412 protein-coding genes, 3 tRNA genes, 8 pseudogenes and 2 riboswitches (2 of these 425 running past the window's edge) are annotated in these 458,844 nt (G+C 71.1%); of the genes and pseudogenes, 259 read left to right on the forward strand and 164 right to left on the reverse strand.

Going from position 1 to position 458,844, the window contains the following annotated elements; genetic code table 11:
* Both AB5J55_RS36565 and AB5J55_RS36570 read left to right on the forward strand, forming a co-directional pair.
* Positions 1–1,186: the 3' portion of a 3-hydroxyacyl-CoA dehydrogenase NAD-binding domain-containing protein gene (locus AB5J55_RS36565; RefSeq protein ID WP_369274727.1), read on the forward strand. It extends 992 nt beyond the left edge of the window; the window shows 1,186 of its 2,178 coding nt (coding positions 993–2,178); the start codon falls outside the window, past its left edge; it ends in the stop codon at positions 1,184–1,186.
* Positions 1,187–1,325: 139 nt separating this feature from the next.
* Positions 1,326–2,051, forward strand: a complete 726-nt coding sequence (locus AB5J55_RS36570) for an SDR family NAD(P)-dependent oxidoreductase (protein ID WP_369274728.1) — start codon at positions 1,326–1,328, stop codon at positions 2,049–2,051.
* Here AB5J55_RS36570 and AB5J55_RS36575 read toward each other — a convergent pair.
* Positions 2,028–2,750 (reverse strand): MerR family transcriptional regulator, encoded by a 723-nt coding sequence (locus AB5J55_RS36575; RefSeq protein WP_369274729.1) that lies wholly within the window; start codon positions 2,748–2,750, stop codon positions 2,028–2,030. The two genes, AB5J55_RS36570 and AB5J55_RS36575, sit on opposite strands and share 24 nt — an antisense overlap.
* 230 nt (positions 2,751–2,980) lie before the next feature.
* Between AB5J55_RS36575 and AB5J55_RS36580 the strand changes: the two genes are divergently transcribed.
* Genes AB5J55_RS36580 through AB5J55_RS36590 form a run of 3 tightly spaced genes read left to right on the forward strand, consistent with a single transcriptional unit; the run spans position 2,981 to position 5,576 of the window.
* Positions 2,981–4,447, forward strand: coding sequence for an amino acid permease (locus tag AB5J55_RS36580; RefSeq protein WP_369274730.1), 1,467 nt, complete (start codon positions 2,981–2,983; stop codon positions 4,445–4,447).
* A gap of 40 nt (positions 4,448–4,487) precedes the next feature.
* Positions 4,488–4,619, forward strand: coding sequence for a hypothetical protein (locus tag AB5J55_RS36585; RefSeq protein WP_369274731.1), 132 nt, complete (start codon positions 4,488–4,490; stop codon positions 4,617–4,619).
* A 45-nt stretch (positions 4,620–4,664) separates the two neighbouring features.
* On the forward strand, positions 4,665–5,576 hold the full coding sequence (locus AB5J55_RS36590; protein ID WP_369274732.1) for a PfkB family carbohydrate kinase: 912 nt from the start codon (positions 4,665–4,667) through the stop codon (positions 5,574–5,576).
* A gap of 14 nt (positions 5,577–5,590) precedes the next feature.
* On the opposite strand, the gene AB5J55_RS36595 is transcribed toward AB5J55_RS36590, so the two are convergent.
* The gene (locus AB5J55_RS36595; protein ID WP_369274733.1) at positions 5,591–7,084 is read right to left on the reverse strand and encodes a M1 family metallopeptidase; all 1,494 of its coding nucleotides are present in this window, start codon (positions 7,082–7,084) and stop codon (positions 5,591–5,593) included.
* Positions 7,085–7,293: 209 nt separating this feature from the next.
* On the opposite strand from AB5J55_RS36595, the gene AB5J55_RS36600 reads away from it, so the two are divergent.
* From AB5J55_RS36600 to AB5J55_RS36620, 5 genes are all read left to right on the forward strand, one after another.
* A complete protein-coding gene (locus tag AB5J55_RS36600) occupies positions 7,294–9,252 on the forward strand; it encodes a Xaa-Pro dipeptidyl-peptidase (protein WP_369274734.1) in 1,959 nt (652 codons plus the stop codon).
* Positions 9,249–10,520 carry a M14 family metallocarboxypeptidase gene (locus tag AB5J55_RS36605; protein WP_369274735.1) on the forward strand — a complete coding sequence of 424 codons (1,272 nt, stop codon included), beginning with the start codon at positions 9,249–9,251 and terminating at the stop codon, positions 10,518–10,520. The genes AB5J55_RS36600 and AB5J55_RS36605 overlap by 4 nt, the downstream gene beginning before the upstream one ends.
* Before the next feature lie 88 nt (positions 10,521–10,608).
* Positions 10,609–12,312 (forward strand): BCCT family transporter, encoded by a 1,704-nt coding sequence (locus AB5J55_RS36610; RefSeq protein WP_369274736.1) that lies wholly within the window; start codon positions 10,609–10,611, stop codon positions 12,310–12,312.
* A gap of 170 nt (positions 12,313–12,482) precedes the next feature.
* Positions 12,483–13,505, forward strand: a complete 1,023-nt coding sequence (locus AB5J55_RS36615; RefSeq protein WP_369274737.1) for an oxidoreductase — start codon at positions 12,483–12,485, stop codon at positions 13,503–13,505.
* Positions 13,506–13,549: 44 nt separating this feature from the next.
* On the forward strand, positions 13,550–15,190 hold the full coding sequence (locus tag AB5J55_RS36620; RefSeq protein ID WP_369274738.1) for an ABC-F family ATP-binding cassette domain-containing protein: 1,641 nt from the start codon (positions 13,550–13,552) through the stop codon (positions 15,188–15,190).
* Here the strand turns inward: AB5J55_RS36620 and AB5J55_RS36625 are convergent.
* The 4 genes from AB5J55_RS36625 to AB5J55_RS36640 all read right to left on the reverse strand — a co-directional run bounded on the left by AB5J55_RS36625 (position 15,187) and on the right by AB5J55_RS36640 (position 19,457).
* Positions 15,187–15,762, reverse strand: coding sequence for a putative glycolipid-binding domain-containing protein (locus AB5J55_RS36625; protein ID WP_369274739.1), 576 nt, complete (start codon positions 15,760–15,762; stop codon positions 15,187–15,189). The genes AB5J55_RS36620 and AB5J55_RS36625 overlap by 4 nt on opposite strands.
* A gap of 81 nt (positions 15,763–15,843) precedes the next feature.
* A complete protein-coding gene (locus AB5J55_RS36630) occupies positions 15,844–18,219 on the reverse strand; it encodes a Tex family protein (RefSeq protein ID WP_369274740.1) in 2,376 nt (791 codons plus the stop codon).
* A 122-nt stretch (positions 18,220–18,341) separates the two neighbouring features.
* Positions 18,342–18,473, reverse strand: a complete 132-nt coding sequence (locus tag AB5J55_RS36635; protein WP_252100478.1) for an LPFR motif small protein — start codon at positions 18,471–18,473, stop codon at positions 18,342–18,344.
* 114 nt (positions 18,474–18,587) lie between these two features.
* Positions 18,588–19,457 (reverse strand): hypothetical protein, encoded by an 870-nt coding sequence (locus AB5J55_RS36640; RefSeq protein WP_369274741.1) that lies wholly within the window; start codon positions 19,455–19,457, stop codon positions 18,588–18,590.
* A gap of 114 nt (positions 19,458–19,571) precedes the next feature.
* On the opposite strand from AB5J55_RS36640, the gene AB5J55_RS36645 reads away from it, so the two are divergent.
* Both AB5J55_RS36645 and AB5J55_RS36650 read left to right on the forward strand, forming a co-directional pair.
* Positions 19,572–20,531, forward strand: coding sequence for a GlxA family transcriptional regulator (locus AB5J55_RS36645; protein ID WP_369274742.1), 960 nt, complete (start codon positions 19,572–19,574; stop codon positions 20,529–20,531).
* Positions 20,532–20,554: 23 nt separating this feature from the next.
* Positions 20,555–21,190, forward strand: coding sequence for a DJ-1/PfpI family protein (locus tag AB5J55_RS36650; RefSeq protein ID WP_369274743.1), 636 nt, complete (start codon positions 20,555–20,557; stop codon positions 21,188–21,190).
* Here the strand turns inward: AB5J55_RS36650 and AB5J55_RS36655 are convergent.
* A complete protein-coding gene (locus tag AB5J55_RS36655) occupies positions 21,177–21,932 on the reverse strand; it encodes an enoyl-CoA hydratase/isomerase family protein (protein ID WP_369274744.1) in 756 nt (251 codons plus the stop codon). The genes AB5J55_RS36650 and AB5J55_RS36655 overlap by 14 nt on opposite strands.
* A 113-nt stretch (positions 21,933–22,045) precedes the next feature.
* Here AB5J55_RS36655 and AB5J55_RS36660 point away from each other — a divergent pair.
* Positions 22,046–22,731: pseudogene (locus tag AB5J55_RS36660) on the forward strand (HdeD family acid-resistance protein).
* A gap of 86 nt (positions 22,732–22,817) precedes the next feature.
* Entirely contained in the window at positions 22,818–23,327 is a 510-nt protein-coding gene (locus AB5J55_RS36665) for an ATP-binding protein (protein WP_369276390.1), read from the forward strand.
* Between the two features lie 33 nt (positions 23,328–23,360).
* Here the strand turns inward: AB5J55_RS36665 and idi are convergent, their stop codons facing one another.
* From idi to galE, 3 genes are all read right to left on the reverse strand, one after another.
* Positions 23,361–23,954, reverse strand: coding sequence for an isopentenyl-diphosphate Delta-isomerase (gene idi / locus AB5J55_RS36670; protein WP_369274745.1), 594 nt, complete (start codon positions 23,952–23,954; stop codon positions 23,361–23,363).
* A gap of 187 nt (positions 23,955–24,141) precedes the next feature.
* Positions 24,142–25,083, reverse strand: a complete 942-nt coding sequence (locus tag AB5J55_RS36675; RefSeq protein WP_369274746.1) for a cation diffusion facilitator family transporter — start codon at positions 25,081–25,083, stop codon at positions 24,142–24,144.
* A gap of 169 nt (positions 25,084–25,252) precedes the next feature.
* A complete protein-coding gene (gene galE / locus AB5J55_RS36680) occupies positions 25,253–26,236 on the reverse strand; it encodes a UDP-glucose 4-epimerase GalE (protein WP_369274747.1) in 984 nt (327 codons plus the stop codon).
* A 277-nt stretch (positions 26,237–26,513) separates the two neighbouring features.
* On the opposite strand from galE, the gene AB5J55_RS36685 reads away from it, so the two are divergent.
* The 20 genes from AB5J55_RS36685 (at position 26,514) to AB5J55_RS36780 (ending at position 47,787) form a co-directional block, all read left to right on the forward strand.
* On the forward strand, positions 26,514–28,322 hold the full coding sequence (locus AB5J55_RS36685) for a DUF5941 domain-containing protein (RefSeq protein WP_369274748.1): 1,809 nt from the start codon (positions 26,514–26,516) through the stop codon (positions 28,320–28,322).
* On the forward strand, positions 28,319–29,071 hold the full coding sequence (locus AB5J55_RS36690) for a sugar phosphate nucleotidyltransferase (protein ID WP_369274749.1): 753 nt from the start codon (positions 28,319–28,321) through the stop codon (positions 29,069–29,071). The genes AB5J55_RS36685 and AB5J55_RS36690 overlap by 4 nt, the downstream gene beginning before the upstream one ends.
* Complete coding sequence (locus AB5J55_RS36695; RefSeq protein WP_369274750.1) at positions 29,059–30,120, forward strand: iron-containing alcohol dehydrogenase family protein; 1,062 nt, start codon at positions 29,059–29,061, stop codon at positions 30,118–30,120. Before AB5J55_RS36690 ends, AB5J55_RS36695 begins: the two co-directional genes overlap by 13 nt.
* Positions 30,098–30,877 (forward strand): CDP-alcohol phosphatidyltransferase family protein, encoded by a 780-nt coding sequence (locus AB5J55_RS36700; protein WP_328420897.1) that lies wholly within the window; start codon positions 30,098–30,100, stop codon positions 30,875–30,877. Before AB5J55_RS36695 ends, AB5J55_RS36700 begins: the two co-directional genes overlap by 23 nt.
* Complete coding sequence (locus AB5J55_RS36705) at positions 30,874–31,758, forward strand: glycosyltransferase family 2 protein (protein ID WP_369274751.1); 885 nt, start codon at positions 30,874–30,876, stop codon at positions 31,756–31,758. Before AB5J55_RS36700 ends, AB5J55_RS36705 begins: the two co-directional genes overlap by 4 nt.
* A gap of 99 nt (positions 31,759–31,857) precedes the next feature.
* Positions 31,858–32,787, forward strand: a complete 930-nt coding sequence (locus AB5J55_RS36710) for an ABC transporter permease (RefSeq protein ID WP_369274752.1) — start codon at positions 31,858–31,860, stop codon at positions 32,785–32,787.
* Positions 32,780–33,559 (forward strand): ABC transporter ATP-binding protein, encoded by a 780-nt coding sequence (locus AB5J55_RS36715; protein WP_369274753.1) that lies wholly within the window; start codon positions 32,780–32,782, stop codon positions 33,557–33,559. Before AB5J55_RS36710 ends, AB5J55_RS36715 begins: the two co-directional genes overlap by 8 nt.
* Before the next feature lie 358 nt (positions 33,560–33,917).
* Complete coding sequence (gene hpnC, locus AB5J55_RS36720) at positions 33,918–34,847, forward strand: squalene synthase HpnC (protein WP_369274754.1); 930 nt, start codon at positions 33,918–33,920, stop codon at positions 34,845–34,847.
* Positions 34,844–35,806 carry a presqualene diphosphate synthase HpnD gene (gene hpnD, locus AB5J55_RS36725; protein WP_328877910.1) on the forward strand — a complete coding sequence of 321 codons (963 nt, stop codon included), beginning with the start codon at positions 34,844–34,846 and terminating at the stop codon, positions 35,804–35,806. Before hpnC ends, hpnD begins: the two co-directional genes overlap by 4 nt.
* A complete protein-coding gene (locus AB5J55_RS36730; RefSeq protein ID WP_369274755.1) occupies positions 35,806–35,949 on the forward strand; it encodes a DUF6380 family protein in 144 nt (47 codons plus the stop codon). Before hpnD ends, AB5J55_RS36730 begins: the two co-directional genes overlap by 1 nt.
* Positions 35,946–37,373: a hydroxysqualene dehydroxylase HpnE gene (gene hpnE, locus AB5J55_RS36735; protein WP_369274756.1), complete on the forward strand. Its 1,428-nt coding sequence runs from the start codon at positions 35,946–35,948 to the stop codon at positions 37,371–37,373. Before AB5J55_RS36730 ends, hpnE begins: the two co-directional genes overlap by 4 nt.
* Positions 37,374–37,444: 71 nt before the next feature.
* Entirely contained in the window at positions 37,445–38,509 is a 1,065-nt protein-coding gene (locus AB5J55_RS36740; RefSeq protein ID WP_369276391.1) for a polyprenyl synthetase family protein, read from the forward strand.
* Positions 38,510–38,652: 143 nt separating this feature from the next.
* A complete protein-coding gene (shc, locus tag AB5J55_RS36745) occupies positions 38,653–40,668 on the forward strand; it encodes a squalene--hopene cyclase (RefSeq protein WP_369274757.1) in 2,016 nt (671 codons plus the stop codon).
* Positions 40,668–41,309, forward strand: a complete 642-nt coding sequence (locus AB5J55_RS36750; RefSeq protein WP_369274758.1) for a 1-hydroxy-2-methyl-2-butenyl 4-diphosphate reductase — start codon at positions 40,668–40,670, stop codon at positions 41,307–41,309. Before shc ends, AB5J55_RS36750 begins: the two co-directional genes overlap by 1 nt.
* A 5-nt stretch (positions 41,310–41,314) precedes the next feature.
* On the forward strand, positions 41,315–42,337 hold the full coding sequence (hpnH, locus tag AB5J55_RS36755) for an adenosyl-hopene transferase HpnH (protein WP_369274759.1): 1,023 nt from the start codon (positions 41,315–41,317) through the stop codon (positions 42,335–42,337).
* Between the two features lie 4 nt (positions 42,338–42,341).
* Entirely contained in the window at positions 42,342–43,517 is a 1,176-nt protein-coding gene (gene ispG, locus AB5J55_RS36760; RefSeq protein WP_369274760.1) for a flavodoxin-dependent (E)-4-hydroxy-3-methylbut-2-enyl-diphosphate synthase, read from the forward strand.
* A 31-nt stretch (positions 43,518–43,548) separates the two neighbouring features.
* A complete protein-coding gene (gene dxs / locus AB5J55_RS36765; RefSeq protein WP_369274761.1) occupies positions 43,549–45,549 on the forward strand; it encodes a 1-deoxy-D-xylulose-5-phosphate synthase in 2,001 nt (666 codons plus the stop codon).
* Complete coding sequence (locus AB5J55_RS36770) at positions 45,546–46,931, forward strand: aspartate aminotransferase family protein (protein WP_369274762.1); 1,386 nt, start codon at positions 45,546–45,548, stop codon at positions 46,929–46,931. Before dxs ends, AB5J55_RS36770 begins: the two co-directional genes overlap by 4 nt.
* A 68-nt stretch (positions 46,932–46,999) precedes the next feature.
* Entirely contained in the window at positions 47,000–47,668 is a 669-nt protein-coding gene (locus tag AB5J55_RS36775; RefSeq protein WP_369274763.1) for a helix-turn-helix domain-containing protein, read from the forward strand.
* On the forward strand, positions 47,665–47,787 hold the full coding sequence (locus AB5J55_RS36780) for a DUF6126 family protein (protein ID WP_369274764.1): 123 nt from the start codon (positions 47,665–47,667) through the stop codon (positions 47,785–47,787). Before AB5J55_RS36775 ends, AB5J55_RS36780 begins: the two co-directional genes overlap by 4 nt.
* Positions 47,788–47,844: 57 nt before the next feature.
* Here the strand turns inward: AB5J55_RS36780 and AB5J55_RS36785 are convergent, their stop codons facing one another.
* Entirely contained in the window at positions 47,845–48,642 is a 798-nt protein-coding gene (locus AB5J55_RS36785; RefSeq protein ID WP_369274765.1) for a tyrosine-protein phosphatase, read from the reverse strand.
* Between the two features lie 191 nt (positions 48,643–48,833).
* On the opposite strand from AB5J55_RS36785, the gene AB5J55_RS36790 reads away from it, so the two are divergent.
* The 3 genes from AB5J55_RS36790 to AB5J55_RS36800 all read left to right on the forward strand — a co-directional run bounded on the left by AB5J55_RS36790 (position 48,834) and on the right by AB5J55_RS36800 (position 53,376).
* Positions 48,834–50,903 (forward strand): alpha-galactosidase, encoded by a 2,070-nt coding sequence (locus tag AB5J55_RS36790; RefSeq protein WP_369274766.1) that lies wholly within the window; start codon positions 48,834–48,836, stop codon positions 50,901–50,903.
* A 308-nt stretch (positions 50,904–51,211) separates the two neighbouring features.
* Positions 51,212–51,369, forward strand: a riboswitch (cyclic di-AMP (ydaO/yuaA leader).
* Between the two features lie 4 nt (positions 51,370–51,373).
* Positions 51,374–52,327, forward strand: a complete 954-nt coding sequence (locus tag AB5J55_RS36795; protein WP_369274767.1) for a LysM peptidoglycan-binding domain-containing M23 family metallopeptidase — start codon at positions 51,374–51,376, stop codon at positions 52,325–52,327.
* 263 nt (positions 52,328–52,590) lie between these two features.
* Positions 52,591–53,376 carry an SGNH/GDSL hydrolase family protein gene (locus AB5J55_RS36800; RefSeq protein ID WP_369276392.1) on the forward strand — a complete coding sequence of 262 codons (786 nt, stop codon included), beginning with the start codon at positions 52,591–52,593 and terminating at the stop codon, positions 53,374–53,376.
* A gap of 96 nt (positions 53,377–53,472) precedes the next feature.
* Here the strand turns inward: AB5J55_RS36800 and AB5J55_RS36805 are convergent, their stop codons facing one another.
* Positions 53,473–54,093 carry a TetR/AcrR family transcriptional regulator gene (locus tag AB5J55_RS36805; RefSeq protein WP_369274769.1) on the reverse strand — a complete coding sequence of 207 codons (621 nt, stop codon included), beginning with the start codon at positions 54,091–54,093 and terminating at the stop codon, positions 53,473–53,475.
* Between the two features lie 71 nt (positions 54,094–54,164).
* Positions 54,165–55,343 carry a Glu/Leu/Phe/Val dehydrogenase dimerization domain-containing protein gene (locus AB5J55_RS36810; RefSeq protein WP_369274770.1) on the reverse strand — a complete coding sequence of 393 codons (1,179 nt, stop codon included), beginning with the start codon at positions 55,341–55,343 and terminating at the stop codon, positions 54,165–54,167.
* 253 nt (positions 55,344–55,596) lie between these two features.
* Here AB5J55_RS36810 and AB5J55_RS36815 point away from each other — a divergent pair, with 253 nt between their 5' ends.
* The 6 genes from AB5J55_RS36815 (at position 55,597) to AB5J55_RS36840 (ending at position 61,946) form a co-directional block, all read left to right on the forward strand.
* On the forward strand, positions 55,597–56,772 hold the full coding sequence (locus tag AB5J55_RS36815; RefSeq protein WP_369274771.1) for an MBL fold metallo-hydrolase: 1,176 nt from the start codon (positions 55,597–55,599) through the stop codon (positions 56,770–56,772).
* A gap of 764 nt (positions 56,773–57,536) precedes the next feature.
* Complete coding sequence (locus AB5J55_RS36820; protein ID WP_369274772.1) at positions 57,537–59,828, forward strand: sensor histidine kinase; 2,292 nt, start codon at positions 57,537–57,539, stop codon at positions 59,826–59,828.
* A gap of 92 nt (positions 59,829–59,920) precedes the next feature.
* Complete coding sequence (locus AB5J55_RS36825) at positions 59,921–60,355, forward strand: roadblock/LC7 domain-containing protein (RefSeq protein WP_369274773.1); 435 nt, start codon at positions 59,921–59,923, stop codon at positions 60,353–60,355.
* Positions 60,356–60,357: 2 nt separating this feature from the next.
* Entirely contained in the window at positions 60,358–60,729 is a 372-nt protein-coding gene (locus AB5J55_RS36830; protein ID WP_369276393.1) for a DUF742 domain-containing protein, read from the forward strand.
* Entirely contained in the window at positions 60,707–61,306 is a 600-nt protein-coding gene (locus AB5J55_RS36835) for an ATP/GTP-binding protein (protein WP_369274774.1), read from the forward strand. The genes AB5J55_RS36830 and AB5J55_RS36835 overlap by 23 nt, the downstream gene beginning before the upstream one ends.
* 61 nt (positions 61,307–61,367) lie before the next feature.
* A complete protein-coding gene (locus AB5J55_RS36840; protein ID WP_369274775.1) occupies positions 61,368–61,946 on the forward strand; it encodes a GAF domain-containing protein in 579 nt (192 codons plus the stop codon).
* A gap of 24 nt (positions 61,947–61,970) precedes the next feature.
* Here the strand turns inward: AB5J55_RS36840 and AB5J55_RS36845 are convergent, their stop codons facing one another.
* Positions 61,971–62,576 carry a GPP34 family phosphoprotein gene (locus AB5J55_RS36845; RefSeq protein ID WP_369274776.1) on the reverse strand — a complete coding sequence of 202 codons (606 nt, stop codon included), beginning with the start codon at positions 62,574–62,576 and terminating at the stop codon, positions 61,971–61,973.
* A gap of 272 nt (positions 62,577–62,848) precedes the next feature.
* Between AB5J55_RS36845 and tdh the strand changes: the two genes are divergently transcribed.
* From tdh to AB5J55_RS36890, 9 genes and pseudogenes are all read left to right on the forward strand, one after another.
* Positions 62,849–63,877, forward strand: coding sequence for an L-threonine 3-dehydrogenase (gene tdh, locus AB5J55_RS36850; RefSeq protein ID WP_369274777.1), 1,029 nt, complete (start codon positions 62,849–62,851; stop codon positions 63,875–63,877).
* A 40-nt stretch (positions 63,878–63,917) separates the two neighbouring features.
* Positions 63,918–65,111, forward strand: a complete 1,194-nt coding sequence (locus tag AB5J55_RS36855) for a glycine C-acetyltransferase (RefSeq protein WP_369274778.1) — start codon at positions 63,918–63,920, stop codon at positions 65,109–65,111.
* Between the two features lie 37 nt (positions 65,112–65,148).
* Positions 65,149–66,051 carry a LysR family transcriptional regulator gene (locus AB5J55_RS36860; protein ID WP_369274779.1) on the forward strand — a complete coding sequence of 301 codons (903 nt, stop codon included), beginning with the start codon at positions 65,149–65,151 and terminating at the stop codon, positions 66,049–66,051.
* Between the two features lie 46 nt (positions 66,052–66,097).
* Positions 66,098–66,685 (forward strand): helix-turn-helix domain-containing protein, encoded by a 588-nt coding sequence (locus tag AB5J55_RS36865; protein ID WP_369274780.1) that lies wholly within the window; start codon positions 66,098–66,100, stop codon positions 66,683–66,685.
* Positions 66,682–67,193, forward strand: a pseudogene (locus tag AB5J55_RS36870) (N-acetyltransferase family protein). The gene AB5J55_RS36865 and the pseudogene AB5J55_RS36870 overlap by 4 nt, the downstream one beginning before the upstream one ends.
* A gap of 42 nt (positions 67,194–67,235) precedes the next feature.
* Complete coding sequence (locus AB5J55_RS36875; RefSeq protein WP_369274781.1) at positions 67,236–67,781, forward strand: YfbM family protein; 546 nt, start codon at positions 67,236–67,238, stop codon at positions 67,779–67,781.
* A gap of 70 nt (positions 67,782–67,851) precedes the next feature.
* Positions 67,852–68,211, forward strand: a complete 360-nt coding sequence (locus AB5J55_RS36880; protein ID WP_369274782.1) for an MmcQ/YjbR family DNA-binding protein — start codon at positions 67,852–67,854, stop codon at positions 68,209–68,211.
* 31 nt (positions 68,212–68,242) lie between these two features.
* A complete protein-coding gene (locus AB5J55_RS36885; protein ID WP_369274783.1) occupies positions 68,243–69,565 on the forward strand; it encodes an MFS transporter in 1,323 nt (440 codons plus the stop codon).
* Between the two features lie 99 nt (positions 69,566–69,664).
* Positions 69,665–69,738: transfer RNA gene (locus AB5J55_RS36890), tRNA-Pro, on the forward strand.
* 75 nt (positions 69,739–69,813) lie between these two features.
* Here the strand turns inward: AB5J55_RS36890 and rox are convergent.
* From rox to AB5J55_RS36925, 7 genes and pseudogenes are all read right to left on the reverse strand, one after another.
* Positions 69,814–71,241, reverse strand: coding sequence for a rifampin monooxygenase (gene rox / locus AB5J55_RS36895; protein ID WP_369274784.1), 1,428 nt, complete (start codon positions 71,239–71,241; stop codon positions 69,814–69,816).
* 178 nt (positions 71,242–71,419) lie between these two features.
* Positions 71,420–71,947: an NUDIX hydrolase family protein gene (locus AB5J55_RS36900; protein ID WP_369276394.1), complete on the reverse strand. Its 528-nt coding sequence runs from the start codon at positions 71,945–71,947 to the stop codon at positions 71,420–71,422.
* 42 nt (positions 71,948–71,989) lie between these two features.
* Positions 71,990–73,162: an amidohydrolase family protein gene (locus tag AB5J55_RS36905; RefSeq protein WP_369274785.1), complete on the reverse strand. Its 1,173-nt coding sequence runs from the start codon at positions 73,160–73,162 to the stop codon at positions 71,990–71,992.
* A 1-nt stretch (position 73,163) separates the two neighbouring features.
* Positions 73,164–74,567 carry a glutamine synthetase gene (locus AB5J55_RS36910; RefSeq protein ID WP_369274786.1) on the reverse strand — a complete coding sequence of 468 codons (1,404 nt, stop codon included), beginning with the start codon at positions 74,565–74,567 and terminating at the stop codon, positions 73,164–73,166.
* Between the two features lie 68 nt (positions 74,568–74,635).
* Positions 74,636–75,445: an SAM-dependent methyltransferase gene (locus AB5J55_RS36915; RefSeq protein WP_369274787.1), complete on the reverse strand. Its 810-nt coding sequence runs from the start codon at positions 75,443–75,445 to the stop codon at positions 74,636–74,638.
* A 156-nt stretch (positions 75,446–75,601) separates the two neighbouring features.
* Positions 75,602–76,447: a hypothetical protein gene (locus tag AB5J55_RS36920; protein ID WP_369274788.1), complete on the reverse strand. Its 846-nt coding sequence runs from the start codon at positions 76,445–76,447 to the stop codon at positions 75,602–75,604.
* Positions 76,448–76,568: 121 nt separating this feature from the next.
* Positions 76,569–76,757 (reverse strand): annotated as a pseudogene (locus tag AB5J55_RS36925) (response regulator transcription factor); the annotation flags it as partial.
* Between the two features lie 29 nt (positions 76,758–76,786).
* Between AB5J55_RS36925 and AB5J55_RS36930 the strand changes: the two are divergent.
* From AB5J55_RS36930 to AB5J55_RS36970, 9 genes are all read left to right on the forward strand, one after another.
* Positions 76,787–77,713, forward strand: coding sequence for a histidine kinase dimerization/phosphoacceptor domain-containing protein (locus tag AB5J55_RS36930; RefSeq protein ID WP_369274789.1), 927 nt, complete (start codon positions 76,787–76,789; stop codon positions 77,711–77,713).
* The gene (locus tag AB5J55_RS36935) at positions 77,674–77,967 is read left to right on the forward strand and encodes an ATP-binding protein (protein ID WP_369274790.1); all 294 of its coding nucleotides are present in this window, start codon (positions 77,674–77,676) and stop codon (positions 77,965–77,967) included. The genes AB5J55_RS36930 and AB5J55_RS36935 overlap by 40 nt, the downstream gene beginning before the upstream one ends.
* A gap of 91 nt (positions 77,968–78,058) precedes the next feature.
* The gene (locus tag AB5J55_RS36940; protein WP_369274791.1) at positions 78,059–78,700 is read left to right on the forward strand and encodes a helix-turn-helix domain-containing protein; all 642 of its coding nucleotides are present in this window, start codon (positions 78,059–78,061) and stop codon (positions 78,698–78,700) included.
* 52 nt (positions 78,701–78,752) lie between these two features.
* Positions 78,753–80,126 carry a M24 family metallopeptidase gene (locus tag AB5J55_RS36945; protein WP_369274792.1) on the forward strand — a complete coding sequence of 458 codons (1,374 nt, stop codon included), beginning with the start codon at positions 78,753–78,755 and terminating at the stop codon, positions 80,124–80,126.
* Entirely contained in the window at positions 80,126–81,103 is a 978-nt protein-coding gene (locus AB5J55_RS36950; protein ID WP_369274793.1) for a thiamine pyrophosphate-dependent dehydrogenase E1 component subunit alpha, read from the forward strand. Before AB5J55_RS36945 ends, AB5J55_RS36950 begins: the two co-directional genes overlap by 1 nt.
* The gene (locus tag AB5J55_RS36955; protein WP_369274794.1) at positions 81,091–82,071 is read left to right on the forward strand and encodes an alpha-ketoacid dehydrogenase subunit beta; all 981 of its coding nucleotides are present in this window, start codon (positions 81,091–81,093) and stop codon (positions 82,069–82,071) included. Before AB5J55_RS36950 ends, AB5J55_RS36955 begins: the two co-directional genes overlap by 13 nt.
* 36 nt (positions 82,072–82,107) lie before the next feature.
* A complete protein-coding gene (locus AB5J55_RS36960; protein WP_369274795.1) occupies positions 82,108–83,460 on the forward strand; it encodes an amidohydrolase family protein in 1,353 nt (450 codons plus the stop codon).
* The gene (locus tag AB5J55_RS36965; RefSeq protein WP_369274796.1) at positions 83,457–84,332 is read left to right on the forward strand and encodes a cupin domain-containing protein; all 876 of its coding nucleotides are present in this window, start codon (positions 83,457–83,459) and stop codon (positions 84,330–84,332) included. The genes AB5J55_RS36960 and AB5J55_RS36965 overlap by 4 nt, the downstream gene beginning before the upstream one ends.
* Positions 84,329–85,021, forward strand: a complete 693-nt coding sequence (locus AB5J55_RS36970; protein WP_369274797.1) for an SDR family oxidoreductase — start codon at positions 84,329–84,331, stop codon at positions 85,019–85,021. The genes AB5J55_RS36965 and AB5J55_RS36970 overlap by 4 nt, the downstream gene beginning before the upstream one ends.
* 29 nt (positions 85,022–85,050) lie before the next feature.
* On the opposite strand, the gene AB5J55_RS36975 is transcribed toward AB5J55_RS36970, so the two are convergent.
* The 5 genes from AB5J55_RS36975 to AB5J55_RS36995 all read right to left on the reverse strand — a co-directional run bounded on the left by AB5J55_RS36975 (position 85,051) and on the right by AB5J55_RS36995 (position 88,442).
* On the reverse strand, positions 85,051–85,881 hold the full coding sequence (locus tag AB5J55_RS36975; protein WP_369274798.1) for an SAM-dependent methyltransferase: 831 nt from the start codon (positions 85,879–85,881) through the stop codon (positions 85,051–85,053).
* 48 nt (positions 85,882–85,929) lie between these two features.
* Complete coding sequence (locus tag AB5J55_RS36980; protein WP_369274799.1) at positions 85,930–86,577, reverse strand: endonuclease; 648 nt, start codon at positions 86,575–86,577, stop codon at positions 85,930–85,932.
* Entirely contained in the window at positions 86,574–86,906 is a 333-nt protein-coding gene (locus AB5J55_RS36985) for a DUF3140 domain-containing protein (RefSeq protein WP_369276395.1), read from the reverse strand. Before AB5J55_RS36985 ends, AB5J55_RS36980 begins: the two co-directional genes overlap by 4 nt.
* A 101-nt stretch (positions 86,907–87,007) precedes the next feature.
* Complete coding sequence (locus tag AB5J55_RS36990) at positions 87,008–87,490, reverse strand: Dps family protein (RefSeq protein ID WP_369274800.1); 483 nt, start codon at positions 87,488–87,490, stop codon at positions 87,008–87,010.
* A gap of 124 nt (positions 87,491–87,614) precedes the next feature.
* Entirely contained in the window at positions 87,615–88,442 is an 828-nt protein-coding gene (locus tag AB5J55_RS36995) for a lysophospholipase (protein WP_369274801.1), read from the reverse strand.
* 128 nt (positions 88,443–88,570) lie between these two features.
* On the opposite strand from AB5J55_RS36995, the gene AB5J55_RS37000 reads away from it, so the two are divergent.
* The gene (locus AB5J55_RS37000) at positions 88,571–89,758 is read left to right on the forward strand and encodes an acetyl-CoA C-acyltransferase (RefSeq protein ID WP_369274802.1); all 1,188 of its coding nucleotides are present in this window, start codon (positions 88,571–88,573) and stop codon (positions 89,756–89,758) included.
* A gap of 66 nt (positions 89,759–89,824) precedes the next feature.
* Positions 89,825–90,598, forward strand: coding sequence for a sulfite exporter TauE/SafE family protein (locus AB5J55_RS37005; protein ID WP_369274803.1), 774 nt, complete (start codon positions 89,825–89,827; stop codon positions 90,596–90,598).
* A 3-nt stretch (positions 90,599–90,601) separates the two neighbouring features.
* Here AB5J55_RS37005 and AB5J55_RS37010 read toward each other — a convergent pair whose 3' ends face one another.
* Together AB5J55_RS37010 and AB5J55_RS37015 are read right to left on the reverse strand one after the other, a co-directional pair.
* Positions 90,602–91,435 (reverse strand): HAD-IIA family hydrolase, encoded by an 834-nt coding sequence (locus tag AB5J55_RS37010; RefSeq protein WP_369276396.1) that lies wholly within the window; start codon positions 91,433–91,435, stop codon positions 90,602–90,604.
* Positions 91,436–91,488: 53 nt separating this feature from the next.
* Positions 91,489–92,781, reverse strand: a complete 1,293-nt coding sequence (locus AB5J55_RS37015; protein WP_369276397.1) for a hypothetical protein — start codon at positions 92,779–92,781, stop codon at positions 91,489–91,491.
* 401 nt (positions 92,782–93,182) lie between these two features.
* On the opposite strand from AB5J55_RS37015, the gene AB5J55_RS37020 reads away from it, so the two are divergent.
* Positions 93,183–93,929, forward strand: coding sequence for a cobalt-precorrin-6A reductase (locus tag AB5J55_RS37020; RefSeq protein WP_369274804.1), 747 nt, complete (start codon positions 93,183–93,185; stop codon positions 93,927–93,929).
* Here the strand turns inward: AB5J55_RS37020 and AB5J55_RS37025 are convergent.
* The 3 genes from AB5J55_RS37025 to AB5J55_RS37035 all read right to left on the reverse strand — a co-directional run bounded on the left by AB5J55_RS37025 (position 93,919) and on the right by AB5J55_RS37035 (position 95,866).
* Positions 93,919–94,380 carry a hypothetical protein gene (locus AB5J55_RS37025; RefSeq protein WP_369274805.1) on the reverse strand — a complete coding sequence of 154 codons (462 nt, stop codon included), beginning with the start codon at positions 94,378–94,380 and terminating at the stop codon, positions 93,919–93,921. The genes AB5J55_RS37020 and AB5J55_RS37025 overlap by 11 nt on opposite strands.
* Positions 94,381–94,489: 109 nt before the next feature.
* Positions 94,490–95,260, reverse strand: coding sequence for a precorrin-6A synthase (deacetylating) (gene cobF / locus AB5J55_RS37030; protein ID WP_369274806.1), 771 nt, complete (start codon positions 95,258–95,260; stop codon positions 94,490–94,492).
* Between the two features lie 84 nt (positions 95,261–95,344).
* Entirely contained in the window at positions 95,345–95,866 is a 522-nt protein-coding gene (locus tag AB5J55_RS37035; RefSeq protein WP_369274807.1) for a DUF309 domain-containing protein, read from the reverse strand.
* 112 nt (positions 95,867–95,978) lie between these two features.
* Between AB5J55_RS37035 and AB5J55_RS37040 the strand changes: the two genes are divergently transcribed.
* The 6 genes from AB5J55_RS37040 to AB5J55_RS37065 all read left to right on the forward strand — a co-directional run bounded on the left by AB5J55_RS37040 (position 95,979) and on the right by AB5J55_RS37065 (position 99,932).
* Positions 95,979–96,052 (forward strand) — tRNA-Pro (locus AB5J55_RS37040).
* 310 nt (positions 96,053–96,362) lie between these two features.
* The gene (locus AB5J55_RS37045; RefSeq protein WP_369274808.1) at positions 96,363–96,794 is read left to right on the forward strand and encodes an HIT family protein; all 432 of its coding nucleotides are present in this window, start codon (positions 96,363–96,365) and stop codon (positions 96,792–96,794) included.
* A 254-nt stretch (positions 96,795–97,048) separates the two neighbouring features.
* Complete coding sequence (locus tag AB5J55_RS37050; RefSeq protein ID WP_369274809.1) at positions 97,049–97,201, forward strand: hypothetical protein; 153 nt, start codon at positions 97,049–97,051, stop codon at positions 97,199–97,201.
* A gap of 122 nt (positions 97,202–97,323) precedes the next feature.
* Complete coding sequence (locus AB5J55_RS37055) at positions 97,324–97,986, forward strand: NUDIX domain-containing protein (protein WP_365053228.1); 663 nt, start codon at positions 97,324–97,326, stop codon at positions 97,984–97,986.
* Positions 97,987–98,096: 110 nt separating this feature from the next.
* Positions 98,097–99,083 (forward strand): aldo/keto reductase, encoded by a 987-nt coding sequence (locus AB5J55_RS37060; protein WP_369274810.1) that lies wholly within the window; start codon positions 98,097–98,099, stop codon positions 99,081–99,083.
* A 45-nt stretch (positions 99,084–99,128) separates the two neighbouring features.
* Complete coding sequence (locus AB5J55_RS37065) at positions 99,129–99,932, forward strand: DUF427 domain-containing protein (protein WP_369274811.1); 804 nt, start codon at positions 99,129–99,131, stop codon at positions 99,930–99,932.
* On the opposite strand, the gene AB5J55_RS37070 is transcribed toward AB5J55_RS37065, so the two are convergent.
* From AB5J55_RS37070 to iolC, 6 genes are read right to left on the reverse strand one after another with little or no spacing between them, the layout of a single operon-like run.
* Positions 99,922–100,707 carry a GntR family transcriptional regulator gene (locus AB5J55_RS37070; RefSeq protein WP_369274812.1) on the reverse strand — a complete coding sequence of 262 codons (786 nt, stop codon included), beginning with the start codon at positions 100,705–100,707 and terminating at the stop codon, positions 99,922–99,924. The two genes, AB5J55_RS37065 and AB5J55_RS37070, sit on opposite strands and share 11 nt — an antisense overlap.
* Positions 100,708–100,730: 23 nt before the next feature.
* Entirely contained in the window at positions 100,731–102,224 is a 1,494-nt protein-coding gene (locus AB5J55_RS37075; protein ID WP_369274813.1) for a CoA-acylating methylmalonate-semialdehyde dehydrogenase, read from the reverse strand.
* A gap of 41 nt (positions 102,225–102,265) precedes the next feature.
* Positions 102,266–104,143 (reverse strand): 3D-(3,5/4)-trihydroxycyclohexane-1,2-dione acylhydrolase (decyclizing), encoded by a 1,878-nt coding sequence (gene iolD, locus AB5J55_RS37080; protein ID WP_369274814.1) that lies wholly within the window; start codon positions 104,141–104,143, stop codon positions 102,266–102,268.
* 11 nt (positions 104,144–104,154) lie between these two features.
* Positions 104,155–105,042: a 5-deoxy-glucuronate isomerase gene (iolB, locus tag AB5J55_RS37085; RefSeq protein WP_369274815.1), complete on the reverse strand. Its 888-nt coding sequence runs from the start codon at positions 105,040–105,042 to the stop codon at positions 104,155–104,157.
* Between the two features lie 14 nt (positions 105,043–105,056).
* Positions 105,057–105,935, reverse strand: coding sequence for a deoxyribose-phosphate aldolase (locus AB5J55_RS37090; protein ID WP_369274816.1), 879 nt, complete (start codon positions 105,933–105,935; stop codon positions 105,057–105,059).
* Positions 105,936–105,969: 34 nt separating this feature from the next.
* The gene (iolC, locus tag AB5J55_RS37095) at positions 105,970–106,929 is read right to left on the reverse strand and encodes a 5-dehydro-2-deoxygluconokinase (protein WP_369274817.1); all 960 of its coding nucleotides are present in this window, start codon (positions 106,927–106,929) and stop codon (positions 105,970–105,972) included.
* A 297-nt stretch (positions 106,930–107,226) separates the two neighbouring features.
* Between iolC and AB5J55_RS37100 the strand changes: the two genes are divergently transcribed.
* From AB5J55_RS37100 to AB5J55_RS37125, 6 genes are all read left to right on the forward strand, one after another.
* Entirely contained in the window at positions 107,227–108,243 is a 1,017-nt protein-coding gene (locus tag AB5J55_RS37100; protein ID WP_369274818.1) for a sugar ABC transporter substrate-binding protein, read from the forward strand.
* On the forward strand, positions 108,243–109,322 hold the full coding sequence (locus tag AB5J55_RS37105) for an ABC transporter permease (protein ID WP_369274819.1): 1,080 nt from the start codon (positions 108,243–108,245) through the stop codon (positions 109,320–109,322). Before AB5J55_RS37100 ends, AB5J55_RS37105 begins: the two co-directional genes overlap by 1 nt.
* Before the next feature lie 5 nt (positions 109,323–109,327).
* A complete protein-coding gene (locus AB5J55_RS37110) occupies positions 109,328–110,236 on the forward strand; it encodes an ATP-binding cassette domain-containing protein (RefSeq protein WP_369274820.1) in 909 nt (302 codons plus the stop codon).
* Between the two features lies 1 nt (position 110,237).
* Positions 110,238–111,140 carry a sugar phosphate isomerase/epimerase family protein gene (locus AB5J55_RS37115; protein WP_369274821.1) on the forward strand — a complete coding sequence of 301 codons (903 nt, stop codon included), beginning with the start codon at positions 110,238–110,240 and terminating at the stop codon, positions 111,138–111,140.
* A 25-nt stretch (positions 111,141–111,165) separates the two neighbouring features.
* Positions 111,166–112,188, forward strand: a complete 1,023-nt coding sequence (locus AB5J55_RS37120) for a Gfo/Idh/MocA family protein (protein ID WP_369274822.1) — start codon at positions 111,166–111,168, stop codon at positions 112,186–112,188.
* A 359-nt stretch (positions 112,189–112,547) separates the two neighbouring features.
* A complete protein-coding gene (locus tag AB5J55_RS37125; RefSeq protein ID WP_369274823.1) occupies positions 112,548–112,832 on the forward strand; it encodes a DUF2690 domain-containing protein in 285 nt (94 codons plus the stop codon).
* Here the strand turns inward: AB5J55_RS37125 and AB5J55_RS37130 are convergent.
* Complete coding sequence (locus AB5J55_RS37130; protein WP_369274824.1) at positions 112,778–113,395, reverse strand: TetR/AcrR family transcriptional regulator; 618 nt, start codon at positions 113,393–113,395, stop codon at positions 112,778–112,780. The genes AB5J55_RS37125 and AB5J55_RS37130 overlap by 55 nt on opposite strands.
* A 121-nt stretch (positions 113,396–113,516) precedes the next feature.
* Between AB5J55_RS37130 and AB5J55_RS37135 the strand changes: the two genes are divergently transcribed.
* From AB5J55_RS37135 to AB5J55_RS37155, 5 genes are all read left to right on the forward strand, one after another.
* Complete coding sequence (locus AB5J55_RS37135) at positions 113,517–114,728, forward strand: alpha/beta fold hydrolase (RefSeq protein ID WP_369274825.1); 1,212 nt, start codon at positions 113,517–113,519, stop codon at positions 114,726–114,728.
* Positions 114,725–116,080: an MFS transporter gene (locus AB5J55_RS37140; protein ID WP_369274826.1), complete on the forward strand. Its 1,356-nt coding sequence runs from the start codon at positions 114,725–114,727 to the stop codon at positions 116,078–116,080. Before AB5J55_RS37135 ends, AB5J55_RS37140 begins: the two co-directional genes overlap by 4 nt.
* Positions 116,081–116,085: 5 nt before the next feature.
* A complete protein-coding gene (locus AB5J55_RS37145; RefSeq protein WP_369274827.1) occupies positions 116,086–117,261 on the forward strand; it encodes an acetyl-CoA C-acyltransferase in 1,176 nt (391 codons plus the stop codon).
* Positions 117,258–119,441: an AMP-binding protein gene (locus AB5J55_RS37150; protein ID WP_369274828.1), complete on the forward strand. Its 2,184-nt coding sequence runs from the start codon at positions 117,258–117,260 to the stop codon at positions 119,439–119,441. Before AB5J55_RS37145 ends, AB5J55_RS37150 begins: the two co-directional genes overlap by 4 nt.
* Before the next feature lie 95 nt (positions 119,442–119,536).
* Positions 119,537–120,415 (forward strand): MBL fold metallo-hydrolase, encoded by an 879-nt coding sequence (locus AB5J55_RS37155; RefSeq protein ID WP_369274829.1) that lies wholly within the window; start codon positions 119,537–119,539, stop codon positions 120,413–120,415.
* Here the strand turns inward: AB5J55_RS37155 and AB5J55_RS37160 are convergent.
* The 9 genes from AB5J55_RS37160 to AB5J55_RS37200 are packed head-to-tail and all read right to left on the reverse strand — an operon-like array spanning position 120,354 to position 130,896.
* A complete protein-coding gene (locus tag AB5J55_RS37160) occupies positions 120,354–121,160 on the reverse strand; it encodes a thioesterase II family protein (protein WP_369274830.1) in 807 nt (268 codons plus the stop codon). The two genes, AB5J55_RS37155 and AB5J55_RS37160, sit on opposite strands and share 62 nt — an antisense overlap.
* Entirely contained in the window at positions 121,157–122,266 is a 1,110-nt protein-coding gene (locus tag AB5J55_RS37165; protein ID WP_369274831.1) for an alpha/beta fold hydrolase, read from the reverse strand. Before AB5J55_RS37165 ends, AB5J55_RS37160 begins: the two co-directional genes overlap by 4 nt.
* On the reverse strand, positions 122,263–122,490 hold the full coding sequence (locus AB5J55_RS37170; RefSeq protein ID WP_369274832.1) for a hypothetical protein: 228 nt from the start codon (positions 122,488–122,490) through the stop codon (positions 122,263–122,265). The genes AB5J55_RS37165 and AB5J55_RS37170 overlap by 4 nt, the downstream gene beginning before the upstream one ends.
* Complete coding sequence (locus AB5J55_RS37175) at positions 122,487–122,726, reverse strand: phosphopantetheine-binding protein (protein ID WP_369274833.1); 240 nt, start codon at positions 122,724–122,726, stop codon at positions 122,487–122,489. Before AB5J55_RS37175 ends, AB5J55_RS37170 begins: the two co-directional genes overlap by 4 nt.
* A complete protein-coding gene (locus tag AB5J55_RS37180) occupies positions 122,723–124,660 on the reverse strand; it encodes an HAD-IIIC family phosphatase (protein WP_369274834.1) in 1,938 nt (645 codons plus the stop codon). Before AB5J55_RS37180 ends, AB5J55_RS37175 begins: the two co-directional genes overlap by 4 nt.
* Positions 124,657–125,679, reverse strand: coding sequence for a 3-oxoacyl-ACP synthase III family protein (locus AB5J55_RS37185; RefSeq protein ID WP_369274835.1), 1,023 nt, complete (start codon positions 125,677–125,679; stop codon positions 124,657–124,659). Before AB5J55_RS37185 ends, AB5J55_RS37180 begins: the two co-directional genes overlap by 4 nt.
* Complete coding sequence (locus AB5J55_RS37190) at positions 125,679–128,735, reverse strand: type I polyketide synthase (RefSeq protein ID WP_369274836.1); 3,057 nt, start codon at positions 128,733–128,735, stop codon at positions 125,679–125,681. The genes AB5J55_RS37185 and AB5J55_RS37190 overlap by 1 nt, the downstream gene beginning before the upstream one ends.
* The gene (locus AB5J55_RS37195) at positions 128,732–129,052 is read right to left on the reverse strand and encodes an acyl carrier protein (RefSeq protein ID WP_369274837.1); all 321 of its coding nucleotides are present in this window, start codon (positions 129,050–129,052) and stop codon (positions 128,732–128,734) included. Before AB5J55_RS37195 ends, AB5J55_RS37190 begins: the two co-directional genes overlap by 4 nt.
* A 23-nt stretch (positions 129,053–129,075) precedes the next feature.
* Positions 129,076–130,896: a fatty acyl-AMP ligase gene (locus AB5J55_RS37200; protein WP_369274838.1), complete on the reverse strand. Its 1,821-nt coding sequence runs from the start codon at positions 130,894–130,896 to the stop codon at positions 129,076–129,078.
* A 247-nt stretch (positions 130,897–131,143) separates the two neighbouring features.
* Here AB5J55_RS37200 and AB5J55_RS37205 point away from each other — a divergent pair, with 247 nt between their 5' ends.
* The 5 genes from AB5J55_RS37205 to AB5J55_RS37225 all read left to right on the forward strand — a co-directional run bounded on the left by AB5J55_RS37205 (position 131,144) and on the right by AB5J55_RS37225 (position 136,695).
* Positions 131,144–131,884: a 4'-phosphopantetheinyl transferase superfamily protein gene (locus AB5J55_RS37205; RefSeq protein ID WP_369274839.1), complete on the forward strand. Its 741-nt coding sequence runs from the start codon at positions 131,144–131,146 to the stop codon at positions 131,882–131,884.
* Between the two features lie 169 nt (positions 131,885–132,053).
* On the forward strand, positions 132,054–133,658 hold the full coding sequence (locus AB5J55_RS37210; protein ID WP_369274840.1) for a DHA2 family efflux MFS transporter permease subunit: 1,605 nt from the start codon (positions 132,054–132,056) through the stop codon (positions 133,656–133,658).
* 6 nt (positions 133,659–133,664) lie between these two features.
* Entirely contained in the window at positions 133,665–134,351 is a 687-nt protein-coding gene (locus AB5J55_RS37215; RefSeq protein ID WP_369274841.1) for a TetR/AcrR family transcriptional regulator, read from the forward strand.
* Positions 134,348–135,562 (forward strand): alpha/beta hydrolase family protein, encoded by a 1,215-nt coding sequence (locus AB5J55_RS37220; RefSeq protein WP_369274842.1) that lies wholly within the window; start codon positions 134,348–134,350, stop codon positions 135,560–135,562. Before AB5J55_RS37215 ends, AB5J55_RS37220 begins: the two co-directional genes overlap by 4 nt.
* Positions 135,563–135,879: 317 nt before the next feature.
* Positions 135,880–136,695, forward strand: coding sequence for a BTAD domain-containing putative transcriptional regulator (locus AB5J55_RS37225; RefSeq protein WP_369274843.1), 816 nt, complete (start codon positions 135,880–135,882; stop codon positions 136,693–136,695).
* Between the two features lie 459 nt (positions 136,696–137,154).
* On the opposite strand, the gene AB5J55_RS37230 is transcribed toward AB5J55_RS37225, so the two are convergent.
* Genes AB5J55_RS37230 through AB5J55_RS37245 form a run of 4 tightly spaced genes read right to left on the reverse strand, consistent with a single transcriptional unit; the run spans position 137,155 to position 141,188 of the window.
* Positions 137,155–138,174: a Gfo/Idh/MocA family protein gene (locus tag AB5J55_RS37230; protein WP_369274844.1), complete on the reverse strand. Its 1,020-nt coding sequence runs from the start codon at positions 138,172–138,174 to the stop codon at positions 137,155–137,157.
* Positions 138,171–139,175 (reverse strand): Gfo/Idh/MocA family oxidoreductase, encoded by a 1,005-nt coding sequence (locus AB5J55_RS37235; RefSeq protein ID WP_369274845.1) that lies wholly within the window; start codon positions 139,173–139,175, stop codon positions 138,171–138,173. The genes AB5J55_RS37230 and AB5J55_RS37235 overlap by 4 nt, the downstream gene beginning before the upstream one ends.
* 59 nt (positions 139,176–139,234) lie before the next feature.
* A complete protein-coding gene (locus AB5J55_RS37240; protein ID WP_369274846.1) occupies positions 139,235–140,011 on the reverse strand; it encodes an SDR family oxidoreductase in 777 nt (258 codons plus the stop codon).
* A gap of 16 nt (positions 140,012–140,027) precedes the next feature.
* Positions 140,028–141,188, reverse strand: a complete 1,161-nt coding sequence (locus AB5J55_RS37245) for a phytanoyl-CoA dioxygenase family protein (RefSeq protein ID WP_369274847.1) — start codon at positions 141,186–141,188, stop codon at positions 140,028–140,030.
* A 107-nt stretch (positions 141,189–141,295) separates the two neighbouring features.
* On the opposite strand from AB5J55_RS37245, the gene AB5J55_RS37250 reads away from it, so the two are divergent.
* Complete coding sequence (locus tag AB5J55_RS37250) at positions 141,296–142,324, forward strand: LacI family DNA-binding transcriptional regulator (protein ID WP_369274848.1); 1,029 nt, start codon at positions 141,296–141,298, stop codon at positions 142,322–142,324.
* 65 nt (positions 142,325–142,389) lie between these two features.
* Complete coding sequence (locus tag AB5J55_RS37255; protein WP_369274849.1) at positions 142,390–143,007, forward strand: TMEM175 family protein; 618 nt, start codon at positions 142,390–142,392, stop codon at positions 143,005–143,007.
* 9 nt (positions 143,008–143,016) lie between these two features.
* Here AB5J55_RS37255 and AB5J55_RS37260 read toward each other — a convergent pair whose 3' ends face one another.
* Positions 143,017–144,174, reverse strand: coding sequence for a Gfo/Idh/MocA family protein (locus AB5J55_RS37260; RefSeq protein ID WP_369274850.1), 1,158 nt, complete (start codon positions 144,172–144,174; stop codon positions 143,017–143,019).
* Positions 144,175–144,307: 133 nt separating this feature from the next.
* Between AB5J55_RS37260 and AB5J55_RS37265 the strand changes: the two genes are divergently transcribed.
* Positions 144,308–145,312, forward strand: a complete 1,005-nt coding sequence (locus AB5J55_RS37265; protein WP_369276398.1) for a LacI family DNA-binding transcriptional regulator — start codon at positions 144,308–144,310, stop codon at positions 145,310–145,312.
* Here the strand turns inward: AB5J55_RS37265 and AB5J55_RS37270 are convergent.
* The gene (locus AB5J55_RS37270) at positions 145,302–145,646 is read right to left on the reverse strand and encodes a cupin domain-containing protein (protein ID WP_369274851.1); all 345 of its coding nucleotides are present in this window, start codon (positions 145,644–145,646) and stop codon (positions 145,302–145,304) included. The genes AB5J55_RS37265 and AB5J55_RS37270 overlap by 11 nt on opposite strands.
* Before the next feature lie 53 nt (positions 145,647–145,699).
* On the opposite strand from AB5J55_RS37270, the gene AB5J55_RS37275 reads away from it, so the two are divergent.
* From AB5J55_RS37275 to AB5J55_RS37310, 8 genes are all read left to right on the forward strand, one after another.
* Complete coding sequence (locus AB5J55_RS37275; protein WP_369268656.1) at positions 145,700–146,470, forward strand: transposase family protein; 771 nt, start codon at positions 145,700–145,702, stop codon at positions 146,468–146,470.
* Positions 146,471–146,572: 102 nt separating this feature from the next.
* Positions 146,573–147,343 carry a transposase family protein gene (locus tag AB5J55_RS37280; RefSeq protein WP_369268656.1) on the forward strand — a complete coding sequence of 257 codons (771 nt, stop codon included), beginning with the start codon at positions 146,573–146,575 and terminating at the stop codon, positions 147,341–147,343.
* Positions 147,344–147,449: 106 nt separating this feature from the next.
* On the forward strand, positions 147,450–148,217 hold the full coding sequence (locus tag AB5J55_RS37285; RefSeq protein WP_369274852.1) for a transposase: 768 nt from the start codon (positions 147,450–147,452) through the stop codon (positions 148,215–148,217).
* Positions 148,218–148,433: 216 nt separating this feature from the next.
* On the forward strand, positions 148,434–149,084 hold the full coding sequence (locus AB5J55_RS37290; RefSeq protein ID WP_369274853.1) for a GntR family transcriptional regulator: 651 nt from the start codon (positions 148,434–148,436) through the stop codon (positions 149,082–149,084).
* A gap of 71 nt (positions 149,085–149,155) precedes the next feature.
* Positions 149,156–150,058 carry a PIG-L deacetylase family protein gene (locus AB5J55_RS37295; protein ID WP_369274854.1) on the forward strand — a complete coding sequence of 301 codons (903 nt, stop codon included), beginning with the start codon at positions 149,156–149,158 and terminating at the stop codon, positions 150,056–150,058.
* A gap of 78 nt (positions 150,059–150,136) precedes the next feature.
* Positions 150,137–150,955 (forward strand): MFS transporter, encoded by an 819-nt coding sequence (locus tag AB5J55_RS37300; protein ID WP_369274855.1) that lies wholly within the window; start codon positions 150,137–150,139, stop codon positions 150,953–150,955.
* Positions 150,844–151,464, forward strand: a complete 621-nt coding sequence (locus AB5J55_RS37305; RefSeq protein ID WP_369274856.1) for an MFS transporter — start codon at positions 150,844–150,846, stop codon at positions 151,462–151,464. The genes AB5J55_RS37300 and AB5J55_RS37305 overlap by 112 nt, the downstream gene beginning before the upstream one ends.
* 157 nt (positions 151,465–151,621) lie before the next feature.
* Positions 151,622–151,972, forward strand: coding sequence for a hypothetical protein (locus tag AB5J55_RS37310; RefSeq protein WP_369274857.1), 351 nt, complete (start codon positions 151,622–151,624; stop codon positions 151,970–151,972).
* A 60-nt stretch (positions 151,973–152,032) separates the two neighbouring features.
* Here the strand turns inward: AB5J55_RS37310 and AB5J55_RS37315 are convergent, their stop codons facing one another.
* Positions 152,033–152,965, reverse strand: a complete 933-nt coding sequence (locus tag AB5J55_RS37315) for an alpha/beta hydrolase (RefSeq protein WP_369274858.1) — start codon at positions 152,963–152,965, stop codon at positions 152,033–152,035.
* A 175-nt stretch (positions 152,966–153,140) separates the two neighbouring features.
* Here AB5J55_RS37315 and AB5J55_RS37320 point away from each other — a divergent pair.
* Positions 153,141–153,214 (forward strand) — tRNA-Pro (locus AB5J55_RS37320).
* A gap of 60 nt (positions 153,215–153,274) precedes the next feature.
* Here AB5J55_RS37320 and AB5J55_RS37325 read toward each other — a convergent pair.
* From AB5J55_RS37325 to AB5J55_RS37355, 7 genes are all read right to left on the reverse strand, one after another.
* Positions 153,275–153,589: a hypothetical protein gene (locus tag AB5J55_RS37325; RefSeq protein ID WP_369274859.1), complete on the reverse strand. Its 315-nt coding sequence runs from the start codon at positions 153,587–153,589 to the stop codon at positions 153,275–153,277.
* A gap of 96 nt (positions 153,590–153,685) precedes the next feature.
* On the reverse strand, positions 153,686–154,624 hold the full coding sequence (locus AB5J55_RS37330; protein ID WP_369274860.1) for an ABC transporter permease: 939 nt from the start codon (positions 154,622–154,624) through the stop codon (positions 153,686–153,688).
* Positions 154,611–155,408, reverse strand: a complete 798-nt coding sequence (locus tag AB5J55_RS37335; protein ID WP_369274861.1) for an ABC transporter ATP-binding protein — start codon at positions 155,406–155,408, stop codon at positions 154,611–154,613. Before AB5J55_RS37335 ends, AB5J55_RS37330 begins: the two co-directional genes overlap by 14 nt.
* A gap of 36 nt (positions 155,409–155,444) precedes the next feature.
* On the reverse strand, positions 155,445–156,551 hold the full coding sequence (locus AB5J55_RS37340) for an ABC transporter substrate-binding protein (protein ID WP_369274862.1): 1,107 nt from the start codon (positions 156,549–156,551) through the stop codon (positions 155,445–155,447).
* Positions 156,552–156,648: 97 nt separating this feature from the next.
* A complete protein-coding gene (locus tag AB5J55_RS37345) occupies positions 156,649–156,750 on the reverse strand; it encodes a putative leader peptide (RefSeq protein ID WP_369274863.1) in 102 nt (33 codons plus the stop codon).
* A gap of 85 nt (positions 156,751–156,835) precedes the next feature.
* On the reverse strand, positions 156,836–158,797 hold the full coding sequence (locus tag AB5J55_RS37350) for an FAD/NAD(P)-binding protein (protein WP_369274864.1): 1,962 nt from the start codon (positions 158,795–158,797) through the stop codon (positions 156,836–156,838).
* Positions 158,794–159,792, reverse strand: a complete 999-nt coding sequence (locus AB5J55_RS37355; protein WP_369274865.1) for an amino acid ABC transporter permease — start codon at positions 159,790–159,792, stop codon at positions 158,794–158,796. The genes AB5J55_RS37350 and AB5J55_RS37355 overlap by 4 nt, the downstream gene beginning before the upstream one ends.
* 543 nt (positions 159,793–160,335) lie before the next feature.
* Between AB5J55_RS37355 and AB5J55_RS37360 the strand changes: the two genes are divergently transcribed.
* From AB5J55_RS37360 to AB5J55_RS37380, 5 genes are all read left to right on the forward strand, one after another.
* Positions 160,336–161,487, forward strand: a complete 1,152-nt coding sequence (locus tag AB5J55_RS37360; RefSeq protein ID WP_369274866.1) for an LLM class flavin-dependent oxidoreductase — start codon at positions 160,336–160,338, stop codon at positions 161,485–161,487.
* The gene (locus AB5J55_RS37365; protein WP_369274867.1) at positions 161,484–161,999 is read left to right on the forward strand and encodes a GNAT family N-acetyltransferase; all 516 of its coding nucleotides are present in this window, start codon (positions 161,484–161,486) and stop codon (positions 161,997–161,999) included. The genes AB5J55_RS37360 and AB5J55_RS37365 overlap by 4 nt, the downstream gene beginning before the upstream one ends.
* A gap of 38 nt (positions 162,000–162,037) precedes the next feature.
* Complete coding sequence (locus AB5J55_RS37370) at positions 162,038–162,967, forward strand: ABC transporter substrate-binding protein (RefSeq protein WP_369276399.1); 930 nt, start codon at positions 162,038–162,040, stop codon at positions 162,965–162,967.
* Positions 162,964–163,728, forward strand: coding sequence for an amino acid ABC transporter ATP-binding protein (locus tag AB5J55_RS37375; protein WP_369274868.1), 765 nt, complete (start codon positions 162,964–162,966; stop codon positions 163,726–163,728). Before AB5J55_RS37370 ends, AB5J55_RS37375 begins: the two co-directional genes overlap by 4 nt.
* Before the next feature lie 291 nt (positions 163,729–164,019).
* A complete protein-coding gene (locus AB5J55_RS37380; protein WP_369274869.1) occupies positions 164,020–165,309 on the forward strand; it encodes a sulfite oxidase in 1,290 nt (429 codons plus the stop codon).
* Between the two features lie 55 nt (positions 165,310–165,364).
* Here AB5J55_RS37380 and AB5J55_RS37385 read toward each other — a convergent pair whose 3' ends face one another.
* Positions 165,365–166,273, reverse strand: coding sequence for a LysR family transcriptional regulator (locus AB5J55_RS37385; protein WP_369274870.1), 909 nt, complete (start codon positions 166,271–166,273; stop codon positions 165,365–165,367).
* A 137-nt stretch (positions 166,274–166,410) separates the two neighbouring features.
* On the opposite strand from AB5J55_RS37385, the gene AB5J55_RS37390 reads away from it, so the two are divergent.
* The 7 genes from AB5J55_RS37390 (at position 166,411) to AB5J55_RS37420 (ending at position 172,746) form a co-directional block, all read left to right on the forward strand.
* Positions 166,411–166,491 (forward strand): putative leader peptide, encoded by an 81-nt coding sequence (locus AB5J55_RS37390; protein ID WP_351078001.1) that lies wholly within the window; start codon positions 166,411–166,413, stop codon positions 166,489–166,491.
* Positions 166,492–166,742: 251 nt separating this feature from the next.
* The gene (gene sfnG, locus AB5J55_RS37395) at positions 166,743–167,870 is read left to right on the forward strand and encodes a dimethylsulfone monooxygenase SfnG (RefSeq protein ID WP_369274871.1); all 1,128 of its coding nucleotides are present in this window, start codon (positions 166,743–166,745) and stop codon (positions 167,868–167,870) included.
* 64 nt (positions 167,871–167,934) lie between these two features.
* Entirely contained in the window at positions 167,935–168,492 is a 558-nt protein-coding gene (ssuE, locus tag AB5J55_RS37400; protein ID WP_328420702.1) for an NADPH-dependent FMN reductase, read from the forward strand.
* The gene (locus tag AB5J55_RS37405) at positions 168,489–169,685 is read left to right on the forward strand and encodes an SfnB family sulfur acquisition oxidoreductase (protein ID WP_369274872.1); all 1,197 of its coding nucleotides are present in this window, start codon (positions 168,489–168,491) and stop codon (positions 169,683–169,685) included. The genes ssuE and AB5J55_RS37405 overlap by 4 nt, the downstream gene beginning before the upstream one ends.
* A 42-nt stretch (positions 169,686–169,727) precedes the next feature.
* Positions 169,728–170,879, forward strand: a complete 1,152-nt coding sequence (locus AB5J55_RS37410; protein ID WP_369274873.1) for an LLM class flavin-dependent oxidoreductase — start codon at positions 169,728–169,730, stop codon at positions 170,877–170,879.
* A gap of 150 nt (positions 170,880–171,029) precedes the next feature.
* Complete coding sequence (locus tag AB5J55_RS37415) at positions 171,030–172,235, forward strand: acyl-CoA dehydrogenase family protein (RefSeq protein ID WP_369274874.1); 1,206 nt, start codon at positions 171,030–171,032, stop codon at positions 172,233–172,235.
* A gap of 52 nt (positions 172,236–172,287) precedes the next feature.
* The gene (locus AB5J55_RS37420; protein ID WP_062713929.1) at positions 172,288–172,746 is read left to right on the forward strand and encodes an Rrf2 family transcriptional regulator; all 459 of its coding nucleotides are present in this window, start codon (positions 172,288–172,290) and stop codon (positions 172,744–172,746) included.
* 71 nt (positions 172,747–172,817) lie between these two features.
* Here AB5J55_RS37420 and AB5J55_RS37425 read toward each other — a convergent pair whose 3' ends face one another.
* Positions 172,818–173,558: a class I SAM-dependent methyltransferase gene (locus AB5J55_RS37425; protein ID WP_369274875.1), complete on the reverse strand. Its 741-nt coding sequence runs from the start codon at positions 173,556–173,558 to the stop codon at positions 172,818–172,820.
* 312 nt (positions 173,559–173,870) lie between these two features.
* On the opposite strand from AB5J55_RS37425, the pseudogene AB5J55_RS37430 reads away from it, so the two are divergent.
* A pseudogene (locus AB5J55_RS37430) lies at positions 173,871–174,269 on the forward strand (FAD-binding protein); the annotation flags it as partial.
* 179 nt (positions 174,270–174,448) lie between these two features.
* Here AB5J55_RS37430 and AB5J55_RS37435 read toward each other — a convergent pair.
* Entirely contained in the window at positions 174,449–174,589 is a 141-nt protein-coding gene (locus AB5J55_RS37435) for a hypothetical protein (RefSeq protein WP_369274876.1), read from the reverse strand.
* A gap of 128 nt (positions 174,590–174,717) precedes the next feature.
* Between AB5J55_RS37435 and AB5J55_RS37440 the strand changes: the two genes are divergently transcribed.
* The 12 genes from AB5J55_RS37440 (at position 174,718) to AB5J55_RS37495 (ending at position 184,964) form a co-directional block, all read left to right on the forward strand.
* Positions 174,718–175,335: a BBE domain-containing protein gene (locus AB5J55_RS37440; protein WP_369274877.1), complete on the forward strand. Its 618-nt coding sequence runs from the start codon at positions 174,718–174,720 to the stop codon at positions 175,333–175,335.
* A 91-nt stretch (positions 175,336–175,426) separates the two neighbouring features.
* Positions 175,427–175,525 (forward strand): putative leader peptide, encoded by a 99-nt coding sequence (locus tag AB5J55_RS37445; RefSeq protein WP_328877807.1) that lies wholly within the window; start codon positions 175,427–175,429, stop codon positions 175,523–175,525.
* A gap of 68 nt (positions 175,526–175,593) precedes the next feature.
* Positions 175,594–176,490, forward strand: coding sequence for a glutathione S-transferase C-terminal domain-containing protein (locus tag AB5J55_RS37450; protein ID WP_369274878.1), 897 nt, complete (start codon positions 175,594–175,596; stop codon positions 176,488–176,490).
* A 67-nt stretch (positions 176,491–176,557) separates the two neighbouring features.
* A riboswitch (SAM riboswitch) is annotated at positions 176,558–176,665 on the forward strand.
* 32 nt (positions 176,666–176,697) lie between these two features.
* Complete coding sequence (locus AB5J55_RS37455; RefSeq protein WP_187284659.1) at positions 176,698–176,847, forward strand: hypothetical protein; 150 nt, start codon at positions 176,698–176,700, stop codon at positions 176,845–176,847.
* Positions 176,848–177,029: 182 nt separating this feature from the next.
* Entirely contained in the window at positions 177,030–178,013 is a 984-nt protein-coding gene (locus AB5J55_RS37460) for an amino acid ABC transporter permease (protein WP_369274879.1), read from the forward strand.
* Positions 178,010–178,795 (forward strand): amino acid ABC transporter ATP-binding protein, encoded by a 786-nt coding sequence (locus AB5J55_RS37465; RefSeq protein ID WP_369274880.1) that lies wholly within the window; start codon positions 178,010–178,012, stop codon positions 178,793–178,795. Before AB5J55_RS37460 ends, AB5J55_RS37465 begins: the two co-directional genes overlap by 4 nt.
* Positions 178,796–178,871: 76 nt before the next feature.
* Positions 178,872–179,894 carry an ABC transporter substrate-binding protein gene (locus AB5J55_RS37470; RefSeq protein WP_369274881.1) on the forward strand — a complete coding sequence of 341 codons (1,023 nt, stop codon included), beginning with the start codon at positions 178,872–178,874 and terminating at the stop codon, positions 179,892–179,894.
* A gap of 100 nt (positions 179,895–179,994) precedes the next feature.
* Entirely contained in the window at positions 179,995–180,072 is a 78-nt protein-coding gene (locus tag AB5J55_RS37475; protein ID WP_338117315.1) for a putative leader peptide, read from the forward strand.
* Between the two features lie 79 nt (positions 180,073–180,151).
* Positions 180,152–181,354, forward strand: coding sequence for an LLM class flavin-dependent oxidoreductase (locus AB5J55_RS37480; protein ID WP_369274882.1), 1,203 nt, complete (start codon positions 180,152–180,154; stop codon positions 181,352–181,354).
* A gap of 19 nt (positions 181,355–181,373) precedes the next feature.
* Positions 181,374–182,759 (forward strand): NtaA/DmoA family FMN-dependent monooxygenase, encoded by a 1,386-nt coding sequence (locus tag AB5J55_RS37485; RefSeq protein ID WP_369274883.1) that lies wholly within the window; start codon positions 181,374–181,376, stop codon positions 182,757–182,759.
* Positions 182,756–183,847: an LLM class flavin-dependent oxidoreductase gene (locus AB5J55_RS37490; protein ID WP_369274884.1), complete on the forward strand. Its 1,092-nt coding sequence runs from the start codon at positions 182,756–182,758 to the stop codon at positions 183,845–183,847. The genes AB5J55_RS37485 and AB5J55_RS37490 overlap by 4 nt, the downstream gene beginning before the upstream one ends.
* A complete protein-coding gene (locus AB5J55_RS37495; protein ID WP_369274885.1) occupies positions 183,840–184,964 on the forward strand; it encodes an LLM class flavin-dependent oxidoreductase in 1,125 nt (374 codons plus the stop codon). Before AB5J55_RS37490 ends, AB5J55_RS37495 begins: the two co-directional genes overlap by 8 nt.
* A gap of 56 nt (positions 184,965–185,020) precedes the next feature.
* On the opposite strand, the gene AB5J55_RS37500 is transcribed toward AB5J55_RS37495, so the two are convergent.
* From AB5J55_RS37500 to AB5J55_RS37520, 5 genes are all read right to left on the reverse strand, one after another.
* Positions 185,021–185,890: a TauD/TfdA dioxygenase family protein gene (locus AB5J55_RS37500; protein ID WP_369274886.1), complete on the reverse strand. Its 870-nt coding sequence runs from the start codon at positions 185,888–185,890 to the stop codon at positions 185,021–185,023.
* 26 nt (positions 185,891–185,916) lie between these two features.
* Positions 185,917–186,708 (reverse strand): ABC transporter ATP-binding protein, encoded by a 792-nt coding sequence (locus AB5J55_RS37505; RefSeq protein WP_369274887.1) that lies wholly within the window; start codon positions 186,706–186,708, stop codon positions 185,917–185,919.
* Complete coding sequence (locus AB5J55_RS37510) at positions 186,695–187,747, reverse strand: ABC transporter substrate-binding protein (RefSeq protein WP_369274888.1); 1,053 nt, start codon at positions 187,745–187,747, stop codon at positions 186,695–186,697. The genes AB5J55_RS37505 and AB5J55_RS37510 overlap by 14 nt, the downstream gene beginning before the upstream one ends.
* 118 nt (positions 187,748–187,865) lie before the next feature.
* The gene (locus AB5J55_RS37515) at positions 187,866–188,687 is read right to left on the reverse strand and encodes an ABC transporter permease (protein WP_369276400.1); all 822 of its coding nucleotides are present in this window, start codon (positions 188,685–188,687) and stop codon (positions 187,866–187,868) included.
* Positions 188,688–189,195: 508 nt separating this feature from the next.
* Positions 189,196–190,281 (reverse strand): M12 family metallopeptidase, encoded by a 1,086-nt coding sequence (locus tag AB5J55_RS37520; RefSeq protein WP_369274889.1) that lies wholly within the window; start codon positions 190,279–190,281, stop codon positions 189,196–189,198.
* A gap of 94 nt (positions 190,282–190,375) precedes the next feature.
* Between AB5J55_RS37520 and AB5J55_RS37525 the strand changes: the two genes are divergently transcribed.
* Entirely contained in the window at positions 190,376–192,337 is a 1,962-nt protein-coding gene (locus AB5J55_RS37525) for a LuxR C-terminal-related transcriptional regulator (protein ID WP_369274890.1), read from the forward strand.
* A gap of 25 nt (positions 192,338–192,362) precedes the next feature.
* Here AB5J55_RS37525 and AB5J55_RS37530 read toward each other — a convergent pair whose 3' ends face one another.
* Positions 192,363–194,930: a CHAT domain-containing protein gene (locus tag AB5J55_RS37530; protein ID WP_369276401.1), complete on the reverse strand. Its 2,568-nt coding sequence runs from the start codon at positions 194,928–194,930 to the stop codon at positions 192,363–192,365.
* A gap of 148 nt (positions 194,931–195,078) precedes the next feature.
* Here AB5J55_RS37530 and AB5J55_RS37535 point away from each other — a divergent pair, with 148 nt between their 5' ends.
* Genes AB5J55_RS37535 through AB5J55_RS37545 form a run of 3 tightly spaced genes read left to right on the forward strand, consistent with a single transcriptional unit; the run spans position 195,079 to position 197,650 of the window.
* Complete coding sequence (locus tag AB5J55_RS37535; RefSeq protein WP_369274891.1) at positions 195,079–196,515, forward strand: S8/S53 family peptidase; 1,437 nt, start codon at positions 195,079–195,081, stop codon at positions 196,513–196,515.
* A gap of 59 nt (positions 196,516–196,574) precedes the next feature.
* A complete protein-coding gene (locus tag AB5J55_RS37540; RefSeq protein ID WP_369274892.1) occupies positions 196,575–197,150 on the forward strand; it encodes an RNA polymerase sigma factor in 576 nt (191 codons plus the stop codon).
* A gap of 8 nt (positions 197,151–197,158) precedes the next feature.
* Positions 197,159–197,650, forward strand: coding sequence for a hypothetical protein (locus tag AB5J55_RS37545; RefSeq protein ID WP_369276402.1), 492 nt, complete (start codon positions 197,159–197,161; stop codon positions 197,648–197,650).
* Positions 197,651–197,659: 9 nt separating this feature from the next.
* On the opposite strand, the gene AB5J55_RS37550 is transcribed toward AB5J55_RS37545, so the two are convergent.
* The 5 genes from AB5J55_RS37550 to AB5J55_RS37570 form a co-directional block, all read right to left on the reverse strand.
* Complete coding sequence (locus tag AB5J55_RS37550; RefSeq protein ID WP_369274893.1) at positions 197,660–198,448, reverse strand: N-formylglutamate amidohydrolase; 789 nt, start codon at positions 198,446–198,448, stop codon at positions 197,660–197,662.
* 8 nt (positions 198,449–198,456) lie between these two features.
* The gene (locus tag AB5J55_RS37555) at positions 198,457–199,107 is read right to left on the reverse strand and encodes a hypothetical protein (RefSeq protein WP_369274894.1); all 651 of its coding nucleotides are present in this window, start codon (positions 199,105–199,107) and stop codon (positions 198,457–198,459) included.
* Positions 199,108–199,156: 49 nt separating this feature from the next.
* Complete coding sequence (locus tag AB5J55_RS37560) at positions 199,157–199,375, reverse strand: DUF397 domain-containing protein (protein ID WP_369274895.1); 219 nt, start codon at positions 199,373–199,375, stop codon at positions 199,157–199,159.
* Complete coding sequence (locus AB5J55_RS37565) at positions 199,372–200,235, reverse strand: helix-turn-helix domain-containing protein (protein WP_369274896.1); 864 nt, start codon at positions 200,233–200,235, stop codon at positions 199,372–199,374. Before AB5J55_RS37565 ends, AB5J55_RS37560 begins: the two co-directional genes overlap by 4 nt.
* Before the next feature lie 235 nt (positions 200,236–200,470).
* Positions 200,471–202,690 (reverse strand): NADP-dependent isocitrate dehydrogenase, encoded by a 2,220-nt coding sequence (locus AB5J55_RS37570; RefSeq protein WP_369274897.1) that lies wholly within the window; start codon positions 202,688–202,690, stop codon positions 200,471–200,473.
* A 235-nt stretch (positions 202,691–202,925) separates the two neighbouring features.
* Here AB5J55_RS37570 and AB5J55_RS37575 point away from each other — a divergent pair, with 235 nt between their 5' ends.
* Positions 202,926–204,491, forward strand: a complete 1,566-nt coding sequence (locus AB5J55_RS37575) for a M1 family metallopeptidase (protein ID WP_369274898.1) — start codon at positions 202,926–202,928, stop codon at positions 204,489–204,491.
* A gap of 14 nt (positions 204,492–204,505) precedes the next feature.
* Here the strand turns inward: AB5J55_RS37575 and AB5J55_RS37580 are convergent, their stop codons facing one another.
* The 3 genes from AB5J55_RS37580 to AB5J55_RS37590 all read right to left on the reverse strand — a co-directional run bounded on the left by AB5J55_RS37580 (position 204,506) and on the right by AB5J55_RS37590 (position 207,879).
* Positions 204,506–205,615, reverse strand: coding sequence for a mechanosensitive ion channel family protein (locus AB5J55_RS37580; protein ID WP_369274899.1), 1,110 nt, complete (start codon positions 205,613–205,615; stop codon positions 204,506–204,508).
* Between the two features lie 395 nt (positions 205,616–206,010).
* The gene (locus tag AB5J55_RS37585; RefSeq protein ID WP_369274900.1) at positions 206,011–206,775 is read right to left on the reverse strand and encodes a crotonase/enoyl-CoA hydratase family protein; all 765 of its coding nucleotides are present in this window, start codon (positions 206,773–206,775) and stop codon (positions 206,011–206,013) included.
* 138 nt (positions 206,776–206,913) lie between these two features.
* Positions 206,914–207,879, reverse strand: a complete 966-nt coding sequence (locus tag AB5J55_RS37590; protein WP_369274901.1) for a YbhN family protein — start codon at positions 207,877–207,879, stop codon at positions 206,914–206,916.
* A gap of 195 nt (positions 207,880–208,074) precedes the next feature.
* Here AB5J55_RS37590 and AB5J55_RS37595 point away from each other — a divergent pair, with 195 nt between their 5' ends.
* The 3 genes from AB5J55_RS37595 (at position 208,075) to AB5J55_RS37605 (ending at position 215,807) form a co-directional block, all read left to right on the forward strand.
* On the forward strand, positions 208,075–210,012 hold the full coding sequence (locus AB5J55_RS37595; protein WP_369276403.1) for an ABC transporter ATP-binding protein: 1,938 nt from the start codon (positions 208,075–208,077) through the stop codon (positions 210,010–210,012).
* Between the two features lie 92 nt (positions 210,013–210,104).
* Positions 210,105–214,028, forward strand: coding sequence for a glycoside hydrolase family 2 TIM barrel-domain containing protein (locus AB5J55_RS37600; protein ID WP_369274902.1), 3,924 nt, complete (start codon positions 210,105–210,107; stop codon positions 214,026–214,028).
* A gap of 147 nt (positions 214,029–214,175) precedes the next feature.
* Positions 214,176–215,807, forward strand: a complete 1,632-nt coding sequence (locus tag AB5J55_RS37605; RefSeq protein ID WP_369274903.1) for a serine/threonine-protein kinase — start codon at positions 214,176–214,178, stop codon at positions 215,805–215,807.
* An 18-nt stretch (positions 215,808–215,825) separates the two neighbouring features.
* Here AB5J55_RS37605 and AB5J55_RS37610 read toward each other — a convergent pair whose 3' ends face one another.
* Positions 215,826–216,323, reverse strand: coding sequence for a hypothetical protein (locus tag AB5J55_RS37610; RefSeq protein WP_369274904.1), 498 nt, complete (start codon positions 216,321–216,323; stop codon positions 215,826–215,828).
* A gap of 428 nt (positions 216,324–216,751) precedes the next feature.
* Between AB5J55_RS37610 and AB5J55_RS37615 the strand changes: the two genes are divergently transcribed.
* The 3 genes from AB5J55_RS37615 (at position 216,752) to AB5J55_RS37625 (ending at position 219,582) form a co-directional block, all read left to right on the forward strand.
* A complete protein-coding gene (locus tag AB5J55_RS37615; RefSeq protein WP_369274905.1) occupies positions 216,752–218,272 on the forward strand; it encodes a catalase in 1,521 nt (506 codons plus the stop codon).
* Positions 218,273–218,773: 501 nt separating this feature from the next.
* Positions 218,774–219,196: an aspartate 1-decarboxylase gene (gene panD, locus AB5J55_RS37620; RefSeq protein ID WP_369274906.1), complete on the forward strand. Its 423-nt coding sequence runs from the start codon at positions 218,774–218,776 to the stop codon at positions 219,194–219,196.
* A gap of 41 nt (positions 219,197–219,237) precedes the next feature.
* Complete coding sequence (locus AB5J55_RS37625) at positions 219,238–219,582, forward strand: GNAT family N-acetyltransferase (protein WP_369274907.1); 345 nt, start codon at positions 219,238–219,240, stop codon at positions 219,580–219,582.
* Between the two features lie 466 nt (positions 219,583–220,048).
* Here AB5J55_RS37625 and gndA read toward each other — a convergent pair whose 3' ends face one another.
* Positions 220,049–221,488, reverse strand: coding sequence for an NADP-dependent phosphogluconate dehydrogenase (gndA, locus tag AB5J55_RS37630; RefSeq protein ID WP_369274908.1), 1,440 nt, complete (start codon positions 221,486–221,488; stop codon positions 220,049–220,051).
* A gap of 298 nt (positions 221,489–221,786) precedes the next feature.
* Here gndA and AB5J55_RS37635 point away from each other — a divergent pair, with 298 nt between their 5' ends.
* A complete protein-coding gene (locus tag AB5J55_RS37635) occupies positions 221,787–222,947 on the forward strand; it encodes a transglycosylase family protein (RefSeq protein WP_369274909.1) in 1,161 nt (386 codons plus the stop codon).
* Here the strand turns inward: AB5J55_RS37635 and AB5J55_RS37640 are convergent.
* On the reverse strand, positions 222,937–224,130 hold the full coding sequence (locus AB5J55_RS37640; protein WP_369274910.1) for a DMT family transporter: 1,194 nt from the start codon (positions 224,128–224,130) through the stop codon (positions 222,937–222,939). The two genes, AB5J55_RS37635 and AB5J55_RS37640, sit on opposite strands and share 11 nt — an antisense overlap.
* Before the next feature lie 209 nt (positions 224,131–224,339).
* Between AB5J55_RS37640 and AB5J55_RS37645 the strand changes: the two genes are divergently transcribed.
* From AB5J55_RS37645 to AB5J55_RS37675, 7 genes are all read left to right on the forward strand, one after another.
* Positions 224,340–225,095 (forward strand): (2Fe-2S)-binding protein, encoded by a 756-nt coding sequence (locus AB5J55_RS37645; protein ID WP_369274911.1) that lies wholly within the window; start codon positions 224,340–224,342, stop codon positions 225,093–225,095.
* Between the two features lie 41 nt (positions 225,096–225,136).
* Positions 225,137–226,288 carry a glycogen synthase gene (gene glgA / locus AB5J55_RS37650; protein WP_369274912.1) on the forward strand — a complete coding sequence of 384 codons (1,152 nt, stop codon included), beginning with the start codon at positions 225,137–225,139 and terminating at the stop codon, positions 226,286–226,288.
* A 51-nt stretch (positions 226,289–226,339) separates the two neighbouring features.
* Positions 226,340–227,560, forward strand: a complete 1,221-nt coding sequence (glgC, locus tag AB5J55_RS37655) for a glucose-1-phosphate adenylyltransferase (protein ID WP_369274913.1) — start codon at positions 226,340–226,342, stop codon at positions 227,558–227,560.
* Positions 227,561–227,780: 220 nt separating this feature from the next.
* The gene (locus tag AB5J55_RS37660; RefSeq protein WP_369274914.1) at positions 227,781–228,095 is read left to right on the forward strand and encodes a hypothetical protein; all 315 of its coding nucleotides are present in this window, start codon (positions 227,781–227,783) and stop codon (positions 228,093–228,095) included.
* Between the two features lie 89 nt (positions 228,096–228,184).
* The gene (locus tag AB5J55_RS37665) at positions 228,185–229,141 is read left to right on the forward strand and encodes a hypothetical protein (protein WP_369274915.1); all 957 of its coding nucleotides are present in this window, start codon (positions 228,185–228,187) and stop codon (positions 229,139–229,141) included.
* A 186-nt stretch (positions 229,142–229,327) separates the two neighbouring features.
* On the forward strand, positions 229,328–230,665 hold the full coding sequence (locus AB5J55_RS37670; protein ID WP_369274916.1) for a wax ester/triacylglycerol synthase family O-acyltransferase: 1,338 nt from the start codon (positions 229,328–229,330) through the stop codon (positions 230,663–230,665).
* 124 nt (positions 230,666–230,789) lie between these two features.
* Positions 230,790–232,307, forward strand: a complete 1,518-nt coding sequence (locus tag AB5J55_RS37675; RefSeq protein WP_369274917.1) for an SDR family NAD(P)-dependent oxidoreductase — start codon at positions 230,790–230,792, stop codon at positions 232,305–232,307.
* Here the strand turns inward: AB5J55_RS37675 and AB5J55_RS37680 are convergent.
* Entirely contained in the window at positions 232,286–233,074 is a 789-nt protein-coding gene (locus AB5J55_RS37680; protein ID WP_369274918.1) for an SDR family oxidoreductase, read from the reverse strand. The genes AB5J55_RS37675 and AB5J55_RS37680 overlap by 22 nt on opposite strands.
* Before the next feature lie 25 nt (positions 233,075–233,099).
* Positions 233,100–233,549: a hypothetical protein gene (locus AB5J55_RS37685; protein ID WP_369274919.1), complete on the reverse strand. Its 450-nt coding sequence runs from the start codon at positions 233,547–233,549 to the stop codon at positions 233,100–233,102.
* A 472-nt stretch (positions 233,550–234,021) separates the two neighbouring features.
* On the opposite strand from AB5J55_RS37685, the gene AB5J55_RS37690 reads away from it, so the two are divergent.
* The 4 genes from AB5J55_RS37690 to AB5J55_RS37705 all read left to right on the forward strand — a co-directional run bounded on the left by AB5J55_RS37690 (position 234,022) and on the right by AB5J55_RS37705 (position 236,692).
* The gene (locus tag AB5J55_RS37690) at positions 234,022–234,195 is read left to right on the forward strand and encodes a hypothetical protein (RefSeq protein WP_328420641.1); all 174 of its coding nucleotides are present in this window, start codon (positions 234,022–234,024) and stop codon (positions 234,193–234,195) included.
* 71 nt (positions 234,196–234,266) lie between these two features.
* Positions 234,267–234,749, forward strand: a complete 483-nt coding sequence (locus tag AB5J55_RS37695) for an N-acetyltransferase family protein (RefSeq protein ID WP_369274920.1) — start codon at positions 234,267–234,269, stop codon at positions 234,747–234,749.
* A gap of 93 nt (positions 234,750–234,842) precedes the next feature.
* Positions 234,843–235,421 (forward strand): TetR/AcrR family transcriptional regulator, encoded by a 579-nt coding sequence (locus AB5J55_RS37700; RefSeq protein ID WP_369274921.1) that lies wholly within the window; start codon positions 234,843–234,845, stop codon positions 235,419–235,421.
* Between the two features lie 44 nt (positions 235,422–235,465).
* A complete protein-coding gene (locus AB5J55_RS37705) occupies positions 235,466–236,692 on the forward strand; it encodes a GDSL-type esterase/lipase family protein (protein ID WP_369274922.1) in 1,227 nt (408 codons plus the stop codon).
* On the opposite strand, the gene AB5J55_RS37710 is transcribed toward AB5J55_RS37705, so the two are convergent.
* Entirely contained in the window at positions 236,689–238,032 is a 1,344-nt protein-coding gene (locus tag AB5J55_RS37710; protein ID WP_369274923.1) for an amidase, read from the reverse strand. The genes AB5J55_RS37705 and AB5J55_RS37710 overlap by 4 nt on opposite strands.
* Before the next feature lie 249 nt (positions 238,033–238,281).
* On the opposite strand from AB5J55_RS37710, the gene AB5J55_RS37715 reads away from it, so the two are divergent.
* The 4 genes from AB5J55_RS37715 to AB5J55_RS37730 all read left to right on the forward strand — a co-directional run bounded on the left by AB5J55_RS37715 (position 238,282) and on the right by AB5J55_RS37730 (position 243,426).
* Positions 238,282–240,117, forward strand: coding sequence for a family 20 glycosylhydrolase (locus AB5J55_RS37715; RefSeq protein WP_369274924.1), 1,836 nt, complete (start codon positions 238,282–238,284; stop codon positions 240,115–240,117).
* Between the two features lie 29 nt (positions 240,118–240,146).
* Positions 240,147–241,697 (forward strand): alpha-L-fucosidase, encoded by a 1,551-nt coding sequence (locus AB5J55_RS37720; protein ID WP_369274925.1) that lies wholly within the window; start codon positions 240,147–240,149, stop codon positions 241,695–241,697.
* 68 nt (positions 241,698–241,765) lie between these two features.
* The gene (locus AB5J55_RS37725; RefSeq protein WP_369274926.1) at positions 241,766–242,869 is read left to right on the forward strand and encodes a serine hydrolase domain-containing protein; all 1,104 of its coding nucleotides are present in this window, start codon (positions 241,766–241,768) and stop codon (positions 242,867–242,869) included.
* The gene (locus tag AB5J55_RS37730) at positions 242,869–243,426 is read left to right on the forward strand and encodes a hypothetical protein (RefSeq protein WP_369274927.1); all 558 of its coding nucleotides are present in this window, start codon (positions 242,869–242,871) and stop codon (positions 243,424–243,426) included. The genes AB5J55_RS37725 and AB5J55_RS37730 overlap by 1 nt, the downstream gene beginning before the upstream one ends.
* 9 nt (positions 243,427–243,435) lie before the next feature.
* Here the strand turns inward: AB5J55_RS37730 and AB5J55_RS37735 are convergent, their stop codons facing one another.
* On the reverse strand, positions 243,436–244,482 hold the full coding sequence (locus AB5J55_RS37735) for a LacI family DNA-binding transcriptional regulator (protein ID WP_369274928.1): 1,047 nt from the start codon (positions 244,480–244,482) through the stop codon (positions 243,436–243,438).
* Positions 244,483–244,703: 221 nt separating this feature from the next.
* Between AB5J55_RS37735 and AB5J55_RS37740 the strand changes: the two genes are divergently transcribed.
* The 7 genes from AB5J55_RS37740 (at position 244,704) to AB5J55_RS37770 (ending at position 255,115) form a co-directional block, all read left to right on the forward strand.
* The gene (locus AB5J55_RS37740) at positions 244,704–246,005 is read left to right on the forward strand and encodes an ABC transporter substrate-binding protein (protein WP_369274929.1); all 1,302 of its coding nucleotides are present in this window, start codon (positions 244,704–244,706) and stop codon (positions 246,003–246,005) included.
* Between the two features lie 6 nt (positions 246,006–246,011).
* Positions 246,012–246,914, forward strand: a complete 903-nt coding sequence (locus AB5J55_RS37745; protein WP_369274930.1) for a carbohydrate ABC transporter permease — start codon at positions 246,012–246,014, stop codon at positions 246,912–246,914.
* On the forward strand, positions 246,911–247,831 hold the full coding sequence (locus AB5J55_RS37750) for a carbohydrate ABC transporter permease (protein WP_369274931.1): 921 nt from the start codon (positions 246,911–246,913) through the stop codon (positions 247,829–247,831). The genes AB5J55_RS37745 and AB5J55_RS37750 overlap by 4 nt, the downstream gene beginning before the upstream one ends.
* Before the next feature lie 53 nt (positions 247,832–247,884).
* A complete protein-coding gene (locus tag AB5J55_RS37755; RefSeq protein ID WP_369274932.1) occupies positions 247,885–249,150 on the forward strand; it encodes a glycosyl hydrolase in 1,266 nt (421 codons plus the stop codon).
* Positions 249,147–251,162 (forward strand): endo-beta-N-acetylglucosaminidase, encoded by a 2,016-nt coding sequence (locus AB5J55_RS37760; RefSeq protein ID WP_369274933.1) that lies wholly within the window; start codon positions 249,147–249,149, stop codon positions 251,160–251,162. Before AB5J55_RS37755 ends, AB5J55_RS37760 begins: the two co-directional genes overlap by 4 nt.
* Positions 251,163–251,188: 26 nt before the next feature.
* On the forward strand, positions 251,189–254,206 hold the full coding sequence (locus tag AB5J55_RS37765) for an alpha-mannosidase (protein WP_369274934.1): 3,018 nt from the start codon (positions 251,189–251,191) through the stop codon (positions 254,204–254,206).
* A 93-nt stretch (positions 254,207–254,299) separates the two neighbouring features.
* Positions 254,300–255,115: an N-acetylmuramoyl-L-alanine amidase gene (locus AB5J55_RS37770; protein ID WP_369274935.1), complete on the forward strand. Its 816-nt coding sequence runs from the start codon at positions 254,300–254,302 to the stop codon at positions 255,113–255,115.
* 29 nt (positions 255,116–255,144) lie between these two features.
* Here AB5J55_RS37770 and AB5J55_RS37775 read toward each other — a convergent pair whose 3' ends face one another.
* On the reverse strand, positions 255,145–255,849 hold the full coding sequence (locus tag AB5J55_RS37775; RefSeq protein ID WP_369274936.1) for a FadR/GntR family transcriptional regulator: 705 nt from the start codon (positions 255,847–255,849) through the stop codon (positions 255,145–255,147).
* A 195-nt stretch (positions 255,850–256,044) separates the two neighbouring features.
* Between AB5J55_RS37775 and AB5J55_RS37780 the strand changes: the two genes are divergently transcribed.
* The 8 genes from AB5J55_RS37780 to AB5J55_RS37815 are packed head-to-tail and all read left to right on the forward strand — an operon-like array spanning position 256,045 to position 263,871.
* Positions 256,045–257,115 carry a sugar ABC transporter substrate-binding protein gene (locus AB5J55_RS37780; protein ID WP_369276404.1) on the forward strand — a complete coding sequence of 357 codons (1,071 nt, stop codon included), beginning with the start codon at positions 256,045–256,047 and terminating at the stop codon, positions 257,113–257,115.
* Between the two features lie 8 nt (positions 257,116–257,123).
* Entirely contained in the window at positions 257,124–258,626 is a 1,503-nt protein-coding gene (locus AB5J55_RS37785) for a sugar ABC transporter ATP-binding protein (protein ID WP_369274937.1), read from the forward strand.
* Entirely contained in the window at positions 258,619–259,644 is a 1,026-nt protein-coding gene (locus AB5J55_RS37790) for an ABC transporter permease (protein WP_369274938.1), read from the forward strand. Before AB5J55_RS37785 ends, AB5J55_RS37790 begins: the two co-directional genes overlap by 8 nt.
* A gap of 37 nt (positions 259,645–259,681) precedes the next feature.
* Positions 259,682–261,034: an L-fuconate dehydratase gene (locus AB5J55_RS37795; RefSeq protein ID WP_369274939.1), complete on the forward strand. Its 1,353-nt coding sequence runs from the start codon at positions 259,682–259,684 to the stop codon at positions 261,032–261,034.
* Positions 261,031–261,786, forward strand: a complete 756-nt coding sequence (locus AB5J55_RS37800; RefSeq protein WP_369274940.1) for an SDR family NAD(P)-dependent oxidoreductase — start codon at positions 261,031–261,033, stop codon at positions 261,784–261,786. Before AB5J55_RS37795 ends, AB5J55_RS37800 begins: the two co-directional genes overlap by 4 nt.
* Complete coding sequence (locus AB5J55_RS37805) at positions 261,783–262,730, forward strand: aldo/keto reductase (protein ID WP_369274941.1); 948 nt, start codon at positions 261,783–261,785, stop codon at positions 262,728–262,730. Before AB5J55_RS37800 ends, AB5J55_RS37805 begins: the two co-directional genes overlap by 4 nt.
* Positions 262,727–263,041, forward strand: a complete 315-nt coding sequence (locus tag AB5J55_RS37810) for an L-rhamnose mutarotase (protein WP_369274942.1) — start codon at positions 262,727–262,729, stop codon at positions 263,039–263,041. The genes AB5J55_RS37805 and AB5J55_RS37810 overlap by 4 nt, the downstream gene beginning before the upstream one ends.
* Positions 263,038–263,871 (forward strand): amidohydrolase, encoded by an 834-nt coding sequence (locus AB5J55_RS37815; RefSeq protein ID WP_369274943.1) that lies wholly within the window; start codon positions 263,038–263,040, stop codon positions 263,869–263,871. The genes AB5J55_RS37810 and AB5J55_RS37815 overlap by 4 nt, the downstream gene beginning before the upstream one ends.
* Here the strand turns inward: AB5J55_RS37815 and AB5J55_RS37820 are convergent.
* Positions 263,859–265,280, reverse strand: coding sequence for a lipase maturation factor family protein (locus AB5J55_RS37820; RefSeq protein ID WP_369274944.1), 1,422 nt, complete (start codon positions 265,278–265,280; stop codon positions 263,859–263,861). The genes AB5J55_RS37815 and AB5J55_RS37820 overlap by 13 nt on opposite strands.
* A gap of 137 nt (positions 265,281–265,417) precedes the next feature.
* Here AB5J55_RS37820 and AB5J55_RS37825 point away from each other — a divergent pair, with 137 nt between their 5' ends.
* The 3 genes from AB5J55_RS37825 (at position 265,418) to AB5J55_RS37835 (ending at position 269,772) form a co-directional block, all read left to right on the forward strand.
* Positions 265,418–266,713, forward strand: coding sequence for a DUF6777 domain-containing protein (locus AB5J55_RS37825; protein WP_369274945.1), 1,296 nt, complete (start codon positions 265,418–265,420; stop codon positions 266,711–266,713).
* Positions 266,714–266,801: 88 nt separating this feature from the next.
* The gene (locus AB5J55_RS37830) at positions 266,802–268,877 is read left to right on the forward strand and encodes a SpoIIE family protein phosphatase (RefSeq protein WP_369274946.1); all 2,076 of its coding nucleotides are present in this window, start codon (positions 266,802–266,804) and stop codon (positions 268,875–268,877) included.
* Positions 268,878–268,908: 31 nt separating this feature from the next.
* Positions 268,909–269,772: an Fpg/Nei family DNA glycosylase gene (locus AB5J55_RS37835; RefSeq protein WP_369274947.1), complete on the forward strand. Its 864-nt coding sequence runs from the start codon at positions 268,909–268,911 to the stop codon at positions 269,770–269,772.
* A 38-nt stretch (positions 269,773–269,810) separates the two neighbouring features.
* On the opposite strand, the gene AB5J55_RS37840 is transcribed toward AB5J55_RS37835, so the two are convergent.
* The 3 genes from AB5J55_RS37840 to AB5J55_RS37850 all read right to left on the reverse strand — a co-directional run bounded on the left by AB5J55_RS37840 (position 269,811) and on the right by AB5J55_RS37850 (position 271,832).
* Positions 269,811–270,473: a zf-HC2 domain-containing protein gene (locus tag AB5J55_RS37840; protein ID WP_369274948.1), complete on the reverse strand. Its 663-nt coding sequence runs from the start codon at positions 270,471–270,473 to the stop codon at positions 269,811–269,813.
* Positions 270,474–270,624: 151 nt separating this feature from the next.
* Positions 270,625–271,140 carry a hypothetical protein gene (locus tag AB5J55_RS37845; RefSeq protein WP_369274949.1) on the reverse strand — a complete coding sequence of 172 codons (516 nt, stop codon included), beginning with the start codon at positions 271,138–271,140 and terminating at the stop codon, positions 270,625–270,627.
* A gap of 146 nt (positions 271,141–271,286) precedes the next feature.
* Complete coding sequence (locus AB5J55_RS37850; RefSeq protein ID WP_369274950.1) at positions 271,287–271,832, reverse strand: sigma-70 family RNA polymerase sigma factor; 546 nt, start codon at positions 271,830–271,832, stop codon at positions 271,287–271,289.
* A 212-nt stretch (positions 271,833–272,044) separates the two neighbouring features.
* On the opposite strand from AB5J55_RS37850, the gene AB5J55_RS37855 reads away from it, so the two are divergent.
* Positions 272,045–273,193 (forward strand): CapA family protein, encoded by a 1,149-nt coding sequence (locus AB5J55_RS37855; protein WP_369274951.1) that lies wholly within the window; start codon positions 272,045–272,047, stop codon positions 273,191–273,193.
* 3 nt (positions 273,194–273,196) lie between these two features.
* Here the strand turns inward: AB5J55_RS37855 and AB5J55_RS37860 are convergent, their stop codons facing one another.
* Positions 273,197–273,670, reverse strand: a complete 474-nt coding sequence (locus AB5J55_RS37860) for a MarR family winged helix-turn-helix transcriptional regulator (protein ID WP_369274952.1) — start codon at positions 273,668–273,670, stop codon at positions 273,197–273,199.
* A gap of 57 nt (positions 273,671–273,727) precedes the next feature.
* On the opposite strand from AB5J55_RS37860, the gene AB5J55_RS37865 reads away from it, so the two are divergent.
* The gene (locus AB5J55_RS37865) at positions 273,728–274,543 is read left to right on the forward strand and encodes an alpha/beta fold hydrolase (protein WP_369274953.1); all 816 of its coding nucleotides are present in this window, start codon (positions 273,728–273,730) and stop codon (positions 274,541–274,543) included.
* Between the two features lie 140 nt (positions 274,544–274,683).
* Here the strand turns inward: AB5J55_RS37865 and AB5J55_RS37870 are convergent, their stop codons facing one another.
* Complete coding sequence (locus AB5J55_RS37870) at positions 274,684–275,145, reverse strand: universal stress protein (protein WP_369274954.1); 462 nt, start codon at positions 275,143–275,145, stop codon at positions 274,684–274,686.
* An 88-nt stretch (positions 275,146–275,233) separates the two neighbouring features.
* Here AB5J55_RS37870 and lysX point away from each other — a divergent pair, with 88 nt between their 5' ends.
* Both lysX and AB5J55_RS37880 read left to right on the forward strand, forming a co-directional pair.
* Positions 275,234–278,512, forward strand: coding sequence for a bifunctional lysylphosphatidylglycerol synthetase/lysine--tRNA ligase LysX (lysX, locus tag AB5J55_RS37875; RefSeq protein ID WP_369274955.1), 3,279 nt, complete (start codon positions 275,234–275,236; stop codon positions 278,510–278,512).
* Positions 278,513–278,614: 102 nt separating this feature from the next.
* Positions 278,615–279,469, forward strand: a complete 855-nt coding sequence (locus AB5J55_RS37880) for a polysaccharide deacetylase family protein (RefSeq protein ID WP_369274956.1) — start codon at positions 278,615–278,617, stop codon at positions 279,467–279,469.
* Between the two features lie 27 nt (positions 279,470–279,496).
* Here AB5J55_RS37880 and AB5J55_RS37885 read toward each other — a convergent pair whose 3' ends face one another.
* On the reverse strand, positions 279,497–280,168 hold the full coding sequence (locus AB5J55_RS37885; RefSeq protein ID WP_369274957.1) for a class F sortase: 672 nt from the start codon (positions 280,166–280,168) through the stop codon (positions 279,497–279,499).
* Between the two features lie 330 nt (positions 280,169–280,498).
* Here AB5J55_RS37885 and AB5J55_RS37890 point away from each other — a divergent pair, with 330 nt between their 5' ends.
* The gene (locus AB5J55_RS37890; protein WP_369274958.1) at positions 280,499–280,993 is read left to right on the forward strand and encodes a hypothetical protein; all 495 of its coding nucleotides are present in this window, start codon (positions 280,499–280,501) and stop codon (positions 280,991–280,993) included.
* A gap of 418 nt (positions 280,994–281,411) precedes the next feature.
* On the opposite strand, the gene AB5J55_RS37895 is transcribed toward AB5J55_RS37890, so the two are convergent.
* From AB5J55_RS37895 to AB5J55_RS37905, 3 genes are all read right to left on the reverse strand, one after another.
* Positions 281,412–281,921, reverse strand: coding sequence for a hypothetical protein (locus tag AB5J55_RS37895; RefSeq protein ID WP_369274959.1), 510 nt, complete (start codon positions 281,919–281,921; stop codon positions 281,412–281,414).
* A 244-nt stretch (positions 281,922–282,165) separates the two neighbouring features.
* Positions 282,166–282,930, reverse strand: coding sequence for a hypothetical protein (locus tag AB5J55_RS37900; protein ID WP_369274960.1), 765 nt, complete (start codon positions 282,928–282,930; stop codon positions 282,166–282,168).
* Positions 282,931–282,945: 15 nt separating this feature from the next.
* Positions 282,946–283,365, reverse strand: a complete 420-nt coding sequence (locus AB5J55_RS37905) for a hypothetical protein (RefSeq protein WP_369274961.1) — start codon at positions 283,363–283,365, stop codon at positions 282,946–282,948.
* 462 nt (positions 283,366–283,827) lie between these two features.
* Here AB5J55_RS37905 and AB5J55_RS37910 point away from each other — a divergent pair, with 462 nt between their 5' ends.
* The 6 genes from AB5J55_RS37910 (at position 283,828) to AB5J55_RS37935 (ending at position 291,801) form a co-directional block, all read left to right on the forward strand.
* Complete coding sequence (locus AB5J55_RS37910) at positions 283,828–284,817, forward strand: SCO0930 family lipoprotein (protein ID WP_369274962.1); 990 nt, start codon at positions 283,828–283,830, stop codon at positions 284,815–284,817.
* Positions 284,818–285,190: 373 nt separating this feature from the next.
* A complete protein-coding gene (locus tag AB5J55_RS37915) occupies positions 285,191–286,003 on the forward strand; it encodes an SAM-dependent methyltransferase (protein ID WP_369274963.1) in 813 nt (270 codons plus the stop codon).
* Positions 286,000–288,135: a putative bifunctional diguanylate cyclase/phosphodiesterase gene (locus AB5J55_RS37920; RefSeq protein ID WP_369274964.1), complete on the forward strand. Its 2,136-nt coding sequence runs from the start codon at positions 286,000–286,002 to the stop codon at positions 288,133–288,135. Before AB5J55_RS37915 ends, AB5J55_RS37920 begins: the two co-directional genes overlap by 4 nt.
* Before the next feature lie 661 nt (positions 288,136–288,796).
* Positions 288,797–289,699 (forward strand): LysR family transcriptional regulator, encoded by a 903-nt coding sequence (locus AB5J55_RS37925; RefSeq protein ID WP_369274965.1) that lies wholly within the window; start codon positions 288,797–288,799, stop codon positions 289,697–289,699.
* A gap of 130 nt (positions 289,700–289,829) precedes the next feature.
* On the forward strand, positions 289,830–290,840 hold the full coding sequence (locus tag AB5J55_RS37930; protein WP_369274966.1) for an alcohol dehydrogenase catalytic domain-containing protein: 1,011 nt from the start codon (positions 289,830–289,832) through the stop codon (positions 290,838–290,840).
* A 64-nt stretch (positions 290,841–290,904) separates the two neighbouring features.
* On the forward strand, positions 290,905–291,801 hold the full coding sequence (locus AB5J55_RS37935) for an SDR family oxidoreductase (RefSeq protein ID WP_369274967.1): 897 nt from the start codon (positions 290,905–290,907) through the stop codon (positions 291,799–291,801).
* A gap of 3 nt (positions 291,802–291,804) precedes the next feature.
* On the opposite strand, the gene AB5J55_RS37940 is transcribed toward AB5J55_RS37935, so the two are convergent.
* A complete protein-coding gene (locus AB5J55_RS37940) occupies positions 291,805–292,689 on the reverse strand; it encodes a LysR substrate-binding domain-containing protein (protein WP_328877720.1) in 885 nt (294 codons plus the stop codon).
* Between the two features lie 120 nt (positions 292,690–292,809).
* Between AB5J55_RS37940 and AB5J55_RS37945 the strand changes: the two genes are divergently transcribed.
* The 5 genes and pseudogenes from AB5J55_RS37945 to AB5J55_RS37965 all read left to right on the forward strand — a co-directional run.
* Positions 292,810–293,481: a succinate dehydrogenase gene (locus AB5J55_RS37945; protein WP_369276405.1), complete on the forward strand. Its 672-nt coding sequence runs from the start codon at positions 292,810–292,812 to the stop codon at positions 293,479–293,481.
* A 1-nt stretch (position 293,482) separates the two neighbouring features.
* On the forward strand, positions 293,483–295,432 hold the full coding sequence (locus AB5J55_RS37950) for a fumarate reductase/succinate dehydrogenase flavoprotein subunit (RefSeq protein WP_369274968.1): 1,950 nt from the start codon (positions 293,483–293,485) through the stop codon (positions 295,430–295,432).
* Positions 295,429–296,175: a succinate dehydrogenase/fumarate reductase iron-sulfur subunit gene (locus tag AB5J55_RS37955; protein ID WP_369274969.1), complete on the forward strand. Its 747-nt coding sequence runs from the start codon at positions 295,429–295,431 to the stop codon at positions 296,173–296,175. Before AB5J55_RS37950 ends, AB5J55_RS37955 begins: the two co-directional genes overlap by 4 nt.
* A gap of 302 nt (positions 296,176–296,477) precedes the next feature.
* Entirely contained in the window at positions 296,478–297,248 is a 771-nt protein-coding gene (locus AB5J55_RS37960) for a GNAT family N-acetyltransferase (RefSeq protein ID WP_369274970.1), read from the forward strand.
* 14 nt (positions 297,249–297,262) lie between these two features.
* Positions 297,263–297,931, forward strand: a pseudogene (locus tag AB5J55_RS37965) (lysophospholipid acyltransferase family protein); the annotation flags it as partial.
* A 201-nt stretch (positions 297,932–298,132) separates the two neighbouring features.
* Here the strand turns inward: AB5J55_RS37965 and AB5J55_RS37970 are convergent.
* Positions 298,133–298,888, reverse strand: coding sequence for a hypothetical protein (locus tag AB5J55_RS37970; RefSeq protein WP_369274971.1), 756 nt, complete (start codon positions 298,886–298,888; stop codon positions 298,133–298,135).
* 155 nt (positions 298,889–299,043) lie between these two features.
* Positions 299,044–301,377, reverse strand: coding sequence for an ABC transporter (locus AB5J55_RS37975; RefSeq protein ID WP_369274972.1), 2,334 nt, complete (start codon positions 301,375–301,377; stop codon positions 299,044–299,046).
* A gap of 185 nt (positions 301,378–301,562) precedes the next feature.
* Between AB5J55_RS37975 and AB5J55_RS37980 the strand changes: the two genes are divergently transcribed.
* The gene (locus AB5J55_RS37980; RefSeq protein WP_369274973.1) at positions 301,563–302,879 is read left to right on the forward strand and encodes a phytase; all 1,317 of its coding nucleotides are present in this window, start codon (positions 301,563–301,565) and stop codon (positions 302,877–302,879) included.
* Between the two features lie 25 nt (positions 302,880–302,904).
* On the opposite strand, the gene AB5J55_RS37985 is transcribed toward AB5J55_RS37980, so the two are convergent.
* The 6 genes from AB5J55_RS37985 to AB5J55_RS38010 all read right to left on the reverse strand — a co-directional run bounded on the left by AB5J55_RS37985 (position 302,905) and on the right by AB5J55_RS38010 (position 309,772).
* Positions 302,905–303,903 (reverse strand): LLM class flavin-dependent oxidoreductase, encoded by a 999-nt coding sequence (locus AB5J55_RS37985; protein WP_369274974.1) that lies wholly within the window; start codon positions 303,901–303,903, stop codon positions 302,905–302,907.
* A 34-nt stretch (positions 303,904–303,937) separates the two neighbouring features.
* Positions 303,938–305,311 carry an FAD-binding oxidoreductase gene (locus AB5J55_RS37990; protein ID WP_369274975.1) on the reverse strand — a complete coding sequence of 458 codons (1,374 nt, stop codon included), beginning with the start codon at positions 305,309–305,311 and terminating at the stop codon, positions 303,938–303,940.
* 131 nt (positions 305,312–305,442) lie between these two features.
* Positions 305,443–307,110: a LuxR C-terminal-related transcriptional regulator gene (locus AB5J55_RS37995; protein WP_369274976.1), complete on the reverse strand. Its 1,668-nt coding sequence runs from the start codon at positions 307,108–307,110 to the stop codon at positions 305,443–305,445.
* A gap of 205 nt (positions 307,111–307,315) precedes the next feature.
* Entirely contained in the window at positions 307,316–307,486 is a 171-nt protein-coding gene (gene rpmF / locus AB5J55_RS38000) for a 50S ribosomal protein L32 (protein ID WP_369274977.1), read from the reverse strand.
* 73 nt (positions 307,487–307,559) lie between these two features.
* Positions 307,560–309,164 (reverse strand): cation acetate symporter, encoded by a 1,605-nt coding sequence (locus AB5J55_RS38005; protein ID WP_369274978.1) that lies wholly within the window; start codon positions 309,162–309,164, stop codon positions 307,560–307,562.
* Complete coding sequence (locus AB5J55_RS38010) at positions 309,158–309,772, reverse strand: DUF485 domain-containing protein (protein WP_369274979.1); 615 nt, start codon at positions 309,770–309,772, stop codon at positions 309,158–309,160. The genes AB5J55_RS38005 and AB5J55_RS38010 overlap by 7 nt, the downstream gene beginning before the upstream one ends.
* 98 nt (positions 309,773–309,870) lie before the next feature.
* Here AB5J55_RS38010 and AB5J55_RS38015 point away from each other — a divergent pair, with 98 nt between their 5' ends.
* Entirely contained in the window at positions 309,871–310,362 is a 492-nt protein-coding gene (locus AB5J55_RS38015; RefSeq protein WP_369274980.1) for a hypothetical protein, read from the forward strand.
* 18 nt (positions 310,363–310,380) lie between these two features.
* Here the strand turns inward: AB5J55_RS38015 and AB5J55_RS38020 are convergent, their stop codons facing one another.
* The 5 genes from AB5J55_RS38020 to egtA form a co-directional block, all read right to left on the reverse strand.
* Entirely contained in the window at positions 310,381–310,596 is a 216-nt protein-coding gene (locus tag AB5J55_RS38020) for a dodecin (RefSeq protein ID WP_369274981.1), read from the reverse strand.
* A gap of 66 nt (positions 310,597–310,662) precedes the next feature.
* Positions 310,663–311,625 (reverse strand): L-histidine N(alpha)-methyltransferase, encoded by a 963-nt coding sequence (gene egtD / locus AB5J55_RS38025; protein ID WP_369274982.1) that lies wholly within the window; start codon positions 311,623–311,625, stop codon positions 310,663–310,665.
* Positions 311,622–312,416 carry an ergothioneine biosynthesis protein EgtC gene (gene egtC / locus AB5J55_RS38030; RefSeq protein ID WP_369274983.1) on the reverse strand — a complete coding sequence of 265 codons (795 nt, stop codon included), beginning with the start codon at positions 312,414–312,416 and terminating at the stop codon, positions 311,622–311,624. Before egtC ends, egtD begins: the two co-directional genes overlap by 4 nt.
* Positions 312,416–313,735, reverse strand: a complete 1,320-nt coding sequence (egtB, locus tag AB5J55_RS38035; RefSeq protein WP_369274984.1) for an ergothioneine biosynthesis protein EgtB — start codon at positions 313,733–313,735, stop codon at positions 312,416–312,418. Before egtB ends, egtC begins: the two co-directional genes overlap by 1 nt.
* Entirely contained in the window at positions 313,732–315,036 is a 1,305-nt protein-coding gene (egtA, locus tag AB5J55_RS38040) for an ergothioneine biosynthesis glutamate--cysteine ligase EgtA (protein ID WP_369274985.1), read from the reverse strand. Before egtA ends, egtB begins: the two co-directional genes overlap by 4 nt.
* A 311-nt stretch (positions 315,037–315,347) precedes the next feature.
* Between egtA and AB5J55_RS38045 the strand changes: the two genes are divergently transcribed.
* Positions 315,348–316,172: a TIGR02452 family protein gene (locus AB5J55_RS38045; RefSeq protein ID WP_369274986.1), complete on the forward strand. Its 825-nt coding sequence runs from the start codon at positions 315,348–315,350 to the stop codon at positions 316,170–316,172.
* A 3-nt stretch (positions 316,173–316,175) separates the two neighbouring features.
* Here the strand turns inward: AB5J55_RS38045 and AB5J55_RS38050 are convergent, their stop codons facing one another.
* From AB5J55_RS38050 to AB5J55_RS38065, 4 genes are all read right to left on the reverse strand, one after another.
* Complete coding sequence (locus AB5J55_RS38050; protein ID WP_369274987.1) at positions 316,176–316,622, reverse strand: type II toxin-antitoxin system PemK/MazF family toxin; 447 nt, start codon at positions 316,620–316,622, stop codon at positions 316,176–316,178.
* Positions 316,623–316,664: 42 nt separating this feature from the next.
* Entirely contained in the window at positions 316,665–318,134 is a 1,470-nt protein-coding gene (locus tag AB5J55_RS38055; RefSeq protein WP_369274988.1) for a flotillin family protein, read from the reverse strand.
* 134 nt (positions 318,135–318,268) lie between these two features.
* The gene (locus AB5J55_RS38060) at positions 318,269–318,487 is read right to left on the reverse strand and encodes a hypothetical protein (RefSeq protein ID WP_369274989.1); all 219 of its coding nucleotides are present in this window, start codon (positions 318,485–318,487) and stop codon (positions 318,269–318,271) included.
* 25 nt (positions 318,488–318,512) lie between these two features.
* Positions 318,513–319,937 carry an amidase gene (locus AB5J55_RS38065; RefSeq protein ID WP_369274990.1) on the reverse strand — a complete coding sequence of 475 codons (1,425 nt, stop codon included), beginning with the start codon at positions 319,935–319,937 and terminating at the stop codon, positions 318,513–318,515.
* 279 nt (positions 319,938–320,216) lie between these two features.
* Between AB5J55_RS38065 and AB5J55_RS38070 the strand changes: the two genes are divergently transcribed.
* A complete protein-coding gene (locus tag AB5J55_RS38070; protein ID WP_369274991.1) occupies positions 320,217–321,605 on the forward strand; it encodes a glycoside hydrolase family 43 protein in 1,389 nt (462 codons plus the stop codon).
* Positions 321,606–322,087: 482 nt separating this feature from the next.
* Here the strand turns inward: AB5J55_RS38070 and AB5J55_RS38075 are convergent.
* Positions 322,088–322,171: pseudogene (locus AB5J55_RS38075) on the reverse strand (IS5/IS1182 family transposase); the annotation flags it as partial.
* Between the two features lie 64 nt (positions 322,172–322,235).
* Between AB5J55_RS38075 and AB5J55_RS38080 the strand changes: the two are divergent.
* Positions 322,236–322,394: pseudogene (locus AB5J55_RS38080) on the forward strand (Uma2 family endonuclease); the annotation flags it as partial.
* A 61-nt stretch (positions 322,395–322,455) separates the two neighbouring features.
* On the opposite strand, the gene AB5J55_RS38085 reads toward AB5J55_RS38080, so the two are convergent.
* Positions 322,456–323,124 (reverse strand): GNAT family N-acetyltransferase, encoded by a 669-nt coding sequence (locus AB5J55_RS38085; RefSeq protein WP_369274992.1) that lies wholly within the window; start codon positions 323,122–323,124, stop codon positions 322,456–322,458.
* Complete coding sequence (locus tag AB5J55_RS38090) at positions 323,121–323,579, reverse strand: hypothetical protein (protein ID WP_369274993.1); 459 nt, start codon at positions 323,577–323,579, stop codon at positions 323,121–323,123. The genes AB5J55_RS38085 and AB5J55_RS38090 overlap by 4 nt, the downstream gene beginning before the upstream one ends.
* Positions 323,580–324,121: 542 nt before the next feature.
* On the opposite strand from AB5J55_RS38090, the gene AB5J55_RS38095 reads away from it, so the two are divergent.
* Entirely contained in the window at positions 324,122–324,445 is a 324-nt protein-coding gene (locus tag AB5J55_RS38095) for a hypothetical protein (protein WP_369274994.1), read from the forward strand.
* Positions 324,446–325,957: 1,512 nt separating this feature from the next.
* On the opposite strand, the gene AB5J55_RS38100 is transcribed toward AB5J55_RS38095, so the two are convergent.
* Genes AB5J55_RS38100 through AB5J55_RS38110 form a run of 3 tightly spaced genes read right to left on the reverse strand, consistent with a single transcriptional unit; the run spans position 325,958 to position 328,756 of the window.
* On the reverse strand, positions 325,958–326,980 hold the full coding sequence (locus tag AB5J55_RS38100) for an NAD-dependent epimerase/dehydratase family protein (RefSeq protein ID WP_369274995.1): 1,023 nt from the start codon (positions 326,978–326,980) through the stop codon (positions 325,958–325,960).
* A gap of 10 nt (positions 326,981–326,990) precedes the next feature.
* Complete coding sequence (locus AB5J55_RS38105) at positions 326,991–327,710, reverse strand: DUF998 domain-containing protein (protein ID WP_369274996.1); 720 nt, start codon at positions 327,708–327,710, stop codon at positions 326,991–326,993.
* Positions 327,707–328,756, reverse strand: a complete 1,050-nt coding sequence (locus AB5J55_RS38110; protein WP_369274997.1) for an aldo/keto reductase — start codon at positions 328,754–328,756, stop codon at positions 327,707–327,709. The genes AB5J55_RS38105 and AB5J55_RS38110 overlap by 4 nt, the downstream gene beginning before the upstream one ends.
* 75 nt (positions 328,757–328,831) lie before the next feature.
* Here AB5J55_RS38110 and AB5J55_RS38115 point away from each other — a divergent pair, with 75 nt between their 5' ends.
* Complete coding sequence (locus tag AB5J55_RS38115) at positions 328,832–329,368, forward strand: TetR/AcrR family transcriptional regulator (protein ID WP_369274998.1); 537 nt, start codon at positions 328,832–328,834, stop codon at positions 329,366–329,368.
* A 265-nt stretch (positions 329,369–329,633) separates the two neighbouring features.
* Here AB5J55_RS38115 and AB5J55_RS38120 read toward each other — a convergent pair whose 3' ends face one another.
* Positions 329,634–330,857, reverse strand: coding sequence for a phosphatidylserine/phosphatidylglycerophosphate/cardiolipin synthase family protein (locus tag AB5J55_RS38120; RefSeq protein ID WP_369274999.1), 1,224 nt, complete (start codon positions 330,855–330,857; stop codon positions 329,634–329,636).
* Between the two features lie 153 nt (positions 330,858–331,010).
* Here AB5J55_RS38120 and AB5J55_RS38125 point away from each other — a divergent pair, with 153 nt between their 5' ends.
* From AB5J55_RS38125 to AB5J55_RS38135, 3 genes are read left to right on the forward strand one after another with little or no spacing between them, the layout of a single operon-like run.
* Positions 331,011–331,820: an alpha/beta fold hydrolase gene (locus AB5J55_RS38125; protein ID WP_369275000.1), complete on the forward strand. Its 810-nt coding sequence runs from the start codon at positions 331,011–331,013 to the stop codon at positions 331,818–331,820.
* Positions 331,820–333,091: a PP2C family protein-serine/threonine phosphatase gene (locus AB5J55_RS38130; protein WP_369276406.1), complete on the forward strand. Its 1,272-nt coding sequence runs from the start codon at positions 331,820–331,822 to the stop codon at positions 333,089–333,091. Before AB5J55_RS38125 ends, AB5J55_RS38130 begins: the two co-directional genes overlap by 1 nt.
* Positions 333,088–333,468: an STAS domain-containing protein gene (locus AB5J55_RS38135; protein ID WP_369275001.1), complete on the forward strand. Its 381-nt coding sequence runs from the start codon at positions 333,088–333,090 to the stop codon at positions 333,466–333,468. The genes AB5J55_RS38130 and AB5J55_RS38135 overlap by 4 nt, the downstream gene beginning before the upstream one ends.
* Here the strand turns inward: AB5J55_RS38135 and AB5J55_RS38140 are convergent.
* From AB5J55_RS38140 to AB5J55_RS38155, 4 genes are all read right to left on the reverse strand, one after another.
* Positions 333,442–334,194 carry an RNA polymerase subunit sigma gene (locus AB5J55_RS38140; protein WP_369275002.1) on the reverse strand — a complete coding sequence of 251 codons (753 nt, stop codon included), beginning with the start codon at positions 334,192–334,194 and terminating at the stop codon, positions 333,442–333,444. The genes AB5J55_RS38135 and AB5J55_RS38140 overlap by 27 nt on opposite strands.
* A 35-nt stretch (positions 334,195–334,229) precedes the next feature.
* Entirely contained in the window at positions 334,230–334,976 is a 747-nt protein-coding gene (locus AB5J55_RS38145; protein ID WP_369275003.1) for an SDR family oxidoreductase, read from the reverse strand.
* 86 nt (positions 334,977–335,062) lie between these two features.
* Positions 335,063–336,763: an L-aspartate oxidase gene (locus AB5J55_RS38150; protein WP_369276407.1), complete on the reverse strand. Its 1,701-nt coding sequence runs from the start codon at positions 336,761–336,763 to the stop codon at positions 335,063–335,065.
* Positions 336,764–336,872: 109 nt separating this feature from the next.
* Positions 336,873–337,772 (reverse strand): RNA polymerase sigma-70 factor, encoded by a 900-nt coding sequence (locus tag AB5J55_RS38155; protein WP_369275004.1) that lies wholly within the window; start codon positions 337,770–337,772, stop codon positions 336,873–336,875.
* 211 nt (positions 337,773–337,983) lie between these two features.
* Here AB5J55_RS38155 and AB5J55_RS38160 point away from each other — a divergent pair, with 211 nt between their 5' ends.
* Positions 337,984–338,913 carry a UTP--glucose-1-phosphate uridylyltransferase gene (locus AB5J55_RS38160; protein ID WP_369275005.1) on the forward strand — a complete coding sequence of 310 codons (930 nt, stop codon included), beginning with the start codon at positions 337,984–337,986 and terminating at the stop codon, positions 338,911–338,913.
* A 47-nt stretch (positions 338,914–338,960) separates the two neighbouring features.
* Here the strand turns inward: AB5J55_RS38160 and AB5J55_RS38165 are convergent, their stop codons facing one another.
* From AB5J55_RS38165 to AB5J55_RS38180, 4 genes are all read right to left on the reverse strand, one after another.
* Positions 338,961–339,899 carry a hypothetical protein gene (locus tag AB5J55_RS38165; protein WP_369275006.1) on the reverse strand — a complete coding sequence of 313 codons (939 nt, stop codon included), beginning with the start codon at positions 339,897–339,899 and terminating at the stop codon, positions 338,961–338,963.
* A complete protein-coding gene (locus AB5J55_RS38170; protein WP_369275007.1) occupies positions 339,896–340,381 on the reverse strand; it encodes a hypothetical protein in 486 nt (161 codons plus the stop codon). Before AB5J55_RS38170 ends, AB5J55_RS38165 begins: the two co-directional genes overlap by 4 nt.
* A 3-nt stretch (positions 340,382–340,384) precedes the next feature.
* Complete coding sequence (locus tag AB5J55_RS38175; protein WP_369275008.1) at positions 340,385–341,608, reverse strand: macrolide family glycosyltransferase; 1,224 nt, start codon at positions 341,606–341,608, stop codon at positions 340,385–340,387.
* A 116-nt stretch (positions 341,609–341,724) separates the two neighbouring features.
* Entirely contained in the window at positions 341,725–342,198 is a 474-nt protein-coding gene (locus tag AB5J55_RS38180) for a carboxymuconolactone decarboxylase family protein (RefSeq protein ID WP_369275009.1), read from the reverse strand.
* Positions 342,199–342,462: 264 nt separating this feature from the next.
* Between AB5J55_RS38180 and AB5J55_RS38185 the strand changes: the two genes are divergently transcribed.
* Genes AB5J55_RS38185 through AB5J55_RS38205 form a run of 5 tightly spaced genes read left to right on the forward strand, consistent with a single transcriptional unit; the run spans position 342,463 to position 346,366 of the window.
* Complete coding sequence (locus tag AB5J55_RS38185; protein WP_328877672.1) at positions 342,463–342,648, forward strand: hypothetical protein; 186 nt, start codon at positions 342,463–342,465, stop codon at positions 342,646–342,648.
* Between the two features lie 22 nt (positions 342,649–342,670).
* On the forward strand, positions 342,671–343,381 hold the full coding sequence (locus AB5J55_RS38190) for a hypothetical protein (RefSeq protein WP_369275010.1): 711 nt from the start codon (positions 342,671–342,673) through the stop codon (positions 343,379–343,381).
* Positions 343,378–344,373 (forward strand): hypothetical protein, encoded by a 996-nt coding sequence (locus tag AB5J55_RS38195; protein ID WP_369275011.1) that lies wholly within the window; start codon positions 343,378–343,380, stop codon positions 344,371–344,373. Before AB5J55_RS38190 ends, AB5J55_RS38195 begins: the two co-directional genes overlap by 4 nt.
* Positions 344,370–345,290, forward strand: a complete 921-nt coding sequence (locus AB5J55_RS38200; RefSeq protein WP_369275012.1) for a hypothetical protein — start codon at positions 344,370–344,372, stop codon at positions 345,288–345,290. Before AB5J55_RS38195 ends, AB5J55_RS38200 begins: the two co-directional genes overlap by 4 nt.
* The gene (locus AB5J55_RS38205; RefSeq protein WP_369275013.1) at positions 345,287–346,366 is read left to right on the forward strand and encodes a serine hydrolase domain-containing protein; all 1,080 of its coding nucleotides are present in this window, start codon (positions 345,287–345,289) and stop codon (positions 346,364–346,366) included. Before AB5J55_RS38200 ends, AB5J55_RS38205 begins: the two co-directional genes overlap by 4 nt.
* Positions 346,367–346,454: 88 nt before the next feature.
* Here AB5J55_RS38205 and AB5J55_RS38210 read toward each other — a convergent pair whose 3' ends face one another.
* Positions 346,455–347,831: an alpha-lytic protease prodomain-containing protein gene (locus AB5J55_RS38210; RefSeq protein WP_369275014.1), complete on the reverse strand. Its 1,377-nt coding sequence runs from the start codon at positions 347,829–347,831 to the stop codon at positions 346,455–346,457.
* Between the two features lie 200 nt (positions 347,832–348,031).
* Here AB5J55_RS38210 and AB5J55_RS38215 point away from each other — a divergent pair, with 200 nt between their 5' ends.
* The 7 genes from AB5J55_RS38215 (at position 348,032) to AB5J55_RS38245 (ending at position 354,540) form a co-directional block, all read left to right on the forward strand.
* Positions 348,032–348,481, forward strand: a complete 450-nt coding sequence (locus AB5J55_RS38215; protein ID WP_369275015.1) for a Fur family transcriptional regulator — start codon at positions 348,032–348,034, stop codon at positions 348,479–348,481.
* A gap of 24 nt (positions 348,482–348,505) precedes the next feature.
* Positions 348,506–350,722: a catalase/peroxidase HPI gene (gene katG, locus AB5J55_RS38220; protein WP_369275016.1), complete on the forward strand. Its 2,217-nt coding sequence runs from the start codon at positions 348,506–348,508 to the stop codon at positions 350,720–350,722.
* 165 nt (positions 350,723–350,887) lie between these two features.
* Positions 350,888–351,994 (forward strand): NAD(P)/FAD-dependent oxidoreductase, encoded by a 1,107-nt coding sequence (locus tag AB5J55_RS38225; protein WP_369275017.1) that lies wholly within the window; start codon positions 350,888–350,890, stop codon positions 351,992–351,994.
* Between the two features lie 96 nt (positions 351,995–352,090).
* On the forward strand, positions 352,091–352,822 hold the full coding sequence (locus tag AB5J55_RS38230; RefSeq protein WP_369275018.1) for a hypothetical protein: 732 nt from the start codon (positions 352,091–352,093) through the stop codon (positions 352,820–352,822).
* Positions 352,819–353,106 carry a hypothetical protein gene (locus AB5J55_RS38235; RefSeq protein WP_369275019.1) on the forward strand — a complete coding sequence of 96 codons (288 nt, stop codon included), beginning with the start codon at positions 352,819–352,821 and terminating at the stop codon, positions 353,104–353,106. The genes AB5J55_RS38230 and AB5J55_RS38235 overlap by 4 nt, the downstream gene beginning before the upstream one ends.
* Positions 353,103–353,867 (forward strand): metallophosphoesterase, encoded by a 765-nt coding sequence (locus AB5J55_RS38240; protein ID WP_369275020.1) that lies wholly within the window; start codon positions 353,103–353,105, stop codon positions 353,865–353,867. Before AB5J55_RS38235 ends, AB5J55_RS38240 begins: the two co-directional genes overlap by 4 nt.
* A 145-nt stretch (positions 353,868–354,012) precedes the next feature.
* The gene (locus AB5J55_RS38245) at positions 354,013–354,540 is read left to right on the forward strand and encodes a hypothetical protein (protein WP_369275021.1); all 528 of its coding nucleotides are present in this window, start codon (positions 354,013–354,015) and stop codon (positions 354,538–354,540) included.
* 105 nt (positions 354,541–354,645) lie between these two features.
* Here the strand turns inward: AB5J55_RS38245 and AB5J55_RS38250 are convergent, their stop codons facing one another.
* Positions 354,646–355,209 carry a hemerythrin domain-containing protein gene (locus AB5J55_RS38250; RefSeq protein ID WP_369275022.1) on the reverse strand — a complete coding sequence of 188 codons (564 nt, stop codon included), beginning with the start codon at positions 355,207–355,209 and terminating at the stop codon, positions 354,646–354,648.
* Between the two features lie 437 nt (positions 355,210–355,646).
* On the opposite strand from AB5J55_RS38250, the gene AB5J55_RS38255 reads away from it, so the two are divergent.
* Positions 355,647–356,426 carry an SDR family NAD(P)-dependent oxidoreductase gene (locus tag AB5J55_RS38255; protein WP_369275023.1) on the forward strand — a complete coding sequence of 260 codons (780 nt, stop codon included), beginning with the start codon at positions 355,647–355,649 and terminating at the stop codon, positions 356,424–356,426.
* 18 nt (positions 356,427–356,444) lie between these two features.
* Here AB5J55_RS38255 and AB5J55_RS38260 read toward each other — a convergent pair whose 3' ends face one another.
* Entirely contained in the window at positions 356,445–357,017 is a 573-nt protein-coding gene (locus AB5J55_RS38260; RefSeq protein WP_369275024.1) for a GNAT family N-acetyltransferase, read from the reverse strand.
* A gap of 71 nt (positions 357,018–357,088) precedes the next feature.
* Between AB5J55_RS38260 and AB5J55_RS38265 the strand changes: the two genes are divergently transcribed.
* Positions 357,089–357,523, forward strand: a complete 435-nt coding sequence (locus AB5J55_RS38265) for a PPC domain-containing DNA-binding protein (RefSeq protein ID WP_369275025.1) — start codon at positions 357,089–357,091, stop codon at positions 357,521–357,523.
* Positions 357,524–357,540: 17 nt separating this feature from the next.
* Here the strand turns inward: AB5J55_RS38265 and AB5J55_RS38270 are convergent, their stop codons facing one another.
* Positions 357,541–358,194, reverse strand: a complete 654-nt coding sequence (locus AB5J55_RS38270; protein ID WP_369275026.1) for a phosphoribosyltransferase — start codon at positions 358,192–358,194, stop codon at positions 357,541–357,543.
* 209 nt (positions 358,195–358,403) lie between these two features.
* Here AB5J55_RS38270 and AB5J55_RS38275 point away from each other — a divergent pair, with 209 nt between their 5' ends.
* The 6 genes from AB5J55_RS38275 to AB5J55_RS38300 all read left to right on the forward strand — a co-directional run bounded on the left by AB5J55_RS38275 (position 358,404) and on the right by AB5J55_RS38300 (position 362,416).
* Positions 358,404–358,802 carry an SseB family protein gene (locus AB5J55_RS38275; protein WP_369275027.1) on the forward strand — a complete coding sequence of 133 codons (399 nt, stop codon included), beginning with the start codon at positions 358,404–358,406 and terminating at the stop codon, positions 358,800–358,802.
* 72 nt (positions 358,803–358,874) lie between these two features.
* Positions 358,875–359,765 carry an SDR family oxidoreductase gene (locus AB5J55_RS38280; protein ID WP_369275028.1) on the forward strand — a complete coding sequence of 297 codons (891 nt, stop codon included), beginning with the start codon at positions 358,875–358,877 and terminating at the stop codon, positions 359,763–359,765.
* 39 nt (positions 359,766–359,804) lie between these two features.
* On the forward strand, positions 359,805–360,881 hold the full coding sequence (locus AB5J55_RS38285) for a glycosyltransferase family 2 protein (protein ID WP_369275029.1): 1,077 nt from the start codon (positions 359,805–359,807) through the stop codon (positions 360,879–360,881).
* Positions 360,882–360,967: 86 nt separating this feature from the next.
* Entirely contained in the window at positions 360,968–361,420 is a 453-nt protein-coding gene (locus tag AB5J55_RS38290; RefSeq protein ID WP_369275030.1) for a YbhB/YbcL family Raf kinase inhibitor-like protein, read from the forward strand.
* A gap of 43 nt (positions 361,421–361,463) precedes the next feature.
* Positions 361,464–361,721: a hypothetical protein gene (locus AB5J55_RS38295; RefSeq protein ID WP_369275031.1), complete on the forward strand. Its 258-nt coding sequence runs from the start codon at positions 361,464–361,466 to the stop codon at positions 361,719–361,721.
* A 53-nt stretch (positions 361,722–361,774) separates the two neighbouring features.
* Positions 361,775–362,416, forward strand: coding sequence for a phosphoribosyltransferase (locus tag AB5J55_RS38300; protein WP_369275032.1), 642 nt, complete (start codon positions 361,775–361,777; stop codon positions 362,414–362,416).
* Here the strand turns inward: AB5J55_RS38300 and AB5J55_RS38305 are convergent.
* Both AB5J55_RS38305 and AB5J55_RS38310 read right to left on the reverse strand, forming a co-directional pair.
* Positions 362,337–363,503: a CapA family protein gene (locus tag AB5J55_RS38305; protein WP_369275033.1), complete on the reverse strand. Its 1,167-nt coding sequence runs from the start codon at positions 363,501–363,503 to the stop codon at positions 362,337–362,339. The two genes, AB5J55_RS38300 and AB5J55_RS38305, sit on opposite strands and share 80 nt — an antisense overlap.
* 59 nt (positions 363,504–363,562) lie before the next feature.
* Positions 363,563–364,018: an archease gene (locus AB5J55_RS38310; RefSeq protein ID WP_369275034.1), complete on the reverse strand. Its 456-nt coding sequence runs from the start codon at positions 364,016–364,018 to the stop codon at positions 363,563–363,565.
* A gap of 103 nt (positions 364,019–364,121) precedes the next feature.
* Between AB5J55_RS38310 and AB5J55_RS38315 the strand changes: the two genes are divergently transcribed.
* The 3 genes from AB5J55_RS38315 to AB5J55_RS38325 all read left to right on the forward strand — a co-directional run bounded on the left by AB5J55_RS38315 (position 364,122) and on the right by AB5J55_RS38325 (position 367,417).
* Positions 364,122–364,577, forward strand: coding sequence for a TIGR03668 family PPOX class F420-dependent oxidoreductase (locus AB5J55_RS38315; protein ID WP_369275035.1), 456 nt, complete (start codon positions 364,122–364,124; stop codon positions 364,575–364,577).
* Between the two features lie 137 nt (positions 364,578–364,714).
* Complete coding sequence (locus tag AB5J55_RS38320; protein ID WP_369275036.1) at positions 364,715–366,052, forward strand: gluconate:H+ symporter; 1,338 nt, start codon at positions 364,715–364,717, stop codon at positions 366,050–366,052.
* Between the two features lie 36 nt (positions 366,053–366,088).
* Positions 366,089–367,417, forward strand: a complete 1,329-nt coding sequence (locus AB5J55_RS38325; protein WP_369275037.1) for an enolase C-terminal domain-like protein — start codon at positions 366,089–366,091, stop codon at positions 367,415–367,417.
* A 14-nt stretch (positions 367,418–367,431) separates the two neighbouring features.
* Here AB5J55_RS38325 and AB5J55_RS38330 read toward each other — a convergent pair whose 3' ends face one another.
* On the reverse strand, positions 367,432–367,875 hold the full coding sequence (locus AB5J55_RS38330; RefSeq protein ID WP_369275038.1) for a PaaI family thioesterase: 444 nt from the start codon (positions 367,873–367,875) through the stop codon (positions 367,432–367,434).
* A 99-nt stretch (positions 367,876–367,974) separates the two neighbouring features.
* Here AB5J55_RS38330 and AB5J55_RS38335 point away from each other — a divergent pair, with 99 nt between their 5' ends.
* The 3 genes from AB5J55_RS38335 (at position 367,975) to ppk2 (ending at position 369,884) form a co-directional block, all read left to right on the forward strand.
* Positions 367,975–368,403 carry a MarR family winged helix-turn-helix transcriptional regulator gene (locus AB5J55_RS38335; RefSeq protein ID WP_369275039.1) on the forward strand — a complete coding sequence of 143 codons (429 nt, stop codon included), beginning with the start codon at positions 367,975–367,977 and terminating at the stop codon, positions 368,401–368,403.
* Between the two features lie 28 nt (positions 368,404–368,431).
* Positions 368,432–368,896, forward strand: coding sequence for an SRPBCC domain-containing protein (locus AB5J55_RS38340; RefSeq protein WP_369275040.1), 465 nt, complete (start codon positions 368,432–368,434; stop codon positions 368,894–368,896).
* A gap of 73 nt (positions 368,897–368,969) precedes the next feature.
* Positions 368,970–369,884, forward strand: coding sequence for a polyphosphate kinase 2 (gene ppk2, locus AB5J55_RS38345; RefSeq protein ID WP_369275041.1), 915 nt, complete (start codon positions 368,970–368,972; stop codon positions 369,882–369,884).
* Here the strand turns inward: ppk2 and AB5J55_RS38350 are convergent.
* The 5 genes from AB5J55_RS38350 to AB5J55_RS38370 form a co-directional block, all read right to left on the reverse strand.
* Entirely contained in the window at positions 369,862–370,248 is a 387-nt protein-coding gene (locus tag AB5J55_RS38350; protein WP_369275042.1) for a luciferase family protein, read from the reverse strand. The genes ppk2 and AB5J55_RS38350 overlap by 23 nt on opposite strands.
* An 87-nt stretch (positions 370,249–370,335) precedes the next feature.
* Positions 370,336–371,256, reverse strand: a complete 921-nt coding sequence (locus AB5J55_RS38355) for a YceI family protein (RefSeq protein ID WP_369275043.1) — start codon at positions 371,254–371,256, stop codon at positions 370,336–370,338.
* Positions 371,257–371,313: 57 nt separating this feature from the next.
* Positions 371,314–372,396: a maleylacetate reductase gene (locus AB5J55_RS38360; RefSeq protein WP_369275044.1), complete on the reverse strand. Its 1,083-nt coding sequence runs from the start codon at positions 372,394–372,396 to the stop codon at positions 371,314–371,316.
* Positions 372,393–373,256: an intradiol ring-cleavage dioxygenase gene (locus tag AB5J55_RS38365; protein WP_369275045.1), complete on the reverse strand. Its 864-nt coding sequence runs from the start codon at positions 373,254–373,256 to the stop codon at positions 372,393–372,395. The genes AB5J55_RS38360 and AB5J55_RS38365 overlap by 4 nt, the downstream gene beginning before the upstream one ends.
* A gap of 100 nt (positions 373,257–373,356) precedes the next feature.
* On the reverse strand, positions 373,357–375,096 hold the full coding sequence (locus tag AB5J55_RS38370) for an FAD-dependent oxidoreductase (protein ID WP_369275046.1): 1,740 nt from the start codon (positions 375,094–375,096) through the stop codon (positions 373,357–373,359).
* Positions 375,097–375,312: 216 nt separating this feature from the next.
* Here AB5J55_RS38370 and AB5J55_RS38375 point away from each other — a divergent pair, with 216 nt between their 5' ends.
* Positions 375,313–377,100, forward strand: a complete 1,788-nt coding sequence (locus AB5J55_RS38375) for a helix-turn-helix domain-containing protein (RefSeq protein ID WP_369275047.1) — start codon at positions 375,313–375,315, stop codon at positions 377,098–377,100.
* A 23-nt stretch (positions 377,101–377,123) separates the two neighbouring features.
* Here AB5J55_RS38375 and AB5J55_RS38380 read toward each other — a convergent pair whose 3' ends face one another.
* Complete coding sequence (locus tag AB5J55_RS38380) at positions 377,124–377,669, reverse strand: hypothetical protein (protein WP_369275048.1); 546 nt, start codon at positions 377,667–377,669, stop codon at positions 377,124–377,126.
* 307 nt (positions 377,670–377,976) lie between these two features.
* Between AB5J55_RS38380 and AB5J55_RS38385 the strand changes: the two genes are divergently transcribed.
* The 4 genes from AB5J55_RS38385 (at position 377,977) to AB5J55_RS38400 (ending at position 382,771) form a co-directional block, all read left to right on the forward strand.
* Positions 377,977–379,143, forward strand: a complete 1,167-nt coding sequence (locus AB5J55_RS38385; protein WP_369276408.1) for an FAD-dependent oxidoreductase — start codon at positions 377,977–377,979, stop codon at positions 379,141–379,143.
* Between the two features lie 119 nt (positions 379,144–379,262).
* Positions 379,263–381,380: a molybdopterin cofactor-binding domain-containing protein gene (locus tag AB5J55_RS38390; RefSeq protein WP_369276409.1), complete on the forward strand. Its 2,118-nt coding sequence runs from the start codon at positions 379,263–379,265 to the stop codon at positions 381,378–381,380.
* 19 nt (positions 381,381–381,399) lie between these two features.
* The gene (locus AB5J55_RS38395; protein WP_369275049.1) at positions 381,400–381,855 is read left to right on the forward strand and encodes a (2Fe-2S)-binding protein; all 456 of its coding nucleotides are present in this window, start codon (positions 381,400–381,402) and stop codon (positions 381,853–381,855) included.
* A 49-nt stretch (positions 381,856–381,904) separates the two neighbouring features.
* Complete coding sequence (locus tag AB5J55_RS38400) at positions 381,905–382,771, forward strand: fructosamine kinase family protein (protein ID WP_369275050.1); 867 nt, start codon at positions 381,905–381,907, stop codon at positions 382,769–382,771.
* 34 nt (positions 382,772–382,805) lie between these two features.
* Here AB5J55_RS38400 and AB5J55_RS38405 read toward each other — a convergent pair whose 3' ends face one another.
* Positions 382,806–383,699 (reverse strand): hypothetical protein, encoded by an 894-nt coding sequence (locus tag AB5J55_RS38405; RefSeq protein ID WP_369275051.1) that lies wholly within the window; start codon positions 383,697–383,699, stop codon positions 382,806–382,808.
* 109 nt (positions 383,700–383,808) lie between these two features.
* The gene (locus AB5J55_RS38410; protein ID WP_369275052.1) at positions 383,809–385,002 is read right to left on the reverse strand and encodes a CaiB/BaiF CoA transferase family protein; all 1,194 of its coding nucleotides are present in this window, start codon (positions 385,000–385,002) and stop codon (positions 383,809–383,811) included.
* Positions 385,003–385,135: 133 nt separating this feature from the next.
* Here AB5J55_RS38410 and AB5J55_RS38415 point away from each other — a divergent pair, with 133 nt between their 5' ends.
* On the forward strand, positions 385,136–386,068 hold the full coding sequence (locus AB5J55_RS38415) for an NADP-dependent oxidoreductase (protein WP_369275053.1): 933 nt from the start codon (positions 385,136–385,138) through the stop codon (positions 386,066–386,068).
* Between the two features lie 17 nt (positions 386,069–386,085).
* Here the strand turns inward: AB5J55_RS38415 and AB5J55_RS38420 are convergent, their stop codons facing one another.
* The 3 genes from AB5J55_RS38420 to AB5J55_RS38430 form a co-directional block, all read right to left on the reverse strand.
* Positions 386,086–386,544, reverse strand: a complete 459-nt coding sequence (locus AB5J55_RS38420) for a MarR family winged helix-turn-helix transcriptional regulator (protein ID WP_369272146.1) — start codon at positions 386,542–386,544, stop codon at positions 386,086–386,088.
* 260 nt (positions 386,545–386,804) lie between these two features.
* Positions 386,805–387,797 (reverse strand): helix-turn-helix domain-containing protein, encoded by a 993-nt coding sequence (locus AB5J55_RS38425; RefSeq protein WP_369275054.1) that lies wholly within the window; start codon positions 387,795–387,797, stop codon positions 386,805–386,807.
* Positions 387,798–387,974: 177 nt separating this feature from the next.
* Positions 387,975–388,955, reverse strand: a complete 981-nt coding sequence (locus AB5J55_RS38430; RefSeq protein ID WP_369275055.1) for an alpha/beta hydrolase — start codon at positions 388,953–388,955, stop codon at positions 387,975–387,977.
* Positions 388,956–389,200: 245 nt separating this feature from the next.
* On the opposite strand from AB5J55_RS38430, the gene AB5J55_RS38435 reads away from it, so the two are divergent.
* Positions 389,201–390,172: a TerC/Alx family metal homeostasis membrane protein gene (locus AB5J55_RS38435; RefSeq protein ID WP_369275056.1), complete on the forward strand. Its 972-nt coding sequence runs from the start codon at positions 389,201–389,203 to the stop codon at positions 390,170–390,172.
* Here AB5J55_RS38435 and AB5J55_RS38440 read toward each other — a convergent pair.
* Positions 390,102–391,355 (reverse strand): MFS transporter, encoded by a 1,254-nt coding sequence (locus AB5J55_RS38440; RefSeq protein ID WP_369275057.1) that lies wholly within the window; start codon positions 391,353–391,355, stop codon positions 390,102–390,104. The genes AB5J55_RS38435 and AB5J55_RS38440 overlap by 71 nt on opposite strands.
* A 56-nt stretch (positions 391,356–391,411) precedes the next feature.
* On the opposite strand from AB5J55_RS38440, the gene AB5J55_RS38445 reads away from it, so the two are divergent.
* Together AB5J55_RS38445 and AB5J55_RS38450 are read left to right on the forward strand one after the other, a co-directional pair.
* The gene (locus AB5J55_RS38445; RefSeq protein WP_369275058.1) at positions 391,412–392,392 is read left to right on the forward strand and encodes an ArsR/SmtB family transcription factor; all 981 of its coding nucleotides are present in this window, start codon (positions 391,412–391,414) and stop codon (positions 392,390–392,392) included.
* A 92-nt stretch (positions 392,393–392,484) separates the two neighbouring features.
* On the forward strand, positions 392,485–393,366 hold the full coding sequence (locus AB5J55_RS38450) for an LLM class F420-dependent oxidoreductase (protein ID WP_369275059.1): 882 nt from the start codon (positions 392,485–392,487) through the stop codon (positions 393,364–393,366).
* Positions 393,367–393,373: 7 nt separating this feature from the next.
* On the opposite strand, the gene AB5J55_RS38455 is transcribed toward AB5J55_RS38450, so the two are convergent.
* Positions 393,374–393,592, reverse strand: a complete 219-nt coding sequence (locus AB5J55_RS38455) for a hypothetical protein (RefSeq protein ID WP_369275060.1) — start codon at positions 393,590–393,592, stop codon at positions 393,374–393,376.
* Positions 393,593–393,706: 114 nt separating this feature from the next.
* Between AB5J55_RS38455 and AB5J55_RS38460 the strand changes: the two genes are divergently transcribed.
* Positions 393,707–394,612, forward strand: coding sequence for a LysR family transcriptional regulator (locus AB5J55_RS38460; RefSeq protein ID WP_369276410.1), 906 nt, complete (start codon positions 393,707–393,709; stop codon positions 394,610–394,612).
* Between the two features lie 78 nt (positions 394,613–394,690).
* Here AB5J55_RS38460 and AB5J55_RS38465 read toward each other — a convergent pair whose 3' ends face one another.
* Positions 394,691–395,254 carry an NAD(P)H-dependent oxidoreductase gene (locus AB5J55_RS38465; RefSeq protein ID WP_328877616.1) on the reverse strand — a complete coding sequence of 188 codons (564 nt, stop codon included), beginning with the start codon at positions 395,252–395,254 and terminating at the stop codon, positions 394,691–394,693.
* 99 nt (positions 395,255–395,353) lie between these two features.
* Between AB5J55_RS38465 and AB5J55_RS38470 the strand changes: the two genes are divergently transcribed.
* From AB5J55_RS38470 to AB5J55_RS38485, 4 genes are read left to right on the forward strand one after another with little or no spacing between them, the layout of a single operon-like run.
* A complete protein-coding gene (locus AB5J55_RS38470; protein WP_369275061.1) occupies positions 395,354–396,028 on the forward strand; it encodes a TetR/AcrR family transcriptional regulator in 675 nt (224 codons plus the stop codon).
* A 58-nt stretch (positions 396,029–396,086) separates the two neighbouring features.
* Complete coding sequence (locus tag AB5J55_RS38475) at positions 396,087–397,121, forward strand: LacI family DNA-binding transcriptional regulator (RefSeq protein WP_369275062.1); 1,035 nt, start codon at positions 396,087–396,089, stop codon at positions 397,119–397,121.
* A 48-nt stretch (positions 397,122–397,169) separates the two neighbouring features.
* Complete coding sequence (locus AB5J55_RS38480; RefSeq protein ID WP_369275063.1) at positions 397,170–398,348, forward strand: 4-hydroxybenzoate 3-monooxygenase; 1,179 nt, start codon at positions 397,170–397,172, stop codon at positions 398,346–398,348.
* Between the two features lie 31 nt (positions 398,349–398,379).
* Complete coding sequence (locus AB5J55_RS38485) at positions 398,380–399,816, forward strand: benzaldehyde dehydrogenase (protein ID WP_369275064.1); 1,437 nt, start codon at positions 398,380–398,382, stop codon at positions 399,814–399,816.
* A gap of 9 nt (positions 399,817–399,825) precedes the next feature.
* Here AB5J55_RS38485 and trxA read toward each other — a convergent pair.
* Positions 399,826–400,218 (reverse strand): annotated as a pseudogene (gene trxA, locus AB5J55_RS38490) (thioredoxin); the annotation flags it as partial.
* Between the two features lie 114 nt (positions 400,219–400,332).
* Here trxA and AB5J55_RS38495 point away from each other — a divergent pair.
* Entirely contained in the window at positions 400,333–401,766 is a 1,434-nt protein-coding gene (locus AB5J55_RS38495; protein WP_369275065.1) for an NAD(P)/FAD-dependent oxidoreductase, read from the forward strand.
* A gap of 5 nt (positions 401,767–401,771) precedes the next feature.
* Here AB5J55_RS38495 and AB5J55_RS38500 read toward each other — a convergent pair whose 3' ends face one another.
* Positions 401,772–402,419 (reverse strand): peptide deformylase, encoded by a 648-nt coding sequence (locus tag AB5J55_RS38500; protein WP_369275066.1) that lies wholly within the window; start codon positions 402,417–402,419, stop codon positions 401,772–401,774.
* A 161-nt stretch (positions 402,420–402,580) separates the two neighbouring features.
* Here AB5J55_RS38500 and AB5J55_RS38505 point away from each other — a divergent pair, with 161 nt between their 5' ends.
* Positions 402,581–403,981 (forward strand): PepSY-associated TM helix domain-containing protein, encoded by a 1,401-nt coding sequence (locus AB5J55_RS38505; RefSeq protein ID WP_369275067.1) that lies wholly within the window; start codon positions 402,581–402,583, stop codon positions 403,979–403,981.
* Positions 403,982–404,093: 112 nt separating this feature from the next.
* Here the strand turns inward: AB5J55_RS38505 and AB5J55_RS38510 are convergent, their stop codons facing one another.
* From AB5J55_RS38510 to AB5J55_RS38520, 3 genes are all read right to left on the reverse strand, one after another.
* Entirely contained in the window at positions 404,094–404,441 is a 348-nt protein-coding gene (locus AB5J55_RS38510) for a tetratricopeptide repeat protein (protein WP_369275068.1), read from the reverse strand.
* 73 nt (positions 404,442–404,514) lie between these two features.
* Positions 404,515–404,961 (reverse strand): MarR family transcriptional regulator, encoded by a 447-nt coding sequence (locus AB5J55_RS38515; RefSeq protein WP_369275069.1) that lies wholly within the window; start codon positions 404,959–404,961, stop codon positions 404,515–404,517.
* Positions 404,958–405,449 carry a MarR family winged helix-turn-helix transcriptional regulator gene (locus tag AB5J55_RS38520; RefSeq protein ID WP_369275070.1) on the reverse strand — a complete coding sequence of 164 codons (492 nt, stop codon included), beginning with the start codon at positions 405,447–405,449 and terminating at the stop codon, positions 404,958–404,960. Before AB5J55_RS38520 ends, AB5J55_RS38515 begins: the two co-directional genes overlap by 4 nt.
* Before the next feature lie 113 nt (positions 405,450–405,562).
* On the opposite strand from AB5J55_RS38520, the gene AB5J55_RS38525 reads away from it, so the two are divergent.
* On the forward strand, positions 405,563–406,528 hold the full coding sequence (locus AB5J55_RS38525) for a pirin family protein (protein ID WP_369275071.1): 966 nt from the start codon (positions 405,563–405,565) through the stop codon (positions 406,526–406,528).
* Positions 406,529–406,575: 47 nt separating this feature from the next.
* Here AB5J55_RS38525 and AB5J55_RS38530 read toward each other — a convergent pair whose 3' ends face one another.
* The 3 genes from AB5J55_RS38530 to AB5J55_RS38540 form a co-directional block, all read right to left on the reverse strand.
* A complete protein-coding gene (locus tag AB5J55_RS38530; protein WP_369275072.1) occupies positions 406,576–407,358 on the reverse strand; it encodes a TIGR03943 family protein in 783 nt (260 codons plus the stop codon).
* Positions 407,355–408,293, reverse strand: a complete 939-nt coding sequence (locus AB5J55_RS38535) for a permease (RefSeq protein WP_369276411.1) — start codon at positions 408,291–408,293, stop codon at positions 407,355–407,357. The genes AB5J55_RS38530 and AB5J55_RS38535 overlap by 4 nt, the downstream gene beginning before the upstream one ends.
* Positions 408,294–408,587: 294 nt before the next feature.
* Positions 408,588–409,112: a hypothetical protein gene (locus AB5J55_RS38540; protein ID WP_369275073.1), complete on the reverse strand. Its 525-nt coding sequence runs from the start codon at positions 409,110–409,112 to the stop codon at positions 408,588–408,590.
* Between the two features lie 366 nt (positions 409,113–409,478).
* Here AB5J55_RS38540 and AB5J55_RS38545 point away from each other — a divergent pair, with 366 nt between their 5' ends.
* The 4 genes from AB5J55_RS38545 (at position 409,479) to AB5J55_RS38560 (ending at position 412,887) form a co-directional block, all read left to right on the forward strand.
* Entirely contained in the window at positions 409,479–410,003 is a 525-nt protein-coding gene (locus tag AB5J55_RS38545) for a hypothetical protein (RefSeq protein ID WP_369275074.1), read from the forward strand.
* Positions 410,004–410,126: 123 nt separating this feature from the next.
* Entirely contained in the window at positions 410,127–410,975 is an 849-nt protein-coding gene (locus AB5J55_RS38550) for a DUF4097 domain-containing protein (RefSeq protein ID WP_369275075.1), read from the forward strand.
* Positions 410,976–411,097: 122 nt separating this feature from the next.
* Positions 411,098–412,102 (forward strand): ATP-binding cassette domain-containing protein, encoded by a 1,005-nt coding sequence (locus AB5J55_RS38555; protein WP_369275076.1) that lies wholly within the window; start codon positions 411,098–411,100, stop codon positions 412,100–412,102.
* On the forward strand, positions 412,099–412,887 hold the full coding sequence (locus tag AB5J55_RS38560; protein ID WP_369275077.1) for an ABC transporter permease: 789 nt from the start codon (positions 412,099–412,101) through the stop codon (positions 412,885–412,887). The genes AB5J55_RS38555 and AB5J55_RS38560 overlap by 4 nt, the downstream gene beginning before the upstream one ends.
* 161 nt (positions 412,888–413,048) lie before the next feature.
* Here AB5J55_RS38560 and AB5J55_RS38565 read toward each other — a convergent pair whose 3' ends face one another.
* On the reverse strand, positions 413,049–414,257 hold the full coding sequence (locus tag AB5J55_RS38565; protein ID WP_369275078.1) for a DUF2235 domain-containing protein: 1,209 nt from the start codon (positions 414,255–414,257) through the stop codon (positions 413,049–413,051).
* Positions 414,258–414,568: 311 nt separating this feature from the next.
* Between AB5J55_RS38565 and AB5J55_RS38570 the strand changes: the two genes are divergently transcribed.
* Entirely contained in the window at positions 414,569–415,615 is a 1,047-nt protein-coding gene (locus tag AB5J55_RS38570; protein WP_369276412.1) for an aromatic acid exporter family protein, read from the forward strand.
* Between the two features lie 141 nt (positions 415,616–415,756).
* On the opposite strand, the gene AB5J55_RS38575 is transcribed toward AB5J55_RS38570, so the two are convergent.
* Positions 415,757–416,761, reverse strand: coding sequence for a mannose-binding protein (locus AB5J55_RS38575; protein WP_369275079.1), 1,005 nt, complete (start codon positions 416,759–416,761; stop codon positions 415,757–415,759).
* A 541-nt stretch (positions 416,762–417,302) separates the two neighbouring features.
* Here AB5J55_RS38575 and AB5J55_RS38580 point away from each other — a divergent pair.
* The 16 genes from AB5J55_RS38580 (at position 417,303) to AB5J55_RS38655 (ending at position 452,535) form a co-directional block, all read left to right on the forward strand.
* Complete coding sequence (locus AB5J55_RS38580; protein ID WP_369275080.1) at positions 417,303–418,130, forward strand: type VII secretion system-associated protein; 828 nt, start codon at positions 417,303–417,305, stop codon at positions 418,128–418,130.
* Positions 418,127–419,320, forward strand: coding sequence for a ricin-type beta-trefoil lectin domain protein (locus AB5J55_RS38585; RefSeq protein WP_369275081.1), 1,194 nt, complete (start codon positions 418,127–418,129; stop codon positions 419,318–419,320). Before AB5J55_RS38580 ends, AB5J55_RS38585 begins: the two co-directional genes overlap by 4 nt.
* A 143-nt stretch (positions 419,321–419,463) precedes the next feature.
* Complete coding sequence (locus AB5J55_RS38590; protein WP_369275082.1) at positions 419,464–421,209, forward strand: right-handed parallel beta-helix repeat-containing protein; 1,746 nt, start codon at positions 419,464–419,466, stop codon at positions 421,207–421,209.
* Between the two features lie 43 nt (positions 421,210–421,252).
* Complete coding sequence (gene eccB, locus AB5J55_RS38595) at positions 421,253–422,818, forward strand: type VII secretion protein EccB (RefSeq protein WP_369275083.1); 1,566 nt, start codon at positions 421,253–421,255, stop codon at positions 422,816–422,818.
* Positions 422,819–423,295: 477 nt separating this feature from the next.
* On the forward strand, positions 423,296–423,631 hold the full coding sequence (locus AB5J55_RS38600) for a hypothetical protein (protein WP_369275084.1): 336 nt from the start codon (positions 423,296–423,298) through the stop codon (positions 423,629–423,631).
* A gap of 90 nt (positions 423,632–423,721) precedes the next feature.
* Positions 423,722–424,030 (forward strand): WXG100 family type VII secretion target, encoded by a 309-nt coding sequence (locus tag AB5J55_RS38605; protein WP_328420337.1) that lies wholly within the window; start codon positions 423,722–423,724, stop codon positions 424,028–424,030.
* A 308-nt stretch (positions 424,031–424,338) separates the two neighbouring features.
* Positions 424,339–424,809 (forward strand): type VII secretion system-associated protein, encoded by a 471-nt coding sequence (locus tag AB5J55_RS38610; protein WP_369275085.1) that lies wholly within the window; start codon positions 424,339–424,341, stop codon positions 424,807–424,809.
* Between the two features lie 24 nt (positions 424,810–424,833).
* A complete protein-coding gene (locus AB5J55_RS38615) occupies positions 424,834–428,487 on the forward strand; it encodes an AAWKG family protein (RefSeq protein ID WP_369275086.1) in 3,654 nt (1,217 codons plus the stop codon).
* A 136-nt stretch (positions 428,488–428,623) separates the two neighbouring features.
* Positions 428,624–429,082, forward strand: coding sequence for a YbaB/EbfC family nucleoid-associated protein (locus tag AB5J55_RS38620; protein WP_369275087.1), 459 nt, complete (start codon positions 428,624–428,626; stop codon positions 429,080–429,082).
* 2 nt (positions 429,083–429,084) lie between these two features.
* Entirely contained in the window at positions 429,085–429,462 is a 378-nt protein-coding gene (locus AB5J55_RS38625; RefSeq protein ID WP_369275088.1) for a hypothetical protein, read from the forward strand.
* A gap of 84 nt (positions 429,463–429,546) precedes the next feature.
* Positions 429,547–446,727 carry a hypothetical protein gene (locus AB5J55_RS38630; protein ID WP_369275089.1) on the forward strand — a complete coding sequence of 5,727 codons (17,181 nt, stop codon included), beginning with the start codon at positions 429,547–429,549 and terminating at the stop codon, positions 446,725–446,727.
* Positions 446,728–446,947: 220 nt separating this feature from the next.
* Positions 446,948–447,694, forward strand: a complete 747-nt coding sequence (locus tag AB5J55_RS38635) for an SOS response-associated peptidase (RefSeq protein ID WP_369275090.1) — start codon at positions 446,948–446,950, stop codon at positions 447,692–447,694.
* A 140-nt stretch (positions 447,695–447,834) separates the two neighbouring features.
* Positions 447,835–448,779, forward strand: coding sequence for a metal ABC transporter solute-binding protein, Zn/Mn family (locus AB5J55_RS38640; RefSeq protein WP_369275091.1), 945 nt, complete (start codon positions 447,835–447,837; stop codon positions 448,777–448,779).
* Positions 448,776–449,615, forward strand: a complete 840-nt coding sequence (locus tag AB5J55_RS38645; protein ID WP_369275092.1) for a metal ABC transporter ATP-binding protein — start codon at positions 448,776–448,778, stop codon at positions 449,613–449,615. The genes AB5J55_RS38640 and AB5J55_RS38645 overlap by 4 nt, the downstream gene beginning before the upstream one ends.
* Positions 449,612–450,499, forward strand: coding sequence for a metal ABC transporter permease (locus AB5J55_RS38650; protein WP_369275093.1), 888 nt, complete (start codon positions 449,612–449,614; stop codon positions 450,497–450,499). Before AB5J55_RS38645 ends, AB5J55_RS38650 begins: the two co-directional genes overlap by 4 nt.
* A 41-nt stretch (positions 450,500–450,540) precedes the next feature.
* Positions 450,541–452,535: a heavy metal translocating P-type ATPase gene (locus AB5J55_RS38655; protein WP_369275094.1), complete on the forward strand. Its 1,995-nt coding sequence runs from the start codon at positions 450,541–450,543 to the stop codon at positions 452,533–452,535.
* A 125-nt stretch (positions 452,536–452,660) separates the two neighbouring features.
* Here the strand turns inward: AB5J55_RS38655 and AB5J55_RS38660 are convergent, their stop codons facing one another.
* From AB5J55_RS38660 to AB5J55_RS38675, 4 genes are all read right to left on the reverse strand, one after another.
* Positions 452,661–455,342, reverse strand: coding sequence for a M4 family metallopeptidase (locus tag AB5J55_RS38660; protein ID WP_369276413.1), 2,682 nt, complete (start codon positions 455,340–455,342; stop codon positions 452,661–452,663).
* A gap of 333 nt (positions 455,343–455,675) precedes the next feature.
* The gene (locus AB5J55_RS38665; protein ID WP_369275095.1) at positions 455,676–456,749 is read right to left on the reverse strand and encodes a LacI family DNA-binding transcriptional regulator; all 1,074 of its coding nucleotides are present in this window, start codon (positions 456,747–456,749) and stop codon (positions 455,676–455,678) included.
* Positions 456,750–456,893: 144 nt separating this feature from the next.
* On the reverse strand, positions 456,894–458,654 hold the full coding sequence (locus AB5J55_RS38670) for a beta-galactosidase family protein (protein ID WP_369275096.1): 1,761 nt from the start codon (positions 458,652–458,654) through the stop codon (positions 456,894–456,896).
* Positions 458,655–458,691: 37 nt separating this feature from the next.
* Positions 458,692–458,844, reverse strand: the 3' end of a protein-coding gene (locus AB5J55_RS38675) for a sugar MFS transporter (protein WP_369275097.1). 1,098 nt of this gene lie beyond the right edge of the window; 153 of the gene's 1,251 nt are visible here — the last part of the coding sequence; its start codon lies off the right edge, out of view; the stop codon is at positions 458,692–458,694.

Below are 458,844 nucleotides of genomic sequence, written 5' to 3' on the forward strand. Positions count from 1 at the left end.
GATGGGCGCGGGCATCGCCTACTCGTGCGCCCGCGCGGGGATCGAGGTGGTCCTGAAGGACGTGGCGCTGGAAGCCGCCGTCAAGGGCAAGGGCTACTCCGAGAAGCTGTGCGCCAAGGCGGTCTCCCGGGGCCGTACGACGCAGGAGAAGGCCGACGCGCTGCTGGCCCGCATCACGCCGACGGCCGATCCGCAGGACGTGGCCGGCTGCGACGCGGTGATCGAGGCCGTCTTCGAGAACCCCGAGCTCAAGCACAAGGTCTTCCAGGAGATCCAGGGCATCGTCGAGCCGGACGCGCTGCTGTGCTCCAACACCTCGACCCTGCCGATCACCGTGCTGGCCGAGGGAGTGGACCGCCAGGCCGACTTCGTCGGACTGCACTTCTTCTCGCCCGTCGACAAGATGCCGCTCGTCGAGATCATCAAGGGCGAGCGGACGGGCGACGAGGCGCTGGCCCGCGCCTTCGACCTGGTCCGGCAGATCAACAAGACGCCGATCGTCGTCAACGACTCCCGCGGCTTCTTCACCTCCCGCGTCATCGGCCACTTCATCAACGAGGGCGTGGCGATGGTCGGCGAGGGCATCGAGCCCGCGTCGGTGGAGCAGGCGGCGGCCCAGGCGGGCTATCCGGCAAAGGTCCTGTCCCTGATGGACGAGCTGACGCTCACCCTCCCGCGGAAGATCCGCAACGAGTCGAAGCGGGCCGTGGAGGAGGCGGGCGGCGTGTGGGCGTCCCACCCCGCGGAAGCCGTCATCGACCGCATGGTCGACGAGTTCGGCCGCGAGGGCCGCAGCGGGGGAGCGGGCTTCTACGACTACGACGCGGACGGCAAGCGGGCGGGCCTCTGGCCGGGCCTGCGCGAGCACTTCACCCGCGAGGGCGCGCAGATCCCGTTCCGGGACATGCAGGAACGCATGCTGTTCTCCGAGGCGCTGGACACGGTCCGGCTCCTGGAGGAAGGCGTCCTGACGTCGGTCGCCGACGCCAACATCGGCTCCATCTTCGGTATCGGCTTCCCCGGCTGGACCGGCGGTGTCCTGCAGTACATCAACGGCTACGAAGGCGGCGTCGCCGGTTTCACGGCCCGCGCGCGTGAGCTGGCGCAGCAGTACGGCGACCGGTTCGCGCCGCCGGCCCTGCTGGTGGAGAAGGCGGAGAAGGGGGAGCGCTTCGGGGACGCGTGACGTCAGGGGCGGCGGGGGAGTTCTTCGCTTCCGCCGCCCCTACCCGCCCCGCCCTTGAAGGGGATCTGCCCTTCAGCAAAGCCCGTTGGGGAACACAGGCCCCCTTGCCCGGTTCCTGACGGCTCATCACACTCGCCTCATGGAGACGCGTACCGCCCTGGTGACCGGAGCGGCACAGGGCCTCGGGCAGGAGTTCGCCATCGCGCTCGCCGGACGCGGGTACCGGGTCGCCGGTCTCGACCTCGTCCCGCAGCCGGAGACCGCCGGAAAGATCCTGGACTACGTGGAGTTGACGGGCGACGTCACCGACGAGGCCCAGGTGTGCCAGGGACTGGAGCAGCTCATCGACCGGTTCGGCACGCTGCACGTCGTGGTCAACAGTGCCGACGTCCACCCCGCGAACCCCTTCGAGGAGACGTCGGTCGAGGAGTGGCGCCGGATCATGCGCGTCAACCTGGAGGCACCCTTCCTGGTGACCCGGGCCGCGCTGCCGTATCTGAAGGCGGCCGGCTGGGGCCGCGTCGTCAACATCGCCTCGGCGGCCGTACTCACCGCACCGCCCACGATGGTCCCGTACGTCGCCTCGAAGATGGGCCTGATCGGCTTCACACGCTCGCTCGCCGCGGCCCTCGCGCCGTACGGCATCACCGTCAACGCCATCGCGCCCAGCGCGGTCGGCACCGCCACGGCCGAGCGCAGGGTGGGCGCGGACGGCGGCTTCGAGCACGTCCGCGGCCGACAGGCCGTGCCGAGGCCGCAGACACCGTCCGACCTGGTGTCGACACTGCTGTACGTCGTCGACGAGGGCAGCGGCTTCCTGACCGGGCAGACGCTCAACGTGTCAGGCGGAGCGGCCTTCCTCTGAGACGCCGCCCAGCCAATCCCGCAGCTCCTCGCGCAGCGACCGCTGAAAGGTCGTCAACAGGGCCTGCACCACCAGGGGTTGCATGTGCGCGGACAGTGACTTCACGTCCTGCTCGGCGCGTTCCGAAACCTCCCCGCGGAAGAGTTGCGCCAACTCGTGCGCGGCGGACCGCGAGTGCTCGATGAGCACCTTGCGCGCCGCGAGGATCGCCTCCTGCGACAGCGGTACGTCCAACAGCCCGACGCCCAGCCGCAGCAGCCCGAGGTCGACGCGGTAGCCGTCGCCGCCGTCGTCCGGCTTCACCACACCCATCGCGGCCAGCCGCTCCACGTCGTCGTCGCCGAGCGACCGCCCCGCCCGCCGCTCCAGCTCCGGCCGCGTCACCGTCTCCACGACGTCCGGCGCCCAGGAGGCCACCACGGCCCGGTGAATGGCGAGGTCATGGGCGTCCAGATCCGGCGGCAGCTGCTGCACGTACCGCTCGATCGCCGCGAGCGTCATGCCCTGCTGCTGCAACTCCTCGATGAGCGCCAGCCGGGCCAGGTGCTCGCGCCCGTAGTGGCCCACTCGGCGCGGCCCCAGCACCGGAGGCGGCAGCAGCCCTTTGGTGCCGTAGAACCGCACCGTGCGGACCGTCATGCCCGCCCGCGCGGCCAGCTCGTCGATCGTGAGGGTCGTCTCCTCGGTGCCGGTCGTCATGTGCAGCAGTATCGCTGTCTCACCGGTGCTGTGACACCTCCGGCGGCTCGTGGGGCGGGGCGGGACCGCCGTGTGAGAAGTAACGCTGTGTGACGTCCGCCACCGCGTGAGCAGGGTTTTCTGGGGGAAGGTGACCCCTTGGTCTGTGCACTTATCAAGCGCACAGGCCATACGTACGTCCGGCCACCCGAGCGCGATCCGCTCGGGCGCACCAGAGAGTGGTACCACCCGTGAGCAAGGACGCCGTGAACACGGCAGTGGCCGCCCCCAGCACCGACGCGGCCCAGGTGCCCGCGGATGCGGGCGACGCCGGTTACAGCAAGGACCTCAAGGCCCGCCACGTCAACATGATCGCCATCGGCGGGGCCATCGGCACCGGCCTCTTCCTCGGCGCCGGCGGCCGCCTCCACAACGCGGGCCCGGCGCTGGCGATCGCCTACCTGGTCTGCGGCATCTTCGCGTTCTTCGTGGTGAGGGCCCTCGGCGAGCTCGTGCTCTACCGCCCCTCCTCGGGCTCCTTCGTGTCGTACGCGCGAGAGTTCCTCGGTGAGAAGGGCGCCTACGTCGCCGGCTGGATGTACTTCCTGAACTGGTCGACGACCGGCATCGCCGACATCACCGCGATCGCGCTCTACACGCACTACTGGAGCCTGTTCACCGACATCCCGCAGTGGGTGCTGGCCCTGATCGCCCTGGCGGTGGTCCTGGCGGTGAACCTGATCTCGGTGAAGATCTTCGGCGAGATGGAGTTCTGGTTCGCGATCATCAAGGTCGCCACGCTGGTGGCCTTCATGTTCGTCGGCATCTTCCTGCTCGCCACCCAGCATGAGGTGGGCGGTACGACGCCGGGCCTGAGCGTGATCACCGACAACGGCGGCGTCTTCCCGCACGGCCTGATGCCCGTCGTCCTGGTCATGCAGGGCGTGATCTTCGCGTACGCCGCCCTGGAGCTGGTCGGCGTCGCGGCGGGCGAGACCGCCGAGCCGGAGAAGGTCGTCCCGCGCGCGGTGAACTCGATCATGTGGCGCGTCGGCCTCTTCTACCTCGGCTCGGTCGTCCTGCTGGCCCTCCTCCTGCCCGGCTCGGTGTACTCGGCGGACCAGAGCCCGTTCGTCACGGTCCTGTCGAAGATCGGCGTCCCGGCAGCCGGCGACGTGATGAACCTGGTGGTCCTGACGGCGGCGATGTCCTCCCTCAACTCCGGCCTCTACTCGACGGGCCGCATCCTGCGCTCCATGGCGATGGCGGGTTCGGCCCCGAAGTTCACGGCCCGCATGAACCGCAGCCAGGTGCCCTACGGCGGCATCCTGCTCACCTGCGCGGTGTGCGTCCTCGGCGTCGGCCTGAACTACCTCATGCCCAGCCAGGCCTTCGAGATCGTGCTGAACGTCGCCTCCCTCGGCATCATCTCGACCTGGGTGATCATCATGATCTGCCACCTGATCTTCGTCCGCCGCGCCAAGGCGGGCCTGGTGGACCGACCGCACTTCCGCCTCCCCGGCAGCCCGGTCACGGAGATCGCCACGATCGTCTTCCTGCTCGCCTGCCTCGCCATGATGTGGAACGACCCCGAGGTCGGCCGCAAGACCCTCCTCCTCATCCCGGTGATCGCCGCGATGCTGGTCGCGGGCTGGTACGCGATCCGCCGCAGGGCGAACCGCGCGGCGGACCAGGAGCTGACCGAGCTCACGAAGTAATTCGAAGGCCGTTGTCAGAGGCGGCCTCTACGGTGGCGTCATGTCGGAGATCACGTATGTCCGGGGTGACGCCACCGTTGTGTTGGGCATGCTCGTCAAGATGATCGCCCCAAGGGGGCGCGGGGAGCTGCGCGACCAGCCACGCACGACCCGCAGACACCCGCTGTCCTAAGGACTTACGGCGAGAGATCCGACTAGCGACCGTGGGGGGCCAGAGTTGAGCCGCGACACCGACGTACTCGTGCTGGGCGGCGCCGGCGTGGACACCATCGTGTACGTCCCCGAGCTGCCGCTCCCGTACGCAGACAGCTACATGATCGACTCAGGGATCCGCACCCGCGCCGGGCAGACCGGGGACTTCGTGGCCGTCACCCTGAGCAGTCTCGGCCTGCGTACCCACCACGTCGACTTCCTCGGCGAGGACGCCGAGGGCGACCTCGTCCGCACCCTGCACCGCGAGCACGGCATCGCCCTCACCGCGATCCCGCAGCCCGCCGGCACCAAGCGCGCGGTCAACCTGGTCGGGCCGGACGGAAGGCGGCTGTCCCTCTACGACACGAGCCGCGGATACGCCGAGGACCGCTTGCCGGAAGAGACGGTCCGGGCTCTCGCCGACGCGAGCCGACATGCCCACGTCTCCATCACCCAACCGTGCGCCCACGCCCTGCCGACCCTCCGCGAGGCCGGTGTCGCGCTCTCCACCGACCTCCACAACTGGGACGGCGAGAACCCGTACCACGAGTCGTTCGCCCACGCGGCGGACGTCGTGTTCCTCTCGACGGCCGCCCTGGACGACCCCGAGCGGACCATGCGCCGTATCGCCGAGCGGGGGAGGGCCGAGGTGGTCGTGGCCACGGCCGGAGCCGAGGGCGCCTACCTGCTGACCGACGGCGAGTTGAGTCACGTCCCGCCGGTCCGGCCCGCGGCACCCGTGGTCGACTCCAACGGCGCCGGTGACGCCTTCGCGGCCGCCTTCCTCTACGGCAGGCTGACCGGCGAGCCACCGCACCGCTGCGCTCTGTACGGCGCGGTGGCCGGCGCCCATGCCTGCACGGTGCCGTCGACGCGGACGGCACCGATGGGCAGGGACGAACTCATCGAGCGCGCAGCCGCATTCGAGGGTTCATAGGACGCCCGACTACGTCAGTGCTCGTGCACGCCATTCGTCGCCGCGATCTTCTTCCAGGACTTCGGCTGCACCGGATCCGTGCCCGACCTGGCGATGGACGCCGCGCGTGCGGTCGGCGCGGCCGGCTTCGACGGCTCGTACAGCCATGTGTCGAAGAGCGCTGCCAGCGGCTGCCCGGACACCTCCTCGGCGTACCGCCGGAAGTCGGCCACCGACGCGTTGCCGTAGGCGTACTTCCGCGTCCAGCCCTTGAGGATGGCGAAGAACGCCTCGTCCCCGATCTCGTTGCGCAGCGCCTGCAGGGTCAGCGCACCCCGGTCGTAGACCGCGATGTGGAACTGCTTCTCCGGCCCCGGATCGCCGGGCTTGACCGTCCAGAACGCATCGTCGGCGGCACGCGAGGCGTACACGTAGTCGGCGATCTCCTGCGCCGTCCCCTCACCCTCGTGCTCCGACCAGAGCCACTGTGCGTAGCGGGCGAACCCCTCGTTGATCCAGATGTCCTTCCAGTCCTTCACGGACACCAGGTCGCCGTACCACTGGTGGGCGAGCTCATGGACGACGATGGAAGTGTTCGTCCCGTTCGCGAAGTTGGCCGGGCTGTAGAACGGCCGGGTCTGCGTCTCCAGCGCGTACCCGGTGTTCGTGTTCGGCACATAGCCGCCGAGCGCGTTGTAGGGGTACGGCCCGAAGTACCCGCTCAGCCAGTCGGCGATCTCCCCGGTCCGCTCGATGCTCGCCCGCGCCGCGCCGGCGTTGGCGCCCAGGTCCTTGCTGTACGCGTTGATGACCGGAATGCCGCTCTCGCTCGTCCCCGTCGTCACGTCGAACCGGCCGACCGCGAGCGTGGCGAGATACGTCGCCTGCGGTTTGGCGGAGCGCCAGTTGTAGCGGGTCCAGCCCAGGCGTGAACTGGTCGACTGCAGCGTGCCGTTGGAGATGGCCTGCGTGCCGTCCGGGACCAGCACGGAGACGTCGTACGTCGCCTTGTCGAGCGGGTGGTCGTTGCTGGGGAACCACCACCAGGCGGCCTCGGGCTCGTTCGCCCCGACGCCGCCGTCCGCAGTGCGGTGCCAGCTGGTGAAGCCGTACGCCTCCTTCGACGACGGCACGCCGCGGTAGCGCACGACCACCGTGACGTCCGTGCCCTTGGCCAGCGGCTTCCTCGGCGTGATCTCCAGCTCGTGCTCGCCCGAGGTCGCGAACGACGCCTTCGCGCCGTTGACCCGGACCTCACTGACGTCCAGCAGGAAATCCAGATTGAACCGGGACAGATCCTGCGTGGTCCTCGCCAGCAGGGTCGCCGTCCCCTCCAGCTCGTCCGTGGCCGGCTGGTACTTCAGCCGGAGGTCGTAGTGGGAGACGTCGTATCCGCCGTTGCCGTAGGCCGGGTAGTAGGGGTCGCCGATGCCCGGAGCGCCGGGGGAGTGGCTCGCGGCCGACGCCGGGATCGCCAGCATCAGCGAGGCGGCCGCCAGTGCGCCCGGCGCCATGAATCTGCGGTGCACGAAAGCTCCAAGTCGTAGGGGCCCGAAGTCTGTCCGGAGCCTATTCACCACCTGTGTCACGGGTGTGTCCATGACCACGGCTGTCACACGATCGCCATTCGGCCGACATGAGTCCACTCGTCCGGCAGACGTTTATCGGCCACCCCACGACCTCACACGGCATCAGTCGCCCCCTTCTGCACGAGAGTTGACCGATGTACCGTCCGCGCATGCCGAAACGCATGCGCTTCACGATCTGGAGACCGCTCGCGACGGTGGCCGCAGCCGCGCTGACGGCCACGTTCCTCTCACCCGCGACGGCGCACGCCGCCCCGCGGGAGAGCAAGCCCGTGTACTCGTACGAGAACGCCATCCGCGAGGCCGTATGGGTGGACACCGGACTCGACGACGATCGCGACGGAGAGAACGACCGCGTCGCCGTCGACGTCGTCCGCCCCAGGGAGGCGGCCGCGCAGGGCCGCAGGATCCCCGTCATCATGGACGCCAGCCCGTACTACTCCTGCTGCGGGCGCGGCAACGAGAGCCAGAAGAAGACGTACGACGCCGACGGCGACGTCGTCCGGATGCCGCTGTTCTACGACAACTACTTCGTGCCCCGCGGCTACGCCTTCGTGGGCGTCGACCTCGCCGGCACCAACCGCTCCGACGGCTGCGTGGACGTCGGCGGCCGCTCCGACATCCTCTCCGCGAAGGCCGTCGTCGACTGGCTGAACGGCCGCGGCATGGCGTACACGACCCGCACCGGCACGACCAAGGCCAAGGCGACCTGGACCAACGGCCGCACCGGCATGATCGGCAAGAGCTGGGACGGCACCATCGCCAACGGAGTTGCCGCCACCGGGGTCGAGGGCCTGAAGACCATCGTCCCGATCAGCGCCATCTCCTCCTGGTACGACTACTACTTCCAGCAGGGCGCCCCGCTGTACGACTCCGGCCCCGAGTGGCTCTCCGACTACGTCAACAGCCCCGGCGCCCGCGCCAAGTGCGGCGCAGTCCAGCAGAAGCTCATCGACGGGGCCCCGCGCACGGGTGACTGGACGCCGCTGTGGACCGAGCGTGACTACGTGAAGGACGCGCGCAAGGTCAGGGCGAGCGTCTTCCTGATCCACGGCATGCAGGACCTCAACGTCCGTATGAAGCACGTGGGCCAGTGGTGGGACGCCCTGGCGAAGCACGGCGTCGAGCGCAAGATCTGGCTCTCGCAGACCGGCCACGTCGACCCCTTCGACTTCCGCCGCGCCGAGTGGGTCGAGACCCTGCACCGCTGGTTCGACCACGAACTCCTCGGTTACGACAACGGAATCGACCGTGAGCCGATGGCCGACATCGAGCGCCATCCCGACCAGTGGACCACCGCCAAGGTCTGGCCGCCCCGCGGCACCGACACGGCCACCCTGCGCCCCGCCAAGGGCGCCGAGGCCGGGGTCGGCACCCTCGGCCTGCGCAAGGGCAAGGGCACCGAGACCTTCACCGACGACCCCCAGCACAGCGAGACCGACTGGGCCGCGAACATCGACCGGACCACCCCGGACAAGGCGGGCTTCGTCACCGAGCCGCTCACCCGCGACCTGCGCCTGTCCGGCTCCTCCGAGGTCACGGTCACCGCGACCCCGACCACCTCGACGGCCCATCTCTCCGCCGTCCTCGTGGACCTCGGCCCCGACACCATCCGCGACTACGCGTCGAGCGGCGAAGGCATCACCACGCTCACCGACCGCACCTGCTGGGGCGCGAGCACCACCGGCGACAGCTCCTGCTTCAAGGAGACGCGGGCCAAGACGGCCGACGTCGGCTACACCGTCGTCAGCCGCGGCTGGGCCGACCTGGGCAACCACGCCTCCGACCTGAAGGGCGTACCGCTCACCCCGGGCAAGGCGTACACGATCACCCTCGACCTGGCGGCCACCGACCACGTGGTGCCGGCCGGCCACCGCCTCGCCCTGATCGTCGCGGGCACGGACAAGGACCTGATCGACCCTCCGTCGACCAAGCCGACGCTCACCCTCGATCTCTCCCGTACGAAGGCCCGCGTCCCGCTGGTCGGCGGCGCCCACGCCTTCGCACGCGCCACGGCGGGCTCCGTCTCGGCTGCTCCCGAGGCAGCGCCCCTCGACGGCTTGACCGCACCCCGCATCACCACTCACCGCATCCCGGAGGGAGGCCAGTGACCCGCACCCGAGCAGTCACCCTGGTCGCCGCGGCCCTCGCCGCATCCATCGTCGCCGTACCGGCGCACGCCGCCGACTCCACGCCCCGCACGGGCTTCGAGAAGTCGAACGGCGCCCGCTGGACCAGCCAGCCCGAGGAGCAGGAGTTCCTCGCGGCCGTCGACAAGGCGAGCAGGCGGGTCTCCGTCACCCGTGTCGGTAGGACGAAGCAGGACCGCCCGCTCCAACTCGTCCGGATCGGCACCCGCGCCACCTCGAACACGGTGCTGCTGATCTGCAGCCAGCACGGCGACGAACCCTCCGGCCGCGAGGCCTGCCTGTCCACCGTCCGCGACCTGGCCTACGCGAAGGACCGCCAGACCCGGCGCTTCCTGGAGCGCACCACCCTGCTGGTGGTGCCCACGGCCAACCCCGACGGCCGGGCCGCCGACACCCGCGGCAACAGCGACGGCGTGGACGTCAACCGTGACCACCTCGCACTCCAGACCGCCGAGGGGCGCGCCATGGCCGCGGTCATCCGCGACCAGCGCCCCGACGTGATCTACGACCTGCACGAGTACGGCGCCACACCCCCGTACTACGACAAGGACCTGTTCGACCTGTGGCCGCGCAACCTCAACACGGACGCCCACGTCCACGACGCGGCGCAGGCCCTCTCCGAGTCGTACGTGCGCCCCGCCGCGTCCGGCGCCGGGTACTCGACCGGCACGTACGGGATCTGGACCGACCCCGTAACGGGCGAGCCGATCAAGCAGGTCGCCGGTGACGGGCAGGAACGCATCCTGCGGAACATGTCCGGCGTCAAGCACTCGGTGGGGCTGCTGATCGAGAGCCGCGTCGATCCGCTGACCGAGGAGGAGAAGGCCGACGAGTCGCTCAACAACCGGCGCCGGGTGTACTCCCAAATCGCCGCGCTGGACGGCCTGTTCGACTTCAGCGACGCCCGTCGCGGACAGGTCGAGGCGGCGACCGGCCTGGCCAGGCTCGCGGGATTCGCCGACACCGGGCCCGTCTACGTCGGCGGCGCCGACAACGACCCGGCCGAGCCCGCCGAGGTGATCGCGGACCCGCCCTGCGGATACCGGCTCACCAGCGACCAGTACGCGCAGATCAAGGACGAGCTCGCGCTGCATGGAGTGAAGGCGAAATCATCCCCCACGGGGGCTTTTGTCCCGCTTCGCCAGTCTTTGCGGGCCCTTGTTCCACTCCTCCTGGACGAGCGCGCTCCGTATCACCTCGCCATGGGTGAGCCCGACACCGACTGCTGAAACGGCTGCGATCGGCGGAATCTGTGGTAGGTCCTGGGAGACGAAGTGGAGAGGGCGTAGCCACGGTTTCCCGGGGAAGGTGCCGCTGATGACTGACGATCTTAAGAAGAGAGGTGGCCGGGAAGGCCCTCCGGACGACCCCGGCCACCGCAGCACCGACCGAGTGGTGTTCGGCGTCACCGCCGTCATCACCCTGGCCTTCGTGATCTGGGGCTGGGCCGCCACGGACTCGCTGGAGAGCGTGTCCACGAAGATGCTCAACGGCCTGATCCACAACGGCGGCTGGGCCTTCATGCTCGCCGCCTCCTGCTTCGTGGTCTTCGCCCTGTGGCTGGCGATCAGCCGCTACGGCCGCATCCACCTCGGCGCCGAGGGCGAGGAACCCGAGTTCAAGACCGTGTCCTGGGTCGCGATGATGTTCAGCGCGGGCATGGGTATCGGACTGATGTTCTATGGCGTGAGCGAGCCGCTGTCGCACTACAACGCCCCACCGCCCGGCACCACCCCCGCCGACTCCGCCGAACGCATGGAGACGGCGATGGCCACCACCCTCTTCCACTGGACGCTGCACCCCTGGGCGATCTACGCGGTGGTCGGCCTCGCCATCGCCTACAGCACCTTCCGCAAGCGCCGGCGCCAGACCATCAGCGCGGTGTTCACCCCGCTGATCGGTGAGAAGCACGCCAACGGCGCCGGGGGACGGGTGATCGACATCCTCGCGATCATCGCCACCGTCTTCGGCTCGGCGGCCTCCCTCGGTCTCGGCGCGCTCCAGATCGGCTCCGGCTTCCAGGAACTCGACTGGATGGACGAAGTGAGCGAGGGCCTGCTCGTCGCCATCATCGCCGTGCTGACCCTGGCCTTCGTTCTCTCGGCCGTCTCCGGCATCGAGCGGGGCATCCAGTGGCTGTCCAACACCAACATGGTGCTCGCCCTGATCCTCGCGGTCTTCGTGTTCATCGCGGGCCCCACGATCATCGTGCTCGACCTGCTGCCCACCTCGATCTTCGCCTACCTGGGCGACCTGCCCCAGCTCGCCGGCCGCACCGAGGCCAGCGGCGGCGAAGGTGTCGCGGACTGGCTCGGCAGCTGGACCGTCTTCTACTGGGCCTGGTGGATCTCCTGGACGCCCTTCGTGGGCATGTTCATCGCCCGCATCAGCCGCGGGCGCACCATCCGGCAGTTCGTCGGCGGCGTCATCCTCGTGCCCAGCACCGTCAGTCTGATCTGGTTCGCGATCTTCGGCGGTACGGCGATGAAGCTGAGGGAGGGCGGCGCGCTCGCCGGTGAGGAGACCCCCGAGGGTCAACTCTTCGCCGTCCTGCAGGAGTTCCCGATCGCGACCGCCACCAGCCTGCTGGTGATGATCCTGGTCGGCATCTTCTTCGTCTCGGGTGCCGACGCCGCGTCCATCGTGATGGGCACGCTGTCCCAGAAGGGCGCACTGGAACCCGGCCGGTTCGTCGTCGTGTTCTGGGGTGTGGTGACCGGAGCCGTCGCCGCCATCATGCTGCTCGTCGGAAGCGGTCAGGGCGATGCGCTCACCGGCCTGCAGAACCTCACGATCCTGGCCGCCGCGCCGTTCGTCCTCGTGATGATCGGCATGTGCGTCGCACTCGTGCGCGACCTGCGCCGGGACCCGATCATCGTGCGCACCGAGATGGGCTCGGAAGCCGTCGAACTCGCCGTGATCGAGGGGCACAAGAAGTACGACGGAGACTTCGAGATCAGGGTCGGCCCGGGCGCCGGCACCGAGACGGAGGGCGACCCGCTGGGCCACGACCACGGCTGAGCGGTACGCACGCACGCGGGAGGGGGCGAGCCGACGGGCCGCCTCCTCCGCGTGCCTCGCCCCAGGCGGTCCACGCATCCGGTCGGTCGCCTGTTCGCAGTCATCCAGGGAGGTAAGCGGAATATGTCATGCCGCGCTCATATCGGTCCCGCCCTGGGGATACTCACAGCATGTCTGCCGAGTACGCGACCTTCGGCCTGGCACCGGCGATGCGTGCCGGTGGCGTCCTCGCCAACGGTGACTACCAGGTGCACCGGGATTTCGTGGACTTCATCGTCGACGGACGCCCGCTGCTGTTCCAGCTCTCCGACCTCGACGCCGTCTCCCCTCTCGCCTCCGACGTCCCGCCCGCCATCTTCACCGCACAAGTCCGCAGCCTGCTGCTGGAGGCGGAGGCCCCGCTTCCGGGGGGCCGCTACGTCATCTACGGCTGCCCCGAATGCGAGGACCTCGCCTGCGGCGCCGTCACCGCGCTCATCGACAAGGAGGGCGACGACTACATCTGGCGGGACTTCGCCTGGCAGACCGACGAACACGCCGACCTGGAGCTCAACGGCTACCACGGCATCGGGCCCTTCCGCTTCCACGCCGCCGAGTACCGCTCGGCGCTGGGCTCCCTGCTCGACGGCGACTCCGAGGCGCCCCGCCGCCGGGTCCTGCTCATCGGCGCCCGCGTCGCCCTCCTGGCCAAGCTCGCCGCCGCCCTGCGCACCATCGGCATCGGCGCCGAGATCACCGATGACGTGAGCGGCGTCGCCGTCGACGAACTGCGCACCTACGGCGCCGTCGCCTTCGGCCGTGGCATCGGCGAGGAACAGCGCGCCGCCGCACGCCGCGCCTTCACGGAGGCGGGAGTCGAGGTGGCGTACGTCGACGGCCTCGCGCCGATCGTGCCGTTGCTGGTCGCGCAGATCGAGCACGCCCTGGACCGCAGCCCGGTCGAACAGCGGCGCCTGACCCGTCTGGTGGCCGCCGACGGCGAGGCGGGCGTCGAGGTCACCTCGCCCTGCCGCGTCCAGCTCACCGCGTACCGCGTCGACCGCCTCTACCGCACCCACACCCACGAGGTCTTCGACGGCGTCCTGGAACCGGGTCGCCACCGCATCGCACTGGACGCGAAGGCAGTGAAGGGGGAGTCGTTCGTGGTGGCTCGGACTTCGGGGGGTGTGCTGGTGGAGGCGATGGCGCGCTGAACGAAGGTGCTCGCGGCCCTGCGCGGCCAGTAGGATCGCGGTCTGTGAGTGCCACCCTCGTCGCCAAGAACCTCGCCGCCGGTCACGGCGACCGTTCCCTGTTCAGCGGGCTCGACCTCGTCGTGGCGCCCGGAGATGTGATCGGCCTGGTCGGGGCCAACGGCGCGGGCAAGTCCACGCTGCTGCGCCTGCTCGCCGGGCTGACCGCACCGGAGGAGGGCGAGCTGCGGCTGTCCCCGCCGACCGCGACCGTCGGTCACCTCCCGCAGGAGCCGGAGCGGCGGCCGGGCGAGACCGTACGGGAGTTCCTGGCCAGGCGCACCGGAGTCGCCGAGGCCCAGCGCGCGATGGACCAGGCGACACAGGCCCTTGTCGACGGGGCACCGGGCGCCGACGACGCGTACGCGACGAGCCTGGAGCGCTGGCTCGGCCTCGGCGGCGCCGACCTCGACGAGCGGGCGGAGGAGACCGCCGACTCGCTGGGCCTGGCCGTGGACCTGGACCAGCCGATGACCTCCCTGTCCGGCGGCCAGGCGGCACGAGCCGGCCTCGCCTCGCTGCTCCTGTCGCGCTACGACGTCTTCCTGCTCGACGAGCCGACGAACGACCTGGACCTCGACGGTCTGGAGCGCCTGGAGCGCTTCGTCGGCGGCCTGCGCGCCGGCACCGTGGTCGTCAGTCACGACCGCGAGTTCCTCACCCGCACGGTCACCAAAATCCTCGAACTCGACCTCGCCCAGCAGCAGATCAACCTGTACGGCGGCGGCTACCAGGCCTACCTGGAGGAGCGCGACGTGGCCCGGCGCCACGCCCGCGACGACTACGAGGAGTACGCCGACAAGAAGGCCGCCCTCCAGGACCGGGCGCAGACCCAGCGCTCCTGGATGGACAAGGGCGTGAAGAACGCGCGGCGCAAGGCGAGCAACGACAACGACAAGATCGGCCGCAAGTTCCGCAGCGAGGCCAGCGAGAAGCAGGCCGCGAAGGCCCGCCAGACCCAGCGCATGATCGAGCGCCTGGAGGTCGTCGACGAGCCGCGCAAGGAGTGGGACCTGCGCATGGAGATCGCCTCGGCACCGCGTTCGGGCGCGGTGGTCGCGACCCTGCGGGACGCCGAGGTACGACGCGGCGACTTCAGCCTCGGTCCGGTGTCCCTGCAGATCGACTGGGCGGACCGGGTGGCCGTCACGGGGGCCAACGGCGCGGGCAAGTCGACGCTGCTCGGCGCCCTACTGGGCCGTATCCCCCTCACCGCCGGACAGTCGGCGCTCGGCTCCGGTGTCCTGATCGGCGAGGTCGATCAGGCCCGCGAGCTGTTCCACGGCGAGGAGTCCCTGCTGGACGCCTTCCGCGCCGCGGTCCCGGACACCGAACCGGTGGAAGTGCGTACCCTCCTGGCCAAGTTCGGACTGAAGTCGGACCACGTCCTGCGCTCGGCGGCCACCCTCTCCCCGGGTGAACGCACCCGGGCCGCGCTGGCGCTGCTGCAGGGCCGGGGCGTCAACCTCCTGGTCCTCGACGAGCCGACCAACCATCTCGACCTGCCGGCCATCGAGCAACTGGAATCGGCCCTGGACGCCTATGAGGGCACGCTGCTCCTGGTCACCCACGACCGGCGGATGCTCGACGCGGTCCATGTCACGCGCCGCCTGGAGGTCGCCGACGGCAAGGTGACCGAGCGCTAGCGACGAGCTCGGCCGCCGGCTCGAGCGTGCCGGCGGGCCAGCTCCGGGTAGTCGACGACGAACCCGTCGGCGTCGAACTCGATGTCGCTGCGGAAGTCGCCCGAGGCGAAGCGAATCCGGTTGTGCCCCAGGTGCGTGTAGGTCTGGCGGGACGGGAGGACGGCCAGGTCGGGCACCGACACCCACGCCATCAGGAACTCCCGTTCCCCGGGCGCCAGACGGAGCCCGTGCCGCAGCACCGGCATCGTGTTGGTGAGCGGGCACAGGCCCAGGTCGCAGTCGAGGGCACCGTCGACGCCGGGCACGTGCTCGCCGTCGGCCGTCCACCGGCCCGCTCCGTCGTGCCGCAGGTCGAGCGTGCGAGTGCCCTCCGCGGACTCGGCGGTGACGTGCAGCCGACGCGTCACGAAGCCGTCCGCCGTGTCGAGTTCGTACGAGATCCAGTACGGCTCCGGCGTCGTCCCGACCGCTCGGCCGCGGGCTCGCAGGGAATCGTCGCCGAGCTCGGTCCACGCGGTCTCGATGCCCTTGCTCCCCGAGACTGCCCAGGTGATGACACGCGACTTCGGCATGCCGTCACCCTAGGTGCGAACGGGCCCGGACCCTCCGTGTGACATCCGTGTCGCTCGGAGAGTCCGGGTCTGCCCGTCGTCTCAGCGCTTGCCCTTCGGGTCGACCAGCCCCGCGCGGCGCAGGGCGTCGGCCATCGCGCTGTTCGCCGGCGGCGGTGCCTGGCGCGAGCCGCCTCCGCCACCGCCACTGCCGCCGCGGCCCTGGCGCTGCTGGGGCGGCCGCCCGCCTCGCTGCCGGCGTTCGCCGCCGCCCCCGCCCTGCTGACGCTCGGGAGCCGCCTCGTCATCGAGGCGCAGGGTCAGGGAGATCCGCTTGCGCGGGATGTCGACGTCGAGGACCTTCACCTTGACGATGTCACCGGGCTTGACCACGTCCCGCGGGTCCTTGACGAAGGTCTTCGACATCGCGGAGACATGCACCAGCCCGTCCTGGTGGACACCGACGTCCACGAAGGCCCCGAAGGCCGCCACGTTCGTCACGACGCCCTCCAGGACCATCCCGGACGCCAGGTCGGAGATCTTCTCGACGCCCTCCTTGAAGGTGGCCGTCTTGAAGGCGGGACGCGGGTCGCGCCCGGGCTTCTCCAGCTCCTTGAGGATGTCCGTGACGGTCGGCAGGCCGAACGTCTCGTCCACGTAGTCGTTCGCCTTCAGCGACCTCAGCACGCTCGTGTTGCCGACGAGCGCGGCGACCTCCTGGCCCGACGTCTTCACCATCCGCCGGACCACCGGGTACGCCTCGGGGTGCACGCTGGACGCGTCCAGCGGGTCGTCGCCGCCGCGGATGCGCAGGAAGCCCGCGCACTGCTCGTACGCCTTCGGGCCGAGCCGTGCCACGTTCTTCAGCTGCGAGCGGGACTTGAACGGGCCGTTCGCGTCGCGGTGGGACACGATGTTCTCGGCGAGTCCGGAGGTGATGCCGGAGACGCGCGCGAGCAGCGGAGCGGAGGCCGTGTTGACGTCGACGCCGACGCCGTTCACACAGTCCTCCACCACCGCGTCCAGCGAGCGCGACAGCTTCACCTCGGACAGGTCGTGCTGGTACTGGCCGACACCGATCGACTTCGGGTCGATCTTCACCAGCTCGGCGAGCGGGTCCTGGAGCCGGCGGGCGATCGACACCGCGCCGCGCAGCGACACGTCCATGTCGGGCAACTCCTGCGAGGCGAACGCGGAGGCCGAGTACACCGAGGCGCCGGCCTCGGACACCATCACCTTGGTGAGCTGCAACTCCGGGTGCTTGGTGATCAGTTCACCGGCGAGCTTGTCCGTCTCGCGCGACGCCGTGCCATTGCCGATCGCGACCAGTTCTACCGCGTGCTCCTTCGCCAGGCGCGCGAGCTTGGCGATCGCCTCGTCCCACTTGTTCGCCGGGACGTGCGGATAGATCACGTCCGTGGCCACCACCTTGCCGGTGGCGTCGACGACGGCGACCTTCACCCCCGTACGGAAGCCGGGGTCCAGGCCGAGCGTCGCGCGCGTGCCGGCCGGGGCGGCGAGCAGCAGGTCGCGGAGGTTGGCCGCGAACACGCCCACGGCCTCGTCCTCGGCGGCGGTGCGCAGACGCAGTCGCAGGTCGATGCCGAGGTGGACGAGGATGCGGGTCCGCCAGGCCCAGCGGACCGTGTCCGTCAGCCACTTGTCGGCGGGGCGGCCGCGGTCGGCGATCGCGAACTTGTGGGCGACGATGCCCTCGTACGACGAGGGCCCCTCGGTGGGCTCCTCCGGCTCCAGGACGAGGTCGAGGACCTCCTCCTTCTCGCCGCGCAGCATCGCCAGGATGCGGTGCGAGGGCAGCTCGGTGAACGGCTCGGCGAAGTCGAAGTAGTCCGCGAACTTCGCGCCCGCCTCCTCCTTGCCCTCCCGCACCTTGGCGGCCAGCCGGCCGCGCCCCCACATGCGCTCGCGCAGCTCGCCGATCAGGTCGGCGTCCTCCGAGAACCGCTCCGTGAGGATCGCCCGGGCGCCGTCCAGGGCGGCCTGCGGATCGGCCACGCCCTTGTCGGCGTCCACGAACGCCGAGGCGGCCGCGAGGGGGTCGACCGTCGGGTCGCCGAGCAGACCCTCGGCGAGGGGCTCAAGGCCGGCCTCGCGGGCGATCTGTGCCTTGGTCCTGCGCTTCGGCTTGTACGGCAGGTAGATGTCCTCGAGCCGCGCCTTCGTCTCGGCGGCGCGGATCCGGGCCTCCAACTCCTCGGTCAGTTTGCCCTGCTCACGCACCGACTCGAGGATCGCGGTGCGCCGCTCCTCCAGCTCCCGCAGATAACGCAGCCGCTCCTCGATCGTGCGCAGCTGCGCATCGTCGAGCATCTCGGTCGCTTCCTTGCGGTAGCGGGCGATGAAGGGCACCGTCGAACCGCCGTCGAGCAGCTCCACGGCGGCCTTCACCTGCCGCTCTCGTACGCCGAGCTCCGCGGCGATCCTGTCTTCGATGGACCCTACGAGGGGTGTCGTCACGATCCCGTCCCGCCTTCTCACTGAGGTTGCGCGGCAATTGTGGCAGGTAGCACCGACAACCGGGGATCAGGGCGGCGACCCGGCCGGTCGTGGCGGGTCGCGGGCCCTACGGCGGGACGAAATCAGGCCCTGCGGCTGCGCGTACTGCTGGAGGCTCCGCCGAACAGCCGAGCGAGAGCACGGAACGGCAGCGTGACGACGGTGGCGATGGCGCCACCGATCTGGCGCAGTACGTCTGCGATGGCACGGAACACGTGATCACCCTTACTTGTGGTTGGGGACTCCGAGTACCGCGCCTCAGCCCGGCTATGCAGCGTGATCCGAATGCCTGTCGCAGCAGGTCGTCCCGGCCCGGCCGGCGCCGGCGATCAGGACTTGCCGAGGAGGTCCTGGGGGAAGGCCCCCGCCGCCACCGCCGCGCGGGTGAACCCCGTGGCGAGTTCCGTGAGGCGTGCGACCCGCTCCGCGCCGAGGTGTTCGTACGGTGCTCGGTCGAGGCGGTCCGTTTCGGACTCGATGCGTTCGCGCAGGGAGACGCCCGCCGGGGTGAGGTCACCCGTGTCGTCCAGGAGGCCGCGCTCGCGCAGACGGTCGGACGCCGCGTCCCAGTCCTCCCGGGTCCAGCCACGCGTGTTGCACACCCACTCCGGCGTCATGCCCTTGCCGGTCGCGGTGTGGGTCACCACCGCCTCGAGGCCGTCGAGCCCCTCGGACATCAGCACGGCGAGGTGCCCGTCGCCCCGGTGCTCGCGCAGCAGCGTCGTGGCGTGGAAGTAGGCCAGGTGGGTCTCCTCGGGGACCGGCAGGTCCGCGTGCGCCGAGTACAGGGGCCGGGCGCTGCGGGAACAGGCCTCGGTGGCCTGGAGCGCCAGGTGCGCGGCCTCCGCCATCTCCGGGGACGTCACCGCCTCCTCGCCCAGCAGCCGCCGGAGCGCCGAGTCGACCGCACGCGTGCGTGCCGCCAGTACGTCCTGCGGGGACGCGATCGCCCACACCGCCGGTACGTGCCGGGCCACCAGATCGTGCTTGTAGTTGTAGAACGTCGCCGTCACCGCACCGGCGCCGACCGGGCCCAGCGCGGCCGCCCTGACCGCGAAGTTGACGGCCCTGGGGTGCGTGATCCCCAGGGCGCCCAGCTCCCTCCCCGTTTCGGGGGCGAAGTAGGACGTGGAGTGCAGGGAGTTGAGCATGTTGTGGCAGCGGCGGGCGGCACGCGGTTCCAGGGCGGAAGTAGTCATGGTCGGCACGTTACCAACCGCTTGGTACGTGACTCTGGTGGATGCGGATCGTGGCAGGAAAGGTGGGTTCCTCGTCATTGCGGTCATGGCGGTCGCTCTCGAAGAATCGATGACATGGCGCAGCGAACCGTTCTCTTCGTCCTCTTCGACGGCGTACAGAGTCTCGACGTGACCGGCCCGCTGGAGGTCTTCGCGGGGGCCGAGAGGCATCGCGCGGGCACCTACCGCATCCGCACGGCATCCCTGGACGGCGCCCCCGTCCGCACGTCCAGCAACCTGACCGTCGTACCGGACGAGTCCCTCACCGCCGTCTGCGAGCCGCACACACTCCTCGTCCCGGGCGGTGAAGGCACGCGTGGTCCGCAGCCCGGGCTGACCGACTGGCTGCGCGAGCACGGACCCCGGGCCGAGCGCCTGGTGTCCGTCTGCACCGGCGCGATCCTGCTCGCGGCGGCCGGCCTGCTGGACGGCCGCCGCGCCACGACCCACTGGGCGTACTGCGACAAGCTCGCCCGTGACCACCCGGCCGTGGAGGTCGACCCGGACCCCATCTACGTACGGGACGGGCGCGTCGCCACCTCAGCCGGCGTCACCTCCGGCATCGACCTCGCTCTCGCCCTGGTCGAGGAGGACCTGGGAAGGGACGTGGCCCTCGGGATCGCCCGCCACCTGGTGGTCTTCCTGCGCCGGCCCGGAAACCAGGCCCAGTTCAGCGCCCAGCTCGCCGCCCAGACCGCCCAGCGCGAACCCCTGCGGGAGGTCCAGCGCTGGATCACCGAGCACCCCGACGCCGACCTGACCGTCGAGACGCTCGCCGCCCGCGCCAGCCTCTCCGCGCGCCACTTCGCACGCGCTTTTCAGACCGAGACCGGCATGACCCCCGGCCGCTATGTGGACCGGGTCCGCCTCGAACACGCCAGGCGCCTCCTGGAGGACACCAGCGACGGCGTCGAGGAGATCTCCCGGGCCAGTGGCTACGGCACTCCCGAAGCCATGCGGCGCGCCTTCGTCAAGACGCTCGGGGCCGCACCGATCGAGTACCGCCGCCGGTTCCGCCCGGTTCCGGCCGGCTGACTTTCCTTCCGAAGGGACGAACCATGCAGATCGCGATGGTCCTGTACGACCGCTTCACCGCCCTCGACATCGTGGGACCGTACGAGGCGTTGAGCCGCCTCCCGGACGCTCGGGTGGACTTCGTCGCCGAGTCCGCGGGACCGGTGCGTGCCGACACGGGGTTCCTCGCCCTCACCGCCGACAAGGCCCTGGCCGACGTACCGCACCCCGATGTCGTCGTGGTGCCGGGCGGACCCGGGACGTTTGCCGAGATCGAGAACGAGGCCCTGCTGGAGTGGCTCAGGACCGCCGACGCGACGAGCACCTGGACGACCTCCGTATGCTCCGGCTCGCTGCTGCTCGGCGCCGCAGGCCTCCTTCAGGGCCGCCGCGCCACCTCCCACTGGCTCACCCTGGACTTCCTGCCGCAGTACGGTGCCGAGCCCACGGGCGAGCGCGTCGTACCCGATGGCAAATACATCACCGCGGCCGGCGTCTCCTCCGGCATCGACATGGGCCTGACCCTGGTCGGGAAGATCGCCGGCGACGAACACGCTCAGGCGGTCCAGCTGCTGACCGAGTACGACCCGCAGCCGCCCTACGACGCCGGCTCGCCGCAGAAGGCGCCCGCGCACCTCGTCGAGGAGTTCCGTACGAACAGCCGCTTCAGCTTGGTGTAGGCACGTTCCAGGTGAAGCGGGGCTGCCTGCGCTCCAGGAACGCGGCGACGCCCTCCGCGGTGTCGCCGCTTCCGCGCGCCTGCTCGGCCCAGTGATCGTCGCGGTCGGTGCGCCCGTCCGCGAACTCCTTCGCCGCGGCCTGCGTCAGCTGCGAGCGAGAGGCGAGGATCCGGGTGAACTCCACCACCCGCTTGCCGAGTTCACCCTCGGGCAGCACCTCGTCCACCAGGCCCGTGCGCAGGGCCCGCTCCGCGTCGATCAACTCGCCCGAGAACAGCAGGTACTTGGTGGTGGCCGGGCCCACCAGCGACGCCAACCGGCGCGTGGAGGACGCCGGATACACGATCCCGAGCTTCGCCGGTGTCACCCCGAACAGCGACCCCTCCTCGGCGAACCGCAGATCGCAGGCCGCCGCCAGCTGCGACCCGCCGCCCACACAGTGCCCCCTGACCGCTGCCAGCGTCGGCTTGGGAAAGGCCGCCAGTGCCTCCTCGGCGGCCACCGCAAGCCCCTGAGCCTCCTGCGGCGAGCCCCGGAGCGTGGAGATGTCGGCGCCCGCACAGAAGGTCCCGCCCTCACCGGTGAGCACCAGCGCCCGAACGCCCGGATCGGCGGCCAGGGAGCCGAGCAGCGGCGGCAGCGCCCCCCACATCGCGGCCGTCATGGCGTTGCGCTTGGCCGGTTGGTGGATGACGACGGTGGCGACCGAGTCGGTGACGCTGTGCAGCAGCTGGGGCTCCATGCGGCGGATGCTATCCGCTTGCGCCGAACGGCCGATCAGGAAGGGTCGCGCGGTCGATTGCCGCAGAAGGTGCAAGGTGAAGCAAAGGGAGATCGTCGGCCGAGGAGGCGCTGATGGCCAGGTCCAGCAAACCCACGGGTGAGGCCGCGAAACTTCAGCGCGGCTTCGGCTTGCTCGCCGCCCTCGGTGTGCTGCTGGTCGTCGGGGGAGTGATCGGCCTGCTCTACACCGCCTTCGCCACGCTGACCTCGATGCTGCTGTTCGGCTGGCTGCTGCTGATCGGCGCCGTCGTAGGCCTGATGCACGCGGTCCAGGCGGCGGCACCAACTTCTTCTGGCTCGGTGTGGTCCTCGCCGCGCTGGACATCGCGGCCGGCGTCGTGGTGATCCGCAGACCGGAGGCGGCGGCCGAGGCGCTGGCCATGTTCGCCACCCTGCTGTTCCTCACGGGCGGGCTGTTCCGGCCGGCCGGGAGCCTGGTGGTACGCGGTCCGCAGTTCGGCTGGACCCTGCTGCACGGCGCGTTCGACCTGTTCCTCGGCATCCTGGTGCTCAGCACCTGGCCCAGCAGCGGGTACGTCATCGGTACCCTCTTCTCCCTCGCCCTGCTCTGCGACGGCCTCGGCCTGATCGCCACGGGCTACGGTGGCCGCCGGATCGTCGGAATGGTCGCGGAGAAGGAACGCCGCCAAACCCGTACAACCCGAATAGTTCGTGAAGTCGGCACCAAGCGGCGCCGGAGCGGTCCCACAACTGACCGTGTCATACGCCAACGATCAGAAACGCTCGATACCTGCTGACTTCTGTTCAGTTCTACGGCGCGGACCTGTGCGTTATCAACACTCGACGTGTGGTGACAATCGAGCGCGAGGGTGGCGACCGGACGATGGAGAACCACGGGCGCGGGTCCGGCCCACGCCCAGCAGGCGGCGCGGACGAGCCCCTCGTCCAGCGGCCGCCGAATCCACTGCCGTACGAGGGCGTCTGGCGGTTCACCGCCCCCGCCGTCGACGCCTCGGTACCGCAGGCCCGGCACGCCGTACGGGACCTGCTGTACCGCCAGGGCGTGCCGGTCCCCGACGATCTGGTCCAGGGGGTGTTGCTGATCGTGTCGGAGCTGGTCACGAACGCCGTCCGGCACGCGGCGTTGCTGTCGCCGACGCTCGCCGTGGAGGTCGCCGTCGGCGCCGAGTGGCTGCGGGTGTCCGTGGAGGACAACCATCCCTACCGCCCGACCGCCCTGGAGGCCGACCACGGCCAGACCGGCGGTCGCGGGCTGCTGCTGGTGCGCGAGGTGACCCGGGAGGCGGGCGGTGTGTGCGACGTCGAGCACACGGCGAGCGGTGGCAAGGTGATCTGGGCCGCCGTGCCGCTCAAGCCCGCGCACGTGCCCTAGGCCCCGTCGGAGCCGGACCGGCCCCGGCCCTCGTCACCAGCCGGCCGACGGACCCGTCAGCTCCTTGACCGCGGGGCGGGCCGCGTCGAGCACGGTCATGAACCAGGACGAGAAGGTGTCCTTCGCGTGGCGCTCCGCCAGCTCGGCCGGCGTCACGAAGGCCGTCTCGCCGACCTCCTCCGGGTCCGGCCGCAGCGGGGACTGCACAAGTCCGACGAAGAGGTGGTTGTACTCCTGCTCCACCAGGCCCGAGTCCGGGTCCGGGTGGTTGTAGCGGACCGTGCCCGCCTCGGCGAGCAGCGACGGGGAGGCGCCGAGTTCCTCGTGCGTGCGACGGGCCGCGGCGGCGAAGGGCGCCTCGCCGGGGTAGGGGTGGCCGCAGCAGGTGTTGGACCAGACACCTGGGGAGTGGTACTTGCCGGGTGCGCGCTGCTGGAGCAGCAGCCGGCCGTGCTCGTCGAAGAGGAACACGGAGAAGGCGCGGTGCAGCTGCCCGGGAGGCTGATGGGCGGCGAGCTTCTCCGCGGTGCCGATCGTCACACCGTTCTCGTCGACCAGTTCCAGCAAAATCGCGTCTGCGGCGCCGTTCGACGGACTGTGCGTCGCGGTGGCAGGTGTGATCGGCATACCCATCCTTCACTTCGGTCTTGCGCCCCAAGTGTGCCGTACGAATCCGGCACTCCCGGCAGTTGATCGTGCCCGGCGCGGCGGGCACGGAACCGTCGGCGGGGGCGCTGTGAGCATGAGGACGCGGCCTACCACCGGATCGCTGCATTCCGTCCGTACTGACGTCTTGTCGGACCGTACGGTTGTTTCAGTGACAGAGCCGGGCCTCGTGCTCGGCGTGCCCGACCGGCTCCAGCTGGAAGGTGCAGTGCTCCACGTCGAAGTGGTCGCCGAGGCAGCCCTGGAGCTCGTGCAGCATCTTCTCGTGGCCGATCGCGTTCAGTACGTCGGAGCGGACCACCACATGGGCCGACAGCACCGGCATGCCGGACGTGATCGTCCAGGCGTGCAGGTCGTGGATGTCCTCGACACCGTCCAGGGCGAGTATGTGGGCCCGCACCTCGGTCATGTCGACGCCCTTGGGAGCCGACTCCAGCAGGACGTCGAGGGTCTCGCGCAGCAGCTTGACGGTGCGCGGCACGATCATCAGGCCGATGACGAGCGAGGCGATCGGGTCGGCGGCCTGCCAGCCGGTGGTCAGGATCACCGCCGCGGAGATCAGCACCGCGAGCGAGCCCAGCGCGTCCGCTGCCACCTCCAGGAACGCGCCGCGCACGTTCAGGCTCTCCTTCTGGCCCTTCATCAGCAGCGTGAGAGAGATCGTGTTCGCCACCAGGCCGATCGCGCCGAACACGATCATCAGGCCGCCGTTGGTGTCCGCCGGTGTGAGGAACCGCTCGATCGCCTCGTACAGGACATAGCCGCCGACGCCCAGCAGGAGCAGACAGTTGGCGAGGGCCGCGAGGATCTCCGCGCGGGCGAGACCGAAGGTGCGCTTCTCGCTCGGCGGGCGGTTCGCGAAGTGGATGGCGAGCAGGGCCATGGCCAGACCCACCGCGTCCGTCGCCATGTGGGCCGCGTCCGCGATCAGGGCGAGCGAGTCGGCGGCCACACCGCCGACGATCTGGACCACCATGACGCCGAGGGTGATCGACAGCGCGACGCGCAGTCTTCCGCGGTACGCGGCCGCCGCCGTGCCGGTCGTCGGCGCGTGCGCATGCCCGTGCCCGTGATCGTGCCCAGCCCCCATGAGAAAGCCGCCCTTCTGCGGTCCGTCGACGATCGGAAAGTCCGATCGGAATTCCGTCCGGGATCACAGTGAACTACGGGTGGGGGGTATCCGGCAACGCGGCACTGAACACCGTTGTCATGTGCCCTGACCTGCGGAAACGATTCGCAGGTCAGGGCGCTTCACATGATCAGTCGGCCGTGCGGACGCCGTGGTGCAGCAGCCACCCCTGCCACGCCGACTCGACCATCTCGGGTACCCCGCGCCGAGCCGTCCAGCCGAGTTCCTCGGCGGCCAGCGCGGCCGACGCGACCGCGCGCGGGGCGTCTCCGGGGCGCCGGGCCTCGACGACGGCGGGGCGTGCGTCACCGGTGACTTCGCCGATGACGGTGATCAGTTCGCGGACGGAGACGCCCTCGCCGCGACCGATGTTGACCGTCAGATCGCCGTCCGCGTTCGCTTCGGTGAGCCGCCGGGCCGCCGCCAGGTGAGCCTCGGCGAGGTCGGCGACATGGATGTAATCGCGCACGCAGGTGCCGTCCGGCGTCGGATAGTCGTCGCCGAAGATCCGCGGGGCCTCGTCGCGGGTGAGCCGGTCGAAGACCATGGGGACGATGTTGAAGACGCCCGTGTCGGCCAGCTCGGGCGACGCGGCGCCGGCGACGTTGAAGTAGCGAAGGCACACGGTCGAGATGCCGTGCGCCCGGCCCGCCGCCCGCACCAGCCACTCGCCGGTGAGCTTCGTCTCGCCGTACGGGTTCACCGGCGCGCACGGAGTGTCCTCCGTGATGAGGTCCACATCCGGGTTGCCGTAGACCGCCGCCGACGACGAGAACAGGAACCGCTTGATCCCCGCCTCGGCGACCGCCTCCAGGAGCGTGGCGAGGCCCCCCACGTTCTCCCTGTAGTAGCGGGTCGGCTGCGCCACGGACTCGCCGACCTGCTTGCGCGCGGCGAGATGGACCACACCCGTCACCACGTGCTCCGCGAACACCCGCTTCAGCAGGTCACCGTCCAGTGACGAGCCCTCGACGAGTGGGACGTCTGCAGGGAGCCGTGCGGGATACCCGGCCGAGAGGTCGTCCAGTACGAGGACCCGCTCTCCGGCGTCGGTCATGGCCCGCGCCACATGTGCTCCGATGTAGCCGGCTCCGCCTGTGATCAGCCATGTCATGGTCGCCCACCCTATGACGGGTCCCCGGCGGGAAATGCAATGTCCCCGATGCCCCGGTCTGCGAGCGCGAGTTTGTGAGCGGACCCCGCGATCCCTGATGATGATCGCGGCAAAGCTCAGGGCAAACCGCGTTGATCGCTCCGCCAAACGGCCGGTGAACGCTGGCTTCCAATCATCCGATAGCCTCTGCCGACACGCCGCCCGGCCGACACCGGCGGGGGCGCCGCCACCATGTACATGACCGGCGCGAATGCCGGTATCCAGGGAGTGAGTTCGGTTGTCGACCGCCATCCTCACCGGTCAGCCGGTGCCCGGATCGTCGATCGAGGGCGATCTGCGGTCCCTCGGCTATGACGTGCGGGTCGCTGCCGACACCGCCGACGCCGAGACCCTGCTCGCCCAGGTGCCCGGCGACCAGCGGGTCGCCGTGGTCGACGCCGGCTTCGTCGGCCACCTGCACGCGCTGCGCCTCGGCCTGACCGACCCCCGCTTCCCGCTCGCCGCGATCCCGGGCGCCGTGACGGCCCAGCCGGCCGGACGCCAGGCGCTGACCCGGGTGATGGCTCGGGAGAACTCCGCGGGCGGCGGTACGGCCGTCGCCGTCGAGAGCCTCGCCGACCGCATCGTCACCGCCCTCGACCACGACGGCACCGACGTGCACCGCCCCGAGCTCGGCAGCCTGGTCGCCGCCGTACCGGCCGACCCGCAGGCCCGCAACGAGGCCCGGCAGGCCGTCGCCGCCGTCGACGACGAGGCCGTACGCCTGAAGTCGGCCGTGAAGTCCCGCGACGGCTTCTTCACGACCTTCTGCATCAGTCCGTACTCCCGCTACATCGCCCGCTGGTGCGCCCGCCGGGGCCTGACTCCCAACCAGGTCACCACCGCCTCCCTGATCACCGCGCTCATCGCGGCGGGCTGCGCGGCCACCGGCACCCGGGGCGGGTTCATCGCGGCGGGCGTCCTGCTGATCGCGTCCTTCGTCCTGGACTGCACCGACGGCCAGCTCGCCCGCTACTCCCTGCAGTACTCCACGCTCGGCGCCTGGCTCGACGCCACCTTCGACCGGGCCAAGGAATACGCCTACTACGCAGGCCTCGCGCTGGGAGCCGCCCGCGGCGGGGACGACGTATGGGCCCTCGCCCTCGGCGCGATGGTCCTCCAGACCTGCCGGCACGTGGTCGACTTCTCCTTCAACGAGGCCAACCACGACGCCACCGCCAACACCAGCCCCACCGCCGCCCTCTCCGACAAGCTCGACAGCGTCGGCTGGACGGTGTGGGTGCGCCGGATGATCGTCCTGCCGATCGGCGAGCGCTGGGCGATGATCGCGGTGCTCACGGCCGCCACGACGCCCCGGATCACCTTCTACGTCCTGCTCGTGGGCTGTGCCTTCGCGGCGACGTACACCACGGCGGGGCGGGTGCTGCGGTCGCTGACCCGCAAGGCGCGCCGCACCGACCGGGCCGCGCAGGCGCTGGCCGACCTCGCAGACTCGGGGCCGCTCGCGCAGGGCCTCGCCGGGGTCCTCAAGAACACCGCGGGCCGACTGCCCGGCATCGCCGCCCCCGCCGCGGCCCTCCTCGGCGGCCTCGTCCTCCTCGGCCTGGCCGCACAGCCCGGCTTCGGCGGTCCGTGGGCGGTCGTCGGCGCCGTCGTCTACGCCGTCACCTCGGCCATCGCTGTCGCCCGCCCCCTCAAGGGCGCGCTCGACTGGCTGGTCCCGCCCTTCTTCCGGGCCGCCGAGTACGGCGTCGTTCTGCTGATCGCAGCCAAAGCCGAGGTGAACGGAGCCCTTCCTGCGGCTTTCGGCCTGGTGGCCGCTGTCGCCTACCATCACTACGACACGGTGTACCGCATCCGCGGCAACGCCGGAGCGCCCCCGGCCTGGCTGGTGCGCGCCATTGGGGGGCACGAAGGACGGACGCTGCTCGTCACCGTCCTCGCCGCGGTGCTCTCCGCCTCGCAGTTCAGTGTCGCGCTCACGGTGCTCGCCGTGGCCGTGGCCCTCGTGGTGCTCGTCGAGAGCATCCGCTTCTGGGTGTCCTCCGGGGCACCCGCCGTACACGATGAAGGAGAACCCGCATGATCGGCCTCGTGCTGGCGGCCGGCGCCGGACGGCGTCTGCGCCCCTACACCGACAGCCTTCCCAAGGCTCTGGTGCCGGTGGGGCCCGCGGGCATAGAGGGCGAACCCACGGTTCTCGACCTGACGCTCGGCAACTTCGCCGAGATCGGTCTGACCGAGGTCGCGATCATCGTCGGCTACCGCAAGGAGGCCGTGTACGCGCGCAAGGAAGCCCTTGAGCAGAAGTACGGCCTCAAGCTCACCCTCATCGACAACGACAAGGCCGAGGAGTGGAACAACGCCTACTCCCTGTGGTGCGGCCGTGACGCCCTCAAGGACGGCGTGATCCTCGCCAACGGCGACACCGTGCACCCGGTCTCCGTCGAGAAGACGCTGCTCGCCGCCCGCGGCGACGGCAAGAAGATCATCCTCGCCCTGGACACCGTGAAGAGCCTGGCCGACGAGGAGATGAAGGTCGTCGTCGACCCCGAGAAGGGCATGACGAAGATCACCAAGCTGATGGACCCCGCCGAGGCGACCGGTGAGTACATCGGCGTGACCCTCATCGAGGGCGACGCCGCCCCCGAGCTGGCCGACGCCCTCAAGGCGGTGTGGGAGACCGACCCGCAGCAGTTCTACGAGCACGGCTACCAGGAGCTCGTGAACCGCGGCTTCCGCATCGATGTGGCGCCGATCGGCGACGTCAAGTGGGTGGAGATCGACAACCACGACGATCTCGCCCGCGGACGGGAGATCGCGTGCCAGTACTGACCCGGCTGATTCCTTCGCCGGTCGTCGTGGACATCCGCCCGGGTGCCCTCGACGACCTGGCCTGTGTGCTCGCCGATGAGCGCATCTCCCACTCCGGCAAGCTGGCCATCGCGGTCAGCAACGGCTCCGGCGCCCGGCTCAAGGAGCGGCTCGCTCCCGCGCTGCCCGGCGCCACCTGGTACGAGGTCGGCGGCGGAACCCTCGACGACGCGGTCCAGCTGGCCGGTGCCATAAGGGCCGGCCACTACGACGCGGTCGTCGGGCTCGGCGGCGGCAAGATCATCGACTGCGCCAAGTTCGCCGCGGCGCGCGTCGGTCTGCCGCTGGTCGCCGTACCGACGAACCTGGCGCACGACGGTCTGTGCTCGCCGGTCGCCACCCTCGACAACGACGCCGGGCGCGGCTCCTACGGTGTGCCGAACCCGATCGCGGTCGTCATCGACCTGGACGTCATCCGCGACGCCCCGGTGCGCTTCGTGCGGGCCGGTATCGGCGACGCCGTCTCCAACATCTCCGCGATCGCGGACTGGGAGCTGGCGCACCGGGTCAAGGGCGAGAAGATCGACGGCCTCGCGGCGGCGATCGCCCGGCAGGCCGGCGAGGCGGTGCTGCGCCACCCCGGCGGCATCGGGGACACCGACTTCCTGCAGGTGCTGGCCGAGGCGCTGGTGCTCAGCGGTATCGCCATGTCGGTGTCGGGTGACTCCCGTCCGTCCTCCGGCGCGTGCCACGAGATCAACCACGCCTTCGACCTGCTGTACCCGAAGCGCGCCGCCGCCCACGGCGAGCAGTGCGGACTGGGCGCGGCCTTCGCGATGTACCTGCGCGGAGCCCACGAGGAGTCGGCCTACATGGCCGAGGTGCTGCGTCGGCACGGGCTGCCGGTACTGCCGGAGGAGATCGGCTTCACGGACGACGAGTTCGTCCGCGTCGTGGAGTTCGCTCCGCAGACCAGGCCCGGCCGCTACACGATCCTCGAACACCTCGACCTGACAACCGACCAGATCAAGGACATCTACGCCGACTATGTCAAGGCCATCGGTAGCTGAACTCCGCCCCGTCGTTCACCCCGCGGGGGTGAAGGACAGGCGCAGCGGTGAGCACTGGATGGGACGCCTCTACATGCGCGAGGTGTCCCTGCGGGTCGACCGCTACCTGGTGAACACCAGGGTCACGCCCAACCAGCTCACATACCTGATGACCGTATGCGGCGTACTCGCGGCCCCGGCACTTCTCGTGCCGGGGATCCCGGGGGCCGTGCTCGGCGTGGTCATGGTCCAGCTCTACCTGCTGCTGGACTGCGTCGACGGCGAGATCGCGCGCTGGAAGAAGCAGTACTCCCTGGGCGGGGTCTACCTCGACCGCGTCGGCGCCTACCTCACCGACGCCGCGGTGCTCGTCGGCTTCGGCCTGCGCGCGGCCGACCTGTGGGGCAGCGGCCGAATCGACTGGCTGTGGGCCTTCCTCGGCACCCTGGCCGCCCTCGGCGCCATCCTGATCAAGGCCGAGACCGACCTCGTCGGGGTCGCCCGGCACCAGGCCGGGAAGCCGCCGGTCCAGGAGGCCGCGTCCGAGATGCGCTCCTCCGGCATGGCGCTGGCCCGCAAGGCCGCCGGTGCCCTCAAGTTCCACCGCCTCGTCCTCGGTATCGAGGCGTCCCTGCTGATCCTGGTCCTGGCGATCGTCGACCAGATCCGCGGCGACCTGTTCTTCTCCCGGCTCGGCGTCGCGGTGCTGGCCGGCATCGCGCTGCTGCAGACCGTGCTGCACCTCGTGTCCATCCTCGCGTCGAGCAGGCTGAAGTGAGCGCGCCGATGAAGGTCGGCGCGGTGATCATCACCATGGGCAACCGCCCCGACGAACTGCGCGCCCTCCTCGACTCCGTCGCCAAGCAGGACGGCGACCGGGTCGAGGTCGTCGTGGTCGGCAACGGCTCCCCGGTCCCGGACGTCCCCGAAGGCGTCCGCACGATCGAGCTGCCGGAGAACCTCGGCATCCCCGGCGGCCGCAACGTCGGCATCGAGGCCTTCGGCCCCAGCGGTCACGATGTCGACATATTGCTCTTCCTCGACGACGACGGCCTCCTCGCGCACCACGACACCGCCGAGCTCTGCCGCGCAGCCTTCGCGGCCGACCCGCAGCTCGGCATCATCAGCTTCCGCATCGCCGACCCGGACAACGGCGTCACCCAGCGCCGGCACGTCCCCCGGCTGCGCGCCTCCGACCCGATGCGCTCCTCCCGGGTCACCACGTTCCTCGGCGGCGCCAACGCAGTCCGGACCCAGGTCTTCGCCGAAGTCGGCGGGCTGCCGGACGAATTTTTCTACGCCCACGAGGAAACCGACCTGGCATGGCGGGCCCTCGACGCGGGCTGGATGATCGACTACCGGTCCGACATGGTGCTGTACCACCCCACGACCGCGCCCTCGCGGCACGCGGTCTACCACCGCATGGTCGCCCGCAACCGCGTCTGGCTCGCCCGCCGCAACCTTCCCGCCCCCCTTGTCCCGGTCTATCTGGGCGTCTGGATGCTGCTCACCCTCGCCCGCCGCCCCTCCCGCCCCGCCCTGCGGGCATGGTTCGGCGGATTCCGGGAAGGCTGGACCACTTCATGCGGTCCCCGCAGGCCCATGAAGTGGCGTACGGTGTGGCGGCTGACCCGACTGGGCCGACCTCCCGTCATCTGACAAGCTCGACCCTGAGAGCAGCCACCGGACCGTACCCCGGCCCCAGGTTCATGCCATGCCCGCACAGGCTGCGCATCTCGAAGACGAAAGTTTCAACTGGTGAGTGAGACAACGCACGACGGCTCAGTCGCGGTGAGCGCGCCTCCGTCGCCCGACGAGGGACTCACGGCGGCCGAGCTGGCCGCCAAGTACGGGCTGTCCGTGAGCGGCGCCCGCCCCTCGCTGTTCGAGTACGTCCGCCAGCTCTGGGACCGGCGTCACTTCATCCTCGCGTTCTCGCGGGCGAAGCTGACCGCCCAGTACAGCCAGGCGAAGCTCGGCCAGCTCTGGCAGGTGGCCACCCCGCTGCTGAACGCGGCCGTGTACTTCTTCATCTTCGGCCTGATCCTCCAGGCCGACCGCGGCATGTCCCGCGAGGTGTACATCCCGTTCCTGGTCACGGGCGTCTTCGTCTTCACCTTCACCCAGAGCTCGGTGATGGCTGGCGTACGCGCGATCTCCGGCAACCTCGGCCTGGTCCGCGCCCTGCACTTCCCGCGCGCCTCGCTGCCGATCTCCTTCGCGCTCCAGCAGCTCCAGCAGCTGCTGTTCTCGATGATCGTCCTGTTCGCCGTGGCCCTGGCCTTCGGCAGTTACCCGGCCATGTCCTGGCTGCTGATCGTTCCGGTGCTCGTCCTGCAGTTCCTCTTCAACACCGGCCTCGCGATGATCATGGCCCGGGCGGGCTCCAAGACGCCGGACCTGGCGCAGCTCATGCCGTTCGTGATGCGTACGTGGATGTACGCGTCCGGCGTGATGTTCTCCATCCCGATCATGCTCGAGGGCAAGCCTGAGTGGATCGCGACCGTCCTGCAGTGGAACCCGGCCGCCGTCTACATGGACCTGATGCGCTTCGCCCTCATCGACGGCTACGGCTCCTCGAACCTGCCCGACCACGTCTGGGCGGTCGCGCTCGGCTGGTCCGTGCTGGTGGCCGTCGGCGGCTTCGTGTACTTCTGGAAGGCGGAGGAGAGGTACGGCCGTGGCTGAGCACAGGACGGATTCCCACATCCCCACCGTCATCGCGGACGAGTTGCACATCGTCTACCGCGTCAACGGCGCCAAGACGGGCAAGGGCAGCGCCACCGCCGCGCTCAGCCGCATCCTCAAGCGTGGCGAGGAGCGGGGCGTGCGCAAGGTGCACGCGGTCCGCGGTGTCTCCTTCGTCGCCTATCGCGGCGAGGCCATCGGCCTGATCGGCTCCAACGGCTCCGGCAAGTCCACCCTGCTGCGCGCCATCGCCGGCCTGCTCCCGCCCGAGAAGGGCAAGGTCTACACCGATGGCCAGCCCTCGCTGCTGGGCGTGAACGCGGCGCTGATGAACGACCTCACCGGCGAGCGCAACGTCATATTGGGCGGGCTCGCCATGGGCATGTCCCGCGAGCAGATCAAGGAGCGCTACCAGGAGATCGTCGACTTCTCGGGCATCAACGAGAAGGGCGACTTCATCACCCTGCCGATGCGCACGTACTCCTCCGGCATGGCGGCCCGGCTGCGCTTCTCCATCGCCGCGGCCAAGGACCATGACGTCCTCATGATCGACGAGGCGCTGGCCACCGGCGACCGCAAGTTCCAGAAGCGCTCCGAGGAACGTATCCGCGAGCTGCGCAAGGAAGCCGGCACCGTGTTCCTCGTCAGTCACAACAACAAGTCGATCCGCGACACCTGCAACCGCGTCCTGTGGCTGGAACGTGGCGAGCTGCGCATGGACGGACCGACGGACGAGGTCCTCAAGGAGTACGAGAAGTTCACGGGCAAGTAGTCCACCCGGACATGGGCCGAGCGGCCCAGCAGGCTTGACCGGGCCCCGCCGGAACTGCCCCGGCGGGGCCCCGCGTCTGCAAAGGAAACGTCAACTTCGCCTGGTCCTGGGAAGCTTGACACCAATCGGTGTGTTGTTGTGATGTGCAGGACACCCCCACGGGCCCCGCATCGTTGTACAACGTAAGCTGTACCGGTACCGAAACGCGGCAAGTAGGGCGATAAGGCACGACACCCCTCTCTCCGGGCCGCGGCGCGGACGTCCGGGCGGCGTGTCCGAAATAGTGTGCATTGGGTCTGCGGTGTAGAACGGGAGATGTGACGGCAATGGCTACGGAAACTCCCCAGCTCCACGCAGCATGTGCCGTCCTTGGGCCGGGCAGTCCACGGTGACGGGAAAATCCGCGCGCCCAGGTGAACCGGAGCGCGACACACTCGACAAGGCCGCCGCGGAGAACTTCCCCGTGGCGCCGTTCTTCCTGCCCAGGGCCTGGCGGACCGACCTCATGGCCGTCTACGGCTTCGCCCGCCTCGTGGACGACATCGGCGACGGCGATCTCGCTCCCGGCGGTGCCGACGCCCGTCTGCTCGGCGTGTCGCCCGAGGAGGCCGAGGACCGGCTCGCGCTCCTCGACGCCTTCGAGGCCGACCTGCGCCGGGTCTTCGACGGCACCCCCGGCCACCCCCTGCTGCGCCGCCTGCAGTACACCGTCCGCCGCTGCTCACTGACCCCCGAGCCCTTCCTCGGCCTGATCGCTGCCAACCGCCAGGACCAGCTCGTCGGGCGGTACGAGACCTACGACGATCTCCTTGCCTACTGCGAACTGTCCGCCAACCCGGTCGGCCGGCTCGTCCTCGCCGTCACCGGGACCGGGACGCCCGAGCGGATCCGCCGTTCCGACGCGGTGTGCACGGCGCTGCAGATCGTCGAGCACCTCCAGGACGTCGCCGAGGATCTCGGTCGTGACCGGATTTACCTGCCCGCGCAGGACATGAAGCGTTTTCACGTCCAGGAAACCGATCTGGCGGTAAAAACAGCAGGCGCATCGGTGCGCGCACTGGTTGCATACGAAGCCGAACGTGCTCTGGCCCTCCTGAATGAAGGCACCCCCCTGGTGGGTAGCGTCCACGGCAGGCTCAAGCTGCTGCTGGCGGGTTTCGTGGCCGGGGGAAGGGCGGCGATCCGTGCGATCGCCGCCGCCGAATACGACGTACTTCCCGGCCCGCCCAAGGCCAGCAAGCTCCAACTGCTGCGCGAGGTGGGCGTGACTCTGCGAGGAGAGGGGTGATCCGGACCGTGGAGTCTGCACCACACGCGTCCGCACCGGTACTCGCCGCCTACAGCTACTGCGAGGCCGTCACGGGGCAGCAGGCCCGGAACTTCGCCTACGGCATCAGGCTGCTGCCCACGCCCAAGCGCCGCGCGATGTCGGCGCTGTACGCGTTCTCGCGCCGCGTCGACGACATCGGCGACGGTGCCCTGAGCGGCGACGTCAAGATCGCCAGGCTCGAGGACACCCGCAAGCTGCTGACCCGGATCCGCGACGGAGCGGTCGCCGAGGACGACACCGACCCCGTGGCCGTCGCGCTCGCCCACGCCGCCGGGGCCTTCCCGATTCCGCTCGGCGGCCTGGACGAGCTCATCGACGGCGTCCTGATGGACGTACGCGGCGAGACCTACGAGACCTGGGACGACCTGAAGGTCTACTGCCGCTGCGTGGCCGGCGCCATCGGACGGCTCTCGCTCGGCGTGTTCGGCACCGGACCCGGCGCGCGCGGCGCCGAGCGCGCCCCCGAGTACGCCGACACGCTGGGGCTGGCCCTCCAGCTCACCAACATCCTGCGGGACGTCCGCGAGGACGCCGAGGGCGGACGCACCTATCTGCCCTCCGACGACCTCGCGAAATTCGGCTGCTCGGCCGGCTTCAGCGGGCCGACCCCACCGGAGGGCTCCGACTTCGCGGGCCTCGTGCACTTCGAAGTGCGTCGGGCCCGCGCCCTTTTCGCCGAGGGCTACCGGCTGCTCCCCATGCTGGACCGGCGCAGCGGCGCCTGTGTCGCCGCGATGGCCGGCATCTATCTGCGCCTCCTCGACCGCATCGAGCGGGACCCGGAGGCCGTGCTGCGCGGCCGGGTCTCCCTGCCCGGCCGCGAGAAGGCCTACGTCGCCGTTCGGGGTCTGTCCGGTCTGGACGCCCGGCATGCGACCCGCCGAACCGTCAGCCGTGCCGTCAGGAGGCGTGCCTGATGGACATTCCGGTCCAAGGTGATGCCACCGGCGAAAAGTGGCGGGCAACCCTCCGCTGCCCTGTCGCGTCCCTGACTGAGACGACCGGCCGTGCACCGTTCAAGCACCTGCACGGCGGTCGGCCAGGGGAGGGTGCACGATGACCGACGGCACGCCGCCACAAGGGTCGCTCGCCGACGTCCCGTCAGGCTCCGGGAAGGACGCTGTCGTGGTCGGCGGCGGGCTCGCCGGCATCACCGCCGCGCTCGCCCTCGCCGACGCCGGAGTGCGCGTCACCCTGATCGAGGGCAGGCCGAGACTCGGTGGCCTGGCCTTCTCCTTCCAGCGCGGCGACCTGGTCGTCGACAACGGACAGCACGTCTATCTGCGCTGCTGCACCGCCTACCGCTGGTTCCTCGACCGGATCGAGGGCACGGCGCTGGCACCGCTGCAGGACCGCCTCGACGTTCCCGTGGTCGACGTCGCGCGGCCCGAGGGGCGGCGCCTGGGCAGGCTGCGGCGCGACGCGCTGCCCGTACCCCTGCACCTGGGCCGGAGCCTGGCGACGTATCCGCATCTGTCGCTCGCCGATCGCGCCAAGGTCGGGCGTGCCGCGCTCGCGCTCAAGGGGCTCGACCTCGCCGATCCGGCCCTGGACACCCAGGACTTCGGCAGCTGGCTGACCTCGCACGGTCAGTCGGCGCGTGCCGTCGAGGCCCTGTGGGACCTGGTCGGGGTCGCCACTCTCAACGCGGTCGCTGGCGACGCCTCGCTGGGGCTCGCCGCGATGGTGTTCAAGACCGGTCTGCTGTCCGACCCGGGCGCGGCCGACATCGGATGGGCGCATGTCCCGCTGGGCGAACTGCACGACCGGCTGGCCCGCAAGGCGCTCGACTCCGCGGGCGTCCGTACCGAGGTCCGTACACGAGTCACCTCCATCTCCACTGACGAGAACGGACGTTGGAGCGTTCAGGTTCCCGGCGAGACACTGCGGGCGGACACCGTCGTGCTCGCCGTTGCCCAGCGTGAGGCCCACGACCTGCTGCCCGAGGGCTCCCTCGACGCTCCCGAACGGCTACTGGAGATCGGCACCGCGCCGATCCTGAACGTGCATGTCGTGTACGACCGCCAGGTGCTCAGCCGGCCGTTCTTCGCGGCGCTCGGCACCCCGGTGCAATGGGTGTTCGACCGCACCGCTGCCTCCGGGCTGCGCGGCGGCCAGTACCTCGCCCTGTCCCAGTCGGCCGCGCAGGACGAGATCGACGCGCCCGTCGCCGCCCTGCGCGATCGGTATCTGCCCGAGCTGGAGCGGCTGTTGCCCAAGGCGCGGGGCGCGCAGGTGAAGGACTTCTTCGTGACCAGGGAGCGCACGGCGACGTTCGCTCCCACCCCAGGCGTCGGGCGGCTGCGGCCCGGCGCCCGTACCAAGGCACCCGGTCTGTATCTGGCCGGAGCGTGGACCGCCACAGGGTGGCCCGCGACCATGGAGAGTGCGGTCCGCAGTGGCGTGAGTGCGGCCGGCGCCGCGCTGAGCGCCCTGGGCCGGCCCCGCCCCAGCCACCTCTTCGACGTAGAGGAGGCGGCGTGATGCTGAACCAGCACACGGCGGCAGGTCCCCGCACCCCCGGTACCGCAACAAGAGGAGAGAACGTGCCCACTGTGCCCCCGGCCTCGAAGGCCGCTCGAGAGACCGCGGTCGACGTGACCGCGCTCCTGGAGCGCGGTAGGACCCTGGCCACGCCGGTACTGCGGGCGGCGATCGACCGCCTGGCCCCTCCCATGGACACCGTTTCCGCCTACCACTTCGGCTGGATCGACGCTGACGGCAACCCCACGGCCGGCGACGGCGGCAAGGCCGTACGCCCGGCCCTCGCGGTGCTCTCCGCCGAGGTCACCGGCGCCGCGCCCGAAGTTGGCATCCCCGGCGCCGTCGCAGTCGAACTGGTCCACAACTTCTCGCTGCTGCACGACGACCTGATGGACGGCGACGAACAGCGCCGCCACCGCGACACCGTCTGGAAGGTGCACGGGCCCGCGCAGGCCATCCTCGTCGGCGACGCCATGTTCGCGCTCGCCAACGAGGTCCTGCTGGAGCTCGGCACCGTCGAGGCCGGCCGTGCCACCCGTCGCCTGACCACCGCGACCCGCGCCCTCATCGACGGCCAGGCGCAGGACATCTCCTACGAGCACCGCGACCGCGTCAGCGTCGAGGAGTGCCTGGAGATGGAGGGCAACAAGACCGGCGCCCTGCTCGCCTGCGCCAGCTCCATCGGCGCCGTGCTCGGCGGCGCGGACGACGGCACCGCCGACATCCTGGAGAAGTACGGCTACCACCTGGGCCTCGCCTTCCAGGCCGTCGACGACCTCCTCGGCATCTGGGGCGACCCCGTCTCCACCGGCAAGCAGACCTGGAGCGACCTGCGCCAGCGCAAGAAGTCCCTGCCGGTGGTGGCCGCGCTCGCGGCGGGCGGCTCCGCTTCCCAGCAGCTCGGCGAAATCCTCGCCGCCGACGCCAAGAGCAGCGACTTCGAGAACTTCTCGGAGGAGGAGTTCGCCGCCCGCGCCGCCCTCATCGAGGAGGCGGGCGGCCGCGAGTGGACCGCCGATGAGGCGCGCCGTCAGCACGCCATCGCCGTCGAGGCCCTCGACGCCGTGGACATGCCCGACCGGGTGCGGGACCAGTTCACGGCACTCGCCGACTTCGTCGTCGTACGAAAGAGATGATCACCACCGGGCGAAAAGAGATGATCAGTATCGGTCGAATAACCCTCGCTTAGTCGCCGGCCGGTGCAGCGTGAGCCAGCGCACCGGCCGACGGCGGACCCACAGCAGACGCACTACCAGTAGCACTGCACGAAGGGGAAGCCATGACAGCGACGACCGACGGAAGCACCGGGGCACTGCCACCCCGGGCAGCCGCGGCCAGCGACACCGACAGCGAAACCCCCGTGGCGGCCGGGGTCCACGAAGCCGCCGTACGCGCCGCCCGGCGCGCCACCGACTTCCTGCTGGCGAAGCAGGACGCCCAGGGCTGGTGGAAGGGCGACCTCGAGACGAACGTCACCATGGACGCCGAGGACCTGCTGCTCCGTCAGTTCCTGGGCATCCGCGACGAGAAGACCACTCAGGCCGCGGCGCTCTTCATCCGGGGCGAGCAGCGCGAGGACGGCACCTGGGGCACCTTCTACGGCGCGCCCGGCGAACTCTCCGCCACCATCGAGGCGTACGTCGCCCTCCGCCTGGCCGGCGACGCGCCCGAAGCCCCGCACATGGCCAAGGCCTCCGCCTGGATCCGCGAGCAGGGCGGCATCGCCGCCTCCCGTGTGTTCACCCGGATCTGGCTGGCCCTGTTCGGCTGGTGGAAGTGGGAGGACCTGCCCGAACTCCCGCCGGAGCTCATCTACTTCCCCAAGTGGGTCCCGCTCAACATCTACGACTTCGGCTGCTGGGCCCGGCAGACCATCGTCCCGCTGACGGTCGTCTCCGCGAAGCGCCCGGTACGGCCCGCGCCCTTCCCGCTCGACGAGCTGCACACCGATCCGGCCCGCCCCAACCCGCCCAAGCCTCTCGCTCCGGCGGCCAGTTGGGACGGCGCCTTCCAGCGGCTCGACAAGGCATTGCACCAGCTGCGCAAGGTCGCCCCGCGCAGGCTGCGCAGAGCGGCCATGAACAGCGCCGCACGCTGGATCATCGAGCGGCAGGAGAACGACGGCTGCTGGGGAGGCATCCAGCCGCCGGCGGTGTACTCGATCATCGCCCTGCACCTGCTCGGTTACGACCTCCAGCACCCCGTGATGCGCGAGGGGCTGGCGTCGCTGGACCGCTTCGCCATCTGGCGCGAGGACGGGGCCCGGATGATCGAGGCCTGCCAGTCGCCGGTCTGGGACACTTGCCTCGCGACCATCGCGCTGGTCGACGCGGGTGTGCCCGCCGACCATCCGCAGCTCGTCAAGGCCGCCGACTGGATGCTGGGCGAGGAGATCGTCCGGCCCGGTGACTGGGCGGTCAAGCGGCCCCAACTGCCCCCGGGCGGCTGGGCGTTCGAGTTCCACAACGACAACTACCCCGACATCGACGACACCGCGGAGGTGGTCCTCGCACTGCGCCGGGTCAGGCATCACGACCCGGAGCGGATGGAGCGGGCGATCGGCCGCGGGGTGCGCTGGAACCTCGGGATGCAGTCGAGGAACGGGGCGTGGGGCGCCTTCGACGTCGACAACACCAGCCCGTTCCCCAACCGGCTGCCGTTCTGCGACTTCGGCGAGGTCATCGACCCACCGTCGGCGGACGTCACGGCCCACGTGGTGGAGATGCTGGCCGTCGAGGGCCTCGCCCACGACCCGCGTACCCGGCGCGGCATCCAGTGGCTGCTCGCCGAGCAGGAGCCGGACGGCTCGTGGTTCGGGCGCTGGGGCGTGAACTACATCTACGGCACCGGATCCGTCGTACCCGCCCTGGTGGCGGCCGGCTTCCCGGGCTCGCACCCGGCGATCCGCCGCGCGGTGAGCTGGCTGGAGTCCGTCCAGAACGACGACGGCGGCTGGGGCGAGGACCTGCGCTCCTACAGGTACGTCAAGGAGTGGAGCGGCAAGGGCGCCTCCACGGCCTCGCAGACCGCCTGGGCGCTGATGGCGCTGCTGGCGGCGGGGGAGAAGGACTCCAAGGCCGTCGAACGCGGCATCGAATGGCTCGCGGCCACCCAGCGGGAGGACGGCTCCTGGGACGAGCCGTACTTCACCGGCACCGGGTTCCCCTGGGACTTCTCGATCAACTACCACCTCTACCGGCAGGTCTTCCCGCTCACCGCCCTCGGCCGGTACGTCCATGGAGAGCCCTTCGCCGAGAAGCCCGAGCCGTCCCTCGCCGAGGCCAAGGTGAGCTGATGAGCCCACAGCCCGCCCCGGCCCCGCTGCTGATCGCCTGCGCGCTCGGCATCGAGCAGTTCGCCCTGCGCACGAGCGACCGTGGCGGTGCCGGCGGGCCGGTCACCGTGCTGCGGACCGGCATGGGCCCCCGGGCGGCCCAACGCTCCGTCACCCGGATCCTGGGCGACCCGGCCCTCAGCGGTGCCGCCGTGCTCGCCACCGGGTTCTGCGCGGGACTCGCTCCTGGTATGCATCCAGGCGATCTGGTCGTCGCCGAGGAGACCCGGGATCCGGGTGGAACCATTCCGTGCGTCGGGACCGACCTACTCGTCAAAGAGCTCGCGCGGACCATTCCCGGCCGCACCGTCCACACCGGACCTCTCACCGGCTCCGATCACATCATCCGTGGTCAGGAACGGTCCGATCTGCTCTCGACCGGTGCAATCGCGGTCGACATGGAATCGGCGGCCACGCTCCTGAGCGCCGTGCACGCGGGTGAGCGCCCGGTTGCGGCCGTCCGGGTGGTCGTGGACGCTCCAGAACATGAACTCGTCCGGATCGGCACGTTGCGCGGTGGAATATCAGCTTTCCGCGTCCTTCGTTCCGTTCTTCCCGCATTCTTTGAATGGCACCGTTCTTTGCTGCTCCCCAGGAGGTGAGCCAGATGGCCATGCCGCTGCGTCAGTCCATCAAGGTCGCTACTTACTTGGCCGAACAAAAGCTCCGTCGGCGGGACAAGTTTCCGCTGATCGTCGAGCTGGAACCGCTTTTCGCCTGCAACCTCAAGTGCGAGGGCTGCGGCAAGATCCAGCACCCGGCCGGAGTACTCAAGCAGCGCATGCCGGTGGCCCAGGCCGTGGGGGCCGTGCTCGAATCCGGTGCGCCCATGGTGTCCATCGCCGGCGGTGAGCCGCTGATGCATCCGCAGATCGATGAGATCGTGCGGCAGCTGGTGGCCAAGCGGAAGTACGTCTTCCTGTGCACCAATGCCCTGCTGATGCGCAAGAAGATGGAAAAGTTCAAGCCCTCGCCCTACTTCGCCTTCGCCGTGCACATCGACGGTCTGCGCGAGCGCCACGACGAGTCCGTGGCGAAGGAAGGTGTGTTCGACGAGGCGGTGGAGGCGATCAAGGAGGCCAAGCGGCGCGGCTTCCGGGTCACCACCAACTCGACCTTCTTCAACACCGACACCCCGCAGACCATCATCGAGGTGCTCAACTTCCTCAACGACGACCTCAAGGTCGACGAGATGATGATCTCGCCCGCCTACGCCTACGAGAAGGCCCCCGACCAGGAGCACTTCCTGGGCGTCGAGCAGACCCGCGAGCTGTTCAAGAAGGCCTTCGCGGGCGGCAACCGCCGCAAGTGGCGGCTGAACCACTCGCCGCTGTTCCTCGACTTCCTCGAGGGCAAGGTCGACTTCCCGTGCACCGCCTGGGCGATCCCGAACTACTCGCTGTTCGGCTGGCAGCGCCCCTGCTACCTGATGAGCGACGGGTACGTCCCGACCTACCGCGAGCTGATCGAGGAGACCGACTGGGACAAGTACGGCCGCGGCAAGGACCCGCGCTGCGCCAACTGCATGGCGCACTGCGGCTACGAGCCCACCGCCGTCCTCGCCACCATGGGTTCGCTCAAGGAGTCGCTGCGCGCCATGCGCGAGACGGTCTCCGGGAACCGGGAGTGACGCCGTGACCGCCATCTCCTTGGGCGTTCCCGAGGTACCCCTCCGGCCGATCGCCGAGCGGCGTGAGTCGCGGCAGATCCAGGTCGGCCCGGTGGCGGTGGGGGGTGGTGCCCCTGTGTCGGTGCAGTCGATGACGACGACGCGTACGTCGGACATCGGCGCCACTCTCCAGCAGATCGCGGAGCTCACGGCCTCCGGCTGCCAGATCGTGCGCGTGGCGTGTCCGACGCAGGACGACGCGGACGCGCTCGCGACGATCGCCCGCAAGTCCCAGATCCCGGTGATCGCGGACATCCACTTCCAGCCGAAGTACGTGTTCGCGGCGATCGAGGCCGGCTGTGCGGCGGTCCGTGTGAACCCGGGCAACATCAAGCAGTTCGACGACAAGGTCAAGGAGATCGCGCGGGCCGCGAAGGACCACGGCACCCCGATCCGCATCGGCGTCAACGCCGGCTCGCTGGACCGCCGTCTGCTCCAGAAGTACGGCAAGGCCACGCCCGAGGCGCTCGCCGAGTCGGCCCTGTGGGAGGCGTCCCTCTTCGAGGAGCACGACTTCCGCGACATCAAGATCTCGGTCAAGCACAACGACCCGGTCGTGATGGTCGAGGCCTACCGGCAGCTGGCCGCCCAGTGCGACTACCCCCTCCACCTCGGTGTGACGGAGGCGGGCCCGGCCTTCCAGGGCACGATCAAGTCGGCCGTGGCCTTCGGCGCCCTGCTCTCCCAGGGCATCGGCGACACCATCCGCGTGTCCCTCTCGGCCCCGCCGGTCGAGGAGGTCAAGGTGGGCATCCAGATCCTGGAGTCCCTGAACCTCAGGCAGCGACGCCTGGAGATCGTCTCCTGTCCGTCCTGCGGCCGCGCCCAGGTCGACGTCTACAAGCTGGCCGACGAGGTCACGGCGGGCCTGGAGGGCATGGAGGTGCCGTTGCGTGTCGCCGTCATGGGGTGTGTGGTGAACGGCCCCGGTGAGGCGCGGGAGGCGGACCTGGGGGTCGCCTCCGGCAACGGCAAGGGCCAGATCTTCGTCAAGGGCGAGGTCATCAAGACCGTCCCCGAGTCCAGGATCGTCGAGACCCTGATCGAAGAGGCGATGAAGATCGCCGAGCAGATGGAGCAGGACGGGGACGCCACGGGCGCCTCCATCGTCACGGGGAAACCAGAAGTGACTGTGAGCTGAAGCAAGGCACGGACCGAGAGGGGGCCCGAGCGTGACGATTCTGGAGAGCATCCGGGGACCACGTGACCTGAAGGCGCTGTCCGAGGCGGAACTCGGTGAACTGTCCGACGAGATCAGGGAGTTCCTGGTGCACGCGGTCGCCAGGACCGGTGGACATCTCGGACCCAATCTGGGGGTGGTCGAACTCTCCATCGCGCTCCACCGGGTCTTCGAGTCGCCGGTCGACCGCATCGTCTGGGACACCGGTCACCAGAGCTACGTACACAAGCTTTTGACGGGGCGCCAGGACTTCTCCAAGCTGCGCGGCAAGGGGGGCCTGTCCGGCTACCCGTCGCGGGAGGAGTCCGAGCACGACATCGTCGAGAACAGCCACGCCTCCACCGCGCTCGGCTGGGCCGACGGGCTCGCCAAGGCGCGTCAGGTGCAGGGCGAGAAGGGGCACGTCGTCGCGGTGATCGGCGACGGTGCGCTGACCGGCGGCATGGCCTGGGAGGCGCTCAACAACATCGCGGCCGCCAAGGACCGGCCCCTGATCATCGTCGTCAACGACAACGAGCGCTCGTACGCGCCCACCATCGGCGGCCTGGCCAACCACCTGGCCACCCTGCGCACGACCGACAGCTACGAGAGGGTCCTGGCCTGGGGCAAGGACGTACTGCTGCGGACACCGCTGGTGGGCAACACGATCTACGAGTCGCTGCACGGCGCGAAGAAGGGCTTCAAGGACGCCTTCGCACCGCAGGGCATGTTCGAGGACCTGGGTCTGAAGTACGTCGGCCCGATCGACGGGCACGACATCGGCGCCGTCGAGTCCGCGCTGCGGCGGGCCAAGCGCTTCCACGGGCCGGTGCTGATCCACTGCCTCACGGAGAAGGGGCGCGGCTATGAACCCGCCCTCGCCCACGAGGAGGACCACTTCCACACCGTCGGCGTGATGGACCCGCTGACCTGCGAGCCGCTCGCGCCGTCCAACGGACCGTCCTGGACGTCGGTGTTCGGCGACGAGATCGTGCGGATCGGCGAGGAGCGCGAGGACGTCGTGGCGATCACGGCGGCCATGCTGCATCCCGTCGGGCTCGGCAAGTTCGCGGAGCGGTTCCCGGACCGGGTCTGGGACGTCGGGATCGCCGAGCAGCACGCGGCCGTGTCGGCGGCGGGGCTCGCGACGGGCGGGGTGCATCCCGTGGTCGCCATCTACGCCACGTTCCTGAACCGTGCCTTCGACCAGCTGCTGATGGACGTCGCCCTGCACGGGTGCGGGGTGACCTTCGTGCTGGACCGGGCCGGCGTCACGGGTGCCGACGGGGCCTCCCACAACGGCATGTGGGACCTGTCGATCCTCCAGGTCGTGCCAGGCCTCAGGATCGCCGCGCCGCGCGACGCCGACCAGCTGCGGGCGCAGCTGCGGGAGGCGGTGGCCGTCGACGACGCGCCCACGCTGGTGCGGTTCCCCAAGGAGTCGGTCGGACCGTCGATCCCGGCGGTGGACCGGGTGGGCGGCCTGGACGTGCTGCACCGGGACGCGGGCGAGCCGGAGGTCCTTCTGGTCGCCGTCGGCGTGATGGCGCCGGTGTGCCTCCAGGCGGCAGAACTGCTCCAGGCCCGCGGCATCAACTGCACCGTCGTCGACCCGCGTTGGGTCAAGCCGGTCGACCCCGCTCTCGCGCCGCTCGCCGCCGAGCACCGGTTGGTGGCCGTGGTCGAGGACAACAGCCGCTCGTCCGGAGTCGGCTCCGCCGTGGCGCTCGCGCTGGGCGACGCCGAAGTCGACGTGCCCGTACGGCGGTTCGGCATCCCGGAGCAGTTCCTCGCGCACGCCAAGCGGAGCGAGGTGCTCGCCGACATCGGGCTCACACCCGTGGAGGTCGCCGGACGGATCAGCGCGAGCCTCGCCCTGAAGGAGGCCGAGGGCGGCCATGAGGGTCGTACCGGCCGCGGTCAGGGTCGTGTCGACGGCCATGAAGGACGTGCCGTCGTGCCGGTCAAGAAGAAAGCCGTCAAGGAGAAAGCCGTCAAGGAGAAAGCCGAATGACCACGGAGTTCGACCTAGGCAGACTCCTTGCCGAGCGCGGAGCCGAGCGCTACGAACTGCACACCAGGCACCTCAACCACCAGCTCCCGCGCATGCTGCACACCATCGGCTTCGACATGGTCTACGAGCGGGCCGAGGGCGCCTACTTCTGGGACGCGGACGGCGACGACTATCTGGACATGCTCGCCGGGTTCGGGGTGATGGGCCTGGGGCGCCACCACCCCGTCGTCCGCAAGGCGCTGCACGACGTCCTGGACGCCCAGCTCGCCGACCTCACCCGCTTCGACTGCCAGCCGCTGCCCGGACTGCTGGCCGAGAAGCTGCTCGCGCACAGCCCGCACCTGGACCGCGTCTTCTTCGGCAACAGCGGTACGGAGGCGGTGGAGACCGCGCTGAAGTTCGCGCGGTTCGTCACCGGCAGGCCCCGGATCCTGTACTGCGACCACGCCTTTCACGGGCTGACCACCGGATCGCTGTCGGTCAACGGCGAGTCCGGCTTCCGGGACGGCTTCGCCCCGCTGCTGCCCGACACGGCCGTACCGCTCGGCGATCTCGACGCCCTGGCAAGGGAGTTGAAGAAGGGCGACGTCGCCGCACTGATCGTCGAGCCGATCCAGGGCAAGGGCGTGCACGAGGCCCCGTCCGGCTATCTGCGGGCCGCCCAGGAACTGCTGCACAAGCACAAGGCGCTGCTCATCGCGGACGAGGTGCAGACCGGACTGGGCCGCACCGGGGACTTCTACGCCCATCAGCACGAGGACGGTGTGGAGCCGGACCTGGTGTGTGTGGCCAAGGCGCTCTCCGGCGGATATGTGCCGGTGGGCGCCACCCTCGGCAAGGACTGGATCTTCAAGAAGGTCTACTCGTCCATGGACCGCGTGCTGGTCCACTCGGCGAGCTTCGGATCCAACGCACAGGCCATGGCCGCAGGGCTCGCCGTGCTGTCCGTCATCGAGGACGAGCAGATCGTCGCGAACGCGCGGGCGACCGGGGAGCAGCTGAGGTCCCGGCTCGCGGCACTGATCGACAAGTACGAGCTGCTTGCCGACGTCCGCGGTCGGGGTCTGATGATCGGCATCGAGTTCGGCAGGCCCGACTCGCTGAAGCTGCGGAGCCGTTGGACCATGCTGCAGGCCGCGCGCAAGGGCCTGTTCGCGCAGATGGTCGTCGTACCGCTGCTGCGGCGGCACCGGATCCTCACTCAGGTCTCCGGGGACCACCTGGAGGTGATCAAGCTGATCCCGCCGCTCATCATCGGCGAGCGCGAGGTGGACCGGTTCGTCGACGCCTTCACGGACGTGATGGATGACGCCCACAGTGGGGGCGGGCTGGTGTGGGACTTCGGCAAGACGCTGATCAAGCAGGCGGTCGCCAACCGTTGACATCCGGGGTTTTTGCCTCTGAGGCAACAAATTTGCCGCAGAGGCAAGCATCCGGCTGAATGGAGAGCATGAGCTCTCCCGAGACCGGGCCAGAACCCGGGACCGAGCCCGAGCCGGGACTCCGGGCCGAGGCTGATGCGGCCGGGCTGGTCGATGCCCTGCCCGCCGTCGCGCCCCAGCTCCGCGCGCTGCGCCGCCGTGCCTCCCTCACCCTGGAGGCCGCGGCCCGCGCCGCCGGGCTGTCGCCCGCGCACCTGTCCCGCCTGGAGACCGGGCAGCGCCAGCCCTCGCTGCCGATGCTGCTCGCGCTCGCACGTATCTACGGTACGACTGTCTCCGAGCTGCTCGGCGAGACGGTCGCCGACCGGGACGCCGTGGTGCGTGCCGCCGGCATGGAGCCGACCGCGGCCGGCGGCTGGACGTACTGGCAGGCGGGCGCGTCCGGGCGCGGGATGCAGGCCCTGCGCGTGCACGTGCCGTACGGCTCGCAGGGCGACATCGTGCGCGTGCATCCCGGTGAGGAGTGGCTCCACGTCCTCAAGGGGCGGCTGCGGCTGCGCCTCGGGGACGCCACGCACCGGCTCGCGCCCGGAGACAGCGCGCACTTCGACTCGCTCACCCCACACCGGATCGCCGCCCTGGATCAGGACGGGGTCGAGCTCCTGTTCGTCCACACCCTGCTGCAGAGCCCCACGGCCACGCTGTGCCTGGGCCCCACCCCTGGAGAGACGTCATGAGCAACATGGAGGAGAAGTTCCCGCGCGCCCTGTGGGTACGGCTCATCATCTACATCGCGGTGGGGCACGTCTTCGCGGCGTTCATCTATCTGCTGTTCGAGATGGGCGCGCAGAAGTAGCCGGCTGGGTCCGCGCGACGTGGACACGCAGGCGGGCGCGCCGCCGGCCGCTCGGAGTCAGTCGAGCAGCCGCTCCCGCAGTCGCTCCCGGGTCTCCGGGGTGAGCCGCAGGCCCTGCTCCAGGTACGTGTCGACGCCGCCCCACGCCTCGTCGATCGTGTCGAAGGCCGCCGTCAGATACTCGGCCCGCGCGTCGAACAGGGGGCTGAGAAGCTCCATGACCTCGGGCGAGTAGGCCGAGGCGTCGCTGCTGCTGCGGCGCACCTTGTAGCGGCGGTGCTTGGCGTTCGACTCCAGGTAGTCGGCGACGATCGCCTCGCGCTCGACGCCGAGGGCGAGCAGCGTCACGGCGATGGACAGGCCGGCGCGGTCCTTGCCGGCCGCGCAGTGCATCAGGGCGGGGACGCTGTCCTGCGCGAGGGAGTGCAGCACCTGGGAGTGCTCGGCGGTGCGCTCCTTGATGATCATGCGGTAGGAGGCGATCATCCGGCCGGCGCCCTTGCCGTCGGCCAGGATCTCGCGAAGCTGGTCGAGGTTGCCGTCCCGGACCATCTTCCAGAACTCGGCGCCGTCCGCGGGGTCGGACAGCGGCAGGTTCACATTGCGCACGCCCCGCAGCTCCACGTCGGCGCCTTCGAGCTTCTGGTCGGCCGCGTTGCGGAAGTCGAAGATCGTGTGCAGCCCCAGGGTGTCGAGGAAGGCCGCGTCGTCCGCGGTCGCGTGCGCGAGGTGACCGCTGCGGAACAGAACCCCGTGCCGCACCCGCCGTCCGTCCACGGTCGGCAGTCCGCCCACATCACGAAAGTTGCGAACTCCGGCCAGCTCGGGCTCGGTCGACGGGATCTGCTGCGTCACGGGGGCTCCTCCCAGTCGGCCCCGTCGACGCGGCTCGGCGATGCGGCCGACGGGGTGCGCCCTCGACGATACGACATGGCTTCCTGGGCCAATGAGTTGTCCACAGGCGTTGCCTCGGGGTCGCCCGACCCTTGATGATGTTGGTACTTGGTGGCACCTGTTCGTATCTGTTTCAGATCTGTGAGGGCTTGATGCTGGAGATCTCCGACGACGGCCGTACGTGGCTCCTCTCCGGGCCGACCAGCAGTTATGCCGTCCATCTGACGGACGCCGACGAGCTCCTGCACCTCCACTGGGGCCCGCGCATCACCCTCGCCGACGCCGAGGCCCTCGCCGTACGCCCGCTGCCGGAGTACTGGCCCTTCGAGTCCCCGCTCGACGGCCGCGAGGAGTACCCGGTCGAGGGCGGCCCCCGCTTCGTACGCCCCGCCCTGTCCGTGCGCACCGACGAGCGGCGTGGCACCGAGTGGGGTTTCGAGCGACACGAGACCGAGGGTGACGAGCTGCGGTTGCGCTTTCGTGACGGCGGGCTGAACGTCACCCTGCACTACCGGATGCGCGCGGACGTCGTGGAGCGCTGGGTGACTCTGGACAACCAGGGACCCGTCCTGGAGCTGCTGCGCGCCGACTCGGCCACCTGGACACTGCCCGACCGGGAGGGCCGGCGGTTGTCCCAGCTGCACGGCAGGTGGGGCGCCGAGTCCAGGCTCACGCAGGCCCCACTCACCTACGGTGAGAAGGTCATCGGCAGCCGTCGCGGACACACCGGGCATCAGCATCTGCCCTGGGTCGCGCTCGACACGGACGCCACCGAGGAGCGCGGCGAGGTCTACGGCTGCGCTCTCGGCTGGTCGGGGTCCTGGCGCATCGCCGTGGCGCAACTCCCCGACGCGCGCGTGCAGATCACCGGTGGCGCCGGATACGACGACTCGGGCCTGCTGCGCCTCGCGACGGGGGAGTCCTTCACGACGCCCGTCTTCGCCGGCCTGTGGAGCGACGGTGGCTTCGGCGGGGCCAGTCGCGCCTGGCATGCGTACCAGCGCGCGTACGTGATCCCGGACGCGGACCAGGACCGGCCGGTGCTGTTCAACTCCTGGGAGGCGACCGAGTTCGACATCTCCGAGGAGCAGCAGAGCCTGCTCGCGCGGCGGGCCGCGGCCATCGGCGTCGAGCTGTTCGTCGTCGACGACGGCTGGTTCGGGAAGCGCACCAGCGACCGCGCCGGGCTCGGCGACTGGACCCCCAACCCCGACCGCTTCCCGTCCGGGCTCAAGCCGCTCGCCGAGTACGTGCACGCACTCGGCATGCGGTTCGGCATCTGGGTCGAACCGGAAATGGTCAATCCGGACAGTGACTTGTATCGCGCCCATCCCGAATGGGTTCAGCATCAAACGGGACGAAAGCGGACGGAACTTCGCAATCAGCTCGTACTGAACCTCGCGCGCGACGACGTGCAGGAGTACCTCTGGCAGCAGCTCGACGCACTCCTCTCCAGCGCCCCGATCGACTACGTGAAGTGGGACTTCAACCGCTGCTTCACCGACGCCGGCTGGCCCGGTGAGGCGTACCCGCAGCGCCTGTGGGTCGACCATGTGCGCGCTCTGTACGCCCTGCTGGACCGGCTGCGCGCCGCTCACCCCGGCGTCGCCTTCGAGTCCTGCTCGGGCGGCGGCGGACGGATCGACCTCGGTGTGCTCAGCCGTACCGACCAGGTGTGGACCTCGGACAACACCGACCCCCTCGACCGGCTCGCGATCCAGCACGGCTTCAGCCAGATCCACCCGGCGAGGGCCATGGCCGCCTGGGTCACCGACAGCCCGAACGCCATGCTCAACCACCGGGCCGCCTCCCTGCGCTTCCGGTTCGTGAGCGCGATGGCCGGAGTGCTCGGCGTCGGCGGCGACCTCACCCGGTGGACCGAGGGGGAGCTGGCCGAAGCGCGGGAGTGGGTGACGCTCTACAGGCAGATCCGGCCCGTGGTGCAGCGCGGCGACCTCTACCGGCTGCGGCCCCCGAGTGGCGGGCTCAGTGCGGTCCAGTACGCACTCGGTGACGAGACGGTCGTCCTGGCCTGGCTCCAGGCTCAGAGCTACGGCGAACCCGCCCCGCCGCTGCGGTTGCGCGCCCTGGACCCGACAGCGTCGTATGAATGCCTTGAAACGGGCGAAATTCACCGAGGGGCTGTATTGGTGCATCACGGACTACGCACCGACTTGCGGGGCGACCTTGATGCGACAGTTATCCGACTGCGTCGCATCTAGGAGTTCTGTCCGAATTGGCGCCTTAAATTCCAACTCGCTCCGGAGTAAAGGGAGCTGGAGAAGTGTCACGTGAGGAGCGTCATATTCGTGACCGTGCGTCGCTCGTCATGTTCACGTAATTCACATGCTTTTCGAGGGGTTTTGAGTCGGGCGACGTCCCGATAATTCACGGAGTGTGACCGGTAATTCCCACAAGGGATCAACGGGAACGCATTCGGACGGAACCCCTCACTTGTTCCGGTGCGTCTTCCTCGCTTACGTTCCACACCAATCCGGACGGACGCCTAATCCTGCCGCCGACCGGATCCCGCGCTAACTCACCCGTACCCGGCAGGAGCGGGGGACCCACAGGTACAACCGCCTGTTCCGGTCTCCGGAACGGCTTGGGGTCAAGTCGCGTCCCGACGCGACCGGGCATCTCCAGCCCGCACCCGACAGCTCACCTCGCAGGCGCCGGAGAGGAATTCGCCATGCCCGCGAAGGGTAAGCATCGCCGCCCGAAGTCCCTGCGCTTCACCCGCTCCATCGCCATCGCCGGAACAGGTGGCGCCGCTCTCGCTCTCCCGCTCATGGGGGCCGCCGGCGCCCACGCCGCTCCCTCTCAGTCCGTTTCGGAAAAGGCCGTTCAGTCCGCTCCGGTCGCCGAGAAGAAGGCCGAGAAGAAGGCCACCGGCAAGAAGGCGGACGCGCGGACCTATTCGGTCAAGGTCGGCGACTACCTTGCGAAGATCGCCGACGACCAGAACGTCAGCGGTGGCTGGAAGAAGCTCTACGCCGACAACCGTGAGGCCGTCGGCGCGGACCCGGCGCTGATCCACCCGGGTCTGAAGCTCACCATCGGCGGCAAGAAGGCCGAGACGAGCGCCCCCAAGTCCTCGTCCGCCCCCTCGTCTTCCTCCTCCGCGCCTTCGAAGCCGTCCTCGGACACGACCGCCTCGAAGTCGTCGGCGTCCAAGTCCGCCGCGTCGAAGACCACCACGACCGCCCAGAGCGCCGAGAACACCAGCGCCTCCAGCGGCTTCTCCGCCCCCCTCGACGGCGCCACCCTCGGCACCGCCTACAAGGTGGCCGGCAGCATGTGGTCCAGCGGCTACCACACCGGTGTCGACTTCTCCGCCCCCACCGGCACCCCCCTGAAGGCGGTCGGCGCGGGCACCGTCGTCTCGGCCGGCTGGGGCGGCGCGTACGGCAACCAGGTCGTCATCCAGCTCGCCGACGGGCACTACGCCCAGTACGCCCACCTGTCCTCGCTGTCCGTCTCCAGCGGCCAGTCAGTGACGGCGGGCCAGCAGATCGGGCTCTCCGGCGCGACCGGCAACGTCACCGGCCCGCACCTCCACTTCGAGATCCGCACCACCCCGGACTACGGCTCGGACCTGGACCCGGTCGCCTACCTCCGCTCGAAGGGCGTCTCCATCGGCTGACGCCTGCCGCGAAACCACCTGCCTGACACGCTGCCGAAGGCCGGACCCCGATCCCCGGGTCCGGCCTTCGGTGTGCGTGCACACGGCTGAGTGGCGGTTGCGCCCACAACACCCCTGATCAGAGGGTTATTCCACGTTTGGTGAACACTTTAGGAGTGGCTTATCTCACCGATCGTCAACCCCGTCCTACGGTCGCGTAGGTCACATTCGAAGGTGAATCATGGGCCGATGTGGCAGACGATTCGAAGAGTGACAGCAGATCAGTGATCGGGTCGTACGTTGCGGTGGGGGACAGCTTCACCGAGGGCGTCGGCGACCCCGGCCCCGACGGGGCGTTCGTCGGTTGGGCCGACCGGTTCGCGGTCCTGCTCGCGGACCGACGACCCGAGGGCGACTTCAACTACACGAACCTCGCCGTGCGCGGCAAACTGCTCGACCAGATCGTCGAGCACCAGCTTCCGAAGGCCGTCGAACTGGCCCCGGACCTGGTCTCGTTCTGTGCGGGCGGCAACGACATCATCCGGCCCGGCACCGATCCCGACGAGGTGGCCGAGCGCTTCGAGCGGGCGATCGCCCGACTCACCTCCGAGGTCGGCACCGTCATGGTGACGACCGGTTTCGACACCCGTGGCGTGCCCGTGCTGAGACATCTGCGCGGCAAGATCGCCACGTACAACGGTCATGTGCGGGCCATCGCCGACCGGTACGGATGCCCGGTTCTCGACCTGTGGTCCCTGAAGACCGTTCAGGACCGCCGGGCCTGGGACCACGACCGGCTCCACCTGTCTCCCGAGGGGCACACGCGCGTGGCGCTGCGGGCGGGCCAGGTCCTCGGCCTGGAGATCCCGGCCGACCCTGACCAGCCCTGGCCGCCGCTCCCGCCCCGCGGCACCCTCGACGTCCGCCGCGACGACGTCCAGTGGGCCCGCGAGTACCTGGTGCCCTGGATCGGGCGACGCCTGCGGGGCGAGTCGTCGGGGGACCACGTCACGGCCAAGGGCGCGCTGTCGCCGTACGACATCAAGATGCGGATCGAATCGGTGGCTTGAGAGCGGTTCTCAAGCGACCTGCAAGCGGTTCGCGGGTGACATGCACGCGTGGGCCGTACCGATCACGCGTCGGTACGGCCCACACGTGCGCCGGCGTCAGCGCGACGACGCCGTCAACGCCTCCCGCTCCAGCCCCAGTTCCCGGGCGAGCGCCTCGTCCACCCATTCCTGGGCACGCGCGCGTGAGACCGTGCCGCGGTACGACGTCATCTGCACCGCGAGCCCGTCGAGGAGGGCCGTCAGGCGCAGGGCTGCGCCCATGGGATCCGGGCAGCGGAACTCGTCCGCGGCCACGCCCTCCGCGATCACCTCGGCGATGGCGGCCTTCCACTGCCGGTCCAGGTCCCGCGTGACCTCCTGCAGCGCGGGTTCGCGCAGCGCCGCCGCCCAGCCCTCGATCCACAGTCGCCAGCCCTTGGCCTGACCGGTCGGCGCGTACCAGCGCACGGCAGCCCGCAGTCGGCGCAGCGCCGTCGTACGACGCCCGAGGACCCGTCGCAGACGGGCCAGGTCGCCCTGGGCCGCGTGCGTGAAGGCGGCGGCGACCAGCTTCTCCTTCGTGGCGAAGTGATAGAGCACCAGCGCGTTGCTCACCCCGAGCGTCGTGGCCACGTCGGCGATCCTGACCGCCGCCACGCCCCGCGCCTCTATCTGCTCCACGGCGGCACGCAGCAACTCCTCACGCCGCTCCGCCACGCTCAACCGCACTCTTGCCACTCGGCCACCTTAAGGCTTTGCCGCGGGCCGTTCCCGGGCCGTGGTCGAGTCGGGTCCCGGGGCCTTCGCGGTCACCGGAGTTGGCCGAATCGTTCGGCGATCACCGGCAACCGGTCCTCCGCGATGGCGTGCGCGGCGGCCCGGAGTGTCGTCCCGTCGGTCTCGGCCCGGGCCAGGGTGAGGTCGGTCAGGGCGCGCATCGAGCGCCGTGTGTGGGCGAACGCCTCGTCCGCGTCCGGACCGACGTCGCCGAACAGCGTCCACCACCACCAGGCGTTCGTGGCCGAGTTGACCACGACGTCCGGCAGCACGGTGACGCCCCGCGCGGCCAGCAGTTCCTCCGCCTCCGGCCGTACGGGCATGTTGGCCGCCTCGGCGATCCAGCGGGCGGTGATCCGCCCCTGGTTGGCGGCGTCGATCACGTAGGAGACGGCTGCCGGAACCAGCACCTCCGCCTCGACCGACAGCCAGGCGTCGCCCGGCAGTTCGCGGTCGCCGGGCCGCAGCGCCGCCCGGTCGATCGTGCCGTACGCGTCCCGTGCCGCCAGCAGGGCCTCGATGTCGAGGCCCGCCGGGTTGGCGATCGTGCCCTTGATGTCGGCGACCGCCACGACGGTGAGCCCCGCGCGCGTGAGGAAGCGCGCCGTGGCCCCGCCCATGGTCCCGAGTCCCTGCACGGCGGCGCGCGTCCTCCAGTACGGCACACCGGCCCGGTCCAGGGCGGTGAGCACCGACTCGGCGACGCCGCAGCCGCCGACCAGCTCATCGAGACCGATGCCGTCCACCTCGACCGCGAACGCGTCCGCGAGCCGGGTGCGTGCGCCGGCCTCGTCGTCGAGCAGCGGGTACACGGCCTGGACGGACGAGACGAGCCCCGCCTCGGCGGCCGCCCGGTCGACCACGTCCTGGGTGAGTCCGAGGTCCTCGCCCGTGGTCCAGAGGTTCTCGATGTAGGGCCGCATGGTCCGCAGGTAGCGCACGAGGACCCCGTAAGCCTCCGGGTCGCGGGGATCGCAGTCGATGCCGCCCTTGGCACCGCCCAGCGGGATGTACCTGGCCTCGGGGTCGTAGTGCAGGGCTTCCTTCATGCTCATGCCGCGGGCCAGCCCGGTGACCTCGTCGAGCGTGCAGCCCGGCCGCATGCGCAGTCCACCGCTGGAGACCCCGCGCACCAGCCGGTCGACGACCAGGAAGCCCTGGCGGCCGGTGACGTGGTCGGTCCAGGTGAGCGACAGCAGGGGCGTGGTCATGGGGTCTCCGGGGTGCGGGATGGAGGGCGAGCGAGGACCGCGTGCCGCGCGCGGCTACTGAACGATGGGTCAGTATCGGAGGGCGGGTGGGGACATGTCAATGAGGGGCATGGATCTCCTGGGCCGGGGTGACTTGCCGAGGCGATTCAGGGCCGCCGGCCGGGGTGCTCGGGGTTGCAGGGCCGGGGGCGTCCGGGGTTGTCGGAGGGGCCGACCATAATGGAATGCCTCACCGACTCCACCTGGAGGTACCGTGGCCGGTTTCCGTTTCCCGAGCTCCGGGCTGCGTGCCCTGCGGCCCGAGGCCTTCGGCGTGGACCCGAGCGGTGAGCGCATGGCGCGCATCCGCAGATCACCGCACTTCCGGGACGGGGTCTTCCAGAACCCCGGGGGTACCGCACGGACCAGACCTTCCGGATCGATGCTGGAGTTCGCCAAGGTCTTCTTCGACCGGGACACCCGGCCGCACCGTGTTCCGAAGGGCACCGTGCCGGTGCACCCCACCACCTACGCCGACCTGGCGAAACCGCCCGTCGGCGGGCTGCGCCTGACCTGGATGGGGCACTCCAGTGTCCTCGCGGAGATCGACGGCCACCGCGTGCTCTTCGACCCCGTGTGGGGCGAGCGCTGCTCCCCCTTCCCCTTCGCCGGTCCCAAGCGGCTGCACCCCGTGCCGCTGCCGCTCGCCCAGCTCGGCCCTGTCGACGTCGTGGTCATCTCCCACGACCACTACGACCACCTCGACCTGCCCACGATCAAGGCGCTGGTCGGCACGGACACGCTCTTCGCCGTACCGCTCGGCGTCGGGGCCCACCTCGAACACTGGGGCGTCTCGGCCGACCGGGTGCGAGAGCTGGACTGGCACGAGACGACGAAGGTCGGCGGCCTCAGCCTCACGGCAACCCCCGCCCGCCACTTCTGCGGCCGGGGGCTGCGCAACACCCAGCACACGCTCTGGGCGTCCTGGGTCGTCGCCTCCGGCGAGCACCGGATCTACCACAGCGGGGACACCGGCTACTTCGACGGCTTCACGGACATCGGAGCCGACCACGGCCCCTTCGACGCGACGATGATCCAGATCGGCGCCTACTCGGACTTCTGGCCCGACATCCACATGACGCCGGACGAGGGCGTCCGCGCCCACCTCGACCTCCAGGGCGGTGACCCGACCGCGGGCGTCATGCTGCCGATCCACTGGGGCACCTTCAACCTGGCGCCGCATGCGTGGGCCGAGCCGGGGGAGTGGACGATGCGGGCCACACACAAGGCCGGGGTCACGATGGCGGCTCCGCGCTGCGGCGAGCCCTTCGAACCGGCCTCGATGCCGCCCCTGACGCCGTGGTGGCGTGAAGTGGCCGAGACGCCGGCCGAGGGATGGCCGACGTGGCCGCCGGTCGCGTCGGGGCCGGACGGGGCGGCGGTCGTCTAGCGCGGGTTCTGTACGGGGCCGGTCGCGCTGCCGCGATTGAAGGCCTGCCCCAGTGCAGCGGCCGTCTCATTTACAGCGCCCGCCCCAGTGCAGCGCCTGCACCAGTTGCAGCGGCCGCCCGTCCACAGCGCCCGCCCCGATGCCGCGCCCGCCCCAATGCCGCGCCCGCCCCAATGCCGCGGCCGGTGCAAGACAGCGCCCGCCGCAGTGCCGGGCGCCGCAGTGGCGTTCGGCGAGACGGTGTGGCCGGCCAATGGCTCCGTGCGCCCTTGCGGGACGGTTCGCGCGGGGCGCGCGTGAGTGTGGCGGGGCGCCCGCGAGGCTGTGTGCGCCGTTACGGCCCGTGACGCTTTGGGGGGTGGAGCGGCGGGCGTGCGCGTGCTGAAACGTCCCGGCCAGGGCGGGCAAGGGTATGGGAACCAGGAGTCGGCGCGGCGTGCGGCGTACGACGTGCTCCGTAGCCCGACCTTTCATCATGGCCACTTCTGACCAGGTCTGATCGTTCGATTTCCGCTTGTGGGCGAACGCTGGGGCGGGTTATCGGTCTGTCGTACGAGACCTCATACCAGAGCGGGACGCTGCCTGCGGGACTTTGGCAACTGCCCACCGCACTTGATGCGGAGGCGACTACTGTCAGTGTCCGTCGGGCGACGCGGAGCCGAATTCGTCGGTTCTGTCGACCGACATCGCGATGGCGCACGCCCCGGGCCGCGCAGACCGCGCGCATCCCAGGCTCCGACCGACGGACCAGTACGAGGACCCCGATGTCTCATCTCCGCGCCCCGGCCGCACGCGCTGACCGCCGTGAGGGCGGGCGGCACGGGCGCCCGGCCGCCCGCACCGCTACCGCGCTGCCCGAGACCCACATACGGCCCCAACTGCTGCGTCTGGCCGTGCTGCCACCGGTCGCGGTGACCCTCAGCGCCTTCGCGGCCGTGCTGTTCGTCGTACGGTCCACCGGAGTACGGCCGAGCCTCACACTCTGGGGCGTGCTCGCCGGCGCGGTCTCGGTGACCCTGGCGGGCATCCTGATCGCCGCGGTGGCCGCCAACCGCACCGCCAGGTCCGTGAGCGACCGCATCGGCGCACTGCGCCGCAGGAGCGCGCGCGGCGAGGCCGATCTGCGAGCCCTCGTCGACACCTTGCGGCGTGGCGAGGCCCCGCCGAAGCGCAGGCAGCGCAGCGGTCCGCCCGACGGCGCCGACGACTTCGAACTGCTCGCCGCCGATCTGGCCCGCGCCCAGGACGGGGCCGTCACCGCCGTTGTCCAGGCCTCCCAGCTCTCCAGCCAGGCGGGCAGCGAACAGAAGCTCGAGGTCTTCGTCAACCTCGCCCGGCGTCTTCAGTCGCTCGTGCACCGCGAGATCTCCATCCTCGACGAGCTGGAAAACGAGATGGAGGACCCCGATCTGCTCAAGGGCCTCTTCCACGTGGACCACCTCGCCACCCGCATCCGCCGCCACGCCGAGAACCTCGCCGTGCTCGGCGGCGCCGTCTCCCGTCGGCAGTGGAGCAACCCGGTCTCCATGACCGAGGTGCTGCGTTCCGCCATCGCCGAGGTGGAGCAGTACTCGCGGGTCAAGCTCGTGCCGCCGATCGACGGCACCCTGCGCGGGCACGCCGTCGCCGACGTCATCCATCTGCTGGCCGAACTGGTCGAGAACGCCACGGTGTTCTCCGCCCCGCACACCCAAGTGCTGCTCCGCGCCAACCTCGTGACCTCGGGGCTGGCCGTCGAGGTCGAGGACCGCGGGCTCGGCATGCCGGTCGGCGAGCAGAACCGCATGAACGCCCTGCTCGCCGACCCCGACCAGGTCAACGTCGCCAGCCTGCTGGCGGACGGGCGCATCGGGCTGTTCGTCGTCTCGCAACTCGCCAAGCGGCACGGCATCCATGTGCGCCTGCAGACCAACATCTACGGAGGTGTCCAGGCCGTACTCGTCGTGCCGCAGGGGCTGTTGGGGACGGAACCCGGGGCTCGTGCAGGCGTGGAGGGCGCGCAGGAGCCGCACAGGGCGGCAGGTACGCCCGTACCGCCGCACGCCCCGTCGCCGGCACGCCCGCAGCAACCGCGTCCGCCGCAGACGCCGGTGCCTCCGCAGCAGTACGGGCTGCATGCGTCGGCCGCGTCGGAGGGCGGGCAGCGAGGTGCGGCCGAGGCGTCCACGGGCGCGCCGCGTCGGCAGCAGCCGCCGGCCGGCGGGATGGGCCCGGCCGCTGGAGCGAACGGCACCGGACCGGCACCGCTACCCGTGCGCGGCGCCCACGAGGAGCGGGCCAACCCCGCGGAGGCCCTGCCCGGCATCAGGCCCGACGAGCGTGGCCGTGTCGAGGAGAACACCGCCGCACCGCTGGCCCCGCGCACCGGTGCCGGCACCGTCCGCGGCACTATGGGCAAGCCCCAACTGCCCCGACGCCGCGCCCAGGAACACATCGCACCGCAACTGCGTGACGGCCCCGCGCCGCGTCAGGAGTCCGACCAACTTGCCGGGCACGACCCGGGGCTGATGGCGGCCTTCCAACGGGGTGTCGGGCTCGCGGAGACGCAGCAGCACATGGAGTCGACACGCATGGAGTCGACAGGCATGGAGTCGACAGGCATGGAGTCGGCACGCATGGAGTCGGCACACGTGGAGTCGGCACACGTGGAGTCGGCACACGTGGAGTCGCCGCACATGGAGGCGGTGCACACCGCGACCAGGCAGGGGACCGCTTCCGCCTACAGTTCCACGCCGCACCAGGCCTCCGACACGACGTCGACCGACCCGGACCCCACCGGCCTGGCCCACACGTCCCCCGAGCCCACCCGCCTGGAGGCCGTGCGCCCGGTGCCGATCCACCTGGAGCCGACGAGTCTCGACACGGGGCACCCGCAGCCCTCACACCTGCGCCCGACGGCCCTGGATGGACTGCACACAGACGTGAACTCCATGACCACCCGTCCCTCCATGGACGTATCGCCCATGGACCCGGTCCACACCAACGAGAGGCAGCCCGGGTCCGCGCCGGGTGCCGACCACACCCCCTGGCACGACGGGAGCGCTCCAGCCGGATGACCACGTTCATGACCAGTTCGACGTCCGCCTGGAAGTCCACCCCCACCCCCAGCGCTCCCGCTGACCTTCGTACCTCAAGGAGTCGATCCATCATGGCGAGCGAAGCGCAGACCGCCCATGTATCCGATCTCGACTGGCTGATGAGCGGCCTCGTGCAGCGCGTACCGCACACCACCAGTGCGGTCCTCCTCTCCTGCGACGGGCTCGTGAAGTCGGTTCACGGCCTCGACCCGGACAGCGCGGACCACATGGCCGCCCTCGCGTCCGGCCTGTACTCCCTCGGCCGGAGCGCCGGCGTCCGCTTCGGCGACGGCGGAGAGGTGCGCCAGGTCGTCGTCGAACTCGACTCGACCCTGCTCTTCGTGACCACGGCCGGCTCCGGCACCTGTCTCGCCGTCCTGGCCGGTCGCGAGGCCGACGCGGCCGTGCTCGGCTACGAGATGGCGATGCTCGTCAAGAGCGTCCGCCCCTACCTGGTCACCGCTCCCCGGCAGCACTCCGTCGACCCCTCGGCGCTGACGCCTTGAACGTGACGGCGGCCGGCGACGGGCCCTGGCTCGACGACGCGGCCGGACGGCTGGTGCGCCCTTTCACGGTCAGCAACGGCCGCACCCGGCCCACCATCGCGCTCGATCTCATGTCGCAGGTCATGGCCACCGGGGCGACCCCCCTCGGCTACCTCGGCCCCGAGCACGAGCAGGCGATCGACCTGTGCCGCGGCCCGGTGTCGGTCGCCGAGGTCGCCGCCCATCTGAAGCTGCCGGCGGTGGTCACCAAGGTGCTGCTGTCGGACCTCGTCGGCTGCGGGGCGGTCACCACCAAGCCCCCCGAGTTCCACCACAACCCGACTGACCGGGCCCTTCTGGAGGCAGTGCTCGATGGACTACGACGACAGCTCTGATCCCTTTCCCACCGCGCTGAAGATCTTGGTGGCGGGAGGGTTCGGGGTAGGCAAGACGACCTTCGTCGGCGCGGTGAGCGAGATCGCGCCGCTCAGTACGGAGGAGCTGCTCACCACGGTCAGCGCCGCGACCGACAGCCTCGAAGGGATCGAGAACAAGGTCGAGACGACGGTGGCCATGGACTTCGGCCGCATCACGCTCGATCCGGAACACGTCCTGTATCTGTTCGGCACGCCCGGACAGGAGCGGTTCTGGTTCATGTGGGACGAACTCTCCGAGGGTGCGCTCGGCGCGGTCATCCTCGCCGACACCCGGCGACTGGAGGAATGCTTTGCCGCCGTCGACTTCTTCGAACAGCGGGGCCTCGGATTCATCGTCGCGATCAACGAGTTCGACGGCGGCTACCGGTACGACCCGGAGGAGGTCCGAGCCGCGATCGACCTCGACCCGCAGGTTCCCGTGGTCCGTTGCGACGCCCGGATCTCCAGCTCAGGCGTTCAGACCCTGCTGACCCTGGTCCGGCACCTCATCGCTCACACCCCGGCACCCGCGCCGAGCCACGGCGCCCACATGTGACATCCGCACACACCAGCACGGAGCCGCATATGACGTACGCCCACAGCGACGGAATCCGCCCATGAGCTACGGCCCACCCCACCCGGTCGCTCGCCTGCTGCTCACTCCCGAGGACAAGGAGGCCCCCGCCCGTGCGCAGCGGCTGCTTCGCATGGGCCTGGGGGAACACCCCGATCCGGCCCTTGACGTCTTCGCGGACCATCTGGCCGAGCACACCGGGACGCCGTACGCCATGGTCAACTTCATCGGCGAGAACCGTCAGTTCTTCGCCGGCCTGCATGTGCGACCTGCCGTGAACCTCGCCCGCGCCGACGACAGCAAGCCCCAGCTGGGCCGCCATTTGGAGCGCGACCATGGGTTCTGCCCCCATGTGGTCGTCCGACGCAAGGCGCTGGTCCTGGAGGACGTCCGCGACTATCCGCGGTTCGCCGGGAACCCGATCGTGGACGAGTTCGGCATCCGCTCCTATCTGGGCGCACCGCTCATCGACAGCACGGGGATGGTGATCGGCACTGTGTGCGTCGTCGACGTGGAGCCGCGGCCGTGGGGGAGAGCGGGACTGGAGACCATCAAGGCGTCGGCGGCGGACCTGGTCACCCGGCTGGAACGGCGGGAGGCCGACGGGCTCCCCCTGTTGTGACTGCTCCGGGTCCGAGAGCGGCGGCTAGAAACCGCGCCACACGTTGTCGAATGCGGCGTCCTCGATCGCCCGTCGTTGCCGTACGGCCTCCAGCTCCACGACCGCGTTGCCGACGGCGGCGAGGACGGTCGTGACCGTGTCGTCGGTGAGGTCGTCAGGGGAGCCGTCCGGCATGTCGTGCAACCCGGCGGCGGCAGCCAGGGCCGCCAGGACGGGCTCGCCCGACGCCCAGCGCTCCTCGGCCCGCTGCCGGGCCGCCGAGTCGACCGGCACCGACCGCCCGGCCCGCAGCGAGATCCGGTGGGCCCGCGGCCTGGCCGTGAGCCCCATGCTCTCCAGATCCGCGACATAGGCCGAGGACAGTCCGCGCCCCCGGCGCCACAGCCAGTCCTCGACGGACTCGTAGGGCTCCTGCCGTACGAGTGACGAGGCGGCCTCGTCCAGCAGCCGGTCGCCCGTCGGAGCCTGCGCACTCGGCGTGATGCGTTCGTCGTCGAGGACGAGGGCCCCGGCCTCGATGAGGTCGAGGACTTCGGCCGCCGCGAGCGCGAGCGACAGTTCGCCCTGCCCCACGGGGCGGTCGGGCGCCATGTCCAGCGCGACGATCGCGAGGTCACGTGCGGTGTTCATGAGCGACTCCAGGTCAGTCGGCCGAGTACGGGGCGGGAGCACCGGGACCGGCCGCGACGGCGGTCCGTGGGCCCTACCTCGATTGTCGCCGCCCAGAGGGCTTGAGGGGACGCGAGTGGAGGGTGTGAAGGAAAGCTGTGGCGCCGCTTAAGAAATCCTCGATGGACCGGGGCGCCGCCGTACGGCAGATTGCTAGGCGATTCCACCCCCCTCCCCGGCCGCGGGCGCCTTCGGCATGCCCGCGGCCGGGACTCACCGTCAGGAGCCGTTCCGTGAAGGCGCTGGTCAAGGAGAAGGCGGAGCCCGGGCTGTGGCTCGCGGATGTCCCGGAGCCGGCCGTCGGACCGGGCGACGTACTGATCAAGGTGCTGCGCACCGGCATCTGCGGCACCGACCTGCACATCCGGTCCTGGGACGGCTGGGCGCAGCAGGCGATCCGCACCCCGCTCGTGCTCGGGCACGAGTTCGTCGGCGAGGTCGTCGCGACGGGCCGTGACGTCACCGACATCGCCGTCGGCGACCGGGTCAGCGGCGAGGGACACCTCGTGTGCGGCAAGTGTCGCAACTGTCTCGCCGGCCGCCGTCATCTGTGCCGTGCCACGGTCGGGCTCGGCGTCGGGCGCGACGGCGCCTTCGCCGAGTACGTCGCCCTGCCCGCCGCGAATGTCTGGGTGCACCGGGTCCCCGTCGACCTCGACGTCGCCGCGATCTTCGACCCGTTCGGCAACGCGGTGCACACCGCGCTGTCCTTCCCGCTGGTCGGCGAGGACGTGCTCATCACGGGTGCCGGACCGATCGGGCTGATGGCCGCCGCCGTCGCCCGGCACGCGGGTGCCCGCAACGTCGTGATCACCGACGTCAGCGAGGAGCGGCTGGAGCTGGCCCGCAAGATCGGCGTGAGCCTGGCGCTGAATGTGGCGGAGACTCAGATCGCCGAGGGGCAGCGGGAGTTGGGGCTGCGTGAAGGCTTCGATATCGGCCTCGAGATGTCCGGCCGCCCCGAGGCCATGCGCGACATGATCGCCAACATGACGCACGGCGGCCGTATCGCCATGCTCGGCCTGCCCGCGCAGGAGTTCCCGGTCGACTGGGCCCGGATCGTCACCTCGATGATCACGATCAAGGGCATCTACGGCCGTGAGATGTTCGAGACCTGGTACGCGATGTCGGTGCTCCTGGAGGGCGGCCTCGACCTCGCCCCCGTGATCACCGGCCGGTACGGCTACCGCGACTTCGAAGCGGCGTTCGCCGACGCGGCGAGCGGCCGCGGCGGCAAGGTCATCCTCGACTGGACCGCGTAAGTCACCCGCGTAAGCCATCTGCTTTTCTAGGAGCTTTGAGATGTTCGACTCCGTGCGCGACGACCTGCGCGCCACCCTCGACGAGATCCGCGCCGCCGGCCTGCACAAGCCCGAGCGCGTCATCGACACCCCGCAGTCCGCGACCGTGAACGTCGCCGCGGGCGGCCGTCCCGGCGAGGTGCTCAACTTCTGCGCCAACAACTACCTCGGCCTCGCCGACCACCCCGAGGTGATCGCCGCCGCCCACGAGGCCCTCGACCGCTGGGGCTACGGCATGGCGTCGGTGCGCTTCATCTGCGGCACACAGGAGGTGCACAAGGAACTGGAGGCCAGGCTCTCCGCGTTCCTCGGCCAGGAGGACACGATCCTGTACTCCTCCTGCTTCGACGCCAACGGCGGCGTCTTCGAGACGATCCTCGGCCCGGAGGACGCGGTGATCTCCGACGCCCTCAACCACGCGTCGATCATCGACGGCATCCGGCTGTCCAAGGCCCGCCGCTTCCGCTACGCCAACCGCGATCTGACCGACCTCGAGCGGCAGTTGAAGTACGCGTCGGACGCCCGGCGCCGGCTGATCGTCACCGACGGCGTCTTCTCCATGGACGGCTACGTGGCCCCGCTGCGCGAGATCTGCGACCTCGCCGACCGCTACGACGCCATGGTCATGGTCGACGACTCGCACGCCGTCGGCTTCGTCGGCCCAGGTGGCCGCGGCACCCCCGAGCTGCACGGTGTCATGGACCGCGTCGACATCATCACCGGCACCCTCGGCAAGGCCCTCGGCGGCGCGTCCGGCGGCTACGTCGCGGCCCGCGCCGAGATCGTCGCCCTGCTGCGCCAGCGCTCCCGGCCGTACCTCTTCTCCAACACCCTGGCCCCCGTGATCGCGGCCGCCTCCCTCAAGGTCCTCGACCTGCTGGAGTCGGCGGACGACCTACGGATCCGGCTCACCGAGAACACGGAGCTGTTCCGCCGCCGGATGACGGAGGAGGGCTTCGAGATCCTCCCCGGCGACCACGCCATCGCACCCGTGATGATCGGCGACGCGTCCAAGGCCGGCCGACTGGCGGAGCTGCTGCTGGAACGCGGCGTGTACGTGATCGGCTTCTCCTACCCGGTGGTGCCGCAGGGCCAGGCCCGTATCCGCGTCCAGCTGTCCGCCGCGCACTCGACGGACGACGTCAACCGTGCCGTGGACGCCTTCGTCTCGGCCCGCGCCGAACTGGAAGGCTGACGTCCGGCCCACGCCGGACCTTGCGATAATCGATCTCATGATCGAAGCGCGGCGGCTCCACATCCTCCGTGCGGTGGCCGACCACCGCACAGTGACGGCGGCTGCCGCCGCGCTGTACCTCACGCCCTCCGCGGTCTCCCAGCAGCTCGCGGCCCTGGAGCAGGAGACGGGGCACCGTCTGGTGGAGCGCGGTGCGAAGGGCGTACGGCTGACCCCGGCCGGTGAGATCCTGCTCAGCCACACCAACGCCGTCCTCGCCCAGCTGGAGCGGGCGGAGGCCGAGCTCGCGGCCTACAGCTCGGGCGCGGCCGGCACGGTCACGGTCGCCTCCTTCGCGACCGGCATCGCCCTGGTCGTCGCGCCCGCGGTGGCCCGTCTCGCCGGGACCGCCCCCGGCATCCGCATCCGCGTCCAGGACGCCGAGGGTGACGCCAGCCTGCCCATGGTGCTGGACCGGCAGGTCGACATCGCGGTGGCCGTCGAGTACCGGGGGGCGCCGCCCGCCGACGACCCCCGCCTCGCGCACGTACCGCTGTACGCCGAGCCCTTCGACGCGGTCGTCCCGGTGAGCCACCGGTTGGCCGACGCGGCCGAGGTCCCCCTCGCTGAGCTCGCGAAGGACTCGTGGATCGGTCAGTACCCCGGCAACCCCTGTCACGACGTGGTTGTCCTGGCCTGCGAAAACGCCGGTTTCCAGCCCCGCCTCGAACATTCCTCGGACGACTTCCGCGCGGTCGTTGCCCTTGCGTCGGCCGACGCGGGCGTGGCGCTCGTACCGCGCTCGGCGCTGCGCGGCATGGACCTCGCGGGAGTCGTCGTACGGCCCGTGGACGGGGTGGCCCCCACGCGCAGGGTGTTCGCGGCAGTGCGTCGGGGCGCGGAGGAGCACCCGTTGATCAGGCCGGTGCTCGACGCGCTCGGGGAGGTGGCGGGGGAGTGAGGCTCCCGTAACGCCGTCGTTTCATATCCGGGATAGCGTCCCGAATATGAAACAAGTCGTAGACGGTGGCGAACCGCCGGACACGGTCGACGCCCGCCTCGGTGCCCGCCTGGCCGAGCTGCGGGCCGAACGTGGCTGGTCCCTCGGCGAGTTGGCGGAGCGCAGCGGCATCAGCCGTTCGACCCTGTCCCGCGCCGAGCGGGCGGAGATCAGCCCCACCGCCTCGCTGCTGAACCGCCTGTGCCACGTCCACGGCCGGACCATGTCCCAGCTGCTCAGCGAGGTCGAGTCCGAGCCCGTGCTGCTGCTGCGGGCGGCCGAGCAGCCGGTGTGGGAGGACCGGTCCTCCGGGTTCGTGCGACGGTCCGTGTCGCCGCCGCACGCCGGGCTGCGCGCGGAACTCGTCGAGGGCCGGCTCACCGAGGGCGCCGACATCGCGTACGACCGGCCGCCCGTGCCGGGACTGGAGCAGTACATCTGGGTGCTGGAGGGGGCGCTCGAAGTGACGGTTCAGGAGGCCGAGCACCATCTCGACGCCGGGGACTGTCTGCGGATGCGGGTGTGGGGGCCCACGGGGTTCCGGTGCTCGGGGCCCGGAGCGGTGCGGTACGTGCTGGCGGTGGTGCTGCCGTGATCGTGACGCGCCTGGATGGAGGCCAACTGCTGGACCATGTGGAGGACTTGGCGGACCTGCTGGTGGGCACCGTGGAGGACGGGGCATCGGTCGGGTTCCTGGCCCCCCTTGGTCGTACGGCGGCCATGGCCTGGTGGAAGGAGCGCGCGGCGGCCGTGGCCACCGGGCAGTGGGCGGTGTGGGTGGCACGCGAGGGCGAGCGAACCGTCGGCACGGTCAGCCTGGCCTTCCCCGACAAGCCCAACAGCCGTCACCGGGCCGAACTGGTCAAGCTGATGGTGCACCGGGACACACGGGGACAGGGCCTCGGCCGCAGACTCCTGACGACCGCGGAAGAGGCGGCGACCGGGCCGGGGTCACCCTCCTCCACCTCGACACCGAGACCGACAGCCTCGCCGAGCGGCTGTACGGGGCGGCCGGCTGGACCCGGGCCGGGGTGATCCCGGACTACGCGGCGAACCCGGACGGAGCGCTGCGGCCGACGACGATCTACTTCAAGCGCCTGTGACCGAACGCCCGTTGTCAGTGCCGCGTGGAACACTCACCGACGTTGATCGACCATGACATCGACGCAGCGGCCGAAGAGGCAGCACACACAGGGGGATTGGCAGTCATGGGAGTGACCATTTCGTTCGTCGGTGCGACCACGGAGGAGCTGGACAGGGCGGAGAAGGACCCGAATTGGGCCGATGACTGCGTCTCCGAGCTGTACGGCCAGGACTATCCGAAGCCGGACCGTCCCTATGGCGGCCCGGACAAGGCGTTCGGCGGCCTTCAGTTCCTGTTCGACGAGGCCGAGACATCACTCGAGTTCGTGATGGACGGGTTCCAGATCCGGGACGACGGCACCCTGTTCGGGTGGACGGCTGAACAGATCGACAGCGTGGCACGGGAGCTGCGGGCGACCCCGTGGGAGCGACTGGCGGCCCACTACGACGCGGAGCGGATGGGGAAGCAGGATGTGTACCCCAATATGTGGAGGTTCGACCCCGAGGGGCAGCTGGAGTGGCTGGAGGGGGCATACGAGGAGCTTGTCGAGTTCTTCGGCGCGGCGGCCGACCGCGGCCTCGGAGCGTTCATGACCTTCAGCTTCTAGAGGCCTCCCATGCGTCGGGCCGACCCCACTCACCAGGTGGTTGTCAGTGGCAGCCGCTACCGTGCCTGTCATGCCGGATGCCGAAGACGTACGCCGTATCGCCCTGTCCCTGCCGGACACGACGGAGAAGATCGCCTGGAGCATGCCCACGTTCCGGGTCGCGGGCAAGATGTTCGCCACGCTGCCCGAGGACGAGACCTCCATCGCCGTGCGCTGCCCCAAGGAGGAGCGCGACGAACTGGTGCTCGCCGAGCCGGACAAGTTCTGGATCGCCGACCACGAGGCGCAGTTCGCCTGGGTGAGGGCCTGGCTCTCCGCCCTGGACGACGAGGACGAACTGCGTGACATCCTCGCCGACTCCTGGCGCCAGGCGGCACCGTCGCGCCTGCTGGAGGCACATCCCGAGTTGGGGCCGGCGGCGGGCCAGTGAGACCGGCGAGGCATTGTCAGTGCCCGATGTCATGACCGGAAGGCGCAAGCAGATGAAGGGGCGGGCCGGATCCCACCCGGTATGGTCGCGTGACTTCGGCCTGTTCTTCGTCGCCCGGGCCGTCGCCCAACTCGGCGACACCATGCTGCCGGTGGCCCTCGCCGCGGGCCTGCTGCAGCACGGGTACGGCGCCGGAGCCGTCGGCCTCGCCCTGGCCGCCACGTCCGCCGCCTTCGCCGGACTCATCGTCTTCGGCGGGGTCATCGCGGACCGCTTCAGCACCCGCAAGCTGATGATCGGCGCCGACCTGGTCCGCCTCGGCACCCAGTCCCTGGCCGCCGTGCTCTTCTTCTCCGGGCATGTCGTGCTGTGGCAGATCTGCGCGATCGGATTCGTCAACGGCGCGGCGGGCGCCGTGTTCCAGCCCGGCGTCGCAGGCACAGTGCCCCGGCTCGCCACCGACGTCCAGGGCGCGAACGGTGCCATACGCGTCGCCGAGGCCGTGGCCCAACTCGCCGGACCGGCCCTCGCCGGTGTGCTCGTCGGTTTCGCGTCACCCGGAGGCGTGTTTGCGGCCCACGCGACCACGTACGCGGTGAGCGCCCTGTGCCTCCTGCTGCTCCGCCTGCCCCCACCGGTCCGCCCGCCCGGCGACCGCGCAGGCCGCGGGACCAGGGCCTTCCGGGCCGATCTGGCGGAAGGCTGGCGGGAGTTCAGGGCTCGCACCTGGCTCTGGGGCGTCATAGCCATCTGGTGCGTCTACATGATCGCTGTGTGGGGCCCGACCGTCCCGCTCGTGGCGACGGAGGTGGTCCAGCAGCACGGACCGCGTGCCTACGGCCTGATCAACTCCGCCCTCGGCGCGGGCACCGTCGTGGGCGGTCTGCTGGCGCTGCGGCTGCGCCCGCGCCGTATGCTCCGCGCCGGAGCGATCGCGCTCTTCGCCTTCGCCGGCTTCCCCATGACGGTCGGCGCCGGGCTAGACGTTCCGGCCATGGCGGCCGGAGCCGCTGTCGCCGGGGCGGGTATGGCCTTCTGGAGCGTGATGTGGGCGACCAGTGTCCAGACGCAGGTCCCGGCCGATGTCCTCAACCGCATCCACGCATACGACGTGGCGGGCTCCCTGGCGATGATGCCGGTCGGCCAGGCCCTCGCGGGCCCGGCCGCGGCGACCATCGGCACGGACCACGTGCTCCTGGTCGCCGGGGGCATGAGCCTCGTCGTCGTGGCTGCGCTGCTCTCGGTGCGTCCTGTCCGGGACCTGGTGCGGGCCGACGCCCTGACGACCCTGGGACCGGCCCCGTCTCCAGCGCCGGCCGCGACAGGCGAGGGCGTGTGCCCCGAGCGGACCTGAAGCGGCCGGGCGCGCGGAAACGAGTGCGCGACCACCGACCCGAGTGCGGTATTGTTTCCATGCACGTTCGGCCGGGGGAAACCCCAGGTCAGACGGCACCGGGACGTGGCGCAGCTTGGTAGCGCACTTGACTGGGGGTCAAGGGGTCGCAGGTTCAAATCCTGTCGTCCCGACGGTGCGAAGGGTCTTCGCAGGCGAGAGCCTGTGAGGGCCCTTCTTCGCTTGGGTTCCCGGTGCCGACCGGATACTCAACCGGCGGCGGCCCCGAACCACCGCGGCAGATGGCCGAGCAGCTCCTGCTGATCCTCGCCGGCCCAGGCCACATGGCCGTCCGGCCGCAGCAGCACCGCGGGAACGTCCAGTTCCTCGCTGGCGTCGACGACATGGTCGACCCGATCCGACCAGCCCGCCGCCGAGAGCCGGCCCGTCCCGTCGAGCAGGAGTCCGCGGCCGCCGCGCATCAGCTCGTAGAGGCGGCCCTGCTTCAGCTTCACGTCACGCAGCCGTCGGCCGAGCAGTTCATGGCCCTCGCCGAAGTCGTAGTGGACCCCGATCGCGGTGATCCTCTCGATCAGGTAGCGGTTCACGTCCTCGAAGTCCATCAGCTGCGACACCAGCCGGCGCACCGACTGCGGACCCGGTTCGGTGGACATCAGGTACATCTGCGCGCGGGTGTTGTCCAGCACGTCGGCCGCCACCGAGTGCCGTTCGCTCTCGTAGCTGTCCAGCAGCCCGTCCGGTGCCCGGCCGCCCAGCTCGGCGGCCAGTTTCCAGCCGAGGTTGAACGCGTCCTGGATGCCGAGGTTGAGGCCCTGGCCGCCGGTCGGCGGATGGATGTGCGCCGCGTCGCCGGCCAGCAGCACACGGCCGGACCGGTAGCGCTCGGCCTGCCGGGTGGCGTCGCCGAAGCGGGACAGCCAGCGCGGCGAGTGGACGCCGAAGTCGGTGCCGGCGATCGCCCGCAACTGGTGCTTGACCTCCTCGAAGGCCGGCGGGACCGAGCGGTCCTCGGCCAGCCCCGCGGCAGGCACGACGACGCGGTACACCCCGTCGCCGAGAGGCATGAAGCCGAACCGCTTCTGGGTCTTGCGGACTTCGGTCATCACCGAGATCAGCGTCTCCTGGGGTACGGCCACCTCCATCTCGCCCAGCAGCGTCTCCATCGTGGCGGGCTCGCCGGGGAAGCCGATGCCGAGCAGCTTGCGCACCGTGCTGCGGCCGCCGTCGCAGCCGACGAGGTAGCGCGAGCGCAGCCGTGTGCCGTCGGCCAGCTCTGCGGTCACCCCGTCGTCGTCCTGGCTCAGCCCGACCAGCTCGCAGCCGCGCCTGATCTCGGCGCCGACCTCGGTGGCGTGCTCGGCGAGCAGGCGGTCGGTGATGGTCTGGGGGATGCCGAGGGTGTAGGGATGCGCGGTGTCCAGCCGGTCGGGCCAGGGCTTGTCGATGCCGGCGAAGAAGCCGCCGACCTGGTATTGCTTACCGTGCGCGAGGAACCGCTCCAGCAGACCCCGCTGGTCCAGCACCTCGATGCTGCGCATGTGCAGACCGAGCGAGCGGACCACGGGGGTCGGCTCCGGCTCCTTCTCCAGCACGAGCACATGCACGCCGTGCAGCCGCAGCTCGCCGGCCAGCATCATGCCGGTCGGTCCGCCGCCCACAATGATCACGTCGATCATCACAACACTCATTTCCGCAGGCACTGGCTTCGGCCGGAGATTCTGCGGTACGAAGGGGGTCTTGCTGCAAGACCCCCAGTGCGCTATACGTTGAGAGTGGCAAGGAGTGAGCGACCTCCTTGCCCTTCGTTTTTTGTGGCCCGGTCCTCGTGGCCCGGTCCTCGTCGCCCGCGGGCGGTCAGATCACGCAGCCCACATGTGCCAGCGCCTGCTTCAGCAGCACCCCGTGACCGCCCGGCATCTCGCTCTGCACCGCCGGGGACAGAGCCTCCTGCGGGCTGAACCAGACCAGGTCGAGGGCGTCCTGGCGGGGCCGGCAGTCGCCGGTGACCGGGACGACGTAGGCGAGCGAGACCGCGTGCTGGCGCGGGTCGTGGTACGGAGTGATGCCCTGCGTCGGGAAGTACTCCGCGACGGTGAAGGGCTGGAGCGACGTCGGGACCCGGGGGAGCGCCACCGGGCCGAGGTCCTTCTCCAGGTGCCGCAGGAGGGCGTCGCGGACGCGCTCGTGGTGCAGCACGCGGCCGGAGACGAGGGTCCGGCTGACCGTTCCGTCCGGTCCGATGCGCAGCAGCAGGCCGATGCTGGTGACCTCGCCGCTGTCGTCGACCCGCACCGGCACGGCCTCGACGTACAGGATCGGCATGCGCGCGCGTGCCATCTCCAGCTCGTCGGAGGACAGCCAGCCGGGCGTGGTCTCGGTCATGTCAGACATTGCTTGATCATACTTTCCGGGAATTGCGAACGCTCAGTCGCGAGGCGGGCGGGGCTCGAAGGCGGGGTCGGGTTCGGGGGCGGGGAGTCCGTAGAGACGGCGGGCGTTGTCGCCGGCTGCCCACGCCGCGATCCGCAGCGCGTCAGGCAGGCCCAGTTCGTCGGCGTCCACCCGGTCCTGGAGCAGCTCGCCCAGGCCGCGGCGGAACGCCAGCGCGCCGAGCTGGTAGAACTCCGCCAGACCATACGCGTCGGAGGCGTACAGCAGCTTGCGGAACGGAGTGATCTCCATCGCCTCCGCAAGGATCGCCCGGGACCGGGCGGGGCCGACGTGGTGCAGGGTGAGGCCGACGTCGAGGTACACCTCCTCGAAGACCGCCGCCAGATAGGCGGCCTGGCGTTGGTAGGGCCAGCAGTGCAGCAGCAACACCGGAATCGTGCCCTTGATCAGGTGCAGCCAGTCCGTCAGGTGGGTCGGGTCCACGCGGTGCAGTCGGATGTCGCTGTCGCCGAACCCGGTGTGGAGTTGAAGGGGGCGCCCCAGATCTACCGCCGTCCACAGGAGATGACGTACCAGGACCGGGTCGGTCAAGCGGCCGCCGTTCGCCAGCCACTGCCGGGCCGCCGCGGTGACCAGCGCGTCCGACGGGCGCGCCGGGTTCAGATCGAAGCCGGTCCGGTAGGCGGCAACCGATTTCACGGCCACCACGCCCTCACGCCGTACGGCCTCCTCGGCGGCCGTGCGGAAGGCCGAGGCGTAGGCATCCGGTTCGACCCCCTGCGCCGCCAGCGCCTCGGCGATCGCCTCCAGCCGTACGACCTCGAACGCGGTCGCGTCGGCGGTCGCCGCCAGCTCCTGGGGTGTGCTGAGGCGCTGCGGGGTGTAGCCGGTGTCGACGCAGAACACCTCCGTTCCGGCGGCGGCGAGCAGCCGTCGGTCCACCTCGCGCCGGCCCAGCTCCGCACGCCGGGCCAGATAAGCGTCGGCGGGGGCGTGCCGCGGCAGATCCAGCAGGGGTCCGCAGTGGCGGCGTACGGCCACGCCGACCGGGGTGTCGAAGGACGAGATGCCGGGCCAAGGCTCGCCCTCGGTGAGCAGGGACTCGAAGCCGTCCCTGCCCAGGTCGGCGGTGACGATCCCGTGGCAGTGGTGATCCACCAGCGGCAGCGCCGCGAGCGCCTCGTGGACCGGCCCGGTGGCGCCCACGTCAGTACTTCCAGCGGTACGCCGCCGCGACCTGATCGTCGTCCAGCCCGGCGACGGCGTCGACCTCGCCCTGCCGTACGGCGATCACGGCGTCGGCGAGGACCGGGCCGAGCGCCGCACGCAGCGGCTCGTTCGTACGGAACGCCTCCACGGCCTCGGCGAGCGAGGTCGGCAGCCTGCGGACACCTCGGGCAGCCGCTTCCTGAGCGTCCAGATGTGCCGGGTCGCCGGTGATCTCCTCCGGCAGTCGCGCACCCGACGCAAGTCCGTCCAACCCGGCAGCGATCAGGCAGCCGAGGGCTAGGTACGGGTTGGCGGCCAGGTCCACCGGCTTGACCTCCAGGTTGGCCGCCTCGGTGCGATGGCCTGCCGTTCCGGTGACGACACGCAGCCCGGCCTCCCGCGTCTCGCGGCCCCATGCGGTGAACGCCCCGGCCCACTGCGAGGGTCTGAGCCGCAGATGGCTCGCCGGGCTCGGCGCGGTCACGGCCGTGAGAGCGGGGAGGTGGGCGAGGATGCCGGCCGCGAAGGCCTCGGCCTCGGGCCGCATGCCGTGCCGGCGGTCACCGCCCGCGTGCAGATTGACCCCCTCACGCCATGCGGAAAGGTGGACGTGGCCGCCGTTGCCGACGCCCTGACCGAGGACCGCCGGGGCGAAGGACACCGCGAGCCCGTGGCGCTGCGCCACCGCCCGGATCGTCTGCCGCACCAGCACGCTGCGGTCGGCCGCCGCCACCGGATCGAGCGCGGCCACCGACAGCTCGAACTGCCCGGCCGCGTACTCCGGATGGAACTGGTCGACCTCCACCCCCTGTCGAGCGAGCGCCGCCAGCAGCTCGGCGGCGCAGTCGCTCAACTCGACCTGGCGGGCGGCGCTGTATGCCGGCCCTGAGACCGCCGGCACGAACTCACCCTCGGGACCCGGGGGTTGGGCGACCGCCCACTCGATCTCGACGCTCGCCTTGAAGGCGATGTCGTGCCGCTCGGCCGCCTCGAGGACCGTCCGCCGCAGGAACGTACGGCTGCACCCGGGATGCCGCTCGCCCTCCTGGGTGATCCGGTCCACCGGCGCCCACGCCCAGCCGGGCTGTGCGGACAGCTCCACCAGCAGGTCGAGGTCGGGGTAGAGGCGCAGGTCGCCGTCCGGGGAGCCGAGGACGTCCGTGGTGACGATGGAGTCGCCGGCCAGGAAGGTGTCGAACACCGGAGACATCCCGACGCCCCAGGCCGCCGCGGAGGCGAGCTGCGCCGTCGGGATCGTCTTCACCCGGGCGATGCCCGCCGTGTCGACGTAGGCCAGGACGATCCCGTGCACGCCCCGCCCGGACAGCTCGCCGCTCAGCGCGCCGGCCCGCTCGACGTCACCGGGACGCCCGCCCGGGACGGGATCGGCAAGGGTGGTCATACGGTCTCCTCGACGAACTCGGCCGGTCCGTTCCGGTCCGGGCGGACACGTGTGGTCCCTGCTGGGCGTCAGGGTTTCACGGCGACCGCGCCGTACTGCGGCACCGCAGCGGGAGCGTCGGGGGCGCGCCATTGCGAGCAGGACACCATGCCCGGCTCCAGCAGCTCCAGCCCCTCGAAGAAGGCCGCGATGTCCGTGCCGCTGCGCGCCGTGATCGGCGGCGTGGCGTTCTCGTTCCAGAACTTCATCGCCGCGATCTGGCCCTCGCCGCCGAGCTCGGGGTCGAACGTCGGGTGCGTCAGGACCAGGTGGCTGCCGGAGGGAGCCGCGGCCAGGACGCGCCGCACGATCTCGCGGGCCTCGTCGTAGTCCAGGACGAAGTTGAGGATGCCCAGCATCATCACCGCGACCGGCTTCGTGAAGTCCAGGGTCTGCGCGGCGCGTTCGACGATGGCGTCCGGGTCGTGCACATCGGCGTCGATGTAGGCGGTGACGCCCTCGTGGGTGCCGGTCAGCAGCGTCCGGGCGTGCACGAGCACGATCGGGTCGTTGTCGACGTACACGACCCGTGAGTCGGGGGCCACGCGCTGGGCGATCTCATGGGTGTTGTCCGCCGTCGGCAGTCCGGTGCCGATGTCGAGGAACTGCCGCACGCCCTGCTCCTCGGCCACGAAACGCACCGCCCGGCCGAGGAAGTCGCGGTCCGCGCGGGCGATGTCCCGGATAATCGGGAACATCCCCGCGACATGCTCGCCGACCTGCTGGTCGACCTCGTAGTTGTCCTTGCCGCCGATCCAGTAGTTCCACACGCGCGCGTTGTGCGCCACACCGGTGTTCAGCTTCGCCGACCCGCCCGACGGGGTGTGGCCATCACTCACGACTCGTCCTCTCCTCGCACGAACGACCGAAACCGGCCATCGCCGCCATTGTGCCGCTCCGTTGATCACGTGTCCTGGGAATCGGCAGAGCGGGGACGGCTGTTGGAGGGCGTCAGCGCGGAGTGCGGCGGGAGGGAGAGGGAGCGGCCGGCCGTGTCACTCGATCTCGCTGGGGGTCGAGGCGGGCGACTTCCCGGCCAGGACGTCCTTGAGGCGCTGGGTGCCGAGCTTGACCGCCTGCCCCACGGAGTCGCGCTCGTCACCGTCGAGGCCGCCCGCCGTGACGGTGATCGCGTCGTTGCCGACACGTACGGCGGCGACGTCGAGGGTCAGCGTGGCCTGCTCGCCGCCGGTCGTGCCCTGCACCGTCACGCGCAGGCCCTCGCGGGCGTCGCCCACGTCGGGCAGCGAGGTCTCGATGACCTGGACGGTGCGCTCCTCGCCGTTCTCGGTCATCGTGAACTGGTCGCACTCGTCCGGCAGCTTCGCCATCCAGTTCAGGGAGTCCTGCGGGTCGTTGCGGTCGTAGGCCGCGACCTGGTACAGCAGCCGCGAGTCGTTCTGCGTGAAGCCGCGCAGCGCGTTCGCTCCCGACGGCTTGCCCAGCAGGTCGTCGTCGTAGAGAGAGTCCATGAGCCGCTGGCAGTTGGCGGCGTCGGCCTTGGCGGTCAGGAAGTCCGAGACGTCCACGGTGCCGATGAGCAGGCTGTCGTGCCAGTTCTCGGCCTCGGTGTCCTTGACCTGGGTCCAGTTGTCCTCGATGTCCGCCTCGGTGATCAGCGCGGTCTGTGCGCCGGACTCGGTGAGGGTGGCCCCGGTGGGAGAACCGGTCGTGGTGGGTGAGCCGGTCGGCTGCTTCCTGGCGGCGGGGGACGCGGTGACGCCGGAGTCCCGCGAGCCGTCCTTGTCGCCGTCGTCCGAGCAGGCGGCGGTGGCCAACAACGTTCCTGCCGCCAGGGCCGAGGAGAGGACGCGGACGAGTCGGGACGTACGACGGGTCATCGGGGTGCCTCCTGAGAACGTGACGAGTGTCCTCAGCGCACCACCGCAACCAACGGCCCACCACCGGCACCGGCCCGTTCGAGTGACCACTCCGGGAGCGCGTCGACGCCTCGCCGACGCCTCAGCCGCCCGGCTGCCCGTACCCGTGCTGCCAGGCCCGGGCCGCGATCTCGACGCGGTTCCGGGCGGAGAGTTTCAGCTGGACGCTGGACAGGTGCGTCTTGACCGTGGACAGGGAGACGTACAACTCGGCGGCGATCTCGGCGTTCGTACGGCCGAGGGCGACCTGGCGGACGACGTCGAGTTCGCGGGGGTGAGGGCTCGCCTACCGTGATCGGCATGAAGTCCGCCACCCCCCGTGGCTGCGCCCGGGGTTTCGCCGTCGGCTTTCTGTTCGCCGCGTGTGTCGTCGACGTGCTCTACGCGGGTTCCGACGGCACGGGCGTCCTGCCGCTGGCGAGCCCGGTCCGGCCGACCGCGGCCGTGCTGCTCGTGGGCCTGACCGCCGTGCTGTGGCCGGCCGGACGACGGCCCGCATGGCTGACACCGCAGATGCGCACCGCCGCACCCGCCGCCGCCTCGATCCTGTACGCGGCGGGCTCGCTTCTGGCCGGTGCGCGGAGCATGTTCGGTCCGGGCGAGGCCCTGATCCTGCTGTGCCTGCTGTTCGTCGCGGTACGGCAGTGCCCGCCGCGCTGGGCAGTGGCCTGCGCCGCCCTCGACGTGGCCGCGCTGCTGCTGATGCCGGTGCGGTACATGAGGTCCGTGCAGGACGAGGCGCCGGCCCTCATCGTGCTCGGCCTGGTGCTGGTCGGCGTCTTCGCGGGCCTCGCCGCATACCTGCGCACCCCGGACTGCCGGCGGACGGTCACCGTCGGCGAGACCCCGCGCGCCGAACGCGTCGCCATCGCCGCCGACCTGCACGATTTCGTCACCCACCATGTCACCGGGATCCTCGTGCAGACGCAGATGGCCCGCATGACGGCGCGGACCCAGCCGCAGGAACTCGACCCCGTCCTGGCCCGGCATCGAACGCGCCGCCACCGAGGCCCTCGCCTCGATGCGCCGTACGGTCGGCGTGCTGCGCGACACCGGGGACGAGGGCGGCGACCGTCGCCCGGTCGGCGACCTGGCGGGCATCGCCGAGCTGACGGGCGGCTTCGCGAGCCCGGTCCGGCAGGTCACCCTGAGCCGTTACCGCGGTCTCGGACGACCTGCCCCATGAGGTGCAGGCGGCGGCCTTCCGGGTCGTCCAGGAGGCGCTGACCAACGTCCGCCGGCACGCGGCCGACGCCGCGCACATCGAGGTCCGCCTGAGCGACGACGCCGGGCGCCTGGAGGTGTCGGTCGCGGACGACGGCCGAGGCGGCGTCCAACTGCCGGCGGCCGCCCCCGGCTGTGGCTTCGGCCTCGTCGGCCTCAAGGAGCGGGTGACCGCTCTGGGCGGGGAACCGCATGCCGGGCCGCGGGGCGGGGGCGGGTGGGAGGTCCGGGCGGTGTTTCCGGTGGGGAAGGTCTGACGTCGTGCCCCTTGAGGCGTTGCAGTACCGCGCGTGCTCCGCTCGCTGTTCAATGAGAGCGAACAGTCCTGCCCTGCCGAGAGGAGCCCCCATGCCTCCCGCCGCCGTCCCGCCGGTAGGCACCCGCATCCGACAGGCCCGCCTCGCGCGCGGGACGAGCCTGCGGGCGCTCGCCCGGGAGGTCGGCGTATCGGCGAGCCTCATCTCGCAGATCGAGAACGGCAAGAGCCAGCCCTCGGTCAGCACCCTCTACGCCATCACCACGGCCCTCGGCACCTCCATCCAGGCCCTCTTCGAGGCGGGGGAGGCCGCAACAGCCTCCCCGGCGGCGGCAGCCCCCGGCACTGTCCTGCACGCCCTCGCCGCGTTCGCCGCCGACCCCGGTCGCCGCATCGGCCCGCTGGTCATGCCGGAGGAGCGGGAGGTGCTGGAGCTGGACTCGGGCGTGGTGTGGGAGCGTCTCGGCCATGTTCCCGGCACCGACGTCGACTTCCTGCTCGTGACGTACCGGCCCGGCGGGGCCTCCTCCAGCTCCGGTGGCCTCATGCGCCACACCGGCACCGAATACGGCTGCCTGACCTCGGGCGAACTGATCCTCACCCTCGGTTTCGACGAGTACACGCTACGTCCCGGCGACGCCGTCAGCTTCGAGTCGACGACCCCGCACCGCTACCGCAATGATGGTGACGTACCGGCTACAGGCATCTGGTTCGTGTCCAGTGCTGTTCAGTGAGGCTTGACACTCACCGCGTACAGTCGTTGACTCCCAAGCGGGGGTGGTCGCCATGGCGATCCGCACTTTTGGACCCAACGCCGTCGACTGGGAAGAGCGCGTCGACCCGGACCGGCTGCGCAAACAGCGGCTGGCCCGTCTCAACGAGACCCTGAACCGCTCCGATCTCGGTGCGGTGCTCAGCTTCGACTTCGCCAACATCCGCTACATGACGGCCACGCACATCGGCACCTGGGCGATGGACAAGCTGATCCGCTTCGCCCTGCTGGTGCGCGGCGGCCAGCCGATCGTCTGGGACTTCGGCTCCGCGGCCCGGCACCACCAGCTGTACAACCCGTGGCTCGACTACAGCGACGGCAAGGAAGACAGCCCGCCCACCGGCGCCCGCGCCGGCATCTCCACGCTGCGCGGCGCCTTCCACCCGCAGGCCGGGATCGCCGCGGACGTCGCCGCGAAGATCGCCACCGAGCTGCGCGCACACGGCCTTGCCGACGAGCCGCTCGGCGTCGACGTCGTCGAGATGCCGGTCCTCACCGCCCTGCGCGCCGAGGGCATCGAGGTCGTCGACGGACAGCAGGTCTTCCTGGAGGCCCGCCGAATCAAGACACCGGACGAGATCTCCCTGCTCACCCAGGCCTGCGCGATGGTCGACGCCGCGTACGAGGAGCTGTACGGCTACCTGCGGCCCGGCGTGCGCGAGAACGAGTGTGTCGGGGTGGTCAGCAAGGTGCTGTACGACCTCGGCAGCGAGTACGTCGAGGGCGTCAACGCGATCTCCGGCGAGCGTTGTTCACCCCATCCGCACGTCTACAGCGACCGTCTGATCCGTCCCGGCGACCCCGCCTTCTTCGACATCCTGCACAGCCACCTCGGCTACCGCACCTGCTACTACCGCACCTTCGCCGTCGGCAGCGCCTCCCGCGCCCAGCGCGACGCCTATGTGCGCTGCCGTGAGTACATGGACCAGGCCATCGACCTCGTCCGCCCGGGCGCCACCACCGCCGACATCGTGCAGGTCTGGCCGCGCGCCGAGGAGTTCGGCTTCGCCGACGAGACCGCCGCGTTCGCCCTCCAGTACGGCCACGGCGTCGGCCTGTCGATCTGGGAGAAGCCGATCTTCAGCAGGCTGGTCTCCCTCGACCACCCCGAGGTCCTGGAGGAGGGCATGGTGTTCGCGCTGGAGACCTACTGGCCCGCCGCCGACGGCTGGTCCGCCGCCCGCATCGAGGAGGAAGTGGTCGTCACCGCCGACGGCTGCGAGGTCATCACCAAGTTCCCGGCGGAGGAACTGCTGGTGGCGGGCCGCAAGTACTGGACGGTCGGCGGCGAGCTGAACACCCGGCGCGAGTCGCAGTCCCACCTCAACACGTCCCGCAACCCCCTGGACACCTCCCGCAGCACCCCCCACGGCGACGGGTCCCGCTGATGGAACCGGCCGAACTCCTCGCCGCCTACGAGCAGATGACCGTCATCCGCCGGACGGAGAAGGCCGCCCACGACCTCTTCCTGCAGGGTCTGGTCAAGGGCACCACCCACCTCGCCGCCGGACACGAGGCCATCGCCGTCGGCGCGAGCGCCGCCCTGCGCCCCGACGACTACGTCTTCGCCACCTACCGGGGACACCATCACGCGCTGGCACGCGGGGCCACCCCCGAGGAGTGCCTCGCCGAACTCATGAGCCGGGCAACGGGGTTGTGCGGGGCCAAGGGCGGCTCCATGCACCTGACCAAGGCGTCCACCGGCATGCTCGGCTCGTACGCCATCGTCGGCTCCCACCTCCCGATGGCCGTCGGCGCCGCCTGGTCGGCCCGGCTGCGCGGCACCGACCAGATCGCGGTCGCCTTCTTCGGTGACGGCGCCACCAACATCGGCGCCTTCCACGAGGCACTCAACCTGGCCGCCGTATGGAAGCTGCCGGTGCTGTTCGTCTGCGAGAACAACCTCTACATGGAGTACACGCCGATCGCCGACGTCACGGCGGTGCCCCGGCCCGCCGCCGACCGGGCGCCCGCCTACGGCATCCCGGGCGAGGTGGTGGACGGCAACGACGTCCTCGCGGTCGAGGAGGCGGTGGCCCGGTTCGCGGCTCGGGCCCGGGCAGGAGACGGGCCCGCGCTGCTGGAGGCGCTGACCTACCGCCACTTCGGGCACAGCCGGGCCGATCCGGCCACCTACCGCCCGGCCGAGGAGGTCGAACGCTGGCTGAAGCACGACCCGTTGGACCTGGCGCGGGGACGGCTCGTCGAGATGGGGGTGTCGCAGGCGGTGATCGGCGAGGCGGACGAGCGGGCAACCTCCCTCGTCCAGAAGGCGGTCGAGGCCGCGAAGGCGGCGCCCGCGCCCGATCCGGACGAGGCGCTCACCGACGTATGGGCGGACGGAGGCGCGGCGTGGCGGACGTGATCAGTTATCGGGAGGCGGTCGCCGAGGGCATCGCGCGGGAGATGCGGCGCGATCCGTCCGTCGTGTGCCTGGGTGAGGACATCGGTGAGGCGGGCGGGGTGTTCAAGACGACCGTCGGGCTGTTCAAGGAGTTCGGGCCCGAGCGGGTATGGGACACGCCGATCTCCGAACAGGCCATCGTGGGGGCCGCCATGGGCGCCGCGATGACCGGGATGCGGCCCGTCGCCGAGATCATGTTCTCCGACTTCCTGGCCTGCTGCTGGGACTATCTCGCCAACGAGATCCCCAAGGTGCGGTACATGACGGGCGGCCAGGTCACCGTCCCGCTCGTGGTGCGCACCGCCAACGGCGGCGGGCTCGGCTTCGGCGCACAGCACTCCCAGGCGACCGAGAACTGGGCGCTCACCGTGCCCGGTCTGAAGATCGCCGCACCGGCGACTCCCGCCGACGTGATCGGCATGATGGCGGCGGCGATCCGCAGCGACGACCCGGTCGTCGTCTTCGAGCACAAGGCGCTGCTCGCCTCCAAGGGTGCGCCCGCACCGCCGGACCATGTCGTCGAGCTGGGCCGTGCCGCAGTCGTCCGCGAGGGCGCCGACGTCACCCTCGTCGCCCTCGCGTCGATGGTGCCGCTCGCGCTGAAGGCCGCCGACCTGCTGTCCGGCGAGGGCATCGAGGCGGAGGTCGTCGACCTGCGCTGTCTGGTGCCGCTGGACATGAGCACCGTGCTCGCGTCGCTCGGGCGGACCTCGCGGCTCGTCACCGTCGAGGAGAACCCGTACCAGGGCGGCTGGGGCGCGACGGTCGTCTCGGTCGTCGCGGACGAGGGGTTCGGCCTGCTGGACGCGCCGGTCAGGCGGGTGGCGGGGGAGTGCGTTCCGCTGCCGTTCGCCGACGCGCTGGAGGAACGGGTGATCCCCACCGTCGACAAGGTCGTCACGGCCGTGAGGACCCTCACCGCCTATTGAACGTCCCGCCCGAAACACCGCATGGGAGGAAGAGCGATGCCCGATCGGATGCTCCTGCGAGCCGGTCACGTGCTGTCGATGGACCCCGCTGTCGGGGACCTCCCACAGGGGGACGTCCTCATCGAGGACGGGAGGATCACGGCGGTGGAGCCGGACATCAGCGCCGACGCGGAAGTGCTCGACATGACCGGCCGTATCGTGATCCCCGGCTTCGTCGACACCCACCGCCACACCTGGGAGGCGTCGATCCGCAACGTCGCCCCCGACGCCACCCTGGACGACTACTTCGTCGACATCCTCGACTCCTTCGCGCCGCTCTACACCCCCGAGGACGTGTACGCGGCCAACCTCGCGGGATCGCTTGAGTGCCTCAACGCAGGCATCACGACCCTCGTCGACTGGTCCCACATCAACAACACACCCGAGCATCCCGACGCCGCGATCCAGGCGCTCACGGAGACCGGCATCCGCGCGCAGTACGCGTACGGCAGCGCCAACACCTCACTGGCCGACTACTGGTTCGACAGCAAGATCGCGATCCCGGGCGACGACGTACGCCGCATCCGCAGCGCCTACTTTCCCTCCGACGACGGCCTGCTGACCATGGGCCTGGCCACCCGCGGCCCAGGCTTTTGCACCAACGACGTCGTCACCGCCGAGTGGGCCCTCGCCCGCGACCTCGGCATCCCGATCACCGTGCACGTGGCGATGGGCCGCCTCGCGGGCCGCTTCGGCATGGTCAAGCAGCTCCAGGGGCTGGGGCTGCTCGGTCCCGACACCACCTATGTCCACTGCTGCTACTTCAGCGAGGAGGAGTGGCAGATGGTCGCCGACAGCGGCGGCACGGTCTCGATCGCACCGCAGGTCGAGGAGCAGATGGGGCACGGCTGGCCGCCCGTCATGAAGGCCATCGAGTTCGGGCTGCGGCCCTCCCTCAGCATCGATGTCGTCACCACCGTGCCCGGCGACATGTTCACCCAGATCCGCGCGGCCTTCGGCGCCGAGCGTGCCCGGGTCAACGCCGACTGCTGGAAGGCCAACCTGCCTGTCCCGGAAACGATGTTGACGGCACGTCAGATGCTGGAGATCGCGACACGCAACGGTGCCCACGTCGCCGGCGTCGAGAACCGCACCGGCTCCCTGACCCCCGGCAAGCGCGCCGACGTCGTCGCGATCGACGCCACCGCACTGAACGTCGCCCCGGTGCACGACGCGGCCGCCGCGGTGACGCTGTCGGCGGACGTCTCCAACGTCGACACGGTCATCGTCGACGGTGTGATCCGCAAGCGTGACGGCCGGCTTGTGGCCGACGTCGACCGGGCCCGCCGACTGGTCCAGGGGTCCCGCGACCGGCTCCTGGCCGCAAAGGAGGAGAAGAGCGCCGCATGACCCGACACCTGGTGCGCCGGGCCGCCGACGTCCCGGAGCCGACCTACGACGAACTCGGCCACCGACGGCGGGAGTTGGTCGGCGAGGGCGACGGCAGCGTGCACACCGGCTTCGGTGTGTGCGAGATACGGCCCGACGGCCGGGTCGGCGCGCATGTGCACTCGTACGAGGAGAGCTTCCATGTGCTCGACGGGGCCGTGATCCTCGAGGTGCCCGAGGGGTCGTACCTCCTCGAAGAGGGGAACTACGGCCTCCTCCCGACCGGCGTCCCGCACGCCTGGCGCGGCACCGGGGACACCGTCGGCCGCTGGGCCGACATGCTCGCGCCGGTACCGCGGGCCCGCTACGGCCACGACACCCAGGCGGTGCCCGCGCTGCCGGTCCGCGACCCCGTGCGCATCGACGTCCGCGACCCGCGCACCCGGTCCTTCGGCCACTTCGAGCCCGCACAGATGGACCCCGGCAAGCAGGCCCAGGACCTGCTCGCGGCGTCGGCGAGCATGCGTACGGCCTTGCTCGTGTACAGCGGGATCACCGTGAAGATGATGGTCGACAGCGATCTCGGCGCCGTCGCCTCGACCATGTTCATGGTGCAGTACGCGCCGGACGGGGTGGCCGGCACGCACGACCATCCCTTCGAGGAGACGTACCTGTTCCTGGAGGGGACCGTGGACGCCGCCTTCGACGGTGAGCGGTACCGGCTCGGCCCCGGCGACCTCGCGTGGGCGGGCGCCGGCTGTGTGCACGGGTTCGCCAACGCGGGGGAGGGGCCGTTGCGCTGGCTGGAGACCCAGGCGCCGCAGCCGCCGCCGCGGCACTCCTACCGGTTCACGCGGGACTGGGAGTATCTGAGGGAGGCGCTGGGGTCATGAGCAGTGTGCTCGTCGTGGGCGGCACCTCAGGGATCGGCCGCGAGTTCGCCCGCTTCCGTGCGCGGCGGGGTGACGAGGTGGTCCTCACCGGCCGCGACGCACATCGCGCCGACACGGTGGCCAAGGAGATCGGCGCTGCTCAGGGCCTCGCCCTGGATCTGTCGCAGCCTCGGGAGATCGCCGCCGCGCTGGCCGGCGTCGGGCGCCTGGACCACCTGGTGGTCGCGGGCGTCTCCCGGGACGACAACCGGGTCACGGAGTACGACATCGACGCCGCCGTGCGTCTCGTCACGCTCAAGCTCGTCGGCTACACCGAGGTCGTGCACGCCCTGCGCCCACGGCTGCACGACGACAGCGCGATCGTGCTGTTCGGCGGACAGGCCAAGGAGCGCCCGTACGTCGGTGCGACGACGGTGGCGACCGTCAACGCGGGCGTGGGCGGACTTGTGAACACCCTCGCCGTCGAGCTGGCGCCGGTACGGGTCAACGCCGTGCATCCCGGGGTCGTGGGGGACAGCCCGTACTGGCTGGCCAAGCCCGGCGAGGTGCTGGCTGGGCTGCGCGCCAGAACCCCCACCGGGCAGCTCGCCACAATGGCCGACGTCGTGGACGCGGTGGACTTCCTGCTGCGCAACCGGTCGGTCAACGCGGTCGAACTCGCGGTGGACGGGGGGTGGTTGCTCGGGTGAGCGGCCGCGTGCGGGGGCGGTGGGTCAGGTCAGGGCTTCAGACCCACGGCGCCGTACAGCGAAACAGGTTCTTCGTTCTCCCCGCGCTCGTCTGCGGCCGGCCGCCAGTCCGACAGCGAGACGATCCCCGGCTCCAGCAGCTCAAGTCCCTTGAAGAGGAGGCCCATTTCGGCGTGTGAACGGGCCACGAGCGTCACCCCGCTCGCGTTGTAGGCCGCGATCCCCTGACGGACGTTCTCCGGTTCGAAGTCCGCCGTCATCGCCGACAGCACCAGGCAGCTGCCCGGCGCCAGCGCGCCGACCAGCGTGTCCACGAGCCGGTGCGCGCCGTCGTCGTCCGCGATGAAGTGCAGCAGTGCGATCAGGGACAGGGCGACGGGCCGGTCGAGGTCGAGGACAGACGCTGCCTGTTCGAGAATCCGCTCCGGCTCACGCGCGTCGGCCTGCACATACTCGGTCACGCCTTGCGGAGTGCCACGCAGCAGGGCTTCCGCGTGAGCGAGCACGATCGGATCGTTGTCGACGTAGACCACCCGTGCGTCCGGTACGACGGACTGGGCGATCTGGTGCAGGTTGGGCTCGGTCGGGATGCCGGAGCCGATGTCGAGGAACTGCCGGATCCCCGTCTCCTGGACGACCGCCCGGGTGGCCCGCTGCATGAACCGGCGGTTGGCCCGCGCATGCCGCGGAGCGTCGCCCTGCATCGCGGTGATCCGCTGTCCGAGCTCCTCGTCGACCGGGTAGTTGTCCTTGCCGCCGAGGAACCAGTCGTACACCCGAGCCGGATGCGGTCTGCTCGTGTCGATACGAGACACGGGCGACTGGGCCGCCGACTCGGTTCCCGACTCGGTCCCCGCCACGCAGGCCTCCTGTGCTCGACAACGTGTGCTGCGAGCAGTCTTCCACGATCACGCGGCCCGGCGGAGACTGTCTTCGGCCACCTCCTTGTCGAGCGAGGCCCGCACCAACGCGGCGGCCAGCACGGCCGGGTCGGTGCTCCCGGCGAGGCCGGCCACCCGTTCCGGATCCTTGGGCAGGCCGAGCCGCTCGGCGCCCGCGAGCGCCTTGGTGTCCAGGTAGGGCGCCACTTCCGGCCAGACCCGCTGGGCCTCGCGCAGGAAGATGTCGGCGCCGGACGGTCCCACGCCGGGGAACTCCCGCAGCAGACCGCGCAGTTCGGCGACGTCGCCGGCGGCCTCCTTGCGCAGCCGACGCAGGTCTCCGCCCCACCGGTCGTTCAACAGCTCGGCGCCTTCGCCGAGTTGGGTGGCCGTACGCTCGTCGTAGCGTCGATAGCCGCCGCGGCCCAGCGCGTCGACCCGCTCCTGCCAGTCGGCGTCTGCCATCCGGCGCGAATCGCGCAGCCCCGCGTCATACAGGGAGCGGGCGGTACCGACGGCGATGGAGCCGCGGATCCGGGCGCTGAGCAGGTGCGCGAGGACCAGCAGCCGGTACAGCGGCTGCGGGGTGTTCCGCAGCGGGATGCCGGCCTCCTCGGCGAACGTCTGACCGTGCGCGCGGACGAGTTCCCGTACGACCCGCTTGTCGTTGCTCACGGCCTCAGCGGGTCGTGGCCGATCGTCATCAGCTGATGCCGACGGCGTGTCTGTTCGGGCTCGGGCTCGTTCTCGAGGTCCGCCTGGTCGGTGACGGTGTCCACGACGTCGTACATGACCTGAAGATCATCGTCCGTCAGGTCCGTGCGCCGCTTCTGGAGGATCGCGAGGACGTGCTGCCCGGTCGGCGTCCCGGCCTGGTCGGGCAGCGGCTCGGTCTCCTCGTCCGCGTCACTGACCCGCAGCCAGGCGGCCAGCTCCTGCGAGGTCATGTTCACGACGCGGTGGAACTCCTGCCACAGTGCGTCGAGTTCGAGGGCGTCGGTCACAATGTGCCCCTTCTCTCCGGGTACGGTGCTGCGCGTACGGCGTTTCGCGGTGTCGGTGTCGGTGTCGGTGTCGGTGTCGGTGTCGGTGTCGGTGCTGGGCGTCACTCGTCGCGCGGCCAGTTCTCGGCGTCGAACATCCAGCGCTGCTTCTCCAGCTCGCTCGTGATGCCGATCAGCAGGTCCTGCGTCACCGGGTCCGGCTCGGCGGTCGCGGCGATACGCGCGCGCAGCCGCTCTATGGCCGCCGCCAGGGAGTCCACGACGAGCTGGACGACCTCGTTGTCGCGGACCCAGCCCTCCTTGGGGCCGGGCAGTGTGTAGGCCGCGGCGATGGTCTCCGGCCGGCCGTCGGGCGGCAGGCCGAGTGCGGCGGAGCGTTCGGCGACCGTGTCGGCGAACGAGCGGGCCACCGAGACGACCTCGTCGAGCTGCAGATGGATCGAGCGGAACCGCGGGCCCACGATGTTCCAGTGCACCTGCTTTCCGATCAGCGAGAGTCCGAGAAGATCGACGAGAGTGCTCTGCAGCGCCTCGCCGGCGACGCGGCGTGCCGGTTCGGGAAGCGTGCTCTTGACGACAGTCATTCCGCGCTCCTCCATTTCTGGCGTGGTCGGGCCAGTGCGGAGCGGTGCGACGCAGGTGCGACGCTGGTACCACCCCATGCGGGCGCGGGTGCCCAGGGCGAACCGGTGCAAAACGCGGCGTGTCTCAGTGTGCGAACACACCGTCCAGGAAATGGATGAGGTCCGCGAAGACGTCCGCCTTGTTCGTCTCGTTGAACACCTCGTGCCGGGCTTCCGGATAGATGTGCTCGCCACAGATGTGCTCGGACGGCTCGCCCCCGCGCAGTTCCTCGACCCCGACACGACTGCCGGTCAGCGGGACCAGTCGGTCGTTGTCGCCGTGCAGCCACAGCAGCGGCAGGCGTCCGATGTCGCCGCCCTTGGACACGGTGTCCAGCATCCGCGCGAATGCCTCGACCGTCGGCCGCTTCATCGGCCCGTGCCAGACCAGCGGATCCGCCACGTACGCCGCGCCCACCCCGGGGTCGCGTGAGAGCGCGGCCGGGCTGATGGGCGTGTCGGGGATCTCGTCGAGGGCGAGCAGCCGGCGGGGCAGCTCCCAGTCGCCGATCACGGGCCCGGACAGGACCAGGGCGGCGAGCCCGTCGCCGTGGAGCTGGGCGTAGCGGGCCGCGATCAGGCCGCCCATGGAGTGCCCGACCGTGACGACCGGCACATCCGGATGCGCGGCCCGGGCCAGCCCCGCGACCGCATGCACATCGGCGACCACGTCCTCGAAGTCCTCGATCATCACGCGCTCACCCGCCGACCTGCCGTGACCGACGTGGTCGGGCCCGAAGACGGCGGCGCCGTGCCTGACCAGGACGTCCGCCACCTCGGCGTACCGGCCGACGTGCTCGCCGTAGCCGTGGATCACGAGGGCGAGGTAGCGGGGCCGGTCGCGGCTCGGCCACTCGCGTACGACGATCGATCCCCGGCTTCCGTCGAGTACGTGCTCGCGGGCGTCGGCCATGCTTCCTCCGGCTGCGTCGGTGCGGGTTCCCAGGGGATCTTCCCAGCGGGCGGCAGGGCGGTCTATAGTCCAAAACTAGCGGTGCTAATTAAGGGTGCCGTCCATACGGCCCGGTCAGGAGTCCTGTCGTGCGTCCCGTCCACTTCGCGGCCGCCCGCCGCACACCCATCGGCAAGCTGCGCGGAGCGCTGTCGCCGGTACGGCCCGACGACCTCGCCGCGACCGTGATCAGTGGCCTCGTCGCCGAGGTGCCCGCACTCGACCCGGCGCGCATCGACGACGTCTACTGGGGCGCCGCCAACCAGGCAGGCGAGGACAACCGCAACGTCGCCCGCATGGCCGCGCTCCTCGCCGGGCTGCCCGAGTCCGTCCCCGGTGCCACGGTCAACCGCCTGTGCGCGTCCGGCCTGGAGGCGGTGACGTCGGCCGCCCGCACCATCGCGGCGGGCGAGGCCGACATCGTGCTCGCCGGCGGCTCCGAGTCGATGAGTCGCGCCCCCTTCGTCCTGCCCCGCCCCGACGAGGCCCTGCCCCATCGCATCGAAACCGTCGACACCCGGCTCGGCTGGCGCCTGGTCAACCCGGCGATGAAGGAGCTGCACGGTCTGCTGTCCATGGGCGAGACGGCCGAGGAGGTCGCGGAGCGATACGGCATCCCGCGCGAACGGCAGGACGACTTCGCCCTGCGCAGCCACCAACGGGCCGCCGAGGCCCGCAAGAACGGCCACTTCGACGACGAACTCCTGCCGGTCGTGCGCCCGGACGGCGTGCTGGTCGACAGCGACGAGTGCATCCGCGAGGACACGTCGTACGAGAAGCTGGCCCGCCTGAAGCCGGTCTTCCGGCAGGGCGGCACGGTCACCGCGGGCAACGCCTCACCGATGAACGACGGCGCGGCCGCACTGCTCCTCGTCAGCGAGGAAGCCCTCAACGAACTCGGCCTGGAGTCCCTGGGCCGCTACGTCGCCGGCGGCTCGGCGGGCGTCCACCCCGACGTGATGGGCATCGGCCCGGTCCCCGCCACCCGCAAGGTTCTCGCCCGCGCCGACTGGACGATCGGCGACATCCAGGAGGCCGAGTTCAACGAGGCGTTCGCGGCGCAGGCCCTCGCCTGCGTCGACGAGCTCGGCATCGATCCCGAGCTGGTCAACGCGAGCGGCGGCGCGATCGCGCTGGGCCATCCGCTGGGCTCCTCCGGTGCGCGGATCCTCACGACGCTGCTGCACCGGATGCGGCGCACGGGGGCCGAGCGAGGGCTGGCGACCATGTGTGTAGGCGTCGGGCAGGGGAGTGCGGTGCTGGTGGAGAGGCACTAGCAATCTCCCGACTGGCGAGACGGTCTTTACCAGTACCTGTTGTCTGCACATACCATCGGTCTCCGCATGGACACGATGACGCTTTGGCACATAACAGGCTGGGAGTTCGCCGCGCTCGCCTTCGCGGCCCTGCTCGTCGGCTTCTCGAAAACGGCCGTGAGCGGGGCCAACACGGTCAGCCTCGCGATCTTCGCCGCCGTGCTCCCCGCCCGCGCCTCCACCGGCGTGCTGCTGCCGATCCTGATCGCCGGGGACGTCCTCGCCGTCCTCACCTACCGACGGCACGCCCACTGGCCCACGCTAGGGCGGCTGTTCCCCGCGGTCGCGGCCGGCGTCGCCTTCGGCACGCTGTTCCTCGTGTGGGCCGACGACGGCATCGTCCGTACGTCGATCGGCGCGATCCTGCTGATGATGGCGGGCGTGACGGTGTGGCGCCGCCGTACCGCCGAGCAAGAGGCGGAGCCGGACTCGGTCACCAGCCGGGCCGGCCGGGTCAAGGCCCGCTCGTACGGCGTCCTCGGCGGCTTCACCACGATGGTCGCCAACGCGGGTGGCCCGGTGATGTCGATGTACCTGCTGTCGGCCGGCTTCCGCAAGCTGGGCTTCCTCGGGACGTCCGCCTTCTTCTTCCTGATCGTCAACGTCTCCAAGGTGCCCTTCAGCGCCGGACTCGGCCTGATCGACGGCCCTTCGCTCCTGCTCGACGCGGCGCTCGTGCTCTTCGTCGTGCCCGGTGCGTTCCTCGGCAAATGGGCGGTGAACCGGATCAACCAGCGGCTGTTCGAGCAACTGGTGATCGCGGCGACGGTCGTCGGCGGCCTCCAGCTACTCCTGCGCTGACCCCTACTCCTGCGCTGACCCCCGCAGTTCCCTCAGCAGGGCGGGCAGATCGGCGAAGGAGTCGATCACATGGTCGGGCGTGCCGCTCGCGGCCCGGTGCGTTTCCGGCAGATACTTCCCGGTCCTGACCAGCACGCCCCTGACCCCGGCCCGCTGCGCAGCCAGCACATCGGACTCGACGTCGTCCCCGACCATCACCGCCTCGCCCGCGCCGACCCCCACATGCGCCAGGGCCGCCTCGAAGAACGCGGCCGACGGCTTCCCCGTGATCTCCGCCTCGACCCGCGCCGCCTTCTCCAGACCGACCAGGAACGCGCCGGTGTCCAGCTGCAACCCGTCATCGGTACGCCAGTACAGATTCCGGTGCATGGCCACCAGCCGCGCCCCGCGCTGCAGATGCCCGAAGGCCCGGTTCAGCGCCGCATAGCCGAACTCGGGCCCGGCACCCCCGACGACCACGACGTCCGGAACGGACCGGTCGCCGCCCGCGCCCTCGTCGCCGTCCTCGTCATCTCCGACGACAGCGACTCCGCCCAGGTCCTCGGCGATGTCCCCGCTGTTCAGCAGCACACACCGGGCCCCCGGACAGTGCTCCGCCAGATACGCGGCGGTGACGGCGGGCGCGGTCAGGATGTCCTCGGCGGACACCGGGAACCCGGCGTCCGCCAGCGTCCGCGCGATCGACGCCCGGGTCCGCGAGGTCGTGTTCGTGACCAGCGCGACACCGAGCCCGGCCTCGCGGATCTCCCGCAGCGCCTCGACGGCACCCGGCAGCGGCTGCCACGAGACGGTGAGCACCCCGTCGATGTCGATCAGGACGGCCCGCAGGGATTCCACGCCACGTACGGATTCCATGCCAGGACCATAGCCATCGATCCTCCCGGCACAGGTCAGGGCGCGATCCCGACACCCTCGATCCTGCTCCACGCCCGCTCCTGAGCCGAGGTCATGGCGGGCCACCGCAGCCCGCCCGGACGCGGCTCGACGCGCATGGCGTACGGGGCGGGGCGGAACGCCGGGTCGTAGAAGCAGCCGGTGCCGTAGGTGCGGTCGAACGCCGCGCAGGACGCCGCGACCGACCCGGCCGTCGGCTTCTTGCCGCTGCGTACCCACTTGTCCAGGGCGGCGATGGAGTTGGCGTACTCGGCGTCGCTCAGCTCACTGTGCTCGGCCTCCCGCGTGAACGTCTGCACCAGGTGCCCGTCCCGCCGGGCCCCGTGCAGCGTGGCCCGGTAGGCCGCCTCGTGCTCGACGAACGCCGTCGGGTCGTCGATCGCGTGCATCGTCAGCACCGGGATCGAGACCTTGCCCGTGAGATCGCTGTCGTAGGACAGGTCTCGTACGGCCGTGGGGTCGGGGGCGAAACGTTCGACACCGGCGTTGAGCGCCTCGTCGTCATGCGACCCGGAGTACCGGACGCCCTGGTTGCCGAACGGGTTCCGGTCCCCGAGGCGGTCGTGCACGATGTCCCGGAACGTGAACGTGGCGAACCGCAGGTGAGACTCCAGCGTGCGCTCCGGGATCCGCGTGACGGCGAGGATGTCGTCGAGGTTGCGCTGCTGGAGAGCGGTCCGCTCCTGGGGCGCCGACGCATGGCCCGTGCACTCCTGCAGTCGGGCGCGCAGCCCGGCGCTGGTCATGGTCGAGCCTGCGCGCAGGCCCTGCCACAGCGGGTACTGCGGCTCGGTCGGGCGGGGGTGGTTGCCGCAGTAGTACTGGTAGACGACGCGCAGGTCGACGCGGTAGTCGTAGCCGCGCGAGCCGCCGCCGAGGACGCCGTTGGTGAGGAGCGCCCCGTCGTACGCCCCGCGCCGGGCGCCGTACGTCTCCACGACCTTCGCGGCGACGTTCCCGCCCCACGACTGGCCGTGCACATACGTCCGCCGGGGCTTGCCGAACTCACCGACGAACAGTCGGCGCACGCTCTCCGTGTCCGCGGCGGCCATCCGCGTCCCGTAGCCGCCCCGGCGGTACGACGAACCCGCCCAGGCGTAGCCCTCCTTCACCATCACCGACCAGCGCCCCAGGTCGTCGAGACTGCGGCCGGGGTCGGACTCCGCACCGAGGTCGGGGCCGCCGTGGGCGTGGACGACGAGGGAGCCGTTCCAGTCGTTGGGCACGGCTATCGCGTAGTAGGCGCCATTGGGGTCGACGCCGGTGTAGCAGGTCGCCTTGTCGGCGATGGCGGTGGGGCATTCGGCACGAGCCGGGCCCGCCGTCTCGCCGGTCTCTCCCCGGGCGTTCGACGCGCCGACGAGGAAGCCGGCGGCGAGGGCACCGGCCAGCAGGGCGGTCAGCGTCGTGCGCCGGTGGGGGGTCCATGGGGCAGACCTGCGGATCACTGCGTGGGTTCTCGTCCAGTCCAAGACGCTGCTCCTCGTTCCTCTTCGGCGCGTCGTCGAGCCGTGCGCCGCGATGCTAGGGAGCGGCGGGGCGAGGAACCACGGGTCCGTTCGTTGTGTTCATAGTGTTCGCGGTGTCCGCGGTGTCTGTCCGCGGTGTCCGCGGTGTCCGCGGTGTCCGCGGCGTTCCCGGCGTTCAGGGCGGCGGCATCGCAGCGGACGGCACGACGTACGCTCGCCCCATGTCCCCCCGCCACGTCCTGATCCTCGGCGGCACCACCGAGGCCCGCGAACTCGCCGCCGCGCTGGCGGCGCACCCCGGCGTCCGCGTCACCACCTCGCTCGCGGGACGCGTGGCACGACCGGGCGCGGTCTCCGGGGAGGTACGCATCGGGGGCTTCGGCGGGGCGGAGGGACTGGCCGACTGGCTGCGCGCCGAACACGTCGACACCGTCGTCGACGCCACGCACCCCTTCGCCGAGTCGATCACGGCGAACGCTGTCCGCGCCGCGACGGCGACCGGAGTGCCGGCGGTGGTCCTGCGCCGGCCCGGCTGGCGCCCCGGCCCCGGGGACCGCTGGCACGAGGTCGCTTCGCTCGACGAGGCCGCGGCCCTCCTGCCCAGCCTCGCCCACCGCGTCTTCCTGACCACCGGCCGCCTGGGCCTCGCGTCCTTCGCCCACCTCACGGACCTGCACTTCGTCGTACGCTCCGTCGACCCGCCCGAGCCCCCGACGCCCCCACACACCGAAGTCCTCCTGTCCCGCGGCCCGTTCACCCTCCCCGAAGAGTCGGCCCTCCTACGCGAACACCGCATCGACACCCTCGTCACCAAGGACAGCGGCGGCACGGCAACCGCAGCCAAACTCACGGCCGCCCGCCAACTCGCCCTACCCGTCGTGCTCGTACGCCGCCCGCCGCTCCCGGAGCGCGTGGAAGCGGTGTCGGACGTGGCGGGGGTGCTGGAGCGGCTCGGTGTCAGCCTGTGACGACGGAGGCACGCAGGCGGTCGATGGCGCGCAGGATCTCGTCGCGGTTCTTCGCCTGCTTGATCCAGGCGGGCAGGCGTCCGATGTAGGTCATCTTCCGCCCGTGCTCGTACCAGGGCGGCCGCTCCCGCAGCGATGCCGCCACGAAACGCCTGAGCAGGTCCAGATGTTCGAGGTTGTAGGCCCACACCACGCCGTGCCTGGTCTCGGTCTGCAGCCACAGATCCGGCAGGGCACACCGTCCGTCGGCACGCGACGAGTGCCGAGCCAGGCCGCAGGATCGGCAGACCAGACGGCGCTGCGGGTACGTCGCACCGTCCGCGTCCGGAACGACGGCCGACCGACGCTCGTAGTGGGCGATTCCGTCGCAGCGAGGGCAGCGCACCAGGACCGAACCGGTGAACTCGTACAACTCGGTGAGGGGGTCGCGGAAACGCACCGGCGCGGACATACGGCGAGTATCACGGCGGACCGCCGCGCGACGCACCCCCATTTCGGCACGGTGCGCCCAGCTTGGTGGCCGGCCGCAGTCCGGATGGCGTCGGCGGGCGTACCGCCTACTACTCCTTCGGATTCCGGCGCAGCAGATACGTGTCCATGATCCAACCCTTGCGCTCCCGCGCCTCCGCGCGCAGGGACTCGATGCGTGGGGCGGTCTCCGCGATCGGGCCCGAGGCGAGGATCTCGTCGGGGGTGCCGATGTAGGCGCCCCAGTAGATGTCGATGTCCTGGTCGGTGTACTTCTGGAAGGCCTGGTGGGCGTCGAGCATCACGACGACGTCGTCCACGCCGTCCGGGAAGCCCTCGGCCAGGCGGCGGCCGGTGGTGATCTGTACGGGGCGGGCGACCCGGTTGAGTCCCGTCCGGTGGCGGGCGACGAGGGCGGAGACGCTGCTGATACCGGGTACGACGTCGTACTCGAAGGCCACGGCGCCCTCGTCCAGAACCTGCTCCAGGATCCCGAGCGTGCTGTCGTACAGCGCGGGGTCGCCCCACACCAGGAACGCTCCGGTCTCGTCCTCGCCCAGTTCCTCGGCGATGAGCCGCTCGTAGATCCCGGCGCGCGCACTGCGCCAGTCCCCGACGGCGGGGGAGTAGGCGGTACCGCCGGCGGACCGGTCCCGCTCGGGGTCCCGGGCCTCGACCACCCGGTACGTCCCCTCCGGTATGTGCGCGTCCAGCATGTCCCGGCGCACCTGCGTGAGGTCCGACTTCACCTCGCCCTTGTCGAGGATGAAGAACACGTCCGTACTCCGCAGCGCCCTGACCGCCTGCAACGTCAGCTGCTCAGGATCGCCCGCGCCGATACCGATGACATGAATCTTTCGCACACCCCGAGTCTGCCCCACGCCACTGACACCAAGGACACCGCGTCCGCTCCGCCAGTGCTCAGGCCCGCCGGCCCCGCCTCGCCCCTACTCCCCGCCCCGCAGCCTCGGCGCCCGGCCCCCCGCGTCCACGGCCTCCCCGCTCTCCTCCACGACCCCCGCCAGTTCCCGCGCCCACGCGCTCAGCCCCGCGAGATCCATCCCGTACGGCCGCCGCTCCCCGGCATCGGACGCCCACGCCTCCACGGCCCCCGCTCCACGCCGCAGCAGCCGCGGCCCGCCCGTCACGTTCCCCCGCGCCGAGTGCGTGAGCCCCACGGCAAGCTGCGCGAGCCCCCGCCACAGGGCCCGCTCCCCCTCAGGCCCCGCCTTCCAGGCGTCCTCGAACACCTCATGCGCATGGAACGGCTTCCCGGCGTCCAACAGCTCCTGCGCCTCGGCGACGGTCTGCTCCGGCGCGCGCACGACGCCCTCGGGCTGGCGGTCGACGCCGTCCGCGTCGTACGGCAGGGGGCGCCCGAGACCGTCCCGGGGCCGTGCGTTACGTGCCCGCCCCTCGCTGTCCCGGTCCCGTGCTGCGGCCTGGCGTCCTGACGATGTGCTGCCCATACACCGATTGTCCATCGTCCGGCCCCTCGCCGGATGCCCCCCTTCGGCGCACTCGTCCCCGTACGGTAAAGTGCTGTCCGCACGATCACGCGGTTCACCGCGTGAAAGGCACCGGGACGTGGCGCAGCTTGGTAGCGCACTTGACTGGGGGTCAAGGGGTCGCAGGTTCAAATCCTGTCGTCCCGACGGTGCGAAGGGTCTTCGCAGGTGAGAGCCTGCGGGGGCCCTTTCTCGTACGGGTTCGCAAGGGTCGGTTCCGGGTGTGATCTCGCGGACTCGACCGACGTTCTGCGAGCAGGTACCCGGGTCGTACGGCGCCGCCTGCGCGACCAGACTCTCGACGAGGCCGCGCGGAGCGTAGGCATCACCGGCCCGCCACCCAACGGAACCGGTCCGCCTGCCGGGACGGCCGGTCGAAGGTCAACGGGACCGGGTGCACGCCCTGTTCGGAACGTAGGCTCGCTCCGAGAGATCTTCCGCAGCGAAGGGGCCCGGCATGACCACCGTCTTCTCCCGCATCATCGACGGAGAGCTTCCCGCCCGGTTCGTCTGGCAGGACCCGCACGCCACGGCGTTCCTGTCCATCGCACCGCTGACGCCCGGGCACACCCTCGTCGTGCCCCGGCGTGAGGTCGACCAGTGGACGCAGGTCGACGGTGAACTGCTGTCCCACTGCATGCAGGTGGCCCAGGCCGTCGGCCAGGGCGTGCAGCGGGCGTGGGACGCTCCGCGGGCCGGGCTGCTCATCGCCGGTTTCGAGGTGCCCCACCTGCACATTCATGTGGCGCCCATGTGGGGCCTGGGCGATCTGAACTTCTCCCACGCCAAGCCGGAGGAGGACATGTCGGCGCTGGACGACGCGGCCGACAAACTCCGCACCGCCCTGCGTGAACTCGGCTTCGAACAGGCCGTGCCGCCGGGTGCCTGACAGCGCCGGAGCAAGGCCCCGGACGCCCTGTCCGGGGCTGGTAGGCCCGCTGTCGATCATGGGCATGATCATGTCGACGGTCGGGGACAGGGGGACGGAGCGGGGGGCTCGATGCGGACGATTCCCATGACGCCGGCGCTGGTGAGTCTGAATCGTTCGGCAAGGCGAAGAAGGGCACCCGCGTCGGCGACCGCGAAGCGCTCACGCTGCACGTCACGGACAAGGCGGACAAGGAAGGGACATACACCTTCTACGTGGCCACCGAGGGCAAGCCCCACCTGCTCAAGACCGTCCACAAGGGCGGCGGGAACGTCACCACCACGTCGTTCAGCGCCTTCGACGAGCCGGTGGACGTCCGGCCTCCGGCGTCGGCACAGGTCCTGGACAAGGCGGACGGCGCGGGCTGAGGCCCGAATGCTCCGCACCTCCTCGCCTTCCCGCGCGCCTCACCTTCCCGCGCGACGTACGCCATGCCGGGGTGGTAGAAGCGGGCCATGACCAACTCGCTCATCCACCCGGCCGGTGCCCGATGACCGCCGGCATCGACACCCCCGACCGCCGTGGCCGCACCGGACTCGACCGGGCGGGCCGGGACCTGACCGGCAATCCCCGCATCAAGGTGCGGGACGTGCAGCTCCTGTCCAGCCACTGGTACGTCGAGCGCGCGACGACCTTCGACTTCCAGCATGCCGACGGCACCTGGAGCACCCAGCAGCGCGAGACGCACGACCGCGGCAACGGCGCGACCATGCTGCTGTACGACGCCGAACGCGAAACCGTCCTGCTGACCCGCCAGTTCCGCTTCCCCGTGTACGTCAACGGCCACCCCGACGGCATGCTGGTGGAGACGCCGGGCGGGCTGCTCGACGACGATGACGAGCACCCGGAGATCGCGGTGCGGCGCGAGGTGGTGGAGGAGACCGGGCACACCATCGGCGAGGTCCGGCACGTCTTCGACGTCTACATGAGCCCAGGATCGGTCACCGAACGCGTCAGTTTCTACGCCGCCGCCTACGGCCCCTCCACCCGCACCCACGAGGGCGGTGGCCTGGACGAGGAGGGCGAGGACATCGAGATCGTCGAGCTGCCCTTCCGGCGGGCCCTGGAGATGATCCGCAGCGGGGAGATCGCCGACGCCAAGACGATCATGCTGCTGCAGTGGGCCGCGCTGGACGGCCCGTTCGCCAAGTGACGCCCAGGAACACCAAGTGCGCGCCCACGCCCTTGACTTGAAGTGCGCTTCAACGTGAAGACTCCCGTTCGTGCCCCGGAGCGGGTGCACGAACGGGAGGGAAGCCATCCATGAAGTACCGCACCGTAGGCACTGCCCCGAACACCCGCCGCGAGGTCAGCGTCCTCGCGCTCGGCGCGATGTTGTTCGGCTCCCGGACCGACGAGGAGACCTCCTTCGCCGTCCTCGACCGCTATGTCGAGGCGGGCGGAACCTTCATCGACACGTCGGACAACTACGCCTTCTGGGAGGACGGCGGCCAGGGCGGACAGAGCGAGGAACTGCTCGGCCGGTGGCGCCGCAGCCGAGGCGCCGGCGACGAGATCGTCATCGCCACCAAGCTCGGCGCCCGCCCGCTGGCCCCCGGCACCGGCTACATCGACAACGCGGAGGGCCTGTCGGCGAAGGTGATCCGCGAGTCCGCCGAACGCAGCCGCGACCGGCTCGGCGTGGCCAAGCTGGACCTGCTCTACGCCCACATCGAGGACCAGAAGGTCCCCCTCCAGGAGACCGTCGAGGGGTTCGCCGAACTGGTCGCCGAGGGCACGGTCGGTCTCCTCGGCGTCAGCAACCACGCCACCTGGCGGGTCGAGCGGGCCCGCGCCCTCGCCGCCGCGGCGGGCCTGCCCGGCTACGAGGTGCTCCAGTACGCCCACAGCCACCTGCGGCCCCGCCTCGACGTCCCCGAGGGCCTGTTCCCCGACGGCAGCCTCGGCCACGCCGGCCCCGACCTGCTCAGCTACCTGCGCGCCGAGCCCGGTCTCGCCCTGGTCGCCTACTCGCCGCTGCTGAAGGGCGCCTACACCCGCCCGGACGTCGCCCTGCCCGGCGACTTCGACCACCCGGGCACCCCGGCCCGTCTGAAGGTGCTCCGCGAGGTCGCCCAGGAGGCCGGGGCCACCGTCAACCAGGTCGTCCTGGCCTGGCAGATCGGCGCCGAGCTGCCGATCATCCCGCTGGTCGGAGCGTCCTCCGTGGCCCAGCTGGAGGAGAGCCTGGCCGCCGTGGACCTGGAGCTGACCGCCGACCAGCGGGCCCGGCTCGACGCGGCCCACTGACCCCTCCCGGAGTACGCTCCGAAGAGGAGCCGAAGGAGAGTGGCCATGCCTCTGTTCCCCACCGAGCGGAACGTCCGTACGACGCCCGAAGGCCTCCTGTGGGAGCCCAGCGAGCGCTGGGTGCGGGGCCTCAAGGGCGATGTCACCGTCGTCGACAGCCGGCACCCCGTCCTGGTCTGGGAACCCGATCTGCCCGTGCCGTGCTACGCGTTCCCACGCGCGGAAGTCCGCACGGACCTCCTCCGCCCCGCCAAGAACCCGCAGCCGGGCAGACACACCGGCTCGCAGATCTTCTACGACCTCGAGGTCGACGGCGAGCTTGTGGAGAACGCGGCATGGACCTTCCCCGCCGCCGACCTCGCCGGACACATCGCCTTCGAGTGGTTCTGGCGCTGGGGTACCGGCCTCGACCACTGGTACGAGGAGGAGGAAGAGATCTTCATCCACCCCCGTGACCCGCACAAACGGGTGGACGCCATGCCCAGCGGCCGCCATGTCCAGGTCGAGATCGGCGGCACTGTCGTCGCGGACACCCACCGCCCGGTGCTGCTGTTCGAGACCAGCCTGCCGACGCGGTACTACGTGCCCCGCGAGGACGTCCGGCTCGACCTGTTCGAGCCCACCGACCACAGCACCGGGTGCCCGTACAAGGGCACGGCCCAGTACTGGAACTGGCGCGGCGAAGGCGAGGTCCCGCGGAACATCCTCTGGAGTTACGCCGAGCCGCTGGCCGCGGTGGCGCCCGTCAAGGGGCTCATGGCGTTCTACAACGAGGCGGTGGAGATCACCGTGGACGGCGAGCGGCTGGAGCGGCCGGTCACGCCGTTCACCGCGAGCCTCAAGCCCTGACCAGCAGCTGGAAGTCGAACGCGTACCGGGACGCGCGGTAGATGTGCGTCCCGTACTCGACCGGCCGGCCCGTGTCGTCGTACGCCGTGCGCTGCATGGTCAGCAGCGCCGCACCCTCCTTCTCGTCGAGCCGCTCGGCCTCCCCGGCGGTTGCGCAGCGGGCGCCGATGGTCTGGCGGGCGCTGTGCAAGGTGATGCCGACGGCCCGCATCATCCGGTACAGGCCGGTCGACTCCAGCCGGGCCGTGTCGAGGTCGAGCAGGCTCGCGGGCAGGTAGTTGCAGAGGATCGCGACCGGCTGGCCGTGCGTGCAGCGCAGCCGCTCCAGGAACGTGACCTCGGCGCCCTCCGCGATCCCGAGCGCGGCGGCGACGTCGGCGGCCGCCGGGACGCGCTCGTTGCGGACGACCTGCGTGGTCGGACCCTGCCCGGCCGCCTCCAGGTCGTCGTAGAGACTGCTGAGCTCCAGCGGGCGCTTCACCTGGCTGTGCACCACCTGGGTGCCCACCCCGCGCCGCCGGACCAGCAGCCCCTTGTCGACGAGCGACTGGATGGCCTGCCGGACGGTGGGCCGGGACAGGCCCAGCCGCACCGACAGGTCGACCTCGTTGCCCAGGAGGTTGCCCGGGGCGAGGGCCCCGTGCTCGATCGCCGCCTCCAGCTGCTGGGCGAGCTGGTAGTACAGCGGCACGGGACTGCCCCGGTCCAGGGCGAAGTCCAGCGAGGCCAGCGCGGAGCCGGACCCGGCACGTGCGGAGCCGCGGGTCTTCGCCATGGGACGACCTCTCTGTCAGGCTGTCAGGAGTTGCTGGGGAAACCGAGGTTGATGCCGCCGTCGGACGGGTCCGGCCAGCGCGTGGTGATGACCTTGCCCTGGGTGTAGAAGGCGATGCCGTCGTTGCCGTAGACGTGCAGATCGCCGAAGAGCGAGTCCTTCCAGCCACCGAAGGAGTGGTAGCCGACCGGCACCGGGATCGGCACGTTCACACCGACCATGCCCGCCTTCACCTCCAGCTGGAAGCGGCGGGCCGCGCCGCCGTCCCGGGTGAAGATCGCGGTGCCGTTGCCCCAACGGGAGTCGTTGATCAGCTTGATGGCCTCTTCGTACGTCTCCGCACGCACCACGGCGAGCACGGGGCCGAAGATCTCGTCCCGGTACGCGTCCGCCGTCAGCGGCACCCGGTCCAGCAGCGAGACGCCGAGGAAGAAGCCGTCCTCGTGGCCCTCGACCGAGTAGCCGGTGCCGTCGACGACGACCTCGGCGCCCTGCTCGGCGGCCGAGGCGACATAGGACGCCACCTTGTCGCGGTGCTCGCGCGTGATCAGCGGGCCCATCTCGCTCGCCGGGTCGTTGCCGGGGCCGATGCGCAGGTTCTTCGCCCGCTCGGCGATCTTGCCGACCAGCTCGTCGCCCGTGTCGCCGACCGCGACCACGACCGACACGGCCATGCAGCGCTCGCCCGCCGAGCCGTAGGCGGCGTTGATCGCCTGGTCGGCTGCGAAGTCCAGGTCGGCGTCGGGCAGGACCAGCATGTGGTTCTTGGCGCCGCCCAGGGCCTGTACGCGCTTGCCGTGCTCAACCGCCTTGAGCTGGATGTACTTCGCGATCGGCGTCGAGCCGACGAACGACACCGCCTCGATGTCCGGGTGCTCCAACAGCCGGTCGACGGCCACCTTGTCACCCTGTACGACGTTCAGCACACCCTCCGGCAGCCCGGCCTCGGAGGCCAGTTCGGCCAGTCGGAAGGACGCCGACGGGTCCTTCTCGCTCGGCTTCAGCACGAAGGTGTTGCCGCATGCGATGGCCAGCGGGAACATCCACATCGGCACCATGGCGGGGAAGTTGAACGGCGTGATGCCGGCGACCACGCCCAGCGGCTGCCGGATCGAGGCCACGTCCACCCGGGACGACACCTGCGTCGACAGCTCGCCCTTGAGCTGCACGCTGATCCCGCAGGCCAGCTCCACGATCTCCAGACCGCGTGCCACCTCGCCGAGCGCGTCGGAGTGCACCTTGCCGTGCTCGGCGGTGATCAGCTCGGCGATCTCGTCGCGGTGGGCGTCCAGCAGCTCGCGGTACTTGAAGAGGATCGCCGTGCGCTTGGCCAGGGAGGACTGGCCCCAGCTCTCGAACGCGGCCTTGGCGGAGGCGACGGCGGCGTCCACCTCGTCGACGGTCGCGAACGCGACCTGCTTCTCCTGGGCGCCGGTGGCCGGGTTGTAGACGGGGGCGTAGCGGCCTGAGCCGCCCTCCACGGGCTTGCCGTCGATCCAGTGGGTGATGGTCTTCATGGTGCGCAAGGGCCTTTCGAGTGCAGGTCAGGTGCGGGAGTTCAGAGGTGGTGGCGACGGTCGGTGACGTGCTGGTCGTACCGTTCGCGGGCTTCGACGGCGGCCTCGCGGGAGGCGACCTCGGCCACGGGCACGTCCCACCAGGCCTCGGCGCCCGGGGCGGTCGGGTTCGTGATGTCGGTCTCGACGTACACGCAGGTCGGCCGGTCCGAGGCACGGGCCGTGGCCAGCGCCTCGCGCAGCTCGCCCACCGTCTTGGCGCGCAGGACGTCCATGCCGAGGCTGGCCGCGTTGGCGGCGAGGTCGACCGGGAGCGGGGCGCCGGTGAAGGTGCCGTCGGCGGCCCGGTAGCGGTAGTCGGTGCCGAAGCGCTCGCCGCCGGTCTCGGCCGAGAGCCCGCCGATGGAGGCGTAGCCGTGGTTCTGGATCAGGACGATGTTGACCGGCAGGCCCTCCTGGACCGCGGTCACGATCTCCGTCGGCATCATCAGATAGGTGCCGTCGCCGACCAGCGACCACACGGCCGTGTCAGGGGCCGCCTGCTGGATACCGATCCCGGCCGGGATCTCGTAGCCCATGCAGGAGTAGCCGTACTCCAGGTGGTACTGGCGCGGTGAGCGGGACCGCCACAGCTTGTGCAGGTCGCCCGGCAGTGAACCGGCCGCGTTGATGACCACGTCGTAGTCGCCGACGACCGCGTCCAGGGCGCCCAGCACCTGCGTCTGCGTCGGCACGGCGCTCTCGTCGTCGGCGCGGTAGGCGGCCTCGACGACCGCGTCCCAACGCTCCTTGCCGGCGCGGTACTCGGACTCGTACGCGCCGTCCACACGGTGGCCCGAAAGCGCCTCCGTCAGGGCCGTGAGCCCGGCCCGCGCGTCGCAGACCAGCGTCCGCGCCGCCAGCTTGTGCGCGTCGAAGCCGGTGATGTTGAGGTTCAAAAAACGCACGTCCGGGTTCTGGAAGAGCGTGCCGGAGGCGGTGGTGAAGTCGGTGTACCTCGTGCCCACGCCGATCACCAGGTCGGCGCCGCGTGCGATGTCGTCGCTGACCGAGGTGCCGGTGTGGCCGATGCCGCCGAGGTCGGCGGGGTGGTCGTGGCGGAGCGAGCCCTTGCCGGCCTGGGTGGACGCGACCGGGATGCCGGTGGCCTCGACGAAGGCCTTCAGCGCCGCCTCGGCCTCGCTGTGGTGGACGCCGCCGCCCGCGACGATCAGTGGGCGCTCGGCGGCCCGGACCGCCGCCACGGCCGCCGCCAGCTCGACCGGGTCGGGCGCGGGACGCCGTACGTACCAGACGCGCTCGGCGAAGAACTCCTGCGGCCAGTCGTACGCCTCCGCCTGGACGTCCTGGGGGAGGGCCAGCGTGACCGCGCCGGTCTCTGCCGGGTCGGCGAGGACGCGCATGGCGTTCAGCGCGGACGGGATCAGGGCCTCGGGGCGGGTGATCCGGTCGAAGTAGCGGGAGACCGGGCGCAGGGTGTCGTTGACCGACACGTCCGCCTCGGTCGGGTGCTCCAGCTGCTGGAGCAGCGGGTCGGGGGCGTGCGAGGCGAAGTAGTCGCCGGGGAGCAGGAGGACCGGGAGACGGTTGATCGTCGCCAGGGCCGCACCCGTCACCAGGTTCGTCGCACCCGGTCCGATCGACGTCGTCACCGCCTGCGCGGACAGCCGGTTGAGCTGGCGGGCGTAGCCGACGGCCGCGTGCACCATGGACTGCTCGTTGCGGCCCTGGTGGTACGGCATGACGTCCTCGCCCGCCTGGAGGAGGGCCTGTCCGATGCCGGCCACGTTGCCGTGACCGAAGATGCCCCAGGTGCCGGCGATCAGCCGGTGCCGGACGCCGTCGCGCTCGGTGTACTGCACGGACAGGAACCGCACCAGCGCCTGAGCGACGGTCAGGCGGATCGTGGGCTGGCTCATCTCGGGGGACCTCACTGGGACTCAGCGGTGTAGAGGGGCAGACGGGGGTCGACGGGCTGGTCCGGCCAGGTGCCGCGGATCCAGGCGTGGTCGGGGTGGTCGCAGATCAGCCAGGCGCGCTCGGCCTCGGGGCCCGCCATGACGTTGAGGTAGTACATGTGGTGACCGGGCACGGCCATGGACGGCCCGTGCCAGCCGTCGGGGATGAGCACGACGTCACCGCCGCGCACCTCGGCCAGCACATCGGTGTTGCGGCCGTGTCCGGACGGGGAGACGCGCTGGTAGCCGAGGCCGGGGGTGCCCTCGTGGTCGGCGAACTCGAAGTAGTAGATCTCTTCGAGGACCGACTCCTCGCCGGGCCGGTGCTCGTCGTGCTTGTGCGGCGGGAAGGACGACCAGTTGCCGCCCGGCGTGATGACCTCGACCGCGATGAGCTTGTCGCACTCGAAGACCCCGGCCGCGCCGAAGTTGTTCACCTGGCGGGAGGAGTTCCCCGTGCCGCGCAGCTCCACCGGCACCGACGACGCCGGTCCGTAGCGGGCGGGCAGCCGTCGGGAGCATCGTGCACCGGTCAGCGCGAACCGTCCGCCGCCGGGCGACGAGACGGTGGTACGGGCGTCGCGCGGCACATAGGCGAAGTCGCTGACGGCGCTGAACACGCTGTCACGGCCGGCGAGTTGAAACGTGTCATGGCCGAAATCGTCGGTGGCATCGACCGTGCAGCCACCGTTCAGCGGCAGCACGATCCACTCGCTGTCGCCGGTTTCGAAACTGTGCGAGCCGCCGGGCGGCAGCTCCAGGATCCGCAGGCTGGAGTAGCCCCAGCCGGCCTTCTCGGGCGTGACGTCCACGACGTACGGGCCGCCGAGCGCCTTTCCCGCGGGAAGGTGATACGTCATCGTGCTCCTCCGGGTCACAACAGGCCGACGGCCGTGTCCACCGCCGTCTCCACGCTGCCCTCGGCCGGGTAGAGCAGCGAGCGGCCGACGACCATGCCCTGGACGGTCGGGAGCCGGAGCGCCTTGCGCCAGCGCTCGTAGGCACCCTCCTGGTCGTCCCCGACCTCGCCGCCCAGCAGGACGACGGGCAGTGTGGACGTCTCCAGAACTTCGGCCATGTCGTCGGGGTCATGGGTGACGGGCAGTTTCAGCCATGTGTACGCCGAGGTGCCGCCCAGGCCCGACGCGATGGCGATCGACTTGGTGACGGCCTCGGCGGACAGATCGTTGCGCACTTTGCCCTCGACCCGCCGGGATATGAACGGCTCGACGAACAAAGGCAGTTGGAGCGCGGCCATGGCGTCGACAGCCCGGGCCGTGGACTCCAGGGTGGTGAGCGAGCCCGGGTCGTCGTAGTCGATACGGACCAGCAGCTTGCCCGCGTCGAAGCGCAGCCGGGCGATGTCCTCGGCGCGGTGGCCGGTGAAGCGGTCGTCCATCTCGAAGGACGCTCCGGCCAGGCCACCGCGGTTCATGGAGCCCATGACAACCTTGTCGTCGAGGACGCCGAGCAGCAGCAGATCCTCCAGGATGTCGGCGGTGGCCAGCACCCCGTCCACGCCGGGCCGGGACAGCGCCGTGCAGAGACGTTCCAGCAGATCGGCCCGGTTGGCCATGGCGAGCCGGTGGTCGCCGACGCCCAGCGCGCCGCGTGCCGGGTGGTCGGCGGCCACGATCATCAGGCGGCCGCTGTCGCCGACCAGCGGGCGGCGCACCCGGCTTGCCGCCGCCTCCGCGATCGCCTCGGGGTGCCGGGCTCTGACCGCGGTGAGGTCGGGGATGCTGATGCTCAAGGAAAGCTCCGTTCAGGGGTGGCTCGGTCGGCCGTCATGACGCCTGGGCGAGGAGGCTCTCGACCTCGGACTCGGTGGGCATCGCGGAGGAGCAGGCGAGGCGGGAGGCGACGAGGGCGCCGGCGGCGTTGGCGTATCGCATGGTTTCGGCCACATCCCACCCGGACAGCAGCCCGTGGACCAGCGAGCCGCCGAAGGCGTCGCCCGCCCCGAGGCCGTTGGCCACCTCGACCGGCACCGGCGGCACCTCGGCCTCCGTGCCGTCGCGGTGGACCGCCAGCACGCCCTTGGGGCCCTGCTTGACGACCGCGAGCTCCACGCCGGCCGCCAGCAGCGCCTCGGCGCAGGCGCGCGGCTCGCGGACGCCGGTGGCGATCTCGCACTCGTCGAGGTTGCCGACCGCGACCGTCGTGTGCCGCAGTGCCTCGGCGTAGTACGGGCGGGCCTCGTCCGGGTCGCGCCAGAACATCGGCCGCCAGTCGAGGTCGAAGACCGTCGTGCCCGCCTTGTCGCGGGCCTTGAGGGCGGCGAGGGTGGCCGAGCGGCTCGGCTCCTCGCTCAGACCGGTGCCGGTGATCCAGAACACCCGGGCCGAGCGGATGGCCCAGTAGTCGAGTTCGTCGGAGTGTATCTCCAGGTCAGGGGCCTTAGGCTGCCGGTAGAAATACAGCGGGAAGTCGTCCGGCGGGAAGATCTCGCAGAACGTCACCGGCGTCGGATACGCCGCGACGGGCGTCACCCAGCGGTCGTCCACGCCGAAGTCCTTCAGGGCCTCGTGCAGGTAGGCGCCGAACGGGTCGTCGCCGGTGCGCGTGATCACGGCGGTGTCGCGGCCGAGCCGAGCGGCGGCCACCGCGACGTTCGCGGCCGAGCCTCCGAGGAATTTACCGAACGTCTCCACCTGCGTCAGAGGTAGGCCAGACTGCAGGGGGTAGAGATCGACTCCTATCCTTCCCATCGTGATCAAGTCGAAGGACTTGGCTGACTCGGCCATGCGCGACGCTCCTACAGCTGGACTGGGGGTGCGGGTCCCATCGGGCCTGCCGCCCCCCAGGTGTAGGTCGTGGAGGTCGACGCTGTCAATAGTTTGTACTTACATTCGGACCTGAGCGTGAAATGATGTCTTAACAAAGTATTGACAGCGGGCGCATCCAGGGATTGGATCCCGTGTCAGCGAACCCGCCGTGTTCCACAACACACGACCCGGACTTCCCAAGGGTCCGGGTCTCGGATCCAGTGATCATCCCTTTCCCCCCGTCGCACACCCGTCGCACAGTGAGGTGCTGGAAAGATGGACCGCTACTACCCCCGCTCCCGCAAGCTGGCCCCCATGGTGGCTCTGGCTGCCGCGGCTGCGCTGACCCTCGCAGGATGCTCCAGCAGCTCCGGTGGCAAGCAGGCCGAGGAGGGTGGGGAAAACGCTTCTGCGGGCAAGGCCACCACTCCCCGTATGACCGTCGCCCTGGTGACGCACCAGGCGCCCGGTGACACCTTCTGGGACATCGTCCGCAAGGGCGCCGAAGCGGCCGCCGCGAAGGACAACATCAAGCTGGTCTACTCCGCCGACCCGAACGCGGGCAACCAGGCCAACCTGGTGCAGAACGCGATCGACCAGAAGGTCGACGGCATCGCGATCACCCTCGCCAAGCCGGACGCGATGAAGGACGTCGTCAGCAAGGCGAAGGCGGCGAACATCCCTGTCGTCGGTCTCAACTCCGGTGTGAGCGACTGGCAGAAGCTCGGCCTGATGGAGTTCTTCGGCCAGGACGAGACGGTGGCCGGCGAGGCGCTCGGCAAGCGGCTGAACGAGGAGGGCGCCAAGAAGGCCGTCTGTGTCATCCAGGAACAGGGCAACATCGGCCTCACCCAGCGCTGTGACGGAGTGAAGAAGACGTTCGAGGGCACGACCGAGACCCTGAACGTCAACGGCACGGACATGCCGTCCGTGAAGTCCACGATCACCGCCAAGCTCAAGACGGACAGCGACATCGACTACGTCGTCGCCCTCGGCGCCCCGTTCGCGCTGACGGCCGCGCAGTCGGTCGACGAGACGGGCAGCAAGGCGAAGGTCGCCACCTTCGACCTCAACAAGCAGCTGACCGGAGCGATCAGCAAGGGCGACATCGAGTTCGCCGTCGACCAGCAGCCCTACCTCCAGGGCTACCTGGCGATCGACTCCCTGTGGCTCTACAAGAACAACGGCAACTACATGGGCGGCGGCGAGGCACCGGTGCTGACCGGACCGGCCTTCGTCGACAAGACGAACGTCGAGACGATCGACAAGTTCGCCGCGAAGGGCACTCGGTGATGAGCATGACCCGACAGGCTGAGCCGGCGGTGACCACACCGCCGGCCTCCGGCCCCGGCAAGGAATCCGACGGGCGGACCAAGGAGCGCCCCCTGGCGCTGCGCCTCCTCGCCCGTCCCGAGGTCGGTGTCTTCCTCGGCGCCGTCGCGGTGCTGATCTTCTTCCTCATCACGGCTCCGGCCGTGCGTGACGGCAGCTCGATGGCGAACATCCTGTATCAGTCGTCGACGATCGGGATCATGGCCCTGCCGGTCGCGCTGCTGATGATCGGCGGCGAGTTCGACCTGTCCGCCGGCGTCGCCGTGATCACCTCGGCCCTGACCGCGAGCATGGTCAGCTATCAGCTGACGATGAACGTCTGGGTCGGTGTGATCGTCGCCCTGATCGTGTCCCTCGGAGTCGGTCTGTTCAACGGCTGGCTGCTGGTCAAGACCGGTCTGCCGAGCTTCCTGGTCACCCTCGGTACGTTCCTGATCCTCCAGGGCGTGAACCTGGCGGTCACCAAGCTGATCACCGGCAACGTCGCGACCGACGACATCAGCGACATGGACGGCTTCGAACAGGCCAAGGCGATCTTCGCCTCGTCGTTCGACGTCGGCGGTGTCCAGGTGAAGATCACCGTCGTGTGGTGGCTCGTCTTCGCGGCGCTCGCCACGTGGGTGCTGCTGCGTACCAAGTACGGCAACTGGATCTTCGCGGTCGGCGGCAACAAGGACTCCTCGCGGGCCGTCGGTGTGCCCGTGACGTTCACGAAGATCTCGCTGTTCATGCTGGTCGGCTTCGGCGCCTGGTTCGTCGGCATGCACCAGCTGTTCTCGTTCAACACCGTGCAGTCCGGTGAGGGGGTCGGTCAGGAGCTGATCTACATCGCCGCCGCGGTGATCGGTGGCTGTCTGCTGACCGGTGGCGCCGGTTCCGCGATCGGGCCGGTCTTCGGCGCGTTCATGTTCGGCCTGGTGCAGCAGGGCATCGTCTACGCCGGCTGGAACCCCGACTGGTTCAAGGCCTTCCTCGGCGTGATGCTCCTCGGCGCCGTCCTCATCAATCTGTGGGTCCAGCGCACGGCGACCCGGAGGTGACCCGAATGACAAGCAACGAAACCGGCACCCACGGTGCCGTCCTGCAGGACAAGACCCCGCAGAAGGACGCCCCGGTCGTCGAACTGCGCAACGCGGGCAAGTCCTACGGCAACATCCGCGCCCTGCACGGCGTCGACCTGAAGGTGTTCCCGCGCCAGGTCACCTGTGTTCTCGGTGACAACGGCGCGGGCAAGTCGACCCTCATCAAAATCATCTCGGGTCTGCACCAGCACACCGAGGGCGAGTTCCTCGTCGACGGCGAACCGGTGCGCTTCTCCACTCCCCGCGAGGCGTTGGACAAGGGCATCGCGACGGTCTACCAGGACCTTGCCGTCGTCCCCCTGATGCCGGTCTGGCGCAACTTCTTCCTCGGCTCCGAGATCACCAAGGGCCCCTGGCCCGTACGCCGTCTCGACATCGACAAGATGAAGAAGACCGCCGACGAAGAACTGCGCAACATGGGCATCATCCTCGATGACCTGGAACAGCCCATCGGCACCCTGTCCGGCGGCCAGCGCCAGTGCGTGGCCATCGCCCGCGCCGTCTACTTCGGCGCCCGCGTGCTGATCCTGGACGAGCCCACTGCCGCCCTCGGCGTCAAGCAGTCCGGCGTGGTCCTGAAGTACATCGCCGCCGCCCGCGACCGCGGACTCGGCGTCATCTTCATCACCCACAACCCCCACCACGCCTACATGGTCGGCGACCACTTCAGCGTCCTGCGCCTCGGCACGATGGAGCTCAACGCCTCCCGCGACGAGGTCAGCCTCGAAGAACTGACCAACCACATGGCCGGCGGCACCGAACTCGCCGCCCTCAAGCACGAACTGGCCCAGGTCCGCGGCGTTGACGTCGAGGAACTCCCCGAAGCCGCAGACCTCACCGCACCCGTGGCATCCTCCGAAGGGAAGTCCTGACATGCCCCCTGTGCTGGACCGCATCCGGGTCGGCTCGGCCCCCGACTCCTGGGGCGTCTGGTTCCCCGACGACCCCGTCCAGGTGCCCTGGGAACGCTTCCTCGACGAGGTCACCGAGGCCGGCTACGAGTGGATCGAGCTGGGCCCGTACGGCTATCTGCCGACCGACCCGGCCCGGCTCACGGACGAGGTGAACCGGCGCAATCTGAAGGTGTCCGCGGGCACGATCTTCACCGGCCTGCACCGCGGCCCCGCCGTCTGGGAGTCCACCTGGGAGCACGTCAGCCAGGTCGCCGGTCTCACCCAGGCCATGGGCGCCAAGCACCTGGTCGTCATACCGTCCTTCTGGCGCGACGACAAGACCGCCGAGATCCTGGAGCCGCCGGAGCTCACCGGCGAGCAGTGGGCCCATCTGACCAAGGGCATGGAGCGGCTCGGTCACGAGGTGAAGGAGCAGTTCGGCCTCGACATCGTCGTGCACCCGCACGCCGACACCCACATCGACACCGAGGCCCACGTCGAGCGCTTCCTCGACTCCACCGACTCCGACCTGGTCAACCTCTGCCTGGACACCGGCCACTACGCCTACTGCGGTGGCGACAGCGTCAAGCTGATAGAGACCTACGGCGAGCGCATCGGCTATCTGCACCTCAAGCAGGTCGACCCGGAGATCCTCGCGGACGTGGTGAAGAACGAGATCCCGTTCGGGCCCGCCGTCCAGCGCGGCGTGATGTGCGAACCCCCGGCGGGCGTACCGGAGTTGGGGCCGGTCCTGACGGCCGCGCAGAAGCTGAACGTGGACCTGTTCGCGATCGTCGAGCAGGACATGTACCCGTGCGAGCCGGACAAGCCCCTGCCCATCGCGGTCCGTACCCGCAAGTTCCTGAGGTCCTGCGGCGCCTGACGACCCGAAAGGACGGCCGATCACCATGACTCAGCGTCCGCACACGCTCGGAGTCGCAGTCATCGGTACCGGAAAGATGGGCGCGGACCACGTCCGCCGTGTCCAGGAGGCCATCAGCGGGGCACGGGTGACCGCCGTCGTGGACGTCGACGCGGAACGCGCCAAATCGGTGGCCGCCCGCGTCGACGGCTGCGCCGCCCACACCGACCCGGCCGCCGCGATGGCGTCGGCCGACGTCGACGCGGTGATCATCGCCTCGCCGGGGCCCGCCCACGAGGCGGCACTCCTCACGGCCTTCGAGCACGATCTGCCGGTGCTGTGCGAGAAACCCCTCACCCCCGACGCCGCGTCCGCGCTGCGCGTTGTGCAGGCCGAGCAGAAGCTGGGCCGGCGCCGGGTCCAGGTCGGCTTCATGCGGCGCTACGACGCCGAGTACACGAAGCTCAAGGCCCTGCTGGAGACGGGCCAGTTGGGCCGTCCCCTGATGCTCCACAACCGGCACCGCAACGTCGCCAGCCCGCCCGGCTGGACGTCCGAGATGCTCATCAACGACTCGGTGACGCACGAGATGGACGTGACCCGCTGGCTGCTCGGCCACGAGATCACGGCCGTCACCGTGCTGGCCCCGACACCGTCGGCGAACGCGCCGGACGGCATCCGCGACCCGCAGTTCGTCGTCTTCGAGACCGACGGCGGGGCGATCGTCGACGTCGAGATCTTCATCAACTGCGGCTTCGGCTACCAGGTCCAGGCCGAGGTCGTCTGCGAACGCGGCACCGCCCGCGTCGGCGACGGCCACGCCATGGTCACCAACGCGGCCGGCCGCTGGGGCGGCATCATCGCCCAGGACTACATCGAGCGGTTCGCCGACGCGTACGACCGTGAGGTGCAGGCCTGGGTCGACGCCACCCGGCGCGGCGAGGCCACCGGACCCAGCGCGTGGGACGGGTACGCCGTGGCCGCGGTGTGCGAGGCGGCCGTACAGGCGCTGGGGGAGGGCGGTCGGGTTCCGGTGGATCTGGTCGAACGGCCCGCGCTGTACCAGTGAGGGTGCAGGTGCCACCCCGGTCGGAAGGGCTCGGCGTCCGCCGGTAACGGGCCGGCGCCTGCCGGGCCCCGAGCCGCGGACGCCGGGCGAAGGGAGCAGCGGTCGGCGCAGTCCCCGGGGCGGCCATGGCCTGTGGCGTGTGCTGCCGGTCCGGCCGGCAAATTCCGCAGGGCCCCGCAGTGCGGAGCGCAATGTCCTGCCCGTCGCGGTCGGTGCGGCCCTCGCCCTCGCGGTGGCCCTGGACCGGGAGGTGGCGTCCCGGAACGCCAGGACCGCGTCCACTGCGCAGCCGCGCTGCCGCGGACCGGCCTGTGCGGCCAGGGACCCGCAGAACAAGGCTGCGGCCGGGCCCCCAGGACATGGCCGGTCGGCGCCCCGGTGGGGGAGCCGGGATCGAGATCCGGTTCAGCGTGCGCCGCGAGGCGGCCTGGGCACGGATCCGGCAGTCCCGGTTCGGTGACCGCGTCGGGATCACCGGACCCGGTGGCCGGACCCAACGGGCCACCGTCGCCGACGAGTTTGACGCGGAAGGGCATCGCTTCCCGCCGATGGCCCCGGCCCACGGCCCCTCGGCGCTGCGCAGAAGCCTTCAGCGGCTGGCGGCGAGCGCCGCCAGGACGGCGTGTGTGAGGCGGGTGACGTAGGCGTCGTCGGTGGGGCCACCGACCGCGAGCATCCTGAAGTACAGCGGAGCTCCGAAAATGTCGACGGCCAGGCCCATGTCGATGTCGCCGGGCAACTCGCCGCGGTCCACCGCCTGGCGCAGGAGCGTCGCCACAGCCGCGCGCCGGGGACCGAGGACCGCCTCGTGCAGCGCCTCGCGCAGGGAATGGTTGCGGGCCGACTCGGCCACCAGGTCGGGGATGATCCGGCCGGCGAGGGGATGCCGCAGGTCGGCCATGGTGTGCCGGATGAAGCGCTCGACGTCGTCGTGCAGCGCCCCGGAGTCGGCCGTCGCGGGCAGGTGTGCGGCGGCGGCCTCCGAGACCAGCTCCACCACCATGGCCTCCTTGGCGGGCCAGCGGCGGTAGAGGGCCGCCTTGCCGACACGGGCCCGGCGGGTCACGGCCTCCATGGACATCCGGGCGTACCCGGTCTCGGCCAGTTCCTCGAAGACCGCCCGCCTGATCGTCTCGGTCACGGATTCCCGTAGCACCGCGGAGCCGGTGGGCCTGCGGTCGAACGTGTTCCGGCTGGTGGAGTCCACCGCGCGAGATTAACACCGAACGGAACGGTTGCGTTCCGCCGAGGCCGGGTGTACGTTCCGCGACGAGACGGAACGGGCCTGTTCCGTTCCACCCCGGACATGTCCGGGAAAGGGGGTCACGATGAAGTTCCACTTCGACGATGTGGCGTTCTCCTTCCAGGCTCTGCGTACCGCCGGGCATGCCGCCTACGCCGGCGCGGACCTCGGCGAGGTCCTCGTCACCTGCCGGAACATCCCGGACGGCGACGAGCAGGCCTGGTACCGCGAGTGGACCGCGCTCGCCGAACGCCTCCACCACATCGGCGACGAGGCGCTGGCCGCAGGCCACCGGGTCAGCGCCCGTGAGGCACTGCTGCGGGCCTCGAACTACTACCGGACCGCGGACTTCTTCCGCGTCGAGAACCGCGACGCGGACACCGAGTCGGACCGGCTCGCCCGGTGCTCGCGGCAGACCTTCGCACGGGCGGCCGAACTCTTCGACGTGCCCGCGCTGCGCCTGGAGATCCCTTACGAGGACACCACCCTGCCGGGATACCTGTTCCGCGCCGACGGAGCCGGCGACACGGCCCGCCGCCTGCCCACGGTGATCCACCACGGGGGCTACGACTCGACCCTGGAAGAGCTGTACTTCATGGTGGCGGGCGGTGCGCTGCGCCGCGGCTACCACGTGCTCGCCTTCGAAGGACCCGGCCAGCAGTCCGTCCGGCGGGAGCAGGGCCTCGTCTTCCGGCCGGACTGGGAACACGTGGTCGGCCCTGTGGTCGACCACGCCCTGACCCGTCCGGAGGTGGACCCTGACAGGCTCGTGTTGTGGGGCACCAGCTTCGGCGGGCTGCTGGCCGCCCGCGCGGCCGCGTTCGAACACCGCCTCGCCGCGTGCGTCCTGCACAACGGGATCTACGACTTCTACGAACTCCCGCTCCGCGCTATCCCGCCCCACCTGGGCGAGTGGGTGGCGGAGGGCCGCGACGACGTGGCCGGGCCCGCACTGGACGTCGGCATGGTGCAGAGCACACGGGTGCGCTGGTTCCTGCGGCACGGCATGTGGGTCTTCGGGGCCAAGACGCCTCCCGAGGCGCTGCGCGCCTGCGCGCCGTACAACCTCGACGGCGCGGCCGAGCGTGTCACCTGCCCGACCCTGGTCCTCGACGCGGAGAACGACGTGATCTGCCACGGTGAGGCCAGGCGGGTGCACGACGCGCTGCGCTGCCCGAAGGAGTTCACGGTGTTCACCGACGCCGAAGGGGCCGGTGAGCACTGCCAGGAGGGCGCGGCGCTCCGCTTCCACCAGCGTACGTTCGACTGGCTCGACGAACGGCTGTCCCTGGCATGACCGTCGAAGCGGACACCCGGCCGGACGCCGCGGACGACACCCGGCGCCGCAGGCGCACCGTACTGACCCTGCTCGCGCTGTTCATCGTGATCAACGCCGCCGACAAGGCCGTGCTCGGTCTGACCGCGGGCCCCATCAAGGACGATCTCGACCTCACGGCCACCGAGTTCGGCACCATCGCCAGCAGCTTCTACCTGTTGTTCAGCCTCTCGGCGGTCTCCGTCGGCTTCCTCGGCGACCGCATCCGCCCCCGGCCTCTGCTTGCCGTGCTCGCCCTGGTCTGGGCGGCGGCCCAGCTGCCGATCCTCCTCCCCGCAACAGGATTCGCGGCGCTCGTCGCCACCCGGGTGGCGCTCGGCGCGGGTGAGGGGCCGGGGTACCCCCTGGCCAACTACACGGCCTTCACCTGGTTCCCGGAGAAGCGGCGTGCCCTGCCCTCGGCCGTCGTGGTCGCGGGTGCCGCCGGCGGCACCGTCCTGGCCGCCCCGCTGGTCGTCCTGGTCAACAACAGCCTCGGCTGGCGGGCCGCGTTCGGCCTGCTCGGGGCCGTCGGGGTGGTGTGGGCCGTCGCCTGGCTCAGGCTCGGCGGCGGCGGCCCGTACACCGCGCGCCTCGGCCCCGCCCAGGACGAACCGTCCAGGGCGGCAGAGGAGCAGCCGTCCGTGCCGTTCTGGCGCGTCGTCACCACCGGCACCTGGCTGGGGGCGACGTTCTCGGCGTTCGCGGTCATGTGGACGCTCGCACTGGGCTTCGCCTGGCTCCCGCTGTTCCTGGAGGAACAGGCCGGCTTCAGCGACGCGGAGGTCAGCGGGATCGTCGGCCTGCCCGCCCTGTCGATGGCCGTCCTCGTCCTCACCGCGGGAGCCGTCGCGCACCGGTTGCTGCGGCGAGGGGGGACCGCCCGGGTCGCGCAGGGGCTGATGGGCGCGTCACTTCCGCTCCTGGCCGGTGTCTGCCTGCTCCTGACGACCCGGGTCGGCCCCGCCGTCCTGCTGCCGCTGCTCGTACTCGCGTTCTCCGCCGGCAACGGACAGACCCCGCTGACCAACGCGGCGATCGCGGACATCTGCCCGCCCGGACGACGCAGCGCGGCTCTGGGGCTGTCCTACGCCCTCGCCGCCCTCTCCAGCCTGCTCGCCCCCTACGTCACCGGCCGGATCATCGACGCCGCGCCCACCGAGGCCGTCGGCTACGGCCGGGCCTTCGACCTGACCGCCGGCCTGCTGATCACCGGTGCCGTCCTCTCGGCGTTCCTGATCCGTCCCGACCGGGACGCGCTCGCCCTGCTGCCCGAACCCCCGGTGGCGTCCCCCGCGTTCGGCACGGACGCGGAGCCCTCAGTGAAGGAGTGACCCCGATGCCCGTAGACATCGCCGTCGTCCAAGGGGCCCGCACCCCGATCGGCCGGTACAAAGGCGATCTGAGTTCGGTGCCCGCCCACCGGCTGGGAGCCGTTGTGATCCGGGAGGCGGTCCTGCGCGGCGGACTGGAACTCGACGCCGTGGACGAAGTCGTCCTGGGCTGCGTGGGCCAGGTCGGCCCCGACGCGTTCAACGCCCGGCGCGCGGCACTGCGTGCCGGGCTGCCCGTGCGGACCACCGCGTACAACGTCAACAGGCTGTGCGGATCAGGTCTCCAGGCGGTCTGGTCCGCCGCGCAGAGCCTCACCCTCGGTGCGACCGACGTCGTCGTGGCGGGCGGCAACGAGTCGATGACCCGTCAGCCGCTGCTCGACTACGGCGAACGGGCCCCCGACGAACTGGCCGAAGGCACGACCATCGACGGCACCGTCTCCCTGGTCACCGACCCCTTCGGGGACTACCCCATGGGCATGACGGGCGAGGCGGTGGCCGACCGGTACGGCATCTCGCGGCGGCGCCAGGACCGATGGGCCGCCGAGAGCCAGCGGCGCACCTCCACCGCCGTGGAGGAGGGACGGTTCCAGGATCAGATCGTGCCCGTGGCCACCGCGCACGGCATCGTCGAGCGGGACGAACACCCCCGGCCCGGTACGACGGAGGAGAAACTCGCAGGCCTGCGCCCCGTCTTCGCGGAGCACGGCACGATCACCGCCGGGAACTCGGCCGGCATCAACGACGGTGCCGCCGCCGTGCTCCTGATGCGCGCGGCCGACCTCGACTCCGGCATCACACCGCTGTGCCGACTGCGTGACGCCGCCGTGACGGCGCTGGAGCCGGAGATCATGGGCGTCGCCCCCGCGGAGGCGATCCGCACCCTGCTGCGCCGCAACGACCTCACCCTGGACGAGATCGACGTGATCGAACTCAACGAGGCGTTCGCAGCCCAGGTCCTGGCCGTCATGGACCACCTCAAGCTCGAACCGGACCGGGTCAACCCGAACGGTGGGGCGATCGCCCTGGGCCATCCCATCGGCGCCACCGGATGCGTCCTGCTGCTCAAGGCGGCGCACGAACTGCGCCGCACCGGCGGCCGGCTGGCCGTGGTCGCCCTGTGCATCGGCGGCGGCCAGGGCATCGCCGCACTGATCGAGAATCCGAGCGCGGCCCGATGAGCGCGTACGCCTGGTATCCGACGCGGGAGTTCACCGAGCGGAGCAACATCACGGCGTTCTGCCGCAGGCACGGCGTCGACGGCGGCTACCGCGCGCTCCAGGCCAGGTCCGCGGCCGACCCCGAGTGGTTCTGGGAGCGGGCCGTGCAGGACATCGGCATAGTCTGGCACCGGCCGCCGCTGCGCGTGTGCGACGAATCCGGAGGCATCGCGTTCACGCGCTGGTTCCCGGGCGCGTACACCAACCTCGTGGACTCCTGCCTGGAGCGCCGGGTGCGGCAGGGGAGCGGGCAGGCTCCGGCACTGCGCTGGGAGCGGGAGGACGGCACGCGCGGGGTGCTGACCTACGGTGAAGCGGCCGCGTACAGCGCCCGGGTGGCCGGCGGGCTGCGCGGGCTCGGTGTCATGTCCGGGGACCGCGTGGCCGGCTACCTGCCTCCCGGTCCCGAGGCTTTCGTCCTGCTCTTCGCCTGCGCGCGCATCGGTGCCGTACTGGTTCCGCTGTTCTCGGGGTTCGGCGCCGAGGCCATCGCGATCCGGCTCGTCGATGCCGACGTCCGGGTCCTGGTCACCGCCGGGGACGCCGTCCGGCGGGGGCGTCGGCAGGACATGGCGGCGGTGGCCCGCACGGCACTGGAGAGCGCCACGTGCGTACGCCATCTCGTCGTCGTGCGGGAGCCGAGCGGGCCACGGCACTCCTCCGACTCACCTTGTCCGCGCGCCCCGGCTGGGCCTGGCGTGCCGTCCGGGACCGGTGGGCCCGACGAACGGGCCCACGCCGCTGAGCGTCCTTCGGTGGGTGGCGGGCGCGGTGAGCCGGTGACGGGCGAACGGCCCGCTTCGGCCGCCGGCGAGCGCGGTGAGCCGGAGGCATCCGAGAGGCCCTCCCCCGCAGGCGGCGAGCAGGAGGGGCGAACGGTGCCCTCAGGGCCCGGCGGCCACGACCGCGTCGGGCTCGCGACGACGGACTGGCACCGGCTGGCCGCCGCCGAACCCGTCCCGGTCGTCTCGGTGCCCGTCACTGCCCCGTTCCTCCTGTTGCACACCTCCGGCACCACCGGCCGCCCGAAAGGCGCGGTTCACACCCACGGCGGCTTCCCGGCACAGGTCGGCAGCGAGACCCGGTACAACCTCGACCTGCGGCCGGACGACGTGGTCTTCTGGGTGACCGACCCCGGCTGGATCATGTTCCCGCTCATCGCCTTGGGCGGTACCCTCGCAGGCGCCTGCGTCCTGGCCTACGAGGGCGCGATCGACCACCCGGACGTCACCCGCCTGTGGCACCTGCTCGACGACCACGAGGTCACCGTCTTCGGCAGTTCGCCCAGCCTGGCCCGCATGCTGATGGGCCGTGAGCCGCGCGACCCGGTCGTGCCCTCCCGGCTACGGATCCTCGGCTCGACCGGGGAGCCGTGGACCGAGGACGCCTGGCGCTGGTACTTCGCCGAGTTCGGCGGCAAACGCTGCCCCGTGATCAACATCTGCGGCGGCACCGAGGTCGGCGGATCCCTGCTCGCCTCCGCGCCCACCCTGCCCCAGTCGCCGTGCGGCTTCGCCGGCCCCTGCCTGGGCATCGCCGCGGTTGCCGAGGACGACTCCGGCGCGCAGCCGCCGGAGGGGCAGCTCGGCGAGCTGGTCGTCGAGCGCTCCTGGCCGGGCATGACCCGGGGGCTGTGGCGGGCGCGCGAACGCTTCGCCCAGACCTACTTCGGTCCCAGGCCGGGCCGTTGGTCCCACGGCGACCTCGTCTCACGCACCGGCGACGAGTGGTTCGTCCACGGGCGGCTCGACGATGTCATCAAGCTGGCCGGCAAACGGCTCGGGCCCACCGAGGTCGAGGACGCCGTCGTCGGCGACCCGGCTGTCGCCGAGGCGGCCGCGGTCGGCATCCCGCACCCTGTCAAGGGGGAGGCCCTGTGGTGCTTCGCGGTCCCGGCCGACGGCCGGTCGCTGGGCGAGACGGAGGCCGAGCGGATTCGTGGGCGGGTGGCCGGTGCGCTCGGCGCCGCGTTCCGCCCCGCCCGGGTGGTCGCCGTGCCGGAGCTGCCCAGGACCCGCAACGGCAAGGTGATGCGGCGGCTCGTCCGCGGCCTCGTCACCGGCGAGGCACCCGGCGACCTGTCCACGCTCGTCAACCCCGGCTGCCTCGACGCGATCCGTGCCGCCCTGCACGAGCAGTGAAGGCAGGACCCGTTCAGGCGGGCCACCCGTCCCGGCATCCAGGCAGGCGGACGAGACGTCCACAGCCCGACACGCCCACCACCCAAGGGAGTTCCATGCCGACGATCGACATCCTCCTGCCCGGCTTCGCCATCGACACGGACCAGGGCTACCCTGCCTTCTGCGGGGTGTTCCTGGTCCGCGGTCCGGATGCGGCCGGACGGGAGAGGAACATCATCATCGACGCCGCCCACGTCGGCCGCCGCCCCTTCCTCTGGAAGGCGCTCGACCGACACGGCCTCACCGCCGAGGACATCGACACCGTCGTCCTCACCCACGCCCACTGGGACCACGTCCAGAACATCGACCTGTTCCCGCGGGCCACCCTCGTCCTGCACCCCGACGAACGCCGGTACGCGCACCTCCCGCACGCCAACGACTGGGCCACGCCCGCCTGGACGGGGCTGCTGCTGGAACAGCTCCCCGTCCGCGAGGTCACGGACGGGGAGGAGATCATCCCGGGGGTCGGCGTCATCGGCCTGCCCGGCCACTCGCCCGGCAGCATCGGCGTGATCGTGCAGACCGAGCACGGCCGCGCCGCCATCACCGGTGACGCCCTGCACTTCGCGTACGTCGCCCGCACCAGGCGCAACCCCCTGGTGTTCTGGGACGCCGACCAGGCCGCCCACAGCATCGAGCGGGTCCTGACGGTGTCCGATCTGATCTACCCGGGCCACGACCGGCCGTTCCGGCTCACCGCGGCCGGTGACATCGACTACCTGGAGTCGTTCGAGCTCACCCTGACCGGGCTGCGGCCCGACGACCACGGCCTCGCGTTCGCCGACGCCTCGGCGCGGCCGCTGTGGGTCATGCCCGGCATCCAGGAGCAGCGCACGCTGTACGAGAAGAATGCCGAGGACATCCGGCGGCGGATCAGCCGGGTGCCCCGGGTGGTGCCCCCGGCTCCGCGAGAAGCCGGGCCAGCGAACGGTTGAGCCGGTCGAAGAACGCGTCGGGCGCCTCGCGCGGGAAGAAGTGGCCGCCGGGGACCGGAGTCAGGCGGAAGCGGTGCACATACCGCCCCCAGGCCCGCACGGCGGCCGGGTCGACGAGCGGGTCGTCGGTGCCTGCGAACGCCTCGACGGTCAGCGGCAGCCGGGCCCGCTCGTCGTCCGGGTCCGGCAGCCCCGCCCGCTGGTGGCTCGCGCAGATCCGCAGATCGTCGCGGAGGATCGGCAGCAGCACCCGCAGCCAGTCCGCCCGCCCCAGGAACCGCGGGTCCAGCCCGCCGAAATCCACGAGCAGGCGGGCCAGTTCGCCGTCCTCGTACCGGTCGGGCGGCGGCAGCGTCGGCGTACGGTGCGGGGCCGCGTAAGCTCCCAGGAACAGCGCATCCGGACCGCGCCCGCCCGCGCGCAGCCGGGCCGCAGCCAGAGCGAAGGACAGCAGGGCGCCCATGCTGTGGCCGTACGCGGCCCACGGTCCCGCATCGAGACAGGGAGCGAGGTCACGCCCGAGGGCGTCGACCACCTCCCCGGCGTCCTGGTACCGCGGCTCGCGGTAGCGCGCCTCGCGGCCCGGCAGCTGCACCGGCAGGACGTCGACGTCCGACGGCACGCGCCGGGCCCAGGAACTGAAGAACGAGGCCCCGCCGCCGGCGTGGTGAAAGCAGAACAGCCGCAGCCGGGCGTCCGGACGGGGCGCCCGGCTCAGGCAGGAGACCGAGGCACTCGTCGTCATGCGGGGTCTCCGGCCGACGTACGGGCGAGGCGGTGGCGGGCGCGCAGGACGCGGGCGCGGGCCGAGGCGGCCCGGCGTACGGTACCCGCCGTGCCGGTCATGCGCAGCGCCTGCGACAGCAGCCACAGCCGGGTCTCGGCCGCCCGGTCGGGCCGGCCGCCGAGGACGTCGTTCTCCACCAGGCGCAGGTGCGGCACGGTACGTTCCAGCAGCTCGACGTCCGAGGGGGGCGCGATCTCGTCGGCGCGGCTCGCCGCGTAGGCGACCGGCGTGCGCAGCCGGGTGAGCCGCTCCTCGTCCAGCTCCCAGTCGGCCAGGGCGGCCGGAAGCCGGTCCACCGGCGTGCGCATGACGTGGGAGAGGGTCAGGTTCACCAGGCGCGGGAGCGGCGTGTGGTCCGCGGCGCGGACGAAGAAGTCCCGTACCGGAGCCCCGACGGTTGCCAGCCCCCGGATACGGTCGTCCTCCAGGGCCTGGCGCAGCGCGAGATGCCCGCCGAAGCTCAGGCCCACGACACAGGTGCGGGAGGCGTCGGCGGCGCGGCCGAGCAGGTCGAGGAGGTAAGTGAGCATGCGTGTGCTGTCCGTTCCGTAGGTGAGGGTGTTCTCGCCGACGCCGGGCAGTTCCGTGACCACGACGGCCGCGCCGAGCCGGTCGGCTCCGGCGAGCACCGGGGCCCACTGCTCCTTGGTGCCGGTGATGCCGCCCAGGACGATGATGAGCGGGAGCCTGCTATGGGTGGACAGGCCGGCGGCCCAGCAGGCGAAGCCGTTGTCCCCGTAGGGCAGGTCGAGTCGGGAGATGCCGCGTACGCGTTTGCGCCAGCGGTCGAAGGCCTCGACGCAGGCGCTCTGCGCCGCCTGCCGGAACGGCCCGTCGACGTAGGGGAAACGGGCCATCGCGTAGCAGCGGACGGCGTCCAGGTCGCGACCGCGAGCCTCGGCCGCCATGCCGCGCGACGACCACTCGTGCACCCAGGCGCCGGGGCCCTCGTCCCCGACGTCCGTGCTGAGGCTCCGCATCACCCGGTCGATGACATCTGCGGGGATGCCCTGGGCGTGCGCGTGGGGCAGGGCGAACCTCCGCAGCTCCGCGAGGGGAATCATCGGGCCGCTCCTTTCTCTTCCGGGACCCGTTCCGGGGCATCGGGCGTGCCGTCGGTCGCCCGGCTGTCCCCGCGGCCGGTGAGGAAGCGGGCGAGACCGGCCCGCACCCGCCTGCCGAGGCCGGGGGAGAGGAACACGTCGAGCTGGGTGTCGAGGAACAAGGCGTGGAAGTGCACGCAGGTGTCGGGGGCGTCGGGCGCGGCGTCTGGCCGAGGGGTGGTCATGGGCCGGCCACCACCTCGAACATCTGGCGGAACGTGCGTGCCTGGAGCACGTCGGCCACCGGGACGCGTCGGCCGACGACGTCCTCCACGACGGTCACGAGCCTGAGCAGCAGCACCGAGTCCCAGTCGGGGAAGTCGTCCAGCGGGCGATCGAGGTCGTCGGCCCGGACGTGCAGGCCGAGTTCCTCCTCCAGCAGCAGGCGGAACTCCGCGATGTCGGCGAGGGCGGTGGTCATGTCGGGTCTCCGTCGAACGGCCCGAACGCGGCGTGCAGCCGCAGATGGGCAGGGGCGGGGGCGATGTCGGTCAGGTCGTGCCGGAAGAAGACGGCCTCGGGATCGTCCGGGTCGGTGCCGACCGGGGCGAAACCGTGGTCGGCGTAGAAGGAGGCGAAGGCCGCGTTGCGGGGCGAGGGAAGGTAGCGGCCCGTCACCGCGCTCGCTCCGGTGTCGCGGGCGAACCGCAGCACCGCCGCCACACAGGCGCTCTCGATGCCCCGGGAGAACACCCGGCAGCTCAGGACGAAGTTGTCGATGCGCAGCACCTCTCCCTCACGCCGCAGGAACAGCGCGCCGACCAGGCCGTGGTCACCGAACCGGTCACGCGCGCGTACGGCGGGCACGTGGTGCCCCGGGCGGCCCACCTGCGCCGACACCTGGGCCGCCTGCAGACGTTCGGTGGCCAGGTGGAACTGGTTGGTGCGCAGGGTCAGCTGGGACACCCGAGCGATCTCGGACTCGTCCGGCGGCCGCAGGTCGACCTCCAGGCCGAGCCCGTCGAGATAGTCCTCGTAGGAGCCGACGTCCTCACGGAACTCCTGCCGCAGCGTCTCGGTGCGGTAGCGGCCGGCCCGTTCCAGGTCGGCCTCGGTCAGCTCGAACAGGTCGAACCAGCCGTCGGCCAGCAGCGCCGCGGGATGCAGCGCGGGCTCCTCGTCGACGCGGACCACGGCGACCTCGGGCAGCTGCTCGCCGACCAGTCCGCACTCGAAGGTGCTGTCGTCGACGAAGACGAAGCTGTCCAGGCCGAGCCCGAGCCTGTCCGCGATGTCGCGGAGATTGTCGTGCTTGGCCTTCCAGTTGGCGTTGACGCGGACGAAGTCGTCCTCGCGCAGCAGCATGCCCGGGTGGGTGCGCAGCGTCGAGCGGACCAGCTCGGTGTCGTTCTTGCTGCTGACCGCGAGCAGTACGCCCTGCGCGCCGAGCTGCCGCACCGTCCGCTGGAACTCCTGGAAGGCCTCACCGCGCAGCCCCGCGCCGAGCTCGATGCCACCGGGCCCGGCCTCGCCGAGGACCCCGCCCCACAGCGTGCCGTCCAGGTCCAGCACCAGGCACTTGCGGGTGCGGCCGAGGCGGGCGCGTACGACGTGGGCGGTCTCCCGGGCGTAGGCGGCCAGCAGCGCGTCGGAGAGCCGGGCCCGGGCGTACTGCGCGGTGCGTGGCTCGCACGCGGGTACGCCCTCGGCGACCAGCGGGTCGAGGTCCACGGTGACCACGCCCGGGTACTGTTCGGCCAGGGTCAGCAGCCCGCTGTTGAACTCCCGCCACACCGCGCCGAGCCGGGCCCGCGAGCGCAGGTCGACCAGCTGGTGGGTGTAACGGCGTTGCAGCGGCACGGTGTTGAGGACGAGCAGGCCCCGGCCGGCCTGCTGGTGGGTGCGCACGGCGCCGGTCAGGAGCGAGAGCCTGGCCCGTGCGGCGGCCTCCACGTCCTCGGCTCGCCACGGCACCGTGACGTCGTCGAAGACGGTGTGCGCGTCGAGCAGGCAGAGTGTGAGCTGTGGCTGGTCCTCGCCGGCCGTGGCCGGGCGCATCAGATCCTGGAGGTAGGCGCCGTACGGCGAGACCTTCGCCTCCAGCAGCAGCCCGTGCCGGGCCAGTTCGGAGGTGAGGGGAGCCACCAGCCCAGCCACCGTCGAGTGGCCGGTGACGGTGACGGTGACCACCGGCACGTCCGCGTGGCGGCACACCTCCTTCGGATCGAGCCGGGCCAGCAGCTGGCCCGCGGCCGGGAGGTCGGCCACCGGCATGCGCGACAGCAGGGACCGTACCGAGCCGTACTCCGCCGGGAGCCTGCCCGCGCGGTGCAGTGCGCGCAGCGCGCTCAACGCCTCGGGGTCGTGCCAGGTGGCCGCCGGGTCCGGTGCGCTGTGCTTCCTGGTCGCCGTCATGAACGCTCCAGTGCGACACCGGACTTGATCCACTTGCTGGACTCGATGGCGACGGCGAGGGCGCGCCCGGGGCCGTCCCACTGCCGCAGCAGCTCCTCCAGCTGGAGGAACGGCAGCGCGTTGCCGTTGTTGCCGACGTGGCGCACCACGTTGACGCGGCGGGCGTTCGGGGCGGGCATGCCGTCGGAGATGCGGTCGCTCATCCGGCCGGACAGCTGCGGGGGCAGCAGGAAGTCCAGCTCGTGCGTGCCCCAGCCCAGGTCCTCCATGAGCTCCCAGAACGTCTGCTGGGCCAGCGCGGGCACCGCCTCCTCGATCGCCTTGTAGTCCTCGAAGACTGCGGTGCGGTCGGTGTGCCGGTCGCCGAGCCCGAACCAGTCGACGACCTGGCCCGGCTCCCGGCCCAGCCCCACCAGCCGGTTGAGCACCTGACGGATCACGACGCGCTGCCCGAGCGCTTCATGGCTGAGCACGGCCGCGCCGGCGCCGTCGCCGAAGAGCACGTAGTTGACCAGCTCGGCCGATGTGCGCGATCCCAGGTCGAAATCCGTCTCCAGGTGTTTGGCGCACACGTCGCCGCCGATCACCAGCACCGTGCCGCAGCGCTCGGCGAGCAGCAGCGTGCGGGCCACGTCGAGGGCCTGCACGGCGCCGGCGCAGCCGGACTGCAGCTGATAGGTGGGGACGTTGTCGATGCCGAGCCGGTCCGCCACCAGGTTCACCGTGGCGGGCATCAGCTGGTCCGGCGTGGCCGTGCCCATGACGACGCAGTCGATGTCGTACGGCTCCAGACCGGCCTGAGTCAGAGCCCGGTCGGCGGCGGTCGCGGCGATGTCGGCCAGCGTGTGCCGTACCTCACCGGTCGGGAGGTCGACGGTGAAGTGCCGGGTGGCGTTGCCGATGAACATCTCGGCCCAGGTCTCGTCGACGCCGACGAGTTTGGCCAGGGTCGCGTTGTCCACGGGGTCACCGGGCAGACAGGTGCCGACCGAGGCCAGATGGACGATGGGTGCGGTCATCAGCGGGTTCCTTCCGGGGTTGTGGGTAAGGGAGCCGCGGCGCCCTCGGCGACGTGCCTCTCGCGCAGGAATCCGACGAGGTCACCCACGGTGCGCAGGCCGGCGAGCAGGTCCTCGATCGGGAGAGTGCCGAGTCGTGGGAGCGCGTCCTCGATCCGGGCCTTGAGCTCCATCACCCGGATCGAGTCGAAGCCCAGGTCCTCGTGGAGCCGGTCGTGGTCGTGCACGTGCTCGGGGTCGTGCCCGCCGACCCGGCACACCAGTTGGCGTGTCAGGACGGTGAGAGTGTCCGGCCGGTCAACCGCCGGGGCCGGCGGGCACGATTCCCCGCGGTCCGCACCCCTACGGACCGCGGTGTCCGCGCCGGGGGGGAAGTCAGGCGCGGACAGTTCCGGGAGGCCCGGGGCGGTGCCGGTGCGCCAGGCGCGGAACGAGTCGTCGAACACGTACGGCGGCAGTCGGCGGGGCACCCGGTCGGCCTCGGCGTACAGCACGTCCCACTCCGGCGCGAGCCCGGCGCACCACAGCTCACCGAACAGCTGCTGGGGCCGGTGGTCCGAGGCATGCTCGCCCGGGTGGGCGGCGTGCAGGCGCACCGGGTGACCGGCGTCCGGCTTGAGCCGGGCCAGCAGCGGGGTCAGCACCGCCCGCGGGCCGATCTCCACCACGTGGGTCACGCCTGCGGCCAGCAGAGCGCTCGCGGCATCGGCGAACCGCACCGGCGCGGTGATCTGCCGTGCCCAGTAGTCGGCGTCCATGGTTTCCCCGCCGGTGAGTTGATGGCCGTTCACCGTGGAGAAGAGCGGAATTCGCGGTTCCCGGGCGGGCACGTCCGCGCACTCCCGGCGGAAGTCCTCGACCACGGGTTCCATCAGCGGCGAGTGGAAGGCATGGGAGACGGTGAGCCGCCGGGCGGCCACCCCGCGCTTGGTCAACTGCTCTTCCAGTGCGGCCAGTTCACCGAGGTCTCCGGCGACCACCGTGCTGCCCGGTCCGTTGACGGCGGCCAGGCCGAGCCGCCGCCGCCTCACCAGCAGCGACTCGACCTCCGCGGCACCCATGCTCACCGCGAGCATCCCGCCGTCCCCGGGCAGTGCCTCCATCAGCGCTCCGCGCCGGGCGACCAGCCGGGCGGCGTCCGCCACGTCCAGCGCACCGGCCAGGCAGGCGGCGGCGAACTCGCCGATGCTGTGCCCGAGGACGTACGACGGCGCGATCCCGGACTCGACGAGGGCGGCGGCCATCGCGTACCCCACGGCGAACAGCGCCGGCTGGGCCGAGCGCGCCCGGTGGACCTCCGGATCGCCGTCGAGGACCAGGTCGCGCACCGACCGTCCGGTGTGCGGGGCGAGTACTTTGTCGATCTCGTCGAAATGCCGTGCGTAGGCGGGGAACGACCGGTACCAGGACGCGGCCATGCGGGGGTGCTGGGCGCCCTGCCCGGTGAAGGCGAACGCCACCGACGCCGCCGCGCGCCGCCCGCCGTCCACCCGGGAGGCCTCCTCGACGTGCTCCGCGGCCTTGCGCAACTCGGTGGCCAGCGTGGGCAGATCGGCGGCGGCGACGGTAGCCCGGTACGGCAGGCGGGACTTGACGCGATTGCTGGTCCAGCACAGCTGCGCCAGCTGGTTCTCCGGGCGGCGTGACAGGGCGTCGGCCTGCACCAGCAGATTGGCGCGCAGCCGTTCGGGGGACCGGGCGGAGACCGTGAACACACCGGGCGCCCGGTCGCGGCCGCGGTGCACCGCTCGGGGGGCGGAGGCGAGCACGGCGTGGGCGTTGCTGCCGCCCATACCGAAGCTGCTGACCGCGGCGTGCACGGTGCCGGACGGCAGCCTGAGCGGTGCCTTGAGCAGGGAGAGCCGGCGCCCGGGCAGGTCCAGCCTCGGGTTCGCGTCGGCCGCGAACCGGCTGGGCGGCACCGTGCGGTGGTGAAGCGCCAGCACGGTCTTGATCAGCCCGGCGATCCCGGCCGCCCCCTCGGCGTGCCCGAAGTTGCTCTTGACCGAGCCCAGTCCCACGCTGCCGCCGCTGCGGCCGCTGGTCAGCTCGCCGAGCGCCTGCGCCTCGATGAAGTCGCCGAGCAGGGTGCCGGTGCCGTGCGCCTCGATGAACCGGATGTCGTCGGCGGTGACGCCGGCCCGCTGCCAGACGGACTCGATCAGCCGTTGCTGCGCCCAGCGGTTGGGCGCGGTGATGCCGTTGCTGCGCCCGTCCTGGTTGATCCCGGTCTCCTTCAGCACGGCGTACACCGGCTGACGGTCCGTCAGGGCGTCGCTGAGCCTGCGCAGCACCAGCACCGCCACGCCCTCCGCCCGTCCGATGCCGTCGGCCGAGGCGCTGAACGGCTTGCAGCGACCGTCGGGCGCCGACAGGCCGGCCTGGGTGTAGAAGATGTTGATGACCGGCGTCATGATCAGGTTGGTCCCGGCCGCCAGCGCGTAGTCGCACTCCCCGGAGCGCAGTGAGCCCATCGCGAGGTGGACGGCGAAGAGCGAGGAGGAGCAGGCGGTGTCCACGGCGAGACTGGGGCCCTTGAGGTCGAGGTGGTACGAAACCCGGTTCGCGCCCATGAAGTAGCCGTTGCCGGAGCCGTACCGGGCGGTGATCCTGTCGTAGTCGGCGAGTTGGAGATACGCCCACTCGTTGGCCATCACCCCGACGAACACGCCGGTGTCGGTGCCGGCCAGGTCCTGCGGGGCGACGGCTGCGTCCTCGATGGCCCGCCACGAGCACTGCAGCAGCAGCCGCTGCTGCGGGTCCATGGCCGCGGCCTCCCGCGGAGAGATCCCGAAGAAGCCCGGGTCGAACGCGTCGGGGTCCTGGATGAACCCGCCGCGCACGGTGTTGCTGCGGCCCGGCGGCCGGGCTTCGGTGGCGCTCTGCGGCGCGGTCGACGAGGCGGCGTGGTAGCGGTCGGCGTCCCAGCGCTGGCCGGGAACCCGGTCGGTGCCGTCGCGTCCGTCCATGAGGAGCGACCAGTACTCGCGGGCGTCGCGGGCGCCGGGGAAGCGGCAGTCCAGGCCGACGACGGCGATCGGTTCGCGCTCGGTCATGACGGGTCCCCGGAGGCCAGGCGCTCGGCGAGGTGCTCACTGATCGCGTGGACGGTCGGGAAGTCGTAGGCGATGGTGGGGGAGACCGCGAGCCGGACGTGCGCCTCGATCTCGCCGCAGATGCTGATCGCCGCGACCGAGTCGATGCCGTAGTCGGCGAGCGGGGTGTCCGGGTCGATCTCCTCGGAGGCCCGGCGCAGATGGAAGGCCACCCGCTCGGTCAGCCACCCTTCGAGGTCCGCAGCGCCGGGGTGCGGCGACGGCTGGTCCACGGGGGCGGTGCCGACGGGGGTGAGGGACTGGTCGGTGATGCTCATGGCGTGCGTCTCTCTTCCGGATCTCAGCTGCTGGAGGACACGGCGGCGCTGGGTTCGGACGCCGGGTCCGGGGCGGGGAGCAGGGCGGCGACCGGTTCCTGGAGGCGCTGGTGCAGCACGGGCAGGGCGCCGTCGAGGAACAACTGCCGCATGAGCGTGCGCTGCGTCTTCCCGCTGGTCGTCTTGCGGATCACCCCGGGGCGGACAAGCACCAGGCTCACGCCGGGCAGCTGGAACTGCCGGCTGAGCAGCGCCTGGACGTCGGCTGCGAGGCGGATCAGGTCCTCCTCGCTGCCGCCCGCGCGTGCCTTGAGCTCCTGCACCACGACCACGTGCGAGCGGTCGGACGCCTCGTCGGTGACGGTGAACACCGCGCCGCCGCCGCGCCGGAAGGCCTCCCCGGACTCCTGGACGGCCTGCTCGATGTCCTGCGGGTAGAGATTGCGGCCGTGCTGGATCAGCATCTCCTTGATCCGGCCGGTGACGTAGAGCTCCTCGTGGAGCAGGGCGCCGAGGTCGCCGGTGCGGAAGTAGCCGGCCCGGCCGTCGGCCGTGATCGCCTGGAAGGTCTCGGTGGTGAGCTCGCGCCGGTTCCAGTAGCCGGCGGCCACCGAGGGGCCGCGCAGCCAGATCTCGCCGATCCGGCCGCCGGGCAGCGCCTGGCGGGTCATCGGGTCCACGATCAGGACCTCGGTGTCCTTCGGCCGGCCGCAGCCCACGAGGGTCCGGGCCGGGCGGTCGCTGCGCACGGGCTGCAGCTCGTCCTGCTCCAACGCGACGGCGTCGACGGTGAGTTCGAGGTGCGGCGCCTCGGTGTCGCCGCCGGAGACCAGCAGGGTGTTCTCGGCCAGGCCGTAGCAGGGCAGCAGGGACTCGGCGCGCAGACCGTTGCCGGCGAAGCGCCGGGCGAAGGCGCGCAGGGTGTCGGGGCGCACCGGCTCGGCCCCGTTGAGCGCCACCCGCAGGCTGGACAGGTCCAGCCCCGCCGACTGCTCCTCGGTGACGCGCCGGACGCACAGGTCGTAGCCGAAGTTGGGCGAGGCGGTGCCCTCGACGCGATAGTCGTGGATCATGCGGAGCCAGCGGTGCGGTTGCTTGATGAAGGAGACCGGTGACATCTGCACGCTGGTACCGCCCACCCACAGTGGCTGGAGGGTCATCCCGATGAGCCCCATGTCGTGATAGAGCGGCAGCCAGCTGCCCGCCACGACACCCTCCGTGGTCCGCATCGCGGCGCGGATGGCCTCCTCGTTGGCGGCCAGGTTGGCGTGCGTGACCATGACGCCCTTGGGTTCGCTGGTGGAGCCCGAGCTGTACTGGAGGAAGGCCACGTCGGTGTCGCGCACGACGGGGGGTACCCACAGGTCGGGATCTGCTCCGTCCTGGTCGTCCGGGCCGGTCGACAGGCACACCACGTCCTGCTCTCCGGCGGCGGCAAGCCAGGCACCGATGGCCTGCCGGAACTCGGGGAGCGTCAGCACCGCCCCGACCCCGGCGTCCCGCAGGATGCCGCTGACCCGTGCCAGCCGCTCGCCCGGCTCGTCGGGCAGGGGCGCGGGAATCGCGGTACGCCCGGCGTAGAAGCAGCCGAGGAAGGCCGTCACGAAGTCCAGGGTCGGCGGATAGAGCAACAGGACCGGGCGGGAGGGGTCGCCCTTGGACGCGTGCTGCAGCCGGGCGGCGACGAGGCGCGCCCGCCGGTCCAGTTCCGCGTAGCCGATCTCTTCGGATCGCATGGCCGGGCCGTCCTCGTGCAGATACACGAACGCGGCACGTTCGGGATGGCGGTCCACGCCGGCGCGTACGGCGTCGGTCAACGTTCGGTGCTGAAGCTGGTGAGCCACAGGCATTCCTTTCGGCGGTCGGTGACCGGTGTGGTGTGGAACGTCCGGGAGGCACCGAGTGCCATCCGGTGTCCCTCAGCCTCGATGCGCCGTGAAAAGCCGGCGTAAAGCGGAAATTGGCGTGCACGTCAAGGGTTTGGGGTTCAGCGGACGACGCCGGCGGGAGCCGGTACAACGGTGTGTGCGCGGAGCGGCACATTCAGTCCTGGCACGGGGTGCCGGTCAAGAGGTGACAGAAGGGGTTGTCATGGTCGAACAGGACGCTCTTCCTGCGAGGGGCGAACCCCTCCCTGTCGGTCCGCTGCCCGCGGTGGGGTGGCGTGCGGTCCAGGAGGCCGCGCGGCGGCACGGCTACGCCGTCTGCCACGGCCGGCCGGTGGACTGGGGACGACATCCCGGCCCCGGCGCGCGCGAACTCCTCGGGCCGGACTGGTCGCGGTACTGCGCGGCACGCGAACCCCTCGTGCGGGCGCGGCTGCTGGGCTCGCGGCTGCTGCTGCGCCACACCGTGGCCGCCGCGGCCGGCGTGGAGCCGGACCGGGTCGTGCTGGGCCGCGACCGCCGTGGGCGGCCCGTCCTCCACGAGCCTCCCGGGCTGGACGTGGCCATCAGCCACACGGCCGGAATGCTGGTGGTGGGGGCCGCCCGCGGCCGCCTGATCGGAGTGGACGTGGAGGTGTCGGACCGTCCGCTGCTGACGCCCGGACTGGCCGATAGGTTCTGTCATCCGCGGGAGCTGGCGGACCTGTCCGGGCTGCCGCCGGCCGAGCGGAATCAGAGACTGGTGCGTCTGTGGACGCTCAAGGAGGCCTATACGAAGGCGCACGGCGTCGGACTGGCGTGGGACTTCGCACGACTGCGCCCCCGCCCCGGACCGCACGGCGACGGCTGGTGGTCCCTTGAGGCGGCGCCCGGTTGGCGACTGCGCTGTGATCGAGTGGCGGGGCGGTTCCTCGTTGCCGCGGCGCTGGGTCCTGACGGTCTGTAACTGCCCTTTCGCCAAGCCGAGTTCCGGTGGGTGCACAGCAACCGGGAATCGAGTCAAGGATGTTTCGATACACCGTTGACTCGATTGGTCGCCAGGTCTAGCGTCGGCAGTGCACGGCACGAGAACGGCACTCAGCTCACGCACCCCCTCTTTACGAGGAGCGGAATCCGTGACTTCCCAGCCTCACCTCAGGCCTGCCGAGCAAATCCCGTCGGCCGCGCACCCGCACAGGTGGCGCGTGCTGGCGGTACTGCTGGTCAGCCTCCTGCTCGTCGTCCTGGACACCTCGATCCTGAACGTGGCCCTGAAGACCCTCGCCGAGCCGGCACCCGTCGGCCTGGGGGCCACGCAGAGCGAGCTGCAATGGTCGATCGACTCCTACACCCTCGTCTTCGCCGCCCTGCTCTTCACCACCGGTGTGCTCGCCGACCGCTGGGGACGCAAGCGGACGCTGCTGGCCGGACTCGTCGTCTTCGGTGGCTGTTCCCTGTGGTCCGCCCACGCGGACAGCGCCGGCGAACTCGTCGTCGCCCGGGCGGGGCTGGGCGTCGGCGGTGCCCTCGTGCTGCCCGCCACTCTGGCGATCATCATGGCCGTCTTCCCACCCGCCGAACGGGCCCAGGCCATCGGTGCCTGGGCGGGTGCCGCCGGACTCGCCGTGGCGCTGGGCCCCATTACCGGCGGCGTGCTGCTGGAGCACTTCTGGTGGGGCTCGGTATTCCTGATCAACCTGCCCATCGTGCTGATCGGCGCTGTCGCCGCGCTGGTCGTCGTACCCGAGTCCCGCGCTTCCGGGCGCGGCGGCCTCGACCCGCTCGGCGTCGCCCTTTGCGTCGTCGGCCTGACCGCCCTGGTGTACGGCGTGATCAAGGGGGGCGAGTCCGACGACTGGGCGGACACCGCCGTTTGGGGACCGATGCTCGGCGGCCTCGCCGTCCTGGGCCTGTTCGCCGTCTGGGAACACCACAGCCGGTGTCCCGCGCTGGACCTCGCCCTGTTCACCGACCGTCGCTTCAGCGTCGCCGTGGCCGTCATCGGGCTGGTCTTCTTCAGCCTGCTCGGCGCCACCTTCTTCCTGGTGTTCTACCTCCAGAGCGTGCGCGGCTGGACCCCGCTGGAGTCCGGCATCCTGCTGCTGCCCCTGGCGGTGGCCCAGCTGACGTTCGCACCGGCCGCGACGCTCGCCGCCAAGCGGATCGGGGACCGGCCGGTGTGCGCCGGCGGGATGCTGCTCACTTCGCTCGGCTTCCTCGCGGTCGCGACCGTCGACGAGCGGACCGAGGTCTGGGTCCTGGAGTCCGTCCTGTTCGTGATGGGCGTCGGCATCGCCTGTGTGATGCCCCCGGCGACCTCCGCTGCCATGTCCGCCGTCGGCCAGGGCCGGTCCGGCACCGGAGCGGCGGTCAGCACCACCTTTCGGCAGGTGGGCGGCGCCCTCGGCGTCGCGGTCCTGGGCTCGGTGCTCTCCGTGGCCTATCGCTCCCGGATCGAGGACCACCTGGCGCCGCTGCCCGCCGCGATCCGCGGCCCGGCGGAGGAGTCCGTCGCCGCCACCCTCACCGCCGCGCGGGAATTGGGCCCGCACGGCGCCGCCATGGAGGCCCGCGCGGTCGAGGCGTTCGTCTCGGCCATGCACCTCACGTCCCTCGTCGCCATGGGCGTCACGCTCGTCGGTGCCCTCGCCGCCCTGCTGCTCCTGCCCTCCCGTACGGCCGCCGGCAAGCCCGGCGCCGAGGAGGCGACCGCCGAAGAGCCCTACACCGCGGAGGTCTGAACCCGTATGCCGCCACACGTCGACCGATCGGCCGCCGCCCCGGAACGCACGGCCCGGGGCGGACGCCAGCGCGATCCCGCCGCCGACCGGGCGATCCTGGACGGCACCCTCGCCCTGCTCAGCGAAGGGTTCAGCTTCGGCGACCTGTCCATGGACCTGGTCGCCCAGCGAGCCGGGGTGGCCCGCGCCACCATCTACCGCCGCTGGCGCAACAAGGAGGAACTGGTGCTCGCCGCGCTGAGCACCCTTGATCTTCCCGTGCCGCCGCTGACCGGACTCAGCCTGCGGGACAAGCTGGTGACCCTCGTGGACCAGCTGCGCCACCGTGGCCAGGACACCCTGCTGCACCGGCTGATCGGCAGCCTGCTCGGTGAGGCGGTGCGCCGCCCGCAACTGGTGGAGCGATTCGAGCAGACCGTCACCGCCGCCCGGCGCGAAGCCCTGCTGGCGACGCTGCGCGACGGCGTCGACAGCGGTGAGCTGCGCGCCGACCTCGATCTGGAGGACGCGGTCGAGATCCTGACCGGACCGATGGCCGCCCGGCTGATCCTGCGTCAACGCGCTGTGGAATCCAGTGCGTTCGCCGAGTCGATCGTCGACACGTTTCTGAACGGAACCCGCACGACCTGTGCCGGAACCGGACCCGGCACAGCACCGGAGCACTCCCCACCACGACAGGAGCCGCAGTCATGAAATTCCTCTTCGACGACCCCGCCTTCGACTACCAGGCGCTGCGCACCGCCGGTTACGCCGATTACGGCGGTGCGCAGCTGGGCGAGGTCGTCGCGGTCGCCTCGCGCATCCCGTCCGGCGACACCGAAGCCTGGCGGCACCAATGGGCCTCCCTCGCCGAACGGGCCCACCGGCTGGGCGCCGCCGCACTGGGCGAGGGCCGCCGCGACGACGCGCGCGCCGCACTGCTGCGGGCACACAACTACTACCGGACCGCCGAGTTCTTCCAGCGCGACAACCCGCGGGACCTGGAGGCGCTGCGGCTGATGCGGCTGTCCCGGGAGGCCTTCGCCGACGCCGCCGAACTCATGGACCGGCCACCGGAGTTCGTCCGCATCCCCTACGAGGACACTTCACTGCCCGGCTACCTGTACCGGGCGGATGACTCCGACGAGCCGCGGCCGATGGTCATCCATCACGGCGGCCTCGACTCCACCCTCGAGGAGGGCTACTTCTTCGTGGCGGCCGCTGCAATGGCCAACGGCTACGACTGTCTGTGCTTCGAAGGGCCGGGTCAGGGCTCGGTCCTTCGCGACCAAGGGCTGGCTTTCAGGCCCGACTGGGAGAACGTGGTCACGCCGGTCGTGGACCACGCGCTGTCGCTGCCGGGTGTGGACCCCGACCGCGTGGTGCTGGTCGGCACCAGCCTCGGCGGCCTGCTCGCCGTGCGCGCCGCCGCGTTCGAGCACCGGCTGGCCGGCTGCGTCGCCCACGACGCGGTCTGGCAGCTGGGTGATGTCGTGGCGCTGCCGCCGTTCGTGCTGGAGTGGGTCGAGCAGGGGCACGACGACTTCGCCAACCCTGTGATGTGGGGAATCGCCGCGCAGCAGACCTTCACCCGCTGGCTGCTGCGGCAAGCCCTGTGGACCTTCGACGCCGAGACGCCGGCCCAACTGCTGCGCCGGTTACCGGCGTTCGCCCTGTCCGACGTGATCGGCCAGGTACGTTGTCCCGTGCTCGTCCTCGACGCGGAGGAGGACCTGTTCTTCACCGGGCTGGAGCACGCGAAGAAGGTGTACACGGGGCTGAATTCGCCAAAGACGCTGCACGTCTTCACGGCTGACGAGGGCGCCGGGGCGCACTGCCACTCCGGTGCCATGCGCCTGTTCCACGACCGGCTCTTCTCATGGCTGCTCGAGACTCTCGGGGCGGACAGGCCGGTGGCGGCCTGACCGGCGGCGGCCGGTCCGCCGCAAAACCAGCCCGAAGCAGCCCGGCCCGCTCCTCGCGGGCCGGGCTGCTCGGCTCAGAGCCATCCGGCGGTTCGTGGGAGGCGGCCGATTTCTTTCCGGCTGCCTGTCATCGGACCGCCGAATTTCATTCTCCTTAATGGCCGTGTAACGAGCGAGACTGGTACCGAAGAACAAGCTCGCATATGCTGCACGCCATAGCGACGAAATCGCTGATCATTGTGCCGCCCCCAGACCAGGGGGCGGACGGGGGATCCGAAGATTAGTTGAATGCGTTCCACGCATTCGGGGGGTTTGTCGTGTCCCTGTCCCCTTTAGTGCCTGACCACACTCTGCATTATGCGCTGCTGGGGCGGCTGCGGGTGTCCCGCGGCGGCGCCGATCTCACACCCGAGCCGCCCAAGCTCGCCAAACTCCTCGCCCTTCTGCTGGTCAGGGCGGGTGAGACGGTGCCGGGGGAAAAGCTGGTGGCGGAACTGTGGGAGCGGGAGCCGCCGCGCTGTGCGTCTACCAGCCTGCGCGTGTACGTCTCACAGCTGCGGAAATTGCTGAATGGCGATCAGCAAACATCCCCGATCGTCACGACCCCGCCCGGGTACATTCTCGATGTAAGCGGCGCGGTGACCGATTCTCATGAATTCGAAACGCTCTACAGTCGTGGCCGGGAACGGTACTTGGCGGCCGATTTCCAGCACGCATCCGAGCTCCTGCACAGGGCACTGTCCCTGTGGCGAGGACCTGTTCTGGAGGGTATTCCAGGGTCGCTGGACATCGAATCGTTCGCGGCCGTGCAGGAGGAGAAGCGGCTGAACTGCACCGAGCTGAGCATCGATTCCTCGCTGGCACTCGACCGGCATCATGAGGTGTGCGAGCAGCTGAAGGGCCTGCTCGTGCAGCACCCCATGCGGGAGCCCTTCTACCGTCAGCTGATGGTCGCCCTGTACCGGGCGGGCCGCCAGGGAGACGCGCTGCAGGTGTACCGCCGCGCGCGCAGGGTGCTCAAGGAGGAACTCGGGGTCGAGCCCGGGCCGGCACTGCGGCTCGCCCAGGAGGCCATCCTGCGGGCGGACCCGGAGCGGCTCGAGGCCTCCGGGATGACCTCGTCCGTCCACTGACCGTCAGGGCCCCGTCCGGCCGGTCGGCGAGGGCCCGCGGAGCCGGCCGCACCGCCGACCGGCCCTGACGTCCTCCCGCCCGGTCGGGCCCCCGCACGGCGTCTGCCTGTCCGGCGTTTGCGCACCCTTAACCGCTCGCCCGTGGCGTGCGGTCGATCCCGCATGAGCGGGAGAGCTGAGCTGTCGTGCTCGTTCGTGCGCGAGCGGGCACCGGCCACGGTGCCGTGGCCGTGGTCCCGGCCGACGCCGCTTGCCGAGGGCCGCTGCCCGCTCGACCTGCCCCGTCCGGCGCCGTTCCCGCACACGGGAGGAAGAGCCGTGGCCGGTCCGACAGCCGTCCTCCTCACACTCCGCCTGATCCGGCTCACCGTTGGCCCGGCGGCGCCCCGGCGCACGGCCACACCCAAGGGCGGCTGAACACCGCCCTCCGAGCACGGTGGGATCCCCGCGGTTCGGGCGTCAACCCACTGTCGTGCACGGCCGCGGCTCGAACCCCGCCGCCCGGTAGGCCTCGTCGATCAGCGACATCGTCGCCAGCGCGTCGTCCGCGTCCAGCGCGAGCGGGGCGTCCCGGCGTATGTGCGCGGCGAGCGCTTCCAGTTGGTAGGTGTACGACGAGCGCGTGCCCAGCCGCTCCGTACGCTCGCCCTGCGCCGTACGCACCACGACCCGGTCGTCGCGGTGCGGCAGCACGAAGTTCGGCGCGAACGCCTCGCCCCGCGAGCCGACGATCCGGCAGCTCATCTCCAGCTCGCCGTACGCCATGTGACAGCGCGCGGACGCCGTCGCCCCGCCGGGGAGCTCCAGCTCGGCGTCCAGCCACTCGTCGACGCCCGGCGCGCCCGCCCGCTCCCCGCCCCGCGCGGAGACGAGGCGCGGCGCACCGCCCGCCCAGGGCGCGAGCATCCGCACCGCGTGCAGGCTGTAGCAGCCGAGGTCCATCAGGGCGCCGCCCGCGAGCGTCAGCGACCAGCGCGGGTCGGAGTCGTCCGGTGCCGGAATCGTGACCAGCGTCTCCACCCGCCGCAGCTCGCCGAGTTCACCGCTTTCCAGGATCTCGTGCAGGCGCCGGGTGACCGGGTGGAAGAGGTAGTGGAACGCCTCCATGAAGACGGTCCCCGACTTGGCGGCCGCCTCACGCACCTCGGCGGCCTCCTCGGCGTTGCTCGCCGACGGCTTCTCCGTCAGGACGTGCTTGCCGGCCGCGAGCGCGGCGAGGTTCCACGGCCCGTGCAGACCGTTGGCGAGCGGGTTGTAGATCACCTCGACCTCGGGATCGGCGAGCAGGTCGGCGTACGAGTCCACCACCCGCTCCACGTCGTGCTCGTCGGCGAACGCCGCGGCGCGGGCCCGGTCGCGCGCGGCCACCGCCACGAGGCGGTGACCGGTCGTCCGGGCCGGGCCGACGAGAGAGAGCTCGGTGATGCGTGCCGCGCCCAGTACCCCGACGCGCAGCGGTTCCCGGCCCGAATCGTTCATCCCTGCCGTACCTCCTCGATCGTCACCGGACGGTGCTCGTGCAGCGACAGTGTGCAGGCGTCGGCGATCCAGCCCGCCTCCAGGGCGTCCTCGATCGTGCACGGTGAGGGCCGGGTACCCGCGACCACCTCCGTGAACGCGGTGAGTTCGGCGCGGTACGCGGCGGTGAAGCGGTCCATGAAGAAGTCGTGCGGGGTGCCCGCCGGGAAGGTCACGCCCGGCTCGACCGAGCGCAGCGGCAGCTTGTCCTCCAGGCCGACCGCGATGGAGTCCGTGAAGCCGTGGATCTCCATGCGGACGTCGTAACCCCGGGCGTTGTGGCGGGAGTTGGAGACGACCGCGATCGTGCCGTCGTCCAGGGTGAGGATCGCGCCGGTGGTGTCGGCGTCGCCCGCCTCCTTGATGTAGTCGGCGCCCCTGTTGCCGCCGACGGCGTACACCTCGGTCACCTCGCGGCCGGTCACCCAGCGGATGATGTCGAAGTCGTGGACCGAGCAGTCCCGGAAGATGCCACCGGAGGCGGCGATGTACGCGGCGGGCGGCGGCGCCGGGTCCAGGGTGGTCGAGCGGACCGTGTGCAGCTTGCCGAGCTCGCCGCTCTGCACGGCGGCGCGGGCGTTGACGAAGCCGGTGTCGAAGCGGCGGTTGTAGCCGATCTGGATCGGCACGTCCTTGCCCTGGACCGCCTTCAGTACCTCGACGCCCTCTGCCATGGTCCGGGCGACGGGCTTCTCGCAGAAGACGGGGATGCCGGCCTCGACGCCGGCCAGGATCAGCGCGGGGTGGGCGTCGGTCGCCGCCGCGACGACGATGCCGTCCACGCCGGCGGCCAGCAGGGCCTCGGGCGAGTCCACGACCTCGGCTCCGAACCGCTCCGCGGCGGCCTTGGCGGCGTCCGCGAACGGGTCGGTGACGACGAGGGAGTCGACCGCGTCGAGTCCGGAGAGGGTCTCGGCGTGGAAGGCGCCGATGCGGCCGAGGCCGAGGATTCCGATACGCATGGTTCTGCTTCCTTGGGTACGGGGCTTGCGAGAGGAGAGGTCGGAGGACTGACGAAGATCTAGTCGAGGCCGCCCAAGACGTTCTGGTCCCAGTCGATCACCGATCCCGTGACCACCCCGGACCGGTCGGACAGCAGGAACACCACGAAGTCGGCGATCTCGTCGGGTTGCCCGAGCTTCCCCATCGGCAACCCGGCGGCAGCCGACTCGCGCCAGCCGTCGTCGGCACCGTGGAAGGCCTTCTGCGTGGCGTCCTCGCCCTCGGTGGCCGTCCAGCCGATGTTCAGGCCGTTGATGCGCACCCGGTCCCAGCGGTGGGCGTGCGCGGCGTTGCGGGTCAGGCCGATCAGGCCGGCCTTGGCGGAGACGTACGGGGCGAGGAACGGCTGCCCGCCGTGTGCCGAGGACGTGATGATGTTGACGATCGTGCCTGGCGCCTTGCGGGCGACCATGTCCGAGACGGCGGCCTGCATGGCGAAGAACGGTGCCTTGAGGTTGATCGCGATGTGCTGGTCGAACAGCTCGGGCGTGGTGTCGAGCAGCGTGCCCCGGGATGTCAGCCCCGCCGAGTTGACCAGGCAGTCGATCCGGCCGTACGCGTCGACGACCTCGGCGACGGAGGCCTTCGCCTGCTCGGCGTCCGACAGGTCGGCCCGCACGAACAGGGCCTTGCCCCCGGCCGCGGCCAGCTCGGCCACCAGAGCCTCGCCGGGTTCGAGGCGCCGCCCGGTGACGGCCACGACCGCTCCCTCGCGCACGGCAGCCCGCGCGATGGCGGCGCCGACGCCCTGGCTGCCGCCGTTGACGAGGACGACCTTGTCGTCGAGAAGTCCCATGTCTTTCCGGGTCCTTTCAGCTCTGGCGCCGCTCGGCGCCGGCCCGTAGCTCGTCCCGCAGAGCCTCGGGAGTCCATGCCTCGCGCAGCGCGCGCCGTACGACGTCCGCCTGGGAGGGCGGGGCCAGGCCGTCGACCGGCGGATCGCTGTCGAGGTTCGTGGGGAAGGGGTAGCCCTCGGCGCTCGCGGCGATCACGTTCGCCGTCCATGCCTCGTCCACGCCCGCGCGGGCCAGCAGCACGGGGTAGACGGCGTTCGCGACGGCCTCGCGGTCCACCGTCTCCATCGCCCGTCCGAACGCGGAGGACACCTGCAGGAGGTTCGCCATGCGGCGGATGTCCGCCGACCGGTTGGTGCCGGCCGCGTGGAACAACGCCGGGTTGAAGAAGGCCGCATCGCCCTTTGCGAGGGGGAGCTGGACGTGGTGCGCCTCGAAGTACTCCTGGAACTCGGGCAGTCGCCAGGCCAGGTAGCCCGGCTCGTACGTCTGCGAGTACGGCAGGTACATCGTCGGCCCGGACCGCACCGGCATGTCGCAGTGTGCGACGGCACCCTGGAGGGTGAGCACGGGGGAGAGGACGTGGACATGGGCCGGGTAGGCGGCCGCGACCTCGCTGGAGAGGAAGCCCAGGTGGTAGTCGCGGTGCACGGTCTGCGCCGCGCCGCCCGGGTTGACCACGTTCACCTGCGAGGTCACCTGGTAACCGGGGCCGAGCCAGGCGCGGGAGACCAGCGCGAGGATGTCGTTGGCGTAGTAGTCGGCGAACGCCTCGGGGTCGTAGAGGGCCGCCTTCTCCAGCGCGTTCCAGACCCGGTCGTTGGCGCCCGGCTTGGCGAAGTGGTCCCCGGCGCTCGCGCCCGAGGCGCGCTGCTCGGCGATCAGGGTGTCGAACACGGCGCTCAGCCGGTCGACGATCTCGGGGTCCGGGAAGGCGCCTTTGAACACCACGATGCCCGGCCCGTCGGTGAGGGCGCGCACCAGCTCGGCCCGCACCGCCCTGCCGTCCTCGGTCCTGCGGAGGCGGTCGCTGTCGTAGATCAGGACGTTGCGCTCCACGGCGGAGGCGTACGGGTAGTCGGCGAGGTCCGTGGTCCGCTCGACCACCTCACGGAAGTCGGCGAGGTCGCAGTCGTGCTCGGACAGCCATGCCCGGCGGTGTACGGGGGTGAAGGACATCGGCGTCCTCTCGGTGACAGGGGCGACTCAGCGCTGCCATTCTTGTCATGACAATCCCGTCGAACAACCAGCAGACGACCATCAAAAACCCCTCAAGGAGCCGTCGCATGGGTCACCCGTTCCCGATCCGGGAGATCGCACGTCAGGCGGGCCTGAGCGAGGCCACGGTCGACCGGGTTCTGAACGGGCGGGGAGGGGTGCGGGAGAGCACCGCACGCGAGGTCCGCCAGGCGATAGCCGACCTGGACCGGCAGCGCACCCAGGTCCGGCTGGTGGGCCGCACCTTCATGATCGACATAGTGATGCAGACGCCGGAGCGGTTCTCCACGGCCGTACGGGCCGCCCTGGAGGCCGAGCTGCCGGCTCTGCATCCGGCCGTTGTCCGCTCGCGCTTCCACTTCCGTGAGACGGGTCCGGTGGAGGAGCTGACGAGGACACTGGACCGGATCGCCCGGCGTGGTTCGCAGGGCGTGATCCTGAAGGCCCCGGACGTCCCCGAGATCACCGCCGCCGTCGCGCGGCTCGCGGAGTCCGGCATCCCCGTGGTGACCCTCGTGACGGACCTGCCGTCCACGCCGCGCCTCGCGTACGTCGGCAGCGACAACCGGGCCGCCGGCGCGACCGCCGCGTACCTCATGGGCCAGTGGCTCGGCGACCGTCCCGGCCATGTCCTCACCAGCCTCAGCAGCGGCTTCTTCCGTAACGAGGAGGAGCGCGAGATGGGCTTCCGCAGCGCCATGCGCGCCCGACACCCCGAGCGCACGCTGGTCGAACTCGCCGAGGGGCAGGGCCTGGACGCCACCCAGTACGACCTGGTGAGGGCCGCCCTGGAGCGCGACCCGGAGATCCGCGCGGTCTACTCGATCGGCGGCGGCAACATCGCCACGCTGCGGGCCTTCGAGGACCTCGGCCGACAGTGCGCGGTGTTCGTCGCGCACGACCTCGACCACGACAACACCCGCCTGCTGCGCGAGCACCGCCTGTCCGCCGTCCTCCATCACGACCTGCGCCAGGACATGCGCGAGGCCTGCCACATCGTCATGCGGGCCCACGGCGCGCTGCCGCCCGCGGGACCGACACTGCCGTCGGCGATCCAGGTGGTGACCCCGTACAACATGCCCACGCCCATCGGGTGACGATCGCTGCCGTGCCCCGGGCGTGTACGCCCGCTGGCCACGCCCAGCTCCCTACCGTCGTGCGCATGTGGAAATCGAACCCGGACGGTGGGCCCGAACGGCTGGTCGCGCTCGCCGACGGCGTGTTCGCCATCGCCATCACCCTGCTCGTCCTGGACATCACCGTGCCGCGGGGGCTGACCGAGCGGGAGTACCACGACGCGCTGCGCGATCTGCTTCCGGACTTCGGCGCCTACGCCCTCAGCGTGGTGGTGCTGGGCAGCTTCTGGCGCGACCACCGCAGCATCTTCCGCACAGTGCGCGAGATCGACGGACAGCTCATCACCCTGTCCGTCTTCGGTCTGGGCATCGCGGCGCTGCTGCCGTTCCCCACCAGGCTGATCTCCGAGTACGGCCCTGACCCCGTCTCGGTCGCGATCTACGCCGCGTCGGTCGCGGCACTCGGCGCCGCCCACCTCGCCCTGGTCGCCGTACTGGCCCGGCGCCCTTGGCTGCGCGGCGACGTCACTCCCGTGGGCGGCTTCGGGCTGTACGCTCTCGATCTCGCCGTGACGGTGATCGTGTTCCTCCTCACCATCCCGCTGACGCTGGTGGCCGGGGCCGCCGCCGTGTGGTGGTGGCTCGTCCTGGTTCCGCTCAAGTTCTCCCTCGGCCGGCGCGCCCGCCTGCGCGCCGACCCCTGACGGCCCCGGCTACGCGTCCACGGTCACCCACGCGCGGCTCTCGGCCGAGCGCGCCATCGCGTCCAGTACGGCGGCGCTGTGCACCGCGTCCTGAAGGGTGGCCCCGTGCGGGACGCCCTCGGCGACCGAACGCAGGAAGCGGGACGCCTCGATGACCTTGAGGTCGTCGTAGCCCATGGCGTTCGCCGCGCCCGGCTGGAAGGCGCCGAACTCGCCGTCGCCCGGGCCGACGTACACCGTGCTGACCGGCTGGTCCTGGTAGGTCGTGCCGCGGCTGATGCCGAGTTCGTTCATCCGTCGGAAGTCCCAGAAGACCGCGCCCTTGGTGCCGTGCACCTCGAAGCCGTAGTTGTTCTGCTCGCCGACCGAGACCCGGCAGGCCTCCAGCACGCCGCGGGCGCCGGAGGCGAAGCGCAGCAGGCAGTTGACGTAGTCCTCGTTCTCGACCGGCCCGAGCTCGCCCCCCGTGGCGCGGCTGTGGCCGGCCGTGGCGCCGGTGGGGCGGGCCCGCTCCGGGAGGAAGATCGCCGTGTCGGCGGTCAGGGAGGCGATGTCGCCGAGCAGATGGCGGGCCAGGTCGGCGCCGTGCGAGGCCAGGTCGCCCAGTACCCCGCTGCCGCCGCGCTCCTTCTCGTACCGCCAGGTAAGGGCGCCGTCGGGGTGGGCGGCATAGTCGCTGAAGAGGCGGACGCGCACGTGGGTGACGGTGCCGATCTCGCCGGCGGCGATGAGGTCGCGGGCCGCCTCCACGGCGGGTGCGTTGCGGTAGTTGAAGCCGACCGCGCCCCGGACGCCGGCCTTGGCGACGGCGTCGGCGACCGCCCGGGCGTCCGCGACGGTCAGGCCCACCGGCTTCTCGATCCAGATGTGCTTGCCGGCCTCGGCCATCGCGATACCGATCTCGCGGTGCAGGAAGTTCGGCGCGGTGATGCTGACCGCCCGCACACGCGGGTCGGCGGCCACCTCGCGCCAGTCACGGGTCGTCGAGGCGAACCCGAACTGTGCGGCGGCCTCCTCGGCCCGGCCGGGCACCTCCTCGGCGACCGTCACGAGCTGCGGACGCAGGGCCAGCTGCGGGTAATGGTGCGGGACACGGGCGTACGCCTGGGTGTGCACCCGCCCCATCCAGCCGAATCCGACGACGGCGACACCGAGCGTATCCACCATTGCAGCCCTTCTCTGACTTTCTTTGGACCGGTCCATCTGCTGTCCAAATCACCTTGGGTGCGGCCTGGCGCCGGTGTCAACCCTTTCCCGGTCCCTTTGACAAGGTGACCACCGCATGGAACGGTCCATGTCCATGAGAGCGCCGACGATCCGTGATGTGGCCGACCGGGCCGGCGTCTCCAAGTCGCTGGTCTCGTTGGTGCTGCGCGGCTCGGACCAGGTGCGCCCGGAGAAGCGGGAGGCCGTGCTGCGGGCCGTGCGCGAGCTCGGCTACCGCCCGAACGCCGCCGCGCGCAGCCTCAGCGAGCAGCGCACCCGCACGGTCGGTGTCCTCCTGAACGACCTGCGCAACCCCTGGTTCGTCGACATGCTCGACGGTCTGAACTCGCTCCTGCACGACAACGGCCTGCACATGCTCCTGGCCGACGCCCGGCTCAACCGCCGTACCGGACAGGACCCGACCGGCCCCTTCCTGGCCCTCGGGGTCGACGGCCTGATCGTCGTCGGCACGCTGCCGGACCCGGCCGCGCTCGGGGCCGTCGCCGAGCGCCTCCCGGTGGTGGTGGCGGGCGCGCGTGAGCCGCGGCTGCCCGGCGTGGACGTCGTCGCCAACGACGACGAGCGGGGCGCCCGCCTGGTCACCGAGCACCTCATCGGCCTCGGGCACCGGCGCATCGCGCACATCGCGGGGTACGGCGCGGTCGGTGAACTGCGCCGGAGCAGCTTCGAGGCGACCATGCGCGAGCACGGCCTCGCGGCCGACGCGGTCGTCGAGCCGAGCGACATGACCGAGGAGGGCGGCTACCGCACGACGGTCCGGCTGCTGAGCCGAGCGGACCGGCCGACGGCCGTCTTCGCCGTCAACGACATCGCCGCCATCGGCGCGCTGTCCGCGGCCGACGAGTCGGGGCTGCGGGTGCCCCGCGACCTGTCCGTCGTCGGCTACGACAACACGAGCATCGCCCGCCTGCGCCACGTCTGGCTCACCAGCGTCGACAACGCCAGCCACGAGGTCGGCCGGCGCGCGGCCCGCTGTCTGCTCGAACGGTTCGAGGGCGGCGGGGGAGCGGGCGAAGTCCGCCTCGCGGCACCGACGTTGGAGATCCGGGGCTCGACCGCGCCCCCGCTCACTGGTTGATCGCGTACGCCTTGCGCAGAGTCTCGTGCACCGTCCAGGTCGTACGGTCGCCCTCGCGCAGTACGGCCATGTCGCCGGGCCCCACCGTCAGCGTCGGCCCGCCCTCGAACTCGATGGTGGCCGACCCGCTGATGACGACGAACAGTTCGTCGGCCTCCGTGTCGGTGACCACGCCGGGCGTGATCTGCCAGATGCCCCGCACCTGACGCCCGTCCTCCGACTCCCAGACCACCTTCCCGGTCACCTCGGGAGTGCCGGAGACGATCTGCTCGGGGGCGAGGGGCTCGGGTTCGAGCTCGGCGTCGGGGATGTGCAGTACGAAGCTGTGCGTCATGCGGCGACCCTAAAGGGTGTTGCACAAGGCCGTGATCAGGGCATCTCCGTTGTATGGCTGGGGTGTTGAGGGCTGAACGGGTGTGGGTGGAGACGTTCACGGGGCTGCGCTTGACGCAGTTTTCGCGGTTGCTCAAGGCAGTGCGGGAGCGCGGTGGCAACGGCACGATGCAGGGCCGGCCGTGGAGCCTGCCGCTGGCGGAGCGGGTGCTGCTGGTCGCGGTGTACTACCGGACGAACCTGACCATGCGGCAACTAGGACCGCTGTTCGGAGTGTCCTCGTCCACCGTGTGCCGGGTGATCCAACGTCTCGGTCCGCTGCTCGCACTGGAACCCGTCTCCCGCCCTGCCGACGCCGCGGACCGGTTGTGGATCGTGGACGGCACCCTGATCCCGGTCCGCGACCGCAAGGTCGGCGCGTCCAGCCGCAACTACCGCTTCTCCGCGAACGTGCAGGTCATCGTCGACGCCGACACCCGCCTCGTGATCGCAGCGGCCCGACCGGCACCGGGCACCACGGCAGACGCCCACGCCTGGCGCGCTTCCGGCCTGGCCCAGCACTGCCAGGGCGTGACCGTCCTGGGCGACGGCGCCTACCTCAACTGTGGGATGGTCGTGCCGCACCGCAAACGCCCGCGCCGGCCCCTGCTGGCAGGCGAGGAAGCGGACAACGCCGCCCACCGCAAGGTGCGTGCCCGGGTGGAGCATGTGATCGGACGCATGAAGAACCACAAGATCCTCCGCGACTGCCGACAGCACGGCGACGGCCTCCACCACGCCGTCCAAGCCGTCGCCCACATGCACAACCTCGCCCTCGCATCATGACCAGAAGACCGCAGTCACACGCCCTGACCTGCCCAAACACGGCCTTGTGCAACACCCTTTAAAGGGTGTTGCACAAGGCCGTGATCAGGGCATCTCCGTTGTATGGCTGGGGTGTTGAGGGCTGAACGGGTGTGGGTGGAGACGTTCACGGGGCTGCGCTTGACGCAGTTTTCGCGGTTGCTCAAGGCAGTGCGGGAGCGCGGTGGCAACGGCACGATGCAGGGCCGGCCGTGGAGCCTGCCGCTGGCGGAGCGGGTGCTGCTGGTCGCGGTGTACTACCGGACGAACCTGACCATGCGGCAACTAGGACCGCTGTTCGGAGTGTCCTCGTCCACCGTGTGCCGGGTGATCCAACGTCTCGGTCCGCTGCTCGCACTGGAACCCGTCTCCCGCCCTGCCGACGCCGCGGACCGGTTGTGGATCGTGGACGGCACCCTGATCCCGGTCCGCGACCGCAAGGTCGGCGCGTCCAGCCGCAACTACCGCTTCTCCGCGAACGTGCAGGTCATCGTCGACGCCGACACCCGCCTCGTGATCGCAGCGGCCCGACCGGCACCGGGCACCACGGCAGACGCCCACGCCTGGCGCGCTTCCGGCCTGGCCCAGCACTGCCAGGGCGTGACCGTCCTGGGCGACGGCGCCTACCTCAACTGTGGGATGGTCGTGCCGCACCGCAAACGCCCGCGCCGGCCCCTGCTGGCAGGCGAGGAAGCGGACAACGCCGCCCACCGCAAGGTGCGTGCCCGGGTGGAGCATGTGATCGGACGCATGAAGAACCACAAGATCCTCCGCGACTGCCGACAGCACGGCGACGGCCTCCACCACGCCGTCCAAGCCGTCGCCCACATGCACAACCTCGCCCTCGCATCATGACCAGAAGACCGCAGTCACACGCCCTGACCTGCCCAAACACGGCCTTGTGCAACACCCTTTAGAGGTTGTCCCGTAACCGGTGGGGCGGTTGGTGCGTTGACTGGGCATGGGTGGGGTGATCTCAGCGGATGATCCGAAGTGGATCGAGCCGTTCTCCGGGCTGACCGAGGCGCAATTCACCAGGCTGGTCGCGTTGGTAAGGCGTCGCGGTGGTGACGTTCAGCGCGGCCGTCCCTGGCGGCTGCCGCTGGAGAACCGGGTGCTGCTGGTGGCGACGTACTGGCGCACGAACCTGACGTTGCGGCAGGTGGCGCCGTTGTTCGGGGTCTCCAAGTCCGCGGCCGACCGCATCCTCGACCACCTGGCGCCCTTGCTGGCCATCTCGCCAGCGCGCCGGCCGCGCAAAGACACCGTCTACATCGTCGACGGCACCCTCGTGCCCACACGCGACCGCAGCATCGCCGCGTCCAGCAAGAACTATCGGTACTCGACCAACCTGCAGGTCGTCATCGACGCCAACAGCCGCCTGGTGGTGGCGATCGGCCTGCCGCTGCCCGGCAGCCGCAACGACTGCCGGGCCTTCACGGAGTCCGGCGTCGACCGGGTCTGCCGCGGTGCACCGACCATCGCCGACGGCGGATACCAGGGCACCGGCCTGCTCATCCCGCACCGCAAACGACGAGGTCAGACGCACCTCAGCCCACACCAGGAAGCGGAGAATGCCGTCCATCGCAGGGCGCGAGCCCGGGTGGAACACGCCCTGTCCCGGTTGAAGAACTGGAAGATCCTGCGGGACTGCCGACTCAAGGGCCACGGCGTTCACCAGGCCATGCTCGGCATCGCCCAGCTCCACAACCTGGCCCTCACCGGATAACTCACGCCTCATACGGGACAACCTCTAGCCGGGGTGAGCGGGGCGGGGGCGTGGACAGGGTGTGGGGTGTCGGCGGCGCCGAGCGGACACTCCGTCGTCACCGCGGACCTCCCGACTGTGCTCGGCACAGCCCTGCGCTCAATATGGCGGACGAAATTGTGGCCAATTCTGTCTGGCTAGATTTACGTTCGACAGGCACTCACTCAGGGAGGGCACATGCCGAAGGAAGCCCGTCCGAGCACCGGAGAGCAGGCCAAGCAGCATGCGCTCGCGCAGCTGCGGCAGGCAATCCTGCACGGCGAGATGGCACCGGCACAGCGGCTGGTGGAGAACGAACTCGCCGAGCAGTTCGGTGTGACACGGGCCAGCATCCGCGCGGCACTCATCGATCTGGAGGCACAGGGACTGGTCGAGCGGATCCGCAACCGCGGCTCGCGGGTGCGGGTGGTGACCGTGGAGGAAGCGGTCGCCATCACCGAGTGCCGCATGGTCCTGGAAGGGCTGTGCGCGGCCAAGGCAGCCGTCGCGGCCGGCGACGAGCAGCTGACCCAACTGGCGGACCTCGGCGCGGCGATGACCAAGGCCGTGGCCGACGGCGAGCCGATGACGTACTCGGAGCTGAACCAGGAACTGCACGCCAGAATCCGGGAGTTCTCCGGCCAGCGCACGGCCGTCGAACTGCTGGAGCGGCTCAACGCACAACTGGTGCGCCACCGCTTCCAGTTGGCGCTTAGGCCGGGTCGTCCGCAGCACTCGCTGAACGAGCACCTGGCCATGATCGAGGCGATCCGGGCCAGGGACCCGCAGGCGGCCGAGGCGGCCGTCCGCGCCCACCTCACCAGCGTGATCGAGGCGCTGCGCGACTGAGTCGTAAACGTCGCAGCGCGACGGCACGTCAGGGGCGGGCGCACACCTGGCACCCAAGGAGAAGACCCGCAATGACGCACGGCGATGCGCCCTCCCCCACGCTCGAGCAACCTCGCGCGGGGGGACCCTCATCCCCACCACGCTCGACCCTCGTCATCACCGCGCACGCCGGCGACTTCGTGTGGCGGGCGGGCGGAGCCATCGCCCTGGCCGCCGCCCGGGGCGAGAAGGCCACCATCGCCTGTCTGACCTTCGGCGAGCGCGGCGAGTCCGCCAAGGCCTGGCGCGAGGGCAGGAGGCTGGAGGAGATCAAGGCGATCCGCCAGGGCGAGGCCGAGCGTGCCGCCGCCACTCTCGGCGCCGAGGTCCGTTTCTTCGACGCCGGCGACTACCCGCTGATCGCCACCGCCGAGCTGACCGACCAACTCGTCGCCGTCCACCGCGAGACCCAGCCCGACGTGGTGCTCACCCACCCGACCGAGGACCCGTACAACGGCGACCACCCGGCCGCCAACCGCATGGCCCTGGAGGCCCGGATCCTCGCGCAGGCCATCGGCTACCCGGGCGACGGCGACATCATCGGTGCCCCGCCGGTCTTCTACTTCGAGCCGCACCAGCCCGAGATGAGCGGCTTCCGGCCCGACGTCCTGCTCGACATCACCGAGGTTTGGGAGACCAAACGCGCAGCAATGGAATGCCTGGGCGCCCAGCAGCACCTGTGGGACTACTACACCGACCTCGCCGTCCGCCGCGGTGTCCAGCTCAATCGAGTTGTGCAACCCCCTCACGCGGCTGGTGCTGGCCCCGGACTGGCCGCTGATCACCTGGACCGAGGCCGAACGGGCCAAGGGGCAGGCGTGGGGCCTGAAGACGATCGAGTCCTTCCACACGCACGGGACTCCGCCGGTCGTCTGGCAAGGCGCTTCCTTCGGGTCCTTCGGGTCTTTCCCTGCGCGCCACTGGATTGTCGCTGAAATTGTTGACAAAAACGTTGACCATTCAACCTCCGGCTCCTTAGCGTCTGGCGCACAACGCACGAGAGGAAAGCAAGGATGTCCTCCTCCCTCTCCCCAGCCGCCCGCGTCGGCAGACTGGCCGTGCTCGTCGTCGGCCTGTGCTGGCTGGCCGTCCTCTTCGACGGCCTGGACATGTTCGTCTACGGCTCGGTGCTGCCCCACATGCTGGAGCAGCAGGCCCTCGGCCTCACCCCGGACCAGGCCGGTGACCTGGGCAGTTACGCCGCCTTCGGCATGCTGGTAGGCGCCCTGACCGCGGGCACGGTCGCCGACCGGATCGGCCGCAGGAAGCTGATGGTCGCCTGCGTCGCGCTGTTCTCGCTGGCCTCCGGGCTGTCCGCGATGGCGGGCAGCGTCGGGGCGTTCGGCCTCGGCCGCACCCTCGCCGGAATCGGCCTCGGCGGTCTGCTGCCCACCGCGATCAGCATGGTCTCCGACTACGCCCCGCGCGGCCGCGGCGCTCTCACCATCGGCATGCTGATGACCGCCCACCACGCCGGCGGCATCCTCTCCGCGTATGTCGCCCTGTGGGTCGTCGAACCCCTGGGCTGGCGGGCCGCGTTCTGGTTCTGCGTGCTCCCGCTGCTGTTCGTGCCGGTCCTGGCCAGGTTCCTGCCCGAGTCGCTGAGCTTCCTGGTCGCCAAGGGCCGCAGCGAGGAGCCGGCGAGCTGGCCCGGCGCTATGAGGTCGCCCTGCCGGCCGCCCCCGCCGACAATCGGGCCCCCGCTGCCCGCCGGCACGCCATGGTCAGCCTGTTCCGTGGCGGGGAGTGGAGCCGGACCCTGCTGTACTGGCTGGCTTCCTTCGGCGGGCTCCTCCTCGTCTACGGCGTCGCCACCTGGCTGCCGACCCTGATGCGAGGTGAGGGCTACAACCTGGGCTCCGCACTGACCTTCGTGGTCCTGTTCAACCTCGGCGGCATCGTCGGCATGCTGGTCGCCGGCCGCGCCTCCGACCGGTTCGGCGCCCCGCGGATCTCGGCGATCTGGTTCGCGCTGACCGCCGCCGGTGTCTTCCTGCTCAGCGTGCACATGCCGCTGGCGCTCACCTTCACCGTGGTGTTCCTGACCGGGGTGTTCCTGAACAGCGCGCAGACCATGATCTACGCGACCGTCTCGATCCGCTCCCGCCCCGAGAACCGCGCCACCGCCGTCGGCTGGACCTCCGGCATGGGCCGCTTCGGCGCCGTGTTCGGACCGTGGCTGGGCGGCCAGTTGCTCGCCGCGAACAAGGGCGACTGGGGCTTCACGGCGTTCGCCCTGGCCGGCCTGTCGTCCATGGTCTTCATCGGGATCGCGGCACTGCGCGGCTCGAATCGGACCGCTGGGAGCGGCAGCGAGCAGAAACTCGTAGGAGCACACTGACCGCCCGTCATATGTACTGACGAGCCATATGTACAGATGAGCCGAACTGGGTTATACGACGGTCTCGCGTATTGTTGCGTCATATGCCCGTAGTGATGGAGGGCGCCTCTCGGTGCGCCCGGGGCTGGTGAGTTGTTCCGTAAAGGGGGAGCAGGACGTGACGGCACTTCTCGCGCTGGCAGCCGTCGTCGCGTTCATGGCCAAGGCGGGTCTGCCGTGGTGGGTGGTCGCGGCGGTGGCCCTGCTGATGTCGGGCTTCGGCGCAGGCAGGTCCGGGGGTCCGTGGCGAGGCTCCCGGGCCACGTCGACGTCCGGCCCGGCGGCTCAGCCCATCTGGCCTTCGGCCGACCGGAGTTCGACCGTCGTGCCGGTGGTCCCGGTGGTCCCGGTGCATGTGCGCGTCCCGTCCCCGGACGAGTACCGCGTGCCCGTGGCGAGCGCCGGGACCCGCGTGGCGGGCGAGAGGCAGCCCGCGGTCGCCAACGGGCAGAGCGGGCTGGGGTCTTAGGCCCGCCGCCCAGTCTCGCCGCCCAGTCCCGTCGCCCAGGCTCGTCGCCCGACGGCCCCGTCAGGCCTCCACAGCCTCCCGGAGCCGCCGGGCGATGATCGTGTAAACGTCCCGCGCCTTCTCGTCGTCGGTCCCGTCGTACCCGTGATCAGCGCCGCGCACCTCATGGTGGTCGACCAGCGAACCGACGCCCCGGAGTCGCTCCGCGTACCGCTCGCCCTCGGCCCGGAGCAGGTCGTGTTCGGCGGTGATCACCAGGGCAGGGGCGATGCCTTTCAGATCCGCGGTGTCCGAAGGGTGCGCGGGGGAGACGAGCGGATCGAGGCGCCGCCGCACGTCAGGGACGTACGACGTGTCGAACACGTCGCCCATCCAGGGCCTCAGCATCGGCTTGGCGATGGCGGCGCGCTTGTTCCGGACGCCCGTCGCCAGGTCGAGCGGGGGATAGTGCAGCACCTGGAGCGCGATCGACGGCCCGCCCCCCTCAAGGGCCTGCCGCGCCACGGCGGCCGCGAGCCCGCCACCGGCGCTCTGCCCGCCCACGGTGAGCCGCCCGCCGTCCCACCCCTCCTCGGCGCCGTGCGCCGCGACCCAGCGAACGATCTCGTACGCCTGCCGGGGCGGCGCCGGGAACGGATGCTGCGGCGCGACGACATAGTCCACGTTGATCACGACCGCCCCAGCCTCTGCGGCGAGGAACCGGCACAGCGGGTCGTCCAACTCGGTCAGCGTCATCACGTAGCCGCCACCGTGGAAGTTGACGTGCACCGGCGGGTCCGGCTCGTCGTGGGCGGGCAGATACACCGTGGCCCGGGCGGGAGCGATCGACGTGGGAATCGTCAACTCGCGTACCCTGCGCGGAAATTCGGGGAAGCGGGCGTGCGAGGCGGCGGCGGAACCCCGGCCGCCGGAACGCCGCTCCGCCATGACGGTCACCCGCTGCATGACCTTGGCGACAAGGCCGGCCACCGCGGGCCGGGTCAGGAGGGACATGTGGCATCCGTTCGGTCGCGGCCCGTGGGTCTGCCCGACAGCGTACCGACCCTCCTTGAGTTAGGCAATTATAGGCAATGGCAATAATGGGTCAAGGGGTCGGACCGGTTATGGTGGGGTGCCCATGAGGTAGGGTTGACCTGCGTGATCACGCGGTTCGCCGCGCGACAGGCATCGGGACGTGGCGCAGCTTGGTAGCGCACTTGACTGGGGGTCAAGGGGTCGCAGGTTCAAATCCTGTCGTCCCGACGGGAAGTCGGACTGTTCGTCCGGCCGGGGCCTTGCGTCACTTCGGTGAGGCAAGGCCCTTCACTGTTTCCCGTCGCGGGCGGCGGGGTGGTACCCGGGGTCGGGGTCGGCGCGTGCGCGGCGTCCGCCGGTGATGGGGGTCAGTTGGCGGTTCGGGCCTGGCAGGCTCGCGGCGACGCATGTCGTGGTGTGAGCGGGTCCCGCATTGACGCCCGCTCGGTACGAAGACCCGTCGTCCCGGTAGAGGCGCCGCAGCACCCGCATCACGTTGTCGGCGACCGTGGAGTCAGGAGCGCCCTCGGGCGGGCGCAAGTGCCCCCGCAGGCGCCCGAGTTGGAGCGGCAACGAGGGCCGGCTGGGGACGAGGTTGTCCAAGACGGGCGCTGTGGAGGGCGGCCCGGGCCGTGCGACCCGGTGCACCCCCCCTTGTCTGCGCCGCCCTGCTCCACGCCCCCGGCCCCGTCTCGCCCCTCAGTGAGCCACCAACAACCCCCGCCCCCGCAGCACCCGCCGCTCCAGCGGGCTGAAGATCAGCAGGTCGATGGCGATTCCGACGAGGAGGATCAGGAAGATGGCCAGGAACACCTGCGGCATGCTGCTGTTGTTGCGGCCGTTCTCCAGCAACTGGCCGAGGCCGACGCCGAGATCGGGGGAGGAGGCGATGATCTCGGCGGCCATCAGCGAGCGCCAGGAGAACGCCCAGCCCTGCTTCAGACCGGCGAGATAGCCCGGAAGCGCACCCGGCATCACGATGTGCCAGGCCTCGCGCAGCCCGGTCGCGCCCAGGGTCCGCCCGGCGCGCAGGAACAGTGGGGGGATCTGGTCGATGCCCGCGACGAGGCCGTTGGCGATGGACGGGACCGCGCCGAGCAGGATCACGGCGTACATCATCGAGTTGTTGAGGCCCAGCCAGAGCACGGCCGGCGGCACCCAGGCCACCGACGGCAGCGACTGGAGGCCGGACAGGATGGGGCCGATGGCCGCCCGGACGAACCTCACCCGGGCGACCAGCAGACCGAGCGGGGTGCCGATGGCGAGCGCCAGCAGGAAGCCGAGCAGGCCGCGTGAGACGGACGTCCAGATGTAGTCGAGCAGCGTGCCCTGGAGCCAGGCCTCGCGCACCTCGCCCCACACGTCGGACGGCGAGGCCAGCTTGTAGTCGGGGGCCACCTCGGCCCACACCAGCAACTGCCAGACGACCAGCACCAATGCGACAGCGGTGACGGGCGGGAGTACCTTGCGGACCAGGGTCTCGCGCAACGGCGTACGGCCCACTTGCACAGCGTCCAGCGCGTCGAGCCCCGCCTCGAGTCCCGCCAGATCGTTGGGATCCTGCGGCGCCCCGGCCGTCGTGGAGCCGTCCTTGGTGACGTCGACCTTGGTGTCGACGCGGTTGTCAGTGCCGGCCATGGCGGCGGATCTCCCCACGCAGTTCTTCGGTGATCTCGACGGACAGCTCGGCGACCGCGGTGTCCTCGATACGGCGCGGATGGGCGATGTCGACCGTCCACTCCCGCGCGATCCGGCCCGGCCGCGACGACAGCAGCACCACGCGCTGGGCCAGCCGTACCGCCTCGCGCACGTTGTGTGTCACGAACAGCACGGACAGCCCCGTCTCCCGCCAGATACGGGTCAGTTCGTCGTGCAGCACGTCCCGCGTGATCGCGTCCAGCGCCGCGAACGGCTCGTCCATCAGCAGCAGCCGACTGTCCTGCGCCAGCGCACGGGCCAGGGCGACCCGCTGCCGCATACCGCCCGACAGCTCGTGCACCCGCTTGCCGTACGCCCCCTGCAGCCGGACGAGTTCCAGCAGCCGCTCCGCCTCGGGGCGGCGCTCCGCCTTGGCGACCCCGCGCAGCTTGAGCGCGAGCTCGACGTTCTTGCCGGCGGTCAGCCAGGGGAACAGCGCGTGCTCCTGGAACATCAGGGCGGGCCGCCCGTCCGTGCCGATCGAACCGGCGGACGGCCGGTCCAGCCCAGCGACCAGGTTCAGCAGCGTCGACTTGCCGCAGCCGGAGGCCCCCAGGAGGGTGACGAACTCGCCGGGTGCGACATCGAGCGTGATGTCGTCGAGGACGAGCTGCTGCCCCGCGGGGCCGGGGAAGGACTTCGAGACATGCTCGACTCGCGCGGCATACGTCACCGCCGCGGCGTCCTCGGCGACCTTCGCGGTCGTGGCCGTCGGGGTGGCCATGGTCGTCACCTCCTGGGAACTCAGCGGATGCGGTGGTTACTTGACGCCGAGACCGGCGTCGTCGACCTCGTCCTTGCCGTCGGCCTTGAGGACCTTGTTGAGCGGCGTGAGGTCGTAGATCCCCTTCAGGTCGGGCTCCTCCAGGAGGCCGGCCTTCACCGCGTGCTCCGCCTCGGTGTCGAGGGTCGCGGCCAGCGGGTCGTCGAGGAAGGTGATCGACTTCCACGCCGGGTCGATGACCTCGGCGGGCAGGGCCTTGCCGGAGAGCTCCTCCAGGGCCTTGTTCGCGGAGGCCTTGGCCTTGTCCGGGTTGGCGTTGATCCACTCGTTGGCCTTCACCGAACCGCGCAGCACGGCCTCGACGACGTCCGGGTGCTCCTTGAGGAACTCCTGCCGGACGATGATGTTCGTGATCACGAACTTCTTGTCGGGCCACAGGTCGGCCTCGTCGAGGAGCACCTTGCCGCCCTCGGCGACCAGCTTGGACGCGGTCGGCTCGGGCACCCAGGCACCGTCGATCGAGCCGGACTTGTAGGCGTCCGGCGTGATCTTGTTGTCGGTGCGGACGACCGAGACGTCACCCTGGCCGCTCTCCGCGTCGACCTTCCAGCCCTGCTCGGAGATCCAGTTGAGCAGTGCCACGTCCTGCGTGTTGCCGTGCTGCGGCGTGGCGATCTTCTTGCCCTTGACGTCCTTCAGGGACTTGATCTTCTCCGGGTTGACGACGAGCTTCACCCCGCCCGAGGCCGATCCCGAGATGATCCGCAGGTTCTTCCCGGCCGCCTTGGTGTAGCCGTTGATCGCGGGGGACGGGCCGATCCAGCCGATGTCGATGGAGCCGGAGTTCAGCGCCTCGATCTCCGACGGCCCGGCGTTGAACGTCGACGGCTTGATCGTGGTGCCGCCGAGCTCCTTCTGGAACAGGCCCTCCTGGACGCCCACCAGAGCGGTGGCGTGGGTGAGGTTGGGGAAGTAGCCGATCTTCACTTCGTCGACGGAGAGCTTCTTGGCGTCCGCCGCGACCTCGGCCTGCTTGCCGTCGTCGGTGGATTCGGCGCCGTAGCCGCAAGCGGTCAGCAGCAGGGGAAGCGTCGCTATGACGGCGAGGGTGCGCAGGGTGGTGAGCGGTCTTGCGGCAGACACGGAGGTGTCCTCTCGGAGATGAGTGACAGGAGAGTGCGTGAGTACGTCGGAGAACGGCGGCGCTGGTGCGGAGCACGGGCAGGCTCCGCGAACGGCTTCAGACGAGCCGACAGATGGCGCTGGACGTACGCGCGAAGTCGATGTGGCGACGCGAGGTCAGAAGGGGCGGGACGAGGCGTGCGTGCTCGCGCGAACTCATGGCCACCCCACCCCACCGATTCCTAGTTTTCCTACCTGGTTGATGGGGATCGTGGCAGAAGGTGGCGCTCACCCCAAGAGGGATTTCACATAGTGGACGTTGCCATCTCTCCCTTTGGGAACTGCGAGCTCAGGGCGCACAGCAGTTCACGGGCCACCGCGTCGTTCTGGCGGAAGGCGGGCGCGTTCGTACGCGGGCGGGCGAACGCGGCGACGGCCCGGCTGTTGGTGGGGGCGCCGAGGGCGATGCGGCGTGGGTGAGTGCCGCCGAGGGACGGGTCGAGGACGTGGCCGTCCGTGGCGGAGACGGCCAGCAGGCCGGAGCGGTGGGTGTGCGTGGGGTCGGCGATGACCTCCTCGGTGAGGGCGCCGGCCCGGTGCAGGTCACGCAGGAGGGGGTCCTCGGTGCGTTCCAGGGAGTGGCGGGGCAGATACGCCTCGATCAGGGCGGTGGCGTGGAGCGTGTGGCCGGGAACGGTGGGGCCGGCCGCGGTGAAGGTGCCGGTCGCCTCGTCGGTGCCGATCCGTATGCCGGCGCCCAGGAAGCGGACGACCCCGGCCCGGGACAGGGCGAGCAGCTGGCGCAGCCGGAAGCCGGGCGGCCCGGAGGCCAGGAAGCTGAAGAACCCGTGCCACCAGCCGTCGAGCTGCTCGGCGACGGACCGAGCGGTCAGTAGCCCGCCGGCGACCAGGCGGGGCAGCTGCCCGTAGACGGACAGCAGCGCGAGGAACGCCCCGAGGTCGGCGCTGAACTCCGGGTCTTCGCGGCGGGCGACGTCCCGGGCGATTCGGTCCCGCAAGTGCTCCTGGAAGGCATCCGGAGCCGCGAACGTGACGCCGTCCAGGGGGTGGTCCAGGGCCTCGAAGTCCAGCCGGTCCGCCGGGTCGGGCACGGCAGCGGCGACGAGGTCGGCCATGGCGCCGGCGTACCAGTCCAGACGGTCGTAGGCGGCGACGAAGTCCGGCCAGGGGAGGGCGGTGCGCTCGGGATGGGCATGGAAGAGCTCGTGGTAGTGGCCGAAGCCGATCTCCTTGGCCATCAGCGGCCACACATCGCGCCGCAGATCCAGCGGGCGCCCCTGGGCGAGCAGCGCGTCGACCGCTTCGGGGCCGAAGTGCCGGGGCAGCGGAGGCCGAGGGCCCTGGAGCCGGTAGCGGGTCTTGGAGTGGTACGGCACTCCCCGTCGCGATCCGACGTGGAGGACGGGCTCGTGACCGGACGGCAGATAGGTGAGGCTGCCGTCGGCCTCGGTGCGGTAGGTGCCGCCGCGGCCCTCGGTGAGCAGGGCCATCAGGTCGATGAAGGCGAGCCCGAGACCGCGCAGGACGACGTGTTCGCCGGGTCGCAGCGCGGACAGGTCGGCGTCGGCGGAGAACTCCGGTGGCAGATGGAAGCGGCCGTGGCGGCGCGCGAAGGCGGCGTGGTCGAGGTGTTCGGCGGCGGGGGTGGAGCCGATGTGTCCCTGCGCCAGGACCACCAGGTCGGCGGTGAGGGGGGTGGCGCGGTCGGCCAGGTGCACCTGCTGCGGACCGTCCGGGGGACCGGTGACCGCGGTCGCGGTCGTGCGGTGCCACTCGACCGTCACGGTGGGCGGCAGCTGGGCCAGCGCCCTGCGGAACACCCAGTCCAGATAGGCGCTCTGGGCCCGGCGGGTGGGGAAGTCGGTCCCGGCGAGCGAGCGCAGTTCGGCGAGCACCTCCGGGTCGGCGGGCTCGGCGTAGGGCGCGTGGCGCGGGCCCCGGCCGGAGAACTGGGCCGCCCACTCGGCGAGCGAGGGTCCGGGCCGTACCGGACCGTCGATGGTGGACGACTCGTCGGTGAACATCGTGACGTCCTCCGCCATCGAGTTCATCCGCAGCAGCGCGGACTGCTCGTCCCGCCAGATCCGACCCGGGCCGGGCGGGTGCGGATCGATCAGGTGGATGCGCAACTCCCCTTCCCCTTGCCATAGTTCGGGAGCGCTGGCGCCGATGCGCTCCAGCAGGCCCGTGGCACGCGGACCCGCGCCCACGACGACCAGGACCGCCGCGGAAGGGCTGGTGCTCACCGGTCACCGCCGATCGCCGGGCGGGTGTCGGCCGCGGTCGCCGCCCGCAGTCGAAGGGGCACGGCGGTCAGGTGGCCGCGGAGCCGCTGGAGCGGAGTGGGCGGCAGGGTGCGCGAGTTGCCGCGCGCGTAGTACCGCTCGACGTAGAACTGGCCCGCGCTCAGCACCGTGGTGACCGCGATGTACCACAGGGTGGCGACCATCAGCAGCGGGATGATCTGGTACGTCTGGTTGTAGATCAACTGCACCGAGTACAGCAGGTCGTGCACGGCCAGCACACTGACGATGCTGGTGCCCTTGAGGGTGCCGATCAGCATGTTCCCGGCCGTCGGCACGATCGAACGCATCGCCTGCGGCACGACGATCCGGCGCAGGGTGCGGCGTCTGCTCAGCCCGAGCGCCTGGGCGGCCTCGGTCTGCCCCGCGTCCACCGCGAGGATGCCGCCGCGCACCACCTCGGCGGCGTAGGCGGTCTCGTGCAGGGTCAGGCCGATGACGGCGGTGAGGGTGGGACCGAGCAGGTTGACCGTCTTGAACGTGACGAACTCCGGGCCGAACGGGATGCCGAGGCCGAGCGTCGGATACAGGGCGCCGATGTTGAACCAGAACAGCAGCTGCACCAGCAGGGGTGTGGACCGGAAAACCCACACGTAGCCCCAACTCAGCGTGCGCAGCACCGGGTTGGCGGAGAGCCGCATCACCGCGAGCACGGTGCCGAGCAGAAAGCCGAGCACCATCACCACGGCGGTCAGCCACAGCGACAGCAGCAGCCCGTCGAGCACGGCGGCCGTGGTGAAGTACCGGCCCACCACGTCCCATTGGAAGGCGTCGTTGCGGATCACGGAGTTGAGCACCATCGCGAAGAGCAACAGCGCGACGGCGGCGGTCAGCCACCGGCCGGCGTGCCGGCGCGGGACGATCCGCGGCAGGTCGGTGGCGGGTACTGGGGGATTCTTCGTTGCGGGGCCGGACGTGAGATCGGGCGACGTGACCATGGGGAGGCTCTCCGGGGAGGGAACGCAGGCGTGGGTGACCCCAGGGGCACTCGGTGCGGCCGGGGATCGGCGTCGACACGCTCGCCGCGTCCCTCAACGCGGCCGGAGAGGCTGCCGCACAACGCGGAGCCGGTCCGCCGTCGATCGTATGTGCCCACGCCATCGATGTGTCAACAGCGAGCTTTGAGACGGCTGTCCACGTGTTCCGGCATCCGGGATCTGCTTGACGGGGAGCACGATGTACTGCTCAATTAGTCGCATGACTGCCCAGCTGCGCTTGGTCTCGCGCGATCACATCGACTTCGGTCGAGTGTGGTCCGCGGCGTGTTGCGCCTGATTCGGCAGCGGGCCCTCTGACCGGCCCTTCCCTCCCTCGGTGACCCCGTCGCGGGCCGAGTTCTCCTCTTTCGCGCGCTGCCGTAGCACCGTCTTTTCGACGCTTCGCGTCGTCACGCTCGCATTGAATTCACTCGCCCATTCACCTTTGCGCACAAGCAGTTCAGTCACGCCTGCCCGGGTGCGCATTTCCGAGAGGTCATACCCATGCCGGTGGAGTTCCTCGGTATAGCCGCCACCAACAACGGCTCCGAAACCACGCCGCGCTCCGGCGCCGCCTTCGACAAGGACTACACGCTCCGCCTCGCCCGGGCGCACGAGGACCACGGCTGGGACCGGGTGCTGTTCGCGTACGGCTCGGGATCGCCGGACCCCGCGCCGGCCGCCGCGTACATCGCGAGCCGGCTGGACCACCTCCAGATCCTCCTGGCCCACCGGCCCAACGTCTCGTATCCGACCTTCGCCGCCAAGACGTTCGCCACCCTCGACCGGATCAGCGAGGGCCGGCTGACCGTGCACTTCATCACCGGCGGCAACGACCACGAGCAGGGCCGCGAGGGCGACACCCTCACCAAGGACGAGCGATACGCCCGCACCCGTGAGTACATCCGGATCGTCAAGAAGATCTGGACCACCCATGAGCCGTTCGACCACGAGGGTGAGCACTACCGCTTCCACGACTTCGTCAGCGACGTCTTCCCTGTCCAGCAGCCCCGCCCCCATGTGTCGTTCGGCGGTTCGTCGCCCGCGGCGCTGGCCGCCGGAGGCGCCGAGGCCGACATCTACTGCCTGTGGGGCGAGCCCCTGGCGAAGACCGCCGAGCAGATCGAGAACGTGAAGGCCGCCGCGAAGGCCGCGGGCCGCACCGACGTGCCGCGCATCCAGGTCGCCTTCCGCCCGATCATCGTCCCGACCGAGGAACTGGCCTGGGAGAAGGCCCACCGCACGGTAGGTGCGATCAAGGCCCGCAGGGAGCGGGGCGAGGCGATCACCAAGCGCCACAACGGACACGTGCAGCCGCAGGCTGCAACACCTCAAAACGTCGGCTCGCAGCGGCTGATCGCCATCGCCGAGGCGGGCGAGCGCTACGACCGCGCCCTATGGACCCCGACCGCCGCCGCGACCGGTGGCGCGGGCAACTCCAACGCCCTGGTCGGCACCCCGGAGACGGTCGCCCGGGCACTCCTCGACTACTACGACCTCGGCGTCGACATCCTCTCCGCCCGCGGCTACGACCTGCTCGGCGACGCCATCGACTTCGGCCGGCACGTGATCCCGATCGTCCGCGAGGAGGTCGCCAAGCGCGACGCCGAGCGGGCGGCACGCGAGGCGCGGACCCCGGTGGCGGTGAACGCATGACCTCCGCACCCGAGCTGACCGTCGTTCAGGTACCGGTGTCCGACCCGCGCGTGAGACCGCTGCTGCGCGAACTCGGCCACGAGTACTCGACGCGCTACGGCAAGGACGCGCACGCCGAGATCTCCCGCTACCCCGACGAGGAGTTCACCGAACCCCACGGCGGCCTGCTCCTGCTGCTGCTGGAGGGCGGCGAGCCCGTCGCGGGCGGCGCCTTCCGCAGGTACGACCCGACCACGGCCGAACTGAAACGGATCTGGACCCACTCCGCCCACCGCAGACGCGGCCTCGCCCGCCGCGTCATCGCCGAACTGGAGGTGGCGGCGGGCACACACGGATACCGGCGGATCTACCTGACCACCGGCCCACGCCAGCCCGAGGCCCGCGGCCTCTACCTGGCCACCGGCTACACACCCCTGTTCGACACGGAGGCCGACCCGGAGACCATCGGCCCGTTGCCCTTCGAGAAGCACCTCGCAGTGCGGGAACGCACGGGAAAGGCCCCCGACCAGTGAAGATCCGCACGCTCAGAACCCGCACGCTCAGAACCCGCCTGCGCGGCACCGCCGTCCTCACCCTGCTGCCCCTGCTCGCGCTGACGGCCTGCGGCTCCGGCGACACCGGCGGTACGGCGGCAGCCGGCGCCGAAGCCTCTCCCGCACCGACCGACGACCCGGTGGCCACCGTCCGCAAGGTGGACTCCGCCGCCGCCCTGCTCCCCGCCGACGTACGCAAGGCGGGCAAGCTGCGCGTCGGCAGCTCGATCGGATTCCCGCCCGGCGCCTACTACCCGAACGGCACGGACAAGGCGCCCGCCGGCCAGGACATCGACCTCGCGGACGCGGTCGCCAAGGTTCTCGGGGTCGGGCTGGAGCGTCAGGACGCCTCCTTCGAGGCGATCCTGCCCGCCCTCGGCAGCGGCAAGTACGACTTCGGCACCGGCAACTTCGGCGTCACCGCCGAGCGTCTGAAGACCATCGACTTCGTCACCTACATCAACGACGGCCAGGGGTTCGCGGTGAAGAAGGGCAACACCGCCCTCAAGTCGAAGGTCACCGACCTCACCCAGCTGTGCGGGCTGACCATCGGCACCGGCGCCGGCACCACCTTCGAGGCGACCCTCACCGCGCAGAAGGGGGTGTGCGCGAAGGCGGGCAGGAAGCCGTACGACGTGAAGGTCTACTCGGAGAACGCGGCCACGCTCACCGCGCTCCAACAGGGCCGTATCGACGTGATCATGTCGACCATCAACGGCCTGCGCTACCAGGCGGCACAAGCGGCGTCGCAGACCACTTTCCTCGGCGAGTACCACCGCCTGGACGTCGGCTTCGCCTTCAAGAAGGGCTCCCCGCTCACCAAGGCGTTCCAGGCCGCCGTCAACGAGCTGATCAGGAACGGGACGTACGCCCGGATCCTCGCCAAGTGGGGTACCTCCGCCTCCGCGATCGAGACATCGCGGGTCAACCCGCCGGAGCAGGCATGAGTGATGTCATGGTCGAGGTCCACGGCGTCCACAAGAGCTTCGGCCCGTTGGAGGTGCTGCGCGGCGTCGACCTGAAGGTCCGCGCCGGGGAGGTCACCGTGATCCTCGGACCGTCCGGTTCCGGGAAGTCCACGCTGCTGCGCACCATCAACCACCTGGAGAAGGTCAACCGCGGCTGGGTCAGCATCGACGGTGAGCTCATCGGCTACCGCCGGGCGGGCAACAAGCTCCACGAGCTGAAGGAGAAGGACGTCCTGAGGCAGCGGACCGGCATCGGGTTCGTCTTCCAGAACTTCAACCTCTTCCCGCATCTGACCGTGCTGGAGAACGTCGTGGAGGCCCCTGTCTCCGCCCTGCGCCGCCCGCGCAGGGCGGCGGAGCAGACGGCTCGCCGGCTCCTCGACCGGGTCGGCCTCGCGGACAGGGCCGACACCTACCCACGCCGGCTCTCCGGCGGCCAGCAGCAGCGCGTGGCCATCGCCCGCGCGCTCGCCCTCGAACCGAAGGTGCTCCTCTTCGACGAGCCAACCTCCGCCCTGGACCCGGAGCTGGTCGGCGAAGTCCTCGACGTCATCAAGGACCTGGCGGGCAGCGGCACCACCATGATCGTCGTGACCCACGAGATCGGCTTCGCCCGCGAGGTCGCCGACACCGTGGTGTTCATGGACGGCGGGGTCGTGGTGGAGCAGGGACCGCCCGCGGAGGTCCTGGACCATCCGCGTCAGGAACGCACCCGTACTTTCCTCGCCAAAGTTCTCTGAAAGTGCGCCCCAACCCCGCGCCATCTGTGTGCTGCGTTGTCGCCATCCAACCCGGCGTGCTTGCAGCGCGCCATGCCACCGCTGGAGCCTCTGACGCGCCGCCGTGCCGTGGATCCCGTCCGCGTGGCCCCCGCCCTGTGTCGGCTCCCCGGCTGACACACGCTTCCCGGCCACACCTACAACACCCGTACGCACTGGTGTCGTTAACCCTGGCAGTCTGACTTGGGCTGCCGCTGCACCCTCACTCCCGGTCTCACCGTCCGGCCTGACCATCGATGACGAGGACCCGTCATGCCCGCATCCCCTGTGCCCTCACCCCGTCCCGCGTCCCGTGTCGACGAGACTGCCTACGACCGCCGCAGGCTGCGCCAGTGGCTCGCCGGCGATGCCCGGGCGGACGGGGTCAGCCGCCGCCGGCTGCTCACCCTGCTCGCCGCCACGGCGGCCGCGACCGCGCTGCCAGCGCCGCGTCCCGCGCACGCAGCCGACACCTCGATCGTCAAACCGGTGCCGGCCGAGTGGTTCATCCAGCGCGGGACCAACGCCGAGACCCGCTGGGAGGCGCTGCGCGGAACGGGCCACCACACCCCCAACGAGCTGTTCTTCGTACGCAACCACACAGCGACACCCGTGCTGGATGCGGCCGACTGGCGGCTGAGACTCTGGGGTGACGGGCTGCGCGGCAAGCCCTCCGAGGGCCGTCCGGTCGAGTTCGGGTACGACGACCTGCGCGCCCTGCCCGCCGTCACCCGCACCGCGTTCGTCGAGTGCGCCGGAAACGGCCGCAGCTACTACACCACCCAGCAGCAGGAAACGGTCACCGGAACCTCGTGGACGCTGGGCGCGGTCGGTGTGGCACGTTGGCGCGGGGTGCGACTCGCCGACGTACTGCGCAAGGCCGGGCTGTCCCCGTATGCCGTGGACCTGCAGCCGCGCGGGCTGGACGCCGAGTACGTCAGCGGTGGCGAGAGCCTCGGCCGGGTGCGTCGGCCGCTGCCCCTGGCCAAGGCGCTGGACGACGTCCTGCTCGCCTACGAGATGAACGGCGAGCCGTTGCCGTACGACCACGGGTATCCGGTGCGGGTGCTGGTGCCCTCGTGGGTGGGGATCGCGTCGATCAAGTGGGTCGGCGACATCGAGGTGTCCGCGCAGCCGCTGTTCTCGCCGTGGAACACCACCTTCTACCGGCTGTTCGGCCCCGCCCACCCGCAGGAGGGCAGCGCGCCGCTGACCCGGCAGACCATCAAGAGCGCCTTCGAGCTGGCGAGCGGCGCGACCTTCCCGGTGGGACGGGGACAGGTGCTGCACGGTCGCTCCTGGTCGGGCGCGGGCGCCGTCGCCCGGGTCGATGTCAGCACCGACGGCGGCGCGAGCTGGCGCGCGGCCCGGCTGCACGACCGGCCCCGAGCCGACACCTGGACCCGCTGGTCCGTCAGCTGGAAGCCCGAGACGACCGGTGCCACCCACCTCCTGGCCCGGGCCACTGACACGGCCGGTCGCCGCCAGCCGGACGTCGCCGTGCCCAACACCCAGGGCTATCTGTTCGACGCGGTGGTCCGGCATCCGGTGACCGTGATCTGATCGGACCGCTGCACGAGGGGCCGCTTCATGCCGGGGCGCATTGCGCACCGGCGCACTAGGAAGGGGCGCTGTGCGCCCGCGCGTTGCGCACGAACAGCTCGCGCAGATCGCGGACGGCCCGGGGAACCGGGCCGGACGGGCGGCTCTGCAGGACCAGCAGCACGTCGGTCGCGTCGCCGGCGAGCGGCCGTACGGTGATCGCGCCCCGCCGTTCCAGCGGGTCCCCGATGACACTGAAGTCGGGCAGCACGGTCGCTCCCAGTCCCTCGGCGACCATCAGCTTGCCCATCTCGGCGCCGTCGGTGGAGTACGAGAAGGACGGCGTACGACCGCCGAGCAGCCGGTGCACGAAGCGGTGCATGACATAGCCGGACCGCATCACCACCAGCGGTTCGGCGAGCAGGCTGTCCGCGTCCACCGCCTCCAGGGCGGCCAGCGGACTGTCCGGCCGCACGCACACCACCGGCCGGCCGCGCAGCAGCTCCGTGGTGTCGAAGCCGGGCGGCATGTCGTCGCCCCCGAGGTAGTTCACCAGCCCCAGATCGAACGCACCCTCCAGCAGTCCGCGTTGGATCTCGGACTGCTGTGCGCCGACCAGTTCGACCTGGGTGGCCGGGTGCGAGGCCCGGAACTCCCGCACCGTCGGGATGACCAGGGGGACGGTGGCCGTGTTGACGGTGCCGAGCCGGACCATACGGCTGATGCGGTGCTGGTCGCCGGCCGCGCCGCGCAGGCGGTCGACCGCGTCCAGCACGCTCATGATGTGCGGCAGCAGCTCCCGTCCCTCGTCGCTGACCTTCGCACCGGACCGCTTGCGCTCCAGCAGGTCCACGCCGAGCTCACGCTCCAGATTGCGCACGGTCTCGCTGAGCGCCGGCTGCGACAGATGGAGTTCCTCGGCGGCGCGCCGCAGCGAACCCAATCGCGTGACGGCGGCGATGTATTCGAGCTGTTCGATACGCACGCCAGGAGCGTGACCCGGACCGCGCGCCGCGTTCAAGGGAAACCCTGTCACAACCTCGTGAATACCGACTCTCAGCATGTGGAATCCCAACCGGGCATTCTTGACCTCCCGGAGTCACCGCTGCTTTGATCGATGGCATGAAGCGACAGGACCTCACGCGGCGACGCCATGTCGACCTCGCGCGTGTCTCCAGCTCCTGCTGTCGCTGTCGGGTCTGAGCGCACCGAGGGAAACCCTCGCACTCGCGCCGCTCTCTTCGCACATTTCACTGCCGGCCGATTTCCGTGCCGATTTCGGCTTTCCCCGGGACGGCGATTCCGCACGCCTGAATCCCGGTCACCGATCCCGATCACTGATCCCGATCACCCATACCGGTCAGTGATCTCGATCGCTGATTCCCGATCACCGAACACGTTTCCCTGTCACGCACGCGCTCTTTCCGCGTGCGCAGTCATGCCAGGAGTTCCCCATGCCCGTACCGCCCGGATCCGACCCCCTCCGCTTCGCCTACTGGGTGCCCAACGTCAGCGGCGGCCTGGTCACCAGCACCATCGAGCAGCGCACCGACTGGGGCTACGACTACAACCGCGAACTCGCCGTCCTCGCCGAGAACAACGGCTTCGACTACGCCCTCAGCCAGGTCCGCTACATGGCCAGCTACGGCGCCGAGTTCCAGCACGAGTCGACCAGCTTCAGCCTCGCCCTGCTCCTCGCCACCCAGCGCCTGAAGGTCATCGCCGCCGTCCACCCCGGCCTGTGGCACCCCGGCGTCCTCGCCAAGCTCGGCGCCACCGCCGACCACCTGTCGAACGGCCGCTTCGCCGTCAACGTCGTCAGCGGCTGGTTCAAGGGCGAGTTCACCGCTCTCGGCGAACCCTGGCTCGAGCACGACGAGCGCTACCGGCGCGCCGAGGAGTTCATCAGCGCGCTGCGCAAGATCTGGACCGAGGACCACGCCGAACTCGCCGGGGACTTCTACCGGGTACGCGACTTCTCCCTCAAGCCCAAGCCGCTCAACACCTCCGAGCGGCCGCACCCGGAGATCTTCCAGGGCGGCAACTCCAGCGCCGCCCGTGCCATGGCAGGCCGCGTCTCCGACTGGTACTTCAGCAACGGCAAGGACTTCGACGGCGTCACCGAGCAGATCAACGACGTCCGCGCCTCCGCCGCCCGAGCGGGCCGCAGCGCACCGAAGTTCGGCCTCAACGGCTTCCTCATCGCCCGTGACACCGAGGCCGAGGCCCGCGAGACGCTCCGCGAGATCGTCGCCAAGGCCAACACCGAGGCCGTCCACGGCTTCCGCGACGCCGTCCAGCAGGCCGGTCCGTCCACCGCTGACGGCAAGGGCATGTGGCAGGACTCCAGCTTCGAGGACCTCGTCCAGTACAACGACGGCTTCCGCACGGGCCTGATCGGCACGCCCGAGCAGATCGCCGAGCGGATCGTCGCCTACAAGCGGCTCGGCGTCGACCTCTTCCTCCTCGGCTTCCTGCACTACCTGGAGGAGGTCGAGTACTTCGGCAAGCGGGTGCTGCCGCTCGTACGCGAACTGGAGGCCCAGGAAGCCGAGTCGGCGCCCGTCGGCGCCCACGCCTGACCCTCCCGTCCTCATCGGCGCACCGCCGCAGCCCACCCGGTACCTCTCCCGAAAGGTCCTCCCCATGGCCACCATCCTCTCCGTCTCCGGCAGTCCCTCCGCCACCTCCCGCACCGCCCGCCTGCTGCGCCACCTGGATGACCGGCTGATCGCCCAGGGGCACGACGTGATCCCGCTCGACGTCCGCACGCTCCCGCCCGAGGCCCTGCTGCACGCCCAGTTCCGGCACCCGGCGATCGTCGAGGCCACCGCCCTCTTCGAGCGGGCGGACGGCATCGTGATCGGCACCCCCGTCTACAAGGCCGCCTACTCCGGCCTGCTGAAGGCGCTGCTCGACCTGCTGCCGCAGTACGCGCTGGCGGGCAAGACGGTCCTTCCGCTGGCCACCGGCGGCACCACCGCCCACGTCCTGGCCATCGACTACGCCCTGCGGCCGGTCCTGAACTCCATGGGCCCGGCCCACATCACGCCGGGCTGGTTCACGCTCGACAAGGAGATCACCGTGGCCGACGACGGCACCCTGACCGTCGCACCCGGCGCCGCCGAGGCCCTGGCCCAGGTCACCGACCAGTTCTCACTCGCCCTCGGTGGCCGCCCGACGGTGCTGGCGGCCACCGGATGACCGCCGCGACCGTGATCGCCGGCGACGCCGAGGCCCTGGGCGTCGCCGCCGAACTGGCCGCGGACTTCCGCAAGGACGCTGCCGAACGGGACGCGCGACGCCGCCTGCCGCGCGCGGAACTGGAGCGGCTGTCCGCCTCCGGGCTGCTGGGTGTGACGGTGCCGGCGGAGTTCGGCGGCGCGGACGTCCGTACGGAGACCCTCGCCGAGGTCTTCCGGCTGCTCGCCTCGGCCGACGCCAGCCTCGCGCAGATCCCGCAGAGCCACTTCGTGTACGTGGGCGTGCTGCGCCGGCAGGGGACACGGGTGCAGCAGGAGTTCCTGTTCGGCGAGGTGCTGGCGGGCAAGCGGTTCGGCAACGCCCAGTCCGAGGCGGGCACCAGTCATGTCCAGGACATCCGTACGCGGCTCAGGCGTCGCCCGGACGGGTCCTACGTCCTCGACGGCGTCAAGCACTACTCGACCGGCGCCCTGTTCGCCGACTGGATACCCGTCCTCGCCCGCGCCGACGACGACAACCTGCATGTGGCGTACGTGCCGCGGGACGCACCCGGCCTCACCGTCGTGGACGACTGGGACGGTATGGGCCAGCGCACCACGGCCAGCGGATCGGTCCGCCTGGAGTCGGTGCCCGTACCCGCCGACCGGGTGGTGCCGCACCACCTCACCTTCCGGGGGCCCCAACTCCACGGCGCCGTGGCCCAGTTGTTGCACGCCGCCATCGACGCGGGAATCGCCTCCGGAGCGCTTGCCGAGGCCGTGGAGTTCGTCCGCACCAAGAGCCGCCCCTGGTTCGAGAGCGTCGAGCAAGGCCACGCCACCGCCGCCGAGGATCCGCTGCTGATCCAGCGCTTCGGCGAACTGGCGATCCGGGTACGGGCCGCCGACGCGCTGCTCGCCACCGCGGCGCGGTCCGTGGACGCCGCCCGCGCCGACCTGACCGACGAGTCGGCCGCCGAGGCCTCGATCGCCGTGGCCGCCGCCAAGGTGACGGCGGCGGAGGCGGCCGTGGAGACCGGCAGCGCCCTGTTCGAGGTGGCCGGCACCCGCTCCGCGCTCGACTCCCTGGGCCTGCACCGCCACTGGCGCGACGCCCGCACCCACACCCTGCACGACCCGGCCCGCTGGAAGGTCCAGCACATCGGCCGCTACGTGCTGAACGGCACCAGGCCGCCCCGACACGGCCTGTTGTGACGACCGCTCCCCCTCAACCACCTTCCCGATCGGAGCCCCCACGTGTCACTCACCTTCCACTGGTTCCTGCCCACCAACGGCGACAGCCGCCATGTCGTCGGCGGCGGTCACGGCACCCCCGCGACGGCGTCCGGCCGCGACCGGCCGCCCACGGTCGCCTACCTCAGCCAGATCGCCCGCGCCGCAGAGGACCTGGGCTTCATCGGCGCGCTGACCCCCACCGGCGCCTGGTGCGAGGACGCCTGGCTCACCACCGCCATGGTCAGCCAGCACACCGAGCGCCTGAAGTTCCTGGTCGCCTTCCGGCCCGGCTCGGTGTCGCCGACCCTCGCGGCGCAGATGGCGGCCACCTTCCAGCGGCAGTCCGGCGGACGGCTCCTGCTGAACGTCGTCACGGGCGGGGAGAGCCACGAGCAGCGCGCCTACGGCGACTTCCTCGACAAGGACGACCGGTATCGCCGTACCGGTGAATTCCTGCAGATCGTACGGGAGTTGTGGGAGGGAAAGACCGTCGACCTGGTCGGCGAGCACCTCCAGGTCGAGGACGCGAGGCTGGCCCGGGTGCCCGACCCGGTCCCGGAGGTGTACTTCGGCGGCTCCTCACCGATCGCCGGGGAGATCGCCGCCCGGCACGTCGACGTCTACCTCACCTGGGGAGAGCCGCCGGCCGCCGTCGCCGAGAAGATCGCCCGGATCCGGGCGCTGGCCGAGAAGGAGGGCCGCAGCGTCCGCTTCGGCACCCGCCTGCACGTCATCACCCGGGACACCGCCGAGCAGGCGTGGGCGGAGGCCCGGCGGCTGCTGGCCGGCTTCGACGCGGAGACCGTGCGGACCGTACAGGCCGGGCTGGCCCGCAGCGAGTCCGAGGGGCAGCAGCGCATGCTGGCCCTGCACGGTGGCAGCAGCGATGAAGTGGAGATCTACCCGAACCTGTGGGCCGGGATCGGGCTGGTGCGCGGCGGAGCGGGCACCGCGCTCGTCGGCAGTCACGACGAGGTCGCCGAGCGGATCGCCGAGTATCACCGGCTGGGCATCGACGAGTTCGTGCTCTCCGGCTATCCGCACCTGGAGGAGGCGTACTGGTTCGGCGAGGGCGTGCTGCCCCGGCTGGAGGCACAGGGGCTGTGGACCCATCCGTTCCGCAGTGCGACGACGGCTCGTCCCGAGGCTCAGATCCCCTTCGCCGATCGGTAATCGGCCATCGGGGACATGTATTCCCTAGATTTCCTATCGAATTACTAGGGAAGTGTTGACCCTGGTCGGTGGAGCGAGTGAGGATGACGCTGACCCGGCCGTCCGGGCAGCCAGACACCGCGTTCTCTTCGGCCATGAAGGAAGTCCGCCATGACAACCGAAACAGGAACGAGGTGTGCCGACTGGATGCACACGGCCCGCGAGTTGGCGGACGACCTCGCCACGGACGCGGTCGAGCGCGAGCAGGCCGGCAAGCCACCCCTCGACGAGGTCGCCCGGCTGCGTGAAGCGGGCCTGCTCACCGTGCTCGTACCGGCCGAACACGGCGGAGGCGGTGCAGACTGGCGCACCGCCTACACCGTCGTCCGGACCATCGCCGCGGCCGACGGGGCCATCGGCCACCTGCTGGGCAGCCACTACTTCCTGTCCTTCTGCGCCCGGTTCTTCGCCGGCCCCGACCGTGCCGCGCGGATCGAGCGTGCGTTCACGGCGGGGGAGTGGCACTGGGGCGGCGGTATCGCCTCGCAGGAACCGCCGCTCATGCTGACCCCCACGGCCAACGGCTATCTGCTGGACGGCCATCAGCGGTACGGCTCCGGCGTCGGCGTCGCCGACCGGCTGGTCGTCCGCGCCGCCGTGCCCGGCATCGGCGAGCCCCTCGCCGTCCTGGTCGACCCCGCCCACCCGGGCCTCGTCAGCGGCAGCGGCGGCGACACCTTCGGCCGGCGGCTGGCAGCGGCCGGCGATGTGGGGTTCGACGCCGTGCCGGTGGCGGCCGACGACGTCCTCGGTTCCCTCTCCTCCGACGAGGGCGCCCTGTCACCGTTCGCCGGCCTCGCCGCGCCGACCGCTCGGCTGGTCTCCGCCCACTTCTGCCTCGGGGTCGCCGAGGGGCTGCTCGGCGAAGTCCGCGAGCACGGACGCGCGGTGCGCTCCCCCTGGCAGCCGTTCTCCCCGCAACCCTGGCCGGGCCACCCGCCGCAGGACCCGTACGTGCTGACCGCGTTCGGTGAACTCGCCGTCGGCGCACGTGCCGCCTCGGCCCTCGCCGACCAGGCGGTGGACGCCCTGAACCGCGGCCTGGCGCGGGGCGAGGACCTCGACGACGAGGAGTGCGCGGAGATCGCCGTGCTCGCGAGCGCGGCCGAGGCCGCCGCCTCCCGGGCCGCGCAGGAGATCACCACCCGCGCCCTGGACGCCGTCGGCGCGCCCGCGGCCTTCGCCCGGCACGGCCTGGATCGCTTCTGGCGTGACACCCGCACGCACACCCTGCGTGAGCCGATCGCGCACAGACTGCGCGAGGTCGGGGACTACTTCCTCAACGGCGCGCATCCGCCGTTCAGCCTTCCCGCCTGACCCGACGGGTCGGCCGGTGGGGACGGGCACCGCAGTGATGGATAATCTCAGCATGCGGATCTCGGCGAGGGCGGACTATGCGGTGCGGGCGGCGTTGGAGCTGGCCGCGGCCGGTGACGACACCTCGCTCAAGGCCGAGGCGATCGCCGAGGCGCAGGGGATCCCGCACAAGTTCCTGGAGGGCATCCTCGGCGACCTGCGCCGGGGCGGCCTCGTGGTCAGCCAGCGCGGCGGCAAGGGCGGCTACCGGCTCGCCCGTCCGGCCGACTCGATCCCCATCGCGGACGTGATCCGCGTGGCGGACGGCCCCCTGGTCTCGGTGCGCGGCGTACGCCCGCCCGACCTCTCCTACATCGGCCCCGCGGAGTCCTTGCTGCCGCTGTGGATCGCCGTACGCGCGAACGTCCGCAAGATCCTCGGCGAGGTCACCCTGGCCCATGTGGCCGCGGCCAAGCTGCCCGACGACGTCCTGAGCCTCGCGGACGACCCCGAGGCGTGGACGAATCCCTGACCGGCGTCTCACAGCTCGTCGACCCTCTTCACTCCTCATCCACAGTTCCAGGCGCTCCAGTGGCGCCCGCATCAGTGAGCCGGCTTCTCCCATACCGACACGTGCTTGCCGCTCTCGCTCGTGAACGGCTCGCGCGTCCAGTTCTCCCACCGGTCGCGCAGCCGCAGACCGGCGAGCCGGGCCATCAGGTCCAGCTCGGCCGGCCAGACGTACCGGAACGGGATGGACCAGTGCTCGGCGCGGCCGTCCACGATGGTGACGTAGTTGGAGGTCATCGCCTGGGTGGCGACGTCGTAGGTGTCGAACGCCCACTGGGTGTCGCTGATGTGGAACGGTACGGCGCTCTGCCCGGGCGGCAGCCGGCGCAGATCGGGCACGCCCACCTCGACCACGAAGCAGCCACCCGGCCGCAGATGGGCTGCGGCGTTGCGGAAGCACTCGACCTGGGCGTCCTGGGTCGTCAGATTGTCGATCGTGTTGAACACGAGGTAGGCGAGCGCGAACTCGCCCGCCACCCGCGTCGTCGCGAAGTCCCCGATCGTCACCTCGACGGCGTCACCGCCGGGCTTCGCGCGCAGCCGGTCCACCATGGCGCGGGACAGGTCGATGCCGTGCACCGGGACCCCGCGGCCGGCCAGCGGCAGCGCGATCCGGCCGGTGCCGACGCCGAGTTCGAGCGCCAGGCCGTCGCCGGCGAGTTCGGCCAGTACGTCGACCGCGGGGCCCACCACGTCGGGGCGGAACATGTCCGCCGCTGACGTGTCGTAGGTGGCCGCGATGTTCTCTCCGAAGTAGCCGTCGTCATCGATCACATCGGGACCGTACTGCCGTCCGCCGGGGCGAGGCACGTGAATTTGCCGTCGGCGGTCGCGCGATCGGGGCGCCGGCACCACCGTGAACCGGGGGCTGGGACGACTGCGATCGGCACCTTCTCCGCCTAGCTTCGTGGCAGGAGGAAGTCAGCCAAGGGATCAGGGGGAGCGGTCATGGGGGCAATGAGCAGGAGGAACGTGCTGCGCGGCGGCCTGGTCGCCACGACGGCGGGGGTCGTTGCGCCCGGGACGGTCGCGGAGGCGGTCGCGGCTGCGGACGGGACGTCCTGTCCCGCGCCGCCCGGACCGGCCATGGTCGGGCACGGTGATCCGCGGTACCGGTCGCTGGCGTCCCAGGGCTACAACCGGCGGTTCGTGGGCGAGCCGGAGCACGTCTGGGTGGTCGGTACGACCGCGCACGTCGTACGGGCCGTGCAGCAGGCGGCCGACAACGGCCGCCGGATCACGGTCCGCAGCGGCGGCCACGGCTTCGAGAACTTCGTCGCCGACCCGGCCGTGGAGGTGGTCGTCGGCATGTCCGCCACGACGGGCGTCTCCTACGACCCGGGCCGCCGGGCCTTCGCGGTCGAGGCCGGTGCCCTGCTGGGCGAGGTGTACCGGCGGCTGTATCTGGGCTGGGGAGTGACGATCCCGGCCGGCTGGTGCGCCGACGTCGGTGTCGGCGGCCACATCCCCGGCGGTGGCTACGGTCCGCTGTCGCGGCTGATGGGCCTGTCCGTCGACCATCTGTACGCGGTCGAGGTGGTCGTCGTGGACCGGCGGGGCAGGGCGCGCGCCGTGGTGGCCACCCGCGAACCCTCCGATCCCCACCGGGACTTGTGGTGGGCCCACACCGGTGGCGGGCCCGGCACCTTCGGCATCGTCACCCGCTACTGGTTCCGTACCCCCGGCGCCGCCGGCGACGACCCGTCCGGCCTGCTGCCTGCGCCGCCGCCGGGTGTGCTGAGCTTCTCGGTCTCCTGGGACTGGCAGAAGCTGGACAGGACGTCCTTCGCCCGGCTGGTCCGCAACCACGGACAGTGGGCCGAGAAGCACAGCGCCCCCGACTCGCCGTTCGTCGCCCTCTACAGTGAACTCGCGCTCACCCGTCGCCCGTCGGGGCCGGTCTTCATGATCGGCCAGGTGGCAGCGGACTCCGGTGCCCAGCGGATGCTGGACGAGCACCTCGCCGCGATCAACCGGGGCGTGCCGGTCCAGCCCGTCCGCACGGTCCGGAACCAGGCCTGGTTGGCAGCCGCCCTGGCCGGCTCGCCGGGCGACCCCGGCCCCCCTCTACCGGCTGAAGGTCAAGTCCGGCTATCTGCGCCGTCGCCTCTCCGACCGGCAGATCGACGCCTTGCACCACCACCTCACCCGCTCGGACTACGACCACCCGGCCGGCAGCGTGAGCCTCCACACCCACGGCGGCAAGGTCAACGCCGTGGCCCCCGACGCGACGGCGACCCCTCACCGCGACGCGATCATCAAGATGTTCTACGTCAACGGATGGGAGGACCCCCGGGACGACGCCCGGCACATCGGCTGGCTGCCCGAGCTCTACGAGGACTTGTACGCCGACACCGGCGGAGCCCCCGCGGCTGCCGACGGCGCTTTCATCAACTACCCGGACACCGACCTGGCGGACCCCGCCCTGAACACGGGCGCCCCCTGGCACGCCCTGTACTTCGGCGACAACTACCGTCGGCTCCAGCGCGTCAAGGCGAAGTGGGACCCCCGTAACGTCTTCCACCACGCCCTTTCCGTACGCGCGGCATGAAGTGACTGCTCGATCCTCGGACACCCTCTTGACGTCGGCCGCGGAGGAGCCGACACTCCAATCAAGTTTCCTAGTGAATTGGTAGGGAAGCATGGGGCGTCCTGAGTCGGTCACCGGTCGAGTGAGCCGTACGCCCCTTCTCACATCCCGCCGTCACATCGATCTGCTCCGCGTCTGCAGCGCGATCTGACCCCCTGGAGCCGAGCCTCCACGTCGCTTCCGTACGTGTACGTCCACACGCCTGCCCCGGGGAGAGTCATGTCCGTCACACCGCTGGCCGCCCATCCGTCCGCGCCGACCGCTCCCGCCTTCCGCGGCCGGATCGGCCGGGACGAGCGCAGTGGCCACTACGCCGTGCCGCGCCGCTACCGCCTCCACCTGACGACCGCCTGTGCGGACGGCCTGCGCATCGCGGTCGCCCACAGCCTGCTGGCCCTCGACGACGTCTGCCCGGCGACCTTCCTGCCCGCGATCCCCGACTGCGCCGACGGCGGGCACGCAGCGCTGCGTCCGCTGTACGACGCCAGCGTCCACCGGTACGCGGGACCGGCCCTCGCGCCGGTCCTCAGCGACGACTGGTCCGGGCGCATCGTGAGCACGCACGCCCCCGACATCACCCGCGACCTCGCCCGGCGCTTCGGCGGCTGTCGCCTGGAGTTGTACCCGTGCGGCGCGGAGTCGGAGATCGAGGCAGTCGAGCGGATGTGTGCGCAGGACATCGAGGAGGCCGCACAGGCCGCGGGGGCGGCCGGCGCGGAGCGCGCCGAGCGGGACGAGGCGCTCGGGACACTGCTGCGTGCGCTGGGCTCGCTGGACCGGTGGCTGGACGGTCGCGAGTACCTGATTCGTGATCAGATCACCGCCGCCGACGTGGAGTTGTGGGTCACCCTCGTCCAACTCGACACCGTCCACCGGCATCACCTGGACGCCGCCGCGGTGCAGCGCGTCGCCGCGCACGCCACCCTGTGGGCCTACGCCCGCCGGCTCGCCGCGCACCCGGCCTTCGGTGCGCATCTCGACCTCGACGCCATCTCCCGGCGCCACCACGCCCGTTGCCGAGGCCTGGAGGACGCCGGAGCAGCCGTCCAGATCCTGGACTGGGCGGCCCACGCGGCAGCCGGAACCGGGGCACGAGCGCAGGTCGAGCGGCCGTGAGCCGGTCCGCACAATGGACCGGCGTTGACATCCGTTCGGGCAACTGTCTTAACTTACGGCCCAGAACGGTCATGAGCGTCAGCGACGAGCCCTGGCTGGCTGACCGGCAACCCTCGCATCGCGGTGGGGTGCCCCAGGTGACGACCGGACCGGATGACTTCGGTAAGCGCGAAGGCCCCACGGGGGGCCGGAAGAGTGAGTGACGCCATGGACGCAGCTCCCAGGACGGCCGTACGCCGCCCCCAGAGCCGCGCCCTGGCGTACGCGACCCTGTTCGTCGCCGACCGGGCCGTCGATCTGCTCCGCGTCAACAGCGCACTGTGTACCGCACCGGGCTGTGCCCGCAGCCGTGGCTGACTTCTCCCGTCCGCTGCCCCGCACTCCCTGACGAACACCGCCTCGGCGGTGTGCTGTCGTCCGCCCACCCCCGGTGACCGTGCGCCCTCCCGCGTCCTGACGAGCCGCCAGCCGCAGTGCGGCTGTCGTCGCCGCGCCGTGCGTCGTGTTCCGGGGACTTCCGACTCCTGCCGGAGCCCTTCATGAGTGAACCCCCAGGCGCCGTCGTCTCCCTCGCCGAGGCACCGCCGCCCGCCGACGCCCCGCCGGAACAGCTCGCGGCCCAGCGCGTGCTGCCGCTGAGGCGGCCCGGCCGCTGGATCGCCACCGCGGTGGTCCTGGTCCTGGCGGCCCAGTTCGTGCACGGCCTGGTGACCAACCCCTTCTACCAATGGGACCGCTTCGGCTACTGGTTCCTGCGGCCCACCATCCTCGACGGACTCCTGATCACCCTCGAAGTCACCGCCTACAGCGCGGTGTTGGGCCTCCTCGGTGGCATCCTGCTGGCGCTGGCCCGGCTGTCGAGGAGCCCGGTGCTGCGCGCGGTCAGCTGGGTCTACGTCTGGGCGTTCCGCTCAGTGCCGCTGATCGTGGTGCTGCTGTTCCTCTACAACTTCAGCGCCCTGTACAAGACGCTGAGCGTGGGCATCCCCTTCGGTCCCGCCTTCTTCTCCTTCGACGAGTCCAAGCTCGCCACCGACATGGTCATCGCGGTCGTCGGCATCAGCCTGCACGAGTCCGCGTACGCCGCCGAGGTCGTCCGCGGCGGCATCCTCTCCGTCGACCAGGGCCAGCACGAGGCGTCCGCCGCACTCGGCCTGCCGAAGGGCTACCAGTTCCGCAGGGTCGTGTTCCCGCAGGCGCTGCGCTCCATCGTTCCGAACTACGTCAACCAGCTCATCGGCCTGATCAAGGGCACCTCGCTGGTCTTCTACGTCTCCCTGCTCGACCTGTTCGGCTCCGCGCAGTCCATGGGCTCCACCTACCCCGGCGACATCGTGCCGCTGCTGATGGTCGCCACCGTCTGGTACCTGATCCTCACCAGCGTCGTCTCCGTCGTCCAGTTCTACGTCGAGCGGTACTACGCCCGGGGCGCCACGCGCTCCCTGCCGCCGACCCCGTTGCAGAAGCTGCGGACCGGGGTCACCGACCTGAGGGCCCGCATCCGCAGGGAGGCCGCCGTATGACCGCCGAGACCCTCGACAACGCGCCCGCCACCGTGGAGGTGCACGACGTGCACAAGTGGTACGGCGCCCACCGGGTGCTGAACGGCGTCGACCTGGCCGTGCGGCCCGGCGAGGTCACCGTGATCATCGGCCCGTCCGGCTCCGGCAAGTCCACCCTGCTCAGGGTCATCAACCACCTGGAGAAGCCCGAGATCGGCCACGTCAGCCTCAACGGCGAACTGATCGGCGTACGCAGGCAGGGCGAACGGCTGAAGGAGCTGAGCGAGCGGGCCATCCTGACGCAGCGCAGCAGGATCGGCTTCGTCTTCCAGAACTTCAACCTCTTCCCGCATCTGACGGTCCTCGACAACGTGGCCGCCGCCCCCGTGGCCACCGGCAAGCTCGCCAAGACCGCGGCACTGGAACTCGCCCGCGACCTCCTCGGGCGGGTCGGCCTGGCCGACAAGGCCGCCGCCTATCCGCGGCAGTTGTCGGGGGGACAGCAGCAGCGCGTGGCCATCGCCCGCGCACTCGCCCTGCGCCCGGGCGTCATCCTCTTCGACGAGCCGACCTCCGCCCTCGACCCGGAGCTCGTCGGCGAAGTCCTCTCCGTCATCAAGGACTTGGCGACCAGCGGCACCACCCTCGTCATCGTCACCCACGAGATCGGCTTCGCCCGCGAGATCGCCGACCGGGTCGTCTTCATCGACGGCGGCAGGATCGTCGAGCAGGGCCCGCCCTCCGAGGTCCTCGACAAGCCGCGCCACGAGCGGACCAGGGACTTCCTCAGCAGGGTCCTCTGAGCCCACCGCTCCCCACGAACTCCCCCCACGTGTCACCGCCCCACGCTCACCACCCTCTCGAACACCAAGGACGGCCATGCCCAGCCACATCTCCCGACGCAGCCTGATACGCGGCATCACCGCGGCGACCGCCGTCGCCACCCTCGCCACCGGGCTCGCCGCCTGCGGCGGTGACAGCGATGCCGCCACCAGGACGAATGACAGCGCGGGCACTGTCACCGTCGGACAGCTCTCCAACGGCGCCGCCAAGGAGACCACCCTGAAGGTGTCCGAGGTGAAGTCCATCAGCGCGAAGCTGCCCGACGCCCTCAGAAAGAGCGGCAAGCTAGTCATCGGCTCCGGCACTCTGCCCTCCGGCGCCCCGCCGCTGGGCTTCGTGGGCAGCGACCAGAAGACCCTCACCGGCTCCGAGATCGACCTCGCCCGGCTGGTCGCCGCCGTCCTCGGCCTTGAGCCCGAGGTCAAGCGGTTCACCTGGGAGAACCTCTTCGTCGGCATCGACAGCGGCAAGGTGAACGTCGGCTTCTCGAACATCACCGACACCGAGGAGCGCAAGCAGAAGTACGAGTTCGCCTCCTACCGCAAGGACGACCTCGCCTTCGAGGCGCTCAAGGACTCGAAGTTCAGTTTCGACGGCGACTACAAGGCCCTCGCCGGCAAGACCGTGTCCGTCGGCGCCGGCACCAACCAGGAGCGCATCCTGCTGGAGTGGAAGGACAGGCTGGAGAAGGAGGGCAAGAAGCTGACCGTCAAGTACTTCCAGGACAACAACAGCACCTACCTGGCCCTGGGCAGCGGCAAGATCGACGCCTACTTCGGCCCCAGCCCCAACCTCTCCTACCACGTCACCCAGACCAAGAGCACGCCCGCCCCGACGAGGATCGCCGGCCAGTTCTCCGGCGCCGGGGCGACGCTCCAGGGCCTGATCGCCGCGACCGCCAAGAAGGACAGCGGCCTCGCCCAGCCCCTCGCCGACGCGATCAACCACCTGATCGACAACGGCCAGTACGCCAAGTGGCTCGCCGCCTGGAACCTCTCGGGCGAGGCCGTGGCCAAGTCGGAGGTCAACCCGCCCGGTCTGCCGTTGGACAACTCCTGACGGGAACACCCGCCGAGGTCGGCGCGTTGTGACTCATGCCGAGATGTGCGAGGCGCGAAAGCGCGCGACCCGGAGGACGGAGGTGGCGGACGTGACGCCCATGTTCCACGCCGTCCACCTCCACTCCCGGCCCCACATCGACCTCCAGCGCGTGGCCGGCGCGCTCTGTTGCTCCTGACCCGTTCCTCCACCGCCGAGCCCACCCCTGCGTGAGGCGTCGGCGTTCTTGTCACGGACTTCCAGGAAGGCACCGACTCGTGTCCTCAACACCCTCTCCCTCCCTGCATCTCGCCGTCGCCCTGGACGGAACCGGCTGGCATCCCGCCTCCTGGCGCGAGCCGGCGGCCCGCCCCCGGGCCTTGTTCACCGCCGGGTACTGGACCGACCTGGTCACCGAGGCCGAGCGCGGACTGCTCGACTTCGTGACCATCGAGGACGGCCTCGGTCTCCAGTCCTCCCATTTCCTGGACCCGGACGAGCGCACCGACCAGGTTCGCGGCCGCCTCGACGCCGTCCTCATCGCCTCCCGCGTGGCCCCGCTGACCAGCCGCATCGGTCTGGTGCCGACGGTCGTCGCCACTCACACGGAGCCGTTCCACATCTCCAAGGCGATCGCCACCCTCGACTACGTCAGCGCCGGGCGCGCCGGTCTGCGCGTGCAGATCACCGCCCGCCCGAACGAGGCCGCGCACTTCGGCCGCCGCACCGTCCCGCGCATCGAGGCCTACGACAGTCCGGCCGCGCAGGAGGTCGTGACCGACCTCTTCGACGAGGCCGCCGACCACGTGGAGGTGGTGCGCCGCCTCTGGGACAGCTGGGAGGACGACGCCGAGATCCGGGACGCCGCCACCGGGCGCTTCATCGACCGCGACAAGCTCCACTACATCGACTTCGAGGGCCGGCGCTTCAGCGTCAGGGGCCCCTCCATCACACCCCGCCCGCCGCAGGGGCAGCCGATCGTCAGCGCCCTCGCTCACGACACCGTCCCGTACCGGCTCGTGGCCCGCGCCGCCGACGTCGGCTACGTCACCCCGCACGACGCCGACGAGGCCCGCGCGATCGTCGCCAGGATCCGCACCGAGCAGGACGCTGCCGGTCGGGCCGCCGAGCCGCTGCACATCTTCGGAGACATCGTGGTCTTCCTCGACGACGACCCGGACGCCGCGAGGGCACGCCGGGAACGGCTGGACGCGCTCGCGGGACAGCCGTACACGAGTGACGCCCTGACCTTCACCGGCACTCCCTCCCAACTCGCCGATCTGTTGCAGGAGTTGCACGGCGCCGGCCTGTCCGGCTTCCGGCTGCGCCCCGCCGTCGTCGGCCACGACCTGCCGGGGATCACCCGAGCACTCGTCCCCGAACTCCAGCGCCGGGGCGCCTTCCGCCGTGCCTACGAGGCCGCCACCCTGCGCGGCCTGCTCGGTCTGGCCCGCCCCGCCAACCGCTACGCAGCCGCCTGAGCCGGAAGGAACCGCAGCCATGACCAAGCCGCTGAAGCAGATCCACCTGGCCGCCCACTTCCCCGGCGTCAACAACACCACCGTGTGGAGCGACCCGCAGGCCGGCAGCCACATCGAGTTCAGCTCCTTCGCCCACTTCGCCCGGACCGCCGAACGCGCCAAGTTCGACTTCCTGTTCCTCGCCGAGGGACTCAGGCTCCGTGAACAGGGCGGGAAGATCTACGACCTGGACGTCGTCGGCCGCCCCGACACCTTCACGATCCTCGCTGCGCTCGCCGCCGTCACCGAGCACATCGGCCTGACCGGCACCATCAACTCCACCTTCAACGAGCCCTACGAGGTCGCCCGCCAGTTCGCCGGCCTCGACCACCTCTCCGGCGGCCGCTCCGCCTGGAACGTCGTCACCTCCTGGGACGCCTTCACCGGCGAGAACTTCCGTCGCGGCGGCTTCCTCCCGCAGGACGAGCGCTACTCCCGCGCCAAGGAGTTCCTCGCCACGGCGAACGAGCTCTTCGACTCCTGGCACGGCGACGAGATCCTCGCCGACAAGGAGACCGGCACGTTCCTGCGGGACGCCAAGGCCGGCGCTTTCGTCCACACCGGGCAGCACTTCGACATCCACGGACAGTTCAACGTCCCGCGCTCGCCCCAGGGCCGCCCGGTCATCTTCCAGGCCGGCGACTCCGAGGAGGGCCGCGAGTTCGCCGCCGCGGAAGCGGACGCCATCTTCAGCCGGCACGGCACCCTGGAGGGCGGCCGGGCCTTCTACGCGGACGTGAAGTCCCGCCTGGCCAAGTACGGCCGCAGCCCGGACCAGCTGCTCATCCTGCCCGCCGCGACCTTCGCCCTCGCCGACACGGACGCCGAGGCCGAGGAGCTCGCCCGCGAGGTGCGCCGCCGACAGGTCAGCGGGGCCACCGCCCTCAAGCACCTGGAGTTCGTCTGGAACCGGGACCTGTCCTCGTACGACCCGGAAGGGCCCCTCCCCGACATCGACCCGGACGTCGGCGGCGACCACATCTCCAAGGGCCGCGCCCAGGTCCGCATGTACCGCGACCCGCTGGCCACCGCCCGCGAGTGGCGCGAGCTGGCCGAGGCCAACAAGTGGTCCATCCGCGACCTGGTCATCAACACCGGCAACCGGCAGAACTTCGTCGGCTCCCCGGCCACCATCGCCAGGACCGTCAACGACTTCGTCCAGGCCGACGCGAGCGACGGCTTCATCCTCGTCCCGCACATCACCCCGGCCGGCCTCGACGAGTTCGCCGACAAGGTCGTCCCGCTGCTTCAGGAACAGGGCGTGTTCCGCACGGAGTACGAAGGCACGACCCTGCGCGAACACCTCGGCCTGGCGCACCCCGACGGGCGCCGCGACGAACCCCGCGACGAGCGGCTCGCGTCGTGAAGTTCATCGCGATCACCCTGATCGTGCACCGCCCGGATCCGGTCACCGGGGTGAAGAAGCCGACGCACGAGCGATTCCGCGAGGTCCTCGACAACGCCCTGCTCGCCGAGGAGTTGGGCTTCGACGGCTTCGGCGTGGGGGAGCGGCACGAGCGGCCGTTCATCTCCTCGTCCCCGACGGTCGTCCTCAGTCACGTCGCAGCCCTGACGAAGCGGATACGGCTCTTCACGGCCGTGACGACGCTCAGCCTGCTCGACCCGGTGCGCGCCTACGAGGACTACGCCACCCTCGACCACCTCTCCGAGGGCCGGCTGGACCTGATCATCGGCAAGGGCAACGGCGCGGCCCAGCGCGACCTGTTCCACGTCACACCCGAGGACCAGTGGGACCGCAACGCCGAGAGCTACGAGGTCTTCCGGCGGATCTGGCGCCAGGACAAGGTGACCGCGGCGACCCGCTTCCGCCCGCCGCTGACGGACGCCGAGGTATGGCCGCGTCCCTACCAGCAGCCCGTGCGGGTCTGGCACGGCAGCGCCACCAGCAAGGAGTCGGTCGACCTGGCCGCCCGCTACGGCGACCCGCTGTTCTCCGCGAACGTCACCAACCCCATCGAGCCGTACGCCGACTTGATCCGCCACTACCGCGAACGCTGGGAGCACTACGGCCACGACCCGGCCGACATAGCGATCGGGGCCGGCACGGCGGGCATCCACGTGGCCCCCACCTCCCAGCAGGCCATGGCCGCCTACCGGCCGGTCTTCGAGGCCAACCTGGCCTTCCACCGGCAGGCGGGACTGCCCGTGGTGTTCGAGACGCTGGAGGACTTCGTCGAGCGCAGCTCCGCCCTGATCGGCAGCCCGCAGCAGGTCATCGACAAGGTGCACCGCTACCACGAGCAGTTCGGCCACACGGCGGTCCACGTCCAGGCGGACGCGAGCGGCCTCGCCGACACCCAGCACCGCGACTCCCTGGAGCTGTTCCAGTCGGCGGTGGCACCCCTACTTCGCAAGGAAATCCCGGACCCGCCCTTCGCATGGGGCCCGGTGCTTCCGGCAGCACCGACAGCGCAGGAGCGAGTCCATGTCTGACATCCCCCTCGGCGTCCTGGACCTGATACCGATCTCCTCCGGCTCGACGGCAGCGGACGCCCTGCGCAACTCCATCGACCTCGCCCGGCAGACCGAACGCCTCGGCTACGCCCGCTACTGGTTCGCCGAACACCACCTCAACCCCGGCGTGGCCGGTACGTCCCCCGCGGTCGCCCTGGCCCTGACCGCCGCGGCCACCTCCACCATCCGCCTCGGCTCCGGGGCCGTACAGCTCGGCCACCGGACCGCGCTGTCCACGGTCGAGGAGTTCGGCCTGATCGACGCCCTGCACCCCGGCCGCCTCGACCTGGGCCTCGGCCGCTCGGGCGGCCGCCCACCGGGGGAGAAGGCGACGACCGCGACGGCGACCCCGGTCGTCGACGGCCGCGCCCCCAACGGCCTGCTGATCCCGTCCCGCTTCTCCTTCGAGCACCTCCTCGGCTCGCCCCGCATCACCCTGCAGCGCAAACTGCTCCTGCTGCCGGGCGCCGAGTCGCAGGACTACGCCGAGCAGATCGACGACATCCTCGCGCTGCTGGCCGGCACCTACCGCTCCCCGGAGGGCATCGAGGCACACGCGGTGCCGGGCGAGGGCGCCGACGTCGAGGTGTGGATCCTGGGCAGCAGCGGCGGCCAGAGCGCCGAGGCCGCAGGCGCCCGCGGCCTGCGCTTCGCCGCGAACTACCACGTCAGCCCGGCCTCCGTCCTGGAGGCGGTGGACGGCTACCGCGCCTGCTTCCAGCCCTCCGAGTTCCTCGACAAGCCCTACGTCAGCGTCTCGGCCGACGTCGTGGTCGCCGAGGACGACTCGACGGCCCGCGAACTCGCGGCGGGCTACGGCCCCTGGGTCCGCAGCATCCGCACCGCCGAGGGCGCCATCGAGTACCCGACCCCCGAGGAGGCCCGTGCCCACGCCTGGTCCGACGAGGACCGGGCGCTGGTCCAGGACCGCGTCGACACACAGTTCGTGGGGTCGGCGGGCCGGGTGGCCGACCAACTGGCGCAGCTTCAGGAGGCCACCGGGGCCGACGAGTTGCTGATCACGACGATCACGCACGACCACGCTGACCGGGTGCGGTCGTACGAACTGCTGGCGCGGGAGTGGAGTCGCAGGTGAAACTGCAGGCCCGGCGTGCGGGGAACCGCCCGCCGGACCTGCCTGCGCACACCAGGTCAGCGATGAGCGGTGGGGCCGACCGGGGTGTCCCCGCGCAACGTGATGCGGTGCATGACGCGATGCCGGTCGCCGTAGTCACGGTTGGCGTAGTGGGCCGTGCTGCGGTTGTCCCACAGGGCGACGTCACCCGGCTGCCAACGATGCCGTACGACGTGCTCGGGCTTGGTCAGGTGGGCGTACAGGATGTCGAGGATGCCCCGGCTCTCGTATTCGGAGACCCCGGTGATGTGCGAGGTGAACCCGGGGTTCACGAACAGCCCCTTCCGCCCGCTCTCCGGGTGCACCCGCACCACCGGATGCTCCACCGGCACCAGCTCGGTGAACACCTCGCCCTCCCAGACGTTTCCGCTCCCCTGGCGACGCTGGGCGAGGTAGTAGCCGAAGGCACGGTTGCCGTCGTGCACGGCGGCGAGCGTGTCGACGTACGCCCGCAGGCCCGGCGACAGCGACTCGTAGGCGAGCTGGCTGTCGGCCCAGTTCGTGTCGCCGCCGTTGGGCGGCAGGACGACGGCGCGCAGGACGGAGATCGCCGGGGGCCGGCGGACGAAGGTCACGTCCGTGTGCCACACGTCGGAGAACCCGTTGTCCTGGCTGTCCAGCGCGTACACCTCGGCGGCCACGTCACCGGAGTCGTGGATCGGGTGCCCGGCGGTGACCTCACCGAGGCGCCGGCCGAACTCGATCTGCGCGGAGTCGTCCAGGCCGTCCTGGCCACGCACGAACAGCACCTTGTACGCCACGAGCGCTTCCCGGAGCGCCTGGATCTGCTCGTCACCGAGGCGGGCGAGGTCGACGCCGTGCAGCTCGGCGCCGAAGTTCGGGCCGAGGGGGGTGAGGGGGAGCTGTGGCGGGGCGATGACGGTCATCCGGACATCCTTTCCTTGATACGAGTTCAGGCCGCGGCGGCTGTCTTGACGGCGTGGGACACCTGGGCGCGCAGGTCGGCGAACTCCCGTGACTCGCGCAACTCGTCGGCGTCGACCTCGCCGCGGGGGAGGTCGATCGGCAGATCCAGGGCGACGGTCCCGGGGGCCTTCGTCAGCACGACGATGCGGGAGCCGAGGAAGACCGCCTCCTCGGCGGAGTGGGTCACGAACACCGTGGTCCGGCCGGTGACCTGACGTACGTCCTCCTGGAGCCGTTCCCGGGTCAGCGCGTCCAGCGCCGCGAACGGCTCATCGAGCAGGAACAGAGGGTTCTCGGCGGCCAGTGCGCGGGCGATGGCGACGCGCTGCTGCTGCCCGCCGGAGATCTCCCACACCCGCCGCTTCTCGGTGCCCTCCAGGCCGACGCGGGCGAGCAACTCGTCTCGGCGCACCGGCCATTGGGCGCGCTCCACGCCTGCGTACCGCAGAGCCAGGTCGATGTTGCCCTGCACGGTCCGCCACGGGAACAGCCGCGGCGACTGGAACACCACCCCGGCCGCCTCGCCGGGCCGTGGCGCCTTGCCGGACACCCGCACCGAACCCTGCGTGGCCTGCTCGAACCCGGCGATCAGCCGCAGCAGGGTGCTCTTGCCGCAGCCGGAGGCACCCACCAGGACGAGGAACTCGCCCGCGGGGACGGTCAGATCGACCGGGCCGACGGCCGTGACGGGACCGTACCGATGAGTGACGTGCTCGATCCGGACGGAACCGTCGACTGTCGGCTCAACCGCGGCCTCGACAGTGTCACTTGAGGACATCGGGAAGTCCCTTCAGGTAGAACGCCTTGCGGACGGCCGCCTCGGAGGGCGCCGCGTCGATCTGCTTCTGGTCGGCCAGGAACCGGGCGGTGTCGGTGACGTAGGTCAGCAACTTGCCCGGGCTGCCGTCGGTGCCCAGCCAGTCGGCGGAGGTGACCTGCTCCGGGGTGAGGAACACTCCTTGCGCGAGCTGTGCCCTGGCGTCGGCGGTGCTGATGCCGAGTTCGGCGGAGACGTCCTTGACCGCTCCGTCGGGGTCGGACTTCAGCAGCCGCAGCGCCTCCGCCTCCACCGACCGCCAGGTGTCGATCACCTTGGGATCGCGGGCGATCAGCTCGTCCGACACGACGGCCAGGTCGAGTGTCGGCTTGCCCGCAGCGCCGATCTCCTTGCTGCTCGTCAACTGTGTGCCGGTCGTGCGGAGTTCGTCGAGGGTGGGCAGCCAGACATAGGCGGCATCGATGTCACCGCGCTGCCAGGCGGCGAGGATCGGCTGCGGCTGCAGGTCGATCAGCTTGACGTCGGACGTCTTCAGTCCGGCCTGCTCCAGCGCCGCCAGCAGGCTGTAGTGCGAGGTGGAGGCGAACGGCGTGGCGATGGTCCTGCCCTTGAGGCCCGCCACGTCGGTGATGCCGGTCTGCTTCCGGGCCACGAGGGCCTCGTTCTCGCCGGCCACGTCGAGGATGAAGGCGACCTTGTACGGGACCGGCGAGCTGCCCGACACTCCGCGGGCGAACGGACTCGACCCGAGCGCGGCGATGTCGAGGGACTTGCCGAGGAAGGCCTGGTTGACGCTGGCGCCGGAGTCGAACTTGATCCAGGAGATCTTGTAGTCCGCCAGCGCCTTCTCCAGCAACCCGCGCTGCTTCACGATCAAGTCACCGCTGGGGAAGGCGAAGTAGCCGACCCGCAGTTGCCGGGAGCCGCCCGACGAAGCCGCCGAGCTGTCCGGGGAGCAGCCGGTGACGGCGGCGGAGACCGTGGCCAGGGCGCCGGCGAGCAGGAGCCGGCGGGACGGACCGGGGGAGAGACGGGACATGTCGGGGCCGTTTCTGTGCAGAGGGGTTCTTCTGCGCGAGGCAGAGGGCTTTGTCTGCTGCGGGGGGGCAGCGGGGTGTCTTCTCCGCGAGGCGGAGGGGTGTGTCTTCTTCGCGGTCCTATGCGCGGCCGCGCCACGGGACGACGGCGCGTTCCAGCCGCAGCAGCAGCCCGTCGATGACGAGCCCGGAGACGCCGATGGCGATGATGCCGACGAGCACCACCGGGGTGTTGTTGTAGTTGGCTGCGTCCTTGACCATGCCGCCGATGCCGGGCAGTCCGTTGACCAACTCGGCGGCGACGAGGGAGGAGTAGGCCACCCCCACCGCTAGCCGGACTCCGGTGAGCGTCTCCGGGAGGGCGGACGGGACGACGACATCCCGGACGACGGCCCACCGCGACGCGCCGAGGGCACGGGCCGCCTCGATCAGGCTCTTCGGTACGGCCGCCACGGCTGTCGTGGTCGACACCGCCACCGGCGGGAAGGCGGCCACCGCCAGCAGGGTGACCTTAGGCTCCTCGTTGATGCCCAGCCAGATGATCAGCAGGGAGAAGTACGCCAGCGGCGGCAGCGTCCGCAGGAAGGTGATCCAGGGCTCGAACAGTGAGCGCAGCCAGCCGACGGTGCCCATGAGCAGCCCGAAGAGCACCCCGGCGGCGATGCCGATGCCGGCGCCGAGCGCGATGCGTTGCAGGCTGATGCCGAGGTGCTCGACGAGAGTGGTGCCGTTGTAGCCCCGCACGCCGTCGTGCGTGGTGGACACGTCGATGAACGCGTCCCAGACCTTGGCCGGCGGCGGAACCAGCGTCGCGCTCCACGTCCCGCTCGCCGCCAGCAGCTGCCACAGGACGAGGAAGAGCAGGAGAGAGCCGACCGGCAGTGCGACAGGGCGCACGCGTGCCCACGCGCCCAGTGCGGGCGAGCGCGGCTGGGGCGGCACGTCGGCAGGCGTCGGGGTGCGATCAGGCTTGGACAGAGCGGGAGTTGTGGACACGGGGCGTCCTCCATGGGGCGCCGGGACATGAGCTGCTGCCGTCGACCGACATGGGCGGCAGGCCCCGAGCGGGAGTGATGCTGAACGAAGCGGAGAGAGCACCCGGCGACAGGGTGCGGGAACGCCCTCGCCGGGGTGGGATCACCGGGCGGCACGGCGCGTGAGACAGGGCCAAGTCAGCAACAACAACCCGAGCCCGGGCGTCGGCACAGGTCGATGACCAGGCGTCGCACCAAGGGCTCGGGATTCATGAGGCCCATTTCTACCTCAGCCGCAGCCCGTCACCAAGAGGCGTCCATTCTCTGGAACACCGGCAGGACATCCTGTGTCAGCCGGTGCCGTGGCGTCGGCGTGGCCGGGAACGTCACCCTCCCCCGAAGGTGGCGTTCCCGGCCACTTCCCCGGCGCCGGACTGTGGACTCTCGCGTCCGAGCGCGTCAGCCGATCCGTGCCGTCACCAGCACATGACCGCTGTCTCCCCCGAACCCCAGCTGGAGTAGAGGCGCACTCTGACGTGATAGCGGCGGCCCTTGACGAGGCGGGCCCTGACGGTGGCGTTGTCCGGGGTGCCGCCGTCGTCCTGGGCGGTGAGGTACCGGGGTTCGCCGTCCCGTTCCTCGAAGACCACGACGACGGTGTCGCTGTCGCCGAAGGTGCCCACCGTGTACTCGCGGGTCTCCGGCGGCTCGACGACGAAGTCGGCCTGCTCCGCCGGACCCAGCCGCAGCGGCACCGAACGGAACGGCACCAGCTCCCGCGGCCCCGGCGTCTCGGCCGGCGGGTACCAGCGCTGGACGAACTCCCTGTCGGCCTTGGACAGCACACCCGGCGGGTTCAGACCCGCGCGGAACTGCTCCGGCTCCAGGATCAGCCCGGCCGAGAAGGGATACTCCATGATCGAGTGCGGGTCCCAGGCGGAACCGTTGACCTCGTTCGGATCGAGCTTGCGCAGGATGTTGAAGAACGTCCTGTCCCGGCTCCAGAAGTTCGGCGGACCTGCCAGATCGGCGTACACGGCCTCGTCGTCCCAGTGGATGCCGGCGAACGGGCTCTGGTGCTCGTGCAGCAAGCCGAGCGCGTGCCCGATCTCGTGCAGGGCCGTGCCGCGCTCCCCGGGCGCGGTCAGGTCCCAGCCGAAGTTCATGGTGCGTTCGTTGAGGCCGACCCGGAGCGCGTCCTTGCCCACGGTCGACCAGGAGCCGTCGCCGAGCTGGAACCCGATGCGCAGTTCGGCCTCCGACCGGTCGCCCACCTCCACGAACGACAGCCCGATGCCGAGGTCCTGCCACTCCTGGAAGCACTCGCGCACGACGTCCTGCTGCACCTTGCTGCCCACCCACGACACGCGCCGGGTCTCGCCGGTCTCCGGATCGGGGATCACGGAGCCGTCGGAGTCCCGGTCGAAGAAGCAGTAGTGCAGCACGGTGCCGTTGACCCACATCCGGCGTCCGCCGATGAGCGCACTGAGCCGCTCGGCGGCCAGCCCCGGGGCGAAGGCGGGGGCCGACTGCTGCGCGAGGGAGCAGTAGCGAGCGGTCATGCGGACAGCCTGCCGTCGGCCCGCCGCGGGCGCCTGAGTCGAGGGCTACTCAAGTACCCCTGTATCAAGGGTGAGTCACCGCGCTCCTATTGCCGTGACGAACTTCGAACGTGACGCGAAGACCCTGGAGTTGCCCTGGCCGTTCACCGGCCGTGAGGACGAACTCGAGCTGGTGCGCGGCTCCTTGGCCGCGGGCCGCCAGGGCCTTGTGATCACGGGTCCGGCGGGCTGCGGCAAGACCCGCCTCGTCACGGAGGCCGTCCGCGGCACCGACTGCGCCCGGGTGGCCGGCACCCCCGAGACGCGCCGGATCCGCTTCGCCGCGTTCGCACACCTGGTGCCGGAGTCGGCCTCCCTGCACGGTGCCTTCCGGCATCTGTCCGGCGTACGGCTGCTCCTGGTCGACGACGCGCACCTGCTCGACGACGCCTCCGCCGCCCTCGTCCACCAGTTGGCGGTGCACGGACGCACCCGTCTCCTGGTCGTCACCACCGACGGCGCCCCGGCCCCGGGCGCGATCTCCCGGCTGTGGACCGGCGAACTCCTGCCCCGCCTCACCCTGGAGCCGCTGCCTCGCGAGGAGACCGCCCAACTGCTGGCGGCCGGCACCGGAGTCGGCGGCGGTGGCCTCGAACCTCTCACCGTGAACCGGCTGCACCGCCTGTGCCGGGGCGACCTGCGGCTGCTGCGCGACCTGGTGGGCGCGGTGCGCGAGCGCGGGCTGCTCAGCCGGGTCGTCGACTCGGGCCCGGACTCCGACGAGTGGGCGTGGCGCGGACCGGTGCCGGTCACCGCGACGGTGCGCGAGCACACCGCACAGGTCTTCGACCGTGCCTGCTCCGAAGAGCGCGAGATCCTCGAACGCCTGGCCTTCGCCGAGCCGTTGCCCCTGGACCTGGAACCGGATCCGGAACCGGGGCTGGACGCCGGGCCGGAACAGGGCCCGGAGCCGTACCGACTCGATCTTCGCGCCCTCGAACGCCTGGAGGCCGACTCCCTGGTCCACGTCGACGACCAGGGCGCCGTCCGCCTCGCCCACCCCCTGCACGGTCCGGTGCTGCGGGCCGCGGCCGGCCGGCTGCGGGCGAGGCGGCTGTCCCTCGCTCAGCCTCCGGCCGGGGGGAGCCCCATCTCGCTTCGCTCGCCGGATCGGTGCGGGCCCGCCCTCGACGCCGAGCGGGCCGCGCTGACCGGCGCCATCGAGCGGGCGGACGTACGGGCACTGCCGACGCCGGTGGGGGAGTGGCTGGTCGGCGAGGGAGTGCCGGTACCGGCCGGATACGCGGCGGTGCGCGCCGGGTTCGCGCGGTTGCGCGGCGAGTTGCGTGAGGCGGCGGCATGGGCGCGGGAGGGCCTGCGTGACGGCGGTGATGATCCGTCCTGCCGTCTCGAACTCGCCCTCGCCGCGGCGCAGTCGGGCGATCCGACGGCCGCGCACGAGATCCTGGGTGGCCGCCCCCACGGGGGTGGGGCGGTCACCCGGCCGACAGCGGCCCGCGGTCACGCCGACGGGACCATCGAGGCGACCGGCGGCGACCTCGACGGGAGTGTGCATGCACTTTCCGGCGATGCGTACGACGCGGTCCGCCTCGGCGACCCGGAGCGTGCCGCGGGCCGCCTGACCGGCGTCCTCGCCGAGCACGCCGCCGCGCTCGACCGTGGCGACGGACCCGGGCTGGACCGGGTGGCCGAGGAGCTGGAGCAGCGCGGCTTCCTGCTGTTCGCGGCCGAGGCGCACGCCCATGCCGTACGGGCCCACCGCGACCCGCGCGCCGCCCGCACCGCACGCACGCGTGCCGTCGCCCTGGCCCGCCGCTGCCAGGGCGCCCGCACCCCGGCCCTGTCCGGCCTGGTCCTCGGCGAACTGACCACCCGGCAACGCCAGATCGTCACGCTCGCGGCCACGGGCCTGAGCAACCGCCAGATCGCCGAGAAGCTGACACTTTCCGTCCGCACGGTCGGCAACCACCTCTACAGCGCCTACGCGCGCCTGGGTGCCAGCGACCGAGGCGCCCTGCCGTGGCTGGTGGAACTGCCGGACGCGCAGCCTGCGTAAGTGAGTTGTTCGGGCCGTAGCCGGATCAGGCCGCCCCGAACGCCGAGAACGCCCACCCCGTCGCCTGATGCAACGCGTCCCCCGGCAGAGCCGCCCGCGCGTCGCGCAGGGCCTCAGCCAGGGAGAGGCCCTGGCTCAGCCCCTTGTGCAGTGCGAGCATCAGCGGCACCACGGCGGCGTCGTTGACCGGCGCGCTGCTCGCCACCACGCCCGCCGTGCCCAGCGGCAGCAGGGCGGTGACCAGTCCGAGCAGTTCGTCGGCGCCGACGGAGGCGAAGCGGGCCGTCTCGCAGCAGGAGAGGATGATCCGGTACGGGCTGCGGTCCAGGCGCTCGAAGTCGTGGACGATGAGCGGCCCGTCGGCCATCCGCAGGTCCGAGAAGAGCGGGCTGTCCGCGCGGAACGTGCCGTGCGCCGCGATATGCGCCAGCTCGGCCCCGTCGAGCTCCTCAAGGACACGCGGCACACGCGCGTCCGCGTACTCCAGCACGACCGATCCGCCGTACCGGCCGGCCAGGTGCGGCACCTCCGCGCCACCGGTCGCCAGCCCCGGCCCGCGCACCAGCACATGGCGGCCACCGGGCGGCGGCTCGGTCTCCCGGGCGCGCAGCCAGCTGCTCGCGGACGGCGACACGCTGAGGACCCGCTCCCGCAGCGACGGCAGCAGCGCCCAGGGCACACGGTGCAGCCGGGCCGGCGGTACGACCACCACAGGGCCGTCGCCCAGATGGGCCGCGGCCGGACCCAGCAGCAGCTCCTCCAGGCGCCGCCCCGCCGCCTCCACCACCGGAAGCCGCCCCTCCGCACCCGGGTGGGCCAGCCGCCGCAGCCCGGCCTGGACGTGCTCGGCCTCCCGCTCCGCATCGGCCAGCAGCCCGGCCTCGTACCGACGCACCCGCCCCTGCCCGCACAGCAGCACCTGAACCCGCCCGTCCAGTACGGCGAGCTCGGCCAGCCGTACGTCGTCGCCCAGCCGTTCCAGCAGCCGCCCCGGGTCGAAGCGGTGGCCGTCGCCGGGTGCGTCGCCGCGCATGTGCAGTGTCCGGGAGCGTATCTCCCGCTCCAGACGCCGCTGTTCGCGCTCCAGGGCCGGAACGGGACGTGCCTCCATGCGGGCGGCCTCCGCGCGGGCCGCGATCTCCCGGAACGCCGTCAGATTGCTCTGCAGCTCCGGGTCCGCGGGCGGCCGCGTCGGCGGGGTGGACAGCGCGGTGGCCCGCCAGCGCTCGCTCCACACCAGCAGCCGACGCGGACTGCCGGAGACGAGACTGGCCTGCTGGGCCAGCGCGGCCAGCTCCGCACCCTGCTCGGTGGCCCGGGCACGCAACTCCGAGGCGCCCAGCGTCATTCGGTGGGCATCGAGGACGTCCAGGCCACGACGACAGGCCTCCAGGACGCCGCGTCCCGACCCGGCCGCCTGGGCCCGCAGCGCCTGCGCCGCCCAGCCCGTCAGCCGCGCCAGCGGCGGCCCGCTGTGCCTGCTGCGGGCGGCGACCGCCAGATGCTGCTCGGCGTCGGCCCGCCAGCCCAGACCGAGCGCGATCCGGCCCGCGAGCAGCGAGGCCTCCGGCGCGGTCGGCGCGCCGAAGGAGGCCAGCCGTTCGGCGACCGCCGCCGTGTCGGCCACCAGCCGCCCCGAACTGCGCCCGGCGGCCACCCGCGCCTCGATCAGCACCAGCCGGGCATGCGTCTCCCACCAGCTGCGGCGCTGCCCCGCGAACAGCCGGACGGCCATGTCGGCGCGCGCGATCGCGGTGTGCGCCTCGCCCGCCAGCCGGGCGGCACGCGCGGCGGCCAGCAGCAGCTCGGCCTTGCGGGTGGACTGGCCGCCGATACCGTCGAGCACGGCGATCGCGGAGTCGGCCTCGGTCAGCGCCTCCCGGGCGAGCCCCGCGGCCATCAGCACCTCGCAGCGGCGGATGTTGAGCATGAACGTCGGCGTGCCGAGCTTGGCGTACCGCTCCTCGGCCTCGTCGAGCAGCCGCAGCGCGGCCGGGATGTCGCCCGACCGGAACGCCGCGAGCCCCCGGCTCTCCACCGCGTCGGCCTTGTCGTGCTCCTGGCCCGTGGTGTCCCACAGCGCCTCGGCCGCGGTGAAGTCGGCATCCGCCCGGTCCACCGCGCCGACCGCCAGATGAACGGTCGCACGCAGGGTCAGTGCCCGCGCCGTCCAGATGACGTCTTCCATCTGCCGCAGCACGGGTATCGCCTTGCGTACGTCCTCCAACGCCTCCCGGTGATGGCCCAGCACCCAGCGGGCGTAGGCCCGGCGGAACAGCACGCGCGCGCGTGTGTGCCCGCTGCCGCGCTCGACGCCGCGCTCCAGCGCGGCCAGCCCCTGCTGAGTGCGCCCCGCGTGCACCAGCGCGACCCCGAGCGCGGCCAGGACGTCCGCCTCCCGGTCGGCCGACTCCGCGCGTGCCGCGAGGTCCCGGGCACGCCGCAGGTGATACAGGGCGATGCGCATGTCGCCCCAGTCCCGCTGCCAGATGCCGATCACCTGGTGGGCGACGGAGGCGTGCAACGGCGTCGGATCGGCGTCGAGCACACCTTCCGCCCTCGCCAGCGCGTCGTTCGGGGCTGCGAACACCATCGGCAGCAGTTCGAGAACCGATTCGCTTCCCGCTGTCACTCCACGGATGGTAGTTGCCCCAGGACCGTGCCACACAGGTTTGGCGCTGTATCAATCAGTGACCGCACGGCTCTGATTGACGACCGTCGCCTCAGTGGGAGGACACGCCATGGCACCACAGCGATTCCACGAGCAGTTCGAGCAGATCCAACGCTCCATGCCCGACGTCCCCCTCGCGATGGGACCGGACGACTCCGCCGAGTTCATCTACGAGAAGGGTTACGTCCTGGTCCGCGACGGCGAGGACGCCCGCCTCGTCGAGGACACCGTACGCGCGCACTTCACCGCCGAGCCCGACCTCGTGCAGGACAACGTGCGGCGCGTGAGCCCGCAGACCAACCGATCGGGCATCACCCGCATCCAGGTCGGCGACCCCGGCGAGGGGGACCGTGCCGGTGACCGGCCCGTCGCGCACGCCCTGCGCGCCCTGCGCGAGACGGAGGGCCGGGCCCGACGCCGCCTGGTCAGCCGCAACCACCTGGTGTCGATCGCGGTCAACTCCTGCCCCGGCGACGAGCCCGTGCCCGTCCCGGCCACCGAGCAGCTCAACCCCGCCGTGGCCGAGGGCGCCCACGACCCGGACACCGCCGTCGGCGTCCTCGTCATCGACACCGGCCTCATGAACGACTTCCGGTCCTCCCCGCTGCTCGCCCACACCGACGGCGACGCGCAGCTCAAGGAGTGCGACGACGACGGCATCCTCCAGCAGTACGTCGGCCACGGCACGTTCATCGCGGGACTCGTCGCCGCCGTCGCGCCGAACACGAACGTCACCGTTCGCAACTCGCTCAACGACGCGGGCGCCATCCTGGAGTCCGAGTTCGGCGAGAAGCTCTTCGAGGCCGTCGACGCGGGCGGCTGGCCCGACATCCTCAGCCTCTCGGCAGGCACCTCCAACGGCCGCACCGACGGCCTGCTCGGCGTCGAGGCCTTCATGCAGGAACTGCGCGGTCAGCGCACCCTGCTCGTCGCCGCGGCCGGCAACAACGGCAGCGCCACGCCCTTCTGGCCCGCCGCCTACGCCGACCTGCCCGACTACCAGGACACCGTGCTGTCGGTTGGCGCACTGCGCGGCGACGGCGAGTACGGCGCCTGCTTCAGCAACCACGGCCCCTGGGTCAAGGTGTACGCGCCCGGCGAGCGACTCACCAGCGTCCTCACCGGCTTCGACACGCCCGTGCCGTACGTGTACCAGCACTCCACCTACGACGCCTGCCGGTACGGCTTCGGCTACTCCTGCTCCTGCGTCTCCCCGCGCCACACCGGCCTGTTGAGCGAGTCGGGCGGGAGCAGCGGCACCAAGCCCGACCAGGTGATGTTCGAGGGGTACGCGCACTGGAGCGGCACCTCGTTCGCCACTCCCGTCGTCGCCGCGATGATCGCCACCCACATGAGCTCGCAGCAGGAGAACGACCCGCGGGTCGCCCGGTACAAGATGCTCGCGGCGAACACCGGGTTCGCGGAGGTGCGGGGGGCGCATGTACCCGCGCTTCGCCCCCCGACCTGGCGCCCTGTCCCCGTCGCACCGCCGACTCCTCGCTCATGAGGGTCGGAACCGCCCCCTCCGCGGCGTACGATGACTTGCCGTACACGAGGGGTGGGGCTGTGGACCGTGCAGATGTCGGTGCGTTGGTCCAGTCCGCCGTCGACGGCGACGCGGCGGCCTGGAAGGCGCTCGTGGAAGGAATGAGCCCACTGGTGTGGTCCGTCGTGCGCGCGCACCGGCTCAATGACGCCGACGCCCACGAGGTGTACCAGACCGTGTGGTTCCGTTTCGCCCAGCACCTCGGGCGCATCCGTGAACCCGAGAAGGCCGGATCCTGGCTCGCGAGCACCGCGCGGCACGAGTGCCTGAAGGTGCTCAAGGGCTTAAGGCGGCTGACCGTGACGAGCGATCCGCAGCTGCTGGACCGGGTCAGCGAGGAACGTACGCCCGAACAGTCGCTCCTGGACTCCGAGGAGGCCGCCGCCGAGTCCGAGCGCATCCGCTGGATGTGGCAGGAGTTCGAGGAACTCGGCGACCGCTGCCGCCAGTTGCTGCGCGTGCTGATGGCCTCGCCGCCGCCCAGCTACCAGGAGGTGTCCGCCGCACTGGGCATCGCCGTGGGCAGCATCGGGCCGCTGCGCCAGCGCTGTCTGCGCCGACTGAGGGCCCGACTCGACGCACGGGGAGCGTTGTGAACGACGACATGCACGACGAAGCGACCGGCGAGGAGCCCGTCGCCCACAACGGGTCCGGCGACGACGGGTTCGACATCGAACTGCTGGAGGAGGAACTCCGTCAGGCCGCCGCCATCCTGGACCCCGTGCCGGCCCAGCTGCGGCAGCTCGCAGTCGAGGCCTTCGCACTGCACGACCTCGACGCCCGTATCGCCGAGTTGACCTTCGACTCGGTGGTGGACGCCATTCCGGTCAGGGGGGCCACGGACGTGCCGCGGATGCTGACGTTCCGCGCGGGCGAGGTGACCGTCGACGTGGAGGTGACCGCGCAGGGGCTGATGGGGCAGGTGCTGCCGCCCCAGCAGGCGCGGATCGAGGTGCTGGGCGGCCCGCAGACGGCCATCCCGGTGGAGGTCGACGACATGGGCCGTTTCACCAGCGACGCACCGCCGAACGGCCCCTTCGCGCTGCGGCTGCGGACGGGCGCGGAGATCGTGGTCACGGAGTGGCTGCGGGCCTGACCCACCGGGTCAGCGAGCGGCGGCGTCCACCAGCGCCGCCAGTGCCGCCGAGAGCCGGGTGAGTCCCGCACCTGCGGGGCCGCCCGGCTCGGTCATGTACGTGTCCCGGCGAATCTCGATCATCAGCGCGCCGACCCGCGGCTCGCTGCCGTAGAACTCCAGCGGTACGTACGTCCCGCTGAACGGGCTGTCCAGCCCCGTCTCCCCGCACGGCGCGAATGCCTCCCGGGCGGCGGCAAGCAGCTCGGGCGGTGTGTGGAACGAGTCGGTGCCCAGGCAGACCGGCGGTCGCGGGCCCTCGCCGTGCAGTTCGTAGGGGAGGCGGGCGGTCGGATAGGAGTGCACGTCGATGATCACGGCCCGGCCGGTGGCGGCGAGGCGGTCGGCCACGGCGGCCGACATGGCCTTCGCGTACGGCCGGAAGTAGCGCTCGACGAGCGGTTCCGGGTCCGTGTCGGCCGGCCGTAGATCCGCGAGATGCGTGGTCCGTGTGTAGACCGCGCCCATGCCCACGGCCAGCATCTCCTCCCGCTCGTCCGGGAACCGCTCCGGATCGACGACCAGCCGGGAAAGCCGGTTGACGAACCGCCAGGGCGTGAGCGACGCCCGCTCGGCCGCCGCCTCGGCGAGCTCCGCGGTGTGCGCGTCGGTGATGTGGTCGAGTTCGCGCTCCAGCGCCCGGTCGTCCAGCACGATCGAGGCCCGCGCGTCGGCCGGGACCTGCCGGGCGGAGTGCGGTACGTGCAGGATCACGGGGGAGTCGGCGGCGCCGGGCAGCAGCTCGAAGGAAGCAGACATGGGGGCTCTCAAGGCGTTCTGGTCAGGGGCGGGCGGGTGGTGCGGCGTGGCGGGGGCAGGGAGACCTGCTGCACCTTCACGTCGACGAGTGAGTGCCGGCAGTCGTACGCCGGTGCCGTGTCCACGAGCAGGAGGTAGGTGATCGTCGTGCCGCGGCCGATGAGACCGGGGCCGATGCGCAGGAGCGATCCGCACACCTCGGTCTGCGGGGCCCGGGCCGCGCCGGGGCCGGCCTCGGTGCGCAGCACTTCCAGACAGGGCACGCCCAGGTCGACCTGGAACGGGTCCCCCCGGTCGAACGCTTCGCTGGGGATGTCCCATCGACCGGGGTTGGTCAGCACCAGCTGAACCACATGCGGATCGGTCAGTAACGTGCCGTTCCACCGGATCTCCAGGCTGCCGTGCATGACCTGCTGTACCAACGGCTGGTGGCTCACGGTGTAGTTGAGCCGCCGCTTGGGATGGGTGGAGCGGAACGCGGTCCACATCGCGAGGAAGCCGACGAGCACGGTCCCGGCGACGCCGGCCGCCGTCCAGAAGGTCTCCCCGGTGTAGAAGGCACCGGACGCGACGGGCAGGAGAGAGGTGACCTCGTTCACGGGCAGCCCGACGCGCCAAGGGGCCGGTCGCGCGTCGTACTCCGTTCGTACGTGCGGCAACTGTTCCGGTGGCTCTCCGTCCCGGCCCGCCGACGGTTCCCTTCACGACTCACATGCGGCGGACTCCTCCGCCGAGGAACGCCCGCCACTCGTGCGCTGTGAACACCAGGGCCGGTCCCTGAGCGTTCTTGGAGTCCCGGACCGCGACGAGGCCGGCGACGGCCGCGACCTCGACACACGCTCCGTTGCCCGAACTGCGGCTGCTCCTGCGCCAGTCGGCCCCGTCCAGGTCGACCCGCGACAGTCTCCGCCCGTCGTGCGCGCTCATGACCCCTGCATCTCCCTTGCGATCCGCTCCAGCGTGGTGGGTGTCTCCTGCGGGTCGGGAGCGGCGGCCCGCACGAGGTCGAAGGTCTGGATGAAGGTGCGCACATCGCGTTCCTTCTCCAAGTACACGTTTCCGGCGATGGAGTTGACGTAGACGACGGCGGGCTCGCGCGGCCCGAACTCCAGCAGCGAGAAGGTTCCGGCGAGGGCCGCGTGGGCGCCCTTCGCGGTCGGCATGATCTGGATGGTGACGTTCGGCAGCTCCGTCGCCCGGGCCAGGTGCTCCAGCTGGTCCACCATGACCTCGGTGCCGCCGACCGGCCGGCGCAGCGCGCTCTCCTCCACCACCACCCACAGCTCCAGCGGCTCCGGAGTCCTGGTCAGCAGGGCCTGCCGCTCCTTGCGGAAACGCACCAGCTGGTCCACCTCGTACGGCTCGTTGGGCCGTACGGCGGCGATCACGGCACGGGCGTAGTCCGCGGTCTGCAACAGGCCGTGCACAAAGGTGGGTTCATAGCTGCGCAGGACACTGGCGTCCGCCTCCAGGCCGGCGTAGGTGGCCATGCCGGAGGGCAGCACCTCGTTGTAGTGCGCCCACCAGCCCTGCTGCTGGGCGCCCTTGTGGATCAGCATGACGGCCTCGGTGAGCTCCGGCTCGGTCACGCCGTACCACTGGAGCAGATCGCGGACGTCCCGGGCCTTGATGGGGGCCTGTCCGGTCTCCACCCTGCTGATCTTGGACATCGAGCACTCCAGGTGCGCAGCGACGTCCTCGATCCGCTTGCCCGCGTGTTCGCGCAGGCGGCGGAGTTCGGCGCCGAGCTGGCGCCGCCGCAGCGTGGGTCCGCCGGCCGTGGCCATTGCCTCACCCCTCGCGTCTGTTGCGCCGGGCAAGTGCGTCCGGCTGTCAATCTCCTTGTACCTGAGGATAGTTGAGATCATGCACGTGGCTCACGCAATTGCGTGAGAGAAATTGCCTCGCCTCAAAGGGGCACGGTCAACGCCCCGGACATGACTCCGCCCCGGACATGACTCCGCCCCGGCCGGGCGGTGCACCGGTCGGGGCGGAGACGGCAGGGCCCTCAGGCCCGATGGGTCAGCTCAGCGAGGCGAGCGCCTCGTTCCAGGTGGCCGACGGGCGCATGACCGCGGCGGCCTTGGCCGGGTCGGGCTGGTAGTAGCCGCCGATCTCGGCCGGCTTGCCCTGGACGGCGTTCAGCTCCTCGACGATCTTCTGCTCGTTGGCGGCGAGCGTCTCGGCGAGCGGGGCGAAGGCCTTCGCCAGCTCCGCGTCGTCGGTCTGCTTGGCCAGCTCCTGCGCCCAGTACAGGGACAGGTAGAAGTGGCTGCCGCGGTTGTCGATGCCGCCGACGCGACGGGTCGGGGACTTGTCCTCGTTGAGGAAGGTCGCCGTGGCGCGGTCGAGGGTGTCGGCGAGGACCTGGGCGCGGGTGTTGCCCGTGGCCGTCGCGTACTGCTCCAGCGACGGCACCAGCGCGAAGAACTCACCAAGTGAGTCCCAGCGCAGGTAGTCCTCCTTGACCAGCTGCTGGACGTGCTTCGGCGCGGAGCCGCCGGCGCCCGTCTCGAACAGGCCGCCGCCCGCCATCAGCGGGACGACCGACAGCATCTTGGCGCTGGTGCCCAGCTCCAGGATGGGGAAGAGGTCCGTCAGGTAGTCACGCAGGACGTTGCCGGTCACCGAGATGGTGTTCTCGCCGCGGCGGATGCGCTCCACCGACAGCTTGGTGGCGTCGACCGGGGCGAGGATGCGGATGTCCAGGCCCTCGGTGTCGTGCTCCGGCAGGTACGCGTTGACCTTGGCGATCAGGTTGGCGTCGTGCGCGCGGGTCTCGTCCAGCCAGAAGACGGCCGGGTCGCCGGTGGCGCGGGCGCGGGTGACGGCCAGCTTCACCCAGTCCTTGATCGGGGCGTCCTTGGTCTGGCAGGCGCGGAAGATGTCACCGGGGGAGACCGCCTGCTCGATCACGACGTTGCCGGCCTGGTCGACCAGGCGGATCGTACCCGCGGCCTTGGCCTCGAAGGTCTTGTCGTGGGAGCCGTATTCCTCGGCCTTCTGCGCCATCAGGCCGACGTTCGGGACCGAGCCCATCGTCGACGGGTCGTAGGCGCCGTTCGCACGGCAGTCGTCGATCACGGCCTGGTAGACGCCGGCGTAGGACGAGTCCGGCAGCACGGCCAGGGTGTCGGCCTCCTGCCCGTCCGGGCCCCACATGTGGCCGGAGGTGCGGATCATGGCCGGCATCGAGGCGTCGACGATCACGTCGGACGGCACGTGCAGGTTGGTGATGCCCTTGTCGGAGTCGACCATGGCCAGCGCCGGGCCCTCGGCGATCTCCGCCTCGAAGGACGCCTGGATCTCGGCGCCGTTCGGCAGCGCGCCCAGGCCCTTGAGGATGCCGCCCAGACCGTCGTTCGGGGACAGGCCGGCGGCGGCGAGAGCGGCGCCGTACTGCTCGAAGGTCTTCGGGAAGAAGGCGCGGACCACGTGGCCGAAGACGATCGGGTCGGAGACCTTCATCATCGTGGCCTTGAGGTGCACGGAGAACAGCACGCCCTGGGCCTTGGCCTCGGCGATCTGCGCGGTGAGGAACTCGCGCAGCTCGGCCACGTGCATCACGGAGGCGTCGACGACCTCACCGGCGAGGACCGGTACGGACTCGCGCAGGACGGTGGTCGTGCCGTCCTCGGCGACGTGCTCGATCCGCAGCGCGCCGGCCTCGGAGATCACGACGGACTTCTCGGTGGAGCGGAAGTCGTTCTGGCCCATGGTCGCCACGTTCGTCTTGGACTCGGCGGTCCAGGCGCCCATGCGGTGCGGGTGGGCCTTGGCGTAGTTCTTGACCGAGGCGGGGGCGCGCCGGTCGGAGTTGCCCTCACGCAGGACCGGGTTCACGGCGGAGCCCTTGACCTTGTCGTAGCGGGCCTGGATCTCCCGCTCCTCGTCGGTCTTCGGGTCGTCCGGGTAGTTCGGCAGCGCGTAGCCCTGGCCCTGGAGCTCGGCGATCGCGGCCTTGAGCTGCGGGATGGACGCCGAGATGTTCGGCAGCTTGATGATGTTGGCCGCGGGCGTCTTGGCGAGCTCACCGAGCTCGGCCAGGGCGTCCGGGATGCGCTGGTCCTCGGTCAGGTACTCCGGGAACACCGCGATGATGCGGCCGGCCAGCGAGATGTCCCGCGTCTCCACGGCGACACCCGCCTGCGAGGCGTACGCCTGGACCACCGGCAGGAAGGAATACGTCGCCAGGGCGGGGGCCTCGTCAGTGTGCGTATAGATGATGGTCGAGTCAGTCACCGGGTGCTCCGCTCCACGTCTGCAACATTGCTCGACATCAAGATATCTCGTGATCGACCCGTACTCGACAGGGGTCCGCACCGAGCTGCGGGATATGCGCCGCGATCTCTGATCCCCGCAAACGGACCTACCGCCTCCGTGCAACCGGATCGCCTGGTCCCGGAGTCATGTAAGGCGATCACCACCGATCCGGCGGCCGGCCCTGACCATCCGGCCGCCCGAGCGAAAGCGGACCATGAGATATCGCAGCAGAGTGACGGCCCCCGCGGCCGCCCTGATCGGCACGGCAGCGGCCCTGGCCGCCGCCCCCTCCGCCCACGCGACGCCGACACTGACGGGGACGTCGGCCGCCAAGACCTCCGGCACCCCGGGCCCCGAGACCCTCGGTGACCCCGTCTACCCGGCCCTGGGCAACGACGGCTACCGCGTCGCCGCCTACGACCTCGACTTCTCCTACGACGCCACGACCCGCCTGGTCGACGCCACCGCGACCCTGAAGATCCGCACCACCCAGGCCCTGAGCCGCTTCTCCCTCGACTCCCTCGGCCTCGACATCCGCTCCGTGCGTGTCGACGGCCGCAAGGCGACCTTCGAGCAGGTCGACGAGAAGCTGCGCGTCACGCCCGCCCGGACGCTGCCGGCCAAGTGCCGGGTCACCGTCTGCGTCGAGTACTCGGCGGACCCGCGCCGTGACCTGACGCACACCGGCTGGGTCGACACGCCCGACGGGTTCGCCGTGTGCTGCCAGCCGAACTCGGCACACACCGTCTTTCCCTGCAACGACCACCCGTCCGACAAGGCCGACTTCTCCTTCCGCCTCGTCGTCCCGAACGGACTGAGCGGCGTGGCGACCGGCCGGCTCGTGCGCACCCAGCGTCTGGACGGCGACCGTACGGCTTACACGTACCGCTCCCGCGAGCCCATGGCCACGGAGCTGATCCAGATAACGGTCGGCGACTACGTGGTGAAGCAGCGGCAGGGCCCGAACGGCCTCCCGCTGCGGGACGTCGTCCCGACCGCACGGGCCGAGGCACTGGAGCCGGCACTGGCACTCACGCCGGGGATCGTGGCATGGCTGGAGACGCGGCTCGGGGCGTACCCGTTCGAGACGTACGGACTGCTGCCCTGCAACTCCGACGACCCGAACGCCTTCGACTTCACGGGCCTGGAGACCCAGACCCTCACCATCTACAAGCCGAACTACCTGCTCCAGGCGGAGCCGAAGATCGGCTCGCACATGATGCACGAGCTGGTCCACTCCTACTTCGGCAACAGCGTCAGCCCCGCCACCTGGGCCGACCTGTGGATCAACGAGGGCCACGCCGACTTCTACGGGCTGCTCTACCGCTACGAGCGTGGCTGGCCCGACTCCCTCGGCCTCACCTCGATGGAAGCGCGGATGAAGGACACCTACGCGCGCGGCGACCAGTGGCGCCACGACTCGGGGCCGGTCGCGGCGCCGAACGCGGTGAACCTCTTCGACAGCCAGCGCTACCTGGGCGGCGTCCTGGTCCTGTACGCGCTGCGCAACCTCGTCGGCGAGCAGGCCTTCAACGCCCTTGAGCGCGCCTTCCTCGCCCGGTTCCGCAACTCCTCGGCGTCGACGGAGGACTACATCGCCGTGGCCTCCGAGGTCTCCGGCCAGGATCTGACCGGATTCCTGCGGGACTGGCTGTACGGCACGAAGACGCCGCGGATGCCGGGGCACCCGGACTGGACGGTCACCCCGGTGAATCCGGCCCTCGCCGCGCCGCACAGCCGTAAGAGCAGCCGGTCCCACGACAACTCGGCCACCCTCTAGGCACGTCCGAGCAGTCAGTCGAGGCGGACGGGGGTCACCTCGTCCGCCTCTCCGGGGAGGCGCGGATGCGGTATCGACTGCTGCGGTATCGACACCGTCCCCTGCTGGATCGCCACCGTCCGCATGGGCGCCGGAATGCGGATGCCCTCCGTGCGGTAGCGCTTGTGCAGGCGCTTGATGAACTCGTGCTTGATCCGGTACTGGTCGCTGAACTCGCCGACGCCCAGGATGACCGTGAAGCCGATCCGTGAGTCGCCGAAGGTGTGGAACCGGATGATCGGCTCGTGGTCCGGGAGGGCGCCCTCGACCTCGGCCATCACCTCGGCGATGACCTCGTTGGTCACCCGCTCGACGTGGTCCAGGTCGCTGTCGTAGGCGACGCCGACCTGGAGCAGGATCGTCAACTCCTGCTCGGGCCGCATGAAGTTGGTCATGTTCGTCTTCGCGAGCTCCCCGTTGGGGATGACGATGAGGTTGTTGGAGAGCGCGCGCACGGTCGTCTGGCGCCAGTTGATGTCCTCGACGTAGCCCTCCTCGCCGCTGCTCAGCCGGATGTAGTCGCCGGGCTGGACGGTCTTGGAGGCGAGGATGTGGATGCCCGCGAAGAGGTTGGCGAGTGTGTCCTGCAGGGCCAGCGCGACCGCCAGACCGCCGACGCCCAGGGCTGTGAGCAGGGGAGCTATGGAGATGCCCAGCGTCTGCAGCACCACCAGGAAGCCGATGGCCAGGATCAGGACCCGGGTGATGTTGACGAAGATCGTGGCCGAACCGGCGACGCCGGGGCGGGACTGGGTGACCGTCCGCATCAGCCCGGCGATCCCGCGGGCCACCGACAGCGTCACGACGAAGATGAGCAGCACGGTCAGGATCTGGTTGACGTTGTGCTGGACCGTCTTCGTCAGCGGCAGCGCGGCGCCCGCGGAGGCCGCGCCGCCGAGGAACGCCGCCCACGGCACCACGGTGCGCAGCGTGTCCACGATGAGGTCGTCGCCGCTCCAGCGGGTGCGATCGGCGTGCTTGCCCAGCCAGCGCAGCAGCATCCGCAGCAGGAAAGCCGCGAGCAACCCCGCCGCCAGCGCGATCCCGGCGATCACCAGGTCGTCCACTGTGAGCGCTCGCGTCACCGGTCACCCCCCGGGAGAGAAGCTGCGGCGAACCCCTTCGCCGACGGCCGGATGTGAAGTCTCGTCACGTTGTCACCTGCTCGATTCCGCGATGTGCCGTCGCGCCGACCACCCCATCCCCCGAGACCGGCGCGAGGGCTCATCCTGCCGTATCGGGTACACGTGTTCGCACCAGGAGCGTCGGCCGGACGGCCTGATCGGCCGCTTTCCGGCATTCTCCCTCGAACTTCCGGCCCCGCGAGGGCGGAACGCCCGCCTCCGAAGGCGCGCTTGATGCGCGAGCGCCGCTCGGGGGGCGCTCAACGCCGCGCACGCTCCCGCAGCGACGGGGCACGGGATGGCGTACGGGGTGCGGTACGGGATGGCGTACGGGATGCCGCAGTCGGTGAACCGAGTCACATGTCCGAGAACGACCCGTGCCGCCCCGCACCTGAGGCGAAGCGGGAGGCGCCCTCCAGGCTCTCCGTCAACACGCCCACGCCGTGCCGGAGTTCGGCGCACATCGCGGCCGGCTCGGCAAGTCCCTCCTGGTCGAGCACGGAGGCGCGGTCGGCGCGCAGGCACGCCTGCGGGAACCGCGCGATCGTGGCGGCCAGCTCCTCGGCCTCGGCGCGGGCACGTCCGCTCGGCACGACACGGTTGGCGAGCCCCATCTCGTACGCCTCGTTCGCCGGCACCGGGCGTCCGGTCAGGATCATGTCCATCGCGCGGCTCGTGCCGATCAGCCGGGGCAGTCGTACCGTGCCGCCGTCGATCAGCGGCACACCCCAGCGGCGGCAGAACACCCCGAAGACGGCGTCCTCCTCGGCGACCCGCAGATCGCACCACAACGCCAGCTCGAGGCCTCCCGCCACGGCGTGCCCGGCGACCGCGGCGATCACCGGCTTGGACAGCCGCAGCCGGGTCGGCCCCATCGGGCCGTCACCGTCCTCGGTGACCGCGTTGCCCCGCCCGCTGCCGAGCGCCTTCAGGTCGGCGCCCGCGCAGAACGTGCCACCCTCGCCCCACAGCACCGCCACCCGCGCCTCGTCGTCGGCGTCGAACTCCCGGAAGTCGTCGGCGAGATCGGCGGCCGTGGGCCCGTCGACCGCGTTGCGGACCTCCGGTCGGGAGAGGACGACGGTGGTGACGTGCCCCTGGCGCTCGACGCGGACCGGCATGGCGGGGGTCCTTTCCGTGGGTCGGAACCCGTACGTTACTGACTGGTCACATGACCTTCCACCGGAACCGATCGGTCGGACGGCCTTGATCGGACCATCGGACGCCTTGATCGGGCCGCCCGGATCGGACGACCTTGATCAGATGACCTTGAAGCGCACGAGCGCCCCCAGCGTCAACGCCCCCGGCAGCAGCGGCAGCCACACCGTGATGATCCGGTACGCCAGCACGACCGCCGTCGCCACCGCCACCGGGCCGCCCGCCGCCACCAGTGCCACGATCAGCGCGGCCTCGACCGAGCCGAGCCCGCCGGGCGTCGGCACCAGGGCGACGGCGACGGTCGCCGCCAGATAGGCGAGCGCCATGTGGGCCGGCGGCACGTCGAGCCCCAGGGCGAGCCCGACGAGGACCAGCCCGGCCGCCTGCAGTACGGGGAAGGCCAGCGAACCGCCCCACAACGCCAGCGCCCGGGACGGACGGGTGTGCACCGAGCGCGCTTCGTCCAGCGCGGTGCGCAGGAAGGAGAAAACGGCGGTGCGCAGCCGGCGTACGAGTGCGAAGGCGGCCACGATCACGATCGCCGCCGCGCCGATGATCAGCAGCAGCGGGCCCCACGCCCCCTCCGGCAGGAGCGGCCCGAGTTGCAGCGCGTGCGGGAAGGCGATCAGCAGCGCGGCCAGCAGGCCGACGCGGGCCACGCTCTCCGCGAGCAGATACAGGGCCAGCGCGGCCGAGGAACGGGCGAGCGGCAGCCCGCACACCGTCATGAAGCGCAGGTTGACCGCGCTCGCGCCCAGCCCGGTGGGCAGCAGATGATTGGCGGAGCCCGCCGCGAACTGCGTGACGAGCAGCCGCAGTCTGGGCAGCCGGTCGATCACGGCACCCTGCCGGGTGACGGCCGCCGCGACCCAGGTCAGGCAGGTGGCGCAGGCCGCTGCGAGCAGCCACGGCCACTTGGCCGTCGCCAGATGACCGATGCCCTCGGCGAGCACGGAGCGGTGCTGCACCGCGACCACGATGACGAGGGCGAGCGGAAGCAGGACCAGTATCTGGCGGATCGGGAGACGTCTGATCAGGCGTCCCGCTGGGAGTCGTACGGCTGTCACATTCGGAGAGGTTCTCCACGTTGCGACAACTGCGGGTAGCGGGAGCGGGGACGGCGCCTTACGGACCGGCTGCGGACGGACACCGATCTCGGCGAACCCGTCGATATCGACTTCGGCGAACCGGTCGACGACGACATCCGCCGATTCGATGTTGACCTCAACATTGCTTGAGGTTCTACGTTCTCTCGCATGAGCATGGAGACCACAGCCTGGACCCAGCTGCACAGCGTCATGAACGCCGAGCAGGAGCGCCGTCCCTTCGCCCGCGCCACGCTGCGCCGCATCGCCGCCTTCGCCCGCCCGCACCGCCGCCGGATCGCGTTCTTCGTCGTGCTCGGGATGATGACCGCGCTGCTCGCCGTCGCGACCCCCGTACTCGCCGGACGCGTCGTCGACGCGATCGTGACGGGCGGCGACGAGGGCACCGTCGTCCGCCTGGCCCTGCTGATCGCCCTGATCGCGGTGGCGGAGGCGGTGCTCGGGGTCATCGCCAGGCGCCTGTCGGCGACGCTCGGCGAGGGACTCATCCTCGATCTGCGCACGGCTGTGTTCGATCATGTGCAGCGCATGCCGGTCGCGTTCTTCACACGTACTCGTACGGGAGCGCTGGTCTCCCGTCTCAACAACGACGTCATCGGCGCCCAGCGCGCCTTCAGCAACACGCTGTCCGGCGTGGTCAGCAACCTCGTCACACTGCTGCTCACCCTCGCCGTCATGCTCACCCTGTCCTGGCAGATCACCCTGCTCGCCCTCGTCCTGCTCCCGGTGTTCGTGATCCCGGCCCGCCGCATGGGTCACCGGATGGCCCGCATGCAGCGGGAGGCCGCCGCGCTCAACGCGTCGATGGGCACCCGCATGACCGAGCGCTTCTCGGCACCAGGCGCCACGCTGATCAAGCTCTTCGGGCGCCCGGGGGAGGAGTCGGAGGAGTTCACGGCCAGGGCCCGCAGGGTGGCCGACATCGGCGTGCGGACGGCCACCGCCCAGTCGGTGTTCATCACCGCGCTCACCCTGGTGTCGGCCCTGGCCCTCGCTCTGGTCTACGGCCTCGGCGGCTGGTTCGCCCTGCGCGGCACCCTGGAGCCGGGCGCCGTCGTCTCACTGGCGTTGCTGCTGACCCGTATGTACGCACCCCTGACCGCGCTCGCCGGCGCCCGCGTCGAGGTCATGAGCGCCCTGGTCAGCTTCGAGCGCGTCTTCGAGGTGCTCGACCTGAAGCCGCTGATCGAGGAGAAGCCGGACGCGAAGAACGTCCCCGACGGCCCGGTGTCGGTGGAGTTCGACAACGTCCGCTTCGGCTACCCGTCCGCCGACAAGGTCTCCCTCGCCTCCCTGGAGGAGGTCGCGACCCTCGACACGCGCGGCGGCGCCGAGGTGCTGCACGGCATTTCCTTCCGCGCCGAACCCGGCCAGACGGTCGCCCTCGTAGGCTCGTCCGGCGCGGGCAAGTCGACCGTCGCCCAACTCCTCCCGCGGCTCTACGACGTCGACGAGGGCGCCGTACGCGTGGGCGGCGCCGACGTCCGCGACCTGAGCGCCGAGTCCCTGCGCGGCACCCTCGGCATGGTCACCCAGGACGGCCACCTCTTCCACGACACGGTGCGCGCCAACCTGCTGCTGGCCCGCCCCACCGCCACCGACGCCGAACTGTGGGACGCCCTGCGCCGCTCCCGCCTCGACGATCTCGTACGGTCCCTGCCCGACGGCCTCGACACGGTGGTCGGCGAGCGCGGCTACCGGCTCTCCGGCGGTGAACGCCAGCGGATGACCATCGCCCGGCTGCTGCTGGCCCGCCAGCGCGTCGTCATCCTCGACGAGGCCACCGCCCACCTCGACAACACCTCCGAGGCCGCCGTCCAGGAGGCGCTCACCGAGGCGCTGGAGGGCAGGACCGCGGTCGTGATCGCCCACCGGTTGTCCACCGTGCGGGCGGCCGACCTGATCCTGGTTGTCGAGGCCGGTCGGATCGTCGAACGCGGCACCCACGACGAGTTGCTGGCCGCCGGCGGACGCTACGCCGAGCTGTACCGGACCCAGTTCGAGCAGCTGGATTCGGCCAAGGTCGACGGCCGTACCCATCAGGAACACACAAGCCTCGACAGCATCATTGCTTCCACTGTGTTCACAACCTAGTGTGCGTTGGGTTTCCCAACAGCACCGCACATGATCTGACGCTCCCTCAAGCCGCGCAGCGCCGCACTGTCGTCCCGAGGAAGGCCCCGTCGATGCCGCTCACCCCCGTGCCCCCCACCGGACCGTCGCGCAGGCCGGGTGTGCCGGTCAGCCGCCGCCGTCTGCTGGAGGGAGGAGCCGCCCTGCTCGGTGCGCTCGCCGTCTCCGGATCGTCCGCCACGGTGCACGCGGCCGAGGGGGCCGGATCGGTGGCCGACACCCCGGAGTGGAACGGCCACATCGACGTCTTCCGCATCGGCACCCAGCCGCCGCACACCACCCTCATGCCGTACGCGGACGTCAGGCAGGCGCTGGACGCCGACCGTACCCGCTCGCCGTACCGGCTGAGCCTCGACGGCAAGTGGAAGTTCGCCTACGCCGACCGCCCCGACGACCGGGACGCCGACTTCCATCGCACCGACGTCGACGACAGCGACTGGGACACCATCCCGGTCCCCGCCGTCTGGCAGATGCACGGCTACGACCGCCCGATCTTCGTCAACATCACCTACCCCTGGTGGGGCCCGAACGGCCTCGGCGAGGAGGCGCAGCCCCCGGCCGCTCCGACCCGCTTCAACCCGGTGGGGCAGTACCGCCGTACCTTCACCGTGCCGCGCGGCTGGTCGGGGCGGCGCACCTTCCTGCACTTCGAGGGCGTCAAGTCCGCGCACTACGTGTGGATCAACGGGGAGTTGGTGGGGTACGCCGAGGACTCGTTCACCCCCGCCGAGTACGACATCACCCCGCACCTCAAGCCCGGCACCAACCAGATCGCCGTCGAGGTCTACCGCTTCTCCGACGGCGACTGGCTGGAGGACCAGGACATGATCCGGCTGAGCGGCATCTTCCGCTCGGTCTACCTCTACTCCACCCCCGAAGTGCGCCTGCGTGACTTCAAGCTGGACACCCCGCTGAACGACGACTGCACGGCCGCCGAGTTGTCCGTCACTGCGAGCGTGCGCTCGTACGGGGGGCCGGGGGAGGGCGGCTACTCCGTCGAGACGCAGCTGTACGACGCCCGCGGCCACGCCGTCTGGTCCAGGCCGCTCCAGCAGGCGGTCGACCTCGCGTCCGCCCCTGCCGGTGAGGACGTGACCGTCCGGGCGAGCAGAGCAGTGCCCGAACCGAAGCTGTGGTCCGCCGAGCACCCGAACCTCTACACCGCCGTACTGCGGCTGCGCGACCCGGCCGGGAAGGTGATCGAGACCCTCTCGCACCGCGTCGGCCTGCGCGAGTTCGCGCTCAGGGACGGCCTGATGCGGATCAACGGCAAGCCGGTGTCCTTCCGCGGCGCGAACCGGCACGAGATGCATCCCGACAGCGGCATGGCACTCACCCGCGCGCACATGGTCAAGGACATCGAGATCATCAAGCGGATGAACATGAACTCCGTCCGCACCTCTCACTACCCCAACAACCCGCTGTGGTACGAACTCGCGGACGAGTACGGCCTCTACCTCGTCGACGAGACCAACCTCGAGACCCACGGCATCCGCGGCGAGTACCCCGGCAACCACGCCGACTGGACCAAGGCATGCGTGGCCCGCGCGCAGAGCATGGTCCACCGCGACAAGAACCACCCCTCGGTCGTCATCTGGTCCCTCGGCAACGAGGCCGGCGGCGGCAGCACCTTCGTCGCCATGCACGACTGGATCAAGTCCTACGACCCGACCCGCGTGATCCAGTACGAGGGCGACGACCGGCCGACGATCAGCGACATCCGCTCGGAGATGTACGACAGCCCGTCCCGCGTCGAACAGCGCGCGAAGGACACCGCCGACACCCGGCCGTACGTCATGATCGAGTACGCGCACGCGATGGGGAACTCGAACGGCAACTTCAAGGAGTACTGGGACATCGTCCGCCGCTACGACGTACTCCAGGGCGGCTGGATCTGGGACTTCGTCGACCAGTCACTGAACTGGCCCGTGCCGACCCGCAAGTTCCTCACCGAGTCCGGGCCGGTCGCCCTGCGCGGCGAGATCCTCACCGCGAGCGGCACCTTCGATCGCGCCAAGGGCGTCTCCGGAGCCACCGTCTTCCCGCGCGACGAGCGCCTCGACCTCACCGGCTCGCTCACCCTGGAGGCCTGGGTCACCCCGCACTACACCGGCTACCACCAGCCGATCATCGCCAAGGGCGACACCCAGTACGCCCTGAAGCAGTCGGACGACACCCTGGAGTTCTTCATCCACGGCGGCGGCCAGTGGATCACCGCGAACTGGACCCTCCCGGCCGACTGGACCGGCCGCGAGCACCACATCGCCGGCGTCTTCGACGCGGACACGGGCACGTTGACCCTCCACGTCGACGGCGAGGTGAAGTCCACCCGTACCACCACGCGCCGGCCCGCCACCAACACCGCGCCCCTCGCCCTCGCCACCGACGTGGACAACCCCACCCGGGAGTTCAGCGGCACGATCCGCCGAGCCCGGGTGTACGCCCGTGCGCTCAGCGCCGCCGAACTCGGCACCGACAGCCGCCGACCCGCTGACGAGGGCGTACGTTTCTGGTTCGACGCGGCCACCGTCGACCTCACCGAGAAGCGGCCCCGCGCGAAGACCTTCTTCCCGTACGGCGGCGACTGGGGCGACAACCCCAACGACGGTACCTCCAACGCCGACGGCATCGTCACCGCCGACCGCCGCCACACCGGCAAGGCGGCCGAGATCAAGCAGATCTACCAGGCGGTCAACGCGGCACCGGCGTCCGGTGACGCGCTGACCCCCGGCGCGGCCATCACCCTCACCAACGAGTACCTGTTCACCAACCTCCGTGAGTTCGACGGCCGTTGGGAGCTGCTCGCCGACGGTGAGGTGGTGCGGCGCGGCAAGCTGAGCCGCGCCCAGCTGGACGTCCCGCCGCTCGGCAGCAAGGACATCACGGTGCCGGTGAAGCTGCCGGACGACCCGGCCCCGGGCACCGAGTACTTCCTCCAGCTCTCCTTCACCACCAAGGAATCCACGCCGTGGGCGAAGGCGGGCTTCGAGGTGGCCAAGCAGCAACTCGCCCTCGACGCCGACACCCCCGCCGTGACGCCCGTCCCCCTGTCGAACGTGCCGTCCCTCCACCATGAGGACGGCGACAAGGCCGTCACCGTCAAGGGCGAGGACTTCTCGGTCACCATGGACAAGAGCACCGGCGTCATCACGTCGTACGAGTCACGCGGCACCCGGCTCCTCACCTCCGGACCGGTACCGAACTTCTGGCGGGCGCCCACCGAGAACGACCGCGGCAACGGCCAGCACACCCGCAACCAGACCTGGCGCGACGCGGGCACGAACCGCAAGGTGACGGCCGTGGCGGTGCGCGCCCTGCGCGACAAGGCGGTGGAGATCAAGGTCAGCGGCACGCTGCCGACTTCCGTCGAGTCGACGTACACCACCACCTACACGGTGTTCGGCAACGGCGAGATCAAGGTCGACAACATCCTGCACCCGGGCGCCGCGTCCTTGCCCTACATCCCGGAGGTCGGCACGCTGTTGTGCCTGCCGGGGCGTTTCGAGCGGCTGCGCTACTACGGCCGCGGGCCCGAGGAGAACTACGTCGACCGCCGCGACGCCACCGACGTGGGCGTGTACTCCGGAACCGTCTCCGAGCAGTGGACGCCGTACATCCGCCCCCAGGAGAACGGCAACAAGACCGACGTCCGATGGATCGCCCTGACCGACGCCAGGGGCACCGGCCTCCTCGTCTCCGGCGAACCCCTGCTGGAGGTCAACGCCTCGCACTTCACCCCGGAGGACCTCTCCTCCGGCGTCCGCCACGACTACCAGCTCACCCCGCGCGACGAGGTGGTCCTGCGTGTCAACCACCGCCAGATGGGCCTGGGCGGCGACAACAGCTGGGGTGCGCACACCCACGACCAGTACAAGCTGTTCCCGAGCCGCGACTACTCCTACGCCTACCGGCTGCGCCCGCTGAGGGACGTCAACGAGGCGATGGCGGCGTCCCGCAGGCCCACCGCGGTGGAGTGACCCGACGCGGCCTTGGCCCTCCGATGACAGTGTGATCCACCTGTAACAGCCGCAGGCGCAACCGGTGATGTTGCATTGAGCGTCGGGCTGTAGTGCGATGCTGAGCCGAGGGCACTCGGGCTAGGGAAACAGGGGGACGAAACGGTCATGGAGAACTTGCGGCCCGGCGATCCCACACAAGTCGGGGACTACCGCTTGCTCCGACGGCTCGGGGCCGGGGGCATGGGGCGGGTGTTCCTCGGCCGGTCGCAGCGGGGGCGCACGGTCGCAGTGAAGCTGGTCCATGCGCAGTTGGCCTACGACGCGGAGTTCCGCCGCCGGTTCCGCGCGGAGGTGGCCGCGGCGCGCCAGGTCGGCGGGGAGTGGACGGCCCCGGTCCTGGATGCCGACACCGAGGCGGACACACCCTGGGTCGCCACCGGGTATGTCGCCGGTCCCACCTTGCACGAGGCAGTGACCGAGATGGGCGGGCCGCTGCCGGAGCGGTCGGTGTGGCACCTGGCCTCCGGTCTGGCCCGTGCACTGCAGAGCATCCACGGCTGCGGGCTGGTGCACCGGGACCTCAAGCCGTCGAACGTCATGCTGACGGTCAACGGTCCCCGGGTGATCGACTTCGGTGTCGCCCGCGCGGCGGAGGCCAGTGTGCTGACCCGCACCGGTGCGATGGTCGGCTCTCCGGGGTACATGTCGCCCGAGCAGATCCTGGGCAGCGAGATCACCGGGATGAGCGACGTGTTCAGCCTCGGCCTGGTGCTGGTGTTCGCCGCTACGGGCCGCCAGGCGTTCGGCGCCCCGGACAGTGGCGCCCACGCGGTCATGCTGCGGGTGACCGAGGACGAACCGGACCTGGAGGGGATCTCCGAGCCGCTGGCAGAGTTCGTGCGGCGGTGCCTCGCCAAGCAGCCCGAGCAGCGGATTCAGCTGTCGGAGATCGTGGCGACGGCAGAAGCGGCCACGGCGGACGGCAGCTCGGACGCGTGGCTTCCGGGCGCCCTGACAGCGGAGCTCGGCCGGCACGCCGCCACCCTCCTCGACCTCGAGGAGGCGCCGCCGCCGACCCAGGTCGACAACCCGGCGGGTCGTGTCGGGGACGACGTGCACGCCCTGCCGACCATGCTGGGCGGGCGCGTACCGCCTCCGCCGCCGGGCACTCCGACGCCGGTACCGATGCCCCCTGTACCCACGCCTGCGCCGACCCCCACGCCGACCCCCATGCCGCCGATGCCGACACCCCGGACAACGGTGACCACACCACCGATGCCGCCGGTACCGGGTGGCTTCCAGCCGGGCGGCCGCAGCACGAGCCGGGTCGGTCCCGTGCTGCTCACCTTTGCCGCCATCGTCGTATTCGCCATCGTTCTGGCAGTGGTGGTTCCCGGCCTCGGAGGGAAAGAGGACCGAGCCAACTCCGGGGCGTCCGGGGATGCTTCCTCCGCGAAGTCCCCGAAGGCGTCCCCTGCCGACTACAAGGGCAAGTGGACCGGGAACATTCGCGAGTCGGACGGCAGCCTCTACTCGGTCCAGGTGAACTACAAGGGTGGAGAGATCGGCGACCAGGTGGCCACCGTCGAGTACCCGTCGCTCGCGTGCAGCGGCCGATGGGTCCTCACCATGGACACCGGGCATTCGGTACAGGTCCGAGAGGAGATCACCAAGGAAAGTGATCCTTTCAACTGCGTCGACGAGGTCGATCTCATCCTGACCCCCTCGGGCGACGGCAGTCTGCGCTACGAAGTGACGAGCGTGGAGGACACCGGAACGCTGCGGCGCAGCAAGTGACCGACAGAGACGAGGAGATCAGTCCGGCAGCGGCAGTGGAGGCAGCTGCTGGTACTCGGAGCGGCCCCGGTTGAGCACGGAGATCGTCGCGGCGGTCAACCACGGCACGGTCGGCCCGGCCAACCGCATCGGCTCCCACTGCTGGTAGTCGGTGAACAGCGCCCACTGGTCGAGCACGGGAAGAAAACTGATGATCTCGTGGTGCCGAACCGTCACCCAACGGTTCTCGGCCGCGACGTGCAGCAGCATGCGACGGTCGGTGAGTATCGCGCGGCAGGAGGAGAAGTCCCGCCATTGCGCCTGAGCCATCGCCTGCGCACGGTTGCGGGCGCTGTTGTTGGCGAGCGCGTCTCCGACCAGCCCGGCGGCGACGAACATCGGTGACCCGAAGTAGAAGCCCGAGCGCTGGTTGTAGGTCACGTTCGTGCCGTAAAAGCGCGAGTAGTCCGCCGCTACGTCGCCGTATGCGATCTCACCCTGTTCGAGCAGCACACCTGGAGTGGCGATCGGGGCCAACTCCCCTCCGCTGCGCAGGTGGCGGTGGAGAGAACACGCGGCCTCCCATCCCTGCTGGTGAAGGGCGCGCAAGTGATCGTCAGCTGAATTCCGTTGTGGCACTGCCTCTAGCCCCCACTGCGACACAGAACGGGTGGATCTCCGTCCGCTCCCATAATGCCAGGTGGGGATGGATCGGGACCCGAGTATTGCGCGCTGACCGCAGGACCTTCACGGGTGCGCATGAGGTCGGCTGAGACGCGGCGGGAGCATTCTCCCACGTGCTCCTTACCTGCGCTCCCGATGCCGGTGGGTCGAGGCCGGGGCGTTTATCTCGCCTGCTCCGGGTCACGCGCCATATGGGAAAAAAGTGTCGGCTGGGATCGGCTATGCCGCGTCCGCACGGTAGTCGCGACCTGGCCGTCGACACACCAGGAAAGGGACGACTCATGACGGAGATCCGACCCGCCACCACCTCCGATTCCGGCGCACCGGTGGAGAGTGACGAACACTCGCTCACCGTGGGCCCCGGGGGGCCGATCCTGCTGCAGGACGCGTATCTGATCGAGCAGATGGCGCAGTTCAATCGAGAGCGCATTCCCGAGCGGCAGCCGCATGCCAAGGGAAGCGGCGCCTTCGGTCACTTCGAGGTGACACACGATGTCAGTGCCTACACGAAGGCCGCCCTGTTCCAGCCCGGTACGCGCACCGACCTGGTCATCCGCTTCTCGACCGTCGCCGGCGAGCGCGGCAGCCCGGACACCTGGCGTGACCCGCGCGGTTTCGCGGTGAAGTTCTACACCAGCGAGGGCAACTACGACATGGTCGGCAACAACACGCCGGTCTTCTTCGTCAAGGACCCGATGAAGTTCCAGCACTTCATCCGGTCCCAGAAGCGCCGCGCGGACAACAACCTGCGCGACCACGACATGCAGTGGGACTTCTGGACCCTCTCCCCGGAGTCCGCCCACCAGGTCACGTGGCTGATGGGGGACCGCGGCATCCCGCGGACCTGGCGCCACATGAACGGCTACACCTCCCACACCTACATGTGGATCAACGCCGCCGGCGAGCGGTTCTGGGTGAAGTACACCTTCAAGACCGACCAGGGCGTCGAGTTCTTCACCCAGCACGAGGGCGACCAGATGGCCGCGGCCGACACGGACTACCACACCCGGGATCTCTTCGAGCACATCCGGGACGGTGACCACCCCAGCTGGACCCTGTATGTGCAGGTGATGCCGTACGAGGAGGCCGCGGGCTACCGCTTCAACCCGTTCGACCTCACCAAGGTGTGGCCGCACGGGGACTACCCGCTCATCCCGGTCGGTCGCATGACGCTCGACCGCAACCCCACCGACAACCACGCTCAGATCGAACAGGCGGCGTTCCAGCCCAACAACTTCGTCCCCGGCATCGGTCCGAGCCCGGACCGCATGCTGCTGGCCCGACTGTTCTCCTACGCGGACGCCCACCGCCATCGCATCGGCGGCAACTACCAGCAGCTTCCGGTGAACGCCCCGGTCGTCGACGTCCACACCTACTCCAAGGACGGTGCGATGGCCTACCGGAACACGACCGACCCGGTGTACGCCCCGAACTCCAAAGGCGGCCCCGCGGCGGACACCGAGCGTTACGGATCCCCGCCCAGCTGGACGGCCGACGGCGAGATCACCCGGGCCGCCTACGTCTCCCACCCCGAGGACGACGACTGGGGTCAGCCCGGCACCCTGGTGCGCGAGGTCATGGACGACGCCGCCCGCGACCGTCTGGTCGACAACGTCGTAGGACATCTCCTCAACGGAGTGAGCGAGCCCGTCCTCGAGCGTGCCTTCGCGTACTGGTCGAACATCGACGAGACCATCGGCAAGCGCATCGCCGACGGCGTACGGGCCAAGGCCGACGAGAAGGACCCCAAGGCCGCCGAACAGGGCAATCCGGCACGGAGCTCCATGCAGCACAAGGCGTGAAAAAGGCCGGTCGGGCCCCGCGGCGAGGACGGCTGACGCCGACCGCCCGGCGAGAGGGTCGGAGCACTCCCTCTCGCCGGGCACGGCTCTGCCGTCCGGCCCGCGGCCGAGTCGTACCGACTGCCCATCGTGCGATGGGTGTTCCGCGCGCCCGAGCGTGCCACGGCCGCGTGCACGTCACCGAGCGAACCGCCGGGGGGGGGGGGTGTTCGCAGCGATCGCCGAGAGCTCACTGCGTCGCGGTCATCACGCGATTCGGGGATGGCGGGGGGCAGGTGCACACGGCGTGGGAGCACTTCGCGGCGTCTCGATCAGACGCCCAGCCGGCGCAGCGGCGTGACCTCCGAGCCCCGATGTGGCGATCGTCACGAAGGTCTGAGAGGTCCATTGCGTACTCTGATCCCGGCCGTCGGCGAGGGAACCTGCAACTCGCCGTAGGTATGGAAACAGCCCTTGACCTGCAACAACGCGGGCAGGGAGCCTATTTGTGGGAGTACCTCGATGATCCGTACCATGTTCAAATCCAAGATCCACCGAGCCACCGTCACCCAGGCCGACCTGCACTACGTGGGATCGGTGACCATCGACGCGGACCTCCTCGACGCCGCCGACCTGCTGCCCGGTGAGCTCGTCCACATCGTCGACATCACCAACGGCGCCCGCCTGGAGACCTACGTCATCGAGGGCGAGCGCGGTTCCGGGGTCGTCGGGATCAACGGCGCCGCCGCCCATCTCGTCCACCCCGGCGACCTGGTGATCATCATCAGCTACGCTCAGATGGCCGACGCCGAGGCACGGGAGTTCGAGCCGCGGGTCGTGCACGTGGACGGCGCCAACCGGATCGTGGCCCTGGGCGCGGACCCGTCCGAGCCGGTGCCGGGCTCGGACCAGGAGCGCAGCCCGCAGGCCGTACCGGTGGCCTGACCGCACTCATCCTCAGCCTGACGACGGACCAGGAGCGTGCCATGAGCGACATCGAGATCCGTGACGACCGGGCCGCGGGCCGCCTGGAGGCCCTCCAGGGCGACGAAGTCACCGGCCGCATCGAGTACTTCGTCCTCGAATCCCCGGCGCGCGCCCTGGTCCCCGTCCACACCGTCGTGGAGCCGGCCCACGAGGGGAAGGGCATCGCGGGCTCCCTGGCACGCGAGCTGTACGGGATGGCGGCGCGCGAGGGAGCCGTCGTCGCGCCGCTGTGCCCGTACGTCGTGAAGTGGGCCGAACGCCACCCCGACGAGGCCCCCACGCCCGACCCCGGGCTGCTGGAGGCGGCGATGGACTGGCTGCGGGAGCACCCCGAGCGCTTCTGACGCCCACCTGGGCGCCCCGATCGACGCGAGCGAGTGACTGGCGGCGCGCACCTCGGGTACGCGGGGGAGTAGTCCAGAGCCGACGCGCACCGATTGGCCGGAGGACGCCATGACGAACCCGTATCCGGACCCGGTCCATCCGGGACCCACCCCGGGCCCGGAGCCGCAGCCACCCGATCCCCACCCGGTACCACCCCCGGAGCCCCCGCCGCCCCGAACCACCCCGGCCCGGGCCGACGCCGCCTTCGCCACCGGGCCCCACCCCACGGCACCCCCGACCCGCCCGCACCCCCGGACCCGTCACCGTCCCCGATCCCCCCGGGCCGGAGCCGGTACCGAGCCCGAACCCGGCCCACCACTCACCTGAGCCGGAAAAAGCGAAAGCGGTGGGCGGCCACCGAAGGCCGCCCACCGCAATGCCGCTCAAGGGCGCGGAGTCGCCCCGGCTACAAGGTCGCTCCAGCCACTAGGCGGAAACCTCCGACCGGTCCCCACCCCACAGCGTGTGGAACGACCCGTCCCGGTCGGTCCGCCGATAGGTGTGCGCCCCGAAGAAGTCCCGCTGCCCCTGCGTGAGCGCCGCGGGCAGCCGCTCGGCACGCAGCGCGTCGTAGTACGCCAGCGCCGCGGCGAACCCCGGCGTGGGCACGCCCTGCCGCGTCGCCGCGATGATCACCTCACGCCAGTCGTCCTGCGCCGCGGCGATCTCCTGCGCGAACGTGTCGTCGGACAGCAGGCTCGGCAGGTCGGCCCGGGCGTCGTACGCCGCACGGATCCGGTCCAGGAACGCCGCGCGGATGATGCAGCCGCCCCGCCAGATCGCCGAGACGGCGCCCAGGTCGATGTCCCAGTCGTACTCGGCGCGCGCCGCGTCGATCTCGTGGAAGCCCTGCGTGTACGACACGATCTTCGACGCGTACAGCGCCTGCTCCACCCGGTCGGCGAACGCCCCCGCCTCCGCCTCGCTCAGCGGCGACGCCTTCGGGCCCACCAGGTCCCGCGAGGCGTCCCGCAGTGCCGCGTGCCCGGACAGGGAGCGGGCGAAGACGGCCTCCGCAATGCCGGAGACCGGAACGCCCAGGTCCAGGGCGATCTGGACCGTCCAGCGGCCCGTGCCCTTCTGCTCGGCCTGGTCTACGACCACGTCCACGAACGGCTTGCCCGTCGCCGCGTCCACGTGGGACAGCACCTCGGCCGTGATCTCGATCAGGTAGGAGTCCAGCCGGCCTTCGTTCCAGGTGCGGAAGATGTCCGCGATCTGGGCGGGCTCGTACCCGGCGACATCCCGCAGCAGCTGGTACGCCTCGCCGATGAGCTGCATGTCGGCGTACTCGATGCCGTTGTGCACCATCTTCACGAAGTGCCCGGCGCCGTCGGGGCCGACATGCGTCACGCAGGGCGCGCCGTCCTTCGCCTTCGCGGAGATCTTCTCCAGCATCGGGCCCAGCGAGTCGTACGACTCCTTCGGGCCGCCCGGCATGATGCTCGGGCCGTGCAGCGCGCCCTCCTCGCCACCCGAGACGCCCATGCCGACGAAGTGAATGCCCTGCTCACGCAGGTCGCGCTCGCGGCGCCGGGTGTCGGCGAAATGCGCGTTGCCCCCGTCGATGATCATGTCGCCGGGCTCCAGCAGCGGTGCGAACTCCTGGATCACCGCGTCGGTCGGCTCGCCGGCCTTCACCATGATCACAAGCCGCCGCGGTCGCTCGAGCGCCGCCACGAAATCCTTCGCCGTCTCGGCCGCGATGAAATCGCCCTCGCTCCCGAACTCCTCCACCAGCGCGTGCGTGCGCGCCGACGTCCGGTTGTGAACCGCGACCGTATAGCCGTTGCGGGCGAAATTACGGGCGAGGTTGCGGCCCATGACCGCGAGACCCGTGACGCCGATCTGCGCCGAAGTGCTCATGCGTTGGCTCCTAGTGATCTCGATACAGCAGCGGTACGGGTACCGCTCATGCCCGCCAGTATTGCCCTTCGTCCATCCTGACGTGCCGGTACTCCGACCGCACATCCGGGTGGCGCGATGTCGCGCAGGCAGATACGGACGGAAGGCCCCGGCGCACTCAGTCGTCCCGGGCGCCGGGCAACGTGCGCCGGTCGCGCGCCACTTGGCGTGAAGAGGCGGCTGATTTGCTGTCTTGTCATGGCTCGTTCGCAGCGCTTACTTTTGCCCCTCCTGACGCATGTCAATGGGGGGCTCCTTCATGGCCGTACGCGGCCGGCACCGCCGGTACCAGCCGAACAGGATCAACCGCGCCTCACTCACCGTCACCGCTGGCGGCGCGGGCATCGCGCTCCCGCTCATCGGCACCGGTACCGCGCAGGCGGCCGACGTGAGCACCTGGAACAAGGTCGCCGCGTGCGAGTCGACCAGCAGGTGGGACGTCAACACCGGCAACGGCTACTACGGCGGGCTCCAGTTCGCCCAGTCGACGTGGGAGGCGTACGGCGGCACCCGGTACGCGGCGCGCGCGGATCTGGCCACCAAGGACCAGCAGATCGCCGTCGCGGAGAAGGTGCTGGACGGGCAGGGCCCCGGCGCCTGGCCGGTGTGCTCGGTACGGGCCGGGCTGACGCGCGGCGGCGACACGCCCGACATCCACCCCGCCGGCACCGGCAGGAAGACCTCGGTGCAGGACGTACAGCCGCAGACCCCGCCGCAGTCACGGGCCGGCACCGCCGAGATGTACACCGTCGTGCACGGTGACACCCTCTCGGGGATCGCCGAGTCGGAGCAGGTCAAGGGCGGCTGGCGGGGCCTGTACGCCGCGAACCGGAAGGCCGTCGGCGCGGACCCCGACCTGATCATTCCGGGCCAGCGGCTCGCACTGCGCGGCAAGGCCGCCACGACGACGTCCCCGAAGACGGACCGGCCGGCGGCCACCCCGAAGTCCTCGCCCCAGAAGACCCCTTCGGAGAAGACCACCCCGAAACGGGAAGAGCAGGCGACGACGACCAGTCGCTCCATGGTCGCCCCGGTGAGCGCCCCGTCGGGCACCCCGTACCGCAAGGCGGGTTCGGCCTGGTCGAAGGGCTACCACACCGGCCTCGACTTCCCCGTGCCGACCGGGACGTCCGTGAAGTCCGTCGGGGCCGGGCAGGTCGTGAGCGCCGGGTGGGAAGGCTCCTTCGGCTACCAGGTGGTGATCCGGCACACCGACGGCCGCTACACCCAGTACGCCCACCTTTCGGCGATCTCCGTCAAGGACGGACAGTCGGTGGGCGCCGGACAGCGCATCGGCCGCTCCGGGTCCACGGGCAACAGCACGGGCCCGCATCTGCACTTCGAGGTGCGGACGGGGCCCGGCTTCGGCGCGGACATCGACCCGGTGGCCTATCTCCGGGCCGGTGGCGTCAGGATTTGACGCGGATACGGTGCCGGTCGAGGACCGGCGTCGGGACGTACGGGCCGCCGTAGAAGGGACCGTAGAGGTACTGGGGTTCGCCCTCGGCGTGCGGCTCGTCCTCGTACGCGCCCTCCGCGACCTGGACGGGGATGAGGATGTCCTCGATCCCCTCCGGTACGCGGATCTCGGACCCGTCCGGTTCGAGGAGCTCCCTCTCCGGTACGAGGACGCCCTCGTGCGGCAGCGCGGCGACCTGCTCCGGAAGGTCGGCGAGCAGCTCCTCGGCGGGCACCGGAGCCGGCTCGGGCAGGGCGGCGGACCGGGCCGGCCGGGGCTGCGCCTCGGGCAGAGCCGCCGAGGCCGGGGCCTCGGTGCGGGCGATCCGCTCCGTCGTCAGCAGGATCAGGCCGCCCGCCGCCACCACACCGCAGCCCAGGGCGAGCACGGTGCCCGTGGTGCCGTACCGGAACGTCTCGCCGAACATCGTGATGCCGACCGCGGCCGCCACCACCGGGTTCACGACCGTCAGCGTGGCCAGCGGCGCCGCGAGTCCCGCGCCCCGGTAGGCGGCCTGGGACAACAGCAGACCGGCCGTGGCGAAGACGCCTATCGTCGCCAGCGCGGGCAGGTCGGCGGCCGACACTCCGCCGTTCCAGTCGATCGCGACGATCTTCGTGAACACCGAGGACATGCCGAAGGCTATGCCGGACCCGATCGCGAGCAGCATGCTGCGCACCGCCGGATGCCGGTGGGCCGCCCGCCCCGCGATCATCAGCGCCACGACGACGGAGCCGGTGACGAGAGCCACGGCCACCCGCTCGGTGGTGGCCAGCGACTGCGACTCCGAGGCGCCGACCAGGGACAGCAGACCGGCGAGACCCACGGTCGCCATGATGGCGCCCCGCCAGGCCGTCGACCCGGCCTTGCGGCCCACGAACAGCGCCGCCATCGGCAGCGCGAACACGATCGTCAGGGCACCCAGCGGCTGCACCAGACTCAGCGGGCCGAAAGCCAGCGCCACCACGTGCAGCAGACCACCGAGGCCGTTCAGCGCGACCGCCGCCCACCAGCCCGGCCGACGCATCGGCGCGAACTGCTGTCCCGGAGAGGACACCGCGACACGCTCCTGTACGATCGCCCCGCCCGCGTAGGCGACGGCGGAGACGAACGACAGAAGCACGGACAACGCGAGGGCGCTCATGAGCTGGTCCTCTGCGTGAGGCGGGGCCGCTGACCCCGGCGCGGCGAACGGTCGGCTTTCATAGCCAACACGATCCCTCGAAAACCTCTTCCCGTCGTCGTACCAGAGCACGCACTGTGTCGTACTACCGATGGAGTACGGCGCCCGAGGAGTCATCCCCAAGACGGGTGCCCCGGGTGGTGACCCCCAGGTGATAACCCCGACGGGCCTTGGTACTACTGCTCTTCGTGGATCTCGACCCCCATCTCGCCGCGCTCCGGCCGCTCGGCGGCTTCTTCGTACTACGCACCCCCGGGGAAGTGCCTCGGCCACTGCCGACTCTGGCGGAGACCTACCGGGAGCCGTCGTCGGATTCCCACGGAGACCCCCTGGGTTTCCGCGTCCGGAAGGTCGCGAACGCCCTGCACGCCCCTGAGTTGCGGATCGCCGCCTCCGTGGCTCAGCAGGGGCTCGCGGCCCGGCTCTGGTCGATGACCCTCGGCTGCGCCGCCCTGTACGGCCGCATCCCCGACCTCGACCCGGGCCTGCTGCACTGGGACCCCGACGGCAGCGCCCCGGACGACCTGTGGCTCACGGAGGTGCGCCCGCTCCCCGCGGACCCGGAGAGCGTGTCGGACGTCGTCCTGGGCGGTCACCTCCAGCCGCTCACCGACGTCGTGCACGCCCGCTACCGCGTCGCCACCGGGCTGCTGTGGGGCAACGCGGGATCCGCCCTGGCGGGCGCCGCCCGGCAACTGGACCAGTGGGCGCACGCCAACGGCCGTACGGACGTCGCCGCCCGGGCCCGCGCCCTGACCGCGGTACTTTTCGGCCACCCCCTCCTCGCCGAGACCGGCACGCTCACCGGGACCGCGTTCCGGCGCCGCAGCTGCTGCCTCTACTACCGCGTGCCGGGCGGTGGCGTGTGCGGTGACTGTTGCTTCACACGAGCCCCGCGCTCTTCCCCACGCGCCCCATCTGGGTGACCATGAAAGGGCAACAAACCGCTGAGAACAGGGGGTTCCGGGTGCGTGTGGGACTGCTGACCCGGGAGTACCCGCCGGACGTGTACGGCGGCGCGGGTGTCCATGTCGAGTTCCTCGCCCGGGAGTTGCGGGACCTGGTCGACCTGGAGGTGCACTGCTGGGGCGAAGGGCGCGCGGTCGGCGTAGTGCGCCACCGCCCCTGGTCCGCGCTCGACACCTCGAACGACGCACTGCGGACCTTCTCCGTGGACCTCGCCATGGCCGCCGGCCTCGAAGGCCGCGAACTCGTCCACTCCCACACCTGGTACGCCAACCTCGGCGGCCACCTCGCCAAGCTCCTGTACGGCATCCCGCACGTGATGACCGCCCACTCCCTGGAGCCGCTGCGCCCCTGGAAGGCCGAGCAACTCGGCGGCGGATACGCCCTGTCGAGCTGGGCCGAGCGCACCGCGATCGAGTCCGCCGACGGGGTGATCGCCGTCTCCGGAGCCATGCGCGAGGACATCCTCAGCTGCTATCCCGCGCTGGACCCGGCCCGGGTCCACGTCGTGCACAACGGCATCGACACCACCCTGTACCGGCCCGACCGCGGCACCGACGTCCTCAACCGGTTCGGTCTCGACCCCGACCGCCCCTACGTGCTCTTCGTCGGGCGCATCACCCGCCAGAAGGGCGTGCCCCATCTGCTGCGCGCCGTACGGGACATCGACCCGGCCGCGCAGGTCGTGCTGTGCGCCGGGGCACCGGACACACCCGAGATCGACCGGGAGTTCCGCGACCTCTACCAGGAGCTGAGCCGGGTCCGCGAGGGCGTGCACTGGATCCCGCAGATGCTGCCCCGCCCGGAAGTGATCCAACTCCTCACGCACGCAGCCGTGTTCGTCTGCCCCTCGGTGTACGAACCCCTCGGCATCGTCAATCTGGAGGCGATGGCCTGCGGAACTCCCGTGGTGGCCTCGAAGGTCGGCGGCATCCCCGAGGTCGTCGAGGACGGCAAGACGGGCCTGCTCGTCCCGCTCGACGACGACTTCGAGGCGGGCCTCGCGCGGGCGCTGGACTCACTCGTCGGGGACCCGGAGACCGCCGGGCGGATGGGGGAGGCCGGACGGCAGCGTGCGGTGGGGGAGTTCGGCTGGGACGCGGTGGCACGCCGGACGGCCCGGCTCTACGGGGAGATCCTCAAACAGGCTTAGCGCGCGGTGCTCAGGGGCAGGCTGGGATCAACCAGGGTGAGGGGAGCGGCCATGCGTCGTGGCGGACCTTCGGTGCTCGGAATCGTACTGGCGGGCGGAGAAGGCAAGCGCCTGATGCCCCTGACCGCGGACCGCGCGAAACCGGCGGTCACCTTCGGCGGCACGTACCGCCTCGTCGACTTCGTCCTCTCCAACCTCGTCAACGCCGACATCCTGCGCATCTGCGTCCTCACCCAGTACAAGTCGCACTCCCTGGACCGCCACATCACCACCACCTGGCGGATGTCCAGCCTGCTCGGCAACTACGTCACCCCGGTCCCGGCCCAGCAGCGGCTCGGCCCGCGCTGGTACCTGGGCAGCGCGGACGCGATCCTGCAGTCCCTGAACCTGATCTACGACGAACGCCCCGAGTACGTCGCGGTGTTCGGTGCCGACCACGTGTACCGCATGGACCCGCGCCAGATGCTCACCCAGCACATCGAGTCGGGCGCGGGCGTGACGGTGGCGGGCATACGCGTCCCGCGGGGCGAGTCGTCGTCGTTCGGCGTGATCAGCCCCGGCTCGGACGGCCTGAGCGTGGAGCGCTTCCTGGAGAAGCCGGCCGATCCGCCCGGCCTCCCGGACGACCCGGAGTGCGTGTTCGCCTCGATGGGCAATTACATCTTCACCACCAAGGCCCTCATCGAGGCACTCCAGCGGGACGCCGAGGACGAGAACTCCGTGCACGACATGGGCGGTTCGATCCTGCCCCAGCTCACCGACCGGGGCGAGGCCCAGCTCTACGACTTCAGCGCCAACCACGTCCCCGGCGAGACCAACCGCGACCGGGGCTACTGGCGGGACGTCGGCACTCTGGACGCGTACTACGACGCCCACATGGACCTGATCGCCGAGCGCCCCGCGTTCAACCTCTACAACCGCAGCTGGCCCATCTACACCCACTCCAACCAGCTCTCCCCGGCCCGCTTCAACGCGGGCGGCATGGCCAGCGAGTCCATCATCAGCGCCGGCTGCCTGATCCGGGGCCAGGTCACGCGGTCCGTGCTCTCGCCGGGCGTGGTGGTCGACCCGGGGGCGGTGGTGCAGGGGGCGGTGCTGCACGACAACGTGCGCATAGGGCGGGGCGCGGTGGTGCGGGGTGCGGTACTCGACAAGAACGTCGAGGTACCCCCGGGCGCGACGATCGGCGTCAATCCGGAGCGGGACTCCGACCTGTACACCGTCTCCAAGGGCGGCGTGATCGCGCTGGGGAAGGGGCAGCAGGTCCCCTAGCTACTGCGCAGGACGCAGCGGCGGCTTCGCCCGGCGTACGACGTCACCACGGGACGGGCTCCCGAGGATGGTGACAACCGTCCGGAAGGAGCCGACGCCACGCACCGCATCCTGCCTGTTCTCACCGCTGCCCTGGTCGCCTTACCCGTCCTGTCCGTCACCCCGGCGCAGGCGGCGACCGGAGCCCAACGCCTCTCCGCCGGCAGCCTGTTCGCCGACTGTGCGCCCGGCGCGCTGGACCCCCGAATGGCCGGCGGCGCCCATCGCGCCGCAGCTCGCCGCCGGCCCGCACGACCCGCGCCGACTCGCCGCCGCGTGGCCGCAGGACCGGCAACGTGGTGTGGTCCTCGCCGTCAGCGACGACGGCGGCCGCTCCTGGACCCGGACCGTCGTACCCGGCCTGACCCGGTGCTCGGGCGGCACGTACGACTACGTGGACGGCCCGGCCGTGACCTTCACCGGGGGCGGGGCGCTGCTGGTGACCGGCGGTCTCTTCATGGCCGACGGCTCGGCGAGCGCGGCCCTGTCCGGGTGATCGGACGACGGCGGCCGGACCTGGACCCGCCCCGCGGTCGTCGTCGAGGAGACGGACCCGGACCGGGCGGACACGGCGGCGGTACGTCCGTGACCGACCCGCGCGACCCGGACGTGCTGTACATGGTCACCCCACGCTTCCCCGCCCAGAGCCGCACCGGCACTGACGCCTGGATCAGCCGCAGCACCGACGGCGGACGCAGCTGGGCGGCACCCGTGCTGGTGGCGGACGCCGGGGAGGGCCATCTGATCTCGGGGCACAGGCTGAGCGTGCTCGACGACGGCACGCTGGTCGACGTGTACAGCAGGGTCCGGTTCGGCGAGGGCCCGATCACCGGCCGGCTCACCCTGCAGGCCGTACGCTCCACCGACGGCGGCCGTACCTGGTCCGAGCCGGTGAAGGTGGCCGCCCAGCGCACCAAGTGGCTGTTCCAGGACCCCGAGTCCGGCGAGCAGGTCTCCCACACCACCAGCCTGCTTTCGGACACCGCCGTCGACCGGCGCACCGGCCGGATCTACACGGCCTGGCAGGACTCGCGGTTCAGCGGCGGCGGCGCCGACGCGGTGGCCCTGGCGGCGTCGGACGACGGCGGCCGTACCTGGTCCGAGCCGGTGCGGGTGAACCGCACGCCCACATCCGTCCCCGTGCCGAACCAGCAGGCCTTCACGGTGACGCTGGCCGTCGGACGTGACGGCACGGTCGCCGTCGCCCATTCCGACTTCCGCCACAACGACGAGGGCGCACCCCTGCTCACCGGCCGCTGGCTGGCCCGCTGCCACCCGAAGCCGGTCGACTGCGGATCCGGCGGGGCGACTGGGCGGGAGACCCGGCTGACCCCGACGTCGTTCGACATGCGCCATGCCCCGCGCATCCCCGACGAGGCCAGGTCCCGTGGCTACTTCCTCGGTGAGCAGTGGGGCTGGCCTCGACCGGGCGCGGCTTCACCGCCGTATGGGCGAAGCCGGACGCGCCCGGCCGGTCGGCGGTGTACGCGTCCGCCGTGCGGTGACCGCGGGGCGAAGCGATCCGTGACGCCTCCCGGGTGACAACCACAGGATGCCCGGTGCCGCTACCTGTGCTGGAGTGACCTCATATGCACCATGAGTCCCGCCCCTTTCGTGAGGGGCGGGACTTAATCTGCCGTTAACTGAGCGTAGCCTGATCGTACTTGACTGTAATCGCCAGAGGGCGATTGACTGCTGGTCCACCCTTCGTCGACGCGAGGCAAGCCATTGACGTCTGACCTGCTCGCACCTCTCGACCTGGCGTTCTGGAACATCGAGTCCGCCGAACACCCCATGCACCTGGGCGCCCTCGGCGTCTTCACGGCGCACTCGCCCACCGCCGGCGCGCACGCGGCCGACCTGCTCGCCGCCCGCGCCGCCGCCGTGCCCGGACTGCGGATGCGGATCCGCGACGCATGGCAGCCGCGGGGCCTGCTGCGGCCGTTCTCCTTCGGAGGCGCCACCCGCGAGCCCGCCCCCGACTTCGACCCGCTCGACCACGTCCGGCTGCACGCCCCGACCGCGGACTTCCAGGCGGTCGCGGGCCGGCTTATGGAGCGCCCGCTGGAGCGCGACCGGCCGCCGTGGGAGGCGCATGTACTGCCGGGCGAGGACGGGGTGTCGTTCGCGGTGCTGTTCAAGTTCCATCACGCCCTCGCCGACGGACTGCGGGCGCTGACCCTCGCCGCCGCGGTTCTGGACCCCATGGACCTGCCCGCACGCGAGCCTCGTCCCGAGGCGCCCCGGAGCGGCCGCGTTCCGGATGTGCGCAAGCTGCCGGGGCTGGTGCGCGGCGCCCTGTCCGACGTGGGGCGCGCCCTCGACATCGGCGCCTCGGTCGCCGTGTCGACGCTGGCGATGCGCTCGTCGGACGCCCTGACGGCCGAGCCGAGCGGCACCCGCCGCACCGCCGGGGTCGTCGTCGACATCGACGACGTGCACGTCGTCCGCAAGGCCGTCGGCGGCACCGTCAACGACGTCCTGATCGCGGTCGTCGCGGGCGCCCTGCGCCGCTGGCTCGACGAGCGCGGCGACGGCAGCGAGGGCGTCGCGCCCCGTGCCCTGATCCCCGTCTCCAGGCGCCGCCCGCGCACCGCGCACCCTCAGGGCAACCGGCTCTCCGGATACTTGATACGGCTCCCCGTCGACGACCCCGACCCGCTGCGCCGCCTCGACACGGTCCGCACCGCCATGGGCCGCAACAAGGACCTCGGCCCCAACCGGGGCGCGGGCGCCGTCGCCCTGCTCGCCGACCACGTACCGGCGCTCGGCCACCGGCTCGGCGGACCGCTGGCCGGCCAGGCCGCCAGGCTCTGGTTCGACATCCTCGTCACCAGCGTGCCGCTGCCCGGGATCGCCCTCAAGCTCGGCGGTCACCCCGTCACCGAGGTCTATCCCTTCGCCCCGCTGGCCCGCGGCCAGTCCCTGGCGATCGCGATCTCGACGTACCGCGGACGCGTCCACTACGGACTCGTCGCCGACGCCAAGGCCGTACCGGACCTCGACGTGCTCGCCGAGGCCGTGTCCGAGGAGGTGCAGTCACTGATCACCGCCTGCGCCCCCTGAGCCCCGCCTCCGCGGGCCTGATTCGCCGGATTTTGGAGGACCGGCCCGGCGCTCCGTAGAATTCCCCGTTCGAAAGCGGGCGCGGTCGGCGCGCCGCTCCGGTGATCAGGGAAACGGCAGCGCGATGACGGTGACAGAGGAAGGCCCGGCGACCACGGACGAGGTCGTGCACGATCCCGGTGACCAGGTCGTGTACGGCCCCGGCATCGACCCGGAGCGGCTCGCCGTGTGCCTGAGCGTGCTGGACGAGCTCGACAGGCTGGAGGTCGACCACCCCGACGCGATCGCCGTACGCCGGGCCACCGCCGGCGTCTACCGGACCGTCAAGCAGCGCCGCCGCCAGGAGCGCCGGGCCGCCAAGACCGCCCACGACAAGGCGGTCACGGAGGCCACGGCGACCGGTTCCGCCCAGCGCATCGACGACGAGACCGAGGGCCTGCTGCCGTCGTCGGCGACGGAGGAGGGCCGGATCGCGGGGATACTCCAGCGCCCGCGCTCCTGCTACACCTGCAAGACCCGGTACGTGGAAGTGGACTACTTCTACCACCAGCTCTGTCCGGACTGCGCCGCCCTGAACCGCGCCAAGCGCGACGTCCGCGCCGACCTCACCGGCAAGCGCGCCCTGCTCACCGGCGGCCGCGCCAAGATCGGCATGTACATCGCGCTCAGGCTGCTGCGCGACGGCGCCCACACGACGATCACCACGCGCTTCCCCAAGGACGCCATCCGCCGCTTCAAGGCCATGGACGACTCCGCGGACTGGCTGCACCGCCTCGAGGTCGTCGGGATCGACCTGCGCGACCCGGCCCAGGCCGTCGCCCTCGCCGACCAGGTCGCCGAGGCGGGCCCCCTCGACATCCTCGTCAACAACGCGACGCAGACCGTACGCCGACTGCCCTCCGCCTACGCCGCGCTCGTCGACGGCGAGAGCGCCCCGCTGCCCGCCGGGGAGCTGCCCGCCCACCACGTCATCGGCGCCTTCGGGTCCGGCGCGGTCGACGGACTGGCGTCGCTGCCCGCCGGAATCTCCGGCATCGACGCCCAGCAGGTCGCCGACCTCGCCCTGGTCGCGGGCAACGCCAGCGTCGCCCGGCACCTCGACGGCACTGCCATCGACGCCGGCGGCCTGGTCCCCGACGTCGTGGACAGCAACACCTGGGTGCAGACCATCGAGCAGATCTCCCCGGTGGAGCTCCTCGAGACCCAGCTGTGCAACTACACGGCGCCGTTCATCCTGATCAGCAAGCTCCGGCCGGCCATGGCGGACGCGGCGAAGAAGGCGACGAGCGGACGTGCCTACGTCGTGAACGTCTCGGCGATGGAGGGTGTCTTCGGGCGCGGCTACAAGGGTGCGGGCCACCCGAACACGAACGCCGCCAAGGCCGCCATGAACATGGTCACGCGGACCAGTGCGCAGGAGATGTTCCAGAGCGACGGCATCCTCATGACCTCGGTCGACACCGGGTGGATCACCGACGAGCGCCCGCACTTCGACAAGCTGCGCCTCGCCGAGGAGGGCTTCCACGCGCCGCTGGACCTGGTCGACGGCGCGGCTCGGGTCTACGACCCGGTCGTGCGCGGTGAGGCGGGCGAGGACGTGTACGGGGTCTTCCTGAAGGACTACGCGCCCGGCAAGTGGTGAGTGCCTGCGGAGGTCGGCTGGTGCGCTGCTCGTACCTGCGTGCCGCCGTCCACCAGTAGGTCGGCTCCCGTTATCCACTGTGCCGCGTCCGACGCCAGCCACAGCACCGCCCGTGCGACGTCGTCAGGCTCTCCGATGCGGCCCAGTGGCAGCCCGCTCGCGATCTCCTGCTCGCCTGGTTCCCACACGAACCGCGCCATCTCGGTCCGTACGAGGCCAGGGGAGACCGAGTTCACCCGTACCCTCGGGCCCAGCTCACCCGCGAGCTGCTGGGTGAGGTGCAGGAGCGCCGCCTTGCTCGTGCCGTAGGCCCCGACGCCGGGGCCCACATGTCCGGCGCCCTCCGTGCAGATGTTGATCACCGACCCGCCGTGCTCGCGCATCCAGGCCCGCCACGCGCACTGCACCAACCGCAGCGCGGCCTCGACGTTCACCGTGAAAGCCGCGCGCCAGGCGTCCGGGTCGGCGTCCATGAGCGGCCCGTACGGCTGGTTGGTCGCCGCGTTGTTGACGAGGACGTCCAGCCGGCCGAACTCGCGCAGACTGGCCCGCGTGACCTCCCGCAGGTGCGCGGGGTCCGCCACGCTCCCCGCCAGTCCGATGCCGCTCAGCTCGGCCGCCGTCCTGCGCACCTCCTCGGCGTCCCGCGCGGTCACGCAGACCCGCGCTCCGGCCGCGGCCAGTTGCCGGGCGACGGCGAGTCCGATGCCCCGCGTGCCGCCGGTGACCACGGCGGCCCTGCCCTCGAGACCGTGCGACGACGTCATCGCCGTACGGTCTCATGACGGGGCGTCAGTCAACAGCCCCGAGTGGCGAGTGCCGGGCCGCCACGAGTTCCAGCACTGTGCGCCAGTCCTCCAGGACCCCGGCGTCGAACTCGGCGCTGCGGCCCTCCTCGTCGGCCTGGCGCAGGCGCACCAGGTCGTCGTCGGTGGAGTCGAAGGCCCGGCACTGGTCACGGACCAGGCGGGAGACCCGTTCGCCGAGGAGAGGTCGCACCGCGTCGGCGGCGCAGTCGGAGTGGCGGGTCACGTCGGCCGGGCCCAGCAGCGGGCCGATGGCATGAACGAGCCCCGCGACCTGGAGTTCCTTGTCGGCGGGGCGTGCGCGGCGCAGCAGTGCGGCTGTCTGCAGCGCGTGTTGGTGGAGATCGACTCGGATGCTCCCGAGGCCCGGCGTGTCCCGGGTGCCCCGGCAGGCGTACAGCAGATCCATCAGCTCTTCGACACTGCGCAGCTCCATGCGTCAGTCCTCCCGCCGGACAAGCCGTTGCGGTACGTCAGCAGATCATGGCCGCCTTGCGATTCGGCCAACGGGACTTGAACTGCGTGGCGTGCTCGGGGCGAGGCCGCGCTGCGCGGTGGTGCTGAGCCGAACGAGTGACTTGTAAACAGGACATTTCATAGCAACTCATGATGAGGTCGGCAGGTGAAAACCGGTCGACTCCGGATAGTTACAGGTTGTTTGCAGCCCCATCGAGCGGGTACCCGCTCATTTGGTTAATCTGTAGCGGACGGACAGCACTACAGGGTCCCAACCCACACCCATGGTCCGTCCCGGGACAAGCCGGTGCACAACGGCCTGCTCTCAGCACCAGTTACCGGCGCCACCGCGTCCGAGCCGACTTTGAGTATGACCCGAGCGGGCGTCAGGTACCGGACCGCAGACTGGGCCGGCCCGCCCCGAGGGTGATCCGACACATAAGGAGTGCGCGGTGACACCTGAGAAGACGAATCGCGAACAGCGCCCCAAGGAACGCACGGAGCGCGCGGGCCGCCGGTCGAACGAGATCGGCAGTCTCGATGTGTGGGCCAGGTCCGCCCCCATCCGCCTGGCGGGCTACGAGGACGACCTCGCCGAGCCCCACATCCTGCCCAGCGTCGACTGACGTCCGACGTCGACTGAAGGGGCAGAACCCTTCGCGATCGCCGACCGCATGGGCGTGCGAGACTCACGCCCATGCTGATCAGAGAAGCCGCGGCCGACGACTGGCCGCGGATTTGGTCTTTCTGGCACCGGATCGTGGCCGCCGGTGAGACCTACACATGGGATCCGGACACCTCCGAGGACGCCGCCCGGGCCTTGTGGATGAACCCGGCCAAGCATGTCTACGTCGTCGAGGACGACGCCGGAGCGGTCGTCGCCTCCGCCTACGTCACCCCCAACTACGGTGGCCCCGCCGCCCGTATCGCCAACGCCGGCTTCATGGTCGACCCCGATCAGGGCGGCCGCGGCATCGGCCGCCTCCTCGCCGAGCACATCCTGGCCGCGGCCAAGGCCGACGGCTATCGGGGCATGGTCTTCAACGCCGTCGTCGAGACCAACCCGGCCGTGCGCCTGTGGACCTCCCTCGGCTTCACGATTCTCGGCACGGTCCCGGACGCGTTCGATCATCCGCGGCATGGCCGGGTGGGGTTGCACATCATGCATAAGGCGCTTTGATCAGGGCTTTAGCCAGAGGTCAAAGCGGTCTACCTATTTGCCTAAAAGCTTTAGGTGCGTGCATACTCGCTTATGGCAAGCGAGAGGATGGTTATGGCACGCGTGGGGCTGACCGCGGAACGTCTGGTCCGGGCAGGTGCGGAGCTCGCCGACGAGGTCGGCTTCGAGCAGGTCACCGCGTCGGAGCTGGCCCGGCGGTTCGACGTCAAGGTCGCGAGCCTGTACTCGCATGTGAGGAACTCACAGGACCTCAAGACGCGGATCGCCCTGTTCGCGCTGGAGGAGTTGGCCGACCGGGCCGCCGACGCCATTGCGGGGCGGGCCGGCAAGGACGCCCTGGTCGCCTTCGCGAACGTCTACCGCGACTACGAGCGCGAGCACCCCGGCCGTTCCACCGCCGCGCGGATGCGGCTCGACCCCGAGACGGCCGCCGCCAGTGCGGGCGTCCGGCACGCGCAGATGACCCGGGCGATCCTGCGCGGCTACGACCTGACGGAGCCGGACGCGACACACGCCGTACGGCTGCTGGGCAGCGTCTTCCACGGGTACTCCAGTCTGGAGTCGGCGGGCGGTTTCAGTCACAGCACCCCCGACTCCGAGGAGACCTGGACCAGGATCCTCGACGCCCTCGACGCCCTGCTGCGCAACTGGCCCACCGGGCTCACCCCCTGATCGACAGGCCGAGGACACAGGCCCAGAACAAGGACGCTGAGGACATGGACACCCCGCACGACTGGATCACCACGCCCGTCACCGCCGATCTCCTGCGCGGTGCCCTCGACGTCGAGCGCACCGAGCACGGCGTGCTGCCGCACCGCCTGCCCGCGCGGGCCCGCGCCCAGAACACCGACGAGCAGCTGGCCATGGCCGAGTCACAGCCCTCCGGCGTACGGCTGGTCTTCCGCACCCGTGCCACCGCCCTCGAACTGGACGCGCTGCGCACCAAGCGCAGTTACGTGGGCGCCCCGCCCCGCCCGGACGGCGTGTACGACCTGATCGTCGACGGCCGCCCGGCCGGGCGGGGCAGTGTGACCGGCGGCAACGTCGTGACCATCGACATGACGGCGGGGACCGCCGAGGACCGGCCCGGCCCTCCCGGCACCGTCCGCTTCACCGGGCTGCCCGACGGCGACAAGGACGTCGAGATCTGGCTGCCGCACAACGAGACCACCGAACTGATCGCCCTGCGCACCGATGCCCCCGTCGAGCCCGCCCGCGACACGGGCCGCGAGGTCTGGCTGCACCACGGCAGTTCGATCAGCCACGGCTCCGACGCGGCGAGCCCCACCGGCATCTGGCCCGTGCTCGCAGCCACCCTCGGCGGCGTGGAGCTGATCAACCTGGGCCTGGCCGGCAGCGCCCTGCTCGACCCGTTCACCGCCCGCGCCATGCGGGACACCCCGGCCGACCTCATCAGCGTCAAGATCGGCATCAACGTGGTCAACATGGACCTGATGCGGCTGCGCGCCTTCGGCCCCGCGGTCCATGGCTTCCTCGACACCATCCGTGAAGGCCACCCGACGACACCGCTGCTGGTCGTGTCGCCGATCCTTTGCCCGATCCACGAGGACACACCGGGCCCCTGCGCCCCCGACATCAGCGGCCTCAGCCGAGGCCAACTGAAGTTCGTCGCCATGGGCGACCCGGCGGAACGCGCGAGCGGCAAGCTGACGCTGGGCGTGATCCGCGAGGAGCTGTCCCGCATCGTGAAGCAGCGAGCGGCCGACGATCCGAACCTGCACTACCTCGACGGCCGCGACCTCTACGGCGAGGCCGAATCCGCAGAGCTGCCCCTGCCCGACGACCTCCACCCCGACGCCACCACCCACCGCCGCATCGGCGAACGCTTCGCGCAGCGGGCGTTCACCGGCGACGGCCCCTTCGCGGCGGCGGCCTCACAGGGCGGCGCCGAACAGCCGTCCGGCCGTCCATTCACGACCTAGTCGAGCGGCGCCGTCCGCTGCCAAGGACGCAGCTCCTGGATCCGCTCCGCCAGCGCCAGCAGCTCCGCCTCCGCTCCCGGGCGCCCGACCAGCTGTATGGCACAGGGGGCGCCGGAGGGCAGCGTCCCGAAGGGGATCGACATCGCGGGCCAGCCGGTGAGGTTCCACGGCGGGGTCAGCGGCGAGTAGTTGGTGTTGGCCATGATGTTGCGCAGCCAGCCCCGCTCGTGCCAGGGCTCGGACTTGGGGGAGCGGCGGGCCAGGGCCGGAGTGAGCAGCACGTCGTACTCGGCGAAGAACGGCTCCAGCCGCCGGCGCAGCTGCTCCCGGCTGTCGCCGACCCGCACCCGGTTCACGAAGCGCTTGCCGACAGCGGCGTGGACCCGGGTCCGGCGGGTGAGCTGCCGTGGGTCGAGACCCTGCGCGTCCACCGCCGTGCCCGCCGTCCAGTGGGTGAGGGAAGTGACGCCGAGCGACATGGGGTACGGCGGGTCGGCGCGTCGTACCTGGTGCCCCGCCTTGATCAGCAGCCCGGCGGCATCGCGTGCGGCGGTCGCGTACGGCTTGCTGATGGTGACCCCGGGGAGCGGGCTGCGCAGGGACACGGCGATCCTGTGCGTACCGGGCGCCTGCGGGCCCACGAACTCGGTGTCCGCGAGGACCGACAGCATCAGGCGCGCGTCCTCGACCGTCGTGGCCAGCGGGCCGTTCTCCGACATGCCGAACCAGTCGCCGTCACTCACGCCGGCCGGGACCACTCCGGTGCCGGGCTTGATGGTGACCAGGCCGCAGTTGGCCGCCGGTATGCGCAGTGAGCCCATGCCGTCGTTGCCGAGGGCGATCGGCACCATGCCCGCTGCGACCGCGGCCGCGCTGCCGCCGGACGACCCGCCTGCCGTGCGCGAGGTGTCCCACGGGTTGCGGGCGGTGCCGTGCACTCCCTCCGTGGTGCCGAAGACACACAGCTCAGGCACGTTCGTCAGCCCCACGACCACCGCGCCGGCGGCCCGCAGCCGGGCCACGGTGAGGTGGTCGTCGGCGGCTGGGGTGTCCGGCGTCGCCGCGGACCCGATGCGCTTGGACTCGCCGCGCACCGCGAGGTTGTCCTTGACGGCCACCGGCACGCCCGCCAGGGGCAGTTCGGCGAGGTCGGCGCGCGAGCCCACCTCGTCGGCCTCGGCGAGCGCCGCTTGGGCCCGGACCATCCGGAAGGCGCCGACGCGGCCGTCCAGCCGCTCGATACGGGCCAGGTGCTCGGCCACCACCTCGCGGGGCGTGGCCTGCTTCTCGCGTACGGCGGCGGCGATCTCGGCGGCGGTCCGGCCGACCCAGTTGGTCACGGGCGCTCCTCGGTGCTTACTCACGAGTATGTAGGAGAACTCTGCCCGGCGGCAGGCCCGGCGTCGAGAGGCCGCCGGGCTTGGATATTCGGGACGGTCTTCTTGGACTTTTCACAGGTCCTCTCCTCGACACCACCCCGCTGACCTGCGCATCATCCGATCAATCAGCCAACTCGACGCCAGTCGCATCCCATTGACAGCCTTTGGGGCCCGCCCAATCATCAGACATCCGATGAATGGGGGTGCCTCATGAGGAGACGCTGGCGATCGTTCAGTGTCCTCGCGGCGCTGATGCAGTTGCTCGCGGCCCCGGTGCCGGCGCTCGCGGAGGGCGACCAGGGGACGCCGGTCACGGTGCCGGCCCTGGCCGACTGGACACCGGCATCCGGCAGTTACACGTACAGGAGCTCCACCCGCCTGGTGGCCGACAGCGCGAGCGAGCGGCGGGTCGCCGACACCCTGGCCGACGACCTCCGCGCATCCGGACACGGGGAGGTTGCCGTGGTGCGCGGCGGCGCCCAGCCCGGTGACATCGTTATCGGCGTCGAGCCCGCCCGGACCTCCCTCGGCACGGAGGGCTACCAACTCCGCGCGGACAAGCGGCTCTCGGTCACCGCGGCGACCGAGACCGGCGCCTTCTACGGCACCCGCACCCTCCTCCAGCTCCTCGCCCAGGGCGACCGGATCCCCGCCGGTCGCACGGTCGACGTACCGCGCTACAAGGAGCGGGGCGTCGGCGTCTGCGCCTGCTACATCAACATCTCGATGCCCTGGCTGGAGAACCTGGTCCGCGAGATGGCGTACCACAAGCTCAACCAGCTGCTCCTCGAACTGAAGGTGAAGAGCGAGGCCCACCCCGAGGCCAACAGCTGGGGCTACTACACCAAGGACGAGATCCGCCGCCTGGTCGCCCTCGGCAAGCGGTACCACGTCGAGATCATCCCCGAGATCAACTCCCCGGGGCACATGGACCCGTGGATCGAGAACCGCCCGGATCTCCAGCTCACCGACTCCGACGGCAACAAGCAGCCCTCGCGTCTCGACATCACCCGGCCCGAGGCCTTCGCCTACTACACCAGCCTGATCGACGAGTACGCCGAGGTCTTCCCCGCAACCTCCTGGCACATGGGAGCGGACGAGTACATGCTCGGCTCCGACTTCGCCAAGTACCCGCAGATCCTGAAGTACGCGCAGGACAAGTACGGCCCGGACGCCACACCGCAGGACGCGTTCATCGACTTCGTCAACCGTGTCCACACCTACGCGGCGGACAAGGGCAGGAAGCTGCGCATCTGGAACGACGGGCTCACCGGCGCCAACACCGTCCCGGTGACCGCCGGAACGACGGTCGAGCACTGGCTGGACGTGGCGGTCAAGCCGAGCCGACTCCGCGATCAAGGCTATCCGTTGATGAACGCGGCCTACGCCCTCTACCTGGTCCGCGGTGGCTTCCACAGCGACACCGAGGGGCTGTACGACCAGAGCTGGGACCCGCGCAGCTTCGAGGGGGAGAAGCTGGCCTCCCGTGACGGGATCACCGGCGCGAAGATCAGCCTGTGGCCCGACAACGGCCGCGGCGAGACCGAGAACGAGGTCGCCGTCGCCCTGTGGCCCGCGCTTCGGCACATCGCCCAGGCGACCTGGGGCGAACCGCATCCCGAGGCCTCCTACGCCGAGTTCACCGCACGCGGCACGGCTGTCGGGCACGCGCCGGGGTGGCGGGACCTGACGCGGGTGCCGGTGGCGGACGGGCCGTACACCTTCCGGTCGCCCGGCCGGTCCTTCGCCGCCGAGGTGAAGCGCACCGCCGACGGCTATGTGACCCTGCGGACCGCGTCCGGCTGCCTCGAGGTGCGCGGCGGAAAGCTCACGCTCAACGTGCCGCTGCAGCCCGGAGTCGAGGCGGCGCCCCAAGCCTGCGATGCGCAAAGCACCCTCCAGCGCTGGCAGTTGGAACCCGTGGCGAGTGGCTATCGGCTGGTCAACGCCATCACGCGGATGGCGCTGAGTGCGGCGGGGGACAGCCGGCTCGTGCAGTACCCGCCTGACCAGCGCCCGCCCGCCGTATGGCACCTGAGCACCTGACCTGAGGACCCGACCCGAGGAGCCGTCCCATGGCCGTTTCCCGACGCGTCTTCGTCGCGACAGCCGCTGTCCTCGCCGCGACCGGCGCGACAAGACCTGCCCTCGCGGCACCCGCCGCCGCTTCGACCGACGCCCGCTACCGCATTCCCGTCAGCCCTGACGACACCGAGGCCGACCTGGTCCGCAAGGCCTCCCAAGTCCGCCCCACCGCACGGCAGATCGCCTGGCAGCGGCTGGAGCGCACCGCGTTCCTGCACTTCGGCGTGAACACCTTCACCGGTCTGGAGTGGGGCACCGGCGACGAGGACCCGGACGTGTTCCAGCCGACCGGCCTCGACACCGACCAGTGGGCCCGTGCCCTGCGGGACGGCGGCTTCCGGCTCGCCATCCTCACCGTCAAGCACCACGACGGCTTCGTGCTCTACCCGTCCCGCTACACCGGCCACTCGGTGGCATCGAGCAGTTGGCGCGAGGGCCGGGGCGACGTGCTGCGTTCCTTCGCCGACTCCATGCGCCGGTACGGCATCAAGGTCGGCGTCTACATCTCACCGGCCGACGAGAACCAGTACCTCCACGGCGTCTACGCCAACGGCAGCGCCCGCACCGACCACACCATCCCGACCCCCGCCGAGGCCGACGACCGCACTCCGGCGGCGGCACGGACGTACACCCTGCCCGCCACCGACTACGGCGCCCACATGCTCAACCAGCTCTACGAGGTCCTCACCGGGTACGGCCCCATCGACGAGGTCTGGTTCGACGGGGCGCAGGGCCGCATCCCGCCGGACAAGGTGGAGAAGTACGACTGGGACAGCTGGTACACCCTCGTCCGCTCGCTCGCGCCCGACGCAGTGGTCGCCGTGTCCGGCCCGGACGTGCGATGGGTCGGCAACGAGGGCGGGCCGGCCCGGGAGGACGAGTGGAGCGTCGTACCGGTGCAGGAGAAGGACTACGGCCGCACCGACTACGCCCTCGCGTACGACGCCCCCGACATGGGCAGCCGTGCCGCACTGGTCCGGGCTCGGCCCGTCGCCGACCACCTGCAGTGGTGGCCGGCCGAGTGCGACGTCTCCATCCGGGACGGCTGGTTCTACCACCCCGACCAACAGCCCAAGGGCGTCGAGCAGTTGACGGACATCTACTTCCGGTCCGTGGGCCGCAACTCGGTGCTCCTGCTCAACATCCCGCCGGACACGGACGGCCTGCTGCCTGCCGCTGACGTGGCACGGCTGCGGGAGTTCCGCGAGCGCGTGGACCGCGAGCTGCCGGAAGACCTGGCGGGCGACGGCCGTACGACCGCGTCGCCGGGGCGGGTCACCGTCGACCTCGGCCGCGAGCGGGAAGTGGACCGGATCCGGCTGGCGGAGGACATCCGGCAAGGGCAGCAGGTGGAGAGCTTCGTCGTCGAGGCGCAGCGGGACGGTGCCTGGACGGAGGTGACCCGGGCCGGGGCGATCGGCGCGAGCCGCATTCTGCTGCTGGCGGCTCCGGTGCGGGCGCGGCGGTGGCGGGTACGGGTGACCGGCTCGCGGGCCGCGGTGCGGATCGTGGAGTTCGGGCTGTACCGGTCGCGGATCTGACGCCGTACGGGTCGAGGGGCCCGAAAATCGGTTGACCGGGGCGGGCCGGCGCGGGCTGGATAGGGCGCATGGCCGACATTCAGGGCACGTACGACGACCTGTTCATCGCTGTGCCGAACGCGCTGGCCGCGACGCTGGACGCGGGGGACGCGGGCGGCTCCGTCGCGGTCTTCGTGGACGGTGAGCCGGTCGTGGACGTCTGGGGCGGTTTCGCGGACGCCGAGCGCACCGTCCCGTGGGAGCGCGCCACGATCGTCAACGTCTGGTCGGTGACCAAGACGATGACGGCCCTGTGCGCCCTCGTCCTGGCCGACCGCGGCGAACTCGACCCGGACGCACCGGTCTCCCGCTACTGGCCGGAGTTCGCCGCGGCGGGCAAGGAGAAGGTGCTGGTACGGCACCTGCTCTCGCACACCGCCGGTCTGCCCGACTGGGACGGGCCGGTCGAGGAGCTGTACGACTGGCCCGCCGCCACGGCACGGCTCGCCGCGCGGGCCCCGCGGTGGGAGCCGGGCGCGGCGGCCGGGTATCACTCGCTAACCCAGGGATTCCTCGTCGGCGAGGTCGTCCGGCGGATCTCCGGCCGCAGCGTGGGCGACTTCCTCGCCGAGGAGGTGACCGGGCCGCTGGGCGCGGACTTCCACATCGGGCTGGCCGCCGAGCACGACCATCGGGTCGCGCGCACGATCCCGCCATCGGGGCAGGGTGAGGACTACGCGGCGAGCGCCCCCGCCAACCCCTCGGGCTCCGAGGCGGGCAACGGCGTCCGCGTCCGCGACGGCAACAGCCTGGCCTGGCGCCGCGCCCAGATCCCGGCGGCGAGCGGCTTCGGCAACGCCCGTTCCGTGGCGTTGGTCCAGTCGCTGCCGGCCTGCGGGGGAGAGGTGGACGGGGTCCGGCTGCTGTCCCGGGCCGGTTGCGACCGCGCCTGGGAGGAGCAGTTCGCCGGCGACGACCGCGTCCTCGGCATGCCGATGCGGTGGGGCCTGGGCTACGGGCTGTTCGGCAGCGCCTACGGCTGGGGCGGCTGGGGCGGTTCCCTGGTGATGATCGAGCCCGACAGCCGGATGGTGGTGGCGTACGTGACGCAGCAGATGCGCGAGCCTGCCAAGGACACCCGGGGACTGGAGATCGTGGCGGCGGCGTACGAGGGGCTTCAGGGGCTGCGCTGATGACGTCCGGCGAGCTCAGCGACCAGGACTACCTCCGGGAGATAGAGCGCCTCGCCGGCCGTGTCCGGGCGGCGGCGTCCGACGAAGGCTGGCTCTCGTACCTGGAGGATCCGCAGGACTCGACACCTCTGCAACGCAGCGTGAACGCCCTCGCGCGGGCTCTGCGGCACTACCACTTCAGCGGTGACGGCTGCCTGGAGGAGGACCGGCCCCCCGTGCGGCTCGTCGGCGCCACCGTGCTGAAGCCCGGGATCATGCCGGCCGGAGTGGAGGAGACGTACGAGGAGGTGTGCGCTCGAATCGGCGTGGATCCCAGGCCGGAGGGCTGGGCCCTGTGGAACACCTGGAGCGACGGAGACCTGAAGGTGACCATGGTGGTGGCCGCCGTCGAGACGACCGAGGGGCTGTTCGCGAACTGGGCACGAGGCAGACCCGTCGATCCCGTGACACCGCTACCGTCCCAAGTCGCCCTCATCCGGCACGGATGGATCGGACCGGTGACCCTCGCACCTCGCGGCGTCAGCCGGACCGGCCTCGGCGGCCTGCCGTTGGCCTAGGCCGTGGGGTCACGCGCCCCGCGCCACCCCCGTGCTCCCCCGCTCGATCAGCCGCGGCACCGGCACCCGTACCGCGCGTGCCGACCCCCCGTCCAGCAGGGCGGTCAGTTCACGTGCCGCCGTACGGCCGAACTCCACGCTGTCCCGGGACAGAGCGGACAGCCATGGCTTGACGATGCGGCACAGCGCCGAGTCCTCCCAGGACACCACCGAGACGTCCGAGGGCACGGCGAAGCCGAGTTCGGCCGCCGCGGCGGCGCCGGCCACCGCCATCACGTCGTTGTCGTAGATCAGCGCGGTCGGGGGAGCCGGGTCCTCCAGCACCCGGCGGGTGACCGCCGCGCCCTCGGCGTCGGAGTAGTCGGTGGTCACCGACTTCACCTCGGTCAGGCCACGCCGCCCGGCCTCGGCGCGCAGGGTGCGGATGCGTCGTTCGGTGTGCGCGAGGCCCGGCAGGCCGGCGATGTGCACGATCCGCCGGTGGCCGAGGGCGTACAGGCCGTCCACGACCGAGGCCATCGCGCCCGCGTCGTCCGCCCAGACCGTGGAGAGCCCGGGATGGCGGTCGTCGGGGGCGCCACCGATCACCACTGCGGGCAGGCCGAGTTCGTCGAGGAGGTCGGGGCGGGGATCGTCGGTGCGCGGGTCCACGACGAGGACGCCGTCCACCCGGTGCTCGGCCCACCAGCGGCGGTACACCGCGCACTCGTCGGCGACGTCCTCCACCACCTGGAACAGCAGCCCGAGATGCCGCTCCGCCAGCACCTCCTGGATGCCGGAGACGAGTTGGAGGAAGAACGAGTCCACCCCCAACGTGTCGGCGGGACGCGCCAACACGAAGCCGACCGTCGCGGCGCCCTCCCCGGACAGCGCCCTCGCTGCCGTACTGGGCCGCCAGCCCAGCTCCTCGGCGACCCGCCGCACCCGGTCGCGGGTCTCCTCCGACACGCCCGGCCGGCCGTTCAGCGCGAAGGAGACCGCGCTCTGCGAGACCCCCGCGTGCCGCGCTATGTCCTTCATCGTCGGCCGACGGGCCGGTGACCGCTTGCCTGACATGGCGATTCCCCATTCCGCCGACACATTCCCACGGCTCATTCCCGCAGCAGTATGCACTAATGCGGTTCAGGTCCGTGAATCTAATGCGGTTCAGCTCGATGGTTCTAATGCGCATTAGTCACTAATGAAATTAGCTCCGCAAGAGCCATTGACGGGCCCGTGGAGCGGCGTGCAGGGTCTGCCTCGTCGACCAACCCGCCCGCAAAGGAGGACGGTTCACGGTGCCCGTTTCCCGTAGTCCCCGCAGAGCCCTCGCCGCCGTTTTCGCCGCCTGTGTCATCCTGCCGCTCAGTGCCTGCGGCTCGTCAGGGGGCGACAGCGGCACCGCCGACGCCTCCGGCAAGGTCGAAGGCGACATCACCTTCCAGACCTGGAACCTCCGCGCCAACTTCAAGCCCTACTTCGAGGGCCTGATCGCCGACTTCGAGAAGAAGTACCCCGGCACCGACGTCAAGTGGATCGACCAGCCCGCCGAGGGCTACGCCGACAAGATCAGCGCGGACGCCGCCGGCGGCACGCTCCCGGACGTCGTCAACGTCTCGCCGGACCTGGTCGCCCCGCTCGCCAGGGCGGGCCTCGCGCTGGACCTCGACAAGGCGGCCTCCCAGTACAAGAAGGAGTATCTGGAGGGCGCCTGGGCCAGCCACCGGATACCGGGCATGACCGGCACCTACGCCTTCCCCTGGTACCTCAACACCGGCCCGCTCTTCTACAACAAGTCCCTCTTCAAGGAGGCCGGACTCGACTCCGAGCAGCCGCCGAAGACGTACGACGAGGTCTTCGACGCGGCCCTGAAGATGGCGGACAAGACCGACGGCAAGGTCGCCACCCTCGCCAACGTGCCCACCGTCGAGGACTTCGGCCGCTACGGCGTCGAGCTCATGAACAAGGAGGGCACGGCCTTCACCTTCAACGACGCCAAGGGAGTCGAACTCCTCACCAAGTACAAGGAGTTGTACGACGCCAAGGCCCTCGACCCGCAGGCGCTGACCGCCACCCCCGAGTCGTCCGGCAAGAAGTTCCTCACCGGAGCCGTCGCCATGAACCCCGGCAGCGCACTGGACCTCGGCAACTTCAAGAAGCAGGCACCGAACCTGTACAAGAACATCGGGATCACGGATCAGATCACCAGCACCGGCCACGTGAACATGTACGTGATGGGCGTGATGGTCAACGCGCGGACGAAGCGTGCGCCCGCCGCGGTCGCCTTCGCCCACTACGTCACCGACGCCGCGCACCAGATGTCGTTCGCCAAGCAGGTCGCGATCTTCCCCAGCACCGCGGGCTCCCTCGACGACCCGTACTTCACCGAAGAGGACGGCACCGACGAGACGCGGGTGCGGGTCGCCGCCGCCAAGTCGCTGAAGAACGCGGTCAACTACACGCCCGTGCTGTTCAGCGAGCAGATGAAGACCGAGCTGCGCAACGAGGTGGCCAAGGCCCTGCAGGGCAAGGAGAGCCCCAAGGAAGCTCTTGACAACGCTGTCGAGGCCTGTAACCGGCTCCTTCAGCAGCAGGGCTGATTCATCATGGCGAGCTCGGCTGTCCCACGTGTCTCCCGGGTGCGGCGCCAACTGCCCACCAGTCCCTGGTTGTTCGCCGCCCCGGGCCTGCTGATCATCGGCGCCTTCATCCTGTACCCGTTCGTCTCCACGCTGGTCAACGCCTTCACCGACCGCCGCACGCTGATCCCGGGCGAGTTCGTGGGCCTCGCCAACTTCCGCGAGCTGCTCGGCGACGACATGTTCTGGATCGGGCTGCGCAACAGCACGCTCTACGTCGTCGGCGTCGTCCCCGCCCTCGTCGTCCTGCCCCTGCTGCTGGCGCTGCTCGTGCAGAAGAACATCCCCGGCATCACCTTCTTCCGGTCCGCCTTCTACACGCCGGTCGTCGCCTCGATCGTCGTGGTCGGGCTGATCTGGGTGTGGCTGCTCGACGAGCGGGGGCTTGTGAACTCTCTCCTCGAGGCGATCGGCGTCGGACGCGTCGGCTTCCTCAGCGACCAGTGGCTGCTCCTGCTGAGCGCGATGGCCGTGACGGTCTGGAAGGGCCTCGGCTACTACATGATCATTTACTTGGCCGCGCTCGCCAACGTGCCCCGCGAACTGCACGAGGCGGCGGCCGTGGACGGTGCCGGAGCGGTCCGCCGCTTCCTCACGGTCACCGTGCCCGCCGTCCGCTCCACCATGGTCCTGGTCGGGGCGCTGTCATCGGTCGCCGCGTTCAAGGTGTTCTCCGAGGTGTACCTGATGGCCGGCCCGAGCGGTGGACCGGCGGGCGAGGACACCACCCTCGTGATGCTCGTCCAGCGCACCGGCACCGGCCTGACCGGCCGCGTCGGCTACGCCTCGGCCATATCGGTCGTCGTGTTCGTCGTCACCGTCGCCCTGATGCTGCTCGTGCTGCGCGCGGACCGGAAGGACGAGTCATGAGCGTGCTGGAGAAGGTACGGCCCGCGACGAAGGCGAAGGCCAAGGCGGCGGCCGCCGCTCGCGAACCCCGAGTCACCGACGAGCACGGCCGCCGCGTCCGCGTCTGGGAACTCGCCCTGCGCTACCTGCTTCTGCTCGGCGTGCTCGCCCTCACCGTCGGCCCGTTCCTCTGGCAGCTGTCGACCTCGCTGAAGGGCCCCACCGAGGACATCTTCAGCTCCCCGCCGAAGTTCCTGCCCGGCGACCCCACCCTGCACAACTACGAGCGGGTCGCCGAGACCATCCCCGTCTGGGACTACGCCCTCAACTCGCTGAAGGTCGCCACCGCCAACGTCGTGACCAACTGCGTCGGCGCGGCACTCGCCGGTTACGCCCTCGCCCGGCTGCGCTACCGGGGCCGCCGCGCGGCCACGCTCGCGTTCATCCTCGCGATGCTCGTGCCCGTGGAGGGGATCATCATCGCCCAGTTCACGACCATGCGGGAGCTCGGCCTCAACAACACCCTCGTCGGCGTCGTACTGCCCGGCTGCATCAGCGCCCTGAACGTCCTGCTGATGCGCAACGCCTTCCTCAACCTGCCGTACGAGATCGAGGAAGCGGCCTACGTCGACGGCGCCAACGTCTGGCAGCGCTTCCTGCGCATCGCCGTGCCGTCGGTGAAGGGGACCCTTGCCGTCGTCGCGATCTTCGCATTCATGGGCGCCTGGGACGACTTCCTGTGGCCGCTCATCGTGCTGAGCGACCCGTCCAAGTTCACGCTGACCATCGGCCTCAACTATCTGCACGGCACCTTCGCCAACGACGAACGCCTCGTCGCCGCGGGCACGATCATCGCCGTGGCGCCGCTGATCGCCCTCTTCGCCTGTCTCCAGCGGTACTTCTTCCGCGGTGTCGGGGAGGGCGCCGTCAAGGGCTGACCCGCTGAGCCTGCCATCCGTACCTCCCTCGCACCTCCGTCACAAGGACACGCATGCCTTCTGCCGTGCGCTTCGGCGTCAACTACACCCCGAGCGAGGGGTGGTTCCACCACTGGCTCGACTTCGACCTGGACTCCGTACGCGCCGACCTCGACTCCATCGCCGCGCTGGGTCTCGACCACGTCCGGGTGTTCCCGCTGTGGCCGTACTTCCAGCCGAACCGCACCCTGATCCGTGGCCGCGCCGTCGACCAGCTGGTCCAGCTCGTCGACGCCGCCGCGGAACGCGGCCTCGACGTCAACGTGGACGGTCTGCAAGGCCACTTGAGCAGCTTCGACTTCCTGCCTGCCTGGACACGGACCTGGCACCGCCGGAACCTCTTCACCGACCCGGACGTCCTCGACGGCCAGGCCGCCTACCTGCGCACCCTCGCCGCCGCCCTCGCCGACCGGCCGAACTTCCTCGGCATGACCCTCGGCAACGAGGTCAACCAGTTCTCCGCGGGCCCGCACCCCGACCCCGACCGGGCGACCGAGGAGGAGATCGACCGCTGGCTCACGCGCATGCTCGCCGCCTGTGAGGAGGGCGCACCCGGACGGCTGCACCTGCACGCCGAGTACGACGCCACGTGGTACCAGGACGACCAGCCGTTCACGCCCGCGCAGGCCGCCCGGCACGGCGCCGTCACGGCCGTGCATTCCTGGGTCTTCAACGGCACCGCCCAGCGCCACGGCCGTACCTCCGTCCCGACCGAACACCATGCCGCGTACCTCGTCGAGCTGAGCAAGGCCTGGGCCGCCGACCCGCGCCGTCCCGTCTGGCTCCAGGAGGTCGGCGCTCCCGCGCCCCTCGTCGCGCCCGAGCACGCCGCCGCCTTCACTGAGGCGACCGTCGCGAACGCCCTGGACTGCCCGGACCTTTGGGGCATCACCTGGTGGTGCTCGCACGACGTGTCCCGTGAGCTGGCCGACTTCCCCGGGCTCGAATACGGGCTCGGCCTGCTGACCAACGACCGCAAGCCGAAGGACGCGGCCCGGGTGCTGGCCCGCGCCGCGAGCGAACCGGTGCCCGCGCCCACGCCTCGCACCACCGCCCTCGTGGTCCCGGCCGACCCCGCGGTCCGCTCGGCCTGCGCCCCCGGCGGCCCCGTCTTCGACGCCTTCTTCCGGCTCACCGCCGACGGCGCCCGCCCCACCACCGTCCTCGACACCCGCGCGGACGACCGGGACCATCTGGCCGCCCGCGGCATCACCGAAATCGTCACTCCCGATCAGGTACTCCCCGCCCCACACGGACTCCAAGGAGGCACCCGCTCGTGAACCCCACCAGACGCACCATCCTGCTCGCCGGCGCCACGGCCGCACTGCTGCCCTCGCTGCCGGCGGCCGCCGCGCCGGATTCCCGCGCGCCCAAAGCCGCCGCGCTCCAGCCGTACGCCTCCTACTGGTACCCGGACTCGCTGCCCTCCGGAACCCCGGGCACCGGCATCACCTGGCGCAGCTTGAAGTCCTGGCGCCCGGCCGACGACCCGGACCTCGCGTTCAACGCCGCGAGCGTCCCCCTCGCCCCGCGCTTCACGCCGACGCCGGCGAACCCGACCGCCCGCGCGGGACAGGCCCGTATCCAGTCCCTGGTGTCCTTCGGTCCCACCGCCGGCAACCCGTCCCAGGGCGCGGCCACCGCCGACTACTACGCCCTCACCCACTGGGCCTACATCGACGAGCTGGTCTTCTGGGGCGGCTCGTCGGGGGAGGGGCTGATCCTCGCGCCGAACGCGCCTATCGTCGACGCCGCCCACCGGCACGGGGTGCCCGTCCTCGGCAACATCTTCCTGCCGCCCGTCGCCTACGGCGGGCAGCTGCAGTGGACCCGTGACCTGGTGCAGAAGGACGCGGCCGGGCGGTATCCGCTGGCCGAACGGCTGGTCGCGGTCGCCGACGCGTACGGGTTCGACGGCTGGTTCGTCAACGCCGAGACCAGTGGCGGGAACACCGCGCTGGGTTCGGCGATGCTGGGCTTCATGCGCGAGCTGAAGACCCTCGCCAAGGTCAAGGGCCAACGCGTGACCTGGTACGACTCGATGACCGTGAACGGGTCCGTGAGCTGGCAGGGCGCCCTCAACTCCCAGAACGAGGCGTTCTTCCAGGCCGCCGACGACATGTTCGTCGACTTCCGGTGGACGGCGGCGAAGCTGACCTCGTCCGGGCAGCGCGCCCGTCAACTGGGCCGCAGCCGCTACGAGTTGTGGGCGGGCGTCGACGTCGAGGCGAACGGCTGGAACACGTCCGTGAACTGGGACGCGATGGTGCCCCGCGACAAGGCGCACGTGGTGTCGGTCGGCCTCTACCGGCCCGAGTGGACACGCAACCACCTGCCCGCGGACGGCCGGGGGCCGGGAGCGTTCCACGCCGCCGACGACAGGTTCTGGACCGGGCGCTCACTGGACCCGTCCCGGCCGGACGGCACGGATGCCTGGCGGGCACCGGCCGTGTCGGTCGCCGACCGGTCGACGGTCACGGCGGTCCCCTTCGCGAGCGTGTTCAACACCGGGCACGGGCTGCGGTGGTACGAGGACGGGGAGGTGACGTCGGACAAGCCGTGGAACCATCTGGGCCTGCAGGACCGGCTGCCGTCCCGGCGCTGGGTCGTGCACACCGACGGACAGCGCCCCGCCGTCACGCTCGACTTCGAGGACGCCTGGCGCGGCGGGAGCAGCGTGCTCGTCGACGGTGAACTGGACTTGCCGGCGGTCGTGGACATGTACGCGACCCGCCTGCCGATCACGGCCGACACGGTCGTCGAGCTGACGCATCGGACCGATGAGGGCAGCGTGAAGGTCGAGTTGGCGGTGGCCACAGCCGAGCCGAGCAGTCCGGGCGCGACACCGCCGTACACGTACTTCCCCGTGGACTCGGGCAGCACATGGCAGACCTCGACCGTACGACTCACAGGTCTGACCGGCACCGCGCACGCGATCGGCGTCCGGCTCACCGCCACGGGCGGGGCACCCGTGAAGTGGCGGCTGGGCGGGATCGCCGTCCGGCAGACCGTCACCACGCCGGCGGCGCCGACCGGATTCCGGATCACCGCAGCGGCCGGCGGAGACCTGCGCCTCGCCTGGAACCCCGGCTCCGGCGACCCACGCCACCACACCCTGCACCGCGTCCTGCCCGACGGCACCCGGCGCTTCCTCGGCGGCACCTGTCAGCCGGCCTACTTCGTCGCCGGTCTGCAACCCGAACCGGGGGAGCGGACCACACGGTTGGAACTGCGTGCCGTAGGGGAGCTCTACACCTCGTCGGCTCCCGTGACCGTGACGCACACCTGGTAACCGCCCTCACCCTTGGAGCACCCCGCATGCATGACGACCGCAGCCTGGTCGAAGCCCGCCTCAAGCGCGTCCTCGACGAGCGCATCCGACCCGCCGTGTACCCCGAGTCCGTGCCGCTGGACGTCGCGGTGTGGCACGCGCCCGGCGAACCGGTGCCGGTCGCCGAGGGACTCGCGGCCGAACCCGAGCCGATCGAGGTCGGGGCGAGGTGGGGTGCTCCCTGGGGCACCAGCTGGTTCCGGGTCACCGGGACCGTGCCCGAGGCGTGGGCCGGGAAGACCGTCGAGGCACTGCTCGACCTCGGGTTCGACGAGAACATGCCCGGCTTCCAGTGCGAGGGCCTGGTCTACCGGCCCGACGGCACCCCGGTGAAGGGCCTCAACCCGCGCAACCAGTGGGTGCGCATCGGCGCGCCCGTCGAGGGCGGGGAGCCGGTGCGGCTGCACATCGAGGCGGCCTCCAACCCCGTCATCCTCGACTACCACCCCTTCCTGCCCACGCAGTTGGGCGACAAGGACACCGCCGGCAGCGAACCCCAGTACACGCTCACCCGCATGGACCTCGCCGTCCTCGACGAGAACGTCTGGCAGCTGGTCATCGACCTGGAGGTGCTCGGCGAGCTGATGGCGGAGCTGCCGGTGGAGTCGGCGCGCCGCTGGGACATCCTGCGGGCGGTGGACAAGGCCCTCGACACGATCGACCTGCAGGACGTGGGCCGCACGGCGGCGCGGGCGCGGGAACGGCTGGCCGAGGTACTGGCCACGCCCGCCGTGCCGTCCGCCCACCGCATCAGCGCCGTCGGGCACGCGCACATCGACTCGGCATGGCTGTGGCCGCTGCGCGAGACCGTGCGCAAGGTGGCCCGGACGACGTCCAACATGACCGCGCTGATCGAGGACGAGCCCGACTTCGTCTTCGCCATGTCGCAGGCCCAGCAGTGGGCGTGGGTCAAGGAGCACCGGCCCGAGGTGTGGGCGCGGGTGAAGAAGGCGGTGGCGGACGGGCGGTTCGTGCCGGCCGGCGGGATGTGGGTGGAGTCGGACACCAACATGCCGGGCTCGGAGGCGATGGCCCGGCAGTTCGTGCACGGCAAGCGGTTCTTCCTCGACGAGTTCGGCGTCGAGAACGACGAGGCGTGGCTGCCGGACACGTTCGGCTTCGCCGCCGGACTGCCGCAGATCATCAAGGCCGCGGGCTCCAAGTGGCTGCTGACCCAGAAGATCTCCTGGTCCCAGACGAACAAGTTCCCGCATCACACCTTCCAGTGGGAGGGCATCGACGGCACCCGGATCTTCACCCACTTTCCGCCCGTCGACACCTACAACTGCTCCATGAAGGGCAGCGAGATCGCCCACGCGGCCCGCAACTTCAAGGACAAGGGCGTCGCCCGGCACTCCCTCGCCCCGACGGGCTGGGGCGACGGAGGCGGCGGCACGACCCGCGAGATGGTCGCGAAGGCGGCGCGGCTGCGGGACCTCGAGGGCTCGGCGACCGTGGTCTGGGAGACCCCGGCGGAGTTCTTCGAGAAGGCCGAGGCCGAGTACGCGAACCCACCGGTCTGGGTCGGCGAGCTCTACCTCGAACTCCACCGCGCCACCCTCACCAGCCAGGCCAGGACGAAGCAGGGCAACCGCCGCAGCGAACACCTTCTGCGCGAGGCGGAACTCTGGGCCGCGACTGCCGCCGTACGCACCGGATTCCCTTACCCGTACGAGGAGTTGGACCGCATCTGGAAGACGGTGCTGCTGCACCAGTTCCACGACATCCTGCCCGGCTCCTCCATCGCGTGGGTGCACCGCGAGGCACGCGCCACGTACGAGCGCCTCGCGGGCGAGCTGACCGCGATCATCGAGTCGGCCCAGCGCGCGCTGGCGGGCGAGGGTGAGACCGAGCTCGTCTTCAACTCCGCCCCGCACCCGCGCGAGGGCGTACCGGCGGGCGGCGCACGCCCCCCGGCGACCGAGGGCCGCACGGCGCTCGCGCCCCGCCCGGACGGCGGTTTCGTCCTCGACAACGGCCTGCTGCGCATCGAGATCGACGCACGGGGCCTGGTCGTGTCGGCGTACGACATCGATGCCGACCGCGAGACGATCGCGCCCGGCGAAGCCGCGGGCCTCCTACAGCTCCACCCCGACTTCCCGAACATGTGGGACGCCTGGGACGTCGACGAGTTCTACCGCAACACCGTCACCGACCTGACCGACCTCGACGAGATCGCCCCCGCGGGGGAGGGCGTGCGCATCGTGCGGTCCTTCGGCGACTCCCGCGTCACCCAACTGCTCTCCCTCGCCCCGGGGGAGCGGCGGCTGGTGGTGGACACCGAGGTGGACTGGCACGAGACGGAGAAGTTCCTGAAGCTCGCCTTCCCGCTCGACGTGCACGCCGAAAGGTACGCGTCCGAGACCCAGTTCGGACACTTCCACCGGCCCACGCACACCAACACCTCCTGGGAGGCGGCCAAGTTCGAGGCCTGCAACCACCGGTTCGTGCACCTGGAGGAGCCGGGCTGGGGCGTCGCCGTCGTCAACGACTCGACCTACGGCCACGACGTGACCCGCACGGTCCGCACCGACGGCGACCGCGGCACGACCACCACGGTGCGGGTGTCCCTCCTGCGCGCCCCGCGCTTCCCGGACCCCGAGACCGACCAGGGCGTCCACCGCTTCCGGCACGCCCTGGTGCCGGGCGCGGGCATCGGGGACGCCGTGCGCGAGGGCTGGCGGATCAACCTGCCGGAGCGGTCGGTGACCGGCGCGCGGGAGGTGGTGCCGCTGGTGACGGTGGACCGGGACGCAGTCGTGATCACGGCCGTCAAGCTGGCCGACGACGGCAGCGGAGATGTGGTGGTGCGGCTCCATGAGGCCCACGGCGGCCGGGTACGGGCCACGCTGGCCGCGGACTTCGACGTCGCGGACGTCGCGGCGACGGATCTGCTGGAACGACCGCTGCCGGAGCCACCGTCGTACGACGGCCGTCGTGTCGCCCTGCGCCTGCGGCCCTTCGAGCTGGTGACTTTGCGGCTTCGGCGCACTGCGGTCCACTGACGGGTGAACGGCGGGCGCGGCATCGCGTGGCGGGCGGCAACCGGCCTCAGACTCAAGGCGATTCGGGGTCCCATGTGCGCCTTGGAGGCACTCTTGAAGCTTGTCACGCGAGCCCAGCTCGGCTGGCCCGCATCCGCCGCACCCACGCAGACATCGACCAAGGGCGTGAAAGTCCACTACGAAGGCGCGCCGGTCAGCCTGCAGCTCCTCGACCACCACGATCTCTGCATCGCCAAGTGGAAGAAGATCCGAGTCGACCACCTGGCGAACAAGAAGGAGAACTACTCGGACATCGCCTACAACTACGGTGCCTGCCCGCACGGCCATCTCCTGGAGGGCCGCGGCCTCGGCAAGCGCACCGGGGCGAACGGTAACCAGGACCTCAACCGCGGCCACTACGCGATCATGGGCCTGGTCGGCGACGAGGGGCTCACCAAGCCGACGGACGCGATGCTCGGTGCGATCCGCGACGGCATCGAGCTGCTGCGGAAGCACGGTGCCGGCAACGAGATCAAGGGTCACAGGGACGGTCTCGCCACGGAGTGCCCGGGCCGGCACCTGTACGCGTGGGTGAAGCAGGGCGCGCCGCGGCCGGATGGTTCGCCGCCCGATCCCGCGCCGAGGCCGGTGGTCGACGTGTCGAAGGTGGTCGCCGCGGCGCTGCACGACCCCGCCGCGCCGGGCACCCCGGTGTCGTACCCCGGAGTGAAGATCGTGGAGAAGGCGCTCGTCGCGGAGGGCCTCCTCTCGCCTGACCTCGCGGACGGCCACTTCGGCACGTCGACCGTCGAGGCCTACGCCGCCTGGCAGCGCCGCTGCGGCCTCACCGGCGATGACGCCGACGGCATCCCCGGTCATGCGTCACTGGAGACACTCGGACGGGAGCACGGTTTCGACGTGCAGCCGTAGTGCAGGGCGCGGACTCGGCCGGGCCTCGATCAGCCGCCCAGCTGCGTCCGCAGCCACTGCTCCACCTCGCCCACGTGCGCGGCCGCCGCGGCCCGGGCCGCCTCCGGATCGTGGGCCACCAGGGCGCGGTGGATCGCGGCGTGTTCGCGGCGGGTGCGGGTGAAGGCGCCCTCCTCCTGGTAGCCGCGCCAGACGCGGGCGCGGAAGGTGCGCGAGGACAGTCCCTCCAGGATCGCGGCCATGGTGTCGTTGCCGGCGGCGGCCGCGATCACGCGGTGGAAGGCCAGGTCGTGGGCGAGGATCTCCTCGGGGTCCTCCGTGGCGTTCATCGCCGTCAGATGCTTCTCGACCTCGGCCAGCTGGTCCGGCGTGATGCGCGCCGCCGCCAGCGCCGTCGCCGTCGACTCCAGGATGCGGCGCACCTCCAGCAGCTCCACGAGACGCGGACCCCGGGAGAGGTCGGCGACCACGCCGAACGTCTCCAGCAGGTCGCCGGCCTCCAACTGGGTGACGTAGATGCCCGAACCGTGCCGGGCCTCCAGCACCCCCAGCACCGTCAGTGCGCGGATCGCCTCGCGCATCGAGCTGCGGGAGATGCCGAGCTGGACCGCCAGATCGCGTTCGGTCGGCAGGCGCTGCCCGGGCTCCAGCCGTCCCTCGGCGATCATCGCCTTGATCTGCTCCAGGGCGCGCTGCGTCACGGTGCCCTTCTGCGGGGCTGTCTCGTCTTCCACGCCGTTCCTCCCGTCGCCCGAGGCGCCTGAGCGGGCCCGGTGAGCCGCAGTGTAATCACCAGGTTGGTCTGACCACTACGGCTGGAAACGCCGAAAAACTGCCTCCCGAGGGTGTTGCGTCGGCGAAGTGGTCTGATAAATATGCGGGCATCTGCTCGAACACGCTCAACGAGGAGCCGCCAGATGCACGGCCAGATGCACGGCACGACAGCGCGGAAGCAGAACAGGTCGCGGAGAGGCAAAGCGGTGGCCGCAGTCGTCGGCGCCTCCCTCGTGCTCGCCGCGTGCGGCAGCACCAAGGACACCGGCGCCGCGAGCGCCGAAGGCGGCGGCAGCGGGAAGGTCGGGGTGATCCTGCCCCTGCTGACCTCGCCGTTCTGGCAGTCGTACAACGACTATGTGCCCAAGATGGCCGACTCCGAAGGCGTCGAGGCGCTCAAGACGGTCAACTCCAACAGTGACCCCTCCCAGCAGATCACCGACATCAACAACCAGCTCAACCAGGGTGTGAAGGGCCTCGTCGTCGCCCCGCTGGACAGCGCGGCCATCGAAGCGGGCCTCGACCAGGCGGAGCGCAAGGGCGTGCCGGTGGTCGCCGTCGACGTGGCGCCCGACAAGGGCAAGGTCGCGATGGTGGTGCGCGCCGACAACGTGGCGTACGGCGAGAAGGCCTGCCAGTACCTCGGCGAGCAGATCCCTTCCGGCAAGGTCGTACAGATCATGGGCGACCTGGCCTCGGTCAACGGCCGTGACCGCTCGGAGGCGTTCCGGGCATGCGTCAAGAAGAACTTTCCCAAGCTGAAGGTCCTGGAGATACCGGCCAAGTGGGAGTCCGACACCGCGGCCTCCAAGCTGGACACCCTCCTGAACGCCAACCCCGACATCAAGGGCATCTACATGCAGGCCGGCGGCGTCTACCTCGCGCCGACCCTGCAGACCCTCAAGTCCAAGGGGATGCTGAAGAAGGCCGGGCAGCCGGGCCACATCACCATCGTCTCGAACGACGGCATCCCGCAGGAGTTCGACGCCATCCGCAAGGGCGAGATCGACGCGACCGTCTCGCAGCCCGCCGACCTGTACGCCAAGTACGGCATGTACTACATCAAGGCGGCGATGGCGGGGAAGAAGTTCGAGCCGGGCCCCACGGACCACGACTCGACCATCGTGAAGCTCCCCAGCGGCATCCTGGAGGACCAACTGCCCGCCCCGCTGGTCACCAAGGACAACGTCGACGACCCCAAGCTCTGGGGCAACACGGTCAAATGAGTACGGCCGTGATCACACCCCTCGTCGAGGCGCGCGACATCGTCAAGCGCTATGGGCCCACCACCGCCCTCGCCGACGGCCGGCTCACCGTCCTGCCCGGCGAGTCCCACGCCCTCGTCGGCCGCAACGGCGCCGGCAAGTCGACCCTGGTCAACATCCTCACCGGCCTCCAGGCCGCCGACGAGGGCGAGGTCCGCTTCGACGGCGAACCCGCGCCCGCGTTGGCCGACCGGGACGCCTGGCGCCGCAAGGTGGCCTGCGTCTACCAGAAGCCCACCGTCGTCCCCGAGCTGACGGTCGCCGAGAACCTCTTCATCAACCGCCAGCCCCGCCGGCGCGGCTTCATCAGCTGGCGCAGGCTGCGCGACGAGGCCGCCGCGCTCCTCGACACCTGGGACGTGCACGCCGACCCCGAGGCCCGCACCGCCGACCTCAAGGTCGAGGACCGTCAAATGGTCGAGATCGCCCGGGCGTTGAGCTTCGGCGCCCGCTTCATCATCCTCGACGAGCCCACCGCGCAGCTCGACAACCGCGAGATCGAGCGGCTGTTCACGCGAATGCGGGCGCTCCAGGACGCCGGCGTCACCTTCCTGTTCATCTCGCACCACCTCCAGGAGGTGTACGAGGTCTGCCAGACCGTCACGGTCCTGCGCGACGCCCGCTGGATCACCACCGCGCCTGTCGCCGAACTCCCGCGCCGGGCGCTGGTGGAGGCCATGGCGGGGGAGTCGCTGGAGACCATCGCCGAACAGGCCGTGGACCCCAGGGACGTCGACCACGACGCCCCTGTGCTGCTCGAAGCCCGCGGGCTCACCTCACCGGCGTACCGGGACATCGACCTCACCGTCCGCCGCGGCGAGGTCGTCGGACTCGCCGGGATCAGCGGCAGCGGCAAGATCCAGCTCGCCGAGTCCTTCGCGGGACTGCACACCCCGACCGGCGGCACCGCCCAGCTGGACGGTGAACGACTTCCGTTTGGCGATGTGCAGGCCGCCCTCAAGGCGGGCGTCGCCTGTGTGCCGCGCGACCGGCACGACCAGGGCCTGGTCGCCGGCATGACCATCGGCGACAACGCCACCATGAGCGTCCTCGACCGGCTCGGCCGCTTCGGCTTCGTCGGCACCGAACGCAAGCGCGGCTTCGCGAGCGCCCTTATCGACCGTCTCGACATCCACACCGAGGGCCCCGACCAGCCCGTCTCCGACCTGTCAGGCGGCAACGCGCAGAAGGTCGTCATGGCCCGGGCTCTCGCCTCCGACCCTCGTCTGCTCGTGCTGATCAACCCCACCGCGGGCGTCGACGTGAAGTCCAAGGAGTCCCTGCTCGCCCGCATGGACAGCGCCCGCGAGGACGGCACCTCCGTACTCGTCGTCTCCGACGAACTCGACGACCTGCGGCGCTGCGACCGCGTCCTCGTCCTGTTCCACGGCCGTGTCGTCGCCGAGCACCCGGCCGGCTGGCGCGACCACGAGCTGATCGCCTCCATCGAAGGAGTGGACAACCATGGCTGACACCAAGGCCCCACCGGCCCTGCCCGTCAAGGTGCCGGACGCCCGTGCCGCCAGGACGGTCCTGCTCCGCCGTGCCCGCGAACTCGCCCTGGTCCCGGCCCTGTTGCTCCTGCTGGTGCTCGGCGCGGTCGTCAATGACTCGTTTCTCACCGAACGCAACCTGATCTCGATCCTCGGCGCCTCCGCCGCCCTGGCGATGGTCGTCCTGGCGGAGTCGCTGGTCCTCATCACCGGCAAGTTCGACCTGTCCCTCGAATCGGTCGTCGGCATCGCACCCGCCGTCGGTGCGCTGCTCGTGCTGCCCGCCGCCCAGTCCGGCTGGGGCGCCGAACTCCCCGCCGCCCTGGCCCTGTTGGCGGTCCTCGTGGTCGGCGCGGCCGTCGGGGCCTTCAACGGCGTCCTGGTCGTGAAGTTCAAGCTCAACGCGTTCATCGTGACCCTCGCGATGCTGATCGTCCTGCGCGGTCTGCTGGTCGGCGCGACCAAGGGCAAGACGCTGTTCGGCATGCCCGACAGCTTCTACTCCCTCGCCACCACGACCTTCATCGGCATCCCCATGTCGGTGTGGCTCGCGGCGGCCGCCTTCGCGATCACCGGGTTCGTGCTGAAGTACCACCGCATCGGGCGCGCCCTGTACGCCATCGGCGGCAACGCGGACGCCGCCCGCGCGGCCGGCATCCGAGTCGAGCGCGTGATGCTCGGCGTGTTCGTCGTGGCGGGCACGCTCGCGGCCGTAGGCGGAATCATCCAGACCGGGTACGTCGGGGCGATCAGCGCCAACCAGGGCAACAACATGATCTTCACGGTGTTCGCGGCCGCGGTGATCGGCGGCATCAGCCTGGACGGCGGCAGGGGCACCATGTTCGGCGCCCTGACCGGCGTACTCCTCCTGGGTGTCGTCCAGAACCTGCTCACCCTCGCCCAGGTCCCGTCGTTCTGGATCCAGGCCATCTACGGCGGGATCATCCTGGTCGCCCTCATGATCGCCCGCGTGACGACGGGCCGTGCGCAGGACTGACCCGGCGCCGTCCCCACCATCGACCGAAAGGCCCTCTGTGTCCCCGACCCCCGGTCCCCCCGTCCGCGTGACCGCGCTCGACACCTACGACATCCGCTTCCCCACCTCGCGCGAGCTCGACGGCTCCGACGCGATGAACCCGGACCCGGACTACTCGGCCGCCTACGTCGTGCTGCGCACCGACGGGACGGACGGGCACGAGGGGCACGGGTTCACCTTCACCATCGGGCGGGGCAACGAGGTCCAGGTCGCCGCGATCGAGGCGCTGCGCGGACACGTCGTGGGCCGGCCCGTCGACGAACTGTGCGCGGACCCGGGGACCCTCAACCGCGACCTGATCGGCGACAGCCAGCTGCGCTGGCTCGGCCCCGAGAAGGGCGTGATGCACATGGCGATCGGCGCCGTCATGAACGCCGTGTGGGATCTGGCCGCCAAGCGCGCCGAGAAGCCCCTGTGGCGTCTGCTCGCCGACGCCGACCCGGAGTGGATCGTCCGCCAGATCGACTTCCGGTACCTCTCCGACGCGCTCACGCCCGAGGAGTCGCTGGCCATCCTGCACCGCGGCCGGGAGGGAGTGGCGGAGCGCACGGCCCGGCTGCTGGAGCGCGGCTACCCCGCCTACACCACTTCCGCCGGCTGGCTCGGCTACGACGACGACAAGCTCAGCCGGCTCGCCGCCGAGGCCGTCGCCGACGGCTTCCGGCAGATCAAGCTGAAGGTCGGCGCCGACCTGGAGGACGACGTACGGCGCTGCCGTGTCGCACGCTCGGTCGTCGGGCCGGACGTTCGCATGGCGATCGACGCGAACCAGCGCTGGGACGTGGCGGAGGCGATCCGCTGGACCAAGGCCCTCGCGGAGTTCGACCCGTACTGGATCGAGGAGCCCACCAGCCCCGACGACGTCCTCGGCCACGCGGCCGTCCGCGAGGCCGTCGCCCCGGTGAAGGTGGCCACCGGCGAGCACGTGCAGAACAGGGTCGTCTTCAAGCAGCTCCTCCAGGCCGGCGCCCTCGACGTCGTCCAGATCGACGCGGCCCGCGTAGGCGGAGTCAACGAGAACCTCGCCATCCTGCTGCTCGCAGCCAAGTTCGGCGTGCCCGTGTGCCCGCACGCGGGCGGCGTAGGCCTGTGCGAACTTGTCCAGCACCTGTCGATGTACGACTACGTGGCCGTCACCGGAACCACCGAGGACCGCGTCATCGAGTACGTCGACCATCTGCACGCCCACTTCCTCGACCCGGTGGTCATCAGGGAAGGTCACTACACGGCACCCACCGCGCCCGGCTTCTCGGCCGCCATGCGGCCCGAGTCGATCGAGCGGTACTCGTTCCCGGACGGCGCCTTCTGGGCCGCCGACCTCCGGACGCAGAAGAAGGGGCACGCGGCATGAGCGACTTCGACGGTCTCAAGGCGCTGGTGACGGGAGGCGCCTCCGGCATCGGCCGGGCCACGGCCGAACTCCTCGCCGCGCGCGGTGCCCAGGTCGCCGTACTGGACCTGGAGCCTTCCTCCGTCGACAAGCCACTGCTCGCCTTCCGCGCCGACGTCACCGACGACGCGTCCGTGCGCGAGGCCGTGACCGCCGCCGTGGCCGCCCTCGGCGGACTGGACGTGCTGGTCAACAACGCCGGCATCGGCGCCCAGGGCACCGTCGAGGACAACGACGACGCCGAGTGGCACCGGGTCTACGACGTCAACGTCGTCGGCGCGGTCCGGGTGGCCCGTGCCGCCCTGCCCGAGCTGCGGGAGTCCTCGCACGCGGCGATCGTCAACACCTGCTCCATCGCGGCCACGGCCGGACTCCCGCAGCGGGCGCTGTACAGCGCGACCAAGGGCGCCGTGTACTCGCTCACCCTCGCCATGGCCGCCGACCACGTCCGTGAGGGCATCCGCGTCAACTGCGTCAACCCGGGGACCGTGGACACCCCGTGGGTCGGGCGCCTGCTCGACGCGGCCGCCGACCCCGCCGCCGAACGCGCCGCGCTGGAGGCCCGCCAGCCCACCGGCCGCCTCGTCTCGGCCGCCGAGGTCGCGGGCGCCGTCGCCTACCTGGCGAGCCCGCTCTCCGGCGCCACCACCGGTACCGCCCTCGCCGTCGACGGCGGCATGCAGGGCCTGCGCCTGCGGCCGGTGGGCCGGTGAGCATCCCCCGGGGACTCGGCTTCGGAGCGGCCGTCATCGCCAACCTCTACACCGAGGCCACCGACGAGCAGGCACACAAGGCGGTGTCCGCCGCGTGGCAGCGCGGCATCCGCTACTACGACACCGCGCCCCACTACGGCCTCGGACTGTCCGAACGCCGCCTCGGCGCGGCCCTGCGCGAGCACCCACGCGAGGAGTACACGATCTCCACCAAGGTGGGCCGCCGTCTGGAACCTCAGGCCGACGCCGGCGACGACCTGGCGAACGGCTTCGCCGTCCCCGCCACGCACCGCCGCGTCTGGGACTTCACCGCGGACGGCATACGGCGCACCCTGGACGCGAGCCTGGAACGGCTCGGCCTCGACCACGTCGACATCGTCTACCTCCACGACCCCGACGACCACGCCGAGCAGGCCTTCCGGGAGGGCTACCCGGCTCTGGAGAAGCTCCGCTCGCAGGGCGTGGTCGGCGCGATCGGCGCGGGCATGAACCAGGCGGAGATGCTCACCCGCTTCGTCCGCGACACGGACGTCGACGTGGTGCTGTGCGCCGGCCGCTACACCTTGCTCGACCAGAGCGCGCTCACGGAACTGCTGCCCACCGCCGTGGAGCGTGGCGTCTCCGTGGTGATCGGCGGTGCCTTCAACTCGGGGCTGCTCGCGGATCCGAAGCCGGGGGCGACGTACAACTACGTCGAGGCACCGGCAGAGCTGCTGGACAGGGCCGTGCGCATGAAGGAGATCGCGCGGCGTCACGGCATCACCTTGCGCGCCGCCGCGCTGGCCTTCTGCATGGCCCATCCGGCGGTGGCGAGCGTCCTGGTGGGCGCCCGCTCGGCCGACGAAGTCCACGACTGCGCCGATCAGTTCGCCACACCGGTTCCCGCAGCCTTCTGGCAGGAACTACGGGACAGCGGACTCCTGGTCACCGAGGAGCCCTCATGAGAGTCGCCCTGCACACCGAGGTCCGCGCGGACCGGGTCGCCGAGTACGAGGCCGCCCACCGGGAAGTGCCGGTCGAGCTCACGGACGCGATCCGTGCCGCAGGCGCCACCTCCTGGACGATCTGGCGCAGCGGCACCGACCTCTTCCACGTCCTGGAGTGCGAGGACTACGGCCGCCTCCTCGCCGAGCTGGAGAAACTGCCGGTCAACGTGGCCTGGCAGGCCCGCATGGCCCAGCTGCTCGACGTGGTCCACGACTACTCCGGCGAGGGCGCCGACGCAGGCCTGCCCGTGGTGTGGGAGCTGCCGTGACGGTCGTGGACGCCCACCAGCATGTGTGGGACCTCTCGGTACGGGACCAGGACTGGATCACGGGGCCCGGACTCCGGCCGCTCCGGCGGAACTTCACGGTCGCCGACCTCGCCTCCGAGGCGCGGGCCGCAGGGGTGGACCGTACCGTCCTCGTGCAGACCGTCACCGTGCCCGAGGAGACCCCGGAGTTCCTCGCCCTCGCCGCCGAGCACGACCTCATCGCGGGCGTCGTCGGCTGGACGGACCTCACGCGCCCGGACGTCGCCGAGGAACTGGCCCGGCTGCGGGAGCTGCCCGGCGGCCGCTACCTGAAGGGCATCCGCCACCAGGTGCAGGGCGAGCCCGATCCGGAATGGCTGCTGCGTGCGGACGTACGGCGCGGACTGGCCGCCGTGGCAGCGGCGGGGCTGGTCTACGACCTCGTGGTCCTGCCCCACCAACTGCCCGCCTGCACCAAGGCGGCGGCCTCCCTGCCCGAACTCGCCTTCGTCCTCGACCACTTGGGCAAGCCGCCCATCGCGTCCGCGGCCCGCGAGCCCTGGGCGTCCGATGTCCGTGCCCTCGCCGCACTCCCCAACACCGTCTGCAAGCTCTCCGGCATGGTCACCGAGGCCGACCTCGCCTCCTGGACCGTCGACGACCTGCGCCCGTATGCCGACGTGGTGCTGGAGGCCTTCGGCCCGCGGCGGCTGATGTTCGGCTCGGACTGGCCGGTGTGCACGCTGGCCGCTTCGTACGGTCAAGTACTCGCCACAGCACAGGAGTTGACCGCCCCGGGCGATCGCACGCACCTCTTCGAGACCACCGCCACCCGCGTCTACGACCTCTGAGCCACGCCCGCCAGTCGAGTCGGCGGCAGATACTCCCGCACATACGTCCGCTCCCAGCACGCGCCCGTCTCCCGCAGCTCACGCCAGGTCGTGTAGCGGTAGCGGAAGAGACGGGCGCGGACGTAGCGGGGCGGCGCGTCCGGAGGGAACGGCGAGCGGCGCAGTAGCTTCAGCGTGGCGCGGTCGTTCTCCAGCAGCCGCTCCATCAGCGTGCCGAACCACGAACCGGCGTACGCGGGCGACAGCGCGGCGAACCACATCAGCCAGTCCAGCCGCAGATGGTACGGCGCGAACTGCCGCGGCCAGCGCCGGGGATCGCCCGGCTTGCCCTTGAACTCGTACTCCCGCCAGTCCGAGTCCTCTCGCGGTACGTCGTCGGCGGTGCCCTCGATCACCACCTCGTAGCGGATCCTGCTGACGCTGCCGAACGCGCCGTAGGTGTTGACCAGGTGCAGCGGGTCGAAGGAGCGGTTCATGATCTGGCGGCGGGAGACCATGTTCGCGACCGGGTGGTAGCTCAGGCCCACGAGGAGCACGGCGACCGCGAGGACCGCGATCACGTACCACAGCGGCGGGTCGGGCACGGACGGCGGATCGCTCGGGAAGCGCACCGCCGACAGGGCCAGCACGATGGTGATCCAGTTCAGCCAGGAGAAGTTGCCCGACAGGACCAGCCACAGCTGGGTGACGATCATCAGCGCGGCGGCGGCCGTGGCGATCGGCTGCGGGGTGAACAGCAGGATGGGCACGGCGAGTTGGGTGACGTGGTTGGCCGCCACCTCGACCCGGTGCACGGGTTTGGGCAGATGGTGGAAGAACCAGCTCAGCGGGCCCGGCATCGGCTGGGTCTCGTGGTGGTGGTCCAGGCAGGTCAGCTTGCGCCAGCAGGCGTCGCCGCGCATCTTGATCAGGCCCGCGCCGAACTCGACGCGGAACAGGATCCAGCGCAGCAGGAACAGCACCACGATCGGCGGTGCCACCTCGTCGTTGCCCAGGAAGACCGCGAGGAAGCCGACCTCCAGCAGCAGGGACTCCCAGCCGAACGAGTACCAGGTCTGGCCCACGTTCACGATCGACAGATACAGCGCCCACGGGACCAGCCACAGCAGCATCGCGCCCCACAGCGGCACCACGGAGTCGAGTCCGGCCAGCAGCGCCACCGACACCGCGCAACCGGCCCAGGCGCAGGCGGCGAAGAAGCGGTCCGAGTAGTGGAGTTGGAACAGGCTCGGGGCCGCCTTGAAGGGCACCCGCTCGACGAAGCGGGGCACGGGCAGCATGCCGCGCTCGCCCATCAACGCGCGGAACTGCAGCGCCGCCGTCAGGAACGCGACCACATACACACCGGCCAGAGCCCGCTGGAAGACCAGCCGGCTCGTCCAGTAGTCCGGTGCGATGAACCAGTCCACGGCCGTGCCTCTCTTCTCTCCATTGTCGCGCCGGGAGATCCGTGTGACTCTCCGTATACCACCTCTCCGCTTGCGTAACCCGAGTGAGTGAAACAGACAATAGGGATGAAATGCCCGATGATCGGCGGGAGGACGTGGTGCGTACACCCACCCGAACCCTCGTCACGGCCTGCGCGCTCTCGGCGGCGCTCGTCGTCGCCGGCTGCGGTGTCGGCAGCGACCAGGACTCGGACGCGGACGGGAAGCTCTTCCTCCAGCCTGTCGCCGACCAGGGGCCGGACCCCTTCACCGACTCCACGGCCACGTCGACCGTCACCCCGTCGCCGGTCACCCGGACGCCGAGGCCCACGCACTCGGGGCGGACCGGGCTCCAGCCCCTGTCCGGTGAAACGCCCGGCCTCTACGGCGGCACCCAGGGCAGCGGAAGCTGTGACGTCGGGCGGCAGGTCGACCAGCTCACCTCCGACCGGGCCAGGGCCCGCGTCTTCGCCCAGGCGGCGGGCATCCCCCAGGCGTCGATCGCCACCTATCTGCGCGGGCTGACCTCGGTCGTCCTGCGTGCCGACACCCGGGTCACCAACCACGGGTTCCGCGACGGCATGGGAACCGGATACCAGTCCGTCCTGCAGGCGGGCACCGCCGTCCTCGTCGACAACCACGGTGTGCCCCGCGTCCGCTGCGCCTGCGGCAACCCGCTCGCCCCGCCCGTCGCCCCGCGCGGCAATCCGGGCACCAGCGGCAGGGCCTGGTCGGGGTACCGCCCGAGCCAGGTGGTCGTGGTGGCCCCGACGATCCGGATGATCACCAACATCACGATCATCAACGTCGTCGACAACACCTGGATCGAACGGCCGATCGGCCACCGGGGCCACGACCGCGACCATGCCGTTCGGCCGCCGAAGCCGGTGACCCCGAGTCCGCACGACAGCGGCCCGCGCGGTGATGTCGGCGAGTTCCCCGAGGACGGGAGCGAACCGCCGTCCGCTGGGCGCACCTCGCCGCCCGAGTCGCCGACCGACTGCGTGACTCCGACGGCCACCGCCCCCGCCGCGCCCGGAACCACCGACGGCAGGCCGGCCAGGGCCCCGTCCGACACGCGGGACACGCCCAACTCCCTCCCCGCCGACTGCCCGACGGCCACTGCCACGGCGGCGCCCTCGGAGGCCGACCCCGGCCATCCGCCCGCGTCGTCGGAGCCGCCCAGGTCGTCCACGTCGCCCGATGGGCCCAGTGCCCCCGAATCCCGTACGCGGCCGGACACCTCCCCGGGTTCCTCGGAGGAGGTCGGCCCCGAGGCCGTCCCGGATGCCCCCGACGCACCCGACGGCGGCGGGCTGATCCCCGACGGCCCCGACGCGCCCGCCACCCCCGGCGCCTCCGACCGGACCAACGGCAGCATCTTCGGCAGCCCGACCGACGTCTTCGACGGCTGACCGGGGCCGGAACATGGTCATGGAATCGGGCCAGGGAAGTTCCGTCGCCCCGGTCGAAGAATCCGGCAAACCCTGGCAAGGTGGCCCCATGGTTGATCGGGGAGCGAGCGCCCTGTCACTCCCGGACGACTGGCCCGCCCACCCGGATCCGATCCTGGCGCTCAACCGCATGGGCAGCTTCGACTGGGACCTGGATGCCGGCCTGTTCCACATGGACGCCCAGGCCCACGAGGTCTTCGACCTGCGCCCCGACGAATACGACGGAACCCCGGGGAGCCTGGCGATCCGGGTGCCTCCGCCGGAGGCCTACCGGCTGGACGGCATGGTCTCCAAGGCCCTGAAGGACGGCAGCGAGAACTACGGTGCCTACTTCCGCATCCGCTGCCGCGACGGCACCCTGCGCTGGACCCACACCCAGGGCTACATCCGTCGCGACGAGACGGGCCGCCCGCGCCGCATCATCGGCATCGTCCGGGACGCCACCGACGAACTCGCCGAGAGCGAGGAGCGGGGCGAGCAGGCGGCCGAGGACGAGGCACGGCGCCAGCAGACCAGTGTCGTCCAGCTCACCACGGCCGCCCTCGCCCACGCCCGCACCGTGCAGGACGTCATCGAGGTTCTCAAGGACACCCACGGCATCGCCCACCTCGGCGCCACCAGCATGGTCGTGGGCCTGGTCGAGGCCGGCCGTATCCGGCTGGTCGCCGAGGGCCCCGCGGGCAGCTTCGTACCCGGCACCCTCGTCACCCGGATCGACGAGCAGTACCCGATGAGCGAAGTCGTACGGACCCTCAGCCCGCGCTTCATCGAGTCGCCGGAGGAGTTCGCGGAGCGCTATCCGATCCTCTGGCCGCACATCACGGACCTGCACATCACGGCCGCCGCCTACATGCCCCTGATCGCCCAGGCCCGCCCGATCGGGGCCATCGGCCTGCTCTACAGCGACCGCGGCGGCTTCTCCCCCGAGGATCGCAACGTGCTGGTCGCCCTCGGCAGCAGCATCGCGCAGAGCCTGCAACGGGCCATGTTCTACGAGCAGGAGAAGGATCTCGCCACCGGCCTCCAGCAGGCGATGCTGCCGCGCACCATCCCCAGCGTGCCCGGCGCGGACGTCGCCGTCCGCTACCGTTCGGGCTCCCTCGGCCGGGACATCGGCGGCGACTGGTACGACCTGATCCCGCTGCCGGGCGGCCGGGTCGGCGCCGTCATCGGCGACGTCCAGGGCCACGACACCCACGCCGCCGCCGTCATGGGGCAGTTGCGCATCGTCCTGCGCGCCTACGCCGCCGAGGGGCACACCCCGGCCACGGTGATGGCCCGCGCCTCCGTGTTCCTGCACGAACTGGACACCGACCGCTTCGCGACCTGCCTGTACGCGGAGGCCGACCTGTCCACCGGGGTCGTGCAGGTGGTCCGGGCCGGCCATATCGACCCCCTGCTCCGGGAGCCCGGCGGTGCGTGCCGTCGCGTCCCCGTCGAAGGCGGGCTGCCGCTCGGCCTGTCCGCGGAGTTCGGGCAGCTCGAATACCCGGTCGGCACCATCGAGCTGGACTCCGACCACACCCTCCTGCTGTGCACCGACGGCCTGGTCGAACAGCCCGGCGCCGACCTCGACGACGGCATGCAGGCCCTGACCGCGCTCATCGCCACCGGCCCGAGCGACGTACGGGACCTCGCGGACCTCCTCATCGACGTCGCCGAGGAACGCGGCGGCGACGACGACGTGGCCCTGCTCCTGCTGCGCCGCCGCGTCCTGGACGCCCCGCAGGCCGGCGGCCGCCTCCAGCAGCACGTCGCCCCCGGTGACCCCGAGGCACTCACCGGCGCCCGGCACATGATCCGCGCCGCCGTACGCGCCTGGGGCGCCGGGGACCGGGCCGACGAGATCGAGCTGGTCGCCGACGAGCTGATCACCAACGCCCTGATGCACACCGAGGGCGCGGCCGTCGTGACCCTGCGGGTCCTCGCCGGCTCCGACCGCCGGCTGCGGGTCGAGGTCGAGGACTCCTCCAGTGCCCTCCCGCGCCGCCGTGAGGCGGGGGAGTCGGGCGTCTCGGGCCGAGGCCTGCTCCTCGTCGACCTGCTCACGGACGTGTGGGGCGTGGAGGCGCGCGGCGGCGGCAAAGCGGTGTGGTGCGAGTTCGTGGTGCCGGAGCGGAGCTGAGGCTGTCGGTGCCGGGTGGCACTCTGGACGTATGCCGGAACTCCCCGAGGTCGAAGCGCTCAAGGACTTCCTGACCGAGAACCTGGTCGGCCACGAGATCGTGAGGGTGCTGCCCGTAGCGATCAGCGTCCTGAAGACATACAACCCGCCGGTCACCGCCATCGAGGGGCACGAGGTCACCGCGGTGCACCGCTACGGCAAGTTCCTCGACCTGGTCACGGCCGACGGCCCCCACCTGGTGACCCACCTCGCCCGCGCGGGCTGGCTCCACTGGAAGGACGAGCTGCCGAGCGGGATGCCCCGCCCCGGCAAGGGTCCGCTCGCCCTGCGCGTGGCCCTGGAGACCGGCGCGGGCTTCGACCTCACGGAGGCCGGGACCCAAAAGCGCCTCGCGGTGTACTTGGTGGGCGATCCCCAGGAGGTCCCGGGCATCGCCCGCCTCGGCCCGGACCCGCTCGCCGACGACTTCGACGAGACGCGCTTCGCGGCCCTGCTCAAGGAGGAGCGCCGTCGGCTCAAGGGCGCCCTGCGCGACCAGAGCCTGATCGCCGGGGTCGGCAACGCCTACAGCGACGAGATCCTGCACGCGGCGAAGATGTCCCCGTTCAAGCTGGCGGCGTCCCTGACACCCGAGGAGACGGCCACGCTGTACGCGGCCCTGCGGACGACCCTCACCGAGGCGGTCGAGCGCTCGCGCGGGGTGGCGGCCGGCCGGCTGAAGGCCGAGAAGAAGAGCGGCCTGCGTGTCCACGGCCGCACCGGCGAGGTGTGCCCGGTGTGCGGCGACACCATCCGAGAGGTCTCCTTCAGCGACTCCTCGCTCCAGTACTGCCCGACCTGCCAGACGGGCGGGAAACCGCTGGCGGACCGCAGACTGTCGCGCCTGCTGAAGTAGCCGGGAACGGACAGCGGGTCAGCCGGAACCGGAGCGGATCAACGGCTCAGCCGGGGCTTGAGCGTCACCAGGTGCTCCCCGTCCGCCGTTCTCACCTCGTAGCGGGCGATCTCGTCCATGTGCATCGCCGAGGCACCCGTCATGGTGTTTTCCCGGGAGTCGTGATCGCCGCCGTGCCAGCTGGTGACGGTCTCCTCCGAGCCGTCCCGGCCGACGGCGATCAGATGACAGGGGCGCGCCCCCGCGCCGTCCTTCACCTTCAGCTCCACCTGGCTGCCGTAGCCCTCGTTCTCGGTGGTGACCTGCGCCCACACACCCGAGCGGGCGTCGGTCGCCTCGACCACCTGTGCGGCACTGCTGTCGCCGCTCGCCATCATCGCGACCCCCGGTCCGGCCAGGGCGATCACCACCGAGGCCGCCACGGCGTACATCGTGCGCCGGCGCCGGGCGCGATGGCGGGCCGCCACCGTTTCGAGCAGCCGGTTCAGCATCTGCGGGCCCGGCTTGGCCATCGGGTGCACAAACCGGGGCGTCGACCGCCGGTACAGCATCAACTGGCGGGTGATGGGCCCGAACTCGGTCACGTGTGCCGCACAGCGGGGGCACTCCATGAGGTGGTCCTCGAAGCGGAAAGCCTCCGCCTCGTTCAGCACGCCGAGCGCGTACGCGGCGACGTCGCGATGCCTCTCCAGGGACCTCATGCCGAATCCTCGTGCCGTTGGGTGTGGGGTGTGTTACTCCTTGCGCCCACTGGTACGCACCAGGCAGTCGAATCACTCAAGGCCGCTACCGAATCGCAACCAAAGGATTCGTAGCGGCCGGGGCCGAGGATTGGTCCGAGAAGAAAACAACTTAAAAAAGATGGATGGCGAGGTGCCCGAGCGGCAGTCCGAGCTGCCACGCCGGCGTCCACACCTTCGGCCCGTCGTCCTCACCGACCAGCGCTCCGCCGCCCGGCACCGCGTTCAGATCGGGCGCGAGCAGCTCCGTCTCCTGCAGCCAGCGCCAGGCCGCCTGGGCCAGCTCCAGGTCGGGCGCGGGCCCGCCGGACTCGACCGCCTCGGCAGCCAGGCCCGCCATGCGCTCGCGCACCCAGTCCTGCCACGGCTGGTCGTAAGCCGTGAGCGACAGCCAGGTCTCCAGCTGGGTGACGACCCGGATGCCGGAGAGCTCACCGTCGGTGTCGGACAGGAAGATGGTCAGCGCCAGGGCATCGCGCCCGGCGCGGAACTCGAAGGACGTCGGCGGCATGAGATCGCCGGTCCGCAGCAGCTCGTCGGCGATGTACTCGGCGTACAACCACGCCATGGGGACGGTCAGTTCACCGCCACCGGTGCCGTCCGTGCTCTCTTGACCTCTGTGCAGCATCCCTTCCTGCCTTCCTCCGGTGAGTGCGTTGCCCTACCCCGGGGCCCTGGGCCCCTGCCCAATCCGGAACACGGATGAGGACAGCCGATTACTCAACCGGGGTGTTCAGCAAGGCGCTTTACGGAGGTTTGACTCAGCCATTGGTTTCACCGCAGGTCGGCCGCGTATCCAGGAAGCACCCGGCGCAGGGCGCGCAGCGCATAGTACGCGCGGGACTTCACCGTACCGGGCGGAATTCCCAGGGTCTGAGCGGCTTCCGCAACACTCGCCCCTTGGAAGTACACCAGCACCAGGACTTCACGGTGCTCCGGAGTGAGTGTCTTCACAGCTTCGCGCACATCGAGCATCTCCGCGGCCCGCTCGGCGTGATCGGAGATGACCCGCGCGTTCTCCAGGATCGCGTCGCCGACCTCGGGCGGCCGGGCCTGCCGGGCCCGCCGCGCATCGATCGCGAGCCGCCGCCCGACCGTCATCAGCCATGGCCGTACGGAGTCGAAGTCGTCGGCGCGCAGGGCCTCGGGATGCTGCCAGGCGCGCACCAGCGTCTCCTGGACGAGGTCCTCGGCACGCTGCCGGTCGCCGTCGCAGAGCCGGAGCAGGAGCGCGAAGAGTGGCCGGCCGTGCTCGCGCTGCAGCGCTGCGAGCTCGTGCTCGGCGGTCGTCCCGTTCGTGAGGGTGATTCCGGCCGTCATGGCCGTATGGCATCGCAGCCGCCTGTCGGGGGACAGGGCACGCACACGGATCTGCGGCGGACGGTCGATCGCGTCGGCGAACGGTTCGACGAACGGTTCCTTCCGCCTATGGGGTGCGCGCCGGACGGCCTAACGAAAGTGGCCGGATTGTTTGCGGGCGGGTAGGGCTTCGTACCTATTGATGCGTATATACGACCACTAGGGGTGAGCCGATGATCGCACGCAGTCGAGTTGTGGCCCTCGCTGCGACCGCCGTTCTCGCCGCAGGCGCCGCCTGCCAGGCCCACAGCCGGGAGGCCCCGGCAAATCCGGGCCCCGCCGCCAAGGAGCCCCGTGGCTTCACACTCGTGGCCTCCGGCGACATCCTCCCGCACAGCGCGATCATCGAACGCGCCCGCTTCGACTCGGGCGGCTCCGGCTACGACTTCCGCCCGATGCTCGCCGGCGTCGCACCCGTGGTCTCCCGCGCCGATCTGGCGCTGTGTCACATGGAGACCGTCTACGGCGAGAACGGCGAGTACACCGGCTACCCCCGGTTCAAGTCCCCGCCGGAGGTGGCCCGGGGTCTCGCCGCGACCGGCTACGACGGCTGCTCCACCGCCTCCGAACACAGCCTCGACGACGGCGCCGCGGGCATCCTGCGCACCCTGAACGCCCTCGACCGGGCGAAGGTGCGGCACGCGGGAACGGCGCGCACCGAGGCCGAAGCACGCACCGTGACCGTGCTGCGCGCGGGGCGGGCCAAGGTCGCTCACCTCGCGTACACCTACGGCGTCAACGGTTTCCCGCTTCCGTCGGGACAGCCCTGGGCGGTCAACATGACCGACCAGACCAAGATCCTCACGGACGCCCGAGCCGCCCGGAAGGCGGGCGCCGACGTGGTCGTCGTATCGCTGCACTGGGGCACCGAATGGCGGGACGCGCCCGACGCCGAGCAGGTGACCCTGTCCCGCGAGCTCACGGCCGCCCGCACCGGCGGTCGCCCCGACATCGACCTGATCCTCGGCACCCACGCCCATGTGCCGCAGGCCTACGAGAAGGTCAACGGCACCTGGGTGGTCTACGGCATGGGCAACCAGATCGCCGGCGCGATGTACAACGACCGGGGTGTGCAGGACCCGCGCGGCAACCAGTCCACCCTCGGTCGCTTCACCTTCAAACCGCCGGCCCGTCCGGGCGGTCGCTGGAAGGTGTCGAAGGCCGAGTTCGTCCCCCAGCTGTTCGACATCGACGCCGGCCGTGTGATCGACCTCAACCGGGCGCTCGCCAAGGGCGCCGACGTGCGCGGGGTGCGGGACCGGATCCGGGACGTCGTGCTGAGCCGGGGGGCGGGCAAGGACGGGCTGACCATGGCGAAGTAGGGATCAGTCCAGGTCCACGTGGTCGAACGTGTTCAGCATCTCCCTCAGCACCCTGACGCACGCCCGCACTTCGGCATCGGTCAGGTCCCCGCCGACCTGCCGGTTGAGGGCGTGCTCGCGGTCGAGAACGGCAGTGATCGTGGCCCTGCCCGCGTCCGTGATGCGGATCAGTGAGGAGCGCTGGTGGGCGGGGTTGGGGATGGACTCCGCCCAGCCCCGGTCCACCGCGTCGTTGACCATGCGCTGCACGAACTGCCGGCTGAGCGCCTGGATCCGGCCCAGCTGCGGCACCGTCATGGGTCCGAGGCGCAGCAGCAGATCAAGTACGGAGCGGACGCCGACGGAGGCCCCCTCGACCGGTTCGCCCTGCTCCAGCTTGCGCAGGGCGCGTCGGTACAGCGGGCCGACCAGGTCGAACACCTCCGTGAGGCGGTGGCCGAGTTCGTCGGGGTCGAGGGGAGTGTCGGAGTCGGTCATGCGCTCATCATGACACCTCGGTTGTCAAAGCATCCAAAAGATGACACCTTGGTTGTCATGACGGTTACTTCGGAACTGAACACCTTCACGTCCGCCGACGGCGACCTCGCCTACCTCGACACCGGTTCGGGGGACCTGGTGGTCCTCCTCCACTCCGGATACGTCGACCACCGGGTCTGGCACCACCAGATCCCGGCCCTCGCCGCCGAGTACCGGGTGGTCGCCCTGGACATACGCGGCCATGGAGCCTCCGCCAACGCGTCCATGCCCTTCCGCTGGGCCGACGACGTGGCCGCCCTGCTGCGCCACCTCGACGCCGGGCCCGCGGTGCTCGTCGGCGTCTCGATGGGCGGGCTGGTCGCCACCAACACGGTGCTGGAGCACCCGGAACTCATCCGTGCCGTGGTCACCTGCGGCGCCGCGACCGGGGAGTTCCAGTACACGGACGACTGGACCCGCGCGCTCCAGGCCGAGATGGCGGACAAGCTGGCCGCCGGGGACGCCGAAGGCTGGCTCGACGAGTTCGTGAAGGTCGTACCCGGTGAGCACCGGAGCCTGGCCGACGTCGACCAGGACATCCCGCGCCTGATGCGGGAGATGGCCGGCAACACGCTCTCGAAGCACACGCCCGGCGAGAAGGACTGGTTCGTGCCCGTGACCGACACCTTCGCCCGGGCGCCGGAGATCGCCGTCCCGCTGCTCACCCTCAACGGCGGCCTGGAACCCGCCGACATGCTCGCCGCGGCCGAGCGGCTCGCCGCCACCGTCCGTGACGGCCGCGCCGAGGTGATCGAAGGCGTCGGCCACTATCCGAACCTGGAGAAGCCGGAGATCTTCAACCGGATCCTGTCCGAGTTCCTGCACACCCTCTGACGCGCAGTCACCCGGCGGCGCAGCAACTCGGATCGTTCGTCACCAGCGAGTCCGGCGCGAGCCCCGGCCACACGGCCCACGCCGCGCCGGATCGCCGGACGGACAGGCGACGAGGCCCTCGTCCCGCCGCCCTTGCGTCACTACGGCACCACCGTCACCGGCCACCGCCCCGCCTTGACCAACCGCACCGCGACGGAACCGACGATCCGGTGCCCGGCCTGTTCCGATGCGCCGACCACCACGGCGTCCGCCTTGAGGTCGTCCGCCGCCTTCACCAGGCCGTTGTAGGGGTCGCCGGGGAAGGTGTGGAACTCCCAGCGGACGTCGAATATCCCCTTCACCCGCTCGGTCGCGTCCCTGATCTGGGCGATCAGGTCCTCGGCGATCTCGTCGGTGGTCTCCGCGACCGGCGCCCCGAGGGCCGCGCCCGCCGTCATCACCGGCTGCACGTACACGACGGCGAGCAGCGCGCGCTGCCGTCGGGCCAGGCCACCGGCGTACGCCGCCGCGCGGAGCGAGGAGTCGGAGCCGTCCACCCCGACCACGATGACCTTGGGCCCGTCGGTGCCCCGCTCGAACTGGTGCGAGTGCTGTTCCGTCACGGCACGGAGGCTATCGGAAGCCCCTGGTCCCGCCGTCGGGCAGGCCGCTCGACGGGCGAGGAGGCCGCGGGCTTCCTAGAGTCGGAGCATGAGTGCCACCGTGGAGGTCACCCGCGAGAAGGGTGCCACGGGCCCGATACGGTCACCCCGGAACGGCTTCCTGCACAGGGTGCCGGAGGGATTCGCGATCTTCTTCGGCGCCCTGGGACTGCTCTGCGCCCTACTGGCCGTCATCCCGCCGCTGCGCACCGCGCTGCGCCCGCTCGTGCGCGGCCTCGACCAGATCATCGTCCCCGTCAGCGCCAACCTCGCCTACGCCGTCTTCCTCTTCCTGCTCGCCGCCGCGACGGCGGCCCGCAAGAAGATCGCCTGGTGGCTGGTGGTCGTCTACCTCGGGCTGCTCGTCCTGAGCGACCTGCTCGGCACGGTGTTCGGCGACTACGCCGACTCCGTCCCCTCCCTGATCGTCTGCGCCCTCGCCCTGGGCCTGCTGATCGTCGCCCGCAGAGAGTTCTACGCCGCCTCCCGCCGCGCCGCCGTACGCCGGGCCCTCGGCGTCCTGGTGCTCGGACTGGCCGTCGGGATCCTCATCGGCTGGGGGCTGGTCGAGCTGTTCCCCGGCACGCTGCCGCAGAGCCAGCGACTGGCGTGGGCCGCCGACCGGGTCTGCGGCGGCCTCGTCTCCGGCGCCTCCTACGACGGACGCCCGCCCCGCCCGCTGTTCTTCGTGCTCGGCCTGTTCGGCGCGCTGGCCCTGCTGAACGCCGCCGCGACCCTGTTCCGCTCGCAGCGCATGGAGGCGGCCCTGCACGACGACGAGGGGGCCCGCATCCGGGCCCTCCTCAAGGCCTACGGCGGCCAGGACTCCCTCGGCTACTTCGCCACCCGGCGCGACAAGGCCGTCGTCTTCTCGCCCAGCGGCAAGGCCGCCGTCACCTACCGCGTCGAGGCCGGCGTGTGCCTCGCCAGCGGAGACCCGGTCGGCGACCGGGAGGCCTGGCCGCGCGCCATCGCCGTATGGCTGGACGTGGCCCGCCGGCACGCCTGGGCGCCCGCCGCGATGGGCGCCTCCGAGGACGGCGCCAAGGCCTACGCACGCGCCGGGCTCGGCGCCCTCCAACTCGGCGACGAGGCGATCCTTCAGGTGGCGGACTTCGACCTCGACGGCCGCGACATGCGCGTCACCCGGCAGGCCGTCCACCGGGTCCGCCGCACCGGCGCCCACTGCCGCATCCGCCGCCACTCCACCCTCAGCGAGGCGGAGATGGAGGACCTGATCGCCAAGGCCGACGCCTGGCGCGACACCGAGACCGAACGCGGCTTCTCCATGGCCCTGGACCGCCTCGGCGACCCGGCCGACGGCGACTGCCTCTTCGTGGAGGCACTCGGCGAGGACGGCGAGCTGCTCGCGCTGCTCTCCTTCGTGCCCTGGGGCAGGGACGGCATCTCCCTGGACCTGATGCGCCGGGACCGCGGAGCCCCCAACGGCGTCATGGAGTTCATGGTCGCCGACCTGTGCGCGGCGGCGCCGAAGATGGGGATCCGCAGGATCTCGCTGAACTTCGCGGTGTTCCGCTCCGTCTTCGAGGAGGGCGCACGCATCGGCGCCGGACCCGTGCTGCGGCTGTGGCGCCGACTGCTGCTGTTCTTCTCCAAGTGGTGGCAGCTGGAGGCCCTGTACCGCTCCAACGCCAAGTACCAGCCGCAGTGGTTCCCACGCTTCATCTGCTACGGCGAAGCCGCCTCCCTCGCCCGCATCGGCACCGCGTCCGCCATCGCCGAGGGCTTCGTCTCCGTACCGTCGCTGCACCAACTCCGCAGAAAGGGGCACCCGCGAGGGGGACCGCGGCCCGCGACCACCGAAGGACTGCCCTCGCTGGCGGCGCTCGGCCTCGACGGAGGGGACGAGGCCGGGGCGGCCGGGCCGGATGCGGGCCTGCCCGAGCAGGTCCGCATCCGGCACCACACCCTCGACCGGCTGCGTGCAGACGGCGTCGACCCCTACCCGGTCGGCATCCCGGTCCGCACCCACGCCCTGGCCCAGGTCCACAAGGGCGAACAGGTCACCGTGGCCGGCCGGATCATGCTCGTACGCGACTTCGGCGGCATCGTCTTCGTCGTGCTGCGCGACTGGTCCGGCGACCACCAGCTCGCCCTCACCCGCAAGGACTCCGGCGCCGCCCTCGACCGCTTCACCGCCGACACCGACATCGGCGACCTCATCAGCGCCACCGGCCCGGCCGGCGTCAGCGACAAGGGCGAACCGACCGTCTTCGTCACCTCCTGGCAGCTCATCGGCAAGTGCCTGCGCCCGCTGCCCGACAAGCGCCGCGGCCTCGCCGACCCCGAGGCCAAGGTCCGCATGCGCTACCTCGACCTGGTCTCCAGCCCCGCCGCCCGCGACGTGGTCCGGGCCCGCTCCACCGCCATCCAGGCGGTGCGCCAGGGCCTGCTGCAGCGCGGGTTCCTGGAGGTCGAGACGCCGGTGCTGCAGCAGATCCACGGCGGCGCCAACGCCCGCCCCTTCACCACCCACATCAACGCCTACGACCTCGACCTCTATCTGCGCATCGCCCCCGAGCTGTATCTCAAGCGGCTGTGCGTCGGCGGTGTGGAGAAGGTCTTCGAGATGGGCCGCACCTTTCGCAACGAGGGCGTCGACTACAAGCACAACCCCGAGTTCACGATCCTGGAGGCCTACCAGGCCTACGCCGACTACGACGTGATGCTCGACCTCGTCCGCGAGCTGATCCAGGGCGCCGCAACCGCAGCCTTCGGCTCGCCCGTCGCCCGCAAGGACGGCACGGAGTACGACATCTCGGGGCAGTGGCCGATCAAGACGGTGTACGGCGCGATCTCCGAGGTGCTGGGGGAGGAGATCGACCCCGACACGGAACTGCTCCGGCTGCACCGGTACTGCGACCGCGTGGGCGTTCCGTACACCGCCGACGACGGCCATGGCGACGTCGTCCTGGAGATGTACGAGCGGCTCGTCGAGGAGAAGACGCAGCTGCCGACCTTCTACAAGGACTTCCCGACCGACGTCTCCCCGCTCACCCGTCAGCACCGCACCGACCCGCGTCTCGCCGAGCGCTGGGACCTCGTCGCCTTCGGCACCGAACTCGGCACCGCCTACTCCGAACTCACCGACCCCGTCGAGCAGCGCCGCCGCCTCACCGCCCAGTCCCTGCTCGCCGCCGGGGGAGACCCCGAGGCGATGGAGCTCGACGAGGACTTCCTCGACGCCCTCGAGTACGCCATGCCGCCCACCGGGGGCCTCGGCATCGGCGTGGACCGACTGGTCATGTTCCTCACCGGCCTGACGATCCGTGAGACCCTGCCGTTCCCCCTGGTCCGCCGCCGCTGACGGCGCCCCGCGGGCCTGAGGGCTGCGCCGGGCGGGTGTATTCGTACGGCCGTACCGGTGTCGCACTGGTGCGTCGGTCCCTCATCGGGCGACTGATGAGTCATGACGAAGGATCAGGTGCACCCACGTCTGCTCACGCGACGCCGCGCGCTGCTGGCCGGTGCCGCCGCCGTCGGAGCCGCCGGCACGGCCGGACTGTTCGCGACGGTCGCGGGCGACGCCGACAAGCCGGTCCGGACCGCCGCCCCCGCCGCGGGCGCACAGGCGCGCCCCGGGCACAAGCCCTCCAGCTACCGTCTCCAGCCCCTGACGGGGTACGGCCCGCCCAGGGCGGCACCCCGGCGGACCCTCATCCGGCGCGAGCCCCTGCTGCGCGTGTCCGGACGCGGCCGCACCATGGTGCTGACCTTCGACGACGGACCCGACCCCCGCTACACGCCGCACATCCTGGACATCCTGCGCGAGTACGACGTGCGCGCGATGTTCTTCGTGTGCGGCGAGATGGTCGCCGCGAACGGGGACCTCGTCGCGCGGATGGCCGACGAGGGTCATGTCGTCGGGAACCACACCTGGTCCCACCCGCTGCTCACCCGCCTCAGCCGCCGCCGGATCCGCGAGGAGATGGAGCGCACCAGCGACGTCATCGAGGAGACGTACGGCGAGCGCCCGGCCTGGTTCCGTGCCCCCTACGGCGCCTGGAACCGCACCGCCTTCCGGCTCGGCGCCGAGCTGGGCATGGACCCGCTGGCCTGGACCGTCGACACCCTCGACTGGACCGCCCCCGGCACCCGCACGATCGTCGACCGGGTCGAGAACGGCGCCGCCCCCGGCGTCGTGGTGCTCTCGCACGACGCCGGGGGCGACCGCTCCCAGAGCGTCCGGGCCCTGCGCGCCTATCTGCCGCAGCTGCTGGACTCCGGGTATTTCGTCACAGTCCCCGAACGGCATTACGCCTGACGGCTTTCGCCCGCCCGGCGAGGACGCTCAGCGCACCTCGACCAGGCTGGCGAAAGCGACGACGTTCCCGTCGTAACCGTTCTGCTGGGAGAAGCCGCCACCGCAGGTGATGACCCGCAATTCGGCACTCCCCTTCGAGGCGTAGACCCGGTCGCCGGGAAAGTTGTCCTTCTCGAACACCTCGATGCCGTAGATCTCGAAAACAACCGTCTTTCCGTCCTTGCGGACGATCTCGACGCGATTTCCCTTCTGCAGGCCCCCGAGTCCGTAGAACACGGCGGGGCCCTGAGCGTTGTCGACATGGCCGACGACCACTGCGGTGCCCTTCTCACCCGGAGACACCGAACCGGTGAACCAGCCCGCCAGGTTGGGGTCCTCCGGCGGTGGCGCGCCGACCCAGCCGTCCACGTCCAGACCGACCGGGATCATCGGTGCGTCGACCTGGATGCCGGGAATCCTGACGCGGTCCGGCAGGGCGTACGGCAGCGGCTGTACGGCCCCGGCGAAGAGGCCCGCGGGCACCCGGGTGTCCGGGGCGGCCGCCGAGGCGGGCTGCGGCGGCCCCTGGTCGAACTCCCCCGAGCCGTTGCGAACGAGCGCGAGGCCGGTCAGCAGAACCAGCGCTATCACACCCCAAGGAGCACGCCTCTTCCGTCGCTCCTCCTCTTCGGCCAGTTCGGCCAGCTCGGACGCAGACATTCCACTACCCCTCTCGACGCGGCCGTCGCCCCGCCATTCGCGCATATGTGAACGCTAAGTCCCGCGTGCGATTGCGGCGACGGGGCAGATACGAACGGGTGGCCCCGCTTCTTTCGGTGCGCCATCCGAGTTGCCGCTCACAGGAAAATTCTGACGGTGTGTGACCTGCGGCAATTCAGCTTGTGGGGTTATCCGTCGGCGTGTCCTCTCACCAGGACGGACCATCGCCGAAATGCGACCTGGGGCACGGCATCTGAGGGTTTTTCTGGGAGGCGCTTTCTCGCCGATCGACCGGGGACGGTTCCCGGGGCGTCTTCCGCGGAGGATCACATGCGTACCACTCGTGCCATGGCGGCCGCTGCCACCGCGGTAGCCGCTCTCAGCCTTGCCGCCCCCGCGGCCGTCGCGCGCGACGGCATGCCCGTCGGACCGAGCAACATCGTCGTCCTGCCCAACGTCATCGCCCGCGGCGGGCAGATCACCATCACGGTCGACAACTGCCCGAGAGGCGGCACCGCGACCTCGGACGCCTTCCGGCCCACCCACCTGAGCACGGTGCGCGGGAGCAACACCGCCAGGGGCACGGCCACGGTCAACAGGAACGCGCGGCCGGGGTCCCACAGCGTCACGGTCACCTGCGACTCCAGGACGCTGACCAACCCGACTGCCTTCACCGTCATCGGCGGAGTCCAGGGCGGCCTCGGCGGCAGCAGCTCCACCGGCGCGACGCCGACCGACATGGCCATCGGAGGCGCGCTCATCGCCGTGGCCGTCGTCGGTGGCGGCGTGTTCTGGATGCGGCGCCGCGCGGAGAAGCAGACCTGACCCGCGGGCCCGTCGGAGCGGGATCGCACGTCCACCGGCCTTCGCCCCGGCCCCCTGGTGGGGATCCGGGGCGAAGGCCGGTGCGGGTTGTGGGGTTCGGAGGGGTCGGCCTGTGCGGGTTGCGGGGGGCTTGGGGCGAAGGCCATTGCGGGTCGGAGGATTGGGTGTGTCGGCTTGTGCGGGTGGGGGGGCTTGGGTGTTGGCCTGTGCGGGTCGCGGGTCGCGGGTCGCGGGTCGCGGGTCGCGGGGCGTCGGCACGGGCAGGTTGCGGGGTTCGGGGCAAGCCCTGCGGGACGGGTATTCGGGGCGAAGGCCTCTGCAGTTGCGGGGATTCGGGCGAAGGCCCGACAACCGGCGGCGGCGACGAAAGTCCGGGCGTCCGGCGCCGGCGGCACAGGCCAGGTATCCGGTGGTGGTGTCAGGCGCCGTCCTCGTCGGTGCGGCGCCGGGAGAGGTGGTACGCCGTCCCGAGCGCGGCTGTGATGAGCGCAGCGCCCAGGGCGACCTCCTTGAGGTCCAGTCCGGCGAGAGTGCCACCCCCGCCCGCGTGCACGCCCTTCTGCGGGTGATCCGGCCGCCCCGGTTCGGGCCGCCCGCCCGCGATGGTGAGGTCGACGGTCTGCCAGAACGTGCCGCAGTAGAAGGACACCTCGTACACGGCACCGGGCCTGGCGTCCCGGTCGACCGTGACCCTGGCCGTCGTCCGCCCCCGGGGAACGGTGACCGTGTCGAAGACCGCCGACGCCACCGTCACGCTCTGCTCGCAGCCGGTCGCGCGCAACCTGACCTCTCCGCCGGGCGCGACGGTGGTGGGCACGACCCTGGCCCAGAAACCGGAGTTGTCGCCGCTCGCGTGGGCGGCGGGGACGGCCATGGTGAGGGCGCCGAGGCCCAGCAGGGCGGCCGAAGCGACACGTATCGCGCGCATGGTGGGTCCTCCGGGTTCCCCGAGGAGCAGCTGCGGAGCTTCTTCCGCTCGTGCCGGAATGCACCTCGATGAGCGAAACGCTAGGAAGGGAGCGCGCACCTGCGCGATCGCTGTCGGGCGAATGGGGCAACCCTGTGAGCCGCACGGGGGACGTTCGTTCCCGCGACCGGGGGAGTGTGCGGCGTGGCGGCCTCGCCCCGTGCCGTCGCCGCCGTCCCCCGGCGCTCCGTCCGGTGAGGGGCTGTCAGTCCGTGGCCTGTGGGAAGAGTTCGAGGAACGGTTCCGCAGACGCCGTGACGCCACGGCTGTACGGCGCGTCGAAGTCCCAGATGAGGAAGAGCAGGAAGGCGATCAGTGCGGAGAACAGCCCGGCCAGAACCAGTTCTCGGGGTGTGCGCCGGATCTGCAGCGCGAAGATCATCCCGATGGTGACGAAGCCGCCGGCGATCAGCCCGAACCACACCACGCCCGGCATGGTCTCCCCGGTCGAGTTCGCGCGGGCGTTGCGCGCCTGGTCGGCGGCGGTCACCTGGTCGAGGAGCGGCTGGTAGGCCTGCGCCTCGAAGTCCGTCCTCGGCTCGTAGTCGGTGACGTCCTCGCGGACCCGCTGCAGGAGTTCGGTACCGCGCTCGGTCATCCGGCCGTCGTCGGCCATCGACTTCCACTCGGTGGTCACGACGTGTCCGACATAGGCGTTGACATCCTCCCGAATGCGGTCGCGGACATCGGTCGGATAGATCCGCACCCGCTCCGAGATCTCGTGCAGCGCCACGGCCTCCGCCTGGACGTGGTCCTGGGCGGCGCTGCGGCCCTCCCACACGCCCGCGATGGCCAGGCCCAGGACGATGGCGTACACCACACCGATCCACATCGTCATGTACTCGATGACGTCCGGGGTCTCGGAGGGATCCTCGTCGTCCGGCGCCGTGCGGTGCCGGACGAAGGTGATGATGACCACCACGGCGCAGGCGGCCAGCATCGCGAGGGTGAGAACAAGCCATTCCGGCAAGGGAAGCCTCCAGGATCAGCGCGGACGCAGTGCGGCGACGGCGACGATCGCCGGTGCCGCGATGAGCAGGACGAAGATGAGCGGCGACGGGGCGCTGTGCGCCGGCCGCCGGTGTTGGGTGGCCCGGTAGGGCGGGTAGTGCACCGGCGCGATGGACGGACTCGGGGTGGGATCGGCCGACGGCTTCGGTGCGGGCGCCGGAGCCGGTGGGGGTGGCGGCGCGGGCGTGGGGGTCGGTCGCGGACGGGGCGGCGCGGGCTGAGGAGCGGGGGCCGCGGGGGAGGTGGGGGAGGTGGGGGAGGTGGGGGCGGCGGAGGCGGCGGCTTGGGTTTCGGGGTGGGCGTGGGCTTGGGCGGTGGCGTGGGTGTGGGGTCCGGAGACGGCGACGGCGTGGGCGTCGGGGTGGGAGTCGCTGTCGGCGTCGGCGACGGGCACTGCGGGGGAGTGGGCCAGGTGCGGCTCCCTGCGACCGCCACCGCCTTCGCACCGTCCGGGCCGGTGTCGGCGTACGCACAGGCGGTGGCCCCGGCCACGCCGGCCGGCGCCGACACCAGTAGCCAGGTCAGCGTCAGCACCGTCAACGCCCGTGTGGTGAGCGTGGATTGCATCGGTTCGAGTCCATGCACGACGAAGATCCTGAGCCCCGCACGCGTGGCGACAGGCCTGAGAGTGAGAGGAATGCCCCGAACGGGCGACGGATGCCCCACGAAAGGTTTGACCAGCGGACGGAGGCGTAACCGCCGAGGCGCACGCCTGTGCGACGGGAGGCGGTGCTCACAGCTTCCGGAAAGAAATTTGTGCGCCGGTTGAACACGAGAGTGGCTTTCGTGCGTACCTCTTGTCGTGCGGCGGCGCAGCAGGGCGCTGCAACACCCTTGTGATTATGGGGAGTTGACGATGAAGACCTCGTGGCGGAGCGCCTCGCTCGTGGTGAGCGCCGTGGCAGTGCTGGCGCTGACGACGGCATGTGGGCAGGAAACGGCCCCGCCGGCGAGCAGCCAGAACGTCGGCGCCACGGCCGCGGCCGGTGATTACGGAACCGCCGGTACGGGCCTTGGGAACGGCACCGGTTACGACTCGGGCGCGGCGGGCCAGGAGAGCGCCGCCACCAAGCCGTCCTCCGCCGGTGAGCTGGCCGTTTCCACCAATCAGGAACTCGGCAAGGTGCTGACCGACAGCTCCGGCCTGACCCTTTACCGCTTCGACAAGGACACCGCCGAGCCGCCCAAGTCGAGCTGTGACGGCGACTGCGCCAAGAAGTGGCCGCCGGTCCCCGCGGACGACGCCACGGCCGGCGCCGGCATCGACAAGGCGCTGCTCGGCTCGGTCACCCGCACCGACGGCACCAAGCAGCTGACGGTCGACGGCTGGCCGGCGTACCGCTTCGCGAAGGACACCAACGCCGGTGACGTCAACGGCCAGGGCGTCGGCGGCACTTGGTACGCGCTCGCGCCCGACGGCAAGAAGGCGCAGGGCGGTGCGGGTGCCGAGGCCGGCGACCTGCCCGGTCTGTCCACCCGCAAGGACCCCAAGCTCGGCGAGATCGTCATCGACAAGAACGGCCACACGGTCTACCGCTTCATGAAGGACTCGCCCTGGCCGATGAAGACGGCGTGCACCGGCGAGTGCCTGGAGAAGTGGCCGGTCATCGCGCCGGTCGACGCCGAGGACACCGATGGCATCGATCTGAAGGGGTCCGGTCCCAGGGGACAGGGCTACGTGGTCTTCGACCGGCCCGACGGGATCAAGCAGCAGACCATCGACTGCGTGCCGATCTACACCTTCGCCGGTGACAAGAAGCCCGGCGACACCAACGGTCAGGGCGTCGGCGGCACTTGGTTCGCCATTCGCCCCGACGGCAAGCCGGTCGGCGCGTCGGAGCAGTAGAAAGATCACACCTCCCCAGGGTTGATCGCCTCACCCAGTCGAGTTCCGACCACGGAAGGGAGGGAGAGACAGCGAGAGTGCCGGACGAACGGACGGCGCGCGCGACCCACCGGTCCGCCCCCTGATGCGCCAAGCGCAGGGGGCGGACCGGTTTGCCGTCATTCACCCTGATTCTTCGGCCTCTTTCGCCATGATTCGGAACTCTGTGGAATGCTTCGGATGCTTTCGTAGCGGGTGAGTGGGGCATCAATACGGCACGTGCCACAGGCAGTGACCGGGAACGGATGGTCAATTTCCGTTTCCGCTCGCTCCTTTGGCGGGCGATCAGTAGCCTCAGCTCGAACACCGGATCGCCTACGCCTTGGAGAGATAGATGGAGCGTCCCGCCTGGGCCCCTCGGAGCATCGACATCTCGGTGCCCAGTGTCTCGCGCATCTACGACTACTACCTGGGCGGTTCGCACAACTTCGAGGTCGACCGGGAAGCCGCCCGCAAGGCCATGGAGTTCATGCCGGGGCTCCCCAAGATCATGCAGGCCAACCGGGCGTTCATGCGCCGCGCGGTGCGCTTCGCGGTCGACGAGGGCATCACCCAGTTCCTGGACATCGGATCCGGCATCCCGACGTTCGGCAACGTCCACGAGGTGGCTCAGACAGCCGTCCCCGGCGCCCGCGTGGTGTACGTCGACCACGACCCGGTCGCCGTCGCGCACAGCCAGGCGGTCCTCGAGGGCAACGACGACGCGGACGTGGTCGCCGCGGATCTGCTCAAGCCGCAGGAGATCCTGGGCAGTTCCGAGTTCGAGCGCCTCATCGACCTGAACCGGCCAGTGGCGCTGCTGCTCGTTGCCATACTGCACTTCGTGGAGGACGAGGACGACCCGTACGCCGTGGTGGCCGAGCTGCGTGACGCGCTCGCGCCCGGCAGCATGCTGGTGCTCACGCATGCCTCGTACGAGGGAATCCCGCTGCCCGAGGAGCGGGCCAAGGGCACGGTGGACGTGTACAAGGACATTCGAAACCCGCTGATCATGCGCTCGCGCGAGGCCATCGCGCGGTTCTTCGAGGGGTACGACATGGTGGAACCCGGACTGGTGCCGATGCCGCTCTGGCGGCCGGACACCGCACCGGACGACGAGGATCCGTATGCCTTCTCCGGCTTCGCCGGCGTGGGGCGTACGGCGTGAGCGCGGGGCCGGACGGGCCGGAGGACAGACTGCGCCGGTTCGCGACGATCTGGAGCCGGGCGGTCTTCCCGGTGACCTCGACGTCGTCGACCCGGCCGGAGTTCGAGAAGCAACTGCTTCCGCTGGCCCGGCGGTTGACTGACGCGCTCAGGTCCAGGGCCTTCGAGGCCGACGAGGGCAAGGCGGTCGGCGCCGCGCTCGTCGCCGCGCACTGCACCGACCCCGAGGCGCTCAGCCGCTCGCTGGACTGCGTCGACGCCTATCTCGTGCTGTACTGCGGAACCGACGGCGACCAGGAGGACCAGCGGGCCCGCTCGTCCCGGCTCCAGCACGCCATGGCCGCCGGGTTCGCCCAGGCGCTGCGCGAGCGGACGCTGGCCGAGCAGGAGGCGATCTCCGCCGCCGCCCTCAAGGCGCAGGGCGTGGTGGCGCAGGCCCTGCACGCCACCGAGGCCCGCTTCCGCGCGGTCTTCGAGGGGGCCGCCATAGGAATCGGCATCGCCGACCTGGACGGCAACGTCCTGCAGGTCAATGGCGCGCTGCTGCGGATGTTCGGCCTCTCCGAGCAGGCCATCCAGGGCCGCAGGGTCATGGAGTGGACCCACCCCGAGGACGCCCCGCAGACCTGGAAGCTCTACGAAGAGCTCGTCCGCGGAGAGCGCGAGCACTACCACGTCGAGAAGGCGTTCTACCGCCCTGACGGAACGGTCCTGTGGACCAACCTCACGGTCTCCCTGCTGCGTGACGCCGACGGCGCACCGCAGTACCAGCTGGCCCTGATGGAGGACACCACCGAGCGCCGCCTGCTCAACCTGCGGCTGCGCTACGAGGCCACCCACGACGCGCTCACCGGACTGCCCAACCGCACCTTCTTCTTCGAGCGCCTGGAGAAGGCACTGGGCGCCGGGGAAGGCCAGCGGTTCGGCCTGTGCTACCTCGACCTGGACGGCTTCAAGACCGTCAACGACAGCCTCGGCCATGCCGCCGGCGACCGGCTGCTCGTCGAGGTCGCCGACCGGCTCCAGTCCTGCGCCACCGCGCCCGGCGAGATGGTCGCCCGGCTCGGCGGCGACGAGTTCGTGGCGCTGACCACCGGCCCCGACACCGAGCGCGAGGTCGACGAGCTCGCTGCCCGGATCATGAACGTGCTGGTCGCGCCGATCAGCGTCGACGGCCGTGAGCTGACCGTGCGCGGCAGCATCGGCATCGTCGAGGGCCCGGCCGGGGAGCGCAGCCCGGCGGAGGTGCTGCGCAGCGCCGACATCACGATGTACCGGGCCAAGTCGGCGGGCGGCAACCGCTTCGAGCTCGCCGACGAGGAGGCCGACGCCCGCGCCATCACCCGGCACGGGCTGACCACGGCGCTGCCGACGGCCCTGGACCGGGGCGAGTTCTTCATCGAGTACCAGCCGCTGGTCCACCTCGGCGACGGCAGGGTGCGCGGCGCCGAGGCCCTGGTGCGCTGGCTGCATCCGCAGCACGGCGTCCTCGGTCCGGACCGGTTCATCCCGCTCGCCGAGCACACCGGGCTCATCGTTCCGCTCGGCCGCTGGGTCCTGGAGCAGTCGGTGCGCCAGGCACGCGAGTGGCGGGAACGCCACGTCGACGCGGGCCCGCTCCGCATCAACGTCAATCTCTCGCCCTGCCAGCTCACCCACCCCGGGCTGGTGCAGGACACGGTGGACATCCTGGAGCGCGCGGGTGTGGCACCCGACGCCCTCTGCCTGGAAGTCACCGAGTCGGCCCTCATCGGCGCCGACGACGACCTGCTCAAACCCCTGCGCCGGCTGGCCGAGATGGGCGTCGACATCGCCCTGGACGACTTCGGCACCGGCTACTCCAACCTGGCCAACCTGCGCCGGCTCCCGGTGAGCATCCTCAAGCTGGACCGCTCCTTCACCCAGAGCATGCAGCAGTTCCCGGCCGACCCCGTCGACCTCAAAATCGTCGAGGGCATCGTCTCCCTGGCCCACAGCCTGAGCCTGGCCGTGACCGTGGAGGGCGTGGAGACCGGCGCCCAGGCCGAACAACTGCGGATACTCGGCTGCGACACGGCCCAGGGCTGGTACTACGCCCGCCCGGGCCCACCGGACCGCCTCCACGAACTCGCACTGGTGGACGCTACGGGTTGAAGCGGCGGGGGCGGTGCGGGTTGGGCGGGCTCCGGGACCCGTTCCGGGCTGGAGTGGGGCGGGCTGAGCCTGTTCGGTGATCGGAGTGGGGGCGGGCTGGGGCCTGTTCCGGGTCCGGTGGGGATGGGCGGACTGTGAGACCTGTCCGGGATCGGAGAGGGCTGGGCCGGAGCCCGTTCGGCGATCGGAGTGGGCGGGCTGAATCCGTTCTGGTGACCGGTGGGAGCGCTGGACTGTGCCCCTGTCCCGGATCGGGGAGCGTTGGCTGGGCCCGTTCAGGGACCCACATGATGCGCGGGACCTGGACCGGATCGGAGAGGGCGGCCGGAGCCCGGCCGGTGCGATCGGAGTGGGGGGGTTGGATCTGTTCCGGGCCCGGCCGGCGGGGCGGGCGCAGGCGGGCCGTGTCCCGGCACCGGCCGCTCACCTGTCCCGGACGGCCGCTGCTGTCGGCGGGGCCGGGCGGCGACTCCGTCGGGCACTCCGGGTGGGTGGTCCGTGCAGCGTCTCCGGTTCGGTGGGTGATGCCTGTCGGGCGCTCCGGGTGGGTGGTCCGAGGAACGCGGTCCGTCCGGTCGGCTAGCGTGAAGTGCGTCGACCGCGGTACCGCGCGCCGCCGGTCGGCGGGGAGAGCGGACGGGGCGGAAAGGCAGGACACGCCATGCCCGACAGGCCGATCGATCTGGATCTGCGCAAGCTGCGCTACTTCGTGGCCGTCGCCGAGCGCCGGCACTTCGGGCAGGCGGCCGTCGCCCTGCACGTCACCCAGCCCGCGCTGTCCCGGCAGGTACGGCAGCTGGAGCACGAGCTGCGGGTAGAACTGTTCACCCGCAGCACGCGCGACGTCTCGCTCACCGCGGCCGGCGAGCAGTTCCTGCGCGACGCAAAGGCGCTGCTCGCCGCCGCGGAGGCCGCCCAGGAGCGGGCCCGCCGCATCGGCGCCGGTGACGACGCGCTGGTCGTCGGGTTCATGCTGGGCACGGATGTGAGCCTGGCGCTGAACGCGTTCTCCGCGCGCTTCCCCCGCGTCTCCATCGAACTGGTCCGGCTGCGCTGGTGGAGCCAGGCGCGGGCCCTCCTGGACGGCAGTGTCGACGTCGGGTTCGTCCGTCCGCCCCTGGAGGCCGACGGCGTGGACCTCCTCGCCCTGTACGCCGAGCAGCTCGCCGCCGTCCTGCCGATCGATCATCCGCGGGCCCGCGACGCCAAGGTCGCCCTCGCGGCCCTGACCGACGACCCCGTCCTGGAGTACGCCGAGGCGGCCGAGGCCTGGTCGGCCGTATGGAACGCCGACCCACGCCCCGACGGCACCCGGCCCGGCCGCGGCCCCGCCTTCCACGACATGGAGGAACTGCTGGGCTACGTCAGGGGCGGGCGCGGAATCGCCTTCGTGCCGAGCTCCGTCGCGGCCGCGTTCCCCCGGTCCGACATCGCCTACGTCCCCGTCGCCGACGTACCGCCGGGGCAGGTGTCCCTCGCCTGGAACGGCTCGCGCCCCTCGCACCTCGTGACGAGCTTCGTCGAGACCGTCCACGCCGCCGTGCGGGCCCGAGGCACGACGTAGACCTGCGCCGATGCCTCCTCGGCATCAATCGAGCCGCAACAAGCATTGGACGGGATCACAGCGGGCTCGGAGACTCGGAAGTACCAGGAACTCAACTGGAGTACTTCCCCCCGACCCCTTGGAGCCCGCGATGCGCGCTGCCGTCGCCACCGGCGCGAACCTTCCACTCGCCCTCGACACCCTCGACATCCCCCAGCCCGCCCCCGGCGAGGTCCTGGTCAAGGTCACGGCCTGCGGTGTCTGCTTCTCCGACCTGAACCTGCTGCGCGGCCATTACCCCTTCGCCCGGTTCCCGGTCATCCCCGGCCACGAGATCACCGGAGTCGTGACCGCGGTCGGCGAGGGCGTGACCTTCCCCGAGGTCGGCACCACGGTGGGCGCCCAGTTCCTCTACGACTCCTGCGAACACTGTGACTACTGCGTGCGCGGCGACCAGATCCTGTGCCCCCGCAAGCGGATCACCGGCATCGTGGCCGACGGCGGCTACGCCGAGTACGCCCTGCTCAAGGCCAACTTCGTCACCCCGCTGCCCGACGGCCTCGACCCGGTGTCCGCGGCGCCGCTGATGTGCGCCGGCCTCACCGCCTTCAACGGCCTGCGGCAGGGCGGCGCGAAGGCCGGTTCCCGGGTCGCCGTCGTCGGTCTGGGCGGCGTCGGCACCCTGGCCGTGCGCTACGCCGCCGCCATGGGCGCGCGGGTCGCCGTGGTGGGCCGCTCCCGGCGCGGCGAGGACCAGGCCAAGACCCTGGGCGCCGAACTCTTCGTCGCCACCGACGAGTCCGACCCGGCCGAGGCACTCAGGGCGTGGGACGGCGGTGCCGACCTGGTGCTCAACGCAGCCCCCTCCACCGCCGCGGCCGGAGCCACCCTGGGCGGCCTCGCCCCCGACGGCACCCTGCTGCTCCTCGGCTACGGCTCCGAGCCGCTCACGCTGCCCACCCCGCCCATGGTCCTCAACCGCCTGCACGTGGCCGCGTCCCCCTCCGGCTCGCCCCACGACCTGCGCGACACCCTCGCCTTCTCGCTGGCCCACGGCATCCTGCCCGAGGTCACGCCGATCACCCTGGACCAGGCCCCGGCGGTTCTCGACGCCATGGCGGAGGGCTCCGCCCACGGCCGCAGCGTGATCACCTTCGCCTGACCGACCGCAACCACTCCTTACGTTTCCGCACGCCACGTTTCCGCACGCCACCAAGGAGTTCGTCATGCCCTACGTCGTCCTCGTCACGGGTGCCTCCAGCGGCTTCGGCGCCCTGACCGCCCGCGCCCTCGCCGATGCCGGACACACCGTCTACGCCGGGATGCGGCAGACCACCGGCCGCAACGCCCCGGCCGTCGCGGACGCGCAGGCCTACGCCGACCAGCACGGCGTGGCGCTGCGTGCCGTCGAACTCGACGTCTCCGGCCAGGAGTCCGTGGACGCCGCGGTCGCGCAGGTCACCGCCGAGGCCGGGCGGATCGACGTCGTCGTCCACAACGCCGGGCACATGGTCCTCGGCCCGACCGAGTCGTTCACGCCGGAGCAGATCGCCGAGATCTACGACACCAACGTACTGTCCACGCAGCGTGTCAACCGGGCCGTGCTGCCGCAGATGCGGGGCAGGCGCGACGGCCTGCTGCTGTGGGTGGGGTCGTCCAGCACCTACGGCGGCACCCCGCCCTACCTCGGTCCCTACTTCGGTGCGAAGGCCGCGATGGACCACCTGGCCAAGAGCTACGCCGTCGAGCTGAGCCGCTTCGGCATCGACACGGCCATCGTGGTCCCCGGCTCCTTCACCTCGGGCACCAACCACTTCGCCCACGCCATGCACCCTGAGGACACGGCCACCGCGGAGGCGTACGACGCCTTCTACGCGGGCCTGATGGACGACGTCGGCAAGGCCCTGGCCGCCCTGGCACCCGCCGACGCCGACGTCATGGAGGTGGCCCGAGCCATCGTCCGCATCGTCGACACACCGAAGGGCGAGCGCCCCTTCCGTATCACCATCGACCCGGCCGACGACGGTTCGGAGCGGGTCAGCGACGTCGCCGACGGCGTCCGCGCCGACTTCTACGAGCGCATCGGCATGTCGGACCTGCTCACGCCCCGCACGGCCGACTGACCCTCACCGCTCCAGCAGCATCCGCTGCAACTCCCGCGCGGCCCGTGGCGGAGCCACGTCGCTGCGGTGCGCCAGGGCGATCGTGCGGTGCAGGCCGGGCCGTGCCAGCGGGGTGACCCGCAGCCCCCGGCCCGACCGGGCCGCCACCATGCGCGGTACGACGGCCACCCCCAGCCCCGCCCGCACGAACCCCAGCACCGCGTCCATCTCTCCGCCCTCGACCGCGAAGTCCGGCTCGAAGCCCTCGGCACGGCAGGCGGCCACCGTCAGCTCACGCAGGTCGTAGCCGTGCCGGAACATCACCAGGCGCTCGCCCTCCAGGTCGGCGATGCGCACGGTGCGCCGGCCGCCACCGGGGCGGGGCGCCTCCGGCGAGGAGACGACCACCAGGTCCTCGCGCAGCAGCTCCACCGTGGTCAGCGCGGGCGAGGCCGTCGGCAGGGGCAGGACCACCAGAGCCAGGTCGAGGGCACCGCGGGCCAGCTCCCGGATCAGGTCGTGCGAGCCGCCCTCCTCGATCAGCAGCTGAATGCCGGGATAGCGGTCGTGGAAGGCGCGCAGCACATCGGGGAGCAGGCCCGTGCACAGGCTCGGCGTCGCGCCCAGCCGGACCCGCCCCCGGCGCAGCTGCACCAGTTCCTGCACCTCGTACCGCGCGGTGTCCGCGTCGGCCAGAATGCGCCGGGCCAGCGGCAGCAGGGCCTCCCCGGCGTCCGTCAGCGTGATGTTGCCGCGCGCCCGCAGGAAGAGGTCGGCGCCCAACTCCCGCTCCAGCGACTTGATCTGCTGCGACAGCGAGGGCTGCGCGACATGCACCAGGTCGGCGGCCCGGGTGAAGTGCCGGGTCTCGGCGACCGCCACGAAGTACTGAAGCTGCTGGAACTGCATCCAGCCATCATAGGACTTGTCTATCGAAACGAGCCGGACCATGTCTTGGACCGATGGGGTGGCCCGGCCGTAGCGTCCTGTTCCATGGCTCTGGCAACGCGGACGGACCGACGGCCGTCCATGGCACGCACGGTGTGGGACTCGACCGTCGGCAAGAAGACCGTGATGGCGGTCAGCGGACTGATCATGCTGGCGTACCTGGTCGTCCACATGATCGGAAACCTGAAGATCTTCTTCGGGGCCGGCGAGTTCAACCACTACGCGCACTGGCTGCGCACCGTCGGCGAGCCGTTCATGCACTACGAGTGGACGCTCTGGCTCATCCGCATCGTGCTGGTCGTCGCCGTCGTCGCCCACGCCGCATCGGCGTACCAGCTCAGCCGCCGCGACATCAGGGCGCGCCCCAGCAAGTACGTGCACAAGAAGCCGCGGGCCTCCTACGCCACGCGCACCATGCGCTGGGGCGGCATCATCCTCGGCCTCTTCATCGTCTGGCACGTCCTCGACCTGACGACCGGCACCGTGCACTCCGGCGGCTTCCAGGAGGGCCGCCCGTACCAGAACGTCGTGGACACCTTCTCCACCTGGTACGGCAACGTGATCTACATCGTCGCGATGCTCGCCCTCGGCCTGCACATCCGGCACGGCTTCTGGAGCGCCGCCCAGACCCTCGGCGCCGGCAGCCGCACCCGCGACCGCGCCCTGAAAGCCACGGCCGACATCCTCGCGTTGCTGCTCACGGTCGGTTTCATCGCCGTACCCGTGGGCGTCATGACCGGATTGGTGAGCTGACATGTCTACCTACGCCGAGTACACGACCGGCGAACCGGTCCTCGACACCAAAGCCCCCGCCGGGCCCGTGGGCGAGCGCTGGGACAAGCGCCGCTTCGAGGCCAAGCTGGTCAACCCCGCCAACCGGCGCAAGCACACGGTGATCGTGGTGGGGACGGGCCTGGCCGGCGGCTCCGCGGGCGCCACCCTCGCCGAACAGGGCTACCACGTCGTCCAGTTCTGCTACCAGGACTCCCCGCGCCGCGCCCACTCCATCGCCGCGCAGGGCGGCATCAACGCCGCGAAGAACTACCGCAACGACGGCGACTCCATCCACCGCCTCTTCTACGACACGGTGAAGGGCGGCGACTTCCGCGCCCGGGAGTCCAACGTCCACCGGCTCGCCCAGATCTCCGTCGAGATCATCGACCAGTGCGTGGCCCAGGGCGTGCCCTTCGCCCGCGAGTACGGCGGCCTGCTCGACACCCGATCCTTCGGCGGCGTCCAGGTGTCGCGCACGTTCTACGCCCGCGGCCAGACGGGCCAGCAGTTGCTGCTCGGCGCGTATCAGGCACTGAGCAGGCAGATCGCCGCGGGGAACGTGGAGATGCACCCGCGTACCGAGATGCTCGACCTGATCGTCATCGACGGCAAGGCGCGCGGGATCGTGGCCCGGGATCTCATCACCGGCCGCATCGACACCTACTTCGCGGACGCCGTCGTACTCGCGAGCGGCGGCTACGGCAACGTCTTCTACCTGTCGACGAACGCCATGAACTCCAACGCCACCGCGATCTGGCGGGCCCACCGGCGCGGCGCCTACTTCGCCAACCCCTGTTTCACGCAGATCCACCCGACGTGCATCCCGCGCACCGGCGACCACCAGTCCAAGCTGACGCTGATGAGCGAGTCGCTGCGCAACGACGGCCGGATCTGGGTACCGAAGGCCAAGGGCGACGACCGTCCCGCGAACAAGATCCCGGAGGACGAGCGCGACTACTACCTGGAGCGCATCTACCCGTCCTTCGGCAACCTGGTGCCCCGCGACATCGCCTCCCGCGCCGCGAAGAACGTCTGCGACGAGGGCAGGGGCGTCGGGCCCGGCGGGCAGGGCGTGTACCTGGACTTCGCCGACGCCATCGAGCGGATGGGCCGCAAGGCCGTCGAGGCCAAGTACGGCAACCTCTTCGACATGTACCAGCGGATCACCGACGAGGATCCGTACGAGGTGCCGATGCGGATCTACCCTGCCGTGCACTACACGATGGGCGGCCTGTGGGTCGACTACGACCTGCAGACCACCGTCCCCGGCCTGTTCGCGATCGGCGAGGCCAACTTCTCCGACCACGGGGCGAACCGGCTCGGCGCCTCGGCCCTGATGCAGGGTCTGGCCGACGGCTACTTCGTGCTGCCGGCCACCATCAACGACTACCTCGCCCGCAACCCGCACCACGAGGCGGTCACCGACGAGCACGCGGTCGTACAGGAGGTGCTGGCCGAGACACAGGACCGGCTCAACCTGCTGCTGGCCGTGGACGGCGACCGTACGCCGGACTCCTTCCACCGTGAACTCGGCGAGCTGATGTGGGAGTTCTGCGGGATGGCCCGCACCGACTCCGGACTGCGCAAGGCCCTGAGCCGCATCCCGCAGATCCGCGAGGAGTTCTGGCGGCGGATCAAGGTGCCGGGCACCGGCGAGGAGTTCAACCAGTCGCTGGAGAAGGCCAACCGCGTCGTCGACTACCTGGAGCTCGCCGAGCTCATGTGCCTCGACGCGCTGGACCGCAGCGAGTCCTGCGGCGGCCACTTCCGCGAGGAGTCGCAGACGCCGGACGGCGAGGCGGCCCGCAAGGACGACGAGTTCGCCTACGCGGCGGCCTGGGAGTTCACCGACACGGGCACCGCTCCCGTGCTGCACAAGGAAGACCTGGTCTTCGAGTACGTCCACCCCACCCAGCGGAGCTACGCATGAAGCTCACCCTGCGCGTCTGGCGGCAGCGCAACGCCGACGCCGACGGCGCCATGTCCACGTACGAGGTGGACGGCATCTCCTCCGACATGTCCTTCCTGGAGATGCTCGACACCCTCAACGAGGAGCTCATCCTCCGCGGTGAGGACCCGGTCGCCTTCGACCACGACTGCCGTGAGGGCATCTGCGGCGCTTGCTCGCTCGTCATCAACGGTGACGCGCACGGCCCCGAGCGGACGACCACCTGCCAGCTGCACATGCGGTCCTTCAAGGACGGCGACACGATCGACATCGAGCCGTGGCGGGCGTCGGCGTTCCCGGTCATCAAGGATCTGGTCGTCGACCGGTCCGCGTTCGACCGGATCATCCAGGCGGGCGGGTACGTCACCGCCCCGACGGGTGCCGCCCCGGAGGCCCATGCCACACCCGTACCGAAACCGGACGCCGACTTCGCCTTCGAGCACGCCGAGTGCATCGGCTGCGGGGCGTGCGTGGCCGCGTGTCCCAACGGCGCGGCGATGCTGTTCACTTCCGCCAAGGTCAACCATCTGAACGTGCTGCCGCAGGGGGCGCCCGAGCGGGAGACCCGTGTCCTGGACATGGTGGCGCAGATGGACGACGAAGGCTTCGGCGGGTGCACTCTCACCGGAGAGTGTGCCACCGCCTGCCCCAAGGGCATCCCGCTGATGTCCATCACCAGCATGAACAAGGAGTGGCTGCGGGCCACGCGGAAGGTGAAGCGGTAGGGCGAGGCGCCCAACAGACGTTCGCCGAAAGGTGCGGACGGGCGGGGTCGGGAGTGGTGCTCTCCGGCCCCGTCTGGCGTTTCCGCACCCGCCAGGTGAACAGCACTGGATCGCCCGGCTGACCGACCGGACACCGGAACATGGACGGCCGGTACCAGCTCGCGCCGTTCAACATTCGCACATCCACTCTCCTGGCACAGGTCACGCATACGCCAACCGGCATAGGAAGAACAGGGGCGGCACATCGCACCGCTCCAACCGAGCTCCGCTCGCCGTCCCCGGCCCGTGACCAGGAGTAAGCCATGACCGGCGTACTGACCGTCGACCGTCCCCCGCAGCCCACGGCACCCACCCGCTACACCGTCGGCCTCGCCCGCAACGAGGAGGACGTGCGCGCCGCCCAGCGGCTGCGGCACGACGTCTTCGCCGGTGAGATGGGAGCCCTGCTGACCACCCCGCAGCCGGGTCACGACATCGATGCCTTCGACGCGTACTGCGACCACCTGCTCGTCCGTGAGGAGGTGTCCGGCCAGGTCGTCGGCACCTACCGGCTGCTCCCGCCGGAGCGGGCCGCGGTCGCGGGCCGGCTGTACTCCGAGGGCGAGTTCGACCTGAGCCGCATCGACGGCCTGCGTCCGAACCTGGTCGAGGTCGGCCGTTCCTGCGTGCACCCCGACCACCGCGACGGCGCCGTCATCAGCCTCATCTGGGCCGGCATCGCCCGCTACATGGTCGACCGCGGCCACGAGTGGCTGTCCGGCTGCTGCTCGATCCCGCTGGCCGACGGCGGCAAGCTCGCCGCGGCCACCTGGGACCGGGTACAGGCCAAGCACCTGGCCCCGGAGGAGTACCGGGTACGCCCGCTGCGGCCCTGGCAGCCCACCGAGCCCGCCCCCGCCGCCCGCATGGAACTCCCGGCCCTCCTGCGCGGCTACATCCGCCTCGGCGCCTGGGTCTGCGGCGAGCCCGCGCACGACCCGGAGTTCGGTGTCGCCGACATGTACGTGCTGCTGTCGATGCGCCGGGTCAACTCGCGCTACCTGCGGCACTTCCTCTCCCTCGTCCCGGCGTGACGGACGTGGCGGCCATGAGCACCCCCTCCCTCGGTGCCGTCGGTGTCCCCACGGCGACCGCTGCCAAGGCCCCGGCGACCGGCGCACCGGCCGCCCTGGCCCACCCCGTCGAGGTGGCGACCCTCTGGCGGCCCAGCGCCCCCTGCACCCCGCACGGGTGCGTGGACGCGACGGGACCGGCCAGGGCCGTGCCCCTGGCCGTCCTGCGGATCGCGGCGGTCCTGCTCCTGCTGATCGTCGGGTTCCTGCTCAGCCCGCTCGGCGGGCGGATACCCGGCGCACTGGTCCGGCGCTGGTCCCGCTGGGTCGTATGGGCCGCGGGCGTCCGGGTGCAAATCGACGGCGGCGCCGCGCCCGACGGCGGGCTGCTGCTCGTCGCCAACCACGTCTCCTGGCTGGACATCCCGCTGCTGGCCGCCGTCCGTCCGGCCCGGATGCTCGCCAAGTCGGAGATCCGGGACTGGCCGGTGGCGGGGTGGATGACCGCCCGCAGCGGTGCCCTGTTCATAGACCGGGACCGGATCCGCGCCCTGCCCGAGACGGTGGCCCGGATCGCCGAGGCGTTGCGGGCCGGCGACGCGGTCGCCGTCTTCCCCGAGGGCAGCACGTGGTGCGGCCGGGCCCAGGGCTACTTCCGCCGGGCCGCGTTCCAGGCAGCCCTGGACGCGGGCGTCCCGGTCCAGCCGGTCCGCCTGCGCTACCGGGCGGCCCAGGGCGCGCCCAGCACGGCGGCCGCGTTCGTTGGCGCGGACTCGCTGCTCACCTCGGTGTGGCGGGTGGTGCGGGCACGGGAACTGGTCGCGGAGGCGGAGGTACTCGAGCCGATAGCGCCCGGCAGCCGTCCCGACCGCCGGTCCCTGGCCCGGGCGGCCGAGATGTCCGTACTACTGAGGGCGCATCAGCCGGAGATCCTCGCCCCAGGCGTCCAGCACCGCGCCGTGCCCCGCGCGGCGGGCCGAGGCCTCCACGCGGGCGAACAGCCGCCGCTGGACCGCCACGTCGCCGCTCGCGGAGATGCGGTCCACGGCTCCCAGCAGGGCGTCGCCGTCCCAGCCCGGCAGCGGGTGACGGGCAAGCTCCCAGCGTAGGTACTTGTTGTACGGGCGGGGGCGCCGGTCCAGGGCGAAGAGCAGCTCCAGCAGGTGCCCCACGCTGTCGGTGGCGTCGAGCCGGGCGGCGAGCGGCTCGCCGTCACGGTCGTTCTTCACCGAGCGGTAAAGGGAGTTGGCGTATGCGTCCAGCCAACTGCCCGCGGCCCGGAACGCTTCGTCGGCGCTGAGCCGTGCCTTGGCGGCGAGGATCTCAGCGATCCCTCCGAAGTCCGCGATCGCTGCGGCGGGCCGGTCGAGTACGATCCGCGCCCGGGCGAGGGCATAGCGCTCGTGACCCGGCATTCCGGCTGCCCGGAACTCGGCGAGGGAGACGATCACCAGATCCAGTCGCGACGTGCGGTGACCGGTGAAGCGACAAGGGTCCGTCGCCGCGCCGTCCGCGAGGACGACGTACAGATCGTGGTCGGAGTGCTCGGTGGCCATGCCGTCGTGGGCCCGCGAGCCTTTGAGGACGAGGCCGACGACAGCGGGGTCGGCCGTGGCGAGCTCGACGAACGCGTCGTAGGTGAGGGACTGCTGCGCGGTCATGCGTGATCTCCGGTGGGTCGGCGACGGGTATCCCTGCCGGGGCGGCCACGGAAGGTCCGGGCGCCCACACGGTCCGCGACGGCACACGCCGACGCGCGGAGGATCAACGCACGGGGTCAGTCTACGACCATCAAGTGCCGTGATTCCAAAGGTGGTTACGGCATGACACGGGCCAGATACGGCGCCGTGGCGCTCCCCTTCGCCCGAGCCACGTCCACCGGCGGGCCCGCCGCCACGATCCGTCCGCCCGCGTCACCACCGCCCGGCCCCAGGTCGATCACCCAGTCCGCGCCCGCGACGACGGACATGTCGTGCTCGACCACGACGACGGTGTGTCCGGCGTCGACGAGCCCGTGCAGCTGGCGCATCAGCACCTCGACGTCGGCCGGGTGGAGTCCGGTCGTCGGCTCGTCGAGGAGGTAGAGGGTGTGGCCGCGCCGGCCGCGCTGCAACTCGCTCGCCAGCTTGATGCGCTGGGCCTCACCGCCGGACAGCTCGGTGGCGGGCTGCCCGAGACGCAGATAGCCGAGGCCCACGTCGAGCAGGGCGCCGAGGCTGCGGGCCACGGCCGGGGTGTCCGCGAAGAACTCCGCCGCCGCCTCGACCGTGAGGTCCAGCACCTGTGCGATGTTCCGTCCCCGGTACGCCACTTCCAGCGTCTCGGGGTTGTAGCGGGCCCCGCCGCAGTCCGGGCACGGCGCGTACGTGCTCGGCAGGAACAGCAGCTCCACGCTGACGAAGCCCTCGCCCTGACAGGTCTCGCACCGTCCGCCCGCGACGTTGAACGAGAAGCGGCCGACGCCGTAACCGCGCGCCCGCGCCTCGTCCGTGGCCGCGAACACCTTGCGTACGACGTCGAAGAGCCCGGTGTAGGTGGCGAGGTTGGAACGCGGGGTGCGGCCGATCGGCTTCTGGTCGACCGAGACCAGCCGCCCGACAGCCGCCTGCTCCTCGGTGATCTCGCCGATGAGCGTGGACTTGCCCGAACCCGAGACGCCGGTGACGGCCGTGAACACACCGAGCGGGAACTCGGCGGTCACCCCGCGCAGGTTGTGCCGGGTGACCGGGCCGACCTTCAACTGGCCGCGCGGGGCACGCACTTGGCGTGCGGCAGCGGGCGAGCCGTCGAAGAGGAAGCGCGCGGTCGCCGACTCCTTGACCCCCGCCAGCTCCGCCACCGGCCCGCTGTGCAGCACCTGCCCGCCGTGCTCACCCGCCTGCGGTCCCACGTCCACCAGCCAGTCGGCGCCGCGCATGACGTCGAGATGATGCTCGACCACGAACACCGTGTTCCCGCCCGCCTTCAGTCGCGCCAGCACCGTCAGCAGCGCCTCGGTGTCCGCCGGGTGCAGTCCCGCGGACGGCTCGTCGAGGACGTACACGACACCGAACAGCCCGGACCGCAGCTGCGTCGCGAGCCGCAGGCGCTGCAGTTCGCCCGCCGAGAGCGTGGGCGTGGCGCGGTCGAGGCTCAGATAGCCGAGGCCGAGCTCGACGACGGGCCCGATACGGGACTTGAGGTCCTCGCTGAGGACACGGGCCGCCTCCGAGGAGCCGCCCTCCAGCAACCCCGCCAGCTCCGTGAGCGGCAGCGCGGCCACATCGGCGATCGTCCGGCCGCCGAAGGTCACCGCCAGCGCCTCGGGCCGCAGCCTGCTGCCGCCGCACGCCGGGCAGGGCGCTGCGGCGAGGAACCGCTCCGCCTTCGCCCTGAGGGTCGGGCTCTTGGAGTCGGCGAAAGTCTTCATGACGTACCGGCGGGCGCTCATGTACGTGCCCTGGTACGGCCGTTGGATGCGGTCGGCGTCGCGCACCGGGTGCACGGTGACGACCGGCTGCTCGTCGGTGAACAGGATCCACTCCCGCTCCTCGGCGGGCAGCTCGTGCCAGGGCCGGTCGACGTCGTGACCGAGCGCGTCGAGGATGTCGCGCAGGTTCTTGCCCTGCCAGGCACCCGGCCACGCGGTGATCGCGCCCTCCCGGATCGACAGCCCCGGATCGGGAACCAGCAACTCCTCGGTCGTACGGTGCACCTGCCCGAGCCCGTGGCACTCCGGGCACGCCCCGGCCGCCGTATTCGGTGAGAAGGAGTCCGAGTCGAGCCGCTCGGCGCCCGGCGGGTAGTCGCCGGCCCGGGAGTACAGCATCCGCAGGGAGTTGGAGAGGTTGGTGACCGTGCCGACGGAGGAGCGGGACGTCGGCGCCGAGCGGCGCTGCTGGAGGGACACGGCGGGCGGCAGCCCGGTGATCTCACCGACCTTCGGTGCACCGACCTGGTGGATCAGCCTGCGTGCGTACGGCGCGACCGACTCGAAGTAGCGCCGCTGGGCCTCCGCGTAGATCGTGCCGAAGGCGAGCGACGACTTCCCGGACCCGGACACACCGGTGAACACGGCCAGCACGTCCCGTGGGATGTCGACGTCCACGCCCCTGAGGTTGTGCTCACGGGCGCCGCGGACGCGGACGTAGGGGTCGTGCGGGGAGTGCATGGGGTGAAGGCTCCGGAAGGTGGGTGTCGATGTCGTGGGCAAACCTCGGCGTGGGCAAACCCCGCAATTCTAAACGAACGGGGCGCGCGGGCCGCATGAGCCACCTGCTGTTCACGATGCCGTCGGCTCACCCACACCGGCCCCCCATACCGTCTCGCCAGTCTCTCTTCCTACCGAGGAGTATCGTGAGCGCCTCAGCTCTGAGCACTCTCACCGCCGCGCTGCTGATGGTCACGGGCGCGTCCGCCCCGCAGCCGGTCTCCGTCTCCGCGCGCGTGGAGACCCCCGCCGTGTACGACGACGAGGCGGGCGGCAACGCCGACGCCGACGACCCGGCCGTCTGGGTCGACCCCCGCGACGCGGGCCGCAGCCTCGTGATCAGCACCCTCAAGGAGGCCGGCCTCGACGTCTACGGCCTCGACGGCAAGCGGCTCCAGCACATCGCCCCGCCCGCGGCACCCGGCGAGGACACCGCCCCCGGCCGCTTCAACAACGTCGACGTCGTTTACGGCTTCGAACTGCGCGGCAAGAAGACCGACCTCGCCCTGGTCAGCGATCGCGGCCGGGACCGTGTCCGGGCCTACGCGATCGACCCGGCCGCGGTGGCGGCGGGCAGGCCCCCGCTGCGGGACGTGACGGCGACCGGCGTCGCGCCGGTCTTCTCCGCGAGCGAGGCCGAGGTCGACGACCAGCGCACCGCCTACGGGCTGGCCGCCTTCAGCGACGACGACAACGCCTACGTGGTGGTGTCGCGCCGTTCGGAGACCCGCGTACGGCTGCTGCAGCTGGAGGACCGCAACGGCCGCGTCGGCTACAAGGCCGAGGACACCCTCGACCTGCCCGGCTCCTTCACACTGCCGAACGGCAAGAGCTGGACGCCGTGCGCCGACCCCGGCGACCATGCGCAGGTCGAGGGCATGGTCGTCGACCAGGAGAAGCACGTCCTGTACGCCGCCCAGGAGGACGTCGGGCTGTGGCGGGTCGACCTCGACGACGAGGAGTTCGGCAGGCCCGAGCTGATGGACCGGGTGCGGGATTACGGCACTCCGTGGACGTTTGACGCCGAGGAGGAGGAGTGCGTCGTCGACACCGCAAACGACCCCGGCTTCGGCGGTGAGCACCTGAGCGCCGACGCCGAGGGCGCCACGATCTACCACGCCGCCGACGGCAAGGGATACCTGCTCGCCTCCAGCCAGGGCGACAACACCTTCGCCGTGTACGAGCGCCAGGGCCGCAACGCCTACCTCGGCTCCTTCGCCGTCACCGACAGCGCCGCCACCGACGGGGTGCAGCACTCCGACGGCGCAGCCGTCGTCAATGTGCCGGTGGGCCGCTCGTTCCCCAAGGGCCTGCTCGTCACCCACGACGGCGAGGCCACGCCCGCCGACGGTGACCGGGAGGGCACCAACTTCAAGTTCACGCGGTGGGACTCGGTGGCGACCGCTTTCCCGAAGCCGCTGACGATCGACACCAAGTCGTTCGACCCGCGCGACCCGGACTGACGCCCCGGCCGGCGGCTCGCGCGGATCACGCAGCGGTGATCCGCGCGAGCCGCCGGTAGGAGTCCACCAGCGCCTCACGGTCGTAGGTGCTCGTCGTGACCAGCACCTCCTGCGCCTCCGTCTCCTTCAGCACCGTCTCCAGCTCGTGCGCGACCTGCTCCTCCGTGCCCGCGATGTGCCCGGCGAGGCCGCCCTCGTAGAAGCCACGCTCCTTGTCGGTCATGGCCGACGCCTCGATGCGCTCGGCGGGCGCCAGCGGCGGGAAGGTGCCGTGGGTGCGCGAGTACGCCATCGCCCAGGCCTCCGGGACAAGCAGTCGCCGGGCCTCCTCCGGCGTGGCGGCCACCGCGATCGTGCCGGAGATGACGACGTACGGCTCACCGGCCCAGGCGGACGGCTGGAAGCGGTCGCGATAGTGATCGATCCCGCGCTGCATCTTCTCCCGGTTCCGCAGATCACCGATGACCATGGGCAGCCCGGCGCGGGCCGCGATGTCCGCCCCCTCGCCCATCGCCAGCACGAACGGCGGCACGGTCAGGCCCTCGGCGGGTCGCGCGTGCACGCCGGTCGACGAGGTACCGCGGAACCAGTCGAGCAGCTCCCGGATCTGCGCCGCGAAGTCCTCGGCGTCCCCCTTGTCCCGCCCGAGCGCCTTGCGGACGCCGTCCGTGAAGCCGACCGATCGCCCGAGCCCCATGTCGATACGGCCGGGGAAGAGGGACTCCAGCACCCCGAACTGCTCGGCCACGACCATGGGTTGGTGGTTGGGCAGCATCACCCCGCCGGTGCCGACCCGGATCGTACGGGTCGCGGCGGCGACGGCGGCGGCCAGCACGGTCGGCGCCGAGCCGGCGACACCGGGCACACCGTGGTGCTCCGAGACCCAGACGCGGTGGTAGCCCAGCTCCTCCAGGTCCCGCGCCAGCCGTACGGTGTCACGCAGTGCTTCTCCGGTCGGGTGGCCCTCGCGGGTGCGGGAGCGGTCGAGGACGGAGAAGCGGGTCGAGGCGATCACGGAGCTCATACAGGGTTCAACACCTGGGGGCCCGGAGGATTCCTCAGGGTGCGATGTTGTGGTTCAGGCGGAACAGGTTGCCCGGGTCGTGGCGCCGTTTCAGATCCCTGAGACGGTCGTAGTTCGTCCGGTAGTTGGCCCGTACGCGGTCCTGGTCGTCGCCGTCCATGAAGTTCACGTAGCCGCCGCCCATGGAGTGCGGTTCCATCGCCCGGTGGAAGGCGCGCACCCAGTCCTTGCGGCCCTCGCACTCCTCACGGGTGGTGAGCGTCGGGCTGAGGGCGATCGAGTAGTCGGCGTCCCGGTAGGAGAAGGCGGTCTCCTCCGGTCCGACGCGGTGGCAGGCCCCGTCGATGGGGAAGACGACCGTGACGCTCTGGATCGAGGGCGTGGTGGCGCCGTACTCGACGAGGGCGTCGACGGCGCCGTCCGGCAGGTCCTTGGTGAAGCTCCCTTTCCAGTAGTGGTACAGCCCGGCGGGCACCAGCTCGTCGAACAGGGTGTTGATCACGGGATAGGGCATGCGCTCCAGGTGCCGGCCCAGGACGGGTCCCAGTGCGGCGACCCGGTCCCGCATCCGGTCGTCCTCGTCCGGCGGGCCGCTCCAGCAGGCGACCACACCGCACAGCGGCCGGCCGTGCCGGCGCTCGGGCAGGAACGGCACCGGTGGTCCGAGCCCCACGACGAGGACCGCTCCGAGCCGTTCGTCCGCCTCGGCGACCAGCTCCCGGTACCGGTGGATCACGTCGGCGTCGAGTGGGAAGAACGTAGGCCCGCCGAGGATGTCGGCGACGGGGTGCAGCCGGAACGCGAAGGACGTGACGACGCCGAAGTTGCCGCCGCCGCCGCGCACCGCCCACATCAGATCGCTGTGCTGGTTGTCCGTGCAGGTCAGGAAGGACCCGTCGGCCGTCACCAGGTCGACCGAGACGAGGTTGTCGCAGGCCAGACCGCAGCGCCGGGCCAGATGGCCCATGCCGCCGCCGGTGGTCAGACCGCCCACGCCGGTCGTGGAGACGACCCCGCCGGTGGTGGCCAGCCCGAACGCGTGCGTGGCGTGATTGACGTCCGCCCAGGTGCAGCCACCCTCCACCCACGCCGTGCGGGCGCCGGGATCGACGCGGACCCCGCGCATCCGGCCCAGGTCGAGGACGGCCCCGCCGTCACATGTGCCGTGGCCGGGGACACTGTGACTGCCGCCGCGCACGGCGAGCGGCAGGCCCTGCTCGCGGGCGAAGTCCACCGTGGCGACGACGTCGCCCGCGTCGACGGCCCGCACGATGACGGCCGGCCGCTTGTCGTGCATGGCGTTGTAGACCTTGCGGGCTTCGTCGTAGGCCGGGTCCCCGGGCTTGACGACGTCGCCGCGCAGCCGGTCCGCCAGCCGGTGGTCGAGGGTCGCTGTGGAGGTGGACATGGCCGCCGCTCTCCGTTCGGGTGCCGGGAGGAGGGGATACACCACCGGTGTACGCGCGCGGAGGGGACGCGTTCATCGCCGGAATCGCCCATCCGGGGGGAGCGGGGCATGGGCGGAACGGCCCATACGGGTCACGCGATGCCGTGCCGGTACGCGTACCCCGTGGCCGCCGCCCGCGAGGACACGTCGAGCTTGGCGAAGATGTTGTTCAGATGCCGGGCGACGGTGTGCTCGCTGATCACCAACTCAGCCGCGACGGCCCGGTTCGTACGGCCCGCCGCGACCAGCCGCAGCACCTGGATCTCCCGCTCGGTGAGCCCACCGGGCCGCCCCGGGCGCACATCGGCGAGCAGAGCGGCCGCCCGGAGCGCGTCCGGTACCGCACCGAGCTGCCGGAACACCTGCTCGGCTGCCCGCAGTTCCATGCGGGCACCCTCGTCGTCCCCGGCGGCCCGGTCGGCGGCGGCCAGGGTCATCCGCACCTGGGCCGCCTCGTACGGCACCCGCAGCTCCAGCCACAGCGTCAGCGCCCGGCGCAGCCGGGGCAGCGCCCGGTCGAGGTCACGGGCCGCGAAGGCCACCGCGCCGGACGCCGTGGCGGCGCTCGCGTGCAGGAGAGTCGTCCGCGAACAGCACCGCCGCTGCCAGTCGCGGGCCAGGGAGGCCAGCTCCTCGGCAGCCGTGCGTGCCTCGGCGGTCCGGCCCAGTGCCAGGCACACCTCCACCTGGGCAGCCAGCAGTCTGCACCGGGTGAGACCGCCCGCCTCGACTCCGCCCGCATGCCGCAGGGCGGCGGCCGCGGCGTCGGCCTTCCCCTGGGCCAACCGCAGCAGGGCGAGGCCGGGCTGCGGGTCGCGGCCGAGTTCATGGGCGCGGTCGTACGACCGCTCCGCCGCTGTGAGCTCGCCGCGCCGCCGCTGCATCTGGCCGACCAGGTAGACCGCCTCGGCGGCCGTCCGCCGCTCGTTCGGCAGCACTTCCTCGCAGGTCCGCTCCGCCTCGGTGAGCGCCTCGGGCCAGCTGCCGCGCAGCTCCAGCACCTCGACCCGGTGCACCCGGCACAATCCCCGGAAGTTGTTCTCGGCCGGCATCGCCGCGCACCACCGCATGGCCGCGTCGGTCCATTCGGCGGCGCGTCCCAGATCGACGCAGGCCATGGACTGCTGCAGGCCCAGGCAGTAGACCCAGCCGGTGAAGAATGAGCTGAGCTCACCCGCCATGGCCGAGCACATCGCCTCGTCCAGCAGGTCGAGCCCCTCACGGACGCGCCCCTGGGACACCAGCACGCCCGCCTGCGCCTGGACGCCCAAGGCGAGCAGATCCGGGCTCCCGCGGCGCCGCGCGATCCCTGCCATGTGCCGAGCCGCCGCCATCGCTTCGTCGAAGGCACCGCGCCGCTGAGCGTCCTCCGCGTCGACCCAGGCGAGGTAGCACTGCTCGACACACTCCGGCTCACCGCCCAGGTGCCGCCGGGCCCGCCCCAGCCAGCCGGCGGCCACGGCCGTACGGCCCGCCATTTGGTGCTCGTAGAACAGCAGCCACGCCGAATGCCCCGCCTGCCGGGCGGCCCCCGCCGTGACGTACCCGGAGTAGGCCCGTGTCCGCCGGCCGATCGACTCGTCGACGCGGCCCGTCCACCAGGCGGCGTCGGCGAACGCGGCGAAGTCGTCCGGGGTGAGCCGTCCGGCGTCCAGGCGGCCCAGCAACCGGTACGCCTCGGCCCACGCCTCACGCGCGGCGGCATCCCTGGCCCGCCGCAACGTGTCCGCGGCCACCCTGTCCATCGTCCGCTCGGTCACCAGCGGCTCCCTTCTCGCGCTCTGCGAGCAGGACCGGCCCTCCACCAGAATAGGCAGGACGGCGGCGGGGGAGTCAGCCAACGGCCACCTGGAGGGCCTGAGCACGCGCGTGCCGGCCGCCGCTGTCGGGCTCTTCCGTGACGAAGGTCCACAACCGGCCGGGGCGGAAGGGGAGTTCGGAGTCGCTCCCGTGCGGCATCGCCGGTCAGCTCTCGGGACGCAGCAGTCCGCGCTCGTACGCCTTCACCAGGTGCTGCGGCACGAGGTGTCTGACGCCGCCGACGGTGACGGGCACGAGCTGCGGCGCGCTCGCCTTCCACTGGGCGCGGCGGTGGCGGGTGTTGCTGCGGGACATCTTCCGCTTGGGGACAGCCATGACGGACCTCCTCGGTCGGTGAACACCGAGGAGGCTATATGAAAATGGATCCCATTAACAATTGGGTCCGGAGCTACTCCTCGGCGCCCACCAGCATCCGCACCTCGAACTCCTCGTAGGCGGCGTCGTCCCTGGGCTGCCGGCGGTCGCTCAGCACCGTGCCGAGCCAGCCGAGGAAGAAGCCCGCCGGGATGGAGACGATGCCGGGGTTCTGGAGCGGGAACCAGGCGAAGTCCGAGTCCGGGTAGAAGGAGCCGGGCGTGGAGGAGATCACCGGGGAGAACAGCACCAGCAGCACCGAGCACACCAAGCCGCCCCAGAGGCTGAGGAGCGCTCCCTGCCCCGTGAAGCGGCGCCAGAAGAGGGTGTACACGATCGTCGGCAGGATCGCGGACGCCGCCATCGCGAAGGCGAGGAAGGCGAGCGTCGCCGTGTTGGCGCCCCAGGAGACGAGGGCGAGCATCATGGCGAGTACGCCGATGACGACCGCGGACAGCCGGGCGACCATCAGCTCCTCGGTCTCGCTCGCGCGCCCCTTGCGGATCACCTCGCCGTACAGGTCGTGGGCGAGGGACGACGCGGCGGCGAGGGTGAGGCCGGCCGCGACCGCGAGCAGTGTGACGAAGGCGAGGCAGGACAGCAGGGCGGTGAGGATGCCGCCGCCCAGGGCGTTGGCGAGGAGCAGGACGGCGGAGTCGCCCTTGTGATCCGTCTCCGCGATGGTCGCCCGGCCGACGATGGCGGTGGCGCCGAGACCGAGGACGCCGGCGGCGAGGCAGACCAGGCCGACCAGGCCCACCGCCCACACGACCGAGGAGCGCAGCACGTCGATCTTGCGCGGCGCGAGCAGACGCATCAGTACGTGGGGGAGGGCGGCGAGGCCCAGGACGATCGCCAGTTCCAGGCTGAAGAAGTCGAGCTTGCTGGTCGCGCTGACGCCGTAGCGCAGTCCGGGTTCGAGGAACTGCGTGCCGGTGCCGCTGTGGTTCGCGGCCGCGGACAGCAGGGCGTTGGGGTTCCAGTCGTAGTGGTTGAGCACCATGACCGCGGTGACCGTCACGCCCGCCACCAGCATCACGGCCTTGATGATCTGGATGACGGTGGCGCCGGGCGCGCCGCCGATCGCGGCGTACACGATGACGACGGTGCCGATCACGATCACGCACAGGGTCCGTGTCGCGGCGCCGGGTTCGCCCGTGAACTGGGTCAACAGGGCGATGCTGCCGACGAGTTGGGCAACGAGATAGAGTGTGGCGATGGCGAGGGTGCACACGGCGATGGCGAGCCTGACCGGGCGTTGCATCCGGGGCAGCCGCATGGCCAGCGTGTCACCGAGGGTGAACTTGCCTGCGCGGCGCAGGGGTTCGGCGATGAGCAGCAGCACCATCATCCAGGCGACAACGGTCCCGCCCAGGTACAGCAGTCCGTCGTACCCGTTGAGCGCGACCAGTCCGGTGCTGCCCAGCAGGGTCGCGGCCGACACGTAGTCGCCGCACATCGCGAGGCCGTTGCGCAGCGGGGACATGGTGCGGTTGCCGAGGTAGAACTCGCTGATCTCGTCGCGCTGAGGTGCTGTCAGCAGCGCCATGAACAGCGTGACCACGACCACCGACAGGAAGAGCACGAACGTCAGGTTGAGGCTGAACCTGTCGACGATGCCTGCGGACACGGTCACCACGTGCGGTACCCCCCGGCCTCGCCGTGCGGCGCGGCGGCTCGGGGCGATCCCAGCTCCTGCTGCCGCAGTCGCGAGGCCAGGCCCCGGGCCAGCGGGTCGACCCGGGTGTGCATGTGCCGTACGTAGCACCAGGCCGTCACGCCCATCACGACGAACTGACCGAGACCCAGCGCGAGGCCGAGGGTGAGGTTGCCGGTCATACGCTGGTTCATCAGGCCGGGGGTGGCATGCGACAGCAGTACGTACAGCAGGAATCCGCCTACCGAGAGGATCGTCGCGAGCACGCCGAACCTGCGCTGGGTGCGGCGGAGTGCGTGGAATTCGGCGTCTTCGGATATGCGTTTGGACGGTACCGGACCATTAACCGGAGAATTGGATGTGAGGGAGTTGTCGTGCCATGGTGAAAAATCGGGCACAGGCGCACCTTCTTCGCTGCGGCATGCCGAACACACTGGGGAGTGCGGGCCTGATGGGGGACGGGTGGCGGGTGGCGAAAGCCGGAAGCCGGAAGCCGGAGTATGACAGCGCTCTCTTTGAGCAATCAACCGCCAACGTGAATTGCCGCCCCGCGGTGGCGCATTCGCCACTCTTGTTTTTTCGGCGATCATGTGAGGCTTGCGGATAAACGGCTGGTCGGTGAATTAGTCCGGACCATGTCCTCCTGTCGGGCTGTTTCACATCAGGGCCCCGGATTAGGGTGAGGGACGTGACCGACAGCAACCACCGCCCCCTCGCCGTGTTCGACCTGGACAACACCCTCGCCGACACGGCACACCGCCAGCACTTCCTGGAGCGCAAGCCGCGTGACTGGGACGGCTTCTTCGGAGCCGCTCCGCAGGACCCGCCCCTCTCGGAGGGCGTCACGCTGGCGCGGGAGAGCGCGAAGGAGTGCGAGGTCCGCTATCTGACCGGGCGGCCCGAGAGCTGCCGGCGCGACACCCTCGACTGGCTCGCCGCGCACGGGCTGCCCGAGGGGCGCGTGTACATGCGGCGCAACGACGACCGGCGGCCCGCCCGGCGCACCAAGCTGGAGATCCTGCACCGCCTCGCCCGGACCCACGAGATCCGGGTTCTGGTGGACGACGACGAGTTCGTCTGCGAGGACGCCGAACGGGCCGGATTCACCGTCGTACGGGCACGCTGGTCCGCCCCCTCCGCGGCGCTGAAGGTGGCGCAGGAGCGGGAGGGGCGGACCTGAGGAGAGGGGCCGGGCCCGCTACCCGGCCTCGTCCAGGCGGAAGCCGACCTTCATGGTCACCTGCCAGTGCGCGATCTGCCCGTTGTCGAGCTGGCCGCGCACCTCGGTCACCTCGAACCAGTCCAGGTTGCGCAGGGTCTGCGAGGCACGCTCGATGCCGTTGCGGATGGCCTGGTCCACGCCCTCCGGCGAGGTGCCGACGATATCCGTGACCCGGTAGGTGTGGTTCGACATGTGGGTGCTCCTCTCACACGCGTCACTCCACGGTGCCCCAAGGCGGGGCATCGCGCGAGCCGTCCGTCACCGCGCCACGCTCAGTGACAGCGCGAAGCGCCCCTCGCCGTCCGTCCACCAGTGCGCCAGCTCCAGTCCGGCATCCGACAGTTCCGCGCGGACACCGTCCCTCCGGAACTTCGCCGACACCTCGGTGCGCATGTCCTCGCCCGCCGCGAAGTCGACGGCGAGGCCCAGCGCGGGCACCTTCACCGTCTGCGCGGTACGCGAGCGCAGCCGCATCTCGATCCACTCGTGGTCCGCGTCCCACACGGCGACGTGGTCGAACGCGGCCGGATCGAAGTCGGCGCCCAACTCGCGGTCGATCACCGCCAGGACGTTCTTGTTGAACGCGGCCGTCACCCCGGCCGCGTCGTCGTACGCCTCGACCAGGACCCTCTCGTCCTTGACCAGATCCGTGCCGAGCAGCAGCGCGTCACCGGGGGAGAGAAGGGACCGCGCCGAGGCGAGGAACGCGGCACGCTCGGCCGGCAGGAGGTTGCCGATGGTGCCGCCGAGGAACGCCACCAGCCGGGGCCCCGGCGTGTCCGGCAGCGTCAGTCCTGCGGTGAAGTCGGCGATCAGCGCGTGCACGTCGAGCTCCGGCCGCTCCTCGACGAGCGCGCGCCCGGCCAGCGTGAGGGCGCTCTCGCTGACGTCGACGGGGACGTACGTGTGCAGTCCAGTCAGCGCGTCGATCAGGTGCCGCGTCTTCTCCGAGGAGCCGGAGCCCAGTTCGACCAGTGTGCGGGCGCCGGTCGCCACGGCGATCTCGCCGGCCCGGTCGACGAGGATCTCGCGCTCGGCGCGCGTCGGGTAGTACTCGGGCAACTCGGTGATCTTCTCGAACAGTTCGCTGCCCTGCGCGTCGTAGAACCACTTCGGCGGCAGCGTCTTGGGCGTGCTCGTCAGGCCCTTGAGGACGTCGGCGCGCAGTGCGGCGTCGGTGGCGTCCTCGGGCAGCGTGCGAGTGAGAAGGAACGGACTCACGTGCGGGGCTCCTTCGGTGGTGCGGAGGTTTGCAGGGGGTCGCTCGGATCCTTGAGCGGGGTGAGCAGCACGTCGGTGCGGCTCGCCGCGAGGAGGGTCCGGTCGGGGACCTCCTGCCAGTGCGGATCGTCGTCGTACGGCTCGGAGGCCACGACGGTGCCGCCGCCGGGCCGGGTCAGATGGAAGAGGGTGTCGCCCCAGGCGGTCGCGGTGATGGTCTCGCCGTTGGTGAGCAACAGGTTGAGCCGGGAACCGGGGGCCGCCTCGGCGACCTCCAGGACCGTGTCGGCCAGTGCCTGCCCCTCCTCGTCGCCGCCGCGCAGTCGCGCGAGGACCAGCGCCCACACGAGCGCCGAGTCGTTGCGGGCCTCCATCGACAGCACATCCACCGCGGGCAGGGTCGGGACGAGCGGCGCGAGCGAGCCCGGCCAGCCCTTCACCGCTCCGTTGTGGCTGAACAGCCAGGGACCGCCGGCGAACGGTGCCGCCGCGGCCTCCTGATCGGCGCCCGGCAGGGTCGCGTCCCGTACGGCGGCCAGCAGCGCGCCGCTGCGTACGACCCGTGCCAGATCGGCGAAGGACGGATCCGCCCAGATGGGCCCGGCCCGGCGGTACCGGGCCGGCACCGGGTCCCCGTCGGCGTACCAACCGACCCCGAAACCATCCGCGTTGACGGTCCCGTACCGCTGCCGCCGAGGCGCCCACGACTGGCGGTACAGGCCGTGCGGGGGTTCCACCAGGAGTGTGCCGAGCGGCTCCTCGGGGCCCAGATAGGCCAGGTGACGGCACATCAGACGTCCCCCGCGGACCGGGCCGTGCGGAACCCGGAGAAGATCTGCCGACGTATCGGATAGTCCCAGTTGCGGAAGGTGCCCCGGCAGGCGACCGCGTCCACGGCGAACGCACCGCCGCGCAGCACCTTGTACTCGGGCCCGAAGAACACCTCCGAGTACTCCTTGTACGGGAACGCCTGGAAACCCGGGTACGGCAGGAAGTCGCTCGCCGTCCACTCCCACACGTCACCTATCAACTGCCGTACGCCGAGGGGTGATTCACCCTCCGGATAGCTGCCGGCGGGCGCCGGGCGCAGATGCCGCTGGCCGAGGTTGGCGTGCTCCGGTCCGGGATCGTCGTCGCCCCACGGGTAGCGCATCGAGCGGTCCCCGGCGGGGTCGTGACGGGCGGCCTTCTCCCACTCGGCTTCGGTGGGCAGCCGGCGCCCGGCCCAGCGGGCGTAGGCGTCCGCCTCGTACCAGCACACGTGCAGGACGGGCTCGTCGGGCGGTACCACCTCGGTGACGCCGAAGCGGCGGCGCAGCCACTGCTTGCCGTCCCGGCGCCAGAACAGCGGCGCGTGGATCGAGTTCCCGCGGATGTGCGCCCAGCCCTCAGGCGTCCACCAGCGGTCGTCGTCGTAGCCGCCGTCCTCGATGAACGCCTTGTACGCGGCGTTCGTCACCGGTGTGGTGTCGATGTAGAACGGCGGCACCTCGCGCCGGTGTGCCGGTCGTTCGTTGTCCAGCGCCCATGGCTCGGTCGAGGTGCCCATCGTGAACGGGCCGCCGGGGACCAGGACTTCCGACGGTCCCGTCAGCAGGGGCGCCGGTTCCGGGTCGGGGGCCGTCAGGGCCTGCGGGCCCTTGCGGAGCTGATGGGTGATCAGCATCGTCTCGTCGTGCTGCTGTTCGTGCTGCGCGATCATCCCGAAGGCGAATGCCGCCTCGGTCAGCCGCGTCCCGTGGAACGCGGTGCTCTCCAGCAGGTCCAGGACCCGCCCGCGCACCTCGGAGGCGTAGTGACGGGCCTCGGTCGGCGGCAGCAGCGGCAGGGTGGGGCGGGCGGCGCGGGGGTGCTCGAAGGCGTCGTAGATGCCGTCGATCTCGGGCCGCATCGCCTCCCGCCCTGCGACCGTCCGGAGCAGCCACTGCTCCTCCTGGTTGCCGATGTGCGCGAGGTCCCACACCAGCGGGGACATCAGCGGCGAGTGCTGGGCAGTGAGATCGGGGTCCTCGACGCAGGAGGTCAGCAGGGTCGTCCGGGCACGGGCGGTGGTGAGGGTGGTCAGTGCCCGCTCGCGGAGCGTGTCGGCGTCGTGGGCGGGGTCGGTCATGTCCGGTTGTCCTTCCCGTGCAGGGGGCGGTCCGTGCCGTAGAGCTCGTCCAGCAGGTCGTCGGCGGGACAGCGGCCCTTGCTGACATAGCGGTCCCGGTACGCCGCGACGGCGTACGTGACCTCGGTCGTGGCCCCCAGCCGGGGCAGGGCCTCCAGTGCCGCCGCGAAGCAGGTGTCCGCGACCTCCTGCAACTCGGGGTCGGCGAGGCCCGAGCGGGCCGCGTCGAGCCACAGCGGGTTGTGCGGGGCAGGCAGCGACATGCCGCGCTCGGCCAGCGGCTTCACCGCGCGGTAGGCGGTCTCGGCGGCCTCGGGGTCGTCGAAGAGCGCCGTGGTCACGGCGAGCGGCACGATCCACCCGTCCTCGCCCGGCTGCGCGTCGATCATGCGCAGTTCCAGATGGCCCCGCGGTCTGACCGGCGGGAACAGTGTCGTGAGGTGGTAGTCGAGGTCCTCCTGCGTCGGTGGCCTCGGCGTTCCCGACCTGGTCCACTCCCGGAACGTCAGCCCGTCCGGGACGTCCCACGGGCCGCCGTCCTGCCGTACGCACATCACCGGCGCGTCCAGGACGTGCCGCGCCCAGGCCACCCGCGGGTCGCCGTCCAGCGGAGGTGCGCCCGCGCGGCCCGGGCCTATCTCCATCCACAGCAGCTGCCGGGTGGAGAGCCAACCCGTGGGCTCGTTCCCGGCCAGTGGGGAGTTGGCGAAGGCGGCGACCAGGACCGCGCCCAGCTGGTGTGCCAGCCACCAGCGCCGTCCGTGCCCGAGCGGGCCGGGCTCCTCGTATCCGGAGTCCAGACACACCTGCACGGAGGCCGAGGTGCACATCATGGCGCGGCCGGCCGGGCCCGCCCGGTCCAGGTGCGCCTCCATGGCGTCATAGCGCGGCTGGCGCAGGAAACGGCGGGGCGGGTGCCAGGGATCGTTGCCCATGCCGACGAGATCGAGGTCCTGCTCGCGCAGCACCGCGCGGGCGGCGTCGAGGTCGGCGGAGACGGTACCGATGCACTCCATCAGCGAGGTGGCGGGCGGGGAGCTCAGCTCCAGCTGACCGCCGGGTTCGACGGTGAGCGCCGACCTCAGGGGCACGGTCCGTACTGCGGCGTAGGCCGCTTCGAGTCGTTCGGGTGTCACGGGGAGCTGCGGGCTGTGCAGCTCGTGGACGAGCCATTCCACTTCGACCCCGAGGGTACGGGGCGGGCCGGTCTTGAAGCAGATACCCCTGACGAGGGCCTCCACCTCGGCTTCGGTGACTGCGGAGCGCGGCTGCTCCGTACAGTCGCTCACCGAATCTGACATGTCTTGGATCCTCCTGAGAGTCCACGATGCCGCCCGGCCCGGATCTTGTGGGCGGGCCGGCACACTCGTCCCACCCAAGACCCTCACGTCGCTTCGCACAAGGGCGCGTACCGGCACGTTCCGGGTGCGTAATCTTTGCTCTCCGGGCGTTGGCGGAGACTTTCCCGCTTGTTCTCGGTCGGCTGTCGGCGCCCGGGAATTCTGTTGCACCGCACGACCAGCATCGCTCAGGATGCGTGCATGAGCACGGCGGGGGAGATCGCGTGCAGCCGACGCGGTCGCACGGTCATGGCGCGCACGGGGGTGGCGCCATGAGCGCGCGCCTGCGCGGCATCGCGCAGCAGACGGAAGAGATCGTGGCGGCGGGGAGGTACCGCGCGCCGGACGGCCACGAGGTGTCCCTCGCGCCCGCGATCGAGGCTGCGCGGGACGGCACCCGGATGTACGGGCCGGACCCGGTGCCGGTGCCGCAGGTCCCCCAGCGGGAGACGTTCTTCGAGGTCACGGGCGAGAGCAGCCTGGAGGCGGCCCGTCGCCTCGGCGCCGGGACAGCCGTACTGAACTTCGCCTCGGCCCGCAACCCGGGCGGCGGCTATCTGAACGGCGCCCAGGCCCAGGAGGAAGCCCTGTGCCGCGCCTCGGCGCTGTACACCAGCCTGCTCGGCGCCCGCGCGTTCTACGACCACCACCGGGCCCACCGCGACCCGTTCTACACCGACCGTGTCATCCACTCACCCGGCGTGCCCGTGTTCCGCGACGACCGCGGCCGGCTGCTGGATGCCCCGTACACCGCCGGTTTCCTGACCGCCGCCGCTCCGAACGCGGGCGTCATCCGGCGTACGGCCCCGCAGCGCACGGCCGAGTTGCCGGGCGCGCTTGCGATCCGTGCGGAGCGGGTGCTGGAGACGGCCGTGGCGCACGGGTACCGGCGACTGGTGCTCGGTGCGTGGGGCTGCGGGGTGTTCCAGAACGACCCGGCGCAGGTGGCGGGCGCGTTCCGTGGGCTGCTCGCGTCCGGCGGGCGGTTCGCCGGGGCCTTCGAGTACGTGGTGTTCGGCATCCTGGACCGCACGCCCGACAGCCCGGTGCGAGCCGCGTTCATACGGGCGTTCCCCGAGGGGCAGCTCCAGCGGTAGCGCTCAGGTCCAGCCGTAGCGCTCGTGCAGCCGGCGCCTGACCAGGTTGAACCGGCCGCGGTCCAGGGCGCACGCCTCCCGGCGCATGCCCTGCTCGTGCAGGCGGAGGATGCGGTCCACGTCGACCCAGGAGTCGCGCCCCGTCCGGTCCCACGGCCCGCTGCCGATGGCGACCCACTCACGGTCCCCGTCGTGCCGCTTGCTCGACAGCTGCACCGCGAGGAACGTCCCGCCGGTCTCCCGGGCCACCACGAGTACCGGCCGGTCCTTGCCCCGCCCGTCGTTCTCCTCGAAGGGCACCCAGGTCCAGACGATCTCCCCGGGGTCGGGGTCGCCGTCGTGTGCGGGGGAGTACTCGGTGCGCACCTTGCCGACCTTGCGGGGATCGGCCTCGGTGGTGGCGGAGGGGCCGTGGCGGCCCGGGACGTTCTCATCGGTGCTGATGCTCACGGGGGCACCCTAGAGGCTGCCCCCGCAAGCGGTTCCGCCGGGTCACTTCTCGTCCATCGGCACCTTCTGGGAGAGCCCGTTGAGCGGGGAACCCTCCTTCGGGGCCTGCCCGTTCTGGTTCATCGACGCCAGCAGCTGCCGAGCCAGCCCCAGTCCCGTACCGCCCATGGTGAGCGCTTTGGCGAACATGTCCGCCATGCCGTCGGCGCCGTTGAGCAGCACCATGTTGTCGACGCTGCCGAAAGCGGACGCTCCGGCGCGGACGATCTCCGGCCAGTTCTCGGCGAGTTGCTGCGCGACCACGGCCTCCTGGTTCTCGGCCAGGGCGGCGGCCCGGGCCTTGATGGCCTCCGCCTCCGCGAGCCCCTTGGCCTTGGTCGCCTCGGCGTCCGCGAGACCCCTGGCCTGCGCGGCTGCGGCCTCGGCCTCTCCGGTGGCCCGGGTCGCGGCCGCCGTGGCCGTGCCGCGCGTCTTGGTCGCCTCGGCCTCCGCGCCCGCGGCCGTCTTGACCCTGGTCGCCTCGGCCACGGCCGCCAGCTCCGTCTCCTTCGCCTTGGCCTGCGCCGCGGAGATCCGTGCGTCGCGCTCGGCCTCGGCCAGCGTGCGCTTCTCGTAGGCCTGCGCGTCGGCGGGCTTGCGGACATCGGCCTGGAGCTGCTGCTCGCGCCGGTGCGCCTCCAGTTCGGCGACCCGCGTCTCCTGGACGACGACCTCCTGCCGGGCGGCCGCGTCGGCGAGCGGACCGGCCTGCCGGGCCTTGGCCCCCGCCTTGTCGCGCTCGGCCTGGTAGCCGGCCTGGAGGATCTCGCTGTCCCGAGTCGCCTCGGCCATCCGCGCGTAACTCTGCTGCTCCGCCTCGGTGGCGAGACGGTTCGCCTCGGCCTGCGCGATCCGCGCGTCCCGCTGCACGGCCGCCGCGTGCGGCATGGCCAGGTTCTGGATGTACCCGGTGGGGTCCTCGATCTCGTGGATCTGCAGCGAGTCGACGATGAGCCCGAGCTTCTCCATCTCGGTACCGCAGGCCGCCCGCGTCTGCCCGGTGAGCTTCTCCCGGTCGCGGATCATGTCCTCCACCGTCAACCCGCCCACGATGGACCGCAGATGACCGGCGAAGACGTTGTGCACCCGCTCCGACATCAGCTTTTGCTGGTCGAGGAAACGACGGGCCGCGTTGGCGATCGACACGAAGTCGTCGCCCACCTTGAAGATGACCACGCCCCGCACCTTCAGCGGAATGCCCTGGTGCGTCACGCAGTCCACCTGCAACTCGGTCTCGTTCAGGTCGAGCGACAGTTTGCGCACCGCCTGCACACCGGGCAGCACCAGCGTGCCCCGCCCGGTGACGATCCGAAAGCCCATGCCCTCCTCCAAGCCCTCGGTGCGGTGCTTGGAGCCGGAGATGACCAGTGCCTCGTTGGGTTCGGCGACCCGCCACATCATCTTGAACAGACCGATCAGAACGAGGACGGCAGCTACCGCCACCCCCGCAACGACGCCGACAACCATCGGCATACGCCCCCTTTGGATGGTGCCCTTTCGGCACCGAACGAATGGGAGTGTGCGCCTGTGCGCCACGCAGGTACAGGGGTTGACGCATCCTTGCCGCAACCTTGACGCGGACGGCTCTCACCTGCGAAGGAGCAGGCTCAACTGTCGTATGCGGCCTGGACGTAGACCGTCCGCGGCGGCTGGTACTCCACCACCATCACCACCGTGCCGCGTTCGATGCGGTCGGTGCCGGTGGCCGGATAGGCGAGGAAGTGCTCCGCACCCCCGCGCACCCGCACCATCACCTCGCCGACGAGCCCGGGTCCCACCGTGCCGGTGACCCGCCCCATGAGCCCGACCATCGACGCATCGTCCATCGTCACAGGGTAGGACCTGCGGCCCTCAGACGACCGGGGCGGGAACGGTCTCGCCCTGCTGCGGCGGCCACAGCTCGTGCCAGCGCAGCTCCGCCTCCAACTGCGCGGCCAGCGAGATCAGCAGGGGCTCGCTGTTCGCCGGCCCGAGCAACTGGGCACCGACGGGCAGACCGTCCACGAACCCGGCGGGGACGTTCACACCGGGCCAGCCCAGCACGTTCCACGGCCAGGCGTAGGGACAGGCGGCGATCATCGCCCGGTCGGTGGCGAAACCGCCGAGTTCGAGCATCGCGCCGATGCGGGGCGGGGGAGCGGCCGTCGTGGGGGCGAGGATCACGTCGTACGACTCGTAGAACGCGCCGATACGACGGTGCAGCACCGCCTCCGCACGCCGGGCCGCCCGCAGCGGGACCCCGCCGAGGAGCCGGCCCAGCCGGGCGGCGTCCCGGGTGCGCCGGTCGAGCAGCGCGGGGAAGGGCACCGCGCTCGCCCACTCGGCGATACCTACCGTCGCGCGCGGGATGAAGGTCAGCCCGATCTGGCCGTACGGCGGATCGGCCTCCTCGACGAAGTGCCCCAACGCGCTCAGTTTCTCGGCGAGTCGGACGACCCTGGCCCGCACCTCCGGCTGCAGACGGGCTGGCAGTGCGGTGAACGGCGGCTTGAGGGAGAGAGCGATGCGCAGCCGTCCGGGTTCGCGGCCCACGGCCTGAGAGGCGTCGACCGCCGGCGGGCGGTGCGGGTCGAGATCGTGGTTGCCGGCGGCGGCGTCCAGCAGGAGGGCCGCGTCGGCCACCGTACGGGCGAGGGTGCCGTTGACGGTGATGCCCTGGAAGGACTCGCCGCGCGGCCAGGTGGAGACGCGGCCGCGCTGTGGCTTGATGCCGATCAGATGCGTCCACGATGCCGGGATCCGCACCGAACCGGCGCCGTCCGAGCCGAGCGCGGCGGGCACCAGACCGGCGGCCACGGCGGCCGCCGAACCACCGGACGAACCGCCGGGCGTGTGGTCCGAGTGCCACGGGTTGCGGGTCGCGCCGAAGGCCGGCCCCTCGGTGAAGGGCCACTGCCCCAGTTCGCAGGTGTTCGTCTTGCCCACGATCACCGCCCCGGCCGCGCGCAGCCGCCGTACCGCCTCACCGTCCTCGGCGACCGGGGGGAACTCGCCGCAACAGCCGAACGCGGTCGGTTCGCCCGCCACGTCCATGTCGTCCTTCACCGCGACCGGTACGCCCAGCAGTGGCCGGCGTCCACCGGCGGCGAGTTCCGCGTCGGCGGCCTTCGCCTCGGCGAGGGCGGCCTCGGCCCGGACCACCCGGAAGGCGTTGAGGGACCCCTGGGTCGCCTCGATCCGCGCGAGCGCCTCCGCGACGAGCGCCTGCGACGTCACCTCCCCGTCGGCCAGTGCACGGGCGGACTCGGCGAGGCCTACGGCACGGTCGGGTGTCATACGGGCACCTCCGGAACGACGTTGTCTACCGAACAGTAATCTCCGGGGCCCGCCGGTGGAACGACTTTGGAAACGGGGCGAGTCCGATTGGGGGAGCCCGGAGGCGGCACAGCCTTCCCACAGGCCTCTTCGGCTGCGTGCGCGAAGGATTGACGAGGCCTGGTCCCACCCCTACCGTCTGATCGCCTCACCGAACTGTGTTCGATATATCGAACACAATGGACGTCCTGAGCCGTGTGACCTCAATCCCCGAACCCCTGAACGTCATGGAGAGCCGCCGTGACCCCACCGCCCCCCAGACCGCCCCGCCGCACCCTGCTGCGCGCGATGGCCGTCCTGCCCGCCTCGGCCCTCGTGCTGGGTGAAGCGCCCGGACTGCTCGGTACCGCCCTTGCCGCCGCCCCGCCCAGCGGCTCCGCCACCCGCTACACGATCGTGCCGTTCCTGAACAGCAACGACGGGACCGTGAACGTCCATCAGTCGGACGACGCCACCGACTTCCGTCTGGCGAAGGCCTCCGCGTACACCCCGCCGAGCAACCGCATCCGCGACGCGAGCATCTTCAAGCACACCAACGGCTACTACTACGTCACCTACACGACCCACACCTGGCAGGACACCAGCACCACCATCGGCTTCGCCCGCAGCACCGATCGGCTCAACTGGACGTTCCTGTACGACTACACGGTCCCGATCGCGGGCCTCTCCCGCGCGTGGGCGCCTGAGTGGTTCGTCGACAGTGACGGCAGCGTGAACGTCATCGTGTCCTGCTCGACCACCAACGACGAGTGGATCTTCACGCCGTATCTGCTGAGGGCCACGAACTCCGCGCTGACGGCGTGGAGTTCACCGGTGGCGCTGTCCGGCATCGGTGCGAACCACATCGACACCTTCATCGTGAAGCTCGGCTCGACCTACCACGCCTTCGCGAAGAACGAGACGACGAAGTACATCGAGTACGCCACGGCGTCCAGCCTCACCGGCCCGTACACGATCTCCCGCACCGGGGACTGGGCGGGCTGGGGCAGCTACCGCGAGGGCCCGGCGCTCGTCCAGCTCGACAACGGCGGCTGGCGGCTCTTCTTCGACGGCTACGGCGACGGCACGTACTACTACAGCGACAGTTACGACACCTTCGCGACCTGGTCCGCCCCGGCCGCCCTGCCCGCCCTCTCCGGAACGGCCCGCCACTTCACGGTCATCAAGGAGACCGTCACGGGCGGCCCGGCCCCGGCGAAGAACGTCACCCGGTCCTTCCAGTCGGCCAACTACCCCACCCGCTACTGGCAGGCGCAGTCCTCCCTGCTCAACCTCCCGGTGGTCAGCGGCTCCAGCACGACCGCCGAGAAGCAGGCATCGACCTTCACGGTGGTGCCCGGCCTCGCCGACGCGAACGGCTGCTCCTTCCGCGACTCCTCCGGCAAGTACCTGCGCCACTGGGACTTCCGGGCCCGATTCGACACCAACGACGGCACGTCGACGTTCGCGAGGGACGCCACGTTCGTCGCCCGCGCGGGCACATCGAGCGGCTCGCTCCGCTTCGAGTCGTACAACTATCCCGGGTACTACCTGCGGCACTACAGCTATCAGCTGCGGGTGGAACGAGCGGATGGGACGGACCTGTTCCGGCAGGACAGTTCGTTCACGCCAGTGACGTCCTGGGCCTGACCAGCGCCCTTGCTGACCTGGGAAATTGCGTTGGACGATTCGGAGTACTTCCCTCCACTTCCCGGGATTGCCCAGGAGTTCCCGGCCGAGTGTGCACTGGTTGTGCACTGGGCCGGGAAGCTCGGCCCTGCCTTGTGAGTGCATGAACGGGCCTTGCGATGTGGGGCGCAGCTGACGGACGGGGCAGGTGCCGAGTCACTGTGCTTGCTGCGCACGATGGAGTTCTGCATCCGACGAGGGCAGTGAGTCCTGAAACTTGAGGGGGGCTCACGACCGACGAAGCAGTCAGCGATCACCCCCGGCGACAGCCCGGTGACCTGGTACTCCGCCACGATCAACTCACGCGCCCCAGCCCCCTTCATGCACAGTTCAACGAGCGACCCGGGCGCCAAGCCGCGGCCAACCGTGCACGAGGTCGTAAAGCGTGTTGCACAAGGCTGCGTTCGGGCAGGCCAGAGCGCATGAGTGGAGTCGTCTGCTCATCAGGCGAGAGCGAGGTTGTGCATGTGGGCGCCGGCCTGGACAACGTGATGGTGACCGTTGCCGCGCTGGCGGCAGTCCCGGATCCGGTCGGTCTTCACTCCACTCCCGGTAGTGGTACCTGTGGTCGCCCTCGTGGCCTTGCCAGGCGTGCACGGCTATGCCCGCGCCGGCATCCCGGTCTACCTCCTGATCGACCGCGAGGAGGGCGAGGTGACGGTTCACTCCGAGCCGTCCGGCGACGCTTACGCCAAGAGTGCCCGGCACAAGGCCGGGCTGACCGTGTCCCTGCCCGCCCCTCTCGGGTTCGAGCTGGACACGGCCGAGTTCCGAGGCCGCGGACTCGCTCCTCCGCCCCTCCACTCCTGCCTCAAGGCTTCGCACACGCCGACGCGGCGCCCTCGTGCCGGTACCAGACGGTGTCCAGCTCACGGCCGTCCGGCAGGGTGTGGCGGGCCGGGCCGGGGGCCGGGACGAAGCCGGCGCGTTCCAGGGCGCGGCGGCACGCGAGGTTCGCCGTCGCCGTGCCCGCCCGTACCGTCGGCAGCCCGGCGTGGCCATGGGCGAACTCCGCGCCCGCCAGGAACAGTTCAGTGCCGAAGCCCTGGCCTCGATGGTCGGGGGCGAGAATGCCGCCGATCTCACCCCTGTCGTGGTGGAGTTCGAGGTATCCGGCGTAGCGCCCGGTGTCGCGGCGTACACAGACCATGAACTCGGGCATCTCGGGGCTGGGTTCGAAGGGCTGGGCCAGCTCGGGGTTGGACCTGATGAACCAACGCGGGGTGGCTGCGGTGGGGCCCAGGCGCAGCAGGGCCCGCCTGGTGTCGGCGTCCGGTACGACCTGGTCCATCTGGTTCCCCTGCCAGCGCTGGGCATCGGGGTCCGCGCCCGCGGCGATGGCCGCCAACGCATCCAGCCGGGTCACCGGGGTGTAGAACAGCAGGTTCCGGGTGGCCAGGGCGTGCCGGCCGGGCGTGCACGCGTCCGGGACCGGGAGGCCCGAGGCCGCCCGACGACGTCGCAGGAGCGACCGAATCATGGAAACCCCCCGTTGTATTCGTGGGCGTTGACGGTGACGTCGAACTGCAGGGGCAGGCCGCTTTCCCAGCGCCGGCTCGTGTCGAACGGGTATACCAGCCTTCGGCCCGGGGCGAGGAAGGGGATGGTGCGGGACACGGCCCGCTGGACACGTTCAGTCAGGTTGGGGTGTGCGCAGACGAGCTCCGGCATCACTTGGATGCGTACGTCCCGGGCCATGGTGGGACCGCTGTTGTGGATGCTGAGCACGGGGAGCCTGGACCCTGTGTCGTGCGGCGCGATGTCGACGATCACGTACGGCTCGTTCTGCTCACGCTGGACCCGCCTGGCCAACTTCAGCTGCTCGGCCCCGGAGCGGCGGGCGATGAATGCCTGCCAAATGCTGATGACCGCTGCGACCACGGCGACAGCCACCGCACCCAGCGCCATCCAGTCGTCGGCCTTGAGGTTCCCCACGCGAGGACCGCACCGAGGCGCTCAAGCGGCCAGGCTCGAGCGGGCGAGGTTGGACCTCTGCTCCTCAGCCGACAGAGGTCCGGCCACCCATGCGGCCGTCGATTCTGGGGCGGCACCGAGTCCTCCCCGGAATCGCGGCCCGTCTGCCGGCCGCGCCTGCGCCCGCCTCGGGCTTCTCCTCCCTGGGGCCGCAGCGCTGCCACGGCAGAACGCTCACGGCATGGCACTGAAGGTATCGGCTGATCATCCGGCCGCCAGTCACCACTGAGGGTTACCGACGGTACTTGTCCGGGAGTTTCACCGTGCCTTCACCACTGGAAGGGCGCATGTGCTGCCGTAGGCCCATCCTGGGGCAGGTCGCGAGCTCACCTGGCGTGAACGGCGTGCGGAGATTTGGGAAGCGAGGAGCATCCGTCATCGCGCAGGCGGCACAGACGTGGCTGACTAGGCTCGAGGGCCCACCTGGAGGGGGTGGGATCACCGCCGGTCCAGGAGCCGACGGGGGCAACCGGGGGACACCGTTGGGAACCATGATTGTACGAATGCGCGTACTGGCCGAGGCCCCGCCCCGCGTGTGGATGGCGATCAGCGGAACGCTCGGCCCCGCAACCATCCACCCTGTGCGGCGAGGACTGAAGGACCGCGTCGAGGCCGGGGTCAGCATCCTCTTCCTCGACCTGCGGGAACTGCTGTTGACGGACGCCGCAGACAGATACGGCTTGAGAACGCTCTTCGCAGTCGGCCCACCAGTGCACTTTCATCTCGTCGGGGCCCCCGCCGAAATCCGCGACTGCGTCGGCACTGACCCCCGCTTCACCCTGCACTCCCGCCTGGACTCCGCCTGGGAGCGATGGGTTAAGGACTGACCCTACGCCCCCCACGCCTCGCAGGCTCCGAACCTCACACCAAGCGGAGGAACGGTAGAGCTCGGCTCTGCAGACCCGTTAGGCAGGAACAGGGGGTTAGTCCGGCGGCGGCGCCGCAGCCGGCCCACAAAGGCCAACTGGTTGCGTCTTTGGCGGCGAGAGCGCGGATGGGTCAGGGGGGCACGGTCGTGTCCTGACGTGATGGTGTCGTTGGAAGCTTGACACGACGCATGCGCGGTTGACTGCGTCTTCGCTGTGAGTAGTCCGTGCTGGTCAGAACGGATGGTTGCGCTCGGACTACGGGTGGGCGCCACGCTGCCGCGTCCGAGCCGGCAACTCCGGCCACCGGCTGGACTCTGCTGTCCGCCGGCCGGGGGATTGGGAGGAAGTGCGTCCGCGCGCCCGCAGGCGGGCCAGCCTGTCCGGTGCAATCGTGCATGAGCCTCCCCGGCGCGCCGAGGGCCTGGCTTCCCGGCCGTCAGTGCCAGGCCCTCGCGCTGCACTCCGGGGGCGCGAGCGGTGTGGCGAATGGGTGATGTGTCGACTGCCCAGCTGGAGTTGGGTCGTTGAGCGGGCATGAAGGTCTTCGGAATCCTCGCGAACCCGGGTACCGACGTCCGATCGGCCAACCCAGAAGAGGACACTCTGCGCGCTGTGTGTGCAGCTTCGGGATGCGGACGCCGGGGCGCGACAGGCGTCGGCAGTGTAGGGGGAACGTGCGCCCGCACCGTTGATGGTGTCGGGAGGACTGAGCGCGTCCGGCCCAGTCGACTGGTGATGGTAGCGAGAACGGCAATGCTCGCGCTGGCTGCCGCCACGATCGTTTCAGCGGCTGTATCGGTGACCTGAACGTTGATGGCGCCTGGTCTCCGAGAGGGAGACCAGGGGCCACCTGCCAAGACAGGACGGCCCGGAGGGGCTTTTGCGGTCCTCAGCACAACGTCGGCAGCCAAAGACTGCTCGAACACTCCGATGGCACGCGTGTCACCCAGCCCAACGCAGTACCACCGAGCGTGGTCACGCAAGCGTCAACTACCTCCGTCAGCAGCGTGGTTTCACGACGCCGGTGGGGCACGAGACGACGGCGGTCACCTGATCTGCCCACCGCATGGACCTCGATCCGCACGTCCACTGACAACTCCTGCAACGACCGACAGCTGTCCCAGTTGCCCAAGCCGTTCGGTATCCGTCCATGCGTCATCAGCCATGTCGGTGATCCTGGCATGCCCAGATCCTCGCCCCAGCGCTGCCCGCCTCGTAGGGCTCAACCCACTGGACAGTGGAGCAGGCACAGGCGCAGTGGTTCGCGCATCACCCGGGCCGTGCGCATTCGTCCGAGGACCTCGACCGGCAGCCCGGGCAGGAGGGGACCAAGCGCGGGGCGCCGTAGCCGGCGTCGAAGGCGGCCAGGATGTCGCAGTGGCCTGGATCCGCCCAGCGTCCTTCGCTTCACCTCATGAAGCCGGAACTCCAGCGCTCACAACGGGAGCCGCGTTGACCGGCCCGGATTGCTCACCGCGAGATGCCGTGGGCGAGGAGGCTCTCAGCGGTCTCCGCGATGGTGTCCTCGATGGGACGCGCTCGCCACCCGAGAAGCTTCTCCGCCTTGGTGCTTGTGGCGTCGAGATTCCGGCCGAGCTGGTGCCTGAGCAGTCGCAGTTCCGGGTTCACGAGGCCCAGTGCGCGTGCGAGCCACAGGGGCAGTTCACGGGTCGGGGCTTTGGCGGCGCGCTCACTGAGGCGGTCATGCAGAATGCGTGCGATGTCGATGACGCGCAGGCTGTGCCCGGCGATTGCCAGGAAGCGTTCGCCGGCGGCTGCCGGATCGGTCATCGCGCGCAGGTGGAGATCCGCGACGTCGCGCACGTCGACGAAGCCCATCCCGAAGGGCGGGCATGCAGGAACCTGTCCCTCGAGCATTCTGCGCACAAGACGCAGGGATGGTGGGTCGTCCGGGCCGAGCAGTGGTCCAAGGACCCCCACGGGATGAACCGCTGTCAGTTCCAGGCCACCGCCTTCCTCTTCGACGAACTGCCAGGCGGCGCGCTCGGCCAGCGTCTTGGACCGCTGGTAGGGCGGGATATCGCTGTCGACGTTGGTCCAGTCCTCCTCGGTGAACGGGGTCGAGCGTGGGGGGTGCCCGATCCCGATGGCACCGAAGGCGCTCGTCAGGACGACCCGGCGCACGCGGGCGGCGCGGGCTGCGCGCAGCACCCGCAAGACGCCCTCCCGGGCTGGGACCACCAGCCCGTCGTCGTTCGTCGGCGTATGGCGCAGGGTTGGCGAGGCGACGTGGAGGACGAATTCGCAGTCGGCGACGGCAGCTTCCCAGCCGTCGGCGTGTTCGAGGTCGGCGCGTACGACGGTGAGACGGTTGTCGTCGAACGGTGTGGCCGCCTGGAGCCAGGAGCGCAGTGCCGGCTCGCGCCGCAGGTCGCGGACTGTGGTGCGGACGGTGTGCCCGGCGTCGAGCAGGGCTTGAATGCACCAGCTCCCGATGAAGCCTGTTCCTCCGGTGACCAGTACTCGTGTCATCTGTCTCTCCTCAGCTCTCGACTCGTGCAGTAGGGGGTGCCAGCGGGTGCGTCGCATGATGCCGTTGGGCGGCGGCCACGCTGCTTCCGAGGAGGGCGTGCCCGATCATGATCGGGTAGATCACGGCGCGCTCGAACAGGCCGATGTTCCACATCCAGCCGGTGAACACGTTGGTCATGAAGAGGGGGAACGCGATCAGTCCGGCTGTGCCGAGGGTGATGCTCGCGATCGATCGGCCCCTGCTGAGACCGATGCGGGTTCCGCTGGTTCCGACGACGATCGCCATGATGTTGCCGGCGAGCATGACGCCCTGCGCGCCGAAGGTGTGGAATGCGATCAGGCCGTTGTCGACGTTGGCGTTGGAGCCCTGGAAGATGCCGACGAGCGAGACACCTACGCCGGCGAGGACGGCGAGGATCATGATGATGATCGGGCGGGCGCCCTTGCGCGGGTCGACCATGAGGAACGTGCCGATGATCAAGAGAGTGCCGTAGATCACCCAGCCGGCGTCCATGACGGCACCCAGAGGGGAGTTGGCGACCTGTCCGAACGCGGTCTGCGGGGGACCGGTCAGGCCGAGGTGGCTGACCCAGTTGTACAGGGGCGAGTACGGCGGGTCCTGCCAGGCGGCGGCGCTGATGAACTCGGCGATCCAGGACACGAGCGGGCCGAGAAGGATGAGCAGGGCTCCGGCGCGGGCAGCAGCGCCGGAGCGGACGATGGGGTTCATGCGAGGGCCATTCCGGGGACGCGCTTGCGGATGGCCTCCATCTCGGCTTCGTCCGAGACGCCCTGCCAGTCGTACCGGGGGGTGTACGGGGCCTCCAGGGCGCGCACTTCGTCGTCGGTGAGCTCGATGTCGAGGGAGGCCACTGCCTCGTCGATCTGCCGGACCGAGCCAGCGCCGACCAGAGGTGCGGTGACGACCGGCTGGCGGCGCAGCCAGGCGAGCGCGACCTGTGCGCGGCTGACGCCGTGGGCGTCCGCGACCTGCCCAACCGCGTCGATGATCGCGTGGTTGGACGCCTCCTGCGCGGGCGAGTAGAGCAGGTCCGCGTAGGCGCCGTCCGTCTCGGAGCGCACCGTGGAACGGGCGTCGTCCCACGCGCGGGCGAGGCGGCCGCGGGCCAACGGCGACCAGACGATCGTGCCGACGCCCTCGTCCAGGCACAGCGGGATCATCTCGCGCTCCTCCTCACGGGCGAGGAGGTTGTAGTGGTCCTGCATCGACACGAACCGCGCCCAGCCGTTCTGCTTCTGCAGGTGCAGCGCCTTCGCGAACTCCCACGCGTGCATGGACGAGGCGCCGAGGTAGCGGACCTTACCGACCCTCACTAGGTCGCTGAGTGCCTCGAGGGTCTCCTCCCAGAGGGTGGAGTGGTCGTTGCGGTGGATCTGGTAAAGGTCGATGTACTCCGTGCCGAGGCGGCGCAGCGAATGGTCGACCTCAGTCATGATCGCCTTACGTGACAGTCCCCGTCCGTTGGGTCCCAGCCGCATCGGATGGCGCAGCTTGGTGGCGATCACCACGGCATCGCGGTCCGCGAAGTCCTTGAGCGCGCGGCCGAGGATTTCCTCGCTGGAACCGTTGGAGTACATGTTCGCGGTGTCGAAGAAGTTGATCCCCGCCTCCACCGCGTGCCGGATGAGCGGTCGCGCGTCCTGTTCGCCCTTCGACCAGACGGGGTGCCCGCGGTCGGGTTCGCCGTAAGTCATCGCGCCGATCGCGATCGGGGATACGTCGAGGCCGGTCGTGCCGAGCTTGATGTAATGCATGACGCTCCTTAAAGTATGTGGAGAGCTCTCCATATAACGTAGTGGAGAACTCTCCACTTAGCAAGGTGAGGTCCCGTGGTCCGTTCAGACGCCCGTGAGAACAGGGCGCGCATCCTCGCCGCCGCACGCGAAGCGCTCACGGCGGACGGCAGCACGTCGATGAACCAGATCGCCCAGCGCGCAGGAGTCGGCGCGGGCACCCTGTACCGCAACTTCCCCACACGCGAGTCGCTGGTCCTGGCCGTCTACCAGGACGAGGTGGCACGCATCATCGGCACCGTGCCCGATCTGCTGGCCCAGATGCCGCCACTGGAAGCGCTCCGCCACTGGACGACCGACCTCGTCGAGGCCATGCGCAGAAAGCACGGCCTCGGCGACGCCCTCAGCCCGGGCGCGCACCAGGCGATCAGCGAGCAGAGCTACGGCCCGGTCATCGCCGCGATCACAGAACTCCTCGACGCCGGCAAGAAGGACGGAAGCATCCGCCCCGACGCCGACCCTGGAGACTTCCTCCAACTGACCGGCGCATTGTGGCGCGCCGTGTCCAGCCCCGAGGATCGGGCACCCCACATGCTCGCGCTCATCCTCGACGGACTCCGCACGCACCGGTAAAACGACGCGCACGCGACAGGGCCCGTCAGATGGGCGATTTGCAGTGCTGGTGATCCGGTGCGCGATTCGGCCGGGAGAACGGTGTCGTCGAGGAAGCCGTGGCCGGCCGTCGCAGTAGCAGCGGATGATGCAGTCAACAGCGCGCCCGGGGACCCGTCGGCCATGGCCGACGGGTCCCCTCAGGATGGTGCGTTGTTCACCAGCGGTACTGCGGCCGCCGTGGGCGGCGGGGTCGGACAACGAAGCCCAGTTGCGGGTACCGGAGCTACAGAAAGCGCCGGATGGGGACGACGGCAACCTCTCTCGCCCGCTGCAGCAGTGAGCGCCTCTTCCACCGCTCCTCCCGGATCAGCGTGGCGGACTCCAGGTCCTCGGCGAAGTGGCTGTCGAGGGTGGCCGTGAACTCCTGGTCCAGGACGGCGAGCATGATCTCTTCGTCGTGGTCGAGGGAGCGGCGGTTGAAGTTGGTGGAGCCGACCAGGGCGGCGACGCCGTCGACGGTGATGACCTTGGTGTGCAACATCGTCGGCTGGTACTGGTAGATCTTCACGCCGCAGGCGGTGAGTGCGTCGTAGTGGTGCTGGCCGGCCAGTCGGCAGACCCGTTTGTCGGTGTGGGGGCCGGGCAGCAGGATCTCCACCTGAACGCCCCGCCGGGCGGTGGCGCACAGCAGGTCGACGAAGTGGGCGTCGGGTGAGAAGTAGGCGGTGGCCAGCCGGAAGCGGTCCTCGGCGGACTCCAGCATCACCCGGATCAGGGTCTGCATGTCCTGCCATCCGAAGCCGGCCGATCCGCGTACGACCTGTACCACCGAGTCGCCCTGCGGGCGGTGCGGGATGAACCGGTCGCGGTCGTCGAAGAGCTCGTCGTGGCATTCGGCCCAGTTCTGCGCGAAAGCAGCCGCGATGCCGTCCACCGCCGGCCCGCGCACCTCGACGTGGGTGTCACGCCATTCGTGTTCGTCGCGCGCGTTGCCGCACCACTCCTCGGCGATGCCGACCCCGCCGGTGAAGGCCGTCCGCTCGTCGACGACCAGGACCTTGCGGTGGCAGCGGTGATTCTGCTTGAACGGGGAGAGGGCGAGGGGCCTGCGGAACCAGATCACTTGGACGCCGGCCTGGTCCATCTCCCTCAGCAGGTCTTTCTCGATCAGCCGGCTGCCGAACCCGTCCAGCAGCAGCCGCACCCGCACCCCCGCCCGAGCCCGGTCGGCCAGCGCCTGCGCGAACTCGTGGGCGATGTCTCCCTTCCAGTACACGAAGGTCATCATGTCCACGGTGTGCTCGGCGGAGCGGATGCTCGCCAGCATCGCGGGGAAGATCTCGTCCCCGTTGCGCAGAGCCGTCAGTGCGTTGCCCTCGGTCGCCGCGATGCCGATCAGCCGTTCCAGTCGGCGGCGTATCCGCGTGACGCGTTCCTGCGCCGTCGCCGGTGCCGACGCGGCGGCGGGGGCGGACGTAGGCTCGGTCTGGTCCTGTGTGCTGGTCATGGCGTCACCTGGCCGGGCCGCAGCAGACAGGGGAGCCGCGCTGCCCGGGCCGGCGCGGGACGCAGCGAGCAGACTGTACCCCCGCCTCTCAGCCCCGGACGCCCGGCCCCGGACCCGGAACCGCCTTCGCTGTGTTCTGCGAGGATGGGGTGCATGACGGTGCGCAGCAGGAATCATGTGACGGTGTCCGGCCGGGCCGGGGGGCCGGTGGTGATGCTGGCGCACGGGTTCGGATGCGACCAGAACATGTGGCGGCTGGTGGTGCCGCGCCTGGAGGACGAATTCACCGTGGTCCAGTTCGACCACGTGGGAGCCGGGCGCTCCGACCTGTCGGCGTGGAGCAAGGAACGCTACTCCACGCTGGAGGGCTACACCGAGGACGTGCTGGAGATCTGCCGTGATCTGGCGCTCGGCCCGGTGACGTTCGTGGGGCACTCGGTGAGCGCGATGATGGGCGTCCTGGCCGCGGCGCAGGAGCCGGAGGCGTTCACCGGTCTGGTGCTGCTCGCCCCGTCGCCGTGTTTCATCGACGATCCCGGCACCGGATATCGCGGCGGGTTCAGCGCCGAGGACATCGACGAACTCCTGGGCTCCCTGGAAGCCAATTATCTGGGCTGGTCGGGCGCCATGGCTCCGGTGATCATGGGGAATCCGGACCGGCCGGAGCTGGGTGAGGAGCTGACCAACAGCTTCTGCCGCACCGACCCGGACATCGCCCGCGTCTTCGCCCGGGTGACGTTCCTGTCCGACAATCGAGACGATCTTGCGAAGGTCACCGTTCCCACCCTGGTCGCGCAGTGTTCGAACGATGCGATCGCGCCCCCGGAGGTCGGGGAATTCGTGCGGTCCCGGATACCCGGGAGCCGGCTGGTCACCCTGAATGCGACCGGGCACTGCCCCCAGCTCGCCGCACCGGAAGAGACGGCCGCCGCGATCAGCGAATTCGTCCAAGCCGCGCGATGATGTGCAAGAGCGGCGACAGAGAGAGCGGAGAGCCTCCGGCGCCCGGGGAACCGCACGGTGTGGACAGCGCGGCCTTCTCCGCGCTGCTGGAGGACAGCGCCGAGGATCTGTACGAGCACGCGCCGTGCGGCTACCTGTCCACGCTGCTCGACGGCACCATCGCGAAGGTCAACACGACGCTGCTGAACTGGCTCGGTCACGCCCGCGGTGACCTGGTGGGCCGCAGGACGTTCTCCGACCTGCTCACCGTGGGAGGCCGCCTCTACCACGAGACGCACTTCGCCCCGCTGCTGCGTATGCAGGGCGAGGTCCGCGGCATCGCGTTGGAGCTGAAGGCGGCCGACGGCTCGCGCCTGCCCGTCCTGGTCACCTCGGCGGTGAAGGCGGGCCCCGACGGGGAGCCGCTGCTGATCCGCACGACCGTCTTCGACGCCCGGGACCGACGCGCCTACGAAATCGAACTGCTGCGCGCGCGGCAGGAAGCGGAACGCGAACGCGAAGCACTCCAGCGCCTCAACGCCACCCTGCAGCAGACCCTGCTGCCCCCGACCCTGGTGAACGTGCCCGGACTCGATGTGGCCGCGCACTACCACGTCGCCTCCACCGACAAGGTCGGCGGCGACTTCTACGACCTCTTCCCACTCGCCGGCGGGGCGTGGGGACTGTTCCTGGGCGACGTATGCGGCAAGGGAGCCGCCGCGGCCGCCGTCACCTCCCTGGCCCGCTACACCCTGCGCGCCGCCGCCGTGTACGACCCGGACCCGGCCGCCGTCCTGAGCAACCTCAACACCGTCCTCAACCACGAGTACAACGGCATCGACCCCAGGTTCTGCACCGTGATCTTCGGACTGCTCACCCCCGACACGGATCAGGGCGGCTTCCACATCACCCTGGCCGCCGGCGGCCACCCCCCGGCGCTGCTCCTGCGCGCGGACGGCAGCGCCGACTACCTGCCCACCCCGGGCGGACAGCTCATCGGCGTGCTGCCCGACGCCCACATCGCCACCACCACCATCCGCCTCGAAGCCGGCGACACCTTGATGCTCCACACCGACGGCCTCACCGAAGCCCACACGGCCGCGACCGGTGACGACGACCGCTACGGCGACGAAGCGCTCCTCGACCTCGCTCAGGCTCTGGCGCCCACCACCGCGTCCGGCGTCGTCTCCGCCATCCGCGACCTGCTCGATACGTTCGGCACCGGCGTGGAGGACGACACCGCCGTCCTCGCCATCAGCGTGCCCCGACCCACCAGTGAAGAGCAGCAGTGAGCCACCTCGCCATCCACACCCGAAGCACCGCCGCCGGGCCCGTCATGGAACTGACCGGCGGACTCGACTACGACAGCTGCACGCAGCTCCGCGGCCTGCTGCCCGACCTGAACCTTCAGGCAGGCCAGCAGCTCGTCATCGACCTGACCGGCATCACCTTCTGCGACTCCAGTGGCATCACCGCCCTCATCGCCGCGCGCAACCACGCCGACGCCGCCCGCGCCGGCATCGCCCTGGCGGCGGTCCCCCACTCCATCAGCCGCATCTTCAGCCTGGTCGGCCTGGACCAAGTCTTCGCCACTCATCCCACCGCACAGGCAGCCGAAGCAGCCTGGACACCCCAGTCGGGGTCAGCACCGCCCGCCGGTGCCGGGTGAGGGGCGGTTCCAGGTGCGGAGCTTGTCGGGGTTGAGGGTGCCCCACACCTGGACGACCTGAGGGCCGGCGACGTCGAGGCTGATGACGGCGGCCACCTGGGGGCCGTAGCGCACCACCAGACCGGTCCGCCCGTTGACGGGGTGGGGGTGCAAGCTGGTCCGCGGATGGCGGGCCAGCAGGATCAGCAGGGTGCGGGCCACGTGGGTGTTGCCGCGTACCGGATTGATCAGGGTCCGCACCTTGCCGCCACCGTCGAAGAAGGCCGTGGCCTCGGCCGCGAGGAGGGACGTCAGAAGTCCCTCGTCGTGCGTCACGCAGGCCAGGTGCACCGCACGCGCCACCGCGTCCTGCTGCCGGGCCGACGTGGGACGCTCGCGCCGGGCCCCCAGACTGTGCCGGGCCCGGTCGGCCGCTTCGGAGCCCAGGGGCTCGGCAGCAAGCGGTTCGGTCCGGCGCACGAGGCCGGCGACCGCGCCGGTCCTGTCCTGTCCGGGCAGGGCCGGCCACGTCAGGCAGATACTCCCGGCGACGCTCGCCAGCCACGAACGCGGCGCCGTGATCCGCGCCCGCACCGGCTCGGGCAGCTCGAACCACCGTCGGTACGTCTCGTCGATGACGCGCTCCGCCGCACGGCTGCTGCCGAGCATCCAGTACGCGACATGCAGCAGATGCCGCCGCTCGTCGAGCAGCTCGGCGATCGGGACCGTGTCATCCGTACCCGCCATACGGCATCTCCCGGGCAGGGGCCACGTCGCAGCACCTACTGCTGCTTCGCGAGCCAGTCGGACAGCCTGGTCCCGGCGATGTGCGCGTCCGGACCCGGCAGGAGCGTGGTCTCCTCCAACTCGGCACCGGAGTACGGGGCGTGCGGGTCGGTGACGACCGTGCGGGGGTCGTTCTGGGCGGAGAGCGTCTCGCGGATGAGCTCGTCGAGCCGGAACACGTCGGGGCCCGCGATCTCCACCGTGCCGTTGACGGGATCGCCGACCGCGGTACGGCCGACGGCCGCTGCCACGTCGTCCGAGTACATCGGCTGGAACTTGGCCGGGGCCAGCCGCACCGTGTCGCCCTCGGTCGAGATGTCCGCGATCCCCTTGATGAACTCGAAGAACTGGGTGGCGTGGACGAGGGAGTAGGGCATGCCGGACGCCTTGATCAGCTCTTCCTGGGCCTGCTTGGCGCGGAAGTATCCGCTCTCCTGGAGGCGGTCGGTGCCGACCACGGACAGCGCGACGTGGTGCCTCACGCCGGCCTCGGCCTCCGCATTGAGCAGGTTGGTGGTGGAGGTGCGGAAGAAGTTCATGACGGCGTCGTCCTCCCACGAAGGGGAGTTGGACACGTCGACCACGACCGACGCGTCCTTCAGGACCTCGGCGAGGCCCTCGCCCGTCAGAGTGTTGACACCGGTGTTGGGCGCGGCCGCGACCGCCTCGTGCCCCTGCTCCTCCAGCTTGCCGACTAGCTTCGAACCGATGAGCCCGGTTCCACCGATCACTACGACCTTCATGGCGGTTTCCTCTCGGAGAGAATTCTGGTCTGCACTTGAAGTGACAGGACAGGGGCCCTACTTGTGACAGCAGCTCGCACAGCAGCTCATTCGGCGAGCTTGCCGTCGGTCGATATCTCCTCCATCAGGGAGGAGATCTCGTCGGGAACGCTCGGAATGCTCTCGCGGGTGACACCGGCCGTCGGGGACCACACGAGATTGACCTGCAGAGCGGGGTCGAGGTCCGGGTAGTCGCTGCGGTTGTGACAGCCCCGCGTCTCGCGACGCTCCAGCGCCGCTTCGAGGGTGGCCCGGGCCGCCAGGGCGGCGGACTTGAGATCGAAGGCGTGGGCGAGGTCCTGATAGCCGGCGATGTCGGGGTGGACGCCGACGTCCGCCATCCGCTTCTCGATCACCGCGAGCTCCGCCAGCCCCGCACGCAGGCCTTCTTCGTCGCGTACGACGCCGGCGTGCTCGGTCATGGTGTTGCGGATGGCGCGTTGCAGGGCACGCACGTTCTCCGGCCCGTCCGCCGCGAGAAGGCCGTCGACCTCCGCGCGGGCCTCGGCGATGGCCGACGCCGACCGGCGCTGCGCGGTCAGGGACTGCGAGTACGCGGCGGCGGCCTGGCCCGTGATGCGGCCGAAGACCAGCAGCTCGATGAGACTGTTGCCGCCGAGGCGGTTGGCGCCGTGCAATCCGCTCGACGCCTCACCGATGGCGAACAGGCCCCGCACATCGGTGCTGTGGTCCTCGGGACGCACCCACACGCCGCCCATCGAGTAGTGCGCGGTGGGCGCGATCTCGATCGGCTCGCGGGTGATGTCCAGCATCTGCAGGTCGAGCATCGTCTGGTAGACGCGGGGGAGTCGCGTCATGATCGTCTGCCGGGGCAGATGGGAGACGTCGAGCCACACACCGCCCTTGGGGGTGCCCCGCCCTTCCTTGATCTCCGTGTAGGACGCCAGGGCCACCCGGTCGCGGGTGGACAGCTCCATCCGGTCGGGGTCGTAGCGGGACATGAACCGTTCCCCGAGGGCGTTGCGCAGGATCCCGCCCTCGCCCCGGGCGGCCTCGCTGACCAGGGTGCCTGCCGCGTTCTCCGGTTCGATGATGCCGGAGGGATGGAACTGGACCAGCTCCGGATCGCGCAGGCGGGCTCCGGCCTCCACTGCCAGGCGGAAGGAGTCCCCCGTGTTCTCGTCGCGCCGCGAAGAGGTACGCCGCCAGATCCGGGTGTGGCCGCCGGCGGCGAGGATGACGGCGTCGGCGTGGATCACGCAACGCCGTCCGGTCGCGAGGTCGAAGCCGTAGGCACCGAAGACGGCACCGTCATGTACCAGGAGCCTGGTGATGTAGAAGCCGTCGAGCACCGGGATCCTGAGCTGCTCGGCGCGGCGGACGAGGGTGCGCTGGATCTCCAGACCGGTGTAGTCGCCGGCGAATGCGGTGCGCCGGAACTTGTGCGCGCCGAAGAACCGCTGCGAGATACGGCCGTCCTCCTCCCGGGCGAAGGCCATGCCGAAGCGTTCCAGGTCGTCGATGCCCCGGCCGGCGCCCTGGGTGACGATCTCCACGGTGCGGGGGTCGGCGAGCAGATAGCTTTCCTTGATCGTGTCCGCCGCGTGCTGTTGCCAGCTGTCCTCGGGATCCATGGTGGCCAGCGCCGCGTTGATGCCTCCGGCGGCGAGTGCCGTATGGGCGTCGTCCTTGGGGCGTTTGCCCACCGCGAGGACGTCGACTCCGGCCTCGGCCAGTTCGATCGCCGCGCGAAGGCCCGCACCTCCGGTGCCGATCACCAGCACCATGGTGGAAAGGCGTTGTTCGGTGACTGCCACGGTCTTCTCCGATCAGGGGGCGTCACCCACTACGACCGACCAGGGGCCGGATCTGTGACAGCACCCGGTAGGAGCATTCTCAGCTGGTCAGGGAAGCCACGTAGGGGGCCAGCTTGGCCGGATTCATGACCCACATGATGCGTTCGATGCCCCGGGCCGACACGTCGACGCAGAGCAGCGCCATCGGATTGCCGTCGGCCGAGACGATGAGGACGGCCGGCCTGCCGTTGGCCTCGACCCAGCGCACGTCCGTCGAGGGCCAGAACCGCGGGGCGAAGGCGGCGAGGTACTTGGAGACGTGCTCGAGCCCGACGACCGGGATCCTGGATGCCCCGCGCATCCCGCCACCGTCGGCGTAACTGACCACGTCCTGCGTGAGGACCTCCTCCAGCACCGACAGACTGCCGGTCTGTGCCGCGGCGAGGAAGGCCTCCAGCAGGCGCCGGTGATCGGTGGCGCTGACCGGCTCCCTGCGCTCCGCCGCCAGGTGTTTCCTCGCGCGGCTCACCAGCTGGCGGGTGTTGGCCTCGCTGGACTCCACGATGTCCGCGATCTGTTTGTAGGGGTAGGCGAAGGCCTCCCGCAGCACGTAGGCGGCCCGCTCCACGGGGTTGAGCTTCTCGAGGAGCAGCAGCACCGCCATGTCGAGTGCCTCGGCCCGCTCCGCACCCACCTGCGGATCCGCCCGGGTGTCGACCGGCTCCGGAAGCCAGGGTCCGACGTACGACTCACGGCGCATCCTCGCGGACTGGGCGACGTTGATCGCCAGCCGCGTCGTGACGGTCGTCAGGAACGCCGTCGGCTCCTGGATGTCGGTGCGGTCGGTCTTCTGCCACCGCAGCCACGCCTCCTGGACGATGTCCTCGGCCTCCACCGTGCTGCCGAGCACGCGGTAGGCGATGCCGAAGAGCTGGGGGCGCGCTGCCATGAACTGCTGTGCGGCCTGGTCGAGGGGGGCTGCGTCATCCTCGGCGGGCATGGAGTCCTCCAGTCCTGGACGACCAGGCTACAAGCGGGCATCCCAGGGCGCGCGCCGCCGGGAGCCGCCTTCCCCGGACGTCCGTCAGAGCTGCCCGAGCCCGGCCGCGATCCGCGAATGAGGCGGTCGGCGGGGTCGTGGCAGGCGTTGGTAGCGTCGAACACGTGCCGTGTCCGCCGGTGCGGCGCGTCGATCGACCGAGAGAGATGTGATGTCCCCGACGATCCGCAGGGCTGTGATCCCCGCCGCGGGACTCGGCTCCCGACTGCTGCCCCTGACGAAGGCGACACCCAAGGAGATGCTCCCGGTCGGCGACAAGCCGGTCATCGAGCACACGGTGCGTGAACTGGTGGATTCCGGCATCACCGACATCACCATCGTGGTCTCCGGCGGCAAGAGCCTCATCCAGGACCACTTCCGCCCCAACCCCGCCCTCGTCGAGCAGCTCCGCCAGGACGGCAAGACGGGGTACGCCGACGCGGTGGAGGAGGTCGCCGAGCTGGCCCGCCAGGGCCACATCACCTACCTGGACCAGTACGGCCCGTACGGCAACGGCACCCCCGTGCTGAACGCCGCCCGCTCCTTCGGCGACGAGCCCGTGCTGGTGCTGTGGCCCGACGACGTCTTCGTGGCCGAGGTCCCCCGCGCCCAGCAGCTGATCCGCGCCTACGAGCAGACCGGCTGCCCGGTGCTGGCCCTCCTGCCGATGGACCCCACCGAGTCCCAGCGCTACGGCGTGCCCATCGTCAAGGAGGATCTCGGGGACGGCCAGCTGCGCATCACCGGTCTGGTCGAGAAGCCCGAGCCCGCCGCCGCGCCTTCGTCGTACGCGGCGATCGGCGGCTACGTCGTCACCCCCGGCATCATCGACGAACTGCGCGAGCAGACCCGCCGCTGGTACGAGCACCGGACCGGCGAGGTGTATCTGACCGACGCCATCAACGCCTACGCCGCCACCCGCGCGGTGTACGGCCAGGTCATCAAGGGCCGCTGGTACGACACCGGCAACCCGGCCGACTACCTGGTGGCCCAGATGGCCTCCGCCCTCGCCCACCCGGAGTACGGCCCCCTGCTGCGCGGCCTGGTCTCCGGGCTCGACGACGACGGAGCCGCCGGCCGCCGCACGGAGACCGACAGCTGATCCGCAGACACGGAGCCTCATGACACGGAGCCTCATGACATGGGGCCTCATGACCTCGGGCGGTCCGTCGCCGCCTTCGCCCAGTGCCGGGCGCGGATGAGTGCGATCACGGTGTCGGCCGTGCGGTCGAGGTGGCTGCGGCCCTCGGGCAGCTGAGCCGACGGGCTGATGTAGCTGCGCGGACCGAGGTGGGTGGCCGGATCCAGTCGGTGCACGGTGATCTTCCCGGCGCGGCGGGCGCGGTTCCATCCGCTGCCGCGCAGCAGCCGCCAGCGCTGCGGGAACATCCAGGTGCCGACCCGCTCGATCCGGTCGTAGGCGCTGGTGAGTTGATGCAGATGCTCGGCCTTTGCGAGGTCGTTGGCGCCGTTGTGGAACCCGCCGAGCGTGATCAGCAGGAGCGGGCAGCGCAGCCGGGTGTGCAGTTCGTCGACGGCGCCGGTGGCGACCTGGGCGCCGCCGCTGTAGCTGAGCAGCACCACGGGGATGCCGCTGTCGGGCTCGTAGCCGGCGAGCCGCAGCTGCGTGGCGATCTGGGAGCCGACGGCCCGGTTGTAGAGGGGGCGGTAGCGGTGGTCGGCGGCGACGAAGATCTGCATGACGTTGTGCAGGAACAGCAGCAGCCCGACGCGGCGGCGCAGCCACGCCCACACCGGCCGGTCGGCGAGCGGGTCGGCCAGCGGCGAGTAGGGCTGCACCTGCCCCAGCACGCGCAGTTCCGGCGCTGCGGCGAGCACGGCCTTGACCAGCTGACCGCCGTCCCGGGTGTCGCGCACGCGACGCTTCCCGATGCCGTCCAGGTAGACCAGGTAGGCCTCCGGGGGCCGGTCGGCTGCAGCACCCCGGGCATAGGGCACGCCCTCGGGGAGCTCGCTGGTGGGGGCCCGGAAGCCGGCGCTGTAGACCAGCACCTCGTAGCGGGCCAGCAGTCCTTCGGCCAGCAGGACGGGCCCGAGCACGCAGGCCCAGAACAGGAAGTCGTTCATGCGATCGGCTCCGGTGTCCGGGGCGCACTGATCCGTACGACAAGACGCCGAACGGCCTCCACAGCGACACCGAGTCCGGCCCCGGCGACGGCCACGCAGCCGGCGGCGCCCCACCAGCCGAGCCCGGTCGCCTCCGCCAGCGGTTCGGCAAGCCCGGCGCCGACCCCCACGAAGAGGAGCAGGTGCAGCAGAGGCCCGAGCAGCGGGAACGCGAGTACGGCGGAGAGCATCAGCGGCGCGACCAGGCCCGGGGTCCAGCCCATCCCGTCGCCCGGCGGCGGAGAGGACACCACCAGCTCGGCCAGGGTCCACGCGGTCAGCGGCCACAGCGCGAACACGGCGGCCTCGACGAGGCCGGCAGCCGGCAGCAACCCGGCCACGAGCAGCCGCGGCATACCCGGCCGACGGGCCAGCAGCGGCAGGATGCGCCCGGCGGCCTCGGACAGCCCGGCGAACAGCAGCAGGACGACGACAGCGGACATCGCTCAACCTCGCTGTGACGGATCGGCGTGGACCGGCCGGCGGACCGAGTCGGCCGTATGCACGTACCGCTCCAGCTCGTCGGCGGCCCGCCGATATCCACCGGCGTCGTGCTGGGCGGCCTTGAGGGTCGTCGCGGCTGCCCGGAACGCGGGCTCGTGCAGCAGACGTCGGGCCAGGGCGCGCACCGAGCCCTGCGCGACGTCCTCGGTACGGAGCGACAGGCCCGCGCCGAGCCCTGCGACGCGACGGGCGATCATCGGCTGGTCGGCGCCCTGCGGGACCACCAGCATCGGGACCCCGGCGAACATGGCCTCGTTGACGCTGTTCATGCCGCCATGGGTGATGAACAGCGCCGCACGGGCCAGCACCTCCGGCTGAGGCACGAAACGCCGGGGCAGCACGTTGGCCGGCAGCGGGCCCAGCGCGTCGGGATCGGTCTGCCCGGTGGAGACGATCACCGTGCCGCCCAGCGGGGCGAGTGCGGTGGCGAACGTGCGCAGCAGCTTCGGGTCGGCGTTGAACACCGTGCCGAGGGAGGCGTACAGCACCGGGTCCTGGAGCCGGTCGGTCTTGAACGACGGGTCGACCGGGCGGGCGCCGATGCTCGGGCCGACGAACCGGTAGGACTGGTCGAAGTGCTCGACGGCGGGCTGGAACGCCGGTGAGGTATAGACCAGGTTCAGCGGCTGACGGATGTTCAGCAGGTCGAGCGGCGGCACCCCGCGCGCGTCGAAGCGGCGATGCAGCTCCCTGCGGGAGCGCAGGTAGCCCCGCACGCTGCGGGGTTGCGTCCGTGCCTCTGCCAGCAGCTGCCACGACCCGCGGGTGGGGCTGGGGACCTGCCGGTTGAAGGCGAACGTGGTGAACGACGAGGCCGCCGGTACGTCGAGTTCACGTGCGGCCACCGCGCCCCACAGGCAGGAACTGTCGTGGACGATCAGGTCGGGCCGGTCGCGGCGCAGGTCGTCGAGCACGGCGGGCAGCAACCGGACGGTGGTGCCCGCGAGGGACTCCAGCAGCGTGACCGGCGTCGGCGGATCGGGAAGCGGCAGTTCGCCTCCGGGGTAGGGGCGCACTGTCGCGCCGGTCGCCTCGATCTGCGCACGGAACGCCGGTGATGTGTGGTAGGTGACGGTGTGGCCGCGCCGGACGAGCTCGGCCACGACCGGCAGCGTCGGGTTGACGTGCCCGTGCATACCGATGTTGAGGAACGCGATGGTGCTCACCGGCCGGCCTCCACCAGGGAAGAAGTCGATGTCCCGTCCGGACCGGCGGCCACCGCGCTGTACGGGGCCGCCAACTCCTCGATCCGGGACGGCGGTCCAGCCCCCGTCATGACGGGTCAGCCGAACTGGCCGGGCTGGTAGTCCCCGGCGGGCTGCTGGTTGATCACGTTGATGCGGTTGTAGGCGTTGATGACCCCGAGGAGTGAGATCAGGGCCACCAGCTGGTCCTCGTCGAAGTGCTTGGCGGCGTTGGACCACGCCTCGTCCGAGACACCACCCGCGGCATCGGCGATGCGGGTGCCCTGCTCCGCCACTTCCAGGGCGGCGCGCTCGGCCTCCGTGAAGACCGTCGCCTCCCGCCAGACCGCGACCAGGTGCAGGCGCTGCGCGGTCTCGCCGGCGTGGGCCGCATCCTTGATATGCATGTCCGTGCAGAAGCCGCAGCCGTTGATCTGGCTTGCGCGGATCTTCACCAGCTCCTGGATCGCGGCAGGCAGGGTCGAGTCCGACACCACCTTGCCGGCCGAGTTGATGTGCTTGAGGACCTTGCCTGCCAGGGCGTTGCCGAAGTAGTTGAGACGCGATTCCACGGGATCTCCTCGTCTTGAAGCGGGGTACGCCCTACTGACCGGAGTAACGCGGAACATGTGACAGAACGAGGTATGTGAGCTGCGTCTCACCCTCCGTGAAGTTCAACTGCCCTCCGCGGCAAGGGAGTTCGAGCTGCTGCCGGTGCGCATGGTGGAAATGTTGAAGAAGGTACTTATGTGCCTTCTGGTAAAAGATGCGCGCTATGTGACTGTGTGGTGCTCTGAGTCATGGAGGCTATGGCTGACCCCAGAGGAGATGGTGATATGCCTTCCATTGACAAGGCGATCGAAGAGATCACGGGTGTCCGGACCGACCTGGAGGCGGCACTTGACCCTGCCGAGTCCGACGGCGTCTTCCGCGACAGCCGTGAGTGCGCCGCCCTGGCGCTTCTCTCCGCGGACACCAAGCTGCTGCTGTCCCCGCCGACCCCTCGCCCCAAGAAGGGCTGAGCGGACGAACGGGAGCAGCTGAATGGACCAGTCAGGCACTTCGGCCCTCTTGCAGGGCGCTGTGCAGGACATCGCGTCCGACGTGGTCTCCGCCCTCCGGGGCGGAGACCACGTGCGCATGTCCGGCACAGGGGCGGTCGACGACCCCGAGGGGCAGTTCGCCCTCGCGGCCGTACGTGTGGTGGGAGCAGACCTGCTGCTGCCGCACGTACTCTTCCCGACTCCGCCCGCCTCGGACCTACTTACCGTGTTCCGGCAGACAGTGGAGGCCTTCCCGCCGCGCGCCGGCGCGGCACCCACCGTCCAATGGAGTCACTGGGCGATGCGCCGCACCCTGCTGCGCCTCGACACGCCTTCGACAGGCGCATCCGCCGGGGACGGGGAGACAGAACCCGACGCCGCATGGCTCGACGCGGCGACCTGGCAGGTGCTGACACACCAACTCGCGGTCCTGGCCCCCCTCGCGGTGCCCGGCGAGGACAGTGCCGTGGTCCGCGCGGCGCGGGGTCGCCCGGTCGACCTGGCCCGCGGCTTCGTACGTGCCGTGCGGCGCAGGGACTGGCAGCAGGCCGCCGGTGCGGGACGCTGGCTGACCCTGGTCGACGGGGTGCCGGAGACGCTCGGCCTCGAAGCGGGCCTGGACTTCGTGGAACTGATGGGCGGCACCGACCCCCGGGTTGCCCTCCAGGTCCAGGCGGCGCGCGTCATGCGGGCGGCCGGAGCACTCGTATGACCGATACGACCGCCGTGACCGCCATGGACGTCGGTGCGATCCGGGACGTCGGAGCCGCCGCGTTCGCCTGGCTGTCCGCCCACCGCGAGGACTTCGCGCTGGGCGAGGACGCGCTCACCGCCGACGGTCAGGTCGACGCCACCTGGAAACCGCTCGGGGAACTCGCCCAGACCTGTGCCAGCGTGCGCTCGCACACCCCGGCGTGGGACCCGTTGCACGCGTACGCCGCGGACCTGTTGCGGTTCGCCTGGCAGCAGACCGGACGGGGCGAACTGTTCCTCCGCCTCCAGCGGTGGGAGCCCTTCGCGACCTATCCGCTGGAGGTCTACTCCGTCTTCGCCTCGGCCGGGCTGCGGCATGCCGGGTATGAGGCAGCCGCCGCCACGACGGCCCGCACCCGTGGCTGGCGGCTCACCGAGCAGGAGCCGACCCGCCGGCTCGGCGTCCTAAAGGCCGAACGGCGCAGCGGCATCCACCGGCCGGAGCAGGCCGAGCCGGTGCTGCGGAGCACCTGGCTGGGCGGGCTGGCGGAACCATGGACGTTCGAGCGCTCCTCGGGGTACGCGCTCACCCACGTCGTCTTCCACCTCACCGACTGGGGCCGCCTCCCCGCGGGCGTCCCCGCCGACCTGGCCGCCTATCTGGCGCACTGGCTGCCGCCCTGGATCGACACCTGCCTGGACGCCGGGATGTGGGACCTGAGCTGCGAGTTGCTGGTGGTCTCCGCGAGCCTCCCGTGCCCGCCCGACCCGGCGACGCTCGAGCACGCCTGGACCCGGATCGCACGGGCGCAGTACGACTCGGGCGCCCTGCCGCAGCAGGCCCCTCAGGGTGAAGGGGGAGCGGATCCGGAACCGGACTTCCTGCACTGCTACCACTCCACGCTGATGGCCGCCTTCGCGGCGGCGCAGACCGTCAAGTGCCTGAGCGGCGAGGCCCCGCACGCGGAAGGCGTGCGGAACCGGTACGGGGGACAAGGAGTGCCCGGATGACCGACACCCGTCTGATGCACACCGTGGGCGTACGCGCCCTGGAGTGGCTGTGGGCCCATCGCGACGGTTTCCGCCTGGAGCCCGACGTCGATCCCGAAGTGGGCTTCCTGGAGCGTTTCAAACCGGTCGGTGAACTGGCCCTGATCTGCCGGGTGCTGTTCCGCGAAGGCGTGGCCGGCTCGCGCCAGGCCGAACTGGCGCGCAAGCTCCTCGACCACACCTGGCGGCACACCCTGGACGGCGGTCGCATGCTGGTACGCGGCCAGCGCATCGAGCCGCTCTCGCCGATCCCGTTCGAGGTGTACCTGCCGTACAAGGAACTCGGGTACAGCGAGCCCGAGGTGGAGCGTGCGACCGTCCTCTACCAGCGGCTCAACAGCTGGTCGGCCCTCGAACTGGACCCGACCCGACGCCTCGGACTGTCCGCGTTCCAGCGCCGCTTCGGCCTCACGCCCCGGACGCCCGAGGCGGACATCGTCGGCTCCACGTGGCTGGGCAGCAGGCCCGAGCCCTGGACGGTCAGCGGGCACATCGCCTACGACCTCACCCACACGGTGTTCCACCTCACCGACTGGGGAGAGCACCCCGACGGCCTGCCGCCGGACATCGCCGACTACCTCGCCATGTGGCTGCCGGTCTGGATCGACGACTGGCTGGACCTCGAGCGCTGGGACCTGCTCGGCGAACTCCTCGTCGTCGACGCCTGCCTGCCGCGCCCCACCCTGGACGAACGGGGCTGGGAGGGCTTCGCCGCCGCACAGCAGGCCGACGGCGCCATGCCCGCCGTACGGGACATGCCGGAGGGCGAGCCGGACGATCTGTTCGACATGATCTACCACCCGACGCTGGTCGCCGCCTTCGCCTCCGTGCTGGCCACGTCCCGCGCCCTGTCCGAGCTGACGCACGCCACCTCATGACCGGCCGGTCCACGCCCTGGCCGGGCATCGCCGACGACGTGGACCAGCCCCGAGCGGACGGCGGTCCCGGCGACGACGACTCCCTGCGCGCGCGCCTGGAGAGCGCCGCGGATGCCGTCGACGCACCCGATGTCGTCTTCGCGGTGTCCCGGCACGGCCGTCGCACGCTGCACTGCGCCGGGACGGCCCCGCCCCCGCCGGTCGCCCGGCAGGACCTGCGCTACGAGATCGGTTCGGCCTCGAAGACGTTCACCGGCCTGCTGCTGGCCCAGCTCGTCCGGCGCGGTCTGCTGACCGGGGGCGAACCGGCCGCCGCCTGCCTGGACCCCGGCCGGCGGACGGGTGTGGACCCGGTGACGCTGGCCCACCTCATCACGCACACCGCCGGGCTGCCCGCCCTGCCTGCCGACTTCTACCGTCGGGCGCTGCCCGCCTGGCGTACCAATCCCTACGGCCGCTATCCGGCCGAGCGGGTCACGGACGCCTTCCTGCGGTACCGCCCACGGCGCCGGCCCGGCACCCGGTGGCACTACTCCAACTTCGGCGTCGCCGTGCTCGGCCACGCCCTCGCGTCGGTGTCCGGTACGGCGTGGGAGGAACTGCTCGCCACCCACGTACTGCGTCCCCTCGGTCTGAGCGGTACGGCCCTGCGGGCGGAGGATCCGAAGGCCGACGCCGTCGGGCACGGCAAGGACGGGCGCACCCCCACCCTCGCCTTCGACGCGGGCGGCTTCGAGGCGGCCGGTGCCGTCCGCGCTACTCCGCACGACCTGCTCACGTTCCTGGAGGCGCACCTCGACCCGGCCGGTTTTCCGCCGGCCGACGCGCTGCGGGCGGTGCGTACGCCCGTGCTGCGGCGCGGCCTGGGGCACCGGCACGTGCATACGGTGGCGTGGTTCCGGCACCCCACGGACGGCGGGCCGATGTACTTCCACAGCGGGGCCACCCTCGGCCAGCAGGCCTTCCTGGGCTTCCGGCCCGACACGGGAACGGCCCTGGCCGCGGTGTGCACCCGCCGCTTCCGGGCCAACGACCCCTTCGTCACCACCGCGTACGGGTTTCTGGCGGAGGACTAGCGGGGAGTGGCTGCGCAGCGGGGGACGGGGGAGCGGACGGTGCGGGGACAGTGCCCCGCACCGGAAGCCGTACGGCTTTGTGGACCGCCTACATCTTCTGCCACAGGGCCGGGGTGGCCACCGGCGACCACCTGCCCTGGGCCTGGTGGGTCTGCAGGCACTGGTAGCGCACACCCGCGTGGGTCACGGTGGAGCCGGCCTCGTAGACGCGGCCCGCGGCCCAGGTGTCGGCCGCCCCGTTGTCCTGCGGAGCGGGAACGCCCTTCTGGGCGGACGCGGTCTTCAGGACGAGGCCGAAGTCGTTGAGGATCGGGTTGATCGGCTGGTAGAAGGTGGTCCCGCCGGACGTGCAGTTGCCCGAGCCGCCCGAGGTCACGCCCTGTGCCTGGGAGCCCGACATGTACGGGCCGCCGGAGTCGCCCGGCTCGGCGCACACGGTCGTCTCGGTCACGCCGTCGACGGTGCCCTCGGAGTAGCTGACACTCGTGTCGTGCTGCTCGATGGTGCCGCAGTGCCATCCGGTGGTGGAGCCGGAGCGGCAGATCGACGCCCCGACGAGCGCCTGGACCGAGCCGGTGACCTGGGTGCGCTGGCCGCCCTCGCCCTTCACGTCGGCCGTGGCCTTCCAGTCGCTGTTCACGGCGACCCAGGACATGTCCTTGCCGGGGAACGTGGAGGCCTGGAACGTGCCCTGTTCGTCCATGCCGGAGCCCCCGGTGGTCTTGTCCTCCGCGCTGCCGCAGTGGCCCGCCGAGGCGAAGCCCTGCTGGGTGCCCTTGGTGACGGAGAACCCGACGGAGCAGCGGGCGGAGCCGTTGATGTAGTAGGCCTCGCCGCCGACGACGTCCGCGAAGAGCCGCGGCCGGTGCTCCGACACGCGTACGCCGACGCCCTTGCCCCGGACGCCGGCGGCCTTGATGAAGGCGGTGGCGGCCGATCGCTTGGTCGCCTGCACGACGACCCGGTTCGCCGGCACGTCGACGTACCACACCGGGGTGTCGCGCGTCTTGACCCGGGCGGAGGCGGCGTCCAGCTTCTGCTTGACGGCTCGCAGCTCGCTCAGCGGCCGCTTGACGACCGCGGCCTTCGCGCCCTGCGCCTGAATGGCGGACACGTCGCCGGCGTGTGTGGTGGCGACGGTGAGCTCGGCAGCGGTCGCCCCCCGCAGCCAGGCCCCCGCGAAGCGCTCGCCCAGGGAGTTGCGAAGGCGACCTGCGCGGACGCCCGCCTCCGCCTCGTTGACCAGCCGCTCGGCCGCCTGCCCCGGCTTCAACTTCAGGTCACGCTCCAGGGCCCGCAGCAGCGCGGCCGGCGGCCGGTCGGCACCGAGCGTCTGCGCCGCCGTGGACGCGGGCACCGCCGGGGGCGGCTCGGCCGCCGCGGCCGAGGTGGCGCCGGTGAGCGCGAGGGCGCCGAGAGCGGTGAGGGCGACGCGGCGACCCGCCGCGGTATGTCTGCCGAGCATGCGTTGTACCTCCATCGAGTACAGGTGGGGTTACGACCAATGAAGGCCTTGACAAAAAGGCATGACTCGATGTCAGAAAAGATGATTTTTCGCGCTTTGAGCGGTGTAGGGGCGGTGTATGGATCGCCCCGCCCGGCGCACCAGAGTTTCATCATTCGTTTTCTTGAATGATTCGTGTTTAGCGAGGTAGGTTGTAGCCCATGACCGCATCCCAGACTCCGACCCCTGCCGAGGAGCTCCGCGGTGCCGGCCTGCGGGTGACGGCGGCGCGCGTCGCGCTGCTGGACGCCGTCCGGGCCGGTGACCACCTCGGCGTCGAGGCCATCGCCTCAGGGGTGCGTGATCGCGTAGGTCATGTCTCCCTGCAAGCCGTGTACGAGGGCCTCCACGCACTCACCGCGGCGGGACTCATACGCCGTATCGAGCCGGCCGGCAGCCCGGCCCGGTTCGAGGGGCGTGTCGGCGACAACCACCACCACATCGTGTGCCGATCATGCGGTGTCGTCGCCGACGTCGACTGCGAGGTCGGCGAGGCGCCCTGTCTGACCGCGTCAGACGACCACGGCTTCACGATCGACGAGGCCGAGGTCATCTACTGGGGCCTGTGCCCCGACTGCTCCACCGCCCGCAGTGCACCCCGAGCACTGTGATCCACCTAGTTCGGAAGGTTTCCCATGGCTGAGAACCCCGATGCGATCGTCACCGACGCGAAGACGGAGGGCACCGGCGGCGGCTGCCCCGTCGCGCATGATCGCGCCGCGCACCCCACCCAGGGCGGTGGAAACCGCCAGTGGTGGCCGGAGCGCCTCAACCTGAAGATCCTTGCCAAGGACCCTGTGGTCGCCAACCCGCTCGGTGCGGAGTTCGACTACGCCGAGGCGTTCCAGGCCCTCGACCTGGCGGCTGTGAAACGGGACATCGCCGAGGTGCTGACCACCTCGCAGGACTGGTGGCCCGCGGACTTCGGCAACTACGGCCCGCTGATGGTCCGTATGGCCTGGCACAGCGCCGGCACCTACCGCATCAGCGACGGCCGCGGCGGTGGCGGCCGTGGCCAGCAGCGCTTCGCCCCGCTGAACAGCTGGCCGGACAACGGCAACCTGGACAAGGCCCGCCGTCTGCTGTGGCCGGTCAAGAAGAAGTACGGCCAGTCCATCTCCTGGGCCGACCTCATGATCCTCACGGGTAACGTCGCGCTGGAGACGATGGGCTTCGAGACCTTCGGCTTCGGCGGCGGCCGCGCCGACGTCTGGGAGGCCGACGAGGACGTGTACTGGGGTCCCGAGACCACCTGGCTCGACGACCAGCGCTACACCGGCGACCGTGAGCTGGAGAACCCGCTCGGCGCCGTCCAGATGGGCCTCATCTACGTCAACCCGGAGGGCCCGAACGGCAACCCGGACCCGATCGCCGCGGCCCGCGACATCCGTGAGACGTTCCGCCGCATGGCGATGAACGACGAGGAGACCGTCGCCCTCATCGCCGGTGGTCACACCTTCGGCAAGACCCACGGCGCCGGCCCGGCCGACGCGGTCGGCAACGACCCCGAGGCCGCCTCCATGGAGGAGCAGGGCCTGGGCTGGAAGTCCACCTACGGCACCGGCAAGGGTGGCGATGCCATCACCTCCGGTCTGGAGGTCACCTGGACCACCAAGCCCACCCAGTGGAGCAACGACTTCTTCGACATCCTCTTCGGCTACGAGTGGGAGCTGACCCAGAGCCCCGCCGGCGCCAACCAGTGGGTGGCCAAGGACGCCCAGGAGATCATCCCCGACGCGCACGACCCGTCGAAGAAGCGTCTGCCCACGATGCTCACCACGGACCTCTCGCTGCGCTTCGACCCGATCTACGGCCCCATCTCGAAGCGCTTCCACGAGAACCCGGCCGAGTTCGCGGACGCCTTCGCCCGCGCCTGGTACAAGCTGACCCACCGTGACCTGGGCCCGAAGTCCCTGTACCTCGGCCCGGAGGTCCCGGCGGAGACGATGCTGTGGCAGGACCCGCTGCCGCAGGCCGAGGGCGAGGTCATCGACGCCGCGGACGCCGCGGCGCTCAAGGCCAAGCTCCTGGAGTCGGGCCTGACCGTCTCGCAGCTGGTCTCCACCGCGTGGGCGTCGGCCTCGACGTTCCGCGGCAGCGACAAGCGCGGCGGTGCCAACGGCGCCCGTATCCGTCTGCAGCCGCAGAACGGCTGGGAGGTCAACGACCCCGACCAGCTCGCGCAGGTCCTGCGCGTCCTGGAGGGCGTCCAGTCGGCGTTCAACTCCGGTGCCAAGAAAGTCTCCCTGGCCGACCTGATCGTCCTCGGCGGTGCCGCCGCGGTCGAGAAGGCCGCCAAGGACGCCGGCTTCGACGTGGAGGTTCCCTTCACGCCGGGCCGCGTGGACGCGACCGAGGAGCACACCGACGCGGAGTCCTTCGCCGCGCTGGAGCCGACCTCGGACGGCTTCCGCAACTACCTCGGCAAGGGCAACCGCCTGCCGGCCGAGTACCTCCTGCTCGACCGCGCCAACCTGCTCACCCTGAGCGCGCCCCAGTTGACCGTCCTCGTCGGTGGTCTGCGCGTCCTGGGTGCCAACCAGGGGCAGTCCTCGCACGGCGTGTTCACGGACACCCCGGGCGTGCTGACCAACGACTTCTTCGTCAACCTGCTCGACCTGGGCACGACGTGGAAGTCGACCTCCGGCGACCAGACGACGTTCGAAGGCCGTGACGCCTCGGGCGCCGTCAAGTGGACCGGAACCCGTGCCGACCTCGTCTTCGGCTCGAACTCCGAGCTGCGCGCGCTTGCCGAGGTCTACGCGAGTGACGACGCGAAGGAGAAGTTCGTGAACGACTTCGTCGCGGCGTGGGCCAAGGTCATGGACCTGGACCGGTTCGACCTCGTCTGATCCGCACCGAACACGGCGTCCAGGCCGGCCCGCGAGAGCCGGCCTGGACGCCGTCGTTTGTGCCGCTGCAGCACCAGCCGCACCTTTCACAGAACGCGCACCCATCTCCATCAATTATTTAAGTTTCAATCGCTAGGCTCGCCGCCAGAGGTAAGGAGACTCGGCGTGCTTGATGGCGACGTAGTGGTGATCGGCGGCGGCTATGCCGGAGTCCGTCTGGCCAAGCGACTGGACACGACGGCGCGGGTCACGCTGGTGGACCGCAAGGAGGTCTTCTTCCACCGCATCGCCGCCCTGCGCGCCGGAGTGCGTCCGGACTGGTCGCACAGCCCCTTCATCCCGTACGACCGGCTGCTGCGCAACGGGCGGGTGGCTGTGGGCAAGGCGGCCCGTATCGACACCACCGGGCGGCAGGTGACGCTCGCGACGGGAGAGCGGCTCCCGTACGACGTGCTGGTGATCGCCACCGGCGCCGACTATCCCGAACCGGCCCGCTTCACCGGCACCACCACCGAGGAGGCGGTGAAGTCCCTCGTCGCCCATCAGCAGCAGATCGCCGCGGCCGAGCACGTCCTGGTCGTCGGCGGCGGACCCTCCGGGGTCGAGCTCAGTGCCGAGATCCGCCTCGCCCGGCCGGACGCCCGCGTCACACTCGCCCACTCCGGGCCGGAGCTGCTGCACGCGACGGGCAGCGCGCGGGCCGGGCGCAAGGCGCGGGCCTGGCTGGAGTCCCATGGCGTGGACGTATGGCTGGACTCCTTCATGTCCCCAGGCACCGACTTCGACACCTACCGCGATGCCCGCGGCAACGTCATCGAGGCCGACCGCTCCTTCTGGGCGACCGGCACCACGCCCAACACGCTCTGGCTGAGGCTGGCCGGCCTCGGGAACTGGCTGACCGGCACGGGCCATGTGAAGGTCGACCAGGCGCTCCGAGTGCAGGGGTGGCTGGACGTGTTCGCGGTCGGCGACGTGAACGACGCCACCGAGGTCAAGATCACCCCGGCCGCGCTCGCCCAGGCCGACCTGGCCGCACACAACATCCGCGCCTATCTGAACAGCGCCGGCAAGCACCGCAAGGAGCCCCGCTTCTACCGGGCGGTCCACCGCACGCCGCTGATCGTCCCGTTCGGCCCGGCCGACGGAGTGACGATGCTGCCCGTGCCGGGCGGCGAGACGGCGGTCCTCGGCGGCCGCACCACCACGCTGGCCAAGTCCAAGACCCTCATGACGCCCTACATGAGACGCCAGCTCGGCTACACCGCTGCGTGACCCTGCCGTATCGAAAACCCCGTGCCGGGTACTCGGTGCCCTTACCGAGCCCGCCCCGGGCTCGTACCGGACCTCCGTGCGGCGAACGGAGTGGGCATGACGCAGAACCAGCAGAGCGCGACAACACCGGCTCGGCGACCCGGGCTGACCGGGCTGCACCCGGTCGGGGACGGACCGGTCGAGCCTGACGAGCCCGTCGGGAACAGCCCGTTCGGGCCGTCGCCGGGCGGATCGCGCTCGCTGAACAGCCAGGAACTGCCCCATGACCGCAGTCAGGCGATCCTGGAGGCGGCGAAGCAGGTGGGCGCGCTGCTGAAGCGCAACGGGCACAGGTTCGCCCTGGCCGGCAGCGTGGCGGTATACGCCCACGGCGGGAGCGGCCATCTGCAGCACGACGCCGACTTCTGCGTGCTGCGTTCGGACGCCGACGCGGTGGCTCGGACACTCGCCGAGGCGGGCCTCACGGTCCGTACGCCGCCCGAGGACTGGCTGATGAAGACGACGTGCCTCGGACAGGAGGTCGACTTCCTCTTCGAGATGGCCCACCGCCCGGTCACCATGGACGTGCTGGCCCGCGCGCAGGACATCCCCGTCGACTCGGTGCACATGCCCGTCCTCGCGCCGACCGATCTCATGCGCGGGCTGATCGAGGCATTCTCGGAGCACTACTGCGACTTCGGGCCGGTGCTCGCCGCCGCCCGGGCCCTGCGCGAGAAGGTCGACTGGGCGGACGTACGCGGATCCTGCGGGGACGAGCCGATGCCCGCCGCGTTCTTCTTCCTCCTGGAGCGCCTCAACGTGATCGCCCCCGGGGAGCGGCCCCGATGAGCCGCCCCGGCGCGGAGCCGGCCCAGGGCCCGGGCGGCGCGCAGAACCTGGACTACCTCGTGGCTCATCTGACGGACCACCTGGCCGCCGGGCCCCTCGGCGAGCTGGGGGTGCGCATCGAGATCCGTGGCGAGGCGATCCTGCTGACCGGCACCGTGCCGTCCGCCCGATATCGCGACGACGTGCTGCGCACCGCCCGCGCGGAACTGGTGGGACACCCGGTGCACTGCGACATCGTGGTCGCGGACAGCGCCGCGCCCGACCACGCCGAGGAGGTCGAATGATCCGGATCGCGGCCGTCGGGGACATCCACATGGGCCCCGAGAGCCAGGGCGTGCTGCGGCCCTCGTTCGAGACCCTGCACGAGAGCGCCGACGTCCTGCTGCTCGCGGGGGACCTCACCAGGCACGGCACCCCCGAGGAGGCCCAGGTCGTCGCACGGGAGATCAAGGACCTGGCGGTTCCCGTGGTCGCGGTCCTGGGCAACCACGACCACCATGCCGACTGCCCGGAGGAGGTCACCGCCGTGCTCCAGGACGCGGGGGCGCGGGTCCTGGAGGGCCAGGCCACCGTGGTGGAGAACGGCTCCACGCGCATCGGCGTGGCCGGTACCAAGGGGTTCGGGGGCGGGTTCGTGGGCCGCTGCGCGGGCGAGTTCGGGGAGCCGATCATGAAGGAGTTCGTCCGCTACTCGCGTCGCCGCGCCGACAGCCTGCGGGCCTGTCTGCTGGAGCTTCAGGGGCAGGACTGCGACGTACGCATCGCCCTGACCCACTTCTCGCCGGTGCCGGACACGCTGGCCGGGGAGCCTCCCGAGATCTATCCGTTCCTCGGCAGCTATCTGCTGGCCGAGGCCATCGACACGGCGGGCGCCGACCTCGCCGTGCACGGGCACGCCCACCTCGGCACCGAGCACGGCATGACCAGCGGTGGCGTGAAGGTGCGCAACGTGGCCCAGCCGGTCATCGGCCGGGCGTTCCACGTCTACCACCTTGCGCGGCCCGACCGGACGGCGGCCGGTGCGGCGGGCGGCCGGGCGCGCTGAGCGCGCCGTTTCGGTGCCTCGGCGCACCGTCCCGGTGTGGGCGAGGCCACGTCGGTCACGAGGCCAAGGGCATGTCGGACGCCAGGATCGCCGGGCTACCGTGAGAGGGATCCCCGTTCCCGCCAGTACCTCGGACGGCCCTGCAGTGCTCGCAGATCTCTCCCCGCTCATCGCGGCGACCACCCAATGGCTGACGTGTTCCTACCCCGCGTGCGGTGGCGCGCTCGCCGCCGCCCTCGGCGAGGTGCAGGCCCGCCAGGCCGTCACGGTCGCGGCCTGGCTGCGCTACCCGACGCCGACGGACGCCGCGCTCGTCGCGATGGCCGGGCCGGGCGGGTCCGCCGGCCTGGACTGGATCACCGGCGCGGACACCGCCGCGCCCGACCACGCGGACGACTTCGCCTGGCGCACCTGGGTGGACGAGGTCGTGGCGAGCTGGGCGGCCTGCCTGCTCACCGACACCGAGCTGGCCCGGCTGGCGGTCACCGAGATCGCCGAGGGCAGCCACGCGACCGGCCTGCCGGTCGAGTTCCGCCGCCTGGTGGCCCCCGACACCCAGGACCGCCAGGCAGCGGCACTGCTGCGCCACCCGGACCTCCTCGCCCCGGTGGCGGCCCTGCACCGCCCCGCCCTGCACGCGCGCCTCGACCCGGGCCGGGCACTCATCGCCTGAACCCGCGGCTGAGCGCACTCGATGGAGCGCGCTCTCGCCCGACTTCTCTCACCGGAGCGGTTGCCGAGCTGCCGGCCGGGCGCCGCCCGTGGGAAATACGCCGGGTCAGGCCTTCTTGCCACGTCCCGACAGCGCGTCGCGCAGCCGGTCGACCAGGCCGGCTCCCGGAGCCAGCAGCTTGTTCGCCGGCGGGGTGTCCGGGGCGGACGGGTGCGGGCGGGTCGGCGCCAGCTTCTTCGCCTGACGCACCTTGTCGCCGAGCTCGTCCAGCGTCTCCGGGGGACATGCCGCGCGCAGCCTCGGGAAGAGGTTCTGCTCCTCGTCGGCCAGATGCGAGCGGACCTCGGTCATCAGCATCCCGATGAGCCGGTCGAAGTCGGGGTCGTCGGCGTCGCACCCCTCCAGGTCCTTCATGAGCCGCTCGGCCCGGGAGTGGTCGTCGATCTCCCGGTCGGCGATGACGTCCCCGCCCGCCACATGCTCGCGCACGGCCGGGTACAGATAGGCCTCCTCGGCCACCGAGTGCCGCACCAGCTCCATCGTGGCCTGGTCGGCGTACAGCTTGCGGTCCTTGTCACCGGACGGAAGCGCCTCGATCCGGCCGAAGAACTCCTCGACCTCGCGGTGATCGGTCACCAGCTCGTCGATGACGTTCCCACCATGACCCATTGCTCTCCACCTCCAGAGTCGGGCGGCGCTCCGGTCGGACGCGCCGCGGACTCCGAGTGCCCGCCCCCGGCGCGCTCACACGGAGGCCGGCGGCAAGGACGAGCGGCCGCTTCCGGGACACCCCGCCGCTGTCTGCTGCCCAGCTGCACCGAACGCCCGCTCGTGGGCGGACGCGGTATCTCCGGCTCACACGGGCCCAGTCGTCCCACCGGGGCAAGCCCAACGCGACGGCGACCGGCCGGCTCGCCGGTGTCCGCGCCGCACCGTCCGTCCGGCTCGGTTCGCGGCCCCGCAAGCACCCCACCACCCCGTCCGGCGCGCGCTGTTGCGCCAGGGGCGCCCACCCGCGCCTCGAACCGCGGGAACCTGCGCCGCAGACGCCCGGACGACGCCGCCCCGAGCGCTGTCCCCCCGAACGGGCCGCCTAGGGTGCGGGCATGACGTCGCAGGCATACCTCTCCGAACTGTTCTCCCTGGAAGGCCGGGTCGCCGTGGTGACCGGTGGCAGTTCCGGCATCGGCCGGGCCATCACCGAGGCCCTCGCCCGCGCGGGCGCGAGTGTCGTGGTCGTGGCCCGCAGGGAGGCGGAACTGGCCGCGACGGTCGGCGAGTTGGAGGCGCACGGCTGCCGGGCGGCCTGGGTCGGCGCCGATCTCGGCACGCGCGACGGCGTGCGGGCGGCGGCCGAGGAGGCGGTCAGGCCATTCGGTGAGCCCGACATCCTCGTGAACAGCGCCGGGATCAATCTGCGGCCGCCGATGGGCGAGCTGGGCGAGGACGTGTGGGACACCACGATGGCCGTGAACCTGGAGGCGCCGCATCTGCTGGGGCAGCGCTTCGGGCCCGGCATGGCCGAGCGCGGCTTCGGGCGGATCATCCACATCACCTCCCAGCAGGCCCATCGGGCGTTCGTCCAGAGTGGCGCCTACGGCGTGTCCAAGGGGGCGCTGGAGTCCCTCGCCCGTTCCCAGGCCGAGGCCTGGTCGCCGTACGGCGTCACTTGCAACACGCTTGTGCCGGGGTTCGTGATGACGCCGCTCAACGCACGCCTGTCGTCCGACCCGGAGAAGGTGGCGGCGCTCGCTGCACGCACGTTGGTCGGGCGCAACGGCCTGGCCGAGGACTTCGCCGGTGCGGCGGTGTTCCTCGCGAGCAGCGCCTCCGCCTACGTCACCGGGCAGGCGATCTTCGTCGACGGCGGGTTCTCCGTGCACTGAGCCCCGCGAGGCGTCGCGTCAGCGCAGGTCGAGCCGCATCAGGATGCGGGGGTGACCGGCCAGGACGGAGGTCGTGTCGGCGGCGTGGACGAAGCCGGCACGCTCGAAGTTCTTCCGGATCCCGGCGTACGCCATCGTCAGGTCGACCCTCGCGTCACCGTTGTCGAGGGGGTACGCCTCGATCACCGGGGCGCCCCGGCCGCGGGCGAACTCGACCGCGCCGGCGATCAGGGTGTGCGTGATCCCCTGCTTGCGGTGGCCGGGGCGGACCCGGATGCACCACAGCGACCAGACCGGCAGGTCGTCGACGTGCGGGATCTTGCGGTTGCGCGCGAAGGACGTGGCCGAGCGCGGCGCCACCGCGGCCCAGCCGACCGGCTCGTCACCGTCGTAGGCGATCACCCCGGGAGGAGGATCGGCGCGGCACAACTCGGCGACGTACTCACCGCGGGCCGGCCCCCGCAGCTCGTTGTTCAGCTTGGACGGGACCCGGTAGCTCAGGCACCAACACACGTTTGCCGCGGGCGACTTCGGACCCAGCACCGCGCGGACGGCCTCGAAGTCCGAAGCCGGGCGAACGTCCATGGTCATGGCACCACCCTTTCACGGAGCGCGCGCGTGCGCTGCATGGTGGCACCGCGCGATGCGGGTACCCGAGGCGCATGAAGTGGCAACAGGTGGAGGCTTCTCCGGCGTCGGTCCACGTCCTGGTGCCGGCTCCGGGCGAGGACGCCCTCGCCGAGATCACCGGTTTCGCCCGGGAGCAGGGGCTCGGGGCGTCGCAGGTGACGGCGGTGGGGGCTTTCTCACGGGCCGTCGTGGGGTGGTTCGACCGCGCGGCCAAGGACTATCGCCGCATCGGGGTCGACGAGCAGTGCGAGGTCCTGTCCCTCCTGGGAGACATCGCCGTCGGAGAGGACGGACCCACTGCGCACCTGCACGCCGTACTGGGCCTGTCGGACGGTACGACGCGGGGCGGCCATCTGCTGGAGGGCCGGGTGTGGCCGACCCTGGAGGTGATCGTCCGCGACAGCCCGGCTGCCCTGGCGAAGATCCACCGTCCCGAACTGGGGCTCGCGCTGATCGACCCGGAATGACATCACGCCAGGGCGCGTCACGCCGCGGCGCGGAACCTGTGCAGCATGTCCGCGATCTCCGTCTCCGAGAGCCGGCCGAAGTCCTCGTACCATTCGCCGACCGTGTGGAGGGACGCCGGCTGCTCCAGACACACGAGGTCGTCGTACAGGGTTCGCAGAGCGGTCAGGGTGCGCGGGCTGCCGACGGGGACGGCCAGGATCAGGCGGGCAGGGCGGTGGTGGCGCAGGAAGTGCAGAGCCGCCGTGGCGGTGAGTCCGGTGGCCAGGCCGTCGTCGACGAGGACGATCGTGCGGCCGTCGACGGACGGGAGCGGGTGGCGGCCGCGGTAGACGTATTCGAGGCGGTGCAGCTCGTTGCGTTCGCGGGCGACGACATCGCCGAGCCGGTCCTCGGACAGATGCATCATGGCCAGACTCTGCCGGTCGTACAGCGGCGGATCGTCGGCGACGATCGCCCCGATCGGCGTCTCCGGCCGGATCGGCGTGCTGATCTCGCGGGCCACGAGCACGTCCAGCGGGGCGTGCAGAGCACGTGCCACCTCGACCGCGACCGGCACGCCACCGCCCGGCAGGGCCAGTACGAGCGGATTGATCAGATCACCGGAGTCGGCCCACTCGACCAGCCGCAAGGCGAGTGCCTGTCCGGCGTGGGTACGGTCGCGGAATGGCACGGCGCACCTCCCTCACGCTGGCGCGGTCGCCGGGTTCCCGGCGCGGGCGTCCCTGAAACGAGGCGCGGTCCGCGACATGAGCGTCCGGGGACTGCGGGGGCGACGATGCGCGCATGAGGTGCGTGAACACATGAGGGATGGTGGAGCGGGTACCCGGATCATGCGGCGCGTACCGGACAGACGGGCACGACACGGCAAGGGGATGGACCATGACTGACCCCCACTTCGAGAGCGGCGCCTCCGCGGCACAGCAGGCTCTGCGCACGGTCGTCCAGAACGGCGCGGACGAGGCGGCGCTGAGCACGCTGGCCCACAGCGAGGTACTCGTACCGGCGGCTGCGGACGCGGAGGGGCCGGCCCCCAAGGCACTGACGCTCCCGGTGTTCGAGCAGGAGGACGGGACCGAACTGGTGCCGGTCTTCACCACCCAGGAACGCATGGAGCAGGCCCTGCCCCGGATGCACCGGCACCGCAGCGTGCAACTCGGGGCCCTCGCCCACGGCTGGCCCTCCGACAACCTGTCCCTCGTCATCGACGCAGGCACCCCCGAGCAGCTCGCGCTGACGGCCCACGGTGTCAAGGCACTGCTGGACCGGGACGAGGGCTGACCTCGCTTTTCGGCGGCTGCGAGGCGGGAACCCGGTCAGTCGTCCGAGTCCGCCAGCGGTCAGGAGGCCGTCGTGACCGATCCGCAGCACAGCCGGCAGAACCCGGCCACCCAGCACCCGCAGCCCGAATTCCCCGCGCAGGACCAGCCCCATCCCGGGTGGACCGGGCCGATGGACCCGCCGCCCGATCACGGTGAGGAGAGCTACCGCGGCAGCGGGCGGCTGGACGGCCGCAGGACGGTGGTCACCGGCGGCGACTCCGGCATCGGGCGGGCGGTGGCGCTGGCCTTCGCCCGGGAGGGCGCCGACGTGCTGTTCACCTACCTCCAGGAGGAGGCGGACGAGGCACGCGAGACGTCCCGGCTCGTCGAGGACGCCGGCCGCAAGGCGGTCGCCGTCCCCTGCGACATCCGGGACGAGGACAACTGCCGGACTCTCATCGAGCGCGCCGTCGCGGAGTTCGGGCACATCGACATCCTGGTGAACAACGCCGCCTACCAGATGTCCCAGCCGGACGGCATCGAGGCGATCACGACCGAGCAGTTCGACCGGGTCATGCGCACCAACCTCTACGGGATGTTCTGGCTGACGAAGTTCGCCCTGCCGCACATGCGCGAGGGCGGCAGCGTCATCAACTCGACCTCGGTGCAGGCCTACAAGCCCAGTCCGCATCTGCTGGACTACGCGATGACGAAGGGCGCGATCGTGACCTTCACCCAGGGGCTGGCCCAGATGGTCGTCGACCGGGGCATCCGGGTGAACGCGGTCGCGCCGGGGCCGGTGTGGACGCCGCTGATCCCCGCGACGATGCCCGACACGGTCGAGTTCGGAAAGCAGAGCCCGCTGGGCCGCCCGGCGCAACCCGCCGAACTGGCCCCGGCGTACGTCTATCTCGCCTCCCAGGAGGCCAGCTTCGTCACCGCCGAGATCCTCAACGCGACGGGTGGAACGCCACTGCCGTAGCCGGGGACGTGGCCGATGCCGACAGAGGAGGACCGTCGTATGACGAGGCCGATCCGGGTGGCGGACGGCACGGATCGCACAGCGCCACCGCTCTCGTACGCCGTGGTCGTACCGACCCTGTTGCGCGACACCCTCGCTGACTGCCTGGGCGCGCTCGCCGCCGCGACCGGAGCGCCGCCGGACGAGATCGTCCTCGTCGACGACCGTCGCGTGCCGGACCATGGTGACCTGCGCCATCCGCTCGACGTGCTCGGCGACCTGCGGGCCCGAACCACCGTCGTGCGCAGCGGCGGCCACGGCCCGGCCGTCGCGCGCAACGCCGGCCTGCGGGGCGTGCGTACCGCGGACTGGGTCGTCTTCCTCGACGACGACGTCCAGGTGGGACCGCACTGGTGCGAGCAGGTGGTGCGGGACCTGGCCGAGGCGCCGCCGGCCACGGCGGGCGTCCAGGGAGTGATCACGGTTCCGCTGCCCGGCGGGCGCCGCCCCACCGACTGTGAGCGCCGCACCGTGGGCCTGGCCACGGCCCGGTGGATCACCTCCGACATGGCCTATCGCACCGACGTCCTGCGGGAGGTCGGCGGCTTCGACGAACGCTTCCGGCACGCCCAGCACGAGGACACCGACCTCGCACTGCGCGTCCTGGACGCCGGCTGGGGCATCCGGCGGGGCCGGCGCACCACCCGCCACCCCGTCCGCCCCGCCGACCGGTGGGACTCCCTGCACGACGAGCGCGGCAACGCCGACGACGCGCTCATGGTCCGGCTGCACGGCCCCGACTGGTGGCACAAGACGGCGTCGCCGCGCGGCCGTATCCGCGCCCATGCGGCGGTCACCTCGGCGGGCGTCGCCGCCTGCGCCCTCCTCGCGGCCCGAAGGCCCGCGGCCGCGGGCCTGGCGGCAGGTGTCTGGACCGTCGGTACCGCCCGTTTCGCCTGGAAGCGGATCGCTCCCGGACCCCGCACCCGGTACGAGGTCGACACGATGCTCGTGACCAGCGTCCTCATCCCGCCCGCCGCCGTCTGCCACCGCCTCGGCGGACTGTGGCGCCATCGCGCGGCCCGCCCCTGGCGCGAGGTGAGGGGGAGTTCCGAGCCCGCCGTCCCGACGACCTGACCGGCGGTACCCGGCAGGCGTCCGTCCGGCACAGCCGAACGGATGCGCCGCGTGTGGTCCGCGTGCCGACGGGTACTGCGGCGCACATGACCGACATCGAACTCAAGAGCTCCGCGTTCGACGACCACGCGATGATCCCGCGGCGGCACGCCCTGGAAGGGGAGAACCTGTCCCCGCCACTGGCCTGGTCCGGGGTGCCCGACGAGGCGGTGGAGCTGGCCCTGCTGTGCGAGGACCCGGACGCTCCGTCGGGGACCTTCGTCCACTGGCTGGTCACGGGCATCGACCCGCACGCGGACGGGCTGCCGGCGGGCGAAACGACCCCCGGCAGTCACCCGCACACGAACGGCTACGGCGAACCGGGGTGGGGCGGCCCCCTGCCCCCGGTCGGCGACGACGCGCACCGGTACTTCTTCCGCCTGTACGCCCTCCCGGGCCCGGTTTCCATACCGGAGGCGGCCTCGGCTGCGGAGGCCCACCGCGTGTTCGACGAGCAGCAACTGGCCAGCGGAACACTCATCGGGCTCTACAAACGGTGACGGCCGGGCTGCGTTTCCGGCGCGCAGAGCGCATGGTGGTGGCATGAGCACGCGTCCCCTTGTGGTGGTGCAGCCGCCGGCGTCGGACGGCGGGCGTCAGGTGACGATCCGCGGCGAGCCGACGGGCACGGCATACAGCCTGTTCGACGTCATGGACCTGGTGCACCGCGCCGGCCTGCCCGGCGAGGACCGGGCCGTCGACGACCCCGACCTGATCGAGTGGCGCGGCGGCGGGCCGTACGACTGGAACGCCACCGACACGTCCGACACATCCGACACGTCCGACACGGCAAACGGGTGAACGTGGGACCGGCCCCGCCCTCGGAGGTCTGAGGTCGGCGGAAGGGGAAGCCCATGCAGTTCCGTGACCGCGCACAGGCCGGGCGTGAGCTGGCCGAGCAGCTGCGTGTCCGGCGGGACAAGGGCACCCTTCCGCATCCCGTGGTCCTCGCGCTGCCGCGTGGCGGCGTCGCGGTCGCCCGGGAGATCTCACGGGTGCTGCAGGCACCGCTGGACGTGCTCGTCGTACGCAAGATCGGGGCCCCGTTCCACGAGGAGTTCGGGGTCGGCGCGCTCGCGGGCGACGGACCTCCGCTCTTCGACGAGCAGACGCTGTTGCGGCTCGGGCTGAACGAGGCCGACCTGGCGCCCGTGGTGGAGCGGGAGCAAACCGAGCTGCGGCGGCGCGAGGAGCGCTATCGGCAGGGCCGGCCGGCTCCCGAGCTTCGTGGCCGTACGGCCGTGGTCGTCGACGACGGCGTCGCGACCGGCTCGACCGCACGCGTCGCCCTGCGCGCCCTGCGCCACCAGCATCCCGAGCACCTGGTGCTTGCCGTACCGGTCTGCCCACCCGAGGCGGCCGAGGAACTGCGCAGGGAGGTCGACGACTTCGTCTGTCTGCACCAGCCGAGGCTGTTCAGCTCGGTCGGCGAGTGGTACGAGGATTTCGGTCAGCTGACCGACGCCGATGTGCTCGAGGCACTGCGGGGAGAGTGAGCGCGCCGTCCGTATCGAGGGCGAGGCGGACGCCGTGACTGATGCGGTCGAGGGTGGCGTGCAGCCAGGTGCGGTCCTCGGGCGGGGCGGGCTCCAGGCGCATACGGCGCGCGAGCAGGGGCACCATGCGCAGGCCGGTGAGTTCGCCCGTGTCCGCCGCCAGCGTGACGAAGCAGGCGAGGCGCAGGTCGTCGCGGTACTGCTCGTAGCCGGGGATGCCTTCGTAGTCGTCGATGAAGTCGCCGCAGCCGTGCAGGATCAGCCGGTCGCGGTGGATCTCGACGGGGCGGGGGTGGTGCGAGGAGTGGCCGTGGACCACGTCGGCGCCGCCGTCCACCAGGGCGTGCGCGAAACGACGCTGGTCGCGGGGGACGGGGTAGCCCCAGTTGGATCCCCAGTGCACGGAGACGACCACGATGTCGCCGGCCCGCTTCACCTGCCGCATGTGCCGTACCGCTTCGTCGGCCGCGGCCGGCGACAGCTCGGGCACATGGGCGACGCCGGGCCGGTCCGCCGTCGCTGCCCAGGCCGCGGGGACGCCGCTGGTGCCGGCGCCGAGGGCGAGGACGAGCACACGGCCGCCGTGGGGGAGCGGGAGTGCCACGGGCGCGTACGCCTCCTCGGCGGTCCGTCCCGCGCCCGCCGTGCGCAGCCCTGCTCCGTGGAGCACGTCGAGGGTCTCCTCCAGGCCCGCGCGGCCGAAGTCCAGCACATGGTTGTTGGCCAGGACGCACACGTCGGGCCGGGCGACGGTGAGGGCGGGCAGGTTGTCCGGATGCATGCGGTAGTGGACCGCCTTGCCGGGCTCGAACGCGTCGCTGCGCGTGACCGACGTCTCCAGATTGACGATCCGCACGTCCGGACCGCTCGACTCCAGCAGCCGCAGCGCCTCGCCCCACGGCCACGACGGATCGACGGGCACCGGGATCGGGCCGTTCACCGCCTCCGCCATGCGCACGTAGGAGCGGGCGTCAGTGACGTACCCCTCCCGCAGCGCCGGGTCGCCGGGCCGGGCCAGGATCTGGTCGACGCCGCGTCCGAGCATCACGTCACCACAGACGAACAGCGTCACCGTGCCGCCGCTCATGCCTCAACCGTACGGGGGTGGGGCGGTTCCCGGGGGACCGCACTTCCACGGGCGACCCCTCACACGTCCACGGTCACCGCGCACGACCACCCGTACGGACCCGGCCCGATGTGCAGCCCGTGCCAGGAGACGCCCTTCGGGGAGGCGCCGGTGACCTGCACGTCCGCCAGCTCGGCGAGCGCGAGCCGTACGTCGAGGTCGCCGTCCGCGGTGTCGGCCTCCAGGTCGACTGGGACCCGGCCGTCCACGTCGAGCCGGAGGACGACCTCGTCGAGCAGGGCGGTCAGCAGCTCTTCGTCGTCCTCCTCGTCGAGCCGTACCCGCTCCATCGAGGTGGGCCGTACCGCCGTCACATCGGCGAAGCACTCCACCAGGCCCAGCGCCGCCTCCACCAGACAGCGCTCCCGGCTCACGCCCCAGGCCTCGATCCGTACATCGCCCGGGTGCGGCACCGCCCGATGTCCGCTTCCGCCGCGCCGCCGGGTCTGGATGTCGTCGTCCGTGTCGCCGACCATCGGCACCACCTGATCCGCTCATGCCGTTCGGGCCGCTCAGGGCCACACGGATAGGGGTACCCGCCACAGGGCGCGGCGTACCGCCGGGGCGGAGGGAGCCGACATGCCGGACATGGAGCGGGACGAGGCGCGCCGCGAGTTCGCGGGGGCGCCCGTGGTGCGGCTGGCCACGGTCGACCCGGAAGGCCGGCCGCACCTGGTGCCGGTCGTGTTCGCGCTGCGCGGCGACGAGATCGTCACCGCCGTCGACCACAAGCCGAAGCGGTCCCAGCGGCTCAGGCGGCTGCACAACATCGCCGCGCACCCGGCGGTCTGCCTGCTGGCGGACGTGTACGACGACGACTGGGACCGCCTGTGGTGGGTCCGGGCGGACGGCGACGCGCGGATCGTGCCGCCCCACGCCACCGACCAGGCAGCGCGTGAGGAGTACGCCGCCGCCGTCGAATTGCTGCGGCAGAAGTACCCGCGCCACTACCGGGGGCGGCCGCCGGAAGGTCCCGTGGTGGTGATCACCGTCCTGCGCTGGAGCGGCTGGCGGGCCGCACCGGACCCCGAGTGAATCAACAGGCGCAGACCCATTGACCTTGACCATCCATGAACATAATCTCCGTCTTCATATGTAGACGACGTCTTCATGTGAGGACCCCGTTCAGCGGGTTGAACATAGGCGGCCGGCGTTCAAAGGAGAACTGACATATGCCGCTCGTGGTGGTCGGGATCAGCGTCCTGGTCCTGCTCGTCCTGATGACCAAACTCCGGCTGAACGGCTTCGCCGCTCTGCTCCTGGTGGCGGTGGGCGTCGGCCTGGTCCAGGGGATCGGGCTGGAGAAGATCCCGGACGTCCTCGCCGAGGGCATCGGCGACCAGATCGGCGACACCATGCTCACCATCGGGCTCGGTGCCATGGTCGGCCGAGTGATGGGGGACTCCGGTGCCGCCCAGCGAATAGCCGGCCGGCTTCTCGACGTGTGCGGGCCGCGCTGGGTGCAGGTGGCCATGGTGCTGACGGCCATGCTCATCGGCGTCACGATGTTCTACGAGGTGGCCTTCGTCATCATCGTGCCCATCGCCTTCACCCTCGTCCGGGTCACTCGCGCCAACCTGCTGTGGGTGGGGCTGCCCATGTCGATCGCCCTGTCCACCATGCACAGCTTCCTGCCGCCACACCCGGGCCCCACCGCGGTGGCCGCCACCTTCCACGCGTCCGTCGGACTCACCCTGTTCTACGGCCTGTTCATCGCCGTACCGGTCGGCGCGTTCATCGCCCTGCTGTGGCCGCGCCTCCCCTTCGTCCGGGCGATGAACCCCGCCATCCCCAAGGGCCTGGTCAGCGACCGGGTCTTCGAGGACGACGAGATGCCCGGCATGGGCTGGTCGCTCTCCGTCGCCCTGCTCCCTGTGGTCCTGATCGCCGGCGCCGCGGTGACCGACCTGGCCTCCTCCGGCGACAACGGCCTGCTGCACTTCATCGCCTTCATCGGATCCGCGCCGATCGCCCTCCTGCTCACCCTGCTCGTGGCGGTCTGGGCGTTCGGCCCGCGCATCGGCCGCAGCCTGGCCGAGGTCAGCGCCTCGTGCAAGGAGGCCGCCCAGGCGATGGCGATGATCCTGCTCGTCATCGGCGCGGGCGGCGCCTTCAAGAACGTCCTCGTCGAGGGCGGCATATCCGACTACATCAGGGACGCCACCGACGGCTGGTCGATCTCCCCGATCCTCCTGGCCTGGCTGATCGCGGCCATCCTCCGCATCGCCCTCGGCTCCGCGACCGTCGCCGTCGTCACCGCCTCCGGTGTGGCGCTGCCCCTGCTCGCGGGCAGCGGCGTCCACCCCGAGGTGATGGTGCTCGCCGTCTCCTGCGGCTCGATCGCCTTCTCCCACGTCAACGACCCGGGATTCTGGATGTTCAAGGAGTACTTCAACCTGTCCGTCCTCGACGCGATCAAGGCGCGCACCACGTACACGACGGTGCTCGCACTCCTCGGCCTGGGCGGCGTACTGGTCCTGGAACCCGTCCTCGACGCCCTCAGCATCTGACTGCCCACCCCCTCACGAGAACGGCATCCGCCAGTCATGACCCAGCCCGTCGTCACCCGCTTCTCCGTCCATCCGGTCGCCGGCCACGACTCGATGCTCCTCAACCTCTCCGGCGCGCACGCCCCGTACTTCACCCGCAACGTCGTCGTCATCGAGGACTCCGAAGGGCGTACGGGACTCGGTGAGGTGCCCGGCGGCGAGAAGATCACCCGCACCTTGCGCGACGCCGAACCCCTCGTCGTCGGAGCGCGCGTGGGCGACTACAAGCGCGTCCTGAGCGCCATCGGGTCCACCTTCGCCGACCGCGACACGGGAGGTCGCGGCACCCAGACCTACGACCTGCGCACCACCGTCCACGCGGTCACCGCCGTCGAGTCGGCCCTCCTCGACCTGCTCGGCCAGCACCTCGAAGTCCCGGTCGCCGCCCTCCTCGGCGACGGGCGACAGCGCGACTCCGTACGGGTACTCGGCTACCTCTTCTACGTCGGCGACCCGGACCGGACCGACCTGGACTACGTCCGCGCACCCGACGCCGACGTCGACTGGTACCGCCTCCGGCACGAGGAGGCGCTGACCCCCGAGGCGATCGTGCGGCAGGCCGAGGCCACCTACGACCACTACGGCTTCCGTGACTTCAAGCTCAAGGGCGGTGTCCTGCCCGGCGCGGAGGAGGTCAAGGCCGTCACCGCGCTCAAGGACCGCTTCCCCGACGCGCGGATCACCCTCGACCCCAACGGCGCCTGGTCACTGCACGAGGCGGTCGAGCTGTGCCGCCCCCTCCTCGGCACCCTCGCCTATGCCGAGGACCCCTGCGGGGCCGAGGGCGGCTACTCGGGGCGCGAGATCCTCGCGGAGTTCCGCCGGGCCACCGGGCTGCCCACGGCGACCAACATGATCGCCACGGACTGGCGCCAGCTCACCCACGCCCTCGCCCTGCAGTCGGTGTCCATTCCGCTCGCCGACCCGCACTTCTGGACCATGCAGGGGTCGGTGCGTGTCGCCCAGCTGTGCAACGCGATGGGGCTGACCTGGGGTTGCCACTCCAACAACCACTTCGACATCTCCCTGGCGATGATGGCCCACTGCGGAGCGGCCGCACCCGGTGAGTACAACGCCCTGGACACGCACTGGATCTGGCAGGAGGGGCTGGAGCGTCTCACCGTGGAGCCGCCGACGATCGCCGGCGGCGAGGTCGCCGTACCGGACACCCCCGGACTGGGCATCCGCCTGGACATGGACCGACTCCTGGCAGCACACGAGCTCTACCAGGAGAAGGCGCTGTCGGGCCGGGACGACGCCGTCGGCATGCGATACCTGATCGACGGCTGGACCTTCGACGCGAAGCGGCCCTGTCTCGTGCGCTGAATTGCAGGGTGCCGTCAGGCGCCGCGCTCGCTGTCGGGGGCCGGTTCGGTGACCGCGATGCTGCCCTGCGCCACGGCGCACAGCGTCGTGGCGCCGTCGGCGGCGACCGTCGTCAGATCGCAGCGGCACACCGCACGCGTACGGCCGGCCCGGATCACCCGGGCGTGGGCGCGCAGGGTCTCGCCCTTGGCGGGGCGCAGGAAGTCGATGGTGAAACCGGCGGTCATCACACCGAAGCCGACCGCGGCGCCCGCGGCGAACGACAGCGCGTTGTCCGCCGCGTAACCCAGCAGACCGCCGTGGGCGAAGCCGTGCTGCTGCAGCAGATCCTCACGGAGGTCCAGTTCGAGTGTCGCCTCGCCGTCGCCGAAGGCCGTGAGCCTGGCACCCAGCAGCACGCTGAAGGGTTGGGCGGCCAGCACCTTGCGGGCCAGGGGCAGATCGAGGGTGTTGTCCACGAGACCACCGTCCACCGTCGTCGTAGGTCACTTCAACACAGTCACTTCAGTAGTGAAGTGAGGATGGTGTCGTCCTGTCCCGTCTGTCAACATCGGTCCATGCCCGAGCCCGATCAGCGTCTGTTCTTCCTGCTCCAGCGGGCGGCGCACCAGATGCGCACCGCCACCGACCGGCGCCTGCTGGCCACCGCCGGGATCACCACGGCCCAGCTCGGAGCGCTGTTCGCGGTCCGTGACGAGCCGGGCATCACCCAGCAGGCGCTGGCCCGCACCCTCGGGCTGCGCGAGTCCGCGGTCACCGGACTGGTCGGCCGGCTCACCGCGGCCGGTCTGGTCGCCAAGCAGGCGCATCCGCGGGAACACCGCGCCGTGGTACTGGAGTTGACCGACGACGGGGCCGCCGCACTCGACGCCGCGCAGCCGGAGGTCGACCGGTTCAACGCCGACGCGCGGGCGTTGCTGGGCGAGGACGGGTTCGCGCGGACGGCGGCGGCGATGCGCGCACTGGCCTACTGGGAGTCCCCCTGACCCGTATGCCCGCCGCTATCGTGAGGCCATGTACTCGACGCGGGTCTCCTGGCATGTGAACGCCTCGCGCGCGGCCGTCTATCGGGCGCTGCTGGACGCGGACGCCGTCGAGAAGTGGCGGGTTCCGGACGGCATGAGCGGGCACGTGCACGAGTTCGAGGGGCGCGAAGGCGGGGCGTTCCGGGTCTCGCTCACCTATGACCTGCCGACCGGCACCGGGAAGTCGGACGCGCACACCGACACGTATCACGGCCACTTCGTGCGGCTCGTGCCGGACGAGCAGGTCGTCGAGGAGGTCGAGTTCGAGACCGACGACCCGGCCCTGCGCGGCAGGATGACGATGACCACCACCCTCACGGACGCCGACGGCGGCACGGACGTCCTCGTCGTGCACGAGGGGATCCCCGACGTGGTGCCGGCCGCGGACAACGAGACCGGCACGCGGATGGCGCTGGCCAACCTCGCCCGGCTGGTCGAAGCGGGATCACCGTGATCATTCCGGGAGTTACGTGATCTTTGCCTGGGGTTCGCCGCCCGTATGAAAGCGCTCGCTTTCATGGGTATGCATGGACACCGAACTGCTGTCAGGGTTGCGCGTCGACTACACCGACCAGGACGACCCCGTGCTGATCCGGCCGGACGGAAGTCCGGTGGACACGTGGCGCGAGAACTACCCGTACGACAAGCGCATGGAGCGCCCGGAGTACGAGTGGCACAAGCGGCTGCAGCAGATAGAACTGCTGAAGCTGCAGAGCTGGATCAAGGAGACCGGCCGTCGGCTCGTCATCGTCTTCGAGGGACGGGACGCGGCCGGCAAGGGCGGCACGATCAAGCGGTTCACCGAGCATCTCAACCCGCGCGGCGCCCGGGTGGTGGCGCTGGAGAAGCCGACCGAGCGGGAGCGCGGGCAGTGGTACTTCCAGCGGTACGTCGAGCATCTGCCCACCGCGGGCGAGATCGTGCTGTTCGACCGGTCCTGGTACAACCGGGCCGGCGTGGAACGGGTGATGGGCTTCTGCACGGATGACGAGTACCGGCGCTTCATGCGGCAGGCGCCTGCCTTCGAGCGCATGCTCGTCGACGACGGCGTCGACCTGATCAAGTTCTGGTTCTCGGTGTCCCAGGGCGAGCAGCGCACCCGGTTCACCATCCGCCAGGTCGATCCCGTACGGCAGTGGAAGCTCAGCCCGATGGACCTCGCGTCGCTGGACCGCTGGGACGACTACACCGCCGCCAAGGTCGCCATGTTCCGTGAGACGGACACCGAGCACACGCCCTGGACCGTGGTGAAGAGCAACGACAAGAAGCGTGCGCGCGTGGAGGCCATGCGCAGTGTGCTGGCCCGCTTCGACTACAACGACAAGGACGAGGAAGTCGTCGGTACCGCCGACCCCCGGATCGTCGGCGCGGCCGCGGGCCTGTTGGAGGCGGGGGAGGACGACTCCTGGGCCCCAGGCCCTAGCGGCGGTGCAGCACCGTGACCCGGCGGAAGTTGCACTCGTCCCCTGCCGGACGCTTCCCGGCAGGGGACGGCATGTTCTGATGGGCCTTGAGCGCTGCGCTGACCAGGCTCATCAGCAGATCGACGTCCGTGTCGCAGTCGAGATGCACGGTCACCCAGCCCGAGCCGGGGACCAGCCTGATCGCGGTGGACTCCTGGAGGTCGGCGTGGAAACGTCGGATGGCCGACACCGTCAGGTGCAGGTCCACGTCATGGTCGGAGTGGAAGTGCACGATCTCGCTGTGGACGGAGCGCAGTGCCCGCCCTGCACCGCAACTGGCCGGGCCCGAGCTCAGATCGGGCCAGACTTCCAGTTGCTTCATGGCGCGCTGGGCCAGTGTCATGCCCCCATAGTCACCCGATCACCGCGTCGCAACCAGAGGTTGAGCAATTCGTAACCGTGGCGTGAGGTACCTCTCAGCCATCCTGACCTAGTCGGGAGGGGTCGGCGTGTCATGCGTGCGGTACATCGCCTGGACGTCCAGCTCCAGCTGGACCGTCGGCCCGACCACCGCGATCCCGCGGGCCAGCATGCTGCGCCAGTTCAGGGTGAAGTCCTCCCGGTGCAGCTCGGCCCTGGCCAGCGCAGCACACCGCAGCTCCTCGCCGTAGCCGCCGTTGACCGACCCCAGGTAGGTGGTGTCCAGCTCCACCGAGCGGCTCACACCGTGCATGGTGAGCGACCCCTGCAGCGTCCACTTGGCGCCGCCGCGGAAGGCGAAGCGGGTGCTCGTGAAATCGATGTACGGGTAGCGCTCGACGTTCAGGAAGTCGGCCGAACGCAGGTGGTTGTCCCGGGTGTTGTTGCCCGTGGTGATGCTGGCCGCCTCGATGCGCACCGACACCTGGGAATCGGCCATGTCGGGTGCCACCCGGATGCCGCCGGTGAACCGCTCGAAGCGGCCGTGGACATGGGCCATGCCGACATGCTTGGCGATGAACCGGATCGCCGTGTGGGGCGGGTCGAACAGCCAGGTGCCCGCAGTCGGCAGTTCCAGCTGCCGGCCCGACGTCAGCTGGACCCGCGCGGCGGGCTGCGGAGCACCGGCGACGACGTCCAGCGACTCCCGGTGCGGTGTCAGGCCCTCGGCCGTGATCATGAGGCTGTAGCGGCCCGGCGGGAGCGCGGCGAAGAAGAGGCCGTACGGGTCCGTCGTACCGGACGCCACGACCTCGTGCGAGTCCATCGCGGTCACCGTCACGTCGGCGCCGCGCATCGGCAACCCGACCGGATCCACGACCTCACGGCCCACCACCCCCGCACCGGCCGGCACGGGCAACGGGACGCCCGGCGCTCCTCGCGAGCGTCGACTCCCCCGGGAGTTTCGGCTCCTGAGTAGACCGAGGGGCATGCTGATCACCTTTCTTCCGTCGTGGGGGGATGTTCGTGCGTGGGGGGAGTGGGTGGGTCAACGGGCGTCCGGGGCCGGTGCCGCGCCCTCGTACGCCGCCCGCAGCACGGCGAGTACGCCGTCGGCGGTGACCGGGCGGGGGTTGGCGTACGCCGAGCCCGCGGTCTGCGCGGCCGCAGCCGCCAAGTCCGCCTCGGCGAGGCCCAGTTCGGCGAGCGAGCGGGGTGCGCCGAGGCGTCCCGCAAGTTGCCACAGGGCCGTCGGTGCGTCGGCCGCGTCCAGGGCGCGGGCCACGGCGGCGGCCGCGTCCGGGGCGGTCGGCGCGTTGTGGGCCAGGACGTACGGCAGCACCACCGTGTGCGTCTCGGCGTGCGGGAGGCCGAAGCTGCCGCCCAGTACATGGCACAGCTTGTGGTGCAGGCCCATGGTGGTGGCGCCCAAACAGGACCCGCACAGCCAGGCCCCGTACAGCGCGCGAGCGCGGGCGGCCGACGACGTCGGATCCTCGGCCACGGCCGGGAGCGCCCGCGCCATCGCCCGTACGCCCTCCTCGGCCATCAGCGCGACGAGGGGCGAGGTGTCGGGGGCGTACAGGGCCTCGACGGCGTGCGCGAGCGCGTTGATGCCGCTGGTCACGGAGAGGGGTACGGGCAGCGAGAGGGTGAGCTCGGGGTCGTAGACCACACTGCGGGGCAGCACCTTCGGGTCGCGGCCGGTCCGTTTGGCGCCGTGCTCGGTCAGGCCCCAGACCGGGGTCATCTCCGAGCCCGAGTACGTGGAGGGCACCGCGATCAGCGGCAGTCCGGTGCGCAGGGCGATCGCCTTGCCCAGCCCGATCGACGAGCCGCCGCCCACCGCGACGCACCCGTCGGCGCCCGCCGCGCGAGCCGCCTGGACGGCCACGTCGGCAACCTCGACGGGGACGTGCATCCGCGCCCGGTCGTGCACACCGACGCAGGCCGGACCGAGCGCGTCGGCGACCGCCCTCGCGGTGTCCGAGCCCCGCGTCCCGCACACCACCAGCACCCGCCGCCGCCCCAGCCGCTCGACCTCGCCCGGCGTCGCGGACACCGCGGCGCCGGGCCGGAAGACGACCCGGACGGGCAGGGCGTCGTAGGAGAAGTCGAGGACGTCGCTCACGACGGCTCCAGTACGAGGTCGACGCGCGCGTGCCGGAACGGGCTCTGCACGCCGAACTCCCGTGCCGCGGACGGGTCGTCCACCGGGGCGAAGTCGTTGACCAGGCCCGGCTTGACGGCGAACACCGCGTCCGAGTCCAGGTAGTCGCTGCCCGCCACGAAGATGTGCGTGGTCACCGGGGCGTGTCCGTCGGCCGAGGCGATGAAGTGGATGTGCGCGGGCCGGTAGGGGTGCCGTCCGGTGGCCCGCAGCAGCGCGCCGACCGGTCCGTCCGTCGGGATCGGGTACGGGCTCGGCACGCACGTACAAAACCAGAACCGTCCCTCGCCGTCCGCGGTGAACAGGCCGCGGCCGTTGCCCGGAGGCTGTACGTCCGGCTGCTGCACGTCGTAGAAGCCGTTGCCGTCGGCCTGCCACACGTCGACGACGGCACCGGGCAGCGGGCCGCCGTCCCGGGACAGCACGCGCCCGCTGACCACACACGGTTCGCCACCGCCGACCAGGTCGATGTTCGCGCCGAGCGCGCGCACCGGCGACTCGGTCATGTGGAACGGGCCGAGGACCGTCGACTCGGTGGCGCCGGGACCATGCCGGTCGTTGATCGACTCGACGAGCATCGACAGGCCGAGCACGTCGGACAGCATGATGAACTCCTGCCGGGTCCGGGTGCACGCCTGCCCGGTCGCCGTCAGGAACCCGACCGCCCGCTCCCACTCCTCCTGCGTCAGCCGCGACTCCCGCGCGAAGGCGTGCAGATGCCGGATCAGGCCGGTCAGCAGCTCCCGCAGACGGGGGTCGTCCGTGCCCCGCAGACTCGCGACGACCTCGTCGGTGACCGTGTCCGGCGCGTCACCGGTCATGTCGGCTCCTTCCCGGGCTTCTTGTCGTGCGGCCGCCCGTCCCGCGGCTTCATGCCCTTCTTCGGCTTTCAGTCCTTCTTCGGCTTCCTGGGCGTCCATCTCAACCGTGCCCGAGAATCCGCCGCAGCGCGTCGGTCAGCAACCGCTCGGCGTCCACGGCCGCGTCGGCGTGCCGGAACGCCACGTACCCGTCGGGGCGTACGAGGAGGGCGCCCGCGTCCGAGATCTCGCTCAGGCCGGCCCAGTCGCCGTAGGGGTCCTCGAACTCCCGGCCCGGTCCGATGACGACCGTGGCGATGTCGAGGGGCTGCGCCTCGGCCGCCCGCAGCCACGCCTCGCCGCCGATGCCGGTGAGCAGGGTGAAGCGGCCCTGGCCGACGGTGTCGAGGGTGGACAGGGTCCGGGTCCCGGAGGTGATCCAGGCGTGCGGAAGCTTGGCGCCGGGGCGGGTGGTGGGCTGGTGGTGCAGTTCGGGATCGCGGGTGAAGCCGGGGTCGGGCGTGCCGTCGGGGACGACCGCGTCGGAGGCGTAGCGCTGGTTGAGGTCGACACCGTGCGCGTTGAACTCGTACACCTTGAAGGCGATCGCCTCGCGCAGCGCGGCCCGCTGCTTGGCAGCCGCCTCGGTGGCGTCCTTGCGGGCGGCGATGTTGGCCCACAACTGCTCCGGCGTCTGCGGCGACAGCCCGTCGAGCGCCTCGAAGATCGGGGCGGTCTCGGCGATGGACTTGTTGGCGCGGGTCACGATCTGCCTGCCGACCGGAGCGCGCTCGGCGTCGTAGCTGTCGAGGAGCCGCGGCGAGGCGACGCCGTCGAGGACGAGCTTCAGCTTCCAGGCCAGGTTGTAGGAGTCCTGGATGGACGTGTTGGAGCCGAGCCCGTTGGACGGCGGGTGGCGGTGCACGGCGTCACCGGCGCAGAAGACCCGGCCGTCGGCGTACGTCTCCGCATACATCTCGTTGACCGTCCACGCCGAGGACGACTTGATGGTCACCGGAATCCCGTCGTCGCCGACCAACTGGCGTACGACGGACAGGGCGTACTCCTCGGTGAGGTCCGGGGCGCCGGCGGTCACGTCGTAGCCCCATACGATCAGCCACTCGTTCCAGGGCCGTACGCAGCGCACCAGGCCCGCGCCGATGCCGCCGACCGTGGCGCCGGGCGCGAGGACCCAGTACAGGGTGGAGGGGCGGTGCGCGGTGTACTTGCTCAGGTCCGCGTCGAACACGATGTTGATGCTGCCCGCGACGCCCATCTGGCCGCCCATCGGCAGCCCGGCGTCCTCGGCGACCTGGGAACGGCCGCCGTCGGCGCCGATCAGGTATTTGGCGCGAATCGTGTACTCGTCGCCACGCAGCCGGTCCTCGACGGTGACCGTGACGCCTGCCTCGTCCTGGACGAACGACTTGTAGACCGTGCTGAAGCGGAGGTCGGTGCCGCGCGCGATCGCCGCGTTCACCAGCACCGGCTCCATCAGGTGCTGCGGCATGTCGCACATCCGCGTCGGGCTGGCCAGCTCGTGCGCCGCCTGCACCAGCGGGTCGTTGCCCCAGGAGCGCACCCGGCCGAGCTCCTCGCCGGCCAGGCTCGTGCAGAACGTCGTGTTGCCCATCAGATGTCGGGGCGTCGCCTTGGCGATGACCTCCTGCTCGACGCCCAGATCGCGCAGCACCTCCATGGTCCGCTGGTTGGTGATGTGCGCCCGGGGCGTGTCGGCGAGGCTCGCGTACCGGGTGACGACCATGTTGCGCACGCCGTAGGTGCTCAGCGCGAGCGCGGCCGACGCGCCCGCCGGGCCGCTGCCCACGATCAGTACGTCGGTCTCGACAACGGTGTGCACGACAGAACGCTCCAGGGGGCGAGTCAGGGGTGAGCAAGGAGATGGGCCAGGGACGAGCCCGGATTCGGGCAGGAGCCGAAAATCGAGGACGGACTCATGCCTTTCAAGATCATGGAGCGCTGCGGTCGGTCATGGGTGTCTCAATACGAGACAACCTCCGCCCGCGCAGCCCGCCGTCACCGCGTGCGCGTGGCCCCCGATACGGTGAGGAGCGCCATGACCACCGCGGAACACCCTCCTGCCCTCGCCCCTCTGCGCCACGCCCGCGAACGGTTCCTGACGGGGCGCCCGCTCCCGGCGGGCGTGCCGGACGACGTCGTGGCCGCCTGGCGGCGCGCCCGGTTCTTCGGCGTACGGCCCGATCTCGACGGCCCGGTACGGGAGTCGGCCCACCCCGTCGACTCGCCCCTGCTGGAGGCGGCTCGCCCTGTGCTCGCCCGGATCGCCCCGGCCCTGGACGCCGGACGCTCGGCCCTCGTGCTCACGGACGAACGCCTGAGGGTGCTGTGGTCGACCGGCAGCGCCCCCGGCGACGACACGTGCAGCGACCTGTCCGAGCGCGAGGTCGGCCACAACAGCGCCGCGCTCGCCCTGCGCACCCGGCGCCGGGCCGAGGTGCACGGCCCCGAGCACTTCCTCGACGTGTGGCAGGACGTCTCCGCGGTCAGCGTGCCGCTGCTGTCCCCGGATTCGGAACAGGTGCTCGGCACGGTGACGGTCGCCTCCGGCCTGTGCGCGGGCTGTCGACCGCACCCCGGCGCCGCCCTCGCCGAGGCGGCCGCCGCTGCGGTGGAGGCCGAGCTGCGGGCACGCGCGCGTACCGCGGAACGAGCCCTGCTAGACGCATACGAGCGGGCCGCGCGCGGGCGCGAACGGGCCGTCGTCGCGCTGGACGGGCGTGACCGCCTGATCAGCGAGGCGGCGGCACGCCTTGCCTCGCCGCAGGTGCTGGAGGCGCTGGAGCGGGGAGCGCGGGCGTGGGGGAGGGGGACCGGCGAGTCGTACGAGGTCTCGCTTCCCGAGGACGCCGGGTGCAGCGTCGAGATCACTCCGGTACGGCACGAGGGGCGCGCCGTCGGCCTGGTCGCCGTTCTCGCGCCCCGCTCAGCGGAGCCGGTGCCGACGTGCGTGCCGCGTCCGGAGAGCGAGTTGGTCGGGAACTCGGTGCCGTGGCGGCACGCTGTCGCGCGGGCAACGGCCCTGGCCCGGACTGCGGGACCTCTGCTCGTCGTGGGCGAGCGGGGAACCGGCAAGTCCACGCTGGCCCTCGAACTGCTCGACGGCACGGCCCCATTGGTCGTGGATGCCGCGGAATCACGCGAACTCGGCCTCAACGATGACGAGCGGGGCGAGATCGGGGTTGCCCCGGCCGAAGGCTGGGGGAGCTTGGGCAGGGCCGGTGACCGGCCCCTGCTGCTGCGGCACGCCGAACGGCTCGCCCAGTCCGACGTCGCCGCCCTCAACTCACTCCTGGACGAGCGCCCCGACGTCCACCTGGTCGTCACCTACACGCCAGGAACCTCACCGGGCCCCTGCCTCCAGCGCCTCCTCGACACCCTCGCGGCCCGCTCGGTGACCCTGCCGGCGCTGCGGGAGCGCCCCGAGGACATCCGGGAGTTGCTCCCCGCACTCGCTCCCGGGGCCGCCCCCGGCAGCCCGCCGCTGACCTGGTCGCTGGACGCGCTGCTGGCGCTGGAACGGCATCCCTGGCCCGGCAACGTCACCGAACTCGCCCACCTCGTGAGGGCGTTGGCGCGGCAACGGCGGCTATGCGGACCGGTGCGGCGGAGCGAACTGCCCGATCCCGTCCGGGAAGGACCCGCGGGACGGAACCTCAGTCCGATGGAGGTCGCCGAACGCGCCGCGATCCTGGAGGCGCTGCGCCGCCACGGCGGACACAAGGCGCGCGCCGCGGCGGCGTTGGGCATCGCCCGGGCCACCCTCTATCGGAAGCTGCGGGAGTATCAGGGGCGCGATGCCGCCATCCGGGGCGGGGCGCTCTGATCGCTCCCCGCCCCTGACCGCCCTCAGCGTGCCCCGGTCCAGTTGTGCGCCACGTCGACCACGATCCGGTTGTCGGCCACCCACACGCGGAACGGCAGCCGCGCCCGGACGCCGAGCCCGATCTGCGTGTCCCCTTCGAAGCTGCCGACGAACCGGCCGTCCCTGAAGGTGCGGTACCCCGTGAGGTCCACGCCCTTCAGACGCTGACCGGCCCGCACGGGATATGTGGGCTTGCCGGTGTCGGGGTCGTAGGCGGGCGCGGCCACGCGTACCTCGAGGACGGCTCCGCCGCCGACGGCGATGTGGTTGCCCGAACCGTCCTGGTAGAGGCGGCTGACGTACCTGACGGAGTAGCCGAGGTCGCCACTGCCCGCGCCGGGGACGTCGACGACCATGCGGTCGAAGCAGGCGTGCCGGCCGGTCCGGACGTTCGTCACCGACTCCGTCGTGGCGGCGGAGCGTGTCTCGGCCTGGCTGCCCCAACCGGTGGGGCAGGCCGTGGCGGCCTGAGTGGTGCGGGCGGGGGCCGCGTCGGCAGGGACCGCCGCCACTCCCAAGGTGATGCCCATGAGCGCGACTGTCGCCCATGCCGTTCGCTTTTGTACCATTGCGTCCCCCGGGGAGGCTAACTGTCTGATATCTGGTGAGACACCCGGCTCGCGTAAATGGTTGCACTCCTCGTGAGAGATGGCGGGAATCATCCGGAAGACGGCGCGAGCGCCGATGACCAGCACCCACAGCAGGATGAGGAATGCCGCCACCGTGGGTGCGGCGCCGACCACGACCGAGGTGAAGGAACCGACGTCGGGGCCCGGACGTTCCATGAAGTACCTGGGCGACTCACGGGGGTCGTGTGCGTACGAGTGGGGGAGCGGCGTGGCACAGGTGCTGGTCATCGGGGGCGGAATCGCGGGCGCGGGCGCGGCTCTGGCACTGGACAAGGCCGGATTCGACGTCGTCGTGCACGAGGCACACCCCGACTCCGCCGAGGACATCGGCGCGTTCCTCACGCTCGCGAGCAACGGCATGCGCGCCCTGGCTCAGGTGGACGCCTCGGCCGCGGTGACCGCGATCGGCTTCCCGCTGACCTCGATGCGGGTCCTGGACGACACCGGCACCGAGCTGGCCCAGGTGCCGCTCGGCGAGGCCGGCACCCCGCACCTGCGGTACCGCTGTCTGCGGCGCGGCGATCTCAACTCCGCCTTGCAGGCCGAGGTCGAGCGCAGAGGCATCGGCATCCGGCACGGCGCGCGCCTGATGTCGGTGGTCGAGGGCCCGGGCGGCGTCACCGCCCACTTCGCCGACGGCACCACGGCGGCCGGCGATCTCCTCATCGGGGCCGACGGCCTCAACTCCACTGTCCGACGGCTCATCTCCCCGGACGCGCGGCCGGCTTACGCCGGGCAGTACGTCTGCTACGGCTACACCGACGCCGCACCCGGACCAGCCCGGCCCGGGACCATCACCATGGTGCGCGGCAGCTCCGTCGCCTTCGGGTACGCGGTGTCGCCGGACGGGGAGACGTACTGGTTCGCCCGCGTCACCGACGAGCCCTTGGCCGCCGACACCGTCGCGCAGGGCACCCCAGCCCAATGGCGCGACCTGCTCCTGCCGCTGCTGCGCAAGGACTCCACCCCGGCCGCTGACCTGGTGGCCGCCACCGCCGACCACCTCATGGTCACCAACGCCACCGAACTTCCCACCGGAACACCCTGGCGCTCGGGCCGGACCCTGATCATCGGCGACGCGGCGCACGCGGCGTCCCCCGCCACCGGGCAGGGCGCGTCGATGGCGCTCGAGGACGCCGTCGTCCTCGCCAAGTCCCTGCGGGACGCACCGGACACCGACGCCGCCCTCTCCCTGTACGAGACACTCCGCCGCCCCCGGGTGGAACACAACGTCACCGTCAGCGGCAACATCTCCCGCGGCACCCACACCCCGTCGGGCCCCGGTCCCCGGGGCGCGAGCGCGGACCGGCCGGGCGACGACGAGCTCATGCGGCACCTCGATTGGAGCACCGACCTCTCACAACTCGCGCCGTAGTTCGAAGGAACGACCAACCGGCGCAACCCCGCGGTGCACCGACCCCTCATACAGGTCGAACCAGTCCGGTTCGCGGAGAGGAGCGCCTGTTGGCCCGTCAGTTGTCCCGTCGACAGTTCGTGGTCTATTCGCTCGCGGCGACCACCCTGACCGTCGCGGCACCGCTCGGCTGCGACTCCGCGACCGCGGAGGGCGCCGAGCGGCCCGCGGACGGCGACCGCCGGCCCTCCGACGTCCTGGTCACCGGCACCGACGCGGAGATGCTGGTCCTGGAGGTCACTCCGGCCAACAAGGTCGTCGTACGGCTGCCCCGTGTCGAGGTCGGCCAGGGCGTCACCACCGCCGTCGCGATGATGATCGCCGAGGAACTGGACGCCCGGCTCGCCGACGTCGACATCCCGCTCGCGGATGCCCGCAACGAGGGCAACCAGTTCACCGGCGGCTCCAGTTCGGTCAGTTCGCTGTACGGACCGGCCCGGCAACTGGCCGCCACCGCGCGTGCCAAGCTGGTGACCGCGGCCGCCCGCCGCTGGCACGTCCCGGCGCGGACCCTGCGCACCCGCGGCACGAGAGTCTTCGCACCGGACGGGCGCTCGGCCACCTTCGGCTCCCTGACCAGGAGCGCTGCCCGGATCACACGGCCGGCCGTGCCGACCGATCCCAAGCCGGCGTCGAAACACCGGTTGATCGGGCGGCCCACGACCCGGATCGACGCCCGCGACCTCATCACCGGCAAGGCGAAGTACACCGGAGACCTCACGGTGGCCGGAGCCAGGCCGACCGTCGTGGCCCGGCCGCCGACGATCGGCGGCAAGGTCCTCTCGGTCGACTCAGGGGCGGCCCGCGCCATGCCCGGTGTCCACGCGGTCGTCCAGATCGACGGCGGTGTGGCCGTGATCGCGGAGACCTTCCACCACGCCTTCCAGGCCAGGGACGCCCTCCGGATCACGTGGGCGCCCGGCCCGCTGGCGAACCTCTCCGACTCAGGCATCCGCTCCCGGCTGCGCGCCGCGGTCCCGAAGCTCGGGCCCCCGCCGCGCGGATCGGCGCAGACCGAGGCGGAGTTCGAGTTCGCCTTCGTCAGCCACGCGCCGATGGAGGTCCTCACCGCCGTGGCGGACGTACGCACCGGGCGGGCCGAGATCTGGTTCTCCTCACAGACCCCGACGTCCGCGCGGGAGGACATTGCGTCGCGGCTCGGCCTGCCGGTGTCGAAGGTGCAGGTCCACGTACTGCGCGGCGGCGGCTCGTTCGGGCGGCGGCTGAACCACGACGCCGCGATCGAGGCGGCTCTCATCTCCAAGAAGGCAGGCCGGCCGGTCAAGCTCATGTGGAGCCGGGCCGAGGACATCCGGCACGGCAGGATGCGCCCGGCCTCCCATCACCGGATCCGGGCCAGCCATGCGCGGGGCAGGGTGGTCGCCTTCGCCCACGCGACGGCCTCGGTCAGCGAGTCCTTCGAGGGACAGGGGCTGTCCACGCAGGGCGGCGTGGGTCCCGCTCAAGTCGGCGCGAACTCGGCCGTACGCGCCCCAGCCGCCCCACTCCCCAGCGACAGCGGCCTCTACAACTTCGGCCGCCTCTCCGGGAACTCGGGCTCGGTCGACCTGGCCATGCCCCTCGGCGCCTGGCGCTCGGTGGACTCCGGCACGGTGCGCACCGCCGAGGAGATCGTCGTCGACGAGATCGCCCGCAGCCTCGGCCAGGACCCCGTCGCCTTCCGCCGTACGACACTGCGGAGCAAGACCGTCAGGGCTGTACTGGACAAGGTCGCGACCGCCGGGAAGTGGGGCCGGACCATGCCGAGGGGGCACGCGCAGGGTGTCGCGGTCCACGAGGAGTACGACTCCTGTGTGGCCTGCCTGGTCGAGATCGACGCCGTCGACCCGAAGAACCCCCGGGTGACCAAGGTGGTGATGGCGGCCGACGTAGGAACGGCAGTCAACCCGCGTGGCCTGGAGGCGCAGCTCATGGGCACGGCCGTCGACGGCATCTCCACCATCCTCCGAGCCGGCCTGCACATCGACCGGGGCGCCGTCCGGGAGAGCAGCTTCGCCGACTTCCACTACGCCCGCCAGCAGCACGCCCCGCTGCACTTCGAGGCGCACGTCATGCCCTCCCGGCGTGCTCCCGGCGGCGCCGGTGAACTCGGCGTCCCGGCCGCGTCCGGCGCCGTCGCCAATGCCTACGCACGGGCGACCGGCACCGAGCCGCGCCGTTTCCCCCTCAACTTCTGAGCCACCCGAGAAGGTACCGATGCCGTCCTACTCCTTCACCCTCAACGGCAAGCGGGTCACCGTCGAGGCGCCCGCCGACATGCCCCTGCTGTGGGTGCTGCGCGACCTGCTGAACGTCACCGGCCCCAAGTACGGCTGCGGCGTGGGCGCCTGCCGTGCCTGCACCAGCCATCTCGACGGCGACGAGATCCAGCCCTGCGTCGTCCCGGTCGCCGACTGCGCCGACCGTGCGGTCACCACCATCGAGGGCCTGGCCGACGGCGACCGGCTCCACCCCGTCCAACAGGCCTGGCTCGACTGCGACGTCGCCCAGTGCGGCTTCTGCCAGCCGGGCCAGATCATGGCCACGGCCGCGCTGCTGAAGAAGACACCCCGGCCGACGGACGCGGACATCGACCGGATCGAGAACGTCTGCCGCTGCGGCACGTACGCCAGAATCCGTGAGGCGATCAAGAAGGCCGCAGCCAACAGCTGACCGAGTGGATGCCTTCGGTACGGCGGGCGGCGGCCGTACCCTGTGGCCCGTGTACGACTCCCTCGACGGCCCCGGCGCCACGGCCGCGCACTTCACCGGCCTTCCGGTCACCGGTGAACGCCGGCTCTCCGGAACGCTCGCCGAAGTCACCCTCGCCGGCGGGCAGGTCGTGATGGTCAAACGCGGCGAAGGCGACGGCGCCGCACAGGCCGAGGCGGCCGGGCTGCGCTGGCTGGCCGACGCCGGCCGGGTCCGTATCCCCGCCGTGCACGGCCAGGACGGGCAGTGGCTGGTCACGGACCGCGTGGCGACCGGCCCTCCCACCGCCGAGGCAGCCGAGCGGTTCGGCCGAGAACTGGCCGCACTGCACGCCACCGGCGCACCGGCGTTCGGCGCCGCACCGCCCGGCGGCCCAGAGCACGCGTACATCGGGCTCGCCCCGATGCGCAACGTCACCGCCCCGGACTGGCCACGCTGGTATGCCGAGCACCGGGTGCTGCCGTATCTGCGCCGCGCTGTGGACGAGGGCACGGTCCGCAGCGCGGAGGCGTCCGTGATCGAGCGGGCCTGCGAGCGGCTCCCCGAGCTGGCGGGCCCCGCCGAGCCGCCCGCCCGGCTGCACGGCGACCTGTGGAACGGCAACGTCCTGTGGGGCGCCGACGGGCACGTCTGGCTGATCGACCCGGCCGCACACGGCGGCCACCGTGAGACCGACCTCGCCATGCTCCACCTCTTCGGCTGCCCCCACCTGGACCGGATCCTGGACGGCTACCAGGGCGCGACCCCCCTCGCCGCCGGCTGGTCCGACCGGATCGCCCTCCACCAGCTCTTCCCGCTCCTGGTGCACGCCGTCCTCTTCGGACGCGGCTACGCCGAGCAGGCCGTGGCGGCGGCCGAGGCAGCCCTGAGCAGTTGATGGCGCCTCGACCACAAAAGGCCGTGACGGTCTGTCAGCTCCAGCTGCCCGAAGGTCCGTCGGGGTTCCCCTGCGGCACCGGGCGGCCCGTGAACGCGTCCAGCAGGAGCCGGTCGGCGAGCGGGCGGTCCAGCTCGACGATCACCTTCTTCGCGCGCAGGTCGGAGGTGCACGGGCCGTCCTTCATGCCGACGACGTGGCCGGACAGGACGACGCTGCCGTCCGTCTCCAGCACGTCCACGGCGGGTCCGTCGTCGCAGGAACCGTGGTGGGCCAGCACGGTGACGGAGCGGCCGTCCGCTGCCGTCTCCACCAGCCGGTTGAGCTCCCACAGACCCTCGGAGGGGGTGTCCCGAGCCGGCCCGATGGGCGGCTCGGGAAGCTTCGAGGGCTTCACGGCGACCCGCTTGAGCGGGGTGTCGTAGCCCTCGACGGTGAACAGCCAGGCCGGGACGGTGGCCGGGCCGCGGCTCGTGACCAGCGTCGTCTCGCCCAGCTTCGCCCCGGTCACGACGAGGCGCGGAGCCGGCGCGTCCGTGCGGTCCACCGTCTTGTACGCCTCCTGCGCTCCCATGAGCGGCAGCGTGAGGGAACCGCCGTTCCGCCACGTCACCTTCCCTTCCCGCTGCTTGGAGTCGGGGAGGTCGCCGCGCAGCTCGAAGTTCTGGCGGCCGTAGGCCTCCTTGTCGTCCTCGTTGTGGAAGGCGTCCTCGGGTGGCTGCACCGCGTCCGCCATCGGGTAGTAGCCCTTGCGCCAGGCGTCTGCGGCCGGTGAACCGTCCCAGGCCTCGGCGACCTCGTGGGCGCGGTCCTTCGTCTCCGGGGCCGGGTCCGCGTCGTCGGAGCCTGCCGTGACGGTGCCGCATCCGGCGGTGAGCAGGGCGAGGGCGGTGAGCAGCAAGGCGGTGCGTGAAGCGGTCGTACGCATGGATCCCCCTGAACGGACAGCGGCAGGCACGGGAAGGGCGGTGCCGCAGCCGCCCGACACTGTGACGCACGGAGGGCGGGCCGCGTTCGGTCGCTCAGGGGGCCGGTTGTCAGATCACCGCGTCGGCGCGCAGGGCCTCGATCTCCTCGCCGGTGCGCCCGAGTTCGGTGAGGAGCGCCTCCGTGTGCTCGCCCACCGCAGGCACCGGGTCCATGCGCGCGGGCAGTCCCGCGAGGTCGGCCGGCGGGAGCAGGGCCTGCACCGTCGCGCCGCCGGGCACGGGCACGTCGCGCCAGCGCTCGCGGGCGGCGAGGACCGGGTGGTCCAGAAACGCGGTGACGTCGTTGACCCCGGCGCAGGCGATGCCGATGGACTCCAGCTCCTTGAGGATCTCCTCGGCGTCGGAGCGGGCGCAGCGCTCGGCGACGACGGCGTTGACCTCGTCCCGGTGCGCCACCCGCGCGGAGCTCGTGGCGAAGCGCGGGTCGTCGGTCAGCTCGGTCCGGCCCAGGAACCGATCGCACAGGACGGCCCACTCGCGCTCGTTCTGGATGGAGAACAGCACCTCCTTGCCGTCGGCGGCCGGGTAGGCGCCGTAGGGAGCGAGGGTGGGGTGCTGGGTGCCCAGTCGCGGGGGCTGGGTGCCGCCGTACCGGGTGTAGTTGGCGGGCTGGCCCATCCACTCGGCCAGCGCCTCGAACAGGGAGACCTCCACCGGGTGGGCCGTGCCTGTGGTGGCGCGCGTGAAGAGGGCGGTGAGGATGCCGCTGTACGCGTACATCCCGGCCGCGATGTCGGCGACGGAGATGCCGACGCGCCCGGTCTCGTCAGGGGTTCCGGTCAGCGACACCAACCCGGTCTGGCACTGCACCAGCAGGTCGTACGCCTTCCGGTCGGCCCACGGCCCGGACGTGCCGTACCCGGAGATCGTGCACGGGATCAGCCGCGGCCACCGCGCGCCGAGCGCCTCGACGCCCAGGCCGAGGCGGTCGGCGGCGCCCGGCGCCAGGTTCTGCACGAACACGTCGGCGTCGTCGAGGAGCCGGTGCAGGATCTCGCGGCCGCGCGGATCCTTGAGGTCCAGCGTCAGGGACTCCTTGGAGCGGTTGAGCCACACGAAATAGCTGGAATGACCGTGCACCGTCGTGTCGTACCGGCGGGCGAAGTCCCCCTCGCCGGGCCGTTCGACCTTGATCACACGCGCGCCGAGATCGGCGAGCTGCCGGGTGGCGTACGGGGCGGCCACGGCCTGCTCCAGGCTGACCACGGTGATGCCGGACAGGGGAAGGTGTGGCGCGCTCATGGGGCCATGTGTACGGCCACATCGGAGATCGCGTCAACGCGGGGCCGCCACGACGAATAATGCTAGGCCGCACGACGAATGTAGATGCATATATTGCGTATGCCGGTAATGGTCGTGTGGTTACATGGAGACCATGAAGGCCATCACACTGCAGCGCTACGGTCAGCCCGAGGATCTGAAGCTGGTGGAGCACGCCGACCCCAAGGTGGCTCCGGGCGAGATCCTCATCCGCGTGAAGGCCGCCGGGGTCAACCCCGTGGACTGGAAGCTCGGGGCGGGGTACCTCGACCCGCTCATGGAGACCCACTTCCCCATGATTCCCGGCTGGGACGTCGCCGGAGTCGTCGAAAAGGTCGGCCTGGACGTCGACGAGTACGCGCCCGGTGACGAGGTGTACGGCTATCTCCGCAAGGACTCCGTGCAGCTCGGCACCTATGCCGAACTGGTGTCCGCGCATGTGCGGCTGGTGGCGCGCAAGCCGGCCTCGCTCAGCTGGGAGCAGGCGGCAGGCGTACCGCTGGCGGGACTGACCGCCTACCAGTCGGTCAAGCGCGTGGATGTGCGTGCGGGCGAGACGGTCCTGGTGCACGCCGCGGCCGGCGGGGTCGGCATGTTCGGCGTGCAGATCGCCGTCGCGCTCGGCGCCCGGGTCATCGGCACCGCGAGCGAGCGCAACCACGACTTCGTCCGGGAGCTCGGCGCCGAGCCCGTGGCCTACGGCGACGGCCTGGCCGACCGGCTTCGCGAGCTGGCCCCGGACGGCGTCGACGCGGCGCTCGACTTCGTCGGGGGCGACTCCGTGGACGTGTCCCAGCAGGTCCTCAAGCGCCGTGACCGGGTGGTGTCCATCGCCGACCCGGACGTCCTGGCGAAGGGCGGCCACGTCCTGTGGGTGCGCCCCGACCCGGCCGATCTGACGGCCCTCGGCGAACTGGCCGACGCGGGCCGGCTCGCCGTCCACATCGACCGTGTGCTGCCGCTCGCCGAGGCCGCGGAGGCCTGGCGGATCAGCAGTGCGGGGCGGGTGCGCGGAAAGCTGGTGCTGTCGGTCGGGGGCCAGGCGTAGCGCGAAGCGGGGCGGCCTCAGGCGGGGACGTGAAGCGTCTCGACGGCCCGGACGAGTGGGGCCAGCTCGGGATTGGTCGCGGCCTCGTCGAGGGCTTGGCGCAGTGCCTTGTCGTTGGTGGGCCGTGCCTCGTCGAGGAGCGCCAGGCCTGCTTCGGTGACGTCGGTGTAGATGCCGCGGCGGTCGGTGGGGCAGAGGTAGCGGGAGAGCAGGCCGCGGTCCTCGAGCCGGGTGACCAGTCGGGTGGTGGCGCTCTGGCTCAGGACGACGGCGTCGGCGACCTGCTTCATCTGCAGGTGGCCGCCTTCGCCGCTGTGCTGGCGGCTGAGCACGTCGAGCAGGGAGTACTCCCGCACGCTCAGGTCGTGCCCGGTCTGCAGGGCGCGCTCGATGTGCGCCTCGATCCTCCCGTGCAGCAGGGAGAGAGCGCACCAGCCCTGGGCGAGCGCGGTGAGCGCGGGGTCCGTGGCAGTCATGGCGCCGGAGTCCTCCGTCCCGAGATGAATGACCTCCAGGATAGGCCATCCGTGAAATTTCCGGCGAGTGCGCGTATAGCGCGCATGCAAGCAGTGGCCGGCGACGCCGCCCGAAACTCAGTGGACGCTGAGCCGAGGCCGCCCGAGCAGCCTCGGAGTTCCTGAGCCGCGACCCGGTCCAGCAGGCGGGTGGCGAGACGATCCTCGAACGGCCACGGCCGCCAGGGGGTGCGCCTTGCCTGCGTGATCCGGAAAATCCCCTAGTTCCGCACCAGGTGCCGCATAGCCAGTGCCAGGCCGAGCCGGAACCTGCCCTGCGGAGTGCGCAGCGGCCAGCCCAGGAGGTGCTCGGCGTGGGCCAGTCGCTCCTGGAGTGTGGAGTGGTGGACGTTGATCTCGGCCGCCGCCGCCCGCAGGCTCACCGTCGAGGCGACCGCGTGCAGCGTGGCGAGCAGCCAGGGCGCGGCCGCCGCTGCCGCCTCCAGGGCCTGTACGTCGGGCGGCGGCTCGGCGCCCGGCAGTACGAGGTCGGCGAGGAGGGCGACGCCGCCCAGCTCGTCGGCGTGCACGACGCCGGGACCGGGGTCGTGGGCGGTGCCCTCGGCCGTGAACCGTAGCGCGATGCGGGCCTGCGACCAGGAGCGCGGCAGATCGAGCACCGGGACGGCGGGCCCGACGCCCACGCGGCCGACGGTCGGCTCTGCGTCCAAGTGCGCGGGCACGACGCGGGGTTGGCCGTCCAGCGGGGCCAGCACGCGTGCCGCCGCGGCGGGGTCGAGCCCCAGGCGGCGGGCGGCGTGCAGCCGTGCCGGCTCCGGTGCCGTGGCGTCGAGGACGGTCTCGACCAGCGCCGGGTCGTCGGCAGGCGCCCGCCCCCGGGTCCGGTCGAGCACGAGCCGTACGGCCCCGGCCGCCCGCTCCAGGATCACCGCGTCCACGACACTCGGCTGCGCCTCCTGGGCCCGCTCCAGCCACAGCGCCGGAACGCCGCCCGGCGTGAGTGCGGCGGACGGCCACGCGGGATCCGGCGGTACCTCGCTGTCCCTCCGCGTCCCGTCGACCTCGACCCGGACCTGAACCCGCCGGTCCACGTCCACCAGCCGAGCCGGCACCCCGGCCAGCACGGCGGCACCACGCACCAGCGCCTCCAGCCCGGCCCGCGACTCGGCGAGCCGATCGAAGTAGGCGATGACCCGCACGGCCGCCCCGGCATCCGGATCCAACGCGGTCAGACGTCCGGCCAGCTCTTTCATAGGCCCATGGTGCGGTACGGGAGCGAGGACCGGAGCCCCTCGCACAGAACCCCGGGGACGGCGACCCACCCCAGGCGCGCGGGGAGTGCGCGACGAGCCACCGACAACCCGCAGCCGCACAACACCAGGACCCGGCAGGCGAGTGGGCGCAACCCCCGCCCCCCGGCCCCCCACATCTCACCCGCTCAACAACCTCTTCAGCCACGCCAGCTGAGCCCCCCGACACGCCTGCGAAACCGCCGCCTGCGGCGCGAAGCCGTCGAACCCGTGGAAACCGCCGGGCCACACATGCAGCTCGGCCACCCCTCCGGCCTGCCAGATCCGGGACGCATAGGCGACGACCTCGTCGCGGAACGTCTCCGCGGAACCGACGTCCACAAAGGCCGGCGGCAGCCCGGACAGCACCTCCGCACGGGCCGGCGCAGCGTACGCGGAGACGTCGGGACCGCCCCGTCGCTCGCCGAGAAGCGCCGTCCAGCCGGTCTCGTTCGCCGTACGGTCCCAGATGCCGAGCCCGGCCATCTGGTGGGCGGACGGGGTGTCGTTGCGGTCGTCCAGCATCGGGCACATCAGCATCTGCCCGATCAGCTCGGGCCCCCGGCGATCCCGGGTGAGCAGGGCAAGTGCCGCGGACAGTCCGCCACCCGCACTGGCACCGGCGACGACGATCCGCTGCGGGTCGCCTCCCAGTTCGGCCGCATGCTTCGCCGTCCACTCCAGCCCGGCGTACACGTCCTCGATCTGCGCCGGATACGGGTGTTCGGGCGCGAGCCGGTACTCCACGGACACCACGACCGCGTCCAGTTCCTTCGCCCAGGCCAGGGGAACGTCGACGCCGACGCGGTTGTTGCCGATGATCAGGCCGCCACCGTGGACGTGATAGATCACGGGCCGCGGTCCCGCGCCGGCAGGGGCGGCCGGCCGGCAGATCAGCAGGGAGATCTCGGGCGCGCCCTCAGGGCCCGGCACCACCCGGTCCTCGACCTCGAAGAAGCCGTCCACGGTCAGGTCCAGTTGGGCCAGCATCTCGATCCCCGGACCCTGGCGGACGTCGGCTATCCCGTCCATCGTGAGGCCGGGCGAGATCATGTCCTTGATGAGCTCCAGGGCGGCGGCGAGCTCGGGGTCGAACGGGGGCGGGGGCGGGGCCTGGGTCATGGGGTCTCCTCATACGGCAGTACGGGGGTGCCGGACGGCTCTGCGGCTCTGCGGCCATGATCTGCGCACCGGTCCCCGCCCGGAGGGCCGCCGTTCGGCGGAACCTCCCCGCCGTCCGGCGGGTGGCACCCGCGTGACCCTGGAGCTTGCCAGGACATGACCCGTTGTTCACCTCTCGCAGGTGGAAGGGATGCCAAGAGGCGACAACGCTGTCAAGGCCCCACCTGCACCAGGAGTACAACCCCGTGAACGTCTCTCTCTCCGTCTGGCTGCTGACCATCGTGGCCTTGTGCGCGCTCGTCGCCGTGGACTTCTTCATCGGTCGCAAACCCCACGACGTTTCCATCCGTGAAGCGGGGACGTGGACCATCGTCTGGGTCGTCCTGGCCTGTCTGTTCGGCCTCGGCCTGTTCTTCTACGGCGGTGGCGGACCCACCGGCGAGTTCTTCGCCGGGTACATCACGGAGAAGTCGCTCAGCGTCGACAACCTCTTCGTCTTCGTCCTGATCATGGGCAAGTTCGCGGTGCCCTCGCAGTACCAGCAGCGCGTCCTGATGGTCGGCGTGATCATGGCCCTCGTGCTGCGCGCCGGCTTCATCGCGGCCGGCGCGGCCATCATCTCCGCGTTCTCCTGGGTGTTCTACCTCTTCGGCGCCTTCCTGATCTGGACCGCCTGGAAGCTGATCCAGGACGCCCGCAAGGAGGAGCACGAGGAGGAGTACGAGGAAAGCAAGCTGCTGAAGGCAGTGGAGAAACGCTTCGGCGTGGCCGACCGGTACCACGGCACCAAGCTGTTCATCACCGAGAACGGCAAGCGGGTCATGACCCCGATGCTGGTCGTGATGCTGGCGATCGGCTCCACCGACGTCCTGTTCGCCCTCGACTCCATCCCCGCGATCTACGGGCTGACCCAGGACCCGTACATCGTGTTCACGGCCAACGCCTTCGCCCTGATGGGCCTCAGGCAGCTGTACTTCCTCATCGGCGGGCTGCTGAAGAAGCTGGTCCACCTCAGCTACGGCCTGTCGATCATCCTCGGCTTCATCGGCGTCAAGCTTTTCCTGCACGCGCTGCACGAATCCGGCGTCCACGTCCCGGAGATCAGCATCCCCTTCTCGCTCGGCTTCATCGTGCTCGTCCTGGCCGTCACGACGGTGACCAGCCTGCGGGCTTCGAAGAAGCAGGAGCAGGCGGAGTCGGAGCGGATGGCACGGTGACGGCGTTGCGACGGCTCACATGGCGGGCGACCGCCACCGCGGTGAGCGTCGCGACCAGTGCGCACACGCCGGTCCATCCGAAGCGGCCGTAGGCCCGGGCACCCAGCCACGAGCCGGCCGTGCCACCCAGGTAGGCGCAGGTCATGTACGCGGTGTTGAGGCGGCTGCGGACGTCCGCGCCGAGGCCGTAGATCCGCACCGTGTTGGCGACCATCCCGGACTGCATGCCGACGTCGAGCAGCAGCGTGCCGACGACCAGCGCGGTCAGCCCGGGCACGCCGCCCAGGCCGCCGAACGCCAGCACCACCGCCGAGGCACCGACCACGAGGAAGCACACGAGGTTGACCCGGTCCGGACCCCGGCGGTCCACCAGCCGCCCGGCGACCGGCGTGCACAGCATCGTCGCCGCGTTGACGAGCGCCAGCAGCCCGGCGGCCTGCACGCTCATGCCGTACACCGGTCCCGTGAGCAGCATCGCCACGCCCGTCCACACCGCGGAGAACCCGGCGAACACCGTCGCCTGGTACAGGCAGGAGCGGCGCAGCTCGGGCTCGGTGCGCAGCAGACGCAGCGGCGCCGCGAGCAGCGCCGGGTAGGGGGCCCGGGCCACCGACGGGGGCAGCGTCGGCAGCATGCGGGCCAGCAGGGCGGCGACCGTGAAGGAGAGCACGGCGGCGAGGACGTACGGCGCCCGCCAGCCCAGCCAGTCGCCGAGGGCGCCGCCGACCGCACGGGACAGCAGCATGCCGGCCAGGGAGCCGCTCAGCAGCGTGCCGCTCACGACTCCGCGCCGTTCGGCGGGCACCAGGCCGGCCGCCAGCACACCGGCGAGCGGCGCGATCACCGTCACCGCACCGACGAGCGTGCTCGCGACGACCAAGGGCGGCAGCGCCCGCGCCGAACTCGCGGCGAGCAGACCGAGGCCGGTCAGCGCGAGCAGGGTGACGAGCAGCCGACGGGGGCGCACCCGGTCGCCGAGCGGCACGAGCAGGTAGATGCCGGCCGCGTAGCCGAACTGGGTCGCGGTCACCACCGTGGCGGCCGCGTCGGGGGAGACGCCGAGGCCCGAGGCCACCAACGGGCCAATGGCCTGCGGGAAGTAGACATTGCCCACCGCGACCCCGCAGGCGAAGGCGAGCAGCGCGATCGCCGGAGTAGCCTGCCGGGAGTTGTGATCCGTCATACGCCGAAGTCCACGGCAGCGACGGACGGTTGCCAAAGGATGTAGCCGGAGGCTTAATGATCAGCTTCCTGCTCGACGTCGACGACCTCGCGGACACCCGGTTCGCGATCTCGCCGTTGCGCGAGGTCATGGGCAGCCTTCGGGCCCTGCGCGCCCCGGGCCTCTACCCCCTGCACACGCCGTGGCGCCGCTCGGTCCTCGAACGCCTCGACCCCGCCGACGCCGGGCTGCTGCGGGCCCTGGTCGGCCGGAACCTGACCCTGCCCGACTTCCTGACCCCGCGCCCGACGACCTTCGCACCCACGCTGACCGACCAGCTCACCGTCGTAGGGGCCACGCCACCGGATCTCGTACGGCGCGACCTGCTCGCGACCCATGCCCCGCACCCGCTCCCGGACGCCCTGCGGCAGCTCACCGCGCCAGGCGACGCGCCTGTGGCGGAGCTGCTGGAGGAGCTGTGCGAACTCCTGCATCGGTACTGGGAGTTGGCGATTCGTCCCGACTGGTCACGGATGCGGCTCGTCCTGGAGGCCGACATCACGCACCGCGCCCGGCAACTGGCCACGGGCGGAGCCCACCTCCTCTTCTCCGACCTGCACCGCAACGTCCGCTGGCGCGACGGCGTCCTGCGCGTCGACCGGATGATCGGCCGGCACGAGGTGGACGGCTCCGGGCGCGGACTGCGCATGGTCCCGTCGCTGTTCTCACACAAACCCGCCCCGCCGCTCAGCGCCGACGAAGCGCCGATGCTGGCGTATCCCAGCAGGGGCGCCGCGACCCTGTGGGAACCGCGGCCCGAGCCCGACGCCTCCGCCCTCACCGCCCTGCTCGGCGCGCCCCGCACCACGGTCCTGCGGCTGCTCGCCGAACCGCTCCCCACGGTCGAGCTCGCCCGGCGCCTCGGCGTGACGCCCAGCGCGGTCTCCCAGCATCTGAAGGTGCTGCACGCGACGGGGCTCGTCGCCCGGGCCCGTGACGGACGGCGGGTGCTGTACCGGCGTACCGCACTCGGCGACCAACTTGCCGGCGCGGCCTGACGGCGGTCACGCGGCGGGCTTGACTTCGAGCGCACTCGAAGATCTAGCGTCGTCAGGGTCGCTGGACATCCGGGTGAACGGAGAGACAGGCCATGCGAGTCGGCGTGCACATCAACCGGTTCGACCATCCCGGCGCAGGGCCCGCGCTCGGAGCGGAGCTCGCCGCCGCGGGCGCCGCGGCCGAGGCGGCAGGCCTGAGCTGGCTGTCGGTGATGGACCACTACTTCCAGATGGAGACCAACGACCGCGCCGAGGACCCCATGCTGGAGGCGTACACGACCCTCGGCTACCTCGCCGCCCACACCTCCACGGTCCGCCTCGGAGCCCTGGTGACCGGCGTGACCTACCGTCCCCCCGGCCTGCTCGCCAAGATCGCCACCTCGCTCGACGTGCTGTCCGGCGGCCGGGCCACCCTCGGGATCGGCGCCGCCTGGTACGGCCGCGAGCACGAGGGGCTCGGCGTGCCGTTTCCGCCGGTCGCCGAGCGCTTCGAGCGGCTGGAGGAGACCCTGCGGATCTGCCTCCAGATGTGGGACCCGCAGGCCAACGGCCCGTTCGAGGGCAAGCACTACCGGCTCGCCGAGACCCTCTGCGTCCCGGCGCCCCTCAGCGACCCGCACCCCGAGATCATGATCGGCGGGGGCGGCGAGAAGAAGACGCTCCGGCTGGTCGCCCGGTACGGCGACGCGTGCAACCTGTTCGCCTCCTCGCCGGAGGAGGTCCGGCACAAGCTCGACGTGCTGCGCGGCCACTGCGACACCGAGGGGCGCGACTACGACGAGATCCGAAAGACCGTCCTCCACGCCGGCGAGGCCGTCGTCCGGGGTGACCTCGACGCCTTCACCCGGGACATCGCGGCCTACACCGAGCTCGACATCGACACGGTGATCCTCGGCCCGCGCACCGGGGAACCGGCGGCCTTCATCGAGAACTTCGCGGCTCCTGCCGTACAGCGGCTGGCCGGGCTCGACTGAACCGACGTCACCGGCCGGGCGAGTGCGCGGGAGCCCCCGTGGGCCGGCTGCGGGAGACGACGCGCATGCCGCGGGCGTCCACCATGCGCACCTGCAACGAACCGCAGGCGCACCGCGTCCACACCGTGCTGCCCGCCGCCGTGCCGTGCCGGGACACCACCCGGTAGGGCTCGGCTCCGTCGGGCCACCCGCAGTGCGGGCAGGCGGTGCCGGTCGTGCTGGTCATGGTGACTCCTCGTACCTCGTGGCTGGTTGACCGTCGCGACACAACCAAGGGTGCGATGCGCCTTCGTGTACGTCCAGGTTGACTTTCCGGACGTCACCTTGAAGCGTGGGCTTCATGATTGACCTGCGCCGACTGCACGTACTGAGGGCCGTGGCGCACTACGGCACGGTCACCGCGGCCGCCCGCGCCCTGCACTTCACCCCGTCCGCCGCCTCCCAGCAGATCCGCCAGCTGGCCCGCGACCTGGGCGTCGACCTCCTCGAACCCCAGGGCCGCGGGGTGCGCCTCACCGCGGCGGCCGAGAGCCTGCTCGCACACGCGGATGCGATCGCCGCGCGCTGGGAGGCGGCCGAGCTCGACCTGCGCGCCGAGTACGGCGCCCCCGCCGGGCAGCTGCGCGTCAGCGGCTTCACGACGGCCGTGTCGGTACTGCTGGCGCCGATGGCCGTAGGGATGCGGGAGCGGCATCCGCAGCTGACCGTACGGATTCGGGAGTCGGGGGTCCCGGAGAGCTTCGACCTGCTCTTCGAGGGGGAGGCCGATCTGGCCGTGGTGGAGGTGACCCCGCACAACCCGCCGCTGAGCGACGCGCGCTTCGACCAGCAGCCGCTGCTGGACGACCCGTACGACCTCGTCGTCCCCGACGACCATCCGCTGGCCGGACTCGAACGCGTCGACCTCGCGGAGGTGGCGCACGAGGACTGGATCGCGCCGGTGCCCCAGAGCCCCTGCCGCCCGCATGTGATGTCGGCGTGCGGGGCGGCCGGGTTCACCCCGGACGTGGTCCATCACGCGCTGGACTGGAACGTCACCGCCCACCTGGTCGCCGGCCGGCTCGGCGTCGCGCTGATCCCGCGGCTGGCCCAGCTGACCCCGCAGCTCCCGATCACCCGGGTCCGCTGTGTCGGCGACCCGCACCGCAAGGTGCTCACCTGTACTCGCCGGGGCTGCCGGGAGCGGCCGGCGGTGGCGGCGGCGCTGGAGGAGCTGCGGGGGCTGGCGTCGACGGTGGTGGCGTGACGCGGGAGGAGGGGCCGGGCATGCGAGGAGGGGCAGGAGCGCTCGGCTCCGGCCCCTCCTCAAGGGCCTCGGGGCAGGTCAGGCCGCGACGACCTCGCCCGCGTGCCCGTGGACGCGCGCGATGACCTCGGTCAGCTGCGCGGCGACCTCGGCGTCGTCGACCGGGTGGGTCTCGGCGAAGCGCGTCACGGAGCCGGGGATGGAGAGCTTGACGTCCTCCAGCACCTTGCCGCCGGCGATGCCCACGGCCTTGCGGGTCTCGTCCTGCGCCCACACGCCGCCGTACTGGCCGAACGCGGTGCCGACCACGGCGACCGGCTTGCCGCCGAAGGCGCCGGAGCCGTACGGGCGGGACAGCCAGTCGATGGCGTTCTTCAGTACGGCCGGGATGGTGCCGTTGTACTCGGGGGAGAAGAGCAGGAACGCGTCCGCGGCCTGCGCGGCCTCGCGCAGCTTGGCCGCGGTGGCGGGGACGGTGCCCTCGACGTCGATGTCCTCGTTGTAGAAGGGGATGTCGGCCAGGCCCTCGAAGAGCACGACCTCAGCGCCCTCGGGGGCGAGCTTGACGGCCGCCTCGGCGAGCTGACGGTTGTGCGAACCGGCGCGAAGGCTGCCGACGAGCGCGAGGATGCGAACAGACATGCGAACTCCAAGGATGCTGAAACACTGCCGTTACGATCCGGACCGGGGTCCGTTTAATTTCTAGCACCTTAACCGGACCGCGGTCCAGTTTCATTCCCGATGCTTTACGCTGGCTTCATGTCCGCCGTACTGCCGCCGTTCCCGCAGTCTCAGGAGCCCGAGGGCAAGCCCCAGCTGCTGGAGGTCGGCTCCGCCCCCGACGAGCCCTGCCTGCGCGCCGACGCGGCACGCAACCGCGCCCGGCTGCTGGAGGCGGCAACGGAGCTGATCGCGGAGCACGGGGCGGCCGGGGTCACCATGGAGGCGGTGGCCGCGGCGGCCGGCGTGGGCAAGGGGACGGTCTTCCGCCGCTTCGGCGACCGCACCGGCCTGCTGACGGCGCTGCTGGACCACTCCGCGCGGAAGCTGCAGGCCGACTTCATCGGCGGGCCGCCGCCGCTGGGCCCGGGTGCGCCGCCGGTGGAGCGGCTGCGGGCCTTCGGTGTCGCCGTGCTGTACCGCGCGGCCGAGCAGCTGGACCTGCAACTGGCCGCGCAGCCGGAGCCGACGCGCCGCTTCGCCCACCCCTCGTACCGGGCGCTGCACACCCACGTCGCCATGCTGCTGCGGCAGATCGTGCCGGACGCCGACTGCGATCTCCTCGCCCAGACGCTCATGGCGTATCTCGACCCCGGCCTCATCCACCACCTGACCAAGCAGTGCGGCATGCCCATGGAGCGGCTGGAGAACGGGTGGTCCGACCTGGTCACCCGCGTGACGCGCACCGAGGCGTGACCGGGCGGGGACCCTAACCTGAGCGCTACGCACAGGTTCTGCAAAGATGCGGTACGTCATGGTGCAGATACCGAAAACGCCCGCGCCCGCTCTGCCCGCACAGCGCTCGGTACCCACGAGCGCAGATGTGGCCCGCCTGGCCGGCGTCTCGCGCGCGACCGTCTCCTACGTCCTCAACAACACCAGCGCCGTCCGGATCAGCGAACCCACCCGCCGCCGCGTCCACGACGCCGCGAAGGAGCTCGGGTACGTCCCGCACGCGGCCGCCCGCAGCCTGCGCGCCGGGCACAGCCGGATGGTCCTGATGCCCGCCCCGAGCTTCCCCGTCGGCTCCCTGTACGGCCGGTTCCTCAGCGACCTCCAGCTGGCGCTCGGCCGCCTCGACTACACGGTCGTGCAGCACGGCAGCGTCGGCCTGCACGGCGACGAGGCCGCCCGCGCCTGGGCCGAGCTGCGCCCCGTCGCCGTCCTGTTCTCGGGCTCCGGTCTCGGCCCGAAGGGCGTGACGGTGCTCAAGCGCTCCGGCGCCCGGGCCGTGGTCTCGCTCGGCCCCGAGTCCGTCGAGGGCGCCCACGCCCTGCTGATGGACTACGAGGCCGTGGGGTACCGGGCGGGCCGCCACCTCTACGACCGCGGCAGGCGCCGAGTCGGCGTCGTCGTCCCCGAGGAGGACGGCCTGGAGTCCTTCTCCGCGCCGCGTCTGGAAGGGGTGCGCCGCGCCCTGCACGGCACGGACGCCACCCTGACCGAGCTGCCCCTCGCCTACGGCGAGGAGTCCGCCGCGCGGCTCGCGCGCAGCTGGCGCGACCGCGGCCTCGACGCCGTGTTCGCCTACAACGACGAGTACGCGATGCTGCTGATGCGCGCCCTGCAGGACGAGGGCGTCCGCATCCCCGCGGACACGGCCGTCATCGGCGCCGACGACCTGATGCTCGGACGGCTGCTGCGGCCCAGGCTGAGCACGGTCCACATCGAACTGCCGTCCGGTCGCGACCTCGCGGAGCTGGTCGACCACGCGGTGCGCAACCCCGGCGCCGCACCCCAGACACACAAGGTGCTGGGAGCGACGGTGGTGCACCGCGAGTCCAGCTGAGGCAGCCGGCGTCCGGCCGACGTACCGTCGAAGCCAGGGAGGCGTGGAATGCGCACGACGGTCGGCATCATCGGCGGGGGCCCCGCCGGGCTCCTCCTCGCCCGGCTGCTGCACCGCGCGCGCGTCGACTGCGTGGTCCTGGAGAGCAGGACGCGCGAGTACGTCGAGCAGCGCCAGCGGGCCGGAATGCTGGAGCAGGGCACGGTCCACGCGCTGCACGAGGCCGGCGCCGCCGATCGGCTGGACGCGGAGGGCCTGGTGCACCAGGGCATCGAGCTGCGCTTCGACCGTGAACGCCACCATCTCGACTTCCCGGCCCTCACCGGCGGCCGTACGGTGACGATCTACGCCCAGACCGAGATCGTGAAGGACCTCGTCGCGCTCCAACTCGCCGACGGACCACCGCTGTTGTTCGAGGCAGAGGCGCTCGCCGTCGAGAAGCCGGAGAGCGACACGCCCGTCGTACGGTTCCTGCACGAGGGCCGCGAGCAGACGCTGACCTGCGACTGGGTCGCCGGCTGCGACGGCTTCCACGGCATCTCCCGGGGCGCCTTCCCGGCCGGGATCAGCAGCTCGTACGCGCACGACTATCCGTACTCCTGGCTCGGCATCATGGCCGAAGTGCCGCCGTCCGGCGACGAGTTGATCTATGCGCGGGGTGAACGCGGTTTCGCGCTGCACAGCATGCGCTCCTCGTCCGTCTCCCGGCTCTACCTCCAGGTTCCGGTCGACACCGATCCCGACGACTGGCCCGACGACCGCATCTGGGACGAACTCGCCGCCCGCTTCGCGATCGACGCCGACTGGACCCTGAACCGCGGACCCATCACCGCCAAGTCCGTTACATCGATGCGCAGTTACGTCCACGAACCGATGCGCCACGGGCGGCTCCTGCTCGCCGGTGACGCCGCCCACATCGTCCCGCCGACGGGCGCCAAGGGACTCAACCTCGCCGTGTCGGACGTACGGGTCCTGGCCCGCGCCCTCATCGAGCTGCACCGCACCGGGAACACACAACTCCTCGACAGCTACTCCGAGTTGTGTCTTCAGCGGGTATGGCAGGCGACCCGTTTCTCCGACGACATGACTAGGATGTTGCACGCTCAACCAGACGGGGATGCCTTCGACCACCGGATGCAGCTCGCACGTCTGCGCCGGATCACCGCATCCCGTCACGCTGCCGCCGAACTGGCGGCGAACTACTCGGGACTTCCGCTCCCCCTGTGAGTCCCGCCGGTGATCGAACGGAGAGTCGCACATGCCGTTGCTCGACCCCAAGGCCTGGCAGTCCCGCCCCCTGTCGGGAGACGAGTACACCGTCACCGAGCCCGCCACCGGCGACACGCTCGGCACCGTAACCCTGGCCACCGCCGAGGACGTCGCCACGGCCGCCGAGGCCGCCCGCGCCGCCCAGGCCGAGTGGGCCCGCGTCCCGCACCTCGTGCGCGCCGGGGTCCTGCGCAAGGCCGGTGACCTGTTCGCCGCGCACGCCGACGAGCTGCGCGAATGGCTTGTCCGCGAGTCCGGGTCGATACCCGGCAAGGCCGACTTCGAGCTGCACGTCGCCGCCCAGGAGTGCTATGAGGCCGCCGCGCTCGCCTCCCGGCCGGCCGGGCACGTCCTGCCCAGCGAGGCGCCCCGCCTGTCGTACACGCGCCGGGTGCCCGCGGGTGTCGTCGGCGTCATCGCACCGTTCAACGCCCCGCTGATCCTGTCCATCCGCTCCGTCGCCCCGGCCCTCGCGCTCGGCAACGCGGTCGTGCTGAAGCCGGACCCGCGCACGGCGGTCTGCGGCGGGCTCTCGCTTGCCGCGATCTTCGCCGCGGCCGGTCTGCCCGAGGAGCTGCTGCACATCCTGCCGGGCGCCGGGGAGGTGGGCCAGGCGCTGGTCGCCGACCCGCGGGTGCCCGTCATCTCCTTCACCGGGTCGACGGCCGCGGGCCGGGCCGTGGGCGAGGCCGCCGGGCGCCATCTCAAGCGCGTCCACCTGGAACTGGGCGGCAACTCCGCCCTGATCGTGCTGGAGGACGCCGACCTCGACGCGGTGATCTCCACCGCCGCCTGGGGCTCCTTCTTCCACCAGGGGCAGATCTGCATGACGACCGGCCGCCACCTGGTCCACCAGTCGCTGTACGAGGAGTACGTCGAGCGGCTCGCGGCCAAGGCCGACGCCCTCGCCGTGGGCGACCCGCACCGCGCCGAGGTCCACCTCGGGCCGCTCATCGACTCCGGCCAGCTGGGGAAGGTGCACGGTCTGGTCGAGGCCAGTACGTCGCGGGGGGCCAAGCTCGCCGCGGGCGGCAGCCACGAGCAGCTGTTCTACCGGCCGACGGTGCTCGCCGGCGTCGACGACGCGACCCCCGCGTACACCGAGGAGGTCTTCGGCCCCGTCGCGCCGGTGCGCCCCTTCACCACCGCCGACGAGGCCGCCGCCCTTGCCGCGGCGAGCTCCTACGGCCTCTCCCTGGGCATCGTCACCAGGGACGCCGCCCGGGGCCTCGACCTGGCCGAGCGCATCCCGACCGGCATCGTGCACATCAACGACCAGACCGTGAACGACGAGGCCGTCGCGCCCTTCGGCGGCATCGCCGCCTCCGGCACCGGCGCCCGGTTCGGCGGCGAGGCCAACCTGGACGCGTTCACCGACGTGCGCTGGACGACGGTGCGTGGTGACGTGGCGGCGTACCCCTTCTAGAGCAGGGCCTCACCGGCCGTTCTGGTCGGCCTGCTCCTGCTGGGCGGCGACGGCCTTGTGGACCTCGTCCATGTCGAGCTTGCGGGCCTGCCCGATGACGTCCGCCAGGGCGGCCTCGGGCAGTGCGCCCGGCTGCGCGAACACGGCGACACGGTCACGGACGATCATCAGCGTCGGGATCGACTGGATACCGAAGGCGGCGGCAAGCTCCGGCTGCGCCTCGGTGTCGACCTTGCCGAACACAAGGTCCGGGTTCTCCTCGGCGGCCTTCTCGTAAACGGGGGCGAACTGACGGCACGGCCCGCACCAGGACGCCCAGAAGTCGATCAGGACGAACTCGTTGTCCGTGACCGTCTCATCGAAGTTCTCCTTGGTGAGCTCCACGGTGCTGCTCATGGCGTTTTCCCTCTTCCTGGTGTCGGGGCGGTGCCGTCGGCGTCAACAGGACCGTACGGCCGCGTATTCCGCGCGCGTACCCGTGTGGCCACTCCGCACACCACCCGTAAGACTGACCACATGACGGAAACGGATTCCAACGTGTACGACGTCGTGGTGGTCGGAGCCGGGCCGGTGGGGGAGAACGTGGCCGACCGCACCCGTGCGGCAGGTCTGAGCACCGCGGTGGTGGAGAGCGAACTGGTCGGCGGCGAGTGCTCGTACTGGGCGTGCATGCCCAGCAAGGCGTTGCTGCGCCCGGTCATCGCCCAGGCGGACGCCCGCCGCCTGCCCGGGCTCAGCCACTCGGTACAGGGCCCCCTGGACGCGGCTGCCGTCCTGGCCCGGCGCAACGAGTTCACCGGCAACTGGAACGACGACGGCCAGGTCCAATGGCTGTCCGGCATCGGCGCCGACTTCCACCGCGGCCACGGCCGCCTCACCGGACCCCGCACGGTGGAGGTGACCGGACCGGACGGCGCACGCCAGGTGCTGACCGCCCGGCACGCAGTCGCCCTGTGCACCGGCACCCGCGCCATGCTCCCGAACCTGCCCGGACTCGCCGAGGTGAAGCCGTGGACCAGCCGTGAGGCCACCAGCGCCCAGTCCGTACCCGGCCGGCTGGTCGTGGTCGGCGGGGGAGTGGTCGCCACGGAGATGGCCACCGCCTATCAGGCTCTCGGCTCCAGCGTCACGCTCCTCGTGCGCGGCAAGGGCCTGCTCAACCGCATGGAGCCCTTCGCCGGCGAGATGGTCGCCGGGGCGCTCACCGAGGCGGGCGTCGACGTCCGCACCGGCACGTCGGTCGAGTCGGTGACCCGTGAGAACGGCACGGTCGTGGTCGTCACCGACAGCGGCGGCCGTATCGAGGCCGACGAGATCCTCTTCGCGACCGGGCGCGCCCCGCGCACCGACGACCTCGGCCTGGACACCGTCGGCCTGACGCCGGGTTCCTGGCTGGAGGTCGACGACAGCCTGCGCGTCACCGGCAGCGAGTGGCTGTACGCGGTCGGCGACATCAATCACCGCGCCCTCCTCACCCATCAGGGCAAGTACCAGGCCCGCATCGCGGGCGCCGCCATCGCCGCCCGCGCCTCCGGAGTCCCGATCCTGGAATCGGACCCGTGGGGCGCCCACGCCGCCACCGCCGACCACGCCGCCGTCCCCCAGGTCGTCTTCACCGACCCCGAGGCCGGGGCCGTGGGCCTGTCCCTGGCCGAAGCGGAACAGGCCGGTCACCGGGTCCGCGCCGTCGACTACGACCTCGCCTCGGTCGCGGGGGCGTCGGTGTACGCCGAGGGCTACAAGGGTCGCGCCCGCATGGTCGTCGACCTGGAGCGCGAGATCCTGCTCGGCGTCACGTTCGTCGGCCCGGGCGTCGGTGAGCTCATCCACTCGGCGACGATCGCGGTCGTCGGGCAGGTGCCGATCAGCCGCCTGTGGCACGCGGTTCCGTCGTATCCGACGATCAGTGAGGTGTGGCTGCGGCTGTTGGAGTCGTACCGGGACAACTGACGTACTCAGTCGGGCAGTTCGAAGCCGAGGGCCCTCGCCGCCTCGCCCGGGGCGGGCTGGGCCCAGCGCTCGGCCATGGCCTGGTTCGACGACAGTGAGCGCAACTCGGCCCGGTCCAGGTAGAGCACGCCGTCGAGGTGGTCCGTCTCGTGCTGCACGATACGGGCGGGCCACCCCGTGAACACCTCGTCGATCGCGTGCCCGTGCTCGTCCTCGCCGGTCAGCCGCACCTCGGCCGGCCTGGCCACCACCGCCTGATAGCCCGGCACGCTCAGACAGCCCTCGAAGAACGCGGCACGGTCGTCGCCGACGGGTTCGTACGACGGGTTCACCAGTACCCGGAACGGCTGCGGCACCCGCCCGCGCACCAGCCGCACGTCCTCCGGAACCGGCGCCGGGTCCTCGATCACCGCGATCCGCAGCCCCACGCCGACCTGCGGTGCGGCGAGGCCGACACCCGGCGCCGCGTGCATGGTGACCCGCAGCGCCTCGACGAAGCGAGACAGCAGCGCCGAATCCAGCTGGCCGTCGAAGCGCTCGGTGGGACGCCGCAGCACCGGGTCGCCGGCCGCCACGATGGGCAACGGCCCCTCGGTGGCCAGGAGTTGCTCGACCTGCTCGGCCAAGGATGCGCGCTCGTTCGGAAGTGCCATCGCGCCAGCATGCCACGGCATCCGCGGCACTCGCCGACTCCCTTGTGACGCACGCCACTTAATGCGCCTGGAACTCGGCGGCCCCTTCGTCCGACTACTGGACCGCAACAGCACAGAAGGAAACGTCCCCACTCCCCGTCCCACCCCCGGAGAAGCCGCCGATGTCCACCGCTCCCGCCACCACCACGGAGGAGGCGACGCAGCCCGACGCCCCGGCGTCGCCGTCCCGCAGATGGGCACCGCTGCGCCCGCTGATCCTGCGTCTGCACTTCTACGCCGGAGTGCTCGTCGCGCCGTTCCTGCTCGTCGCCGCGGCCACCGGCTTCCTGTACGCCGGAGCGTTCCAGGCCGAGAAGCTGGTGTACGCCCACGAGATGTACGTCCCGGTCGGCGACGCGAAGCTGCCGATATCCGAGCAGGTCGCCGCCGCGCGCAAGGCCCACCCCGAGGGCACCGTCTCGGCGATACGGCCCTCCCCGGCCGATGACGAGTCGACCAGGGTCATGCTGTCCGGCGTCAAGGGCGTCGACGCCGAGCACACGATGGCCGTGTTCGTCGACCCGTACACCGCCGAGGTGCGCGGCGCCCTCGAACAGTACGGCTCGACCGGTGCGCTGCCCCTGCGCACCTGGATCGACGAGTTCCACCGCGACCTGCACCTCGGTGAGACCGGCCGCTACTACAGCGAGCTCGCCGCCAGCTGGCTCTGGGTCATCGCGGCCGGCGGCCTGGTGCTGTGGTTCTCCCGCCGCCGCGCCCTGCGCAAGGTGCGGGGCACCAGCGGGCGCCGCCGCACGCTCGGCCTGCACGGCACCGTCGGTGTCTGGGCCGCGATCGGGTTCTTCTTCCTCTCGGCGACCGGCCTCACCTGGTCGGCCTACGCCGGCGCCAACATCGACGAACTGCGCACCTCCCTCGGCCAGGCCACGCCGTCCATCTCGGCGACGGCGGGCGGCGAACACGGGGGCCACGGCAGCGCCGCGGGCACGGGCGGCAGCGGCGAGCACGGCGTCGGCCTCGACAAGGTCCTGGCGTCCGCCCGCGCCTTGGGCCTGAGCGATCCCGTGGAGATCGTGCCGCCCGCCGACGACTCGTCCGCGTACGTGGTACGACAGGTGCAGCGCAGCTGGCCGACGAAGGGGGACTCGGTCGCCATCGACCCGGCCGGCGGCGAGGTCGTCGACGTGCTGAGGTTCTCCGAATACCCGGTGCTCGCCAAGCTGACCCGCTGGGGCATCGACCTGCACACCGGGGTCCTCTTCGGCCTGGTCAACCAAATCGCCCTCATGGCGCTCACGCTCTCGCTGATCCTGCTGATCGTGTGGGGCTACCGCATGTGGTGGCAGCGCGGCCGCGGGTCCGCCTTCGGCCGGCCGATCCCGCGCGGCGCCTGGCAGCAGGTGCCCCCGCAGATCCTGGTCCCGCTGGTGGCGGTCGTCGCCGTGGTCGGCTACTTCGTGCCGCTGCTCGGCATCTCGCTGGCCGCGTTCGTCGTCGTGGACGTCGTCCTAGGCGAGGTGGCCCATCGGCGGGAGAAGCGGGGACCCGCGGAAGTGAACTAGGCAGGCGGCGAGCCGGCCGCAAGGGCCGACGGACGAGACGAGGGGCCCGGTTTCATGGAATGAAACCGGGCCCCTCGTGCCGAGACCGCCGAGAGCGGCTGCGCGACTCTGCTCAGAGCTGCTCGAAGTCACCCGCGAGCGCCGAGGCGACGCGCAGGTGCGGCTCCGCCTCATCGTCCCGGCCCTGCCGTTGCAGGGTGCGGCCCAGCATCAGCCGGGCGTAGTGCTCGACCGGGTCGCGCTCGATGACGATCCTCAACTCGCTCTCTGCGCGACGCAGTTGGGCCGAGTGGTAGTAGGCGCGCGCCAGCAGCAGCCGGGGTCCGGTCTGCTCCGGCACCTCCTCGACCAGCTTGCCCAGGACGCGGGCCGCGGCCGCGTAGTCCTTGGCGTCGAAGAACATCCGCGCACGCTCCCAGCGCTCGGCCGGTGCTCCGTGGTCGTAGTACGTCGTGTCCACTCGTGACCTCCTTCGAGGCCGTCAACGGAGCGCGTTGGTTCAATATTCCACTACTCGATTCCGGGTGCCGGAGCTACCGGGTCATGGCGGTGAGCTCGGCGTTGGCCCGCTCGGTGATGAGGGTCAGCACTCGTCCGGCGGCGGCAAGGTCCTCCGTGGGGATGTCGGCGTAGACCCGGGCGGAGATGGGAGCGGTCTCGGCGGAGGTCCGCTCGTACAACTCCCGTCCGGCGTCCGTGATCCGCACCTGGGACGGCTCCTGCGGGGCCAGCAGCTGTGCGGTGATCAGCTCGTCGACCACGGAGTGGGCCTGCGCGGCCTCGATCTTCAGTGCGCCGACGACGCCGTCGACGAGGTGGTCGCGCTCGACCGGGCCGTCGGCGACGTTGACGAGCCGGAGGGTTACGGACTGCTGGAACGTCGCGCCGTGGCGGGCCAGTACACGCTCGAGAAGCGCGCGGCTCGCGTAGTGGGCCAGAGCTATGACTCGGGGGTCGAGCAGGGGAGTGGTGGTGGTCATGACTGCTCCTTGTCGGACTCACTGTCTGGGACGAGCGGGTCAAGAGGTGCGTCGAGCAGGACCGCGAGGTCACGGGTGAACTCCCGTGCCCGCGCGCTGTCCAGGCCGCCGAGAGGTGCCAGCAACTGCTGCAGGAGCCCCTGCACGACCTCGATCGCCTGCCGGGTCCGCTCCCGGCCCTGCCCGGTCAGCGCCAGCTGTACCGCGCGCGGGTCGCGGGGGTCCCGAGTGCGTTCGAGGAGGCCGGCGCTCTCCAGGGAGCGCGCCAGCTTGGACACGTACAGCGGCTCGAGTCCGGTGTGGTCGGCAAGGCGCCGCTGGCTGGGGCGCTCTCCGTGGCGCTGCATGCCGTACAGCGAGGCCACCAGCGCGTACTGCGCGTGAGTGAGCCCCAGCGGGGCCACGGCCCGGTCGACCGCGACCCGCCACTTCGTGGACAGGCGCCACACCAGGAAACCGGGCGTGGCCTTCTCGGAACCCTTGCTCATGGCCAATACGGTACATGGCTACTATATCCATGGCTACTATTTTCTCAACGGCATCCGGACAGCGCAGGGTGACGGACTGACGTGATGGCCCGGACAGGGCTAGTTTGGGCGCCATGAGCAATCTTGATCGCGAGGCGGTGCCCGCCATCTGCGGCGGCCGCGGTTTCGTCGTGGCAGAGCCCGTACGCGAACTCCTCAGCCCTCGCCGCGTCAAGCTCGGCGAATCCACCGAAGTCCGCCGCCTGCTGCCCAACCTGGGCCGGCGCATGGTCGGCGCCTGGTGCTTCGTCGATCACTACGGTCCCGACGACATCGCCGACGAGCCCGGCATGCAGGTGCCGCCGCACCCGCACATGGGTCTGCAGACGGTGAGCTGGCTGCACGAGGGCGAGGTGCTGCACCGGGACTCCACGGGCAGCCTGCAGACGATCCACCCGCGCGAGCTGGGCCTGATGACCTCCGGCCGGGCGATCAGCCACTCCGAGGAGAGCCCGAAGTCACACGCCCGCCTCCTGCACGGCGCCCAGCTGTGGGTCGCCCTCCCGGACGGCCACCGCCACACCGACCCGCACTTCGAACACCACGCCGACCTGCCGGTCGTCACGGCGCCTGGCCTGCGGGCCACGCTGATCCTCGGCGGACTCGACGGTGCCACCTCGCCCGGCACGACGTACACCCCGATCGTCGGCGCCGACCTCACCCTGTCGCGCGGCGCGGACGTACGCCTCCCGCTGGAGCCGGACTTCGAGTACGCCGTCCTGTCCATGTCCGGCGAGGCCCACGTGGACGGCGTGCCCGTACTCCCCGGCTCCATGCTCTACCTCGGCTGCGGCCGCACCGAACTCCCGCTGCGCGCGGAGTCGGACGCCGGCCTGATGCTCCTCGGCGGAGAGCCGTTCGAGGAGGAGCTGATCATGTTCTGGAACTGGATCGGGAGGACGCAGGAGGAGATCGAACAGGCCCGCGCGGACTGGATGACCGGGACTCGGTTCGGTGAGGTGAAGGGGTACGACGGGGATCCGCTGCCTGCTCCTGAGTTGCCGCCGGTGGCGCTGAAGCCGCGGGGGAGGGTGCGTTGACCTGCGGGGCGGTTCTGCCCACCCCGCGGTGAACAACCCGGCGCGGTTCACCTAGTGGTGGGCAGCGGAAGAGCATCCGTGTACCCGTTCACCGGCCGGGCGATCTTCGTGACGGTACGGGCGTCGAGCGCGACCGGTGCGGAGGACGTGCCCAGGGTCCCGCCGCTGTGCCAGGTTCCCGTGACGGACACCCAGGTGTCGGCGGGCAGGTCCCGGGCTCCATGGATCCGTACCTTGACGGACTGGGCGTCTGCCGCGCAGCAACTGAGAATGAGCCGGGTCAGGTACCAGCCGTCGCCCTCCGAGCCGGGCGTGACAAAACCGGTCAACAGGACACTGCGTCCCTTGATGCCCTGCTCGCGGTCCTGCTGCACGCGGCTGGTGAACTCGGTGAGGGTCAGGGGGACCGGCGAGGTCGTGGGCAGCGGATCGAAGTGGTCCCGCTCCTTCACCGCCTTGGAGGGTTCGCGGGAGGCGGTGTACGCGCCGAGGGCGGGAGGGGCGTAGAAGAGCAGGCTCAGGGCTGGGAGGAGCAGCAACCAGGCCACGCGGGGTACGGAGGTGTGGTCGTGGCCGTGCCCGTCGCCGTCGTGGTCTTCATCGGCTCCGTCGTGATCCTCATTGGCTTCGCCGGTCCCGTCGCCCCTGCCGCGCCTCCAGTACGACACCGTCTCCGCAGCTGCGAGCAGGAGCAGGATGACTCCCGACGCGATCAGGAACGGCCGCATTCCCTCTTTGACGTACCTGAGGTGCAGGTCCGTGAGGAGCGAGGCATGCAGCACGCCGAGGCCGCTCAGGAAGAGCAGGGACACCTGGAAGAGTGGTCTCACAGCAGCACTTCTCCGATCAGCACGCTGCACAGGATCGCCACGACCGTCGTGGCGGCAGAGAAACGGACCGCGAAGGCGCGGCCGAAGGTGCCCGACTGAAGGGCGATCAGCTTCAGGTCGACCATCGGCCCGACCACCATGAAGGCCAAGCGCGCGAGAGGCGAGAAGCCGGTGAGGGAGGCCGCCACGAACGCGTCGGCCTCGGAGCACACCGAGAGCAGGATGGCGAGCCCGGCCAGGAAGAGGACGGACAGCCAGACGGAACCGGAGAACGTCTCGAGTACCGAGGGCGGGACCGCCACGTTGAAGGTGGCCGCCGCCATGGCCCCGAGGACCAGAAAGCCGCCCGCGTGCAGGAAGTCGTGCTGAAAACCGCGCCGGAACTCCGTCCAGCGGCTGTGCCCCGGCCGGTGTCCGGAGTGCCGCACGGCGGGCCGCAGCCATTCCTCGCGGCCGAATCGGAGCCACAGCCAGCCCATCACGGTGGCGGTGGCGAGCGAGGCGAGCAGCCGGGCCAGCACCATGGCGGGGTTGCCTGGGAACGCGATGGCGGTAGCCGTCAGGACCACCGGGTTGACCGCGGGGGCCGACAGCAGGAACGCGAAGGCGGCGGCCGGGGTGACGCCCCTGCCGATCAGACTGTTCGCCACCGGTACCGACGCGCACTCGCAGCCTGGCAGGACGACTCCGGCGGCGCCGGCGACCGGGACGGCGAGCGCGGGCCGCTTGGGCAGGACGCGACTGAACACCCGCTCCGGCACGAACGCGCTGATGGCGCCCGACAGGGCCGTACCCAGCAACAGGAACGGCAGCGCCTGCACGGTGACGGCGAGACACACCGTCCGCCACGCCTGTACGGCCGGTGCCTCCAACCATCCGCCGCTCAGGAAGAGCACCACGTCGAGAAGGAGGACCGCCCCGACCAACAGGAGCATCCCGGACCGGAGCCGTTCCCGTATCGGACTCTCGTCGTCCGTCTCGGCGACCGTCTCCGTCACCGTCTCCTCGGTCCGTTGTTCTGTTCTCTGCACGCCCGCCCCGCATGTGTGATGCCGAATGCCGGGTCGAACATAGCGGGCGAACCGCAGCGACACAGATTTCGTCCCACAGCCGTGACACGCGAGCAGGGCGTCGGCCGGAGCGGACGCCCTGTGACGGCCGGTTCAGGATGAGCTGACCGGTGCCTCGCCCGTCTTGTCGGCGACGCCGATGTCCCAGTATCGGGCAGGTCAAGCGGCGCGGCAGAGCACCCCGGGGGCGGCCGGGGTCGCGGCGCGAGCCACGGTCGCGTCCACCGGGCGTGCGACGCCGACGGTGGCTGCGGCCTGCGAACGGTTCCGCGCGAAGACGACGAGGCGCAGCACCGCGAACCGCGCGACACCGGCGAGTGCGGAGGCGGACAGGTAGACGACCTGCTCGAGCACCGCGCCGGGGGCGGCCACCAGTTGGTGCAGGACAAGCATCGCCACGCAGGTCACCGCGTACGCTGCCGCCGCGGACCCGGCCGACTGCGCATGCTGACGCCAGGTCGCGCGCCCGCCCGCGCCGAAGGTGAAGCGGGCGTGCAGTTCGGTGGCGAGGAGCGTGGAGACCGCGGTGACCAGAGCGTTGGCCAAGGCCCAGGGGACCCAGGAGGCGAGGGCCGCAACGGCGAAGCTGGAGGCGAGCCCCACCCCGCCGCCGCAGAACACGAAGCGTGCGAAGGCGGTGAAGGCGCCGGGCGCCGCTTGCTGCCGGCTCTGTGCTGTCTCCATGGTCCGACCCCTTTGATGACTCACGTCGCGAAACGCGCACCCTCGGCTGCGAGACTGAGAGGTGCCCCCTGTGGTGCCATGATGGCACATTGATGGCGCCATAGTCAGTCCTTGTGGCGCCAGTGGCGGCGTCGGCGGCGTCACGGCGTGTGCGATTCATCTGCCGTGCCTAGGAGCACGGCCTTTTCGGTGGGGTACGTGGCACCAACAGTGGCGCCAGGGGGGGGGCGACGTCATTTGGGTGTCGTAGTGACCCGATCTGATGGCGGCGTGTTTTTGCAGGTCAAGGTCACCGGATCGGCTCCATCGGTATTTGTTCTTCTTGTGGACTTGCGCGTGGCACCAAAGTGGTGCCATCGTGGCGGCATGGACCTCACCCCGTATGTCGACACCCTCCGCCGCGAACTCGCGGTGGCTGCCGAAGCCGGCGGCGACGAAGCCCGGGAGCTGGCCGCGAGGCTCACCGCTCCCCTGGAGTCGGCGACCCGGCTGACCATGCTCAACGTGCTCTCCGCCGCGATGGACGAGATCACCCGCGAACTCGCCCCCGGCTCGGTCGACGTACGGCTGCGCGGGCTCGACCCCGACTTCGTGGTGACGCCGCCGCCCACGTACGGCGACACTGCCGCGGAACCGGCCGCGCCCGTCGAACCGTTCAAGGCCCCGGCACCGACATCGACCGACGTTGACGAGGGGGGCACCGCTCGCGTGAACCTGCGTCTGCCGGCCCACCTCAAGGCCCGCGCCGAGGAGGCCGCCAGTCGCGAGGGCCTCTCGGTCAACGCGTGGCTGGTGCGCGCCGTGTCGGCGGCGGTCGACGGCGGAACCCGGCCGCGTACGCCCGAGAAGGCCAAGACCCTCGGGCAGAGCTTCACGGGCTGGGTGCGCTGACCGCGCCTCGCCCACACCGATTCGCTCGCACTGCTCCACCCGCACTGCCCAACCCGAACCGCTTCACCCACACCACGTCCCACCAGCGGGGACGACCCAAGGACTCATGAGGACGGGACAGCCATGCCTTCTTTCGACACTCCCGAAGCGATCTCGGTCACCGCGCGTGTGGAGGCCGGTTCCATCCAGTTCATCGCAAGCGACCGCCTCGACACCGTCGTGGAGGTGCAGCCCCGCGACCCGAAGAGGGAGCCGGACGCGCGGACGGCGGACCACACCGAGGTCACGTACGTGAGCGGCGTACTGACGCTCAGGACTCCCAAGGCCAATCTGTTCGGCCTCGGCCGCACCGGCGTGGTCGACGTGACCGTCGAACTGCCCGCGGGATCGCACGTCGACATGACCGGCGCCTGGGCCCAGGTGCTCGGCGCGGGCCGGCTCGGCGAGGTCCGTGTGAAGACCTCGGTCGGCGACATCCGCCTCGACACGACCGGCCCGGTGAAGCTGACCGCGTCGCACGGCTCGATCACCGTGGACCGGGTCGAGGGCATGGCCGAGATCACCAGCAGCACCGGCAACGTGCGCGTCGGCACCGTCGACGGCCCTGCCGTCCTGAAGAACTCGCACGGCACCACGACCGTCGGCGCTGTGACCGGCGAGCTGCGGCTGAGCGGCGCCAACGGCGGCATCGACGTCGCGCGCGCCGAGGCGTCGGTCACCGGCACCGCGACCAACGGCTACCTGCGTGTGGCCGAAGTCGCCCGCGGCGAAGTCCAGTTGGAAACCTCCCACGGCAGCATCGAGATCGGAATCCGCGAGGGCACCGCCGCCTGGCTCGACGTCAGCTCCAACCGCGGGCAGGTGCGCAACGCGCTGGCCGAGTCCGAGGCGCCGGAGCAGACCGTGGACACCGTCAAGGTCCACGCGCGGACCAACTGGGGCAACATCGACATCCGCCGCGCGAAGGTCTGAGCGCCGCATCCCCAACCGGCCCCGCCTGGCACGCACTTCAGCCGTATTGCGGCCTTCGCATCAGTCATCCCAGCCTTCAAAACGTCAGCCTTCAAACGGAGGGCCCCATGCCTTCATCTGTCATGCCCACGTCCAAAATCGGAGACGGTCAACCGTCGGCCGCCGCCGTCTCCACCGTCGGTCTGCGCAAGTCGTACGGCGACAAGCTGGTCCTCGACGGCATCGATCTGCGGATCCCGGTCGGCTCCGTGTTCGCGCTGCTCGGTCCGAACGGTGCCGGCAAGACCACGGCCGTGAAGATCCTGTCCACCCTCATCACCGCGGACGGCGGGCAGGCCCAGGTCGCGGGTCACGACCTCGCCGCCGACCCGCAGGCCGTGCGTGCCGCGATCGGGGTCACCGGGCAGTTCTCCGCCGTCGACGGGCTGATCACCGGCGAGGAGAACATGCTCCTCATGGCGGACCTGCACCACCTGTCCAAGCGCGAGGGGCGGCGCGCCGCCGCCGAGTTGCTGGAGCGCTTCGACCTCACCGAGGCCGCGAAGAAGCCCGCCTCCACCTACTCCGGCGGCATGAAGCGGCGCCTGGACATCGCCATGACCCTGGTCGGCAACCCGCAGATCATCTTCCTCGACGAGCCGACCACCGGCCTCGACCCGCGCTCCCGGCACAACATGTGGCAGATCATCCGCGAGCTCGTCTCCGGCGGCGTCACCGTCTTCCTCACCACGCAGTACCTGGAGGAGGCCGACGAACTCGCCGACCGGATCGCCGTGCTCAACGACGGGAAGATCGCCGCCGAGGGCACCGCCGAAGAGCTCAAGCGGCTCATCCCCGGCGGACACATCCGGCTCCGCTTCACCGACCCGGCCACCTACCGGAACGCCGCCACCGCACTGCGGGAAGCCACCCGAAACGACGAGGCCCTCGCCCTGCAGATCCCCAGCGACGGCAGCCAGCGCGAGCTGCGCTCCATCCTCGACTGGCTCGACGCCGCCGGCATCGAAGCCGACGAACTCACCGTCCACACCCCCGACCTCGACGACGTCTTCTTCGCCCTGACCAGCGGCACCGCCATCCCCAACCAGCCGAACCAGCCGAACCAGTCCAAGGAGAACGTCCGATGAGCTCCCTCTCCCTCGCCGTACGCGACTCGTCGACGATGCTGCGCCGCAACCTCCTGCACGCCCGGCGCTACCCCTCCCTCACCCTGAACCTGCTGCTCACGCCGATCATGATGTTGCTGCTCTTCGTCTACATCTTCGGGGATGTGATGAGCGCCGGCATCAGCGGTGGTGCCGACCGCTCCGCATACATCGCGTATCTCACTCCGGGCCTGGTGCTGATGACCATCGGCAGCACCACGATCGGCACCGCCGTGTCCGTCTCCAACGACATGACCGAGGGCATCATCGCCCGCTTCCGCACCATGGCCATCCACCGCGGCTCCGTGATCATCGGACACGTCATCGGGAGTGTGCTGCAGTCGATCATCAGCGTGGTCCTCGTCGGCGCCGTCGCCGTCGCCATCGGCTTCCGCTCCACCGACGCCACCCTCCTGGAATGGCTCGCCGCGTTCGCACTGCTCGTGCTCTTCGCCACGGCGCTCACCTGGATCGCGGTCGGCATGGGCCTGATCAGCCCGAACGCCGAAGCGGCGAGCAACAACGCCTTGCCGCTGATCTTCCTGCCGCTCATCTCCAGCACCTTCGTCCCGGTCGACGCGATGCCGGGCTGGTTCCAGCCGATCGCCGAGTACCAGCCCTTCACTCCGGCCATCGAGACCCTGCGCGGACTGCTCCTCGGCAGCGAGATCGGCCACAACGGGTGGCTGGCCGTGGCCTGGTGCGTCGGACTGGCCGCGCTCGGCTACGTCTGGTCCAAGTCGGTGTTCAACCGCGACCCGAAGTAAGGACAAGCCGCTTACGGGCCGTGGCCGGCAACTCCTCTCGCTCCAGGGCGGCGTACTCCGACACAGCATCGGGATACGCCGCTGACGGCCTTGCCGAGCTGCTGCCCGGCGCCAACACGCCGACCGGTCCTGACCTGTCGTTGCGGGAGATGGCCGCGAGGTCACGGTGCACGGTCGAGGCCGCCCTGCGTATCGGCCGTCGTGCCCGGGCCTGACGACGCGGCCGGCAGGGGCGGCAGGCCCGTGGCGAGGTCCGGCAGGAGGACGGGCTCCAGTCGGATGCGGTCCTGGGCGGTCAGGCGGCGCACCAACTGCGGGGGCCGGTAGTTCGTGTCCCGGTCGTAGCGTTCCTTGGCGGGCACCGACAGGAACTCGTTGCCGTCGGGCACGCCTTGGGGGTCGACGGCTTCTCCGATCGGCCGGTGCCAGGGCTTGGCGAGCCGGTACATTCCCGTCCGTGAGTTGTGCAGGTCGCCCAAGGCGTCCGGCCGTACCCGGAAATCGATGCTCTGCTCGGGCTTCATCACCTTCGGTCCTGCGGCGCTGAGCGCGTCGGTGTCGAACTGCAGCCCGTATCTGCGGGCCTGATCGACCATCCACAGCAGGGTGATGTCCGACAGCCCCGTCTCCTTGTAGCCGCCACCGACATCGCAGTGGACCCCGGCGAACCAGACCTGCTTGAGCTCCTGGCCCTGCTCGGCTGCGCCCGGCTGCTGGTGCCACAGCGCCGGCCGGAACGCCGAACGCCGCTCGTCGATGGCCAGCGCGTGGAACGCCGCCCCGACCCGACTGCTCAACTCGGTGTTGTGGAACGCCCAGCGGCGGTTGAACCGGTGCGCCGCGGGCTGGAGCCACGAGGCGCCGGGGACGGGGACGCCGAGGGCGCCGACCGTGTCCCACACCCCGATGAAACGGATCTCCGTCTCGCGCGCGTACGAACGGCGGAACAACGTGGCTGCCGCGCCGTTCGGTTGCTCGATGCGGTCTCGGTACAGGGCCCAGGCCTCCGGGATCCGGTCGGCGTGCTCCCGACGCAGGATGCCGCCGTTGCGCACCAGCCCCGCGAGACTGCGAGCGGTGAACGCGCCCCGGCTGAAGCCGAAGAGGAAGAGTTCGTCGTCGGGCTCGTACGTCTCCACGAGGAACCGGTAGGCGTCGACGACGTTCCGGGACAGACCCACGCCGAACGCGCCGCCGCGCAACCGCTCCCGCCGTCGAGTGCCCACACCGCTGTGGTAATGGACACGCTGCTCCTTCCCGGCGGCGAACCCCGGGAGCACGGACAGGGCGACCTTGGCGACGTTGGTCTTGCTCGGTTGGTCGGCGAAGTTCCATGTGCCGTCACAGCAGACGACGAGACGCTTGGCCATGACCATCCCTCCTCGCGAGAGCGCGGAGCGGCGCACAGCACCACCTCCAGGCTCCCACCACTCGAGGGGCCGCGCCATGTGACAGAGGTCCCGCGCGAGGGGGCGTACGTACACCCAGTCGATCTCGGGGGCGCAGACCCACGTGGTCCCGATCGGCCCGGAGCGGGTGAATTCATCCCGGTCGGTGAGGGCACTTGGCCTGCATGCACGGAATGCGAGGAAGGGCGCTGGGCGTAAGGCCCAGCGTCAGGGCCGCGGTGGAGGCGGTCAGGCGGGCGTTTGCGGAGCCGGGGCGTGAGCGGGATCTGGTGATGCAGGCGGGCAAGGCTGCGCTGGCGGCGTGTGTGGCGTGGGCGGTGGCGGGCTGGTGGCTGCAGGCGCCGATGGCGTTCATCGCGCCCTGGGTGGCGATCGTGCTGGTGGAGTCGACGGTGTACCGGTCGATCGCGCACGGGCTGCAGCAGCTGGCGGCCATCGCCACGGGAACGGTGGTGGCCACCTGCGTCGCCCTGCTCCTGGACTCCCCGATGGCGGCGATGGCGCTGGTGCTGCCGGCCGTCGTGCTGCTGGGGAACTGGCGACGCCTGGGCAGCCAGGGCGTCTACGCGGCCACGGGTGCCCTCTTCGTACTGACAGGTGGGCCGATCACGGTCACCTCGTCGGCGGCACGGATCGCGGAGGCGGTCTTCGGCGCGGTCGTCGGTATCGCCGTCAACGCGCTGATCCGCCCTCCGGTGTATCTGCGCAGCACCCGTGCCGCGCTGGAGGACGCGGCCGGCGAGGCGCAGGAGATCCTGGAATGCGTGGCGGACCGGCTGGCCGCCGACGAGTGGGACTCCCACACGGCCGGTTCGCTGCACGAGCGTGCGCTGCGCCTCTGGCGCCTTGTGGACCAGGCGCACGCGGCGGTCGGCTGGAGCCGGGAGAGCCTGCGCGTCAATCCCCGCCGCCGCAGCCGCCTCGTCTCGCAGCCGGGCCAGGACTACGACGACGCGGTCACCGTCATCGACTACGTCGCCGTCCACACCGCGGGCGTCACCCGGGCCGTGCTGGAGTCCTCCGGTGACGATCGCAAGGGTTGGCGACCTGGCCCGCACGCCGCGAAGCCGTATGCGGACTTCCTGCACAGCAGCGCCCGCGCCATCGGGCTCTACACCCGCAGCCGGTTCGCCCCCGGCGGGCAGGACCAGCGGGCCGACCAGGAGCTCCGCGAGGTGGTCGAGGACCTGAACCGCTCCCTGGACGATCTACGGCAACGGCTGCTCGGCGCGGCGCCCGACGACCCCGACACCCTGGCGACGTACGGCACCCTTCTCACCCAGGCCCACCGCCTGGCCGCCCAACTGGTCGGGCGCTGACGGCGGGCGGGCGGGGGCGCGGCTACGGCCGACCCGGGCGGCACACCCCGGCTACTTCCGCCAGGCCCAGTGCAGGCGGTCCAGGCCGCTCCGGTTGTTCAGCTGCAGGCTGAGCCCTTGAAGCCCGTCGCGCGAGGGGCGTCAGGTCGACCAGACCACGCTGCCGTTGTGCACGATGACGACCTTGGCGTCGGCCCGCAGGACCAGCTGGGCGCCCTCGCGGCCCCAGGTCTGGGAGGCCCAGATGGGGCGGTCCTCGGCGTTGTGGATGACGAGGTTGCCGTCCTGCTGGAAGATCGCCCGGTGGTTCTGGCCGAAGGTCATGGATGCCCAGATGGGCTTGCTCTGCTCGTTGTAGACGACGAGGTTGCCGTCGGTCTGCATGACCATCCGGATGCGGTTGGTGGTCCAGGCCTGGTTGACCTCCAGGACGCTGGTCGCGAAGACGCTCTCGGTGCTCCAGTTCGGCTTCGGGCTCGCCTTGGGCTTGGGCTTGGGCTTCGGCTTCGGTTTCGCGGGAGCGCTGGTCTTGACGGGCTCCGGGGAGGGCGCGGCCGGCGGGGGAGCGGCGACCTTCGCAGGCTCGCTCTTCTTGGGCTTCGCCTTCTTCGGGGACGCACTGGGCTTCTCGGCCACGTAGTCGTCGAGCGCGGCGGGGGCGGAGTTCGGGTTCAGGACGGTGTCGGAACCCGCGGCCGGCGCCTTGGAATCGCCGGGCCCGTCGTCCCTCGCGCTGCCGGCCAGCAGCAGCGGTACGGCGATGAGGACCGCGCCGGCTATCGCGGCACCCGCCAAAACCGGCTTGCGGGGGCGTCCGCTGCCGACGCCGGTGTCGGTCTTGGTGCTCGGCGGCGCAGTTCCGACTGCCGCGGCCACCGCGACGCGCTCCTCGGGCGCCTCAGTCGTGCCGGCTGCAACTGCCGCCGCTCCCGCGGGCGGGGTAGCGGCTTCGGCGGTCTCCCCGGTGGGAGGAGCGGTGGCGGTGGTCTCCCCGGCCGGGGAGGTGCCGGACTTTGCCTCGGGGGCTGCGGCCGTGCTCGGTGCCGCCTCGTCCGGTGCGGAAGGCGTGGGCGATAACCCGGCCTCCCCTTCGCGGGCGGCGGCCGCCTCCGCGTTCGCGCCGGGGGTCTGCTGCTGGGGGGACATGCGGTACTCCTCCTCGGTGGCGGAGCTGTCGGTGGTGTGCAGGGCCCGCGCGACGGCCGGCCGGGCGAACGCCGGGAAGCCCGGCGGGCGTTGGCCGCGTGCCGCGCCGGGACGAACCGGTTCGCCCGGTCCTGGGCGCCGAGTTCCACAAGACCCGCCGCGGTGGCGGCCGCAGGCCGGTCCGACGCCCTGCCGAGCTGCGCGGTCTTCCCGTACGGCCCCGGCCCGGACGTCCGGCCGCAAGGCGACGTATGCCGACCGGACCGATGGCGTGCCCCAACTTAGCCTGTGCCAGGGGCGATCAGCCGCCCAGCCCGCCCCAACTCTCCCGTCGCTTTGTCCGCCCACGCCTCCCTGCTCCCGGAACGTCCCCCAACCGGGCAGCAAACGGGCACGCGGGCGCCCGATACGGACCTTGCCCGAACCGCCACGGACGAGGCTCGTGTGGCATCCTGTTGGCGCCCCGAGTTGATCAGTGTCGGCGTGCGTCCATGCCGTTCGACACTCAAGTATTCGTAGGGACACAAGAGTTCAGGTGGAGATGCGGCCCGGACAACGGCAGGAGGGCGGGCGCGACGCCCGGCCCGTGGTGCCCGACGGCTCCGGTGCCACAGCCGCTTCGGAGTCACCCGGCGCCGACTCCGTCGAGGCCACCGACACCCCCGAGATACCCGAGGCCGTGCAGGCCGCCGCCCGCCAGGCACCGGGGCACTGGATCGGCGTGGTGGACCCCGAGTGGACCGACGAGCGGACGCCGCCCGAGTGGGCGGTGCTGGGGGAGTGGCAGTCGGACGAGAGCGGGAGCGTGGGCGACTACCGCGCCAACCCGGCGTACCGGCCCTCCGCCCGGATCCTCGGCTGGCCGGAGCCCACCGACCCGGTGGACGCCGCGGCACAGCGGGCCGCCACCGGCTACGGCTCGGTGGACGAGGCCCTCGCGGCGCTCGCCGAAGCGGACATCACGGTGGTGCGCGGCCCGGACGGCGGACCGCTCACGGCCGCCGGGCGGGACGGAGCGCCGGTGGTGCTGTTGTTCACCTCACCGGTACACGAGTTCATGTCCGCGGCACTTCGGCATGACACGCTCCCCGCCCGGGAGTTGGCCCGTTCCCTGACCGGTTCGGGCACCTTGCTGATGGTCAACGCCGGGGCCGCGGCCCCCTTGCTCGTCCCGGCGGACAGCCTCCTCGGTCCCGAACGAGGGCCGGGTGCCGAGGGGGCGTCCGCAGCGGACGCGGCGGCGGCGGAGGGCTTCGGCGCCCGCTCCGGCCCGGCGGACCGTACCGGTCCCGCGACCGCGGTCGCCTCCGCGGCCCGCACCGGCAACTCCCCTGAACCCTGGCCCCACATCACAGGGAGGACCCCGTGACGCGTCCGGTCCAGCACACCCCCACCTCCCCGCGGTCGGAGTCCGGCTCCGACGGCGAGGAGACGGCCGCGACAGCCGCCACCGCCGTGGCCGCCTCAGCCACCGAGCCCGAGCCTGAACCCGAGCCCGCAGAGGCGAAGGCCGGGGGCGAGGCCGAAGCCAAGGCTGCCGAGGCGGAGGAAACGGCCGTAGCGAGCAGGGCTGCCGAGGCCGAGGTCGATGCGGGGACAAACCCTGAGGGCGGGGCCGACTCCGGCAGCCGGTCCGAGTCCGAGGCCGAAACCGAGCCCGGTGCCGCCGCGGCGGCCAAGAGCCGGCTGCCCGCACTCGTGCGGACCATGACCGCGACCGCCATCGACCGGCCGCAGCAGGAGGCCGGTCAGGTGGGGCGGCCGGGCAGGGCGGCGCTGGCCGGGGCCGCGGTCGCCGGGGCGCTGCTCGTGTCGGTGCCGTTCCTGGTACTGGCCGGGGGCGACGACAAGGACAACAAGACGGCCCCGGCGGGAGGGACCGTACTCGGCGGGGGTTCGCCGGAGGCACCGGGCGACTTCGTGGTGACCCAGCCCGACGCCAGTGCCTCGGGCGACGGCAAGAAGGAGTCCGCCAAGCCCGACAAGCCGGTGAAGGAAGCTCCCGCGGGCGGCCCTGCGCAGCACTCGGGCAAGGACGCGCCGAAGCAGAACGCCGGTCAGAAGGACAGTCCCAAGGGGGACGCGGGTGAGAGGGACCAGCCCGGGAAGCCCAGCGGAGGGAACCAGTCCGGCGGTGACGACAAGCCCGCCAACACCGGGTCGGGTGTCACGTTCAGCGCCCCGGTCTCGCTGCGCAGCCATCTCTCCGGCCGCTGCATCGACGTACCGAACGCCGAGTTCGGCGACGGCAAGCAGCTGTTCGTATGGGACTGCAACAACGGTCCCGCGCAGCGGTGGCAGTTCGCCTCCGACGGGACCGTCCGCATCAACGGTCTGTGCCTGGACGTGGCCAACGCGAACTACAACGACGGCACTCCCATCCAGATCGCCCGGTGCAGCGGCAACGCCGCCCAGAAGTTCGTCCTGAACGAGCGGCACGACCTGGTCAACACCGTCGTCGGCAAGTGCGTCGACATCAAGGACAACAACCGGGGCAACGGAGCCTGGTTGCAACTGTGGACCTGCGCCGGCACCGACAACCAGAAGTGGAGCGTCTGACCGGACGCCCGCAGGCCGAGAACACGGCTCTCGGCATCCGTACGCCCCGAAGGCGGGGCATGATGGCACGGTCGGCTCGCCGACACGCGCCGCCGACGAGGGGGCGCCCGCAGAAGACGCCGCCGGAGCAAGGAGGTTGGTGCGTGTCGCGCCAGGTACTGACGGTCGGTCCGGGGGACCGGGACCGCTACCGGACGATCGGTGAGGCACTCGCGGCCGCCCGTACCGGTGCGCTCATCAGCGTCCGGCCCGGGACGTACGCGGAGAACCTGGTGATCAACACCAGGGTCACCCTCACCGCCGCCGAAGGGCGGGGCACGGTCGAGATCCGGCCGCGTTCGGGCAGCGTGCTCGCGCTGCGCGCCGACGCCGTGATGCTCTCCGAACTGACCCTGCGCGGCGGCGACGCCGAGCTGCCCGCCGTGGATGTGCGGCGCGGGCAGGCCGCGCTCGACGGCTGCGAGGTCGTCGGCGCCGCCTGGACGGCGATGCTGGCCGGGGGCACCGGTTCCCTGGCGCTGCGGGACTGCCGGGTGAGCAACCCGCAGGGCGCGGGCATCGTGGTCACCTCGACCACGCCCAGCACCGTGGAGTCCTGCACGCTGGAGCACCTGGGCACCAGCGGCCTCGTCCTCGCCGAGCAGGGCGAGGCCCGCATGCGCGGCTGCACGGTGCGCGACGCCCGCGGCAACGGCCTGCTCGCCAACGGCGAATCCCGCGGCACCGTCGAGGACTGCGACATCTCCTCCACCGACAAGCCCTCCCTCGCCCTGGAGCAGAACTGCTCCCTCACGGTGATCCGCACCGTGGTGCACGACACCAGCACCGGCGTGCACCTGAGCAGCGCGGGCCGTACGACGCTGGAGGACGTCCGCGTCACCGGCGCATCCGGCAACGGGATCGCGCTGGCCGCCGGCACCGACCCGGTGCTGCGCCGCTGCCGCGTCTCGCGCACCCGCGGCCAGGGCGTGCTCGTCACCGACCGGGCCCGCGGCGCGGTCGGCGAGCGCCTGTCCGCGACCGCGCTCGGCCTGCTGGTCGCGCCCTGCCTGGCACTGGCGGGCTGGGTGCTGCCCGGCGGCGAGCTGACCGGCCCGGACGCGGCGCGGGTCGTGGGCGCGCGGCTGCTCGCTGCGGGTGCCGCGGGCGCGGGCGGCGCGGTCCTCGCGCTGGCCGCCACCGCGGTCGGCGCCCCGGCCCTGCTGGCCACCGCGGTCGTCTCGGTGGCCACAGCGATCGCCGGCACCCTGATCGGGTACTCGGGCCTGGACGTACCGGCAGCGGTGTCCCTGGTGGCGGCGGTCGTGGCGCTGGCGGCCGGGACGGTCGCACCGTTCGCCTTCAAGCTCGCCGGCATGCGGATGCCCGCCCTGCCCTCCTCCGCCAGCCAGCTCCAGGAGGGCATCGAGCCGTACGCGGGCGACGAGGTCGCCGAGCGCACCGAGCTGGCCGGACGCTGGGTCACCGCGCTCTTCGCCGCCACCGGGACCGTCGCAGCGGCCGCCCTCGTCGTCATCGCCCAGCACCCCGACCTGCCTGAGGTGTTGACCGCGGTCACGCTGAGCCTGCTGCTGCTCCTGCACTCCCGCGGCCTGGTGCACATCGGGCAGCGGCTGACCCTCGCCGTACCCGGCGTCTGGGGGCTGCTGCTGCTCGCCCGCGCATGGGCGGTGGACAGCGACGGCGACGGACGCCTGGTGGTCTTCGCGGTGCTGCTCGGCGCCGCGGCCGCACTGGTCATCGCCGCCTGGACGGTGCCCGGCCGGCGGATGCTGCCCTACTGGGGCCGGGCGGCGGAGATCGCGCACACCGGCTTCGCCGTGGCGCTGCTGCCGCTCAGCCTGTGGGTGGCCGGGCTCTTCGGCTGGCTACGCGGCCTGTTCGGCTGAGCACAACCGCACTCCGGCAAGAGAACGAAGTCGAGGAGAGGCCGTGCAGTCCAAACGCGACCAGGTACACGCCCACAGTTTCATGATGGGCAGGCTCAGTTCGGGCCTGTTGATGGCCGACCCGGACGCCCCGGAGAGCCCGCTCGGGCGCACCACCCGCGGAGTGGTCTTCGGCGTCCTGGTCACCGTCCTGATCGGCGCCGGCGCCACCGTCTACGGTCTGCTGCGCCCCGGCGGGAACGACGCCTGGCGCGACGGGGACCACCTGGTGGTCAACCGCGACACCGGCGCCCGCTACCTGTGGACCGGCACCGACGGCGTACTGCACCCGGTGCGCAACTACGCCTCGGCGCGGCTGATCGGCGGCTCCGACCTGGAGACCGTGGACGTCGGCACCGCCTCGCTGCGGGACGTCCCGGTGGGCGCCCCGGCCGGCATTCCCGGCGCCCCCGACACCGTGCCCGAGCCCGGCCAACTCGACGACGGCGCCTGGCACATGTGCGTCACCGGGCCGGACGGGGCGCTTCCCGACACCTCCGGCGTCGTGGCGAACTCCGGCGTGGACGAGCCGGGCGCCACCACCGTGGTCGCCGGGGCGCCGCTGGACTCCCGCGGCATCGGCGCCGACCGCGCGCTGCTGGTGCGCGGGCCGGACGACACCGAGTACCTGGTGTGGCGGGGCAGCAGACTGCCGCTGGACCGCGCCTCCGACGCCCGCAACGCCCTCGGCTACGGCTCCGAGCGGCCGATGCGGGTCTCGGCGGCCTTCCTCGACGCGCTGGCCCCCGGCCCCGCCCTGAAGCCTCCCGCGGTACCGGGACGCGGTGCGGAGGGGCCCGTGCTCGGCGGCGAAGCCAGCAGGATCGGCCAGCTGTTCAAGGTCACCGTGCCCGGCGGCGGCAGCACCTACCACCTGCTGCGCAAGGACGGTCTGGTGCCGCTGACCCGGCTCGGCGCCGCCCTGGTGCTGGGCGACCCGGCCACCCAGAAGGACGCCTACCAGGGACAGTCGCCCGAAGTGCGGACGGTCGGCGCGGACGCGCTGCGCGAGCACCGGGCCACGGACCCGGGCCCCTCCGCATCCGCGGAGCTGCCCGACGCGCCGCCCCTGCCCCGGTCCGCGCCGCGCGGCACCGCGCTCTGCGCGCAGGTGGACGGCGACGACGGCGGCGCCCGGATCAGGTCGGTGCTGGTCCCCCTGACCCGGCTCGCCCCGGTCGCGGTGCCGCAGGGCACCGCCGAGCCGCTGAAGCCGGCCTGTGTCCCGGTGGACGCCACGGTGGTACGTCCCGGACGCGGTGCCCTGGTCAGGGCGCTGCACGCCAGCGGCGCCGCGCACGCCGGGACCACCTATCTGGTGGCGGAGAACGGCGTGAAGTACCGGGTCTCCGCGAAGAATTCGCTGGCAGCCCTCGGGTACGAGACCGGGGACATCGGCTCGGTCCCCGCCCCGCTGCTCGCGGCGCTCCCGACCGGTGCGGACCTCGACCCGGCCGCCGCGTCGGGCGCCGCGGAGCCCAAGGTCACGGCACCGGCGTGCGGTGCCGCCGGACAGTCGGAGCGCAGTGAGCCGCACGCCGAGAAGGACAAGGCGGACACGGCGCGCTGATCACGGCAAGAAACGCATACCGTGCCGAAGAAAAGGAAAAGGGCGGGGACAGCAGAAGTATTCAGCCAAACTCGGCGCCGAGGGTCTGAAGTTCGCGGAGTCATCCCGGGATCGAGCGCGGCGGAGAACCCTCAAATAAAGCTCTGAAAATTCGTCGGACCGTACCCCTGAAATCCCTCGGAAGCGCTTTCCTTGCGGGATACGGTCCCTGCCGATGCCCGTTCACCTACTTCCCGTGCCCGCTTTCTGCCCGCATCGCGTCGCCCGGTGGACGGGTTCACATCCACTGTCCCGCTGGTCGGGCGCGCCTGTTCATATCGCCGAAACCTGCGCACAACTCCCTTGCCACGCAGGAATTCTGGGGTGAGCTGACCGATGCTCAAATCTTCCCTGCACGCGTTGCGCGGAACGCTCAGTTCTCTTTAGCCTCAGCGGGCAACGATGCGTCGGGACAAGCCTGAACGAAGGGAGCGCGACATGGCGGACAGTGCCGCGAGGAAAGCGGACTATGCCAAGGGTTTGGGGGGTGTCTCCTCTCTGGAGTCGGCCCGGACCCAGGTCGAGAAGATCCAGAACAACGTCGCCGAGATCGCCGCGCGTTCGGGCGTCGGCGGCGACGAGGGCCAGGCCCTGCTGAAGCTCTTCCGCAGCTGGAACGCCGAGGCGCAGAAGGTCGTCATCCAGATCAGCAAGATGGTCGACGCGCTCCAGGAGAACGTGACCTCCGCCAACCGTCTGGCGCAGGAGAACCAGGACCTGACCGAGGTCCTCAACAGCAAGACCAGCCAGGGCGTCTTCGAAGCGCTGCGCTGACCCACCCCCGCAGCACCGGCCCCCGTACGGCGAGGCCGGCCCCCCTGAGCTTCCCGGGCGCCCACGCCCGGCCGTCCGAGAGGAGACGTCATGGCCGACGGCATCATCGACGTGCAGTATCCCGCGGTCCGCAATGCCATCGAGGAGTTGATGGCCCAGACCCAGCAGATCATCACGACCCTCAACAACCTGGAGGACGAGCTGAAGCCGCTCGTCACCTCCTGGGAGGGTTCGGACCAGGAGACGTACCGCCAGGTCCAGGCGGAGTGGGACCAGGCCACCAAGAACATGGCCATGCTCCTCGGCGACAACGGCGAGCTGATCCAGACCATCCACGACAACCACTCCCGCGACGAGCGCAGGAGCGCCGACAACTGGGGGAACGTGCGGGCCCGTTAGGGATTCGCCGGAGTTTCCCCTCGTCCGTCCGCAGGGCGGGCCCGGCGGTCGGCGCGGGCGACCGGAGGACGCCGAACCGTCCGTGTCCCGGTCCCCACACGGACGGTTCGGCGACGCGCCCGGCACCGCCGCCCGAAGAGTCCCCCGGATGCGGACGTGGCGGTCGTCGGCCGGCGGGCGGGAAGCTTCGGACCGACCCGGTGTGCCCACCCGGCACGCGGGCCCACCGGCCCGGCCGTCGCCCGTGAGCGGGGCGTCCGCCGGGCTCCCGTATCCCCGTCCGGCACCAAGCGGCAGGAGAGCGTCCCATGGCCGGTGAGAAGGCCGACGTCAGGCATTTCGACCTCAAGCAGATGGAGAACTTCCGGGACAACGAGGTGCAGCCGGTGTACACCGCCGCGAAGAAGCACCGCGAGGACGGCGACGGGTCCCACATCCGCCCGCTCGGCCACCTCATCGACGGCCACACCACACCGGAGAACCTCGCCCAGGACAAGCAACTCCTGCGCATCGGCAGGATGGTCACCGAACCCCTGGTCTCGGGACCGAAGCTGATCGAGGACGTCCGCACCGCGGCCGAGGCCATCGACAAGCTGCTCGGTGACCAGATGGACCTCTTCAAGGAGCTGAAGGAAGCGCTCACAGAGACGATCGACGAGGCCAACAGGACCAAGGACAAGAACCTCGACGCCATCGACGCGCAGACGCTGCTCCAGACCTTCGACGAGGTCGACACCCTGACCGCCGGTACCACCGGCGACCCGGACGACGAGTCCTGACCAACCGACCAGAAAGGGCGCCCGGTGGCCGATCGCTACGATCCCAACTCCGTCGCCAACCTCGACAAGTTCGACAACGCCGGCGACCCGTCGAGCGACACCTGGGCCACCCTGGTCACCCACATCACCGGCTATCCGGTGCCGGACCGCAACACGGTCTTCGACACGCTCCGCTCCGAACACGGCGGCAAGCTCTTCCGGATGGACATCAAGGAGCGCAGCCTCTCTCTGCTCGTCAAGGACTCCGGCTTCCTGACGAACAAGGGCGAGGACTACGACATCTGGTTCTTCGACAGCGGCAAGAAGCGGTCCATCATGCAGGCCCGGATCGTCTTCGAGGGCCGCGTGAAGGACGGCGAGGAGATCATCTTCGCCGGTCCGGGTTCGGACAACGTCCATGACGCTCAAGTCCGTGAGGGCAACGAGTTCACGGACTACAACAAGGACAAGATGAGCACCATCCCGCTCGCCCGGTACATGAACGGGCCGCGGGCGGCGCTCCTCGCCCTGCTGGGCGGCAACACCCAGGACGCCCGGTTCAGCAATCTGGGCGTGCCCGGTGCCGACGTGGTGGACCTGAACTCCTTCAACACCACAGGGGAGTCCTTCGACTTCGCGGCCAAGTTCTTCCGGGACCACGCGGTGGTGCTGAAGGACTGGGAGGACCGCTTCGGGCGGGACGACGCAAGCTGGAAGGGCGAGGCGGCGGAGGTCTTCCGCAGCCTGCTGAAGAAGATCCGCGAGAACTACGACAGTTACGTCGAGACCTTCGACTCCAACCCGGGCTCCGGCGACGAGACCGGCACCGGCAGCACGGTGTACTCGCGCGCCCTGTCCCTGGGCCGCAAGTACCTGGAGGACTCCGCCAACAAGCTGTTGGAGGCGTGGCTGGCCTGGGCCAAGTCCCCCTACTACGACCCGCACCAGGTGCTGCGCTACGTCCTGGACGACCTCGCCCAGTGGGTGGACGCGAACAACGTCGCCAAGACCGACATCAAGTCGTACACCTCCCGCTACGTCACGACCGTCAGCCACAGCCCGCAGGGCGGCTTCTCCCAGGTGCACCCCGAGTACGGCGACCTCACCGACATCGCGAACTGGGCGAAGGTCGGCGACAAGGCGGTGAAGATCTGGAGCCAGGGCGTCGACGAGTTCCTCGGCAAGCCCGCCGCCCAGGTGCAGTCGAACCTCAACAACCACTTCCTCGACCTGGGTGACGACTTCTCCGACAACGTGCCCAAGCCGAAGTCGACCAGCACGGCGGCGGAGGAGTACGAGGAGAGGAAGGCCGAGGAGCAGCAGGAGGAGATCAACCGGCAGAACGAGGAGAACCGCAAGTACCAGGACGAGCTGCGCGAGGAGCAGGAGCGGCAGCGCGAGGAGGACCGCAAGTACCAGGAGGAACTCCGGGAGGAGCAGCGGCAGCAGCGGGAGGAGGACAAGAAGTACCAGGACGAGTTGCGCGAGGAGCAGAACCAGCAGCGCGAGGAGGACAAGCGCCTCCAGGACGAGCTGCGCAACGAGCAGAACCAGCAGCGCGAAGAGGACAAGAAGTACCAGGACGAGCTCCGCGAGGAGCAGCGGCGTGAGCAGGAGGAGGCCAAGCGCGAGGCCGAGGAGCAGGCCAAGGCCATGCAGGAGAGCCTCGGCGGCATCAACGACCCCAACGCCGTCACCGAGCAGAACCTCGGCAACATCGACGAACTGCTGAACCCGACCACGGTCACGGAGAGCCTGGGCAACCTCGGCGACGTGAACAACCCGGGCGGTGACCAGGAGGCTCTCACGAGCACCCCGCCGCCGGTCGCCACGAACCTGGGAAACCTCGGGGCGCTGAACAACGGACCGGGCGGGACGAACAACTCCGCCGATGACGCCATCACCGAGAACCTCGGCAGCCTCGGCGGCCTGAACACCGGCGGCGGCTCCCTCAAGACACCGACCGGCGGCAACACCCAGCTCAACGACGGCAAGCTCACCACCGACTTCCCGGACGGCAGCAGCACCAGCTTCGACCCGGACAGCGGGACGCTCACGACCACCCACCCGGACGGCAGCGTCACCACGCAGAACCTGGGCGACGGCACCCGGGTGACCAACCCGGACGGGTCGGTCACCTCGCTGGGCGACGACGGCAAGCTGACGACGACGTTCCCGGACGGCACCACGCAGACCGTCGATCCCACGACCGGTCGGACCACCACGACCCATCCCGACGGCACGACCACCACGACCGACCTGGGCAGCCTTGACGGCCTCAACAGCGGCCTCGGTGGCGGCGACGGCGTGCTCGACACTCCGACGGGCGGCAGCACGCAGCTGACCAGCGGCGGCGATCTGACGACCGACTTCGCGGACGGCAGCCGTACCAGCTTCGACCCGGACAGCGGGACGCTCACCACCACACTCCCGGACGGTTCGACCGCCACAACCGACCTGGGCAACGGTGCCGAGGTGACCAACCCGGACGGCTCGGTCACCTCGCTGGGCGACGACGGCAAGCTGACGACCACGTTCCCGGACGGCACCACGCAGACGGTCGACCCGACGACCGGGCAGACGACCACCACCGATCCGGACGGGAAGACCACCACCGAGAACCTGGGCGGCCTGGGCAACCTCAACAGCCAGAACGGGCTCGGTGACCTGGGCGACCTCAATCCCGATCTGCCCACGGAGTCGATCGGCGACCTGGGCGACCTCGGGAACCTCAACACCGACCGCGCCGGCCTGGAGACCCCGACGGGCGGGAACACCGCCCTTCAGGGCGACGACTTCGCCACGACCTTCGCGGACGGCAGCAAGGCCGTCTTCGACCCGGACACCGGGACGCTCACCACCACCGACGCGGACGGGTCCACCACGACCACCGACCTCACCCACGGCGCGAAGGTGACCAACCCGGACGGCTCCACCACCGTCCTGGACAACGGCAAGCTGACCACCGCGTTCCCGGACGGCAGCACCCAGGTCATCGACCCGGACACCGGCATCGCCACCGTCACCGACCCGCAGGGCAACACCGAGACGGTGAACCTGAACGACCTCAACTCGCAGGGCGGCCGCGGCGATTCGGGCGTACTCGACGACCTCGGCAGTCTCGGCGATTTCAACGGGGCCGGCGGCGACGGAACCAGCAGCAGGGACGTGTCGCTCTCCGATCTGGGACTCGGTGGCGGAGTGGGCGCAGGCGCCTCCGGCGGCGGCCTGTCCGGGGCGGACTCCTTCGCCCCGGACGGCTCCGGCGGACTCGGTGCCGAGCCCCTCTCCGACGGTGTCGCCGCGAGCGAGGGCACCCCGCTCGCTCCCGCAGCCACGGCCGGCGCTCCGGGCGCGCCCGGCACACCCGGCAGCCCCGGGATGCCGATGGGCGGCGGCATGGGCGGCATGGGCGCGGGCGGCGAGAAGGGCAACGGCGAGCGGGTGCGTGCAGTCCTGGTCGACGCGGCGGAGGAGAGCGAGCGCCGCAACCGCCGCCGACGCAGCCCGTGGAACCGCCAGGAGGACAGCGACACCTTCCTGGCGCCGGCCTCCCGGGTGGCGACCACCGGCGGCGACACCCCCGAGGAGGAGACGGAGCAGGGACGCAGGGTCACCAGCTCCGCCGACTACCTGGAGGAGGACACGGACGTGTGGGGCACCGAGGACGGCGGCACCCCGGCCGTCATCGGGCGGTGAGCACCGCGCGGCCCCGGGCACGACCACCGCGCGGAGACGAATCCCACCAGGCCCCGGCTTCCGCGGCGAGGGCCTCACCAGGCAGGATCAGCAGGGCAGTTGATGAATCGGGCGACGCAGAAGGGCAGGAGCGGCCGTGACGGAACCGCTGGAGAAGCGCCTCGAGAAGGCGATGGCCGAACTCCAGGCGGCCCAGGAAGCGGTCGCGCGCACCGAACGCGAGCTGCGGCAGGCGTCGTTCGCGGTGCTCTCCTCCGACCGCGCGGTCCGCGCCACCGTGGGCCCGCAGGGTGAACTGGCCGGGATCGAGTTCCTGGAGAACAAGTACCGCGACATGTCCCCCCAGGAGCTGGCCGCCAGCGTCCTGGAGGCGGCCAACGCGGCCCGCCTGAAGATGAACCGGCATGTGATGAAGGCGATGGCGCCCTTCGCCGAGCCCAGCAGCAACGTGCCGGAACTGAAGGGCTTCGAGCTGGACTGGGAGCGGATCTTCGGTCCCGAGGTGCTGCGCGAGGACGACGAGGACACGGGGCGCGACGGCCAGGCGGCCACCCCTGCCTGGCGGGACGCGCTCGGCGAGGACGGGGAGGACTGACCATGGGGCAGCGGTACTACGTCGACCCGCACCGCATCGAGGCGCTGGCGAGGCAGCTGGAGGAGATCGGCACCCTCGCCACGAGCATCACCGAGGAGTTCCTCGACGAGCTGGCGCCCACGGTCGGCTGGCCCGGCACGGAAGGCGAGTTCGCGGAGAAGGCCAAGCCGCAGGAGCAGAAGGAGCGGCAGACCACCAAGGAAACGATGATGTCCATCCGCGACGCGCTGGTCGGCATCACCGACGCCACGGTCAGCCAGGTCCGGATGATGAAGGACACCCGTGACCGCAACCTCGAGGACATCGAGCGGGGCGACAACCGCATCAGGACCAACGGGTTGAACGGCGACGGCGGCCCGGGCGGGCATGGCCGCCGCTGATCACCTCCGCACCGCCGGCCGCTCCCGCACCACGCCGGGAGCGGCCGCTCCGTCCTGCCCGTACGGTCTCCAGGACGGCCCCCGATGAGCATCCAGGCATCGCCCGAGGTCAACGCGATGATCTTCATCCTCACCGGGGAGAAGCTCATCGACGCCGACGAGGACCTCGCCTACGACAGCCGACAGCCCTACTCGGGACTGGGCCGCAAGCTGGACCGGATGTCCGCTCTGATCGACAAGTCGATCCACGACATCGCCGAGGTCATGCCGGACGACCTGGCCAAGTCGTACGCCAAGGCGATGGGCATGCTCATCGACGACGGCGGCAAGAACTACCTGCGCGACTTCGCCGAGCAGCTCGACAAGATCGCCGAGGGCCGGCGCAAGACCTCCATGGACATCATGGAGTCCAAGTGGCAGGTCATCGCCGAGGTCATCCGGCTGCTCATCGAGATCGCCATCTACCTGGCGATGTCCTTCTTCACCGGCGGCGCCTCGGCCAGCCAGATCATGATGGCCAAGCTGCGCAGCCGGTTCCTGATCCTCACCACGCTCACCCACCTGCTCCAGCGGCTGCACATAGCGCCCTCGTTGACCGAGGCGTTCGCCGAGGCGTTCACCACCTTCGCGGTGCGGCTGGCGATGATGAACTTCGCCCCGGACGGCCGCCGCCCCGACGGCTTCGACTGGAACGACATCCTCAAGTCCGCCGCGTTCGGCGCCGCCGCGGGTTTCTTCACCAGCGTCTTCGACAACTTCGCGAAGAACATCGTCAAGAGCTACGACAACAACTTCCTCAAGGACGGGCCGGACCTCGACTTCAAGCCGACCCCGAACCCCAACCTGCGCAACACCCCCGACCTCGGTTTCAGGAACAACAGTCCCAACCCCAAGCCGAACCCCGACCCCGGCCCCAACCCGAACAACCGCCCCGACCCCACCCCCAACCCGAACGGGAACGGCCCCAACCTCACCAACAACCCGCCGGTGACGTTCCGCAACGACCCGCTCTCCTTCCGGAACAACCCCGACCTGTGGCGCAACAACCAGCTCCTGCGCAACAACGCCGACCGGCCGGGCGCCCTGGCCGGGCACTACGGCATCAAGGGCACGGCCGACTTCATCGCCGCCGGCGCCGGTGAGTCGGTCGCGGAGATCCTGATCAAGGGCGCCTTCGAGGGGGACTGGTCCACCAGTTGGTCCACCTTCGTCGGCGCGGGCGTCAGCAGCCAGGTCGAGGCCACGCTCACCGACACCGCCCAGAACAGCGGCGCAGAACTGCGCCACGTCATCGACAAGATGCGCAACCAGCCGCCGACCGTCTCCGGTGGCACCACGGACAGCGGCGACTCCGACACGCGGGACTCCTCCGACTCCTCCCGCTCTGGCAACGGTGACGGCCCCGACCGCACCGGCGGCTCCTCGACCGTGAACACCCCGGGCGGCGTCGGCTCCTCGGCCACCTCACCCCAGCCCGTCACCCAACAGAACACGGGGCAGGGCGACTTCACCGGCAGCCAGTCACCTCCCCCTTACGCCGCGGAGAGCCCGCCGCTGTACTCGACCCTGGACCCACCGCCGTACTCCCCGGGCACGCTGCCCGTGACCGCCGCGGAGAACGCGCTGTGGCAGCAGGTCCACAACGGGCCCGCCGAGGTCCGCGAGCAGGCGCTGCGCGACATCGCCGCGCTGCGCGGCGCCGAGCCGCCCGGCAGCACGGAGATCGGCGTCCGCGACAGCGTGCACAGCAACCTGTCGCAGCTGCCCGAGGTCCGGGTGGTGCCCGCCGGGAACGGCCCCGCCGCCCAGGTCGACGCCGACCAGATCCGCCGCGCCCTCGACGGCTTCGGCACGCCGGTCACGGTGGACGAGCCGCTCACGTCTTCCGCCGAGGTGGGCGGGCAGGACGACCGTGCGGCTGCGGCGCCGGGGCAGGGGAGCGGCGGTCCCGTCGCCTCCAACGGCTCGACCAACGCAAACGCGCCCGGCACGGCCACCGGCGGCCGGCCGGGTGGCGCCCCCACCGGCGGAGGCACCCCTGCCCCCGCGGCCACCCGAACCCCGGACGGCGCGTCCCAGGTGGACGCCTCGCAGGCGACGACGGACGACTCCCAGCAGACCTCGCAGCCGCCGGAGAGCACGTCCCCTGCGGAGGACACGTCCTCTACGGGGGACACGTCCTCCCAGGAGTCCACGTCTTCCACGGACCCCATTTCCTCCACGGAGAACACCTCTGCTCCGGACACCACCTTCTCGCCGGAGCCCACTGTCTCTCCGGGCACCACCAACTCACCTGACGTCGCCGTCACTTCGGACTCCACCGGAAGCGTCTCCACCCCGACCGCGGACCTCACCGCCGCTCCGCCGAAGGTGGGCACCACCGGCTCGTACGCCGACACGGGCGACGCACTGGGCATCAGCGGCGCAACTACGGCACCGCCGCTGACGATCGTGGTCTCCTCCGAGGTGCCGCCGTCGGGGGAGGGGTCGCCGGAGGCTGCCGCGCTGCTGGACGGAGCTGGGACGGACCGGGCCGTGGTGCTCGGGCCGGCGGTCACGCCCGACGGGGCGGGGCGTCCGGTTCGCGCCGCCGTCGAGCTGACCCGCGAAGGGCCGGGCGCCCCGGTCCGCGTCCGCCCGCTCACCGGTCCTCCGCCCACCATGACGCCGGACGGCACCACGGAGACCGCCTTCCCGGGCGCGGACGTACTGCTGCCTCTCGCCGACGCCCTCGGCACCGAATCCCCGCCCCGCCCCGCCACCCTGAGCACCACGACGACCGACACCGACCCGGTGATCACCACCTCGGCCCCGCCCCCGAAGGTGCTCACGCAGACAACAACCCTATTGCCCGACAATGGAGTCGACTCCGATTCCAAGGTCATCACACCCGTCACAACCGTCACCACCGAACCCCCCGCGGCCAAACTCGCCACCCTGTCCCGCCCCTGGACCGAGCCGGCCACCGACCTGCATCTCGAGTCGGGTCATGGCAACGGAACCGGCGGACCAGTCACCGGCGTGGGCGGCGGCACGCCCCCACCCACGCCGCCGGACAACCCCCCGTCGCCGGGACGGATCGTCGTGCGGCGCTCTGACGACGGCGACACCGCCAACGACGGAAACGGCCCCACCCCCTCCGTCCGCGAGCCGTCCGTCACCACCCTGGACGGCCACACGGTCCCCGTCGAACAGCTGCGACGCTGGGTGCCGGACGCGGCCGTGAAGCCCCAACCCGGGCGTGCCGTACAGACGTTGACCATCTCGCAGAGCCCCGCCGAGGACGGAACGTCGCACGGTGTGGCGCGCCAGGCTCTGCTCGGCCAGGACACCTTCCGCGGTGTGCGCACCACCTCCGGTCCCCTCACGCCGGGGCCCCACTCCGTCCAGCCCGCGCCCCGTACGGTGTTCACCGGCCCACCGACCGCCCTCCCCGGCTCGGGGACCGAGCAGGGCGCCGACTACTTCGCGGGGCACGGCACCCCCCGTACCGTCACACTCGGCACCGACGACGCGGCGCGCCCCACCGTGAAGGTCAGCGGTGTTCAGCTCGGCGAGGTGCTCAAGTCCTGGGCGCAGGACGGCGATCAGGACCGGCCGCTGGTCCTGTTCTCCTGCGAGACCGGGCGGCAGCCGGAGGTGGCGGGCCTGCCGGTGGCCCAGCACGTGGCGAACCGCACCGGGCGGCCGGTGTACGCGCCGACCACCGAGGTGGGCACGGCCCGGGACCGGGACGGCGACGTCCGCCCGGTGCTGACCGAGGGGCCGGACGGGCCGGGCCGGTGGCGGCTGTTCACCCCGGAACCCAGCGGGGCCGACCTGGACGGGCTCGCGCGCGACGCCGGCCTGCACACGGGTCCGGAACCGGCCGACGCCTTCGCCCGAGCCCGTACTCTCCAGCAGATCCGTACCCTGCGCGACGCCCTCGGCACCGACGCCGAACAGCGGCCGGGGAACAGGGAGCTGCTCGCCGGACTCGCCTATGCGGACGGCCTGCGCTGGCTGAGCCCGGACACCGCGGCCCGCTACGGCGACGGCCGCATGACCCCGGATCTGCTGCGCCGCATGGTCACCGATTGGGTCGGCGCCACGGACGGTACCGGCGGCGTCGATCCGGCAGCCGGCCCCACCGTCGAGCAGTACACCCAATTCCTGGTCGCCGCAGCCGAGTTGCGTTCCACCGCCGGACCCGACACCACCCTCGAAGCGCTGCTGCCCCCGCCGCCGCCCGCGCTCCCGCCGACCACCCTGGTCTCGCCCGAGGACGTGCGCGGTCTCGCCTACGCGCCCTCCGCGCAGATCACCTGGTCGCTCTCCGACACCCCGCTGCCGCTGTCCGAGCTGGCCCTCAGCCCCGAGGACACCGCCGAACTGGCCCGCCGCAGACCCGACCTGGCGCCCCCGCCGAGCCGCCCGGAGAGCCTCGCCGAAGACCTGACCCTGTACAGCAAGGGCGTCACCACCACCGGCCCGTCGGACACCGTGCACGCAGACGGCATGCGGTTCAGGCGGCTGGACACGCCGGGAGACGGGAACTGCCTCTTCCGGGCGCTGCTCGACAGCGCGCGCAGCCAGGACGTCCCGCCCGCCTGGGCGGCGCGCAATGTCGCCGGGCTGCGCGGCATGCTGCGCGACCGGTTCACCGGGTCCGAACTGGCCACCACGGCGGCCGAGGCGATGCCGGACCCGGTGCTCGCCGTGGTGGACGACCTGCGGATGACCGCCGTCGCCGGGGTGCAGGACCCGGACGCGCGTCGCCGGATCACCGAGCGCTGGAACCGGATCGCGCAGTCGGTCGTCACGGACGGGGACGCCCGCCAGTGGCGGCGCATCCTCCGAGACAGCGGCTACCCGCGCCTCGCCGAGGTGGCTCCCACTCCCGCCGACGCGCGACGACTCGGCACAGGGGGGCTCATCGGCGCGGCGGCCGAACGCGCGGAGCTGTGGTCCTCTCCCTTCGCCGACCTGCTCCCGCAGGCACTGGCGCACACCCTCGACCTCGACCTGCGGCTCGTCCGGAGCGACCCGCAGGCACCGGGAAACCCCCTCGTCACGACCCTCCACCCGGGCGGGCAGGGCGGCACCTTGCACCTGGCCTACAACGGCAGCGACCACTACGACGCCCTGGTCCCGGCCAACGCCCCGCTCGCCCCCGTACCGGACCCCGCCGCCATCCCCGAACCGGCCAACGAGGAGCCGGACGGCTCCGACCCGTTCAGCGAGTGGCTGCGCAGCATGGGCGGGATCACCGACCTCGACCGCCCCGACCCCGAGACCCCCGACCGGGGCGACCCGGTGCCGCTGGAGACCCAGCTCGAACGGCACCGCCCGGCCCGGCTGTTGACCGGACCGGACGCCCGGCCGCCGGGCCCGGCCCCGCGCACCGTCACCTTCGAGGACGGCAGCCGGCTGCCCACCGTACTGATCAGCCCGGAGGCCGATCCGCACGGCGGGAGCCCGGACGGCCGCACGGACGGGGCGCCGCGGAGTGCCCCGACCGGGCTCATCACCGGCCCCGGCGTCCTCACCCTGCGCTCACCCGAGCAGGTGGCCCAGGAGATCCTCGGGCAGCTGCCGAAGAAGCTGCGCGACCAGTTCGACGAGGCGGAGCTGCTGCGCCTGCTGACCGAGCAGCCCGGCGCCTTCACCGCCCCGCGCGGCGCACGCCTCGTGGGCCGGGAGAGGTCCGGCGTCGGCCACGAGATGACTGTCGAGGCCATCCCGTACCACCGCTGGGAACGCTTCTCCGACGTGAACGGCGGCACCGTACGGCTGGACACCATGCGGCGCGGGCAGGCCGGTACGGGCGGCGGGCGCAGCGTCGGCTCCGGGCGCCGGATCGCCGCCGCGCTGAGCATGGGCCCGCCGCTCTCCTGGCTGCTGAAGATAGGCGTCTCACTGGGCTGGACCCGCAGGACCGACTACACGCAGGGCACCCAGGCGTACCACCAGACCGAGCACCGCGCCCACGAGGGCTCGCATCTGCACCTGGACGACGTCCACTACCGGGTGCGCGTGGACCGGGTCACCGAGGCGGCACCGAAGACCCCCGGCCCGGACAGTTCACCGTCCACGAGCCCCGGTTGGCAGCGCAGCCCGGTGCACACCGCGCAGTTCGCCATGCGGGACGGGCTCAGCTGGCGGCTGCCGGACGACTTCACCGTGCCTTTCGCGGGGCCCCGGCGGGCGCCGGAGACGCTCACGTTCCCGGACGGGGTCGAGCCGCGGATCACCGACACCACCGGCCTGCATCTCACGGACCCGCCGGAGGACCTGGCACTCGCCATCTCAGGTGCGAGGCCGGGCAGTTCGGCGCACCGAACGCTGGTCTCGTACGTCCGGCCGGGGCGGCTGCTCGCGCTGTTCGGGCGGTTCTCCGGGCCGGTAAGCGGACCCGAGCTGACCCGGGGGAGCGGGCAGCACCCACTCGGGCACCTGATCGTCGAGCGGTCGATCCCGCACCGGGCCACCCTGGTCACCGAGTCGGTCAAGGCGGAGCTGCGCGACCTCACCCAGACCACGTACCAGAACGAACGCGGCCACGCCCGCGACACCCGCTTCGGCGTCCAGGTCACCGCCGGCCCCAACCACACCCTGGTCGGTCCGGAGACCGACGTACGTCTCCAGGGCGGCCCGCTGGTCCGCGCGGACCTCAGCACCGGGCGCGGCCACTACCTGGGCACCGACGCCGCCCGCAAGACCACCGGCCGCGTCCGCAACCACCCGGTCGCGCTGTACCGGGTGGAGCGCACCCTGATGGTGCGCAAGGCCGGCGAGCCGGCGTCCGCGTCCCGCCCGGTCCGGGTGGTCAGCCTGGACTGGATCTCCACCCAGGACGCCCGCCGACTCGCGGGCTGGGACAGCCGCACGCCCGGGCAGACGGGCCCGAACCCCGACGCCGAGCCCCCGGTGCCGTGGTACCTCACCCGCGAGGACCCGGTACACCTCAGCGGCCAGGTCCGCGCCGAGGGCTTCCGCCCCGACCGCCCGCAGATCGCCGTACCGAACCAACAGCAGAACCCGTCGCAGAGCCAGTCGCAGAACCGGCAGCCGGACCAGCAACAGGCCCAACAGCAGAACCAGAACGGGCAACCCGCCCCCCAAGACCCCATGCGGGTCTTCGCGGACACCGTCCTGGACACCCTGCACCGCTCGTACCCGTCGCTGTTCGTCCCGCCGCTGATGCTGCGGCACCCGCGGCTGGCGAAGTTCTGGTACGGCGACGGGCGGATGCGGACCGCGCTGCACAACGACCGTCAGGTCCGCGAGGCGCTCAACAGGCCCACCCTCGCACAGAGTCTGGACGACCTGACCACCACCGGGGTACCGGTCACCCTCACCGAGGACGGCAAGGTGCGCCGCGGCCACCACACCCTGATCCTGCGGGCCCGGCTCAGCGACCGGCGGTTCGAGACCACCATGAGCGAACGGTCGCTGCGCAACGCCGTGATCGGCACCGAGATCTCGGGCCAGGGGCAGCAGGCGTCCACCACCCTGTCCGGCGGTGTGGAGCTGGGCATCTCGCCGCGTGACCACGACAAGGCGCCCGAGGCGGGGGTACCGCGCCAGACCGGCAACGTGTCCGTCGGCGTCCGCTACGCCAGGACCGACCAGAAGGCCACCCGGAACACGGTCGCGGTCACCCACGACCACCTGACGTTCCAGAACGGCGCCGACCTCTACAGCTACCAGGTGGAACTGGGCGCCTCCTTCGAGGGCCACCGCCGCCCGCGCGGCTGGGCCCGGCTCGCCTCGGTCGGCCTGCTCGGCGCCGGCGTGTTCGTCAACAAGGTCGAGGAGCGCCCGCTGTTCAACCGGGGCAGCGAGACCGTGGGCCGCGTGGAGCTGGCCGTGCCCACGGCGCACGGCTCCGAACGGCACGCCCCCACCGACCCACCGCCCGGCGGACCGGTCACGGCACCCGCGCCCACCACCCCCGCACCGCAGCGGCTCTCCGCCACCGAGGCCGACCAACTCCTCGACGGCACCCGCCCGCTGCCGAGGACGGAATCGGCCGAACGGCAGCTCACCCGGAGGCTGCTGAGCGCCCCGCACGTGGTGCTCAGCACCGAGGGCGGCCCGCAGCGCCAGCAGCTCATGCAGGACACCGCCGACCGCGCCTCGGGCACCTCCTGGCACGTCAGCGCGCCCGGCGCCCCGGTGCGCACCGCGCTGCGCCGGGCGATGGCGAACCTCAACGTGGCCGGACAACTCGGCCAGTACCTGGGCCCGTTCGGCTCCCGCATCACCGGGCTCAACGGCGCCGGACCGTTCCAGACCCACTACCTGAAGGCGGTGGTCCGCGGCGAACTGCACAACCTGCGCGTCAAGAGCGACCCGAAGCCCGCCAGCCTCGAGGCCACCATCGGCAACGAGCACCGCGTCGCCGGCAGTGCCGGCACCACCTCGCGCACCACCCTCGGCGTCCAGGGCGCCGACATGCCGCTCCAGCAGGCCCCGGGCCAACCGGCGGTGGTCGGGTCCTACTCGACCGCCCTCCAGTACGCCTGGGGCAAGGGCCGCAGCGTCTCGCAGACCCTCACCCGGGGACGCAACACCACCCTCACCTTCGCCGGGCGCATGTACCTGGTGGTCGCCGACGCCGCCGAGACCGTCGCCGTGCGGGACCGGTGGACGGCCGCGATGGGCGCGATCGGCACCCGCGCCGGGGACCGGATCAGCTCGGCCGCCGGCCGGCTCTCCGAGCGCCTCGGGCGCGGCCTGGCCCCGCGCCGGGCCGCCGCCGCGCTCCAGCGCGTCCGTGACGCCGTGATGTTCCATCTGCCGATGCAGGACGCCATCGAGGCCGGACTCGCCCCGGACGGCCTGGGCACCAGCACCCCGAGCAACCTCGGCGGCGGCTACCGGCTGCCGGGTTTCCTGCGCGGCCGCCGCTTCCCCACCCACCCCAGTGGCCAGCTCGACGCGAGCCACGCGGCGCAGCAGCTGATGGGGCGGCTGGAGAAGATCGGAGTGCCCTCCCACGACCGCGAGCAGGTCCTCCAGCGGCTCTCCCCGGACTTCCTGCGCGCCAACCTGCACGAGCTGACGACCGACGGCATGACCCTGCCGGTCCGCTACCGCGCCTGGTCCAGCCCGCTGCGGCTGCCGGTCGGCGGCAGCCCCGGACAGGTCCGGTTCAAGCTGACCCCGGTCACCACCACCGTGGAGCGGCTGCGCACCGGTTTCGAGTTGGAGGACTACCGCACCACCGCCCGCGACGACGCCGACAGCTCCTCCCAGGACCGCGGCGCCGACGTGACGCTCGGCGTCGGCCAGCGCGCCGTCGACAGCGGTGTCCTGCTCGCCAACCCCTCGCTCCAGGGCACCGCCGCCAAGCAGCGGTCGAGCACCCGCACCGAGACCGCCGGCAGCACTTCCATGCCGAACATCGCCACCACCCAGGCGCACGCCGAGATCGTCACCGGCTACACCCTCACGGTCACCATGACGGACGCGACCGGCGAACCGCTCTCCCCTCGCGCCGTCGCCCCGGTCGGCAGCCTCAACGAGATCCTCCCCGCAAGCCTGCTCACCCCGGACGGCGACGGCGCCGACGGCGCACTCACCGAGCAGAACGTGCAGGAACCCGAGCGCGCGGTACGGATGCTGACGGCCGATCAGGCCCGCCCGGACGGCATCGCCGCCTGGCGCAGCGGCGACACCGACGACTCGGACGTACTGCCCTTCGACGACCGGATCGGCTCCGGCGTCCTCGCCGTGGACATCCGCGGCGCGGCCAACGTGCAGGACGCCCTGACCCTGGCCACCGCCCGCGCCGACGGCCTCGGCGACAGCGACCTCGGCCAACGGCACACCGGCAGGACCCTCGGCGAACGCGTCCGCATGGCCCGCCTCACCCCGCTCACCGGCCTCGGCACCGCCCCCGCCCAGGCCCAGCAGGAGGCCACCACACAGGTCGGCCTGACCGCCGGCTTCCGCGAGGCGCTCGGCGCGAACGGCTCGTCGCTGCCCACCCAGGCCTCCGCCCGCCTCTTCGGCCAGTCCCACACCGCCGACTCCCGCCTCTACGCGAGGATGCACCGCCGCGGCGCCCGGCTGCTCACCGTGGAGAACAAGCCGCGCATGGAGGCCATGCAGCGCGCGAAGACCTCCGACGCGCTGGAAGCCGGCATCACCGACAACGTGGAAGGCGTGGTCGGCACAGCGCCGCTGGCCGGCAACAGCAACGCGGGCGTCACCAACCCGGGCGCCGCGATCCCGATCGGCGGCGCGAACGACGGCACCGCCCTCAAGGGCACCGTGGACACCACCCTCGGCACCCACCTCAAGGTCGTCACCGACCGCACCATGCTCTTCGCACTGCCGGTGAGCTGGCTGTCGGTGGCCGAGGTGGACCACCGCGTCACCGACAGCCGCCCGCTGCACGCCCTCGGCAAGGCCAAGCGCGGGCCCCGGGCCGCCGAGGCGGAGACCACCGCCCTGGTCTGGCTGCGCGAGGACATCGCCCGCGACTACGGCCTCCTGGACGACACCACGTTCCCCGACGAGGTCAGCAGCGCCTGGGACGACCTGGCGGCCGCGGCAGGCGACCTCGCCGCGGCCGAGAAGGGCTACTACGACGCCCGCGCGCGGGCCCGCGAGACGTGGCTCGACCTGAGCGCGGAGGAACAGGCCGCGCTCGGCGACGACCACCCCGACCGGCCCACCGTCCTGCCGCAGGCCATGACCCAGTCCCCGGCCGTGGCCGCCTGGCAGGCCGCCCGCGAGGAGGTACGCCGCTGGGAACAGCGCACCGACGACGCCGCCGCGGACCACCACCGGCTGCACCTCGCAGCCTCCCGCCTCACCGCCCACCACCAGGGTTCGGCCACGGTCCCGGTACCGGACCGGCAGCAGGAGTACACCGCGCCGGACTGGCGCTCCGAGGCGCCCGAGCCGTACACGATCACCGACGGCACCGACTCCACCCGGCGCACCCTCACCTCGCCGGACGGCACCACCGTGCGCGAGGTGCACGACATGCCGCACGACGGAGCCTCCTTCTTCCACGCGCTGCTCGCCGCCGCCGCCGACCGCGGCCGGCTGCCCCATCTCCTCGGCACCGACCTCGCCGGCCGGTTCACCGCGGCCCCCGGCGACCCGGCGGTCACCGAGCGGGCCGTCCGCGCCGCCCGCAACCGCCTCGCCTGGGCACTGGGCGAGGACAGCAACGCGGACCTGCTCGACGGCCTCGCCCTGGACGCCGCGGACACCTTCACCCAGGCCGAACTCGACTTCGCGGGCGTGCAGTTGACCCCCGCCCAGCAGGCCGAGTTCGACGCGCTCGGCCGGCTCCCGCAGACCCTCTGGCCGACCCCCGCCCAGCGGGCGGCGCTGGCCACCGTGGCAATGCTCCGCCCGTTCACGAGCGAGCCCCGGCAGGACGGCACCCGGCAACCCGACGGCGAACCGGCCCAGCCCGAGCGCCGCGCCGGCGACCACGGCGGCGCCGACCTGCTGCCCGCGCTCGCCGCCCGGGTCCTGGGCACCCCGCTCACCGTGGTGACCGGTGAGGGCCGCGACCAGCTCTTCCTCCCGCACGGCACCGATCCGGCCGCCGTCGACCCGGCAGCCGATCCGGTCCTGTTCGCCGCCGACGGCTTCTTCCACGCCGCCCTCCCGCCCGGCACCCAGCCACCCGTCGCGACCCCACTGCCGGCCTCCGCCGCCGCCACCACGACCGCCGCGAGGACGACCGGAGCCACCTCGCAGCAGCAGTCCGCGAAGCCGCGCCCGCACCGCAGCCACGCCACCCCGCCCTGGATGCCGCCCGCCGACAGCAGCGGCCCGCGCTACCGCCTCGACCGCGACGGCATCCTCACCGCACCCGACGGCGCCACCTACACCCAGGGCGCACCCACCGGCCGCGGGAACGGCTTCTTCGCCGCGCTCTCCACGGCCCTGCACCACGCCGCCGACCAGCCGGGCCTGGACAGCCACGTGGCGACCCGACTGCGCAGCCGCGCCGAAGCGCCGCCCAACCGGCTGATGCGCCTCAACGGCCTCCCCGGCGCCCCGTCCGAGCGCGACGCGCTCTTCACGCCCCCGCCGTTCCGACAGCTCCGCGGCACGCCCGCACCGAGCCAGGACGCCCGCGACGGCCACCTGCGCCGCCACCTCGCCGACGCCCCCTGGGGCCCCGAGGCCGACCGCGCGGTGGCCACGTGGGCCGCCGCCGCGACCGGCGCCACCGTCACCCTCATCGAGGAGAACGGCACCGCCCACACGTACGCCGGACCGTCCGGTGAAGCGGGCCCCCACCTCAGACTCCGCCGCCGCGGCGGCGACTTCGTCCCCCTGCTCCTGCGCACCCCGGCACCGGTGCCGCGGCAGGACCCGGCCGCAGTCCCGCTGCCCCCGTCCCCCACGGGCAGCGACCTTCCCGGCCTCCCGAACCTCCCGGGCCTCACCGCCGAGGAGGAGGCCCTCGACCTGAGCACGCTGTCCGGAAGCAACCCCACCATGGACATGGGGGACGCGGGCGACACGGGGCGGACGGGCGCGGGCACGGACTCGGACGTCGAGATGGACCTCGACTCCGACGACGACTCCGCGCCCGAGGAAGCGGCCGTACTCACCGGACCGGAGACCGAGTTCGCGACCCGGTTCGCCGACCTCCTTGCCGAGCCCGCACCTCGGGTCGACGCCCTGCTGGACGTCGTGCGACAGCGCAACACAGCGCTCGGCGGCTTCCCGGACGTGGCGTTCGACAGCGCCTTCACCGAACTCACGGGCATCGGCGTACCCGAGGCCTTGGACCAGGCGGAGCAGGAGGGCCGGCTCCAGAGCGAGGACTACGACGACCTGCGCGAGGCCCTCGGACTCGGTACCGGCGGCCCGTTCACCCAGACACGCCCCACCGGCACCTCGGCACGGGACCGCGAGGTGACACTGCGGATGCTGGACCGGGTGGCCCGCCTGGTGAAGGAAGCCCTCCGCAAGGAGAACCGCGAGGCGGACGCGCAGGTCACCCCGCACATCGCCGTCGCCCTGCTGCCGGACGGCTCCCTCGGCATCGCGGGCAACACCGGCGCGAAGGCACTGACCAGCGACGAGGCCGCCTTGGTGGAGCAGGAACTGCGCTGGTTCGTCACCGGCCAGGACGCGGCAGGCACACCTCGGCAGCGGAAGCTGGAGCAGTGGAACCGGGACGAGGCGCAACACCGGCAGAGCAGGGCGCGGCTGGACCGACGACAGCAGGAACTCGACCAGCAGGGCCAGGAGTTGGCGAACCTCCAGACACGGCTGGACGAACAGTACGAGTCGGGCGCCTGGAACGACGAGCTGCAGCAGCAGTGGGACAACCTCCCGAACGAGGAGGAGGCCCTCCGTGAGGACCGCCGGAGTCTGACGGCGGACCAGCAGCAGTGGCGGCGCGACGAACGGTGGCTGTCCCGCAGGCGGCCCGCGATGGACAGGGAGATGCGAGACCGTACGAAGCTACGGGCCCTCGCCACCGGATGGTACCGGCTCTATCACCCCGGGTCTCCCGAACTCGACCTGGTCAAGCGGGCGTTGGCCAACCCGACCGTCCTCAACGTCAGCGGCCGGGACGCGACCCCGGCTTTGGGGTCGTACGGCTCCGAACACGGCGAGCTGACCCTGCTCGGGCACTGGGTCGAGCACTGGCAGAACAACCCCGGCGACCCGAACAGCCCGCAGACGCTCGACCTGGGCGGGTTCAAGATGGCCTGCGCCTCCTGCGACCTCGCCTACCAGGCGGTCAACGAGCACATCGGGCGTCCCCTCGGCTACCGGGTGCGGGCGTCCGGGACCCACGGCACGTTCTTCCCCGGCTGGCGCATGCCGCAGTGGATGCAGCAGCGGGCGGAGCTGTGGGACCACATCCGGGACAACGCGGGCGCCATCGGCGGGACTCTCGACGACGATGGCGTACTCAACGGCGACAGGACCGGTTCCGGGAACCACCCGCAGAACCCCGACGCGTCCTCATCCGAGTACGAATCCGGCGGCGAGGCAGCGGACACGGATGACGCGATGGACACGGATGCCGCGCCGGACAACGCGGCGCCGAGTCCCCAAACGGTGGGCCCGCGGCTGCCCCGGAACCCGTCCGCCGAGCCCCCCAGGGCGACCATCCCCACCCCACGAGGCCCCCGGGACACCCGCCCCCGTTTCGTGGTGCGGTCGGGCTTCGACGCGCGGCGGTTCTCGTACCGGGGTGAGCAGATCACCGACCTCACCGTCCGCGTCGCGATGCGCGGTCCGGAGGGACAGGCCGCGCATGTCCGCGAGCAAGTCGACGCAGGCGTACGGCGGTTCCTGAACGATCCGGCATACCGGCTGCCGAACGGCGACCGCCTGAACGTGACGGTCGAGCACGTCGATCCGTCCGAGAACCCGCACTTGACGGTGGACCTGGCGGGTCGGGACCGGCCGATGGATCAGAACATCTGGTGGGCGGATGCCGACCCGGTGCACATGGTCCACGAACTGACCCATCAGCTGGGCCTGCGTGACGAGTACCGTGACGCCGATGCCCCGCACCGCCCGCACATCCCGGGCAGCCTCCTCGGCGACCTGAACGCCAGCCCCGAGGACTCCTCCCTCGCCGCTTCCGGTCTTCGGGGCCGGCACATGGCTCTGCTGGGTGCGCTGATCGGCGACATGCCTCCGGCGCCCGGCCAGACGACGGACGATCGGACCTGGGAGGACGCGCGTACGGCGAGCATCCCCACCCTCCGTGAGTCCGTCTGGGTCGACCCGGTCTCTCTGCCCCGTCCCCCCGACGGTTCGACCGAGGTCCCGGCGCACATGCCGGCGGACCCGAATGCGACGGTGACGCCTTTCAAGTCGGGGAACTTCGAGTTCACGAACCTGAAGCACACGAACGAGAAGTACCGCGACAAGGCGATCCGGATCATCGAGCTGCTGCGGAAGCACGACACGATCCGGGACTACATCGGCAACCGCCCCTGCCGCATCACGCTCCACTTGCGCACGACCGAGACCCCGGCCGATGTGACGGACCGCGGCGCGGAGGGCGTGGACATCAACCTGGCGAGCTATTACTTCGAGAAGTACGACATCGGCTACATCATGGGCATGCTGGCCCACGAGATCGGTCTGCATCCCCTCGCCTCGCGGGACACGAGCATCCCTGACGAGGAGTCGATGTTCGAGGACGTCCCGCTCACCGTGCCGGGCCTGGCGGACCTCAAGAACCCGCGCACGATGAGCACCAAGGACGCGGGTCAGGCGGACCACATCATGGCCGCCTTCCCCAGCAGCACCCGCCACGGGATCTACCGGGACATCGTCGCGAAGATGGCCCAGGTCCTCGTGGATGACGCGCAGGGCGGTGAAGAGGGAGCCAAGGCCAAGGACGTCACGGACCTGATCGACTGCTATCTGATGGACCTGGCCACGATCGCCGTCACCAACGACAAACGCAAGGACGCGGCCTGGGAGCCCCGAAACACGGCCAAGGTCTACAACGCGTACAAGGAGATGCTCGCCGCCCGGCTCGCGGAGGACAGCCCCGTCCGGCCGCTGTTGCCGCCGGACAAGGTCTGGTGGAAGGTCACGGGGAACTTCCTGGGCCTCGGTGCCAGCTTCACGTTCACGAACAAGGGCGACAGCATCCAGACCGTCGCGCCGGAACAGAGCACCAGCACCACCGAAGCCCGGCCGCGCCTGCCGCAGACCGGCCCGGACACCGCGCCGGAGAGCCCGCTGGTCCCGTCGCGGCCCGAAGCGCCTCGCGACAACCGCCCCCGTTACGTGGTGCGTTCGGGCTTCGACGCCCGGCGTTTCTCCTACCAGGGCGAGCAGGTCACCGACCTCACCGTCCGCATCGCGATGCGCGGTACGGACGAGCAGATCGCGCACGTACGCGACCAACTGGACGTCGGCGTGCATGAGTTCCTCAACGCCCCGGCGTACGGCCTGCCCAACGGCGACCGTCTGCACGTCACCGTCGAGTACGTCGATCCGGCGGACGCCCCGCACTTGACGGTGGACCTGGCGGGTCGGGACCGGGCGATGGACCAGAACATCTGGTGGGCGGATGCCGACCCGGTCCAGCTCGTCCACGAACTGACCCATCAGCTGGGCCTGCGTGACGAGTACCGTGACGCCGATGCCCCGCACCGCCCGCACATCCCGGGCAGCCTCCTCGGCGACCTGAACGCAAGCCCCGAGGACTCCTCCCTCGCCGCCTCCGGTCTACGCGGTCGGCACCTCGATCTCCTCGACGCGCTCATCGGGGACGTGACCCCACTTGCCGAGCAGCACCCGGAGCAGTCCTGGGACGACGCCCGCGCGGCCACCCCACCGGTCCCGCGCGCGTCCCTGTGGGTGGACCCCGTCTCCCTACCCCAGCCGGCCGACCACACCGACGCCACGATCACAGAAGTCCCGCCCCACGTGCCGGCGGACCCGAACACGACGCCCACGGCCGCCGAGCCGACCCTCGCCCCCTTCAAGTCGGGGAACTTCGAGTTCACCAACCTGAAGCTGACGGACGACCGATACCGCGACAAGGCCGTCCGCATCATCGAGTTGCTGCGCAAGCACGCGACCATCCGGAGCTACATAGACGATCGTCCATGCCGTATCACCCTGCTGGTGCGGACCACGGAGACGCCGGCCAATGTGCGGGACCGGGGCGCGGACGGCGTCGACATCGAGCTCGCCAGCTACTACTTCGAGAAGTACGACATCGGCTACGTGATGGGCATGCTCTCCCATGAGATCGGTCTGCATCCGCTGGCCTCCCAGAACACGGGCATCCCCGACGAGGAGCTGATGTTCCGCGGAGTGCCGCTGGCGGTGCCCGGACTGTCCGATCTGAAGACGCCGCGCACCATGAGCACGGAGGGCGCCGGGCAGGCCGACCACATCATGGCCGCCTTCCCCAGCAGCACCAGGCACCGGATCTACCGCGAGATCGTCATGGAGATGGGCCGGGTACTGGCGCGGGACGCGGCGAACGGGGACGAGAACGCGAAGTCCAAGGACGTCACGGACCTGTTCGACTGCTACCTCATGGACCTCGCCTCGATCGCCGTCACCAACGACCACCGGATGAACGCGGCGACCGAGCCCGGCTACACGGCGAGGGTCTACAACGCCTACAAGGAGATGCTCCGAGCCCAGCTGGCACAGGACGCCGCTCTCCCGGCCCTCCTGCCGTCGGACAAGAGCATGTTCGGCGTGATCAACGACTTCCGGCGCATCGGCACCCACATCGCGATCAACAACCGGGGCGACAGCATCCAGCAGCCCCTCGCGACCTGAGCTTCACCCTTCGGCGGCGTTCCGCGGCCGTGGCCACGGGTGCCGGTGACGCACGGCGTGACGGGCGTCGTCGCTGGTCTCCGGGGGGTGGGTGCAGGGGTGCAGCGCTGGGTGCGGACCGCGTCGATTCTGCGTCCGACGGGGACGCGATCAGAACTTCGCCCCCAGGTACTGACCAGCTCGTGAGGACCGGCAGACCGCACCGTGGCACAGTGGCCGTATGTGCGGACGCTATGCCTCCAGCCGCAGTCCCGAAGACCTCGCCCAGCTGTTCCAGGTGTCCGAGTGGCATCCGGACGAAACCCTCGCGCCCAGCTGGAACGTGGCCCCGACCGACGAGGTCTGGGCCGTCCTTGAGCGCACACCGCGCGGCGCCGACGAGGACGAGCCGGTACGGCGCCGGCTGCGGCCGCTGCGGTGGGGGCTGGTGCCCTCGTGGGCGAAGGACACCAAGATCGGCGCGAGGCTGATCAACGCGCGGGTGGAGACCGTGCACGAGAAGCCCGCCTTCCGCCGCGCGTTCGTCAAACGCCGTTGCCTGCTGCCGGCCGACGGCTTCTTCGAGTGGGACGAGGTCAAGGACAAGGCGTCGGGCAAGGTCCGCAAGCAGCCCTACTTCATCCATCCGGAGGACGGACAGGTCCTGGCCCTCGCCGGACTGTACGAGTTCTGGCGCGACCCGGAGATCAAGGATTCCGACGACCCCGCCGCCTGGCTGCTGACCTGCACCATCATCACCACCGAGGCCACCGACGCCGCCGGCCGCATCCACCCGCGCATGCCCCTCGCCCTCACCCCCGAGCACTACGACGCCTGGCTGGACCCGCACCACCAGGACACCGACGACCTCCGCGCCCTGCTCGCCCCGCCGGCGGACGGCCACCTGGACGCCCGTCCTGTCTCCCCGGCCGTCAACAGCGTCCGCAACAACGGCCCTCAACTCCTGGACGAGGTCCCCGCTCCCTGACCCCGAAGGTGAGTTCTGGGTAAGGGTTGCCCGGTCGGACGGTCGTCAGACGCTTTTGACATCCGTTTTCATCTAGCGTGGGCCCGAAGCCGGGACGGGTGGAGCTCGGCGGACCATTCGCCTTGCCCTCGGAGGGTTCCATGCCTGCGTCCTCGTACCGTCGTCTTCCGCTGGTGCCGCTGACAACCGGCGCATGCCTGATCCTCCTTGCGGGCTGCGGCAGCTCGCAGGATTCCGGAAGCGGCACCGACACCGCGCAGGGCCCCGCTGCCGCATCCGTCGTGCCTGTGGTGGCCTCGACGAACGTCTATGGGGATGTCGCCGAGCGAATAGGCGGCGGAAAGGTGCAGGTCACCTCGCTCATCAGCGACCCCGACCAGGACCCGCACTCCTACGAGGCCAACACGCAGGACCAGCTGGCGCTGTCCAAGGCGAAGGTCGTGATCGAGAACGGCGGCGGCTACGACGACTTCGTCGACCGCATGCTGAAGGCCGGCGGCTCGTCCGCCGAGGTGGTCAACGCGGTCAGTGTCTCCGGGAAGACCGCCTCGGCGGGCGGGGAGCTCAACGAGCACGTCTGGTACGACTTCCCCACGGTCGCCGGGCTGGCCGACCGTATCGCCGCCGCCCTGGCCAAGGCCGACCCGGCCGACACCGCCACCTTCACCCAGAACGCCAAGAGCTTCCAGGCGAAGCTCAAGCCGCTGGAGCAGAAGGAAGCCCGGATCAAGGCCGACCACGGCGGCGAGCGCGTGGCCATCACCGAGCCCGTGCCGCTGTACATGATCGAGGCCGCCGGGCTGGAGAACGCGACGCCCGAGGAGTTCAGCGAGGCCGTCGAAGAAGGCGGCGACGTCTCCGCGAGGACCCTGCAGGAGACGCTGGCGCTGTTCACCGGCAGGAAGGTCGAGGCGCTGGTCTGCAACGAGCAGACCTCCGGCCCGCAGACCGAGAAGGCCGAGCAGGCGGCCAGGGCCGCCGGAATCCCCGTCGTCCTCGTGACCGAGACCCTGCCCCACGGCAAGGACTACCTCGGCTGGATGACCGCCAACGTCGACGCGCTCGCGAACGCGCTGGCCAAGTGACGCGGTCCACCGCGGCCGCCGACGCCGCCCTGATCAGCCTGCACGGGGCCGCCCTATCCTACGGCGAGCGCGTGCTGTGGCAGGGCCTCGAACTCGACGTGCGGCCGGGCGAGTTCCTGGCGGTACTCGGGCCCAACGGGGCCGGCAAGACCAGCTTCGTACGGGCCCTGCTGGGCCAACGGCCCTTGTCCGCCGGCACGTTGACTGTCCTCGGCCGCCCGCCCCGCAAGGGCAGCCGCCACATCGGCTACGTACCGCAGCAGGCGACCCTGTCCGCCCACGCGATGCTGCGCGCCCGGGACCTGGTCCGCTTCGGCATCGACGGACACGGCTTGGGACCCCGGCTGCGCACGGGCGCCGTACGCCGCCGCGTGGACGAGGTCCTCGCCGCCGTCGGGGCGGCCGCATACGCCGACGTCCCCGTCGGCCTGCTCTCCGGCGGCGAACGGCAGCGCGTCCGCATCGGGCAGGCGCTGGTGACCGACCCGCGGATCCTGCTCTGCGACGAGCCGCTGCTCTCCCTCGACCTGCACCATCAACGGGCCGTCACGGAACTGGTCGACGCCCGGCGCCGCTCCCACGGCACCGCCGTGGTGTTCGTGACCCACGAGATCAACCCCGTACTGGGACTGGTGGACCGCGTGCTCTACCTCGCCCGCGGCGGGCACCGCATCGGCACCCCCGACGAGGTGCTGACCTCCGAGGTACTGTCGCAGCTGTACGGCACCCAGGTCGATGTCATCCGGATCCGGGACCGCGTCACGGTCGTCGCCGTACCCGACGAGGTCACGCAGTCGCCGCACCACCCCGAACCGGCGCGCGGAGTACGGCCATGACCATCGCCGACGGGATCTGGCAGCAGGTCTTCAACTTCGACCACTACGGCGAACTGCTCGCCCTGGTTGGCAACTCCCTCGTCGTCGGCGCCGCGCTCGGTCTGGTCGGGGGTCTGGTGGGCGTGTTCGTGATCATGCGGGACCTGCCGTTCGCGGTGCACGGGATCAGCGAGCTGTCGTTCGCCGGAGCCTCAGCCGCGCTGCTGCTGGGTGTGAACATCGTGGCCGGCTCGATCGTCGGCTCGCTCATCGCCGCCGGGGCGATAGGACTGCTCGGCTCCCGGGCCCGGGACCGCAACTCCGTGATCGGCGTCATCATGCCGTTCGGCCTCGGGCTCGGCGTGCTCTTCCTCGCCCTCTACAAGGGCCGGGCGGCGAACAAGTTCGGACTCCTCACCGGGCAGATCGTCGCCGTCGACACCCCGCAGATGTCATGGCTGCTCGGCACGTCGGCCGTGGTGCTGGTCGCCCTGGCGGTCATGTGGCGGCCGCTCGCCTTCGCCAGCGCCGACCCGGAGGTGGCCGAGGCGCGGGGGGTGCCCGTACGGGCGCTGTCGTTCGCCTTCATGATCGTGCTGGGCCTCGCGGTCGCCCTGTCCGTGCAGATCGTCGGCGCGCTGCTGGTCCTCACGCTCGTCGTCACACCGGCGGCCGCCGCTGCCCGGGTCACGGCCTCACCGGTGCTGCTGCCCCTCCTGAGCGTGGTGTTCGCGGTGGCCTCCATCGAGGGCGGAATCCTGCTGGCCCTGGGCAGCAGCATCCCCATCAGCCCGTACGTCACCACGATCTCGTTCGCGATCTACCTCGGGTGCAGGCTGCTGGGCCGCCGTCGGAAGACCATCAGAGAAGAGACGCCCCTCCGGGAAGAAGCCCGCCCGACCTGAAGACATGAAGGGGTGTTCATCTATTCCTGTATCGTGGGCGCATGACTTCGACGCTCACCCCGCCGTCGGCCCAGCGGGCCGTGTCCGCGCGTGCCGGGGCCGTGCCGCGGCGGCGTACCCGGCTCCTCGCGCTGCCGGAGGTCCGCTGGGCCGTCGCGGCCACCGCACTGTTCCTGCTCGCGCTGCCCCTGCAACTCGCCGGAGCGCCCGCCTGGGCGTGGGGCCCGCTCTATGCGCTGTCGTACGCCACGGGCGGCTGGGAGCCGGGCTGGGAGGGGCTCAAGGCACTCAAGGACAGGACGCTCGACGTCGATCTGCTGATGGTCGTCGCCGCGCTCGGCGCCGCGTCGATCGGGCAGGTGATGGACGGCGCCCTGCTGATCGTCATCTTCGCGACCTCGGGCGCCCTGGAGGCCCTCGCCACCGCCCGCACCGCCGACTCCGTGCGTGGACTGCTCGACCTGGCCCCTGCCACGGCCACCCGGACCGCCCCCGACGGCACCGAACGGACCGTCGCCGTCGAGGAGTTGACGGTGGGCGACACCGTTCTCGTACGTCCCGGCGAGCGCGTCGGAGCCGACGGCCGGGTGCTGGACGGTGCCAGTGAGGTGGACCAGGCGAGCATCACCGGCGAGCCGCTCCCCGCGCCGAAGCAGCCGGGAGACGAGGTGTTCGCGGGCACCCTCAACGGCACGGGGGCGCTGCGCGTCCGGGTCGAACGCGACGCCTCCGACTCCGTGATCGCCCGGATCGTACGGATGGTGGAGGAGGCGTCCGAGACGAAGGCGCCCACGCAGCTGTTCATCGAGAAGGTCGAACAGCGCTACTCGCTGGGCATGGTCGTCGCGACGCTCGCCGTGTTCTCAGTCCCGCTCGCGTTCGGAGAGGAGTTCTCCGAGGCACTGCTGCGGGCCATGACCTTCATGATCGTCGCCTCGCCCTGTGCGGTGGTGCTGGCCACCATGCCGCCCCTGCTGTCGGCCATCGCCAACGCCGGCCGGCACGGGGTGCTGGTGAAGTCCGCGGTGGTGATGGAACGCCTCGGCCAGGTCGACGCCGTCGCGCTCGACAAGACCGGCACGCTCACCGAGGGCACGCCGCGCGTAGTCGCCGTACGGCCCCTGCCCGGATCGGCGCTCGACGAGGACGAGTTGCTGACGCTCGCCGCGGCCGCCGAGCACCCCAGCGAACACCCGCTGGCCCGGGCCGTGGTGGACGCAGCTCGCGAGCGGCGCCTCCAACTGCCCGGCGTGCGGGACTTCATGTCCGCGCCCGGGGTCGGGGTGAAGGCCGTCGTGAACGGCCGGACCCTTGAAGTGGGCGCCCCGGCCCGCCTGCTCGACGACGCCGAGGACGCCGACGGCGCGAGCCCGGTCTGCGCGCTCGCCGAAGAACTCCAGCAGTCCGGCTGCACCGCCGTCATCGTGGTCGTCGACGGCACCCCCGCCGGGGTGCTCGGCATCGCGGACCGGCTGCGCCCCGACGCCGCCGCCACCGTCGCGTCCCTCACCGCACTCACCGGCGCCGCGCCGACCCTGCTCACCGGCGACAACCCGCGGGCCGCCGCCCACCTGGCCGCCGAGGCCGGAATCCAGGATGTGCGCGCGGGGCTGCTGCCGCAGGACAAGATGGCCGCGGTCAAGGAGATGGAGGCCGCGGGCCACAAGGTGATGGTCGTGGGGGACGGCGTCAACGACGCACCCGCCCTGGCGGCCGCCCACATCGGCGTCGCCATGGGCCGCGCGGGCTCCGACCTCGCCCTGGAGACCGCCGACGCGGTGATCGTCCGCGACGAACTGGCCGCCGTCCCCACCACCGTCGCTCTCTCCCGCCGGGCCCGGACCCTGGTCGTCCAGAACCTCGTCGTCGCCGGGGTGTTCATCGCGGGCCTCGTCACCTGGGACCTGGTCGGCACGCTCCCGCTACCGCTCGGCGTCGCGGGCCACGAGGGCTCCACGGTCCTCGTCGGCCTGAACGGACTGCGTCTGCTGCGGGACGCGGCATGGCAGCGGGCGGCGGCAGACGGGGCTGCTTGACGGAGTGCAGCTCAGGGGCCGTACGTGCCGTCGGCCCCCTGCGCGGGGCCGTTGGCCCGCCCGGTCGGTCACCGGGCGGGCCAACGGCCCCTTTCGCACTGCACCTTCCGGGCCGCTCCTTGACGTCAGTCGCAGCGGCCCGCCGGCCGAGCGCGGGTCACGACATCGGTGGTGCCGGTCGTAGAGTCCAGCCACACCAGCCGGCTGCCGCCGACCGCGGCCGCGGACGACTGCTCGCCCCGGTTGCAGGAGACGCGGCCCTTGCGGGTGGCGGGAGCATCGGGCGCGCCGGCCGCGGTGAACTGGTAGAGCTTGGGCACCGATTCGTTGCTGAGCGGGGCGTCGGCCAGGTAGCTGCCGACCGTCACCCTGTCCTCGGAGACCGTCAGGTCGTAGGCGTTCAGGGCGTTCGGCCCCGACTCCGGGCTCAGGTCCACCACGCCGGAGCCGTCGAGCGCGGCGCGGCGCAGTGCCCTCTTCCCGTCCGCGGCGTCGTCGTCGAGGAGCCAGAAGACGTGGGTGCCGTTGATGGCCGTCGGGCCGAGACTGACGCCGTCCGTGGCCGATTGGACCGCGGTGTTCTCGCCGGTCTCGACGTCGATGACCCGTGTGCTCACCGCGTACTCGGCGCGCACCCGCCGCCTCTCCTGGTAGGCGACCTTGCCGTGGCTCACGGACGGCGCCCACGCCCGGTGGTAGGTGCCCCCGCCGATCGTCTCGACGTTGGCCGGGTTCTTGATGCTCAGATAGGCCACGGCCCGGCGGCCGCCGTAGGTGACGTAGTCGAAGGCCACGAGGTCACCGTCGACGTCCACCGAGCTGCCGGGGGTCCGGCCGTGCCAGAGCTTCTTGACGGGGCCGCCCGCGAGCGGCCTGGCCAGGACGTCGACGCCGTCGGCGCCGTACGCCTGCCACACCACGGTCCTGCCGTCGGTGGCCGGATTGACGTGGTAGCGGCCGTCGTTGGGGCTCACCAGCTTGGGCGGGCCCTCGCCGTCGGCGCGCCCGGCCCACACCGAGTACGGCTCCGTGCCGTCCTCGTTGGACTTGGACGCCGCCCACGAGCCGCCGCCCCCGCCCAGGTGCGTGTTGCTGGTGTTGATCCGGTCGAGAAGGACGTCGGCGTCCATGCCGAGAGCCGACTCCCAGCCGGGCACTACACCGTGGGCGGTGAAGGCCCGCTGCAGTGTCCTGTGGCCCGCCGCCGGGATCGCGAGGTCCTGGGCTGCGGCGAGCACGGCGGCCCGGGCCTCGGTGAAGCCGTCGAGCGGCGTGAGGTACTCGGTCAGCGCCCGGTAGACGATCTTGTCCATCGTCTCGGCGCCCAGGTCCTCGCGCGCGTCCCACAGCGCGCCGCCGATGATGGTCGAGTTGAGGTGGACACCGCCGCTGTCGGTGGCGAAGCCGACGCCGAGGAACGACTTGGCCGTGGTGCGTCCGTCGCCGAGGTCGCGCAGCGCGCATTCCCGCGGGGACTTGGTCCGGCAGAGCCGTTCGCCGAGGAGGCCCGAGTCGGGGTCCGTCGCGGGGATGCCGTACACGTCCGCCTCGATGGCGTTGCCGAAGTAGTCGGCGATGGCCTCGTTCAGGGCGCCGGACTGGCCGGCGTAGACGAGGTTGGCGGAATGCTCGATCACGCCGTGCGTCATCTCGTGGCCGACGACGTCCATGGCCGCGGAGAGCGGACGGTACTCGGCGTCGCCGTTGCCGTACACCATCTTCTGCCCGTCCCAGAAGGCGTTGACGTACGGCTGCCCGAAACTGGTCACACCCACCAGGGAGTTGATGGTCATGCCCCGGCCGTCGAGGCTGTCGCGGCCGTGCTTGTCCTTGAAGTAGTCGTAGACCTGCCCGGCGGCCCAGTGGGCGTCCACCGCGCCCGAGTCGGTGGCCGCCGAGCCGAAAGCGGGGGTCGGCGAGCCGAACTCCTGGATGCCCTCGGGCCACACCCCGCCGACGTCGGTGTACCACTTGCCGCGCGCATCCCAGGTCGACAGGACGTTGCCGGAGTCGCCGGCCGGTATTCGGGAGCGGTCGCGCAGGACGTACAGGCCACGGTTGTCGTCGCGGTCGATGTCGAGGTCGACGGTGGTGCCGTCCAGCCGGACACCGGTGCCCTTCTCCGCGGCGAGCGCCAGCCGTTGGCGCCTGTCGGCCGCGGACTGCCCGGCTGTTGCGCGAGGCGAGCCGAACGTCTTGATACCGCTGTACTGAAGGACCGGATACCCGGCGCGCGCGTCGACGTAGACCTCGCGGCGCACGGGCGCACCGGTCGCCGGGTCGGTGCCGTGCACGGTGACGTGCCGGGTGAGGACGCCTGCCCCGGCCGGCAGTACGACGAGGCCACGCGCGATGCCTTCGAGCGGGCGTTCCTCCCCGGCCCTCTCGTGCGGTGGCGTCGCGGTGAAGTCCCTGCCGCCGAGCTCCGTGCGGACGGCCTCGACGGCACGCTCGACGGCGAGCGCCTCGCCGACCTCGGGCGTCGTGCCGGTGCTCAGCTCGGTGAAGTACTTGCCCGAGGTCCCCGTGACGACCCGCTCGCCGTCCTGCCTTTGCATACGGACGACGTACTGGCCGCCCAGGACGGGCACCCCGCGGTGCCGCTGCTGGAGCCGGACGGTCTCGCGGCCGTCGGCGGCGGTGGTCCCGGCGGGCACCAGATCGCGGTTCGCGTCCGGGATCCGGTACCGGCCCCGCTTGCCGTCCAGATAGGTACGGGCCGCGGCTGCGGCACTGCCGCCGGCAGGGGCCTGCTCCCGGATGCCCCATACCAGTGCCGGGGTCTGAGTCTCCTGCCCCGGGACCATCTCCGCCGGGCTCGGCGGCGGTGCCGTCGCCTCCGTCCCGGCGTCGGCAGGCGCCGCCGAGACGACGAGTGCGACGACGCTCAACAGCGCCGCCGCACCCGGTAATCCGATCGGTTGTGCCCGATGACCGCCTCGGCGGCCGCCGACTCTTCCGGTGACTCTTCTGGGGTGACGCACGGTACGCACGGTCTCCCGACCCCCCTCGCTCGCGGCGCCGGGGGCACAGTGCCGCCCGGCCAGGGGTCATCGAAGCGGCGATGTTCCGTTCGATCAACGGGGCGGGTGCGCCCACAGGTGACTTCCGGCCGCAGTCGGGGAGGGTACGGCCGCCCGTCAGCCCCCGGGCTCGGGGGCGGGGCCGCTGCTGCGGCGCACCACCAGGTCGACCGGGACGAGCGAGTCGACCGGATGCGGCTCGGCAGGGCCGTCGAGCCGGTCCAGCAGCAGGCGCAGCGAACGTGTGCCGATCTCGGCGAAGTCCGTGCGCACGGTGGTCAGCGGGGGCAGGAAGTGCGCTGCCTCGGGGATGTCGTCGTAGCCCACGACGCTGATGTCGCCGGGGACGGACCGGCCGGCCTCGTGCAGCGCGTGCAGCAGGCCGAGGGCCATCTGGTCGTTGGAGGCGAACACGGCCGTGACGTCGGTGCGCCGGGCCAGGCGACGGCCCAGCTCGTAGCCGGAGTCGGCGCTCCAGTCACCGATCAGCGGGGCCGGCACCTCCGCGCCGACCGCCTCCAGACAGGCCTGCCAGCTGCCCAGCCGCTGGTCGGCGGAGGTCCAGCCGGTCGGGCCCGCGATGTGCCACACGGTGTCGTGGCCCAGGTCCAGCAGATGTTCGGTGGCCTTGCGGGCCCCGGACCGGGAGTCGCCGGTGACCTGCTGGGTGTCGGCGTCGAGGCCGTTCTCCAGCACGACCAGCGGGGTGCCCAGGCGGGTGTCCGCGAGTGTTTTGCCCACCCACAACTGCGGGGCGATGGCGATCACCCCGTCCGCGCCCTCGGCGGACAGCCGGTTCACCGCCTCGACGACCGTGTCCGGCTCGGCCGTGTCCAGCGCGATCGAGCTCAGCAGATAACCGGCCTCCTGCGCCGCGGTGTTGATCGCGGTCAGGATCGAGGCGGGTCCGTAGCGGGCCGCGTCGAACGAGATCACGCCGACCATCCGGGTCATGCCACTGGCCAGCGACCGGGCACTGCGGCTCGGCCGGTAGCCCAGCGTCCGCATGGCTGTCAGAACCGTCTCGCGGGTCTCGGCCCGCACCGACGGATGGTCGTTGAGGACACGGGAGACGGTCTGCTTGGAGACCCCGGCCAGCCGCGCCACGTCGTCCATCACGGGACGCGAGCCCGCGAAGTTCCGTCTGCTGCGCCCTCTTGGAGCGGAGCCGTCGGCGGAGCTTCGGGTCATGAGCGCTGTTCCCTCGACATTGGTACGGCGGTGGGGTCCCGCCCCGGCAGGACCCCCAGCATAGGCAGGGCCGTGGCCGGCTCTGCCCTCCTTCAACATGGGCGACTCCCGGTCGTCGGTCTCATCTTCGGCGACTCCCGGTCATCAGCCGATCTCCGGGCCGAGGTCGGCGGTGTCGGTCAGCCGGGCGGAGGTGCCGGTGGTGGCGTGCAGCTCCAGCAGGACGAGGTCGTTGGTGCCGGGGCGCAGGATCGGTGCGGGCACGTAGAGGGTGCGCTGTGGGCCGCGGTTCCAGTAGCGGCCGAGGTGGAAGCCGTTGATCCAGGCCTGGCCCTTGGTCCAGCCGGGCAGGGCGAGGAAGGCGTCGGCCGGGGTGTCGACGTCGAACGTCCCGTGGTGGAAGGCGGGTTCGGCGGCCGTGGTCGCGTCGCAGGCCTCGAACGGCACGGTGTCCAGGCTGTCGAGGGACAGGGGATGGCAGTCCCAGCCGTGCAGGGGAGTGCCGTTGAAGGTGACGGGGCCTAGCAGGCCTTTGGGCGCTCCGATGCGGGGGCCGTAGTTGACGCCGCCCATGTTTTCGACGAGCACCTCCAGCGTGGCGCCGGAGCGCGCTCGTACGGGCAGCGTCTCGTCGTGTCGTTCGCGTTCGAGGACGCCGACGGGGGAGCCGTCCACGAAGATCTGCGCCCGGTCGCCGACACCGTCCGCGAAGTGCAGCAGCCCGCCGCCCGCCGCGTCGAGGGTCGTGCGGTAGAGGGCGTAGCCGGAGTGCAGGCCCAGGTCGTTCATCGACGCCGGGTCCTCGGCTCGGAGGGGCTTGGCGAGGGTGCCCGCGTGGGGGAGGAGCGGGGCTCGACGGGTCAACTCGACCGTGGTGTACGGGAGTTTGGGTGAAGGGGCGGGAACGGGCTCGGCCGGGACTTGTGCGTGGCGGGCGATGACCTCACGGAAGGCGTGGTACTTGGGGCCCGGGTCACCGCACTCGGTGAGCGCGGCGTCGTAGTCGTACGACGTCACGGTGGGCTCGTAGGCGTGCTTGTGGTTGGCGCCGTTGGTGAAGCCGAAGTTGGTGCCGCCGTGGAACATGTAGATGTTGACCGAGGCGCCGGCGGCCAGCAGGCGGTCCAGATCGGTGGCGGCGTCGGCGGCGTCCCGCACATGGTGGGGACCGCCCCAGTGGTCGAACCAGCCGATCCAGAACTCGGCGCACATCAGCGGGCCTTCGGGCTGGTGCCTGCGCAGCTCCGCCAGGTTCCGGTCGACCCGGCTGCCGAAGGTGGCCGTCGCGAGGAGACCGGGGAGGGCGCCCGCGGCCAGGTGCTCGGGGTCGGCCTGGTCGCAGGTGAAGAGCAGTTCCTCGACGCCCCTGGTACGGAAGGCCTGTTCGAGATGCTTGAGGTAGGCGGTGTCGTCGCCGTAGGCGCCGTACTCGTTCTCCACCTGGACGGCGATCACCGGGCCGCCCGCCTCGGCCATGTACGGCAGCAGCGGGGGCAGCAGCGCGTCGAGGTAGCGGTCCACCGCCGTGGTGAAGCGCGGGTCGCCGGTGCGCAGCCGGATGTCGGGGTCCGCGACGAGCCAGGCGGGCAGGCCGCCGTCGTCCCACTCGGCGCAGATGAACGGGCCCGGGCGCAGCAGGACGTGCAGGCCCTCGTCGTGGGCCAGTCGGAGATACCGGGGAAGGTCGAGGAGGCCGTCCAGGACCAGCGGGCCGTCGGGGTCGGGCTGGTGCAGGTTCCACGGTACGTATGTCTCCACCGTGTTGAGCCCCATCAGGCGGGCCTTGCGCAGCCGGTCGGCCCACAGGTCGGGGTGGACCCGGAAGTAGTGCATCGCGCCGGAGATGATCCGGAACGGCTCGCCGTGCAGCAGGAATCCGTCGGCGGACGTCGTCAGAGCGGACATGCGAGGAGTTCCCTTCACCAGGAAGTGCGGGGCGGATTCAGCGAGTTCGGGTGCTGTGGATCAGCCAGAGCGTGGCGGCCAGGCACAGCGCCGAGATGCCGGCCAGCAGAAGCGGGACCGTGCGGATCCCGGACCACTCGATGGCCTTGCCCAGCGCCGGTCCCGCCACCACACCGCCGACCATGGAGGC

The organism is Streptomyces sp. R11, from assembly GCF_041051905.1.
Taxonomy (GTDB): Bacteria; Actinomycetota; Actinomycetes; order Streptomycetales; family Streptomycetaceae; genus Streptomyces.

Coding starts and splice junctions, on each gene's coding strand:
- AB5J55_RS36570 (WP_369274728.1), top strand. CDS start 1,326: ATGGAGACGCGTACCGCCCTGGTGACCGGAGCGGCACAGGGCCTCGGG.
- AB5J55_RS36575 (WP_369274729.1), bottom strand. CDS start 2,750: ATGACGACCGGCACCGAGGAGACGACCCTCACGATCGACGAGCTGGCC.
- AB5J55_RS36585 (WP_369274731.1), top strand. CDS start 4,488: ATGTCGGAGATCACGTATGTCCGGGGTGACGCCACCGTTGTGTTGGGC.
- AB5J55_RS36600 (WP_369274734.1), top strand. CDS start 7,294: ATGCCGAAACGCATGCGCTTCACGATCTGGAGACCGCTCGCGACGGTG.
- AB5J55_RS36610 (WP_369274736.1), top strand. CDS start 10,609: ATGACTGACGATCTTAAGAAGAGAGGTGGCCGGGAAGGCCCTCCGGAC.
- AB5J55_RS36615 (WP_369274737.1), top strand. CDS start 12,483: ATGTCTGCCGAGTACGCGACCTTCGGCCTGGCACCGGCGATGCGTGCC.
- AB5J55_RS36625 (WP_369274739.1), bottom strand. CDS start 15,762: ATGCCGAAGTCGCGTGTCATCACCTGGGCAGTCTCGGGGAGCAAGGGC.
- AB5J55_RS36640 (WP_369274741.1), bottom strand. CDS start 19,457: ATGACTACTTCCGCCCTGGAACCGCGTGCCGCCCGCCGCTGCCACAAC.
- AB5J55_RS36645 (WP_369274742.1), top strand. CDS start 19,572: ATGGCGCAGCGAACCGTTCTCTTCGTCCTCTTCGACGGCGTACAGAGT.
- AB5J55_RS36650 (WP_369274743.1), top strand. CDS start 20,555: ATGCAGATCGCGATGGTCCTGTACGACCGCTTCACCGCCCTCGACATC.
- AB5J55_RS36655 (WP_369274744.1), bottom strand. CDS start 21,932: ATGGAGCCCCAGCTGCTGCACAGCGTCACCGACTCGGTCGCCACCGTC.
- AB5J55_RS36665 (WP_369276390.1), top strand. CDS start 22,818: ATGGAGAACCACGGGCGCGGGTCCGGCCCACGCCCAGCAGGCGGCGCG.
- idi (WP_369274745.1), bottom strand. CDS start 23,954: ATGCCGATCACACCTGCCACCGCGACGCACAGTCCGTCGAACGGCGCC.
- AB5J55_RS36675 (WP_369274746.1), bottom strand. CDS start 25,083: ATGGGGGCTGGGCACGATCACGGGCACGGGCATGCGCACGCGCCGACG.
- galE (WP_369274747.1), bottom strand. CDS start 26,236: ATGACATGGCTGATCACAGGCGGAGCCGGCTACATCGGAGCACATGTG.
- AB5J55_RS36690 (WP_369274749.1), top strand. CDS start 28,319: ATGATCGGCCTCGTGCTGGCGGCCGGCGCCGGACGGCGTCTGCGCCCC.
- AB5J55_RS36700 (WP_328420897.1), top strand. CDS start 30,098: ATGTCAAGGCCATCGGTAGCTGAACTCCGCCCCGTCGTTCACCCCGCG.
- hpnC (WP_369274754.1), top strand. CDS start 33,918: ATGTGCCGTCCTTGGGCCGGGCAGTCCACGGTGACGGGAAAATCCGCG.
- AB5J55_RS36730 (WP_369274755.1), top strand. CDS start 35,806: ATGGACATTCCGGTCCAAGGTGATGCCACCGGCGAAAAGTGGCGGGCA.
- hpnE (WP_369274756.1), top strand. CDS start 35,946: ATGACCGACGGCACGCCGCCACAAGGGTCGCTCGCCGACGTCCCGTCA.
- shc (WP_369274757.1), top strand. CDS start 38,653: ATGACAGCGACGACCGACGGAAGCACCGGGGCACTGCCACCCCGGGCA.
- AB5J55_RS36750 (WP_369274758.1), top strand. CDS start 40,668: ATGAGCCCACAGCCCGCCCCGGCCCCGCTGCTGATCGCCTGCGCGCTC.
- hpnH (WP_369274759.1), top strand. CDS start 41,315: ATGGCCATGCCGCTGCGTCAGTCCATCAAGGTCGCTACTTACTTGGCC.
- AB5J55_RS36770 (WP_369274762.1), top strand. CDS start 45,546: ATGACCACGGAGTTCGACCTAGGCAGACTCCTTGCCGAGCGCGGAGCC.
- AB5J55_RS36775 (WP_369274763.1), top strand. CDS start 47,000: ATGAGCTCTCCCGAGACCGGGCCAGAACCCGGGACCGAGCCCGAGCCG.
- AB5J55_RS36780 (WP_369274764.1), top strand. CDS start 47,665: ATGAGCAACATGGAGGAGAAGTTCCCGCGCGCCCTGTGGGTACGGCTC.
- AB5J55_RS36790 (WP_369274766.1), top strand. CDS start 48,834: ATGCTGGAGATCTCCGACGACGGCCGTACGTGGCTCCTCTCCGGGCCG.
- AB5J55_RS36795 (WP_369274767.1), top strand. CDS start 51,374: ATGCCCGCGAAGGGTAAGCATCGCCGCCCGAAGTCCCTGCGCTTCACC.
- AB5J55_RS36810 (WP_369274770.1), bottom strand. CDS start 55,343: ATGACCACGCCCCTGCTGTCGCTCACCTGGACCGACCACGTCACCGGC.
- AB5J55_RS36820 (WP_369274772.1), top strand. CDS start 57,537: ATGTCTCATCTCCGCGCCCCGGCCGCACGCGCTGACCGCCGTGAGGGC.
- AB5J55_RS36825 (WP_369274773.1), top strand. CDS start 59,921: ATGGCGAGCGAAGCGCAGACCGCCCATGTATCCGATCTCGACTGGCTG.
- AB5J55_RS36835 (WP_369274774.1), top strand. CDS start 60,707: ATGGACTACGACGACAGCTCTGATCCCTTTCCCACCGCGCTGAAGATC.
- AB5J55_RS36840 (WP_369274775.1), top strand. CDS start 61,368: ATGAGCTACGGCCCACCCCACCCGGTCGCTCGCCTGCTGCTCACTCCC.
- AB5J55_RS36845 (WP_369274776.1), bottom strand. CDS start 62,576: ATGAACACCGCACGTGACCTCGCGATCGTCGCGCTGGACATGGCGCCC.
- AB5J55_RS36855 (WP_369274778.1), top strand. CDS start 63,918: ATGTTCGACTCCGTGCGCGACGACCTGCGCGCCACCCTCGACGAGATC.
- AB5J55_RS36860 (WP_369274779.1), top strand. CDS start 65,149: ATGATCGAAGCGCGGCGGCTCCACATCCTCCGTGCGGTGGCCGACCAC.
- AB5J55_RS36865 (WP_369274780.1), top strand. CDS start 66,098: ATGAAACAAGTCGTAGACGGTGGCGAACCGCCGGACACGGTCGACGCC.
- AB5J55_RS36880 (WP_369274782.1), top strand. CDS start 67,852: ATGCCGGATGCCGAAGACGTACGCCGTATCGCCCTGTCCCTGCCGGAC.
- AB5J55_RS36885 (WP_369274783.1), top strand. CDS start 68,243: ATGACCGGAAGGCGCAAGCAGATGAAGGGGCGGGCCGGATCCCACCCG.
- rox (WP_369274784.1), bottom strand. CDS start 71,241: ATGATCGACGTGATCATTGTGGGCGGCGGACCGACCGGCATGATGCTG.
- AB5J55_RS36900 (WP_369276394.1), bottom strand. CDS start 71,947: ATGACCGAGACCACGCCCGGCTGGCTGTCCTCCGACGAGCTGGAGATG.
- AB5J55_RS36910 (WP_369274786.1), bottom strand. CDS start 74,567: ATGACCACCCTTGCCGATCCCGTCCCGGGCGGGCGTCCCGGTGACGTC.
- AB5J55_RS36920 (WP_369274788.1), bottom strand. CDS start 76,447: ATGACCCGTCGTACGTCCCGACTCGTCCGCGTCCTCTCCTCGGCCCTG.
- AB5J55_RS36930 (WP_369274789.1), top strand. CDS start 76,787: ATGAAGTCCGCCACCCCCCGTGGCTGCGCCCGGGGTTTCGCCGTCGGC.
- AB5J55_RS36940 (WP_369274791.1), top strand. CDS start 78,059: ATGCCTCCCGCCGCCGTCCCGCCGGTAGGCACCCGCATCCGACAGGCC.
- AB5J55_RS36945 (WP_369274792.1), top strand. CDS start 78,753: ATGGCGATCCGCACTTTTGGACCCAACGCCGTCGACTGGGAAGAGCGC.
- AB5J55_RS36950 (WP_369274793.1), top strand. CDS start 80,126: ATGGAACCGGCCGAACTCCTCGCCGCCTACGAGCAGATGACCGTCATC.
- AB5J55_RS36960 (WP_369274795.1), top strand. CDS start 82,108: ATGCCCGATCGGATGCTCCTGCGAGCCGGTCACGTGCTGTCGATGGAC.
- AB5J55_RS36965 (WP_369274796.1), top strand. CDS start 83,457: ATGACCCGACACCTGGTGCGCCGGGCCGCCGACGTCCCGGAGCCGACC.
- AB5J55_RS36970 (WP_369274797.1), top strand. CDS start 84,329: ATGAGCAGTGTGCTCGTCGTGGGCGGCACCTCAGGGATCGGCCGCGAG.
- AB5J55_RS36990 (WP_369274800.1), bottom strand. CDS start 87,490: ATGACTGTCGTCAAGAGCACGCTTCCCGAACCGGCACGCCGCGTCGCC.
- AB5J55_RS36995 (WP_369274801.1), bottom strand. CDS start 88,442: ATGGCCGACGCCCGCGAGCACGTACTCGACGGAAGCCGGGGATCGATC.
- AB5J55_RS37005 (WP_369274803.1), top strand. CDS start 89,825: ATGGACACGATGACGCTTTGGCACATAACAGGCTGGGAGTTCGCCGCG.
- AB5J55_RS37020 (WP_369274804.1), top strand. CDS start 93,183: ATGTCCCCCCGCCACGTCCTGATCCTCGGCGGCACCACCGAGGCCCGC.
- AB5J55_RS37025 (WP_369274805.1), bottom strand. CDS start 94,380: ATGTCCGCGCCGGTGCGTTTCCGCGACCCCCTCACCGAGTTGTACGAG.
- AB5J55_RS37035 (WP_369274807.1), bottom strand. CDS start 95,866: ATGGGCAGCACATCGTCAGGACGCCAGGCCGCAGCACGGGACCGGGAC.
- AB5J55_RS37045 (WP_369274808.1), top strand. CDS start 96,363: ATGACCACCGTCTTCTCCCGCATCATCGACGGAGAGCTTCCCGCCCGG.
- AB5J55_RS37055 (WP_365053228.1), top strand. CDS start 97,324: ATGACCGCCGGCATCGACACCCCCGACCGCCGTGGCCGCACCGGACTC.
- AB5J55_RS37060 (WP_369274810.1), top strand. CDS start 98,097: ATGAAGTACCGCACCGTAGGCACTGCCCCGAACACCCGCCGCGAGGTC.
- AB5J55_RS37065 (WP_369274811.1), top strand. CDS start 99,129: ATGCCTCTGTTCCCCACCGAGCGGAACGTCCGTACGACGCCCGAAGGC.
- AB5J55_RS37070 (WP_369274812.1), bottom strand. CDS start 100,707: ATGGCGAAGACCCGCGGCTCCGCACGTGCCGGGTCCGGCTCCGCGCTG.
- AB5J55_RS37075 (WP_369274813.1), bottom strand. CDS start 102,224: ATGAAGACCATCACCCACTGGATCGACGGCAAGCCCGTGGAGGGCGGC.
- iolD (WP_369274814.1), bottom strand. CDS start 104,143: ATGAGCCAGCCCACGATCCGCCTGACCGTCGCTCAGGCGCTGGTGCGG.
- iolB (WP_369274815.1), bottom strand. CDS start 105,042: ATGACGTATCACCTTCCCGCGGGAAAGGCGCTCGGCGGCCCGTACGTC.
- iolC (WP_369274817.1), bottom strand. CDS start 106,929: ATGGCCGAGTCAGCCAAGTCCTTCGACTTGATCACGATGGGAAGGATA.
- AB5J55_RS37100 (WP_369274818.1), top strand. CDS start 107,227: ATGGACCGCTACTACCCCCGCTCCCGCAAGCTGGCCCCCATGGTGGCT.
- AB5J55_RS37105 (WP_369274819.1), top strand. CDS start 108,243: ATGAGCATGACCCGACAGGCTGAGCCGGCGGTGACCACACCGCCGGCC.
- AB5J55_RS37110 (WP_369274820.1), top strand. CDS start 109,328: ATGACAAGCAACGAAACCGGCACCCACGGTGCCGTCCTGCAGGACAAG.
- AB5J55_RS37115 (WP_369274821.1), top strand. CDS start 110,238: ATGCCCCCTGTGCTGGACCGCATCCGGGTCGGCTCGGCCCCCGACTCC.
- AB5J55_RS37120 (WP_369274822.1), top strand. CDS start 111,166: ATGACTCAGCGTCCGCACACGCTCGGAGTCGCAGTCATCGGTACCGGA.
- AB5J55_RS37125 (WP_369274823.1), top strand. CDS start 112,548: ATGGCCGGTCGGCGCCCCGGTGGGGGAGCCGGGATCGAGATCCGGTTC.
- AB5J55_RS37135 (WP_369274825.1), top strand. CDS start 113,517: ATGAAGTTCCACTTCGACGATGTGGCGTTCTCCTTCCAGGCTCTGCGT.
- AB5J55_RS37140 (WP_369274826.1), top strand. CDS start 114,725: ATGACCGTCGAAGCGGACACCCGGCCGGACGCCGCGGACGACACCCGG.
- AB5J55_RS37145 (WP_369274827.1), top strand. CDS start 116,086: ATGCCCGTAGACATCGCCGTCGTCCAAGGGGCCCGCACCCCGATCGGC.
- AB5J55_RS37150 (WP_369274828.1), top strand. CDS start 117,258: ATGAGCGCGTACGCCTGGTATCCGACGCGGGAGTTCACCGAGCGGAGC.
- AB5J55_RS37155 (WP_369274829.1), top strand. CDS start 119,537: ATGCCGACGATCGACATCCTCCTGCCCGGCTTCGCCATCGACACGGAC.
- AB5J55_RS37160 (WP_369274830.1), bottom strand. CDS start 121,160: ATGACGACGAGTGCCTCGGTCTCCTGCCTGAGCCGGGCGCCCCGTCCG.
- AB5J55_RS37165 (WP_369274831.1), bottom strand. CDS start 122,266: ATGATTCCCCTCGCGGAGCTGCGGAGGTTCGCCCTGCCCCACGCGCAC.
- AB5J55_RS37170 (WP_369274832.1), bottom strand. CDS start 122,490: ATGACCACCCCTCGGCCAGACGCCGCGCCCGACGCCCCCGACACCTGC.
- AB5J55_RS37175 (WP_369274833.1), bottom strand. CDS start 122,726: ATGACCACCGCCCTCGCCGACATCGCGGAGTTCCGCCTGCTGCTGGAG.
- AB5J55_RS37180 (WP_369274834.1), bottom strand. CDS start 124,660: ATGACGGCGACCAGGAAGCACAGCGCACCGGACCCGGCGGCCACCTGG.
- AB5J55_RS37185 (WP_369274835.1), bottom strand. CDS start 125,679: ATGACCGCACCCATCGTCCATCTGGCCTCGGTCGGCACCTGTCTGCCC.
- AB5J55_RS37190 (WP_369274836.1), bottom strand. CDS start 128,735: ATGACCGAGCGCGAACCGATCGCCGTCGTCGGCCTGGACTGCCGCTTC.
- AB5J55_RS37195 (WP_369274837.1), bottom strand. CDS start 129,052: ATGAGCATCACCGACCAGTCCCTCACCCCCGTCGGCACCGCCCCCGTG.
- AB5J55_RS37205 (WP_369274839.1), top strand. CDS start 131,144: ATGGTCGAACAGGACGCTCTTCCTGCGAGGGGCGAACCCCTCCCTGTC.
- AB5J55_RS37215 (WP_369274841.1), top strand. CDS start 133,665: ATGCCGCCACACGTCGACCGATCGGCCGCCGCCCCGGAACGCACGGCC.
- AB5J55_RS37220 (WP_369274842.1), top strand. CDS start 134,348: ATGAAATTCCTCTTCGACGACCCCGCCTTCGACTACCAGGCGCTGCGC.
- AB5J55_RS37230 (WP_369274844.1), bottom strand. CDS start 138,174: ATGAACGATTCGGGCCGGGAACCGCTGCGCGTCGGGGTACTGGGCGCG.
- AB5J55_RS37235 (WP_369274845.1), bottom strand. CDS start 139,175: ATGCGTATCGGAATCCTCGGCCTCGGCCGCATCGGCGCCTTCCACGCC.
- AB5J55_RS37240 (WP_369274846.1), bottom strand. CDS start 140,011: ATGGGACTTCTCGACGACAAGGTCGTCCTCGTCAACGGCGGCAGCCAG.
- AB5J55_RS37245 (WP_369274847.1), bottom strand. CDS start 141,188: ATGTCCTTCACCCCCGTACACCGCCGGGCATGGCTGTCCGAGCACGAC.
- AB5J55_RS37250 (WP_369274848.1), top strand. CDS start 141,296: ATGGGTCACCCGTTCCCGATCCGGGAGATCGCACGTCAGGCGGGCCTG.
- AB5J55_RS37255 (WP_369274849.1), top strand. CDS start 142,390: ATGTGGAAATCGAACCCGGACGGTGGGCCCGAACGGCTGGTCGCGCTC.
- AB5J55_RS37260 (WP_369274850.1), bottom strand. CDS start 144,174: ATGGTGGATACGCTCGGTGTCGCCGTCGTCGGATTCGGCTGGATGGGG.
- AB5J55_RS37265 (WP_369276398.1), top strand. CDS start 144,308: ATGAGAGCGCCGACGATCCGTGATGTGGCCGACCGGGCCGGCGTCTCC.
- AB5J55_RS37270 (WP_369274851.1), bottom strand. CDS start 145,646: ATGACGCACAGCTTCGTACTGCACATCCCCGACGCCGAGCTCGAACCC.
- AB5J55_RS37275 (WP_369268656.1), top strand. CDS start 145,700: ATGGCTGGGGTGTTGAGGGCTGAACGGGTGTGGGTGGAGACGTTCACG.
- AB5J55_RS37280 (WP_369268656.1), top strand. CDS start 146,573: ATGGCTGGGGTGTTGAGGGCTGAACGGGTGTGGGTGGAGACGTTCACG.
- AB5J55_RS37285 (WP_369274852.1), top strand. CDS start 147,450: ATGGGTGGGGTGATCTCAGCGGATGATCCGAAGTGGATCGAGCCGTTC.
- AB5J55_RS37290 (WP_369274853.1), top strand. CDS start 148,434: ATGCCGAAGGAAGCCCGTCCGAGCACCGGAGAGCAGGCCAAGCAGCAT.
- AB5J55_RS37295 (WP_369274854.1), top strand. CDS start 149,156: ATGACGCACGGCGATGCGCCCTCCCCCACGCTCGAGCAACCTCGCGCG.
- AB5J55_RS37300 (WP_369274855.1), top strand. CDS start 150,137: ATGTCCTCCTCCCTCTCCCCAGCCGCCCGCGTCGGCAGACTGGCCGTG.
- AB5J55_RS37305 (WP_369274856.1), top strand. CDS start 150,844: ATGGTCAGCCTGTTCCGTGGCGGGGAGTGGAGCCGGACCCTGCTGTAC.
- AB5J55_RS37315 (WP_369274858.1), bottom strand. CDS start 152,965: ATGTCCCTCCTGACCCGGCCCGCGGTGGCCGGCCTTGTCGCCAAGGTC.
- AB5J55_RS37330 (WP_369274860.1), bottom strand. CDS start 154,624: ATGGCCGGCACTGACAACCGCGTCGACACCAAGGTCGACGTCACCAAG.
- AB5J55_RS37335 (WP_369274861.1), bottom strand. CDS start 155,408: ATGGCCACCCCGACGGCCACGACCGCGAAGGTCGCCGAGGACGCCGCG.
- AB5J55_RS37345 (WP_369274863.1), bottom strand. CDS start 156,750: ATGAGTTCGCGCGAGCACGCACGCCTCGTCCCGCCCCTTCTGACCTCG.
- AB5J55_RS37355 (WP_369274865.1), bottom strand. CDS start 159,792: ATGGTCACGTCGCCCGATCTCACGTCCGGCCCCGCAACGAAGAATCCC.
- AB5J55_RS37360 (WP_369274866.1), top strand. CDS start 160,336: ATGCCGGTGGAGTTCCTCGGTATAGCCGCCACCAACAACGGCTCCGAA.
- AB5J55_RS37365 (WP_369274867.1), top strand. CDS start 161,484: ATGACCTCCGCACCCGAGCTGACCGTCGTTCAGGTACCGGTGTCCGAC.
- AB5J55_RS37375 (WP_369274868.1), top strand. CDS start 162,964: ATGAGTGATGTCATGGTCGAGGTCCACGGCGTCCACAAGAGCTTCGGC.
- AB5J55_RS37380 (WP_369274869.1), top strand. CDS start 164,020: ATGCCCGCATCCCCTGTGCCCTCACCCCGTCCCGCGTCCCGTGTCGAC.
- AB5J55_RS37390 (WP_351078001.1), top strand. CDS start 166,411: ATGAAGCGACAGGACCTCACGCGGCGACGCCATGTCGACCTCGCGCGT.
- sfnG (WP_369274871.1), top strand. CDS start 166,743: ATGCCCGTACCGCCCGGATCCGACCCCCTCCGCTTCGCCTACTGGGTG.
- ssuE (WP_328420702.1), top strand. CDS start 167,935: ATGGCCACCATCCTCTCCGTCTCCGGCAGTCCCTCCGCCACCTCCCGC.
- AB5J55_RS37405 (WP_369274872.1), top strand. CDS start 168,489: ATGACCGCCGCGACCGTGATCGCCGGCGACGCCGAGGCCCTGGGCGTC.
- AB5J55_RS37415 (WP_369274874.1), top strand. CDS start 171,030: ATGACAACCGAAACAGGAACGAGGTGTGCCGACTGGATGCACACGGCC.
- AB5J55_RS37420 (WP_062713929.1), top strand. CDS start 172,288: ATGCGGATCTCGGCGAGGGCGGACTATGCGGTGCGGGCGGCGTTGGAG.
- AB5J55_RS37445 (WP_328877807.1), top strand. CDS start 175,427: ATGGGGCGTCCTGAGTCGGTCACCGGTCGAGTGAGCCGTACGCCCCTT.
- AB5J55_RS37450 (WP_369274878.1), top strand. CDS start 175,594: ATGTCCGTCACACCGCTGGCCGCCCATCCGTCCGCGCCGACCGCTCCC.
- AB5J55_RS37455 (WP_187284659.1), top strand. CDS start 176,698: ATGGACGCAGCTCCCAGGACGGCCGTACGCCGCCCCCAGAGCCGCGCC.
- AB5J55_RS37460 (WP_369274879.1), top strand. CDS start 177,030: ATGAGTGAACCCCCAGGCGCCGTCGTCTCCCTCGCCGAGGCACCGCCG.
- AB5J55_RS37465 (WP_369274880.1), top strand. CDS start 178,010: ATGACCGCCGAGACCCTCGACAACGCGCCCGCCACCGTGGAGGTGCAC.
- AB5J55_RS37470 (WP_369274881.1), top strand. CDS start 178,872: ATGCCCAGCCACATCTCCCGACGCAGCCTGATACGCGGCATCACCGCG.
- AB5J55_RS37475 (WP_338117315.1), top strand. CDS start 179,995: ATGTTCCACGCCGTCCACCTCCACTCCCGGCCCCACATCGACCTCCAG.
- AB5J55_RS37485 (WP_369274883.1), top strand. CDS start 181,374: ATGACCAAGCCGCTGAAGCAGATCCACCTGGCCGCCCACTTCCCCGGC.
- AB5J55_RS37495 (WP_369274885.1), top strand. CDS start 183,840: ATGTCTGACATCCCCCTCGGCGTCCTGGACCTGATACCGATCTCCTCC.
- AB5J55_RS37500 (WP_369274886.1), bottom strand. CDS start 185,890: ATGACCGTCATCGCCCCGCCACAGCTCCCCCTCACCCCCCTCGGCCCG.
- AB5J55_RS37505 (WP_369274887.1), bottom strand. CDS start 186,708: ATGTCCTCAAGTGACACTGTCGAGGCCGCGGTTGAGCCGACAGTCGAC.
- AB5J55_RS37510 (WP_369274888.1), bottom strand. CDS start 187,747: ATGTCCCGTCTCTCCCCCGGTCCGTCCCGCCGGCTCCTGCTCGCCGGC.
- AB5J55_RS37520 (WP_369274889.1), bottom strand. CDS start 190,281: ATGACCGCTCGCTACTGCTCCCTCGCGCAGCAGTCGGCCCCCGCCTTC.
- AB5J55_RS37530 (WP_369276401.1), bottom strand. CDS start 194,930: ATGGTGTTCGCAGCCCCGAACGACGCGCTGGCGAGGGCGGAAGGTGTG.
- AB5J55_RS37535 (WP_369274891.1), top strand. CDS start 195,079: ATGGCACCACAGCGATTCCACGAGCAGTTCGAGCAGATCCAACGCTCC.
- AB5J55_RS37545 (WP_369276402.1), top strand. CDS start 197,159: ATGCACGACGAAGCGACCGGCGAGGAGCCCGTCGCCCACAACGGGTCC.
- AB5J55_RS37550 (WP_369274893.1), bottom strand. CDS start 198,448: ATGTCTGCTTCCTTCGAGCTGCTGCCCGGCGCCGCCGACTCCCCCGTG.
- AB5J55_RS37560 (WP_369274895.1), bottom strand. CDS start 199,375: ATGAGCGCGCACGACGGGCGGAGACTGTCGCGGGTCGACCTGGACGGG.
- AB5J55_RS37565 (WP_369274896.1), bottom strand. CDS start 200,235: ATGGCCACGGCCGGCGGACCCACGCTGCGGCGGCGCCAGCTCGGCGCC.
- AB5J55_RS37575 (WP_369274898.1), top strand. CDS start 202,926: ATGAGATATCGCAGCAGAGTGACGGCCCCCGCGGCCGCCCTGATCGGC.
- AB5J55_RS37585 (WP_369274900.1), bottom strand. CDS start 206,775: ATGCCGGTCCGCGTCGAGCGCCAGGGGCACGTCACCACCGTCGTCCTC.
- AB5J55_RS37595 (WP_369276403.1), top strand. CDS start 208,075: ATGGAGACCACAGCCTGGACCCAGCTGCACAGCGTCATGAACGCCGAG.
- AB5J55_RS37600 (WP_369274902.1), top strand. CDS start 210,105: ATGCCGCTCACCCCCGTGCCCCCCACCGGACCGTCGCGCAGGCCGGGT.
- AB5J55_RS37605 (WP_369274903.1), top strand. CDS start 214,176: ATGGAGAACTTGCGGCCCGGCGATCCCACACAAGTCGGGGACTACCGC.
- AB5J55_RS37615 (WP_369274905.1), top strand. CDS start 216,752: ATGACGGAGATCCGACCCGCCACCACCTCCGATTCCGGCGCACCGGTG.
- panD (WP_369274906.1), top strand. CDS start 218,774: ATGATCCGTACCATGTTCAAATCCAAGATCCACCGAGCCACCGTCACC.
- AB5J55_RS37625 (WP_369274907.1), top strand. CDS start 219,238: ATGAGCGACATCGAGATCCGTGACGACCGGGCCGCGGGCCGCCTGGAG.
- gndA (WP_369274908.1), bottom strand. CDS start 221,488: ATGAGCACTTCGGCGCAGATCGGCGTCACGGGTCTCGCGGTCATGGGC.
- AB5J55_RS37635 (WP_369274909.1), top strand. CDS start 221,787: ATGGCCGTACGCGGCCGGCACCGCCGGTACCAGCCGAACAGGATCAAC.
- AB5J55_RS37640 (WP_369274910.1), bottom strand. CDS start 224,130: ATGAGCGCCCTCGCGTTGTCCGTGCTTCTGTCGTTCGTCTCCGCCGTC.
- glgC (WP_369274913.1), top strand. CDS start 226,340: ATGCGTCGTGGCGGACCTTCGGTGCTCGGAATCGTACTGGCGGGCGGA.
- AB5J55_RS37675 (WP_369274917.1), top strand. CDS start 230,790: ATGACGGTGACAGAGGAAGGCCCGGCGACCACGGACGAGGTCGTGCAC.
- AB5J55_RS37680 (WP_369274918.1), bottom strand. CDS start 233,074: ATGACGTCGTCGCACGGTCTCGAGGGCAGGGCCGCCGTGGTCACCGGC.
- AB5J55_RS37685 (WP_369274919.1), bottom strand. CDS start 233,549: ATGGAGCTGCGCAGTGTCGAAGAGCTGATGGATCTGCTGTACGCCTGC.
- AB5J55_RS37695 (WP_369274920.1), top strand. CDS start 234,267: ATGCTGATCAGAGAAGCCGCGGCCGACGACTGGCCGCGGATTTGGTCT.
- AB5J55_RS37700 (WP_369274921.1), top strand. CDS start 234,843: ATGGCACGCGTGGGGCTGACCGCGGAACGTCTGGTCCGGGCAGGTGCG.
- AB5J55_RS37705 (WP_369274922.1), top strand. CDS start 235,466: ATGGACACCCCGCACGACTGGATCACCACGCCCGTCACCGCCGATCTC.
- AB5J55_RS37715 (WP_369274924.1), top strand. CDS start 238,282: ATGAGGAGACGCTGGCGATCGTTCAGTGTCCTCGCGGCGCTGATGCAG.
- AB5J55_RS37720 (WP_369274925.1), top strand. CDS start 240,147: ATGGCCGTTTCCCGACGCGTCTTCGTCGCGACAGCCGCTGTCCTCGCC.
- AB5J55_RS37725 (WP_369274926.1), top strand. CDS start 241,766: ATGGCCGACATTCAGGGCACGTACGACGACCTGTTCATCGCTGTGCCG.
- AB5J55_RS37730 (WP_369274927.1), top strand. CDS start 242,869: ATGACGTCCGGCGAGCTCAGCGACCAGGACTACCTCCGGGAGATAGAG.
- AB5J55_RS37735 (WP_369274928.1), bottom strand. CDS start 244,482: ATGTCAGGCAAGCGGTCACCGGCCCGTCGGCCGACGATGAAGGACATA.
- AB5J55_RS37745 (WP_369274930.1), top strand. CDS start 246,012: ATGGCGAGCTCGGCTGTCCCACGTGTCTCCCGGGTGCGGCGCCAACTG.
- AB5J55_RS37750 (WP_369274931.1), top strand. CDS start 246,911: ATGAGCGTGCTGGAGAAGGTACGGCCCGCGACGAAGGCGAAGGCCAAG.
- AB5J55_RS37755 (WP_369274932.1), top strand. CDS start 247,885: ATGCCTTCTGCCGTGCGCTTCGGCGTCAACTACACCCCGAGCGAGGGG.
- AB5J55_RS37765 (WP_369274934.1), top strand. CDS start 251,189: ATGCATGACGACCGCAGCCTGGTCGAAGCCCGCCTCAAGCGCGTCCTC.
- AB5J55_RS37780 (WP_369276404.1), top strand. CDS start 256,045: ATGCACGGCACGACAGCGCGGAAGCAGAACAGGTCGCGGAGAGGCAAA.
- AB5J55_RS37790 (WP_369274938.1), top strand. CDS start 258,619: ATGGCTGACACCAAGGCCCCACCGGCCCTGCCCGTCAAGGTGCCGGAC.
- AB5J55_RS37800 (WP_369274940.1), top strand. CDS start 261,031: ATGAGCGACTTCGACGGTCTCAAGGCGCTGGTGACGGGAGGCGCCTCC.
- AB5J55_RS37810 (WP_369274942.1), top strand. CDS start 262,727: ATGAGAGTCGCCCTGCACACCGAGGTCCGCGCGGACCGGGTCGCCGAG.
- AB5J55_RS37830 (WP_369274946.1), top strand. CDS start 266,802: ATGGTTGATCGGGGAGCGAGCGCCCTGTCACTCCCGGACGACTGGCCC.
- AB5J55_RS37835 (WP_369274947.1), top strand. CDS start 268,909: ATGCCGGAACTCCCCGAGGTCGAAGCGCTCAAGGACTTCCTGACCGAG.
- AB5J55_RS37840 (WP_369274948.1), bottom strand. CDS start 270,473: ATGAGGTCCCTGGAGAGGCATCGCGACGTCGCCGCGTACGCGCTCGGC.
- AB5J55_RS37845 (WP_369274949.1), bottom strand. CDS start 271,140: ATGCTGCACAGAGGTCAAGAGAGCACGGACGGCACCGGTGGCGGTGAA.
- AB5J55_RS37850 (WP_369274950.1), bottom strand. CDS start 271,832: ATGACGGCCGGAATCACCCTCACGAACGGGACGACCGCCGAGCACGAG.
- AB5J55_RS37855 (WP_369274951.1), top strand. CDS start 272,045: ATGATCGCACGCAGTCGAGTTGTGGCCCTCGCTGCGACCGCCGTTCTC.
- AB5J55_RS37860 (WP_369274952.1), bottom strand. CDS start 273,670: ATGACCGACTCCGACACTCCCCTCGACCCCGACGAACTCGGCCACCGC.
- AB5J55_RS37865 (WP_369274953.1), top strand. CDS start 273,728: ATGACGGTTACTTCGGAACTGAACACCTTCACGTCCGCCGACGGCGAC.
- lysX (WP_369274955.1), top strand. CDS start 275,234: ATGAGTGCCACCGTGGAGGTCACCCGCGAGAAGGGTGCCACGGGCCCG.
- AB5J55_RS37880 (WP_369274956.1), top strand. CDS start 278,615: ATGACGAAGGATCAGGTGCACCCACGTCTGCTCACGCGACGCCGCGCG.
- AB5J55_RS37885 (WP_369274957.1), bottom strand. CDS start 280,168: ATGTCTGCGTCCGAGCTGGCCGAACTGGCCGAAGAGGAGGAGCGACGG.
- AB5J55_RS37890 (WP_369274958.1), top strand. CDS start 280,499: ATGCGTACCACTCGTGCCATGGCGGCCGCTGCCACCGCGGTAGCCGCT.
- AB5J55_RS37895 (WP_369274959.1), bottom strand. CDS start 281,921: ATGCGCGCGATACGTGTCGCTTCGGCCGCCCTGCTGGGCCTCGGCGCC.
- AB5J55_RS37910 (WP_369274962.1), top strand. CDS start 283,828: ATGAAGACCTCGTGGCGGAGCGCCTCGCTCGTGGTGAGCGCCGTGGCA.
- AB5J55_RS37915 (WP_369274963.1), top strand. CDS start 285,191: ATGGAGCGTCCCGCCTGGGCCCCTCGGAGCATCGACATCTCGGTGCCC.
- AB5J55_RS37925 (WP_369274965.1), top strand. CDS start 288,797: ATGCCCGACAGGCCGATCGATCTGGATCTGCGCAAGCTGCGCTACTTC.
- AB5J55_RS37930 (WP_369274966.1), top strand. CDS start 289,830: ATGCGCGCTGCCGTCGCCACCGGCGCGAACCTTCCACTCGCCCTCGAC.
- AB5J55_RS37935 (WP_369274967.1), top strand. CDS start 290,905: ATGCCCTACGTCGTCCTCGTCACGGGTGCCTCCAGCGGCTTCGGCGCC.
- AB5J55_RS37940 (WP_328877720.1), bottom strand. CDS start 292,689: ATGCAGTTCCAGCAGCTTCAGTACTTCGTGGCGGTCGCCGAGACCCGG.
- AB5J55_RS37945 (WP_369276405.1), top strand. CDS start 292,810: ATGGCACGCACGGTGTGGGACTCGACCGTCGGCAAGAAGACCGTGATG.
- AB5J55_RS37950 (WP_369274968.1), top strand. CDS start 293,483: ATGTCTACCTACGCCGAGTACACGACCGGCGAACCGGTCCTCGACACC.
- AB5J55_RS37955 (WP_369274969.1), top strand. CDS start 295,429: ATGAAGCTCACCCTGCGCGTCTGGCGGCAGCGCAACGCCGACGCCGAC.
- AB5J55_RS37960 (WP_369274970.1), top strand. CDS start 296,478: ATGACCGGCGTACTGACCGTCGACCGTCCCCCGCAGCCCACGGCACCC.
- AB5J55_RS37970 (WP_369274971.1), bottom strand. CDS start 298,888: ATGACCGCGCAGCAGTCCCTCACCTACGACGCGTTCGTCGAGCTCGCC.
- AB5J55_RS37975 (WP_369274972.1), bottom strand. CDS start 301,377: ATGCACTCCCCGCACGACCCCTACGTCCGCGTCCGCGGCGCCCGTGAG.
- AB5J55_RS37985 (WP_369274974.1), bottom strand. CDS start 303,903: ATGAGCTCCGTGATCGCCTCGACCCGCTTCTCCGTCCTCGACCGCTCC.
- AB5J55_RS37990 (WP_369274975.1), bottom strand. CDS start 305,311: ATGTCCACCTCCACAGCGACCCTCGACCACCGGCTGGCGGACCGGCTG.
- rpmF (WP_369274977.1), bottom strand. CDS start 307,486: ATGGCTGTCCCCAAGCGGAAGATGTCCCGCAGCAACACCCGCCACCGC.
- AB5J55_RS38010 (WP_369274979.1), bottom strand. CDS start 309,772: ATGATCGCCGAAAAAACAAGAGTGGCGAATGCGCCACCGCGGGGCGGC.
- AB5J55_RS38020 (WP_369274981.1), bottom strand. CDS start 310,596: ATGTCGAACCACACCTACCGGGTCACGGATATCGTCGGCACCTCGCCG.
- egtC (WP_369274983.1), bottom strand. CDS start 312,416: ATGTGCCGTCACCTGGCCTATCTGGGCCCCGAGGAGCCGCTCGGCACA.
- egtB (WP_369274984.1), bottom strand. CDS start 313,735: ATGACCGACCCCGCCCACGACGCCGACACGCTCCGCGAGCGGGCACTG.
- egtA (WP_369274985.1), bottom strand. CDS start 315,036: ATGTCAGATTCGGTGAGCGACTGTACGGAGCAGCCGCGCTCCGCAGTC.
- AB5J55_RS38045 (WP_369274986.1), top strand. CDS start 315,348: ATGAGCGCGCGCCTGCGCGGCATCGCGCAGCAGACGGAAGAGATCGTG.
- AB5J55_RS38055 (WP_369274988.1), bottom strand. CDS start 318,134: ATGCCGATGGTTGTCGGCGTCGTTGCGGGGGTGGCGGTAGCTGCCGTC.
- AB5J55_RS38060 (WP_369274989.1), bottom strand. CDS start 318,487: ATGGACGATGCGTCGATGGTCGGGCTCATGGGGCGGGTCACCGGCACG.
- AB5J55_RS38065 (WP_369274990.1), bottom strand. CDS start 319,937: ATGACACCCGACCGTGCCGTAGGCCTCGCCGAGTCCGCCCGTGCACTG.
- AB5J55_RS38085 (WP_369274992.1), bottom strand. CDS start 323,124: ATGATTCGGTCGCTCCTGCGACGTCGTCGGGCGGCCTCGGGCCTCCCG.
- AB5J55_RS38095 (WP_369274994.1), top strand. CDS start 324,122: ATGCGCGTACTGGCCGAGGCCCCGCCCCGCGTGTGGATGGCGATCAGC.
- AB5J55_RS38100 (WP_369274995.1), bottom strand. CDS start 326,980: ATGACACGAGTACTGGTCACCGGAGGAACAGGCTTCATCGGGAGCTGG.
- AB5J55_RS38105 (WP_369274996.1), bottom strand. CDS start 327,710: ATGAACCCCATCGTCCGCTCCGGCGCTGCTGCCCGCGCCGGAGCCCTG.
- AB5J55_RS38110 (WP_369274997.1), bottom strand. CDS start 328,756: ATGCATTACATCAAGCTCGGCACGACCGGCCTCGACGTATCCCCGATC.
- AB5J55_RS38120 (WP_369274999.1), bottom strand. CDS start 330,857: ATGACCAGCACACAGGACCAGACCGAGCCTACGTCCGCCCCCGCCGCC.
- AB5J55_RS38125 (WP_369275000.1), top strand. CDS start 331,011: ATGACGGTGCGCAGCAGGAATCATGTGACGGTGTCCGGCCGGGCCGGG.
- AB5J55_RS38130 (WP_369276406.1), top strand. CDS start 331,820: ATGTGCAAGAGCGGCGACAGAGAGAGCGGAGAGCCTCCGGCGCCCGGG.
- AB5J55_RS38140 (WP_369275002.1), bottom strand. CDS start 334,194: ATGGCGGGTACGGATGACACGGTCCCGATCGCCGAGCTGCTCGACGAG.
- AB5J55_RS38145 (WP_369275003.1), bottom strand. CDS start 334,976: ATGAAGGTCGTAGTGATCGGTGGAACCGGGCTCATCGGTTCGAAGCTA.
- AB5J55_RS38150 (WP_369276407.1), bottom strand. CDS start 336,763: ATGGTGCTGGTGATCGGCACCGGAGGTGCGGGCCTTCGCGCGGCGATC.
- AB5J55_RS38155 (WP_369275004.1), bottom strand. CDS start 337,772: ATGCCCGCCGAGGATGACGCAGCCCCCCTCGACCAGGCCGCACAGCAG.
- AB5J55_RS38160 (WP_369275005.1), top strand. CDS start 337,984: ATGTCCCCGACGATCCGCAGGGCTGTGATCCCCGCCGCGGGACTCGGC.
- AB5J55_RS38165 (WP_369275006.1), bottom strand. CDS start 339,899: ATGAACGACTTCCTGTTCTGGGCCTGCGTGCTCGGGCCCGTCCTGCTG.
- AB5J55_RS38170 (WP_369275007.1), bottom strand. CDS start 340,381: ATGTCCGCTGTCGTCGTCCTGCTGCTGTTCGCCGGGCTGTCCGAGGCC.
- AB5J55_RS38185 (WP_328877672.1), top strand. CDS start 342,463: ATGCCTTCCATTGACAAGGCGATCGAAGAGATCACGGGTGTCCGGACC.
- AB5J55_RS38190 (WP_369275010.1), top strand. CDS start 342,671: ATGGACCAGTCAGGCACTTCGGCCCTCTTGCAGGGCGCTGTGCAGGAC.
- AB5J55_RS38195 (WP_369275011.1), top strand. CDS start 343,378: ATGACCGATACGACCGCCGTGACCGCCATGGACGTCGGTGCGATCCGG.
- AB5J55_RS38200 (WP_369275012.1), top strand. CDS start 344,370: ATGACCGACACCCGTCTGATGCACACCGTGGGCGTACGCGCCCTGGAG.
- AB5J55_RS38205 (WP_369275013.1), top strand. CDS start 345,287: ATGACCGGCCGGTCCACGCCCTGGCCGGGCATCGCCGACGACGTGGAC.
- AB5J55_RS38210 (WP_369275014.1), bottom strand. CDS start 347,831: ATGCTCGGCAGACATACCGCGGCGGGTCGCCGCGTCGCCCTCACCGCT.
- AB5J55_RS38215 (WP_369275015.1), top strand. CDS start 348,032: ATGACCGCATCCCAGACTCCGACCCCTGCCGAGGAGCTCCGCGGTGCC.
- katG (WP_369275016.1), top strand. CDS start 348,506: ATGGCTGAGAACCCCGATGCGATCGTCACCGACGCGAAGACGGAGGGC.
- AB5J55_RS38230 (WP_369275018.1), top strand. CDS start 352,091: ATGACGCAGAACCAGCAGAGCGCGACAACACCGGCTCGGCGACCCGGG.
- AB5J55_RS38235 (WP_369275019.1), top strand. CDS start 352,819: ATGAGCCGCCCCGGCGCGGAGCCGGCCCAGGGCCCGGGCGGCGCGCAG.
- AB5J55_RS38240 (WP_369275020.1), top strand. CDS start 353,103: ATGATCCGGATCGCGGCCGTCGGGGACATCCACATGGGCCCCGAGAGC.
- AB5J55_RS38250 (WP_369275022.1), bottom strand. CDS start 355,209: ATGGGTCATGGTGGGAACGTCATCGACGAGCTGGTGACCGATCACCGC.
- AB5J55_RS38255 (WP_369275023.1), top strand. CDS start 355,647: ATGACGTCGCAGGCATACCTCTCCGAACTGTTCTCCCTGGAAGGCCGG.
- AB5J55_RS38260 (WP_369275024.1), bottom strand. CDS start 357,017: ATGACCATGGACGTTCGCCCGGCTTCGGACTTCGAGGCCGTCCGCGCG.
- AB5J55_RS38265 (WP_369275025.1), top strand. CDS start 357,089: ATGAAGTGGCAACAGGTGGAGGCTTCTCCGGCGTCGGTCCACGTCCTG.
- AB5J55_RS38275 (WP_369275027.1), top strand. CDS start 358,404: ATGACTGACCCCCACTTCGAGAGCGGCGCCTCCGCGGCACAGCAGGCT.
- AB5J55_RS38285 (WP_369275029.1), top strand. CDS start 359,805: ATGACGAGGCCGATCCGGGTGGCGGACGGCACGGATCGCACAGCGCCA.
- AB5J55_RS38290 (WP_369275030.1), top strand. CDS start 360,968: ATGACCGACATCGAACTCAAGAGCTCCGCGTTCGACGACCACGCGATG.
- AB5J55_RS38295 (WP_369275031.1), top strand. CDS start 361,464: ATGAGCACGCGTCCCCTTGTGGTGGTGCAGCCGCCGGCGTCGGACGGC.
- AB5J55_RS38300 (WP_369275032.1), top strand. CDS start 361,775: ATGCAGTTCCGTGACCGCGCACAGGCCGGGCGTGAGCTGGCCGAGCAG.
- AB5J55_RS38305 (WP_369275033.1), bottom strand. CDS start 363,503: ATGAGCGGCGGCACGGTGACGCTGTTCGTCTGTGGTGACGTGATGCTC.
- AB5J55_RS38310 (WP_369275034.1), bottom strand. CDS start 364,018: ATGGTCGGCGACACGGACGACGACATCCAGACCCGGCGGCGCGGCGGA.
- AB5J55_RS38315 (WP_369275035.1), top strand. CDS start 364,122: ATGCCGGACATGGAGCGGGACGAGGCGCGCCGCGAGTTCGCGGGGGCG.
- AB5J55_RS38320 (WP_369275036.1), top strand. CDS start 364,715: ATGCCGCTCGTGGTGGTCGGGATCAGCGTCCTGGTCCTGCTCGTCCTG.
- AB5J55_RS38325 (WP_369275037.1), top strand. CDS start 366,089: ATGACCCAGCCCGTCGTCACCCGCTTCTCCGTCCATCCGGTCGCCGGC.
- AB5J55_RS38335 (WP_369275039.1), top strand. CDS start 367,975: ATGCCCGAGCCCGATCAGCGTCTGTTCTTCCTGCTCCAGCGGGCGGCG.
- AB5J55_RS38340 (WP_369275040.1), top strand. CDS start 368,432: ATGTACTCGACGCGGGTCTCCTGGCATGTGAACGCCTCGCGCGCGGCC.
- ppk2 (WP_369275041.1), top strand. CDS start 368,970: ATGGACACCGAACTGCTGTCAGGGTTGCGCGTCGACTACACCGACCAG.
- AB5J55_RS38350 (WP_369275042.1), bottom strand. CDS start 370,248: ATGACACTGGCCCAGCGCGCCATGAAGCAACTGGAAGTCTGGCCCGAT.
- AB5J55_RS38355 (WP_369275043.1), bottom strand. CDS start 371,256: ATGCCCCTCGGTCTACTCAGGAGCCGAAACTCCCGGGGGAGTCGACGC.
- AB5J55_RS38365 (WP_369275045.1), bottom strand. CDS start 373,256: ATGACCGGTGACGCGCCGGACACGGTCACCGACGAGGTCGTCGCGAGT.
- AB5J55_RS38375 (WP_369275047.1), top strand. CDS start 375,313: ATGACCACCGCGGAACACCCTCCTGCCCTCGCCCCTCTGCGCCACGCC.
- AB5J55_RS38380 (WP_369275048.1), bottom strand. CDS start 377,669: ATGGGCATCACCTTGGGAGTGGCGGCGGTCCCTGCCGACGCGGCCCCC.
- AB5J55_RS38395 (WP_369275049.1), top strand. CDS start 381,400: ATGCCGTCCTACTCCTTCACCCTCAACGGCAAGCGGGTCACCGTCGAG.
- AB5J55_RS38405 (WP_369275051.1), bottom strand. CDS start 383,699: ATGCGTACGACCGCTTCACGCACCGCCTTGCTGCTCACCGCCCTCGCC.
- AB5J55_RS38410 (WP_369275052.1), bottom strand. CDS start 385,002: ATGAGCGCGCCACACCTTCCCCTGTCCGGCATCACCGTGGTCAGCCTG.
- AB5J55_RS38415 (WP_369275053.1), top strand. CDS start 385,136: ATGAAGGCCATCACACTGCAGCGCTACGGTCAGCCCGAGGATCTGAAG.
- AB5J55_RS38420 (WP_369272146.1), bottom strand. CDS start 386,544: ATGACTGCCACGGACCCCGCGCTCACCGCGCTCGCCCAGGGCTGGTGC.
- AB5J55_RS38425 (WP_369275054.1), bottom strand. CDS start 387,797: ATGAAAGAGCTGGCCGGACGTCTGACCGCGTTGGATCCGGATGCCGGG.
- AB5J55_RS38430 (WP_369275055.1), bottom strand. CDS start 388,955: ATGACCCAGGCCCCGCCCCCGCCCCCGTTCGACCCCGAGCTCGCCGCC.
- AB5J55_RS38440 (WP_369275057.1), bottom strand. CDS start 391,355: ATGACGGATCACAACTCCCGGCAGGCTACTCCGGCGATCGCGCTGCTC.
- AB5J55_RS38445 (WP_369275058.1), top strand. CDS start 391,412: ATGATCAGCTTCCTGCTCGACGTCGACGACCTCGCGGACACCCGGTTC.
- AB5J55_RS38450 (WP_369275059.1), top strand. CDS start 392,485: ATGCGAGTCGGCGTGCACATCAACCGGTTCGACCATCCCGGCGCAGGG.
- AB5J55_RS38455 (WP_369275060.1), bottom strand. CDS start 393,592: ATGACCAGCACGACCGGCACCGCCTGCCCGCACTGCGGGTGGCCCGAC.
- AB5J55_RS38460 (WP_369276410.1), top strand. CDS start 393,707: ATGATTGACCTGCGCCGACTGCACGTACTGAGGGCCGTGGCGCACTAC.
- AB5J55_RS38465 (WP_328877616.1), bottom strand. CDS start 395,254: ATGTCTGTTCGCATCCTCGCGCTCGTCGGCAGCCTTCGCGCCGGTTCG.
- AB5J55_RS38470 (WP_369275061.1), top strand. CDS start 395,354: ATGCTTTACGCTGGCTTCATGTCCGCCGTACTGCCGCCGTTCCCGCAG.
- AB5J55_RS38475 (WP_369275062.1), top strand. CDS start 396,087: ATGGTGCAGATACCGAAAACGCCCGCGCCCGCTCTGCCCGCACAGCGC.
- AB5J55_RS38480 (WP_369275063.1), top strand. CDS start 397,170: ATGCGCACGACGGTCGGCATCATCGGCGGGGGCCCCGCCGGGCTCCTC.
- AB5J55_RS38485 (WP_369275064.1), top strand. CDS start 398,380: ATGCCGTTGCTCGACCCCAAGGCCTGGCAGTCCCGCCCCCTGTCGGGA.
- AB5J55_RS38495 (WP_369275065.1), top strand. CDS start 400,333: ATGACGGAAACGGATTCCAACGTGTACGACGTCGTGGTGGTCGGAGCC.
- AB5J55_RS38500 (WP_369275066.1), bottom strand. CDS start 402,419: ATGGCACTTCCGAACGAGCGCGCATCCTTGGCCGAGCAGGTCGAGCAA.
- AB5J55_RS38505 (WP_369275067.1), top strand. CDS start 402,581: ATGTCCACCGCTCCCGCCACCACCACGGAGGAGGCGACGCAGCCCGAC.
- AB5J55_RS38515 (WP_369275069.1), bottom strand. CDS start 404,961: ATGACCACCACCACTCCCCTGCTCGACCCCCGAGTCATAGCTCTGGCC.
- AB5J55_RS38520 (WP_369275070.1), bottom strand. CDS start 405,449: ATGAGCAAGGGTTCCGAGAAGGCCACGCCCGGTTTCCTGGTGTGGCGC.
- AB5J55_RS38525 (WP_369275071.1), top strand. CDS start 405,563: ATGAGCAATCTTGATCGCGAGGCGGTGCCCGCCATCTGCGGCGGCCGC.
- AB5J55_RS38535 (WP_369276411.1), bottom strand. CDS start 408,293: ATGCTCCTGTTGGTCGGGGCGGTCCTCCTTCTCGACGTGGTGCTCTTC.
- AB5J55_RS38540 (WP_369275073.1), bottom strand. CDS start 409,112: ATGGAGACAGCACAGAGCCGGCAGCAAGCGGCGCCCGGCGCCTTCACC.
- AB5J55_RS38545 (WP_369275074.1), top strand. CDS start 409,479: ATGGACCTCACCCCGTATGTCGACACCCTCCGCCGCGAACTCGCGGTG.
- AB5J55_RS38550 (WP_369275075.1), top strand. CDS start 410,127: ATGCCTTCTTTCGACACTCCCGAAGCGATCTCGGTCACCGCGCGTGTG.
- AB5J55_RS38555 (WP_369275076.1), top strand. CDS start 411,098: ATGCCCACGTCCAAAATCGGAGACGGTCAACCGTCGGCCGCCGCCGTC.
- AB5J55_RS38560 (WP_369275077.1), top strand. CDS start 412,099: ATGAGCTCCCTCTCCCTCGCCGTACGCGACTCGTCGACGATGCTGCGC.
- AB5J55_RS38565 (WP_369275078.1), bottom strand. CDS start 414,257: ATGGCCAAGCGTCTCGTCGTCTGCTGTGACGGCACATGGAACTTCGCC.
- AB5J55_RS38570 (WP_369276412.1), top strand. CDS start 414,569: ATGCAGGCGGGCAAGGCTGCGCTGGCGGCGTGTGTGGCGTGGGCGGTG.
- AB5J55_RS38575 (WP_369275079.1), bottom strand. CDS start 416,761: ATGTCCCCCCAGCAGCAGACCCCCGGCGCGAACGCGGAGGCGGCCGCC.
- AB5J55_RS38580 (WP_369275080.1), top strand. CDS start 417,303: ATGCGGCCCGGACAACGGCAGGAGGGCGGGCGCGACGCCCGGCCCGTG.
- AB5J55_RS38600 (WP_369275084.1), top strand. CDS start 423,296: ATGGCGGACAGTGCCGCGAGGAAAGCGGACTATGCCAAGGGTTTGGGG.
- AB5J55_RS38605 (WP_328420337.1), top strand. CDS start 423,722: ATGGCCGACGGCATCATCGACGTGCAGTATCCCGCGGTCCGCAATGCC.
- AB5J55_RS38610 (WP_369275085.1), top strand. CDS start 424,339: ATGGCCGGTGAGAAGGCCGACGTCAGGCATTTCGACCTCAAGCAGATG.
- AB5J55_RS38625 (WP_369275088.1), top strand. CDS start 429,085: ATGGGGCAGCGGTACTACGTCGACCCGCACCGCATCGAGGCGCTGGCG.
- AB5J55_RS38630 (WP_369275089.1), top strand. CDS start 429,547: ATGAGCATCCAGGCATCGCCCGAGGTCAACGCGATGATCTTCATCCTC.
- AB5J55_RS38635 (WP_369275090.1), top strand. CDS start 446,948: ATGTGCGGACGCTATGCCTCCAGCCGCAGTCCCGAAGACCTCGCCCAG.
- AB5J55_RS38640 (WP_369275091.1), top strand. CDS start 447,835: ATGCCTGCGTCCTCGTACCGTCGTCTTCCGCTGGTGCCGCTGACAACC.
- AB5J55_RS38650 (WP_369275093.1), top strand. CDS start 449,612: ATGACCATCGCCGACGGGATCTGGCAGCAGGTCTTCAACTTCGACCAC.
- AB5J55_RS38655 (WP_369275094.1), top strand. CDS start 450,541: ATGACTTCGACGCTCACCCCGCCGTCGGCCCAGCGGGCCGTGTCCGCG.
- AB5J55_RS38660 (WP_369276413.1), bottom strand. CDS start 455,342: ATGGTCCCGGGGCAGGAGACTCAGACCCCGGCACTGGTATGGGGCATC.
- AB5J55_RS38665 (WP_369275095.1), bottom strand. CDS start 456,749: ATGACCCGAAGCTCCGCCGACGGCTCCGCTCCAAGAGGGCGCAGCAGA.
- AB5J55_RS38670 (WP_369275096.1), bottom strand. CDS start 458,654: ATGTCCGCTCTGACGACGTCCGCCGACGGATTCCTGCTGCACGGCGAG.